The sequence below is a fragment of the Pantoea sp. E2023-21 genome (assembly GCF_051302795.1).
In the GTDB taxonomy this organism is placed as follows: Bacteria; Pseudomonadota; Gammaproteobacteria; order Enterobacterales; family Enterobacteriaceae; genus Pantoea; species Pantoea ludwigii_A.
Genome location: NZ_CP195344.1, coordinates 1,315,420 through 1,772,505 on the forward strand (window position 1 = coordinate 1,315,420; position 457,086 = coordinate 1,772,505).

General features: G+C 53.9%; 428 protein-coding genes, 5 tRNA genes, 3 other RNA genes, 4 pseudogenes and 2 other annotated features (2 of these 442 cut by a window edge). Of the genes and pseudogenes, 184 read left to right on the top strand and 256 right to left on the bottom strand.

The window, feature by feature from the left end:
• On the bottom strand, positions 1–1,179 hold the 5' portion of the coding sequence (locus ACRQ84_RS06235) for a tyrosine-type recombinase/integrase (RefSeq protein ID WP_483817507.1). The gene continues 477 nt to the left of window position 1, outside the view; the window shows 1,179 of its 1,656 coding nt (coding positions 1–1,179); the start codon lies at positions 1,177–1,179; the stop codon falls past the left edge of the window.
• Positions 1,180–2,064: 885 nt separating this feature from the next.
• Here ACRQ84_RS06235 and ACRQ84_RS06240 point away from each other — a divergent pair.
• Entirely contained in the window at positions 2,065–2,721 is a 657-nt protein-coding gene (locus ACRQ84_RS06240) for a serine protease (RefSeq protein ID WP_196762325.1), read from the top strand.
• Here ACRQ84_RS06240 and ACRQ84_RS06245 read toward each other — a convergent pair whose 3' ends face one another.
• Both ACRQ84_RS06245 and rnm read right to left on the bottom strand, forming a co-directional pair.
• The gene (locus ACRQ84_RS06245; RefSeq protein ID WP_007892417.1) at positions 2,722–3,342 is read right to left on the bottom strand and encodes an L-threonylcarbamoyladenylate synthase; all 621 of its coding nucleotides are present in this window, start codon (positions 3,340–3,342) and stop codon (positions 2,722–2,724) included.
• Between the two features lie 12 nt (positions 3,343–3,354).
• Positions 3,355–4,239 (bottom strand): RNase RNM, encoded by an 885-nt coding sequence (gene rnm / locus ACRQ84_RS06250; protein WP_483817508.1) that lies wholly within the window; start codon positions 4,237–4,239, stop codon positions 3,355–3,357.
• A 154-nt stretch (positions 4,240–4,393) separates the two neighbouring features.
• Positions 4,394–4,502, top strand: a sequence feature (Trp leader region).
• Positions 4,503–4,525: 23 nt separating this feature from the next.
• On the opposite strand from rnm, the gene ACRQ84_RS06255 reads away from it, so the two are divergent.
• The 6 genes and pseudogenes from ACRQ84_RS06255 (at position 4,526) to ACRQ84_RS06280 (ending at position 11,656) form a co-directional block, all read left to right on the top strand.
• Positions 4,526–6,088 (top strand): anthranilate synthase component 1, encoded by a 1,563-nt coding sequence (locus ACRQ84_RS06255; RefSeq protein WP_483817509.1) that lies wholly within the window; start codon positions 4,526–4,528, stop codon positions 6,086–6,088.
• Positions 6,088–7,681 (top strand): annotated as a pseudogene (gene trpD / locus ACRQ84_RS06260) (bifunctional anthranilate synthase glutamate amidotransferase component TrpG/anthranilate phosphoribosyltransferase TrpD). The gene ACRQ84_RS06255 and the pseudogene trpD overlap by 1 nt, the downstream one beginning before the upstream one ends.
• Before the next feature lie 7 nt (positions 7,682–7,688).
• Positions 7,689–9,050, top strand: coding sequence for a bifunctional indole-3-glycerol-phosphate synthase TrpC/phosphoribosylanthranilate isomerase TrpF (gene trpCF / locus ACRQ84_RS06265; RefSeq protein WP_483817894.1), 1,362 nt, complete (start codon positions 7,689–7,691; stop codon positions 9,048–9,050).
• 46 nt (positions 9,051–9,096) lie between these two features.
• Entirely contained in the window at positions 9,097–10,290 is a 1,194-nt protein-coding gene (gene trpB, locus ACRQ84_RS06270) for a tryptophan synthase subunit beta (RefSeq protein ID WP_007892408.1), read from the top strand.
• Positions 10,290–11,093, top strand: a complete 804-nt coding sequence (gene trpA / locus ACRQ84_RS06275; RefSeq protein WP_483817510.1) for a tryptophan synthase subunit alpha — start codon at positions 10,290–10,292, stop codon at positions 11,091–11,093. The genes trpB and trpA overlap by 1 nt, the downstream gene beginning before the upstream one ends.
• Before the next feature lie 248 nt (positions 11,094–11,341).
• On the top strand, positions 11,342–11,656 hold the full coding sequence (locus ACRQ84_RS06280; RefSeq protein ID WP_064738827.1) for a BON domain-containing protein: 315 nt from the start codon (positions 11,342–11,344) through the stop codon (positions 11,654–11,656).
• A gap of 46 nt (positions 11,657–11,702) precedes the next feature.
• On the opposite strand, the gene ompW is transcribed toward ACRQ84_RS06280, so the two are convergent.
• Complete coding sequence (ompW, locus tag ACRQ84_RS06285; RefSeq protein ID WP_483817511.1) at positions 11,703–12,335, bottom strand: outer membrane protein OmpW; 633 nt, start codon at positions 12,333–12,335, stop codon at positions 11,703–11,705.
• Positions 12,336–12,581: 246 nt separating this feature from the next.
• On the opposite strand from ompW, the gene ACRQ84_RS06290 reads away from it, so the two are divergent.
• Genes ACRQ84_RS06290 through yciA form a run of 4 tightly spaced genes read left to right on the top strand, consistent with a single transcriptional unit; the run spans position 12,582 to position 14,833 of the window.
• A complete protein-coding gene (locus tag ACRQ84_RS06290) occupies positions 12,582–12,998 on the top strand; it encodes a YkgJ family cysteine cluster protein (protein ID WP_483817512.1) in 417 nt (138 codons plus the stop codon).
• 27 nt (positions 12,999–13,025) lie between these two features.
• Positions 13,026–13,760 (top strand): YciC family protein, encoded by a 735-nt coding sequence (locus ACRQ84_RS06295; protein ID WP_064738830.1) that lies wholly within the window; start codon positions 13,026–13,028, stop codon positions 13,758–13,760.
• A gap of 59 nt (positions 13,761–13,819) precedes the next feature.
• Positions 13,820–14,359, top strand: a complete 540-nt coding sequence (locus ACRQ84_RS06300; protein WP_008106564.1) for a septation protein A — start codon at positions 13,820–13,822, stop codon at positions 14,357–14,359.
• A 54-nt stretch (positions 14,360–14,413) separates the two neighbouring features.
• A complete protein-coding gene (gene yciA, locus ACRQ84_RS06305) occupies positions 14,414–14,833 on the top strand; it encodes an acyl-CoA thioester hydrolase YciA (RefSeq protein ID WP_007892397.1) in 420 nt (139 codons plus the stop codon).
• 50 nt (positions 14,834–14,883) lie between these two features.
• On the opposite strand, the gene tonB is transcribed toward yciA, so the two are convergent.
• The gene (tonB, locus tag ACRQ84_RS06310) at positions 14,884–15,618 is read right to left on the bottom strand and encodes a TonB system transport protein TonB (RefSeq protein ID WP_483817513.1); all 735 of its coding nucleotides are present in this window, start codon (positions 15,616–15,618) and stop codon (positions 14,884–14,886) included.
• A 204-nt stretch (positions 15,619–15,822) separates the two neighbouring features.
• Between tonB and ACRQ84_RS06315 the strand changes: the two genes are divergently transcribed.
• Complete coding sequence (locus ACRQ84_RS06315; protein WP_007892393.1) at positions 15,823–16,119, top strand: YciI family protein; 297 nt, start codon at positions 15,823–15,825, stop codon at positions 16,117–16,119.
• A gap of 3 nt (positions 16,120–16,122) precedes the next feature.
• Positions 16,123–16,293, top strand: a complete 171-nt coding sequence (locus tag ACRQ84_RS06320; RefSeq protein WP_196762327.1) for a hypothetical protein — start codon at positions 16,123–16,125, stop codon at positions 16,291–16,293.
• Between the two features lie 15 nt (positions 16,294–16,308).
• Here ACRQ84_RS06320 and ACRQ84_RS06325 read toward each other — a convergent pair whose 3' ends face one another.
• Positions 16,309–16,482 carry a YciY family protein gene (locus ACRQ84_RS06325; protein ID WP_155726381.1) on the bottom strand — a complete coding sequence of 58 codons (174 nt, stop codon included), beginning with the start codon at positions 16,480–16,482 and terminating at the stop codon, positions 16,309–16,311.
• Positions 16,483–16,644: 162 nt separating this feature from the next.
• Here ACRQ84_RS06325 and cls point away from each other — a divergent pair, with 162 nt between their 5' ends.
• Both cls and ACRQ84_RS06335 read left to right on the top strand, forming a co-directional pair.
• Entirely contained in the window at positions 16,645–18,105 is a 1,461-nt protein-coding gene (gene cls / locus ACRQ84_RS06330) for a cardiolipin synthase (protein ID WP_483817514.1), read from the top strand.
• Positions 18,106–18,142: 37 nt separating this feature from the next.
• Entirely contained in the window at positions 18,143–18,472 is a 330-nt protein-coding gene (locus tag ACRQ84_RS06335; protein WP_196761379.1) for an HI1450 family dsDNA-mimic protein, read from the top strand.
• Positions 18,473–18,515: 43 nt separating this feature from the next.
• Here ACRQ84_RS06335 and oppF read toward each other — a convergent pair whose 3' ends face one another.
• The 7 genes from oppF to ACRQ84_RS06370 form a co-directional block, all read right to left on the bottom strand.
• Positions 18,516–19,520, bottom strand: a complete 1,005-nt coding sequence (oppF, locus tag ACRQ84_RS06340; protein ID WP_258143413.1) for a murein tripeptide/oligopeptide ABC transporter ATP binding protein OppF — start codon at positions 19,518–19,520, stop codon at positions 18,516–18,518.
• Entirely contained in the window at positions 19,517–20,536 is a 1,020-nt protein-coding gene (locus ACRQ84_RS06345) for an ABC transporter ATP-binding protein (protein ID WP_064738834.1), read from the bottom strand. Before ACRQ84_RS06345 ends, oppF begins: the two co-directional genes overlap by 4 nt.
• A gap of 11 nt (positions 20,537–20,547) precedes the next feature.
• Positions 20,548–21,456: an oligopeptide ABC transporter permease OppC gene (gene oppC / locus ACRQ84_RS06350; protein ID WP_064738835.1), complete on the bottom strand. Its 909-nt coding sequence runs from the start codon at positions 21,454–21,456 to the stop codon at positions 20,548–20,550.
• A gap of 15 nt (positions 21,457–21,471) precedes the next feature.
• Positions 21,472–22,392, bottom strand: coding sequence for an oligopeptide ABC transporter permease OppB (gene oppB / locus ACRQ84_RS06355; protein WP_064738836.1), 921 nt, complete (start codon positions 22,390–22,392; stop codon positions 21,472–21,474).
• Positions 22,393–22,472: 80 nt separating this feature from the next.
• Positions 22,473–24,113: an oligopeptide ABC transporter substrate-binding protein OppA gene (gene oppA, locus ACRQ84_RS06360; protein WP_483817515.1), complete on the bottom strand. Its 1,641-nt coding sequence runs from the start codon at positions 24,111–24,113 to the stop codon at positions 22,473–22,475.
• A 159-nt stretch (positions 24,114–24,272) separates the two neighbouring features.
• Positions 24,273–25,907 (bottom strand): ABC transporter substrate-binding protein, encoded by a 1,635-nt coding sequence (locus ACRQ84_RS06365; protein WP_483817516.1) that lies wholly within the window; start codon positions 25,905–25,907, stop codon positions 24,273–24,275.
• A 573-nt stretch (positions 25,908–26,480) separates the two neighbouring features.
• Positions 26,481–27,128, bottom strand: coding sequence for a YchE family NAAT transporter (locus ACRQ84_RS06370; protein ID WP_064738839.1), 648 nt, complete (start codon positions 27,126–27,128; stop codon positions 26,481–26,483).
• Between the two features lie 445 nt (positions 27,129–27,573).
• Here ACRQ84_RS06370 and adhE point away from each other — a divergent pair, with 445 nt between their 5' ends.
• Positions 27,574–30,249 carry a bifunctional acetaldehyde-CoA/alcohol dehydrogenase gene (gene adhE / locus ACRQ84_RS06375; RefSeq protein ID WP_064738840.1) on the top strand — a complete coding sequence of 892 codons (2,676 nt, stop codon included), beginning with the start codon at positions 27,574–27,576 and terminating at the stop codon, positions 30,247–30,249.
• Between the two features lie 56 nt (positions 30,250–30,305).
• Here adhE and tdk read toward each other — a convergent pair whose 3' ends face one another.
• Positions 30,306–30,926: a thymidine kinase gene (gene tdk, locus ACRQ84_RS06380; RefSeq protein WP_483817517.1), complete on the bottom strand. Its 621-nt coding sequence runs from the start codon at positions 30,924–30,926 to the stop codon at positions 30,306–30,308.
• Positions 30,927–31,341: 415 nt separating this feature from the next.
• On the opposite strand from tdk, the gene hns reads away from it, so the two are divergent.
• Positions 31,342–31,749: a histone-like nucleoid-structuring protein H-NS gene (gene hns, locus ACRQ84_RS06385; protein WP_064738842.1), complete on the top strand. Its 408-nt coding sequence runs from the start codon at positions 31,342–31,344 to the stop codon at positions 31,747–31,749.
• Positions 31,750–31,844: 95 nt separating this feature from the next.
• Here the strand turns inward: hns and ACRQ84_RS06390 are convergent, their stop codons facing one another.
• The 5 genes from ACRQ84_RS06390 to rssA form a co-directional block, all read right to left on the bottom strand.
• On the bottom strand, positions 31,845–32,852 hold the full coding sequence (locus tag ACRQ84_RS06390; protein ID WP_483817518.1) for an NAD-dependent epimerase: 1,008 nt from the start codon (positions 32,850–32,852) through the stop codon (positions 31,845–31,847).
• A gap of 10 nt (positions 32,853–32,862) precedes the next feature.
• Positions 32,863–34,206, bottom strand: coding sequence for a UDP-glucose dehydrogenase family protein (locus ACRQ84_RS06395; protein WP_455843672.1), 1,344 nt, complete (start codon positions 34,204–34,206; stop codon positions 32,863–32,865).
• A 23-nt stretch (positions 34,207–34,229) separates the two neighbouring features.
• Positions 34,230–35,138: a UTP--glucose-1-phosphate uridylyltransferase GalU gene (gene galU, locus ACRQ84_RS06400; protein ID WP_064738845.1), complete on the bottom strand. Its 909-nt coding sequence runs from the start codon at positions 35,136–35,138 to the stop codon at positions 34,230–34,232.
• Positions 35,139–35,330: 192 nt separating this feature from the next.
• Positions 35,331–36,347 carry a two-component system response regulator RssB gene (gene rssB / locus ACRQ84_RS06405; protein WP_064738846.1) on the bottom strand — a complete coding sequence of 339 codons (1,017 nt, stop codon included), beginning with the start codon at positions 36,345–36,347 and terminating at the stop codon, positions 35,331–35,333.
• A gap of 102 nt (positions 36,348–36,449) precedes the next feature.
• Positions 36,450–37,355: a patatin-like phospholipase RssA gene (gene rssA, locus ACRQ84_RS06410; RefSeq protein WP_064738847.1), complete on the bottom strand. Its 906-nt coding sequence runs from the start codon at positions 37,353–37,355 to the stop codon at positions 36,450–36,452.
• 96 nt (positions 37,356–37,451) lie between these two features.
• On the opposite strand from rssA, the gene ACRQ84_RS06415 reads away from it, so the two are divergent.
• From ACRQ84_RS06415 to xthA, 6 genes are all read left to right on the top strand, one after another.
• The gene (locus ACRQ84_RS06415; protein WP_483817519.1) at positions 37,452–37,907 is read left to right on the top strand and encodes a YchJ family protein; all 456 of its coding nucleotides are present in this window, start codon (positions 37,452–37,454) and stop codon (positions 37,905–37,907) included.
• 57 nt (positions 37,908–37,964) lie between these two features.
• Positions 37,965–38,813, top strand: a complete 849-nt coding sequence (gene purU, locus ACRQ84_RS06420; RefSeq protein ID WP_064738849.1) for a formyltetrahydrofolate deformylase — start codon at positions 37,965–37,967, stop codon at positions 38,811–38,813.
• Positions 38,814–38,957: 144 nt separating this feature from the next.
• A tRNA-Tyr gene (locus ACRQ84_RS06425) sits at positions 38,958–39,042 on the top strand.
• A gap of 42 nt (positions 39,043–39,084) precedes the next feature.
• Positions 39,085–39,169: transfer RNA gene (locus ACRQ84_RS06430), tRNA-Tyr, on the top strand.
• A 39-nt stretch (positions 39,170–39,208) separates the two neighbouring features.
• Positions 39,209–39,337, top strand: a non-coding RNA gene (locus ACRQ84_RS06435) — RtT sRNA.
• A gap of 125 nt (positions 39,338–39,462) precedes the next feature.
• Positions 39,463–40,269 (top strand): exodeoxyribonuclease III, encoded by an 807-nt coding sequence (xthA, locus tag ACRQ84_RS06440; RefSeq protein WP_483817520.1) that lies wholly within the window; start codon positions 39,463–39,465, stop codon positions 40,267–40,269.
• Positions 40,270–40,307: 38 nt separating this feature from the next.
• Here the strand turns inward: xthA and ACRQ84_RS06445 are convergent, their stop codons facing one another.
• From ACRQ84_RS06445 to ACRQ84_RS06460, 4 genes are all read right to left on the bottom strand, one after another.
• On the bottom strand, positions 40,308–40,604 hold the full coding sequence (locus ACRQ84_RS06445) for a YnjH family protein (protein WP_064738851.1): 297 nt from the start codon (positions 40,602–40,604) through the stop codon (positions 40,308–40,310).
• On the bottom strand, positions 40,604–42,526 hold the full coding sequence (locus ACRQ84_RS06450; protein WP_064738852.1) for a DNA topoisomerase III: 1,923 nt from the start codon (positions 42,524–42,526) through the stop codon (positions 40,604–40,606). Before ACRQ84_RS06450 ends, ACRQ84_RS06445 begins: the two co-directional genes overlap by 1 nt.
• A 21-nt stretch (positions 42,527–42,547) precedes the next feature.
• Positions 42,548–43,591 carry a selenide, water dikinase SelD gene (gene selD / locus ACRQ84_RS06455; protein WP_483817521.1) on the bottom strand — a complete coding sequence of 348 codons (1,044 nt, stop codon included), beginning with the start codon at positions 43,589–43,591 and terminating at the stop codon, positions 42,548–42,550.
• Between the two features lie 153 nt (positions 43,592–43,744).
• Complete coding sequence (locus ACRQ84_RS06460; RefSeq protein ID WP_483817522.1) at positions 43,745–44,296, bottom strand: NAD(P)H nitroreductase; 552 nt, start codon at positions 44,294–44,296, stop codon at positions 43,745–43,747.
• 169 nt (positions 44,297–44,465) lie between these two features.
• Between ACRQ84_RS06460 and sppA the strand changes: the two genes are divergently transcribed.
• From sppA to pncA, 3 genes are all read left to right on the top strand, one after another.
• The gene (gene sppA, locus ACRQ84_RS06465; protein WP_483817523.1) at positions 44,466–46,325 is read left to right on the top strand and encodes a signal peptide peptidase SppA; all 1,860 of its coding nucleotides are present in this window, start codon (positions 44,466–44,468) and stop codon (positions 46,323–46,325) included.
• A gap of 85 nt (positions 46,326–46,410) precedes the next feature.
• The gene (gene ansA / locus ACRQ84_RS06470) at positions 46,411–47,424 is read left to right on the top strand and encodes an asparaginase (protein ID WP_064738856.1); all 1,014 of its coding nucleotides are present in this window, start codon (positions 46,411–46,413) and stop codon (positions 47,422–47,424) included.
• 15 nt (positions 47,425–47,439) lie between these two features.
• Positions 47,440–48,048, top strand: a complete 609-nt coding sequence (gene pncA, locus ACRQ84_RS06475) for a bifunctional nicotinamidase/pyrazinamidase (RefSeq protein ID WP_064738857.1) — start codon at positions 47,440–47,442, stop codon at positions 48,046–48,048.
• A 36-nt stretch (positions 48,049–48,084) separates the two neighbouring features.
• On the opposite strand, the gene ACRQ84_RS06480 is transcribed toward pncA, so the two are convergent.
• Together ACRQ84_RS06480 and msrB are read right to left on the bottom strand one after the other, a co-directional pair.
• Entirely contained in the window at positions 48,085–48,366 is a 282-nt protein-coding gene (locus tag ACRQ84_RS06480; protein ID WP_483817524.1) for a YeaC family protein, read from the bottom strand.
• 2 nt (positions 48,367–48,368) lie between these two features.
• Entirely contained in the window at positions 48,369–48,779 is a 411-nt protein-coding gene (gene msrB, locus ACRQ84_RS06485) for a peptide-methionine (R)-S-oxide reductase MsrB (RefSeq protein ID WP_064738860.1), read from the bottom strand.
• A 338-nt stretch (positions 48,780–49,117) separates the two neighbouring features.
• Here msrB and gapA point away from each other — a divergent pair, with 338 nt between their 5' ends.
• Positions 49,118–50,116, top strand: a complete 999-nt coding sequence (gene gapA, locus ACRQ84_RS06490) for a glyceraldehyde-3-phosphate dehydrogenase (protein ID WP_007889697.1) — start codon at positions 49,118–49,120, stop codon at positions 50,114–50,116.
• A gap of 74 nt (positions 50,117–50,190) precedes the next feature.
• On the top strand, positions 50,191–51,063 hold the full coding sequence (locus ACRQ84_RS06495) for a D-hexose-6-phosphate mutarotase (RefSeq protein WP_483817525.1): 873 nt from the start codon (positions 50,191–50,193) through the stop codon (positions 51,061–51,063).
• 23 nt (positions 51,064–51,086) lie between these two features.
• Here the strand turns inward: ACRQ84_RS06495 and ACRQ84_RS06500 are convergent, their stop codons facing one another.
• Complete coding sequence (locus tag ACRQ84_RS06500; RefSeq protein ID WP_483817526.1) at positions 51,087–51,935, bottom strand: aldo/keto reductase; 849 nt, start codon at positions 51,933–51,935, stop codon at positions 51,087–51,089.
• 83 nt (positions 51,936–52,018) lie between these two features.
• Positions 52,019–52,768, bottom strand: coding sequence for a MipA/OmpV family protein (locus ACRQ84_RS06505; RefSeq protein WP_483817527.1), 750 nt, complete (start codon positions 52,766–52,768; stop codon positions 52,019–52,021).
• 407 nt (positions 52,769–53,175) lie between these two features.
• On the opposite strand from ACRQ84_RS06505, the gene yeaG reads away from it, so the two are divergent.
• From yeaG to ACRQ84_RS06535, 6 genes are all read left to right on the top strand, one after another.
• Entirely contained in the window at positions 53,176–55,110 is a 1,935-nt protein-coding gene (gene yeaG, locus ACRQ84_RS06510; protein WP_008110364.1) for a protein kinase YeaG, read from the top strand.
• Between the two features lie 91 nt (positions 55,111–55,201).
• Complete coding sequence (locus ACRQ84_RS06515) at positions 55,202–56,479, top strand: YeaH/YhbH family protein (protein WP_064738864.1); 1,278 nt, start codon at positions 55,202–55,204, stop codon at positions 56,477–56,479.
• A 230-nt stretch (positions 56,480–56,709) separates the two neighbouring features.
• Positions 56,710–58,437 (top strand): potassium/proton antiporter, encoded by a 1,728-nt coding sequence (locus ACRQ84_RS06520; RefSeq protein WP_483817528.1) that lies wholly within the window; start codon positions 56,710–56,712, stop codon positions 58,435–58,437.
• A gap of 77 nt (positions 58,438–58,514) precedes the next feature.
• Positions 58,515–58,748 (top strand): DUF1480 family protein, encoded by a 234-nt coding sequence (locus tag ACRQ84_RS06525; RefSeq protein WP_007889678.1) that lies wholly within the window; start codon positions 58,515–58,517, stop codon positions 58,746–58,748.
• 377 nt (positions 58,749–59,125) lie between these two features.
• The gene (wbaP, locus tag ACRQ84_RS06530) at positions 59,126–60,592 is read left to right on the top strand and encodes an undecaprenyl-phosphate galactose phosphotransferase WbaP (protein WP_064738867.1); all 1,467 of its coding nucleotides are present in this window, start codon (positions 59,126–59,128) and stop codon (positions 60,590–60,592) included.
• 114 nt (positions 60,593–60,706) lie between these two features.
• Complete coding sequence (locus ACRQ84_RS06535; RefSeq protein WP_483817529.1) at positions 60,707–61,900, top strand: multidrug effflux MFS transporter; 1,194 nt, start codon at positions 60,707–60,709, stop codon at positions 61,898–61,900.
• Here ACRQ84_RS06535 and dadX read toward each other — a convergent pair.
• Both dadX and ACRQ84_RS06545 read right to left on the bottom strand, forming a co-directional pair.
• Positions 61,893–62,963: a catabolic alanine racemase DadX gene (gene dadX, locus ACRQ84_RS06540; protein WP_483817530.1), complete on the bottom strand. Its 1,071-nt coding sequence runs from the start codon at positions 62,961–62,963 to the stop codon at positions 61,893–61,895. The two genes, ACRQ84_RS06535 and dadX, sit on opposite strands and share 8 nt — an antisense overlap.
• Positions 62,964–62,984: 21 nt before the next feature.
• On the bottom strand, positions 62,985–64,286 hold the full coding sequence (locus ACRQ84_RS06545; RefSeq protein WP_483817531.1) for a D-amino acid dehydrogenase: 1,302 nt from the start codon (positions 64,284–64,286) through the stop codon (positions 62,985–62,987).
• A gap of 494 nt (positions 64,287–64,780) precedes the next feature.
• Between ACRQ84_RS06545 and ACRQ84_RS06550 the strand changes: the two genes are divergently transcribed.
• On the top strand, positions 64,781–66,316 hold the full coding sequence (locus tag ACRQ84_RS06550; protein ID WP_483817532.1) for a SpoVR family protein: 1,536 nt from the start codon (positions 64,781–64,783) through the stop codon (positions 66,314–66,316).
• 39 nt (positions 66,317–66,355) lie between these two features.
• Here the strand turns inward: ACRQ84_RS06550 and fadR are convergent, their stop codons facing one another.
• Entirely contained in the window at positions 66,356–67,075 is a 720-nt protein-coding gene (fadR, locus tag ACRQ84_RS06555; RefSeq protein ID WP_008110376.1) for a fatty acid metabolism transcriptional regulator FadR, read from the bottom strand.
• A 320-nt stretch (positions 67,076–67,395) separates the two neighbouring features.
• On the opposite strand from fadR, the gene dsbB reads away from it, so the two are divergent.
• Entirely contained in the window at positions 67,396–67,926 is a 531-nt protein-coding gene (gene dsbB, locus ACRQ84_RS06560) for a disulfide bond formation protein DsbB (protein ID WP_064738872.1), read from the top strand.
• A gap of 40 nt (positions 67,927–67,966) precedes the next feature.
• On the opposite strand, the gene ACRQ84_RS06565 is transcribed toward dsbB, so the two are convergent.
• The 3 genes from ACRQ84_RS06565 to ACRQ84_RS06575 all read right to left on the bottom strand — a co-directional run bounded on the left by ACRQ84_RS06565 (position 67,967) and on the right by ACRQ84_RS06575 (position 69,691).
• Complete coding sequence (locus ACRQ84_RS06565) at positions 67,967–68,413, bottom strand: YcgN family cysteine cluster protein (protein ID WP_064738873.1); 447 nt, start codon at positions 68,411–68,413, stop codon at positions 67,967–67,969.
• A gap of 64 nt (positions 68,414–68,477) precedes the next feature.
• Positions 68,478–69,137 (bottom strand): fumarylacetoacetate hydrolase family protein, encoded by a 660-nt coding sequence (locus ACRQ84_RS06570; protein WP_064738874.1) that lies wholly within the window; start codon positions 69,135–69,137, stop codon positions 68,478–68,480.
• 278 nt (positions 69,138–69,415) lie between these two features.
• The gene (locus tag ACRQ84_RS06575) at positions 69,416–69,691 is read right to left on the bottom strand and encodes a YcgL domain-containing protein (protein WP_007889664.1); all 276 of its coding nucleotides are present in this window, start codon (positions 69,689–69,691) and stop codon (positions 69,416–69,418) included.
• Positions 69,692–69,844: 153 nt separating this feature from the next.
• Between ACRQ84_RS06575 and minC the strand changes: the two genes are divergently transcribed.
• From minC to minE, 3 genes are read left to right on the top strand one after another with little or no spacing between them, the layout of a single operon-like run.
• Complete coding sequence (minC, locus tag ACRQ84_RS06580; RefSeq protein WP_483817533.1) at positions 69,845–70,555, top strand: septum site-determining protein MinC; 711 nt, start codon at positions 69,845–69,847, stop codon at positions 70,553–70,555.
• 33 nt (positions 70,556–70,588) lie between these two features.
• Positions 70,589–71,401, top strand: coding sequence for a septum site-determining protein MinD (gene minD, locus ACRQ84_RS06585; protein WP_007889662.1), 813 nt, complete (start codon positions 70,589–70,591; stop codon positions 71,399–71,401).
• A 3-nt stretch (positions 71,402–71,404) separates the two neighbouring features.
• The gene (gene minE / locus ACRQ84_RS06590) at positions 71,405–71,674 is read left to right on the top strand and encodes a cell division topological specificity factor MinE (RefSeq protein ID WP_007889661.1); all 270 of its coding nucleotides are present in this window, start codon (positions 71,405–71,407) and stop codon (positions 71,672–71,674) included.
• A gap of 55 nt (positions 71,675–71,729) precedes the next feature.
• Here the strand turns inward: minE and rnd are convergent, their stop codons facing one another.
• The 5 genes from rnd to ACRQ84_RS06615 all read right to left on the bottom strand — a co-directional run bounded on the left by rnd (position 71,730) and on the right by ACRQ84_RS06615 (position 78,153).
• Positions 71,730–72,851, bottom strand: coding sequence for a ribonuclease D (rnd, locus tag ACRQ84_RS06595; RefSeq protein ID WP_064738876.1), 1,122 nt, complete (start codon positions 72,849–72,851; stop codon positions 71,730–71,732).
• Positions 72,852–72,949: 98 nt separating this feature from the next.
• Positions 72,950–74,626, bottom strand: a complete 1,677-nt coding sequence (fadD, locus tag ACRQ84_RS06600; protein ID WP_483817534.1) for a long-chain-fatty-acid--CoA ligase FadD — start codon at positions 74,624–74,626, stop codon at positions 72,950–72,952.
• Positions 74,627–74,835: 209 nt separating this feature from the next.
• Positions 74,836–75,429: a Slp family lipoprotein gene (locus ACRQ84_RS06605; protein ID WP_064738878.1), complete on the bottom strand. Its 594-nt coding sequence runs from the start codon at positions 75,427–75,429 to the stop codon at positions 74,836–74,838.
• A 60-nt stretch (positions 75,430–75,489) separates the two neighbouring features.
• Positions 75,490–76,188 (bottom strand): tRNA (adenosine(37)-N6)-threonylcarbamoyltransferase complex dimerization subunit type 1 TsaB, encoded by a 699-nt coding sequence (gene tsaB, locus ACRQ84_RS06610; protein ID WP_064738879.1) that lies wholly within the window; start codon positions 76,186–76,188, stop codon positions 75,490–75,492.
• Positions 76,189–76,242: 54 nt separating this feature from the next.
• The gene (locus tag ACRQ84_RS06615) at positions 76,243–78,153 is read right to left on the bottom strand and encodes a DNA repair helicase YoaA (RefSeq protein ID WP_483817535.1); all 1,911 of its coding nucleotides are present in this window, start codon (positions 78,151–78,153) and stop codon (positions 76,243–76,245) included.
• A 124-nt stretch (positions 78,154–78,277) separates the two neighbouring features.
• On the opposite strand from ACRQ84_RS06615, the gene ACRQ84_RS06620 reads away from it, so the two are divergent.
• Positions 78,278–78,622 carry a RidA family protein gene (locus ACRQ84_RS06620; protein WP_064738881.1) on the top strand — a complete coding sequence of 115 codons (345 nt, stop codon included), beginning with the start codon at positions 78,278–78,280 and terminating at the stop codon, positions 78,620–78,622.
• A gap of 13 nt (positions 78,623–78,635) precedes the next feature.
• Here ACRQ84_RS06620 and ACRQ84_RS06625 read toward each other — a convergent pair whose 3' ends face one another.
• Positions 78,636–78,833: a YoaH family protein gene (locus ACRQ84_RS06625; protein WP_064738882.1), complete on the bottom strand. Its 198-nt coding sequence runs from the start codon at positions 78,831–78,833 to the stop codon at positions 78,636–78,638.
• Between the two features lie 110 nt (positions 78,834–78,943).
• On the opposite strand from ACRQ84_RS06625, the gene pabB reads away from it, so the two are divergent.
• The 4 genes from pabB (at position 78,944) to ACRQ84_RS06645 (ending at position 84,222) form a co-directional block, all read left to right on the top strand.
• Positions 78,944–80,302 (top strand): aminodeoxychorismate synthase component 1, encoded by a 1,359-nt coding sequence (pabB, locus tag ACRQ84_RS06630; protein ID WP_483817536.1) that lies wholly within the window; start codon positions 78,944–78,946, stop codon positions 80,300–80,302.
• Between the two features lies 1 nt (position 80,303).
• Positions 80,304–80,873, top strand: a complete 570-nt coding sequence (locus ACRQ84_RS06635) for a CoA pyrophosphatase (RefSeq protein ID WP_483817537.1) — start codon at positions 80,304–80,306, stop codon at positions 80,871–80,873.
• A gap of 192 nt (positions 80,874–81,065) precedes the next feature.
• Complete coding sequence (locus ACRQ84_RS06640; protein ID WP_483817538.1) at positions 81,066–82,430, top strand: L-serine ammonia-lyase; 1,365 nt, start codon at positions 81,066–81,068, stop codon at positions 82,428–82,430.
• Between the two features lie 229 nt (positions 82,431–82,659).
• Positions 82,660–84,222, top strand: a complete 1,563-nt coding sequence (locus ACRQ84_RS06645) for an EAL domain-containing protein (protein WP_064738886.1) — start codon at positions 82,660–82,662, stop codon at positions 84,220–84,222.
• A gap of 53 nt (positions 84,223–84,275) precedes the next feature.
• On the opposite strand, the gene ACRQ84_RS06650 is transcribed toward ACRQ84_RS06645, so the two are convergent.
• Positions 84,276–85,841: a TerC family protein gene (locus ACRQ84_RS06650; protein WP_064738887.1), complete on the bottom strand. Its 1,566-nt coding sequence runs from the start codon at positions 85,839–85,841 to the stop codon at positions 84,276–84,278.
• Positions 85,842–86,351: 510 nt separating this feature from the next.
• Between ACRQ84_RS06650 and manX the strand changes: the two genes are divergently transcribed.
• The 4 genes from manX to ACRQ84_RS06670 all read left to right on the top strand — a co-directional run bounded on the left by manX (position 86,352) and on the right by ACRQ84_RS06670 (position 89,593).
• A complete protein-coding gene (manX, locus tag ACRQ84_RS06655; RefSeq protein ID WP_483817539.1) occupies positions 86,352–87,323 on the top strand; it encodes a PTS mannose transporter subunit IIAB in 972 nt (323 codons plus the stop codon).
• Positions 87,324–87,381: 58 nt separating this feature from the next.
• A complete protein-coding gene (locus ACRQ84_RS06660; RefSeq protein ID WP_064738889.1) occupies positions 87,382–88,182 on the top strand; it encodes a PTS mannose/fructose/sorbose transporter subunit IIC in 801 nt (266 codons plus the stop codon).
• 14 nt (positions 88,183–88,196) lie between these two features.
• Positions 88,197–89,042, top strand: a complete 846-nt coding sequence (locus ACRQ84_RS06665) for a PTS mannose transporter subunit IID (protein WP_008110411.1) — start codon at positions 88,197–88,199, stop codon at positions 89,040–89,042.
• Between the two features lie 92 nt (positions 89,043–89,134).
• Positions 89,135–89,593: a DUF986 family protein gene (locus ACRQ84_RS06670; protein WP_064738890.1), complete on the top strand. Its 459-nt coding sequence runs from the start codon at positions 89,135–89,137 to the stop codon at positions 89,591–89,593.
• Here ACRQ84_RS06670 and rlmA read toward each other — a convergent pair.
• From rlmA to ACRQ84_RS06690, 4 genes are all read right to left on the bottom strand, one after another.
• The gene (rlmA, locus tag ACRQ84_RS06675; protein ID WP_483817540.1) at positions 89,590–90,396 is read right to left on the bottom strand and encodes a 23S rRNA (guanine(745)-N(1))-methyltransferase; all 807 of its coding nucleotides are present in this window, start codon (positions 90,394–90,396) and stop codon (positions 89,590–89,592) included. The genes ACRQ84_RS06670 and rlmA overlap by 4 nt on opposite strands.
• Before the next feature lie 141 nt (positions 90,397–90,537).
• On the bottom strand, positions 90,538–90,747 hold the full coding sequence (gene cspE, locus ACRQ84_RS06680) for a transcription antiterminator/RNA stability regulator CspE (protein WP_008110414.1): 210 nt from the start codon (positions 90,745–90,747) through the stop codon (positions 90,538–90,540).
• 83 nt (positions 90,748–90,830) lie between these two features.
• Complete coding sequence (locus tag ACRQ84_RS06685) at positions 90,831–90,905, bottom strand: DUF2627 domain-containing protein (protein ID WP_110866451.1); 75 nt, start codon at positions 90,903–90,905, stop codon at positions 90,831–90,833.
• A gap of 684 nt (positions 90,906–91,589) precedes the next feature.
• Positions 91,590–91,865 carry a YebO family protein gene (locus ACRQ84_RS06690; protein WP_064738892.1) on the bottom strand — a complete coding sequence of 92 codons (276 nt, stop codon included), beginning with the start codon at positions 91,863–91,865 and terminating at the stop codon, positions 91,590–91,592.
• Between the two features lie 215 nt (positions 91,866–92,080).
• Between ACRQ84_RS06690 and ACRQ84_RS06695 the strand changes: the two genes are divergently transcribed.
• The gene (locus ACRQ84_RS06695; protein ID WP_064738893.1) at positions 92,081–92,317 is read left to right on the top strand and encodes a YobH family protein; all 237 of its coding nucleotides are present in this window, start codon (positions 92,081–92,083) and stop codon (positions 92,315–92,317) included.
• A gap of 37 nt (positions 92,318–92,354) precedes the next feature.
• Here ACRQ84_RS06695 and kdgR read toward each other — a convergent pair whose 3' ends face one another.
• Entirely contained in the window at positions 92,355–93,146 is a 792-nt protein-coding gene (gene kdgR / locus ACRQ84_RS06700) for a DNA-binding transcriptional regulator KdgR (RefSeq protein ID WP_064738894.1), read from the bottom strand.
• Between the two features lie 193 nt (positions 93,147–93,339).
• On the opposite strand from kdgR, the gene ACRQ84_RS06705 reads away from it, so the two are divergent.
• Complete coding sequence (locus tag ACRQ84_RS06705) at positions 93,340–94,722, top strand: MFS transporter (protein ID WP_483817541.1); 1,383 nt, start codon at positions 93,340–93,342, stop codon at positions 94,720–94,722.
• 54 nt (positions 94,723–94,776) lie between these two features.
• On the opposite strand, the gene htpX is transcribed toward ACRQ84_RS06705, so the two are convergent.
• From htpX to ACRQ84_RS06725, 4 genes are all read right to left on the bottom strand, one after another.
• Positions 94,777–95,658 carry a protease HtpX gene (gene htpX, locus ACRQ84_RS06710; RefSeq protein ID WP_483817542.1) on the bottom strand — a complete coding sequence of 294 codons (882 nt, stop codon included), beginning with the start codon at positions 95,656–95,658 and terminating at the stop codon, positions 94,777–94,779.
• Between the two features lie 221 nt (positions 95,659–95,879).
• Positions 95,880–97,919 (bottom strand): carboxy terminal-processing peptidase, encoded by a 2,040-nt coding sequence (gene prc, locus ACRQ84_RS06715; protein WP_064738897.1) that lies wholly within the window; start codon positions 97,917–97,919, stop codon positions 95,880–95,882.
• Between the two features lie 19 nt (positions 97,920–97,938).
• Positions 97,939–98,619: an RNA chaperone ProQ gene (gene proQ, locus ACRQ84_RS06720; RefSeq protein ID WP_483817543.1), complete on the bottom strand. Its 681-nt coding sequence runs from the start codon at positions 98,617–98,619 to the stop codon at positions 97,939–97,941.
• A gap of 96 nt (positions 98,620–98,715) precedes the next feature.
• Positions 98,716–99,216, bottom strand: coding sequence for a GAF domain-containing protein (locus ACRQ84_RS06725; protein WP_064738899.1), 501 nt, complete (start codon positions 99,214–99,216; stop codon positions 98,716–98,718).
• 217 nt (positions 99,217–99,433) lie between these two features.
• On the opposite strand from ACRQ84_RS06725, the gene yebS reads away from it, so the two are divergent.
• From yebS to rsmF, 3 genes are all read left to right on the top strand, one after another.
• Complete coding sequence (gene yebS / locus ACRQ84_RS06730; protein ID WP_483817544.1) at positions 99,434–100,678, top strand: membrane integrity lipid transport subunit YebS; 1,245 nt, start codon at positions 99,434–99,436, stop codon at positions 100,676–100,678.
• On the top strand, positions 100,647–103,286 hold the full coding sequence (locus ACRQ84_RS06735; protein ID WP_483817545.1) for a PqiB family protein: 2,640 nt from the start codon (positions 100,647–100,649) through the stop codon (positions 103,284–103,286). Before yebS ends, ACRQ84_RS06735 begins: the two co-directional genes overlap by 32 nt.
• Positions 103,287–103,358: 72 nt before the next feature.
• On the top strand, positions 103,359–104,783 hold the full coding sequence (gene rsmF / locus ACRQ84_RS06740) for a 16S rRNA (cytosine(1407)-C(5))-methyltransferase RsmF (protein ID WP_483817546.1): 1,425 nt from the start codon (positions 103,359–103,361) through the stop codon (positions 104,781–104,783).
• 3 nt (positions 104,784–104,786) lie between these two features.
• Here the strand turns inward: rsmF and ACRQ84_RS06745 are convergent, their stop codons facing one another.
• Complete coding sequence (locus ACRQ84_RS06745) at positions 104,787–105,434, bottom strand: metallophosphoesterase (protein WP_483817547.1); 648 nt, start codon at positions 105,432–105,434, stop codon at positions 104,787–104,789.
• A gap of 255 nt (positions 105,435–105,689) precedes the next feature.
• Between ACRQ84_RS06745 and ACRQ84_RS06750 the strand changes: the two genes are divergently transcribed.
• Together ACRQ84_RS06750 and ACRQ84_RS06755 are read left to right on the top strand one after the other, a co-directional pair.
• On the top strand, positions 105,690–106,421 hold the full coding sequence (locus ACRQ84_RS06750; protein WP_483817548.1) for a class I SAM-dependent methyltransferase: 732 nt from the start codon (positions 105,690–105,692) through the stop codon (positions 106,419–106,421).
• A 539-nt stretch (positions 106,422–106,960) separates the two neighbouring features.
• Complete coding sequence (locus ACRQ84_RS06755) at positions 106,961–107,155, top strand: hypothetical protein (protein ID WP_483817549.1); 195 nt, start codon at positions 106,961–106,963, stop codon at positions 107,153–107,155.
• Positions 107,156–107,191: 36 nt separating this feature from the next.
• On the opposite strand, the gene ACRQ84_RS06760 is transcribed toward ACRQ84_RS06755, so the two are convergent.
• The 7 genes from ACRQ84_RS06760 to copC all read right to left on the bottom strand — a co-directional run bounded on the left by ACRQ84_RS06760 (position 107,192) and on the right by copC (position 111,320).
• A complete protein-coding gene (locus tag ACRQ84_RS06760) occupies positions 107,192–107,359 on the bottom strand; it encodes a hypothetical protein (RefSeq protein ID WP_196762328.1) in 168 nt (55 codons plus the stop codon).
• A gap of 117 nt (positions 107,360–107,476) precedes the next feature.
• Complete coding sequence (locus tag ACRQ84_RS06765; RefSeq protein WP_483817550.1) at positions 107,477–107,803, bottom strand: hypothetical protein; 327 nt, start codon at positions 107,801–107,803, stop codon at positions 107,477–107,479.
• A gap of 202 nt (positions 107,804–108,005) precedes the next feature.
• Entirely contained in the window at positions 108,006–108,149 is a 144-nt protein-coding gene (gene ymcF / locus ACRQ84_RS06770) for a cold shock small protein YmcF (protein WP_101764610.1), read from the bottom strand.
• A 2-nt stretch (positions 108,150–108,151) separates the two neighbouring features.
• On the bottom strand, positions 108,152–108,364 hold the full coding sequence (gene cspE, locus ACRQ84_RS06775) for a transcription antiterminator/RNA stability regulator CspE (RefSeq protein ID WP_007889586.1): 213 nt from the start codon (positions 108,362–108,364) through the stop codon (positions 108,152–108,154).
• Between the two features lie 1,312 nt (positions 108,365–109,676).
• A complete protein-coding gene (locus tag ACRQ84_RS06780; RefSeq protein WP_064738906.1) occupies positions 109,677–110,024 on the bottom strand; it encodes a YebY family protein in 348 nt (115 codons plus the stop codon).
• A gap of 33 nt (positions 110,025–110,057) precedes the next feature.
• Entirely contained in the window at positions 110,058–110,939 is an 882-nt protein-coding gene (gene copD / locus ACRQ84_RS06785) for a copper homeostasis membrane protein CopD (protein ID WP_483817551.1), read from the bottom strand.
• 3 nt (positions 110,940–110,942) lie between these two features.
• Positions 110,943–111,320, bottom strand: coding sequence for a copper homeostasis periplasmic binding protein CopC (gene copC / locus ACRQ84_RS06790; RefSeq protein ID WP_483817552.1), 378 nt, complete (start codon positions 111,318–111,320; stop codon positions 110,943–110,945).
• A 153-nt stretch (positions 111,321–111,473) separates the two neighbouring features.
• Between copC and ACRQ84_RS06795 the strand changes: the two genes are divergently transcribed.
• Both ACRQ84_RS06795 and exoX read left to right on the top strand, forming a co-directional pair.
• Positions 111,474–111,704, top strand: coding sequence for a DNA polymerase III subunit theta (locus ACRQ84_RS06795; RefSeq protein ID WP_008110458.1), 231 nt, complete (start codon positions 111,474–111,476; stop codon positions 111,702–111,704).
• Between the two features lie 3 nt (positions 111,705–111,707).
• Positions 111,708–112,376, top strand: coding sequence for an exodeoxyribonuclease X (exoX, locus tag ACRQ84_RS06800; protein WP_064738909.1), 669 nt, complete (start codon positions 111,708–111,710; stop codon positions 112,374–112,376).
• On the opposite strand, the gene ACRQ84_RS06805 is transcribed toward exoX, so the two are convergent.
• Entirely contained in the window at positions 112,370–114,433 is a 2,064-nt protein-coding gene (locus tag ACRQ84_RS06805; RefSeq protein WP_483817553.1) for a prolyl oligopeptidase family serine peptidase, read from the bottom strand. The genes exoX and ACRQ84_RS06805 overlap by 7 nt on opposite strands.
• Before the next feature lie 139 nt (positions 114,434–114,572).
• Complete coding sequence (locus tag ACRQ84_RS06810; protein ID WP_483817554.1) at positions 114,573–115,214, bottom strand: tellurite resistance TerB family protein; 642 nt, start codon at positions 115,212–115,214, stop codon at positions 114,573–114,575.
• 161 nt (positions 115,215–115,375) lie between these two features.
• On the opposite strand from ACRQ84_RS06810, the gene purT reads away from it, so the two are divergent.
• Positions 115,376–116,554, top strand: a complete 1,179-nt coding sequence (purT, locus tag ACRQ84_RS06815) for a formate-dependent phosphoribosylglycinamide formyltransferase (protein WP_483817555.1) — start codon at positions 115,376–115,378, stop codon at positions 116,552–116,554.
• Positions 116,555–116,632: 78 nt separating this feature from the next.
• On the opposite strand, the gene ACRQ84_RS06820 is transcribed toward purT, so the two are convergent.
• Together ACRQ84_RS06820 and zwf are read right to left on the bottom strand one after the other, a co-directional pair.
• Entirely contained in the window at positions 116,633–117,274 is a 642-nt protein-coding gene (locus ACRQ84_RS06820; RefSeq protein ID WP_007889572.1) for a bifunctional 4-hydroxy-2-oxoglutarate aldolase/2-dehydro-3-deoxy-phosphogluconate aldolase, read from the bottom strand.
• Positions 117,275–117,462: 188 nt separating this feature from the next.
• A complete protein-coding gene (gene zwf, locus ACRQ84_RS06825; RefSeq protein WP_036650196.1) occupies positions 117,463–118,938 on the bottom strand; it encodes a glucose-6-phosphate dehydrogenase in 1,476 nt (491 codons plus the stop codon).
• Between the two features lie 371 nt (positions 118,939–119,309).
• Here zwf and ACRQ84_RS06830 point away from each other — a divergent pair, with 371 nt between their 5' ends.
• The 3 genes from ACRQ84_RS06830 to ACRQ84_RS06840 all read left to right on the top strand — a co-directional run bounded on the left by ACRQ84_RS06830 (position 119,310) and on the right by ACRQ84_RS06840 (position 123,035).
• Positions 119,310–120,164, top strand: a complete 855-nt coding sequence (locus tag ACRQ84_RS06830) for a MurR/RpiR family transcriptional regulator (protein ID WP_483817556.1) — start codon at positions 119,310–119,312, stop codon at positions 120,162–120,164.
• 107 nt (positions 120,165–120,271) lie between these two features.
• Complete coding sequence (pyk, locus tag ACRQ84_RS06835; RefSeq protein ID WP_008110470.1) at positions 120,272–121,714, top strand: pyruvate kinase; 1,443 nt, start codon at positions 120,272–120,274, stop codon at positions 121,712–121,714.
• An 85-nt stretch (positions 121,715–121,799) separates the two neighbouring features.
• Positions 121,800–123,035, top strand: coding sequence for an MFS transporter (locus tag ACRQ84_RS06840; RefSeq protein ID WP_064738915.1), 1,236 nt, complete (start codon positions 121,800–121,802; stop codon positions 123,033–123,035).
• Between the two features lie 24 nt (positions 123,036–123,059).
• Here the strand turns inward: ACRQ84_RS06840 and lpxM are convergent, their stop codons facing one another.
• The 3 genes from lpxM to znuA form a co-directional block, all read right to left on the bottom strand.
• Positions 123,060–124,037 (bottom strand): lauroyl-Kdo(2)-lipid IV(A) myristoyltransferase, encoded by a 978-nt coding sequence (gene lpxM / locus ACRQ84_RS06845; RefSeq protein ID WP_064738916.1) that lies wholly within the window; start codon positions 124,035–124,037, stop codon positions 123,060–123,062.
• Between the two features lie 126 nt (positions 124,038–124,163).
• Positions 124,164–125,492, bottom strand: a complete 1,329-nt coding sequence (mepM, locus tag ACRQ84_RS06850) for a murein DD-endopeptidase MepM (protein ID WP_064738917.1) — start codon at positions 125,490–125,492, stop codon at positions 124,164–124,166.
• Positions 125,493–125,505: 13 nt separating this feature from the next.
• Entirely contained in the window at positions 125,506–126,477 is a 972-nt protein-coding gene (gene znuA / locus ACRQ84_RS06855) for a zinc ABC transporter substrate-binding protein ZnuA (RefSeq protein ID WP_064738918.1), read from the bottom strand.
• A 77-nt stretch (positions 126,478–126,554) separates the two neighbouring features.
• On the opposite strand from znuA, the gene znuC reads away from it, so the two are divergent.
• Entirely contained in the window at positions 126,555–127,310 is a 756-nt protein-coding gene (gene znuC, locus ACRQ84_RS06860) for a zinc ABC transporter ATP-binding protein ZnuC (protein WP_483817557.1), read from the top strand.
• Positions 127,307–128,092, top strand: a complete 786-nt coding sequence (gene znuB / locus ACRQ84_RS06865; RefSeq protein ID WP_064738919.1) for a zinc ABC transporter permease subunit ZnuB — start codon at positions 127,307–127,309, stop codon at positions 128,090–128,092. Before znuC ends, znuB begins: the two co-directional genes overlap by 4 nt.
• A 7-nt stretch (positions 128,093–128,099) precedes the next feature.
• On the opposite strand, the gene ruvB is transcribed toward znuB, so the two are convergent.
• From ruvB to aspS, 6 genes are all read right to left on the bottom strand, one after another.
• A complete protein-coding gene (gene ruvB, locus ACRQ84_RS06870; protein ID WP_007889560.1) occupies positions 128,100–129,104 on the bottom strand; it encodes a Holliday junction branch migration DNA helicase RuvB in 1,005 nt (334 codons plus the stop codon).
• Between the two features lie 8 nt (positions 129,105–129,112).
• Positions 129,113–129,727 carry a Holliday junction branch migration protein RuvA gene (ruvA, locus tag ACRQ84_RS06875; protein ID WP_007889559.1) on the bottom strand — a complete coding sequence of 205 codons (615 nt, stop codon included), beginning with the start codon at positions 129,725–129,727 and terminating at the stop codon, positions 129,113–129,115.
• Positions 129,728–129,819: 92 nt separating this feature from the next.
• Complete coding sequence (gene ruvC / locus ACRQ84_RS06880; RefSeq protein ID WP_008110486.1) at positions 129,820–130,347, bottom strand: crossover junction endodeoxyribonuclease RuvC; 528 nt, start codon at positions 130,345–130,347, stop codon at positions 129,820–129,822.
• A gap of 37 nt (positions 130,348–130,384) precedes the next feature.
• Positions 130,385–131,128 carry a YebC/PmpR family DNA-binding transcriptional regulator gene (locus tag ACRQ84_RS06885; RefSeq protein ID WP_483817558.1) on the bottom strand — a complete coding sequence of 248 codons (744 nt, stop codon included), beginning with the start codon at positions 131,126–131,128 and terminating at the stop codon, positions 130,385–130,387.
• A gap of 272 nt (positions 131,129–131,400) precedes the next feature.
• A complete protein-coding gene (gene nudB, locus ACRQ84_RS06890) occupies positions 131,401–131,832 on the bottom strand; it encodes a dihydroneopterin triphosphate diphosphatase (RefSeq protein ID WP_483817559.1) in 432 nt (143 codons plus the stop codon).
• The gene (gene aspS, locus ACRQ84_RS06895) at positions 131,832–133,613 is read right to left on the bottom strand and encodes an aspartate--tRNA ligase (protein WP_483817560.1); all 1,782 of its coding nucleotides are present in this window, start codon (positions 133,611–133,613) and stop codon (positions 131,832–131,834) included. Before aspS ends, nudB begins: the two co-directional genes overlap by 1 nt.
• A gap of 233 nt (positions 133,614–133,846) precedes the next feature.
• Between aspS and ACRQ84_RS06900 the strand changes: the two genes are divergently transcribed.
• The 3 genes from ACRQ84_RS06900 to cmoB all read left to right on the top strand — a co-directional run bounded on the left by ACRQ84_RS06900 (position 133,847) and on the right by cmoB (position 136,441).
• On the top strand, positions 133,847–134,668 hold the full coding sequence (locus ACRQ84_RS06900; protein ID WP_483817561.1) for a DUF72 domain-containing protein: 822 nt from the start codon (positions 133,847–133,849) through the stop codon (positions 134,666–134,668).
• Between the two features lie 79 nt (positions 134,669–134,747).
• Positions 134,748–135,476, top strand: a complete 729-nt coding sequence (gene cmoA, locus ACRQ84_RS06905) for a carboxy-S-adenosyl-L-methionine synthase CmoA (RefSeq protein ID WP_483817562.1) — start codon at positions 134,748–134,750, stop codon at positions 135,474–135,476.
• The gene (gene cmoB / locus ACRQ84_RS06910; RefSeq protein WP_483817563.1) at positions 135,473–136,441 is read left to right on the top strand and encodes a tRNA 5-methoxyuridine(34)/uridine 5-oxyacetic acid(34) synthase CmoB; all 969 of its coding nucleotides are present in this window, start codon (positions 135,473–135,475) and stop codon (positions 136,439–136,441) included. The genes cmoA and cmoB overlap by 4 nt, the downstream gene beginning before the upstream one ends.
• A 3-nt stretch (positions 136,442–136,444) precedes the next feature.
• Here cmoB and ACRQ84_RS06915 read toward each other — a convergent pair whose 3' ends face one another.
• From ACRQ84_RS06915 to cutC, 3 genes are all read right to left on the bottom strand, one after another.
• Positions 136,445–137,065, bottom strand: a complete 621-nt coding sequence (locus tag ACRQ84_RS06915; protein WP_483817564.1) for a LysE family translocator — start codon at positions 137,063–137,065, stop codon at positions 136,445–136,447.
• 146 nt (positions 137,066–137,211) lie between these two features.
• Complete coding sequence (locus ACRQ84_RS06920; protein WP_483817565.1) at positions 137,212–138,066, bottom strand: hypothetical protein; 855 nt, start codon at positions 138,064–138,066, stop codon at positions 137,212–137,214.
• 170 nt (positions 138,067–138,236) lie between these two features.
• Complete coding sequence (cutC, locus tag ACRQ84_RS06925) at positions 138,237–138,989, bottom strand: copper homeostasis protein CutC (protein ID WP_483817566.1); 753 nt, start codon at positions 138,987–138,989, stop codon at positions 138,237–138,239.
• Between the two features lie 85 nt (positions 138,990–139,074).
• Here cutC and ACRQ84_RS06930 point away from each other — a divergent pair, with 85 nt between their 5' ends.
• Positions 139,075–140,214 carry a MalY/PatB family protein gene (locus ACRQ84_RS06930; RefSeq protein ID WP_483817567.1) on the top strand — a complete coding sequence of 380 codons (1,140 nt, stop codon included), beginning with the start codon at positions 139,075–139,077 and terminating at the stop codon, positions 140,212–140,214.
• On the opposite strand, the gene ACRQ84_RS06935 is transcribed toward ACRQ84_RS06930, so the two are convergent.
• Positions 140,211–140,771: a VOC family protein gene (locus tag ACRQ84_RS06935; protein ID WP_483817568.1), complete on the bottom strand. Its 561-nt coding sequence runs from the start codon at positions 140,769–140,771 to the stop codon at positions 140,211–140,213. The genes ACRQ84_RS06930 and ACRQ84_RS06935 overlap by 4 nt on opposite strands.
• 311 nt (positions 140,772–141,082) lie before the next feature.
• Here ACRQ84_RS06935 and ACRQ84_RS06940 point away from each other — a divergent pair, with 311 nt between their 5' ends.
• The 6 genes from ACRQ84_RS06940 (at position 141,083) to aroQ (ending at position 147,440) form a co-directional block, all read left to right on the top strand.
• Positions 141,083–141,205: a hypothetical protein gene (locus tag ACRQ84_RS06940; RefSeq protein ID WP_007889544.1), complete on the top strand. Its 123-nt coding sequence runs from the start codon at positions 141,083–141,085 to the stop codon at positions 141,203–141,205.
• Positions 141,206–141,375: 170 nt separating this feature from the next.
• Entirely contained in the window at positions 141,376–143,106 is a 1,731-nt protein-coding gene (gene argS / locus ACRQ84_RS06945) for an arginine--tRNA ligase (protein WP_483817569.1), read from the top strand.
• 409 nt (positions 143,107–143,515) lie between these two features.
• Positions 143,516–144,895: an MFS transporter gene (locus tag ACRQ84_RS06950; RefSeq protein ID WP_483817570.1), complete on the top strand. Its 1,380-nt coding sequence runs from the start codon at positions 143,516–143,518 to the stop codon at positions 144,893–144,895.
• An 18-nt stretch (positions 144,896–144,913) separates the two neighbouring features.
• Positions 144,914–146,173 carry a gallate dioxygenase gene (locus ACRQ84_RS06955; RefSeq protein ID WP_483817571.1) on the top strand — a complete coding sequence of 420 codons (1,260 nt, stop codon included), beginning with the start codon at positions 144,914–144,916 and terminating at the stop codon, positions 146,171–146,173.
• Positions 146,173–147,012 (top strand): amidohydrolase family protein, encoded by an 840-nt coding sequence (locus ACRQ84_RS06960; RefSeq protein WP_483817572.1) that lies wholly within the window; start codon positions 146,173–146,175, stop codon positions 147,010–147,012. Before ACRQ84_RS06955 ends, ACRQ84_RS06960 begins: the two co-directional genes overlap by 1 nt.
• On the top strand, positions 147,009–147,440 hold the full coding sequence (gene aroQ / locus ACRQ84_RS06965; RefSeq protein ID WP_483817573.1) for a type II 3-dehydroquinate dehydratase: 432 nt from the start codon (positions 147,009–147,011) through the stop codon (positions 147,438–147,440). Before ACRQ84_RS06960 ends, aroQ begins: the two co-directional genes overlap by 4 nt.
• On the opposite strand, the gene ACRQ84_RS06970 is transcribed toward aroQ, so the two are convergent.
• The gene (locus tag ACRQ84_RS06970) at positions 147,441–148,667 is read right to left on the bottom strand and encodes a LysR family transcriptional regulator (protein WP_483817895.1); all 1,227 of its coding nucleotides are present in this window, start codon (positions 148,665–148,667) and stop codon (positions 147,441–147,443) included. It lies immediately after the preceding gene.
• Positions 148,668–148,796: 129 nt separating this feature from the next.
• Between ACRQ84_RS06970 and galB the strand changes: the two genes are divergently transcribed.
• The 8 genes from galB (at position 148,797) to ACRQ84_RS07010 (ending at position 156,259) form a co-directional block, all read left to right on the top strand.
• Entirely contained in the window at positions 148,797–149,537 is a 741-nt protein-coding gene (galB, locus tag ACRQ84_RS06975) for a 4-oxalmesaconate hydratase (RefSeq protein WP_483817574.1), read from the top strand.
• Complete coding sequence (locus ACRQ84_RS06980) at positions 149,534–150,247, top strand: 4-carboxy-4-hydroxy-2-oxoadipate aldolase/oxaloacetate decarboxylase (RefSeq protein WP_483817575.1); 714 nt, start codon at positions 149,534–149,536, stop codon at positions 150,245–150,247. Before galB ends, ACRQ84_RS06980 begins: the two co-directional genes overlap by 4 nt.
• A 3-nt stretch (positions 150,248–150,250) precedes the next feature.
• The gene (locus ACRQ84_RS06985) at positions 150,251–151,339 is read left to right on the top strand and encodes a 4-oxalomesaconate tautomerase (protein ID WP_483817576.1); all 1,089 of its coding nucleotides are present in this window, start codon (positions 150,251–150,253) and stop codon (positions 151,337–151,339) included.
• A gap of 3 nt (positions 151,340–151,342) precedes the next feature.
• Positions 151,343–152,227 (top strand): NAD(P)-dependent oxidoreductase, encoded by an 885-nt coding sequence (locus ACRQ84_RS06990; RefSeq protein WP_483817577.1) that lies wholly within the window; start codon positions 151,343–151,345, stop codon positions 152,225–152,227.
• 116 nt (positions 152,228–152,343) lie between these two features.
• Positions 152,344–152,799, top strand: a complete 456-nt coding sequence (locus ACRQ84_RS06995; RefSeq protein ID WP_483817578.1) for a GlcG/HbpS family heme-binding protein — start codon at positions 152,344–152,346, stop codon at positions 152,797–152,799.
• Positions 152,800–152,814: 15 nt separating this feature from the next.
• Positions 152,815–153,342 carry a sugar dehydrogenase complex small subunit gene (locus tag ACRQ84_RS07000; RefSeq protein WP_483817579.1) on the top strand — a complete coding sequence of 176 codons (528 nt, stop codon included), beginning with the start codon at positions 152,815–152,817 and terminating at the stop codon, positions 153,340–153,342.
• Positions 153,335–154,936, top strand: a complete 1,602-nt coding sequence (locus tag ACRQ84_RS07005; RefSeq protein ID WP_483817580.1) for a GMC family oxidoreductase — start codon at positions 153,335–153,337, stop codon at positions 154,934–154,936. The genes ACRQ84_RS07000 and ACRQ84_RS07005 overlap by 8 nt, the downstream gene beginning before the upstream one ends.
• A gap of 9 nt (positions 154,937–154,945) precedes the next feature.
• Entirely contained in the window at positions 154,946–156,259 is a 1,314-nt protein-coding gene (locus ACRQ84_RS07010) for a c-type cytochrome (protein ID WP_483817581.1), read from the top strand.
• Between the two features lie 45 nt (positions 156,260–156,304).
• On the opposite strand, the gene flhE is transcribed toward ACRQ84_RS07010, so the two are convergent.
• From flhE to ACRQ84_RS07060, 10 genes are all read right to left on the bottom strand, one after another.
• Positions 156,305–156,712, bottom strand: coding sequence for a flagellar protein FlhE (gene flhE, locus ACRQ84_RS07015; RefSeq protein WP_064738942.1), 408 nt, complete (start codon positions 156,710–156,712; stop codon positions 156,305–156,307).
• Complete coding sequence (gene flhA / locus ACRQ84_RS07020) at positions 156,712–158,799, bottom strand: flagellar biosynthesis protein FlhA (RefSeq protein WP_064738943.1); 2,088 nt, start codon at positions 158,797–158,799, stop codon at positions 156,712–156,714. The genes flhE and flhA overlap by 1 nt, the downstream gene beginning before the upstream one ends.
• Positions 158,792–159,943, bottom strand: a complete 1,152-nt coding sequence (gene flhB, locus ACRQ84_RS07025; RefSeq protein ID WP_064738944.1) for a flagellar biosynthesis protein FlhB — start codon at positions 159,941–159,943, stop codon at positions 158,792–158,794. Before flhB ends, flhA begins: the two co-directional genes overlap by 8 nt.
• Before the next feature lie 87 nt (positions 159,944–160,030).
• A complete protein-coding gene (gene cobA, locus ACRQ84_RS07030; protein ID WP_064738945.1) occupies positions 160,031–160,864 on the bottom strand; it encodes a uroporphyrinogen-III C-methyltransferase in 834 nt (277 codons plus the stop codon).
• An 11-nt stretch (positions 160,865–160,875) separates the two neighbouring features.
• Positions 160,876–163,479: a nitrate reductase gene (locus ACRQ84_RS07035; protein ID WP_483817896.1), complete on the bottom strand. Its 2,604-nt coding sequence runs from the start codon at positions 163,477–163,479 to the stop codon at positions 160,876–160,878.
• Positions 163,476–167,543: a nitrite reductase large subunit NirB gene (gene nirB / locus ACRQ84_RS07040; RefSeq protein WP_483817582.1), complete on the bottom strand. Its 4,068-nt coding sequence runs from the start codon at positions 167,541–167,543 to the stop codon at positions 163,476–163,478. The genes ACRQ84_RS07035 and nirB overlap by 4 nt, the downstream gene beginning before the upstream one ends.
• Before the next feature lie 9 nt (positions 167,544–167,552).
• Positions 167,553–168,341 carry an ABC transporter ATP-binding protein gene (locus ACRQ84_RS07045; protein ID WP_064738947.1) on the bottom strand — a complete coding sequence of 263 codons (789 nt, stop codon included), beginning with the start codon at positions 168,339–168,341 and terminating at the stop codon, positions 167,553–167,555.
• Between the two features lie 10 nt (positions 168,342–168,351).
• Complete coding sequence (ntrB, locus tag ACRQ84_RS07050) at positions 168,352–169,224, bottom strand: nitrate ABC transporter permease (RefSeq protein ID WP_483817583.1); 873 nt, start codon at positions 169,222–169,224, stop codon at positions 168,352–168,354.
• Between the two features lie 11 nt (positions 169,225–169,235).
• Positions 169,236–170,492 carry a CmpA/NrtA family ABC transporter substrate-binding protein gene (locus tag ACRQ84_RS07055; protein WP_483817584.1) on the bottom strand — a complete coding sequence of 419 codons (1,257 nt, stop codon included), beginning with the start codon at positions 170,490–170,492 and terminating at the stop codon, positions 169,236–169,238.
• Between the two features lie 260 nt (positions 170,493–170,752).
• The gene (locus ACRQ84_RS07060; protein WP_483817585.1) at positions 170,753–171,973 is read right to left on the bottom strand and encodes a nitrate- and nitrite sensing domain-containing protein; all 1,221 of its coding nucleotides are present in this window, start codon (positions 171,971–171,973) and stop codon (positions 170,753–170,755) included.
• Positions 171,974–172,291: 318 nt separating this feature from the next.
• Here ACRQ84_RS07060 and ACRQ84_RS07065 point away from each other — a divergent pair, with 318 nt between their 5' ends.
• From ACRQ84_RS07065 to ACRQ84_RS07105, 9 genes are all read left to right on the top strand, one after another.
• Positions 172,292–172,468 (top strand): hypothetical protein, encoded by a 177-nt coding sequence (locus ACRQ84_RS07065; RefSeq protein WP_196762329.1) that lies wholly within the window; start codon positions 172,292–172,294, stop codon positions 172,466–172,468.
• Positions 172,458–172,952 (top strand): SH3 domain-containing protein, encoded by a 495-nt coding sequence (locus ACRQ84_RS07070; RefSeq protein WP_483817586.1) that lies wholly within the window; start codon positions 172,458–172,460, stop codon positions 172,950–172,952. The genes ACRQ84_RS07065 and ACRQ84_RS07070 overlap by 11 nt, the downstream gene beginning before the upstream one ends.
• 84 nt (positions 172,953–173,036) lie before the next feature.
• Complete coding sequence (icmH, locus tag ACRQ84_RS07075; protein WP_064738951.1) at positions 173,037–174,251, top strand: type IVB secretion system protein IcmH/DotU; 1,215 nt, start codon at positions 173,037–173,039, stop codon at positions 174,249–174,251.
• The gene (gene tssM / locus ACRQ84_RS07080) at positions 174,251–176,365 is read left to right on the top strand and encodes a type VI secretion system membrane subunit TssM (RefSeq protein WP_483817897.1); all 2,115 of its coding nucleotides are present in this window, start codon (positions 174,251–174,253) and stop codon (positions 176,363–176,365) included. The genes icmH and tssM overlap by 1 nt, the downstream gene beginning before the upstream one ends.
• A 13-nt stretch (positions 176,366–176,378) precedes the next feature.
• Complete coding sequence (tagF, locus tag ACRQ84_RS07085) at positions 176,379–177,077, top strand: type VI secretion system-associated protein TagF (protein WP_064738952.1); 699 nt, start codon at positions 176,379–176,381, stop codon at positions 177,075–177,077.
• Positions 177,078–177,110: 33 nt separating this feature from the next.
• Positions 177,111–178,223: a type VI secretion system-associated FHA domain protein TagH gene (gene tagH / locus ACRQ84_RS07090; protein WP_064738953.1), complete on the top strand. Its 1,113-nt coding sequence runs from the start codon at positions 177,111–177,113 to the stop codon at positions 178,221–178,223.
• The gene (locus tag ACRQ84_RS07095) at positions 178,220–178,996 is read left to right on the top strand and encodes a PP2C family protein-serine/threonine phosphatase (RefSeq protein WP_483817587.1); all 777 of its coding nucleotides are present in this window, start codon (positions 178,220–178,222) and stop codon (positions 178,994–178,996) included. Before tagH ends, ACRQ84_RS07095 begins: the two co-directional genes overlap by 4 nt.
• A 13-nt stretch (positions 178,997–179,009) precedes the next feature.
• Positions 179,010–179,960, top strand: a complete 951-nt coding sequence (locus tag ACRQ84_RS07100; RefSeq protein ID WP_483817588.1) for a hypothetical protein — start codon at positions 179,010–179,012, stop codon at positions 179,958–179,960.
• 66 nt (positions 179,961–180,026) lie between these two features.
• The gene (locus tag ACRQ84_RS07105) at positions 180,027–181,451 is read left to right on the top strand and encodes a serine/threonine protein kinase (RefSeq protein WP_483817589.1); all 1,425 of its coding nucleotides are present in this window, start codon (positions 180,027–180,029) and stop codon (positions 181,449–181,451) included.
• A 6-nt stretch (positions 181,452–181,457) separates the two neighbouring features.
• Here the strand turns inward: ACRQ84_RS07105 and ACRQ84_RS07110 are convergent, their stop codons facing one another.
• Entirely contained in the window at positions 181,458–182,129 is a 672-nt protein-coding gene (locus ACRQ84_RS07110) for a gamma-glutamylcyclotransferase (protein WP_483817590.1), read from the bottom strand.
• 237 nt (positions 182,130–182,366) lie between these two features.
• Positions 182,367–182,597: a putative cation transport regulator ChaB gene (chaB, locus tag ACRQ84_RS07115; protein ID WP_064738958.1), complete on the bottom strand. Its 231-nt coding sequence runs from the start codon at positions 182,595–182,597 to the stop codon at positions 182,367–182,369.
• Between the two features lie 367 nt (positions 182,598–182,964).
• On the opposite strand from chaB, the gene chaA reads away from it, so the two are divergent.
• Positions 182,965–184,050, top strand: a complete 1,086-nt coding sequence (chaA, locus tag ACRQ84_RS07120; RefSeq protein ID WP_064738959.1) for a sodium-potassium/proton antiporter ChaA — start codon at positions 182,965–182,967, stop codon at positions 184,048–184,050.
• 133 nt (positions 184,051–184,183) lie between these two features.
• Here chaA and kdsA read toward each other — a convergent pair whose 3' ends face one another.
• From kdsA to hemA, 6 genes are read right to left on the bottom strand one after another with little or no spacing between them, the layout of a single operon-like run.
• Positions 184,184–185,041 (bottom strand): 3-deoxy-8-phosphooctulonate synthase, encoded by an 858-nt coding sequence (gene kdsA, locus ACRQ84_RS07125; protein ID WP_483817591.1) that lies wholly within the window; start codon positions 185,039–185,041, stop codon positions 184,184–184,186.
• A 25-nt stretch (positions 185,042–185,066) separates the two neighbouring features.
• Positions 185,067–185,876: an invasion regulator SirB1 gene (gene sirB1 / locus ACRQ84_RS07130; RefSeq protein ID WP_064738961.1), complete on the bottom strand. Its 810-nt coding sequence runs from the start codon at positions 185,874–185,876 to the stop codon at positions 185,067–185,069.
• Positions 185,873–186,271, bottom strand: coding sequence for a SirB2 family protein (locus ACRQ84_RS07135; protein WP_064738962.1), 399 nt, complete (start codon positions 186,269–186,271; stop codon positions 185,873–185,875). The genes sirB1 and ACRQ84_RS07135 overlap by 4 nt, the downstream gene beginning before the upstream one ends.
• Before the next feature lie 2 nt (positions 186,272–186,273).
• Positions 186,274–187,113 (bottom strand): peptide chain release factor N(5)-glutamine methyltransferase, encoded by an 840-nt coding sequence (gene prmC / locus ACRQ84_RS07140; RefSeq protein WP_483817592.1) that lies wholly within the window; start codon positions 187,111–187,113, stop codon positions 186,274–186,276.
• Positions 187,113–188,195 carry a peptide chain release factor 1 gene (prfA, locus tag ACRQ84_RS07145; RefSeq protein WP_064738964.1) on the bottom strand — a complete coding sequence of 361 codons (1,083 nt, stop codon included), beginning with the start codon at positions 188,193–188,195 and terminating at the stop codon, positions 187,113–187,115. Before prfA ends, prmC begins: the two co-directional genes overlap by 1 nt.
• A 41-nt stretch (positions 188,196–188,236) precedes the next feature.
• Entirely contained in the window at positions 188,237–189,493 is a 1,257-nt protein-coding gene (gene hemA / locus ACRQ84_RS07150; protein ID WP_064738965.1) for a glutamyl-tRNA reductase, read from the bottom strand.
• 216 nt (positions 189,494–189,709) lie between these two features.
• Between hemA and lolB the strand changes: the two genes are divergently transcribed.
• From lolB to ACRQ84_RS07170, 4 genes are all read left to right on the top strand, one after another.
• Positions 189,710–190,333 carry a lipoprotein insertase outer membrane protein LolB gene (lolB, locus tag ACRQ84_RS07155; RefSeq protein WP_064738966.1) on the top strand — a complete coding sequence of 208 codons (624 nt, stop codon included), beginning with the start codon at positions 189,710–189,712 and terminating at the stop codon, positions 190,331–190,333.
• The gene (ispE, locus tag ACRQ84_RS07160) at positions 190,330–191,187 is read left to right on the top strand and encodes a 4-(cytidine 5'-diphospho)-2-C-methyl-D-erythritol kinase (protein WP_483817593.1); all 858 of its coding nucleotides are present in this window, start codon (positions 190,330–190,332) and stop codon (positions 191,185–191,187) included. Before lolB ends, ispE begins: the two co-directional genes overlap by 4 nt.
• A gap of 136 nt (positions 191,188–191,323) precedes the next feature.
• Positions 191,324–192,271, top strand: a complete 948-nt coding sequence (prs, locus tag ACRQ84_RS07165; protein WP_006118899.1) for a ribose-phosphate diphosphokinase — start codon at positions 191,324–191,326, stop codon at positions 192,269–192,271.
• Positions 192,272–192,497: 226 nt separating this feature from the next.
• Positions 192,498–193,673, top strand: coding sequence for a GGDEF domain-containing protein (locus ACRQ84_RS07170; protein ID WP_483817594.1), 1,176 nt, complete (start codon positions 192,498–192,500; stop codon positions 193,671–193,673).
• Here the strand turns inward: ACRQ84_RS07170 and ychH are convergent.
• Complete coding sequence (gene ychH / locus ACRQ84_RS07175; protein WP_064738969.1) at positions 193,670–193,945, bottom strand: stress-induced protein YchH; 276 nt, start codon at positions 193,943–193,945, stop codon at positions 193,670–193,672. The genes ACRQ84_RS07170 and ychH overlap by 4 nt on opposite strands.
• A 259-nt stretch (positions 193,946–194,204) precedes the next feature.
• Here ychH and pth point away from each other — a divergent pair, with 259 nt between their 5' ends.
• Together pth and ychF are read left to right on the top strand one after the other, a co-directional pair.
• Complete coding sequence (gene pth, locus ACRQ84_RS07180; RefSeq protein WP_064738970.1) at positions 194,205–194,792, top strand: aminoacyl-tRNA hydrolase; 588 nt, start codon at positions 194,205–194,207, stop codon at positions 194,790–194,792.
• Between the two features lie 111 nt (positions 194,793–194,903).
• Positions 194,904–195,995: a redox-regulated ATPase YchF gene (gene ychF / locus ACRQ84_RS07185; RefSeq protein WP_061718538.1), complete on the top strand. Its 1,092-nt coding sequence runs from the start codon at positions 194,904–194,906 to the stop codon at positions 195,993–195,995.
• A gap of 68 nt (positions 195,996–196,063) precedes the next feature.
• On the opposite strand, the gene ACRQ84_RS07190 is transcribed toward ychF, so the two are convergent.
• A complete protein-coding gene (locus ACRQ84_RS07190) occupies positions 196,064–197,299 on the bottom strand; it encodes an MFS transporter (RefSeq protein ID WP_483817595.1) in 1,236 nt (411 codons plus the stop codon).
• Positions 197,300–197,362: 63 nt separating this feature from the next.
• Positions 197,363–198,316 carry a sugar phosphate isomerase/epimerase family protein gene (locus ACRQ84_RS07195; RefSeq protein WP_483817596.1) on the bottom strand — a complete coding sequence of 318 codons (954 nt, stop codon included), beginning with the start codon at positions 198,314–198,316 and terminating at the stop codon, positions 197,363–197,365.
• A gap of 320 nt (positions 198,317–198,636) precedes the next feature.
• Here ACRQ84_RS07195 and ACRQ84_RS07200 point away from each other — a divergent pair, with 320 nt between their 5' ends.
• The 3 genes from ACRQ84_RS07200 to ACRQ84_RS07210 all read left to right on the top strand — a co-directional run bounded on the left by ACRQ84_RS07200 (position 198,637) and on the right by ACRQ84_RS07210 (position 201,530).
• On the top strand, positions 198,637–199,518 hold the full coding sequence (locus ACRQ84_RS07200; protein WP_483817597.1) for an SIS domain-containing protein: 882 nt from the start codon (positions 198,637–198,639) through the stop codon (positions 199,516–199,518).
• 11 nt (positions 199,519–199,529) lie between these two features.
• On the top strand, positions 199,530–200,462 hold the full coding sequence (locus ACRQ84_RS07205) for a ribokinase (RefSeq protein ID WP_483817898.1): 933 nt from the start codon (positions 199,530–199,532) through the stop codon (positions 200,460–200,462).
• Positions 200,463–200,681: 219 nt separating this feature from the next.
• Entirely contained in the window at positions 200,682–201,530 is an 849-nt protein-coding gene (locus ACRQ84_RS07210) for a sugar phosphate isomerase/epimerase family protein (RefSeq protein WP_483817598.1), read from the top strand.
• Between the two features lie 13 nt (positions 201,531–201,543).
• On the opposite strand, the gene ACRQ84_RS07215 is transcribed toward ACRQ84_RS07210, so the two are convergent.
• Together ACRQ84_RS07215 and ACRQ84_RS07220 are read right to left on the bottom strand one after the other, a co-directional pair.
• On the bottom strand, positions 201,544–202,524 hold the full coding sequence (locus ACRQ84_RS07215; protein ID WP_483817599.1) for a LacI family DNA-binding transcriptional regulator: 981 nt from the start codon (positions 202,522–202,524) through the stop codon (positions 201,544–201,546).
• A gap of 210 nt (positions 202,525–202,734) precedes the next feature.
• Positions 202,735–203,409 (bottom strand): GntR family transcriptional regulator, encoded by a 675-nt coding sequence (locus tag ACRQ84_RS07220; protein ID WP_064738977.1) that lies wholly within the window; start codon positions 203,407–203,409, stop codon positions 202,735–202,737.
• Positions 203,410–203,524: 115 nt separating this feature from the next.
• On the opposite strand from ACRQ84_RS07220, the gene ACRQ84_RS07225 reads away from it, so the two are divergent.
• Genes ACRQ84_RS07225 through ACRQ84_RS07240 form a run of 4 tightly spaced genes read left to right on the top strand, consistent with a single transcriptional unit; the run spans position 203,525 to position 207,501 of the window.
• Positions 203,525–204,205 carry a DUF2848 domain-containing protein gene (locus ACRQ84_RS07225; RefSeq protein ID WP_064738978.1) on the top strand — a complete coding sequence of 227 codons (681 nt, stop codon included), beginning with the start codon at positions 203,525–203,527 and terminating at the stop codon, positions 204,203–204,205.
• An 8-nt stretch (positions 204,206–204,213) separates the two neighbouring features.
• The gene (locus ACRQ84_RS07230; RefSeq protein ID WP_483817600.1) at positions 204,214–205,557 is read left to right on the top strand and encodes an amidase; all 1,344 of its coding nucleotides are present in this window, start codon (positions 204,214–204,216) and stop codon (positions 205,555–205,557) included.
• 2 nt (positions 205,558–205,559) lie between these two features.
• A complete protein-coding gene (locus ACRQ84_RS07235) occupies positions 205,560–206,195 on the top strand; it encodes a hypothetical protein (RefSeq protein WP_483817601.1) in 636 nt (211 codons plus the stop codon).
• A complete protein-coding gene (locus ACRQ84_RS07240; protein WP_064738981.1) occupies positions 206,188–207,501 on the top strand; it encodes an MFS transporter in 1,314 nt (437 codons plus the stop codon). The genes ACRQ84_RS07235 and ACRQ84_RS07240 overlap by 8 nt, the downstream gene beginning before the upstream one ends.
• Before the next feature lie 80 nt (positions 207,502–207,581).
• Here the strand turns inward: ACRQ84_RS07240 and ACRQ84_RS07245 are convergent, their stop codons facing one another.
• Together ACRQ84_RS07245 and ACRQ84_RS07250 are read right to left on the bottom strand one after the other, a co-directional pair.
• Positions 207,582–207,785 carry a hypothetical protein gene (locus ACRQ84_RS07245; RefSeq protein WP_064738982.1) on the bottom strand — a complete coding sequence of 68 codons (204 nt, stop codon included), beginning with the start codon at positions 207,783–207,785 and terminating at the stop codon, positions 207,582–207,584.
• Between the two features lie 61 nt (positions 207,786–207,846).
• Positions 207,847–208,464 (bottom strand): TetR/AcrR family transcriptional regulator, encoded by a 618-nt coding sequence (locus ACRQ84_RS07250; RefSeq protein WP_483817602.1) that lies wholly within the window; start codon positions 208,462–208,464, stop codon positions 207,847–207,849.
• A gap of 302 nt (positions 208,465–208,766) precedes the next feature.
• On the opposite strand from ACRQ84_RS07250, the gene ACRQ84_RS07255 reads away from it, so the two are divergent.
• Positions 208,767–208,976: a CsbD family protein gene (locus ACRQ84_RS07255; protein WP_064738984.1), complete on the top strand. Its 210-nt coding sequence runs from the start codon at positions 208,767–208,769 to the stop codon at positions 208,974–208,976.
• Positions 208,977–209,018: 42 nt separating this feature from the next.
• Here ACRQ84_RS07255 and ACRQ84_RS07260 read toward each other — a convergent pair whose 3' ends face one another.
• The 9 genes from ACRQ84_RS07260 to ACRQ84_RS07300 all read right to left on the bottom strand — a co-directional run bounded on the left by ACRQ84_RS07260 (position 209,019) and on the right by ACRQ84_RS07300 (position 216,723).
• Positions 209,019–209,297 carry a hypothetical protein gene (locus ACRQ84_RS07260; RefSeq protein ID WP_483817603.1) on the bottom strand — a complete coding sequence of 93 codons (279 nt, stop codon included), beginning with the start codon at positions 209,295–209,297 and terminating at the stop codon, positions 209,019–209,021.
• A gap of 315 nt (positions 209,298–209,612) precedes the next feature.
• Positions 209,613–210,602 carry an aldo/keto reductase gene (locus ACRQ84_RS07265; RefSeq protein ID WP_483817604.1) on the bottom strand — a complete coding sequence of 330 codons (990 nt, stop codon included), beginning with the start codon at positions 210,600–210,602 and terminating at the stop codon, positions 209,613–209,615.
• 32 nt (positions 210,603–210,634) lie between these two features.
• Complete coding sequence (locus ACRQ84_RS07270; protein ID WP_483817605.1) at positions 210,635–211,486, bottom strand: aldo/keto reductase; 852 nt, start codon at positions 211,484–211,486, stop codon at positions 210,635–210,637.
• Positions 211,487–211,604: 118 nt separating this feature from the next.
• Entirely contained in the window at positions 211,605–212,648 is a 1,044-nt protein-coding gene (locus ACRQ84_RS07275) for an alpha/beta hydrolase (protein WP_483817899.1), read from the bottom strand.
• 45 nt (positions 212,649–212,693) lie between these two features.
• The gene (locus ACRQ84_RS07280) at positions 212,694–213,284 is read right to left on the bottom strand and encodes a flavodoxin (RefSeq protein ID WP_483817606.1); all 591 of its coding nucleotides are present in this window, start codon (positions 213,282–213,284) and stop codon (positions 212,694–212,696) included.
• Positions 213,285–213,308: 24 nt separating this feature from the next.
• Positions 213,309–214,070 carry a carboxymuconolactone decarboxylase family protein gene (locus ACRQ84_RS07285; RefSeq protein ID WP_483817607.1) on the bottom strand — a complete coding sequence of 254 codons (762 nt, stop codon included), beginning with the start codon at positions 214,068–214,070 and terminating at the stop codon, positions 213,309–213,311.
• Positions 214,048–214,518: a (R)-mandelonitrile lyase gene (locus ACRQ84_RS07290; protein WP_483817608.1), complete on the bottom strand. Its 471-nt coding sequence runs from the start codon at positions 214,516–214,518 to the stop codon at positions 214,048–214,050. Before ACRQ84_RS07290 ends, ACRQ84_RS07285 begins: the two co-directional genes overlap by 23 nt.
• A 68-nt stretch (positions 214,519–214,586) precedes the next feature.
• Positions 214,587–216,041 (bottom strand): heavy metal sensor histidine kinase, encoded by a 1,455-nt coding sequence (locus tag ACRQ84_RS07295; RefSeq protein ID WP_483817609.1) that lies wholly within the window; start codon positions 216,039–216,041, stop codon positions 214,587–214,589.
• A complete protein-coding gene (locus tag ACRQ84_RS07300; protein ID WP_064738993.1) occupies positions 216,034–216,723 on the bottom strand; it encodes a heavy metal response regulator transcription factor in 690 nt (229 codons plus the stop codon). Before ACRQ84_RS07300 ends, ACRQ84_RS07295 begins: the two co-directional genes overlap by 8 nt.
• Before the next feature lie 223 nt (positions 216,724–216,946).
• Here ACRQ84_RS07300 and ACRQ84_RS07305 point away from each other — a divergent pair, with 223 nt between their 5' ends.
• Entirely contained in the window at positions 216,947–217,990 is a 1,044-nt protein-coding gene (locus tag ACRQ84_RS07305) for an alpha/beta hydrolase (RefSeq protein WP_483817610.1), read from the top strand.
• Here ACRQ84_RS07305 and ACRQ84_RS07310 read toward each other — a convergent pair.
• The 6 genes from ACRQ84_RS07310 to ACRQ84_RS07335 all read right to left on the bottom strand — a co-directional run bounded on the left by ACRQ84_RS07310 (position 217,987) and on the right by ACRQ84_RS07335 (position 225,873).
• Entirely contained in the window at positions 217,987–219,198 is a 1,212-nt protein-coding gene (locus tag ACRQ84_RS07310) for a multidrug effflux MFS transporter (protein WP_483817611.1), read from the bottom strand. The genes ACRQ84_RS07305 and ACRQ84_RS07310 overlap by 4 nt on opposite strands.
• Before the next feature lie 170 nt (positions 219,199–219,368).
• Positions 219,369–220,751, bottom strand: coding sequence for an NtaA/DmoA family FMN-dependent monooxygenase (locus ACRQ84_RS07315; protein WP_483817612.1), 1,383 nt, complete (start codon positions 220,749–220,751; stop codon positions 219,369–219,371).
• A gap of 19 nt (positions 220,752–220,770) precedes the next feature.
• A complete protein-coding gene (locus ACRQ84_RS07320) occupies positions 220,771–222,393 on the bottom strand; it encodes a dipeptide ABC transporter ATP-binding protein (protein ID WP_483817613.1) in 1,623 nt (540 codons plus the stop codon).
• Positions 222,393–223,250, bottom strand: a complete 858-nt coding sequence (locus ACRQ84_RS07325; RefSeq protein WP_483817614.1) for an ABC transporter permease — start codon at positions 223,248–223,250, stop codon at positions 222,393–222,395. Before ACRQ84_RS07325 ends, ACRQ84_RS07320 begins: the two co-directional genes overlap by 1 nt.
• Positions 223,247–224,266 (bottom strand): ABC transporter permease, encoded by a 1,020-nt coding sequence (locus ACRQ84_RS07330; RefSeq protein WP_483817615.1) that lies wholly within the window; start codon positions 224,264–224,266, stop codon positions 223,247–223,249. The genes ACRQ84_RS07325 and ACRQ84_RS07330 overlap by 4 nt, the downstream gene beginning before the upstream one ends.
• Positions 224,263–225,873, bottom strand: a complete 1,611-nt coding sequence (locus ACRQ84_RS07335; RefSeq protein ID WP_483817616.1) for an ABC transporter substrate-binding protein — start codon at positions 225,871–225,873, stop codon at positions 224,263–224,265. The genes ACRQ84_RS07330 and ACRQ84_RS07335 overlap by 4 nt, the downstream gene beginning before the upstream one ends.
• A gap of 302 nt (positions 225,874–226,175) precedes the next feature.
• Between ACRQ84_RS07335 and ACRQ84_RS07340 the strand changes: the two genes are divergently transcribed.
• The 3 genes from ACRQ84_RS07340 (at position 226,176) to gap (ending at position 229,598) form a co-directional block, all read left to right on the top strand.
• Entirely contained in the window at positions 226,176–227,411 is a 1,236-nt protein-coding gene (locus ACRQ84_RS07340; protein WP_483817617.1) for an acyl-CoA dehydrogenase family protein, read from the top strand.
• A gap of 117 nt (positions 227,412–227,528) precedes the next feature.
• Complete coding sequence (locus tag ACRQ84_RS07345; protein WP_483817618.1) at positions 227,529–228,509, top strand: GlxA family transcriptional regulator; 981 nt, start codon at positions 227,529–227,531, stop codon at positions 228,507–228,509.
• Positions 228,510–228,587: 78 nt separating this feature from the next.
• Positions 228,588–229,598, top strand: a complete 1,011-nt coding sequence (gene gap, locus ACRQ84_RS07350; RefSeq protein WP_483817619.1) for a type I glyceraldehyde-3-phosphate dehydrogenase — start codon at positions 228,588–228,590, stop codon at positions 229,596–229,598.
• A gap of 76 nt (positions 229,599–229,674) precedes the next feature.
• On the opposite strand, the gene phoA is transcribed toward gap, so the two are convergent.
• Positions 229,675–231,081: an alkaline phosphatase gene (gene phoA, locus ACRQ84_RS07355; RefSeq protein WP_483817620.1), complete on the bottom strand. Its 1,407-nt coding sequence runs from the start codon at positions 231,079–231,081 to the stop codon at positions 229,675–229,677.
• A 244-nt stretch (positions 231,082–231,325) separates the two neighbouring features.
• Here phoA and ACRQ84_RS07360 point away from each other — a divergent pair.
• From ACRQ84_RS07360 to ACRQ84_RS07370, 3 genes are all read left to right on the top strand, one after another.
• Positions 231,326–231,413 (top strand) — tRNA-Ser (locus ACRQ84_RS07360).
• A 45-nt stretch (positions 231,414–231,458) separates the two neighbouring features.
• Positions 231,459–231,586: non-coding RNA, RtT sRNA (locus ACRQ84_RS07365), on the top strand.
• 45 nt (positions 231,587–231,631) lie between these two features.
• A non-coding RNA gene (locus ACRQ84_RS07370) (RtT sRNA) lies at positions 231,632–231,758 on the top strand.
• A 124-nt stretch (positions 231,759–231,882) separates the two neighbouring features.
• Here ACRQ84_RS07370 and ACRQ84_RS07375 read toward each other — a convergent pair.
• Genes ACRQ84_RS07375 through ACRQ84_RS07385 form a run of 3 tightly spaced genes read right to left on the bottom strand, consistent with a single transcriptional unit; the run spans position 231,883 to position 235,353 of the window.
• Entirely contained in the window at positions 231,883–233,034 is a 1,152-nt protein-coding gene (locus ACRQ84_RS07375) for a Gfo/Idh/MocA family protein (protein ID WP_483817621.1), read from the bottom strand.
• The gene (locus ACRQ84_RS07380) at positions 233,031–234,101 is read right to left on the bottom strand and encodes a sugar phosphate isomerase/epimerase family protein (protein WP_483817622.1); all 1,071 of its coding nucleotides are present in this window, start codon (positions 234,099–234,101) and stop codon (positions 233,031–233,033) included. Before ACRQ84_RS07380 ends, ACRQ84_RS07375 begins: the two co-directional genes overlap by 4 nt.
• Positions 234,102–234,117: 16 nt before the next feature.
• Complete coding sequence (locus tag ACRQ84_RS07385) at positions 234,118–235,353, bottom strand: MFS transporter (protein WP_064739065.1); 1,236 nt, start codon at positions 235,351–235,353, stop codon at positions 234,118–234,120.
• A 521-nt stretch (positions 235,354–235,874) separates the two neighbouring features.
• Here ACRQ84_RS07385 and ACRQ84_RS07390 point away from each other — a divergent pair.
• From ACRQ84_RS07390 to araC, 4 genes and pseudogenes are all read left to right on the top strand, one after another.
• A pseudogene (locus tag ACRQ84_RS07390) lies at positions 235,875–236,164 on the top strand (hypothetical protein).
• 142 nt (positions 236,165–236,306) lie between these two features.
• Positions 236,307–238,340, top strand: a complete 2,034-nt coding sequence (locus ACRQ84_RS07395) for a beta-galactosidase (RefSeq protein ID WP_483817623.1) — start codon at positions 236,307–236,309, stop codon at positions 238,338–238,340.
• Between the two features lie 26 nt (positions 238,341–238,366).
• On the top strand, positions 238,367–239,761 hold the full coding sequence (locus tag ACRQ84_RS07400) for an MFS transporter (protein ID WP_483817624.1): 1,395 nt from the start codon (positions 238,367–238,369) through the stop codon (positions 239,759–239,761).
• Between the two features lie 87 nt (positions 239,762–239,848).
• Entirely contained in the window at positions 239,849–240,727 is an 879-nt protein-coding gene (araC, locus tag ACRQ84_RS07405) for an arabinose operon transcriptional regulator AraC (RefSeq protein WP_064739074.1), read from the top strand.
• A gap of 209 nt (positions 240,728–240,936) precedes the next feature.
• On the opposite strand, the gene phoH is transcribed toward araC, so the two are convergent.
• The 6 genes from phoH to putP all read right to left on the bottom strand — a co-directional run bounded on the left by phoH (position 240,937) and on the right by putP (position 247,380).
• On the bottom strand, positions 240,937–241,725 hold the full coding sequence (phoH, locus tag ACRQ84_RS07410) for a phosphate starvation-inducible protein PhoH (protein WP_008105319.1): 789 nt from the start codon (positions 241,723–241,725) through the stop codon (positions 240,937–240,939).
• 74 nt (positions 241,726–241,799) lie between these two features.
• Positions 241,800–242,003 carry a hypothetical protein gene (locus ACRQ84_RS07415; RefSeq protein ID WP_064739075.1) on the bottom strand — a complete coding sequence of 68 codons (204 nt, stop codon included), beginning with the start codon at positions 242,001–242,003 and terminating at the stop codon, positions 241,800–241,802.
• 296 nt (positions 242,004–242,299) lie between these two features.
• Positions 242,300–243,577: an iron uptake transporter deferrochelatase/peroxidase subunit gene (efeB, locus tag ACRQ84_RS07420; protein WP_483817625.1), complete on the bottom strand. Its 1,278-nt coding sequence runs from the start codon at positions 243,575–243,577 to the stop codon at positions 242,300–242,302.
• A gap of 2 nt (positions 243,578–243,579) precedes the next feature.
• A complete protein-coding gene (gene efeO / locus ACRQ84_RS07425; RefSeq protein WP_483817626.1) occupies positions 243,580–244,698 on the bottom strand; it encodes an iron uptake system protein EfeO in 1,119 nt (372 codons plus the stop codon).
• Positions 244,699–244,752: 54 nt separating this feature from the next.
• A complete protein-coding gene (efeU, locus tag ACRQ84_RS07430) occupies positions 244,753–245,586 on the bottom strand; it encodes an iron uptake transporter permease EfeU (protein ID WP_483817627.1) in 834 nt (277 codons plus the stop codon).
• 309 nt (positions 245,587–245,895) lie between these two features.
• Complete coding sequence (gene putP, locus ACRQ84_RS07435; RefSeq protein WP_064739079.1) at positions 245,896–247,380, bottom strand: sodium/proline symporter PutP; 1,485 nt, start codon at positions 247,378–247,380, stop codon at positions 245,896–245,898.
• A gap of 391 nt (positions 247,381–247,771) precedes the next feature.
• On the opposite strand from putP, the gene putA reads away from it, so the two are divergent.
• A complete protein-coding gene (putA, locus tag ACRQ84_RS07440; RefSeq protein ID WP_483817628.1) occupies positions 247,772–251,716 on the top strand; it encodes a trifunctional transcriptional regulator/proline dehydrogenase/L-glutamate gamma-semialdehyde dehydrogenase in 3,945 nt (1,314 codons plus the stop codon).
• A 73-nt stretch (positions 251,717–251,789) separates the two neighbouring features.
• Here putA and ACRQ84_RS07445 read toward each other — a convergent pair whose 3' ends face one another.
• The 17 genes from ACRQ84_RS07445 to ACRQ84_RS07525 all read right to left on the bottom strand — a co-directional run bounded on the left by ACRQ84_RS07445 (position 251,790) and on the right by ACRQ84_RS07525 (position 269,095).
• Complete coding sequence (locus tag ACRQ84_RS07445; RefSeq protein WP_064739081.1) at positions 251,790–252,872, bottom strand: acyltransferase family protein; 1,083 nt, start codon at positions 252,870–252,872, stop codon at positions 251,790–251,792.
• A gap of 502 nt (positions 252,873–253,374) precedes the next feature.
• Positions 253,375–254,460 carry an acyltransferase family protein gene (locus tag ACRQ84_RS07450; RefSeq protein ID WP_483817629.1) on the bottom strand — a complete coding sequence of 362 codons (1,086 nt, stop codon included), beginning with the start codon at positions 254,458–254,460 and terminating at the stop codon, positions 253,375–253,377.
• Positions 254,461–254,696: 236 nt separating this feature from the next.
• The gene (gene tcyN / locus ACRQ84_RS07455) at positions 254,697–255,449 is read right to left on the bottom strand and encodes an L-cystine ABC transporter ATP-binding protein TcyN (protein WP_064739083.1); all 753 of its coding nucleotides are present in this window, start codon (positions 255,447–255,449) and stop codon (positions 254,697–254,699) included.
• Entirely contained in the window at positions 255,446–256,114 is a 669-nt protein-coding gene (gene tcyL / locus ACRQ84_RS07460) for a cystine ABC transporter permease (RefSeq protein WP_064739084.1), read from the bottom strand. Before tcyL ends, tcyN begins: the two co-directional genes overlap by 4 nt.
• Positions 256,114–256,914, bottom strand: a complete 801-nt coding sequence (tcyJ, locus tag ACRQ84_RS07465; RefSeq protein ID WP_483817630.1) for a cystine ABC transporter substrate-binding protein — start codon at positions 256,912–256,914, stop codon at positions 256,114–256,116. Before tcyJ ends, tcyL begins: the two co-directional genes overlap by 1 nt.
• 190 nt (positions 256,915–257,104) lie before the next feature.
• Positions 257,105–258,103 carry a D-cysteine desulfhydrase gene (locus tag ACRQ84_RS07470; protein ID WP_483817631.1) on the bottom strand — a complete coding sequence of 333 codons (999 nt, stop codon included), beginning with the start codon at positions 258,101–258,103 and terminating at the stop codon, positions 257,105–257,107.
• A gap of 119 nt (positions 258,104–258,222) precedes the next feature.
• Positions 258,223–258,726 carry a flagella biosynthesis regulatory protein FliZ gene (gene fliZ, locus ACRQ84_RS07475; RefSeq protein WP_064739087.1) on the bottom strand — a complete coding sequence of 168 codons (504 nt, stop codon included), beginning with the start codon at positions 258,724–258,726 and terminating at the stop codon, positions 258,223–258,225.
• 51 nt (positions 258,727–258,777) lie between these two features.
• Positions 258,778–259,500: an RNA polymerase sigma factor FliA gene (locus ACRQ84_RS07480; protein ID WP_007891379.1), complete on the bottom strand. Its 723-nt coding sequence runs from the start codon at positions 259,498–259,500 to the stop codon at positions 258,778–258,780.
• Positions 259,501–259,643: 143 nt separating this feature from the next.
• A complete protein-coding gene (locus ACRQ84_RS07485) occupies positions 259,644–260,612 on the bottom strand; it encodes an HNH endonuclease signature motif containing protein (RefSeq protein WP_483817632.1) in 969 nt (322 codons plus the stop codon).
• A gap of 212 nt (positions 260,613–260,824) precedes the next feature.
• Complete coding sequence (gene uhpT, locus ACRQ84_RS07490) at positions 260,825–262,216, bottom strand: hexose-6-phosphate:phosphate antiporter UhpT (protein WP_064739089.1); 1,392 nt, start codon at positions 262,214–262,216, stop codon at positions 260,825–260,827.
• A 137-nt stretch (positions 262,217–262,353) separates the two neighbouring features.
• Positions 262,354–263,682 (bottom strand): MFS transporter, encoded by a 1,329-nt coding sequence (locus tag ACRQ84_RS07495; RefSeq protein ID WP_483817900.1) that lies wholly within the window; start codon positions 263,680–263,682, stop codon positions 262,354–262,356.
• 10 nt (positions 263,683–263,692) lie between these two features.
• Positions 263,693–265,189 (bottom strand): signal transduction histidine-protein kinase/phosphatase UhpB, encoded by a 1,497-nt coding sequence (gene uhpB, locus ACRQ84_RS07500; protein ID WP_483817633.1) that lies wholly within the window; start codon positions 265,187–265,189, stop codon positions 263,693–263,695.
• Positions 265,189–265,779, bottom strand: coding sequence for a response regulator transcription factor UhpA (uhpA, locus tag ACRQ84_RS07505; RefSeq protein ID WP_483817634.1), 591 nt, complete (start codon positions 265,777–265,779; stop codon positions 265,189–265,191). The genes uhpB and uhpA overlap by 1 nt, the downstream gene beginning before the upstream one ends.
• A complete protein-coding gene (locus ACRQ84_RS07510; RefSeq protein ID WP_483817635.1) occupies positions 265,776–266,060 on the bottom strand; it encodes a hypothetical protein in 285 nt (94 codons plus the stop codon). The genes uhpA and ACRQ84_RS07510 overlap by 4 nt, the downstream gene beginning before the upstream one ends.
• A gap of 276 nt (positions 266,061–266,336) precedes the next feature.
• Complete coding sequence (locus tag ACRQ84_RS07515) at positions 266,337–266,702, bottom strand: cell envelope integrity TolA C-terminal domain-containing protein (RefSeq protein WP_483817636.1); 366 nt, start codon at positions 266,700–266,702, stop codon at positions 266,337–266,339.
• A gap of 83 nt (positions 266,703–266,785) precedes the next feature.
• A complete protein-coding gene (locus tag ACRQ84_RS07520; RefSeq protein ID WP_483817637.1) occupies positions 266,786–267,745 on the bottom strand; it encodes an HNH endonuclease in 960 nt (319 codons plus the stop codon).
• A 63-nt stretch (positions 267,746–267,808) separates the two neighbouring features.
• Positions 267,809–269,095 (bottom strand): FliC/FljB family flagellin, encoded by a 1,287-nt coding sequence (locus ACRQ84_RS07525; RefSeq protein ID WP_483817638.1) that lies wholly within the window; start codon positions 269,093–269,095, stop codon positions 267,809–267,811.
• 336 nt (positions 269,096–269,431) lie between these two features.
• Between ACRQ84_RS07525 and fliD the strand changes: the two genes are divergently transcribed.
• From fliD to fliT, 3 genes are read left to right on the top strand one after another with little or no spacing between them, the layout of a single operon-like run.
• A complete protein-coding gene (fliD, locus tag ACRQ84_RS07530; protein ID WP_064739094.1) occupies positions 269,432–270,856 on the top strand; it encodes a flagellar filament capping protein FliD in 1,425 nt (474 codons plus the stop codon).
• 12 nt (positions 270,857–270,868) lie between these two features.
• Entirely contained in the window at positions 270,869–271,276 is a 408-nt protein-coding gene (gene fliS / locus ACRQ84_RS07535) for a flagellar export chaperone FliS (RefSeq protein WP_064739095.1), read from the top strand.
• Complete coding sequence (gene fliT, locus ACRQ84_RS07540; protein WP_483817639.1) at positions 271,276–271,629, top strand: flagella biosynthesis regulatory protein FliT; 354 nt, start codon at positions 271,276–271,278, stop codon at positions 271,627–271,629. The genes fliS and fliT overlap by 1 nt, the downstream gene beginning before the upstream one ends.
• Before the next feature lie 170 nt (positions 271,630–271,799).
• Here fliT and yedD read toward each other — a convergent pair whose 3' ends face one another.
• On the bottom strand, positions 271,800–272,273 hold the full coding sequence (gene yedD / locus ACRQ84_RS07545; protein WP_483817640.1) for a lipoprotein YedD: 474 nt from the start codon (positions 272,271–272,273) through the stop codon (positions 271,800–271,802).
• Positions 272,274–272,468: 195 nt separating this feature from the next.
• On the opposite strand from yedD, the gene ACRQ84_RS07550 reads away from it, so the two are divergent.
• From ACRQ84_RS07550 to ACRQ84_RS07560, 3 genes are all read left to right on the top strand, one after another.
• On the top strand, positions 272,469–274,013 hold the full coding sequence (locus tag ACRQ84_RS07550; RefSeq protein ID WP_483817641.1) for a methyl-accepting chemotaxis protein: 1,545 nt from the start codon (positions 272,469–272,471) through the stop codon (positions 274,011–274,013).
• A gap of 8 nt (positions 274,014–274,021) precedes the next feature.
• Entirely contained in the window at positions 274,022–275,314 is a 1,293-nt protein-coding gene (locus tag ACRQ84_RS07555) for an ABC transporter substrate-binding protein (RefSeq protein ID WP_483817642.1), read from the top strand.
• 133 nt (positions 275,315–275,447) lie between these two features.
• Complete coding sequence (locus tag ACRQ84_RS07560; RefSeq protein ID WP_008105368.1) at positions 275,448–275,771, top strand: DUF6388 family protein; 324 nt, start codon at positions 275,448–275,450, stop codon at positions 275,769–275,771.
• Positions 275,772–275,966: 195 nt separating this feature from the next.
• Here the strand turns inward: ACRQ84_RS07560 and iraP are convergent, their stop codons facing one another.
• Positions 275,967–276,260, bottom strand: a complete 294-nt coding sequence (gene iraP / locus ACRQ84_RS07565; protein WP_064739100.1) for an anti-adapter protein IraP — start codon at positions 276,258–276,260, stop codon at positions 275,967–275,969.
• A 63-nt stretch (positions 276,261–276,323) separates the two neighbouring features.
• Between iraP and ACRQ84_RS07570 the strand changes: the two genes are divergently transcribed.
• On the top strand, positions 276,324–276,563 hold the full coding sequence (locus ACRQ84_RS07570; RefSeq protein ID WP_064739101.1) for a DinI-like family protein: 240 nt from the start codon (positions 276,324–276,326) through the stop codon (positions 276,561–276,563).
• Positions 276,564–276,583: 20 nt separating this feature from the next.
• On the opposite strand, the gene ACRQ84_RS07575 is transcribed toward ACRQ84_RS07570, so the two are convergent.
• The 4 genes from ACRQ84_RS07575 to ACRQ84_RS07590 all read right to left on the bottom strand — a co-directional run bounded on the left by ACRQ84_RS07575 (position 276,584) and on the right by ACRQ84_RS07590 (position 278,289).
• Positions 276,584–276,850 (bottom strand): hypothetical protein, encoded by a 267-nt coding sequence (locus ACRQ84_RS07575; protein WP_064739102.1) that lies wholly within the window; start codon positions 276,848–276,850, stop codon positions 276,584–276,586.
• 156 nt (positions 276,851–277,006) lie between these two features.
• Positions 277,007–277,507 (bottom strand): hypothetical protein, encoded by a 501-nt coding sequence (locus tag ACRQ84_RS07580; RefSeq protein ID WP_483817643.1) that lies wholly within the window; start codon positions 277,505–277,507, stop codon positions 277,007–277,009.
• Between the two features lie 82 nt (positions 277,508–277,589).
• Positions 277,590–277,919 carry a hypothetical protein gene (locus tag ACRQ84_RS07585; protein ID WP_064739104.1) on the bottom strand — a complete coding sequence of 110 codons (330 nt, stop codon included), beginning with the start codon at positions 277,917–277,919 and terminating at the stop codon, positions 277,590–277,592.
• A complete protein-coding gene (locus tag ACRQ84_RS07590; RefSeq protein WP_007891426.1) occupies positions 277,900–278,289 on the bottom strand; it encodes a hypothetical protein in 390 nt (129 codons plus the stop codon). Before ACRQ84_RS07590 ends, ACRQ84_RS07585 begins: the two co-directional genes overlap by 20 nt.
• A 144-nt stretch (positions 278,290–278,433) precedes the next feature.
• On the opposite strand from ACRQ84_RS07590, the gene ACRQ84_RS07595 reads away from it, so the two are divergent.
• Complete coding sequence (locus ACRQ84_RS07595) at positions 278,434–279,078, top strand: S24 family peptidase (protein WP_483817644.1); 645 nt, start codon at positions 278,434–278,436, stop codon at positions 279,076–279,078.
• Between the two features lie 120 nt (positions 279,079–279,198).
• Positions 279,199–280,410 (top strand): diguanylate phosphodiesterase, encoded by a 1,212-nt coding sequence (locus ACRQ84_RS07600; RefSeq protein WP_483817645.1) that lies wholly within the window; start codon positions 279,199–279,201, stop codon positions 280,408–280,410.
• Positions 280,411–280,449: 39 nt separating this feature from the next.
• On the opposite strand, the gene ACRQ84_RS07605 is transcribed toward ACRQ84_RS07600, so the two are convergent.
• Together ACRQ84_RS07605 and fliE are read right to left on the bottom strand one after the other, a co-directional pair.
• Positions 280,450–281,157: a YnfC family lipoprotein gene (locus ACRQ84_RS07605; RefSeq protein ID WP_483817646.1), complete on the bottom strand. Its 708-nt coding sequence runs from the start codon at positions 281,155–281,157 to the stop codon at positions 280,450–280,452.
• Positions 281,158–281,290: 133 nt separating this feature from the next.
• On the bottom strand, positions 281,291–281,602 hold the full coding sequence (gene fliE / locus ACRQ84_RS07610) for a flagellar hook-basal body complex protein FliE (RefSeq protein WP_064739107.1): 312 nt from the start codon (positions 281,600–281,602) through the stop codon (positions 281,291–281,293).
• Between the two features lie 233 nt (positions 281,603–281,835).
• On the opposite strand from fliE, the gene fliF reads away from it, so the two are divergent.
• The 15 genes from fliF to ACRQ84_RS07685 all read left to right on the top strand — a co-directional run bounded on the left by fliF (position 281,836) and on the right by ACRQ84_RS07685 (position 295,723).
• Positions 281,836–283,578: a flagellar basal-body MS-ring/collar protein FliF gene (fliF, locus tag ACRQ84_RS07615; protein WP_064739108.1), complete on the top strand. Its 1,743-nt coding sequence runs from the start codon at positions 281,836–281,838 to the stop codon at positions 283,576–283,578.
• On the top strand, positions 283,575–284,567 hold the full coding sequence (gene fliG / locus ACRQ84_RS07620) for a flagellar motor switch protein FliG (protein ID WP_483817647.1): 993 nt from the start codon (positions 283,575–283,577) through the stop codon (positions 284,565–284,567). The genes fliF and fliG overlap by 4 nt, the downstream gene beginning before the upstream one ends.
• Complete coding sequence (gene fliH, locus ACRQ84_RS07625; RefSeq protein ID WP_483817648.1) at positions 284,560–285,261, top strand: flagellar assembly protein FliH; 702 nt, start codon at positions 284,560–284,562, stop codon at positions 285,259–285,261. The genes fliG and fliH overlap by 8 nt, the downstream gene beginning before the upstream one ends.
• Positions 285,261–286,625 carry a flagellar protein export ATPase FliI gene (gene fliI, locus ACRQ84_RS07630; RefSeq protein ID WP_064739111.1) on the top strand — a complete coding sequence of 455 codons (1,365 nt, stop codon included), beginning with the start codon at positions 285,261–285,263 and terminating at the stop codon, positions 286,623–286,625. The genes fliH and fliI overlap by 1 nt, the downstream gene beginning before the upstream one ends.
• 18 nt (positions 286,626–286,643) lie before the next feature.
• Entirely contained in the window at positions 286,644–287,087 is a 444-nt protein-coding gene (gene fliJ, locus ACRQ84_RS07635; protein ID WP_008105396.1) for a flagellar export protein FliJ, read from the top strand.
• Positions 287,084–288,343, top strand: coding sequence for a flagellar hook-length control protein FliK (locus tag ACRQ84_RS07640; protein ID WP_483817649.1), 1,260 nt, complete (start codon positions 287,084–287,086; stop codon positions 288,341–288,343). The genes fliJ and ACRQ84_RS07640 overlap by 4 nt, the downstream gene beginning before the upstream one ends.
• Positions 288,344–288,473: 130 nt before the next feature.
• The gene (fliL, locus tag ACRQ84_RS07645; RefSeq protein ID WP_064739114.1) at positions 288,474–288,959 is read left to right on the top strand and encodes a flagellar basal body-associated protein FliL; all 486 of its coding nucleotides are present in this window, start codon (positions 288,474–288,476) and stop codon (positions 288,957–288,959) included.
• 4 nt (positions 288,960–288,963) lie between these two features.
• Entirely contained in the window at positions 288,964–289,971 is a 1,008-nt protein-coding gene (gene fliM / locus ACRQ84_RS07650; protein ID WP_064739115.1) for a flagellar motor switch protein FliM, read from the top strand.
• Positions 289,964–290,374: a flagellar motor switch protein FliN gene (gene fliN / locus ACRQ84_RS07655; protein ID WP_007891449.1), complete on the top strand. Its 411-nt coding sequence runs from the start codon at positions 289,964–289,966 to the stop codon at positions 290,372–290,374. Before fliM ends, fliN begins: the two co-directional genes overlap by 8 nt.
• Positions 290,375–290,376: 2 nt before the next feature.
• Entirely contained in the window at positions 290,377–290,772 is a 396-nt protein-coding gene (gene fliO, locus ACRQ84_RS07660) for a flagellar biosynthetic protein FliO (RefSeq protein ID WP_064739116.1), read from the top strand.
• Positions 290,772–291,503: a flagellar type III secretion system pore protein FliP gene (gene fliP / locus ACRQ84_RS07665; RefSeq protein WP_061723562.1), complete on the top strand. Its 732-nt coding sequence runs from the start codon at positions 290,772–290,774 to the stop codon at positions 291,501–291,503. The genes fliO and fliP overlap by 1 nt, the downstream gene beginning before the upstream one ends.
• Positions 291,504–291,543: 40 nt before the next feature.
• Positions 291,544–291,813, top strand: coding sequence for a flagellar biosynthesis protein FliQ (gene fliQ, locus ACRQ84_RS07670; protein WP_008105408.1), 270 nt, complete (start codon positions 291,544–291,546; stop codon positions 291,811–291,813).
• On the top strand, positions 291,813–292,601 hold the full coding sequence (fliR, locus tag ACRQ84_RS07675; protein WP_064739117.1) for a flagellar biosynthetic protein FliR: 789 nt from the start codon (positions 291,813–291,815) through the stop codon (positions 292,599–292,601). The genes fliQ and fliR overlap by 1 nt, the downstream gene beginning before the upstream one ends.
• 631 nt (positions 292,602–293,232) lie before the next feature.
• On the top strand, positions 293,233–293,868 hold the full coding sequence (gene rcsA, locus ACRQ84_RS07680; protein ID WP_064739118.1) for a transcriptional regulator RcsA: 636 nt from the start codon (positions 293,233–293,235) through the stop codon (positions 293,866–293,868).
• Positions 293,869–294,019: 151 nt separating this feature from the next.
• Positions 294,020–295,723: a methyl-accepting chemotaxis protein gene (locus tag ACRQ84_RS07685; RefSeq protein ID WP_483817650.1), complete on the top strand. Its 1,704-nt coding sequence runs from the start codon at positions 294,020–294,022 to the stop codon at positions 295,721–295,723.
• 621 nt (positions 295,724–296,344) lie between these two features.
• On the opposite strand, the gene dsrB is transcribed toward ACRQ84_RS07685, so the two are convergent.
• Both dsrB and ACRQ84_RS07695 read right to left on the bottom strand, forming a co-directional pair.
• Positions 296,345–296,539: a protein DsrB gene (gene dsrB, locus ACRQ84_RS07690; RefSeq protein WP_064739120.1), complete on the bottom strand. Its 195-nt coding sequence runs from the start codon at positions 296,537–296,539 to the stop codon at positions 296,345–296,347.
• A gap of 68 nt (positions 296,540–296,607) precedes the next feature.
• The gene (locus ACRQ84_RS07695; RefSeq protein WP_073991665.1) at positions 296,608–296,766 is read right to left on the bottom strand and encodes a YqaE/Pmp3 family membrane protein; all 159 of its coding nucleotides are present in this window, start codon (positions 296,764–296,766) and stop codon (positions 296,608–296,610) included.
• A 311-nt stretch (positions 296,767–297,077) separates the two neighbouring features.
• Between ACRQ84_RS07695 and yodD the strand changes: the two genes are divergently transcribed.
• The 3 genes from yodD to ACRQ84_RS07710 all read left to right on the top strand — a co-directional run bounded on the left by yodD (position 297,078) and on the right by ACRQ84_RS07710 (position 299,714).
• A complete protein-coding gene (gene yodD / locus ACRQ84_RS07700) occupies positions 297,078–297,311 on the top strand; it encodes a YodD family peroxide/acid resistance protein (protein WP_483817651.1) in 234 nt (77 codons plus the stop codon).
• A 358-nt stretch (positions 297,312–297,669) separates the two neighbouring features.
• The gene (locus ACRQ84_RS07705) at positions 297,670–298,467 is read left to right on the top strand and encodes a mannosyl-3-phosphoglycerate phosphatase-related protein (RefSeq protein WP_483817901.1); all 798 of its coding nucleotides are present in this window, start codon (positions 297,670–297,672) and stop codon (positions 298,465–298,467) included.
• Positions 298,468–298,493: 26 nt separating this feature from the next.
• Positions 298,494–299,714: a glycosyltransferase family protein gene (locus ACRQ84_RS07710; RefSeq protein WP_483817652.1), complete on the top strand. Its 1,221-nt coding sequence runs from the start codon at positions 298,494–298,496 to the stop codon at positions 299,712–299,714.
• A 51-nt stretch (positions 299,715–299,765) separates the two neighbouring features.
• Here ACRQ84_RS07710 and ACRQ84_RS07715 read toward each other — a convergent pair whose 3' ends face one another.
• The 5 genes from ACRQ84_RS07715 to ACRQ84_RS07735 form a co-directional block, all read right to left on the bottom strand.
• Positions 299,766–299,945: a YodC family protein gene (locus ACRQ84_RS07715; RefSeq protein ID WP_064739122.1), complete on the bottom strand. Its 180-nt coding sequence runs from the start codon at positions 299,943–299,945 to the stop codon at positions 299,766–299,768.
• Between the two features lie 182 nt (positions 299,946–300,127).
• Positions 300,128–300,262, bottom strand: a complete 135-nt coding sequence (locus ACRQ84_RS07720; protein WP_483817962.1) for a hypothetical protein — start codon at positions 300,260–300,262, stop codon at positions 300,128–300,130.
• A gap of 44 nt (positions 300,263–300,306) precedes the next feature.
• Positions 300,307–301,209, bottom strand: coding sequence for a DUF808 domain-containing protein (locus ACRQ84_RS07725; RefSeq protein WP_064739123.1), 903 nt, complete (start codon positions 301,207–301,209; stop codon positions 300,307–300,309).
• A 14-nt stretch (positions 301,210–301,223) separates the two neighbouring features.
• The gene (locus ACRQ84_RS07730) at positions 301,224–301,496 is read right to left on the bottom strand and encodes a hypothetical protein (protein ID WP_483817653.1); all 273 of its coding nucleotides are present in this window, start codon (positions 301,494–301,496) and stop codon (positions 301,224–301,226) included.
• A gap of 70 nt (positions 301,497–301,566) precedes the next feature.
• Positions 301,567–302,043, bottom strand: coding sequence for a very short patch repair endonuclease (locus tag ACRQ84_RS07735; RefSeq protein ID WP_064739124.1), 477 nt, complete (start codon positions 302,041–302,043; stop codon positions 301,567–301,569).
• Between the two features lie 128 nt (positions 302,044–302,171).
• On the opposite strand from ACRQ84_RS07735, the gene dcm reads away from it, so the two are divergent.
• Together dcm and ACRQ84_RS07745 are read left to right on the top strand one after the other, a co-directional pair.
• Positions 302,172–303,563, top strand: coding sequence for a DNA (cytosine-5-)-methyltransferase (gene dcm / locus ACRQ84_RS07740; protein WP_483817654.1), 1,392 nt, complete (start codon positions 302,172–302,174; stop codon positions 303,561–303,563).
• A 124-nt stretch (positions 303,564–303,687) separates the two neighbouring features.
• Positions 303,688–305,289: a methyl-accepting chemotaxis protein gene (locus ACRQ84_RS07745; protein WP_483817655.1), complete on the top strand. Its 1,602-nt coding sequence runs from the start codon at positions 303,688–303,690 to the stop codon at positions 305,287–305,289.
• Positions 305,290–305,330: 41 nt separating this feature from the next.
• Here the strand turns inward: ACRQ84_RS07745 and ACRQ84_RS07750 are convergent, their stop codons facing one another.
• Together ACRQ84_RS07750 and ACRQ84_RS07755 are read right to left on the bottom strand one after the other, a co-directional pair.
• Positions 305,331–305,579, bottom strand: coding sequence for a hypothetical protein (locus ACRQ84_RS07750; protein ID WP_064739127.1), 249 nt, complete (start codon positions 305,577–305,579; stop codon positions 305,331–305,333).
• Positions 305,580–305,655: 76 nt separating this feature from the next.
• Positions 305,656–306,354: a phosphohydrolase gene (locus ACRQ84_RS07755; RefSeq protein ID WP_483817656.1), complete on the bottom strand. Its 699-nt coding sequence runs from the start codon at positions 306,352–306,354 to the stop codon at positions 305,656–305,658.
• Between the two features lie 590 nt (positions 306,355–306,944).
• On the opposite strand from ACRQ84_RS07755, the gene ACRQ84_RS07760 reads away from it, so the two are divergent.
• The 3 genes from ACRQ84_RS07760 to ACRQ84_RS07770 all read left to right on the top strand — a co-directional run bounded on the left by ACRQ84_RS07760 (position 306,945) and on the right by ACRQ84_RS07770 (position 308,927).
• A complete protein-coding gene (locus ACRQ84_RS07760) occupies positions 306,945–307,619 on the top strand; it encodes an ASCH domain-containing protein (protein ID WP_483817657.1) in 675 nt (224 codons plus the stop codon).
• 352 nt (positions 307,620–307,971) lie between these two features.
• Positions 307,972–308,748: a DgsA anti-repressor MtfA gene (gene mtfA, locus ACRQ84_RS07765; protein ID WP_483817658.1), complete on the top strand. Its 777-nt coding sequence runs from the start codon at positions 307,972–307,974 to the stop codon at positions 308,746–308,748.
• Positions 308,749–308,851: 103 nt separating this feature from the next.
• Positions 308,852–308,927 (top strand) — tRNA-Asn (locus tag ACRQ84_RS07770).
• 44 nt (positions 308,928–308,971) lie between these two features.
• On the opposite strand, the gene ybiX is transcribed toward ACRQ84_RS07770, so the two are convergent.
• From ybiX to ACRQ84_RS07815, 9 genes are all read right to left on the bottom strand, one after another.
• Positions 308,972–309,649 carry a PKHD-type hydroxylase YbiX gene (ybiX, locus tag ACRQ84_RS07775; RefSeq protein WP_064739131.1) on the bottom strand — a complete coding sequence of 226 codons (678 nt, stop codon included), beginning with the start codon at positions 309,647–309,649 and terminating at the stop codon, positions 308,972–308,974.
• 49 nt (positions 309,650–309,698) lie between these two features.
• Positions 309,699–311,984, bottom strand: coding sequence for a catecholate siderophore receptor Fiu (locus ACRQ84_RS07780; protein ID WP_483817659.1), 2,286 nt, complete (start codon positions 311,982–311,984; stop codon positions 309,699–309,701).
• A 355-nt stretch (positions 311,985–312,339) separates the two neighbouring features.
• On the bottom strand, positions 312,340–312,507 hold the full coding sequence (locus tag ACRQ84_RS07785) for a hypothetical protein (RefSeq protein ID WP_196762334.1): 168 nt from the start codon (positions 312,505–312,507) through the stop codon (positions 312,340–312,342).
• A gap of 136 nt (positions 312,508–312,643) precedes the next feature.
• Positions 312,644–314,056 (bottom strand): EmmdR/YeeO family multidrug/toxin efflux MATE transporter, encoded by a 1,413-nt coding sequence (locus ACRQ84_RS07790; protein ID WP_064739133.1) that lies wholly within the window; start codon positions 314,054–314,056, stop codon positions 312,644–312,646.
• A 120-nt stretch (positions 314,057–314,176) separates the two neighbouring features.
• Entirely contained in the window at positions 314,177–314,926 is a 750-nt protein-coding gene (locus ACRQ84_RS07795) for an ABC transporter ATP-binding protein (RefSeq protein ID WP_064739134.1), read from the bottom strand.
• On the bottom strand, positions 314,919–315,794 hold the full coding sequence (locus ACRQ84_RS07800; RefSeq protein WP_483817660.1) for an ABC transporter ATP-binding protein: 876 nt from the start codon (positions 315,792–315,794) through the stop codon (positions 314,919–314,921). The genes ACRQ84_RS07795 and ACRQ84_RS07800 overlap by 8 nt, the downstream gene beginning before the upstream one ends.
• Positions 315,787–317,067, bottom strand: a complete 1,281-nt coding sequence (livM, locus tag ACRQ84_RS07805; protein WP_483817661.1) for a high-affinity branched-chain amino acid ABC transporter permease LivM — start codon at positions 317,065–317,067, stop codon at positions 315,787–315,789. The genes ACRQ84_RS07800 and livM overlap by 8 nt, the downstream gene beginning before the upstream one ends.
• Before the next feature lie 10 nt (positions 317,068–317,077).
• Positions 317,078–317,992, bottom strand: a complete 915-nt coding sequence (locus tag ACRQ84_RS07810; RefSeq protein ID WP_483817662.1) for an ABC transporter permease subunit — start codon at positions 317,990–317,992, stop codon at positions 317,078–317,080.
• Between the two features lie 82 nt (positions 317,993–318,074).
• Positions 318,075–319,190 carry a branched-chain amino acid ABC transporter substrate-binding protein gene (locus tag ACRQ84_RS07815; RefSeq protein WP_483817663.1) on the bottom strand — a complete coding sequence of 372 codons (1,116 nt, stop codon included), beginning with the start codon at positions 319,188–319,190 and terminating at the stop codon, positions 318,075–318,077.
• 546 nt (positions 319,191–319,736) lie between these two features.
• Between ACRQ84_RS07815 and ACRQ84_RS07820 the strand changes: the two genes are divergently transcribed.
• Positions 319,737–321,185 carry an AMP nucleosidase gene (locus ACRQ84_RS07820; RefSeq protein WP_064739139.1) on the top strand — a complete coding sequence of 483 codons (1,449 nt, stop codon included), beginning with the start codon at positions 319,737–319,739 and terminating at the stop codon, positions 321,183–321,185.
• A 49-nt stretch (positions 321,186–321,234) separates the two neighbouring features.
• Here the strand turns inward: ACRQ84_RS07820 and ACRQ84_RS07825 are convergent, their stop codons facing one another.
• Both ACRQ84_RS07825 and ACRQ84_RS07830 read right to left on the bottom strand, forming a co-directional pair.
• Positions 321,235–321,771, bottom strand: coding sequence for a hypothetical protein (locus ACRQ84_RS07825; protein ID WP_483817664.1), 537 nt, complete (start codon positions 321,769–321,771; stop codon positions 321,235–321,237).
• Positions 321,772–322,033: 262 nt separating this feature from the next.
• Positions 322,034–323,332, bottom strand: coding sequence for an NCS2 family permease (locus ACRQ84_RS07830; RefSeq protein ID WP_008105472.1), 1,299 nt, complete (start codon positions 323,330–323,332; stop codon positions 322,034–322,036).
• A 410-nt stretch (positions 323,333–323,742) separates the two neighbouring features.
• Here ACRQ84_RS07830 and ACRQ84_RS07835 point away from each other — a divergent pair, with 410 nt between their 5' ends.
• Entirely contained in the window at positions 323,743–324,489 is a 747-nt protein-coding gene (locus tag ACRQ84_RS07835; protein WP_064739140.1) for a response regulator, read from the top strand.
• Here the strand turns inward: ACRQ84_RS07835 and ACRQ84_RS07840 are convergent.
• The 6 genes from ACRQ84_RS07840 to ACRQ84_RS07865 form a co-directional block, all read right to left on the bottom strand.
• Positions 324,426–325,478: a carbohydrate kinase family protein gene (locus ACRQ84_RS07840; protein WP_483817665.1), complete on the bottom strand. Its 1,053-nt coding sequence runs from the start codon at positions 325,476–325,478 to the stop codon at positions 324,426–324,428. The two genes, ACRQ84_RS07835 and ACRQ84_RS07840, sit on opposite strands and share 64 nt — an antisense overlap.
• A 1-nt stretch (position 325,479) precedes the next feature.
• On the bottom strand, positions 325,480–326,340 hold the full coding sequence (locus ACRQ84_RS07845; RefSeq protein WP_064739142.1) for a ketose 1,6-bisphosphate aldolase: 861 nt from the start codon (positions 326,338–326,340) through the stop codon (positions 325,480–325,482).
• 11 nt (positions 326,341–326,351) lie between these two features.
• On the bottom strand, positions 326,352–327,035 hold the full coding sequence (locus ACRQ84_RS07850; protein ID WP_483817666.1) for a D-lyxose/D-mannose isomerase: 684 nt from the start codon (positions 327,033–327,035) through the stop codon (positions 326,352–326,354).
• A 71-nt stretch (positions 327,036–327,106) separates the two neighbouring features.
• Positions 327,107–328,045: an ABC transporter substrate-binding protein gene (locus tag ACRQ84_RS07855; RefSeq protein WP_483817667.1), complete on the bottom strand. Its 939-nt coding sequence runs from the start codon at positions 328,043–328,045 to the stop codon at positions 327,107–327,109.
• Between the two features lie 103 nt (positions 328,046–328,148).
• Complete coding sequence (locus ACRQ84_RS07860) at positions 328,149–329,132, bottom strand: ABC transporter permease subunit (RefSeq protein ID WP_064739144.1); 984 nt, start codon at positions 329,130–329,132, stop codon at positions 328,149–328,151.
• A 10-nt stretch (positions 329,133–329,142) separates the two neighbouring features.
• Complete coding sequence (locus ACRQ84_RS07865; RefSeq protein WP_064739145.1) at positions 329,143–330,648, bottom strand: sugar ABC transporter ATP-binding protein; 1,506 nt, start codon at positions 330,646–330,648, stop codon at positions 329,143–329,145.
• Between the two features lie 144 nt (positions 330,649–330,792).
• On the opposite strand from ACRQ84_RS07865, the pseudogene ACRQ84_RS07870 reads away from it, so the two are divergent.
• Positions 330,793–333,382, top strand: a pseudogene (locus tag ACRQ84_RS07870) (ATP-binding protein).
• Here the strand turns inward: ACRQ84_RS07870 and phnE (ACRQ84_RS07875) are convergent.
• The 13 genes from phnE (ACRQ84_RS07875) to phnF form a co-directional block, all read right to left on the bottom strand.
• Positions 333,336–334,220 carry a phosphonate ABC transporter, permease protein PhnE gene (gene phnE, locus ACRQ84_RS07875; RefSeq protein ID WP_483817668.1) on the bottom strand — a complete coding sequence of 295 codons (885 nt, stop codon included), beginning with the start codon at positions 334,218–334,220 and terminating at the stop codon, positions 333,336–333,338. The pseudogene ACRQ84_RS07870 and the gene phnE (ACRQ84_RS07875) overlap by 47 nt on opposite strands.
• Positions 334,217–335,080 (bottom strand): phosphonate ABC transporter, permease protein PhnE, encoded by an 864-nt coding sequence (phnE, locus tag ACRQ84_RS07880; RefSeq protein WP_483817669.1) that lies wholly within the window; start codon positions 335,078–335,080, stop codon positions 334,217–334,219. Before phnE (ACRQ84_RS07880) ends, phnE (ACRQ84_RS07875) begins: the two co-directional genes overlap by 4 nt.
• 83 nt (positions 335,081–335,163) lie before the next feature.
• Positions 335,164–336,090 (bottom strand): phosphonate ABC transporter substrate-binding protein, encoded by a 927-nt coding sequence (phnD, locus tag ACRQ84_RS07885; protein WP_064739149.1) that lies wholly within the window; start codon positions 336,088–336,090, stop codon positions 335,164–335,166.
• Between the two features lie 26 nt (positions 336,091–336,116).
• Positions 336,117–336,947: a phosphonate ABC transporter ATP-binding protein gene (gene phnC / locus ACRQ84_RS07890; protein WP_064739150.1), complete on the bottom strand. Its 831-nt coding sequence runs from the start codon at positions 336,945–336,947 to the stop codon at positions 336,117–336,119.
• 226 nt (positions 336,948–337,173) lie between these two features.
• Entirely contained in the window at positions 337,174–337,707 is a 534-nt protein-coding gene (gene phnN, locus ACRQ84_RS07895) for a ribose 1,5-bisphosphokinase (RefSeq protein ID WP_483817670.1), read from the bottom strand.
• The gene (gene phnM, locus ACRQ84_RS07900; RefSeq protein ID WP_483817671.1) at positions 337,707–338,843 is read right to left on the bottom strand and encodes an alpha-D-ribose 1-methylphosphonate 5-triphosphate diphosphatase; all 1,137 of its coding nucleotides are present in this window, start codon (positions 338,841–338,843) and stop codon (positions 337,707–337,709) included. The genes phnN and phnM overlap by 1 nt, the downstream gene beginning before the upstream one ends.
• The gene (gene phnL, locus ACRQ84_RS07905; protein ID WP_483817672.1) at positions 338,840–339,544 is read right to left on the bottom strand and encodes a phosphonate C-P lyase system protein PhnL; all 705 of its coding nucleotides are present in this window, start codon (positions 339,542–339,544) and stop codon (positions 338,840–338,842) included. The genes phnM and phnL overlap by 4 nt, the downstream gene beginning before the upstream one ends.
• Before the next feature lie 140 nt (positions 339,545–339,684).
• A complete protein-coding gene (gene phnK, locus ACRQ84_RS07910) occupies positions 339,685–340,446 on the bottom strand; it encodes a phosphonate C-P lyase system protein PhnK (RefSeq protein ID WP_008105506.1) in 762 nt (253 codons plus the stop codon).
• Positions 340,436–341,284 carry an alpha-D-ribose 1-methylphosphonate 5-phosphate C-P-lyase PhnJ gene (locus ACRQ84_RS07915; RefSeq protein ID WP_483817673.1) on the bottom strand — a complete coding sequence of 283 codons (849 nt, stop codon included), beginning with the start codon at positions 341,282–341,284 and terminating at the stop codon, positions 340,436–340,438. The genes phnK and ACRQ84_RS07915 overlap by 11 nt, the downstream gene beginning before the upstream one ends.
• On the bottom strand, positions 341,277–342,353 hold the full coding sequence (locus ACRQ84_RS07920) for a carbon-phosphorus lyase complex subunit (RefSeq protein ID WP_483817674.1): 1,077 nt from the start codon (positions 342,351–342,353) through the stop codon (positions 341,277–341,279). Before ACRQ84_RS07920 ends, ACRQ84_RS07915 begins: the two co-directional genes overlap by 8 nt.
• Positions 342,353–342,928, bottom strand: a complete 576-nt coding sequence (gene phnH / locus ACRQ84_RS07925; protein ID WP_064739157.1) for a phosphonate C-P lyase system protein PhnH — start codon at positions 342,926–342,928, stop codon at positions 342,353–342,355. Before phnH ends, ACRQ84_RS07920 begins: the two co-directional genes overlap by 1 nt.
• Complete coding sequence (gene phnG, locus ACRQ84_RS07930) at positions 342,928–343,374, bottom strand: phosphonate C-P lyase system protein PhnG (protein WP_064739158.1); 447 nt, start codon at positions 343,372–343,374, stop codon at positions 342,928–342,930. The genes phnH and phnG overlap by 1 nt, the downstream gene beginning before the upstream one ends.
• On the bottom strand, positions 343,371–344,087 hold the full coding sequence (gene phnF / locus ACRQ84_RS07935) for a phosphonate metabolism transcriptional regulator PhnF (protein ID WP_064739159.1): 717 nt from the start codon (positions 344,085–344,087) through the stop codon (positions 343,371–343,373). Before phnF ends, phnG begins: the two co-directional genes overlap by 4 nt.
• A 309-nt stretch (positions 344,088–344,396) precedes the next feature.
• Here phnF and ACRQ84_RS07940 point away from each other — a divergent pair, with 309 nt between their 5' ends.
• The 3 genes from ACRQ84_RS07940 (at position 344,397) to ACRQ84_RS07950 (ending at position 347,751) form a co-directional block, all read left to right on the top strand.
• The gene (locus tag ACRQ84_RS07940) at positions 344,397–346,562 is read left to right on the top strand and encodes a putative bifunctional diguanylate cyclase/phosphodiesterase (RefSeq protein WP_483817675.1); all 2,166 of its coding nucleotides are present in this window, start codon (positions 344,397–344,399) and stop codon (positions 346,560–346,562) included.
• Between the two features lie 71 nt (positions 346,563–346,633).
• Positions 346,634–346,783 carry a hypothetical protein gene (locus tag ACRQ84_RS07945; protein WP_483817676.1) on the top strand — a complete coding sequence of 50 codons (150 nt, stop codon included), beginning with the start codon at positions 346,634–346,636 and terminating at the stop codon, positions 346,781–346,783.
• Positions 346,784–347,310: 527 nt separating this feature from the next.
• Positions 347,311–347,751 (top strand): transposase, encoded by a 441-nt coding sequence (locus ACRQ84_RS07950; RefSeq protein ID WP_483817677.1) that lies wholly within the window; start codon positions 347,311–347,313, stop codon positions 347,749–347,751.
• Between the two features lie 74 nt (positions 347,752–347,825).
• On the opposite strand, the gene ACRQ84_RS07955 is transcribed toward ACRQ84_RS07950, so the two are convergent.
• From ACRQ84_RS07955 to ACRQ84_RS08060, 22 genes are all read right to left on the bottom strand, one after another.
• A complete protein-coding gene (locus ACRQ84_RS07955) occupies positions 347,826–348,668 on the bottom strand; it encodes an oxidoreductase (protein WP_483817678.1) in 843 nt (280 codons plus the stop codon).
• A gap of 100 nt (positions 348,669–348,768) precedes the next feature.
• Positions 348,769–350,724, bottom strand: coding sequence for a hydantoinase B/oxoprolinase family protein (locus tag ACRQ84_RS07960; protein WP_483817679.1), 1,956 nt, complete (start codon positions 350,722–350,724; stop codon positions 348,769–348,771).
• 1 nt (position 350,725) lies between these two features.
• Positions 350,726–352,774 carry a hydantoinase/oxoprolinase family protein gene (locus tag ACRQ84_RS07965; RefSeq protein ID WP_483817680.1) on the bottom strand — a complete coding sequence of 683 codons (2,049 nt, stop codon included), beginning with the start codon at positions 352,772–352,774 and terminating at the stop codon, positions 350,726–350,728.
• Between the two features lie 18 nt (positions 352,775–352,792).
• Positions 352,793–353,239, bottom strand: coding sequence for a GNAT family N-acetyltransferase (locus tag ACRQ84_RS07970; RefSeq protein ID WP_483817681.1), 447 nt, complete (start codon positions 353,237–353,239; stop codon positions 352,793–352,795).
• Positions 353,240–353,433: 194 nt separating this feature from the next.
• On the bottom strand, positions 353,434–353,946 hold the full coding sequence (locus ACRQ84_RS07975; protein WP_007890964.1) for an Lrp/AsnC family transcriptional regulator: 513 nt from the start codon (positions 353,944–353,946) through the stop codon (positions 353,434–353,436).
• Positions 353,947–354,086: 140 nt separating this feature from the next.
• Positions 354,087–355,403 carry a 4-aminobutyrate--2-oxoglutarate transaminase gene (gene gabT, locus ACRQ84_RS07980; RefSeq protein WP_483817682.1) on the bottom strand — a complete coding sequence of 439 codons (1,317 nt, stop codon included), beginning with the start codon at positions 355,401–355,403 and terminating at the stop codon, positions 354,087–354,089.
• A gap of 114 nt (positions 355,404–355,517) precedes the next feature.
• Entirely contained in the window at positions 355,518–356,651 is a 1,134-nt protein-coding gene (locus ACRQ84_RS07985; protein ID WP_483817902.1) for a M20 aminoacylase family protein, read from the bottom strand.
• Between the two features lie 7 nt (positions 356,652–356,658).
• Positions 356,659–357,585 carry a 2-hydroxyacid dehydrogenase gene (locus tag ACRQ84_RS07990; RefSeq protein ID WP_483817683.1) on the bottom strand — a complete coding sequence of 309 codons (927 nt, stop codon included), beginning with the start codon at positions 357,583–357,585 and terminating at the stop codon, positions 356,659–356,661.
• Positions 357,585–358,430, bottom strand: a complete 846-nt coding sequence (locus tag ACRQ84_RS07995; protein ID WP_483817684.1) for a GNAT family N-acetyltransferase — start codon at positions 358,428–358,430, stop codon at positions 357,585–357,587. Before ACRQ84_RS07995 ends, ACRQ84_RS07990 begins: the two co-directional genes overlap by 1 nt.
• Before the next feature lie 91 nt (positions 358,431–358,521).
• Complete coding sequence (locus ACRQ84_RS08000) at positions 358,522–360,186, bottom strand: ABC transporter ATP-binding protein (RefSeq protein ID WP_064739170.1); 1,665 nt, start codon at positions 360,184–360,186, stop codon at positions 358,522–358,524.
• Complete coding sequence (locus ACRQ84_RS08005; protein ID WP_483817685.1) at positions 360,183–361,034, bottom strand: ABC transporter permease; 852 nt, start codon at positions 361,032–361,034, stop codon at positions 360,183–360,185. The genes ACRQ84_RS08000 and ACRQ84_RS08005 overlap by 4 nt, the downstream gene beginning before the upstream one ends.
• Positions 361,034–361,987, bottom strand: a complete 954-nt coding sequence (locus ACRQ84_RS08010; RefSeq protein WP_008109594.1) for an ABC transporter permease — start codon at positions 361,985–361,987, stop codon at positions 361,034–361,036. The genes ACRQ84_RS08005 and ACRQ84_RS08010 overlap by 1 nt, the downstream gene beginning before the upstream one ends.
• Before the next feature lie 162 nt (positions 361,988–362,149).
• Complete coding sequence (locus ACRQ84_RS08015; protein ID WP_064739172.1) at positions 362,150–363,754, bottom strand: ABC transporter substrate-binding protein; 1,605 nt, start codon at positions 363,752–363,754, stop codon at positions 362,150–362,152.
• A gap of 155 nt (positions 363,755–363,909) precedes the next feature.
• Positions 363,910–365,187 (bottom strand): NAD(P)/FAD-dependent oxidoreductase, encoded by a 1,278-nt coding sequence (locus ACRQ84_RS08020; protein ID WP_483817686.1) that lies wholly within the window; start codon positions 365,185–365,187, stop codon positions 363,910–363,912.
• Positions 365,188–365,201: 14 nt separating this feature from the next.
• Entirely contained in the window at positions 365,202–365,870 is a 669-nt protein-coding gene (locus tag ACRQ84_RS08025) for a haloacid dehalogenase type II (protein WP_064739174.1), read from the bottom strand.
• Positions 365,871–365,900: 30 nt separating this feature from the next.
• A complete protein-coding gene (locus ACRQ84_RS08030; RefSeq protein WP_483817687.1) occupies positions 365,901–367,370 on the bottom strand; it encodes an aldehyde dehydrogenase family protein in 1,470 nt (489 codons plus the stop codon).
• 404 nt (positions 367,371–367,774) lie between these two features.
• Entirely contained in the window at positions 367,775–369,232 is a 1,458-nt protein-coding gene (locus ACRQ84_RS08035; RefSeq protein ID WP_483817688.1) for an NAD-dependent succinate-semialdehyde dehydrogenase, read from the bottom strand.
• Positions 369,233–369,437: 205 nt separating this feature from the next.
• The gene (gene cbl, locus ACRQ84_RS08040) at positions 369,438–370,397 is read right to left on the bottom strand and encodes an HTH-type transcriptional regulator Cbl (RefSeq protein ID WP_008109354.1); all 960 of its coding nucleotides are present in this window, start codon (positions 370,395–370,397) and stop codon (positions 369,438–369,440) included.
• A gap of 268 nt (positions 370,398–370,665) precedes the next feature.
• Entirely contained in the window at positions 370,666–371,583 is a 918-nt protein-coding gene (nac, locus tag ACRQ84_RS08045) for a nitrogen assimilation transcriptional regulator NAC (RefSeq protein ID WP_483817689.1), read from the bottom strand.
• Between the two features lie 456 nt (positions 371,584–372,039).
• Positions 372,040–373,071, bottom strand: a complete 1,032-nt coding sequence (locus ACRQ84_RS08050; RefSeq protein ID WP_064739178.1) for an ABC transporter permease — start codon at positions 373,069–373,071, stop codon at positions 372,040–372,042.
• Positions 373,072–373,085: 14 nt separating this feature from the next.
• Positions 373,086–374,570, bottom strand: coding sequence for a sugar ABC transporter ATP-binding protein (locus ACRQ84_RS08055; RefSeq protein ID WP_064739179.1), 1,485 nt, complete (start codon positions 374,568–374,570; stop codon positions 373,086–373,088).
• Positions 374,571–374,603: 33 nt separating this feature from the next.
• Positions 374,604–375,527, bottom strand: coding sequence for a sugar ABC transporter substrate-binding protein (locus tag ACRQ84_RS08060; protein WP_064739180.1), 924 nt, complete (start codon positions 375,525–375,527; stop codon positions 374,604–374,606).
• A gap of 507 nt (positions 375,528–376,034) precedes the next feature.
• Between ACRQ84_RS08060 and ACRQ84_RS08065 the strand changes: the two genes are divergently transcribed.
• Positions 376,035–376,110 (top strand) — tRNA-Asn (locus ACRQ84_RS08065).
• 212 nt (positions 376,111–376,322) lie between these two features.
• Here the strand turns inward: ACRQ84_RS08065 and ACRQ84_RS08070 are convergent.
• From ACRQ84_RS08070 to ACRQ84_RS08090, 5 genes are all read right to left on the bottom strand, one after another.
• A complete protein-coding gene (locus tag ACRQ84_RS08070) occupies positions 376,323–377,627 on the bottom strand; it encodes an NtaA/DmoA family FMN-dependent monooxygenase (protein WP_483817690.1) in 1,305 nt (434 codons plus the stop codon).
• Positions 377,628–377,638: 11 nt separating this feature from the next.
• A complete protein-coding gene (locus tag ACRQ84_RS08075; protein ID WP_483817691.1) occupies positions 377,639–378,838 on the bottom strand; it encodes a M20 family metallopeptidase in 1,200 nt (399 codons plus the stop codon).
• A 97-nt stretch (positions 378,839–378,935) separates the two neighbouring features.
• Positions 378,936–379,592, bottom strand: coding sequence for a methionine ABC transporter permease (locus ACRQ84_RS08080; protein ID WP_064739183.1), 657 nt, complete (start codon positions 379,590–379,592; stop codon positions 378,936–378,938).
• Positions 379,573–380,703 carry a methionine ABC transporter ATP-binding protein gene (locus tag ACRQ84_RS08085; RefSeq protein WP_483817692.1) on the bottom strand — a complete coding sequence of 377 codons (1,131 nt, stop codon included), beginning with the start codon at positions 380,701–380,703 and terminating at the stop codon, positions 379,573–379,575. Before ACRQ84_RS08085 ends, ACRQ84_RS08080 begins: the two co-directional genes overlap by 20 nt.
• A 12-nt stretch (positions 380,704–380,715) precedes the next feature.
• Positions 380,716–381,543: a MetQ/NlpA family ABC transporter substrate-binding protein gene (locus tag ACRQ84_RS08090; protein WP_483817693.1), complete on the bottom strand. Its 828-nt coding sequence runs from the start codon at positions 381,541–381,543 to the stop codon at positions 380,716–380,718.
• Between the two features lie 213 nt (positions 381,544–381,756).
• Between ACRQ84_RS08090 and ACRQ84_RS08095 the strand changes: the two genes are divergently transcribed.
• From ACRQ84_RS08095 to ACRQ84_RS08105, 3 genes are all read left to right on the top strand, one after another.
• Entirely contained in the window at positions 381,757–382,398 is a 642-nt protein-coding gene (locus ACRQ84_RS08095; protein ID WP_064739661.1) for a TetR/AcrR family transcriptional regulator, read from the top strand.
• A gap of 74 nt (positions 382,399–382,472) precedes the next feature.
• Positions 382,473–383,855, top strand: a complete 1,383-nt coding sequence (locus tag ACRQ84_RS08100) for a D-arabinono-1,4-lactone oxidase (RefSeq protein ID WP_483817694.1) — start codon at positions 382,473–382,475, stop codon at positions 383,853–383,855.
• An 18-nt stretch (positions 383,856–383,873) separates the two neighbouring features.
• Complete coding sequence (locus ACRQ84_RS08105) at positions 383,874–384,701, top strand: glycosyltransferase family 8 protein (RefSeq protein WP_483817695.1); 828 nt, start codon at positions 383,874–383,876, stop codon at positions 384,699–384,701.
• Between the two features lie 89 nt (positions 384,702–384,790).
• Here ACRQ84_RS08105 and tmaR read toward each other — a convergent pair whose 3' ends face one another.
• The 3 genes and pseudogenes from tmaR to dacD all read right to left on the bottom strand — a co-directional run bounded on the left by tmaR (position 384,791) and on the right by dacD (position 387,771).
• Positions 384,791–385,111 (bottom strand): PTS system regulator TmaR, encoded by a 321-nt coding sequence (gene tmaR / locus ACRQ84_RS08110; RefSeq protein WP_008110563.1) that lies wholly within the window; start codon positions 385,109–385,111, stop codon positions 384,791–384,793.
• Between the two features lie 161 nt (positions 385,112–385,272).
• Positions 385,273–386,331 carry an FUSC family protein gene (locus ACRQ84_RS08115; protein WP_064739189.1) on the bottom strand — a complete coding sequence of 353 codons (1,059 nt, stop codon included), beginning with the start codon at positions 386,329–386,331 and terminating at the stop codon, positions 385,273–385,275.
• A 274-nt stretch (positions 386,332–386,605) separates the two neighbouring features.
• Positions 386,606–387,771: pseudogene (gene dacD, locus ACRQ84_RS08120) on the bottom strand (serine-type D-Ala-D-Ala carboxypeptidase DacD).
• Positions 387,772–387,973: 202 nt separating this feature from the next.
• Between dacD and sbcB the strand changes: the two are divergent.
• Positions 387,974–389,395 carry an exodeoxyribonuclease I gene (gene sbcB, locus ACRQ84_RS08125; protein WP_483817696.1) on the top strand — a complete coding sequence of 474 codons (1,422 nt, stop codon included), beginning with the start codon at positions 387,974–387,976 and terminating at the stop codon, positions 389,393–389,395.
• A 196-nt stretch (positions 389,396–389,591) separates the two neighbouring features.
• Here the strand turns inward: sbcB and ACRQ84_RS08130 are convergent, their stop codons facing one another.
• The 5 genes from ACRQ84_RS08130 to ltnD all read right to left on the bottom strand — a co-directional run bounded on the left by ACRQ84_RS08130 (position 389,592) and on the right by ltnD (position 394,587).
• Positions 389,592–390,944: a GntP family transporter gene (locus ACRQ84_RS08130; protein ID WP_483817697.1), complete on the bottom strand. Its 1,353-nt coding sequence runs from the start codon at positions 390,942–390,944 to the stop codon at positions 389,592–389,594.
• Positions 390,945–391,059: 115 nt separating this feature from the next.
• Positions 391,060–391,839: an HPr family phosphocarrier protein gene (locus tag ACRQ84_RS08135; protein ID WP_483817698.1), complete on the bottom strand. Its 780-nt coding sequence runs from the start codon at positions 391,837–391,839 to the stop codon at positions 391,060–391,062.
• Positions 391,839–392,465: a 3-oxo-tetronate 4-phosphate decarboxylase gene (otnC, locus tag ACRQ84_RS08140; RefSeq protein WP_483817699.1), complete on the bottom strand. Its 627-nt coding sequence runs from the start codon at positions 392,463–392,465 to the stop codon at positions 391,839–391,841. The genes ACRQ84_RS08135 and otnC overlap by 1 nt, the downstream gene beginning before the upstream one ends.
• On the bottom strand, positions 392,462–393,721 hold the full coding sequence (otnK, locus tag ACRQ84_RS08145; protein WP_483817700.1) for a 3-oxo-tetronate kinase: 1,260 nt from the start codon (positions 393,719–393,721) through the stop codon (positions 392,462–392,464). Before otnK ends, otnC begins: the two co-directional genes overlap by 4 nt.
• Before the next feature lie 2 nt (positions 393,722–393,723).
• The gene (ltnD, locus tag ACRQ84_RS08150) at positions 393,724–394,587 is read right to left on the bottom strand and encodes an L-threonate dehydrogenase (RefSeq protein WP_064739662.1); all 864 of its coding nucleotides are present in this window, start codon (positions 394,585–394,587) and stop codon (positions 393,724–393,726) included.
• Positions 394,588–394,891: 304 nt separating this feature from the next.
• Between ltnD and ygbI the strand changes: the two genes are divergently transcribed.
• Positions 394,892–395,653: a DNA-binding transcriptional repressor YgbI gene (gene ygbI / locus ACRQ84_RS08155; protein WP_483817701.1), complete on the top strand. Its 762-nt coding sequence runs from the start codon at positions 394,892–394,894 to the stop codon at positions 395,651–395,653.
• A gap of 89 nt (positions 395,654–395,742) precedes the next feature.
• Here the strand turns inward: ygbI and ACRQ84_RS08160 are convergent, their stop codons facing one another.
• Together ACRQ84_RS08160 and ACRQ84_RS08165 are read right to left on the bottom strand one after the other, a co-directional pair.
• Positions 395,743–397,101 carry an APC family permease gene (locus tag ACRQ84_RS08160; RefSeq protein WP_064739198.1) on the bottom strand — a complete coding sequence of 453 codons (1,359 nt, stop codon included), beginning with the start codon at positions 397,099–397,101 and terminating at the stop codon, positions 395,743–395,745.
• Positions 397,102–397,475: 374 nt separating this feature from the next.
• Complete coding sequence (locus ACRQ84_RS08165) at positions 397,476–398,891, bottom strand: glutamine synthetase family protein (protein WP_483817702.1); 1,416 nt, start codon at positions 398,889–398,891, stop codon at positions 397,476–397,478.
• A gap of 213 nt (positions 398,892–399,104) precedes the next feature.
• Here ACRQ84_RS08165 and puuD point away from each other — a divergent pair, with 213 nt between their 5' ends.
• The 6 genes from puuD (at position 399,105) to ACRQ84_RS08195 (ending at position 404,575) form a co-directional block, all read left to right on the top strand.
• On the top strand, positions 399,105–399,869 hold the full coding sequence (gene puuD, locus ACRQ84_RS08170; protein WP_483817703.1) for a gamma-glutamyl-gamma-aminobutyrate hydrolase: 765 nt from the start codon (positions 399,105–399,107) through the stop codon (positions 399,867–399,869).
• Positions 399,866–400,423: an HTH-type transcriptional regulator PuuR gene (puuR, locus tag ACRQ84_RS08175; protein ID WP_483817704.1), complete on the top strand. Its 558-nt coding sequence runs from the start codon at positions 399,866–399,868 to the stop codon at positions 400,421–400,423. Before puuD ends, puuR begins: the two co-directional genes overlap by 4 nt.
• 24 nt (positions 400,424–400,447) lie before the next feature.
• The gene (locus ACRQ84_RS08180; RefSeq protein ID WP_483817705.1) at positions 400,448–401,725 is read left to right on the top strand and encodes an NAD(P)/FAD-dependent oxidoreductase; all 1,278 of its coding nucleotides are present in this window, start codon (positions 400,448–400,450) and stop codon (positions 401,723–401,725) included.
• 96 nt (positions 401,726–401,821) lie between these two features.
• Positions 401,822–402,181 (top strand): GtrA family protein, encoded by a 360-nt coding sequence (locus tag ACRQ84_RS08185; RefSeq protein ID WP_483817706.1) that lies wholly within the window; start codon positions 401,822–401,824, stop codon positions 402,179–402,181.
• Positions 402,178–403,116: a glycosyltransferase family 2 protein gene (locus tag ACRQ84_RS08190; RefSeq protein WP_483817707.1), complete on the top strand. Its 939-nt coding sequence runs from the start codon at positions 402,178–402,180 to the stop codon at positions 403,114–403,116. The genes ACRQ84_RS08185 and ACRQ84_RS08190 overlap by 4 nt, the downstream gene beginning before the upstream one ends.
• Positions 403,106–404,575 carry a glucosyltransferase domain-containing protein gene (locus tag ACRQ84_RS08195; RefSeq protein ID WP_483817708.1) on the top strand — a complete coding sequence of 490 codons (1,470 nt, stop codon included), beginning with the start codon at positions 403,106–403,108 and terminating at the stop codon, positions 404,573–404,575. The genes ACRQ84_RS08190 and ACRQ84_RS08195 overlap by 11 nt, the downstream gene beginning before the upstream one ends.
• A 163-nt stretch (positions 404,576–404,738) precedes the next feature.
• On the opposite strand, the gene ACRQ84_RS08200 is transcribed toward ACRQ84_RS08195, so the two are convergent.
• Entirely contained in the window at positions 404,739–405,566 is an 828-nt protein-coding gene (locus ACRQ84_RS08200) for an SDR family oxidoreductase (RefSeq protein ID WP_483817709.1), read from the bottom strand.
• Positions 405,567–405,742: 176 nt separating this feature from the next.
• Here ACRQ84_RS08200 and hisL point away from each other — a divergent pair, with 176 nt between their 5' ends.
• From hisL to ACRQ84_RS08260, 12 genes are all read left to right on the top strand, one after another.
• Positions 405,743–405,790: a his operon leader peptide gene (gene hisL / locus ACRQ84_RS08205; protein ID WP_100396937.1), complete on the top strand. Its 48-nt coding sequence runs from the start codon at positions 405,743–405,745 to the stop codon at positions 405,788–405,790.
• Positions 405,766–405,887 (top strand) — a sequence feature (His leader region). It overlaps the preceding gene by 25 nt.
• 53 nt (positions 405,888–405,940) lie before the next feature.
• The gene (hisG, locus tag ACRQ84_RS08210; protein WP_483817710.1) at positions 405,941–406,840 is read left to right on the top strand and encodes an ATP phosphoribosyltransferase; all 900 of its coding nucleotides are present in this window, start codon (positions 405,941–405,943) and stop codon (positions 406,838–406,840) included.
• A 4-nt stretch (positions 406,841–406,844) separates the two neighbouring features.
• Positions 406,845–408,152 carry a histidinol dehydrogenase gene (gene hisD, locus ACRQ84_RS08215; protein WP_483817711.1) on the top strand — a complete coding sequence of 436 codons (1,308 nt, stop codon included), beginning with the start codon at positions 406,845–406,847 and terminating at the stop codon, positions 408,150–408,152.
• Positions 408,149–409,225: a histidinol-phosphate transaminase gene (gene hisC, locus ACRQ84_RS08220; protein WP_483817712.1), complete on the top strand. Its 1,077-nt coding sequence runs from the start codon at positions 408,149–408,151 to the stop codon at positions 409,223–409,225. The genes hisD and hisC overlap by 4 nt, the downstream gene beginning before the upstream one ends.
• On the top strand, positions 409,222–410,289 hold the full coding sequence (hisB, locus tag ACRQ84_RS08225) for a bifunctional histidinol-phosphatase/imidazoleglycerol-phosphate dehydratase HisB (RefSeq protein ID WP_064739207.1): 1,068 nt from the start codon (positions 409,222–409,224) through the stop codon (positions 410,287–410,289). Before hisC ends, hisB begins: the two co-directional genes overlap by 4 nt.
• Positions 410,289–410,879, top strand: coding sequence for an imidazole glycerol phosphate synthase subunit HisH (gene hisH / locus ACRQ84_RS08230; RefSeq protein WP_008104825.1), 591 nt, complete (start codon positions 410,289–410,291; stop codon positions 410,877–410,879). The genes hisB and hisH overlap by 1 nt, the downstream gene beginning before the upstream one ends.
• Positions 410,879–411,616, top strand: coding sequence for a 1-(5-phosphoribosyl)-5-[(5-phosphoribosylamino)methylideneamino]imidazole-4-carboxamide isomerase (gene hisA, locus ACRQ84_RS08235; RefSeq protein WP_483817713.1), 738 nt, complete (start codon positions 410,879–410,881; stop codon positions 411,614–411,616). Before hisH ends, hisA begins: the two co-directional genes overlap by 1 nt.
• Positions 411,598–412,374 (top strand): imidazole glycerol phosphate synthase subunit HisF, encoded by a 777-nt coding sequence (gene hisF / locus ACRQ84_RS08240; protein WP_007888882.1) that lies wholly within the window; start codon positions 411,598–411,600, stop codon positions 412,372–412,374. The genes hisA and hisF overlap by 19 nt, the downstream gene beginning before the upstream one ends.
• Positions 412,368–412,979: a bifunctional phosphoribosyl-AMP cyclohydrolase/phosphoribosyl-ATP diphosphatase HisIE gene (gene hisIE / locus ACRQ84_RS08245; protein ID WP_483817714.1), complete on the top strand. Its 612-nt coding sequence runs from the start codon at positions 412,368–412,370 to the stop codon at positions 412,977–412,979. The genes hisF and hisIE overlap by 7 nt, the downstream gene beginning before the upstream one ends.
• 88 nt (positions 412,980–413,067) lie before the next feature.
• Entirely contained in the window at positions 413,068–413,544 is a 477-nt protein-coding gene (locus ACRQ84_RS08250; protein ID WP_073991681.1) for a YbaK/prolyl-tRNA synthetase associated domain-containing protein, read from the top strand.
• 66 nt (positions 413,545–413,610) lie between these two features.
• Positions 413,611–414,408: an ABC transporter substrate-binding protein gene (locus ACRQ84_RS08255; protein ID WP_064739663.1), complete on the top strand. Its 798-nt coding sequence runs from the start codon at positions 413,611–413,613 to the stop codon at positions 414,406–414,408.
• 110 nt (positions 414,409–414,518) lie between these two features.
• On the top strand, positions 414,519–415,634 hold the full coding sequence (locus tag ACRQ84_RS08260; RefSeq protein ID WP_483817715.1) for a succinylglutamate desuccinylase/aspartoacylase family protein: 1,116 nt from the start codon (positions 414,519–414,521) through the stop codon (positions 415,632–415,634).
• 83 nt (positions 415,635–415,717) lie between these two features.
• On the opposite strand, the gene ACRQ84_RS08265 is transcribed toward ACRQ84_RS08260, so the two are convergent.
• A complete protein-coding gene (locus ACRQ84_RS08265; protein WP_483817716.1) occupies positions 415,718–416,815 on the bottom strand; it encodes a class I SAM-dependent methyltransferase in 1,098 nt (365 codons plus the stop codon).
• Between the two features lie 328 nt (positions 416,816–417,143).
• On the opposite strand from ACRQ84_RS08265, the gene ACRQ84_RS08270 reads away from it, so the two are divergent.
• Together ACRQ84_RS08270 and ACRQ84_RS08275 are read left to right on the top strand one after the other, a co-directional pair.
• A complete protein-coding gene (locus tag ACRQ84_RS08270; RefSeq protein WP_483817717.1) occupies positions 417,144–418,382 on the top strand; it encodes a glycosyltransferase in 1,239 nt (412 codons plus the stop codon).
• Positions 418,379–419,488 (top strand): hypothetical protein, encoded by a 1,110-nt coding sequence (locus ACRQ84_RS08275; RefSeq protein WP_483817718.1) that lies wholly within the window; start codon positions 418,379–418,381, stop codon positions 419,486–419,488. The genes ACRQ84_RS08270 and ACRQ84_RS08275 overlap by 4 nt, the downstream gene beginning before the upstream one ends.
• Positions 419,489–419,524: 36 nt before the next feature.
• Here ACRQ84_RS08275 and gndA read toward each other — a convergent pair whose 3' ends face one another.
• The 25 genes from gndA to wbaP (ACRQ84_RS08400) form a co-directional block, all read right to left on the bottom strand.
• Complete coding sequence (gene gndA / locus ACRQ84_RS08280; protein ID WP_483817719.1) at positions 419,525–420,934, bottom strand: NADP-dependent phosphogluconate dehydrogenase; 1,410 nt, start codon at positions 420,932–420,934, stop codon at positions 419,525–419,527.
• A 130-nt stretch (positions 420,935–421,064) separates the two neighbouring features.
• Positions 421,065–421,838, bottom strand: coding sequence for an ABC transporter ATP-binding protein (locus ACRQ84_RS08285; RefSeq protein ID WP_483817720.1), 774 nt, complete (start codon positions 421,836–421,838; stop codon positions 421,065–421,067).
• A 4-nt stretch (positions 421,839–421,842) separates the two neighbouring features.
• On the bottom strand, positions 421,843–422,643 hold the full coding sequence (locus tag ACRQ84_RS08290; RefSeq protein WP_483817721.1) for an ABC transporter permease: 801 nt from the start codon (positions 422,641–422,643) through the stop codon (positions 421,843–421,845).
• Positions 422,643–423,938 carry a rhamnan synthesis F family protein gene (locus ACRQ84_RS08295; RefSeq protein ID WP_483817722.1) on the bottom strand — a complete coding sequence of 432 codons (1,296 nt, stop codon included), beginning with the start codon at positions 423,936–423,938 and terminating at the stop codon, positions 422,643–422,645. The genes ACRQ84_RS08290 and ACRQ84_RS08295 overlap by 1 nt, the downstream gene beginning before the upstream one ends.
• Positions 423,939–423,955: 17 nt before the next feature.
• Complete coding sequence (locus ACRQ84_RS08300) at positions 423,956–424,861, bottom strand: glycosyltransferase family 2 protein (RefSeq protein ID WP_483817723.1); 906 nt, start codon at positions 424,859–424,861, stop codon at positions 423,956–423,958.
• Positions 424,862–424,946: 85 nt separating this feature from the next.
• Positions 424,947–425,495 carry a dTDP-4-dehydrorhamnose 3,5-epimerase gene (rfbC, locus tag ACRQ84_RS08305; protein ID WP_483817724.1) on the bottom strand — a complete coding sequence of 183 codons (549 nt, stop codon included), beginning with the start codon at positions 425,493–425,495 and terminating at the stop codon, positions 424,947–424,949.
• Positions 425,495–426,376 (bottom strand): glucose-1-phosphate thymidylyltransferase RfbA, encoded by an 882-nt coding sequence (gene rfbA / locus ACRQ84_RS08310; RefSeq protein WP_483817725.1) that lies wholly within the window; start codon positions 426,374–426,376, stop codon positions 425,495–425,497. Before rfbA ends, rfbC begins: the two co-directional genes overlap by 1 nt.
• Before the next feature lie 39 nt (positions 426,377–426,415).
• Positions 426,416–427,303, bottom strand: a complete 888-nt coding sequence (gene rfbD / locus ACRQ84_RS08315) for a dTDP-4-dehydrorhamnose reductase (RefSeq protein ID WP_483817726.1) — start codon at positions 427,301–427,303, stop codon at positions 426,416–426,418.
• Positions 427,303–428,382, bottom strand: coding sequence for a dTDP-glucose 4,6-dehydratase (gene rfbB, locus ACRQ84_RS08320; protein ID WP_483817727.1), 1,080 nt, complete (start codon positions 428,380–428,382; stop codon positions 427,303–427,305). Before rfbB ends, rfbD begins: the two co-directional genes overlap by 1 nt.
• A gap of 422 nt (positions 428,383–428,804) precedes the next feature.
• Positions 428,805–429,818 (bottom strand): UDP-glucose 4-epimerase GalE, encoded by a 1,014-nt coding sequence (gene galE / locus ACRQ84_RS08325; RefSeq protein ID WP_483817728.1) that lies wholly within the window; start codon positions 429,816–429,818, stop codon positions 428,805–428,807.
• A gap of 48 nt (positions 429,819–429,866) precedes the next feature.
• Complete coding sequence (gene galF, locus ACRQ84_RS08330; protein ID WP_064739221.1) at positions 429,867–430,760, bottom strand: UTP--glucose-1-phosphate uridylyltransferase GalF; 894 nt, start codon at positions 430,758–430,760, stop codon at positions 429,867–429,869.
• A gap of 326 nt (positions 430,761–431,086) precedes the next feature.
• Complete coding sequence (locus tag ACRQ84_RS08335; RefSeq protein WP_483817729.1) at positions 431,087–432,427, bottom strand: MOP flippase family protein; 1,341 nt, start codon at positions 432,425–432,427, stop codon at positions 431,087–431,089.
• Positions 432,424–433,647 (bottom strand): glycosyltransferase, encoded by a 1,224-nt coding sequence (locus ACRQ84_RS08340; protein WP_483817903.1) that lies wholly within the window; start codon positions 433,645–433,647, stop codon positions 432,424–432,426. Before ACRQ84_RS08340 ends, ACRQ84_RS08335 begins: the two co-directional genes overlap by 4 nt.
• A gap of 4 nt (positions 433,648–433,651) precedes the next feature.
• Entirely contained in the window at positions 433,652–434,914 is a 1,263-nt protein-coding gene (gene wcaK / locus ACRQ84_RS08345) for a colanic acid biosynthesis pyruvyl transferase WcaK (RefSeq protein WP_064739223.1), read from the bottom strand.
• Positions 434,915–435,128: 214 nt separating this feature from the next.
• Entirely contained in the window at positions 435,129–437,339 is a 2,211-nt protein-coding gene (locus ACRQ84_RS08350; RefSeq protein ID WP_064739224.1) for a phage tailspike protein, read from the bottom strand.
• A gap of 57 nt (positions 437,340–437,396) precedes the next feature.
• The gene (locus ACRQ84_RS08355) at positions 437,397–438,431 is read right to left on the bottom strand and encodes a glycosyltransferase (RefSeq protein WP_483817730.1); all 1,035 of its coding nucleotides are present in this window, start codon (positions 438,429–438,431) and stop codon (positions 437,397–437,399) included.
• A 50-nt stretch (positions 438,432–438,481) separates the two neighbouring features.
• Positions 438,482–439,234, bottom strand: coding sequence for a glycosyltransferase family 2 protein (locus tag ACRQ84_RS08360; RefSeq protein ID WP_483817731.1), 753 nt, complete (start codon positions 439,232–439,234; stop codon positions 438,482–438,484).
• A 73-nt stretch (positions 439,235–439,307) separates the two neighbouring features.
• Positions 439,308–440,225, bottom strand: coding sequence for a glycosyltransferase family 2 protein (locus ACRQ84_RS08365; RefSeq protein WP_064739227.1), 918 nt, complete (start codon positions 440,223–440,225; stop codon positions 439,308–439,310).
• 74 nt (positions 440,226–440,299) lie between these two features.
• Positions 440,300–441,478 carry an acyltransferase family protein gene (locus ACRQ84_RS08370; protein ID WP_483817732.1) on the bottom strand — a complete coding sequence of 393 codons (1,179 nt, stop codon included), beginning with the start codon at positions 441,476–441,478 and terminating at the stop codon, positions 440,300–440,302.
• Between the two features lie 24 nt (positions 441,479–441,502).
• Positions 441,503–442,225 carry an SGNH/GDSL hydrolase family protein gene (locus tag ACRQ84_RS08375; RefSeq protein WP_064739229.1) on the bottom strand — a complete coding sequence of 241 codons (723 nt, stop codon included), beginning with the start codon at positions 442,223–442,225 and terminating at the stop codon, positions 441,503–441,505.
• A 15-nt stretch (positions 442,226–442,240) separates the two neighbouring features.
• Positions 442,241–443,377 carry an EpsG family protein gene (locus tag ACRQ84_RS08380; protein ID WP_483817733.1) on the bottom strand — a complete coding sequence of 379 codons (1,137 nt, stop codon included), beginning with the start codon at positions 443,375–443,377 and terminating at the stop codon, positions 442,241–442,243.
• 180 nt (positions 443,378–443,557) lie between these two features.
• Positions 443,558–445,735, bottom strand: coding sequence for a tyrosine-protein kinase Wzc (gene wzc / locus ACRQ84_RS08385; protein ID WP_064739231.1), 2,178 nt, complete (start codon positions 445,733–445,735; stop codon positions 443,558–443,560).
• A 12-nt stretch (positions 445,736–445,747) separates the two neighbouring features.
• Positions 445,748–446,182 (bottom strand): arsenate reductase/protein-tyrosine-phosphatase family protein, encoded by a 435-nt coding sequence (locus ACRQ84_RS08390; protein WP_483817734.1) that lies wholly within the window; start codon positions 446,180–446,182, stop codon positions 445,748–445,750.
• A 9-nt stretch (positions 446,183–446,191) separates the two neighbouring features.
• Positions 446,192–447,322 carry a polysaccharide export protein gene (locus ACRQ84_RS08395; RefSeq protein WP_155726391.1) on the bottom strand — a complete coding sequence of 377 codons (1,131 nt, stop codon included), beginning with the start codon at positions 447,320–447,322 and terminating at the stop codon, positions 446,192–446,194.
• A 274-nt stretch (positions 447,323–447,596) separates the two neighbouring features.
• The gene (gene wbaP, locus ACRQ84_RS08400) at positions 447,597–449,030 is read right to left on the bottom strand and encodes an undecaprenyl-phosphate galactose phosphotransferase WbaP (protein ID WP_064739233.1); all 1,434 of its coding nucleotides are present in this window, start codon (positions 449,028–449,030) and stop codon (positions 447,597–447,599) included.
• Between the two features lie 787 nt (positions 449,031–449,817).
• On the opposite strand from wbaP (ACRQ84_RS08400), the gene ACRQ84_RS08405 reads away from it, so the two are divergent.
• Entirely contained in the window at positions 449,818–451,380 is a 1,563-nt protein-coding gene (locus tag ACRQ84_RS08405) for a TerC family protein (protein ID WP_064739234.1), read from the top strand.
• A 99-nt stretch (positions 451,381–451,479) separates the two neighbouring features.
• On the opposite strand, the gene asmA is transcribed toward ACRQ84_RS08405, so the two are convergent.
• From asmA to udk, 3 genes are all read right to left on the bottom strand, one after another.
• Positions 451,480–453,279 (bottom strand): outer membrane assembly protein AsmA, encoded by a 1,800-nt coding sequence (asmA, locus tag ACRQ84_RS08410; RefSeq protein WP_064739235.1) that lies wholly within the window; start codon positions 453,277–453,279, stop codon positions 451,480–451,482.
• A 145-nt stretch (positions 453,280–453,424) separates the two neighbouring features.
• On the bottom strand, positions 453,425–454,006 hold the full coding sequence (dcd, locus tag ACRQ84_RS08415; protein ID WP_007888946.1) for a dCTP deaminase: 582 nt from the start codon (positions 454,004–454,006) through the stop codon (positions 453,425–453,427).
• Positions 454,007–454,078: 72 nt separating this feature from the next.
• Complete coding sequence (udk, locus tag ACRQ84_RS08420; protein ID WP_007888949.1) at positions 454,079–454,717, bottom strand: uridine kinase; 639 nt, start codon at positions 454,715–454,717, stop codon at positions 454,079–454,081.
• 230 nt (positions 454,718–454,947) lie between these two features.
• Between udk and ACRQ84_RS08425 the strand changes: the two genes are divergently transcribed.
• On the top strand, positions 454,948–455,559 hold the full coding sequence (locus tag ACRQ84_RS08425) for a phosphatase PAP2 family protein (protein ID WP_064739236.1): 612 nt from the start codon (positions 454,948–454,950) through the stop codon (positions 455,557–455,559).
• A gap of 150 nt (positions 455,560–455,709) precedes the next feature.
• On the top strand, positions 455,710–457,086 hold the 5' portion of the coding sequence (locus ACRQ84_RS08430) for a diguanylate cyclase (RefSeq protein WP_483817735.1). The gene runs 1,188 nt beyond the window's last position; 1,377 of the gene's 2,565 nt are visible here — the first part of the coding sequence; its start codon is at positions 455,710–455,712; the stop codon falls past the right edge of the window.

Sequence of the window (457,086 nt, forward strand, 5' to 3'; positions counted from 1 at the left end):
TAAGGTAAGGAAGTAAGCCTTACGCCAGTTATCATCAGTGAGGCCGTCCAGGTGAGCTACCAGCCGCTTCATCTCAGGCGCTGAGAAGTTGCCGCCTCTGTTCTCTTTAACTTCATACTTTATCCCCTCTGTTGGGGCCAAGGTGAGAACGTCTTTTTCATCTTTTAGAAAGACTTTGAAGAAAGAGCTATAAATCTTCAGATGCTTTTTCACCATCGCGCTACTAAGCAAATCTTCCTCCGGCACATCATGATCGATGCACTGTTGAAGAGTCATAGTTTTGTATGGGTGTGCAAAGCGCTTAGGTAGTGCCGTGATGACTTCCAGTGTCTTCCTGATGTCTTGCTTGGTGATAACAGATACAGGTACATCCCCAACAATGTAAAGAAGGATTTCAAAGAATCGTTTGTTCTCTCTATCGATTGATTTAACCCAATGGCTACCCTTCTCTTTGACGAACATTGACCACGCATCTGACAGCGATAGAGATCCACTTTCATCTTCTGCCACTAGTTTGGGTTCACCCACTTCAGGAACAACAGGAAGCCCCTGTTTAAGCCCTTGAACAATTTGCTGATACTTTGGCAGGTCTTTTGAGTAAAACGCTTGATAGGCTTCGTATAGTTGCGCCCTGCTCATGTTCAATTGGCTACCAGCCGCCATCACATCAAGTGGCAAAGAATCTGGATCAAAACCTTCGTGCTTAAGCATGTACTTAATCAGGTTCTCGCTAAAAGGATGACCGTTGATCAAATCATCTGATACAGCCCCTGCATAACCTGCCGCTGTTTCTATAGTATCTGCCGGATTTACTGGCCTTAGTCCCGCAGCCCTAATGATTGATCCAAGTTGTGGGATTCTTTCCGCTTCTTGCAGATCGGTTTCAAGCAGTCTGAACAGCAAACTATCAAGATCACGTTTCGTCAGCGCCTTGAGGTCAACAATCTTCAGTTTGAAATCCTCTTCACTCATCTGCCCTGATTGCACTAAAGGAATGTAGGCAGACAACCGCGACATTGTAGCTTGTGCAGTTTTAAGCGAGTCAGTAGCTAAGGATTGGCGAAAGAATTTGCCAGAGGGTATACGAAAGTTGATGTAGAAAGTGTCACCACGTTTCGTAGTGTATTTGGGTGTGTTGCTCACGGCCTTATGATTGTTGTACACCGAATTGTTGCCCATAACGTTGACCTTGTTGTTGTTAAGTCATTGATTTTATTAACAAGGAAATCGTAACAGATTGATTTTAAGCCTAAATTCTCGGGCCTTCCCAGGCGTCGTGGTAAGAAGAGGTGCGATACAGGGATTACCAATTCCTATATCAGAATCTGTTACCGCTGCGCATCGCTTGTGCAATCTCAGGCGGCCCGCGATTTTACACTAACGCAAGTTTTGTTAACACCTTTTCCTTTGCTGCCGATAATAGATGGCCCGGCAAAGAGCGTCCGCTCGACCGTTCAGTATTAATCATTCGCCTAATTGATAGATCTTCTTCATTAACCGTACGTTCGACATTGCCAAGTCACTGAATTATTACCATTTGCCGCTAAGCTTTTTAGCATGAGCATTTTGCCAACTTTAGCCCACTGATACATTAGCACCTTTCACGACTGTCTTAGCAGCAGAGCTTGCCAGGCTTATAATCATTCACGAACGCAATAACTGCGTTAAAAGCAAAAAACAGCATATAAAACTATTTAACTGACTTAAATAAGCCTCACTTTAGTGATAAATCTAAATTGATAGTTAATTGGCACTACAGGTTGGATTAAGTCTGTATTTTTGTATTTTTTGATTAATATTAAATTTGATGAATTGTTCTTAAGAAAAAACCGTGTAAAATTTAAGCCTGAAATCCAGTGTGTCGTCATAATAATTTAGCTTCAATTTACTATTTATATTCGTTCAAATAACAAAGCATTAACGAACACTGTGTAATTTCACTGATAATATAAACCGGCGCGCGCGGGATCTGACGCGTTTATTCATTCACGGAATGAATTTAATTCGCATGTCGAAAGTCTTCACCAGGGATTTTACGGACATGCTTTAATGAAGATCACAGCCATGAAAACCTCTCTGCTTTGGCCTGCGCTTGCTGCGCTGGCACTGAGCGGTTGTTCCGTGGGCCACACTGAGTACAGTCGTACTGCGATGCAACACGTCGATATGAGCGTGACAGGCATTCCGACTGTGCTGGGTATGGGCATCCTCGGCACAACTATTCCTCTGACACCAGAATACAGCCTCACGGCTGCTCACGTGGCGAAAACCGCCGTGCAACGCGTTAAGGCTTATCATCCTTATTGCGACGTCGCGATTATTTACCATAAAAACAGTCCGGAAACGCTGGCTAAATTCCGCAGCGGCGCCATCGGGGAACCGATTAAAATGTACGGTTACAGCTTTATTTCCGCCATGCCTGTGGAATCAAGTGGCGTTAATTTAGCGCGTACCGCTATCACCAATAAATGGAATAAAAAACCTTGCATGGCCATGGCATCTAATGCTGGCGTCGTCCAGGGAATGTCAGGTGGTGCGGTATATAATGCTGACCAAACTATTGGTGGTGTCATCGTGGGTTACAGTCATGAAATATCCAACGTGCGCAGTAAGAAAGTCATCTTAAAAGATGTCTCTCTGTATATTCCGTACGGGGATTTTAAAAAATGGCTGGAATCAAATCTTGGTCAGACGCAGAACGCAACGCCTGACCATGCATAATTACTGGAATGGGCGCGTGTCACCGACGCCTTCGCGCACCACCACCGGCGCATCGCTGGTGAGATCGATCACCGTGGTCGGCTGCTGACCCAGCGTGCCGCCATCGATGATCAGATCCACCAGCTTGCCAATACTGTATTGAATCTCTTCAGGATCCGATTCCGTAAAATCGTTGCCGGGCAACATCAGCGATGTCGACATCATCGGCTCGTTGAGGCGTTCCAGCAGCGCCAGCGCCACCGGATTGGACGGTACGCGCAGCCCAATGGTTTTACGTTTGTCATTCATTAAACGACGCGGTACTTCCTTGGTCGCCTTCAAAATGAAGGTGTAATTGCCCGGCGTGTTATTTTTCAGGATGCGAAACGCGGAGTTATCCACCTGCGCATAGGTCGACAGCTCCGACAAATCGCGGCACATCAACGTGAAGTTGTGATTGCCATCCAATTGGCGAATGCGACAAATGCGCTCCATGGCATTTTTCTCTTCCAGGCGACAACCCAGCGCGTAGCCAGAATCGGTTGGATAAACAATCACGCTGCCTTTGTTGAGATAATCGACGGCCTGGTTCACCAAGCGCGGCTGCGGATTGTCGGGATGAATGTGAAAATATTGACTCATAAAAACCTCATATCACCTGTCTGCAACAGCAACGCTGGGCGCCAACTCAGGGAAGCGTTCCCAAACGGGCTCCACGCCTCCTGGTAGCCATAACTTGCGTCCCAGTTCTATCCACGGACAAGGTTGGTGGAAATCTGATCCCTGCGACCCTGCTAACTGATTGTCACGCGCATAGGTTGCCAGCTGCGTGCGCTCGTTTGGGGCTTGCTGGCACTGCGCAACTTCCATCGCATCGCCGCCCACGTCGGCAAAATGCGCAATCAGCCGCTTTAACCATTTAGCGGACAAACCGTAACGACCCGGATGCGCCAAAACGGCATAGCCGCCAGAATGATGAATAGCATCAATGGCTTGTTTAATTGTACACCATTGCGGAGGCACGTAGCCTGTTTTCCCACGCGCCAGATAATTCTTGAACACCTGCGCCATGTTATCGGCTTTGCCAATCTCGACCAGATAACGCGCAAAATGACCACGGGTGATCAAACCGCCTTGCGCCAGACGCTGAGCGCCAGCTAGAGCATCTGGGATACGCGCACGTTCAAGGCGCTCGGCAATCTGCAGTGCCCGATCCTGACGCGTTTGATGTTGGTGGTGGAGGAATTCGATCAGCGCAGGATGATGGCAATCAACTTTCAGCCCCACAATGTGGATCTCATGATTTTCCCATAACGTCGACGCTTCTAAACCGGCCAGCACGCGGATCGGCAGATCGTATTGATCCACTGCCGCCTGCGCCTCCGCCACGCCCGCCACCGTGTCGTGATCGGTAATAGCCAGCACACCGACTTTCATTTCAACGGCACGCTGCACCAGCGCAGTGGGCGTCAATAAGCCGTCTGAAGCCAGCGTATGGCTGTGTAAATCGTAAAGGGGAAAACGAGCGATGTCTGACAAGATAACTCCAGCAACTGCATAAACCGGCAAGCATAATAACGATTTTGCCCCTGGCTGAAAAAGGGTATTGACATTTTTCGCCCGAACCAGTTAACTAGTACACAAGTTCACACGTAACGGGTATTTAATCATGGCTATTTTGGGTACGCATTTAAATGGTTGGTGGCGCGATGATCCCTTTATCGGGCGACGTCGTCGTGCACAACTTGCGTAACCGCAGTGCAGATTGATACCTAAGCCCGCCACCGAGCGGGCTTTTTTTTGAGCGAAATTCAGAGAATCCATTATGGCTATTGCGAAACCTACATTGAAGTTGATAACCGGTACCGCGCCTTACCGCGAAGATCCGGCCGCAGTGTTTCATCAATTATGCGGCGCACGTCCAGCAACTTTGCTGCTTGAATCCGCGGATATCGACAGCAAACAGAACCTGAAAAGCCTGCTTATCGTTGATAGCGCACTGCGTATCAGTGCGCTGGGCAACATCGTCACTGTCAAAGCGCTGTCGGAAAATGGTCGCGCCATCTTGCCGCTGTTGGACGAGGCGCTGCCATCAGAAGTGCGCATCGACGTGCGCCCCGACGGCCGCGAATTGCATTTCACCCAGCCGCAAGGTATGCAGGATGAAGATTCCCGTCTGAAAGCCCTTTCCGTGTTCGATGCGCTGCGCCTGATTCCGCAACTGGTTAACAGCCCAGAAGAAGAGCGTGAAGCGATGCTGCTCGGTGGATTGTTCGCTTATGATTTAGTCGCCGGTTTTGAAGACCTGCCTGAACTGCGTAATGAACAACGTTGCCCGGATTACTGCTTCTATCTGGCCGAAACCTTACTGGTGATCGACCATCAACAGCGTAGCGCACGCCTGCAGGCGAGTTTGTTCAGCCCATCTACCAGCGAGTTCCAGCGTCTGCAAAGCCGCATTGAACAACTGCGCGGCCAGATGACGCAAGCTGCGCCCGCGTTGCCAGTACAGCGCGTGGAGCAAATGACGCTCAGCACCAGTCAGAGTGACGAAGAGTATTGCAGCGTAGTGCGTGAAATGCAGGAAGCGATTCGCATCGGCGAAATCTTCCAGGTGGTGCCTTCACGTCGTTTCTCGCTGCCATGCCCTTCTCCACTGGCCGCCTACGACACACTGAAAAACAGCAATCCAAGTCCTTACATGTTCTTTATGCAGGACCAGGATTTCGCCCTGTTTGGTGCCTCGCCAGAAAGCTCACTGAAATATGACGCCACTTCGCGCCAGATTGAGATTTACCCGATTGCCGGGACGCGTCCACGCGGACGTCATGCCGACGGCTCGCTGGATCGCGATCTCGATAGCCGCATCGAACTGGAAATGCGTACCGACCATAAAGAGATGGCCGAGCACCTGATGCTGGTGGATTTAGCGCGTAACGATTTGGCACGTATCTGCGTGCCGGGCAGCCGCTACGTTGCCGATCTCACCAAAGTTGACCGCTACTCGTTCGTGATGCATCTGGTGTCACGCGTGGTGGGCACGCTGCGCGCAGACCTCGACGTGCTGCACGCGTACCGCGCCTGCATGAACATGGGCACGCTGAGCGGCGCGCCAAAAGTGCGTGCGATGCAACTGATTGCCGGGAAAGAAGGCACACGTCGTGGCAGCTACGGCGGCGCAGTCGGCTATTTCACCGCTAACGGCGACCTTGATACCTGCATCGTTATCCGATCTGCGTGGGTTGAAGACGGCGTGGCCACCGTGCAAGCCGGGGCCGGTGTGGTGCTGGATTCTCAGCCTCAGGCAGAAGCGGACGAGAGCCGCAACAAAGCGCGTGCGGTATTACGTGCTATCGCAACAGCCCATCACTGCAAGGAGATTTTCTGATGGCCGATATCCTGCTGCTCGATAACATCGACTCCTTTACTTACAACCTCGTTGACCAGCTGCGTACCTTTGGCCACAACGTGGTGATTTACCGTAACAATGTTCCCGCAGACGTACTGATTGATCGCCTGCAGCAGATGGAAAATCCGATTCTGATGCTGTCGCCGGGTCCGGGTGCGCCGAAAGATGCCGGTTGCATGCCGGATCTGCTACAAGCGCTGCGCGGCCGTCTGCCGATTATCGGTATCTGTCTCGGTCATCAGGCGATTGTTGAAGCGTACGGCGGGCATGTTGGCCAGGCCGGCGAGATCCTGCACGGTAAAGCCTCTTCGATCACCCATGATGGCGAGGGCATGTTTGCAGGCCTGAGTAATCCGCTGCCGGTGGCGCGCTATCACTCGCTGGTTGGCAGCAATACGCCAGCCGAATTGACCGTTAATGCCAGCTACAACGGCATGGTGATGGCCGTGCGCCACGATGCCGACCGGGTGTGTGGCTTCCAGTTCCACCCCGAATCCATTCTCACCACCCAGGGCGCGCGCTTGTTAGAACAGACGTTGGCCTGGGCGCTGGCGAAATAATAGGGAGATTACGATGCAAACTATTCTGGAAAAACTTTATCAGTCTGAAACGCTGAGCCAGGCCGAAAGCCACCAGCTATTTAGCGCCATTATTACGGGTCAACTGGAGCCGACGCAGTTAGCCGCTGCGCTCATCGCCATGAAAGTTCGTGGTGAGCGTCCTGAAGAGATTGCTGGCGCTGCTTCCGCACTGCTGGCTGATGCTAAACCCTTCCCGCGTCCGGATTACACCTTTGCCGATATCGTTGGTACCGGCGGTGACGGTAGCAACAGCATTAACATCTCTACCGCCAGCGCTTTTGTCGCAGCAACCTGCGGCTTGAAAGTGGCGAAGCACGGTAACCGCAGCGTCTCCAGCAAATCCGGTTCTTCCGATTTGCTGGCGGCTTTTGGCATCAATCTGGATATGCCTGCCGAACAAGCACGCAAGGCGCTGGACGATCTTAACGTCTGCTTCCTGTTTGCCCCGCAGTATCACAGCGGTTTTCGTCACGCGATGCCGGTGCGTCAGCAGTTAAAAACGCGCACTCTCTTTAACGTGCTGGGCCCGCTGATTAACCCAGCGCGGCCACCTTTGGCGGTGATTGGTGTGTACAGCCCGGAACTGGTGCTGCCGATTGCCCAAACGCTGAAAGTGCTCGGTTATCAACGTGCTGCCGTTGTACACGGCGGCGGAATGGATGAAGTGGCCCTGCACAGCCCGACCCAGGTTGCTGAGCTGCGCGATGGTGAAATCACCGGCTATCAGCTGACGCCAGAAGACTTCGGTTTCGGCTTCCATGACAAAGAAGCCTTGGCAGGCGGCACGCCGGAAGAAAACCGTGACATTCTGACCCGTTTACTCCAGGGTAAAGGCCAGCCCGCCCATGAGCAGGCGGTTGCGGTGAACGTCGCAATGTTACTGAAAGTGTTCGGAAATGAAGATTTGCGCGACAACGCACAGCGCGCCATCGCTGCCATTCGCAGCGGGCAAGCCTACGAGCGTGTTGTCGCTCTGGCAGCGAGAGGATGAGATGAGTATTAAGGGCACTGTTTTAGAGAAAATCGTACAAGATAAAGCCATCTGGGTTGAGGCACGCAAAGCACAGCAGCCGCTGGCCACTTTCCAAAACGATTTGCAGCCTGCGGCACGTCACTTTTACGATGCGCTGCGTGGTTCACGTACCGTATTCATCCTGGAATGCAAAAAAGCATCGCCCTCCAAAGGGCTGATTCGTGAAGATTTTGATCCCGCGAGCATCGCGGGCGTTTATCGTCATCACGCTTCTGCGGTTTCGGTATTGACCGATGAAAAATACTTCCAGGGCGATTTTGATTTTCTGCCGATTGTTAGCGCCGCCATTACTCAACCGGTGTTGTGCAAAGACTTCATCATCGATCCCTACCAGATCTATCTGGCACGCCATTATCAAGCCGATGCCATCCTGTTGATGTTGTCGGTGCTGGATGATGATCAATATCGTCAGCTCGCCGCGGTGGCGCACAGCCTGAAAATGGGTGTGCTGACTGAAGTGAGTAATGAAGATGAGCTGGAACGTGCAATTGCGCTGGAGGCCAAAGTCGTCGGCATCAATAACCGCGACCTGCGCGACCTGTCCATCGACCTGAACCGCACGCGCCAGTTAGCACCGCGACTCGGACATGGCGTGACCGTTATTAGCGAATCAGGCATCCATAGCTATGCGCAAGTGCGTGAATTGAGCCACTTTGCTAACGGTTTCCTGATTGGCTCTGCGCTGATGGAAGAAGCCGACCTGACTGCTGGCGTGCGTCGCGTATTGCTCGGTGATAACAAAGTGTGCGGCTTGACTCGCGCCGAAGATGCGCTTGCCGCGCATGAGGCCGGAGCCATTTACGGTGGATTGATCTTCGCCGAAGGCTCACCACGCAAAATCAGTCGCGAGCAGGCGCAAGTGGTACAGGCAGCCGCCCCGCTGAAGTATGTTGGCGTGTTCCGCAACAACAGCACAAGTGACATTGTCACTCAAGCCACGACATTGAATCTGGCAGCTGTTCAGCTGCACGGTGATGAAGATCAAGCGTTCGTCGCGGAACTGCGTCAGGCGCTGCCGGCAGAAATAAAAATCTGGAAAGCGCTCAGCATCAAAGAACACTTACCTGTACGCGACTGGCCGCATGTTGATCGCTACGTGTTTGATAACGGCCAGGGCGGCACTGGCCAACGTTTCAATTGGTCCTTGCTGCAAGGCCAGGATTTGAGCAACGTGCTGCTAGCCGGTGGCCTGAGCGCAGATAACTGCGTTGAAGCCGCGCAGCAAGGCTGTGCCGGCCTCGATTTCAATTCCGGCGTAGAATCTGCGCCCGGCATCAAAGATGCCAGCAAAGTCGCAGCGGTATTCCGCACGCTGCGCGCCTATTAATTTCGCTTGCCCGCCACCGCGCGGGCCGAATAAGGAAGATGAAAAAATGACCACGCTATTGAATCCCTATTTTGGCGAGTTTGGCGGCCAATATGTCCCGCAAATCCTGATGCCCGCGTTGCGCCAGCTGGAAAATGCTTTTGTTGAGGCCCAGCGCGATCCGGAGTTTCAGGCCGAGTTTACTGACCTGCTGAAAAACTATGCTGGACGCCCAACCGCTTTGACGCTGTGCAGCAACCTGACGAAAGGCACCAAAACCCGCCTGTATCTGAAGCGTGAAGACCTGCTGCACGGCGGCGCGCACAAAACTAACCAGGTGCTCGGTCAGGCGCTGTTGGCCAAGCGTATGGGCAAAAACGAGATCATTGCTGAAACTGGCGCCGGTCAGCACGGTGTGGCGTCAGCGTTAGCCTGTGCCTTGCTCGGCATGAAGTGCCGCATCTATATGGGTGCCAAAGATGTTGAACGTCAGTCGCCAAACGTGTTCCGCATGCGTTTGATGGGCGCGGAAGTGATTCCAGTGCATAGCGGTTCCGCAACGCTGAAAGATGCCTGTAACGAGGCGCTGCGCGACTGGTCTGGCAGCTATGAAACCGCGCACTACATGCTCGGCACCGCTGCAGGCCCGCACCCGTTCCCGACCATTGTACGTGAATTCCAGCGCATGATTGGCGAAGAGACCAAAGCGCAGATTCTTGAGCGTGAAGGTCGCCTGCCGGATGCCGTGTTAGCCTGCGTGGGCGGTGGTTCGAACGCTATCGGCATGTTCGCTGACTTTATCGAAGAAGAAAGTGTGGGCCTCATCGGCGTTGAGCCCGCTGGTCACGGTATTGAAACCGGTGAACACGGTGCGCCACTCAAGCACGGTCGCGTGGGGATCTACTTCGGGATGAAAGCCCCGATGATGCAAACCGAAGAGGGCCAGATTGAAGAATCCTACTCGATTTCTGCGGGTCTGGACTTCCCGTCCGTGGGGCCTCAGCATGCGCATCTAAACAGTATCGGCCGCGCTGAATATGTTTCGATCACCGATGATGAAGCCCTCAGCGCCTTCAAAGAGCTGTGCCGTGCTGAAGGTATTATTCCGGCACTCGAGTCTTCACATGCGCTGGCACATGCGTTGAAAATGATCCGCGAAAATCCAGAAAAAGAGCAGCTGCTGGTGGTTAACCTTTCTGGCCGCGGCGATAAAGACATCTTCACCGTTCACGATATTTTGAAAGCCAAGGGAGAGATTTGATGGAACGTTACAATCAGCTGTTTCAACGTCTATCGGCGCAGAAAGAAGGCGCATTTGTCCCCTTCGTTACCCTCGGCGATCCTTCTCCTGAACTGTCGCTGAAAATCATCGATACCCTGGTGGAAGGCGGCGCAGATGCACTCGAACTTGGCATCCCGTTTTCGGATCCGCTAGCCGATGGCCCAACCATTCAGGGTGCGACGCTGCGTGCCTTTGCTTCTGGCACCACCGTGGCGCAGTGTTTTGAAATGCTGGCCACCGTACGCCAGAAATACCCTGACCTGCCGATTGGCTTACTGATGTACGCCAATCTGGTGTTCAGCAAAGGTATCGACAACTTTTATGCCCAGTGCGAGGCGGTCGCTGTGGATTCGGTGCTGGTTGCGGATGTGCCGCTGGAAGAGTCTGCGCCATTCCGTCAGGCTGCGATGCGCCACAATGTGGCACCGATCTTTATCTGTCCGCCAAATGCCGACGATGCGCTGCTGCGTGAAATTGCCGCGCATGGCCGCGGTTATACCTATCTGCTGTCTCGTGCGGGTGTAACCGGGTCGGAAAATCGTGCCAGTCTACCGCTGCATCACCTGATCGAAAAACTGCGTGAGTTTAACGCAGCCCCACCGCTGCAGGGCTTTGGGATTTCTGAACCTGGCCAGGTGAAAGAAGCGATCGCTGCGGGCGCGGCCGGCGCGATTTCCGGTTCGGCGATTGTGAAAATCATCGAGCGTAATCAGAACGATCCGACAACGCTGCTGAGCGAACTGAAAGCCTTTGTTAGCGACCTGAAAGCGGCCACCCACTAAAAGCATTCAGGGCCTTATTCGTCGACGCGGATAAGGCCTTACTACCCTCACAAACATCCCTCTGCCCATCTCCCCCTTAGTCTTCGCTTTTCCGGCCAGCTAAAACCGCAATGAGATCAATAAATGGCATAAATCAGCTAATTTCATCTTTTTTGCACGCGGCGATTTGCCGATTTCGCAACGCCAGACCACAATTAACTGCGCCGCCCCGTTGCGGCGAAACATCATCTAAGACAGGGAGATAAACAATGAAATTTTTCAAAGTCGTTGCAGGATTTATGATGGCTGCGGTAATGGCGCTGGCTCTTAGCGCATGTGCACCAACAGCAACTAAAGAAGGCACTGGCGGTTACATCGACGATACGGTAGTCACCACCAAAGTGAAGGCTCAGCTGCTTAATGACGAAGCGCTGAAATCCACGGAAATCAACGTGGAAACCTTTAAGGGCAAAGTTCAGCTGAGCGGTTTTGTTAGCTCACCGCAGATGGCAAATCGCGCGGTTTCTGTCACGCGTAGTGTAGCGGGCGTGAAATCTGTGGTTAACAATATGCAGATCAAATAACACAACGGGCGACCTTCTGGTCGCCCGCTTCATTTCTGGTTGCCGATCAGAATCGATATCCCGCACCAAAGAAGAACACCCACGGATCAATACGCGTGTTGATGTTCTGCTGCTCACCGCCAGCTTTGAATTTCACTTCGGTATCAATGTCCATGTACCACAGCGATGCATTCAGCATCCAGTCGCGGTTGATTTGATAATCCAGACCCACCTGGCCCGCCATGCCCCAGGAATCTTTAACGCTCAGGTCGCTTAAACCGGCATCCTCACCCGTTTGATTGAATTTGGCATCGTAGAAAGTGGTGTAGTTGATACCGACGCCAACGTACGGGCGGACTTTGTTTTTGCTATCAAAGAAATAGTACTGCGCCATTAAAGTTGGCGGCAGCTGGCGCACGGTGGCCAGATTTCCGGTGGCACCGAGGCCAACCTTATGACGGAACGGGGTTGCAGCCAGCAGCTCAACGCCGATGTTATCCGTTGCCATATAGGTAAAGGTCAAACCCAACTGCGTATCGTTACTTACGTTAAAGCCGCCCATACCCAGCACATTGTCAGAGCCTTCGGTCGGACGGACGGTGGCGCTCCCTGCGCGCATAAAGAAATCACCGGCTTCATGAGCCAGAGCCAGTTGCGGAATTGCCAGCGCCATCAGCAGTGCGCATTTTGCCAGTTTCATAATCACTCCTTTGCCAAATAAAGATGGGTCTCAATGTTGAATGCGGCACAACATTTACCCCTTTTTTGGTAAAAGATCATCTGCATCAATATAAATTAATCACTTAAAAAACAATGGATTGATTCAGATCAATTTTGGCTTTACAGCGCGTAATAAAAGTCCGCTTGCGAAAATTTTTCGCCGTGATTATTTTACCTTTTCCCTGTGTGATTTTGGTTCGATGCCTTAGAGGTGGCGGGCGATCAGATGAGCGATTCACTAAATCCTTGCGTGACCTGTGGCGCATGCTGCGCGCACTTCCGTGTCTCTTTTTACTGGGCCGAAGCCGATGATGGCGCCGGTGCCGTTCCGGTTGAATTAACCGAACCGTTAACCCCGTTTATGCGCAATATGCGCGGTACCAACCAACGCCAGCCGCGCTGTGTTGCGCTGCAGGGCGAGGTCGGCGGCTGCGTCTCCTGCGGCATTTATCAGCAGCGCCCTTCGCCCTGTCGGGAGTTTTCGATGTCCGGCGAGAACGGTGAACTGAACGAAGCCTGCGATCGCGCCCGTGCTCGCTACGGTCTTCCTGCGCTTTTTAACCCTTCTTTACCTGAGATGACAGAAAGTTATCGCAATGCGGGTGCCAGCACGCCAGTAGAACATGTACAATCGCCGGGTTAATTAATCCGGTTCTTTCAAGGAGTTTACATGTCTATCACGGCAAGCTCGTTATACCGTGACACAGGAAATTTTTTGCGCCATCAGCTGGTTACTATTTTACTGCTGGCGCTGCTGACCTCGTTCATTACTGTGATCGTCGGCCACGCGTTAACGCCAGGTGAAGACCAGCTCTCGTTGTTGAGCCAGTCAGATGACAGCGCATCGTCGCTGTTTGAGCTGGTACAAAATATGTCTCCGGATCAGCAGCGTATTTTGTTGCGTGCCTCCGCTGCTGGCACCTTTGCAGCGTTGGTAGGCAACACGCTGCTGCTGGGCGGCATGCTGCTCCTGATCCCGATGGTATCGGGCGGACAACGTGTCAGCGCGCTGCGCGCTATTGGTGCTTCTGCGCCAATCCTGCCTAAGCTGCTGCTGCAAACCTTCCTGATCACCCTGCTGGTGCAACTGGGCTTTATGGTGCTGATGGTGCCCGGCGTGATTCTGGCCATCCTGTTTTCACTGGCGCCGGTGATTCTTGCCAATGAAAAGCTTGGCGTGATTGGCGCCATGCGCGCCAGCATGCGTCTCGCCTGGAAGAATATTAAGGTTATCGCACCCGCCATAGTACTGTGGCTACTGGCCAAAATCGTGCTGATGTTCTTCTTTTCATCACTGACCGTACTGCCAGCGAATATCGCCTCCGTGGTGTTGAACGCGCTGGGTAATATGGTCTCCGCTGTGCTGATTATCTATCTGTACCGGCTGTATATGCTGTTACGTTAATCGTTATGGCGCTCACCCGAGCGCCATAACTGAATGCTCCTGCCCTAATTGGAAACGCTATGAAGCAGTTACTCGATTTTCTTCCCCTGGTGGTTTTCTTCATTTTCTACAAGCTGTACGACATTTTTGTCGCCTCTGGCGCATTGATCGTTGCCACCGGCCTGGCGCTGGTCGTTAGCTGGGTGCTTTACCGCAAGCTGGAAAAAATGACCATTTTCACCTTTGTGCTGGTTGCGGTATTTGGCACCCTGACGCTGGTGTTCCATAACGATGAATTCATCAAATGGAAAGTCACAGTTATCTATTCTCTGTTTGCCGTCGCGCTACTCTATAGTCAGTGGTTCATGAAGCAACCGCTTATCCAAACCATGTTGGGTAAAGAGTTGCAACTGCCATCAGGCGTTTGGCGCAACCTCAACATCGCCTGGGCAATCTTCTTCCTTGCCTGTGGCTTAGCGAATATTTATGTTGCGTTTTGGTTATCGCAGGAATTTTGGGTTAACTTTAAAGTGTTCGGTCTAACCGGCCTGACCCTGCTCTTTACCCTGTTGAGCGGCGTGTATATCTGGCGACAGATGCCGCAACAAGAACAAAAATAATGCCACTCCGCCCGACAGCGTCGGGCTTCTCTTCACCTGCAGAAGAACTGAGCAATGGACGAAAAACATAAGTCGCCGCAAGGCGAGATGGTATTGCGTACTCTGGCCATGCCAGCGGATACCAATGCCAACGGTGATATTTTTGGTGGCTGGTTGATGTCGCAGATGGATATGGGCGGCGCAATCAAGGCCAAAGAAATTGCCGAAGGGCGCGTCGTCACCGTGCGCGTGGACGGAATGACGTTCTTAAAACCGGTGGCGGTTGGTGATGTGGTGAGCTGTTACGCGCGCTGCATCCGTACCGGCAACAGTTCTATGACCATCAATGTTGAAGTGTGGATTAAAAAAGTATCGTCCGAGCCTATCGGACAGACCTACTGCGCAACCGAAGCGGTATTTGTCTACGTCGCCGTTGACAACACCGGGCAATCTCGCCCTCTGCCGCCCGGCAGAAGCAATTTAAGCGATCTGTAACGCAAAAAAGCGGTCAACTGACCGCTTTTTTTCCTCTCAACCAAGAGTGCTTACTCAATATTGGCGCCGCCATTGATGCGGAACACAATATTCATAGTCAGGTTCTTGCCTGGACGACCCGGTTGATAGCGCCATTTCTTCATCGCCTGCTTAACCTCACGTTCGAACATATTGCGTGGTTCAGCCGACAAGATTTCAACGTTATCCACACGACCTTCGCTATCAACATCAAACTGCACGCGCACACGTCCCTCAACGCGCAATGCAAACGCTCGCGCCGGATAAGCAGGCTTGCTGACGTTCATCGCCTTCGGGCCATCAGAGATGCTCGGTGTTGCGGTCGGATTCGCCTTTGGTGCTGTCGTTGGGCGCGTCTGCGTGGTCGGCGCTTCCTGTTTAAACGGATTTTCCTGCGGCTTCACTTCCTGACGCGGTTTCGGTTCAACTTTCTTCTCAACCTTTGGCTTTGGTTTCGGTTTTGGCTTCGGCTTCGGCTTCGGTTCTGGCTTAGGAATCGGCACGGGCTCAACCTTTGGCGGCTCTGGTGCCACTTCTGGCTCTGGCTCAGGTTCTGGCGGCGGCGGTGTGACCTCAGCCGGTGCGGGTTCCGGTTGCACCTCCGGCGCGACCATCGTCACGCTAATGGGCTGAGACGCTTTTGGAACTTCAATGACCTGATGAAACGATGCATAGAGAATGCCAGCGATCAACGAACCGTGAAGTATCACGGATAAAATTACAGCAATAGGGGTACGTGTAGGCAAAGGCATAGTCAACGTGGTCATATCATTCATATTCATTGAGTGAAGGGGAGATTTTAAATGCAAATAGCAATCAGTTTCAATAAGGGATGTAAAAGCGCCCGTAGAAAGGCCTTTTTTAACCCTGATTGCGCTGAATGACTGCGTATTTATCTTTCGTTTGCACTCTGATTAACGATCACTTAACGTGTCACGCAATTTCGGCAAGTCTAACGGGAGTATCCCATCGTGCTTTACGTCATTTATGCGGAAGATACCGCTGATTCATTGGAAAAACGCAATTCGGTACGTCCCGCGCATCTTGCTCGTTTGAAGCTGTTGCAGGATGAAGGTCGACTGATTGCTGCGGGTCCGCTGCCAGCGGTGGACAGTAACGATCCAGGCCCGGCTGGTTTCACCGGTTCCGTGATTATCGCCGAATTCTCTTCACTGGAAGTCGCTGAATCATGGGCCAAGGATGATCCCTATATCGCTGCAGGCGTTTATGAAAAAGTCGCGGTTAAGCCATTCAAACGCGTCTTCTAATTTATGTGGCAGTCAGTTTTACTGCTGGTGATGGCATTAACCCTCATCGGCAGAGCACTTTGGGTATGGCGTCGGCAAGGCTGGCGCCACGCTCGGCAGCACATCGTGATGATGATTGTGCTGGCCGCAGCAGTGCAAATGGTCAATATAATGCTGGTGTTGCGCGGTGCATAATGACCGCGTAAGCCGTTAAATCATTTGCGAGATAAACAGGATGGAGCGTCGATGCTGCTGCGCCACCTGATGACGAATAGTGTGAATGCGTTTATAGCGACGCGACTGCCCTTCCAGCCAACGAGAACGACGACGGTGTACCTGACGTAACATTCTCCAGCGTGCCACTTCATTTTTACTGCGTCTCATCACATCCTCTCAGACAGGCTAAACTCGGCAGGGATTATAAAGATCTGTTGGGAAATACCAAATCGAAAGCTTCATCGAAACATCATTCAGGATTAAAGGTTTCACTACCTGTGATCAGCACGTAAACTTTGCACAACAAAGCGCGAACAGGACGTCCACTTAATGACCACATTTTATACCCTAATCAGTTGGTTGCTGCTGTTTGGTTATTGGCTGCTGATTGCGGGTGTCACGCTACGTATTCTGATGAAACGTCGCGCAGTCACCTCGGCAATGGCCTGGCTGCTGATCATCTACATTCTGCCGCTGGTGGGTATAATCGCCTATCTCTCCTTTGGTGAACTGCATTTAGGTAAACGGCGTGCCGAGCGCGCGCGCACCATGTGGCCGTCCACTGCCAAATGGCTCAACGATCTCAAGCAGTGCCGGCATATCTTCGCCACTGAACACAGCGACGTGGCGCGTTCCTTATTTGATTTGTGCCGCCATCGTCAAGGCATTGCGGGCGTAAAAGGTAATCAGCTGCAGTTGCTGACCAACTCCGACGATGTGATGCACGCGCTGATACGCGATATCCAACTGGCGCGTCACAACATCGAGATGGTGTTCTATATCTGGCATCCTGGCGGGCTAGCCGACGAAGTGGCGGAATCGTTGATGGCTGCATCGCGTCGCGGCGTGCATTGCCGTTTGATGCTGGACTCCGCAGGTAGCGTCACCTTCTTTCGCAGTCCGTGGGTCAATATGATGCGCAATGCTGGCATCGATGTGGTTGAAGCGTTACAGGTAAGCCTGCTGCGCGTGTTCCTGCGACGTATGGATTTACGCCAGCATCGCAAAGTGGTGCTGATTGATAATTACATCGCTTACACCGGCAGCATGAACCTGGTTGATCCGCGCTTCTTTAAACAGGAAGCGGGCGTTGGTCAGTGGATTGATTTGATGGCACGTATGGAAGGTCCAGTGGCGACGACAATGGGCATTGTCTATGCCTGCGACTGGGAGATAGAAACCGGGAAGCGCATTCTGCCGCCCGCGCCGGATGGCAACGTCATGCCCTTCGAACAAGAGAGCGGTCATACCATTCAGGTCATCGCCTCCGGCCCGGGTTTCCCTGAGGATATGATCCACCAGGCGTTGCTCACCGCGGTTTACTCCGCGCGCGAGCAACTGATTATGACAACACCCTACTTTGTGCCGAGTGATGACCTGCTGCACGCCATTTGTACCGCGGCGTTACGCGGTGTGGAAGTCAGCATTATTGTGCCGCGCCACAATGATTCGCTGTTGGTAGGCTGGGCAAGTCGCGCCTTCTTTACCGAACTGCTGGAAGCCGGCGTGAGGATTTATCAGTTTGAAGATGGCTTACTGCATACCAAAAGTGTGCTGGTCGATGGGCAACTGAGTTTGGTCGGCACGGTTAATCTGGATATGCGCAGCTTGTGGCTTAACTTTGAGATCACTTTAGTCGTTGATGATGACGGCTTTGGCAGCGATCTCGCCACCGTGCAGGATGATTACATCGCCCGCTCACGCTTACTGGATGGCGCTCGCTGGGCGAAACGTGCCTGGTGGCAACGCATCGTTGAACGACTGTTTTACTTCTTTAGTCCTTTACTGTAAAACGAGCGAAAATATTACCGCCTTAGGGCAAGCAGGAATGACCATGGATTTAAATAATCGCCTTACTGAAGATGAAACGCTGGAGCAGGCTTACGATATTTTTCTTGAGCTGGCTGGCGACAATCTCGATCCCGCTGACATTATTCTGTTCAATCTGCAGTTTGAAGAGCGCGGTGGCGCAGAACTGTTTGATCCTGCAGAAGACTGGCAGGAACACGTTGATTTCGATCTCAACCCAGACTTCTTCGCTGAAGTGGTGATTGGATTGGGTGAAGCTGACGGCGAGCCGATTACTGATGTGTTCGCACGCGTCCTGCTTTGCCGCGAAAAGGATCACAAGCTCTGCCATATCCTGTGGCGCGAGTAAGCGGCAGACAGCAAAACGCCGGGCAATAGCCCGGCGTTTTCTTTTATAGCGGATCGACTTTTAGGCAGGAAACCGCATGACGGAAACTGCCTTCCAATAGCGGCCGCGTTTTCGCGCACTCCGGTCCGGCAATCGGGCAACGCGTGCGGAACACGCATCCCGATGGCGGATTGATGGGTGATGGCAGCTCCCCTTCCAGCAGCTGGATTTGTTTGTTCTTCTCCAGATCCGGATCGGGAATAGGTACCGCTGACATCAGCGCACGGGTATACGGATGCTGCGGATTGTTATACACCGCATCGTAAGTGCCCAGCTCAACTGCATGCCCGAGATACATTACCAGCACGCGATCGGAGATGTGTTTTACCACCGCTAAATCGTGGGCGATAAAGATCAATGACAGCCCCATTTCACGCTGTAACTTCTGCAACAGGTTGACGACCTGCGCCTGAATCGACACGTCTAGCGCCGATACCGGCTCATCGCAGATGATCAGTTTCGGCTCCAGAATCAGCGCGCGTGCGATACCAATACGCTGACACTGGCCGCCCGAGAATTCGTGTGGATAACGGTTGATGAGGTTAGGTAATAAACCTACCTTCATCATCATGCTTTTTACTTTATCCTTCACTTCCTGGCGCGGCATCTTTGGGTAATAGGTGCGCAGCGGTTCAGCAATGATATCGCCAATAGTCATACGTGGATTGAGCGATGCCAGCGGATCCTGAAAGATCATCTGAATGTCGCTGCGCGCCTGTCGCCACTGTTCCTGGCTTTGCCCTAGCAAATCGCGCCCTAACCAGGCGACGCGTCCTTCCGTGGCTTTCACCAGGCCAATGATGGCGCGGGCCAGCGTCGATTTACCACAACCCGATTCACCCACTACACCCAGCGTTTCACCTTCATACAGTCGCAGACTGACGCCGTCGACCGCTTTCAAGGTGTGCGGTGGCTGCCAGAACCACTGTTTGCCATCCTTAATCTCGAAATGCACCTTCAGGTCGGCGATCTCCAGCAGGACTTTTTTCTCTTCGACTACGGTGCTCATACTAACTCCTCCACCGGCTTGAAGCAGGCACGCAAGCGACCTTCCGCGAAAGGCTCCAGCGGCGGTGCCTTGGCGCAAATGTCCATGGCGTAGGCGCAGCGAGGCTGGAACGGACAGCCTTGCGGCAGGCGCAGCAGGTTTGGCGGGTTGCCTGGAATGGTGGTCAGCGACTCGCCCTCTTCGGCATCCAAACGTGGTACTGCACTTAGCAGACCAATCGAGTACGGATGTGCAGGATGATAAAATACATCGCGTGCACGCCCATATTCCATGGTCCGGCCGGCGTACATCACCAGCACTTTGTCACAGATACCCGCTACGACGCCGAGGTCGTGGGTAATCATCACAATCGCAGTATTGAATTCGCGCTTAAGCTCATTCAGCAAGGTCATGATCTGCGCCTGCACGGTGACGTCGAGCGCCGTGGTCGGCTCATCGGCAATCAGCAGCTTCGGGCGACACAGCAGCGCCATCGCAATCATCACACGCTGGCGCATACCGCCGGAGAACTCATGCGGGAACATCTTCATGCGCTTACGCGCTTCCGGCATTTTCACGGCGTCTAGCATCCGCACCGACTCTTCAAAAGCCTGGGCGCTGTTCATGCCTTTGTGCAGCTTCAGCACTTCCATTAACTGCTCGCCAACGCGCATGTAAGGATTGAGCGACGTCATCGGGTCCTGGAAGATCATCGCAATCTGTTCAGCACGCAGTTTGTTCAGCTTGTTTTCCGGCAGATTGAGGATCTCTTCGCCGTTGAATTTTGCTGAACCGCCAATGCGCCCATTTTTTGCCAGTAGCCCCATCAAGGCAAATGCGGTTTGCGATTTACCTGAGCCGGATTCGCCAACAATGCCCAGCGTTTCACCTGCATGCAGTGAAAAGTTGAGGTCGTTCACAGCAGTGACATCGCCATCGTGGGTGCTGAAGGTGACGCGTAAATCTTTTACATCAAGCAGCAGGTTACTGTTTCCCGCACGCGCAGCCATTGCTGGCTGAAATTCATGAATGGTCATCGGGAAACTCCTTAACGATCTTTCGGGTCGAGGGCATCACGCAAGCCATCGCCGATAAAGTTAAAACAGAACAGCGTGACCACGAGGAAACCTGCCGGGAACATCAGCAACCACGGCGACACTTCCATTGAGTTGGCGCCATCGCTCAACAACGCCCCCCAACTGCTCAAGGGTTCCTGCGTACCAAGGCCGAGGAAGCTGAGGAATGATTCAAAAAGAATCATGCTTGGTACCAGCAGCGAGGCATACACCACCACCACGCCCAGCACGTTTGGCACAATATGACGCAGCACGATTTTAAAGGTACTTACACCGCCGACCTGCGCCGCTTCAATGAACTCTTTGCGCTTCAGACTCAACGTTTGGCCGCGCACGATACGCGCCATATCCAGCCACGACACCATGCCGATCGCCACAAAGATCAGCAGAATGTTACGACCAAAAAAGGTCACCAGCAGAATAACGAAGAACATGAACGGGAAGGAGTTGAGGATCTCCAAAATACGCATCATCACCGAGTCGATTTTACCGCCCAGATAACCCGCCAGTGAGCCATACAGCGTGCCCACCAGCACCGCGATCAGGGCAGAAGCGATCCCCACCATCAATGAGATGCGGCCACCAATAGCAACGCGTACCAGCAGATCGCGTCCCGAGGAATCGGTACCAAACCAGTGACCGGAAACGGTATCCGGCGCGGCAGACATCATTCCCCAATCCGTGTCGTCATATTTGAACTGCGACAACATCGGTGCGAACACGACGAACAGCGTGATCACCAGAAGCACCAGCAAACTAATGAAGGCGGCTCGGTTATGAATGAAGCGGCGACGCGCATCCTGCCATAGGCTGCGCCCTTCGACTTCCAGTTTTTCACTGAAGGCATCCAGAGCTTCGCTGTTTTTCTTACTTAACATCATGGGCGAGCTCCACAATCAGTAACGGATTTTCGGATCGATCACGGCGTACAGCACATCAACGATCGCGTTAAACAGAATGGTCAGCACGCCAACCAGAATGGTCAGACTCATTACCAGCGAGTAGTCACGGTTTAAAGCCCCGTTAACGAACAGCTGGCCGATGCCCGGCAAACCATAGATGGACTCAATCACCATTGAACCGGTGATGATGCCGACAAACGCCGGTCCCATATAGGAAAGTACCGGTAGCATGGCGGGCTTCAGTGCGTGACGCAGCACGATACGGCGCAGTGGCAGGCCTTTCGCGCGTGCGGTACGGATGAAGTTTGAGTGCATCACTTCAATCATCGAACCGCGCGTAATACGCGCGATGCTGGCGATGTAGGCCAGCGAGAGCGCGACCATCGGCAGCAACATGTAATTCCATTGGCCGCCGTTCCAGCCACCGCCTGGCAGCCAGCGCAAGGTAATCGCAAACACCAGCACCAGTAACGGCGCCACGACAAAGCTGGGGATCACCACGCCGGTCATCGCGACCCCCATCACGGCATAATCCCACAGGGTGTTTTGCTTCAGGGCGGCGATCACGCCAGCCGTCACGCCCAGCACCACGGCGAGGAAGAATGCGGCCAGACCGAGTTTGGCTGACACCGGGAAGGCATGGCCGACCAGATAATTGACCGAGTAATCTTTGTATTTAAACGAGGGGCCAAAATCGCCATGCGCCAACTGCACCAGATAGCTCAGGTACTGTTTGCCAATTGGATCGTTGAGATGGTACTTCGCTTCGATATTCGCCATCACTTCCGGTGAAAGAACACGCTCGCCGGTAAATGGACTGCCGGGTGCCAGTCGCATCATAAAGAAAGAGATGGTAATGAGGATAAAGAGCGTCGGGAGGGCTTCGAGGAGCCGACGCAGGATGAATTTTAACATTGCCGTACCTACCAGGCTGTTGCTTCACAAAGTAAAAAGGCGGTGCCGCAGCACCGCCACTATCGATAGCCTGAGTGCTATTAATGTTTAATGATATACAGATTTTTATCGACGGTTTTATCCAGCGGATCGTTGCCGGTGTAACCGCCCACGTAAGGTTTCACTAAACGCGCATTGACGTAGTAGTAAACCGGCACGATGGTGCTGTCTTTATCCAGAATCTGCTCAGCTTTCTGATAATCCGCTACGCGCGCTTTATCGTCTGTGGCCTTGACCGCATCGTGGATAACTTTATCGAAGTCAGCACTCTTGTAGTGCGAGGTGTTACTGCTGCTGTCAGACAGCATGATGTTCAGGAATGAGGTAGGTTCATTGTAATCCGCACACCATGCAGCACGAGAAACATCAAAGTTGCCCTGATGACGGGTATCCAGGAAGGTTTTCCACTCCTGGTTTTCCAGCTTGATGTTTACGCCGATGTTTTTCTTCCAGATTGAAGAGGCCGCGATCGCCAGTTTCTTGTGTAGGTCAGAAGTGTTATACAGCAGGTTGAAAGTCAGCGGTTTATCAGCGGTATAACCCGCTTCCGCCAGCAGTTTTTTCGCTTCTTCGTTACGCTTGTTCTGATCCCATTTGAACCAATCCGGCGGCAGCAGTTCCATGCCATCGGTGGCTGGCGGGGTGAAGCTATAAGCCGGTTGCTGACCTTGCGCCAGAACCTTATTCACCATGATGTCGCGATCCAGACCAAGTTTCAGCGCGGTACGCACGCGTGGATCGGTAAACGGTGCTTTCTGGTTGTTGATTTCGTAGTAATAGGTGCACAGATACGGCTTCACCATCAACTCTTTACCGTTATCACGCTGCAGTTTTTTGAACAGCTCGATTGGCATGTTGTTATAGGTGATATCACTGCCGTTCTCCGAGAAGTAACGGTTTACGTCGCTGACCTCAGAGTTGATTGGCAGAAAAGTCACTTTATTCAGAACTGTGTGCTCGTTATCCCAATACTGCGGGTTACGCACCAGCGTCACGCGTTCGTTGATCACGTGTGAATCAAGTTTGAATGCACCGTTACCGACCCAATTTTGCGGTTGAGTCCACTGATCGCCAAACTTCTCGATAGCAGGCTTATACACCGGGGACATAACGGAGTTGATCAGTAGCTTGTAAAAATACGGTACTGGCTCGCTCAGCGTGACTTCCAACGTGTGATCATCGATTGCTTTCACACCCAGATCGGTAGTGGGTTTTTTACCGGCGATGATGTCGTCAACATTGACGATGTGACCATATTGCGGATAGCTGGCGTATGGCGATGCGGTTTTCGGATCCACCAGACGTTGCCAGCTATACACGAAATCTTGTGCGGTGACCGGTTCACCGTTGGACCATTTGGCGTTTTTACGCAGGTGGAAAGTCCAGACTTTGAAATCTTTATTTTCCCAGCTTTCCGCCACGCCCGGCACCGGTTTGCCATCGCTGTCACTGGTGATTAGACCTTCATACAGGTCACGCGCGATGTTGTCTTCGGGTACACCTTCAATTTTGTGGGGATCCAACGACTGTACTTCATCGCCATTACCGCGAACCAGTTCCTGTTTTGCTGCCAATTCAACGCCTGCTGGTACTGTTGCTGCCAGCGCGGCATTCCCTGCCAGCGCGCCGATTGCGGCGAATACGCCCGCAGCAATCAGGCTTTTTTTCGTGATGTTGTTCATTATTACGCTCCAGTTTTATTATCTTTACCGGGTCGACTTATCGCCCGGCGTACCCCGTTTCCAGGTGATCTCCGCGTGTCTGAACGAAGACCCTAATCACCCTTCAGGGTTTACCACGGTAAAGTGCCGCCCGACTGTAGCGCCGGATCGGCTCATTACTCAATGTTTCTTTATGTAATAGTATTTCAACGCCAGCATGTCCTGCGGATCCTTACCGGTAAACCCTCCCACCCAAGGCTTAACCAACCGCACGCTAACCCGATAGTAGACGGGCACAATCGGTGAGTCTTTATCGAGTTGCGCCTCAGCCTGCTGATAAAGAGCGGCGCGCTTTGCTTCATCTGCGCTGGTCAATGTTTGCTTCATTAACTGGTCAAACGCCGAACTTTGGTAAAACGCAGTATTAATTGATGAGCCGCTTAATAACATATTCAGGAACGTGGACGGTTCGTTGTAATCCGCGCACCAGGTGGCGCGTACCACGTCGTACTGTGCCTGATGACGTGTTTCCAGCAGCGTTTTCCACTCCTGATTCTGTAATGTCACCACCGCGCCGAGGTTTTTTTGCCACATGGAGGCGGCAGCAATCGCTTGTCGCTTGTTTTGCTCAGAGGTGTTGTAAAGCAGCGTGAAACGCAGCGGGTTTTGTTGATTAAAGCCGGCATCCGCTAATAACTGTTTGGCACTGGCATTGCGCTCTGACTGGGTTTGTTGTGCCCAGGCCGGTGGAGAAAGCGTGATTCCGTGGGTAAACGGCGGCGTTAAACCATAGGCAGGAATCTGGCCCTGGCCCATGATCTTTTGCGCAATGATGTCGCGATCTAAGGTTAACTTCAGCGCGCTACGGACACGTGCGTCATTGAACGGTGCTTTTTGGTTATTAATCTCGTAATAGAAGGTGCACAACAGCGGACTGACTTTCACCTCATCACCGAGATCCTGCTGTAACTTTTTAAACAACTCCGGCGGCACCGCACTGTTAGTCATATCGGTACCGCCGCTACGATAGCGATTGATATCGCTGTTTTCTGAGGAGAGAGGTAAAAACACGCCCTCATCAATCACTGTATGCGCATTATCCCAATAGTTCGGATTGCGTTTAACAACGATTTTTTCGTTAACGACCCATTCGGACAGCGTAAAAGCACCATTGCCAACATAGTGTTGCGGCTGCGTCCACTGCTCGCCCCATTGTTCTATCGCCGGACGATAGACCGGTTTCATCGCGCTGTAGGCCAGCATGTCAACAAAATAGGGAACGGGTTCGGAAAGGGTGACTTGTAAATGATGATCGTCTAGAGCTTTAACACCGAGTTCAGCGGGCGAGGCTTTGCCCGACAAAATGGCATCAATGTTCTCTAAATGAGCCGCCTGCAAATAGCTGGCGTAAGGTGATCCGGTTTTAGGGTCAGCAAGACGTTGCCAACTGTAGACGAAATCCTGTGCGGTAACTGGCTTGCCGTTACTCCAACGCGCATCGTCACGTAGCGTAAACGTCCAGATGCGCCCTTCTTCACTTTGCCACTGTTTGGCAACGCCGGGTACCAGTTGACCGTTATTATCGGTTTCAACCAATCCTTCCAGCAGATTACGCATGACATTTGATTCAGGCACGCCTTCTGCTTTCTGCGGGTCCAGCGTCGCCACTTCGCTACCGTTATTAATGACAATACGCTGAGAATCGGATAATTGCGTTCCGGCAGGCACTTGTGCTGCCTGACTTTGAGAAATAATTGCCATCAGGCATAAGGCAAGCACTGAGCGCGTGAACGTTTTTGCTACCATGCATTTCATCAACAAATATCAACCTTAATCATAAGCCTGATAGCCTGTAAGCAAGAAGCGTACACATTTGTCGCTATCAGATAAAAAATTTGTGATGTGCCGAAAATTATCAGAACCGATGCCCGCACGCCAAAGCTAAACACCAAAAATGTTAGCAGATTCTCTTTTATCACGTTCGGTCGGGTAGGAAAAGTGTTAATTATTTAACTGAATTATCGCATAAACCCATGATTAAAATAAATTTTCCGCGATAATTGCCTATGTTTTATTCGTTATTGTTCTGTAGATATAATATTTACGAATTCGACCATGAAAATAAGCATTTGCCACAGAATTAATTATCAATCAAGTGACAAACTTTTCGCTAATGCTAGTTCAATGGCCATCGGCAGAGTTATTATCTGTGATAATTATCACAGTTTGATGTGAGACCTGGCGGGATTAAGCTTGAGCCAGTAGTAAAAGTGATATAGGACGTGTGGAGTTAAGGCGCATGAATAAACTAACCAAAATGGTGCAATTAAACGGATTGATGCACCATTTTGGATCGAAAATTTATCTCGGATAAAAAATAACTCTCTTTTAATTCAGTAAGCCTGGGAAAATAGATTTCATGCCGGTGACAATAAATTCAATTCCCAATGCCATCAGTAATAAGCCCATGATACGGGTAATGACGTTAATCCCGGTTTGGCCAAGCACCCGCACCATTAAAGGTGCAGCACGAAACAGCAGCCAACAACAAAAGGCAAAAATGGCAATCGCGAGACTAAAACCAATCAGATTCTGCCAACTGTGGTAACGCGTGCTCCAGACAATGGTCGAACTGATTGCGCCCGGACCGGCCATCAACGGCAAGGCTAACGGCACTACGCCGATGCTTTCACGAATCGCGCTCTCCGACTTCTCCTGCTTATTCTGCTTATCTTCACCGAGTTTTCCGCTGATCATCGACATCGCAATAGTGACCACCAGAATGCCACCGGCAATACGGAACGAATCAATTGAGATGCCAAACAGATGCAGGATGCCATCACCAAGGAACAATGAGGTCCATAGGATAATGGCAACGGCCAGGTTGGCGGTGAGATTGGTTTTATTGCGCTCCACCACCGCCTGATAGCTGGTCATGCTGATAAAGACCGGGATGATGCCTACCGGATTCACCAGGGCAAACAAACCGACAAAAAACTTAATGTAGCCGGAAAGATCGAGTAGCACGGGGTTCAAAGTGGGCTCCGGTAAGGTCTGAGTAAAAAAGCGCGCCTAATGTAGTTCATATGACGGGCGAAAAACCAGAGGCATAGGGAGAAATTTATGCTACTTGTTTGGCTCCAAGTCAGTACATTCGGCTGCTGTTAATCTTTGGTTATTACGATGCAGCCATTGAGATCAGAATATGTGGCACATTCCGCTAACTTTACTTGCAAAAGTTAGTGCTGAAAGGTGTCAGCTTAGTCATGATTTGATCTATATCAAAATTCACCTACCCCATCAGGGGTAATCTTACCGCATCGAAAACACTCCCTGACATTTAAGCATCTTCACCAGGAAACCCTTTTAGTAAGCAAAGGCAAATCAGTTGCCAACCTGACCAATATATAAGCATACGTGACTATACTTCTGGACTCAGGCTTGTTTACTAAAAGAGTTTAACTTCCTTCAGGAGAGCACTATGGCCGTTACTAATGTTGCCGAACTTAATGCACTGGTTGAGCGTGTAAAAAAGGCACAGCGTGAGTACGCTAATTTTAGTCAGGAACAAGTTGATGCCATCTTCCGCGCTGCCGCCCTCGCCGCTGCAGATGCACGAATCCCTCTGGCCAAATTGGCCGTTGCCGAATCAGGTATGGGTATTGTTGAAGATAAAGTGATCAAGAATCACTTTGCGTCTGAATATATCTACAACGCTTACAAAGATGAGAAAACCTGCGGTATTCTCGCCACTGACGATACCTTCGGCACCATTACCATTGCTGAACCGATTGGCTTGATCTGCGGTATCGTACCCACAACAAACCCAACCTCAACGGCTATTTTCAAGGCGCTGATTAGCCTGAAAACTCGCAATGGCATCATCTTCTCTCCGCATCCTCGTGCAAAAGATGCGACTAACAAAGCTGCGGACATTGTGCTGCAGGCAGCCATTGCGGCAGGTGCACCAAAAGATATCATCGGCTGGATCGACACCCCATCAGTCGAGCTATCTAATCAGTTAATGCATCACCCTGATATCAACCTGATCCTTGCAACCGGCGGTCCGGGCATGGTGAAAGCCGCTTACAGTTCTGGTAAACCAGCGATTGGCGTGGGTGCGGGTAATACACCTGTCGTCATCGATGAAACAGCGGATATCAAGCGTGCCGTAGCCTCGATCCTGATGTCGAAAACCTTCGATAACGGTGTGATTTGTGCTTCTGAGCAATCGGTGATTGTGGTTGATTCTGCTTATGACGCAGTCCGCGAACGTTTCGCCAGCCATGGCGGCTACATGCTGCAAGGCGATGAGCTGAAAGCCATTCAGAATATCATCCTGAAAAATGGTGCTTTGAATGCGGCGATTGTTGGCCAACCCGCGACAAAAATTGCGGAATTAGCCGGAATTAGCGTGCCAGCAAATACCAAGATACTCATTGGCGAAGTGAAATTGGTTGATGAATCTGAGCCGTTTGCGCATGAAAAATTGTCACCGACCTTAGCAATGTATCGCGCTAAGGATTATCACGACGCGGTTGATAAAGCAGAGAAACTGGTGACCATGGGCGGTATCGGTCACACCTCGTGTCTCTATACCGATCAAGATAATCAGATAGAGCGTGTGCACTATTTCGGCGACAAAATGAAGACCGCGCGTATTCTGATTAATACACCGGCTTCACAAGGCGGCATCGGTGACCTGTACAACTTCAAGCTGGCTCCGTCACTGACGCTGGGCTGTGGTTCATGGGGCGGTAACTCCATTTCTGAAAACGTGGGACCTAAACATCTCATCAACAAGAAAACCGTGGCCAAGCGAGCTGAGAATATGTTGTGGCATAAACTTCCCAAGTCTATTTACTTCCGTCGCGGCTCACTGCCAATTGCCCTGGAAGAAGTAGCAACTGACGGTGCAAAACGCGCCTTTATCGTTACTGACCGCTTCTTGTTCAACAACGGTTATGCCGATCAGGTTACCCGCGTACTGAAATCACACGGTATCGAAACTGAAGTGTTCTTTGAAGTCGAAGCTGACCCAACGCTAAGCATCGTACGTAAAGGTGCAGAGCAGATGAACAGCTTTAAACCTGATGTGATTATTGCACTCGGCGGTGGTTCACCGATGGATGCAGCAAAAATCATGTGGGTGATGTACGAACACCCAGAAACGCATTTTGAAGAGCTGGCACTGCGCTTTATGGACATCCGTAAACGCATCTATAAATTCCCGAAAATGGGCGTCAAGGCACGTATGATTGCCATCACCACCACTTCCGGTACCGGTTCTGAAGTCACACCGTTTGCCGTGGTGACTGACGATGCCACCGGCCAGAAATACCCATTAGCGGATTATGCATTGACTCCGGACATGGCAATTGTTGACGCCAATCTGGTGATGGATATGCCACGTTCACTTTGTGCCTTCGGCGGTCTGGATGCGGTTACACACTCACTTGAAGCTTATGTTTCAGTATTAGCGAATGAGTATTCTGACGGTCAAGCGCTGCAAGCTCTCAAACTGCTGAAAGAAAATTTGCCAGCCAGCTACCGCGATGGAGCAAAAAATCCGGTGGCGCGTGAGCGTGTTCACAATGCAGCGACTATCGCGGGTATTGCGTTCGCTAACGCCTTCCTGGGTGTCTGTCACTCAATGGCGCATAAACTGGGTTCTGAGTTCCACATTCCACATGGTTTGGCAAACGCCCTGCTGATTTCGAACGTGATTCGTTATAACGCGAATGACAATCCGACCAAGCAAACGGCTTTCAGCCAATACGATCGCCCACAAGCGCGCCGTCGTTATGCTGAGATTGCAGACCATTTAGGACTGTCCGCCGCTGGCGACCGTACCGCGCAGAAAATTGAAAAACTGCTGGCGTGGCTTGAAGAGATGAAAACACAGTTGGGTATCCCAACCTCCATTCGCGAAGCGGGTGTGCAAGAGGCGGACTTCCTGGCAAAAGTGGACAAATTAGCTGAGGATGCATTTGATGACCAATGTACTGGTGCAAACCCACGCTATCCGCTGATTGCTGAGCTTAAACAAATCATGTTGGATACCTTCTACGGTCGTGAATTCTCAGAGTCATTCAACGAGAAAGCTGAAGTGCCTAAAGTAGAAGTGAAAATTGAGAAGAAAACTAAAAAAGCCTAAAGCGCTTTAACTAAAAAAACCCGCTTCGGCGGGTTTTTTAATGGGGGAATTGCTCGTTAAGCTGGTGCCGAATGCGACCCATAAATGGCTTTCAGCGAACCTTCATTAATCGCTTGCTTATAGTGTTTCCGACATACCGAAATATAGCGCTCGTTACCGCCAATCACCACCTGTTCCCCCTCACTGAAAGGCTTACCGTTTGCATCCAGACGTAAAACCATGCTGGCTTTACGGCCACAATGGCAGATGGTTTTAAGTTCAACCAATTTATCGGCCCATGCGAGTAGATATTGGCTGCCTACAAACAACTCACCGCGGAAATCAGTGCGTAAACCGTAACACAACACGGGAATATCCAGGTTGTCGACGACATCAGATAATGCTTTAACCTGCTCGCGCGTCAGAAACTGGCTCTCATCAACCAATACACAATGCACCGGATTCTTCGCATGCTCGTCTGCTATTTCCTGATCGAGTTTAGTCTCAGCGTTATATAAAAATGCAGGAGACGAAAGGCCGATACGAGAGCTGACTTTGCCCGCACCGAAGCGGTTGTCGATTTCAGCGGTATAAACCAGAGAACGCATGCCGCGCTCATGATAATTATAAGATGATTGTAGCAAAGCCGTTGATTTACCCGCATTCATCGCAGAGTAATAAAAATAGAGTTGAGCCATTAGGAAATCTCATCGCGCCTGTATCTGATGGGCCGCAGTCTATCATAAACCTGAATAACAGTAGCGATGCATTATTTTTATCACTTGCTCAAATTAACAACACTCGTAAAAAGGATATTTTTTCATCATTTGAGTGTTGAGCACGTTTTGTCAAAATAGCACTTAAGTTGATATTAATTCATCACTATTACTGACAGAGCGTCACAGTCAGCATTGGCTAAACTAACTCCTGAGTAAACTCAGTTAGAAAAGATCCCCAAATGGGTAAATATATTCTGTAACTGGCTCTCTCAATAAGCTTATTTTTTAAAATTTTACGTTTTGCTTTTAAATCTGGCTATTGCAGTTATTTTTTTGCACCTCTATTATGAGACGGCAGAACAACTCCCATTTATTATATTTTGAGATTAGGACAATGAGCGAAGCACTTAAAATTCTTAATAATATCCGTACATTGCGCGCGCAAGCTCGGGAATGCTCTCTGGAAACATTGGAAGAGATGCTGGAAAAACTCGAAGTTGTGGTCAATGAGCGTCGCGAAGAAGATACGCACGCTCAAGCGGAAAACGCAGAACGCACACGCAAACTTGAACAATATCGTGAAATGCTGATTGCTGATGGTATTGATCCAAATGATCTTTTACAGGCATTATCTGAAACAAAAGTTCCGGGTAAAACCAAGCGTGCAGCACGTCCAGCCAAATATTCTTATGTCGATGAAAACGGTGAAAACCGTACCTGGACAGGCCAGGGCCGCACACCTGCAGTGATTAAAAAAGCAATTGAAGAACAAGGTAAACAACTGGACGATTTCCTGCTGTAATCCTTCCAGTGCTTCGAGTTGTGAATAGCACCCGCTAACTCACTTTATACCAGGTAAGAAAAAGGAAGCCTTAGGCTTCCTTTTTTTATGCTTGACTATTGTTGGTAGAAGCGCCGATACCATTCAACGAAATGCTTGACGCCCTGCTCTACGCCAGTTTGTGGGCGGAAGTTAATGGCATTGTAAAGGGGTTGCGTATCAGCACTGGTACCTAATACATCGCCGGGCTGCATTGGCAGCATATTTTTCTTCGCTTCAATACCCAAAGCTTTTTCCAGCGATTCAATGTAAGTCATTAAACTTGTCGGCTGGCTATTGCCAATATTATAAACGCGGTACGGTGCCGAACTGCTTGCTGCTGAACCCGTTTCAACGGTCCAGTTGTCATCAGCTTGCGGAATGACATCCTGCAGTCGCACGATGGCTTCGGCAATATCATCAATATAGGTGAAGTCGCGCGTCATTTGTCCGTTATTATAAACGTCTATTTGCTCACCGGCTAACATCGCGCGTGTGAATTTGAACAGCGCCATATCCGGACGGCCCCAAGGACCATAGACAGTGAAGAAGCGTAAGCCGGTAGTGGGCAATTGATAAAGATGTGAATAAGTATGCGACATCAACTCGTTGGCTTTTTTAGTAGCCGCATAAAGTGAAACAGGATGGTCAACGGAGTCATCCGTTGAAAAAGGCATTTTGCGGTTCAGGCCATATACTGAACTGGATGAGGCATACAGAAGGTGGCCAACTTTATTATGACGGCAGCCTTCAAGAATATTCAGATGACCGATTAAATTAGAATCAGCATAAGCGTGTGGGTTTTCAATCGAATAACGTACGCCCGCTTGCGCGCCTAAATGAATGACACGTTCAAATTCATGTTCAGCGAATAAGGAAGAAATGGCCTGGCGATCCGCCAGGTCCATTTTTACGAAAATAAAATCAGCATGTTGAGTGTTCTGATCTAAACGGGCCTGTTTAAGGCTGACATCATAATAGTCATTCAGGTTATCGATACCGACAACCTGGTGACCAGCGGCCAGCAAACGCTGACTGACGTGAAATCCAATAAAACCTGCCGCGCCGGTAACCAGAAACTTCATACATCCCTCATTATTCTACAATTTTAATTGACGCTCCGCGGCCGATTGCATAGTACGTGAAACCGCGTTTGCTGATACGCTCTGGATCATACAGGTTACGCCCATCAAAAATCACGGGTTCTTTCAACGCATTTTTAATGACATCGAAATCTGGCGCACGGAAGTTTTGCCATTCAGTACAGATGACTAAGCCATCCGCACCCTGCAGCGCCGCTTCCTTGGTACCCATCAATTTCAGATCATTACGATGACCATAGACGCGTTGCGCTTCGTCCATTGCTTCTGGGTCAAACGCCTGCACGGTTGCTCCCGCTTCCCACAGCGTTTCCATCAGCACGCGGCTAGAGGCTTCACGCATATCGTCAGTGTTCGGTTTGAACGCCAGTCCCCACAGAGCGAAAGTTTTGCCGCGCAGATCGTCGCCAAAATGACGCTTGATAAAGGTCGGAAGCTTATTCTTTTGCGAATCGTTAACGTCTTCTACCGCCTGCAGCAAACGCGGCGTGTAACCGATTGACTCAGCAGTGCGAATCAGCGCCTGCACGTCTTTCGGGAAACAAGAACCGCCGTAACCGCAGCCTGGATAGATGAAGTGATAACCAATACGAGAATCTGAACCGATCCCCTGGCGAACTTTCTCAACGTCGGCTCCCAGACGTTCTGCCAGGTTAGAGATCTCGTTCATGAAGCTGATTTTGGTTGCCAGCATGCAGTTAGCCGCATATTTAGTCAGCTCTGCACTGCGGATATCCATTAAAATCATACGATCATGATTACGGTTGAACGGCTCATAAAGCTCGCGTAACAGCTCAACCACTTCATCGTTGTCAGTACCGACAACGATACGTTCAGGACGCATACAGTCGTTAACTGCCGCACCTTCCTTAAGGAATTCCGGGTTTGAAACTACGTCAAAGGCGATGTTCACATCACGCTTTTGCAGCGTTTCAGTCATTACCGCACGAACGCGATCTGCAGTACCTACGGGCACGGTCGATTTATCGATAACAACTTTATGATCGTTCATGTGCTGCGCAATCGTACGCGCAACTGCAGTCACATATTTCAGATCGGCAGAACCGTCTTCATCGGGCGGCGTACCCACAGCGATAAACTGCATCACACCATGATTAACGCCTTCTTCCGCATTCGTGCTGAACTTCAAGCGACCCGACTCATAATTAGACATAACGAGTGGCGTCAGGCCCGGTTCAAAAATCGGAATGTTGCCTTTCTTTAAGTTCTCGACTTTCTTTTCGTCGACATCAATACAGAGAACGTCATGTCCGACTTCGGCTAACACCGCAGCCTGAACCAGACCGACATAGCCGATACCAAATACAGTGACTTTCATTGAATTATCCTGTGTTTATTGAGTTACTTTTTGTTGCCTACCGCGCCTTCAAGCCATTGGGTGAAATCTTTACCCAATACTGGATGGCGAACGCCGTATTCAACAAAGGCTTGCATGTAACCCAGTTTGTTGCCGCAGTCATGGCTTACACCGTTCAGGTGATAAGCTTCAACGGTCTCTTTTTCCATCAGCATTGCAATGGAATCAGTCAGCTGAACTTCGCCGCCTGCACCCGGAGGCGTTTTCGCCAGCAGTGGCCAGATTTCAGCAGACAACACGTAACGACCCACAACCGCCAGGTTTGATGGGGCTTCAGAAGCTTTAGGCTTCTCGACCACGCCAACCATTGGTGCGCTCTGACCTGCTGAGAGCTCAGCACCCTGGCAATCAACTACACCGTAGGCGGTGACATCAGCAACGGGTTCAACCATGATCTGGCTACGACCGCTTTCTTCATAACGAGTCAGCATCTCTGCCAGGTTATCTTTGGTCGGATCAGATTCGTATTCGTCGATGATCACATCTGGCAGAATTACGGCGAATGGCTCATCACCAATCAGCGGGTGCGCACACATCACCGCGTGGCCCAGGCCTTTAGCGATACCCTGGCGAACTTGCATGATGGTAACGTGCGGTGGGCAGATAGACTGGATTTCATCCAACAGCTGACGCTTAACGCGTTTTTCCAGCATAGATTCCAATTCAAAACTGGTATCAAAGTGGTTTTCGATAGCGTTTTTAGAAGAGTGGGTGACCAGCACAATCTCATTAATGCCTGCTGCAATGCACTCATTCACGACATACTGGATCAACGGCTTATCGACCAGCGGTAACATTTCTTTTGGAATAGCTTTGGTCGCAGGCAGCATACGCGTGCCGAGGCCTGCAACAGGGATTACCGCTTTTTTTACTTTAGTCTTATAGGCAGACATCTAAATACCTCTCTTAATAGGCCGTTCAAGTTAATACTTGATATGTCGGTTTAAAAACGAAATGAGTATACCGTTACTATTGAACGGATTTATCCTGGATGGAGCTAATCCGCGGAAATTAAGACTATTACCCAAGTGTAAAGCTTGCCCCTGGTCCTGTCTTTATCCCGCGGAAAAATTTAATTCGTCTGATTATTCTTCGGCCGATAGCATTAAGCGTAGCCTGCCACCGGCGCCCCAAATATGGCACTGCCAGGCGTCGGCACGTTGACTGATTTGATTGAGATGAGTGCTGCCCATAGTACCAAGTGGCACACCATTACTGAGTTGAATTTGATGAGTGTTGATATGCAATGTGGCGTTAAGCCCAGCAGAGACCAGGATCAGATTTTTCAACTGGCGATGGTAGTAACCCACCAGTAGTGGAAACTGACCGCTAAGATTAGCCTGCCGCAACAGCATATTAACCTGACGCAGCAGGCCATTCAGCTCTGGCAATCGCTGCTTTTGGCCGGAAAGTTGCTCTTGCAACAAACCATTAAACAGTGCGCGCAGTAACAGCGCAGCTAACACGCCATTATCGCCAGCGCGCGTCACATCAAGGCAATAGAATGCCAGATCATTCTCAGACAGCGCGGCAATATCCAGCACTAAACCCGGCTGCTCCGCCATGGTGAGCTGACGGTAGTTAATACGGCAATTGGCGATGGTTTGCTGCACCGGGGGCTGAAGTTGTTTGAGTAATTTTGACGCTGCCAACGGATCGCTAACTAGCGCATCCCAATCCTGAAAGAGTTGTTCGTCCTCCTCCACCTTGGAGGTAAACATGGAGGGATAGAGGCACTCAAATACGGCTTCGCGGAAACGCTCAAGATTTTTCAGCGGTTTTAACAGCACATCCTGAACGCCCAAACGCAACACATGGGCGATATCCGCCATATTTTGGGTGGCGGATATAATCAGAATCGGCACATTGTTGCCACGTGTGCGAAGTCGCTCGACGAAAGGAATGCCACCCATACGCGGCATTTCAAGATCGCAAATAACCAGATCGACTGACTGTGCAGACAGTAAAGTTAGGCCATCCAGTCCATCACCGGCTTCCAGCGTGCTAGCGCCCAGACTGGTGAGTAAATTTTCCATCAATGAACGGAAAACGACCTCATCTTCGACAATGAGTATCTTTTTGCCGATTAGCGGTTTTTCCATTCTCTCCCCCTGCGTACCAGATTATTCAATAGTGGTTCATAAAATGCAGTTGCGCCTTTCAGAATTAACTGAAGTAACAACCCGTGTGAATGAACAACCTGACTATCTGCCACGGACCAGCGGTAATAGTTCATCCATTTTTTTCTCAACGGCGGCCTTGCCTGCCGCGATGGCTTCTTCTGCACGGTGGAAGTCCAGTGTGGAAATTTGCGGACAAAACGGCTGAATCAGCACATCCGGCGGGTCGCCCGCCATGCGGTTACGTTTCAGACGATTTTCCAGAACCTGGATTGATGTAGACATGATCTCCATCGCACCCGGCGTTTGATTAGCTCGGCGATGCGTCAAACCAAGAATACGTTGGCGCAATTTTTTACCCCAACTCAGCGCTTCAACGGCCGCCGCTTCTTCACCGCTTTGCGGCGTAACAGATAATAAATCTTGCTGCATCAGATGTGCGTCATGTTGTAAATCAACGGCGATGACAATGTCGGCACCTAAAGCGCGCGTCAGCGAAATTGGCACGGGATTAACCACTGCACCATCCACTAACCAATACCCATTGTAAGCGATGGGTGGCAATAAGCCTGGCATACTACAGGACGCACGCACAGCTTGATGCAAATCGCCCTCGGTTAACCACACTTCACGCCCGGTACTTAAATTGGTGGCCACGACGCCAAAAGGCTTGTCACACTGATCGATCAGATCGTTGGGAATGAGCTGCCGAATGTGGCTAAACACCCGATCGCCGCGCAATAAACCTCCGCGCTGCCAGGAGAGGTCCATCAGTCGGATGACGTCCCAGTAACGAAATGCGCTCACCCATTTTTCCATCACGCCCAGCCGACCATTCACGTAAGCCGAGCCGACTAATGCGCCAACTGAACAACCTGCCACCACATCGATCTCTACTCCCGCACGTTCTAGCGCAGTGATAACGCCGATGTGTGACCATCCTTTGGCAGCACCTGAACCTAGTGCCAGCCCAATCCTGACTTTTCTCATCTCACCTCGTGATTGGCTTGTTACGTAGCATCACGCTTGACAGTCGGCTACCATAGCGCACGCTTTAATTTACTTTAATCACTTCCAGGAGATGACGTGTCTGAAAAGTGCCCTTGCTGCAGCGGAAAGGAGTATAGCGTATGTTGCCAACCCTTTCTGAATGGCCAAGCGAACCCGTCCAGCGCGGAACAATTAATGCGTTCACGCTATACCGCCTATGTTGTTAACGATGCCGCGTGGTTGGCGGCAACCTGGCACCCCAGTAAACGCGCGGGCGACCTTGAGACGTTATTATCTGAAAGTTTTTCCGGTACTGAATGGCTGGGCTTGAATGTAACTCGTTGTAATCATGGAAGCCATGAGAATGAAGCCTTCGTGACGTTTTTTGCGCGTTACCTCGAAAAAGGTCGGACTTCAGCCATCTACGAATGTTCGCGCTTTCTTCGCGAGGATCAACGCTGGTACTATGTTGACGGAACAACGCCTGAGTTGGGACGTAACGATCGCTGTCCTTGTGGCGCCGATAAAAAATACAAAAAATGTTGTGGTTAATCTGGACAGATACACAACGGCTTTACCATTCATCGCTTTGACAGGACTCTGATCGAGATGCAAGCGCACACCATCCAACGAAAAGTTTTACGAACCATTTGCCCTGATGCGAAAGGTTTGATCGCCAAGATCACCAACATTTGCTACAAGCACGAACTTAACATTGTGCAGAACAATGAGTTTGTCGATCACCGTACCGGGCGCTTTTTCATGCGCACAGAGCTGGAAGGCATTTTCAACGACAATACGCTATTGGCCGATCTCGATAGCGCGCTGCCAACGGGATCGGTGCGTGAACTGCAAAGTGCGGGCCGTCGCCGTGTCGTCATTCTGGTGACCAAAGAGGCGCATTGCCTTGGCGATCTGTTGATGAAAAGTGCGTTTGGCGGTCTCGATATGGAGATTGCTGCAGTCATCGGTAATCATGAAACGCTGCGCTCATTGGTTGAACGTTTCGATATTCCGTTTGTAATGGTGAGCCACGAAGGCCATACGCGTGAAGAGCATGACAACCGCATGGCGGATGAAATTGACCGCTATCAGCCGGATTACGTCGTGCTGGCTAAATACATGCGCGTGTTAACGCCTGCTTTTGTGCAACGCTATCCAAACCAGATCATTAACATCCATCATTCCTTCTTGCCGGCGTTTATCGGCGCGCGTCCGTATCACCAGGCGTATGAGCGCGGTGTGAAAATCATCGGCGCCACCGCACACTATGTGAACGATAACCTTGATGAAGGCCCAATCATCATGCAGGACGTGATCAACGTCGATCACAGCTACACCGCAGAAGAGATGATGCGTGCTGGACGTGACGTTGAGAAGAATGTTTTGAGCCGTGCACTGTATAAAGTGTTAGGTCAACGCGTGTTTGTATATGGCAACCGGACGATCATTCTTTAACCAGTTCGGCGCTGAACTGCACAACTCTTCAGCGCTGCGCATAAAAAGTGGGCAAACAGTTTGTATTATCAGTGACGGCGCTTTACAGGCTGAGCGCATTTGTTATGATGCGCCCCGCTTTAAGACGCAATGATTCAGGCCAGTGGTGGGATTCCCGAGCGGCCAAAGGGAGCAGACTGTAAATCTGCCGTCACAGACTTCGAAGGTTCGAATCCTTCTCCCACCACCATCTGAATCGTCTCTGCTTGAAGCCACAATATGTCATATCCCCGGTGGGATTCCCGAGCGGCCAAAGGGAGCAGACTGTAAATCTGCCGTCACAGACTTCGAAGGTTCGAATCCTTCTCCCACCACCATCACATGCTCTCCCTCTCTTATTTAAATCCCTTAAACTTATATTCATCACTTAGAGAAGGATGAGAAGCTTCGACAGAAGGTTCGAGTCGAACGACGTGAGACAACGCGCTTTAGCGCGGCCCGAAGGGTGAGACGCAACGCGTCAAATCATCCTTCTCCCATCACCATCACATGCTCTCCTACACTCTCCCCTTTTGCTTTAATCGCTGTTTTCTCCTGCTTCACACCATGACTTTTCCCAAAAAACTCGTTACCATCGCGCCATACTTTTGCGGATAGAAATGGCAGCGAAATGAAATTTGTCTCTTTCAACATCAACGGCTTGCGTGCACGTCCTCACCAATTAGCAGCGCTGGTTGAACAGCATCAACCCGATGTCATCGGCTTGCAGGAAACCAAAGTGCATGACGATATGTTCCCGCTCGAAGACGTCAGTAAACTGGGTTATCACGTGTTTTACCACGGACAGAAAGGCCACTATGGCGTCGCACTGCTGACCAAAGCTGAGCCGATCAACGTCAGTCGCGGTTTCCCTGGCGATGATGAAGATGCACAGCGTCGTTTGATCATGGCGGAAATCCCGAGTCCGATTGGCGATATCACCGTGATTAACGGTTATTTCCCACAGGGTGAAAGTCGCGACCATCCCACTAAGTTCCCGGCGAAAGAGAAGTTTTATCGTGACCTGCAAAGCTATCTTGAGCAGCAGTTAGCCGTTGATAAGCCGGTGTTGATCATGGGTGATATGAACATCAGCAGCACTGATTTCGACATCGGCATTGGTGAAGACAATCGCAAGCGCTGGCTGCGCACGGGGAAATGTTCGTTCCTGCCTGAAGAGCGTGAATGGATGGATCGCTTATTGCAGTGGGGTTTGGTGGATACCTGGCGAGATAAGTTCCCGGAAACCAACGATCGATTCTCGTGGTTTGATTACCGTTCGAAAGGCTTTGACGACAATCGTGGTCTGCGTATTGACCTGCTGCTGGCGAGCCAACCACTCGCCTCGCGATGTGTTGAAAGCGGTATCGATTACGATATTCGCAGCATGGAAAAACCGTCAGATCACGCACCGGTTTGGTCGACGTTTAAGCTGTGATGAAGCAGAAGCAGCGTGGCGTTATACGCCACGCGTGTTTATTTAATAATCTTCCAGATCAGCGGGTTAGTTCCTAACACCTTCTCATCTCGTCCGCACTGTAGCAGCACGCCTTCCGCCTTAACCACCGCGCCTTCGGAATAACTCCGGTTCTCATAAGTACAGCACTGCATGCAGTTACTCTGACGATTATTTTGCCCCTGCGTCCACACTTCTGATGGCATATCCACCACCACATCGGTATTACCCATACGATTATTTTCCGGCTGGCGGTTGGCCAGCGCAGAGGTGCTACATAACAGCAGTCCACTGAGCAACATCATTGCATAACGCATCACTCTGTCTCCTTGGTTTTGCGACGAGCCGTTTTAGGTTTGGTTTTCTTTTTTGGTCCAGGCGCAGTTAATCCGCGAAAGGCCTGTAACGACGGTCGCTGGCGCGCTTCTCCAATCAACCCAATTAAGGTGCTGACCAGCGGCTGCATAAACTCATCATAGCGACAGGCCTTCTCACTAATGCGGGTCAGCGTCGATTCCCATTGCGCCGTCATATCTGGCCGGGCCGCCATTTCTGGCAGCGCATGGATCAACGCCCTGCCCGCATCCGTCGAATGAATATAGCGGCCTTTTTTCACCAGGAAAGTGCGGCGGAACAACAATTCAATAATGCCTGCACGCGTCGCTTCCGTTCCTAAACCATCGGTTGCACGCAGCACTTTCTTTAATTCTTTATCTTGTACAAAGCGGGCGATGCCCGTCATCGCAGATAATAAAGTGGCATCGGTGAACGGACGCGGCGGTTGTGTTTGCTTAGCCAGCACTTCGCCGCGTTCACACAGCAGCTCATCGTCTTTGCTCACGACGGGCAGCGGCGTGCCATCGTTCTCCTCGTCACGCTCTTTACTGCCTAATAGCGCACGCCAGCCAGCTTCGGCCAGAAAACGCGCCTTGGCGATAAATTTTCCGCCGCCGATATCGAGATCAATAACGCATTTGCGGAAAACCGCATCCGGACAAAATTGCATCAAATACTGGCGAGCAATCAATCCATAGATGTTGGATTCATTCTCAGTCAGACTCACTTTACTGGCACGTGCGGTAGGAATAATAGCGTGGTGTGCATCGACTTTTTTATCATCCCAGCAGCGGTTTTTCCGATCGGGATTAAAATCTGTTGGCGGTGTCAAATTAGGCTGATGCGCCTGAATGGCGTTTAACACCGCGTGGCGGCCGGCAAAGTGCTCATCGGGCAGATAACGGCTATCGGAACGCGGATAGGTAATCAATTTGTGAGTTTCATACAGGCGTTGACAGCAATCCAGCACGTTCTGCGCGCTGAGGCCAAAGCGCTTACCGGCCTCAATCTGCAAACCGGAAAGCGAAAATGGCAGCGGCGCGGTATCGGATTCGCGTTTATCGTTATAGCCCGTGACCCGAGCAGGTTTACCGTTAATACGCTCCAGAACGTGATCCGCCAGCGGACGATGCAGCAAGCGCCCCTCTTCATCCTGCCAGGGCTCACAGGCATCGCTCGGCACCCAGCTGGCGACAAAGCGTTCCTCTTTCGGCGTAACGATGTGCGCTTTAACTTCGAAATAGTCTTTCGGGATAAAATTCTCGATCTCTTCGTCGCGACGCACCACCAAGCCAAGTACCGGCGTCTGCACACGGCCGACAGACAGCACGCCGTCATAACCGGCGTTACGACCAAGCAACGTCCATGCGCGCGTCATATTGATGCCGTATAGCCAATCAGCGCGCGCGCGCGCCAGCGCTGACACGCACAGCGGAATGAATTCGCGGTTTTCGCGTAAGCGCCCGACCGCACGTTCAACCGCGGAAGGATTGAGATCGTTAATCAGGCAGCGTTGTACCGTTTTGCGTTTTTCTGGTGACAGTTGCAGGTAATCCAGCACCTCATCTACCAACAGTTGCCCTTCACGATCGGGGTCGCCCGCGTGAACAACGGTGCTGGCTTGCTGCAGCAATCCTTCAATCACTTTTAACTGCTTCGCCACGGATGGACGCGGCTGTAAACGCCACTTCTCCGGAATAATCGGCAAATCAGCGAGATTCCAGCGCGCATAGCGGCTATCGTAACTGTCGGGCTGCGCCTGCTCCAGCAGGTGGCCAACACACCAGGTCACAACCTGGTCATTCCCGCAGGCAATATAGCCGTCGCCGCGTCGATGCGGTTTCGGCAACACGTCGGCAATCGCACGCGCTAAGCTGGGTTTTTCGGCAATAAACAAACGCATGGATGGCGTCGTTCCTTAACGTCAGGTAACTACGGTAATCAAAGGATGATCAGATTGGGCAGCAAACAGCTCACCAATCGACGCGACTTGCACGCCTGTTGCAGCAGCACAGCGCAGGAAGGTCTCGATGGCGCTGGGTTGCACCGCCACCAGTAGCCCACCAGACGTTTGCGGATCGCACAGCAGCGCACGCGTGGCATCATCAATCGAAGAAACGTGCTTGCCATAACTGGCGAAGTTGCGGCTGGTCCCACCCGGTACTGCACCGGCAGCAATGTAGTCATCGACGCCAGCCAGACGGGGGACATGCGCAGCAATCACTTCGGCACGCAGTCCTGAAGCGTGGCAGATTTCACTTAAATGACCCAGCAGGCCAAAACCCGTGACATCAGTCATAGCACTGACGCCTTCGAGTTTGGCGAATTCAACCCCGGCGGAATTCAATTGGCACATTACATCTGCTGCTAACGACTGGTGTTCAGGTCGCAGCAAGCCTTTTTTCTCGGCTGTAGTAAGAATGCCAATCCCTAACGGTTTGGTGAGAAATAGCTGGCAACCAGCCTGCGCCGCGCTGTTCTTTTTTACCCGCGCCACATCAACGATACCGGTCACGGCCAGACCGAAGATTGGCTCTGGCGCATCAATAGAATGCCCCCCCGCCAATGCAATTCCCGCCGCCTGACAAGTCGCACGCCCACCTTCGACGACCTGCTGCGCCACGTCCGGACTCAGTACATTTACTGGCCAGCCTAAAATGGCGATCGCCATGATGGGTTTCCCACCCATAGCGTAGATATCGCTGATGGCGTTAGTAGCAGCGATGCGACCAAAGGTAAAAGGATCGTCGACGATCGGCATAAAGAAATCAGTGGTGCTGACAACAGCGGTACCGTTACCGAGATCGTACACCGCGGCATCGTCACGCGTTTCATTTCCAACCAGCAGTTGCGGATCGTGAAATGGGCTAAGCTCACTCTGAAGAATGGTTTCCAAAACTTGCGGCGAAATTTTGCAGCCGCAACCAGCACCGTGGCTGTATTGCGTTAATCGAAGAGGTTCACTCATGGCGACTTCCTTATGCAATGAACAGAAGCCGCTATGGTAGCCTGGCTGTCAAGTGGTGGTAAGTGTTGCACGACCTAACCTCGATCTTTCGCACAGGCTCTGTGCAATATCTGCAACGGCGCATAACCTGCCGCAAAATTTGGCCGCTGTCTGTCAGAAATAACTGACAAACTGCGCGGTGTCCGGCGCCACCACGGTGGTGTTGGCTTTCAACTGGGGCGTACCAAGATAGAGGAATCCTACGATCGCATCCTGTTCACGGCAGCCAAAGGCTTCGCGCACTGATGGATGATCGGTCCACGGACCGCTACGCCAGATACCGTTAAAGCCCTGGGCGACGGCTGCCATCTGCATTGCCATGACGGCACAACTGGCCGATGCCAACTGTTCCCAATGCGGTACTTTGGCATTTTCTTCACAATGTGCCACCACAGTGATGATCATGGGTGCGCGAAATGGCGCAGAAGCGGCTTTGTCGATGGCCTTCTGCTCAAGATTGCTGTCGCGTGCGGCTTGTTCTAACAGTTTTCCAAAGCGCTCGCGTCCTTCATTTTCGACAATAATGAATCGCCATGGCTGCAGCGTGCCGTGATCGGGTGCGCGCAGCGCGGCATGCAGAATGTTTTGCAGCGCTTCGCCTGCCGGAGCAGGTTCTGCCAGACGAGACGCCGAGCGGCGGTTAACTAATAAATCCAATGCATCCATTATTCTTCTCCCATGAATAAAAAGCGTGGGCTAATCCTGGCACAGCACGATCTTTTGTAACAGTCTGGCGCGATTTCCTGCTGACTTTTCGCACGCCGCTCTTTAGGATGAACCCGACATCGGGGTAGACCGCGTGCTGGCTGCCCTGCTACGTGAATATGGAGAGTTTATGCGCACATTGTGGCGAATTATTTCCGGTCTGTTCCGCTGGACCTGGCGGGTACTGAATTTTATTCGGGAATTTATTCTTAATGTATTTCTTATTGTTTTGATCCTGGCGGGCGTCGGGATTTGGCTGCAAGTGTCCAGTTCCAACAGCAGTGAACCCGTACAGCAAGGCGCACTGAAAATCGATCTGAGCGGTATGCTGGTTGATAAACCTTCCGTCAGCAATCGTCTAAGTCGTATCAGTCGTCAACTGTTAGGCGCGAACAGCGATCGCCTGCAGGAGAACTCCCTGTTCGACGTGGTCGATGCGATTCGCCAGGCCAAAACCGATAAGAACATTACGGGTATTGTGCTGGACCTACGAGACTTTGCCGGCGGCGATCAACCTTCGCTGCAATATGTTGGTAAAGCACTGCGCGAATTCCGCGATGCTGGCAAACCCATTTATGCCGTCGGCGACAGCTACAGCCAGGCGCAATACTACATTGCCAGCTACGCCAACAAGGTTTACCTGTCACCGCAAGGCACGGTGGATCTGCACGGTTTCGCCACCAACGGCCTGTATTACAAAACCCTGCTGGAGAAGCTGAAAGTTAACTCACACGTCTTCCGCGTTGGGACTTACAAATCTGCGGTTGAGCCGTTCCTGCGTGACGATATGTCACCTGAAGCGCGTGACGCTGACGGACGCTGGATTGGCCAGCTGTGGCAGAATTATCTGAACACCGTGGCGGCTAATCGTCAGATTACGCCAGAACAACTGTTCCCAGGCGCAGCTGGCATCATTAGCGGTCTGCAGGCTGTTCAGGGCGATACAGCAAAATATGCACTGAACAATAAATTAGTGGATGTGCTCGATACGCGTGCCGCGGCCGATCAGGAACTGGTTAAAACCTTTGGCTGGGACAAGGCGAACAACGATTACCGTAGCGTCAGTATCTACGACTATAACGTTAAACAGCCGCCGCAAAGTCAGGATGGCAATATCGCGGTGATTCTCGCCAGCGGTGCGATTATGGACGGTGAAGAGAGCGCCGGGAACGTCGGTGGTGATACCACCGCGTCGCAAATTCGCGATGCGCGTCTTGACCCGAAAATTAAAGCCATCGTGTTGCGCGTCAACAGCCCCGGCGGCAGCGTAACCGCGTCGGAAGCGATTCGTGAAGAGCTAGCGGCAGCGCATGATGCCGGTAAACCGGTGGTGGTATCAATGGGTGGCATGGCCGCTTCGGGCGGTTACTGGATTTCAACACCTGCCGATTACATCGTGGCCGCACCCAGCACGCTGACCGGTTCCATCGGTATTTTTGGTGTGATTAACACCGTTGAAAACAGTCTGAGTTCAGTGGGTGTGCATACCGACGGCGTTGCCACATCGCCACTCGCGGATGTGGCAACCACCAAAGCGCTACCGACCGAAGTGCAGCAGTTGATGCAACTGACCATCGAGAATGGCTATCGTAACTTTGTCGGTTTGGTGGCGACCTCGCGCCATAAAACGCCTGATGAAATCAATGCGATTGCTCAGGGCCACGTTTGGACGGGTAGCGATGCCAAAGCCAATGGCTTGGTGGATGCGTTGGGTGATTTTGATGACGCCGTAGCGAAAGCTGCTGAGCTGGCGAAGGTCGCCAAGCCGGAGTTAAGCTGGTATCAAGATGATCCGGGCATGATCGATCTGCTGCTGAATCAGCTGAACGCGTCTGCTCAGGCTGTGTTGCCGGCAGCACTGAAAATCTGGTTGCCAGCACCCATGCTGGACGTGATGAGCGCAATGAAACAGCAACCTGGTTTGCTTAATAACCTTAACGATCCGCAAAATCGCTACGCTTTCTGCCTGAACTGCGGCAACGTACGCTAATCTTTACAGCCCGGCCGCTGGTCGGGCTGCTTTCCGTTGGTAATCCCTTTATACTGCGCGTTTTACGGCAAGTCTGAGTTCCTTCATGCAAAAGAAAAATATCTACGTAGCCTACACCGGCGGCACCATCGGAATGCAGCGCTCTGCGCAGGGCTACATTCCGGTATCCGGCCATTTACAGCAGCAACTGGCCAATATGCCCGAATTCCATCGGCCTGAAATGCCCGATTTCACTATCCATGAATATCAGCCGCTAATGGATTCCTCGGATATGACGCCGCAGGATTGGCAATCGATTGCGAATGATATTAAACAAAACTACGATCGCTACGATGGCTTTGTGATTCTGCATGGTACCGATACCATGGCGTTCACCGCTTCGGCGCTCTCGTTTATGCTCGAGAATCTCGCTAAGCCGGTCATTGTTACGGGATCGCAAATTCCATTGGCGGAATTGCGCTCCGATGGTCAACAAAACCTGTTGAACTCCCTGTACGTGGCGGCGAATTATCCGATCAACGAAGTTGCGCTGTTTTTCAACAACACGCTGTTCCGCGGCAACCGCACCACCAAAGCGCATGCTGATGGCTTTAATGCTTTCGCTTCGCCAAACCTTGCACCCTTACTGGAAGCGGGAATTCATATTCGTCGGTTGAACACTCCGCCCGCGCCGCGGGGTCATGGTGAGCTGATTGTGCACCCCATAACACCTCAACCCATTGGTGTGGTGACGATTTATCCGGGTATCTCCGCTGACGTGGTGGGTAATTTCCTGCGTCAGCCGGTGAAAGCGTTGATCCTTCGCTCATACGGTGTGGGTAACGCACCGCAAAATGCCGCCTTCCTCTCGGAGCTGCAGCAAGCCAGCGATCGCGGCATTGTGGTGGTCAACCTCACTCAGTGTATGTCCGGTAAAGTGAATATGGGCGGCTATGCCACCGGTAATGCTCTTGAACATGCGGGTGTTATCAGCGGCTTTGATCTCACCGTTGAGGCTACGTTGACCAAACTGCACTTTTTGTTGAGTCAGAACCTTACCAGCGCAGAAATTCGTGCCAAAATGCAGCAGAATTTACGCGGCGAACTGACCGAAGATTGATACGGAGCGAAACGAATGAAACGGGCATTGATAATCATCGATATTCAGAACGATTTTTGCCCCGGCGGCCCAATGGCGGTGCGTGAAGGTGACCAAACGGTTGCCGTTGCAAATCGGTTTGCACGTGAGTTTCGCGCTCGGGGTGAATGTGTTGTGGCATTGCAAGACTGGCATCCAGCAAATCATGGTAGTTTCGCCTCGATCTCCGGCGAGCCGGTTTACACGCTGGGTGAATTAAACGGTTTAGCGCAAATTTGGTGGCCCGATCATGGCATCGAAAACTCAGTTGGGGCAGATTTCCATCCCGATCTCGATCGCACTCTGATTGACGCAGTGTTCCATAAAGGGGGCGATGTTGAGGTCGATAGTTACAGCGCCTTCTTCGATAACGGCCATCGCCGCAAGACAGAACTTGACAGCTGGCTGCGCGAGCGCGGGATTAGCGATTTAGTGATGTTGGGCATTGCGACCGATTACTGCGTCAAATACAGCGTACTGGACGCGCTGGAGTTGGGTTACAACGTTGAAGTGGTCAAAGAGGGTTGCCGCGGCGTGAATCTGAATCCCGATGACAGCGAAATTGCTTTCGCTCAGATGGAAGCACAAGGTGCGGCATTAATCTGAAAATGAGCGGCTGGTGCGAACCAGCCCTTTTGCTTTTTAGTGCAGATTGATGCGCGTGACATCAGGCTCAATGCCGAACTCTTCTTTCAGCTGTTTCTTTGATTTCGTCACCATATCCCCACCTTTACCGATGGTCATATGTTGCGGCTCGTCATTGTGGCGAGCTTGCCATAGCATGACCAGCTGCAGGCAATGATCCTTTTGCTCTTGCGTTAGCGCTACACCATCAGGCCATTTGCCGATTTCTACCGCCGCGGAGAGTCGCTCATATACTTCAGGCGTCATCGCCTCCAGCATCACTTCTAATTCCTGTTTCATGCTTAGCCCTCTTGCTGATTGCCCTGCTCATCAGTGAAGTTTAGCGAAGCGGAGTTCACACAATAGCGCTCGCCGCCCGGCTGCGGGCCATCCGGGAACACATGCCCCAAATGCGCATCACAATTGCCACAACGAATCTCAACGCGATGCATACCGTGTGAATCATCTTCCAGGTAGCGAATGGCTTCGTCACTGAAAGGCTGATAGAAACTTGGCCAGCCACAGCCTGAATCATATTTGGTCTCGGAGAGAAACAGCGGCGAGTTACAAACTAAGCAGTGGTAGATCCCTTCCTGCTTGTTATGCAGTAAGGCGCCCGAGAAAGGGGGCTCCGTTCCACGATGCTGAGTCACATAGCGCTGCATTTCGGAAAGCTGCGCGATTTTTGCGTCGGGTGCGGTGTCTTTAGCCATTTTGAGTTCCGGAGTGTCATTCTGAAAAAATCGACTAGTATTCTAACAAACGTACAACATCTATCGGGTCTTTTTTCGTGCTAACGCTCCCAACCTCTCTTCTACAGCGCGATTTTGTGATGGCGATCACCCTTTGCAAAAGTCATCCCTTTTCAGCCCGCATTCGGCGTAACATAGGCGCGCAATAAGGGTGCTGCGTAAGCGATTGCGCAACCAATTATTCCTGGTGTTGGAATTGACCTGTCGCAACAATTGACACGATTCCGCTTGACGCCTGGTAAGGTTTTTGTAATTTTACAGCCAACCTTTTATTCACTAACAAATAGCTGGTGGAATATATGACTATCAAAGTAGGTATTAACGGTTTTGGCCGTATCGGTCGCATCGTTTTCCGTGCTGCGCAGCAGCGTTCTGACATCGAAATCGTCGCGATCAACGATCTGCTCGACGCCGATTACATGGCTTACATGCTGAAGTATGACTCTACTCACGGTCGTTTTGACGGCACTGTAGAAGTGAAAGACGGTGCACTGATTGTTAACGGTAAGAAAATCCGTGTTACCGCTGAGAAAGACCCGGCTAACCTGAAGTGGGACGAAGTGGGTGTTGACGTTGTTGCCGAAGCGACCGGTATCTTCCTGACCGACGAAACTGCGCGTAAACACATCACTGCTGGCGCGAAGAAAGTGGTTCTGACTGGTCCATCTAAAGACAGCACCCCAATGTTCGTACGTGGCGCTAACTTTGACAAATATGCTGGCCAGGACATCGTTTCTAACGCGTCTTGCACCACCAACTGCCTGGCACCACTGGCTAAAGTTATCAATGACAACTTCGGTATCGTTGAAGGTCTGATGACTACCGTTCACGCAACAACCGCGACTCAGAAAACCGTTGATGGCCCGTCTCACAAAGACTGGCGCGGCGGTCGTGGCGCAGCGCAGAACATCATCCCATCTTCTACCGGTGCAGCTAAAGCAGTTGGCGTTGTTCTGCCAGAGCTGAACGGTAAATTGACTGGTATGGCGTTCCGCGTTCCAACGCCAAACGTCTCTGTTGTTGACCTGACTGTTCGCCTGGAAAAACCAGCGACCTACAAAGAAATTTGTGCAGTGATCAAAGCTGAGTCAGAAGGCAAAATGAAAGGCGTTCTGGGCTACATCGAAGATGACGTCGTTTCTACTGACTTCAATGGCGAAACGCTGACTTCAGTATTCGATGCTAAAGCCGGTATCGCGCTGAACGACAACTTCGTGAAACTGGTTTCCTGGTACGATAACGAAACCGGTTACTCACACAAAGTTCTGGATCTGATTGCACTGGTTGCTTCTAAGTAAGCTAACCAGCTAAACAGACAAGGGGTGACTTCGGTCGCCCCTTTTTTTCGACTGGATAAAGAGAAGGTCTGACTATGCAAGATACGCTTTATACCCTTCCGGTAGTGAATCAAATCACCCCTTATCTGTCACAGCGCCAGGTAGGTGATTTGCCGATTGTGGTGATCAGCCATCCCAAAGTGCGTGCGGCTATAGCGTTGCAAGGTGCGCATTTGCTCTCGTGGCAGCCTAGCGGTCAGCAACCGGTCATTTGGCTCAGCGAAAAGACCCCGTTTACGACCGGTAAAGCGATCCGTGGCGGCGTGCCGATTTGCTGGCCGTGGTTTGGTCCGGCTGGTGAGCCAGCGCATGGTTTTGCGCGCAATATGCCGTGGACGCTGACCGCACATGACGAAAATGAAGATGCGGTGTTACTGACCTTTACGCTGGAAAGCAATGCACAAACTAAAAAGCTGTGGCCGCACGATTTCACCCTTCTGGCTCGTTTCCGTATAGCTGAACATTGTGAAATTGAACTGGAAGCCTACGGTGATTATGAAGCCACGGCGGCGCTGCACAGCTACTTCCACGTTACGGATATTACGCAGGTCGAAGTGAGTGGATTAGGTAACAGTTTTATCGATAAAGTTAACGATAATGCGGTTGGCGCATCAGACGGTAAACAGAGCTATCCTAACCGGGTAGACCGTATTCATACCGCTGCCGATGATTGCAGTGTGATTCACGATAAAGGTGGCAAACGCCAGATTGAGGTATATCACCATTATCAAAGTGACGTTGTCACCTGGAATCCAGGCCCAGAGTTATCCTGCAGCATGGGCGACATGCCGAATGAAGGCTACAAAACTATGGTTTGCGTCGAAACGGCGCGCATTAGTAAGCCGTTAAAAAGCGCGGGTGAATCACCCTCTCGTATGGGAACGACGATTCGCATCGTTAATAAGTAAGACGAAGCGGCGCTTTTGCGCCGCTAAACCACATCCAAGGCTGTTTTAGCCTGCGGAGCGGGAAACGCCCGATCAATGATGGCGAGTTCTTCATGAGATAGCGTGATGTTAAGCACGGCGGCATTTTGCTCGACATGTGAAACGCTGCTCGCTTTAGGGATGGCCAAAACACCTTGCTGGCGTATGACCCAGGCCAGCATCACTTGCGCCACGCTAATGCCCTTCTGTTGTGCAATCTGTTGAAGATGCGGGTCTTCAAAGAGCGCCTGTCGCAGTCGACCAGCCTGCGCTAAAGGACAATAGGCCATAATCGGCATGTGGCGCTGCTGGCATTCAGGCAGTAAATCATACTCAATCCCGCGCGAAGCTAAGTGGTAAAGCACCTGGTTGGTTAAACAGGCATTGCCGCCGGGCTCATGCCATAACTCAAGCATATCGTCATGATCAAAGTTCGATACGCCCCAATGACGGATTTTGCCCTGCTGTTGTAAGGATTCCATCGCGCGAATGGTTTCTTCTAACGGCACATTGCCGCGCCAGTGGAGCAGATAAAGATCAAGGTGATCGGTTTGCAGACGGCGCAGGCTACGCTCGCAGGCATCAATGGCATCGATTTCACCGGCATTCCATGGATAAACTTTCGACACCAGCCAAGCCTGTTCGCGACGTCCACGTAGCGCTTCACCGACCACTTCCTCGGCGGCGCCTTCCGCATACATTTCAGCCGTATCAATCACCTTTAATCCAAGATCTAAACCGGCCTGCAGTGCCGCCACTTCCTGACTGCGTAGCGCAGCGTTCTCGCCCATATACCAGGTACCCTGGCCTATCGCGGGTAATATCGATTGATTGTGAAATTGAATAGTCTTCATAACTCCTCCTGTTGCGCCATTCCGGGGATCCTAATTGGTGCAATGTAAGAAAAACGCCTCATTAAGAGGCGTTCAATTCAACATTAGAAGCTATAACTGATGCCGGTCCAGAGTGTGTACTGGCCACTCTTATCGATCATCGGGCTGTCTTTGATCTCACTGTCGAAGCGCGTGTAGCGGCCCGACAAGCTGGCATTCCAGTTTTCAGTGATTTTGTAACTCGCATTCATTTCGATATACGGTGACCAGCTATCATCTGGATGATATTCAGAGATGCCAGTGCGGGCGCTTTCGTGTGATGAGACACCATAGTAATAGCGGTTCTGATTGGCGCTATTCCACATGGCACCAATGCCTGGAGTCAGGCTGAAGGCGCCGAATTCGAAGCGATATAAATAGGTGAGATCCCAAATCATGCCGTTGCTGTTGTTGAGCACATCGCCCAGCAATGTCGTGCGCACGATGCCCCAATCGGCAACATGACGATAGCTGGCGCCGGCCATCAGCGTCATGCGTCGCTTATCCAGGTCTTTCATATCGCCCAAATCATTGTCTTTCGGATCGTACTGCTGCGGCGATCCCAGCACCGTCAGCGACAGCTGATTTTGGGGATCTTTCCACAGGTAATAGCCACCTTGCAGGCTACGGAACCAGAAGTTCTCACCTTCATAATTAATCACCGGAATGGGCAGGTAGCGGTCTTGTCCACCCCGATAAGGTGACTGCGCATAAATGACCGAAGCGCCAAGAGATAACGGTTCTGCATGAGTGCCGAACGCCGCAAAATAACAAGGAACAACAAGAGCAAGCGCTTTAAGTTTGAATTGGTTCACAATTTATTCAGTCCATTAATATAACAATCACACGCAGAGTCTAACCAAATTTTTGCGATCGGTTAACGTTTAATGATGCTCTGGCCGCAGCGAAGGGAATTATCTGAGGTGCCTTCACGCCCTGCCTGCTTAGGTTAATTGCCTCGGTGCTTATGAGACTTTGTTATTGATATACCTTTGAATAAGGAGAAAAGTGGCTGCAGGTTTCCTGAATGCCTTCTACAGTTAAATGTAAGACGAGACTTTTTTGTACGAGCAGAGTAACCATAAGAACTGTGTATCCCGATAAAAAAATGTCAGGTTGGCATAAGGGTTGCTGTACTCCATAAAGAATATCTTCCGGGAGCTGCTACAAACTTTTATTACGCTCCTTTACCTGTGCTAAAAACGAAAGGACGGGCATCGCTATGAATATATTCGATCACTATCGTCAGCGTTATGAAGCTGCCAAGGATGAAGAGTTCTCATTGCAGGAATTCCTCGCCATCTGTAAACAGGATCGCAGTGCATACGCCAACGCTGCCGAGCGACTATTAATGGCCATCGGTGAGCCGGTGATGGTTGACACTGCGCAAGAGCCACGCCTTTCCAGAATCTTCTCCAACCGCGTTATGGGGCGCTATCCTGCATTTGAAGAGTTTTATGGTATGGAGGAAGCGATTGAGCAAATTGTCTCCTACCTGAAACACGCCGCGCAGGGTTTGGAGGAGAAGAAACAGATCCTTTACTTACTGGGCCCGGTGGGTGGCGGTAAGTCCTCGCTGGCTGAACGCCTGAAAGCGCTGATGCAGCGTGTGCCTATTTATGTTCTGAGCGCCGACGGTGAACGCAGCCCGGTAAATGACCATCCTCTTTGCCTGTTTAATCCTCAGGAAGACGCCAATATTCTGGAAAAAGAGTATGGCGTGCCGCGGCGTTACCTTGGCACCATTATGTCGCCTTGGGCAGCGAAGCGTTTGCATGAATTTGGCGGCGATATTACCCGTTTCAAAGTAGTGAAAGTGTGGCCATCCATTCTGGAGCAAGTTGCTATCGCTAAAACCGAACCTGGCGATGAGAACAACCAGGATATCTCGGCGTTAGTGGGTAAAGTGGATATCCGCAAACTGGAAAATCACGCGCAGAACGACCCCGATGCTTACGGTTATTCAGGTGCTCTTTGCCGCGCGAACCAAGGTGTGATGGAATTCGTTGAGATGTTTAAAGCACCGATTAAAGTGTTGCATCCCCTGCTTACCGCCACCCAGGAAGGTAACTATAACGGTACTGAAGGGATCTCTGCTCTGCCGTTCAACGGCATCATTCTGGCGCACTCGAACGAATCAGAATGGGTCACTTTCCGTAACAACAAAAACAATGAGGCCTTCCTTGACCGTGTTTACATTGTCAAAGTGCCTTACTGCTTACGCGTTTCCGAAGAGATTAAGATTTACAACAAGTTGTTGGATCACAGTGAGCTGACCACTGCGCCATGCGCGCCGGGAACGCTGGAAACGCTGGCTCGCTTCTCAATTCTGTCGCGTTTGAAAGAGCCGGAAAACTCCAGCATCTATTCAAAAATGCGCGTTTATGATGGCGAGAGCCTGAAAGATACCGATCCAAAAGCCAAATCCTGGCAGGAGTATCACGATTATGCGGGCGTTGATGAGGGCATGAACGGCCTTTCAACCCGTTTCGCGTTTAAAATCCTGTCGCGCGTGTTCAACTTCGACCATGCCGAAGTGGCGGCCAACCCGGTTCACCTGTTCTACGTGCTAGAGCAGCAAATTGAACGTGAGCAGTTCCCTCAGGATCAAGCTGAGAAGTATCTGGAGCACCTGAAAGGCTACCTGATTCCAAAATACGCAGAGTTCATCGGTAAAGAGATTCAAACTGCCTATCTGGAGTCCTATTCTGAATACGGTCAGAACATCTTTGATCGCTATGTCACTTACGCTGATTTCTGGATCCAGGATCAAGAATATCGCGATCCTGACACCGGACAGCTATTTGACCGCGAATCGCTGAACGCCGAGCTGGAAAAGATCGAGAAACCTGCAGGAATCAGTAACCCGAAAGACTTCCGTAACGAGATTGTGAATTTTGTGCTGCGTGCCCGCGCGCAAAACAGCGGACGCAATCCGAACTGGACCAGTTACGAAAAACTGCGCACGGTTATCGAGAAGAAAATGTTCTCGAACACCGAAGAGTTGCTGCCAGTGATTTCGTTCAATACCAAAACCTCAACGGACGAGCAGAAAAAACACGATGATTTTGTCGATCGCATGATGGAAAAAGGCTATACCCGCAAGCAAGTACGTTTGCTGTGCGAATGGTATCTTCGCGTGCGTAAGTCTTCATAATCGTTATCTGTAAGCGTCGCGGCGCTGCGGTGCTGCCACAGGAGGCCGGGTTCTCCCGGCCTTAGCTTGCAATGCAGTTTGGGGGATTTTTATGGCCTATTTTATCGATCGGCGTCTAAACGGTAAGAATAAAAGCGCCGTCAATCGGCAGCGCTTTCTGCGCCGTTATAAGTCGCAAATCAAGCAATCGATCTCCGAGGCCATCAATAAGCGTTCGGTGACCGATGTCGAGAGCGGCGAATCGGTCTCGATTCCAATTGACGATATCAACGAGCCAAGTTTCCATCAGGGTCGCGGCGGTAATCGCCACCGTGTTCATCCGGGGAACGATCATTTCGTGCAAAACGATCGTATTGAGCGTCCGCAAGGTGGCGGCGGCGGTGGCGGCAGCGGTCAGGGTAATGCCAGTCAGGACGGTGAAGGCCAGGACGAATTCGTCTTCCAGATTTCTAAAGATGAATATCTCGATCTGCTGTTTGAAGATTTGGCGCTGCCTAACCTGCGTAAAAATCAGCATCGTCAGTTGAATGAGTATAAGACCCACCGTGCTGGCTTCACCTCAAACGGTACGCCGGCTAACATTAGCGTGGTGCGTTCACTACAGAACTCGCTGGCACGCCGCACAGCGATGACGGCAGGTAAACGCCGCATGCTCAACGAGTTGGAAGTGACGCTAGCGGAAGTGGAAAACAGCGAACCGGCGCAGTTACTGGAAGAGGAACGTTTACGTAAAGAGATTGCTGAATTGCGCGCGCGCATTGATCGTGTGCCGTTTATCGATACCTTTGACTTACGCTACAAAAACTTCGAGAAGCGGCCAGAACCTTCCAGTCAGGCCGTGATGTTCTGTTTGATGGACGTTTCAGGTTCGATGGATCAGGCGACCAAAGATATGGCGAAGCGCTTCTACATCCTGCTGTATCTGTTCCTGAGCCGTACGTATAAGAACGTCGACGTAGTCTACATTCGCCATCACACTCAGGCGAAAGAGGTCGACGAACAGGAGTTTTTCTACTCGCAGGAAACGGGCGGCACCATTGTCTCCAGTGCGTTGAAACTGATGGATGAAGTGGTTAAAGAGCGTTATGACCCTTCGCAGTGGAATATCTATGCTGCGCAAGCGTCAGATGGTGATAACTGGGCGGACGATTCGCCGCTTTGTCACGAGATTTTAGCCAAACATATTCTGCCGGTTGTACGTTATTACAGCTACATCGAGATTACGCGCCGCGCCCATCAGACCTTGTGGCGCGAGTATGAACATCTGCAAGCGACATTTGATAACTTCGCAATCCAACATATTCGCGAGCCAGAAGACATCTATCCAGTATTTAGAGAACTTTTCCATAAACAAGCAGCAGAAGCCTAAATCTATAAGCCGGTCAGTGACCGGCTTTTTCTTTACAGCAGCCCCGCTCACTCCCTGCCATTTACTGATGATTTTTCACACAAATTTAGCTGTATATGGGATGCGACCCCATAGAATGAAAAAATGTGCAATTAAGCGCTGACAAGCTATTGATAAGGCATTATCTTTCCACCTTGTCTGTGTGAATCCCCCGCAGTTTGTCTTTTTTGCCCCGCCGCAGGAGAACGCCGTTGAATACCAGCATGATTTACAGTGTGTTTATTATTGGGTCCGTGCTGGTAGCAGCAAGTATTTTGCTCAGTTCCTTTTCCTCGCGCCTCGGCATTCCGATTTTGGTCATCTTTCTCGCGTTAGGCATGTTGGCCGGTATTGATGGCATTGGCGGCATTGCGTTTGATAACTATCCAGTCGCCTATCTGGTCTCTAACCTTGCGTTGGCCATTATCCTGCTGGATGGCGGTATGCGCACCAAAGCGTCTTCCCTCAAGGTAGCGCTCGGTCCAGCGCTCTCACTGGCGACAGTCGGCGTAATGATCACGGCTGGCTTAACCGGTGTGGCTGCCGCCTGGCTGTTTAAGCTCGATCTTATGCAAGGCTTCCTGATCGGCGCGATTATTGGTTCAACCGATGCCGCCGCGGTGTTTTCGCTGCTGGGTGATAAAGGGCTCAACGAACGCGTCAGTTCAACGCTGGAAATTGAATCCGGCAGCAACGATCCGATGGCGGTGTTTCTGACCATCACCTTGATCGACATGATTCAACAAGGCCAGTCGGGCTTGAGCTGGATGTTCGTGGTGCATCTGGTGCAGCAATTTGGTCTCGGTATCGTGTTAGGTCTGGGCGGCGGCTGGGCGCTGCAGCAGTTGATTAACCGAATCAATCTGGCGCAAGGTTTATATCCGCTGCTGGCCGTGAGTGGCGGCATCATCGTGTTTGCGCTGACCACCGTAATGGAAGGCAGCGGCATTCTGGCCGTGTATCTCTGCGGCTTTCTGCTGGGTAACAGCCCCATCCGTAACCGCCACGGTATATTGCAAACGTTTGACGGCATGGCATGGCTGAGCCAAATCGGCATGTTCATTGTGCTGGGTTTGCTGGTGACGCCGTCCGATTTATGGCATATCGCGGTACCGGCGATGATTCTGTCGCTGTGGTTGATTCTGGTGGCGCGCCCGCTGTCGATTCTGGTTGGCCTGTTGCCCTTCAAGGGCTTCACCGGACGTGAACGTATCTTTATCAGCTGGGTTGGCCTACGTGGCGCAGTGCCGATTATCCTTGCGGTGTTCCCGATGATGGCTGGCCTGGAGAACGCCAAGCTTTACTTCAATATCGCCTTCTTTGTGGTGCTGGTGTCACTGATGCTGCAAGGTACGTCGCTGGGCTATGCCGCCAAACGTGCCAAAGTGGTGGTCCCGCCAACGGCCTCGCCAATCAGTCGGGTGGGTCTGGATATCCATCCCGAGAATCCGTGGGAGCAGTTCATTTATCAGCTGAGCGCAGACAAGTGGTGCGTCGGTGCAGCGCTGCGTGATTTGCAGATGCCGCGCGAAACCCGCATCGCCGCCCTGTTTCGTGATAACGCGTTAATGCATCCCAATGGTAATACGCGCCTGAAAGAAGGCGATGTTATCTGTGTGATTGGCCGGGAACGCGATTTACCGGCATTAGGGAAAATGTTCAGCCAAACACCCCCGGTATCGCTCGACCAGCGCTTCTTTGGCGACTTTATTCTGGATGCCGAAGCGCGCCTGCGCGACGTGGCGCAAATCTACGGGCTTGAGCTGGACGAACAAACCAACGATCAGCAGTCGTTAGGTCAGCTGGTGATGAGTTTGCTGGGCAGTACGCCAGTCGTCGGTGATCAGGTGGAGTGGAAGCAATTAACCTGGACAGTAGCGGAAAAAGAAGACAATCAGATCGTGAAAATAGGTGTGCGCGTCAGTGAAGACAAAGAATAATCCGAGGCGTTATCGCTCGTAAACTGCGTGTGAACGACTATGCTCACTATTCAACCCAGTTAATACGGGAGAAAGTAATGGGACACGTGGTGAAGATTGGTCGTTATGAAATTGTTGATGCAGAGTTCAATACTGACAACGTTGATACGGTGAGTATTCCCTGCCACACCAATCCCGGCCTGAGTGACCAACTCGACGGCTGGGATGTTGAAACCAGTGTACCGGCATGGATTGATGGCGAAGCTGTCGATCTGCAAATCGGACACTATGACAAGCAACAGGACCTGTGGGTACTAAAAAAACCCGCCTGACTGGCTGGTGCCGCCATTGATGGAAATGGCGGTCATTCCGAAAAGTTGTCTTAAAATGAAGCGCTATATTCGCGATTAATTAACTTTTAACCTTAGATTTCAATCGAATAGCCAATTATTTCTTTAGTCATTTATTTCCTTTTCAGACTATTTCCATATTAACTCTGTCAAATAATTCCTGCATACTCTTAAACGTTGCTGCAGCTTTTCGTGACGTGCATCACGTCTCAAACGGTCCTTTCCTTGCAGCGCTTATGGCAGCACTGACTTATATCTCGCTGAAAGAATTATTCTTTCTACTTTTCAGCGGACCACTCCTGAGCGTGTACTTGATTCTGGTCAGGCCATCTTTTACTTAAGAAAAGAGAGCAGGTTTTATGGCAAGTACTTTGATAATGAATAATGCAACCCGCTCGTGGAGCGGACTGCGCAAAAATCTCATCGCAAAAGTCGCCCTTAGTTTCTCAGATTTAATTGCGTTAAATCTGGCATTGTTTTTATCTGCCGCCACTGTTCAAGGTATTTGGGGCGAACTGGATACCTTTATTCCGCCTCAGCAGATTGAATACCGATTTATTGCTCAATTTAGCCTTTCCGTACTTTGCACCGCCTGGTTCTGGGTACGTATGCGTCACTACACCTATCGCAAGCCATTTTGGTTTGAATTAAAAGAAGTGATTAAAACGCTGTTTGTTTTCTCTCTGCTTGATTTGGCGTTAATTGCCTTTTCAAAATGGGACTTCTCGCGCATGGTTTGGGTGTTCAGCTGGACCTATGCCCTGCTGCTGCTGCCGCTGATGCGTGCCGTCGTTAAACGTGCGATCAACCGTGCTGGTCAGTGGCAAAAGGAAACTATCATTATTGGTTCCGGTAAAAACGCCATGGAAGCCTACGCGGCGCTGCAAAGCGAAGAGATCCTCGGTTATAACGTGCAGGCGTTTATCTCGCTGGATGATGACCAACAGCACGAGAAAGTTAACGGCGTTCCGGTGATCACCTGGAAAGACATCAACTGGCAAACCATGGACCGTGACAACACGCAATTTATCGTCGCCACCGAATTTGAGCAGCAAGTGGTGCGCGATAAATGGCTGAAGTTCCTTTCTAAAATGAAGTGCCGTTCGATTTCCGTGATCCCAACGCTGCGCGGCGTGCCGCTGTATGGCACCGACATGTCTTTTATCTTCAGCCATGAAGTGATGATCCTGCGCGTTAGTAATAACCTGGCAAAACGCTCTTCTCGTTTCCTGAAACGCACCTTCGATATTGTCGTGGCGTCAATGCTGCTGCTGTTCCTGGGACCGGTATTTGGTCTGCTGTGTGCGATGGTGAAGCGTGACGGTGGCAATGCAATCTATGGTCATGAACGCGTTGGGCAAGATGGCGTGAAGTTTAAGTGCCTGAAGTTCCGCTCCATGGTGACCAACTCGCAGGAAGTGTTGCAAAATCTGCTGGCGACCAGCGAGGAAGCGCGTGCCGAGTGGGATCGTGACTTCAAACTGAAAAACGATCCGCGCGTGACCAAAATTGGTAACTTCTTGCGCAAAACCAGCCTTGATGAATTACCACAGTTGTGGAACGTGATTCGCGGCGAAATGAGTCTGGTGGGCCCGCGTCCGGTGATTGAAGCTGAACTGGAGCGTTATGCCGGTGACGTCGATTACTACCTGATGGCCAAACCGGGCATGACCGGTTTGTGGCAGGTCAGTGGTCGTAACGACATTGACTACGACACGCGCGTTTACTTTGATTCCTGGTACGTGAAGAACTGGGCACTGTGGACTGATATCGCGATCCTGTTTAAAACTGCTGGCGTAGTAGTCCGTCGCGACGGCGCTTACTAATACCCTCGAGGCGATGCCTGTGCGCTTTGGCAGGCATCGCTTTTTTTATCCCTTTCTTTTTCCCCACAGAGTCATTACCCTTCCGGCTTGTTTAACAGGTCGTTTTGGTTCGTCATGCAAAAATTCACCTTAATACTTCTCAGCCTGGTGCTGCTGGCGCCGCTGGGCATTGATCTCTACCTCCCTACATTGCCGCAAATCGCCGAAGGTCTTAACAGCCCGGTGAGCCTGATCCAAATCACTATTCCACTGTTTTTATTAGTGATGGGCATCGGCCAACTGATTACCGGTCCGCTGGTGGATAATTTTGGTCGTAAGCCCCTCGCGTTAATCGGTCTCGCGCTTTACATCATTGGCAGCGCGCTTGCCGCGACAAGCACGCTGTGGCCGGTGTTCTTCCTCGCCCGTATCATTCAGGGTTGCGCCGTGTGCTGCACCGCAGTGGTGGCGTTTAGTGGCGTGCGCGACCGTCTCAGCGGTGAAGATGCTGCACGCGCTTACGGCTTCCTTAACGGTGCACTGAATATCGTTCCAGCGCTGGCGCCCCTGCTGGGTGGGATTCTGGCCGAAGCCTACGGTTGGCGTATGCCGTTCTGGTTCCTGTGCGGCTATGCTGTGGTAATCGGATTGATCGTTCTGCTGTGGCTCCCAGAAACGCGTCCTGCGGACACGCTGCGCGTAAAAGGTCTACCGCTGGCGCAATATGCTGCCATCGCTCGTGAACCGCGCTTCCTCGCCTTTGCGTTCGCTAACGCTGGTGCGCTGGGCATGGTGCTCACCTATGTGTCGCTAGCGCCACACGTGCTGATGACCGAAGGCGGCCTGACGCCGCTGCAATTCTCCTTCGCTTTTGGTGCAAATGGTTTTTGGATCATGCTGGTTAGCGCCTTCGTGAACAAAACCATTCGCAAAGCGGGACGCCCATTCTGCCTGGCGATGGGCTTCGCCACCATGTTAATGGGCGCGATTCTGTTAATCATGGGCACTACGCTGTTACCCGCGGCGTGGCAAAACCATTGGTCGCTGTACATGATTCCAGTGGCAGTTTCCGTCGCCGGATTGGCGTTTACGGTCGGCCCCGCCACCAGCTACGCGCTGGAGCCCTATCAACAGCAAGCGGGCGTTGCCTCGGCACTGCAAGGATTTATTCAGATGGCATGTGGTGCGGGGGGAAGTATGGCAATCGTGGCATTGCCCGTCGCGGAGAAATCGTCACTGGCATTGATGATGTTGATCGGCGCAGCGCTGGCGATAACCGCCTGGCGCTGCAGCAAGAAGATGCACGGTCGCGTTACCGCACTTAAATAACCTCAACCGGAACGCGGGGGGCGAGCGCACACATCAGCTCGTATCCCACCGTTCCGGCGGCTTTCGCCACCTCATCGATTTTCACCTGATTACCCCACAACTCAACCTTTGAGCCAATACCAGCCTGCGGACAAGGGTCTAAATCGATCATCATCATGTCCATCGAGATGGCGCCTAGCGTTTGTGTGCGTATGCCATCAACGCTAACTGGCGTGCCGGTAGGCGCATGACGCGGATAGCCATCGGCATAACCACAGGCGACGATGCCAATGCGCTGCGCACCGCTGGCGTGATAACGATAGCCGTAACCCACGCCATCACCCGCATTCAGCTGTTGCACGCCAATGATTTCGCTGCTGAGCGTCATGACCGGCTGCAATCCAGTGCTGGCGATATCTTGCCAGTCGCCGCTCGGTGACGCGCCATAGAGGATAATGCCGGGGCGCACCCAGTCAAAGTGCGCTTCAGGATGCCACAGCGTGGCAGCCGAGTTAGACAGGGAACGCGAGCAATTAAGCCCTTCCGCCGCCAATTCGACGCGCTTCATCGGCTCAACCAATCCTTGTGGATTCTCAGCATCAGCGAAGTGCGCCATCAGCGTCATTTCACCGACATTCGCCAAAGCGCGCAGTTTCTGCCACGCCGCCTGTGCCAGCTCAGGACGAAAACCCAGTCGATTCATACCGCTATTAATTTTCAGATAAACATCCACCGGCGCCGACAGTTGCGCTTTAGCCAGCGCCTGTATCTGCCAGTTACTGTGTACGCTGGTAGTGAGTCGATAACGATCAATCAGCGCTAAATCGTCGGCGTGAAAGAAACCCTCCAGCAATAGGATCGGCTTTTTCCAGCCCTGCTCACGCAGTAAGATTGCCTCTTCCATATTCAGCAGCGCAAAGCCGTCAGTCTCTGCCAGACTTTGCCAAACGCGGGCCACACCGTGCCCATAGGCATTGGCTTTCACCACCGACCAGACGCGTGAATGCGGTGCCACCTGGCGTACAACAGCCAGATTATGACGCAGTGCCTGTTGATTGAGGGTGGCACCGGTTGGACGTGACATGCTTTTACTCTCCCTGAGGTCTCAACGCGCCGCGCTAGCGTTACGCAACGGCGAAGAATGTGGCTCAAAACCTGGCAGGTAGCGCAGCACAGACAAATCATCTGCAGCAATCGCCGGTTTCTGACCGGAAATTAAATCAGCTAAAAGCTGACCGGAACCACAAGCCATGGTCCATCCCAGCGTACCGTGACCGGTGTTGAGATAGAGATTGGAGAGCGGTGTACGCCCAACAATCGGTGTACCGTCTGGCGTCATCGGACGTAATCCGCTCCAGAACGTGGCTTGTTCGACAAATCCGCCTTCAGGATAGAGGTCGCGGACCACCATCTCCAGCGTTTCGCGTCTTGCCGGCAACAGTTTGGTGTTAAAACCAACAATTTCTGCCATACCACCCACGCGAATACGATCATCAAAGCGCGTCACCGCCACTTTGTAGGTTTCATCGAGAACAGTGGAAGCCGGCGCGGCATCGGCGTTCTTGATCGGAATGGTCAACGAATAGCCTTTCAGCGGATAAACCGGGATGGGAAGGATGTCTTTTAACAGCGACGTTGAATAGGAACCAAACGCCACGACGTAAGCATCGGCTTTGATCACCTCATCGCCACACTTCACACCATAAATACGGTTGCCCTCACGCAATAACTGATCCACAGAAGTGTTGAAGCGAAAAGTCACACCCGCCGCCATAGCCATCTCCGCCAAACGTTGGGTAAACAGTTGGCAGTCGCCGGTTTCGTCATTGGGCAGACGTAAACCGCCGGTGAGTTTGTGCGCCGTCGCCGCCAGCGCGGGTTCAACATTTTTTAGTTGATGCGCTTCCAGGAGTTCGTAGGGAACGCCCGCTTCTCGCAGCACGGCAATATCTTTACTGGCGCTTTCGAACTGTTGTTGAGTGCGGAACAGTTGCAGCGTGCCGCCCTGACGACCTTCATAGGCGATACCCGTGCTCGCGCGCAACGTTTTAAGGCAGTCGCGGCTGTACTCCGCGATACGCACCATGCGGCTTTTATTTTCCTGATAATGCTGCATGTCGCAGTTTCGCAACATATTCCACATCCACTCCAGCTGGAATTTGCTGCCATCGAGACGTACCGCCAGCGGCGCGTGACGCTGGAACATCCATTTGACCGCTTTAAGCGGAACACCCGGCGCCGCCCAAGGCGCGGCATAGCCCGGTGAGATCTGTCCCGCATTACCGGCGCTGGTTTCCAGCGCGGCGGCCGGTTGGCGATCAATAACCGTGACCTGATGTCCGGCCTGCGCCAGATACCAGGCGCTCGCTACCCCGACAACACCACTACCAAGAATCACTACGCGCATAAGCCCCTCGTCGCAGCAAAAGAATAATTAACTATTAACCCAGCCCAAGACAGCATAACCCGACCGCCACTCAAATCTTACATTCGACTGACTTATTTCACATGTTTTTTACCTGACTGCACACTAAAATCATGCAACTCATCAAAAATCAGGATTTTTTATGCCTTAAATCCCTTAATCAGCAATTTATTATGCGGAAGGCAGCGGTTTTGACTTTTTTCAGGAGAAAGCGCCGCAGTCATACAATGCTCTTATAAATAGAGCATTATTCTGCAAATTAAATTAAAACCAACATTTGAAACAAGTATCAACTTAACTAGCGCTTTTTGAATGATTTTCTGCCAAAAGAATTCGATTGAGATTCAGTTTCGGATAGGCGACAGTGGACTATCATTGAAGTGTTCGCTCAGTTTTATTGGGCCATCTTTACTCAGGATGAGGCCTTAAACGATCGTGACAGGTTATTCCTGCCGCTTGCAAAACAGAGGTGCGCTATGACGACAATCTTTGACGAGCCAACCCGCAACAGTAAACGACTCAGTGATGGACCCGACTGGACCTTCGAACTGCTGGATGACTATCTGGCTGAAATTGACCGCGTAGCCAAAAGCTACGGACTGGAAACTTATCCGCACCAAATCGAAGTGATTACCTCCGAGCAGATGATGGATGCTTACTCAAGTGTAGGTATGCCGATCAATTATGCACACTGGTCATTTGGCAAGAAATTCATCGAAACCGAACAACGCTATAAGCACGGTCAGCAAGGGCTGGCTTATGAAATCGTCATCAACTCCAATCCGTGCATCGCTTATTTGATGGAAGAGAACACCATGACCATGCAGGCGCTGGTGATGGCGCACGCCTGTTACGGTCACAACTCGTTCTTCAAAAACAATTACCTGTTCCGCAGCTGGACCGATGCCAGTTCCATTGTGGATTATCTGCTGTTTGCGCGGAACTATATTACCGATTGCGAAGAGCGCTATGGCGTGGAGGAAGTGGAGCGGCTGCTCGATTCCTGCCATGCGCTGATGAATTACGGCGTGGATCGCTATAAACGCCCTCAGAAAATTTCGCTGCAGGAAGAGAAAGCACGTCAGCAAAGTCGTGAAGAGTATTTGCAGAGCCAGGTGAATACCCTGTGGCGCACGCTGCCGCGTAAAGAGAAAGAGTCGGTCCACGTTGAGGCATCGCGCTACCCATCTGAACCGCAAGAAAACCTGCTCTATTTCATGGAAAAAAATGCGCCACTGTTGGAATCCTGGCAACGTGAAGTGTTGCGCATTGTGCGCAAAGTCAGCCAGTATTTTTATCCGCAAAAACAAACGCAGGTGATGAACGAAGGCTGGGCCACCTTCTGGCACTACACCATCCTTAATCATCTGTATGACGAAGGCAAAGTGTCGGAACGTTTTATGATGGAGTTCCTGCACAGTCACACTAACGTGGTATACCAACCGCCCTATAACAGTCAGTGGTATAACGGCATCAACCCTTATGCGCTCGGCTTCGCGATGTTCCAGGACATCAAACGTATCTGTCAGACACCAACCGAAGAAGATCGCTACTGGTTCCCGGACGTGGCCGGTTCCGATTGGCTGAAGACCATGCATTTTGCCATGCGCGAATTTAAGGACGAAAGCTTTATCAGCCAGTTCCTGTCGCCTAAAGTGATGCGTGATTTCCGCCTGTTCACGGTGATGGATGACGATCGTAACAACTTCCTCGAAATTGCCGCAATCCATGATGAAGCGGGTTATCGCGCTATCCGTCAGCAACTGTCTGCCCAGTACAATCTGAGCAATCTGGAACCTAACATTCAAGTCTATAACGTCGATTTACGCGGTGACCGTTCGCTGACGCTGCGTTATGTGCCGCAACAACGTGCGCCGCTCGATAAGAGCCGCAAAGAAGTGTTGAAGCATGTGCATCGCTTGTGGGGTTTTGATGTGATTCTGGAACAGCAGAATGAAGATGGCAGCGTGGAGTTGTTGGATCGCTCGCCCACGCGCGGCCCAGCCTTATGAGGCCAAAAAAAACCGGACTTTAAAAGTCCGGTTTTTCTTTTATCGCTTGCTGGCCAGGTCATCCGGCATGCTCTTCTGCATCTTGTGCCAAATCTCACCACTGCGGCGACCATATTCGCGCACGCTATCGACAATCTGCTCCTGCGACGGGTTCGCCACGCACAGGTCAGCCAGTTGGCGATAGAAGTTACGCGCCAGTTCACGCGCTTCGAGACTTGAGAAGTAGTGACGACCGACACGGGTATACAATCCTTTCAGGCCGTTCAAAATCAGACCATAAATCGGGTTGCCTGAAGCAAAAGCCAAGCCACGGAATACGCGGTAATCCAGCTCGGTATAAGCTTCTGCTTTGTCTTCCTCGATCAGCGCATTCTCCAGCACTTCGCGCGCTTTTTCTGGATGATGACGCAGCGCACGGCTGATAAAAATCGAAGAGATATTCGTGCGCACCGACAGCAGATTATCAATCAACTGCGGGACGCTGTCATGATCGAGTCGGGCCAGAGTTTCGAGAATATTTAAACCGGAGGTTTCCCAGAAGTCGTTAACGCGTGTCGGCTTGCCATGTTGAATCGTCAACCAGCCATCGCGCGCCAGACGCTGCAATACTTCACGCAGCGTGGTGCGCGTCACGCCAATCAGTTCAGAAAGCTCACGTTCGGCAGGTAGAATAGATCCCGGCGGAAAACGACTGTTCCAGATGCTTTCAATAATATACTCTTCAGCAAATCCCGCGGGGCTCTGCGCCTTAATCACCATAGCATTTATTTCTCGTTGCTTTCTTTATCGTAATGCGACTCATCATACCAGAGCGGCTATAGCGGAAATAGCCTGCCAAACGATTAAAAGCGCGCGCTGGCGCAAAATTCAGCCTTGAATTCAGAGGAATTTGCCTGCACAAGCACACGTTTGCGCTGCATCTGCGGCTTGCACGTATCGGATAAGGTGCCAGCTAGAATTTTTTTAGGCCTCAACGCGACTTAAGTCATTTTTGTACATGATTTTTTCCCGTTACCTGGCTGGCACGGTTGCGCTTTTGGTTTACACTGCGAAACATTAACGGTTACAGGAAAAGCAATATGTTGCGATATTTGAATCAATGCTCGCGTGGACGGGGTGCCTGGCTTTTGCTGGCCCTGACGGCGTTAGCATTTGAATTAACAGCCTTGTATTTTCAGCACGTAATGGGGCTGCAACCCTGCGTAATGTGTATTTATGAGCGTTGTGCGCTATTTGGCGTGATGGGTGCGGGCATTGTTGGGGCGCTAGCGCCGAAAACTCCGCTGCGCTGGGCGGCGATCCTCATCTGGATTTATAGCGCCATTGAAGGTACGCGCCTTTCTTACGATCACACCATGATTCAGCTGCATCCTAATCCGTTTGTCACCTGCGACTTTGCCGCACGCTTCCCAAGCTGGTTACCGCTGGATAAATGGTTGCCTTCAGTGTTCGTGGCCAGCGGTGACTGCGCCGAACGTGGATGGACTTTCCTGACCTGGAGCATGCCGCAGTGGATGATCGTGATTTTTGCCGCTTATCTATTGGTGGCGCTGCTGGTGTTGATTGCACAACCGTTCAAACCTAAACGCCGTGATCTGTTCGGTCGTTAAGCACAAACAAAACAGGCAGCCTTAGCTGCCTGTTGCATGATTACCCGTTGCGATCAGGTCGATCAATTATATGCTCTTCCCAATCCCGCACTTCACTCTCACGCACCGCAATAAATCGCACTGAAATGCGCTGCGCATGCATCGCCTTTTTAGAACCCGCGATCAGCGGATGCCAGGCCGGCAAGGATTTACCTTCGCCTAACACGCGATACGCACAAGTCCGCGGCAACCATTCAAAACTGGTAAGGTTTTCACGCGTCAGCTTGATGCAATTCTCTTCTAACTCAAAACGACGCTCATAGCTCCGACACTGGCAGGTTTTGATGTTCAGTTGATTACAGGCAACGTTGGTGAAGTAGATTTCATCAGTGTCCGCATCCTGCAACTTATTCAGGCAACATTGGCCGCAGCCGTCGCACAGGGATTCCCACTCTGCGTCGTTCATTTGGTCAAGGCGTTTAGTCTGCCAGAAAGGTTGTTCAGTCATGATGGCGGTCCGGGTTAGCAATGAAACCGCACCTTATAAAGGTTCAGGTGCGGTGATGCAAGTTTTACAGTACGCGAGTAGAAATACCGTGGCCGGCCAGCGATACTTCCAGCTTATCGCCAGATCGCATCGGGCCAACGCCTTCAGGCGTACCAGTCAATACCACATCGCCCGCGCGCAGGGTGAAATACTGGCTCATATAGGCAATCAGCGGCAAAATTTTGTGGATCATATCGGCGGTAGTCCCGTGCTGACGCACCTCGCCGTTAACCACCAGCTTCAGCTCGGTGTTTTGTGGATCGCCGCTAAACTCAGAAACAGGGATAAAACCCGACAGCGGACAGGAATTATCGAAACCTTTGGATTTCTCCCACGGTTGGCCGGCTTTCTTCAGACCGGCCTGCACATCGCGCAAGGTCAAATCCAATGCCACGCCATATCCCGCAATCGCCTTCGCCACGTGTTCTTCACTCGCCTGCTTTAGCGTCGAGCCAATCAGCACCGCCAGTTCCACTTCATGATGCACTTCACCAAAATTTGCCGGAATCGACAGCGGCTGGCGCAGATCGCACACGGCGGTTTCCGGTTTGATAAACACAACCGGTTCGGTTGGCGTGGCACTGCCCATTTCCTTGATGTGCTTCGCATAGTTGCTGCCAACGCATACCACTTTACTGACCGGGTAATCCAACAGAGCGCCCTGCCAGTTACGATGCTGATACATGCTATTCCCCTGCTTTGGTTGTGTTTGGGATGTGTTTGCCGCCAGCGCTTCTGGCGATTAAGTCTGGCTCAGTGCCGGAACGCGACAGGCTGAGGAAGAATATATTAGCGGGTTTAGGGCGGCCGTCGTGGCGTAAATTGTCAAAAGTCGTTAATCGTATACAACAAAATCAGCTAAACGCCTGGATAATTGCCCGCAATAAAGGGTTAAAGCGGGCGATTAATTAACGTAAATAGCACTGATTATTTCTACAGGATATATTTACAGATGAATCTGAATTAATCTTTTTTACCCTGATCGAGATGAATGTTGAGCAGACTTTCAACCGGCGGTGGAATTTGCAAATAATAGCCGTGTTCGCTTAAACCTTGCTTAACTTTATTGATATCCGCGTTAGCCAGCTTGTCACGCTTATCCAGCGACAGCACCATTGCCAACTGGGGTTTGCCGAAGCCACGCAGCAGTTCTTCGGGTACCCGTGAGAAATCGTCTTTTTTTTCAACATACAGATAAGTCTGTTCACGTTGTGGGCTTCTGTAGATCACACAAAACATATTTTTTACTCGAATTAACCGGTGGCGTCACTTGCCTGAATATAGCAGTAACTATAACATGCTTGCAGAACTTCGAATATTGACCGTTTGATGTTATTGCCGATTTTATCGACGTACATTTAAGGGTCGTAAAACAGGACTGAGTCAGCACAGATGTCGCAAACGCCAATCGAATTCAAGGGAAGCAGTTTTACCCTGTCAGTCGTTCATCTGCATCATTCGCAACCCGAGGTGATTCGTCAGGCGCTACAGGACAAAATCGATCAGGCACCTGCCTTTTTGCTGAATGCGCCGGTGGTACTGAATGTGTCAGCGCTCACCGGCGACATTAACTGGAAACAGATGCAACAAGCGGTGATGGCGACCGGTCTGCGCATCGTCGGTGTCAGCGGTTGCAAAGATGAAGCCCTGAAAAAAATGATTGCCCGCGCCGGTTTGCCGGTTCTTTCCGAAGGTAAAGAGAGCCGCAAGCAAGCGAGTGAACCGGTAGTTGAAGCCGCACCGATTGTCCCTACAGCGGTGGCAGATGCCGCCAGTAAAACCCGCATCGTCAATACGCCGGTGCGTTCGGGCCAGCAGATTTATGCGCGCAACGCCGATCTCATCGTCACCAGCAGCGTGAGCGCCGGTGCCGAACTGGTCGCCGACGGCAACATTCATATTTACGGCATGATGCGCGGCCGTGCGTTAGCCGGCGTCGGCGGACAAAGCGACAGCCAGATTTTTTGCACCAACCTCGCCGCAGAGTTGGTCTCAATTGCCGGGGAATATTGGATGATGGATCAAATTCCGGCGGAATTCTTTGGTAAAGCGGCGCGCCTCAGCCTGATAGAGGGCGCGCTTACCATTCAGACACTTAATTAAGCCCCTTTTCTTTCGTTAAGGAAATCAACATTTATGGCACGCATTATTGTAGTTACATCGGGTAAAGGGGGCGTTGGCAAGACCACGTCAAGCGCGGCCATCGCCACTGGGTTAGCGCAGAAAGGCAAAAAAACCGTCGTAATCGATTTCGATATCGGCCTGCGTAACCTCGATTTGATCATGGGCTGTGAACGCCGCGTGGTTTATGACTTTGTAAACGTTATTCAGGGTGATGCGACGCTGAACCAGGCGCTGATTCGTGACAAGCGCACTGAGCAACTCTACATTCTGCCGGCTTCACAAACGCGTGATAAAGATGCGCTGACGCGTGAAGGCGTTGAGAAAGTGCTGAACGATTTGGCGGCGATGGAGTTCGACTTTATCGTCTGCGACTCACCAGCAGGTATCGAAACCGGTGCGCTGATGGCATTGTACTTCGCCGATGAAGCGATCATCACCACCAACCCAGAAGTATCTTCAGTACGTGACTCGGACCGTATTCTCGGCATCATCTCTTCGAAATCTCGTCGTGCAGAGAACAGTCAGGATCCCGTGAAAGAGCATCTGCTGCTGACCCGTTACAATCCAGGTCGCGTTACCCGCGGCGATATGCTGAGCATGGAAGACGTGCTGGAAATTCTGCGCATTCCACTGGTTGGCGTCATCCCGGAAGATCAATCTGTCCTGCGCGCCTCTAACCAGGGTGAGCCGGTGATCCTCGACGCAAACGCTGACGCCGGTAAAGCCTATGCTGATACCGTAGATCGCCTGCTTGGCGAAGAACGCCCCTTCCGCTTTATTGAAGAAGAGAAGAAGGGTTTCCTTAAACGCCTGTTCGGGGGATAACCAATGGCATTACTTGATTTCTTTTTATCCCGTAAGAAGAACACAGCCAATATAGCCAAGGAAAGGCTGCAGATTATCGTAGCCGAACGCAGAAGGGGCGATAGTGAGCCCCATTATCTGCCGCAGCTGAAGCGCGATATTTTGGAAGTGATCTGTAAATACGTAAAAATTGACCCGGATATGGTGACCGTTCAGCTGGATCAAAAAGGGGATGATATTTCTATCCTTGAGCTCAACGTGACGCTGCCGGAGCCGGAAGACGTTCCTAAATGATTAAAGCGGTTTCCTGATTTTCCCCTGCGGTATTGCGCAGGGGAAAATGCTGCGCTTAGAGCGCCTGCAGGATCTCGTCGATACCCGCTTTCAGTAAATCACCGCGCCAGCCAGTCATTAACTCCGGTGTGCGCGAAGCGTTTTTCAATCCCCAGTACACACTCAGCACCTGATTGATCTGGCGACGCGAGGCCAGCAGTTCCTGACTGAAACCACTCTCTTCACTTACCTTTTGCACCAGCGCTTTGATGGCTTTAAACGCCTGCTTGTAGTGCGGATGGTCGATCAAATTCGGCAGCGGCGGCGGTAAAGTGGCTTCATCCTGCGCCTGTGCTTCCGCCACCAGTGCCACCATTGCTTTACCGTGGAAGCGAATCTCATGGCCATTTAGCCCTAAATGGTCGAGTTCGCCGAGACTGCCCGGCATAAAGCGCGCCACTTTCCACAGATTCTCTTCACGCACCACAAAATTCACCGCCATATCTTTCTGACGCGCGATATTGAGGCGCCATGCTGCCAGACGCTGTAACGCAGCCAGCTGACGTGGACGCAGTTGCCATGCATTGGTGATGTCGCGCCAGGCTTCTTCCGGTTGCAGCACATCCAGCCGACGCTGGCACAGCATATTGCATTCGCTTAAGGCCGCCGCCATGTTGCCGGCCTCTTCGGTTTGCGCCACCAGCTGGTGAGCAATGGGCAGCAGATAGGCGACATCCGCTGCAGCATATTCACATTGACGCTCGGTCAGCGGACGTGCCAACCAATCGGTACGGGATTCGCTTTTATCCAACTCGATTTGGTTGAAATGCATCACCATCGAGGCAAAACCCCACGACAGTGCCTGGCCGGTAAAAGCCGCCAGAATTTGCGTGTCTATCATCGGATCGGGCAGGCATTTAAAGCGATGCAGGAACACTTCGAGATCTTCGCCACCGGCATGCAGGAATTTGGTGACCTGTTTATCCTGCAGCAACGCCACAAACGGCGTCCAGTCACTGATGTTAAGCGGATCGATTAGGATCAGCTGGTCGCCATCAAACAGCTGAATCAGGCCGAGCTGCGGATAGTAGGTGCGGGTGCGCACAAATTCGGTATCCAGCGCCACGGCGGCGTGCTGGCGTGCTTTCTCGCACACGGCGGCCAGTTGGTCATTTTGGTCGATCAGGGTGTAATTCACGTTGTCTTTCTCGCTGCGGCAAACTACGCGCAGCGCTCCTTGTTAAAAGCAATAAAAACGCCGGACTGTGCCGGCGTTAACCTGAGGAGAATGGCGCGTTACTGCCCTTCTCGCTTCGCCTCATCACGCAATTCGCGGCGCAAGATTTTGCCCACGTTGGTCTTCGGCAACTCGTCACGAAACTCGATAATCTTCGGCACTTTGTAGCCGGTAAGCTGGCGACGGCAATGATCCAGTACCTCTTCTTTCGTCAGTGAAGGATCTTTCTTCACAATGCAGACTTTGACCGCTTCACCCGATAGATCGCTGGGAACGCCAATCGCTGCGGCTTCACGCACTTTCTCGTGCTGCATTAGCACATCTTCGATCTCGTTAGGATACACGTTAAAGCCTGACACCAGAATCATGTCTTTCTTACGATCGACGATGCGAATAAAGCCTTCGCTATCAACGGTAACAATATCACCGGTATGCAGCCAGCCATTTTTTAGCACCTCATCGGTGGCTTCTGCCCGCTGCCAGTAGCCGGTCATCACCTGGGGGCCACGAATGCACAGCTCGCCCGGTTCACCCGGCGCAACCTCATGATCTTCATCATCAACGATGCGCACATCGGTGGATGGCACGGGCAATCCAATGCTGCCGGTATGACAGGTGATGTCATACGGATTCACCGATACCAGCGGTGAACACTCGGTCAGGCCATAACCTTCCAGCAGATAGTGCCCGGTAAGTTTCTCCCAGCGCTCAGCAACGGCTTTCTGCACCGCCATCCCACCGCCGGCTGACAGGCGCAGGGTAGAGAAATCGAGCTTATTGAAGTTGGCATCATTGAGCAGCGCATTGAACAAGGTGTTTACGCCGGTGATGGCGGTAAACGGAAACTTGCTCAGCTCTTTGACAAAGCCGGGAATATCGCGCGGATTGGTAATCAGCAGGTTAGTACCGCCAAGGTCAAGGAACAGCAAACCGTTAACCGTCAGCGCAAAGATATGATAAAGCGGTAGCGCGGTGACCACTTGCTCTTTACCTGGGCGCAGCAGCTTGCCGTAAGTGGCTTTGGTCTGTTCCAGATTGGCCTGCATATTACGGTGCGTCAGCATCGCGCCTTTGGCGACGCCAGTGGTGCCACCGGTGTATTGCAGGAAAGCGAGATCGTCATTGGTGACGGTGGGACGTTGATAACTCATCTGCTCGCCCTGCGATAAGGCGCTGCGGAACGACACCGCACCCGGTAAATGGTATTTTGGTACCAGTTTTTTCACGTATTTAACGACAAAATTCACCAGCGTGGCTTTCACCGGCGCCAGCTGATCGCCCATGCGCGTCAGCATCACATGCTTGATGGGCGTTTCAGCCACCACTTTTTCCAGCGTATGAGCAAAGTTCGAGACAATCACAATGGCGCTGGCGCCACTGTCAATCAGTTGATGCTTGAGTTCGCGCGGCGTGTAGAGAGGGTTGACGTTGACCACCACCATGCCAGCGCGCAGCACACCAAACAGTGCGACGGGATATTGCAGCAGGTTTGGCATCATTAGCGCCACGCGATCGCCCTGCTTCAGCCCAAGACCTTGCTGCAGCCAGGCAGCAAAAGCGCGGCTCTGCTTTTCCAGCTGTCGATACGTCATCGGCTGCCCCATATTAATGAAAGCCACCTGTTCGGCGTATTGCTCGGTTGCATGCTCAAAGAGGTCGATCAATGAAGCGTAACGATCCGCATTAATTTCCGCAGGAACATCTGCCGGATAGCGTTTGAGCCAAACTTTATTCAAAGAATTACCCCGATAATCTTGTTGCGTAGCCATCGCTGCCTCGACAATCAATGTTGTTAACAATATTTTAACTGATTGTACCAGTTTGCCTGTTTCGGCATTTTCAGGTTGCGAAGCGCATCACTAAATTTCGCGCATCGGTTGCGCGCCCAATAAAAAGGCCCGTTCGCAAGCACCGCGACCGGGCCGTAAATAACGCAATGAACATCTTATTCGGTGAGGATGGTTTGCACCTGCGCGGGCTGGCCGAGATTCATACCCCAATAAGGATTGGGTCCCCAATATCCCGGACGATGCCGCGTTGGACCATACCAAATATAAGGATCGATCGGTTCCGGCGGCGTCATCACCTGTTGCGTCAGATGCCAACGCTGATAACCGCGCACATCGATCACCACAAAGTTGTAGCTGGCCTTACCGATATCACCTTTTTCAGTGCCTTTAATATTGCCGAGTACAGTGATGTATTGATTATTCAAATCGACCGGATCAACAAAACCACGAATGTCGGCATAAATGCGACCAATCGAGGCTGAGCCTAAACGCGGACGCGCGCTCTCATCCAGCGGTTGGGTGGCAATTTCCACGCGGGTTAAGCCGTTGAGATTGGTTACCTTAACCACTTTCCCGCCGAAACGTGATTCCTGGCCAACAAACAGTTGCGGCGCATTCATCACGCGCAGTAAATCTTGCTGTGGAAGCTCAGAACTTCCTTTAATTGAATCTGGCACCGAAACACAGCCGCTGAGCAGCATCGCGCAGGCTAACAGAGCGCCAGACATCCCTTTACGACTTATTGGCATAGCACTTCTCCTGTTATTTCTCTGATTAGACTGAGCACGCGCAGATAAGTTGCGCGCGACTTAGCGTCCCGGTAACTTTTTCCATGCCACTTCATTGCGCAGATAAACCGGCTCGGCATGCTCCACCGCAACCGCTTCATCACGCTGCCAGGCGCTGAGTGCCAGCGGCAACATATCTTCCGCCGCCGGTAACACCACCTCTGAGGCGATAAGCGGTGCGCCTGGTGAGGTCAACAAATGTGGATAGGCCTGCCAACCTGTACCCACCGTCGTCCATTCACCGGTCAATGCGGCAATACGTTCCATCGCCACTTCGGGTTTGATCACAGCTTCGGTTTCCGAACCTTGCCATTCGCCGTTTGCGTCGCGTTGATATTCAGCCCAATAGAGTTCGCCCATACGCGCGTCGATCGCGGCCAACACACGCGTCGCGCCGGTTAAACGCCACGCGCCCTGCGCCATAGTCGCCAGGGAGGAGACGCCGATCATCGGCAGATTCGCGCCAAGCGCCAGCCCTTGAGCAATACCAATGCCGATACGCACACCGGTAAAACTGCCCGGACCACGACCAAACGCCAGCACATCAAGCGCGGTCAGCTCCAGTTGCTGCACCTGCAACAGTTCCTGAATCAGCGGCAGAATACGCTGGGTGTGATCGCGCGGAGCGATTTCGAAGCGGGCATCAATCTGCTGCAGATTTTGCAGCGCGGCAGAACAGGCTTCTGTCGCCGTGTCCAGGGCTAAAATTCGGGCGGACATAACAACCTCAGAGAGTCAAAAAATGGCGCGCATCTTAACACAACCTGGCACAAATTAGTGATCCACAGGCTGACGGACAAATTCGATAGCGCGAGCAATATCGCGGGTGCGCGGCGTCGGCGGCAAACTGTTAAGGAACAAGCCGCCGTAAGGGCGTGAGACCAGACGCTGATCGCAAATCACCAACACGCCGCGATCTTCAGTATCACGAATTAAACGCCCTACGCCCTGCTTCAGGGTGATCACCGCATCGGGCAGCTGCACATCATTAAACGGATCGCCACCGCGCAGGCGGCAATCTTCCATGCGTGCTTTCAGCAGCGGATCTTCTGGCGAAGTGAACGGCAGCTTGTCGATGATCACCAACGACAGTGCATCACCGCGCACGTCGACACCTTCCCAGAAGCTGCTGGTTGCCACCAGCAAAGCGTTACCGGCCTCAAGGAACTGCTTCAGCAATTGTCCTTTACTGGTTTCACCCTGCAGCAGCACCGGCAAGGTCATAGAAGCACGAAACTCAATGGCTAATTCCCGCATCATCTTGTGCGAGGTGCAGAGAAAGAAGCAGCGGCCTTTGTTGGCATCAATCAGCGGCTTCATCATGCGCGCCAGCTGACGCGCGCCGCCCGGATGATTCGGTTCCGGCATGTTGCGCGGCACGCACAGCAGCGCCTGCTGAGTGTAGTCGAACGGGCTATCGAGGATCATGGTGGTGGCGTTATCCACACCAAGGCGGCTGGAGAAATGGCTCATCTGCTCATTCACCGCCAGCGTAGCGGAGGTGAAAATCCACGCGGCTTTACGGTTGTCCATCACTTCACGGAAGCGTTCTGCCACCGACAGCGGCGTAAGCGCCAGCGTGAAATGGCGGCTGTTGCACTCATACCAATAGCTGAAGCCCGGCTCATCAATGGCGCGCAGACGTTTCAGCCGCGTGCGATACAGTGCCGCGCGCTCAAAGGCGGCATCCAGCAGCGCGGAACGGCCAAGCGACAATTTGATCACGTCGTAACAAAGTTCGAGCGCATCATCTAATAAGGTAAACATGCGCATGATGTTGTTGTCGCTCAGCAGGTCGCGCAGGTTGCCGCGGAAGCCCGGTTCGCCAAGCGTCAGCCGAAAATCCTGCGCACACTGCGCCAGACGATCGGCGGATTTTTGCAGCTGCTGCACGTCACGCACTTCGGTGCGGTAGGCGATGATGATGTCTTTGGCGAGGTCCTGCAGTTGACGGCTCGACAACTGTTGACCGAAATATTGGCTGGCGATATCGGGGAGCTGATGCGCTTCATCAAAGATCATCACATCGGCTTCTGGGATCAGTTCGCCAAAGCCGCCCTCTTTCACCACTAAATCGGCGAGAAACAGATGATGGTTCACCACCACCACATCTGCGTCCATGGCTTTTTTACGCGCTTTGACCACGAAGCAATCTTTATACAGCGGGCAATCGCTGCCGAGGCAGTTATCGTTGGTGCTGGTGACAAACGGCCAGATCGGGCTGTCTTCTGCCACACCGTTGCAGTTACTGACGTCGCCATCGGTGGTTTCTGACGACCAGCCGCGCACGCTAGTTAAATCGCCCAGCGCCTGTACGCTGAGATCGCCGCCGGTTTGATTTTGTTGCTCAAGACGTTCGAGGCATAAATAGTTGGAGCGCCCTTTCAACAGCGCGGTTTTGCCGCTGAACTTCAAGGCCCGAGCGATGGTGGGAAGATCGCGGTTATAAAGCTGATCCTGCAACGCTTTGGATCCGGTGGAGACAATGACTTTTTTCTTCGCCCGCAACGCTGGCGCCAGATAGGCATAGGTTTTACCGGTTCCGGTGCCCGCTTCAACTACCAGCTCGCCGCCTGTTTTAACCGCTTCGGTCACCGCTTTGGCCATTTGGCGCTGTGCTTCACGCGGTTTAAAGCCCGGAATTGCCTGCGCCAGTGCGCCATCAGCTGCAAAATCGTCTGCCACACTTCCTCACATCAAAAATAAAAACCACTGTAATTATGTCAGGATTCCAGGCGGGCAACCACAACAGATGACATGCGCCCCCGGGATATGGCAGGCTAGCGCAGCAAAATTAAAGGAGAACAGCATGACCATTACGCGTATTGATCCAGAGCACCGCATGTCAGAAGCCGTGGTACATAACCAAACCGTCTATTACACCAGCGTACCGGAAAATCTGGATGATGATGCAGAAGCGCAAACTGCCAATGCGTTGGCGGTGATTGACGCCATGCTGACGCGCGTCGGATCGGATAAGAGCAAGATTCTCGACGCCACCATTTTTCTGGTGGAGAAAAGCGACTTCCCGGCGATGAATCGCGCCTGGGATGCGTGGGTTTCACCGGGCAATGCGCCGGTGCGTTGCACCGTGCAGGCCGGTTTGATGAACCCGAAGTATAAAGTTGAAATCAAAATTATCGCTGCGCTGTAAATCCGTTCGGGCGTTATTCGTTGTCGTCTTCTTCATCCTCATCGTCTTCGAACATCGCCCGAATGCCTTCACCTTTGTAAGTTTGACGAATTTCCTGCGCCACTTGCGCAATCGCCTGTCCGCTCGACATACCGCCCGCCATCAATTCCTGGATGCGTTCAACCGCTTGCTGTTGTTGTTCATGGGATAACGCTGGAAGACCTGTAAACATAATTCACTCCTGGTGCATGGGGGACGCATTATTACCACGTGGAACAAACGGGTGCCAGCAACAAAAAAATATGCCAGGCTAACGACCTGCTTGCTGAAGTGATTTGTCCCATGATGGTAAAAAGCCTCGTTCTGAAGTATACGCCCGAAACGCTGTTACACCTTTTTGCGCCACTTGCCCACCAATGCTGGGCGATGTTGCTGACGTCTGGTCAGGCCGACCACGCGGATAACCGCTTTGATATTCTGACCGCCGATCCGCGCGCGACGCTGACCACACGTGGCGCCAGCACCGAAATTGTCTGCGGTGATGAGGTCGTTCATTCCTCCGCTGATCCGCTGCTGCTGGTACAACAGCAATGTGACGCGCTGGGTGTCACGCCCGCTTTTGCTGCTGATTTACCGTTTCAGGGCGGCGCCCTCGGGCTGTTTGGCTACGATTTGGGACGGCGCTTTGAAACTCTGCCGCAGCGCGCCCAGCAGGATCTCAACACACCAGATATGGCAGTGGGGATTTATGACTGGGCGTTGATTGCCGATCATCACCTGCAGAAACTGACGCTGGTTTCGCTAACCGATGCCGAACAGCGCTGGCAGTGGTTAAATGCGCAGCATGCGCCGCAAATCGCCCGCTTCGCCCTGACCAGCGAGTGGCAATCGAACCTCAGTTTTGAGGAGTATGCCCAGCGATTCCACGCGGTACAGGCCTATATTCAAGCGGGTGATTGCTATCAGGTGAATCTGGCGCAACGTTTTCAGGCCAGCTATCGCGGTGATGAATGGCAGGCATTTTTGCGCCTGACACAAGCAAATCGCGCACCGTTCAGCGCCTTCCTGCGTTTGCCAGACAGTGCGCTGCTGAGTTTGTCGCCAGAGCGCTTTCTCTCTTTACAGCAGCAGGACATTGAAACGCGTCCGATTAAAGGCACCTTGCCGCGCCTTGCTGATGCCGAAGCCGATCGTTTACAGGCAGAGAAGCTCGCTAATTCGGAGAAAGATCGCGCAGAGAATCTGATGATTGTCGATCTGCTGCGCAATGACATTGGTCGGGTAGCCGTGCCCGGCAGCGTCAGCGTACCGGAACTCTTCGTAGTCGAGCCGTTCCCGGCGGTGCATCATCTGGTGAGTACCGTGCGTGCGCGTTTACCTGAAACGCTGAGCGCAACCGATCTGCTGCGTGCCTGTTTCCCCGGCGGTTCCATTACCGGCGCACCCAAGATCCGCGCGATGGAGATTATTGAAGAGTTAGAGCCGCATCGGCGCAATGCGTGGTGTGGCAGCATCGGCTACATCAGCCTGTGTGGCCGCATGGATACCAGCATCACCATTCGGACGCTGATTGCGGAAAACCATCAGCTTTACTGCGCTGCCGGTGGCGGATTAGTTGCCGACAGCGACCTTAATGCCGAATATCAGGAAACCTTCCATAAGGTGAACCGTATTTTGCCCAGCCTGCGCGACGAGACCTGAGATGAATTTAACGCTTGAGCAGTTCCTGAGCCGCTTTGTACTGCAACCCCCACTGCATGCCCCGAAAAGCGCCATCAGCGGACGACGTGCAGCGGTGCTGGTGCCGGTTATTGACGGCGCGGAACCTGGCTTGCTGCTCACCCGACGCTCCTCGCATCTGCGTAAACACGCGGGACAAGTGGCGTTTCCCGGCGGCATGCAGGATGCCACTGACGCTTCGCTCATCCATACCGCGCTGCGTGAAGCGCAGGAAGAAGTGGGTATTCAGCCGGAACAGGTGCAGATTATCGGCGTTCTGCCACCGGTGACCAGCAGCACCGGTTTTGCCGTGACGCCTGTGGTTGGCATTATTCCGGCTGATCTTGCTTTGCTGCTCAATCCTGACGAAGTAGAAAGCGCATTTGCCATGCCGCTGGCGGAAGCTCTGCGTCTTAGCCGCTATAGCGATCTCACCTTGCGCCGCGGTCATCGCCAACATCAGGTCTGGCTGTCGTGGTATGAGGATTACTTTATCTGGGGCATGACCGCCGGTATTATCCGCGCGCTGAGTCAGCAAATCGCCCTGCCCTAAATCTCCCGCTTGGTTAGGCTTTCAGAGCGAAAGTCGATCTGCCTCACAACGGTACAAACGGATAACTATTTCTGTGGTTTATAATTAGTTTATTTCATGCGAAAAGCTGCTCGTTATACGGCATGGACGATTACTATTAGCCGCATAAACGGCTTGTGCCGTGCAGAATAAGATTTGTGAGGAGTGTCACCGGTGATTAGTGTTTTTGACATGTTTAAAGTGGGCATCGGCCCATCCAGTTCACATACTGTTGGCCCGATGAAAGCGGGCAAACTGTTTGTCGATCTGCTGGCCGAACAAGGCAAATTACAGGACGTGACGCGCGTCGCGGTCGACGTTTATGGTTCGCTGTCGCTCACCGGCAAAGGTCACCACACCGATATCGCGATTATTATGGGTCTGGCGGGTTTCGAACCGGCCACCGTCGATATCGACGGCATTCCAGCGTTCATCAAAGATGTTGAGCAGCGCGAACGTCTGCTGTTGGCCAACGGCGCGCGCGAAGTGGATTTCCCACGTGAAGGCGGCATGGTGTTCCGCAGTGAAAACCTCTCGCTGCATGAGAACGGCATGACCGTGTTCGCTTTCGCGGGCGATGTGATGATTCTGAGTAAAACTTACTATTCCATCGGCGGCGGTTTTATCGTTGATGAGGAGCAATTCGGCCAGCCTGTCCTGGACGAGGTTTCCGTGCCGTGGGCGTTTCATTCCGCCACCGAACTGCTCAGCCACTGCCGTGAAAGCGGTTTGTCGCTGTCAGGTTTAGTGATGAAGAACGAACTGGCGCTGCACAGTCGCGAAGAGATTTATGCTTATTTTGGCCATGTCTGGCAAACCATGCAGGCCTGTATCGATCGCGGTCTGAACACGGAAGGCGTGCTGCCAGGTCCATTGCGCGTACCACGCCGCGCGGCTTCGCTGCGCCGCCTGCTGGTTTCATCAACCAAGCACTCGAAAGATCCGATGGATGTGATCGACTGGGTGAATATGTTTGCGCTGGCAGTTAATGAAGAGAATGCGGCTGGCGGGCGTGTGGTGACGGCACCCACTAACGGTGCCTGCGGTATCGTGCCGGCGGTGCTGGCCTATTACGATCACTTTATCGAACCTGTTACGCCGGACATCTTTATCCGCTACTTCCTCTCTTCTGGCGCCATTGGCGTGCTGTATAAAATGAACGCGTCGATTTCCGGTGCCGAAGTGGGTTGCCAGGGCGAAGTTGGTGTGGCCTGCTCAATGGCGGCGGCCGGTCTGGCGGAACTGCTCGGCGGCAGCCCAGAACAAGTGTGCGTCGCAGCAGAAATTGGGATGGAGCACAATCTGGGTTTAACCTGCGATCCGGTCGCTGGCCAGGTTCAGGTACCGTGCATTGAGCGTAACGCCATCGCTTCAGTCAAGGCCATCAACTCCGCACGCATGGCGCTGCGCCGCACCAGTGAACCTCGCGTGTCCCTGGATAAGGTGATTGAAACCATGTACGAAACCGGCAAAGACATGAACGCCAAATACCGTGAAACCTCACGCGGTGGATTGGCGATTAAGGTCCAGTGCGACTAATCATTTTCACTTGCTTCGCTGACGATTAAAGCAACAGTTAATTTTTTTCTGCATCTGTTGCTACCCGCAACTGAGTAAACCAGATACATTGATTTCGAGCGCGGCCCTGAGTGGCCGCGCTTTTTTTAGTGCCGTATTTTTTATTCAACCGCGCTAAACCTGGCCGCCTCAATGCCGATAACCTACACGTTAATTTGGCTTCAATCTTTGTTTTGCAAGGTGGTTACTGATGCTCGTTCCCCAGCAATTTGTGGGCCAATTTCGCCGTAAGCGACTGCTTATTGCGTTAGTGATCGCCTCGCTGGTTCTGGTCCTGACGCTGACTTTTCGTTATATCGAAGAGAAATCGCGTATTGAGCAACAGTCACTGAATTTCGCCACCCGCGCGATTGAACGGTTTGATCGGATGTTCTCGCCGCTGGAGGTTTCCGCCAACAACACCCTCGGCCTGGTTGGCGTCCCCTGCGCACAAGTGCGCTATCCGCTGATTGAGAAAATCGCCGCGCTGCAAACCGTGCGCACCGTGCTGTTGGTGCAAAATGACACACTCTATTGCTCAAGCATTTTTGGCCCGCAAAATCTCTCCTTCAGCCAAACCTATCCTGAATTAGCCATCAATAATCAGCGCATGATGTTAGCCACGGATGATGATCTGTTGAAAGGATCGCCGGTGCTGCTGCTCTGGACGCCTAAATCGTTGGATAACCGAGAAGGGATGCTACAGGTCATCAATATCGAGTTGATGACCGATTACCTGCTGGAGCCGCAGTTGCCGTGGGTGGAGCGTGCGATCTTCAACGTCGGCGGACAAAGCCTTGAGTACGGTAATCCGCTGATCGAGCAAACCGAGCCCTCAGAAGATGAAGTGGCTTACGATCAGGCGTCGCTACGTTATCCATTCAGCATTACGTTGTATGGCCCCTCTCCCGCCCGGCTGGCGCTCAACACCCTGCCTTCGCAACTGCCGCTGGCGCTGATGTTGAGCCTGTTGATTGGTTACATCGTCTGGTTGGCGACCGCTAATCGCATGAGCCTTAGCTGGCAAATCAGCTATGGCATTACAGCCAATGAATTTATGGTGTATTGCCAACCGCTGATTAACGCAAAAAGCGGTGAATGCGATGGCATGGAGTTGCTGCTGCGCTGGCATAATCAGCGACAAGGCTGGATTGCGCCGGACGTGTTTATTCCCCTGGCCGAGCGACAAAATCTGATCGCGCCGTTAACCCGTTTTGTGCTGGCGAAGGTGGTGGATGCGCTGCCGACTCTGCCACAATGTCCCTCTTTCCATATTGCCATTAACGTTGCCGCTAGCCATTTCCACGATCGCGCGATTGTGGAAGATCTGCAGAATATCTGGTGGCCCGCCAATCCGATGCCGAAACTGGTGGTCGAGCTGACAGAACGTGATGCCTTACCGATAATCGATCAATCTGTGGTGTCGCAGTTGCATGAGATTGGTGTGCGACTGGCGATTGACGATTTTGGCACCGGCCACAGTTCGCTGGCTTATCTGAAAGACCTGAAACCGGATGTACTGAAGATCGATAAGATTTTCACCGCCGCGATTGGTACTGATGCGATAAACGCCACCGTCACGGATATGGTGATTTCACTGGCGCAGCGCCTCAATATTGCGCTGGTGGCGGAAGGCGTTGAAACTGCGGAGCAAGCGCATTATCTGCGTGAGCGTGGCGTCGACCATCTGCAAGGTTATTTCTATGCGCGTCCGATGCCCATCGAAGACTTCCCGCTGTGGCTGGCTCAGCATCAGGCGCAATTAAGCGCATAAAAAAACGGCCACTCCTTGCGGGATGGCCGTTTTGTTCACGTCTGTCAGATCACTTACTCTGCCTGTTCTTCATGATCGAATGGCTTATCTTTGGTGACGCGTACCAGATCGATACGGTAATCGGTCGCCTCAATTACCTGGAAGTGCAGTGGTGGCAAGTCAATCACTTCGCCTGGCAGCGGCAGCTGCCCTTTCTGGGCAATCAACAAACCGGCTAATGAAGCGTGATCTTCATCGGCCTTCACTAACTCGTGATGATCCAGCAGCTGTTGCAGCGAGTGCAAATCGGTGCCGCCCTTCACTAACCAACCGTCGCCATCAGCAATGATGTCTGGCGTTTCATCTTCATCCGGGAACTCACCGGCAATCGCCTCCAGCACGTCCAGCGGCGTGATTAAGCCCTGTACCACACCAAATTCGTTGGTGACAATCACGAAGCTACCTTTTGCACGGCGCAGCACGCCCAGAAGATTGATGGGGTCCAGCGTTTCCGGCACCACAATCGCCGGCGTGTTAGCGGCAAAGGTCGCCACATCCATACCGTGCTCCAACGCCACCAGCAGCTCTTTGGCGCGCACCACGCCGATAATTTCATCCAGCTCACCGCGACACACCGGGAACAAGCTGTGTGGCGTATCCAGCAACTGAATACGGATTTCATCCAGCGGACGCGAAACATCCACCCACGAGATGTTGCCGCGTGGCGTCATAATGCTGCGAATTGAACGCTGCGATAACGTCAATACGCCGTTAATCATGTAGCGCTCTTCGTCTTTAAACGCTTCCTGCGGCATGGCTTCGGTTAACGAAGTCTCTTCTGTGGTAGCGGACTGCTTACGCTGGCGTCCACCCATCAGACGCAAAATCGCTTCGGCGGTGCGTTCACGCATCGGGCGATGTTCCTGATGCTTAATAAAGTTACGGCGCGCAATCTGGTTGAACAGCTCAATGATGATGGAGAAGCCAATCGCGGCGTACAGGTAACCTTTTGGAATGTGGAAACCAAAGCCTTCAGCCACCAGTGACAGACCAATCATCAGCAGGAAGCTCAGGCACAGCACCACCACCGTGGGATGTTCATTAACAAATCGCGTCAGCGGCTTCGAGGCCAGCAGCATCACGCCCATGGCGATCACCACAGCGGTCATCATCACCGGCAGATGGTTCACCATACCCACGGCGGTAATCACCGCATCGAGAGAGAACACCGCATCCAGCACCACAATCTGAATCACCACCGCCCAGAAACTGGCGTAGCTCTTATTACCCTGATGTTCGAGTCCGCGGCTCTCGAGCCGCTCATGCAGTTCCATGGTTCCCTTGAATAACAGGAACAAACCACCGAACAACAGAATTAAATCTCGTCCGGAAAAGCTGAAATCGCCTACGCTGAATAGGGGTCGCGTCAACGTCACTATCCAGGAAATCAGCGACAGCAAGCCGAGACGCATGATCAGGGCGAGCGACAAACCAATCAGACGGGCTTTATCGCGCTGCTTCGGCGGCAATTTGTCCGCGAGGATGGCGATAAATACCAGGTTATCAATGCCGAGAACGATCTCCAGCACGATCAGCGTGAGCAAACCCGCCCAAATTGAGGGGTCGAAGAGAAATTCCATCAATGACTCCTTACTGAACGTGAGGGCGCACGAAATTGAGTCTGCACCAGAGGGCGAGACGAGAGATCGTTACAGGCGGTGATAACGCTGGAGAGCGTGGAAGCAGGCGCAGGAAAGCGCTGAGAACATGTTGAGCGACGTCGGTGACGGTCCATAAAGGTGAGCTGAAGCCCGGTACTCCTGAGTAATAAACAGATGGCTAATGTATCAGTTACATCAACGGCGTCAAAAAAATTTATTACATTTACAAATATCTACGCAAACGCATGAATATCGTACAAAAGCGCATATTAACGCCCTTACGCGCGAAATAGCTGACAAACATCACATATTTTATTTTTTCGATCACTAAAATAAATCGCGACCTTATCGCTGTGTAGCGGATTGTTTCGTTTTATTTATTGATGCTTTTCTTTATCTCACAACTAACGATCCACCTGAAACACTAACGGTAATTTTCAATGATTCCCGGCAATGCCAGAGAATCTCTCACGCGAACGGAGGTAGCAAGTGACCATTGCTATTGTAATTGGTACACATGGCTGGGCGGCAGAACAGTTGCTTAAAACAGCAGAGATGCTGTTAGGTGAGCAGGAAAATGTCGGATGGATTGATTTCGTTCCCGGCGAAAATGCAGAAACGCTAATCGAAAAGTATCAGGCACGGCTGGCAGATCTCGACACGTCAAAGGGCGTGTTGTTCCTGGTCGATACCTGGGGTGGCAGTCCCTTCAACGCGGCCAGCCGCATTGTGGTGGATAAGGAGGGGTATGATGTCATCGCCGGCGTTAACATCCCGATGTTGGTAGAAACCCTGATGGGACGTGATGACAATCCCTCACTGGAAGAACTGATTCATATCGCGGTTGAAGCCGGTCGTGAAGGCGTTAAAGCCCTCAAGACGGAAACCCCTGCTTCAGCCGCAGCAGCGCCTGCTCCGGTTGTGGCGCAAGCGCCTGCTCAGCCACAAAAGCCGATGGCACCAGGCGATCACATGAAAATCGGCCTGGCGCGTATTGATGACCGCTTAATTCACGGGCAAGTGGCCACGCGCTGGACGAAAGAGACCAACGTTACCCGCATCATCGTTGTTTCTGATGAAGTGGCGAACGATCACGTGCGTAAAACCCTACTGACGCAGGTCGCCCCGCCCGGCGTAACCGCGCACGTGGTGGATGTCGATAAGATGGTGCGCGTGTGGAACAACCCGAAATATGGCAATGACAAGGTGATGCTGCTGTTCACCAATCCCACAGATGTGGTGAGGATTGTTGAGCAAGGCGTGGACATCAAGTCAGTCAATATCGGTGGCATGGCGTTCCGTCAGGGCAAAACGCAGGTGAACAATGCGGTATCGGTCGATGAGAAGGATATCGCCGCGTTCCGCAAACTTAACGAGCGCGGTATCGAACTGGAAGTGCGTAAAGTGTCCAGCGATCAGCGACTGAAAATGATGGACCTGATCGCCAAGGTCAATCCGTAGTTCGCCCTTTGCCTGCAAATGTGGGCGAATTTTAGAGACCTTGCAGAGGAGAAATGCAATGGAGATAACCACGCTACAAATCATTTTGATATTTATTGTGGCCTGTATTGCCGGGATGGGATCGATTCTTGATGAGTTCCAGTTCCACCGTCCACTGGTGGCTTGTACCTTAATTGGTGCGGTCCTCGGTGATATGAAAACCGGTATCATCATCGGCGGTACGCTGGAGATGATTGCTCTGGGCTGGATGAACATCGGTGCCGCTGTTGCACCGGATGCGGCGCTGGCTTCCATTATCTCGACCATCCTGGTTATTGCCGGTGGTCAAAGCGTCGGTGCCGGTATCGCGTTGGCGATTCCACTGGCAGCCGCCGGTCAGGTTCTGACCATCATCGTGCGTACTATCACCGTGGCCTTCCAGCACGCCGCCGATAAGGCCGCCGAAAAAGGCAACCTTACTGCAATTAGCTGGATCCACGTCTCCGCACTGGTATTGCAGGCAATGCGTATTGCGATTCCAGCACTGATCGTGGCGATTTCTGTGGGTACCCATGTGGTTCAGGAACTGCTGAACTCCATCCCAGACGTGGTCACCAACGGCCTGAACATCGCCGGTGGCATGATCGTGGTAGTCGGTTACGCGATGGTCATCAACATGATGCGCGCGGGTTATCTGATGCCGTTCTTCTACCTTGGCTTCGTTACTGCAGCCTTCACCAACTTCAACCTGGTTGCGCTTGGCGTGATTGGCGTGGTGATGGCGGTGCTGTATATACAGCTGGCACCGAAATATAACCGTGTTGCAGGTGCGGCAACTAGCGGTCCTGCAAACAATGACCTCGATAACGAACTCGACTAGGAACAGGTGAAATCATGGTTGATACAACTAACACTCCAAAGAAACTCACCCCCGGCGATGTCCGCGGTGTGTTCCTGCGCTCTAACCTGTTTCAGGGTTCGTGGAACTTTGAACGTATGCAGGCGCTGGGCTTTTGCTACTCAATGGTGCCGGTGATTCGTCGCCTCTACCCAGAAAATAACGACGAACGTAAACAGGCGATTAAACGTCATCTTGAGTTCTTCAACACCCATCCTTACGTGGCGGCACCGGTGCTTGGCGTTACCATGGCAATGGAAGAGCAGCGCGCCAACGGTGCGCCGATTGATGATGCGGCGATTAACGGCATTAAAGTGGGTTTGATGGGGCCGCTGGCGGGCGTCGGTGACCCGATCTTCTGGGGCACCGTACGTCCGGTGTTTGCTGCGCTGGGTGCCGGTATCGCGATGAGCGGCAGCTTGCTGGGTCCGTTGCTGTTCTTCATTCTGTTTAATGCGGTTCGCTTGTTAACGCGTTATTACGGTGTGGCGTACGGCTACCGTAAAGGTGTGGATATCGTCAGCGATATGGGCGGCGGTTTCCTGCAGAAACTGACGGAGGGCGCGTCGATTCTCGGCCTCTTTGTGATGGGGGCCTTGGTTAACAAGTGGACGCATGTGAACGTGCCGCTGGTTGTATCGCGTATCACCGACCAGACCGGTAAAACCACCGTCACCACCGTCCAGTCAATCCTCGATCAGCTGATGCCAGGCTTGATTCCACTGTTACTGACCTTTGGCTGTATGTGGCTACTGCGTCGTAAGGTGAATGCGTTGTGGATTATCGTGGGCTTCTTCGCCCTCGGTATCTTCGGTTACTGGATCGGCCTGCTCGGTCTGTAATCACCCCGCCGGGAGCCTGGCTCCCGGCTATTTTAGAGCGGCATTACCTGAGCGCCAACGTTGAGGTAATTTCGATTGAGGAAGAACATCTTATGTCACTGACTGACGCCCTGATCGCTCTGCTGATTGCAGGCTTCGTACTGTTCGCCATTTATGATGAAGCGATCCTGCCGCGCCGAAATGGTCCTACCAAACTTCGCGTCGCTCTGCGCCGTCGACACAAAATCGACAGCGCTATTTTCGTGGTGCTGCTGCTGATTCTGTTGTGGAACAATATTGATAAACATGGCACGCAACTCACCACCAATTTGCTGATGGTGCTGTGCTTTATGGCGATTTGGCTATTTTGGGTTCGCAGCCCGAAGCTGCTGATGAAGGAGAATGGGCTGTTTTTTGGCAGCGTGTGGATCGACTATCGCCGCATTCAAAGTATGAACCTGTCGGAAGATGGCATTTTAGTGATGCAGCTGGAGCAGCGTCGTCTGCTGATTGCCGTCAAACAGCTTGATGACCTGGAACGAATCTACAATACGCTGGTGGAAGCGCGTTAACCACGCTGCCATAGTGTCAGCATGAAATCGGCATCGCAGGTAAACACGCTCGATGCCGCAAGATTTTGCCACACCTCTTCGCGCGCACGCCAGGCAAAGGGCGTCATCTGCAATAGGCTCACTGCCTCACTTCCGCTCAACGTCATGCTGTAATTCAGGTTTTGTTGATCGACCTGCTTAAAACCAGCATACACTTTCTCCTCCGCCGCGTGCAGCTGCACCTCGCGGTAAATCAGCGCTTTAAATTGCTGCAAATGATGGGGCCCCGGCGTCACCGTTAACAGATAGCCACCCGATTTAATCACGCGGCTCAACTCGTCTTCATTACAGGGAGCATAGATGCGCACCACGCCATCCAGAGATGCGTCGGCAAAAGGTAAACGCTGGCTGGACGCCACGCAGAATTTCACCGCGTGATAACGTTTAGCGGCCATGCGGATCGCTGCTTTCGCCACATCAAGACCAAAGAGTTGCGCCTGCGGTAACGCATCGGCCATCGCTGCGGTGTAATAGCCTTCCCCACATCCGATATCTAATACCTGTGACGCTTGCCCCTTCAAATGATCACCGAGGATACCGGCAACGCCATCGCGCAGCGGCTGATAGTGTCCGGCATCAAGGAATGCGCGGCGTGCCTGCAGCATCTCTGCGCTATCGCCCGGCTCGCGCGAGCCTTTGTGCTGCACCGGCAGCAAATTGACGTACCCTTCTTTCGCCTGATCAAACTGATGCCCCACATCACAGCGGAAGCTAGTGGCCTGCTGCAGTAAAGGCTGATGACAAAGTGGGCAAATCAAAGACATAGATAACTCCGGGTTAGCGATTCGCGGCGCAGTTTACCCTGGTCACCAGACGACAGAAAGGATAAAAGAAAAAGCCCCGTTCACAGAACAGGGCTTTAAGATTCGTTTCAGTGGTGCATGGCACCGAGCCTGAGGGCGAAATCAGATTGGGGTAACGTTGACCGCCGCAGGACCTTTCTGGCCGTCCTGGATTTCGAACTCAACGCTTTGGCCTTCGGCCAGAGTTTTAAAACCATTGCCCTGGATTGCAGAGAAGTGTACGAACACATCTTTGCTGCCGTCAGCAGGAGTAATAAAACCAAAACCTTTAGACTCGTTGAACCACTTAACCTGACCTTTAATCTTTGCCATTTCGCAAATTTCCTTTCAATGATTATATTGCCCGCAGGCAGACTTACAGATAAACCAGAGACATTACTGAATGAGGCACTAATTTAAGGTTCGGCAAGGAAGCGGTATTCAACGTCAACGTCTTTACTCGTAACTTCTTTACTGAAGATGCCATACATAAACAGAATTGTACCTCGTTTGACCCACGATTTGTTATCACATATCCGCAAATTAATGGCAAGCCATTTTTAAACGCTGATCGACATGACGCACATAATTAGTTATTTGGCGATACACTTCATCAAGCAACATATTGACACCCGACGCATTAGCTACGCAAAAAAGAGTTACCAGTCAATGTAGTTAGCGCCAAATAATCGCTTAGTCAAGCGCAGCGGCAATGTCTATAGGCGTGCAATTTAAGGTGTTAAAAGTACGACAAAAATATTGCACTAATATGGCATCAATAAAATATTCCACCAAAAATTTCAGCAGCCACACAACATCTGCGCACTGCTCAAATCTTGTACAAATAGTTTTATCAAGTATAAGTTATTAATTGTTTTGCACCAAAAGCAGGAGAGTAAATTAATAAACGCCCCATATAAACGCATTAACATTAGGTGGCATTTATCTCAATTTTAACTATCCACCCAACAATTAAATGTTGAAAAAAACATTGAATAGCTTGATTTAACAAATCCACCTTAGGATTAATCTTAGTTGATATTCATTGTGCACAGTTTCGTCGCTATTTGTGCAGTTCTCGATTATTTCTCTACGACTCTACACTACCCTGCTACGCACCATTTCAGTGCGTAGCAGGTATTCATTACATCGCTTACATCATAAATCCCAATAACTTAACGTTCCGGGATCATCCGAATAAAATCGCGTTCTTCATCCGCGTCTTCATCCGCTTGTGGTTTTGCTGTGGATGGCTGTGCATCAACAAGACGGCGCAGTAGCGCGTTCTGTTTCTTTTGCTCTTCGATAACGGCTTCCAGCAAACGAATCTGCTCACTGGCGCGCACGCTAGCGCGGTTGACGAAAAACCAGACAATAAAGGCCACAAGAATAATGATGGTCAGCACACCGTAGTTAAACAACGGGCTGGTGTTTGCGGCTAATTCGTTCATAACTGCCTCTGTAGTCAAAAATCAAACATCTACTCCGCCGCTGATTCTACTCGTTGCCGGCGCAAAAGATAATGGGTAGCCGCTGAAAGCAGATTATCCCGTGAGACCCTCTTTCAGTTATCTCTGATCGATTCGGTAGCTAAAGAGAGGCATGCTGTTACAGTAGATTCGCAGCAACGTCGGAAGCGCTGCGTTGTGTATCACAAGGAGAAAAGATGAAACTACTCATTCGGACGATTATGCTGTTGGCATTAATTTGGTTAGCGATGCTGCTCACCGGCTATGGCGTACTCACCGGCAGCAACAAGAATGCAGCGGGATTGGGCCTGCAATGCAGCTATCTCACTGCACGCGGCATGATCACGGCACAGTATCTGCACACAGACAGCGGCATTGTCGGCGTAACGGATTGTCCGCTGCTGAAGAAAAGTGGCGAAGTGGTCGACAATTAAGTGTGAAAAACGGGCTGGCAACAGCCCGTTTTTCATATTAGAAAGGATAGTTGTGGTAGCCCATTTGCTCAGACAGATTGCGCGCCGCACGATGCAGCATCGCCACATAATCATTTTTCGCCTCTTCAGAAAAACGAATAGTCGGAAACGAGATACTCAGTCCAGCGATAACTACGCCAAAGCGGTCAAATACCGGCACCGCTATGCAGCGTAAGCCCTCTTCCTGCTCTTCATTGTCTTCGCCAAATCCCTGCACTTTCACCTGATCCAATACCGCCAGCAGCGCTTCTGCCGTCACAATCGTTTTGGCGGTGCTGCGCCGGAATTCAACTTCCCTCAGAATCTCCTGCACTTCACCGCGGTCGCGCCATGCCAGCAGCACTTTACCAATTGCGGTAGTGTGCAGTGGATTGCGACGGCCAATGCGTGAATACATGCGCAGGTTATACAGCGAATCAATTTTATGAATGTAGACAATACTGTCTTCTTCCAACGCGCCGAGGTGAATGGTTTCTTTGGTGAGACGCGAAAGCTCGCGCATCTCAATATCGGCGCTACGAATCAGATCGACGTTCTGTAACGCTTTAGCACCAAGTTCAAACAGCTTGAGCGTCAGCGAGTATTTCTCACTTTCCCCTTCCTGCGCCACATAGCCGAGTGATTTCATGGTCTGGAGAAAGCGATAGACAGTGCTTTTCGACATCATCACGCGTTGGGACAATTCGGTAATGCCGTGATCGCGCTCTTCGCCCAGCGCCTGCAGTATGCCAAACACTTTCATCACTGATGAAACGGAGTCTGGCTGTTTATCATTATCGCTGCTCGCCATGGCGCGTATCCTTTTTTGACAGTGTTTCAAAAAAAACGGAACAGAAGCGCCAGTATATGCGTTTCAGCCTGATGGCGGCAACGACTGACGCAAAGTGACACATCCCCACGTAATTTTATGTCAATGAATGCGATGCTTTTCGGCAGCGAATTGATTAGCATGATGATATTCACTTCCTTTACTTACCTAACTTATGTCCTCTACTGTTGCTCAGGATGGATTGCCCGTTCCCCAGCGCTATGGCGCGATCTTAACCATTGCCCTTGGGATTATGATGGCGGTGTTGGATGGTGCAATTGCCAACGTTGCCTTGCCGACCATCGCGCGTGAACTCAACGCTAGCCCAGCCGAATCGATCTGGATTGTTAACGCCTATCAAATCGCTATTGTCATCTCGCTGCTGTCGCTATCTTTTCTCGGCGATATGCTGGGTTACCGCCGCGTTTATCAAGTTGGACTTGCGTTGTTTATCGCGACCTCACTGTTTTGCGCGCTCTCCTCATCGCTGAATATGCTGACCGTGGCGCGTGTGCTGCAAGGTTTTGGTGGCGCAGCACTGATGAGCGTGAACACCGCACTGATCCGCATCATCTATCCACAGCGCTTCCTCGGACGCGGTATGGCAATCAATTCGCTGATCGTTGCTGTCTCCAGCGCGGCCGGCCCAACTGTGGCGGCGGCAATCCTTTCTGTCGCCAGCTGGAAATGGTTGTTCCTGATAAACATTCCACTTGGCATCGTTGCGTTGTGGCTGGCGTTGCGTTTCCTGCCGGATAACACCCAGAAAGCGAAGCAGCAGAAATTTGACGTGCCCAGCGCCATTATGAATGCGCTGTTCTTCGGTCTGCTGATTTCCGCGCTAACCGGCTTTTCACAAGGCCAAAATGGCTGGCTGATTCTGACTGAGCTTGTGGTACTCATCGTGGTCGGGGTGGTGTTTATTCGTCGTCAACTTGCCATGCCGGTGCCGCTTCTCCCGGTGGATTTACTGCGCATTCCTCTCTTTTCACTGTCGATTGGCACCTCAATTTGCTCGTTCTGCGCGCAGATGCTGGCGATGGTGGCGTTGCCGTTCTTCCTGCAAAACGTGCTGGGCCGTAATGAAGTGGCAACCGGATTGCTGTTAACGCCCTGGCCATTGGCAACCATGGTAATGGCACCAATTGCGGGCCGCCTGATCGAAAAATACCATGCGGGATTATTGGGCGGATTAGGCTTAGCCTTGTTCGCAGCTGGCCTGTTCTTGTTGGCGCTGTTGCCTGATCAACCAACCGATGTGGATATCATCTGGCGCATGATGCTGTGTGGTGCTGGTTTTGGCCTTTTCCAGTCGCCCAACAATCACACCATCATCACCTCAGCACCGCGTCATCGTAGCGGCGGTGCCAGCGGCATGTTGGGCACCGCGCGTCTGGTGGGACAGAGCAGCGGCGCGGCTCTGGTCGCGCTGATGTTTAATCTGTTCAACGACAGCGGTACACACGCTTCACTGCTGCTGGCGGGTGGCTTTGCCACTGTCGCCGCCGTGGTGAGCCTGGCGCGCATGACGCAATCACGCCAGGCTGCCGAATCCTGAAAACAGCAAGGGCGCCATCTGGCGCCCTTTATTTCTGGTATATCGGACCACTGACTACTTCAGGTATTCACCGCTGCGCAACGCTTCGATACGTTTATCGAGCGGCGGATGCGACATGAACAGCTCACTCAACGATTTGTTTTTACCGTTGATGCAGAAAGCCATCATGCTGCTTGGCTCCTGCGGCTCGTAGCTGGTTTTCAGACGTTGCAATGCGGCAATCATCTTCTCGCGACCAACCAGCTTAGCGGAACCCGCATCAGCGTGGAATTCACGGTGACGCGAGAACCACATGGTGATGATGCTGGCGAGGAAACCGAACAACAGCTCCAATACCATTGAGACTGCAAAGTAAACCATCGGATTACCGTTGCTGCTCTCTTCGCCATCGCGATTACCCGACAGGAAACCGGAAGCAATCTGCGCCAGGATGCGCGAGATGAAGATAACAAAGGTGTTCACCACCCCCTGAATCAGCGTCATGGTGATCATGTCACCGTTGGCGATATGCGCGATTTCGTGCGCCAGCACCGCTTCCGCTTCATCACGGCTCATATTTTGCAACAAGCCGGTAGAAACGGCGACCAGCGACGCGTCACGGCGTGCGCCTGTCGCAAAAGCGTTAATGTCAGGCGCGTGATAAATCGCCACCTGCGGCATCGCAATGCCAGCCTGTTGTGCCTGGTGGCCGACAGTTTGCATCAGCCAGCGTTCCGTCTCATTACGCGGTTGTTCAATAACCTCACCGCCAACGGATCGTAACGCCATCCATTTGGACATCAGCAGTGAAACAAACGCACCGCCAAAGCCAAACAGACCTGCCATTATCATCAGACCTTGAACACTGCTTGACTGGATTCCTGTCAGACTCAAGATCAGTCCGAATACCAACATCACCGCCAGGTTGGTGAGCAGGAAAAGAGCAATACGCATCATAAACGTTAATCTTCCTCAGTTGTGCACGCGCAAATGCGCGGATATCTATCCTATGGTCATTGCTGCGCATTTCAAGCAACCTTAATCTTTAAGTGCCTAAAAAGACATAACTTTACATTAAGCTGCAAAGTGCGCAATTCGGTGCATTCGCACCTTTTAATAACGATTTTAGTGTAAAAAAAAAGCACCGCCTAAGCGGTGCTATTTGAGAGGCCGATGGGTTATTTCGCGCCTACCGTGGCCGGCTGAGATTTCTCCAGCTGGGCCATATCGTTAGCGATTTTCACCGTTTCATCCAGATACGGATCCGGCTCTTTATAATCTTTCGGCAGATCTTCAATGCTCTTCAGCGGTGCTTTGCCTTCTGCCTGATAGCGTGCGTTGATACGCTCCAGACGCAGTGCATCATCTTCACGATTCTCTTTCTCACGCTGGGCAAGATTGAGAGAGACGATATTACGTTTTTCTTTCATCGCATCGAAACGCGCAATATCTTTCATGATGTACTGGAACTCACGATCTTTCGCGATGCGATCGGCGTGCTCTTTGGTGAGCTGCGGTACCAGCGGCGCGATATCGCCGGTTTTGGTGTAGCTTGCCGCATTCACGCTGTCCCAAGGCAACGCGTTGTCCTCGAATTTCTCACCGGTTTCTGCTGCTTCTACGCCGGTTGGCATCAGCAGATCAGGCGTGACGCCTTTACGCTGGGTGCTGCCACCGTTGATGCGATAAAACTTCTGAATGGTGTACTGCACCGAACCCAGCGCTGGCCACTCCGGACGCAGCATCTGATCGTAGATGCGATTCAGCGAGCGATATTGCTGCACTGTACCTTTACCAAAAGTCGGTTCACCAACGATTAGCGCACGACCATAATCCTGCATTGCAGCAGCGAAGATCTCAGAAGCCGAGGCACTAAAGCGATCGACGAGCACTACCAGCGGTCCTTTGTAATAAACAATGCCGTCGTTATCGCTGTCTTCACGAACGCGGCCATTGTTATCACGCACCTGCACCACTGGACCGCTCGGAATGAACAGCCCCGACAACGAAACCGCTTCAGTTAATGCGCCGCCACCGTTAGTACGCAGATCGATCACCACGCTGTCGACATTCTGCTTTTGTAGTTTCTGCAGCTGCACTTTCACATCGTCAGTTAAGCCAACGTAGAAGCCAGGAATGTCGAGCACGCCGACTTTCTCTTTGCCCACATTATGCACGGTGCCTTTCACAGCCCGATCTTCCAGGCGGATCTTCTCACGCGTCAGCGTAACGGTGCGGGTTTTGGCACCCTTACCCGCTGGCAAGACTTCCAGGCGTACTTTACTGCCCTTTGGCCCTTTGATTTTTGAAACCACATCATCTAAACGCCAGCCAATCACATCTTCCATCGGCTTGCCAGGCTGACCGACACCGACGATGCGATCGCCCACACTGATCGATTTACTCTTCGCAGCCGGACCGCCCGCGACCATCGAGTTAATCACCGTGTAATCGTCATCCATCTGCAGCACTGCGCCAATACCTTCCAGCGACAGGCTCATTTCGGTGTTGAACTGCTCAGTATTGCGCGGTGAAAGATAGTTGGTATGCGGGTCGATTTCATGCGCAAACGCGGTCATCGCAAGCTGGAACACATCTTCACTGTTGCTTTGTGCCAGGCGACGGATGGCAAAGTTGTAACGCTTGGTCAGCGTTTCGCGGATCTCTTTCTCATCTTTACCGGCCAATTTCAGGCTCAGTTCGTCATATTTAACTTTGGCATCCCATAGCGCGTTGAGCTCATCAACGCTCTTTGGCCAAGGCGACTTTGCCCGGTCAATGTCAATAGTGTCATTGCCGGTGAAATTCATAGGGCGGTTCAGCACGCTCAGCGCATATTGATAGCGCTCAAAGCGGCGTTTTTGCGCCAGATTGTAGAGATCGTAAAACACATCCAGCTTACCGCTGCGGAACTCATCACCAACGGTACTTTTTTTGTCGGCGTATTGCGCAATATCTGAGGCCAGCATCACGTTGTGGCTGTAGTCGAGCAAATTCAGGTAGCGATCAAAGATTTTCGCTGAAAAGTCCTGATTTAAATCGAACTGGCGATAGTGAGAGCGGGTGAAGCGTGAAGTAACGCGTTCGCTGACGGTGGGATGCTGGGGATCTTCGTGTAACTGGGGAATCTGGTCGGCGCGGGTAATATTATCTGCACCAAAGGTGGGGCCTGCTAAAAGCAGGCCCGCGATCATACCGATCTTTAAAATGTTGTTCATGCCAGGGTCAGCCTCCGTTTCAGAACTGCAAATGTTCTGCGCGCACAATCATAGCCATGCCGGAAGCGAGCTGAACCCGAACGCCATCTTTAGTAATTTCAAGAATGGTAGCGTCCATTGCACCTTTGCCTGCAGTCACTTTGATGTTCTGGCCGGGCTGCAACGTTGAGGTATCAGTGACAGGTTTAGCACGCGGTGGCTGCGGTGCGTCTGCACGTTCAGTAGCGGCCGCACGCGGCGCCTGTGGACGCGGCTTACGCGGTGCATCACCTTCGGCAGCTTTACGCGGAGCAGGTTTGCGTGGACGACGTTCAGCGGTTTCTGCACCGGCTTCACGCTTTTTCGCTTTCTGCTGATCGCGCTGCGCCTGAACGCGTGCTTTAGCTTCTTCCAGTTGCTTGCGCGCATGTTCTACGTGTTGCTCATCCAGCACGCCACAGGCGTTGCCATCGAGATCGACACGAATAGCACCCGCTTTGATGCCATACAGATAACGCCAGCTAGAGGTATAAAGACGTAAGGCAGAACGCAGTTGCGTCTTGCTCAGGCTAAGTTCGCCTTGAACACGCTCGACCAGATCTTGAAAAATGCCGATTTTGAGCGGACGCGCCTCGCCTTCGGCGCTAAAGCATTGCGGAAAACGTTCCGCCAAAAAGGCGATGACTTCTTTACTGCTATTCAACTTAGGTTGATTTTCCATGAAATTTCCTGATTACAACGGATTTGCCGACCAGAGCAGGCATGAACAGGCGACATTATAATGACAACATCGCCAAATGCTATGTGATCCAGTCGATTAGCTGTGCGTCAGCTGAATAAATTTTACGATGTCGCTGCCCGCCAGCACTTCACAAAGCCCGTCGGTAAGGGCCATCAGCCCCGATTTATCCTCGTTGTCGAAGCGAGAATAAACCGTACTATCAATGTCTAAAACACCTACGAGGGTGCCATTTACTTTCAGAGGAATCACGATTTCAGCGTTACTGGCTGCGTCGCACGCAATATGGCCCGGGAACGCGTGCACGTCTTCCACCAATTGCACTTTATCCTCAGCCACCGCAGTACCGCAGACACCTTTACCAACCGGAATACGCACGCAGGCGATTTTGCCCTGGAACGGACCCAATACCAGCGTGTTCGGTTCAGTCAGTAAATAGAATCCTGCCCAGTTAACGCCTTCCAGGCGTTCAAAAAGCAGCGCACTGCAGTTGCCGAGCGCGGCCAGGAACGAGGTTTCACCCGCCAACAGGGCGCGGACATCGCGATTCAAATCCTCGTAAAAAGCTTTTTTGTTCATTGTTCAACCATAACTCGTCACTGTGGTGACCTTGATGTCACTCAGTTGTTAAAATAAGCACTAATAATCCAGGCGCATAAGGTGAATCATTCTATTAGTTACTATACCCTTAGCAGGCGGTGGATAAGAGAATTCTGGTACCACCGAATATTGCAGGCAAATTTGCACTGCTCAGCATGCCGATAAAAGTAACGAACGATGGGCACTTGCGTCACCTATGAAAATTCACGCTATCAGCCAGACGTTGCCCCACGCACGTTATCAGCGTTGTCCGCAATGCGATACCCTTTTTTCCTTACCGGATGTGAAATCACATCAGACAGCCTATTGCCCTCGCTGTCATGCACAAATTCAGAGCGGTCGTGACTGGTCGATGACGCGACTCACCGCCATGGCAGTAGTGATGATCGTGTTGATGCCGTTCGCCTTTAGCTTGCCGTTGGTCGATATCCGCCTGCTTGGCATGCGCATTAACGCCAGTCTGCTGGAAGGCGTGATTCAAATGGCGCAACAGGGCGATACGTTAACAGCATCGATGGTGGCATTCTGCACCATTGGCGCGCCCGTGACGCTCGTGGCGGGCATCCTCTATCTGTGGGTGGGCAACGCGCTCGGTATGAATCTGCGCCCGGTCCTGCTGATGATGGATAAGCTCAAAGAGTGGGTGATGCTGGATATCTATCTGGTCGGCGTGGCGGTGGCCTCTATAAAAGTGCAGGATTACGCCTCGCTGGAAGTGGGCTACGGCTTAGTGGCCTATATTGCGCTGACGGTGCTGAGCCTGCTGACGCTGATTCACCTTAACGTTGAGCAGCTCTGGGAACACTATTATCCGCAAGCGTTGCCCACTTCCCCGCCGGAAGAGTGGCAAGTGTGTCTGAACTGCCATCAAACCGGTGTGCCAGATGAACGTGGTCGCTGCACACGTTGCCATACGCCGCTCGACTATCGCCGTCGCCACAGTTTGCAGAAGTCATGGTCAGCACTTATTGCCTCGATTGTGCTGCTGATCCCCGCCAATTTGCTACCGATTTCGGTGGTGTACGTCAATGGCGCACGCCGCGAAGACACCATTTTCTCCGGCATTCTGGGGCTGGCATCGGGCAATATACCGGTGGCCGCCGTGGTGTTTATCGCCAGTATTCTGGTGCCCTTTACCAAAGTGTTAGTGATGCTGACCTTGCTACTCAGTATTCATTTCAAATGCGAACAGGGTTTAAAAACCCGTATTCGCCTGCTGCGCGCCGTAACCTGGGTGGGCCGCTGGTCGATGCTGGATCTGTTTGTGATTGCTGTAACCATGTCGCTGGTCAATCGTGATCAGCTACTGGCTTTTACCATGGGACCGGCCGCCTTCTACTTTGGCGCCGCCGTTGTTCTGACCATTATGGCTGTAGAGTGGCTTGATAGCCGCCTGATCTGGGATGCACATGCAACAGGAAACGCCGACTACACCGACTAGCGCCAATCTGCGCAACAAGCGCAAGATTTCGCCGTTCTGGTTATTGCCCATTATCGCCCTGCTGATCGCTGGCTGGCTGCTGTGGACCAATTATCAGGAGCGCGGTACGACGATCACCATTAACTTCCAGACCGCCGACGGGATTGTGCCGGGGCGCACACCGATCCGCTATCAGGGCGTGGAAGTGGGCACGGTGCAAGGCATTGTGCTGAGTGATGACTATCGAAGCATCCAGATTAAGGCCAGCATCAAAAGTGACATGCGCGATGCCCTGCGTGAAGACACCCAGTTCTGGCTGGTAACGCCGAAAGCATCGCTGGCGGGCGTATCCGGACTTGACGCCCTGGTTGGTGGTAACTACATCGGCATGATGCCGGGCAAAGGTAAAGAGAGCGATCACTTCACCGCACTGGATACGCAACCGAAATATCGCGTGAATACGGGCGAACTCCTTATTCACCTGCGTGCGCCAGACCTCGGCTCGCTTAACACCGGTTCGCTGGTCTATTACCGTAAAATCCCGGTCGGTCGCGTCTACGACTACAGCCTGAACAACAGCACCGATGGCGTCACCATTGATGTACTGATCGAGCGCCGCTTTATCAATCTGGTGAAAAAACAGAGTCGCTTCTGGAATGTCTCCGGCGTTGATGCGGATGTCAGCTTGAGCGGTGCCAAAGTGAAGCTAGAGAGCCTTGCCGCCTTAGTTAACGGCGCGATTGCCTTCGATTCCCCCAATGATGGCCAGCAGGCCGAAGTCGATGCCAACTACCAGCTTTATCCCGATCTGGCGCGCAGTCAGCGCGGCGTACAAGTGAAACTGGATCTGCCGAGCGGCGATAACCTGAAAGCCGATAGCACACCGCTGATGTATCAGGGATTGGAAGTCGGCACCTTAACCAAACTCAACCTGCTGGATGGCGGTAAAGTGACAGGTGAGCTGACCGTGGATCCTTCGGTAACCGGGCTAATGCGCAGCGGGACTCGCATTGAGATGCGCACACCGAAGATCAGCCTGACCGACACCAATCTCAGCAGCCTGTTGACCGGTAATACTTTCGAGCTGGTACCCGGTGAAGGCGAACCGCAGGATCATTTCACCGTGTTACCTGCCAGCGAAACCCTGCTACAGAAACCCGATGTGCTGACGGTGAAACTCAGCGCGCCGGAAACGTACGGTATTGATGCCGGCCAGCCGGTAATGCTATATGGCATGAAAATCGGCCAGGTAATTTCGCGTACGCTGGATGAAAATGGCATCAGCTTTGTAGCGGCGATTAATCCTGAACACCGTAATCTGGTGCACGCCGACAGCAAGTTTGTGGTGAACAGCCGCCTCGACGTGAAGTTTGGCCTCGACGGTATGCAGGTGCTGGGAGCCAGCGCGCGCGAATGGGTAGATGGTGGCGTTCGCCTGATCCCCGGTGCGAAAGGTAATCCGTCCAACCGTTATCCATTATATGCCGATGCGGAACGTGCGGAAGAAGGTATCGTCGGCGAACAGCCGCCGACTACGCTGAAACTCACCGCCAACAGCTTGCCGGATGTGCAGGCCGGTTCGGTGCTGCTTTACCGCAAATTCCAGGTCGGCGAAGTGGTTGATGTGGTACCGCGCGCAGATGCCTTTGAAATCTCGATTCACATCCAGCCGCAATATCGCAAGCTGCTCACCAACGAGAGCGTGTTCTGGGCAGAAGGCGGTGCCAAAGTGCAGCTCAATGGCAGCGGTTTAACCGTGCAAGCGTCCCCGCTTAATCGTGCGCTTAAAGGCGCGATCAGTTTCGATAATCTGACCGGTGTGCAGGCGGCGAAAGGCGTGAAACGTGTGCTGTACTCTTCAGAAACCGCGGCGCGTGCGGTTGGCAGCCAGATTACGCTGCACACCTTTGATGCCAGCAAGCTCGCCGCCGGTATGCCGATTCGCTATCTCGGCATCAATATTGGTCAGGTTGAATCATTGGCGCTGAGTTCTGATAACAATCAGGTTCACGCCAAAGCGGTGCTTTATCCAGAATACGTGCAGGACTTCGCGCGTATCGGCAGCCGCTTCTCGGTGGTGTCGCCAGAGATTTCCGCGGCGGGTGTTAACCATATCGAAACGCTGCTGCAGCCTTATATCAACGTTGATCCGGGCAAAGGTTCACCGGCGCGCACCTTTGAACTGCAGGAAACCACGATCACCGATTCACGCTACCTTAACGGCTTGACCATTTATGTTGATGCCGCTGAAGCCGGATCGTTGTCGGTGGGCACGCCCGTGCTGTTCCGTGGCGTTGAAGTGGGTACCGTGACCGGAACCTCGTTGGGTAATATGGCGGACCGCGTGCAAATTGCGCTGCGCATCAGCAAGAAATATCAACATCTGGTGCGTAACAACTCGGTGTTCTGGCTGGCTTCCGGCTATAACTTCGATTTCGGCCTGATTGGCGGCGTATTGAAAACCGGCACCTTCCAGCAGTTCATCCGCGGTGGCGTACAATTCGCGACCCCGCCAACGGTGCCGTTAGCACCGCAGGCCGGCGCCAACAAACACTTCCTGCTACAGGATGAAGCGCCGAAAGAGTGGCGTAATTGGGGCACGGCGATTCCGGACCCTAATCAACCTTAAGCAAATCGGGCAGCCAGGCTGCCCGATTCTTTTTCGCATGTTACACTTCGCGTTCATTTTTTTTCCCGGTAGATGCCCGTGTCCGATCGCTTTCCCGAAGATTTCCTCGCGCTGATGCGTGCCAGCTTGACTGACGACGCCGAACTGCAACGCTTTCTCGCCATTAGCCAGCAACCGCTGCGCCGCAGCTTACGTGTTAATACCTTAAAAATTAGCGTGGCCGATTTCCTTACTCGGACTGCCAATTACGGCTGGCGTTTGTCGCCGATTCCGTGGTGCGCTGAAGGTTTCTGGATAGCGCGCGATGATGAATCCCTGCCTCTTGGAAGCGTGGCGGAGCACCTTAGCGGACTGTTCTACATTCAGGAAGCCAGCTCAATGCTGCCGGTCACCGCACTGTTTGACGCCGCGCCCGATGCACGTCAGGTCATGGATGTGGCTGCCGCGCCAGGCTCCAAAACCACACAAATGGCCGCGCTGATGCGTAATGAAGGTGCGATTCTGGCTAACGAATACTCCGCCAGCCGCGTCAAGGTGTTGCACGCTAACATTAGCCGGTGCGGTGTCAGTAATGTCGCGCTAACCCATTTTGATGGGCGCGTATTTGGCGCGGCACTGCCAGAACGTTTCGATGCGATTCTGCTCGATGCGCCCTGCTCCGGTGAAGGTGTGGTGCGTAAAGACGCCGATGCACTGCGTAACTGGACGCTGGCCAGTACTGAAGCGATTGCCGAGACGCAACGTGACCTGCTGGAAAGCGCCTTTCATGCGCTACAACCCGGCGGCACGCTGATTTACTCTACCTGCACCCTGAACCAGATCGAAAACCAGCAGGTTATTCATTGGCTGCAACAGCGTTATCCCGATGCGGTTGAAATTGTGCCACTGAACGATCTGTTCCCGGGAGCCGAGCAGGCGTTAACCGCGGAAGGTTTTTTACACGTATTCCCACAGATTTTCGATAGCGAAGGTTTCTTCGTCGCTCGCCTGCGTAAAACCGCCAGCTTACCCGCGCTGCCAACGCCAACGTACAAAGTTGGCAAACTGCCCTTCTCTCCGGCCAGCCGTAAGCTGAGCGCTGAAGTGCAGCAGGCAGCGGCTAAAGTAGGCTTGCGATGGGATGAGAACCACACGCTGTGGCAGCGCGATAAAGAGCTGTGGTTGTTCCCGGCGGCGCTGGAGAGTTGGCTGGGCAAAGTGCGCTTCTCGCGCATCGGCCTCAAAATGGCAGAGACTTTCCCGAAAGGCTATCGCTGGCAGCATGAAGCGGTCGTTGCGTTGACGCAGCCTGGCAGCGCGCTGGATTTCGAACTCACCGCTGCAGAAGCAGAAACCTGGTATCGCGGCCAGGATATTCATCCAGAAACGTTGCCAGATCGTGATGAAGTGATCGTCACCTACCAGCAGCAGCCGCTGGGATTGGCTAAGAAAGTCGGCAATCGGATTAAAAACAGTTATCCGCGCGAACTGGTGCGCGACGGACGCCTGTTCCGTTAAGCGTTACTGCAACTGCACCAGGGTAAGACGATTGCCGAATACCGCGCCAGTATCGATGTAGTGCTGATTCGCCACATTGAGCGGCTGTTCTAACGGCGTGTGACCGAAATAAAACTCACTGGCGCCATCAATGTGGGCCGAACTGCCGCGTTGATGGCGTCCGAGTCGATCGCGACTCCACACCACTTGTTGCCAATCAACATCCTGCCCCATCGCATAGTGGCTGGCAGGATAATCGGCGTGTGCAATCACCGCTACGCGATCGCCAAAATCCAGATGCAAGATCAACGGTAACTCGGCGCAGCGCTTCAAGGCATGGCGCGCAGCGATTAATTTTGCGCCTTTCAGCTGCCAAAACCATTCGCCGCCGTTCATCATCCACAGGGTTTGATCTCGACCTTCCAGCGCGGCGAGCGCCATCTGTTCATGATTGCCACGCACGCAACGAAACCAAGGTTCCACTATTAGCGCTAAACAGCCAGGACTGTCCGGCCCGCGATCGATTAAATCGCCAACCGACAGCAATAAATCCTGCTGCTTATCGAAATCCCGCTTGAACAGTTGCGCATCAAGTTGGGCGCGGCAACCATGCAGATCGCCGACCACCCAAATGTTTCGCCACATATGCGCGTTTACCTTTTGGTAAAGCATGTAATCTTCCCCGGTTGACTGGAAGTTTAGTGAGCCCGGCATAAAGTATAGTCGGTAAGGTTTAGCCAGCGGAGGGAACAGCATGAGCGGACGGAAACAATTCATTGGTGTATTAATCGTTATTTTCATTGGCAGCTTGCTGCTGCTGGAATCACTCGCTCGCCTGGTGCATCTGTTATTTGTGGGATAATTACGCGACTTTACATTTCGCACTAAACGCCTAAACTCCTTTGCGCATCATATAAAGGAGCCTGTATGAGCCAGAATATTTACGACAACCCCGATTTTTTTGCCGGTTACGCCACCTTGCCACGTTCCGTTAAAGGATTAGACGGCGCGCCTGAGTGGCCTGCGCTGCGTGCTTTGCTGCCCGAATTACAGGGCAAACGCATTCTTGATCTAGGCTGCGGCTACGGCTGGTTTTGCCGCTATGCACAGCAGCAAGGCGCACATGACGTGCTGGGACTGGACGTTTCCGAGAAGATGCTGGCGCAAGCCGCAACGATGTCGCAGGGAACGGAGATTCGCTATCAGCGTGCCGACCTGGAAACGCTGCAGCTCAACGCATCCTTCGACCTTGCCTACAGTTCGCTGGCGCTGCATTACCTCACCAATATTGATGGGCTTTTCGCAACCGTGTTTGACGCGCTGACGCCGGGCGGAGCGCTGGTGTTTTCCTGCGAGCATCCGATTTACACCGCACCCACGCAGCAGCAATGGATTGTTGATGAGCAACAGCACCGCAGTTGGCCGGTGAATAATTATCAGCAGGAGGGTGAACGCATCAGTAACTGGTTTGCCGACGGTGTTAAGAAGCAGCATCGCAAGCTGGCAACGTGGATCAATGCAGTAATCGGCGCAGGATTTGAAATCGTGCATCTCGATGAATGGGGACCAGGCGAAGAGATGGTCGCGCTGAATCCCGCATTGGCAGAAGAGCGCGATCGTCCGATGATGTTTTTACTGGCCGCGCGTAAACCTCGCTAAGTATTTATGTGGCTGCAGGAAACAGCCACATTAAATACCACTTTGGGTGCCAGGATTAATTGTGCGCCAAAATGGTCGCCTATACTGGGCGAACGCTTTTCTAAGCCGCTAACTACATTTTAATTTTCGCTCTGCTCTCGATATCCACTATCGTGACAAACCGGCTTATGGAGATAATCAGCATTTATTCATTGTTATGTCCGGTTTTAATCATCCCGATCCCACGTTCTATGATTTCACTAGGTTGCAAGATACTCAATCGGCGGTGTTGTGGATAAAAGATGATTTCAACGGTTTACCCGCTTACTATCTTTGCAACAATATGAATGTTGATATTGAACACGTGGGTGAGCACGTTGATTCGCTCGATAGTTGAGCTGACGGCACCCTCAAACGTCTCAATACCTGGCACCTCTAAAGGAGGAAGCGAGGTGCGATATTTCGGCATTAAACGTAATATTAAAAATATTATTACTGCCGTGCCGCAGTTTTATATCGGGGATTATACTGCCTCAATGTAGCCTAAAGTGGGTAAAGCGATGATGGGTACGATTACGCCCGCTGCTATCACGCTATTAAATAAGCTCGTGTCGAACGCTATACGACGCGATCACCAGCCAGACAAAATTATCAATCTGTTTACTGCTCTCGCCGATTATCAACGTGAACAGGAAATTACCCCCTACTGGGATCATATCCAAAATGGCAGCGGCTGGGATGCTGTACACAATTGATCCCAGCAGAAATGGCGCATTGCTGCTTTCATTGCATCAGCGAGTAATTAAAAATATCGCCACTAAGAAGAAGGCTAATAAACCTGCGAATGTCATTGTCCCAATACGCGGGTTTTTGGCCCGCCCAACGACCACACCAATAAAGATACAAAGCAGAGTTAACGTGCCAATCATTACCCAGAGAAGATATTGTGTGTTTGCCATGAGGGATCCTTATTAACCGGCAATAAAACAGATGGGCCAATCTTATACCATTTTTCACGCATGGTGGCTGCAGCTATTTGACTGCATTTTTCGACCGATAATGGCTTGGTAAGCAGATTATCGAGTTACATTGCGTGCGCAACGCACGGATTGCAGTGCCTGCAACTGCGTCAGACGCGCTGTGGCTTTGCTGTTGGCATTTGCTTTTGCGATGCCGTTACCGATACCAAAATCGCCAACGAAACCCATTACCGTCAGTGCATCAAATTCTCCGGTTTTATCAATCTGTTGCTTAACGCTAAGCGTCTTCGCAATTTCCAGATTCAGCGCAGTACAGTCATAAGATTGCGCTTCGGCATCGCTCACGCTGGTGGATTGTGGGTACTGTTTAAGGGCACAGCCGCTTAACAGCAGCAAAATCAGGAGAACAATAGGCTTATGCATCACGTTGACTTCTCACGTTATTACGATGATTTTATTTATCAGCGGAAAATATAGCACGTGACATCACGCTCGATTAGAGGAATAAGCAAGCAAAAAGGGAGGGTTATGCATAAAAAAAGCACTGCCGGAGCAGTGCTAGTAATACTTGAATCAAGCAATTGCCTGATAAGCCCTAATAATTATCAGGGCAGAGCATCCGCTATTATGCAGTTTTCAACACAATCATTGATGATTTGCAGAAAATACATTTAGCACCATGTGGGTTCATTTTCGTAATATCGAACGCAGAGGTGCGATATTGTGAACTCTGGCAGTGCGGACATCTTAAACGATTATAAATGCGAATAATTACAGACCTAATACATTTGTTGCAGACGGACCTTTAGGGCCATCTTCAACTGAAAACTCAACGCGCTGACCTTCATCAAGTGAGCGATAATCAGTGCCCTGGATGGCTGAGAAGTGGACGAATACGTCCTTGCTGCCATTTTCAGGAGAAATAAAGCCGAAGCCTTTTTCTGAGTTGAACCATTTTACCGTTCCAAGAATTTTGTTAGACATAATTTTTACCTTTTAAATGAGCCTATTGGCGTAAGGGCCGAGTTGCAGATACGAATCAGAACTTAGGATAAGACTCAAAGAGAAAGGGCTTGAAGCGGCACTAACTGGGATGAGAAATACAATGGGAACTAACCTTCTAACTGTCTGCTATTCAGACCGACGAAGCATTAACGCATTTATCAGCATCACACGCAAGCAAAAAGATTTTTTATTTTATACATGAAAATATATGAATTAGCGCCTATAGCAGGTTAAGCAAAGGTTCAATTACCCTTATTTTTCTGGATGAATAGCGAAAATTTAATTGCTAACCATCACAAGTTGCATTGCGAAAGCAGAACGTACGCGGATGCCTGACCTATCATTACAGTGCAAAGGGTTTCTATTTTAGAGGATTCGAATGTATGAACAGATGTCTAAGCGGATTGTTCGTCATAATTAACGTGATAATGTTGTCTGGCTGCTATCACGCTGAGCGACCTATAGGGCCTGACGGACGTCCCAATGTGCAAACTGAACAGCCAGCGCCAATTGGGCCAATGAGTAAGGGACCGGTTGGTCAACCGCAAGCCTAATCGCGGCAAAAAAACCCACCGAAGTGGGCTTAGTTATCAATCAGGCTGCTTGTCCCCTGACTCTGGTGCCAGACTTTCATCATCTTTATCGTGCTCATCTGGCTTAGCCTTCGCATCGTCTTCAAGCTCATCAGCTTCAATCGGTCTATCAGACATAAATCCCCCTCGGTTGCTTAGAACATTAAGCGTAGGAGGCTGGAGGAAAGTAAGCCTAGCGCGTCAAATCAATTACCCTGCATGAAAGTAATCCCATCACTCAGACTCGAAATTCTTGCCGCTATTTACTCGTGATGAGCGAACAGTTGTTAAGGCATGCTTAAAGGGAAAGCTTCAGCCTGAATATGCTAAGACATGGATGTCTAAGATAAAAACATATCGATGATTTGAACGGACTGGAATTTGGGTGGTCAGGTATAAGTGATGGTTTAGACCGGATATGACGATTTTGGGAAAATTTCGGACATTTCATTTTTTCTTGTTATATATCAACGGCATAAAAAAAGACCGAATACGATTCCTATATTCGGTCCAGGGAAATGGCTCTTTGAGAGCCGTGCGCTAAAAGTTGGCATTTTTGCAGGCGAGGACGCCTTGCCATTTAAAGGTAGTTGAGGATTGCTGCTTTTCCAGCCAATCATCATATTTGGTACCGAAAGGTGACAACTCTGTGATCGCGCAGACAGAAGAGGAAAACAAGCGTAGCGGCTAAAAGGTGCGCTACGCCTGAAAAACGAAGGTTACTTACCGCAAAGTTGCTGGGCGCGATCGATGATCGGCTGCAGGCTCATTTTCTGGCCTGGATGCGCTTTATCTTCGGCTACGATGGTGTCAATCGATTGTAGCGTGCCCTGCCCGGCGGTTTTGCGCGCATAGGCTTTATCGTTGAGCGGATACTGCAGCAATGTGCCCGGATTAATCGCGAACAGCGCGCCGTCTTTCTCGCAGGTCAACATCACCTCTTCGCGGGTGAAGGGCCATTTATCTTTTCCAATCTCAAAACGGCTGACGGTAATAATCTGTGCCGCCATCGCCTGGCTGCATAGCGCCATCAATACGCAAGCTGGAATCAGTTTCTTCAGCAAAATATCGACCTCATTTCATCTTCTTTAATGACACATTCAGGCCGGTGACAGCGTGGCAAACACGCTGACCAACCCAATAACAATAATGGCCAGCAGCAGCTCAAGCTGCGTCAGGCGAATAAACAGTTGCGATGCATTACTGGCCGCCAGGCGAAAGCGCGGCACCAGCAAGTAGCGATTGGTCAACGCGATAGCGATCATCAGCATGACGAGTAGCACTTTCACTACCAGCAGCTTGCTCCACAGCGTGGGTTGCCAATTCAGCGGTGAACCGGCAATCAACAAGCTATTAATGATGCCCGTTAACAGCGCTAACGCCACGGCCAGGTGTCCGTAGCGCGAGAAGCGCATCATGCAGCGGATCGCATCGGTGCGAACGGCAATCTGGCGCGCTTCCTGCATCAACAATAACAGCGGCAATAATCCGCCCGCCCAGAATGAAGCCGCTATTAAATGCAGCGCGTGATTGCCTTGTTGCAGCACGCCGGGCCAGCCATCATGCATCGCGGCATGCCCCACGCCCGCTAAGGCGATGAGTTGCATTAGGCCGCTACACAGCAGCAGATTTTGGCGCAGCGTGCCACGCAGCAGCAGTGCCAGCGTACTCAGCAGTGCAAAAGCGATTTCCCAGCGCCAAACCTGGCCGAAACGCGTGCTGAGCACGGCTTGCCAGGTTGCGCTATCACTGACATTACGCCATTCGCCGCTCATTAAGCCGGTTTGCGTCGCCAGCATTAACACGGCACTCAACAAACTCAGCATTGCGCTGGTGCCCAGGATGAGGAGTAAACGCTGCGCCAACTGAGCACGATAGCGGCGCGGTGCCAGCAATGCAGTATAAAAGGCGCTGCCCGCAAGCAACAAAACCGACATAAAGTGCAGCGCGCGCAGGCTAATCCACAGCGTGCTCAGGCTCATCAATCACTTCACGCTGAATACGTAGCTGCCTTTGGTTTTATGACCATCCACAGATAGCACATGCCAGTTCACCTGATAACTGCCCGACGGCAGCGGTTGGGCAATCGGGACAATCAGCTGGTCATGCTGCTTATTGTTCAGTTTGGCCTTCTCGACCGCCACCGGCTGGTGTTGCGCATTGAGCACTTCCACACCGCTAAACGCCGGTTCAACGTCTTCAGTAAAGGTTAACGTCAATTGCTGCGGTGAATGCTCAACCACGGCTTTGTCAGCGGGAACCGGGCTTTTCAGGTGAGCATGAGCCAGCGCAAACTGGCTAAAGGCGAGCGTGGATAACGCCAACAACAGCGCCACAACCGGGTTAAACGCAGTTTTCTTCATTACTTCTTCCCTTATATATACGGCAAACCACCGCAAACGTGGCAGCAGGATACGCCGCCGATCTGCGGGTGTCGAGACTTGCGGTGCGATCCAATCCCCTTGATCCCTGGGTCTGAAACCATTACTTTTGCCCCTGTTTATCAGGAGAAAAGCATGAGCCAAAACCTTGCCCTGCTCTCGCAGGAAGAGAAAGACAAAGTGAATGTCGATCTGGCCGCCGCGGGTGTTGCCTTTAAAGAGCGCTACAATATGCCGGTGATTGCCGAAATGGTGGAACGTGAGCAACCCGAAGCGCTGCGTGACTGGTTTCGTCAGCGTTTAATGAACTATCGTCAGGCTTCGCTCAGCCTGTCGCGCCTGCCCTACGAACCTAAGCAGAAGTAATCTATGTTACGTGTTATTGATACCGAAACCTGCGGCCTGCAAGGCGGCGTGGTTGAAGTGGCATCGGTGGATGTCATTGATGGTCAGATCGTCAATCCGATGAGCGACTTAATCTGCCCGGATCGCCCGATCAGTCGTCAGGCGATGGCGGTACATCGCATTACTGAAGCGATGGTGATCGGCAAACCCACCATTGAAGAAGCGATTGGCCGCTATCACGGCAGCCCACATTACGTGGCGCACAATGCCAGTTTTGATCGCCGCATGTTGCCCACCATGCCGGGCGAGTGGATTTGTACCATGACGCTGGCGCGCCAGCTGTGGCCCGGGATTAAATACGGTAATCAGGCGCTGCGTCATAGTCTTAAGCTGGAAGTCACGCCCCCGGCCGAACTGCATGCGCACCGCGCTTTGTATGACTGTTACGTCACCGCGGCCTTGCTGATCCGCATTATGGAAACATCAGGCTGGAACGCAGAGCAGATGGCGAACTTGTGCCAACCCGCACCTGTGAGCGGCGATGTGTTCCCGTTCGGTAAATATCGCGGTCAGAGTATTGGCAGCATCGCGCGTAAGGATCCAGGCTATCTGCGCTGGGTACTGGAAAATGTGCGCGATTTGCGCCCACCGTTACGGCAGGCGCTGCGCAAGTATGTGAAGAGCGATCAGTAATCGACGCGGTCTGGCAAACTACCCTGCGCCAGGCCGATCAGAAAAGTGAACTCCTGCGCTACCCCTTCATAAGCTTTGAAACGCCCCGATTTACCGCCGTGACCGGAATCCATCTCGGTGCAGAGTAACAATAGCGAATCGTTGGTCTTCAGCTCGCGTAGTTTCGCTACCCACTTGGCCGGTTCCCAATACTGCACCTGCGAATCGTGCAGGCCGGTGGTCACCAGCAAATGCGGATAGGCTTTAGCCTCAATGTTGTCATACGGGCTGTATTCACGAATGGTGTGATAGAACTCAGCCTGCTCGGGATTTCCCCACTCATCGTATTCGCCGGTGGTGAGCGGAATCGACGGATCGAGCATGGTGGTGACCACATCAACAAACGGCACCTGTGCCACCACACCGTGGAACAGATCTGGCGCCATGTTGACCACACCGCCCATCAGTAATCCGCCAGCGCTACCGCCCATCGCGTAGAGCTGCTGGCGATTGCCATATCCTTTCGCCACCAGCGCTTCGGTGACATCAATAAAATCGGTGAAGCTGTTGATTTTATTCTTCAGGCGCCCGCCGTCATACCATTGCTGTCCGAGTTCGCCGCCGCCACGCACATGTATGATGGCGTAGACGAAGCCGCGCTCCAGCAAGCTGATGCGGCTGGTGCCGAAGCTGGCGTCCATGCTGCTGCCATAGGCACCGTAGCCATACGCCAGCAACGGATTTTTGCCGCGCTGGAAATGCTTGCGGTGGTAAACCAGTGACACCGGAACCTCGGTTCCATCACGCACCGTGATCCACAGATGCTCGCTTTTATAATCCTCAGATTTAAAGCCCGGTACCGGCGTACGCTTCAGGACACGGCGATCGCCGGTTTCCATGTTCAGTTCAAACAAGGTTGTCGGCGTGGTCATTGAGGAATAGCCGTAGCGCAACGTGTCGCTTTCCGGCGAAGGATTGTAAGCCAGCCAGGTCACATAGGCCGGATCGTCAAAAGCGATACCAAAGCTTTCACCGCTCTCCCAGTTAATCTGCCGTAACGTATTCACACCGTGCTGCCGCTCTTCGACCACCAGCCAATGGCGGAACAGCTGGAAGTCTTCCAGCACCACGTTGTCACGCGCCGGGATCAGCGATTGCCAGCGCGCTTCCGCTAGCCACGCGCTGCGATAGAGGCCGAAGTTTTTGCCGTCGCGATTCGAGCGAATGTAGAACTGGTGGTTGTAGTGATCAATGCTGTATTCGTGGTCCCGGCGACGCGGGCAAAACGTTTGCGGCTGCGCATCCGGATATTCGGCATCGATCAGCAGAATCTCGCTGGTGGTAGTGCTGAACAACGCGATCAGAATGAAGTGCTCAGAGGTGGTTTTGTGCACACTGAGGTGGAAGGCATCATCCTTTTCCTCATACACCAGCTGATCGTCAGATTGTGGATGACCGAGTTCATGGCGCCAGACCTGATACGCCAGCAGCGTTTTCGGATGCTTACGCACGTAATAGAGCGTGCGGGAATCGTTGGCCCAGGCAACGCTGGATGAAGCATTGGTTAACACTTCTGGATACCAGCTACCGCTCTGCAAATTACGGAAGCGAATGCCATACTGGCGACGCGACAGAAAATCTTCAGCTAAGGCCATCACCTGATTATCCGGCGTAATCGCTAGCGCGCCCATGGTGTAAAAATCGCTGTGTGATGCCCGCTGGTTGCCATCGAGCAGCAGTTGCCAGGGCTCATCGGCTGACACATCGATCGGTTGTCGGAAATAAGCGGGATATTCATTGCCGACTTCATAGCGGCTTTGATAGCGATAACCGTTTTTCACATACGGCACCGAATGATCCTGCGGTGGAATACGGTCGACGATCTCTTTCAGCACCCTTTCCTGTAACGGATTTTGTGACGACATCATGGCGCGACCGTAATCATTTTCGGCATGCAAATGGGCCAGCACCTCAGGATTCTCGCGGTCGTCATCACGCAACCAGTGATAATTATCGATGCGCGTTTCACCGTGCAGATTCATTGCATGGGGGATTTTTTTCGCGTGTGGCTGATTCATTAGGCTCTTCTCCCTGAAGGACAACATTCTGCAAGCGTGGCACTAATCGCGCGCGATGCCAAGCTGCGCGCATCATCACACTGCGCGGGGTAAGCCAAACATGAGAAGCGAAGGTTACGGACGCAACCTTCGCACAGCGTTACGCGGCTTTCTCAGCGTCGATATCACGCTGAATGCCGTCGCGTACATCTTGAGGGATTTTCAACGCATCGCCGAGCGCAGAGAGATAGCTGCGCTCCATAAAGTGATCGACATCGATGGCTGCACAGCTGAGGAAATAGAGCTCCAGGGCCTCTTCTTCGTTTTTGACGTCGGCGGCCAGCCAGTTGGGATCGAGCGGGCGATTCATCGCCTGCTGAATTAACGTTTCGGCTTGTGCGCCGTAACCCGCTTGCTGGATGTTTTTTTCAATCGCTGCGCGCTCTTGATCGTCGATATGACCATCACTTTTCGCCGCGAACACCAGCGCCGTGACTAAACGTGCGGCACGTTGATCCATGGGCGTTTGCAGCTGGCCGAAACCCGCTTCATTCTGATGCGTTTCACGTATACGCTGTTTGTATTTATTCCACAGCAACGCGCCAGCCGCCGCGCCGCCGCCTAACAGCAATGCTTTGCCGCCGTATTGGGTCAGAAGCTTACGCGTGGATTTACTGCCGACCAGCAATCCTGCCAGCCCGCCTAATGCGCCGGGTGCCAGCATGTCGCTTAATCCGCCAGATTTTCCATCACCGCCCTTTTTCGCCAGCACGGATTGAATTTGCTGTAGCCAATTGCTCATCGTTTGACTCCTGTTGAATTTTCCGTCCTCCATGCTGCCGCAGGCTGTGTCAGTTAACGTCAGAGCGGGAAAAGTATGGCAAACCTGATGTTGGCGAAAGCGTGAGTACGCAAACGTTTTCGTTTATACTGCGCCCGCATTTTGACTGCTAAGGTGAAATTATGACGACTCTCGGAACCGCGCTGCGCCCTGCCGCTACGCGTGTCATGCTGTTAGGTTCAGGCGAATTAGGCAAAGAAGTGGCACTTGAATGCCAACGTCTTGGTGTGGAGGTGATCGCGGTGGACCGTTACGCCGATGCACCTGCCATGCATGTGGCGCATCGCAGCTATGTGATCAACATGCTGGACGGCGACGCGCTCGCTACACTGATTGCGCAGGAAAAGCCGCACTTTGTGGTACCGGAAATTGAAGCTATCGCCACCGAAAAACTGCTGGAACTGGAAGCACAAGGCCAGAAAGTGGTGCCGACCGCACGCGCCGCACGTCTGACCATGAACCGTGAAGGCATTCGCCGTCTGGCGGCGGAAGAGTTGTCCTTGCCGACCTCAACTTATCAGTTTGCTAATAGCAAAGAGAATTTTGTTGCAGCGGCGCATGCCATTGGATTCCCGTGCATCGTTAAGCCAGTGATGAGTTCATCCGGTAAAGGTCAGAGCTTTATGCGTGAAGCCAGCCAGCTGGATAAAGCCTGGGATTATGCGCAGCAAGGCGGACGTGCCGGTGCCGGCCGCGTCATCGTTGAAGGGGTGGTGAAGTTTGATTTTGAAATCACTCTGCTCACCATCAGTGCAGTAGATGGTATCCATTTCTGCGCGCCGATTGGTCATCGTCAGGAAGAGGGTGATTACCGTGAATCCTGGCAGCCGCAGCAGATGAGTGAACTGGCACTGCAACGCGCACAGGATATCGCCGCGAACGTGGTGAAAGCGCTTGGCGGTTATGGCCTGTTTGGCGTTGAGCTGTTTGTGTGTGGCGATGATGTGGTGTTCAGCGAAGTCTCGCCGCGTCCGCATGATACCGGCATGGTAACGTTGATCTCGCAGGATCTGTCAGAATTTGCGCTGCATGTGCGCGCCTTCCTCGGCTTGCCAATTGGCGGCATCCGTCAATACGGACCCGCGGCATCGGCAGTGATTTTGCCGGAGCTGAACAGCCAGAACGTTGTGTTCGGGAATATCGAAGCCGCGCTGGGTGCCGGATTGCAACTGCGTCTATTTGGTAAGCCGGAAATCGCCGGTCAGCGCCGTTTGGGTGTGGCTTTAGCGACCGGTGAAAACACCGATAACGCTATCGCACGCGCCGTTGCCAGTGCGGCAGCGGTGAAAGTGGCAGGCTAGGTTAAAAACGAAGAGGTCGCCATCATTGGCGACCTACAATCCTCAGGTGCGCATTCCTGCGCACTTTCCAAAACGCCGTTAAGCGCGTGCTCCTTCAACCGCTTCACGCGCCAGACGTGTGATACGGTCCCAGTCGCCGGTTTCCAGCGCATCATTGGGTACCAGCCACGAACCGCCAATGCAAAGCACGCTTTTCAGCGCCAGATAATCACGGTAATTGGCTGGTGAGATGCCGCCCGTCGGGCAGAAACGCACCTGCGGGAACGGACCGCCAATCGCTGACAGCGCTTTCACGCCACCATTGGCTTCCGCCGGGAAGAATTTGAACTCACGCAGGCCATAATCCATGCCGGTCATCAGTTCTGAAACCGTGCTGATACCTGGAATTAATGGCACCGGACCTTCAACCGCCGCTTTCAGCAGCGACTCGGTCAATCCGGGGCTGATGACAAATTGCGCACCCGCGTCCGTCACTTCTTTTAGCTGTTGCGTGTTAATAACCGTGCCCGCACCGACAATCGCTTCCGGTACTTCTTTAATCATTGCGCGCAATGCGTCCATCGCCACCGGCGTACGCAGCGTCACCTCCAGCACACGCACGCCGCCTGCCACCAGCGCTTTCGCCATCGGTACCGCATGTTCAAGCTTGTTAACCACGATGACCGGCACGACCGGGCCAGTTTTCAGGATCTGTTCTGCACTTGTTTTCCAGTTCTTCATCACGTTTCCTTAGTTGCATCAGCCCGGCATATGGCCACGCTGTCAATAATTGGGCTCTACCATACAAGATCGGCTTGAGCGGCGTCCATGGGATATCAAACTTTTTTGAAACTGGGGTTCAGTTTTTAGAAAAAAGGGATTTTGGACAAAAAAAAGCCCGCACAGTTGGCGGGCTTAGGATTGCGTCTTTATTCGAACTCGTTCCAGGAACGGCCATCACGCGTAATCATCGCGACAGAGGCAACCGGTCCCCATGTCCCCGCCTGATAGGGCTTCGGCGCTTCGGCATCGGCGTTCCACGCATCAATGATGGAATCCACCCAGCCCCATGCGGCTTCAACTTCATCACGACGCACAAACAGCGCCTGAATACCGCGCATGGTTTCCAGCAGCAGACGCTCGTAGGCATCCGCCAGATGCGACTGGTTAAAGGTTTCCGAGTAGCTTAGATCCAATTTAGTCGTCTGCAGTTTGTGCTTGTGATCGAGTCCCGGCACTTTATTCAGAATTTCGATATCCACACCTTCGTCCGGCTGCAGACGGATGGTCAGCTTGTTCTGCGGCAGTTCAGCATACGAATCCTTGAACAAGTTCATCTCCGGGTTCTTGAAGTAAACCACCACTTCGGAGCATTTGGTTGGCAAGCGCTTGCCAGTACGCAGATAGAATGGCACGCCTGCCCAGCGCCAGTTGTCGATATCCACGCGGATGGCGACGAAGCTCTCCGTGGCGCTCTGCTTGTTGGCGCCCTCTTCTTCCAGATAGCCCGGCACTTTTTTACCCTGCACAAAACCCGCAGTGTACTGACCACGTACCGTCTTCTCGCGCACGTTAGTCTGATCAATTCGGCGCAGTGAGCGCAGCACTTTCACCTTCTCATCACGAATCGCATCCGCGCTTAAATCAGACGGCGGCGACATGGCAATCATGGTGAGGATTTGCAACAGGTGGTTCTGGATCATGTCACGCATCTGGCCGGCTTTGTCGAAGTAACCCCAACGGCCTTCGATGCCCACCTCTTCCGCCACGGTGATCTGCACGTGATCGATGGTGCGGTTATCCCAGTTATTGACGAAGATGGAGTTGGCAAAACGCAGCGCCAGCAGATTGAGCACCGTCTCTTTACCGAGATAATGGTCAATACGGAAAACCTGACCTTCTTCGAAGTATTTGCCGACGCTGTCATTGATTTCTTGTGAGGTTTCCAGTGACGTGCCGAGCGGCTTTTCCATAACCACGCGCGCCGGTTTGGCGTTCAGCTTGGCCGCGCCCAAACCGTCACAAATCGCGCCAAAGGTGCTTGGTGGCATAGCGAAGTAGTTAATGGTGACACGGTTTTTCTGGTCAAGCATTTTGCCCAGTTTGGTGAAATGTGAGGTGTCATTTACGTCGAGGTTACAGAAGTCGAGACGGCTGCTGAGTGTGTCCCACAGCGCTTCATCGATCTTCTCTTTCATGAAGGTTTCCAGCGCTTCACGAACCACTTTGGTATACGCCGCTTTATCCCAATCCGCGCGACCCACGCCAATAATGCGAGTGGTTTCATGAATCTGACCGGCTTTTTCCAGCTGATACAGTGATGGCAACAGTTTACGGCGCGCAAGATCGCCTTTGGCACCGAAAATCACCAGATCGCATGCCTGGGCTGTTTGTGTAACCGCCATTTTCCTCTCCTCGTTGCAGGATATACCCGGCTTGAGCGTTCTCATCACGCCGGGTCCTTATTGTAATTTTGTTACAGCACAATGTACGTTTTTCGCAGGTCCGGGACAACCCGAACGCAGTGTTTTGCTGGCGTTAACTGTGAACGTTATAAAGGTGTTAAGTGTGTTGTAGCGTGCCATTTGAGCACATTTTCTGTTTCGATATTTGTCGAGGCAAAACACGTCAGCGATCAAAGTATCGCAAAAAAATCGCGTTTACATTTGTCCTCCGCTGCGTGCGAGGGGCTATTACACGGTATATTCTTGAGAATTGGCAGCGATTTCATCGATTGATGAGCGCGGAAAAGTAATTGACGGTCATTAGGTTACCCATGCTGGAACAGATTCAGGCGCAATTAGATACGCTGAGCAAATCAGAACGTAAAGTCGCAGAGCAGATTCTGACTGCTCCACAACAGGCAATGCACTCCAGTATTGCCACGCTGGCACGTGCGGCTGACGTCAGCGAACCGACAGTGAACCGCTTCTGTCATCGCATGGGCACGCGCGGTTTCCCCGACTTTAAATTGCAGCTCGCGCAAAGTCTGGTTAAAAGCCCAAGTTGGGTAAGCCGCGATGTGGAAGAAAATGACAGTGTGGAAAGCTATAGCCACAAAATTTTCGACTCCGCGTTAGCGGGCCTTAGCCGCGTTCGTCAGCAACTCGACTCTCACGTCATCCGCCAGGCCGTTCAGGCTCTGTCAAAAGCGCATAAAATTGCCTTTTTTGGCTTGGGCGCTTCTGCCGTCGTTGCACACGATGCCACCAATAAATTTTTGCGGTTTAATCTGCCGGTCATCTGGTCAGAAGATATTGTGATCCAGCGCATGAGTTGCATAAATAGTGGTCCAAATGATGTGTTTGTTCTCATCTCGCATACTGGTCGCACCAAAAATATGATAGAACTGGCTCGCCTGGCGCGTGTAAACGCTTCCACTGTGCTGGCTATCACCTCTCCGGGTTCCCCGCTGGCGGCGGAAGCGACGCTGGCTTTGACGCTTGACGTGCCCGAAGATACCGATATCTACCTGCCAATGGTTTCCCGCCTTGCACAATTAACCGTGGTTGATGTTCTGGCGACAGGGTTTACCCTTGAGCGCGGCGCTGCTTTCCGGGAAAATTTGAAACGAGTGAAAGAAGCGCTGAAAGATTCACGCCTGGAGAAACAGGCACAAGAAAATAATTAACATCACATTCACAATGTGAGTCGAATCACAGCCCATCAATCATATAGAATAGATGAACACTACGTGTCGCTTGAGAGCGACACGATACTTTGCTAACGGAGTCCTTCATGTCCAGACGTCTCAGAAGAACCAAAATCGTTACAACCCTCGGTCCAGCCACCGATCGCGACAACAACCTCGAAAAAATCATCGCGGCGGGCGCTAACGTTGTACGACTCAACTTCTCCCACGGCACACCCGAAGATCATCAGCAGCGCGCCAATAAAGTGCGTGAAATTGCCGCCAAGCTGGGTCGTCACGTCGCGATCCTTGGCGACCTGCAGGGTCCAAAAATTCGTGTATCAACCTTCAAAGAAGGCAAAGTGTTCCTGAACGTCGGCGATCGTTTCCTGCTGGATGCCGATTTAAGTAAAGGTGAAGGCGACAAAGAGAAAGTCGGTATCGACTATAAAGGCCTGCCAGAAGATGTGGTGCCAGGCGATATCCTGCTGTTGGACGACGGTCGCGTACAGCTGAAAGTACTCGAAGTTCAGGGTGTGAAAGTGTTTACCGAAGTCACCGTCGGCGGCCCTCTCTCTAACAATAAAGGCATCAACAAACTCGGCGGCGGCTTGTCTGCAGATGCGCTGACAGAGAAAGATAAAGTCGATATCGTTACCGCCGCGAAAATCGGCGTGGATTATCTGGCCGTATCCTTCCCGCGTAATGGCGAAGATATGAATTATGCCCGCCGTCTGGCGCGCGACGCCGGTTGCGATGCGAAACTGGTGGCAAAAGTTGAACGTGCTGAAGCCGTTGCCTCACAGGAAGCGATGGATGACATCATCCTCGCTTCTGACGTGGTGATGGTTGCGCGTGGCGATTTGGGTGTAGAGATTGGCGATCCTGAGCTGGTGGGTATCCAGAAAGCCTTGATCCGTCGTGCGCGCCAGTTGAACCGTACCATCATCACCGCCACACAGATGATGGAATCAATGATCACCAATCCGATGCCAACGCGTGCAGAAGTTATGGATGTGGCGAACGCCGTGCTGGATGGTACCGATGCGGTGATGTTGTCGGCAGAAACGGCGGCAGGCCAATATCCGGCAGAAACCGTATCAGCGATGGCGAAAGTGTGTCTCGGCGCAGAAAAAATCCCGAGCGTTAACGTTTCTAAACACCGCCTGGAAGTGCAGTTCGATAACGTGGAAGAAGCAATTGCCATGTCGGCGATGTATGCAGCCAACCATCTGCAAGGTGTTTCGGCCATCATCACCATGACCGAATCTGGCCGCACCGCGCTAATGACTTCACGTATCACATCCGGTTTGCCGATTTTCGCTATGTCTCGCCATGAACGCACGCTAAACCTGACCGCGCTCTACCGAGGCGTCACACCGGTATTTTTCGACAGCAATAATGATGGTGTTGCTGCCGCGCACGATGCAGTGAACCTGCTGCGCGAAAAAGGTTTCCTCGTTTCAGGTGATCTGGTGATTGTTACCCAAGGCGACGTCATGTCGACCACCGGTACCACCAATACCAGCCGCGTGCTGCGCGTAGATTAATACGCACCCCCGACAGCGGCTGTAATAACATGGACAAACGCGACTGCCTGGCAGTCGCGTTTTTATTTTTTGACAAGGAGGCCAGATGGCCCGCTATCAACCTATTTCCCAACTCACCGGGCGCGTGCTGCTGTTTCCGCTCGCGCTGGTGTTGTTTGAGTTCGCCACCTATATCGCGCATGACATGATTCAACCCGGCATGCTGTTGGTGACCTCTGAATTCAGCGTCGGCCCGGAATGGGTATCAACCTCGCTGACTGCCTATTTGATGGGCGGCGTGGTGCTGCAATGGCTGCTGGGTCCGCTGTCTGACAAATATGGCCGCCGCCCGGTGCTGTTGTTTGGCATCCTGTTCTTTGCCGCCGCCTGTATCCTGACTACGTGGGTCAGCAGCATTGAAGAGTTCGTCGCGCTGCGCTTTGTTCAAGGCATTAGCCTGTGCTTTATTGGCGCCGTCAGCTATGCCGCAGTGCAGGAAGCCTTTGATGAAGCGCTGGCGGTGCGCATGATGGCACTGATGGCCAACGTTGCGCTACTGGCACCGTTAGCCGGCCCGCTGGCGGGTGCAGCATGGTTGACCGTTGGCGAGTGGCGCAGCATGTTCTGGCTGTTTGCGATTTGCAGCGTGATTGCTTTTGCCCTGCTGTGGCGCGTGATGCCGGAAACCGCGGGTGACCGTAGCCACTCCATCGCCCTGCCAACGTTGGCGCGAGGCTATGCGCGTTTAGCGCGCGATCGCCAGGTGATGTATGGATCGTTTGCGATTGGTTTGGTGTTTATCCCGATCCTGACATGGGTGGCGCTGTCGCCAGTGATCCTGATGCACGACGAAGGGCTTTCGCGGATGCAGTATGCGCTGCTGCAGCTACCGGTGTTTCTGGCAATGATTGCTGGCAATATCACGCTTGGCAAGTTAGCGGGTCGCGTACCGATTGAACAACCGGTGAAATTTGCCGCATGGCCCATTCTGATTGGTTTGAGTATTTCGCTGCTGGCTAACCTGCTCGATAGCCACACTTATCTGCTGCTGACTGCCGGTTTAAGCCTTTACGCCTTCGGCGCAGGCATGGTGAATGCTGGACTGTATCGTCTGACGCTTTACTCCAGCAATGAAGGCAAAGGCAGCGTCGCGGCGATGCTCGGCATGATCAGTATTCTGACCTTAGCGATTGGCATCGAACTGGCAAAAAGCGGTTATTTCAGTGGCGGCACACCTTGGTTTAGCGGCATCAACTTTATCGCTGGCGTATTGTGGTTTGGCCTGGTCACGCTGTTCCTGCGCGAACGCAAGCGTCGTAGCAAAGTCGAAGCCATAGAATGACAAAGGGGCCAACTGGCCCCTTTTTTATTTTTTGCGTGGATAAAGATCTTTACGCGCATAAGGTTCGATATCCCCTTCCTTGCGCGTTTTTAACAGCTTTAAAATCCAGGTGTACTGCTCGGGATGCGGACGCACAAACACTTCAACTTCTTCATTCATGCGACGCGCCAGCGTGTTGTCATCGGCATCCAGCAGGTCGTCCATCGGTGGACGCACATAGATTTCCAGCCGATGCGTTTCGCTGTTATATACCGGGAATAGCGGCACTACACGCGCACGGCACACCTTCATTAGACGCCCTACCGCGGGCAATGTCGCTTTGTAAGTGGCAAAGAAATCGACAAACTCACTGTGCTCCGGGCCATGATCCTGATCCGGCAGATAATAGCCGTAATATCCCTGACGCACCGACGCGATGAATGGCTTGATGCCGTCGTTACGCGCATGCATACGGCCGCCGAAACGGCGTCGCACGGTATTCCACAGGTAATCCATCAGCGGATCGCTTTGGTTGTGAAACATCGCCGCCATCATCTGACCTTCAGACGCCAGCAGCATGGCCGGAATATCAACACCCCAACCGTGCGGCACTAAGAAAATGACGTTTTCTTTATTCGCCTGCAGCTGCTCAATGATTTCCCGGCCATGCCAGTCAACACGCTTACGCACATGCGCGGGGTTGCGCATGCCTAACTCGGCCATCATTGCCATCGCCTGTGGAGCAGTGGCAAACATACGATCAGCAATCTCTTCGCGCTGCGCTTCACTCAATTCAGGCAGGCAATAATAGAGATTGATCAGCGCACGGCGGCGCGCACTTTTTGCCAGTTTACCGGCGAATTTGCCCAATCCGCCTAGAATCGGATCGCGCACTTTGGCAGGGAGCAACGCCATGCCAGCCAGCGCGCCAACCGCCAGCCAACTGCCCCAGTATTTCGGCTTTAAAAAAGAACGTTGAAAAACGGGAATAAACTCACTGTTATTTTTCTTTCGGGTTTCCATGCACTCGCCTCTGACAATGACCGGTCAATAATAGTGACGGTGGTTAATTTTGCAATCTTCATGCGCCAGATAGCAAAAAACCGACGAAGAATCCGTCGGTTTTTAAGTGTTACGCGCAATAATGCGTTATTTCAACGTCAACTGCGGCAACCATGTTTTTACTTGCGCCATGTAAGTGCTGCGATCTTTACCGGTCAGCCCTTCCATGCGCGGCAGTTTCGCCGTCAATGGATTCACCGCCTGGTTGTTGATCCACACTTCATAATGCAGATGCGGACCGGTTGAACGTCCGGTGTTGCCCGACAACGCGATGCGATCGCCGCGTTTCACTTTTTGTCCTGGTTTCACCAGTGCTTTACTCAGGTGCATGTAGCGCGTCATATACTGACGACCGTGACGAATTGCCACATAGTTACCGGCAGCGCCGCCGTTCTTCGCCATGACCACTTCACCATCGCCAACCGCCAACACCGGCGTCCCAATCGGCAGCGCGAAGTCGACACCTTTATGTGGTGCAATGCGCCCGGTCACCGGGTTGAGACGGCGCGGATTAAAGTTAGAGGAGACGCGATACTGCTTAACCGTTGGGAAACGCATGAAACCACGCGCTAATCCTGACGCATTGCGATCGTAGAATTTGCCGTCTTCCGCACGGAAAGCGTAATAATCTTTGCCGCCGGTGCGCAGACGTACACCCAGCAGTTGGCTTTGGGCACTTTTACCGTCGAGCATTTCACGTGACATCAGCACACTAAAATCATCGCCGGCGCGCAGTTTTCGAAAGTCCATCTGCCACTGCATCGCTTTAATCACGTTGCTGGTTTCGGCGCTATTGAGGCCGGCACGCTGGGCGCTGGCGGCAAAGCTGCCACGTACTTCGCCTTTCAGCACACTGTTCTGCCATTCACCCTTTTGCAACTCTTGCTGCATCTTAAAGCTGCCGTTATCAGCGCGCTGATAAGTACGGGTCTCACGGCGATCGATTTCCCAGCTGAAAGTCTGTAGTTGACCATCCGCATCTAGCGTCCAGCTGAGTTGCTGGCCGACGCGCATATTACGCAGATCTTTATCACTGCTGACCAGCGCGTTGATATCGCCCATCTCAATGCCGTACTGATTTAACGCGCTGCTCAGCGTATCGCCGGAAGAGACGGTGTAATCGTGTATGTTTGGATTGTCTGGGACGTCTTTATCGATGTCGTCAGCAGGAATATCATCTGCCGGTTCTTCAGTAGTCTGGTCAATTGGCTCGCTGGCCTCTGGCAACAGCGTGCGCAGTTCGTCTTTGTCCAACGCGATCGTTTTCACGATGGGCGCTACATCACGGGGATGATAGACGTAAGGCCGCCAGACTGCGACGGCCAACGTGACAACGGTTAATGAACCCAGCATAACGCGGTGGGGACGCGGCAAATTATTAAATGCGAGGGCGACAGAGCGGGCTATCTGCTGCACTTTTACTTATTCCTCATGCTCCATTCAGGCAGCTCGCATACTGGCTCGACAGCTGTGAAAGAAATTTCACGTAGCTATCTTTGGATAAGCTGATGTCCATACCCAACGGATCTAACGTGCCTTTACGCACGGTGGTTCCACGGGACACGGCATCGATGACGGCCGGTCTGAATTGTGGTTCAGCGAAAACGCATACGGCTTTCTGCTCAACCAACTGTGTTCGTATTTGATGTAAACGCTGGGCGCCTGGTTGGATCTCAGGATTGACGGTGAAATGACCTAATGGTGACAAACCGTAATGTTTTTCAAAGTAGCTGTAAGCGTCGTGAAAAACGAAATAACCCTTGTTCCGCACAGGCGCGAGTTGCGCGCCGATGTGTTTGTCTGCATCGGCTAATTCTGCTTTAAATTCCTGCAGATTAGCGTCAAGTTTGGCTTTGCTTTGCGGCATAAGTTCCAATAATTTTCCATGGATTGCAACCGCAGATTGTAAGGCCATGTCAGGGGACATCCACAGGTGCATATTAAACTGTCCGTGGTGATGGTGCGCATGAGACGCGTCCTGGTCTTCGGAATTTTCTGAGTCATGTTCATGATCGTGACCGTGCTCATGTTCTTCGTCGTCATCATCGCCATTAATCAAAAGCGGTTTTATGCCTGGCAATGCAGCAATTTCGAGGTTTTTGTTAGCGGGTAACTCCGCTGCGGACTTGGTGAGAAAGGCTTCCATTTCTGGTCCGGTCCACACCACTAAGTCTGCGTTTTTAATACGTTTTACATCAGAAGGACGTAAGGCATAATCATGTTCTGATGCGCCATCAGGGAGTAATACTTCAACCGGTGTAATGCCATCAGCGATAGCCGCTGCGATAAATCCGAGAGGTTTGATTGACGCGACTACCGCAGAGTGCGCGGGTAATGCGCTGGTAGCGGCCATTGCCGCAGCAGTAAGGGTAAAAATAAGGCGCTTTTTATTGTGTAACATAATACGTCATTCCATCGTGACCCGTTGATGGAATGTGATATTATAACATTCGAAATTCTATGCAACCCGTAAATATCATGTCGCCACTTGTTACTCTTGAAAACGTTTCTGTGAAATTCTCCCAGCGTCCGGTGCTTGCAGGCATTAGCCTCTCGCTAGAACCGGGAAAAATTCTCACGCTGCTCGGCCCGAATGGCGCTGGCAAATCCACGCTGGTTCGCGCAGTGCTGGGGCTGCTCAAACCCACCAGCGGCAGTGTCAAACGAGCCGCTGATTTACGTATCGGTTATGTGCCGCAAAAGCTGCACATCGACCCAACTTTGCCGATCACCGTTGAGCGCTTTATGCGACTGTCGCGCGGCACCCAACGCGATGGCATTTTGCCAGCGTTAAAACGCGTTCAAGCCGGACATTTGCTCAACGCAACACTGCAAAAACTTTCGGGCGGTGAAACACAACGTGTTTTGCTGGCGCGAGCGTTGCTAAATCAGCCGCAGCTGCTGGTGCTGGACGAACCGACGCAGGGTGTTGACGTCAATGGTCAGGTCGCATTGTATGATTTGATCGACCAATTACGGCGTGAATTGAACTGCGGCGTGCTGATGGTTTCGCATGACCTGCATCTGGTGATGGCGAAAACCGACGAAGTGCTGTGCCTCAACCATCACATTTGCTGCTCCGGCACGCCGGAAGCGGTGTCACAACATCCAGAGTTCATTGCGATGTTTGGCCCGCGTGGCGCGCAACAGTTGGCAATTTATCGTCACCATCATAATCACCGTCACGATTTACAGGGACGCATTGTTCTGCGCAAAGGAAATGGCCCGTCATGATTGAACTGTTATTACCTGGCTGGCTAGGCGGCGTCTTGCTGGCGCTGGCAGCCGGCCCGCTCGGCTCATTTGTAGTTTGGCGCCGCATGTCCTATTTCGGCGATACCCTTGCCCATGCATCATTGCTGGGTGTGGCATTTGGGTTACTGCTCAACGTGAATCCCTATTACGCGGTGATTCTGGTGACCGTGTGTCTGGCGTTGGGATTAGTATGGCTTGAGCGTCGTCCGCATCTGGCCATCGATACGCTGCTCGGCATTATGGCGCACAGCGCGCTGTCGCTGGGTTTGGTGGTCGTCAGTCTGATGCAAGGCGTGCGCGTCGATCTGATGGCTTACCTGTTTGGCGATCTGCTGGCGGTGACGCCCGATGACTTATGGATGATGGGCGGCGGCGTGGCGATTGTGCTGGCCGTGATGGCGTGGCAATGGAATTCATTGTTGTCGATGACCATCAGTCCGGAACTGGCGCAGGTGGATGGCGTCAACATTCAACGTACCCGTTTGATGCTGATGCTGGTGACCGCATTAACTATCGGCGTAGCGATGAAGTTCGTCGGCGCATTGATTATTACGTCACTGCTGATTATTCCGGCGGCGACTGCGCGTCGTTTCTCGCGCTCACCGGAGCAAATGGCGGGGATAGCGGTGATTGCAGGTGTGATCGCGGTGACCGGCGGACTCACCTTCTCGGCCACCTATGATACGCCTGCCGGTCCTTCGGTGGTGTTATGCGCCGCGGTGCTGTTCATCATCAGCATGGCAAAAAAACCGGCGGCATAACGCCGGTTTACTCTTCGCGACTTATGCCGAAGTGTTTGTAAGCATGCTGCGTTGCCATTCGGCCGCGCGGTGTACGTTGAATGAATCCTTGCTGAATCAGGAAGGGTTCAATCACATCCTCGATCGTTTCCCGCTCTTCGCCAATCGCCGCAGCCAGGTTATCCAAACCCACCGGACCACCCGAAAATTTATCAATGATCGCCAGCAGCAGCTTACGGTCCATATAATCAAAACCCTGGCTGTCGACATTCAGCATATCGAGCGCGCTGGCTGACACTTCGCCGCTCAGGTTGCCATTGGCGCGCACTTCAGCAAAGTCACGTACGCGACGCAGCAGGCGGTTAGCGATACGCGGCGTACCGCGCGCACGACGCGCTATTTCTAACGCGCCCTCTTCACTCAGCGCCAGGCCAAGACAAGCCGCGCTGCGACCAACGATATGCTGCAGATCGGGCACGTTATAGAATTCAAGGCGCTGCACGATGCCGAAGCGGTCGCGCAGCGGCGAAGTTAACGAACCGGCGCGCGTTGTGGCCCCAATCAGGGTAAACGGCGGCAGATCGAGTTTAATCGAACGTGCAGCAGGGCCTTCACCGATCATGATATCCAGCTGATAATCTTCCATCGCCGGATACAACACTTCTTCCACCACTGGCGACAGGCGGTGGATCTCATCGATAAACAGCACATCGTGAGGTTCAAGATTGGTGAGCATCGCCGCCAGATCGCCCGCTTTTTCCAGCACCGGCCCCGATGTCGTACGCAGATTAACGCCCATTTCATTCGCGACGATGTTGGCTAGGGTGGTTTTACCCAATCCCGGCGGGCCAAAAATCAGCAGATGATCGAGTGCATCGCCACGCAGTTTCGCGGCCTGGATGAAAATCTCCATTTGCTCACGCACCTGCGGCTGGCCAACATATTCCGTTAGCAGCTTTGGTCGAATGGCACGGTCGAGCGTTTCTTCTTCATTAAAGGAACTGCCCGAGACCAGGCGATCGGCTTCAATCATGCTTTACCTCAAATAGCTGCACGCAGGGCTTCACGAATCAGGGTTTCGCAATCCGCATCCGGTTTGCCGACTTTGCTGATCATACGGCTGGCTTCCTGCGGTTTATAGCCGAGAGCCACCAGCGCTGAAACCGCTTCGGCTTCGGCATCGTTATTGTCCTGCGCAGCGGAAGGCGTGGTCAACGTAAAGGTTGAATCACCACCAAACAGATCGCCGTGCATGCCGATGAAGCGGTCTTTCATTTCCACAATTAAACGCTCGGCGGTTTTTTTACCCACGCCCGGCAGTTTGATCAGGGAGGCAATCTCTTGTCGCTCAACGGCGGTCACAAACTGCTGTGCCGACATACCGGACAGAATCGCCAGCGCCAGTTTCGGTCCCACGCCATTCACTTTTACCAGTTCGCGGAACAGCGTGCGTTCCTGCTTGTTATTAAAGCCGAATAGTAACTGCGCATCTTCACGCACCACAAACTGGGTGAAGATGATCGCTTCCTGATTGATTTCTGGCAGCTCGTAAAAGCAGGTCATTGGCATATGCACTTCATAACCGACACCGTGCGCCTCAATCAACACCAGCGGCGGCTGTTTTTCCAGAATGTTGCCTCGTAAACGACCAATCACCTGAGCAATTCCTTAATCTGATAAGTAAGCCTGTTTATATACCATAAAAAAGGCTGGATGAATATCCAGCCTCATGTCGCCTTTCGTTTACGCTAACCCGATCGCATACGACCGCGCGTCATCACCAATTTTGTATCGCTAATACGCGCCGCATTCTGGCTCATATGACAATGCGTGATGGCAATGGCCAGCGCATCGGCGGCATCGGCTTGCGGATTAGCTGGCAGTTTGAGCAAGGTGCGTACCATATGCTGAACCTGACTTTTCTCTGCACCGCCGGTGCCAGTGACGGTTTGCTTCACCTGTCGCGCCGCGTATTCAAACACTGGCAAATCATGATTCACCGCCGCGACAATCGCCGCCCCGCGCGCCTGGCCCAGCTTAAGTGCTGAGTCAGCATTTTTCGCCATAAATACCTGTTCGATAGCGAAGTAGTCGGGTGAGAATTGCGTGATGATTTCACTGACGCCCGCGTAAATCAGTTTGAGGCGTGTCGGCAGATCGGTAACGCTGGTGCGGATACAGCCGCTGCCCAGATAGGTGAGCTGGCGGCCGGTTTGGCGGATGACACCATAACCGGTGACGCGTGAGCCGGGATCGATCCCGAGAATTATCGCCACAGCGCGTCTCCGGTGAGTGGGGTTTTAAGCAACGCCATTACAGCGTTTCTGCGATCTCATCAGAGATTTCACCGTTATGGTAAACTTCCTGCACGTCGTCGCAATCTTCCAGCATGTCGATCAGGCGCAATAATTTAGGCGCGGTTTCGGCATCCATTTCGGCTTTGGTTGAAGGGATCATCGAGACTTCAGCAGTGTCCGCCTTCAGACCGCCCGCTTCCAGCGCATCACGCACCGCACCCATTTCTTCCCACGCGGTGAAGACATCAATCGCGCCGTCGTCATAGGCCACAACGTCTTCGGCACCGGCTTCCAGCGCTGCTTCCATAACCGCATCTTCGTCCTGACCGGGTGCGAAGGAGATAACGCCCTTCTTGCTGAACAGGTAAGAAACCGAACCGTCAGTACCGAGGTTGCCGCCGGTTTTGGTGAAGGCATGACGCACTTCGCCCACGGTGCGATTACGGTTGTCGCTCAGGCACTCAATCATAACCGCCGAGCCGCCCGGACCGTAACCTTCATAAATGATGGTTTCCATGTTGGAGTCATCTTCACCGCCCACGCCACGTGCAATCGCACGGTTCATGGTGTCACGCGTCATATTGTTGGACAGGGCTTTGTCCATCGCGGCGCGCAGACGCGGGTTAGAACCGGCATCGCCGCCACCCAGTTTCGCGGCGGTGACCAGCTCACGAATGATTTTGGTGAAGATCTTACCGCGCTTAGCGTCCTGAGCAGCCTTGCGGTGCTTGGTGTTTGCCCATTTACTGTGTCCAGCCATCTTGCATACTCTCCGATCTTATCAATCGCACGGGCTATCTTACTTGCGATCTCGGCTCCCGGCAGTGCTCGCAATCCTCACGTACCAAAGTACGCTCCGGTTGCTGTGCGCTGGCGGTAACCGACCTCGCTGCGACGATTACGCCCGACTGTTCAATTTTAGCGGTGCAGGATTCACTATCCTGCACCAGGTTTAAAGGACGAAGGAATCGCTTCGTCGGATTCATCGAATTTAGCTGAACCGCCGCAGAAATAACGCGTGGCGACGAGCATTCAGATAAATTCTTCAATTGCCTGGCGGTTACTCCAGGACTTGGTGAGGGCTGCGGCAGCGGCGGGATCGAGCCAGCGCGCGGCAAGATGCTCGGTGAGCAGCAGGTCGCGCTCGGCAGGTAAGGCCAACCTGAACCAGTGCTCGCGGTTGTGCGTGATACCCGGTGCGTAACGATGGCGATAGTGCGGGAAGATCTCAAACTCGATTTGTTTGTGGCAATCATCCAGCATTAACTTTTCGTTCGCAATATCGATGGCGAGTTCTTCTAACACTTCGCGCTGAGCCGCCTGGCGCGGGGTTTCGCCCGCTTCCAGGCTGCCCGTGACCGATTGCCAGAAGCTGTCGTCATCACGTCGCTGCAGCATTAACACCCGGCCGGTATCTCGCGCAAAAATCACCACCAGCACCGAGACCGGATGTTTAAAGCCCATTACTTGTTCTCTGACTTTTCTTTCTTCGGTGCCACCAGAATCCCAAGGTCCAGCAGCGCGGCTGGATTGGCTTCGCTTGGTGCTTCGGTCATCATGCACGCCGCGGCGGTGGTTTTCGGGAACGCAATCACATCACGGATGTTATCGGTACCGGTCAACAGCATGGTCAGACGATCCAGACCAAACGCCAGGCCCGCATGCGGCGGCGTGCCGTATTTCAGCGCATCGAGCAGGAAGCCAAACTTCTCACGCTGCTCTTCTTCGGTGATACCGAGGATGCTGAACACCGTCTGCTGCATTTTTCCGCTGTGAATACGCACTGAACCGCCACCGACTTCGTAGCCGTTAATCACCATATCGTAAGCATTTGCCACCGCTTGCACCGGATCGGTTGCCAGCTCTTCGGCGCTCAGGTTTTTCGGCGAGGTGAACGGATGGTGCATCGCTGCCAGGCCGCCCTCTTCATCTTCTTCAAACATAGGGAAGTCAATCACCCACAGCGGTGCCCAGGCTTTATCATCGGTGATCTGCAGATCGCGGCCGACTTTCAGACGCAGCGCACCCAGCGCATCGGCCACCACTTTGGCACGATCAGCGCCGAAGAAGATCAGATCGCCATCTTGTGCGCCAGTGCGGTTGAGAATGTCTTCAACGATTTCCGCGCTGAGGAACTTGGCCACCGGGCTCTGTACGCCTTCGAAACCTTTGGCACGTTCGTTGATCTTCATCCACGCCAGGCCTTTCGCGCCGTAGATTTCAACAAATTTGCCGTATTCGTCAATTTGCTTACGCGTCAGCGCCGCACCGCCCGGTACGCGCAGCGCCGCCACACGGCCTTTGGCGTCATTGGCTGGACCGGCAAACACCTGGAACTCAACGTTTTTCAGCAGATCGGCAACGTCCACCAGCTCCATTGGGTTACGCAGGTCTGGCTTATCAGAACCGTAACGGTTCATTGCTTCCGCAAAGGTCATCTGCGGGAAGTCACCGAGATCCACACCTTTGATGTTGATCCACAGTTCACGAATCAGACGTTCCATCTTTTCACGCACCTGCTCGGCGGTCATGAAAGAGGTTTCCACATCGATCTGGGTGAATTCTGGCTGACGATCGGCACGCAGGTCTTCGTCACGGAAACACTTAACGATCTGATAGTAGCGGTCAAAACCCGACATCATCAGCAGCTGTTTGAACAGCTGTGGCGACTGCGGCAAGGCGTAAAATTTACCTTTGTGCACGCGGCTTGGCACCAGATAGTCACGCGCACCTTCCGGCGTAGCTTTGGTCAGCATTGGCGTTTCGATATCAAGGAAACCCTGGTCGTCCATAAAGCGACGCACGAAGCTGGTAATTTTAGCGCGGGTTTTTAAACGCTGAGCCATTTCCGGACGACGCAGGTCCAGATAACGATAAGTCAGACGCGCTTCTTCGCTGTTGACCTGGTTAGAGTCCAGTGGCAGCGGTTCAGCGCGGTTGATGATGTTCAGCTCATGGGCGAACACTTCCACTTCGCCGGTCGCCATCTCACTGTTTTTGTTCTTTTCGTCACGTGCACGCACGGTGCCGGTGATCTGGATACAGAATTCGTTACGCAGCTCAGATGCCAGCTGGAAAGCGTCCTGACGATCGGCATCGAAGAACACCTGGGCGATACCTTCACGGTCACGCATATCGATAAAAATCAGGCTGCCGAGATCGCGACGGCGATTTACCCAGCCGCAGAGAGTGACTTGCTGACCCACGTGAGACAGATTGAGCTGTCCGCAATATTCTGTACGCATAACGTATCCTTTTAACTTCGCCGCTGCTGCCAGACAACATCAGGCCGCGTAACCTTCTGAGATGCTGTCGCAAAAAAGGCGGCTATTATAATGGAAAAACCCAGGCAGGATAAGTGGAGCCAGATCAAAGCGGACAAAACATTATGCTTTATCGCGCTGTTTTTCCTGCCGACATCAAAACAGGGTACATTAAGCCGCCCTTTCCCGCCCCTAAAGGATTCAGGAGTTCGCGTTTGACACTTCGCATAGGATTACCGCAATGGCAGCATGCACAATGGAAACAGTTCGGTTTGGAGACCCTGGCCGATTATGCGCAGCTGTTTGGTTGTGTTGAAGGCAACACCACTTTGTATGCGCTGCCGAAGCCGGAAGTGGTGCTGCGCTGGCGTGATATGACGCACGACGATTTCCGTTTCTGCTTTAAGTTTCCCGATAGCATCAGCCATAAGGCGGCCCTGCGGAACTGCGATGAGTTGCTGACGGCGTTTTTCCGTCTGCTCGATCCGCTGAGCACGCGCATCGGTCAATATTGGCTACAGCTTCCCGCGGCGTTTTCACCGGCCCAGCTTGGCGATCTCTGGTCTTTTCTTGATAGTTTGCCGCGCAATTTTCGCTACGGCGTTGAGGTGCGGCATCAGGCGTTTTTTGCCAAAGGTGATGCTGAACGCGCGCTGAATCGGGGTCTAAGCGATCGCGGCGTTAATCGGGTCATTCTTGATAGCCGGCCGGTGCATGCCTCCACCTCGCAAACCGCCGCTGCCGTGGATGCGCGCGCGAAAAAGCCACGTGTGCCGCCGCATGCGGTGCGCACCGGTTCGCAACCGATGGTGCGTTTCATTGGCAACGATAGCGTGGCGGAGAGCGTGCCGCTGTTCCAACCGTGGCACAGCAAGCTGCAGGCGTGGCAGCTGGATAGCGATCCGCTGCTGTTTATTCATACGCCGGATATGGGCGAGGTGTTTCCGCTGATTCAGGCGTTGTGGCCGCAGTTGCAACAGCTGGAGCCGTCATTACGCGATCTGCCCGACTGGCCGCAGCAATCAAGCCTGTTCTAGACGCAACGCAAAGGGTGCAGCCTGCCCGCGTTTCTGCCAAAATAGCGCCCTTTCCGATTTTCTCTCCGGACCTTTCATTATGTCTGATCGCGATACGCTATTTTCCGCGCCCATCGATAAGCTGGGCGACTGGACCTTTGACGAGCGCGTAGCTGAAGTTTTTCCCGATATGATTCAGCGCTCGGTGCCGGGCTATTCCAACATCATTTCGATGATTGGCATGCTGGCAGAACGCTTTGTGCAACCCAACAGCCAGGTTTACGATCTCGGCTGTTCGCTCGGTGCCGCTACGCTGTCGGTGCGCCGCAATATTCATGTGCCTGGCTGCCAGATAATTGCCGTGGATAATTCCCCGGCGATGGTGGAACGCTGCCGTCGTCACATCGATGCCTTCCGCGCGGACACGCCGGTGCAGGTGATCGAAGCGGATATTCAGGATATCCATATTGAGAACGCCTCTATGGTGGTGCTGAATTTTACCCTGCAATTCCTTGAGCCGCCGGCGCGTCTGGAACTGCTGAAGAAGATCGTTAACGGATTGAATCCGGGCGGCGCACTGGTGTTGTCGGAGAAGTTTAGTTTTGAAGATGCTGAAGTGGGTGAGTTGCTGTTTAACATGCATCACGATTTCAAACGCGCTAACGGTTACAGCGAGCTGGAGATCAGCCAGAAACGCAGCATGCTGGAGAACGTGATGTTGACCGATAGCGTTGAAGCGCATAAAGCGCGCTTGAAAACCGCCGGTTTCAAACATGCGGAGTTGTGGTTCCAGTGCTTTAATTTTGGTTCGTTGGTGGCGTTGAAATGATTGAGTTTGGCCGTTTTTATCAGCAAATTGCCACCGGCCCGCTCGCCAGTTGGCTGGAAGTGTTACCGGCGCAGGTTGCCGCATGGCAGCGCGAGAACCTGCACGGCAAGTTCCGCGATTGGGAGAAGTCCGTTGATTATCTGCCGCTGCTTACGCCGCAGAAGCTGGATTTGGTACACAGCGTCAGCGCCGATGTTGAGGATCTGACCGATCGTCAGCGCCTTGGCATTGAGAATTTGCTGCGTAATTTGATGCCGTGGCGCAAAGGCCCTTATTCGCTGTACGGTACCGAGATCGATACCGAATGGCGTTCTGACTGGAAATGGGATCGCGTGTTGCCGCACATTTCGCCGTTGCAGCATCGCACGGTGCTGGATGTCGGTTGTGGCAGCGGCTATCACATGTGGCGCATGATTGGCGCGGGCGCGAAGCTGGTGGTCGGTATCGATCCGATGCAGCTGTTTTTATGCCAGTTCGAAGCGGTGCGTAAGCTGTTAGGCGACGATCGTCGTGCACATTTGCTGCCGCTGGGCATTGAACAACTGCCAGCGTTACAAGCGTTCGATACCGTGTTTTCGATGGGTGTGCTTTATCATCGCCGTTCGCCGCTCGATCATCTGATGCAGCTGAAAAATCAGTTAGTGAGTGACGGTGAGCTGGTGCTGGAGACGCTGGTGATTGAAGGCGATGAGAACGCCGTATTAGTGCCGGGTGAGCGTTATGCGCAGATGCGTAATGTGTACTTTATCCCTTCTGCCGCAGCGCTGAAGAGCTGGCTGGAGAAGTGCGGATTTGTCGATGTGCGCATCGCCGATTACGCGGTGACGTCGGTGGAGGAGCAGCGACGCACCAGTTGGATGACCAGCGAATCGTTGGCGGAGTTCCTTGATCCGAATGACAGCAGTAAGACCGTTGAAGGGTATCCTGCCCCGCTGCGCGCAGTGCTGGTAGCCCGCAAGCCGTAATGTTTACCGCCGCGACAGCGCCAGCTTCGCGGCAAAGCCAATAAAGACACAGCCAGTCAGGCGATCCATCACTTTCAGTACCGCTGGACGACGTAAATGCGCCGCAAAGTACTGGCTGCCACCAATCAGCACTGCATTCCACATTAAGCCAATCACCATATGCGTGAGCGCCATCAGCGTACACCACAGCGGCACCGACGCGCCTGCCGGAATGAACTGCGGCAGGAAAGTGACGTAGAACACGCCGACTTTGGGATTTAAAAGGTTGCCGAATAGCCCACGTGTGAAACAGGCGAAATAGCGTTGTTCTTTACTCTGCGCGCGCTGGCCTTCTTCCGCCTGCGTGCGCGGATTGATCAACAGCTTGACGCCGAGATAGAGCAAATAAGCCGCGCCGACCCATTTGAGCAGGTTATAAGCCATTTCCGAAGCCAGCAGCAGCGCGCCCAAACCCAGTCCCACCGCAACGCCCCACACCAGACAACCCAGCGTGACGCCAAGCGCCGTTACCGAGGCGCGTCTCCAGCCTTGCGCAGCGGCGGAACGCAGCACTAATGCCGTATCAAAGCCGGGTGTAAGCGTAAGAATGGTGATGGCGAAGAGGAATGAAAGGATAAGTGTCATATGTTTGTCCAGTGCGTTTCAGGCAAAGAACAAGGGCCGCTGCGTAAAGGCGTCGTATTGTGGACTCTGCCAGCACATCCATGCGCTGGAAGCTTTACTACGCGGCCCTTGTTCATTGCCTTAGTGTTAGGTTGCTGCGTTTACCGTTAATCCTGGCCGGCTGTTTCGCCTGGCGCCCAGTATTGGTATTTATATGCCGAGCTGAGATGCCGTTCAATGGTGCCTTTGGCGAACACTTCGGTTTCATGCAGATAGCTAAGCGTACAGTTGCCCACTTCATCCCATAGCTGGCATTCATCCACCGAGCGCAGCGTGCTGACGGGCGTGGTCGAGGTGCCATTCAAGCGCAGTTCCCGCCATTGGTTATCGTAGCTGTAAGTGTCTTTGCTGCGCGCGCTGGTGGATGAGGTTACCAATCCTTGCGGATTCCAGCGCCAACTGCTTTCACCGTTGGTCATGCTATCGCTGCCGCGCGCCACACTTTTTTCCACTCTGAACTGTTTGTCATAGCGGTAAGTGGTATCGGTAAAGCCTTCGTTACCCATACTGGTGAATTTATCGGATGAACTGACAATGTTGCCATGCTGGCCGATTTGCCAGCTGATGGTGCCCTGACGGTTATCGACCACATGTTCCTGACCCGCTTTAATGACTTTGACCATGTAAGCATATTCCGCCACCCAGCCGCGCTGAACGCGGGCAATATGCTGCTCCATTGTCAGCAAGACATTGCCTTCATTTTTGTCGTAGGAGATATCGGCCACCATCAAATCGCCGCATTGATCAAACTGGCCGAGTACGCGTTTTTGCGAGTTCACATCTTTGCCGAACTCGCCCGCCACCACCTGACGTACCGCGCCTTTGGCATCGCCACCCAGCATGATCCAGTTATTACTGCTGGTGATATTTTGGCTCAGCGGTGGACACGCGCTGCTGACCGCCAGCGCGACGCCGCAGTAAGGCAGAAGCAGCACTAAAACGGTACAAGGGAAGGATTTCATGAAGGTTATCCATATAAAGCCATAACGTAATCAAAGCATCATTTACGCGATCACGCTATCTCCACGGAGATTACACATAAAAAGAACCCCAGCTAGAGTAACTGGGGTTGGTACTTGCAAACATCACGTCATTTGAGCTGGCGTGCTGCGCGGCAAAATCGGGGGTGAATTCAGGCTACCCGTACGGCGCTCAACTGCGTCATGCTTTTCATGGCTTCAACGACATCACCATCAACGCAATAACGACTGAATTCATCGGTTTCCGCTTCGGAGCACATTGAAACACCGGCTTTACGGTAGCGCATCGGCGAAGCGACTAAACGGCTGGCGGAGCTGTGGACTTCCTGCAATCCACTGTCGATGAACTTCTGAATGTTGCTCAAACGCACGCCCGCACCGGCCATAATAATCGGACCTGTGCTGTGTTCATTTAGTTCCCGTAATAATGCAATTCCTGCTTCGGCGCTCTGTTGCTGGCCAGACGTGAGGATACGCGCGATGCCTAAATCAGCCAGCACCTCAAGTGAGCGTTTTGGACTGTGGCATAAATCGAAGGCGCGATGGAAGGTGACGTCCATGCCGTCACACAGCTTCATAATCTGCTGCATACGAACCATATCGACATGCGCATCTTCATCCAGCATGCCAATCACCAAGCCAGGAAAGCCGAGTTCACGCATGAGCGCAACATCGGATTTCATCGACTCAAATTCATAGTCGGTGTAACAAAAATCGCCGCCGCGTGGACGGACGATAGGATGTACCGGGATCGAAATTTCACGTCGTGCCACTTCCAGCACGCCGGCTGAAGGCGTCAACCCACCTTCGCGCGGTGCGCTGCACAGCTCCACGCGATCGGCACCGGACAGCTGCGCAGTCATTGCGCAGTCGATGCCGTAGCAACAAATTTCCAGTTTCGTCATACCATGCTCCTTCTCATGACTTCTGGCTCGGGATGAATGCTTCAGTTAGTCTACTTAATTGGACAGTTTACGTGGAACTCGCACTATGGCATTCGATTTTAATCAATGGATAGACCGTCGTCACAGCGATAGTTTGAAATGGCACAAATATGGTGATCGCGATGTGCTGCCGCTCTGGGTGGCAGACAGCGATTTCCGTTCGCCGCCGAGCGTGATTGAGGCCATTAAGCAGCGCGCTGAACACGGTGTGTTTGGCTATGGCGCGACGCCAACGGGATTGATTGATATCACCCTTTCCCGTTTAGCGCAGCGCTACAACTGGCATATTGAACCGGACTGGATTGTGTTACTGCCCGGCGTGGTGTGTGGCTTGAATCTTTCGGTCCGCGCATTTACGGAATCTGGCGAGTCCACAGTCGCGCCCACGCCCATTTATCCACCGTTTCGTGGCGCCGCAAAATTAGCTGACCGCGCGCAGGTTAACTTACCGCTGCGTTTACAGGACGGTCGCTGGGTGCTGGCTATTGACGCCAGCGTCATGCAAGGCAACGAACGCCTGCTGATGCTGTGTAACCCGCAGAATCCAGGCGGCACGGTCTATCGTCGTGACGAGTTGGAAGCGCAGCTGGCGTTTGCGCAACAGCATGATTTGATCGTCTGCTCCGATGAAATCCACTGTGATTTATTGTTGTCACCCGGTGCGCAACACATTCCGTTTGCGGCATTAAGTGAGGATGCCGCTCAGCGCAGCATCACGCTGCTGTCACCGTCGAAAACCTTCAACATTGCCGGATTGGGTGCGTCGATGGCGATCATTCCTAACCCGGAATTGAGAGCGCGCTTTAAACGGGTACGCGAAGGGATTGTGCCGGGTGTTGATATTCTGGCGCTGGTGGCGGCCGAAGCGGCGTGGCGCGATGGCGACGAGTGGCTGGCGGCGCAGTTGGATTATCTGCGCGCCAATCGCGACTGGCTGATCGCGCAGGTGAATACGTTGCCTGAACTGCAGATGGCCACACCGGAAGCGACCTATCTGGGTTGGATCGACGCCAGCAAACTGGATGTCGCCAGTCCAACCGCCTACTTCGAGCAGCACGGCCTCGGTTTTTCACCAGGCCACGATTTTGGCGACGATAATTTCGTGCGTTTCAACTTTGGCTGTACACGTGCCACGCTGGAACAGGCTGTCGCGCGTTTACAGAAGGCGGTAGCTGTACGCCGTTAAGCCTGCTCACTGGCGACAATCTCTTCCAGTCGCCATGGATGAAATTTGAGGGTGGTTTGCCCGTCCGTGACCGCCAACGTCGGATTGGGCAAGCGCTCGTTGTCACCTTTTGGCGCACTGGTTTTGAACGAGATGCCTGGCTGCGTCAGCGCATCATCGGAGAGCAGCGCCATGGCGCGCATACCGAGCGTTTCAGGTTCTCCGCGCAGCACAATCTCCACGTGCTCCCAGCCTTCATGGCGATACAGTTTCTCGCCCGGCCACGGCAATTCAATCACATCAATGTGCCAGCCCGCCAGATTCAATGGCTGATGCAGTTTGAACAGGCAGATGGGACGCCCATTGATCATTGCCTCGGAAAACTGAGTGCCGATCTGCAGCAACCCGGCTTTCCAACGTTCTGCCGTGGCAAACTGGTGGCAGCGCACCGCCACATGATCGGCTTCATGTTCAGCCAAATTAATGCCTAAACGTGCAGCAAATTCCCCTAAAGAGTGCTCAAAACGCGTCAGGTCTTGTTTTAAATCATCCAATTCCACAGGAAAGTGGGTCTGCATCACGTCTTACCTCAAATTCAGTTCAGGTTTACTAATCAATATGAAATTTGCTAGCCATTGATTCCGCTTGACAAATTTGTCGGATTCATCCGATTTAAGCATCAAAAAGCTCAAAAACCGCATAAATAGACCATTCATTTCGGATTTATCGTCAAATCAGATCCAGCAGTTACTTTATGAAAGTGACTTAAACTACTGTTATTAATGACAATAGTTAATACAATGAGATAACTCTTATTTAAGTTGCAAACAATTGCAGCCTGATACCCTTTCTTATAAATTTGGGTTTCACAACCACAAGGAACGGCCTTATGTCTATGCTCATTGTTGTCGCGGTCCTGATTGCACTTATGGGATTTGCCATTTCCCGCCATTGGAAGGTGCGTGAAGACAAAAGCGTTAAAAATCCTCGTCGTCACCCACGGCGCCGTTAATCGGCGCTAAGGGTCCGATGTTGCCCTTCACGGCATACCGAATAGCTGACTCACTTTAACATTTCACGTATACTTCCCCTCTTATTTTTCCGTCCCGCCGCGCAGTTGCGGGATGACGACATCGGCTCGCCGCCTACAGGCGGGCCTTTTCAGCATATGAAGGTAACGCGGTGAATATTCAGGCTCTTCTTTCCGACAAAGTCAGTCAGGCAATGATTGCGGCGGGCGCGCCTGCCGATTGCGAACCTCAGGTTCGTCAGTCTGCGAAGGTACAGTTCGGTGATTACCAGGCAAACGGTATGATGGCCGTGGCGAAAAAACTGGGTCAGGCGCCGCGACAACTGGCTGAGCAGGTGATTCAGCATCTGGATCTCACCGGCATCGCCAGCAAAGTTGAAATCGCCGGCCCCGGTTTTATCAATATCTTCCTCGATCGCGAATGGCTGGCGGTGCAAACCGCACAGGCGCTGCAACTGCCGCGTCTCGGTGTGAACGCTGTCGCCCCACAAACCATCGTGGTGGATTACTCCGCGCCAAATGTGGCGAAGCAGATGCACGTGGGCCACGTCCGCTCCACCATCATTGGTGATGCCGCGGTGCGCACGCTGGAGTTCCTCGGCCATAATGTCATCCGCGCCAACCACGTCGGCGACTGGGGCACGCAGTTCGGCATGCTGATCGCGTATCTGGAAAAGCAGCAGAACGAACATCACGAAGAGATTGCATTGGCTGACCTGGAAGCCTTCTACCGCGAAGCCAAAGTGACCTACGATGCCGACGAAGCCTTTGCTGAGCGCGCGCGTAATTACGTGGTTAAGCTGCAAGGTGGCGATGAATATTGCCGCAGCATGTGGAAGAAGCTGGTCGATATCACCATGAGCCAGAACCAGCTGGTGTATGACCGCCTGAATGTGACGCTGACGCGCAAAGATGTGATGGGCGAGAGTCTGTACAACGACATGCTGCCGGGCATCGTGGCCGATCTGCGCGAAAAAGGGTTGGCGGTGACCAGCGAGGGCGCCACGGTCGTTTTCCTTGATGAGTTTAAAAACAAGGAAGGTGAACCAATGGGCGTGATCATTCAGAAGAAAGATGGCGGCTATCTCTACACCACCACCGACATCGCCTGCGCTAAATACCGTTTCGAGACCCTGCATGCCGATCGCGTGCTCTATTACATCGATTCACGTCAGCATCAGCATTTGCAACAGGCGTGGACCATCGTACGTAAAGCCGGATACGTGCCAGAATCTGTCCCGCTTGAGCATCACGCGTTTGGCATGATGCTGGGCAAAGATGGTCGTCCGTTTAAAACCCGTAGCGGCGGCACCATTCGCCTCGCCGATTTGCTGGACGAAGCGGTTGAACGTGCGCATACCCTGGTGAGCGATAAGAATCCAGAGATGTCAGCGCAAGAGCTGAAAGATCTGTCTGAAGTAGTGGGTATCGGCGCGGTGAAATACGCTGACCTGTCAAAAAGCCGCACCACCGATTACATCTTCGACTGGGACAACATGCTGGCATTCGAGGGCAACACTGCGCCTTACATGCAATACGCCTACACGCGTGTTCTGTCCGTATTCCGCAAAGCCGGCATTGATGCCGATAGCCTGAGCGGCGACATCGTGCTGACCGAAGAGCGCGAAGCGCAGCTGGCAACGCGTCTGCTGCAGTTCGAAGAAGTGATTACCCAGGTCGCGCGCGACGGTACGCCACATGTGATGTGTGCTTACCTGTACGAGCTGGCTGGCCAGTTCTCTGGCTTCTACGAACACTGCCCAATTCTCTCCGCCGAGGACGAAACCATCCGTCAGAGCCGCCTGCAGCTTGCCGCGTTAACCGCGAAAACGCTGAAGCAAGGTCTGGACACGCTGGGCATTAAAACCGTCGAACGCATGTAAAACCACTGGCGGAGAGCGACGCACCTGCTCTCCGCTGCTTTCCCCCTTCGTCCTCTCGGTTAAAAATCCCCTTTTTTCTGCCCTTCAACCTGCTCTCAATACGACTACTGCCCTGCCCAACACGCGTTATTCCTCAACCTCCATACGCTTTCTCAATTTTCCGACACAGCTCACCAAATAAACAAAACTCATACCTTCATAACCATTTTATGGCAGACAAAGCCGCACGCCATCCCTAATTTGGTTATGGAAGCGAGATCAAAAAAACATGCAACAAGCTGTTTTAACAGCTAAAAACTATAAAATTCACCCCTGCAATCGGGTTAAAGTGATGCCCCCGGCATGCGTCAGGGCATAAAAAGAATCTCAACCCGATAACGTCATTAATAAAAAAATCAGAGCGTATCCTATGAGCAATCACGACATTATCGATGTAAAAGGCTGGATCGACGCCCGCCCAATCACCGGATACCAGTGGCTGACCCTCGGCCTGTGTTTCATCATCATCATGTTTGATGGCTACGACGCGGCAGCCATGGGCTTTATTGCGCCCGCGCTGATTGAGGACTGGGGCATTAGCCACGCGGAAATGGGCCCGATTCTCGGAGCGGCCATGTTCGGCGTGGCGATTGGTGCGTTGATCGCCGGTCCGTGGTCCGACAAATTTGGCCGTAAGCGCGTGCTGCTGCTGTCGATTGCCGTGTTTGCCTGCTTCAGCCTGATGAGCGCCTTCGCCCGCACGCCGCTGGAAATGGGCGCGTTACGTTTTCTCACCGGTCTTGGTCTTGGTGCGGTCATGCCCAACTGCGTCACGCTGGTGTCAGAATATATGCCAGAGCGCCGCCGCAGCCTGATGATCACCGTAATGTACAGCGGTTTTAATATTGGTTCCGGGCTGGGCGGATTTATTGCCGCTGGCATGCTGCCGCACTTTGGCTGGCAATCAGTGCTGGGTTTGGGTGGTCTGCTGCCGTTGCTCATGTTACCGCTGCTGCTGTGGCTACTGCCGGAGTCGGCAATGTATATGGTGGTACGCAAGGTCAGTCGTGACAAGATTGCCGCGGTGCTCAAACGTCTCGGCGGCGAGTTCTCCGCCGGCACCGCCTTTGTGCTCAAGGCGCCGATCATCCCGAAAAAAGCGCAGGTGCTGCAGCTGTTTAGCCGCGGCTATGCCGGCGGTACGCTGGTGTTGTGGCTGACTTACTTCATGGGGCTGTTCGTCATCTACCTGCTTAACGGCTGGCTGCCGACCATCCTGCGTTCTGGCGGCGTGACGCTGGAGCGTGCGGCAATTGTTGCCGGTTTATTTCAGTTGGGCGGCACCTTTGGCGGCCTGATGGTCGGTGGGCTAATGGACCGTTTTAAGGCGAAATACGTCATCGCCCTGTTCTATCTGCTCGGCAGCTTCTGCCTGGTTTCCCAGGGCATCTGGAGCTTTGGCCCGACGGTGCTGGCACTGTTAGTGTTCCTCGCAGGTGTCTGCATTAACGGTGCGCAAACCGGCTTGCAGGCCTTTTCCCCGGCCTTTTATCCCACCGAAATGCGCGCCACGGGCGTGTGCTGGATGCACGGCATTGGTCGCAGCGGCGCCATTATCAGCTCTTCACTGGGCGGCGTGCTGCTCGGCGTTTTCCCCGGGCAAACAGCCATTTTTATCGTTTTGTCGCTTCCGGCCGTTTTGGCGGCACTTTCCATCACCCGACATCAACCTGCACAGGTGGCCCGTCAGGTTAAAGGCATCGACCTTAATGACCTGCCGTCCCTGTCGCGTACCCTCAATAATCGATGAAGTAGAGGTCAAAAAATTATGGCTAAAATCATAGGCGGTTTGGCGGTTTCTCATACACCCACTATTGGCTTTGCGGTTGATCACAACAAGCAGCAGGAAGGTGCCTGGGCACCGATTTTCGATGGCTTTGCGCCAATGCAGCGCTGGCTGGAGGAGAAGAAACCGGACGTGCTGCTGTATGTGTTTAACGATCACGTCACCTCCTTCTTTTTTGATCACTACTCGGCGTTTGTGCTGGGCATTGATGACGAATATGCCGTGGCGGATGAAGGCGGCGGCCCACGCGATCTGCCGCCAGTAAAAGGTCATGCGGCGCTGTCACAACATATTGGTGCCAGCCTGATGGCGGATGAGTTCGATATGTCATTCTTCCAGGACAAAGCGCTGGATCACGGCCTGTTTTCACCGCTGTCGGCGCTGGCGCCGTGGCAAGGCGGCTGGCCGATGCAGGTCGTTCCGCTGGCGGTAGGCGTTTTGCAGTTCCCGATCCCGACGGCGCGTCGCTGCTATAAGCTGGGCCAGGCGCTGAAACGCGCGGTGGAAAGTTTCCCGGAAGATTTGAAGGTTGCCGTAGTGGCAACCGGTGGCGTCTCACATCAGGTGCACGGCGAGCGTTGCGGCTTCAACAATCCGGAATGGGATGCGCAGTTTATCGATTTGCTGATCAACGATCCTGAACGCCTGACCGAAATGACGCTGGCTGAATACGCCACGCTGGGCGGCCTTGAAGGCGCGGAAGTGATTATGTGGTTGATCATGCGCGGGGCGCTGTCGGCAAACGTTGAGAAGCTGCATCAGGATTACTATCTGCCTTCAATGACCGGTATCGCCACGCTGATCCTCGAAAATCAGTCACGCGAAGCACCGGTTGATGTACATCAGCGCCAGCGCGATAAGATCAACCTGCAACTCAGCGGTGTGGAAAAGCTGCCCGGCACCTATCCGTTCACCCAGGCTCGCAGCTTGAAAGCCCTGCGCATCAACCGCTTCCTGCACCGCATGATTCAGCCAGAGTGGCGTAAGCGATTCCGTGAAGCCCCGCAGGCGCTGTATCAGGAAGCCGGGCTGACCGCTGAGGAGCAAACGCTGATTACCCAGCTCGATTGGCGCGGCATGATCCACTATGGCGTCAGTTTCTTCCTGCTGGAAAAGCTGGGTGCGGTGGTGGGGGTGTCTAACCTGCATATTTACTCGGCGATGCGTGGTGAAACGCTGGAACAGTTCCAGCAGACGCGCAATCAGCAGGTGCTCTACTCTGTTGCAGGGAAAGCTGACTGATGATTACGCAACCGGTTATCGACTGCCATCACCACGTTTTCGATCCCCAAAGATTCCCCTGGGCGCCCGAGAGCGCCTATAACCCGGACGGACACGAACTGGCGACGCCCGATTACTACCGCGCTGTGATGCAAGCGTACAACATCCGCCACTCGCTGATTGTTGGGCCAACATCGGGATATAACACCGACAACCGCTGCCTGCTGGATACCATTAAGCGCGGTGAGGGACGTTTTAAGGGGATTGCCGTCACGCCGCGTGATGTCGATAGCGACACCCTCGCCAGCCTGAAGGATCAGGGCATCGTCGGGATTGCGCTGAACGTGGCGATGCTGGGCACCGAGCCGTTTATGCAGCTGGATGCCCTGATGGGCAGGTTGGCGGAATTGGATCTGTTTGCTCAAATTCAGGTGCAGAACAACCAGCTGCTGGCGCTGATGCCGCTGCTGTCACGCACCCGCACGCGTTTGCTGATCGATCACTCCGGTCGGCCAGACGTCAGCGCGGGCGTAGCGCAACCGGCCTTTCAGGCGCTGCTGTCGCTGGCCGGCCAGCAGCGCACCAGCGTGAAGCTTTCCGGGCTGGCGAAATTCTCCCGGCAGCCCTATCCCTTCAGCGATGGTCATCCTTACCTGCTGGCATTGCTGGACGCTTTCGGCGCGGAAAACTGCCTATGGGGATCGGATTGGCCGTTCCTGCGCGCCACTGAACGCATGGATATGGGCACGCAACTGCTGCTGATAGAACAGCTGATCCCCGATGAAAAAAGCCGCCGTCAGGTGCTTTGGCACACCCCTAAGCGGCTGTTTGGTTTTACTGAATTACAGGAGTCACCATGAGAACCATCTATGTACTGAACGGCCCGAACCTCAATTTGCTGGGCACCCGCGAACCCGAAACCTACGGTGCCGACACGCTGCAAAGCGTCGAAGCGCTGTGTCGCGCAACGGCGGAAGAGCTGGGCGTGGCAATTGAGTTTCGTCAGACCAACCACGAAGGGGAAATGATCGAGTGGATTCAGCAGGCACGGCTAGAGGCGCTGGCGCTGGTGATCAACCCGGCGGCGTGGACGCACACCTCCGTCGCGATACGTGACGCTGTCACCGGTGTGGCGCTGCCGCTCTGGGAAGTGCACATCACTAACGTGCATAAACGTGAGCCCTTTCGTCACCACTCCTATCTTTCCGACGTCGCACAAGGGGTTATTTGCGGCTACGGTATTCGCGGATACCGCTATGCGTTGATGGAAGCGGCGCGCGTCGGCTGATTATTCATCCTGGCCGCACACTTCACGCAGGCAGCGGATCAGCGCATCCGCTGCCGGTGAGTGCAGACAGCCCGCACGCACCGTCAACCCGATGGCGCGATCGGTATCCGGTAACGGCACCGGCAGCGCCACCAGCGCGCCGGACGCCAGTTCCACTTCCAACTGATGGGCAGAGACCGCCGCCAGCATATCCGACTGCATCAGCAAGCCGCGCACCAACGCCAAATCGCCGGTTTCCACCACTGGGTCAGGTGCTGGGATGCCCATCGCCTGAAAGCTATTATTCAGCAGATAGCGCGCCGGCGTGGCCGAACGCGGCAGCACCCAACGCGCAGCACGCAAATCATCAGTGGAAAGATCACGTCCTACCAGCGGATGATCGTGACGCGCCAACAACACCATACGTTCGGAGAACAGCATTTCGCGCGTGACGTCCAGTGCGTCTTCATCGCGGCGCAGCGCGCCAAAGATAAAATCGATATCACCCGAGCGCATTTCCGAGGCCAGCACGCCAAAGGCGCTTTCACTGGTCACCACACGTACGCCCGGATAACGCGCTGTCAGCATCACGATCGCCTGCGGCAAAATGCGCGTGCGTCCCAGCGGCAGCGCGCCAACGCGTACGGTTCCCTCAAGTATCCCGCTGCGGGCGGCAATATCGGCCGGAATATGGCGCAGTTCATTCAGTGCACGCCGCACGTTTGCTTCAATTTCACGTCCGGCCAGCGAAGGCATCATGCCGTGCGGCGTACGCTCCAGTAGCGCGATGCCCGCGCCGTTTTCCAGCACGCGCAGCGCCGCGCTCACCGCCGGCTGGCTAAGTCCGAGACGCGCCGCCACCGTCTGCATATGCCGTGTCTGACACAGGGTGATAAAAATTTGCAGCCGACGCACGTTAAACAGCCACAGCGGTTCCGCATCGCTGCGCTGCGCACCGCGTCCCTGCAATTTTGCCAGCCGCTGCGGCACCTGATGCAACTCCTCAATCGCCCGCAGCGCGCGCGGCAGCACACATTTACCGAAGTCTGTCAGCATCATGCCACCCGCGTGACGTTCAAACAGCGTGACACCTAACGTGAGTTCCAGATCGCGAATGGCGCGGGTGATGGCTGACTGGGTGCGAAATAATTCATCTGCCGCACGTGAGACACTGCCTTGTGCAACCACCTGACTAAATGCTCTGATTTGCATCAGATTTGTTAGCTCCTGCGTGCCCTTTTCCGCCATCTTTACCTGTCCATTTTCGCCAGCGATCGATGTCGCAATATAAATAAAACGCATACCCACTGCAATTAAATGAATTATCGCCACTGCGTTGGCAATGACAGCATGGAAAAAACAGCGGAGGAGTATGCCATGACTAACAACACCCCCAATAAAACCGCGCTGGTGGTCAGCGCTCACTCAGCGGATTTCGTCTGGCGCGCCGGCGGCGCCATCGCTCTTCATCATGCGCAGGGCTATGACGTCCACGTCGTGTGTCTCTCATTTGGCGAGCGCGGTGAATCAGCCAAACTGTGGCGTAAAGGGGAGATGAGCGAGGCGAAAGTGAAAGCCGCCCGCCGCAGCGAGGCGCAGGCGGCCGCCGAGATCCTGGGTGCCAGCATCGAATTTTTTGATCTCGGCGATTATCCGCTGCGTGCCGATAAAGAAACCCTGTTCCGCCTCGCCGACGTCTATCGCCGGGTGCAGCCGCACTTTGTTCTGACCCACTCGCTACAGGATCCCTATAACTACGATCACCCTATGGCCACCCATCTGGCGCAGGAAGCGCGCATTATCGCCCAGGCTGAGGGCTACCGTCCGGGCGAAAAAATCGTCGCTGCGCCGCCGGTTTACTGCTTCGAACCGCACCAGCCTGAGCAGTGCAACTGGAAGCCGGATGTGCTGCTGGATATCACCTCGGTGTGGGACAAGAAATATCAGGCAATTCAGTGCATGGCCGGGCAGGAACATCTTTGGGAATACTACACGCGCGTGGCACAGCAGCGCGGCGTGCAGGCCAAGCGTAACGTCGGGATCACCAGCCAGCGCGATATCGTTTATGGCGAAGGCTATCAAAGCATCTTCCCGCGCGTAACGGAGGATCTGGCATGAGCCTCATCGCTAAAAAAGGTGTCGCGGTGCGACATATTGCCCGCGCGGATCGCGCGGATATCGATGCGCTGGCCCGTTCAGGTGTCGCCACCGTGCATGAAGCGCAGGGGCGCACAGGCTTGCTGGATCCCGCCATTCGCCCGATTCAGCAAGATTGTGGCATTGCGGGCAGCGCGATCACCGTGCTGGTGGCGCCAGGCGATAACTGGATGTTCCACGTGGCGGTAGAAATGTGTCAGCCGGGCGATGTGCTGGTGGTCGCGCCGACGTCGCCGTGCAGCGATGGATTCTTCGGCGACCTGCTAGCGACCTCACTGCAGTCGCGCGGTGTACGCGGGCTAGTGGCGGATGTGGGGGTGCGCGATAGCCGCACATTGCGCGCAATGGGGTTCGCCGTCTGGTCGCGTGCGGTATATGCGCAGGGCACCGTAAAAGAGACGCTCGGTTCGGTCAATGTCCCGCTCGTGTGCGCTGGACAGCTGGTCTGGCCTGGTGACGTTATCGTGGCCGATGACGACGGCGTGGTGGTGGTGCCGCGCAGTGACGCCGCCAGCGTGGCAGAAAAAGCGCGTCAGCGTGAAGCGCTGGAGGAGAGCAAACGTGCCCGCCTGGCAGACGGTGAACTGGGGCTGGATATTTACCAGATGCGCCCGCGCCTGGCGGAGAAAGGCCTGCGCTATCTCGACACGCTTAAGCAACTGGAGGAGTAAACCATGCGCCAGCGTCGCATTCCCTGCTTGTTGATGCGCGGCGGCACTTCAAAAGCCGCCTGCTTTCTGGCCCAGGATCTGCCAGCCGATCCCACGGCGCGTGACCAAGTGCTGTTGGCGGTGATGGGATCGCCCGATATTCGTCAGATCGATGGCTTAGGTGGCGCCGATCCGCTCACCAGCAAAGTGGCGATCGTCAGCGCGTCCAGCCGTGACGATGCCGATGTCGATTATCTGTTTGCCCAGGTTAATGTTGACCGTCCCAGCGTCGATTACGGGCAAAACTGCGGCAACATTCTCGCCGCGGTGGGGCCTTTTGCCGTTGAGCGCGGCTTGGTCGCGGCGGGCCGTGAACGCACCAGGGTGCGCATTTTTATGCAAAACACCGGGCAGATTGCCGAGGCGGCGTTCGCCACCCCTGACGGTGAAGTCGACTATGACGGCGATCTACGCATTGACGGCGTGCCAGGCAGCGCAAGCGAGATCACCCTCACCTTCAAAGGTATTGCCGGTTCGAGCTGCGGCGCGCTGCTGCCGACCGGTCAGTCGCGCGATCGTTTTGATGGCATCGACGTCACCTGCATCGACAACGGCATGCCGGTCATCCTGGTGCGTGCGGCGGATGTCAATCGCAGCGGCTATGAAAGCCGCGACGAGTTAGATAACGACAGTGAGCTCAAGCAGCGGCTGGAGTCGATTCGCCTGCAGGCCGGGCCGCGTATGAATCTGGGTGATGTCAGCCAGCGTACGGTGCCCAAAGTCACGCTGTTGGCCGAAGCGCGCCACGGCGGCGCAATCAGCTCTCGCACCTTTATTCCGCACCGCTGCCACGCCTCGATTGGCGTGCTTGGTGCGGTGAGCGTCGCTAGCGCCTGCCTGATCCCCGGCAGCGTCGCCGACGGACTGGCGCGCACCAGCCAGCAACCCCAACAGCGCCTGAGTGTAGAACACCTCAGCGGCGAATTCAGCGTGCTGCTGCAGCGCGTGGGCGATAACCCGCTGGCGGGCTGCGGTCTGCTGCGCAGCGCGCGTGCCATTTTTACCGGTGAGGTAATGATTCCGGCGGCGGTCTGGCCATTCAGCAAGGAGTAATTGATGAACATCACCTTTATCGGTTTTGGCGAAGCAGGCGGCATTCTCGCCCATGACCTTCAGGCACAGGGCAATGCGGTGACGGTATGGGATCGCAAAGCCCTTGCGGCAGAAACTCTGCCCACGCTGCAGCTCAAAGCACAACAAAGTGGCGTGCGGCTGGCCGCTTCGCTGGCGGATGCGCTGCAGGACACCACGCTGGTGTTCTCCACCGTTACCGCTTCACAGGCACTTAACGTGGCACAGCAGACGGCAGCGCTGTTACAGGCTGGGCAGCATTTTCTCGATCTCAATTCGGTGGCGCCGCACACCAAACGCGCCGCGGCAGAAGTGATTAACGCCGCGGGTGCCAGCTATATCGACGTGGCGGTGATGGCGCCGGTGCCGCCCAAGCGGCTGGCGACGCCGCTGCTGTTTGGCGGTGCTCAGGCTGAGCAGGTGCAGCCGCTGCTGCAACAGCTGGGCCTCAACAGCCGCATGTTGGGATGCGAAGTAGGTGAAGCCTCGGCAATTAAGATGTGCCGCAGCGTGATGATTAAAGGCCTGGAGGCGCTCACCACCGAATGCCTGAGCGCAGCGCGGCAGTACGGCGTTGAGCAAGCGGTGCTCGACTCGCTGCACGCCAGTTTCCCTTCACTGGGCTGGAACGATCAGCTGCCGCACTACCTGATTAGCCGCGTGGCGGAGCACGGTCAGCGACGCGCCGAAGAGATGCAGGAAGTCGTGAAAACGCTGCAAGACGTCAAGGTGCCGGCCGCCATGAGCGCAGCCATTGTTGCCACGCAGCAAGGCCTGATTGATGCGTTAAACGCCCGTTCCCTGCGCTATCAACAACTGACACCGTTCATCTGGCAAGCGACGCTGGATAAAATTTATTCATCTCAATGAGTTATGCGGATAGAGGTATGCGTTTTGTTTATCGGCGATTGTTTACATTTTTGCAACAGCGTAGCGTAAGCGAGACGAGAAACGCGTTTTAAAACAATAAATATCGGAAGCAAAACATGAAGATTAGAGCATCTGTCACCCTTTCCCTGCTGCTGGCAGCGGGTATTGGCCAGGCCAGCGCAGCCACGCTGGACGCCTCTCACACCAACCAGGTTATGACCCGTGTGAAAAACAGCATCAGTGCCCAGCACAGCACCGGCTGCGTGGCGGTAGTTGATGCCAGCGGCACGCTGCTGGCCTTCCAGCGCCTTGACGGTGCCTCGCCGGGCTGCGTCGATGCCGCGATTGGCAAAGCACGGACTTCTGCGCTCTATCACGCCCCTTCTCTGAAATTTATGCAGCGTCTGCAGAGTGGCGAAACCACGGTACTGGCCATCCCACATGCCGTGGCTCTCGGCGGCGGTTTCCCGCTGTCTCTGCAAAACGAAGTGGTTGGCGCCGTTGGTGTCAGCACGCCAAAACAGGAGCTGGATAACCAGGCTTCAGAGGCTGCCGCTCAGGCGCTGAAATAACGTTCGGGGATTTCCATGATGACTCTTTCACGCCGCCGGTTGCTGACCGGCACGGCGGGCCTGTTGGTGGCTGGCGTCCTGACGCAGGTGCTACCCGCGAGCCTGGCTTTCGCCTCGCCACCCCTGGCCGCAGCCGTCGCGCCCTCCGCCAGTTTTCGCGCGATTTCCGTCAGCCTGACCGGGCTGGACCAGCCGGATGCCATACTGGCGCAGCGCCTGTACAGCTGGCTGCACGACCATGTTCCGCAGCTGGATAGCCAACTCGATACGCTCAGTGCGCTGCTGCAGCAGCAGCCCGCCGCCAACGGCAGTAGCCTGCTGACGCTGTTGGGTACGCAGCCCAAAGCCCTGAACGATCTTTATCAAACGTTGGTTTCCGGCTGGTATCTGGGCATTGTCGGTCCGCTGCCGCACCCGCAGTGCATCGCCTTCGAAAATATTGTCAGCTATCAGCTGGTACGCGATTCCCTGTTACCACCGAGCTACGCGCCGGGGCAACCTAACTTCTGGACGCAGCCGCCTGCAAGGAGAGCACATGTCTGATTCATTAAGCGCCGATGTGGTGGTGATTGGTGCCGGGATTGCCGGTTCACTGGCGGCACTAAAGATGGCCAACGCTGGCGCGTCGGTACTGATGCTGGAGTCCGGACCGGAGATTAAACGCGATCAGGCGGTGGAGTATTTCCGCAACTCGCCGTTTAAGGGCGACTTCACCGAACCTTACCCACCGCAGCCGTGGGCGCCGCAGCCGAAGTTCATCCCCAGCGATAACAATTACCTGATCCAGAAAGGCCCGGATCCCTATCGCGCCCAATATCTGCGCGGCACCGGCGGCACCACATGGCACTGGGCTGGACAAGCGTTCCGCTTGTTGCCGAACGATATGCGTATTCAGTCGCTGTACGGCATTGGCCGCGACTGGCCGATCAGCTATGCCGAACTGGAACCCTATTACTGTGACGCCGAATACCAGATGGGCGTTTCCGGTGACAGCGATCTGGCTTCGCCGCGTTCACGCCCTTACCCGCTGCCGGGTATTCCGCTGCCCTACGGTTTCGATCGCCTGAAGCAGCGTCTCGGTCCGCTGGGTTATGAGGTTGGCATTGGTCCACAGGCGCGCAACAGCATCGCCTATGACGGACGCCCGGCCTGCTGCGGCAACAATAACTGCATGCCGGTGTGTCCGATTGATGCGCAGTACCACGGCGGCATCGCCGCACGTAAGGCGCTGGATGCTGGCGTAAAAATCGTTACCAATGCGGTGGTGTTTCGCATTGAGGCCGACGATAAAGGCACGATTCAGGCAGTGCATTATCTCGATCAGAATAAAGCGCGTCATCGCGTCACCGGCAAACAGTTTGTCCTGACGGCCAACGGCATCGAAAGCCCGAAAATCCTGCTGCTTTCAACCAGCGATCGCTACCCGAACGGCATCGCCAACCGTTCCGGCATGGTGGGCCGCAACCTCATGGATCATCCCGGATCGTCAGTTGAGTTCTACGCCGATGAGCCGGTGTGGTTTGGCCGTGGCCCGATGCGGCCCGGTAGCATCAATAATCTGCGCGACGGCGAATTTCGCGGTGAGCGTTCTGCGCTGCGTATCGACCTCGCGAACACGTCGCCGGTGCGCTATCTCACCGAGCGTTTGGTACGTCAGGGCTATTATGGCAAGGCGCTTAACGACAAGCTGGCCTTCCAGGCCGAGCGTTTTGTCCAGCTGAAGTGCCTGCTGGAGATGCTTCCAGAGCCGCAGAACCGCGTCACGCTGAGCAAAACCGAGAAGGATGCCTGGGGCATACCACGACTCGAGGTGTATTACAGCTTCCCGGAATATGTGCATCGCGGCTATGACCAGTCGATGATCGACTTCCAGCGCATGGTGAAACAGATGGGTGGAACGGAGGCGGTCTACAGCAAGCGCGGCGTTTATGACAACAACCAGCACATTACCGGCACCATGATCATGGGCAGTAATCCGCAGGATTCGGTAGTGGACGGTCACTGCCGTACCCACGATCACCCGAACCTGTTTATCGCCGGTACCGGCATTATGCCGTCGGCCTCAACGGTCAATTCAACGCTGACCGGAACCGCGCTGGCGCTGCGTATGGCCGACAGCGTTCTGGCAAGCTTATAAGGAGCCCCGATGAAACCTGTATTTATTCAGGCCGCTATCGCGGTGGTCCTGATGCAGTGCGCCGTGGCGCAAGCGGCTGACAATGCCGCCCAGATTAAGCGCGGCGAATATCTGGCGCGTGCCGGTGACTGTACCGCTTGCCATACCGCGACCAACGGCCCGCTGTTTGGCGGCGGCTTTGCGGTGAGTACGCCTTTCGGCCAGATTTGGGGCAGCAATATCTCGTCCGATAAGCAGTACGGTATCGGCAACTGGAGCGACGATCAGTTCGTTGCTGCGGTGCGCGACGGCATTGGCAAAAACGGCGAGCAGCTCTATCCGGCGATGCCGTATGACTCCTTCACCAAAATGAAGCGCGACGATGTGCTGGCGATCAAAGCCTATTTGCTGTCGATGCCGCCGGTACATCAGGCCTCACCGCAAACCGACCTGCCGTTCCCGTTCAACCAACGTTGGGGGATGCGCTTCTGGAAGTGGTTTAACTTTGATAAGGGCGAATTACAGAACGATGCGCAGCAGAGCGCGCAGTGGAATAACGGTCGCTATCTGGTCGAAGCGCTTGCACACTGCGGCACCTGTCATACGCCGCGTAATCTGACCATGGGCATGGACAACGATAAAGCGCTGGCCGGCGGCGATCTCGGCGGCTGGATGGCGTACAACATCACGCCGGATAAACAGGCTGGCATCGGTGACTGGAGTCAGCAGCAGTTGGTGACCTACCTGAAAACCGGATTTGTTGCCCATAAAGCCAGCGCCTCCGGCCCGATGGCCGAAGCGATTGAGCACAGTCTGCAGCATCTGCCGGACAGTGACTTGCAGGATATCGCCACCTATTTGCGCAGCGTCAAGCCCCAGCCGGACCAGCAGCAAACCCATCCACGCGACAGCTGGGGACAACCTTCCACTGCGCTGATTGCACTGCGTGGCACCGATGACGCGACGCGCAACGCCCAGCCCGGTGCCGTGCTGTTTGCCGGTAACTGTGCCAGCTGCCACGGGGCGGAAGGTGCGGGATCGGGTAGCGGTTTCCATGCTTATCCGTCGTTATATCATCACACCAGCACCGGCGCGGCCGATGCGCTCAATGTGGTGTCGGTAATCCTCAACGGCGTACAACGCCACATGACCGAAGGCGAAGTCTTTATGCCGGCCTTTGCGCCAGAGCTCAGCGACCAGCAGGTGGCGGACGTCAGTAACTTTGTCACTCAGCAGTTTGGTAATCCGGCGGCAGCCAACGTCAGTGCGAAGCAGGTGAAAGCGTTAAGGCAGGATGCAAAACTGGCTTCACCACCCACCTTCAGTCAGGGGGATAAGCCTTAATCAACGCTATCGGCGGCGCATGGTGCGTCGCCGATGTATTAACGGTTACTGATAATTCACCGTCACTTCACTGCTCACCACGCGCAAGCCCGGCGGCAATGCGCCCTTCCCCTGAAATCCAAACGCCAGATGCAGCGTCTCTTCCGCTGCCACATTGGCTAAGCCACGCGTACTGCCGCTGGCCCCTTCGATTTCGACACAGCGATCGGCCGCACACAAACGCACCACCAATCCCGACGGCGCAGGACGGCTAAGCTGATAACGCCAGTTCACCACCGAAATAGTGCCCGGCGCGCTTGACGGCGCACGCAGCGCGGGTGTTATCAGCCAGTTACCGCGCACGCCGAGGCTGGGGCCGCTGGCGTTGGCGGTCCAGGCACCGCTGGCCGCGTTGGCAGCGAGCGGCAACGCCATCATCGGCAACATCATTAATGCCCAGCACCAGCGACGCATTACTTGCCTCCAATGGTAGCGGTCATGCGGATCTGACGGTTATCGGTCAGCTCCATATTCGACAACACAATCAGCTGCGGCAGATTGCGGCGCAGGAAGCGCGCCAGCAGCGCACGCAGCGGATGATTCACCAGCAGCACCGGTGGCGCGCCCACCATCTCTTGCTGCTGCAGTGCGCCTTGCGCCTGCACCAGTAAGCGATCCGCCAGACCGGGTTCGAGTCCGCCGCCGCCCTGCAGTGCTTGCAGCAGCAAACGTTCCAGGGTGGCGTCGAGGCCAATCACCTGCACTTCGCCGTTGCCTGGGAACCACTGTTGGGTGATCGCACGTCCCAGCGCCACGCGTACCACGCTGGTCAGCTCTTGCGGATCGTTTTGCACTGGCGCATGTTCCGCCAGCGTTTCGATAATGGTGCGCATATCGCGAATTGACACCCGCTCGGTCAGCAGGTTTTGCAGTACTTTGTGCAGCGTGGTCAGGGTAATGACGCCCGGCACCAGATCTTCGGTCAGCTTTGGCATCTCCTGCGTGACGCGATCTAACAGCTGCTGCGCTTCCTGACGGCCAAACAGCTCGCTGGCGTATTGTCCAATCAGGTGATTGAGATGCGTTGCCACCACGGTGCTGGCTTCTACCACGGTAAAGCCCTGAATCTGCGCCTGCTCTTTCAGGGCGCTGTCGATCCAGATCGCCGCCAGACCAAAGGCCGGATCGACGGTCGGCTCACCCGGCAGCGAACCGGCGGCGGTGCCAGGATTGATCGCCATCCAGCGGCCCGGATAGGCATCACCGCTGCCAATCTCCACGCCTTTCATCAGGATGCGGTAACGTGCGGGCGGCAGTTCCATGTTGTCACGGATATGCACCACCGGCGGCAGGAAGCCCACCTCCTGCGCGACCTTCTTACGAATACTGCGGATGCGTCCCAGCAGTTCGCCGTTTTGCAGGTGATCGACCATCGGAATCAGGCGATAACCCACTTCCATGCCGAGCGAATCCTCCAGCTGCACATCGGTCCATGACGCTTCCACGGTGGCGGGCGTTTCCTGAGGTTTCACCAAACCTGAGGCTTCTGCGGGTTTCTTCGGCTGCATTTCGCGGCCGCGCAGCCACCAGGCCAGGCCCAACAGCGCGGCGGTAAACAGCAGGAAGACCAGATTGGGCATGCCCGGCACCAGGCCCAGCAAACCAATCACGCCGCCACTCAGCATCAGCACACGCGGATTCTTGAACAGCTGGGTCACCATCTGCTCGCCGACATCCTGATCGGTGCCCACGCGGGTAACGATGACACCGGCGGCAGTGGAGATCACCAGCGCCGGGATCTGCGCCACCAGGCCATCACCGATGGTTAACAGCGTGTAGGTTTCGCCAGCGTGACCGAGATCCATACCGTGCTGCACCACGCCGACCAACAGGCCGCCGATGATGTTAATCACCATGATCAGGATACCGGCGATGGCATCACCGCGAACGAACTTACTCGCACCGTCCATCGAGCCGTAGAAATCAGCTTCCTGCGTCACTTCGGTACGGCGTTGCTTGGCTTCTTGCTCGCCAATTAAGCCGGCGTTGAGGTCGGCATCGATCGCCATCTGTTTGCCGGGCATTCCATCCAGTACGAAACGTGCACCGACTTCGGCGATACGTCCGGCACCTTTGGTGATGACCATGAAGTTGATGATAACGAGGATGATGAACACCACGATACCGATGGCGAAGTTGCCCCCCACCAGAAAGTGACCAAAGGCTTCCACCACGCGTCCGGCGGCGTCGGCGCCGGTATGGCCTTCCAGCAAAATGATACGGGTGGAGGCGACGTTCAGCGCCAGACGCAGCAGCGTCGAGAACAGCAGAATGGTCGGGAATGCGGCGAACTCCAGCGTGCGCTGGGTGAACATCGCCACCAGCAGCACCATGATCGACAGCGCAATGTTAAAGGTGAACAGCAGGTCAAGAATGAATGCGGGTAACGGCAGCACCATCATCGACAGGATCAACATGATCAGTACCGGGCCAGCCAGCACCTGCCATTGCGTGTCTTTAAAGTTGCCCGGTAAACGCAGCTTCTCGGCTAAATTAGCCATCGTTTCTGTTCTCTCCTGCAAAGTCCATATCTGCCGGAACCGGCAGGTTTTTTGGTTTGTTTGGAATCAGGCCGCCTTCACGCTTCCAGCGTCGCAGCTGCCAAACCCACGCCAGTACTTCGGCCACCGCGCCATACAGCGCGCCGGGGATGAACTGACCAATTTCTGTGTGTCGATACAAGGCACGCGCGAGCGGCGGTGCTTCAAGAATCGGGATACGGTGCTCTTTGGCTAATTCACGAATTTTTAAGGCGATATCGCCTGCACCTTTGGCCACCACTTTCGGCGCGCTCATCTTGCCTTCCTGATACTTCAGCGCCACCGAATAGTGCGTCGGGTTGGTGACGATGACATCGGCTTTCGGCACATCGGCCATCATGCGGCGGCGCGCGGCGGCGCGCATCGCCTGACGAATACGCCCTTTAACATGGGGATCGCCTTCATTCTGCTTATGTTCGTCGCGGATTTCCTGGCGCGTCATCTTCAGCTTTTTGAAGTAACTGTAGAGCTGCCAGAACACGTCAAAGCCCACCATCGGGAACAATCCCAGCATGACCAGCCCGCAGCAGGCGGCAATCATCGACAACCCATGATGCAGCGCATTGACCGGCGATTCGCTCATCAGGCGTAGCATCTCTTCCCAGTGGCTCCAGATGTACCAACCGGCCACCACCCCCACCAGCACCGCTTTCATAATGGATTTCACCAACTCAGCCGCGGTTTGCCCGGAGAACATACGGCCGATGCCCGTGAGTGGGTTGAGCTTTTTGAGGTCGAATTTGATGGATTTACCGCTGAAGTTGAGGCCGCCCAGCGCCATCGGTCCGGCAATCGCCACCACCACTAAGCCGCCCATAAGCGGCAGCAGCGCGATGACCGCCTGCTTAATCAGGCTGCCTATGTGACCAATAATGACTTTGTCGTCGTTCACCATGCCGTGATCAAAACGAAAACCGGTCGCGACCATGCTGGCCAGACGCTCCGCCATGCTGTTGCCGCCGACCCACAAGATCAGCAATCCAATCAACAGCATCATCACTGAAGTCAGCTCGCGCGAACGCGGAATCTGCCCTTCCTCACGCGCTTTCTCAAGTCGGTGGGGTGTGGGCGATTCTGTTTTGTCCTCGTTACTCTCTTCAGCCACAACGCACCTCAGCTGGCAGGAATTCTGAGCATAGAATGCCAAAACCCTGTCAGGCTAAAGCGAGGATTAGAGGGGGGAAATGTGAGTTTATTTAGCCATAAGTGAAATTGTGTTCTGCTGCGGCGCTGTTTGCTGGGTGTGCGGCAGGCGATAAAAGCGCACCACCTCGCCCACCAGTAACAGCGCGGGCGACTGCGGCTGTTCACGCGCCACCGTCTGCGGCAGTTCAGCAAGGGTGGTGATTATCACTCGCTGATCCACGCGGGTCCCGTTTTCGATAATGCCAACGGGCGTCTCGGCGCTGCGTCCCTGCGCCAGTAGCTGGGCGCTGATGCTAGCGCTCCACTTCAGCCCCATATAAAACACCAGCGTCTGGTTGTCTGTGGAAAGGCTGGCATCGGCCAGATGCGGTTCACCGCTTTTGCCGTGACCGGTGATTAACCGCAGCGACTGTGCGCAATCGCGGTGCGTCAAGGGAATTCCGCTGGCTGCTGCACATCCGGCGGCGGCGGTAATGCCCGGCACCACCTGACACGTAATCCCCGCCTGCTGAAGAAACACCATCTCTTCGCCACCGCGTCCGAAGATAAAGGGATCGCCGCCTTTCAGCCGTACCACTTGCCGCCCGCTGCGGGCTAAATCCACCAGCAGTTGATTGATCTGCGCCTGCTTTAAGCCGTGGCTGCCGGGCTTTTTGCCGACATCTATCGCCAGCGTCGCAGGTGGCACTTCGGCCATAATCGCCTCGCTCACTAACCGGTCATACACCACAACATCGGCGCTGTTGATGAGCCGCCAGGCTTTTAGCGTGAGCAGTTCCACATCACCCGGGCCTGCACCAACCAACCAGACAGTGCCTGGAGGATGCTCACGGCCTGATGGATTAAACAGCTTATCAAGGGAGTCACTGGCTTGCGTCATGAGGTTCTCCGTTACTGCGCCACGCGCAGAGATGAGAGCAGTTGTTTTAGCTCCGGGATGCAGGAGCCACAGTTGGTGCCGCACTTCAGTACGGCGCCGAGCGCTGCCGGAGAGCCGCAGCCCTGTTCAATAGCCCGGCGGATCGCCACTTCTCCCACGCCAAAGCAGCTGCAAAGCGTGCGCCCCTGGCTGGCACCCTGCGCCGGGCGGCCGCCCAGCAACACGTGTCGCTGCTGCGGTGACGCTGGCGTCTGGCTGAAAGCCTGGGCGACATAGGCATGGTCAATCTCCGGTAACCACGGCCCAGCATAAAAAGCACATGCCAGCTTGCCGTCCCGCCAGCCGAGCCAATGCAACTGCTGCCCTGCCTGCGCCTGTTGCCATTGCAATTCAGACATGCCCGGGATCTGCATCAGCCACGCGCTAGCTTGGGTATCACCCGCCAGCACGTAGCGCTGCACCCCGGGCTGTGGCGCACGCGACCAATACAGCAGATGCGGCGGCGCGATGATCTGCGGCAGCCACAACCAGCCCTGCCAGCTCGGTCGCAGCGGCTGCAGGCGCACCGCGGTTTGCTTTAATGCTGGCTGACCCGAAGCAGGACAACAGTTGGCGGCAACTAATCCATCCACATTGGCCTGCCCGCTAAACTGCCGCGTCCAGTGCATCGGTATAAATACGTGTCCACGCTGAAGTCCGTTATCAATCAGTACGCGTCCGCTCCACCAGCCCAGCTTTGACTGCACGCGCGTCACATCGCCCTGACTCAATCCCTTCGCTGCCGCGTCCAGCGGATGCAACGCGACAAAGGGCTCATCGTAATGCTGCATCAGACGCGGCACGTTGCCAGTGCGCGTCATGGTATGCCACTGATCGCGAATGCGCCCGGTATTCATTAGCAGGGGATAATGGGTATCCGTGTGAGTTTTGATAGGGATGGCTGGCGGCAGCAGACGTGCTTTGCCGTCGGCATAAAAGAAACGGCGATCGGCAAATAACCGCGCGGTACCGCTGGGTGCCCGGGCGTTGAGCGGCCACTGCACCGGCGCTAGCTGGTCATACTCTTCGCGTGTCATCTGTGCCAGCCCGCTGATATCGAAGGCGCGTGTGCCGTGATTCTCAAAGCCCGATAGCGCGGCGTGCTCGGCGAAAATTTCAGCGGGATGCTGCCACGTAAACGCCGCGCCAAAGCCGAGTCGTTTTGCTACCTGCGTTAGCAGCCACCAATCGGCTTTGGCCTCACCTGCCGGCGCGATAACACTGCGCTGGCGTGAAATACGCCGTTCGGAGTTGCTCACCGTACCGTTTTTCTCGCCCCACGCCTGCGCTGGCAATAGCACGTCGGCAAACTGCGCGGTATCGCTGTGGGCACTGACTTCTGATACCACCACCAGATCGCATTTCGCCAACGCCTGTGCCACGCGATTGCCTTCTGGCATGGAAACCGCGGGATTGGTGCCCATGATCCATACCGCTTTGACGTCGCCACGTTCGATGGCATTGAACAGATTGACCGCAGAGAATCCGGGCTGGCGCGCAACGCGTTTGGTCCCCCAGAAACGCTCTAGCCGATCAACGTCTTCCTCACCAAAACCCATATGCGCCGCCAGCTGATTGGCTAAGCCGCCCACCTCACGTCCGCCCATGGCGTTCGGCTGTCCGGTCAGCGAAAACGGACCGCAGCCTGCCCGACCCATTTTGCCCGTCAGCAAATGCGCATTGATGATGGCATTGTTGTTATCGCTGCCGGTTTGCGACTGATTGATACCCATGCACCACAGCGTCAGGACGCGCGACTGAAAGGTGAACTGCTGCCAAAAAGCGAGGATGTCGCGCTCGCTCAGCTGGCAAGCTTCTGCCACCGTTGCCACATCCCAGGCTTCACAGGCGGCTAAGGTGCTTTCCACATTCGTCAGATGCGGCAACATGCTGGCATCCACGCCGTCATGATGCGCCAGCCAGTTCAGCAACCCGGCAAATAGCGCGCTATCGGATCCCGGTTGCAGCGCCAAATGCAGGTCGGCAATATCACAACTGGCGGTGCGACGTGGATCGATCACGATCAGCTGCATTTCCGGGCGATCGGCTTTTGCCTGCACCAGGCGCTGCCACGCCACCGGATGCGCCCACGCCGCGTTAGAGCCCACCAGCACCACCAGATCGGCCTGTTCGAAATCGTCATAGCAGCACGGCACGGCATCGGCGCCAAAAGCACGTTTATAGCCGACCACCGCTGAGGCCATACAGAGCCGCGAATTGGTATCAATATTGGCCGCGCCAATAAAGCCCTTCATCAGCTTATTGGCCGTGTAATAATCTTCCGTCAGCAACTGACCCGAGCCGTAAAAGGCCACTGCCTGCGGGCCGTACTGATTGATGATGCGCCGAAATCCTGCCGCCACATGATCCAGCGCGGCATCCATGCTGACGCGTTGACCGTTGATCTGCGGCCACAGCAAACGCCCTTCGTGCGTCAGGGTGTCGCCCAGCGCCGAACCTTTCACACACAGTCGACCAAAATTAGCCGGATGCTGGCGATCGCCGCTGACCGGCGCATCCAACGCGTTAACCTCCACGCCGCAGCCCACGCCACAGTAGGGACAGGTGGTTTTCATGATGCCGCCGCCAGCGCGAGAATGGGCTGATGACCGAGCCATACTTTGCCGCCCTCCACGCGTACCGGCCAGCAGCGCAGCTGATGCTCAGCATTATCAAGGCTTTGCCCGTCGCGCAGTCGCACACGCTGTTTGTAGAGCGGAGAAATCACCACCGGCTCACCCGCTACATCACCGAGAATACCGCGTGACAGCACGCTGGCTGAGGTGCCGGGTTCAATATCTTCCAGCGCGTAAATCGCCTCGCCGAAGCGGAACAACGCGACGCGCTGACTGCCGAGTCGCGCGCCAATCCCGGCAGAAGGTGGAATCGCATCGGCATCACAAATTGCGCTCCAGGGTTCAGCGGGCAAGGTGGTGATGGGGATGGTCTCCAACGACGCCGGCTGGCGCTGGCCGCGTGCCTGCACATAATTGAGGGTTTCGTCCGGCTGTTCGCTGTTGATGGTGGTGGTAAACAGCGCGCGACGCGAGGGATCCTGTAGCGTGCAGTGCCACTCGCATTGGTAACGATCGACCACTCGCTGCATCTCCAGCTCCAGTAGCCCAGCAATACCGAGCGAATCCTCGATCACCACCTGCCGCAGATACGCCAGCCCGCCCGCCATGTTATCCATCCACACGCTGGTTCGTTGCAGACGATCCGCGGTGCGCACATAGAACATCAAAATGCGGTCAACATAGCGCAGCAAGGTTTCGTCATCCAGATCGCTGGCGAACAGATCGGCATGGCGCGGCTTCATCCCACCGTTGCCACACACGTACAGGTTCCAGCCTTTATCCGTAGCAATCACGCCAATATCTTTGCTCTGTGCTTCGGCGCATTCACGCGTGCAGCCGGAAACCGCCATTTTGATTTTGTGCGGTGCGCGCAATCCTTTATAGCGATTCTCCAACGCGATGGCGAAAGCGGTGGAATCTTGCACGCCATAGCGACACCAGGTGGATCCGACGCAGGATTTTACCGTGCGCAGTGATTTACCGTAGGCGTGGCCGGTTTCGAATCCCGCCGCAATTAGCTGTTCCCAGATATCCGGCAGTTGATCAAGTCGCGCACCAAACAGATCGATGCGCTGACCACCGGTAATTTTGGTGTAAAGATCATAACGCGCCGCCACTTCACCAATAGCAATCAATCCTTGTGGCGTGATCTCACCCGCTGGCACCCGCGGTACCACCGAATAGGTGCCATCTTTCTGAATATTGGCGAAGTAGCGATCGTTGGTATCCTGCAGTGGCAGATGCTCCGGCTTCAGCAGGTAATCGTTCCAGCACGACGCCAGCAACGATCCGACCAGCGGTTTGCACACTTCACAGCCGTGCCCACGTCCGTGGAGCTGCAACAGTTGCTCAAAGGTGGTGATGTTGCCCACACGGATCAGGTGATACAACTGCTGGCGTGAGTAAGCAAAATGCTCGCAAATGTCCTTCTTCACTTCCACGCCCTGGCTGGCGAGCTGGCACTCCATCACCTGTTTCACCAACGCGCTACAACCGCCGCAGCCCGTTGCCGCTTTGGTGCAGCTTTTGATCGCTGTCATATCACGGCAGCCGCTCTGCACCGCGCTGCAAATGTCTGCCTTGCTGACGTTATGGCATGAACAGATTTGCGCGCTGTCCGGCAGGGCCGCAACACCCAGCGCTTTGGCTGGCGCACCGTCGAGCGCTGGCAGAATCAGGCTTTCAGGTGCTTCCGGCAACGGCAGCTGATTGAGCATCATTTGCAGCAGGCTGGCGTAATCACCACTGTCACCCACCAGCACACCGCCGAGCAGGGTTTTACGATCTTTGCACACCACTAGTTTTTTGTAGATGCCTTTGGGATTGTCGATCCATTGATAACTTTGGCTGTCGGCGGTGCGGCCATGCGCATCGCCAAACGACGCCACTTCCACGCCTAGCAACTTGAGTTTGGTGCTCATGTCGGCGCCGCCGAACACCAGATCTTCCTGCGCCAGCTGCGCCGCCAGCACGCGCGCCATCTGATAGCCGGGCGCAACCAAGCCAAAAATCTGCCCTTGCCACAGCGCACATTCACCAATTGCATACACTCCTGCAGCGCTGGTGGTGCACGCGTCATCAATCTGAATGCCGCCACGCTCGCCCAGTTGGATGCCCGCCGCCCGCGCCAGCGCATCACGCGGGCGAATACCGGCTGAGAACACCAGTAAATCGGTTTCCAGCACGCTGCCATCGGCAAAGCGCAGCTGTAGGCTACCATCCGGCAAACGCTCAATCGCTTCGGTTTGTTTGCTGGTATGCACCTGTACGCCAAGCGCACTGATTTTGCCGCGCAGCATCTGCGCACCGCCCTCATCCAGCTGGACCGCCATCAGGCGCGGAGCAAACTCCACCACATGCGTTTCCAGCCCGAGTTGCTTTAGCGCATTGGCGGCTTCAAGACCCAGCAGCCCACCGCCAATCACCACGCCACGCGTCGCTCGTTTGGCGCAGTCGGCAATCGCATCCAGATCGGCCAGCGTGCGATAGACAAAGCAGCGCGCATCATCATGACCCGGCACCGGTGGCACAAACGGCACTGAACCGGTTGCCAGCACCAGCTTGTCCCACGCCAGTTCCGCACCACTGGCATCACGCAAACTGCGTTTTTCCGTATCAATCGCCACCACTTCACAACCGCTGCGCAGTTCGATGCCGTGTTGCTGAAAGAAGTTATCGCTCACCAGTGACAAATCGTCGGCGCTTTTCCCGTTGAAATAGTCGGTCAGATGCACGCGGTCGTAGGCCATTTGCGGCTCATCGCCGTATACCACAATGTGATAGTGCTGATGCAGTTCGCGACTCACCATGTGCTCGAGAAAATGGTGGCTGACCATACCGTGACCAATCACGGCGAGAAGTGGTTTGCTCATCATCGGGCTTCCTGCAGCGCTCGGCTGCGTTATGTTGTCGTCAAGACCGAACAGCGCGTTGATTCCCACGCGTGCGGCCTGCTGAAGTGAGGGCAGCAACGTACCGGACGCCTGGCTGTCGCCAAACAGCAGCACGCCGCGCAGTGCGCCATCGCGCAAAAACAGCCGGCGATAGTGCCGGTTAACAGAATCAAAACTGCTAATGGATTCGCCTTCGCCGATGTCACCCGCACTGAACATCTCAATGCCGCTGACTTTCAGTCGTGTGCCGTTTTCCTGGTAATAAAAGTCAGCCAGCGGTTCACCGGCAAGATGCGCCGCCAGTACCGTCGCTTGCGCCAGGCAAGGTGCAATTAAGCCGAAGGTTTCACCGCTGATTTCGCAGCATTCGCCGAGGGCATAGACATCCGGCAGCGCGCTTTGCAATTGGCGATTGACGATAATGCCGCGCTGACAGGGCACGCCTGCCGCCTGTGCCAGCGCAATCTCCGGCAGCACACCGATGGCGATCACCACCTGTTGCGCGGCAATATCATCACCCTCGCTCAGCGTGACGCTATCAGCGCCAATCGACTGCAATGACACGCCGAGCCGACAGGTAATACCGCGCTGCGTGAGATGCTGCTGCAACAGCGCACCTGCTTTGGCATCCAGTTGGCGATCGAGCAGCCATGGGCGGTGATGCAATAGCGTAACGTCACGCCCACGCTGACGCAGCGCCGCCGCCGCTTCGACGCCGACAAATCCGCCGCCGAGCACCACCACCGGACCGAGAGAGGCCAGCAACGTTTCCACATCGCGCACGGTACGAAAACCCTGTACATGAGGGCGATGAATACCAGGTAAATCGGGCATACGCGGCTGCGATCCGCAGGCAAATACCAGCTTGTCCCAATACAACGTGCGCCGATCCGTCTGCACCGTGCGGGCGTCAATATTCACCTGCAGCGCCTCTTCTCCCATCAAGAGCAGAACCTGATGTGCGGCGTACCACTCGGGTGTATGAATCAGCGTCTCGTTAAAGGCTTGTTCACCCGCCAGCACCGGCGACAGCTGGACACGGTTATAGTTACCGTGGTGTTCACGGCCAATTACCGTGACAGTGTAACGATCTGCTGCACGTTGCAGCAGGGTCTCTACCATGCGCATCGCCGCCATACCGTTCCCGATCACCACCAGTCGCTGCACCATAGTTGCTCCTTACGCTACAGCCGTTTGTTTTTCATACAGAAAGTGCAGGATCTGCTGGCGCAATTGGTGATAGCGTGGTTCGTCGGCGAGCGCCACGCGTGAACGCGGACGCGGCAGATTGATGGCAAGGATGTCTCCCACCTGCGCGGCCGGTCCGTTGGTCATCATCAACACGCGATCGGATAGCAATACAGCTTCATCTACATCGTGCGTGATCAGCACAATGGTGGTATTGAGCTCCTGCTGAATACGCATCACGCTGTCCTGCAGATGCGCTCGCGTTAGCGCGTCCAGCGCACCGAATGGCTCATCAAGCAGTAGCACGCGCGGCTTCATTGCCAGCGCCCGCGCAATGCCCACGCGTTGTTTCATGCCGCCGGATATCTCTGATGGACGTTTGTGTAGCGCATGCCCCATCTGCACACGATTGAGGTTGTGTTCAATCCACTCACGCATCTCGCCTTTACTCATTTGGCCTTTGAATACTTGCTGCACCGCCAGCTCAACGTTTTGATAAGCCGTCAGCCACGGCAGCAGCGAATGGTTCTGAAACACCACGGCGCGCTCCGGTCCGGGGCCGCTTATTTCTCGGTTTTCACACAGCAATACACCGCTGCTCGGCTGCGTCAGCCCGGCGACCAGATTCAGCAGCGTGGATTTTCCGCAGCCGGAGTGACCGATCAAACTGAGCGTTTCACCTTCGTGGATATCAAAACTGACATTATCGAGTGCGAGGAACTCACCGCCGGCAGTATTGAAGCGCTGGCTGACCTGCTGTACGCGAATAATTGGATTCATTATCGTTTCCTTATTTATCCCAGCTAAAACGGCGCGCCAGCAGCATCAGCGCTTGTTCGAGTAGCAGCCCAACCACGCCAATCACCACAATGGCGATCAGAATGTTTTCCACGTTGAGGTTGTTCCACTCGTTCCAGATCCAGAAACCAATACCAAGGCCACCGGTAAGCATTTCGGCGGCGACAATCACCAGCCACGCGATGCCCATCGATAAACGCATGCCGGTTAGCACCGCCGGTAATACCGCCGGGAACAGAATGCGGCGCATCACCGTCCACTCATTGAGCCGCAGCACGCGCGCCACGTTGAGGTAATCCTGTGGAATGCGCTGCACCCCTTCAGCGGTGTTAATCACCATCGGCCAAATTGAGCAGATAAAAATGGTCCAGCTTGAGGCCGGTTCGGCACGCTGGAACAGCAGCAAGCCAATCGGCAGCCACGCCAGCGGGCTGACCGGGCGCAGCAGCGCGATGATTGGATTGAGCATGTGTGCGACGAAGCTGAAGCGACCAATCAGAAACCCGGCGGGAATCCCCACCAGCGCCGCCAGACCAAAGCCAATCGCCACCCGCTGTAGAGAGGCCACCACGTTCCAGCCAATGCCCTGATCGTTGGGACCGTTGTTGTAGAACGGATCGGCGAACAACGTGACGGCAGCTTGCCAGGTGGCATAAGGCGTGGGAAAACCCTGGCTCGACATTGACGCCAGCTGCCAGATAAACAACAGCAGAATGATGCCGCAACTGGCCGGAATCAGCCGCTGCAGCAACGGACGTAACCTACGTTGACGCCGGCGCGTTGCGGGTGCCACCTTTAGCGCAATCACCTTCGCGGGTGGTGCGGCAATCGGCGCAGCATTGAGCGTGCGTGCTTCTGATTTCATGATGACCTCGCTTAACTGCGTTTGATGGCAAAACTGTCGGCATAGGCTGCGGGATGACTGCCGTCCCACACTTTGCCGTCGAATAGCGTGCTGCTGCGCATCTCGCTGGCGGGCACGGTGATGCCACCCACCACGCTGGCAGCCTGTTTGTAAACGTCAATACGGTTGATCTGGCGCGCTACTGCCGCGTAATCCGGGGCAGTTTTCACCATGCCCCAGCGCTTCATTTGCGTCAGAAACCACATACCGTCAGAGATCCAAGGGAAACTCACTTCCCCGTCGCGGAAGAAGCGCATACCGTGAGCGTCCTGCCAGCGTTGACCAAGGCCGTTTTCATAGTGACCGAGCATGCGTCCTTCCAGCGTTTCCACTTTGGTGTTGATCCACGCACGACCTGCCAGCACCTGCGCGGTCTCTTTGCGATTGTCGTCGGACGCATCGATCCAGCGTGCAGCTTCCAGCACTGCGGCGGTGAGCGCACGCGCTGTGTTCGGATTTTCTTGCACCCAGGCGGCGCGCGTGGCGAGAATTTTTTCCGGATGATCCGGCCAGATTTGCTGCGTGGTCGTGGCGGTAAAGCCGATGTTGTCGCTGATGGCGCGCTGATTCCACGGCTCGCCAACGCAGAAGCCGCTCATGTTGCCCATCTTCATATTCATTACCATCTGCGGCGGCGGGACCACCACGGTGCGTACATCTTCAAAGGGGTCAATCCCGGCGTTGGCCAGCCAGTAATAGAGCCACATGGCGTGCGTACTGGTTGGAAAGGTGTGGGCGAAGGTGTAAGTGCCTTTAGCCTCACTGGCGATCAGTTTTTGCAGACTGGCCGCATCGGTGACCTTCTGTTTTTTCAGCTGATTCGCCAACGTGATGGCCTGCCCGTTGTTGTTGAGCGTCATCAGGTTGGCCATCTCATGCTGTGGCCCGGCAATGCCCAACTGCAAACCATAAATCATGCCGTACAACGCGTGCGCGGCATCTAACTCGCCTGCGGTGAGCTTGTCGCGTACAGCCGCCCAGCTGGCTTCTTTACTTGGTTGCAGCGTCAGACCGTATTTTTTATCGAAGCCTTTTACAGACGCCATGACCACCGGCGCACAGTCGGTGAGCGGTATAAAGCCGACGCGAATGCTACTTTTCTCAGGCGCATCGGAACCGACGGCCCACACCGCATTGCGTAAACCTGGCAGTAAATAGCTGCCACCTACCACCGCGCTACCTAAGAGAAACTGACGTCGTGACACCGTGAACCGTGTTTTGCTCATCATGCGCATCCTGAAAAAAAGGAATAAAAAAAGGCGCCCTCCCACCTGTAAAAACAGAGGGCCGGACGCCTTTATCCAAAGCACTCGCTTCACCGCCGTTGGCGAAACAAATGCGCAATGTCTATAGGGTATTGCAAAGCCTGTGCCAAAAAACAGGATGCGGTTCTATCAAGCCCGGCGGCAAATTTGCGCAGTGAGCGCGCCCATATTGCACTGTGCTGACGCACAATATGCACAGGCTTTGTGCAGCTACCCCGTTCGGGTTACGCCTTCAGGGTCGCGGCAACCGCCAGCACCGCTTGGGCAATTTCCAGCACGCGTTTATTTTGATTCATGGCGCTTTTACGCAGAGCTTGCCAGGCATCTTGTTCACTGAATCCATGCTGCTGCATTAGCCAGCTTTTGGCCTGATCGATGATTTTGCGCTCATCCAATGAAGCACGCATGCTGGCCAATTCATCGGCCTGTAGCTGTAAACGCTGCGACTGTTCGCCAATCAGCGTTAATACTGAGCGACCAAGCTGAGGTGCAAGACCATTGCTGTCTAGAGTGGTCTCAGCGCCTGACAGCCAGCTGGCTCCCGCAATATAGAGCGAGAAACTGGCCTCTTCAGCGATGGCAACCGGTGGATGATCGCTGTGCTGGGTGGCGGCAAGCGCGCGATGGCAACAGCGCATCAGTGCGGCACAGAGCGCATCTTCGATTTGCTTCATCTGATCGAGCCGCGTGCTAAGCAGCGTAAACCATTGCAACACGCCATTTTCGCCACACTGCGCTCCGGTGCAGGCGATGCGTCGCAGCCGCTCAATTTGGCTGCCGGCATCGGCCATCGCGCGCCAGCGCTGCAGATTCTCTGCATCAGCAAATTGACTGAAGGTGGCAAAACTCTGCTCCTGCGCATCAATCAGCACCTGGATCCGCTGACGCTGCGCCTCAGTAAATGCACCGGCGGCATAGCCGGCCGAACCTGTGGCGCGCTCCTGCCCCGCCAACTCTTTGCCCTGCATAAAACTGAACAACGCAATCAAGGCGCGTGAAATGTCCGGCTCACTGGCGGTATCCGCCGCTTCGAATACCAGGTTAAGTAACGTGCAGATGATGTGATTAAAGCCATCCATCGCCTGCGCCTGGGTCACGCTGCGGCTTTGTACTTGCTGACGCAACACCGGAAGACCGTCCAGAGCCTGCAGCGCGGTGGCAATGAGCATGCAGAAACGGCTGTAACCTGGCTGTGCCACCGCTTCAGGCAGCGCAGCCATGGCACGACGCTCCTGCAGAGCCACCTCCACCGCGCGCTGCGCGAGTTCTTCACCAAAAAGCCGACCTGCGGAGCACAGCCAGATATTGCTGGCACCACGTTCACGCTGCAGCACATGGATCAATTCACTAATGGCAGTGATTTGCTCGCCGGTGCTTAGCAGCCGCTGCAAACTGGCAATCTCGCTGGCTCGGCTGGCACGCAGGTACTTCAAAGCCCGATTCATTGCTTTCTCCTGCTGATTACCGACGTAAACAATAAATTAAGCAAAAGCCATGCCGTGCTGGGCCTGAAATGGGCAGAATATGGCCCGGAAATTCTGAAACTGCGAAAATTGTTTCGGCAGGCAATCTTTTTTGACGCACATAAATAGATTAATATTATTTATCATTTTTGATTGCCACTTTAAGCCACCAAATGCCATTGCGCACCCGCGCTTTGCTAACGGCAACAAATAAATAAAATAAGCTTATCTATCACCGTGACTATGTGTTTTATATCATCGGCCTGCGCTGCTTTTTCGCCCGCTAGCACGGGATTTCTCATGGCGCAATGGTTTGAATTCTCAAAAGTCTTAGGTAGACTTAGTTCAGCACTATCTTTCTGTAATCTGTCTGTTTTTTTGATGGCTTTCTCGCTGCCTAATCTGCCTGCCTTAAAGGCTCGTGCCGCAGATTACTCTGCAGCTAATCTGATGAAATTTGAGGATCATGGTGAATAAGAGTCTCGTGCTTGTGTTGCTGGCGGTACTAAGTTTGGCTGCTTGTAAAGCGCCACCGCCACCCGTTACTGATGACACGCTGGTAACCAGTGAAGTGAATGGCGTCCAACTGGTTCATCGTCATGCGGTGGCAGCACCTGGCGAATTCACGCCGGTCAATGAGAGTTATCGCGCGCTGTATGCAGCCTCTGTGATGACCACGCCTGATTATGGCGGCAAGGTGGTACGCTATCTTGATAACGCTAAACCGTTTGAAGTGATCGGCCGTGTTGAACACAGCTGGCTGGCGATAGCCGATGAGCCTAACGGCCCATTAATTGGCTACATTCCGCCAAAAGCCGGTGTGGAGAGCAGCCGTTATGACGCTACCCTTCGTAGCGATCGTCCGCGCCCCCGCCGCAATAGCAAACAGGTCTGCGTGGCCGTTGGAGGCGCCAGTAAAGCTTGTCGCACTAACGATACCGCGACCTGGATTTTAGACTGATAATGCAATCCGGCGCACCGTGCCCGCAGAGAGTTTCGTTCTGCGGGCTGTGATTTTCGCCCTTGCCTGGATAACCAAGATTTAATGACTCAGGATTCCCTTGCTCACGATGGCATTGTCGTGGGCAATGATAACCTTTTGCTTAATGCCGCAGCACCGATCCTGAATGCCGTGGTACGTATACGGCAGGCCGCGACGCATGACGATCCAGCCGGATTGCGCCAGTTACTCATCGAAGAGATCCGCCATTTCGAACAACGCTGTAAACAAGCGGGTTTAGCCTTTGAGATGATTATTGGTGCGCGTTACTGCCTGTGCAGCGTACTGGATGAAGCTGCAGCGCAAACGCCGTGGGGCACGCGCGGTGTGTGGTCCGGTAACGGTATGTTGGTCACGTTTCATAATGAGAGCTGGGGCGGCGAAAAGGTCTTCCAGCTGTTATCACGCGTATCGCAAAGCCCGCAGCAGCATCTTTGGCTGCTGGAACTGATCCACTATTGCCTGTTGCTCGGTTACGAAGGTCGCTATCGCGGCAGTGACAGCGGTCGCGCGCAGTGTGAAGCCATTCGTAAACGTCTGGCGCAACTGATTGCCGAGCATCGCTCGCCGAGCGCCCACCCGGCGGTGCCACTGGTGGAAGTGCATCCGCTGGTCAGCACCTTAACGCGTCCAATGGTGCCGCTGTGGGCCTGCGTCACCTTAGCGACGCTGGTGGCGAGCCTGATTTACAGCGGCCTGAACTGGCGGCTCGGCAACGCTGCTGAACCACTGTTACGCACCATTTACCAAACGCCATTGCCACAGATCACCCCCGGACGTCGTCCCACCTCACCCCAGGCGCTGCTCGATTTACATCAACGCCTGAATGATGTGATTGCCGCCGGACAGCTGGAAGTGAGCGACGGCGCGTTCGGCAGTAAAGTGATCATCCCCGCTGATAAACTGTTTTCCAGCGACGGTACCGTCGTCAATCAGGTGGGCCGCGCGCTGCTGACGCATGTGGCCAGCGCGATGAAAACCGTCAAAGGCACGGTGCTGGTGTCGGTGTATACCGATAACAGCCCGGTCGATGGCCGTTTCGCCTCCAGCTACGAATTCTCCTTTGCCCGCGCACGCGCCATCACGCAGCTGCTTAATCCGCAGCTCGCCGAAGGCCACAGCGTGAAAGCGGAAGGTCGCGGCGACAGCAATCCGCTGCTGCCGAATGACAGTAATGAAAACCGCGCCCGCAACCGTCGGGTGGAAATCACCCTGTTTGTGACACCGGAAACCCTCGGCAATCATCAGGGAGGCCAATGATGCGCGCATCACTGCAACATCTGTTAACCCACCGCTTGCTGTGGAGCCTGATTGGCGTCACGGCGTTGAGCTGCGTGCTGTGGATGCTCGGCCCCTTGTGGAGCTGGGGCGATACGCGCCCGCTTGAGCCCGTATTCCCGCGCCAGATCGCGGTCGGCCTGCTCTATTTCCTCTGGCTACTGTTCCAGTTTATTCCGGCACTGTGGCGCGGTTGGTTTAACAGCAAACTGCTCAACCGCCTGCAGCAGATGAGCCAGGAAGAGTTGTCCGATCGTCAGGCCACCGAAACCCTGCTGGCCCAGCGCTTCAGTGAAGCGGCGCTGCGCCTGAAGCGCACCCAGTTTGGCCGCCGTCATCAGCAGAGCTGGCTGGCACGTTTTCAAAGCCATTACCTTTATCAATTACCCTGGTACGTCATGATTGGCGCGCCGGGGGCCGGCAAAACCACCGCGTTACTCAATGCTGGTCTGGAATTCCCGCTGACCGACAGTCTCGGCAAAGCGGCGATTCGCGGCGTTGGCGGCACGCGGCATTGCGACTGGTGGTTCACCGACAGCGCGGTACTGATTGATACGGCCGGGCGTTACGCCTTGCAGGAGAGTCAGCGCGCACGCGATGGCGCAGAGTGGCAGAGTTTTATCAATCTGCTGAAGCGCTATCGCACCCGCCAACCGATTAACGGCGTGATCATGACCATCAGCGTCTCCGATCTGTTAACTGATTCGGCAGAGGCGCGCCATGCGCAGGCTAGCGCCCTGCGTGAGCGCATGGCGGAGCTGCATCAGCACACCGGCATTCAATTCCCTGTTTATGTGATGGTGACAAAAACCGATCTGCTGAAAGGTTTTATGAGTTTCTACGGTACCCTAAGCAAGCCGCAGCGCGATGCGATTTGGGGCTTCACCTTCCCGTGGGAACCGGGCAAACCGCATAAAGATGACTGGCATCGCAGCTTCAGTCAGCAGTATCAGCACTTAGAGCAGCGGTTGCAGCAGCAGTTGGCCGACGTGATGGCAGGCGAGCGCGATCTTACCCAGCGCGCCGATTGTTTCCTGTTCCCGCAAGAGTTCAGCTCGCTGCGTCCGTTGTTGAATGAGTATCTCGACGTGGTGTTCTCGAGTCATCAGGATCCGATTGCCTGGTCGGCGCGCGGTCTGTTCTTCACCAGCGGCACCCAGGAAGGGTTACCGTTTGACCGCATCATGGGTGAGCTGAACCGCAAATTGCAGCTGCCGCATACCGGCGAGAGCAGCCTGGCGGCCTGGGATAGCGTCAATCGCAGCAGCCCAATCCCTGGCAACAAAGGGCAGAGCTACTTTATCCGTGATTTGCTGAGCGATCTGGTGTTCCGCGAAAGCGGCCTGGCGGGCAGCAATCGCCATTGGGAATATCGCAACCGTCTGTTCCACTGGATTGGTTATGGCGTGCTGACCGGTGCGCTGCTGCTGCTCTCCTGTTTGTGGCTCACCAGCTATATTCAGAACCAGCGTTATCTGGACCAGGTTGCAGAGCGCATCGGGCCGATCACCACGCAAAGCCAGCAGGTGACCCATCAGCCCGCCGATAATATTTTTGATCTGCTACCCTTCTTAAATAACCTGGTGAAACTGCCGCTCTCCGAGCGTTTTTCCCTCGACAATCCTCCGCTTACCATGCGCGTTGGCTTGTATCGCGGCACCCAGGTCAGCGATGCGGCCTGGGCGCTTTATCAAAATGCGCTTAAGTCTTTACTGTTACCGCGGGTGGCTCAGCAGATCACTAACTTGCTGCGTGACGATCCGGGCACCGATAACGACTACAGCCGCAATGCGCTGCGTGCCTATCAGATGCTGTATCAGCCGCGCAATTATGACGGCGAGTTTCTGCGTGGCTGGCTGATGCAAAACCTGCAGCGCACGCTGCCAAGTGATGTCAGCGCGCGCGATTTGCAGCAGCTCGACTGGCATCTGAGCCAGCTGCTGGATCAGCAAATTCAATCTTCACCGTATGCGCGTGACAACGCGTTAATGATGCGCAAGCTGGCGGAGAATCTGAAAAATGCCGGTGACAGCAGCAACACGCTGGCGATTACGCCGCATGTCGTTTCGCAGCGATTGACCAGACACAGTGAGTAATGGTGAGGTAACGATGCCGACACACACTGCGCCAGGCTGGTACGGAAAGTTACCGGCCACCGGCGATTTTTTGCGCCAGCGTCTAAGCGAGAATACCGTGACGCCCTGGAGCCACTGGTTTCAACAAGGATTGATGCACTGGCATCAGCAGCCGGATGCCAGCACCGCACAGTTTCTGCGCGCGCCCGTGTGGAATTTTGTGTTGCCGCTTTCGCCACTGCGTCAGCAGGTGCAGATGGGCTGCCTGCTGCCGTCCAGCGATCGCGTTGGACGCACCTGGCCGCTGCTGGCGCTGCGCAGCTTTCCGCTGAGCAACTGGCACAGCGCACAGCTGGCGATGTCCGGCGATTGGTTCCAGGAGCTCGGCGCGCTGTTGCTGCACGCGGTACGCGATCGGCTCAGTCCCGATGCGCTGGAGCAGCAGATGCAGCGCTTGTCGCCGTTGCTGGTGCCGGATACGCAGCGCAGTGACATCATGGATGTCATTGGTTTTGATGATTTGCCCTGCACGCTGAGCTGGCGTGAAGTGGCCGACAAGTTCGATCCGCAGCAGCACATGAGCTACTGGTGGAGTAATCGCAGTGACGGTTTTAGCCATGCCACCCATAAACACAGTGGCCCGCTGACTGCGCAACTTTTTTCATTATTGTTTAACCCGGCGTCAGGTGCACAGCCGGGCCGCAACGGCCTCTATCCACCGATGTTTGAATAGGCCGTGGCGATTGCCTTGTTAACGGGATGACTCATGCAATTTACCATTGTGCAGTGCAATACGGATGTGCCCGCCAAGACGGTAGCCTTCAAACCGCCCGGCGGCACCATCGGCCGCAGTCAGGATAACGATCTGGTGCTGCCCGACGAATCGCGCGCCATATCGCGTCTGCAGGCGCTGGTGCACCTTTCGCCAGAAGGCGAGTGCCGCCTGACCAATCAGGGCAGCGTGACGTCGGTGGTACTGAACGGCGTAGCGTTGCAACGCGGTTCTCAAGTGGCGTTGCAGGATGGCGACACGTTACAAATTGGTGAGTACGGGCTCGAAGTGCGCGATCCTAATACCCTCAAAACTCAGCAGGACGACCCGCTGGCGTTCTTTGCCGACAGCAGTGACGATCCGCTCGGCATGCTGCAGGAACCCGAAATTATTCCCGAGCCAATCGCACGTCAGGAACGCCGCAACGATCCGCGTCTGGCCATTGACCCGCAAAGCGACGTGCCGACGCGGCCTGCCTTGTTGCCCGGTGCCGATCAGGACAAACTGATCGCCGCGTTGCTGGAAGGCATGGGGCTGAATAACGGCCATCAAACCACCATCACAGAAGAACAGATGCGCGTGACCGGACGTATGCTGAGTCTGTTTTCGCAAGGCACCGTCGCCCTGCTCTCCTCGCGCTCGATCCTCAAGCGCGGCGTGAAAGCCGATATGACGATGATCCTCAATGAGGCGAATAACCCATTCAAAATCCTGCCGTCCGGTAAAACCGTGCTAATGCAGATGTATCAAAGCCAGATGCCCGGCTTTATGCCGCCGGAACCGGCGGTGCGCGATGCGCTGGTGGATTTACAAGCGCATCAGCTTGGCATGATTGCCGGCATTCGTGCCATTATCGCCGCCATGCTGCAATCGTTTAGCCCACCGCGCCTGGAAGAAGAAGCCCGCAAAGATGGCGTGCTGCCAAAAATGGGGTTCAGTACCGGACGCAAAGCGGCGCTGTGGGACTACTTCTCGCGCCACTATCAGCGCACCGCGGGCGAAATTGAAGATGACTTTCATACGCTGTTCGGTGAAGCCTTCCTGCATGCCTATGATATGGAAGTGAATCAGTACAAAGACTCCCAGACGCGGACCGAAGACGCATGAAGATGATGTTTGCCAGTCGCTGCCAGCAAGGCATGCGCGACGAAAATCAGGATCGCACCGGGGCCGAACTGGACGAGCGTAAAGCCTGTTTTCTGGTGTGTGATGGCGTGGCGGGTTTGCCTGGCGGGGATATCGCCGCGCAGCTGGTGCGCGATACGCTCCTGACGCAGTTGCAGCATAGCGATATTTTTACCCCGGAAAGCACGCGCGCCGCCATCGAACACTGCCAGCAAGTGCTGATCGAGGCACAGGGAAACAATCCGAATTTTTCACGTATGAGCACCACCCTTGCCGCGCTGTTTATTGACCGTGAAAAACAGCTCGCATGGTGGGCGCACGCAGGTGACAGCCGGGTTTATCACTTCCGTCATGGGGTGCTAAATCAGGTCACGCGTGACCACAGTTTGGCCCAGCAGTTGCGTGAGGCGGGCTATGAAAATACCGGCATTAACAGTAATTTACTCTATAATGCGCTCGGTGTTGAGCCTGCACGTCCGGCGACCTTTAGCGAGGTGATTTCGCTGGCCGATGGCGATGCCTTTTTGGTTTGCAGCGATGGATTCTGGCTCAATCTCACCACCCACGAAATGGAACTTGCCCTGCGTATGGTGAATGCCTGCGAAGAGTGGCTAACTTTGATGGAACAAGCCGTTAACCGCAGTGTGAAAAGCGACAATCTCAGTGCTTTGGCAGTCTGGATTGGCGAACCGCAGGAAGCGACGCTGCTTTACTCCCAGGCTGATGCGGCACGTTTTATGCCGTCACGTTATTGATCCAAGGATTCTTATGAAAGTGTGGTTGACGGGCTTTGCAACGCTGTTGCTGGCCTTAAATGCGCAGGCTGAAGATTATCGTGTGGTGTATTCACCGAGCCTGTCATTGGAAGTCTACATTGATGACGTGGCCAGTAAGGCGCCCAACGACTGGTGTAAAGAGACGCTGCCGCTGCGTATCGTCTCGGGCAAAAGCACCGATTCCAGCATTCTGACCAGCTTTCTACCGCGCGTCGGTACATTGCTGGCAAATCAGTGTGGCTTGCTGGATGAGTTACCGTGGCAGATGACGAATAAAGACGGCAGCGTGTTGGCTAACGGCAGCGCAGCCAAATTACAAAACTGGCGCCCGATCGTCATCAATGATGCGACCGCCAGCGCCACCAGCAGCAATGCGGCGCCGCTCGATCTGTCGCGCCCGGCGGATAACACGCCGCTGCAACATTTTGCGCTGCCCGGCGGCTGTCATTTCCGCACCTGGTGGGACGACAAAGGCGAATCGCTGTTTATCCCGGATAATCCGAAGCAGCACTGCTCCACCGAAGGTTGGCTGGAAGGCCCAAGCGAAATGACGCTGATGAGCCAGGGTAACACGCGCAATGTGGCGCTGAACTTTTATCAAGGCTACCCGATTGCAGATTTGAAACTCAGCGGTCCGCCGCTTGAAGTGGTCTCGGTCAATAACCAACGCATGATTGTTACGCGTCCGGATGCCGATGATAGCTGGTTAGTGCTGCCCTTTGATGCACAACAGCATGTGTGGCGCTTCAGCGGCACACTCCTGATGAAGATGGACAAAACCGCCGATCAGGACAGCGATGCTCTGAAAAAGCGGGTTGAAACGTTACGCGGCGTTTGGTCGCCGCAATTTATGCCACAGCAAAAAGTGACTGTGTTACTGATTGACACCCTGCATGCGGATCTCGCCGATCCGGCGATTGGTGCCTGGCGTAACATTAATTAATTAGCGGTCGTTGCCTGCCGTCATCGTGATGACGGGGCGCTACAGGACGTGTTCAGAGAGTTCACTATGTCGGCAAACGAAAACCATACACCTAACGCCCTCCCTGCGGGCTACCGGTTTAATGAATTTGAAATCAAGGAAGTGATTGGCGGCGGCGGCTTCGGCATTGTTTATCGTGCCTGGGATCATCAGCTGGAACGCACCATCGCCATCAAAGAGTACATGCCGGTTTCGCTGGCGGTGCGTGCGGCAGATATGTCGCTGGAACTGCGCGGTGAGCGTTTCCATAAGCTGTTCACCGCCGGTCGCAACAGTTTTATTCAGGAGGCGCGCCTGCTGGCACGCTTTAATCATCCCGGCCTGCTGCACGTCTTGCGCTTCTGGGAAGAGAACGGCACCGCCTACATGGGGACGCTCTATTACAGCGGCATGACGTTGAAAGAGTGGCAGATCACCAGTCCGAACAGCATTGATGAAAGCTGGATTCGACGTCTGCTGCCGCCGCTGTTTGGTGCCATTGATACCATTCACGCCGCCGGTTATCTGCATCGTGATATCTCGCTGGATAACATTCAGATTCAGGAAAACCAGCTGCCGGTGCTGCTCGATTTTGGTTCCGCGCGCAAAGAGATCGGTAACCTCTCTGATGAAACCGAGATCATGCTTAAACCCGGCTTTGCGCCGATTGAGCAATACAGCGAAGAGGGTGAAATCGAACAAGGTCCGTGGACCGATATCTATGCGCTGGGTGCGGTGCTGCACAACCTGATCACCGGCCACGCACCGCCGGTGAGCGTGGTGCGCTGTATCGAAGATAACTATCAGCCGCTGGTGGAGCGCAAGCCGGAAGGCTATTCGCTGCCGCTGCTGAGCGCCATTGACTGCGCGTTAGCGATGAAGCCGGCCGATCGTCCGCAAAGTATTGATGCCTTCGCCAGCTTGATTGATCTGCCGGTGAGCGATGTTGAAGCACTCTCAACCACCCTTCCGGTGGTGGCAGAACCTGCTTTAGCGGCGGAACCGATCACCACTACGCCGGAACCGCAGATTTTAGCGGTGAACCATGGCGCCGCCGCGGTTGAACCCTTAACGCCGCGCAACGTGCGTCGCTTGTCGCCAGGTTTAGTGGCAGCCGCCGCGATTGCCGTTTTGGCGGTTGTGGTGGTGGTATGGAAAGCGAATCGTCAGAGCGAAGTGCCGCCGGTGGCTGTGAGCACCACGCCAGCCGCGCCGGCTGCGCCGGCTGCGCAAGGTAGTAATGCCGTGAGCAGCGCACCCACGGTAGCGACTGTTTATCTGCGTTTGCAGGCGGGTGAGAATGTGATGCTGAATGGGGAAGCCCGGGATGTGAAGCCTTCCACCAGCGGGTTTGCCTCGCTGAATCTGGCGGCCGGTAATTATCGCATTGAAGTGCGTAACGGCAACCAGGTGCATAGCCAATCGCTGACCATTGATAAGCCGGGAACCTGGCTGATTAACCCGGGTCAGTAATCCACTTTAGCGCGCTGCCGCATGACCCTGCAGCGCTCTGACTTCTGCCGCGAGGCGCGTCAGCGCCGCTTCCTGCATCCCTCGTTTACCCAGTTCTTGCTCCAGCGCATACAGATACTGTGCGTTGGTGCCGAGCGGACCGCTGGCCTGAGCAATCAATGGCGCGATGGTGCTACGGCAGGAGTCGGTTTCATACAGCGGATGACGCGGATCCATGATGAACACCAGCGCGGTCACTTTGCGCCCATCCTCCAGCACCAGTTCACACCAGGTCGGCAGATAGCAACCGGTGATCATCTCACGCTTCCACAGCAGCTCCAGCTCATCATGCAAGCGCGATTCCGGTAACCGGAACGCCAGTCCGCTGGTTGAGCCGCCCTCTTTCAGCGCCAGCATACGGCCTGGTGCGGTAACGGTACCGCGACCCGCGATCAGACGCAGGCAAAAGGCGCGGTGCCAGCCTTCTAATCGGCCTGGTGCCACTTCGGCCGCTTCAAAAATCGGATTCCACATCAGCGAACCATAGCCAAAGATCCATACCGGACTTTGATCAGGGCGGCAGGCAAGCGTCGCTGACAGTGATGCCGCGCGCTTTTCACAGCTCCAGAAAAGCGCTTCATCAATGTCGCCAAACGATGTTTTACAATCTGCTTTTAATAAAAATTCCCGCGTTAACACTGTTGTCTCCTCTACTGCGCTGACATCTTGCCGGTGTGGTTCCTTAAAACTGATGTCTACAGGCGACGCTCATGGCATCGTCTTAAGAGAAGACATTAATTCATTTTTAACAAAAATTTCAAGATTGACCCCGATCACAAAAGGGAAATTCTGTGTAAATAGCATCGGCTGCCTGGCGGGGAACTTGAATAGCGATGAAAAAAGTGCGAAGCGGGCCGCAATGGCCCGCATGACAAGCTAGTGTTTAGGATGCCACTTGTCGTCATCGCCTTTAGCATACTCTTGCTTAACGGCTGACCAAGCGACCTTGTGCGCGACCTCTTCTCGCGATTCGTCGCCGCGTCTGTCATCCGGATCTTTGTACTGGTCCCAGGCACTGTTAAACGCCTTTTGATAAATAGTTTGTGCGTGACTGGGTAACACATGACGCACGCTATCTGGCAGTTCTTTATGAGATGAATACGGCATATTTCCTCCTGTTTCATGCACCGGCCTTAAGCCTGGATCATCTGCGTTAAAATGCAAACCCTCACTTTCAGTGACAGAACGATTAAAGCAGGGTTAAACCAGCATAAATCATAGTATAAAGGGAGATTATTGCGAACAATTCCACCTTTAATCTGTTAATCCTCTATTGCAACATAATGAATATAGGCGCTAATCCAGCGATAACACGCTCTTTTACCGTGTTATATATAATAACGGCCTTTGGTAAAATCGCGTAAAGTCACAGCAGCATAGCTGATGAAAAGTTACACTGCGTTGCGTCAGAAAACTCATTATATTTATCAGGCAATGATTGCCTGCTTTGTACTTTTTCCGGAGAGGATGGTAAATGCCTGGACAAGAGAAAACCCGCCATACCGAGTACTCACTGATTTTCCCCGTTGCTGCGCTGGCGGTGCTGAGTTTCTTCGGCAACCAGACAGCGCTTCTGCCGGTTATCGGCATCAACTTGCTCGCCTTAGTCGCCATTCTCTTTAGCGCTTTCAGCGTGGTGCGTCACGCCGACGTTTTGGCACACCGTTTAGGCGAACCTTATGGCTCATTGATTCTGAGCCTTTCGGTGGTGATTCTCGAGGTGAGCCTGATCTCCGCGCTGATGGCCACCGGCGATGCCGCGCCCGCGCTGATGCGCGATACGCTCTACTCCATCATCATGATCGTGACCGCCGGTTTGGTGGGTTTTGCCCTGCTGCTAGGCGGACGCAAATTTGCGACACAGTACGTCAATCTGGCGGGCGTTAAGCAATACATGATCGCCATCTTTCCGTTGGCGATTCTGGTGCTGGTATTTCCCAATGCATTACCCGGCGGCAACTTCACTACCACCCAGGCACTGATAATTGCGGCCATTTCCGCGGCGATGTATGGCGTATTCCTGCTGATTCAAACCAAGACGCACCAAAGCTTGTTCGTCTATGAACACGAAGATGATGGCGATGATCCCCATCACGGTAAACCCTCGGCGCACAGTTCGTTGTGGCACACCGCGTGGCTGATTGTGCATCTGATTGCTGTCATCACCGTGACCAAGATGAATGCTAACCCGCTGGAAAGTTTGCTGACGGAGTTGAACGCCCCAGCGCAGTTCACGGGCTTCCTGGTAGCGCTGTTGATTTTATCGCCGGAAGGTTTAGGGGCAATTAGAGCGGTGCTGATGAATCAGGTGCAGCGCGCGATGAATTTGTTCTTCGGTTCAGTGCTGGCGACCATTTCACTCACCGTGCCTGCGGTGACAATCATTGCGACCTTAACCGACCAGCAATTGGTGTTCGGCCTTGAGCCACCGCAAATGGTGATGATGAGCGCCGTACTCATTCTGTGTCATATCTCGTTCTCAACCGGTCGTACCAACGTGTTGAACGGTGCCGCGCATCTGGCGCTGTTTGCGGGATATTTGTTGACGATTATGCTGTGAGTTGCAGGTCAGCATGAGCACACACTCTAGCGGCGTGATTAATCGCGCAATACATTGCGCCGTTAGCATATTTATAATTTGCGCATTACAAACATAAAAAAGGCGCCATCGGCGCCTTTTTCACATCTGAAAATCATCTGTTGCTGGTATCCAGCTCTGGGAAACTCTTCACCAGATCGTCAATCGCTTTCATCTGCGCCAGGAATGGCTCAAGCTTATCCAGCGGCAGCGCGGAGGGACCATCACACTTGGCGCTGTTTGGCTCTGGGTGGGCTTCGATGAACAAACCAGCAATGCCAACCGCCATACCGGCACGCGCCAGTTCAGCGACCTGCGCACGACGGCCACCAGACGCCGCGCCGAACGGATCGCGGGTTTGCAGCGCGTGGGTTACGTCGAAGATCACTGGGCTATTTTGGGTGACATTCTTCATCACGTTGAAACCGAGCATATCGACAACCAGGTTGTCATAACCGAAATTGCTACCGCGATCGCACAGGATAACCTGGTCGTTGCCGCCTTCGACGAATTTGTCATAGATGTTACCCATTTGGCCTGGGCTAACAAACTGAGGCTTCTTCACGTTGATAACTGCGCCGGTTTTCGCCATCGCTTCCACCAGATCGGTCTGACGTGCGAGGAATGCCGGCAACTGGATCACATCCACCACATCCGCCACCGGCTGCGCCTGCGACGCCTCATGCACGTCAGTGATGATTTTCACGCCGAAAGCTTGCTTCAGCTCCTGGAAAATCTTCATGCCCGCTTCCAGACCTGGACCACGATAGGATTTGATCGAAGAACGGTTCGCTTTATCAAAAGAGGCTTTAAATACGTAAGGGATGCCGAGTTTGTCGGTGACCTTAACGTAGTGTTCGCAGATGCGCATGGCGAGATCGCGCGATTCCAGCACGTTCATGCCGCCGAAGAGAACGAATGGCAGATCGTTTGCGACCTTAATATCGCCAATACTCACTACTTTCTGTGTCATGCCCTTTCCTTTTATTTCGGTACGCTTAGTGCAGCGTCACCTGTTTCTGTTCAATTGCGTGAATCTGCACTTTAATCATTTCGCTGACCGGATCTTCAGGACACTGTTCAACGAAATAGGTCAAATCAGTCAGCGCGATGTGTTCGCACTCTAATTGCGCGTAGATCAAACCGCGATCGCGAATTTCATAAGGATCGTCCGGATCGATCTGCAGCAACACCTTGCTCACGTTCAGCGCCAGCTCCATCTGCTTCTCTTCCATCAGCGCGGATTTCAAGGTGTCGAGCATCTTGCGCATCACATTGATGGTCTTGGCTTCGTCGAGATCGTCGTTATACAGCTTGGCGGTTGGGCTGATATTGCCTTTGAGCCACACTTCCAGCGTGTGCGTGTCCAGCGTCTCGCCGTTGAACGGGTTGATCAGCCACATTTCGCCATCCAGCCAGTCGGCACGCAAAATCAGCTGCGTCGGGAAAATCACCGGCATCAGCGGCAATTCCAGCTCATCGGCGATGTGCAGCAGAATCACTCCCAGCGACACCGCGGTACCCTGACGACTCTTTAACACTTTGTCGATCCACAGCGCGTCAGAAAGATTGTAAACGCCACTGGCGCCGCCAAATCCCCACTGACGATAGAACAGCTCCAGCAGCTTACCCAGCTGCAAATCGGCGTCCTGTTCACTGCTTACGAACTCACGGGCTTCATCTACCAGTGCCGCCAGCTGTTGTTGCACAGACGGCGCGGAGAAATCATTGCGTATGGCGCATGTGGCGCCAATCACCGCTTCACTCAACGGTGTATCACTGTAATCGAGTTGCTCTGGCGAGGTCATACAATCCCCAATAACGGCATTTTGGTCATCGCCAGCTTAATCACAAACAGTAAAGCTACGATTGCAATCAGGAAGGCGATCCAACGTGTCCCCATTTTACGTGGGCGACGGCTCAATGCCACGGAACCTAAGGCGATGTAGATAATAACCCCTAACAGCTTCTCCGTCAGCCAGCTTCCTTGCGGTGTGAACGGATAAAAGTGCGTGATCATTACTAACAACGCACCGCTTAACAGCAAAAAGGTGTCGTTGATGTGCGGCGCAATGCGCACCCAGCGGCGCTGTAGCATGGCTGAGCCAGTGCTCTGCCAGTAGAAACGCAGCAAAAATAGACTGATGGTCAGGGCGACAGTCAGCAAGTGAAAATGTTTGATCAGGGGATACCAGCTCGCCATCGTTATTCCTTATTAAAAAATTGTCCTAGTGTGACGCGCGGATTACCGCCGTAATCGTCAACGGTGCTTACCGCCTGATAACCGTGCTGCGTCATGATGGCGCGCACGGCTTCGCCCTGCTGCCAGCCATGTTCCAGCAGCAACCAGCCGCCAGACTGCAACCAGTGCGGTGCGGTGTGAATGATGAAACGTAAATCGGCCAAACCCTGATCGTCCGCCACCAGCGCACTGAGCGGCTCAAAGCGCACGTCACCCTGCTGCAGATGTTCATCGGCGGCATCAATATAGGGCGGATTACTCACAATGAGATCAAAACGTTGGGTGGGAAGATCGTGAAACCAGTTGCTGAGGATAAAACGGGCGTTATCAATGTGGAGACGTTGTGCGTTGTACTGCGCCAGTTCTACCGCCGCCGCAATGCGATCGCAGCCGATAACCTGACAGCCAGGCCGTTCGCTGGCGAGTGCCAATGCAATCGCGCCAGTGCCGGTGCCCAAATCCAACAGTGAGGTTGCCGTTACCGGCAAATGTGCCAGCGCTTGCTCCACCAGCACTTCGGTATCTGGACGCGGAATCAGCGTGGCATCGCTCACGCGCAACGGCAGCGACCAGAATTCTCGCTCGCCAACCAGATGCGCAATTGGCTCACCCTTGACGCGGCGTGCCAGCAGCGCATTCAGCTGTTCCAGTTGCTGCGCGTCCAGTTCCGCGTCGTCAAACGCAATCAGCCAACTGCGAGGTTTGCCCGTCACAAAACCCAGCAAAATTTCCGCGTCACGCTTCGGGCTGTCGCCGCCACAGAGCGCGACGACAGCCTGTTGAAGCCAGCGACGGATGAGCATTAATCCTGTCCAGCCAGTGCGGCCAGCTGATCGGCTTGATACTCCTGCACAATCGGCTCAATCAGCGCATCCAGCTTGCCTTCCATCACCTCATCAAGACGGTAGACGGTAAGGTTGATGCGGTGATCGGTCACGCGACCCTGTGGGAAGTTATAGGTGCGGTTACGATCCGAACGGTCGCCGCTGCCGAGCAGGTTACGACGCGTTGAGGCTTCAGCGGCATTACGCTTGGCGGTTTCCGCAGCGTGAATACGCGCACCCAGCACCGCTAAGGCTTTAGCTTTGTTTTTGTGCTGTGAACGTTCATCCTGACACTCCACGACAATGCCGGTTGGCAAGTGGGTGATACGAATGGCGGAATCGGTGGTGTTAACGTGCTGGCCACCCGCACCGGAGGAACGGAAGGTGTCGATTTTCAAATCGCCCGCGTTGATTTCCGGCATTTCTGCTTCTGGCAGTTCCGGCATCACCGCAACGGTGCAGGCTGAGGTGTGAATACGCCCTTGTGATTCGGTTTCTGGCACGCGCTGTACGCGATGACCACCCGATTCAAACTTAAAGCGCCCATAAGCACCGTCACCGCTGATGCGGGCGATCACTTCTTTATAGCCGCCGTGCTCGCCTTCGTTAGCGCTGATGATCTCGACCTGCCAGCGACGCGCTTCGGCGTAACGGCTGTACATGCGGAACAGATCGCCGGCAAAAATCGCGGCTTCGTCACCGCCGGTACCGGCACGCACTTCGACAAAGCACGAACGTTCATCATCGGGATCTTTCGGCAGCAGCAGCACTTGCAGCTGTTGTTCCAGCACTTCACGCTTCTCGCGTGACAGTTTTAATTCTTCCTGCGCCATCTCGCGCATTTCCGGGTCTTCCAGCATCATTTCGGCAGTTTCAACATCTTCCTGCACCTGCTGCCACTCGCGGAAACAACGGGTGACGTCGCTAAGCTGGGCATATTCGCGTGATAACGCACGGAAACGATCCTGATCGGCAATCACGCCGGCATCGCCCAGCAACGCTTCCACTTCCTCGTGGCGTTCCTGGAGCGCTTCCAGCTTGGCAACAATAGAGCTCTTCATGTAATAGCGGGTATCCCAGTGATAGATCGTGACTTACCAGATTACTCTAAACCGAGGCTGTCACGTAAGATCTGCAGGCGTTCGCTGTCGCCGTCGCGCGCGGCCTGCTGCAGTGATTTGGTTGGTGCATGAATTAAACGATTGGTCAGCTTGTGGGCCAGTTCCTGCAGTACTTTCTCGGCGTCAGCGCCCTGCCGCAACGCCATGACAGCACGTTCATGCAGTTCGGCGCGCACCTGATCGGCCTGCGAGCGATATTCGCGGATGGTCTCGACGGCGCTTTGCGCGCGCAGCCAGGACATAAATTCACCGCTTTCCTGCACCACAATGCTTTCAGCCTGCACGGCAGCGGCTTTACGCTGCGCCATGTTCTGCTCAATGATCGCTTGCAGGTCATCAACGCTGTAGAGGTAGGCGTTCGCCAGTTTGCCCACTTCTGGCTCAACATCGCGCGGTACGGCGATATCGACCAGCAGCATGGGCTGATTGCGACGCGCTTTCAGCGCGCGCTCCACCATCCCTTTCCCAATAATCGGCAGCGGGCTGGCGGTGGAAGAGATAATAATGTCAGCATCGGCCAGACGGGTTTCGATATCGCCTAAACCAATCACTTCTGCCCCGACTTCGTCGGCCAGCAGCTGCGCGCGTTCGCGGGTGCGGTTGGCGATCATCAACTTTTTAACGTTGTGTTCGCGCAGATGACGCGCCACCAGCTCGATAGTTTCACCCGCGCCCACCAGCAACACGTTAACAGTACTGAGCGATTCAAAGATTTGACGCGCCAGTGAACAGGCGGCGAAGGCGACCGACACCGCGCTGGCGCCAATTTCGGTTTCGGTACGCACGCGTTTAGCCACCGAGAAGGTTTTCTGGAACATGCGCTCCAGTTCACTGCTCAGCGCGTGGTCGCGTGACGAATCAACAAACGCTTTTTTAACCTGACCTAAAATTTGTGGTTCACCCAACACCAGTGAATCCAGCCCACTGGCGACACGCATCAGATGGCTGACTGCCGCGTTATCCTGATGCCAGTAGAGGCTGTTACGCACATCCTCTTCACGCAGATCGTGATAGTCACACAGCCAACGCACCAGCTTCTCCTGCAGGTCGGCTTGCTGCTCTACACTGAGGTAGAGTTCCGTACGGTTGCAGGTCGAGAGGACCACGCCGCTCTGCACCATCGGCTGGGACAGCAGGCTATTCAGCGCCAGTTCCAGCGTGTCTGGTGTAAACGCAACGCGTTCGCGTAGCGCAACAGGTGCAGTTTTGTGGTTAATTCCGAGTGCAAGCAGCGTCATGTGATTCGGGTTGGGATATCCCAATAGTTGTCAGGGTTTTGTGCAGCGCATTCTACAAGATGCCACAGGTCAAGAAAAGCCATACAAAGCCTATGACAGTAATAAGATTAAACTGATCGTGCGCAATTATTGCCATTACAGCATTGACGGCTTACATGCGGATGGTTAGCGTTACCGGTTACGAAGTAAAAACGTGTCTGAGGAGATGACCACGTGATGCAATTGCCCCCGCGCAAGTTACTGCGCCTTTTACCCCTTGCCAGCGTGTTACTGGCTGCATGTAGCGTTAACAAACCACAAGGTCCGGGCCCAAGCACCACATCACCGCAATGGCAGCAGCATCAGCAAGCCGTGGCGAAAATCAGCCAGTATCAGACGCGCGGCGCGTTCGCTTACCTGTCGGATAAGCAAAAAGTGTATGCGCGCTTTAACTGGCAGCAAACCGCTGCCGATCGTTATCGCCTGCTGTTAACCAATCCGCTGGGCAGCACTGAACTGCAGCTGGATGCGCAAGGTTCTGTGGTGCAGATCGTGGATAACAAAGGCAAGCGCTACGTCAGCAACGATGCTGAGAAGATGATTTCACAGCTTACCGGTATGGATATCCCGCTCGCCAATCTGCGTCAGTGGATGATGGGCTTGCCGGGCGATGCCAGCGATTATCAGCTGAACAACAATTACCAGCTGCAGAGCCTGAACTACAGCCGTGACGGTCAGCAGTGGAAGGTAAATATTTCTGATTACGACAGCAAAGTGAATCCGCCGCTGCCGGCCAATCTGGAGTTGTCTGAAGGCGGTCAACGCATCAAATTACGCATGGATAGCTGGACCACCCAATGATCACCACGTGGCCCGCGCCAGCTAAACTGAATCTTTTTCTGTATATCACGGGCCGTCGTCCTGACGGCTACCACAATCTGCAAACCCTGTTTCAGTTTCTTGATTACGGTGACACGCTGGAGATCACCCCGAATAGTAGCGGCGAGATTACGCTGCTAACGCCGCTGGCGGGCGTGCCGGATGACGAGAACCTGATTGTGCGTGCCGCGCAGGCATTAAAAGCGTTCGCCGCCGCACGTGGCACCTTGCCCGCGCAGGCCGGTGCAACCATTGCGCTGGAGAAGGTTTTGCCGATGGGCGGAGGATTGGGAGGCGGTTCATCGGATGCGGCTACAGTGTTAGTGGCACTCAACCATCTGTGGCAAACCGGGCTAAGCGTGGATGACCTGGCTGAGATTGGCATCCAACTGGGCGCCGATGTGCCGGTGTTTATTCGTGGTCATGCGGCTTTTGCTGAAGGCGTTGGCGAGCAGTTGCAGCCAGCCAATCCTGCGGAAAAGTGGTATTTGGTTGCGCATCCTGGCGTGAGCATCGCCACGCCCGTTCTGTTCCGCGATCCCGAGTTGACGCGTGATTCGCCAATCCGCACATTAGATGAACTGTTACAGCGTCCTTTTCACAATGATTGCGAGGCTGTGGCAAGAAAACGTTTTCGTAAGGTTGATGAGCTGCTTTCCTGGCTGCTAGAATACGCGCCGTCGCGCCTGACTGGGACCGGAGCTTGTGTGTTTGCTGAATTTGACACCGAATCCGACGCACGTCAGGTGCTAGAGCTTGCCCCGAAATGGATTTGCGGATTTGTGGCGCGCGGGCTTAATCTCTCGCCGTTGCAGCGCACACTTTCTGGGCTATAAGCGTTTACGTGACAGTGTCACCCGTTCCAGACACTGCACGTTGCGCATTAACACACCCGTATGAACATGCTCTTTGGTATTCGCCGGTTACTCTAGAGCCGTTCATTCTCTGGACGCCAAGCCTGAGGTTCTTCTCGTGCCTGATATGAAGCTATTTGCTGGTAACGCCACCCCGGAACTAGCACAACGTATTGCCAACCGCCTTTACACTAGCCTCGGAGACGCCGCTGTTGGCCGTTTCAGTGATGGTGAAGTAAGTGTACAGATCAACGAAAATGTACGCGGTGGTGATATTTTCATCATCCAGTCCACCTGTGCCCCCACCAACGATAATCTGATGGAGCTGGTTGTGATGGTCGACGCCTTGCGTCGGGCTTCTGCTGGTCGTATTACTGCTGTTATTCCTTACTTTGGCTATGCGCGTCAGGACCGCCGTGTGCGTTCTGCTCGTGTCCCCATCACCGCCAAGGTAGTTGCCGATTTCCTTTCCAGCGTGGGTGTTGACCGTGTTCTCACCGTTGACCTGCATGCTGAACAGATCCAGGGCTTCTTTGATGTCCCGGTGGATAACGTCTTTGGCAGCCCAATTCTGCTGGAAGATATGCTGCAAATTGGACTGGAAAACCCGATTGTGGTTTCCCCAGACATCGGTGGCGTGGTGCGCGCTCGCGCTATCGCCAAACTGCTCAACGATACCGATATGGCTATCATCGACAAACGTCGCCCGCGCGCGAACGTTTCTCAGGTGATGCACATTATTGGTGACGTTGCGGGTCGTGACTGTGTACTGGTCGACGATATGATCGACACCGGCGGTACGCTGTGCAAAGCGGCTGAAGCGTTGAAAGAGCGCGGCGCGAAACGTGTCTTCGCCTACGCCACTCACCCTATCTTCTCTGGCAACGCGGTGGAAAACCTGCGTAAGTCGGTGATCGACCAGGTGATTGTCTGCGATACCATTCCGCTGTCTGAAGAGATGAAATCTCTGCCAAACGTGCGTACTTTAACGCTGTCTGGCATGTTGGCCGAAGCGATTCGTCGTATCAGCAACGAAGAATCTATCTCCGCGATGTTTGAGCATTAATTCATCGCGTGAAACCGGGCCCCGTGCCCGGTTTTTCTTTGGCTCTGCTTTAAACCTTACTCACCGATTAAGCCACTTTCACCACTGATATTTCCCGATAAATTCCGTTAAAACCCGCTATTCTCGCTGCCATTCACTCTTTTATGCCAACTCGCATTGCCGTCCTTTAGCGTTCCAATGATTAATGGTATTTTTCTCCACACTTTTGCTAAGAGCTCCGACCACTATGACTCTCGACATTTACACGCTGTTTGTTTGCGAGCTCTATGTGTTGGGGTTTTTAAGCATCATTTTGGTGTTTGCCTGGGTCGGCGCGCAATATGACCGCGTGTTGGGCTGCACCACACTGGCGCTGGTGTTGACCTTAGGCGCCGTCTTCCTCAGTAGCTTGCGCAGCGCGGGATTCCATTTTTTACCCGTCGCGGTCGGCAATGTGATGTTGCTTTTGGCCTATGGCAATCAGCTCAATGCTTTCCGGCTTTTTTGTAGCAAACCCATTGGATTCAGTTGGTTAGCTGGGGGATTATTATGGGCAATCCTGTGTCTGTTCCCCGAGTTTTACTACAGCCAGCCGAAGCGTGTGCTGGTAATTTGCCTGCTGTGCATTATTTTTACTGGCGCGCTGATCCGCTTGCTGTGGCGGGTTCACGCGTCCTTAACCGTGACCTTCTGGCCAGCGCAAATCCTGCTGTGGATTCATTTGTTGTTTCACGTGGCGCGCCTCTTTCTGGATGATGCAGTGGCGTCACCGGTACGTGGATCGATTGGCGGTTCCAGCTTCTCGGTGTATGTCATTCTCGAATCGATTCTGTTTGTCATCGGCCTAACCTTCACGATTCTGGCAATGGTCAATGAACGCACGCAAATCGCTCATAAGCTGGCCTCCATGCACGATCCGCTCACCAGCGTGTGGAATCGCCGTGCGCTGTTCGAGCAGGCGGAAAAAATAGCGCAGCGCAGCGCGCGCCAGACGCAGACTTTTGTCTACAGTGCGGTTCTGTTCGATTTGGACCATTTTAAAAGCATCAATGATCGCTTTGGTCATCAGCAAGGTGACCAGGTTTTGGTGGATTTTTGTCAGGTGGTGCAGGGGTTATTGCCTGAAGAAGCGCACTTTGCCCGTTTGGGCGGCGAAGAGTTTGCGGCGATTATCCCGGGCGATGCTGAGCAGGCGCAAGTAGTGTGTGAACGTATTCGTTTGGCGACACAGGTGTCGCAACCCAACGACGTACGCTATACCGTGAGTATTGGCTTTGCCACCGCCCTGCAAGCCGGTCAACCTTTTCCGCCGCTGCTGGCGCTGGCCGATGAAGCCTTATATCGCGCTAAAGCCAGCGGCCGTAACCGCATTGAACGTTATTTCACGCCGTTACAGCCGGTGCAGAAAGCGGTGTTGACTTAATGTGATGAGTGGTTGCGGCGGCAACGCTTGTCGCCGTAATGACGCAACCAGTAATAACGATCTTCAACGCGCTCACGTCCACTGACGCGCGCACCTACCAGCCACAGTAAAGCGCCAACAAAGATGCTGAACATTGCACCGTGCGCGAGAAACTGTGGCAGATTGAGTGAAGGAAGCTGATTAATAATAGAATACCCGACGCCCAGTACCATCGTCAGTAAACCTAGACACATCAAACTATTACCTACAACGCGGCATTTTTGACGTTTCATGATCCACCTCCATCCTTATAAAAAAGCAAAACAGCACGTATGGTTAACTAGCCATAAGCTTAGGCAATACCTGCCGCTTAAGTTGCGTACAGGATCACAGTTCCTTCACAACCTTTGACAAATCTTTACCGCCAGCACCTTGATTTCGATAGAAAATGATTAGTCACGAAGAGATATTATCTGCCGTTAACGACCTTTGTCATCCGTGGCGCCAGGCAGTAAACTATCGCCCTTTCCGCAGCAAGACAGGATAAACATCGTGAGCAGCATTAAACTGATTGTGGGGCTGGCTAATCCCGGCGCTGAATACGCCGCAACGCGCCATAACGCTGGCGCCTGGTATGTCGATTTACTGGCGAGCCGCAACAATCAGTCGTTAAAAGACGAGCCAAAATTTTATGGCTACACCGCGCGCCTGTCGCTGGCGGGAGAGGATGTGCGCCTGCTGGTACCCACCACTTTTATGAACCTGAGCGGAAAAGCAGTGGCGGCGATGGCGACCTTCTACCGGATTACGCCGGAAGAGATTTTAGTGGCGCACGATGAGCTGGATTTGCCGCCAGGCGTGGCGAAGTTCAAGCAAGGTGGCGGCCATGGCGGCCATAACGGGCTGAAAGACATCATCAGCAAACTGGGCAACAACAATAATTTTCACCGTTTACGCGTCGGTATCGGCCATCCCGGTGACCGCAATAAAGTCACCGGTTTCGTGCTGGGCAAACCGCCAGCCAGCGAACAAAAACTGATAGACGATGCCGTAGACGAAGCGGTCCGCTGCACCGAATTGTGGCTGAAAGAAGACAAAATTAAGGCAATGAACCGTCTGCACGCGTTCAAGGCTGGCTAAGGCCAATTCCCGCGCCGCAGAAGGCAATTCTGTGTATAATGCGCGAAATTTTTTGAATCTGTCGGTGCTGTTCAACAGCACTGCGCACTCAGTGAGAAAGGTAATCAGACCATGGGATTTAAATGCGGTATTGTGGGCCTGCCGAACGTCGGTAAATCCACCCTGTTCAACGCGCTGACCAAAGCGGGTATCGAAGCAGCCAACTTTCCGTTCTGCACCATCGAGCCAAACACCGGTGTGGTGCCAATGCCCGATCTGCGCCTCGATCAGCTGAGCGAAATTGTTAAGCCACAGCGTGTGGTGCCAACCACCATGGAATTCGTGGATATCGCCGGTCTGGTGAAAGGCGCATCCAAAGGTGAAGGCCTGGGCAACCAGTTCCTGACCAACATCCGTGAAACTGAAGCCATTGGCCACGTAGTGCGCTGCTTCGAGAACGACAACATCATCCACGTTGCGGGTAAAGTTAACCCGGCGGAAGATATTGACGTGATCAACACCGAGCTGGCGCTGTCAGATCTCGACACCTGTGAACGTGCCATTCAGCGTTGCCAGAAGAAAGCCAAAGGCGGCGACAAAGATGCCAAAGCCGAACTGGCTGCGCTGGAGAAATGCCTGCCACACCTGTCAGAAGCGGGTATGTTGCGCGCACTCAATCTGGATGCGGACGAGAAAGCGGCCATCCGCTACCTCAGCTTCCTGACGCTGAAGCCAACCATGTACATCGCTAACGTCAACGAAGACGGTTTCGAAAACAATCCGTATCTTGATCAGGTGCGAGCGATTGCTGAAGCCGAAGGTTCAGTCGTGGTGCCGGTGTGTGCTGCCGTTGAGTCTGATATCGCTGAGCTGGAAGATGACGAGCGCGACGAGTTTATGGCTGAACTGGGTCTGGAAGAGCCGGGCCTAAACCGCGTGATCCGCGCCGGTTATGCACTGCTGAACTTGCAAACCTACTTCACCGCTGGCGTGAAAGAAGTGCGCGCCTGGACCATCCCTGTCGGTGCAACAGCGCCACAGGCGGCGGGCAAAATTCACACCGACTTCGAGAAAGGCTTTATCCGTGCACAGACCATCGCGTTTGATGATTTCGTGGCGTTTAAAGGTGAACAAGGTGCGAAAGAAGCCGGCAAAATGCGTTCAGAAGGTAAAGAGTACATCGTTAAAGATGGCGACGTGATGAACTTCCTGTTCAACGTCTAACCTGTAAACACCAATAAAAAGCCCAGTTTATTAACTGGGCTTTTTTTATAACCAAATTCTCACGTCTGTCAGGCCGTTTTATCCGTCATCGCGACCCTTTCATCCAGTTCTTCTGGTGTTTTCAGGAATGGCGTCAGCAAGCCGCTCAGAACGTACAGCCCGGCATAAATCCCTAATACGCCGCCCGCCCCGAGCGATGAGTAGAACAATGCGGTGATTGCGGGTGCAATAAATGCGCCCAGACCTGCCCCGAGATTCAGTACCGACATGGCCGCACCCTTGCTGTCTGGAGCCAGTAACGGGAACAATGCCGACAGCGGAACATATCCCGCCATGGTGATACCACACAGGCACAGCACGAACGCCATCACATAGAAGTTATGGCCCAACACCTGCGGTACAGCCCATACCAGAATCAACACTGCGGCATAGCCAAAGCCGCCGACCCACATGATGGTGGTACGCCAGCCAAACTTATCGCCGAAGAAGCCAAAAAACAGGTTGGCGAAAATGGCCACCAGGAAGACCGCCGACCACATATGCAGCCACTCGGTTTTGCTGTAGCCAAAACTGATCAGGTACAGCGGCAGGAAGGTCGCTAAGCCATATTGGGCGATGCCATTCACCGACTTCACTACCAATCCCATGGCAATCACCGGCCGCTGCAAAATGGTGATGCCTTTGATCAACTCTGCCGCGCTAAAGGGATGAATTTCAGAAGCAGGCACCACGTCGCGGTTCACCCAAATGCCTAACACTGAGCCCACCACTACAAACGCCATCCCGACCCACAGCACATGAATTTCGCCCATAACCGGCAGTGCCAGCGAGGAGAAGAACGGACCAATGACGCTTAATCCCAGCGAGAAGGTGAACCAGAACCAGCCCACCGCGGTAGAACGGCGTTCCACCGGGGTACTGTAGTTAATCCAGATTAAAAACGAGTAGGCAAACAGCGGATAACCGATGCCGCGAATCGCATAAAAAGGCAGCATCCAGGCCATGTGCATGGTCTTCAACCCTATGCCAATAAACCCGATGCTGCCGATGACGAAGGTAATCAGGCCATACACCATCACTTTGCGCGGGCCGAGGGTTTGCACCAATACGCCGGTCACCCAGGCTGCCAGCGTTACCGTGACACCGTAGGCGGTGATCAGATAAGAGGCTTGCGCGACGGACAGCCCTTTATCCACCAGCCAGAGGGCAATCCACGCTTGTTCTACGCCATCGCCGATCATGAATATCGCGAGACCGATATAGCCCCAAAGCAAGTTTTTTGGCAAACCTATTTTATCGAACATAGTTTTCCCCAGTGCCAGACACTGACTGGTCGTAGTTAATAGAGGTAAGTTTTGATTTTGTTTTTATTCAGCGATCATTTTCATCAGCATGCCCTGCACTTTAAGTGCATCCTGGCTTTTGATCAGCTGATCGATTTCGTCAATGCTCAGGCGATCAATAAAGCTGGAAAGTGCTTTATACATGCGGATGTTCTGTGCGCACTCGGCAACCGGATCTTCACGGCTTGGGAAGGTATCGAAATAGATCAGGCCGCTGAAGTTCACGCGTTTTGCGTAATAGATGTATTCAAGCGTCTGCATCAAATGCACGGAACCCAGCATCAAACCATCATCAAAATGCCCATACCCATCATTCAGGTGGAAACCAATCAAACGGTTTTTGCGTGCGGACTGGAATAATGAAAATGCGGGATTCTCTTTTTTCATGATCATGTGGCAGAAATCGAGAGTAATACCTAGATTGTCGGAGCCAACATCATCAATCAGCATTAACGTTGATGAGACGTCACCAATAAAGGAGAAAGTGCGCGGTTCATAGGGCTTGTATTCAAAACTGAATTGCATGTCCGCATGCGTCTGCGTCACGGTCTGTAGCGCACTGACCAGCCACTCATAGGCGCGGAAGTAATCCTGCTGGAACGGATAATCGTAGCCGTCGTAGCCAAACCACAGCGTGACAGTATTTCCGCCGAGGTATTTACACATTTCTGCGGCCTCGAGGGTGATTTCAATCGCTTTATTACGCAGTGCTGCGTCAGGATTGGTGAATTCGCCATCAATAAACTCTTTGTTATAGCGCAGTGCGATACCGCCGACCTGCAGATTGTTCTTCGCGATAGTCTGCTTGATCAGCTCTTTATCCTGGCCAATAAAATGTTCTGGATAATTCAGTTCAATATGCGTCAAGCCGTCAACGGTACCCATTCGCGTAATAAGATCGCAAGTATCCATGTTGTTCCTGGCCGTAAACAGATCGGCTCTGGATCGAAATGAATTTATACGTGATGAGAATTTCATTTTTAATTACCTTTGATGTGATTTCCATTTTTTTATAAATGAGTTTTCTCATCACGTAAATGCAAACAGACAAATACTACTGCTAATAAAATCAACGCGCGCTTTATAATAGTAAAATTTTACTATGAGTAAAATCTTTAAAATACAATGCGTTAAATATTCATTTTCGTGTTAGTAAAATAAAAACCTCGATTAAGCCTGTTTTATTTTACTATCAGTAAAATGCATCAGTAAAACGTTTTACAGCATGTGATCGACTTAACACTTTTCACCTAATCGCCATGCTAGCTTAACCATAACGTTTTTAATGAGCACTCAAAATGCATAACCGACTTAAAGGCAATGAGATATTCCTGCTGGCTCGCACGCTTGCACCTGAACTGGGAAAAAAGGAACGCTCTATTGCGCGTTTTATTGACGACAATCCACAGTCATTATCTAAAATGTGCATCACGGATATTGCGAATTATCTTAATGTCAGCGTGTCGAGCATTACAAAAGTTTCAAAGAAACTCGGTTTCACCGGTTTTCATGATCTAAAAATTAATATCGCCCAGCAGGTCAGCACCCAGGAAGATATTATCGATATTCCTGTCATTCCGGATTCTGAAAAATACGTTGAACAGGTTATCGAGAGTACCTTTTTGAATTCGGTACTGGCGCTGCAGGATTCACTGAGTGTGATTAACAGTGCGGTCATCAAGGCTGTGGCCTATCTGTTTATTAATAAGCCGGAAAGTGCGCGCATCTTTATCGCCGGTTGCGGTGGATCAGGTTCCATCTGTGATGACTTCAATCATAAGTTGCTGAAGATTGGCATCTTCTCTTCGGTATTCAGTGACAGCCACAAACAGCTGATGACCGCCTCGTTAATGCAACCTGGCGATATCCTGCTGGCGATTTCCCATTCCGGCCAAACCACAGACATCATCCAAATGGTAAAAGCGGCCAATGAGAATGGCGCAGAAACCATCTGCCTGACCAACTATCCCAACAGCCCACTGAGTTTGATTGCCCGACATTCGATCATCTCTTCGGTTAAAAACAACCCGATTACCGGGGAAAACGCCACCACACGCATTGTGCATCTGAATATTCTCGATGCCATTTTTACCATTATTGCCAGCAAGACCAGCGAAGAAAGTCAGACCAGTTTACACAACACCAGAAATGCGGTTGCGTCTAAACGCACCGCCAATTAAGGGCCGAAATGATGAAACATAATATTGTTGTTATTGGCAGTCTTAACTACGACATTCTTGTCCAGCAGGATCGCTTGCCGGAAATTGGGGAGACGTTTACCGGTAACGAATTAATGCTGATGCCAGGGGGAAAAGGGGCAAATCAGGCGGTTCAGTGCGCTAAGCTGGGGCTGAACGTTAATATGGTGGGCTGCGTAGGAAATGATATTTATGGCACCGAGCTGATTAAATCACTGAATGAAAACGGTGTAGCGGTAGATAACATTACCCAACGCGGAAAAACCTCAGGCATTGGCATCGTTCAGATTCTGGAATCTGGCGATTACTGCAGCACCATTATTAAAGGCGCCAATTACCTGATTACCGAGTCAGACATTAACGATACGTTATTCAGCGATCGGCCACTTTTGATCCTTCAGTCAGAGATTCCCGACCATGTGGTGGAACGTGCTATCAGTAGCGCACGACGTCACGATTGCCAGATTTTACTGAACAACGCGCCGGCACGCGAAATTTCCTCGCAAGCGCTCAGCCAGGTTGATCTGCTGGTGGTGAATGAGACCGAGGCCAGTTTTATGAGCAACACCTCCGTTACCACAGTGAAAGAGGCGCTAGCCTGTGCGGCTGACTTACAGCAAAAGGTTAATGGCCGGGTGATTATTACGCTGGGAGAGAAAGGCGCGGTGTTATCCAGTGATCAAGGTGCCAGACACTACCCCGCCGTGTTCTGTCCGGATGTGGTTGATACCACCGGCGCGGGCGACTCATTTATTGGTGGCATCGCCTATTGCCTCGTTAATAACATCGCCCTGGAAGAAGCGATTCCTTTCGCTGCTGAAATCAGTTCCTGCTCTATCCAGAAATATGGCGGTCAAAGTTCTTTCCCGATGCTGCCTGATGTTGCGCATGCGCTGACGCAAAATCGCCAGCGGCTGTTTGGTTAAATCTGCGCGCCTCAGTGCGTGAACAATTCAGCTATTTGAGCAAGCCGCTACCGTTATAGCCGCTTGCTCAAAACAGCCGCGTTAAGGGTGTAGCCTTGCCAGGTAGCCAGCCAGAAATTCCCTGTTTTGTGAGATGCCGCACTAATCCTTAATGTTTTTTGTAATCGATTACTTTTATAGTAAATATTGTAATCGATTACTTTTAACAGGAGATCAGTAATGGCGGTAAGAACCCTTTTTCAGGCTGGATTAATCAGCGTAATGGCGCTGTCTGCTGTGTCGGCGCAAGCGGAGAATTTCAACAATGAAATTGCACTGCAAATGTACACATTACGGAATGCAGGTACCGTTGCGCAGCAGTTTGCGATGGCACAAAGCGCGGGGTTTCAGAATGTGGAGTTAGTCGGGAATCAAGGACTGGATAGCGCGCAGATGAAAACGCTACTGAGCAAAAACCATCTTCAGGTTACGTCGGCGCACATTCAATTGCATGAGTTAGAGAACAATTATCAAAAAACCGTTGCCTTCAATAAAGCCATCGGCAACCCGGTGGTGATCGTGCCATGGATTGAACCTGCCGACCGTCCTGACTCAACCCAAGGTTGGATTGACTACGCTCAGCGCCTGGACAAACTGGGCGCAAAACTACATAAAGACGGGCTGCAGCTTGGTTATCACAATCATAATTTTGAGATGAAGAAATATGACGGTGTGACCGCACTGGAGATCATCCTTAATCACACTCAGCCGCAGAATTTAAAACTGGAAATGGATGCGGCATGGGTATCACGCGGCGGTCAGGATCCGGTGCGGATTTTGCAAACCTATCCGAAAAGGGTGTACGCCATCCACGCCAAAGATAACGCCGCCATTGGCGTTCGCGATGATGAGATGAATTTCGCGCCACTGGGAGAAGGCTTACTGGATTGGCAGCATATCGTGCCCGCAGCTAAAGCGAGCGGCGTTCGATGGTTTATCGTTGAACATGACGCCCCTAAAGATCCGTGGAGCATCATTACGACGTCATACCGTAATCTTCGTCAGCAATTAACGCTATCAGCACAATAGCCATAAGTGCCTGTTAAGTACTGGCACGCTCCACAAAGTGCCAGTCCATCATAATGCGTTCAGCGGGCGAATCAGGTTGATCGATCTTTTTCAGCAGTAAGCCGAACGCCCGACGTCCCATTTCGCGCGAAGGCTGTGCCAGCGTACTCAGCGGCGGCGTGACCATTTCGGCGAGGTCGGTGCCATCAAATCCGGTCACCGCAATATCCTGCGGCACGCGCAGTCCGGCGGCGTGAATGGCCGAGAGCGCCCCCGCCGCTAAGGTATCCGACACGGCAAACACGGCGTCAGGACGCTCGGGTGCCGCCAGCAAGGTTTCCATCGCCTGCTTGCCGGCAGTGAAACTCAACTCGGTGGCGTAAGTGATAGCCTGCCAACTGCATTTTTCCTGCTTAAGTTGCTGCTGATAGCCAGCCTGACGCAGCTGCGCATATTTATAGCTGAGATCATGATTGATTAGCGCAATACGCTGCCGCCCCATGCCCGCCAGATAAGCGACCACATGTGCCGCCGCCTGCACATCATCTATGCCAACGCAGGAGATATCACCGGCATCGGCGTATTCCGCACATTGAACCCACGGGGTTTCGCCAATCAGCTGTGCCAGTTCTGGCAATTTACTGAACGCATCCATGGTGATAATACCGTCAACCATCTTCCCGGCCAGTAATTGCAAACTCGATCGAGACCGCTCAATGTCCGAGCCAGAGTTACACAGCAAAATACGATAGCTGTTCTTCTCCGCCTGTTCCTCAATGCCTTTCACCAACTCGGCACAAAAAGGATTGGAGATATCCGACACCATGACGAGAATCATTGAGCTACGCGCAGTACGCAACTGACGCGCTAACAAATTTGGCTGGTAATTACTCACTTTAATGGCTTGCAGGACCTTCTCACGATTCTTGTCTTTAACCGTATCGCTGTTATTCAGAACCCGTGAAACCGTTGCCACAGAAACGCCCGCTAAGCGGGCGATTTTTTGGATGGACATGCTTGCAACTCTTGCTCAGTCAGATACTACGCAGGCTACCATAAATCCGGACCAACAATAAGTTTGCCGGCTTCAGCTAGCGCACTCTGTTATGCGTTATTTTTGCTTCGCACCCCACGCGGTTGCCATAGAGTAACTGCACGATTCTAATAGCGAGCATGGATCGCTGTATTCCACTGCACGGGGAAGAGGCCGCACATCATTAACTGATCAATTATTCAACAGTGCCTGTTTAAACGAATAGATATGTACCCGCGCCGCCTCTTCCGCCAGCTCAGCATTCCCCTGCTCCAGTGCCGCAATGATCGCTTCGTGTTCGGCGATCACTTCGTTCATATGCGCCGCACTCGATAACGTGGTTGCCCAAAAGCGCTGTGCTTGCGCATGGATGATGCTGAGAATATCGGCAAGACGACCGTTGGCGGCGATATCCGCCAGCACCTGATGAAATTCGCGGTCCAGCAGCATCATCTGTTCACGATCGCGTGACGCGCTGGCGGTGGCAATGCGCTGATTCATTTCGCGCAAATAGACAATCTGCGCCGCATTGACGCGCTGCGTCGCCAAACGTAAACACAGCGCCTCATTCACCAGACGCACCTCAATTAACTCCAGCGCATCATCAATCGACAGCGGCGACACCATCACGCCTTTACGTGGAATGATTTGTAGCAACCCTTCTGTTTCCAGCCGATGCACCGCCTGATTCACCGGCGTCCTGCCCATCTCAAGGTCATCCATCACCTGCGCGATATTGAGATATTCGCCCGGTTTATAGCGCAGCGTGATCAGCCGGTGCTTAAACGCCAGATAGGCTCGCTCGTTAAGCGAAATGCTCTTCGGGGTAGTTGGCGAGCTCACATTTTCAGCCATCAGATTACTCATCGCGCAAATCCTTATTAGGTAACTGAGACATATTACACAAAAACCTGGCATGAAAATGGCTAGATTGAAATCACAGTGAAATTTCACACGCATTTCTCAGATGGAGATCTATCCTATGAAATTACGGTTTACGACAGATTACGCAGATGCGGCAGTACTTGATGTTGAGGTTAATCAGCTGGTTATCGCGGGCTGGGTCGGACGTGACCAGCAAGCGGTGTTGCACCATATCAGGGAGCTGGAAGCGCTTGGCGTGCCCGCTCCTGGTGCAGTGCCGCTGTTTTACCGCGTCGCGACCAATCAATTAAGTCAGCAGATGCAGCTGGAAGTGGTTGGCGATCAAACATCCGGTGAAGCCGAACCCTTTGTATTTTTCCATCGCGGCGAATACTGGGTTTCGCTGATTTCCGATCATACCGATCGTCATCTGGAAACCTTTAGCGTTGCGCTATCGAAACAGGCGTGCATCAAACCGGTTGCGGGTCACGCATGGCGCATGGCGGAACTCAACGCGCATTGGGATCAGCTGGAGCTCAGCGCCTGGATCAAAGTGAACGGCGACTGGGTCACCTATCAACAAGGCGCCCTCTCCTCGCTGTTGACGCCGCTCGACCTGTTAAGCCGTTATTTCGCTGGCGGACAGGTCGAGGAAGGCTTCGCCATGTCGTGCGGCACGCTTAGCGCCATCGGCGGTATTCGTCCTGCGAGTGAATTTCGCATGGCCCTGCACGATCCCGTGCTGAACCGCACGCTGGAACACACCTACATCACTGGCTCGCTGCCGGTTATCGCCTGAGGATCCCTATGACAACGTTATGGCAAGCGAGCCAGCAACTGCTCGCCGGGCAAATCAGCCCCGAAACGCTGACGCAGGATGCACTGAGCGCCATTGCGGCGGAAGCCGGTGAAGGCAAGCGCGTATTCACTCGCGTGTACGCCGCGGGTGCGCAGCAGCAGGCTGCACAAGCCAAGATGCGCTGGCAACAGCAACAGCCTCGTAGCGCGATTGATGGCCTGCCCATCAGCATCAAAGATCTGTTTGATGTCGCTGGAGAAGTGACACTGGCCGGTTCGCGTTTACTCAGCAACGCCAGCGAAGCCACGGCGAATGCCAGTATGGTTGATCGGCTGCTGCAGGCCGGTGCCACCATCGTGGGCAAAACCAATATGACAGAGTTCGCTTTTACTGGCCTCGGCATCAATCCGCATTACGGCACGCCCGCCAATCCCTGGCAGCGGGCGCAGCAGCGCATTCCCGGCGGATCGTCCTCGGGTGCGGCGGTCGCGGTGAGTGATGGCATGTGCCTGGCGGCGGTGGGCACCGATACCGGTGGCTCGGTGCGCATTCCAGCGGCACTGTGCGGCTTAACCGGTTTTAAACCGAGCGCCAGTCGCATCAACCAACGCGGAACGTTACCGCTGGCGGCCTCGCTCGACAGCATCGGCGTGATTGCTCACGACGTACAGAGCTGCTGGCTGCTCGACAGTGTGATTGCCGATCGGCCGCTGGAGAGGGATGCGCGCAATTTGTCTGAGGCACATTTCGTTATCCCACAAACGCGGGTGCTGGATGGGCTTGACGCACACGTCAGCGCCGCATGGGAGCGCGCGCTCGATCTGCTGCGCGCGCAGGGCGTGAAAATCACCGAGCTGCCGCTGCAGGAGCTGGCCGAACTTGAAACCCTCAACGCGCGCGGCGGTATTACCGCGTGGGAAGCCTGGCAATGGCATCAGCATTACGCTCAATCCCAGCCTGAAGCCTACGATCCGCAGGTTTTGACGCGCATTAAACGCGGCAGCCTGCTGAATGCCGACGATGCCGCCGCGCTGTATCAGCTGCGCGCCGACTGGAAAACGCGAGTGGAAGCGGCAGTGGCGCCTTTCGACGGCATATTGATGCCAACGGTGCCGCTGATTGCCCCCACGCTCGCCGAGCTTGAGGATCCTGCGCGCTACATGCAGGTCAACCTGTTGATGCTGCGCAACACCAGCGTGATCAACATGCTGGATGGCTGTGCAATTTCTCTGCCTTGTCACCAGCCTGGCGCTGCGCCGGTTGGCCTGATGCTCTCTTCCACCCATGGCAACGATGCTGCATTACTCAGCTGGGCTGCCGCGATTGAAACCACCCTGAAACGGAGTAGCTGAACATGACTCAATCCCACGGCATGCTGTTTGTCGCCACCAATATCGATGCTGCAGATGAAGCGGATTTCAACCAATGGTATGACCACGAGCACGTAGAAGAGCGCGTGGCGATCAGCGGATTTCTCAGCGGCACGCGTTATCAAGCGGTGGATGCTGAACGCAAATACCTCGGCCTGTATGAAACCGCATCGCTGGAAGCCTTCACCAGTGCGGATTATCACGCCGCCTTCACACGCCAGACAGAATGGTCGGTGAAAAATCTCAACAAAATGGTCAACCCGATGCGCCGCGTCTGCGCCATCTCCCATCAGCATGGCCAGGGAACCGGCAGCCATCTGGCGGTACTGACCTTAAAAACCGGTACAGATGTTGCATCGCTGGGCGACTGGCAAAGCCGCGTGCAGCAAAAACCGGGCTATATCGCCTCACGTTTGCTGACGCCTGACACCACGCTGAGTTCGCCGCTGCCACGGGAAACGCGCGCGACGCGACCGATGCATCCGATGCTGCTGCTGTTCTGCCGTGATGCGCAGGTGTGTAAAACCCTCGCCGCGGATGCCGCGCAGGCACTCAACGCGGACGTTCAGCTTTACTCCCTCAGCTGGCAGTTAACCAAACAGGAGATGGCTCATGGCTAATACCGATTCAACGTTGCCGCACGCTTCAGGCGCGCGCGCCAGCCACACCAAAACCGGTCGCCTCGCGGCGGCCAGCTCGATCGGCACCGCGTTGGAATGGTATGACTTCACGGTCTATAACATCATGGCGGCGCTGGTATTCAACCACGTATTTTTCCCCAGCTTTGATCCGCTGGTCGGTACCATTCTGGCATTTTCCACCTATGCGGTGGGTTACATTTCCCGTCCGGTGGGCGGCTTTATTTTTGGTCATCTGGGCGATGTCGCCGGGCGTAAAGCCGTGCTTATCACCACGCTGGTGATTATGGGTGTCACCACCGCGCTGATGGGCTTGCTGCCGGGCTATGCGGCGTGGGGCATCTGGAGCCCGGTATTATTGGTGGCCTTGCGCTTTATTCAGGGCATTGCGCTCGGCGGTGAATGGGCCGGTGCGGTATTGCTGTCAATGGAGCACGGCGATGCGAACAAACGCGGCCGTAACGCCTCGTTTGCCCAAGTGGGTCCATCATGCGGCACGTTGATTGGCACCGGATTTATCACGCTGGTGACGGTGGCATTAAGCGGTGAGCAGTTCCAGGCGTGGGGATGGCGCATTCCGTTCCTGCTGAGTCTGCTGCTGGTGATGTTTGGTTTATGGCTGCGTCGCGGCGTGGAAGAGACACCAACGTTTGTGGCGATGCAACAGGCGGAGAAAACCACGCATACCCCGCTGAAAGAAGTGTTTGTGCGTTATCCGCGTGAGCTGTTGATTGCCGGCGGTTCACGTATCGGCTCAGACGTGTTGTATGCGCTGGTGGTGGTTTTCACCCTCACCTATGTCACCACGGTGCTGCAGTTACCGCGTCCGCTGGCGTTGATGGCTACCATGCTGGGTGCCATCGGCAATGCGATTACGGTTCCGATGTTTGGCGCGCTCTCCGATAAGCTCGGTCGTCGCCCGGTCTACATCGCCGGTGCGCTGCTGGCCATCGTCTGGTCGTTTGTGTTCTTTGTACTGCTGGATAGCTCACAGCCGACCCTGATCGTACTGGCAGTGATTGGCGGGCTGTTGATTCATGCGGTGATGTACGGACCGCAGGCGGCATTTGTCACCGAGCAGTTCCCCAGCCACGTGCGCTACGCTGGATCGTCGCTGGCTTACACGCTGGCGGGCATTATCGGCGGTGGCTTTGCGCCATTGATTATTACATCACTGTATAAAGAGATGGGCAGCACGCTGTGGGTATCGGGGTATGTCAGCCTGGCGTTACTGATCACGCTGTTTGCGCTGTGGAAAGCGAAAGAGACCGCGCACCACCCGCTTTAATCAGCATGATGTTGGTGTTTGGCGAGGGATTGCCAGACTTTAGCAGAGGAGAACAACAAGGCGCGGCACGCGCGACCCAGTTAGTGCAGTTTTTTAGCCAGAATACGAATGGCTTTCTCGCAGGCGACTTTCGTCTTGCTGTCGGTGGAACGCAAACTCAGGCGATACAACGCGCCAATAAGTTCCTGAACGGTAAGCGCCTCATCAGGACGAAGAATGCGTGTCACCACCCTTCCCACCAATGCGCGAATATCTTCCGTAATGTCTGAATCTTCGTCTTTCACCCGCCCTCCGGCTTTACGCTTCGCTTATTTAGGAAGTATCCACCTCCTAATTAGCCAAATTTTAGTCCAGCAGCTTCATTACTAACTTGATGGTCTCGGGTTCGTCTGCTACATCCGTGATCTTGCCCACAACGCGCATGCCAAAGGCGATGCACAGAATCAACCCCGCCGCTGTTTCGGTATCCAGACTCTGCGTCACCGATCCATCTTCCTGGCCAAGTCGCAGCAACGAGGCGAGAAAGTTTTTATTGCGGATTACCGCTTCACTCACCAACTGCGATAGATCGTCATCCAGCACCTGCAACTCTACTGCGCTGCCCACCACCAAACAGCCGGTGCGGCCTTCCACTGCCCGCGCCGAATCGAGGTAAAACTGCAGCAGCTCGCTGAGCTTCTCGCGGCCGGTAGTGAACTGCGCCAGACGCTGGCGCAAGTCGGCATTGCGCACCGAAAGATAGCGTTCAAACACCAGCAGAAACAGGTTGCGCTTATCTTTGAATGCTTTGTAAATGCTGCCCGCTGTCAGCCCCATCGCTTCGCCCAAATCGTTCAATGAAGCAGCATGAAAACCCTTTTGGCGAAAAACAATCATGGCTTTGTCCAGAGCCTGTTCGATATCGAACTCTCTCGGGCGGCCTCGATCTCTGTTTTTCGATTCTGCGGTTGGCGGTTTGCTCATGGCTGACACATCGATTAATGCAGGTTTCCAGAAGTTGACTAAAAAATATTTCGTTGGTCACTATAGCCTAACTGGTGAGAGCCTGTATAGCCTTCCTCGGATAACCCCTTAAATTGTATAGTTTTTAATGCTGTTAGCTGCACATTTAACCTGCAAATTTAACCTGATAGCAAATTTATGAGTTAGCTCACACGCCAGCGAAGCAAAGCGCAAATCCTGTGCCAGGATTAATGCAGCGGTTGGCATTCGGCCAACCCTAATGATCCTTCAGTAACCGGTAACGACTAAATAGGGAGATCGACATGAACGAAGATCGTATTAGCGGCAACTGGAAGCAGTTCAAGGGAAAAGTGAAGGAAAAATGGGGCGACCTGACTGATGATGATATGACCGTGGTTGAAGGCAAACGCGATCAACTCGTCGGTAAAATTCAGGAGCGCTACGGTTATGAAAAAGACCGTGCGGAGAAAGAAGTGAAAGAGTGGGAAGATTCGAATAAGTACCACTGGTAACCCTGCAGTTCTGCCGGACACCCTTTGTCCGGCATTCACTGATTAATGCTGAGTGGAATCATCCGCCCCGCTGTTTTTAGCCATAAAGCTCATCATGTTCTCTTCTGAGGCCTCAACGTTACCGGCTGTGCTGTCACGCTTCACCACCTCTAATGCCACTCTGGCGACCCGAATGTCGTCCGCCGAGCCACCCGCATAAATCATCTTCTCTAATTGCGCAATCAAGGTGGTGTGCGAAATGGCCGCGTCTGCATCAAATAATTCAATCACTGCATCACCAATCATGATGTCGCATAACTGTTTGTCATTACTGTTTTTCATGGGCTCTCTGTCACCGTCTAAACCAACCCTGGCCGGAGGATCCTGATTGCGCAGAGCATACCCAATGAGTAAAAAACGTCAAATATAAAAAAGCGTCGATACAATCGAAAAATACATCATAAGGAATGGCTTGCGGCGCGAGGAACACGCCGCAAAGTGGTTGTAATACAGCACAGGTAAACACCGCATCCAATCACCGCACATTCCGTAGCGACGCGATTTATCGCGCATTGGATTGCGCCGCTACACTGCGAGCGTTCAGTAATTTGGGTTTTCATCTCTTACTGACAAGCATTACGCTAAAGGTGCTTGTGATTAACCGCCTACCCGCGCCTGTAATGCTGCGGGATAGCGTTCACCGATCACCTTGATGGTTTCCAATGCCTGCGTCAGTTTGAGTAACTCGGCAGAGGAGAGCGCGATGTCAGCGGCGCCGAGATTTTCTTCCAGACGATGCAGCTTGGTGGTGCCTGGAATCGGCACAATCCACGGCGCCTGCGCCAGCAGCCAGGCCAGCGCGATTTGCGCCGACGTCACGCCTTTCTCCGCCGCTAGCTGCGCCACTAAGGTTACCAGTTGTTCATTGGCGGCCAGCGCTTCGGCGGCAAAGCGTGGCACTTTGCTGCGGAAATCATCCTCGCCAAAGGTCGCTCCCGATTTAATTGCACCGGTTAAAAAGCCTTTACCTAACGGGCTAAACGGCACGAAACCAATACCCAATTCGTTTAGCAGCGGCAGAATTTCCTGTTCCGGTTCACGCCACCACATTGAGTATTCGCTTTGCAGCGCCGTGACCGGTTGCACGGCATGCGCACGCCGAATGGTGTTAGCGCCCGCTTCCGATAAACCGAAATGTTTGACCTTGCCTTCATTAATCAGATCCTTAACCGTGCCGGCAACCTCTTCAATTGGCACATTCGGATCGACGCGATGCTGATACAACAGATCAATCACATCGGTTTTCAGCCGACGCAGCGAGCCTTCAACGGCTGCACGAATATGCTCCGGTCGGCTATTGAGGATCTGCTGCTTATTGTCATCGCCAAAGGTAAAGCCAAATTTGGTGGCGATAACCACTTTGTCACGGTAAGGCTGCAAAGCCGCGCCGACCACTTCTTCATTCAGATACGGCCCATACACTTCAGCGGTGTCGAAAAAAGTGACTCCGCGCTCTACCGCTGCGTGAATTAACGTAATGGCCTGCTGGGTATCAGTTGCCGGACCGTAGCCATGACTTAGCCCCATGCATCCCAGACCAAGCGCTGAAACTTCTAATCCGGCATTTCCCAGATAACGTTTTTGCATTGATTTGTCCCTCAGATTTGCGTCGGTCATGATTAAACGTCGAGTTTACGGCCTGTCAGCCACTCCACCATCGCCGGATCGCGGTGCGAGAAGAAGGCGCTGGTCGCGCTATCCAGCGCGGTGATTTGCAGCATTTCTGCATCGCTCAATTCAAAGTCCAGCACATTGATGTTTTCTGCCATACGCGCTTTGCGTACCGATTTGGCCAGCGAAACAATGCCGCGCTGGAAGATCCAGCGCAGCACTACCTGACCGACGCTTTTGCCATATTTCTCGCCAATCGCCGTCAGGACAGGATGCTGGAACAAGCCGTTTCTGCCTTCAGCAAACGGTGCCCAGGCTTCAGGTTGAATGTTGCGGCTCTTCATCCACGGCACCGCGTGCAGTTGCTGATTGAAAGGGTTAACTTCAACCTGATTCACCGCCGGCACCACTTTATTAAACGCGATGAGATCGGCCAGACGATCGGGCTGGAAGTTACTGACGCCAATGGCTTTGATTTTGCCTGTTGCCTGCAGCTCTTCCATGGCACGCCAGGCGCCATGCACATCGCCGTAAGGTTGGTGAATCAAGTAGAGATCGACATAGTCCATCTGCAGGCGATTAAGCGAACGCTCAAACTGCGCTTTAGCGCCCTCGTAGCTGGTGTCCTGCAGCCACAGCTTGGTGGTGACAAACAGCGCGTCACGTGCCACCCCACTCTGCTTAATGGCATTACCAACCTGAGTTTCGTTTTGATATGAGGCGGCGGTATCAATCAGCCGATAGCCGGTTTCGATGGCGTCAATCACCGCGCGCTCACACTCAGCGGCATCGGTCATCTGAAACACACCAAAGCCCAGCAGCGGCATCTCGAGACCGTTATTCAGTTTTACAGTTTGCATGGCGTTATCCTTTCGTTAGTTTCCGAAAGCATAACGCCTGAGGATTGTTTTGATTAGACCCGGTAATCAGCTAGGGTTTATTAACTCAATTCATGAATTAATCCCCCCTGCTGGCCGGCTACTGCAGATTCTTCTGTTGGAAAAACGCGCTAACCTGGTCGGCGATTTGCACATTATTCAGATCGGAGAACGGGAAGTGCGTATTTCCTTTAATGCCAATCTCCGGCAGATGGATCACTTGCACATCGCCACCGTGTTTATTGACCACATCTCGCCATTGGCGCGCCATCGCCAGCCTTACCCGCCAACTGTCCTGCGCCGGCATGCTGCTCGCTTTATCCGGAATGTTGTCGCCATAGAAAATCAGAATCGGAATTTTGGTCAGCGCCATGAACTTTTCCAGCGCCACCGGCTCGCCTTTCAGCGTATCGAACGCGCTGGGCATCGGTGCCGGCAATTCGTTTTCGGGAAACACAAAGCCGCTGCCCGGTTCAAAGGCGACAATGGCTTTAACCTTGCTGTTTTTCATCGCGGTATACCAGCCAGGCCCGCCGCCCTGTGAATGGGTAAACAGAATGGCGGGACCGCTTTTGTCGATAACGGCGGACATCGCATCGGAGATGACGTTGACGTCAAACGGCCCGGTATTGGGCGTCATTTGGCGGAAATATTGGTTCAGCGCGTCTTTATCCTGAGAGAACTGTACGCCTTTAAAGAAGGTGGGCCATACGCCAAGGCGGAATTGGTTAAACCACATCTGTTCATCCGGTTTCGGCGTGACGGGGGTTGCTACCGTGCTACGACCAGCCGCACCCCGGCGCGGTTGATCAACCAGATAGGTGGCAAATCCGCGACGCAGGAAAATATTTTGAAAACCTTCGCGCCCATCCGGGGTACTTTCCCAGGTGCGCGAGAACTGTCCGGCACCATGCAGCATCACGATGGGATATTTATGCGGATGTTGCGGAATCTGATAAAACACCGCCGCGTGGTCGCCATGATAGGTTTGGCCCGCTGCATCCAGCGGTTTTTTGGCATCAAATTGTCCCGGCGCTGTCACCACCGTACCGCCCGCAGCGAAGCTGCCTTGTGCCTGAATCACTAACGGTTCGGCGTGGCTGGTAGCGATAAACCCCGCCACCAGCAAACCTACACCCCAGATTTTTACCGATCTCTTCACACGCTTTCCCTCTTTTATGTTTGTGTATTAGCTGTCAACCGTCGCTAACCAATGGGTGACGGTCTCGGTGGTTCTTCTCTCCTGATCGCACTCCAGCACCAGCGGTTTTTCTCGTTGCGCCGCCGCGGCCAGCGTAGCGAGAATCGCTTCACTGTCGCCGATGCCGTAACCACCGTGGGTAATAAACGGAATGATGCGTTTATTACGGCAATCATGGCTGCTGAGAAACGATTGCACCACCGGCGGCACCGTGGTGCCCCAAACCGGAAAGCCCAGATAAATCGTCTGGTAGCGATCAAAGTCCGCAACGCTGTTTTTTAACGCCGGTTTCACCTGCCGATCGCGCTGATTTTTCGCCAGCTCAACCGTTTGAAAATAGTCATCGGGATAGGCCACTGCCGGTTCAATTGCAAAAATATCGCTGTTGAGTTGACGATGAATAACACCTGCCAGTACCCGCGTATTGCCACTGCGGGAGAAATACACCACCAGCGTCGCGCGGTTATTTTGCCCAGGCACGGTGTTAGCCAACGCCGGCTTAAGCACGGCAGCGGAAAACGCCGCGCCCGCCAGCGCGCTGAGTAGTACTCTGCGGTTAGCATCATGCGCATCTGACATGACTTCGCTCCTCTGACATGAAATCTATGGCGTATCTTGCGCCGCGTGCAGTGCGGCTTCCGCGCGCGCAGCGGCCTGCTCTTCCCCGCTGGCACGTAAAATTTGCACCAGATGCTGCAGCTGCCCGCGCGTCAACCCTACCCGCAAACTGGCACGGGTATGCGATAGCAGCTGCGCTTCAATACCCGGCGTGGCGGCTAAGGCACCTACCGTCGCCAGTTCGCGGCTTTGCCAGTCAAGGTTGTCACGGGCAAAAATATCGCCAAACAGATGGCTTTGCAGGAACTGGTTGATCACCGGCGCAAAATCAAACAGCGGTCCTTGCACTGGCGCGCCAGAAATTTTGGTTTGGTTAGCGGTGCCGAGCTGACGCAGCGCATCCCCCACCGGAATGGGCTGCACAGGCTCTTTGCCCGGTTGATCCTTAATGCCGCGCTGCTTACGCGCTTCTGTCACTTTCATCAACGCGCTCAGCGCATTGAGACTGCGCGGAAATCCGGTATAGGCATACAGCTGCACCAGAATTTCTTTGGCTTCACTGACCGTCAAGCCAGCATCCAGCCCCTGATTCAGCGCGGCATCCAGTTTTTCCATATTGCTGGTTGCCATAAATACCGCCATCAGAGGAATGGCTTGTTGTCGTGCGGAGAGGGTTTCGGACTGATTCGATGACTCATTCATTGCAGGTATTACTCCCTGGTGAGTTGCAGCATAGGTTGTCAGGTTACCGGCAAAAAGCATGAGTAGGGCGAAGGTGAAGGACTTAATCGGCACGGTATTGTTCATCAGTCACTTTCTCCAGCCAGGTCACACTTTTGCCATCCACTCTGCCGGTCACCGCGAGGTGCGTCATGGCACTGTTGGCACTCGCGCCGTGCCAGTGCTTGACGCCCGGCGGGCACGACACCACATCGCCAACGCGAATAGTGCGCACCGGCTGCCCCTCCTGCTGGGTTAACCCTACGCCGGAGGTGACAATCAGGCGCTGTCCGGCGGGATGGGTGTGCCAGGCCGATCGCGCACCCGGTTCGAAGGTGACATAAGCAGCTGAAGCATTGATCTGTTCATCCGCCACAAACAGCGGATCAACGCTTACCTGGCCGGTAAAATTTTGCGCCGGACCCGAAAGTGCCGGTTGGCTGCCGGCCGGTGTAATCTTTACTACCGGCTCGGCAGCAAAAGATGAGAAAGCAAGGGGCAGCAATAGCCCCAGAAAGCCCGATTTTGCTGTCATGCAATGTGTCCTTTATTTATTGAACGTGGATGCTGCGAGGCATCGATTCTAACGAGGCGCAGATGTCGTCATGCTGACGGGTTGCTGACAATGTTGTCAGTTTTGATCGCTGCGACATCGCGAGCGGCAGCTGACAGCGATTTACGTTCAGGCGTTAAGGCAAAGGTCAGCCCAAAGGTATTCATTCCACCTTCACTGCGCGCGAACACATCACCGCGATGCATGATGGCGACCGCGCGCACAATCGATAACCCCAGCCCGTGATGGGTGGTACTTTTGGCGCGCGCAGAATCAACCCGGTAAAAACGTTCAAACAGTCGATGCAGATGTTCGGGCGCGATGGCGGCGCCGGGATTTGTGACCGCAACCACCGCCTGACCGGCGTTTTCACTGAAGTTAACGCTAATGGTGCTGTGCGGTGCCGCATGTCGCGCACTGTTCTCCAGCAGATTCGCCAGCGAACGGTGGAATAAGCGACGGTCGATATGCACCCACACGTCGCCGTCGATCTGCAATTTCAACTGTTTTTCGGCGAATGAGGGTTCAACATATTCGGCGGTTTTCACTGTCTCGGCGCGCAGGGAAACGCGCGTCAGCTGTGAAGCATGTTCCCCGGCATGCGCATGCGACAGGAAGAGCATGTCGTTGACGATAGAGGTCATGCGTTCCAGCTCTTCGAGGTTGGAACCGAGTAGATCCTCCAACTCCGCCGGCGAGCGGCGGCGCGCCAGCCCGAGCTGCGTCTGACCAATCAAATTGGTGAGCGGCGTGCGCAATTCATGTGCGACATCAGCATTGAAACTCTCCAGCTGCCGCCAGGCAATCGCCTGCCGCTCTAGCACACCATTAAAGGCAGCAGCCAGCGGCTGCAGCTCATCCGGTAACCTGCCGGTGTCCAGTCGCTGAGTATGATCGCCCGGTGCCAGCTGATGCGCCTGCTGGCTCAGTGCACCAACCGGACGCAAACCAATACGGGATACGGCATAGCCCAGTAGCGCCACGATAAATACGCCGATGGACGAAACGATCAGTAAGGTACGCGTGAAAGCATCAAGCGTACCCATATAGGGCGTTGAGTCGATGGCCACCACGTAGCGCAACGCGGGTCGCTCACCGCGAGCCGCAAGGGTTTTGACCAGCAAGAACAGGGAGCAGGCGGCATCCGTTGCGCCTGGCACTTTATTAAACCCTTCCTGCAAGGAAGCCCAATTCACGCCCAACGGCGGCGCGCCGCCGAGGCTAAAACGCGCATCATCGCTCAAAATCCAGTAACGCACGCGTTCGCCTTCGGCGCTGGTTAAATCGGTAAATTTACGGGCCAGCGTCGCCCAGCCATCGTCTGAGGTGCGCGCCGTGATCCACGGACTCATTAAGGATTCCCGAAACAGCAGTTCGTTATGCATCTGCTTTTGCAACGAGTCATGCAGTGAAGCGCGCAGAAGCAAGCCGATGGTCGAAACGATCAGCACAATACTCAGCACGAACATCAGCGCGAGACGTATGGAAATGGAACGTTTAATCATGGTGAGGCTCCCGCACTTCCAGCACGTAACCCATGCCGCGCACAGTGTGCAGCAGCTTAATCGTAAAAGGTGCATCAATCTTGGCGCGTAACCGTTTAATGGCCACCTCAACCACGTTAGCATCGCTGTCGAAATTCATGTCCCACACCTGCTCGGCGATCATCATCTTCGACAATATTTCCCCCTGATGCCGCGCCAGCAGGCTGAGCAGTGCGAACTCTTTAGCCGTCAGCTCAAGCCGAATACCGTGGCGAAACACCCGACGGGCCAGCAGATCGAGATGCAAATCATGGATTTGCAGTTGCGTGATGTCGGCACCATCGCTGATGCGACGGCGCACCAGCGCCTGAATGCGCGCCACCAGCTCAATTAGCGAAAAGGGTTTGGGCAGATAATCATCCGCCCCCAGGCGCAGCCCTTTTACCCGCTCATCCACCGAGCCGCGCGCCGAGAGCATCAGCACCGGCGTCTGTTTGCTGCTACGAATCCCTTCAAGCACGCGATAACCGTCAATGCCTGGCAGCATCACATCAAGAATCACCGCGTCATAATCGAACTCCAGCGCAAAGTGCAGGCCTTCTGCGCCGTCAGCTGAGACATCAACGGTAAAACCCGATTCACCCAACGCCCGGCTCAGGTAAGTGGAGGTCTTCTCTTCGTCTTCAACCAACAATAAGCGCATCGCGGGGCTTCCTTATGTCAACCTTTAAACGGTATTTTGCCGGCAGCTCACCAACAGTAAGCTGATAATTTGCTGACAGCGCTGTCAGCCAACGCCCCGGTGAAACTGACAGGGTTGTTATCTTCTGGTCATGATGCTGACAGCCCGGGCGCCTTAAGCTCACCCGACGATATCACTCTCGCGAGCCCACTTTGCAGGCCGCGACTTTTCTCCGGGAGCGAAGATGAAACTCACTGCTATCCATGCCCTGCTGATCGCGGCAATGTCCGTAAGCGTTCAGGCCGCTAACCACCAGCAGAACCCTTTCACGCTGGTTTATCACGGCGCCATCACGCAAAACGTAGCGGGCAAAGTCAACATCCATCCGGTGAAGTATGATTTGCACGGGCTACAAATTGCCGCCAACGTCTATACGCCCGCCAATTACGACCCGGCGAAGCACTATCCGGCCATCGTGGTCGCTCATCCTAACGGCGGTGTGAAAGAGCAAGTTGCCGGCCTCTACGCGCAGCGTCTTGCCGAGCACGGTTACATCACCATCACTGCCGATGCCGCCTATCAAGGTGCCAGTGGCGGCATGCCGCGCAGCGTAGATAAACCGGCTAACCGTATCGAAGATATTCACGGCATGGCGGATTACCTTAGTCGCTATCCCGGCGTTGATGCGAAACGCATCGGTTTACTGGGTATCTGCGGTGGCGGCGGTTATGCCCTCAAAGCCGCGCAGACCGATAAACGTTTTAAAGCGTTGGCCACACTGAGCATGTTTGATTCCGGCCTGGTGCGACGTAACGGCTATCAGGATTCACAGCTCGCGACGATTCAGGATCGCCTGCGGGCAGCAACCGAGGCACGCAGTAAAGAAGCCACCACCGGTGAAGTCACCTATTCCGGCGATGCCAATCTGACAGATGAGCAGATTGCTAAACTGCCGTTCGATCTCTATCGCCAGGGCTACGAGTACTATTGGAAAACCCATGCCCATCCAAATTCAACCTTCCGCTACACCACCAGCAGCCTGCTGGATTTGATGCGCTTTGACGCTCAAAGCAACATGGACCTGATTAATCAGCCGGTGCTGATGATGGCGGGCAGCAAAGCGGATTCGCTCTACATGACGCAAAGTGCGTTTAGTAAAGCCACCGGCACCACCAACAAAAAGCTGTATCTGATTGAAGGCGCAACGCATATCGAAACGTACTGGGTACCGCGTTATGTCGATCAGGCGATGGGCCAGCTCGATCCGTTCTTCGACCAAAACATTTAACCGTGAGATTTTACCGTGGCGGCGCTGAGCGCCATCACCGCGCTTGCCACGGTAAACAGCGCGATAATCCACGCCATGGTCCAGGGCGTGCCATCGCTGAGTAGCGCCAGCAACAACGATGAAATAATGCCGCTGCCATATTGCAGCGAGCCGATGAGCGCTGAGGCGGAACCCGCCATATTGGGCACGGTATCCATGGCGGCGGCCGTGGAGGTTGCGGCGATAATGCCGTTCATCGAGAAGAACACAAACACCGGTAGAATAATCATCAGGATGCCACCGAAGGCCAGTTTGGCGCTCAGCGCCACTATTAACGCGGCGAAGGTGGCCGTGATCACCGCTACTTTGAGCAGGGATTCCAGCGGATAGCGGTGCACCAAACGTCGGTTCACCATGCTTACCGCCATCAAACCCACCACGTTCACCGCAAACAGCCAGCCATAATGTTGCGCATCGATGCCGAAATAAGAGATATAGACGAAAGGCGAGCCGGTAATGAAGGCGTAAGCCGCCACGTAGTAGAACGCCACGCACAGCGTAAAGCGCATGAAATGGCGATTTTTCAGCAGAGCAAGATAGTTGCTAAACGCACCGGCGAGCGACGCTTTTATCCGCTTGTCTGCCGGTAAGGTTTCGGGCAACCAGCACATCAAAATGAGCATCACGCCGCCGATAACCGCCAGCAGCCAGAAGACAGCATGCCAGGATGTCACGCGGATCATCTGACCGCCCAGCAGCGGCCCGGCAATCGGTGCAATCGCCATAACCACCATCAGCGTGGAGAGCATCTGCGCAGCGCGAGTGCGGGCAAAGAGATCGCGGATCATCGCGCGCGCCAGCATCGGCCCAGTACAGGCACCCAGCGCCTGAAACACTCGCCAGAACACAATCTGCGTGATATCGCTGGAAAGTGCACACCCGACAGAGCCGATCACAAACAGCACCAATCCGATAAACAGCGGCACTTTGCGGCCAAAATGGTCGCTGATCGGCCCCCAGATGAGCTGGGCAATACAGAAGCCGATGAGAAATCCGGTAATGGTGAGTTCCGCATCGCCGTGCAGCTCGCGCGCCATGATCGGCATGGCGGGCAGATAGATATCGGTGGATAACGAGGTGATCGCCATCAACGCACTGAGAATGAGAATAAACGGCAAACCGCTCGATTTGACGGTGAAGGATTGAGAACGCGTTGAGGCGTGATCCATGTTGAATTCCAGAGAGATCGAATACGGTCATAGTAGCGGAAGGGATGGTGAAGATAATGGCCTGAAAGAGGATTGGCTCTATGAATAGGATTCATTAATTAGCGGTCGCCATGAATGGCACCCCTACGATGTTGTAGGGTGCGCATTCATGCGCACCTGGGTGAATCGTATCAGGAACCCAACGTCAATTTCCTTTGCGGATGCGACGCGGGCAACCGGCTCTCTTTGCCGAAAATCTTCTCGCGCAGCGTACCGTCTTTATAGGCCTTTTGCGCCAGACCGCGCTTCTGCAACACCGGCACCACGTGCTCGACCCATTCATCCCACCAGCCGAGCGTGGTGACCGGCACCACGTTAAAGCCATCAACACCGGCATCTGCAAATTGCTGCACGCGATCGGCAATCTGCTCGGGTGTACCGGCAAAACGGCCCGGCAGCAACGCGTGCTGGATCAGGTATTCACGCCATGTCAGCACGCGGCCCTGGCCGTAATCCGCATCTACCGCAATACGGAATTTGGAGCGCATATGCTGGCTGAACTCCTCGCGACGGCTGAGCTCAGTCAGCGGCGTGTCGGGATCGATATTGGCCAGATCGATGCCGGAACCGCCGCTGTAGAACCCTTGCAGCGCGTTGATATCGATATTGTCGAAGAGATATTGCTGCTTACGTTTCGCCTCCTCTTCCGTCGACCCGATTACGGTGGAGAGCATCACCAGCTTCTTCAAATCCTCCGGCTGGCGACCAAAATCCACCACATCCTGATTGAGAATGGCGATATCTTTACGCGCGGTGTCCGGCGTTTGTGACGGCAGGAAAGTGACCTCGGCATTGCGGGCGGCAAAGCGGCGGCCGGCATCCGAGTTCCCCGCCTGGAAGAACACCGGGCTGCGCTGCGGCGACGGCTCTACAATGTGCGGCCCTTCTACCCGATAGCGCTTACCGACGTGATTAATCTTGTGGATTTTATCGGCATCAAAGAAGCGATTGGTGGCGGGATCGTGCAGCACCGCGCCCTCTTCCCATGACAGTTCCCACAGTTTGTACGCCACATCGAGGTACTCCTGCGCCCATTCATAGCGCTCGTCGTGCGGCACAATGTCCTGATAACCGTAGTTACGGAAGCCGTTGGAGAGATACGAGGTGACGATGTTCCAGCCAATGCGGCCGCGGGTGAACTCATCCAACGAGGAGATCTGGCGCGCAAACGAGAACGGGTGCGCCTGAATCACGTTGCTGGTCACCACCAGTCCCAGATTCTCCGTGGCCAGTCCCAGCGCCGAGAGAATGGTGATCGGATCGGGCTCAGGGAACTGCGTACCGGCGCTGATGGTGGTTTTGCCATCGCCATATTCAATGTCATACACGCCCACCACATCGGCGATGAACAAGGTATCAAACAGCCCTTTTTCGAGGGTTTTCACCGTTTTCACATAGGCATCAAGCTGGTTGTAGTTGTACTGCACCTGACCTTCCGGCGTGCGCCAGTAACCGTGACTGTGATGATTGGGGGTGAGATGCAAAAATCCGTTATAAATCAGTTCGCGTGACATGTTCGCTCCAATAGCAAAGTTAGGCAGTTTCCAGCGCGGCCAGGCGTGGCAACGCGGCAAGTAACGTTTGGGTATAGGGGTGGCGTGGGCGGTAGAACACCTCATCGGCGGTACCCTGCTCAACCGCCTGGCCGTTTTGCATCACCAGCACGCGATCGCTCATGTGATGGATAACGCCAAGGTCGTGCGAGATAAACAGGTAGCTGACGCCAAGCTGCGCCTGCAGATCGCTAAGCAGATCAAGAATTTGCGCCTGAATAGTGACATCCAGCGCCGAGACGGCTTCATCAAGCACAATTATTTGCGGATGGGTGGCGATGGCGCGGGCAATGGCCACGCGCTGGCGCTGGCCGCCCGACATGCGCGCCGGCCATTGATTGAGATGTTCCGCGCCAAGTCCGACCGATTGCAGCAGGCTAATGGCGCGCTCACGCGGTGTCTGCGTAGGCGCATGCCGATCCAGCGCAATCGCATCCAGCAGGATATCGGCCACCCGCCAGCGTGGATCGAACGAGGAAAGCGGATCCTGATACACCACGGCAATCTGGCGGCGGATGGCGCGTTGATGGGCAACGGACGCCCGGCTCCACGGCTGACCAGCAAATAGCACCTCGCCACTGTCCGGTGATTCCAGCGCCAGCGCGATACGTGACAAGGTGGTTTTGCCCGAACCGGACTCGCCGACAATCCCCAGCGTTTCGCCGCGTTTCAAGGTAAAGGAAACGTCATCAACGGCGCTGTGCCCACGAAAACGCTTCACGATATGCCGCGCTTCCAGCAGCACTTCCGTTGATTTCGCCGCCGCTGGCGCAGGTTCACCGGACGCGTTCCCGGAAAGCCGCTGTCCTTTGGTGTGCTCGCTGGGAATCGCGTTGATCAATCCTTGGGTGTAAGGATGTTTCGGTTGCTGCAGCACCTGTTGTGCCGTGCCCGCTTCTACAATTACGCCACCCTGCATCACCAGAATCTGATCGGCAATTTTCGCCACCACCGCCAGATCGTGGCTAATCAGAATCACGCTGGTGCCGCGATCCAGCATCTGCCGCAACACCTCCAGCACCTGCGCCTGTACCGTCACATCCAGCGCGGTGGTCGGCTCATCGGCGATCAGCACATCCGGATGCAGCGCAATTGCCGAGGCAATCAATGCGCGCTGGCGCAGGCCGCCAGATAACTCGCCCGGTCGCTGGCGGGCGCGATAGGCCGCCTGTGGTACGCCGACTTCTTCTAGCAGCGCATGCACTTTCTGCTGGCGGCTGGCCGCGTTACCCCAGCCATGCAGCGCCAGCGCTTCAGCGATCTCTTTTCCTACCGGACGCAGTGGATCGAGCGACACCAGCGCATCCTGCAAAATGAACCCCACTTTGCTGCCGCGTACGCGTCGCCACCAGCCGTCGCTGCGCCCGAGCAGCGTCTCGCCGTGCAGGCTCAGCGTTTCAGCCTGTACGTGTAATCCGTCACCGGCTAATCCCACCAGCGAACGGGCGGTCACGCTTTTTCCCGATCCCGATTCGCCCACCAGCGCCAGACATTGGCCGCGAGGCAGCGTAAAGCTGACATTTTTCACAATATGGCGTGGTTGCCCACTTTCGCTGCTGGCCCAGATATTCAGGCCGCACACATCAATTACATTGCTGCTCATTAGCGCTTCTCTCCTTCTGCTCGCTGCTGGAGGTAGCGGCCAATTTGCGTAAACGACAGCGCCACCAACACAATTGCAATACCCGGCAGCACTTCCAGCCACCATGCAACGGTGACGTTAATTTTTCCCGCTTCAAGCAGCGCGCCCCACTCCGGCGACGGCGGCACCACGCCTAATCCAAGAAACGACAGACCCGACGCCCACACCACCGATTGCCCGATACCTAACGCCACCAGCGAGAACAGCGGCCGGAACACGTTGGGCGCGGTGTGCTGGGTAAACAGCCGCTGCCACGGATGACCCAGCGCGCGCGCCGCTTCGACATAACCGGATTGCTTCACCTGCAACGCCTGCGCGCGCACCAGCCGCGCATAGCCCGGCGCGGTACCAATGCCGACCGAAATCAGCAAACTGCTGGCGGACGGCCCGAGTAAGGCAACAAACAGCAGCGCTAGCAGCAAGGTGGGAAACGCCAGCAGGATTTCCAGCAGGCGATTGACCGGTTCCGCCAGCCAGCGCGGCCCGAGCGCGGCGCTAAAGCCGAGTACAATCGCACCCAACAGCGCGATCGCCATCGCACCGATACCAATCAGCAACGACTGACGCGTGCCCCAGATAATGCGGCTGTACAGATCGCGTCCGATGTCATCGGTGCCGAGCCAGTTGGTCCACGATGGCGCTTGCAGGGCGCGATAGAGATCGGTGCTGAAGGGATCGTGGGTCGCCAGTACGCCAGGCGCGATCGCCGCGATAATAAAGAACAGCGCCACAATGCCGGAGAGCAGCACCGAAAGTGGCCAGTGCCAGCGGGCGCGCGTTGCTTGCGGACCGGCGTACTCCGTGAGATGAGTTGTCATGCGCGACCTCGCAGGCGGGGATCGACGATCAGATAAATCAGGTCAACCACCAGGTTAATAACGATGTAGAGGAAACTAATCAGAATCACGATGCCGGAAACCAAGGCAAAGTCCTTGTTGCTCACGGCATTGACCAGCACATTGCCGAGCCCCGGTCGGGCGAACACCGCTTCTACCAACACCGCGCCGGACAGCAAATTCCCAATCGCCCAGCCGCTCAGCGTGATGGCGGGAATCAAGGCATGGCGTAACACATGGCGCAGTCGCACACCGGCTAAACTCATGCCGCGCGCCCGCGCCGACAGCACAAACGGCTGCTGCATACTGCGTTCGAATTCACCGCGAATCGCGTGACCAAGAAAGCCGGCCAGCGGAATCGCCAGCGTGATGGCGGGCAGCACAGTGCCGAGTACGCTGGTGCCGCCGACCACCGGGAACCAGCGCAGGCCGATGGCGAAAACGATCAACAGCAGAATGCCAATCCAGTACTGCGGCAATCCGGCCATGATGGTTTCCACCGCCGAGCCAAACGCCGCCAGACGACGATTGCGCCCGGCGGTCAGCAGCGTCCAGGGAATGGCGATGATCCACGCCAGCAGCAGCGCGGCTATTGCCAGCGTAAAGGTCGGCAGCAATTGCTCGGCGATGATGTGCACCACCGGGCGCTGCAACTCAAATGAGAAACCAAAATCAGCGTGCAGCAGCTGCCAGAGGTAGTGCAGATACTGTTCGGCGATCGGCTTATCGAAACCGTATTGCGCATTGATGGGCGCCAGTTCTGCCGGCGTGCGCTCAATCACCTGCCCGGAGGTGATATTCAACAGGATGGTGGCGCGATCGCCGGGCAGCACCGACAGCACCAAAAAGGTCACGGTGATGGTGCCCCACAATACAAACAGCGCGGAGGCGAGGCGGACGCAGCCGCAGCGTAACAGCGTCACGCTGCGGCTGCGCGGTGCGGCCCGCACTTCAACCCGGCTGGCGCGGCTCTGCGGCGCGGACGTTAATTCACTCATGGCTTCTCCTGCACGAAGTACGCATCGTTAAAGTTCAGCAATCCATTGCCCTGATCCTGCCAAAGCCCGCGGATGTGATGGGCGATGGCGACGTTGTAGGTGAAGTTGTAGCCGCCGATGGCAATCGCCTGATCGTCAAACCACTTTTGCAGCACGTCGAACTTCTGCTGGCGCCGCTGGGGATCGGGCTCGCGCTGTGCATCGAGGATTTGCGCTTCCACTTCGGGATGATTGAAAAAGCTGGTGTTGTTGCCGTTGAAGGCGCCGTTCAGCGCGTGGTTGTAGACAATGTCGAGGATGTTGGGCGACGGCCACACCCAGTAACCAAAGCTGATTTCTTTGTCCGCCGGACGCGAACGCGCCCCGGCAAAACCTTCGGTTTGCGTCAGCGGGATCAGTTCCAGCTTGATGCCGACGCGTTTGACCTGATCCTGCACCGCCTGCAGCATCAGCGCGCCTTCCTGGTCGATAATCGCCTGGATAAACGGCAAGCGCGCATCCAGCGTTTTGCCGTCTTTAGTGCGATAGCCTTGCGCATCACGCCCGGTCCAGCCCGCGTCATCCAGCAACTGATTGGCTTTGGCGATATTGAGTGAATAGCGGTCATCAACATTGAGATAAAGCGGCGTACTTTTACTCAGCGAACCGTTGCCCTCATACGGCACCGCGCCTTTGAACACGGTTTTGACGATCTGCTTGCGATCCAGCGCGTAAGCAAACGCCTGGCGTACTCGCTGGTCGGTAAACGGCCCGCGCTGCACGTTAAAGGAGAACGCCTGCGGCCGCCCGGTGGCGACATAAGAAAGCGTTTGATAGTGCTGTTGCAGCGCCTGCCACTGCGCCGACGGCGGTTGATAAATGACATCCGCACCGCCGCTGACCAGCGCGCCCCAGCGCGTGGTAGCATCCGGTACGAACTTCCACTCCAGATGCTTAATATACGCCGGGCCGTTGTGGTGCGCGTTTGGCGGTGCCCAGCGATAATCGTCGTTGCGCACAAAGCTGATGCCATCGCCGCGTACCCAACGCGCCACTTTCCACGGTCCGGTGCCGACCGGGCGTAAGCACTTCTGCTCGCTGCTGTTATGCGCCAGCGAATCGGGTGACTGAAATCCGTAATGACCATTTGCCAGCACGTTATAGATTTCAGGATTCGGCTCCGATAAATGCAGCGCCACGGTATATTCATCGACCTTGGTAAATCCCGTCATATAAGTAAAACCGTGCCAGCCTATGCCTTTTTGCCACGCCGGATAATTAGCAATAACCGCATCGGCATTAAACATATCGCCATCGGTAAATTTAACGTCGTGACGTAAATGAAAAGTAATGGTTTTACGATCGGCGGATTCACGCCAGCTGGCAGCCAGCCACGGACGAATCTGTCCGTTGTCATAACTCACCAGATAATCAAAAACCTGACGCGATAAATAGGCTTGCTGCACCCAGCCGCCCCACAAGCACGGCGGTTCCTGTTCATGCAGATAAACCAGTGTGCCGTCGCTATAACGGGGCGACGCGGTTTGCGCGCTGACGCTTAAGGGCAACGCACAACCTATTGTCGCCAATATCGGTATAAATAACCGCTGAAGAGGCTGATATTTCATTTCGCTACATTTCCCCGGCTAAAGGCCAATAACAGATTTCGCGTGAATCTATTCCGCTTGAAATTATATTTTCTGGAAATTAATGGGTAATTTTCGGAGTAGCGTTTGAATAGAGCACAGATATAAAGCGCGGCAAATAACAATTGTGGCAGTCAATATGCAGAACTGAATTATTTGTTCCATATAGTGAAATAACCGCTGATTAGTTATTTGACGAAATAGCTTACGCAGAAAAAGCATTAAATCGCGCCCAATGGCGATGACATAGTAATGAACAAATTACTATGCTGGAGAGACGCGTCATGTCGCACATCGAATCAGGCTGGGGCGCTGGCCCCTCATCCCGTTATGAACAGCTGGCGGAGCGTTTCCGCCCTGTGTTCCAGAAAATACGTACAGGTGCGATTGCGCGTGAGCTGCAGCGTCAACTGCCGCTGGAGCAAATTGCGTGGTTAAAACAGAGCGGTTTTACCGCGCTGCGCGTGCCGGAGAGCCATGGCGGCCTGGGGGCAACGCTGCCTGAATTGTTTGCGCTGCTGATTGAGCTCGGTGAGGCGGATTCCAATCTGGTGCAGTCGATTCGCGGCCATCTCGGCTTTGTGGAAAACGTACTCAACAGCGGCAGCAGCCATTTTCGTGATCAGTGGCTGACGCGGCTTGGACGCGGTGACATCGTGGGCCCCGCATGGAGTGAGACCGGTGATGCGCGCCAGTCTGAATTCTCCACGCGCATTGAGCGCAGCGGCGAATCCTGGCGGCTCAATGGCCGCAAGTTTTATACCACCGGTTCGCTCTATTCCGACTGGATTGATATCGGCATCTCCGATGAAAATGGCAAAGGCGTCTCAGTAACGGTTTCGCGCACCGCGGAGGGCGTGACGGTGCTGGATGACTGGAACGGCTTTGGCCAAATCCTGACCGCCAGCGGCACGGCGATGTTTGCCAACGTGGCGATCGCCGCCGATGACATCAATGAAGAGATTCATTTCAGATATTCACCCGCGTTTTATCAGCTGATTCATCTGGCGACGCTGGCCGGCATTGGCCGCGCGCAAAGCGGTGAAGTGGCACAGCAGGTCGCCGCACGTACGCGTACTTACAGCAACGGTAATGCGCCGCGTGCCGCGCAGGACGCGCAGATTTTACAGGTGGTGGGACGCCTGCGCGGTGCAGCCTACAGCAGCGGCGCCATAGTGCTGCACGCCGCCAGCGCGGTGCAACGCGCGTTTGATGCGCACCTGAGCGGCAATCAGGAACAGGAACATCAGGCGGTGGCGATGGCCGAGCTGGAGGTGTCGCAGTCGCTGAATGTGGTGAGCGATCTGCTGCTCAATGCCAGCTCAACGCTGTTTGATGCGTTAGGTGCATCGGCCACGCTGAAGCCATTGGCGCTGGATCGCTTCTGGCGCAACGTGCGCACCCTTTCTTCGCATAATCCGCGCATCTACAAAGATCGCATCGTTGGTGATTTCGCGGTGAACGGCACCTTGCCGCCCGAGCAGTGGCGCATTGGTGTGGCGGATAAATCGGCTACCTAAGCGTAAGGTCGCCATTTATGGCGACCTGGTGCGCATTAATGCGCACCCTACAGGTTGTACATGCTGCTCACGCATGCGACACTTTGGCTTATTTCGCTAAAGTGTCTTTTTTACGCCATGAAAACCTTTCTTATTATTGTGCCCGACGGCGGCATGCTGTTTGAATCAGCGGGTATCGCCGATATTCTGATGCGTGCCAATCAGCATCTGCCGGTTGGCACGGAACAGCAACGCTATCGCGTTAGCCTCGCCACCACCCAATCGCATCAGGTGATCCACGGCCAATCCGGCCTTAACTTGTTGGCCGATATCAAACTGGCAGACCTCGATCCGCGCACCGCCTGGGACACCATTATGATTACCGGCCGTGGCGACAGCGCCGATGAAGGCAATATGGTGGTCGATTTCATCAAGCTGGCGGCACCCCAAGCGCGCCGCGTAGTTTCGGTGTGTGGCGGCGCGCTGTTGCTGGCCGAAGCCGGCCTGCTGGATGGCCGCCGCGCCACCACGCACTGGCGCTTGCTCGATACCCTGCAAACGCGCTTTCCGCAGATTCAGGTGGCAGGTGGCCCGCTGTTTATTCAGGATGGCCCGATCTGGACTTCCGGCGGCGTCAGCTCGGGTTTTGATCTGACGCTGGCGCTGGTGGAAGAGGATTTCGGCTTCAGCGTGGCGCGCGATATTGCGCAGGACATGGTGATGTATCTGCGCCGTCCCGGTGGGCAGATGCAGTTCAGCCGTTTCCATCTGCAAGCGCCGAGCGGCGTTGGCCCGATTAGCGAGTTACAACGCTGGATCCGCGCCAATCTTGCCGGCGATCTGTCGGTGGAGAAGCTGGCAGCGCGCGTCGCCATGAGCCCGCGCAATTTCACCCGCGTGTTCACCCGCGAAACCGGTGCGCCGCCCGCACGTTATGTCGCCGAAGCGCGCCTCGCCGCGGCGCGTGAGCAGTTAGAGCAAAGCAACGACACGCTGGATCGCATCGCGCAGCATACCGGCTTTGGCAGTAGCATCAATTTACGTCGCTGCTTTGAGCGCCAGCTGCATCTTACGCCGGGCGAATATCGCCAACGCTTCCACTGCAAGAAGTTGGCGTAAAGTGATCCTTTTTTGGCGTTTACGCCACAGCGCCATCGGCCTACAGTGACTCCAGCATCTTCGGAAAAGGAGTCAATCATGACTAAGATCGGCATCAACGGCTTTGGCCGTATCGGGCGTAACGTTTTTCGTGCAGCGCTCGGCAGCGACGATATTGAAATCGTTGCCATCAATGACCTCACCGACAGTAAAACGCTGGCTCATCTCCTTAAACACGATTCCCTGCTTGGCAGGCTACCGGCGGAAGTGGAAGCCGGGGAAGGCGAATTACGCATTGATGGCAAAGCGATGCGCGTATTCAGCGAACGCGATCCGGCCAATATCCGCTGGCGCGACGTTGGCGTGGATATCGTGATTGAGGCCACCGGCTTCTTCACCGAACGCGACAAAGCCGCCGTACACATCACCAGCGGCGGCGCTAAACGCGTGATTATCTCCGCGCCAGGCAAGAACGATGATCTGACGATAGTGTTGGGCGTCAACGATCAGCGTTACGATCCGCAGCAGCATTTAGTGGTGAGTAACGGCAGCTGCACCACCAACGGCTTAGCACCTGCTGCTGCGGTACTGCATCAGGCATTTGGTATCGAGCACGGTTTAATGAACACCACGCATGCTTATACCAATAGCCAGGTACTGCACGATCAGCCGGAAAAAGATCTGCGCGGTGCGCGAGCGGCGGCGCTGTCGATTGTGCCTTACTCAAGCGGTGCCGCGAAGGCGCTGGGTCGGGTGATTCCGGAGCTGGATGGTCGTTTGACCGGTTATTCTCTGCGCGTGCCGGTGCCGGTAGTATCGATTGTCGATCTGACCGTAACGCTGAAACGCGATGTGACGGCTGAAGAAGTGAATGACGCGTTTAAAACTGCCGCGGCAGAAGGTCCACTGAAAGGGATTCTTGGTTACAGTGACGAGCCGCTGGTATCCAGCGATTATCAGGGCGATGCCCGTTCATCGATTATTGATGGGCTTTCCACGCTGGTGATTGGCGGCAATCTGGTGAAGATCCTTGCCTGGTATGATAACGAATGGGGCTTCTCGAATCGTTTAGTGGATTTAGCACGCTTGATGGCGAAACGCGGGTTGTAACAAATACGCGCATAACGCTTGCATCGTAGCGGCGCAATTTATTGCGCGATAAATCGCGCCGCTACGGAATGTGCGCTTATTTGAGTCCCATCGCATCCTTCAGGGTAAAGAACAGATCGGTCTGATCGGTCAAACCCACCACATTCGCCGCATGCGGACCGTACGCCGCAATGCGGACTTGTGTGCCGGTATGCTCCTGCGAATCCTCTTCTGAATTGCCGTAGCTGATGGTCATCACCGCGCCATCTTTGGTATTCACCGCTTGCGTCAGGCCCGGTGCTTTGGTGCCGTTTTCCACAATCTGGCTGCTGTGTGCGTGATCGGCGGTCACCACCACCAGCGTATCGCCGTGCTCGCGGGCAAACGCCAGCGCTTCCTGCACCGCTTCATCCAGATCGACGGTTTCACCAATCTGACCGCACGGATTAGCCGCATGGTCCTGTTTATCAATCGACGCGCCTTCCACCTGCAGGAAGAAACCTTTGTCGTTGGTGCTCAGCAGATTGATGGCTTTTTTAGTCATCTGCGCCAGCGTCGGCACGGAAGCCGGACGATCTTTGTTCACTTCACAGGTCACCACCGGTTTATCGATGTTGCCGTGATAGCTGGCTTTTGGTCCCTGCCAGCGTACCGGCATATTGCCATCGGCGAACAGACCCAATACCGGTTTGCGCTGATCGGCCTGTTGAATGGCGTTCAAGCCATCCAGATTATCAATCCACTGATAGCCCAGCGCCTGCGCCTGTTCACGCAGGGTTTTGCCCTGATACTCGCCGGCTTTGGCGGTTTCGCCAAAGGATTTCGCGCCGCCGCCCAACGTGACGTCCGCGCGGGTTTTCAGCATCTGTTCAGTAATCGATCCTTTTCCACCCTGCTCCAGCGCGTTGCCCGGGCACAGCTCACTGGTTTTCTCCGGGCCATAGCATTTACGCGAGGTCACGTGCGCCATTAACGCGGCTGGCGTGGCATCCTGCAGCTCAGCGGTCGAAACGTTACCGGTGGCTTTCCCGGCGGCTTTCGCCAGCTCAAGAATCGTCACCTGATCTTTGCCGTTCACATCAACACCAATCGCGCCGTTATAGGATTTGGTGCCGGTCGCCCACGCGGTGGCCGACGCGGCGGAATCCGTCACGTAATTCGGCTTATGGGTTTTCTTGTCGAGCGAATAGTGGGTGTATTGGCCGGTGAGCGGCAACGCATCAAGGCCAGGGAAGAAACCGCCGGCACCGCGCGCCTGGTTACGCGCAGCGGTGATTTCCGAATCGCCCATGCCGTCACCAATCAGCAGAATCACGTTTTTTGCGGTGCTATTGATTAATGAAGCTTTAAGCGCTTCAGTTTGGTCCCCGCTGAGGCGACGCGCCCCGCCGTGTTCGGTCACGTCGCCAGTGGCTGCGCGTGAATAATTTGCGTCTTCTGCCACGGCTGAAGTCGCGATCAGAGAAGCCAGCAGCGTAACCGTAAAGAGAGGTATCTGTTTCATTTATAAGCATCCTTAGCCATAGATATAACCAAATATTTCCGTGGACAAGTCTGCGACAGTGCGGTGACAGTTTTGTGACGGAATGGGAATGATTTGATGACAGAACAGGCATATTGAGCAGGCTTGCGGCATTACGCTCAGAGCTTAAGCGGATAGAACAAAAGGAGAAAATAGCACTTGACCCTTTTCAGCGATCTCCCTATAGTAGCGCCCCGTTGACCCAGCGCGGTTAACAAAAAAATGTGGTGAGGTGTCCGAGTGGCTGAAGGAGCACGCCTGGAAAGTGTGTATACGGCAACGTATCGGGGGTTCGAATCCCCCTCTCACCGCCACATTCTAAAGAAGAGTCTGAACGCAAGTTCAGACTTTTTTTTTGCATATTCTGCAGAGAGAGGGGGTGAGAAGCCCCGACGGGGTTCGACAACTGGCGCAGCCAGTTGGACAGCGGAGCCTGCGACGCTGCCCGCAGGGTGAGCGCAGCGAATCAATCCCCCTCTCACCGCCACATTCTAAAGAAGAGTCTGAACGCAAGTTCAGACTTTTTTTTTGCATATTCTGCAGAGAGAGGGGGTGAGAAACCCCGACGGGGTTCGACAACTGGCGCAGCCAGTTGGACAGCGGAGCCTGCAACGCTGCCCGCAGGGTGAGCGCAGCGAATCAATCCCCTCTCACCGCCACATTAAGCCGGACGTTGCGTGGATAAGGCAGCCACGCATACGAAATCAGATGACACGCAGGCTGTCATGAATCTGCGTGAACATTACCTTAGCCCGATCCGCACGAAGCGGGTCGGGCTTTGCCTCAGGCGTTGACGCGCACCCAGCGCTGCTGCTGATGGCTTTGTACAATGGCATCAACAATCGCCATCACCTGCGCGCCATCGTGGAAAGTGGCAAACCCAGCCGCCTGCGGAACGGGCGGTTTGCCCTGCTCTACCGCCTGATAAAACTGCTGCATCATCGCGCGGAACGCATCCGGCCAGCCTTCAATGTGCCCACCGGGAAAACGCGCACGGCCTGCTACATCCGGATTCATTAGCGAGGGATCGTCCGACAATAGCTGATTTGCCTTGTGCCGATGCCCTAGCCACAGTTGCTGCGGCGTTTCCTGATCCCACGCTAGCGCACCGAGGCTACCGTTGACTTCCAGACTGAGGCGATTTTTACGCCCGGCGGACACCTGCGACACGCTGAAACTGCCTTTGCTGCCGTCGTCAAAACGGAACAGCACAAAGCCCATGTCTTCGGTGGTCACCGTGCGCGATTCATATTGCGTTTCGTCTTCCTGCGCGCCGAAGGTGGCAGCACCAGCAAGGCTGGCCTTGCGCGTCGGCCAGACAATCGACAGGTCGGCCATCACCTCCACAATTTTGCGTCCGGTGACGAACTGAATGGTATCGCACCAGTGCGAACCAATATCCGCTACCGCGCGCGATGCGCCGCCCTTCTCTGCATCCACCCGCCAGTTGTAGTCGGTTTCCTCCAGCATCCAGTCCTGCAGATAACTGCCCTGCGCCGAGAACAGTCGCCCCAGCTGCTGGTAACGCACCATGCTTGCCGCCTGCTGCACCATGGCAAATTGGCGATAGACAAAGCTGACGCCATGTATCACGCCCGCTTTTTCGGCCAGTTCCACCAATTCGTGCGCTTCATCCATCGTCATGCACAGCGGCTTTTCCGAGAACACATGCTTACCGGCGGCAATGATCTGCCGGTTAATCGCCGCATGCAGATGGTTCGGCGTGCAGTTATGCACCGCGTGCAGCCCTTCATGCTGTAAAAACGTCGCCACGTCACTGTAGGCGTGTGGCACATTGAGTTCGGCCGCACGCGCGGCAGCGCTACTCTGGCTGGCATCGCATATCGCCACCACATTGATGTTGCCGAGGCGGCGCAGCGCTTCAATATGCGCGGGGCCAATAAAGCCGGTGCCGATAATGCCTACGTTGATCATTTAACACTCCCCTGTTCCAGACCCAGCTGTGCCCGCACGCTCGCCTGCTGGTCGCCCTGTGCGGCAAAATCATCAAAGGCGCGATCGGCCACCGGGATAATGTGACGCTGAATAAATTCGGCGCCTTCACGCGCACCGGTTTCACTCTCTTTTAAGCAGCACTCCCACTCCAGCACCGCCCAACCGTTGTAGTCGTATTGCGCCAGCTTGCTGAAGATCCCTTTGAAATCCACCTGGCCATCGCCCAGTGAACGGAAGCGGCCGGCGCGATCGATCCAGCGCTGGTAGCCGCCGTAGACGCCGCTGCGCCCGTTAGTCTGATACTCGGCATCTTTAACGTGGAACGCTTTGATGTGCTGATGATAGATATCAATAAACTGCAGATAATCAATATGCTGCAGCAGCAGATGACTGGGATCGAACAGGATGTTGCAGCGCGGATGATGATTTACGCCGGCAAGAAAACGTTCAAAGGTCACACCATCGTGCAGGTCTTCGCCCGGATGAAGTTCATAACAGACATCAACGCCGTGACGATCAAACTCGTCCAGCACCGGCAGCCAGCGGCGCGCCAGCTCGGCGAACGCCTCTTCCAGCAGCGCCGGATTGTGTGGCGGCCACGGATAGAGATAGGGCCAGGCGAGCGAACCGGAAAAGGTCGCGTGCGCGCGCAGTCCCAGGTTCGCCGATGCCGCCGCCGCCTTTTTGACCGTCTCAATCGCCCATGCCGTGCGCTTTGCGTTATCGCCACGCACCTGCACCGGTGCGAAGCCGTCGAAAGCGACGTCATGCGCCGGATGCACTGCAATCAACTGCCCTTCAAGATGCGTTGATAACTCGCTCACTTCCAGGCCGTACGTTGCCAGCAACCCGCTCACTTCATCGCAATAGGTCTGGCTGGTTGCAGCACGATCAAGGTTGAAAATCGACGGATGATTGCAGGGGATCTGCAAAGCTTTGTAACCCAGTGCCGACGCCCATTGCGCCAGTCCTTCCAGCGAATTAAAGGGTGCCTGCTGTCCGATAAACTGCGACAGAAAAATACCCGGTCCTTTTAACGTTTTCACGTACACCTCCCGTTAATCAAGCCGCTTCATCCCGATACTTAAAGGTGAAGAGGAAAAGAATGGCGATCGCCGCCGCTGCAATAGCCGGGATCCACCAGAATGTTGCCCAGTTGTCCGCACTGCCCTGTCCCGCGATCAAGCGGTTATACAATGCGCCGGAAATTTGCGAGCCCAGCAGCATGCCGATGCCGTAGGTGAACATCACTACCATGCTCTGCGCCTGCCCTTTCACTTTCTCGCCCGCGATGCGGTCGGTGTAGATGAATCCCACCACGAAAAAGAAGTCGTAGCAGACGCCGTGCAGCAGAATGCCCAGATAGATCAGCGCTCGGCCTTCATCGCCCATGCCCATAGCGAACAGCGCATAACGCACGAACCAGGCCAGCATGCCGACCAGCAGCATGTATTTCACGCCAAGACGGCGAAACAGCAGCGGGATCACCAGCATGAAGAAGATTTCAGACATCTGACCGAATGACATGGCGGTGCTGACGTTGCTTACTCCGGCATCCGCCAGCCACGACGCGGTATAGGCGTAATAGGTGCCAAGCGGAATGGAGATCAGCGTGGCGCACAGCGCAAAGACAAAAAAGTGGCGGATTTTTAGCAGCGCAAAGGCATCTGCGCAGAACAGATCGCGCACTTTCAGTGGCTGGCCTTTAGCCGGTGCTGGCGTATGTGGCAGCGTCAGGCTGTAAATCGCCAGCGCCACAGAACAAAGGGCAGCAACGGTAAAGACCGAGGTGCTGGCAGAAATGCCGGTGAAACCAATAAAGATGCCGGCCACAATCCAGCCGATGGTGCCGAATACCCTGACCACGGGAAAACTTTTATCGCTATTGCTCAGGCTGTGGAAAGCAATGTTATTAGCAAGCGCCAAGGTCGGCATAAAACACAGCGTGTAGCCAAACAGCAGCGCGATAAGCAGCGTACCGTTTTCCGCGGCCAGCGCAGCGGGCACAAACCAGAGGATGACCGCTCCCGCCAGGTTCATCACCGCCATCACTTTCTGCGACGGAAAGAATCTGTCCACCAGCATTCCCAACACGAACGGTGACAAAATTGACGCAATTGGCCCGGCTGAAAATGCATCGCCGATCAGCAGCGACATGTTGTGTTGTGTCATCACCAGTCCCAGCGTGACGGACCAACTGCCCCAGATGAAGAACTGCATAAACATCATGAGTGACAGTCGGGGAACCAAAAGCCGGTGCTGCGAGACTACAACGTCGGTACTTTGTGAAGTCGACATGGTGAACCTTCCCAGATAAAAGTAATCGATTACATTTAGGTGAGATAAAATGTAATCGATTACAATAATAGTAACTTTTAGGCGGATCACAATTTTGAAGATTCACGCCGTCGTGCGTCAGGCTTTGGCAGCACTCTGAACTTTCAGTGCTGGCTAAGAACGACACGGGTCATCATCGTGATGCTTGCTATTGATGATTTCATGAGCGGAGAAACTTTCGCTAAGCCAGCGCTGATTCCAGGATTCATTAGCAAAACGACGTCATGGAAAGTTGCTGGCAATTATGTCGCTGGTTATTACTCTCTCTTAATCGCCTTCCCGATAATTATCTAAATATGACACACGAATCAATTGCCAATATTAGGCGTCAGACGAGAAGGTGTTATTGAGGCCGCAGGGAAATTACAGCGCTTGGGGGGTAATAAATTATTATTGGCGAGCAGCTAATTATCTTTCAGTCGGACAAATATATCTTTGTGCCCCCCTTTCAATCGGCCTCTCACTGCATCAGACATCAAAAAATGCTTTTAGGTCACAGAGGGACTGCACCTGGTCAGGATTTTATCGGAATTAAAAGGCCGCCCAAACAGTTTCCTGCTCCGGGCGGTATTCCTAGCTACGCCTCACCTGAATGCCATGGCTCTATCCTCGAAGGTGGAGAATTAGGCTATTCACTCAACCCTGCTTTTGAGGCGGCATTTATAATCCGGAACTTATTGTTACCTGCGTAATAGGCGATGGTGAAGCAGCAACGGGGTCACTGGCTACGACCTGGCATTCCAATACGTTTTTGAGCCCGGTCGAAACCTGACGATGCCTCCTTTTTGTGATGCCCTTCATAAGACTTAGCAAGGAGCGAGTTTCTCTATGTTGCCAGCGACATGCTTCATCTATGACCGGCCTCCTTCCTCTAATTTACCTGCCAGATACTTACATCAAGAGGCAGATAAAAAATGGAAAAGTTACTTTATGGTGTCGCTTACTACCGGGAATACATGCCTGAAGAGAGGCTTGATGAAGACATTCGTCTGATGAAGGCCGCTGGCATCAATGTTGTTCGTATCGCGGAAAGCACCTGGAGCAGTTATGAGCGGCAGGATGGCGACTTTGACTTTTCCAGTGTTCTAACCGTGCTGGATCGCATGCATGAAAACCAGATTGCCGTGATTATTGGTACCCCGACTTACGCGATCCCGGCATGGCTGGCGAAAAAACACCCTTCCGTGATGGCCACCACCCCGCAGGGGGTGAACAAATACGGGCATCGTCAAAAGATGGATATCACCAGCCCCATCTACCTGCGATACGCTGAGCGGATTATTCGCGCGCTCTTAAGCGCTACCGCTAACCATCCAGCGGTGATCGGGTATCAGATTGATAATGAAACGAAATATTATGATACCTGTGGCGATCACGTACAGCGGGGGTTTGTTGAGCAACTGAAAAAACAGTTCGGTGATGATCTTGAAAAGCTCAATGCCGAATATGGGCTAGATTACTGGAGCAATCGAATTGATACATGGGAAGATTTCCCGCCGCTGGAAAGCACCATTAATGCGAGTCTTGGCGCGGCTTTCCAGCGCTATCAGCGTGGGCTGGTTACGGATTTCCTGGCGTGGCAGGCAACGCTGGTGAGTGAGTATCGTCTGCCTGGTCAGTTTATTACGCATAATTTCGATTTCGAATGGCGAACCTGGTCCTTTGGTGTGCGCGGGGAAGTCGACCACTTCAAAGCATCCTCGGCGCTCGATATTACCGGCGTGGATATCTATCACCCTGGCCAGCATCAACTTACCGGCGTGGAAATTGCCTTTTGCGGGGACATCGCACGCACGACAAAAGATACAAATTATCTGGTTCTGGAAACCCAGGCTCAGGCTTTTAAGAACTGGACCCCCTACCCTGGCCAGCTGCGCCTTCAGGCTTTTAGCCACATTGCTTCCGGGGCAGCCATGGTGAGCTATTGGCACTGGCACTCTTTGCACAATGCTTATGAAACCTATTGGAAGGGACTGCTCAGCCACGATCTGGAGCCGAACCCGATCTTTGATGAGGCTAAAGAGGTTGGTCAGGCCTTCGCACGCCTCTCGCCACAGTTAGCCGGTCTGAAAAAAACCAATCGTGTGGCGCTGCTGGTCAGTCACGACTCGCTGACGGCCGTTGACTGGCACCCTTATAAGGGACATCAGTTTGGCCGCCATAAGGAACATCAGTATAACGACACGGTTCGCACCTATTATGATGCACTTTATCGCCTCAATATTGAGGTGGACATTCTGACCGTCGATGATCCCCGACTGTCTCGTTACTCATTGTTGATAGCGCCCCTGCTTTACGCGGCGTCAGCGGAATCATTGCAGCGCCTGAACCGATTTTCCGAGGAAGGCGGACATATTCTGTATTCCTTCAAGTCTGGCTTTGCCAATGAACACCTCAAAGTACGGCATACCCGGCAACCAGCCATCATCCGGGAAGCTATCGGCGCCAGTTATCAGCTTTTCGTTGAACCACACGAGGTAACCCTTCAGTCTGATCTGCTGAACATCTCAGCGGAATCTGCCGAGGTGAATCACTGGATGGAGTTGCTGGAGGCGGATGCCGGTGCTGAAGTCTGGGCTCGCTATCAACATCCCTACTGGAACAAATATGCGGCGATTGTTCACAACCGCTACGGAGCCGGGACGACAACGTATGTCGGCTGCAGCATCAATTCTGAAGCAGTGGAAGCCGTGCTGCTTGCACTCCTCAACAAAACCAATCTGAACGTCGCAACATCGCCGTTGCGCTTCCCGCTGGCGGTCAAACGCGCGGTGAATCGTTCAGGCAATACGCTGCTTTTCTTTCTGAATTATTCCAGTCAGCCCCAAAAAGTTATCCTTCCGTTTACTTGCGGAGAGGAGTTGCTGAGCAAGCAGCGTTACATAAAAGGAGAGACGCTGAACCTGTCCGATTGGGGCGTCGCTATATTTGAAGTGGAGAACGCGTGATGACTGATAACGCATCGCATCAGGATTTGCAGCGCATTAGCACCCGTGAACGCCTGGCTTTTGGCGTGGGCGATTACGGCACTAACTTAACCTACACGTTAATGGTGACCTTTCTGGCGTTTTATTACACCGATGTCGTCGGGGTATCGGCGCTGTTGGTTGGATCGCTAATGTTTTTTGCCCGCGTACTGGATGGCATAATTTGCATTTATGTCGGGATACGCATTGATAAAACGCGATCTAAACGGGGTAAGGCTCGCCCATGGGTATTATGGACCGCCGTACCTTTTGGCCTGTCGGCATTTTTAATGTCCACTGTCCCGGACGTGAGCTATACATGGCAAGTAACGTATGTCTGCATTACCTATTTACTGACCAACATCATGTTTACCGCCAACAATATCGCTTACGGCTCGCTGCTGGCTTTAATCACGCGCGACAATTATCAACGTGGCATGCTAAGCGTTTTTCGAAAAGGCTTCTCCACCTGTGGCTCACTTACCGTTGGGGTGTTAACCCTGCCCATGGTGGCGTTCTTTGGCAACACCAGCACATCCTGGATAATCGTCTTCGCGATTTTCGGCGTGTTTACGGCGGTTTTTCTGCTGTTGACCGCGCTTGGAACCCGAGAACGCGTGGAGCCAATTAGCAGTGACAATAGCCAGCGAATTAATACCCAACAGGTCGTACGCTCAGTCATGGCCAATCGTTATTGGATCATCATCTTTTTTTATCTGATGATCACCTTCACTAGCCTCACGGCATTGTCAGCGGTAGGCGTTTATTATTCAAAATATGTCCTGTCAGATGTTTCGCTGATTGCTTATATCAGCATGGCCCAATATATCCCGGGCTTGCTCACCTTGATGATTATTCCCTTACTGCTTAAAAAATTGGGTAAACGACGTCTTGCCATGCTTGGACTGATCGTCTGTTGTGTTGCTTACCTGCTGCCGCTACTCAACAAGCAGGATGCGTTCTTCGTGATAATGGCGACGGCAGTTCGCAGCGTGGGCTTCTGCGGGATTGGTGCCACCATGTTCGCACTGCTGGCTGACACCATCGATTATGGAGAATGGCGAACCGGGCTACGTATCGAAGGAATCCTCTTTAGCGCGGGAACGCTCGGTCAAACGCTGGGAATGGGGCTGGGTACGGCAAGCGTTGGCTGGATTTTGGGGGCGGCAGGTTTTGTCAGTGGGGGCAGCACGCCTCAGTCTGAAACAGTGATTAAGACCATCGAATTCCTGTTTATCTTTTTCCCTCTGATTCTTGCGGCTCTGAATCTGGTGCTGCTGTGGTTTTACAAACTGGATAATTTCTACAGTCGCGTTGCGCAGGATCTTTCTGCCGGACGTTATCAGCAAGATGACGTATCGGCTACGTCAATTGCCGGTAAAAGATGGCAAAGCCAGGAGTGATCTCTTTAACAATTTTCATACATATTCCCTTCAGCAATGGAGGGAGTCATTTATAGTATGCCGAATTTTTAAGCCCGGAGGATGCCAATGGAAGAATTACAAGATGCGGATATGTTGAGTTTTTCTCCGCTCATGAAAAGCTTTACCTTCAACGCATTTATGGTCTCCGGGTTCACTCCGATAAGCCCCGGTAGCAAACTCGACTTTTTCATCCATCGCCCTAACGGCATGAAAGGGTACATGATTAACCTGACGCTGAAAGGCGAAGGGATTATTCATCATGCAGAGGGTGAGTTTCACTGTCAGCAACATGAGATGTTACTTTTCCCACCGGGCGTAATTCACCATTATGGCAGGGCCAAAGAGAGCATCGCATGGGATCATCTCTGGATCTATTTTATCCCTCGTCCCTACTGGATTGATTGGCTGCGCTGGGATACTAAGCAGGGACATATCGGTCGCATGACACTCCCCGATGAGGCTCAGCGCCAGCAAATGGTTCAGCTCTTTAAAGAGGTCATCGCGAGTAATGCGCTAGGCGCTGCGCTGCCAGAAGCCATGGCCATGAATGCCCTTGAGCGCATCATTTTAACCACCTTCCAGCTCCAGCCTTCCAGTAATCGTCATAACCGAGACCCGCGAATTCAAACGGTTTGCGATTACATTAATGAACACCTTTCCCAAGACACGCGTATTGAAGAACTCGCGCGCATGACGTTCCTCTCAACCTCTCGTTTGACGCACCTATTCCGCAAAGAGATGGGCAATACCATTTATGGCTGGCGGGAACAGCAGCGTGTCTCACGCGCCTGTGATTTACTTTGGCATACCCAGCTCAATGTCACTCAGGTTGCGCGTGCGGTGGGCTATGAAGATCCGCTGTACTTTTCACGCGTGTTCAGCCAGCACTATCAGTTGAGCCCGCGCGATTACCGTAAGAAATTTGAGTGCGCCCCACTCTTCTGATTGCGCAGGAGGCTGAATGTCCCTGCTCACGCCGGTTTTTTCGTCAGACCGTTTTCTTTTCAGGGTAAGGATAAATCAGGGCTCGGGAGAAAACTCTTTTGGCGTGGCATATCATTTGCGGTGTTGCGCTGCCGGTATTCGCAGTGAATTCATGCATAAAAAACCCGGCTTGCGCCGGGTTTTGCTTAGCTACATTCTCAATCAAACGGTTAACTGTAAGCGTGCAGCGTGCGCTGACACAGCGCTGAACGGACGCAATCCTCTTTGCCGAAACGCACCACACCAATCATCTCATCCTCTTCGAAGCGTGCTAACGCATCGGCAAGGCCAGATTTAGCATGGGACGGCAGGTCGCACTGGGTGATATCGCCGTTGACGATAACCGTTACATTTTCCCCCAAGCGAGTCAGGAACATCTTCATCTGTGCGGCAGTGACGTTTTGTGCCTCATCAAGGATCACCACCGCATTTTCAAAGGTACGTCCACGCATGTAGGCGAAGGGCGCGATCTCTACCTTGGCGATTTCGGGCCGCAGGCAGTATTGCATAAAGGAAGCGCCGAGACGTTTAACCAGAACGTCATATACCGGTCGGAAATAAGGCGCGAATTTCTCGGAAATGTCTCCGGGGAGGAAACCGAGATCTTCATCCGCCTGCAGAACCGGGCGCGTCACAATAATCCTTTCGATATCCTTATTGATCAGGGCCTCAGCCGCTTTGGCTGCGCTAATCCAGGTTTTTCCGCAGCCGGCTTCACCGGTGGCGAAAATAAGCTGTTTCGTTTCTATGGCATGGAGATAGTGTGCCTGAGCTTCATTTCTGGCTTCAATCGGCCCGCGGTCACGTGCATCACGTGCCATACCGATCGAATCCAACCCACCCATCTGCACCAGCGAAGTGACCGATTCTTCTTCACGCTGACGGTGACTGCGAGAGTCGCTACGAATAACGCGTCTGGCTTCACGACGTGCTTTGATCACTGCTTTCTGTCTTCCCATAGTGGCACCTTACAGTTGGTTTCATTTATCGCGGCGGATCACCCGCGGCGATGACTTGAACGCTTTAGAGGTTTTTAGTTGGCTTCCTTGTAAGCCGTATCGAGCCAGTGAGAATGGTGTGCATCAGCGCCGAGACGCAGGCGCGCACCGGTTAACAAAATGAGATTGAACGAGAACGAAGTTTTAAATTGAGAGAGGTTGCTTTTGAGGGAAAAAATCCCCCGCAGAGTACTGCGTGTGTTGAAACTATTTAACTGTCCCAGAGAGAGACGAATCATGCGCGAACTCCAGTGGCTTAGCCACACAACTGACAACGCTTATGAATAAAGTGCATCATATTTGCGGTGGTTTGCAACAGTAATTTTACGTCCCGGTAAAGAAAAAATGATAAGCGAAGCCTGAGCGCATTCACCTTAAATTAAATTTAGTAGATTAATCAGATAGATGGTTTATTGGCGGGTCAGCGAAGTTTTGATACACATTCGGAAGAAGCTGTATCCAGCGGAAAGTTTAAGGAATGCTTAACAAATGCGCCTGCGGGCGGTAGCCAACGCAGGCGCTGCACATTTATTAATCAGGCTTGCAGTAAAGGTTGTCCAAGATAATGATTTTCATCCGCCACGCCCGGCAGCGCGAAAAAGTATCCGCCGCCAATCGGGCGAATATATTCTTCCAGCGCTTCGCCATTGAGGCGCTGCTGCACGGTAATAAAGCCTTTGGCTAAATCATGCTGGTAGCAAACAAACAATAACCCCATATCCAGCTGGCCCGATCCGGTAATACCGCTGGAATAACTGTAACCGCGCCGCAGCATCAAACTGCTGTCGGTTTCCCGCGTGCGCGGATTGGCGAGGCGAATATGCGCATCCAGCGCAATCACATCACCATCCGGATCGTTATTGTAATCCGGCACGTCATGCTCGTTTTTCATGCCGAGCGGCGCACCCGACAACTTCTCACGGCCAAAGATGGTTTGCTGCTCACCGAGCGGCGTGCGGTCCCACATTTCCACGTGGAAACGAATGATGCGTACCGCCTGATAGCTGCCACCGCGCGTCCACGCGGGTTCCTGCTGCTCGTCGGTGACCCACAACAGCTGGTTCATTAACGCCGGATTATGGGTATCGGGATTGGCGGTGCCATCTTTAAATCCCAGCAGGTTTATAGGGGTTTCCTTGCCGTTGCTGCGCGCCGCATGATCGGCAATAAAGCCGTCACGACGCCAGCGCACTGCCAGCAGATCGGGCGTGTGTTTGATGATGTCGCGCAGCGCGTGAATGACCGTATCCTGGGTGTTGGCGCAGATTTGTAGCAGCAGATCGCCATGGCACTGTTCGGCATCCAGCGAATCGTTAGGAAACCGCGTCATGGTTTGCAACTGCGCGGGCTTGTGTTTGCTCAAGCCGAAGCGCTCATCAAACAGCGAGGTGCCGACCGACAGTGTCAGGGTGAGATTATCGGGTGCGATATCAGCACCGAGAATCCCCGAATCCATCGGCGGCAACTGAGGGTTGGTGACGGCGGGCGCCGGTCCACCTTGCGTGAGAAAAGCGAAGCGCGCAGTCAGCAAGCGGAACAGGCGATCAAGATCGGCTTTGTCGCTGGCCAGCACATCAAACGCCACCAGCATCATCGACGCCTGTTGTGGCGTAACGATACCCGCCTGATGCGCGCCGTAAAAAGGTTGCGCCTGTTGACGCGAGTTGGGTGCAACCGTGCCGGGAGAGAAACTATCGGCGGCGGCGGTATGGAACGGACAACCGCCGCTCAGGGCGGCCGCGCCGCCCAACATGCCTAATCCCTGCAAAAGTCGACGACGCGACGGCTGCGCCGCGTCATTTTTATTACTCATGATCAGTCGAGACCTAAAGTTCCACGCAGTAATGAGAGATCTTCCGCCAGGGTGGTAATCGGGCCTTTTAGCGCGTTACGGTCAGCGGTGGTCAGTTTTTCGTACGACTCATAGCCCTCTTGCGTACGATATTTGCTGAGGATGCCGTCCACTTTTTTGAAGTTAGCATCCACTTTCGCCAGCAGCTGCGGATTGTTTTTCAGCAGCAGCGGACGCAGCAGTTCAACGATTTTCTGCGCGCCATCGATGTTAGCCTTGAAGTCAGAAAGATCGGTACGGCTGTAGCGGTCTTCTTCTCCGGAGATTTTGCTGGAGGCCACTTCTTCAATCAGACCCGCCGCGCCGCCCACCACTTTGACGGGTGGAAACGCCAGTTCGCTGATGCGGGTTTGCAGATCCAACACATCCTGATTCAGCTGAGTGGCAAACACTTCAGCACCTTTGGTGGTGTTATCCGCGAACAGGATTTTTTCCAGACGGTGGAAGCCGGTGAATTTCGGATCTTCGTTTTTCTTCTCGAAGTCGTCTTCACGCGCATCAATGCTGCCATCCAGATCGGAGAACAGCTCAGCAATCGGTTCGATGCGCTCGTAATGCACACGCGTTGGCGCATAGAGCGCCCTGGCTTTCTCAATGTCGCCGGCTTTCACCGCATCGGTAAACGCTTTGGTGCCGGTGACTAACGCTTTCACTTCATTCATGACGTAGACTTTGTAGTCGGCGATGGGGCCGACCAACTCCAGCACGTCAGGCTTACCGGTCGCGGCTTTCTGCGTAACGCCGCTCACCACCAGTTTACCTTTCGGGTTGCTGAGCAGGCCGCAGGTCATCTCATATTCGCCCGCTTCCAGATTCGCGGTGAGTTTCTGGCTGAAGCCTGGCGCGATGTTTTCACGCTCTTCCACCACCATGACGCCTTTCAGAATCTCCCACTCCAGCGCTTTCTGGCTGTTGTTCTTGATAATGAACTGGGTTTTACCGGCCTGCACATTGAGCGACATCGGCTCACATTGTTTATCGGTCACGGTGACCGTGACTTGCGGGATGGCCGCAGCAGAGGCGGCGCCGGAAAGCGCCAGCATTGAAACCAACAGCGCCTTGCGGCGGAAGCGAATCGTCATAGTGATATCCCTGTTAGAGAGAAGATCAGGCGCGCAATCGCGCCTGAATTAATTTCAGCGTGTGGTGCGTGCCGCGTTGACCGAAGGTCGAGCCGGAAAGAAAAACAGCAGCAGCGCCGGAATCAGATAGATCAGCCACACCGCCACTTCGCTAACGCTTGGCGTTTCCTGATAACCCAGAATCCCTTCCAGCAGCGTGCCGAACACCGAATGTGTTGAGAGCGTGTTGCTCAGATCAAATGCCACATCCTGGAAGTGATTCCACAATCCGGCTTCATGGAAGGCGCGAATAGCACCTGCGGCCAGTCCAGCGGCGACAAACAGAATGAACAAGCTGGTCCAGCGGAAAAAATGCGCCAGATTCAGGCGAATGCCGCCGTAATAGAGCAAAAAGCCCAGCGCCACGGCGGTCGCGAGGCCAAGCACCGCGCCCATCGGCGGCGCATAACCCACATCCTGGGTGAATGCCGCCAACAGGAAGAACACCGATTCCAGCCCTTCACGCGCCACCGCCAGAAATACCATCAGCACCAGCGGGAAGCCGCTGCTGCCCTGCTTCTGCAGCGCCTGATCGACGGACTTTTCCAGCGTGGCTTTGATATTGCGCGACACTTTGCGCATCCAAAACACCATCGATGTCAGGATCACCACGGCAATGACCGCGACAATCCCTTCAAACAGTTCCTGCTGTTTCTGCGGGAACTCGCCGGTGGTTTCATTGATAAAGATGCCCAGCGCCAGACACAGCGCGGCGGCAATAAAGACGCCAGCCCACATGGCGGGAAACCATTGAGTGCGCTGGGTGCGTTTGAGATAGCTGGCAATCAGGCTGACGATGAGCGCGGCTTCCAGACCTTCGCGCAACATAATGAGAAACGGTACGAACATCACCAACCTCTTGAATTTTAAGAAGGGTAAACCTTAGGTAAAAATACGTAAAGTGCGAACGATATCGATTATCATTATCGAAGGGAGAAATACAAGTCACTGCGCGAAATTAATTTGTTTTTTGCGTTTTAGGGAGGGGGGATTTGTAGGGTGCGCATTCATGCGCACCTGGGTTTAGCGAAGGGGTCGCCATAAATGACGACCTTACGATCGAGGTCGCCATGAATGGCGACCCTACGAAAAACGATGCAGGATTTGGAGGGTGCGCATCTATACGCACCTGGTCGCCATGAATGGCGACCCTACCGATTACTTGCTTTGATATTGCGCTTCTGCCGCCGCAAAGCGCTGCTGCGCCGCTTCGGATGGGCCGCGACCCAGCAGGCTGAACACCACAATCGCGATACTGGCGAACGCAAAGCCTGGAATGATTTCATACAGCGCTGCGTAGCCATAATCTTTCCACAACAGCACGGTCAGCGCGCCAATCACCATACCCGCCAGCGCGCCGTTGCGCGTCATACGCTTCCAGCACACACCGAACAGCACCACTGGACCAAACGCCGCACCGAAGCCTGCCCACGCGTAGCTCACCAGACCCAGCACCCGGTTTTCCGGATTGGCCGCCAGCGCGATAGCAATCAACGCAATCACCAGCACCATCAAGCGTCCTACCCACACCAGCTCTTTCTGGCTGGCGTTTTTACGCAAAAAGCCTTTATAGAGATCTTCGGTCAAGGCACTTGAGCACACCAGCAGCTGGCAGCTTAAGGTCGACATCACCGCCGCCAAAATCGCCGACAGCAAGATACCGGCAATCCACGGGTTGAACAGAATTCGCGCCAGTTCGATAAAGATTCGCTCGCCGTTCTGACTTACGCCCGCCGCCTGATCGGGATGGTTCTGGAAGTAGGCGATACCGAAGAAGCCCACCGCCACCGCGCCACCGAGGCACAGGATCATCCAAATCATGCCGATACGACGTGCGCTACGGATAGTGTGATGCGAGTCGGCCGCCATAAAGCGCGCCAGAATATGCGGCTGACCAAAGTAGCCAAGGCCCCAACCGAGCAGTGAAATCACCGCGACAAAGTTCAGTCCCTTCAGCATGTCGAGGTTTTCGAGGCTTTTCGCTCTGATCACCGCCAATGAGTCATCCAGGCCGCCCACGGCGACAATCACGATGATCGGCGTCAAAATCAGCGCGAAGATCATCAGACTGGCCTGCACGGTATCGGTCCAGCTTACCGCAAGGAAACCGCCCACCAGCGTGTAGAGAATGGTTGCGGCAGCACCGGCCCACAGCGCGGTTTGGTAATCCATACCGAAGGTGCTTTCAAACAGACGCGCACCGGCGACCACGCCAGAGGCACAATAGATCGTGAAGAAGATCAGAATCACCACCGCCGAGATCACGCGCAGCAGCTTGCTGTTATCCTCGAAACGGCTGGAGAAGAAGTCCGGCAGGGTTAACGCATTATCATGATGCTCGGTCTGCACGCGCAGACGACCGGCAACAATGCGCCAGTTCAACCATGCACCAATGATCAGGCCGATAGCGATCCAGCTTTCTGAGATACCTGAGAGGAAAATGGCGCCCGGCAGGCCCATTAATAACCAGCCGCTCATGTCGGACGCACCGGCTGACAGCGCGGTGACAACGCTGCCTAAACTGCGGCCGCCAAGGATATAGTCATCGAAGCTTTTGGTTGATCGCCAGGCGATGAAACCGATTAACACCATCCCAAGGATATACACTACAAAGGTCACCAACATCGGTGTACTTACACTCATCAGTCTCTCCACTTATTATTTGATCCATCAAGAGAAATCTTGTGTATCAGCGCTGTCGGAACGGGACAGCAGCATGATTTCACCGCATCCAGAGAAAGCGATTTCTCTTAAGGCGCGGTATCCTGCCGCAAAGGTGCGGCGCGCACAATGCATTTAACACAGCTGTCACAATGATGACACTGATGCTGCGTTTTCTCTGCTTAGAGGTTGCACCTGATCACACTCTGGTTGCACCCTGGTCGCCATAAATGGCGCCCCTACGAAGCCAGACGTTGTAGGTAGGGTCGCCATTCATGGCGACCTCCTGGCAACACGGGTTGCACAAAGTTGCAACATAGGTGATATTGCTGCCACGCTGGAGTTGAATCACTATTCTGAGGACGAGGACATCATGGGAAGCACTACCATGGGGGTGAAGCTGGATGAAGCCACCCGCGATCGCATTAAACTGGCGGCACAAAAGCTTGACCGCACATCACACTGGCTCATTAAGCAGGCGATTTTTAACTATCTTGAGCAGCTGGAAGCCGGTGAATCCGTGCCAGAAATCCCCCAGTTGCTGATTGATGCCGCCGGTGATGAGAGCGTGCCCGACGAGGCGCTGCAACCTTTCCTCGACTTCGCTGAACATATTTTACCGCAGTCGGTCAGCCGCGCGGCTATCACTGCCGCCTGGCGTCGTCCGGAAACGGATGCGGTGCCGATGCTGCTGGAACAAGCGCGTCTCCCTGCCCCGCTGGCGGAGAAAACTCATCAGCTGGCTTATAGCCTCGCCGATAAGCTGCGCCACCAAAAAGGCGCAACGGGCCGCGCGGGCATGGTGCAAAGTTTGCTGCAGGAGTTTTCACTCTCTTCACAGGAAGGCGTGGCGCTGATGTGTCTGGCGGAAGCGCTGCTGCGTATTCCGGATAAGCCGACGCGTGATGCGCTAATCCGCGACAAGATCAGCAACGGCAACTGGCAGTCGCATCTGGGCCGCAGTCCGTCGATGTTTGTCAATGCGGCCACCTGGGGCTTGCTGTTTACCGGCCGTCTGGTTTCTACCCATAACGAAGCTAACCTGTCGCGATCGCTCAATCGCATTATCGGCAAGAGCGGTGAACCGCTGATCCGCAAGGGCGTGGATATGGCGATGCGCCTGATGGGCGAGCAGTTTGTTACGGGTGAAACCATCGCCGAAGCGCTGGCCAATGCCCGCAAGCTGGAAGAGAAAGGTTTCCGTTACTCTTACGATATGCTCGGCGAAGCGGCGCTGACCGCCAGCGATGCCAAAGCCTATTTGGTTTCCTACCAACAGGCGATTCACGCCATTGGTAAAGCGTCCAATGGTCGCGGCATTTATGAAGGTCCGGGCATCTCGATTAAGCTGTCGGCACTGCATCCGCGCTACAGCCGCGCGCAGTATGAGCGCGTGATGGACGAGCTCTATCCGATCCTCAAATCGCTGACGCTGCTGGCGCGCTCGTATGACATCGGTATCAACATCGATGCCGAAGAAGCGGATCGTCTGGAGCTGTCGCTCGATTTACTGGAAAAACTCTGTTTTGAACCGGAGTTGGAAGGCTGGAACGGCATCGGCTTTGTGATTCAGGCCTATCAGAAGCGCTGTCCGTTTGTGATTGATGCGCTGATCGATCTGGCGCAGCGCAGCCGTCGCCGCCTGATGATCCGTCTGGTAAAAGGCGCGTATTGGGATAGCGAAATCAAACGCGCGCAGATTGATGGCCTGGAAGGCTATCCGGTTTACACCCGCAAGGTCTATACCGACATCTCCTATCTGGCCTGCGCACGCAAGCTGCTGGCGGTGCCGAACCTGATCTATCCGCAGTTTGCCACCCACAATGCGCACACGCTGGCGGCGATCTACCAGCTGGCGGGCAACAACTATTATCCGGGACAGTACGAATTCCAGTGCCTGCACGGCATGGGTGAACCGCTGTATGAGCAGGTGGTGGGCAAAGTCGCCGACGGCAAACTCAATCGTCCGTGCCGTATTTATGCGCCGGTCGGTACCCACGAAACGCTGCTGGCGTATCTGGTGCGCCGCCTGCTGGAGAACGGGGCCAATACCTCGTTTGTCAACCGCATTGCCGATAACACCTTGCCGCTGGATGAACTGGTGGCCGATCCCGTCGCCGCCGTTGAGAAAATGGGCGTCGCGGAAGGTGCGGTCGGTCTGCCACATCCGAAAATTCCGCTGCCGCGCGATCTGTACGGCACGAAGCGCGCTAACTCGGCCGGTCTCGATCTGGCCAACGAACACCGTCTGGCGTCGCTGTCCAGCGCCCTGCTCAACAGCGCCAGCCAGCCGTGGATCGCTCAGCCGCTGGTGGAATGCCAGTTAGGTGACGGCGTCAGCCGCCCAGTGCTTAATCCTTCCGCGCCTGCGGATGTGGTGGGCAGCGTGCGCGAAGCCAGCGAAGCTGAAGTGTCGGCTGCGCTGGATGCGGCGGTGAATGCCGGGCCAATCTGGTTCGCCACGCCGCCGCAGGAGCGCGCCGCCATTCTGGAGCGTGCGGCCGAAGCGATGGAAGGCCAGATGCAGCAGCTGATTGGTTTGCTGGTGCGTGAAGCGGGTAAAACCTACAACAACGCCATTGCCGAAGTGCGTGAAGCGGTCGATTTCCTCTACTACTACGCCGGCATGGTGCGCGATGATTTCGATAACGAAACCCATCGCCCGCTCGGCCCGGTGGTGTGCATCAGCCCGTGGAACTTCCCGCTGGCGATCTTTACCGGGCAAATTGCTGCCGCGCTGGCGGCGGGCAACAGCGTGCTGGCGAAACCGGCGGAGCAAACGCCGCTGATCGCCGCACAGGCGGTGCAAATTCTGCTGGATGCCGGCGTGCCGGCGGGCGTGCTGCAACTGCTGCCGGGCCAGGGCGAAACCGTGGGTGCGCAACTGACCGGCGACGAGCGCGTGCGCGGTGTGATGTTCACCGGTTCCACTGCGGTGGCGACGCTGCTGCAGCGTAATCTGGCCGGTCGTCTCGATCCACAAGGTCGCCCCACGCCGCTTGTCGCTGAAACCGGCGGCATGAACGCAATGATTGTTGATTCTTCCGCGCTCACCGAACAGGTGGTGGTCGATATCGTTGCCTCGGCGTTCGATAGCGCCGGTCAACGCTGCTCGGCGCTGCGTCTGCTGTGCGTACAGGATGATGTGGCCGATCACACGCTGAAAATGCTGCGTGGCGCGATGGCGGAATGCCGCATGGGCAATCCGGAACGCCTCTCAACCGACATTGGTCCGGTCATTGATGCCGAAGCAAAAGCCAATATTGAACGCCACATTCAGGCGCTACGCAACAAAGGCTTCACCGTCTATCAGGCGGCACAGGAGAATCCACAGGACAGCAAAGAGTGGAACAGCGGCACCTTTATCAAACCCACGCTGATTGAGCTGAATCAGGTAAGCGATCTGGATAAAGAGGTGTTTGGTCCGGTGCTGCACGTGGTGCGATTCGCGCGCAACAATTTGCCGCAGCTGGTGGAGCAGATCAACGCCTCGGGTTACGGTCTGACGCTCGGCGTGCACACGCGTATCGATGAAACCATCGCGCAAGTGACGGCGAACGCCAAAGTCGGCAACCTGTACGTCAACCGCAATATGGTGGGTGCGGTGGTTGGCGTGCAGCCATTCGGCGGTGAAGGTTTATCCGGAACCGGTCCGAAAGCCGGCGGCCCGCTCTATCTCTATCGCTTGCTGGCCAATCGTCCTGATGGCGCGCTGCGTATCACCTTTGATCGTCAGGATGCCGAGCGTCCGGTTGATAGCACGGTGCGCACGGAACTGATGCGCGCGCATCAGGCATTGCAGCAGTGGGCAAAAGATAAACCCGAACTGCTGGCGCTGTGTCAACGTTATGACGAGCTGGCGCAGGCCGGCACTGTGCGTTTGCTGCCAGGCCCAACTGGCGAGCGTAACACCTTCACCCTGCTGCCGCGCGAACATGTGCTGTGCATCGCGGATAATGAAGACGATGCGCTGACGCAGTTGGCGGCGGTGACCAGTGTTGGCAGCCAGGCGCTGTGGCAGGACGATGAGCTGCATCGTTCACTGCGTAAATCGTTACCTGCAGAGGTGCAAGCGCACGTGAAGTTAGTGAAGGATGCGCTGGTAGCAGAGTTTGATGCGGTGATTTATCACGGTGATGCCGACCAACTGCGCAGCCTGTGCGAGCAGGTGGCGGCACGCGAGGGCGCGATTGTTTCGGTACAGGGCTTTGCCCGCGGTGAAACCAATCTGCTGCTGGAGCGTTTACTGATTGAGCGCTCACTGAGCGTCAATACCGCCGCGGCGGGCGGTAATGCGAGTTTGATGACCATCGGTTAACGATAACAACCCGGTGCGCATAAATGCGCACCCTACGTGTAGGGTCGCCATTCATATTCATGGCGACCCATTTTTACGCCGCCGACTTATTCCGCTTCAAACCAATCAACGTCGGGAACACAAACAGCGACTGACCCAATCCCCGGTTAGTCATCTGCCACACCGCGACCGAACACAGCGAACAAATCCCCACGATCGCCAGCGGATAGAAACACGCCCACAGTATTGAGAACCACGCGTGATCAAACAGGTGATGGCGCTGGGCGAACAGAATCGCCGACATCCCGAAGAACTCAATGAAGATGCGGTGAATCACGTAAATTTGCAGCGTGTTGCGCCCGACCCAATTCAAATAGCTCATCTTGAAATGTGCGTTCAGCCAGCGGCACGCCGCTACGCTGCCCAGCACGGCAAGGATGCACAGGAACAGACTCTTATCCAGACCTAAGATGATGTGCAGACCCGAGATCGCCGCCAAAAGTGCCCACGGCACGATGTTGTCGCGACGCCATTCGCTCATGCGCAACATCATCGGGCTCCAGAAAGCGCCCAGCAGGAAGAACAGGAAATATTGCGCCACGCTTTGGGGTCCCCAATACGGAATAATCTTCTCCACCGCCAGATAGTTAAGCGCAATCGCCACCACCAGCAACGCGACTTTCTGCTGTTTGAAGATTTTGGCGCACAGGAAATAGATCGCCAAACCGTAGAGATACCACGAGGTGCTCATGGCAAGGAACGTGAGCTTTAAGAACTCCAGCAGCGAGCCGGCATACGCCGCATTCAGATTCTGCGAAATACGCTGTCCGGTAATCTCGGTTGAGATGCCAACAATCGACCACCACTGGATAAAGCCCCACAAAATATAAAGATAAAACAGATTGGTAATTCGACTGGTAAACACCTGTTTCCAGGGACGATTTAAAATTCCATTGGTGGCTAATAAGCCAGAAACAAAGAAAAATGCGGGCATACGCAGCGGCGATAAAACGGTATTAAACTGCACCCATATTTCGGCCGGGATCCAACCTGCCGTCAATAATTTTACCGTCCCTTCAAATCCAGGTAATACGGTGTGATACAACACCACCAGTAATATGCAGGCTCCCTTGAGGGTATTTATCCATGCGATATCTTCTTTCCTGGCGTTATTCATATGATGACTCCCGCTGCTGTTGCTGTGTAGGTCTTAAAGGAGAAGTATGAGGAATTAAGCGATGACGCCTTTATGATTATTAAACGATTATTCAACAGGTAGCGCGGGCATGATGTAGCGAAAGTCCTAAATGTTTTTTTGTGGCCCTGATATAACAATACTTTACAGATCCAGACAAAAATAGAACCCTGAGCAGGCTAAGGAAATTTGCCTTAATTAGAGTCACTAAAAGATATTTAACGAAAATAAGTGTGAAAGACATCACTGCGGGAAATTAAGAACAATCCACCCTTTCGCATGCCAGATTAAACTCAAATCCTAAATAGTTAATTATTTAATGTGGCAAATGGATAAGCAGGAATATTAGCCGTGTGTTAAGGCAGAAAACTGGACGATGTTGGGCGTTGATATCACCCATCGTAATCAATGTAGCGGCGCAATTTATTGCGCGATAAATCGCGCCGCTACGGAATATGCATTCTTTTATCGCATAGCTCCGCCTTTACTGCGGTTCGCTTTTGGGTGCGAGTGTCGGTTTACGCAGCAGGCGCGGATAAATAAACAAGATGCGGCCCGGACCACGATTGAGTAGCGTCCACACCAGCAGCGAAATGCTGGTACACAATGCCACGCCGGTAATCGGCATCAGCAGCGCCCATGCCCAGCTAAACACGGTATTATCAAACCAGCCATAATGCACCGCCAGCACAATCGCACTCAGCCCCAGCAGCTCAATAAAGATGCGGTGCAGCACGTAGATTTGCAGCGTGTTGCGGCCAATCCAGTTGAGCCACACCATATTGAAGCGTTCATTGAGGAAACGGCACAGCACAATGCCAAACACGATGGTCAGCAAGCTGTAGAACGGATTTTTATAGATGCCGCCAACATGATGCAGCATACCGATCAGCGCAATGCCGCCCAGCATCAACCAGTGCTGACGCTTCAGTTCACTCAACTCAATCAATGCCTGACTGAAGTAAACGCCCAGCAGGAAGTAGAGATAGTTCTGCGCCACGCTGGCCGGTCCCCAGCCGGGAATCAGGCTGAACTGCGCCGCGTAGGTGGCGACAACGGCCAGCGCCATTAACGCCATCTTCTGTTTGTGGAACAGCTTGGTGAACAGGAAGAATCCGGCCAGCGCGTAGAGATACCACAGGCTGGTCATTGAGGTCATCAGCAGCTTTACAAACTCAAACGGCGTGTCGGCGTAGGCGGCGTTTTTGGTGCTGGAAAGTCGCTCGCCCAAATGCGTAGAGATGTAGTGAATACTCAGCCACTGAATCACGCCCCACAGCAGGTAGAGATAGACAATGTTGCTGAACTTCTTCGTGAACACCTCTTGCCAGCTCTTTTTAGTGATTGAGCTGGCGGCCAGCAAACCGGAAACAAAGAAGAAGGCCGGCATGCGCAGCGGCGACAGATAGGTGTTGAACGCCACCCACCAGTGCGCGGGCAGCAGTCCAGCGGTGAGATGATGCAGCGAAGGCGCGAACGTGGTGATGATGGAGTGATGTAACACCACCATCAAAATGCAGCCCCCTTTGAGCGTGTTGATCCAGAGGACTTCTTTCCTGGCTGTCGTCATTGCTATGTCCTAATTGCGCCATGAATTTGTAAAGAATTATTTATATTTACAAAGATGTCTCAATCGGGACTTTCCTAATAAAGAAACGTCCTATCGCTGGCAGGGATTTAATATAGAATAAAGGTTTAAATTCAATAAATTACGAAATTACCGCAAAGTAACTTTAGGAAAATGCTGAGAGAGGAAAGAGCGGGAAAGGTAAATGAAGCGTCGCCATTATCTAGCGACGCTTGAGATTATTGGTTAAGAAATTTGTCGAGAAATTGCCGGGTACGCGCCTGCTGTGGATTACTGAACAGTGCTTTCGCCGCGCCCTGCTCCACAATGCGCCCCTGATCCATAAAGATGGCGCGATCCGCGACGTCGCGCGCAAAGCTCATCTCGTGAGTGACGATCACCATGGTGCGCTTCTCCTGCGCCAGCGCGCGAATGGTGTTTAGCACCTCGCCCACCAGCTCCGGATCGAGCGCCGACGTCGGCTCATCGAACAAAATCACTTCCGGACGCATCGCCAGCGCGCGGGCAATCGCCACTCGCTGCTGCTGTCCACCGGAGAGACGGCGTGGGAAGCTCTCTTCCTTACCGTGCAAACCGACTTTTTCCAGCAAACTGCGCGCACGTGCGATGGCTTCCGCCTTCGGCTCGCCTTTGACGATGACCGGCCCTTCAATAATGTTCTCCAGCACCGAGCGGTGTGGGAACAGATTGAAGTTCTGGAACACAAAACCCACCTGCTGACGCAACTGGCGCACCAACTGCTTCTGCTTATTAAGGCCGAGCGCCGCATCAATGGCGATATCACCCACTTTGATACGTCCGCTTTCCGGTACTTCCAGCAGATTGATACTGCGCAGCAGCGTGGTTTTACCGGAACCGCTCGGCCCAATAATCGCCACCACTTCGCCAGGCGCCACATCGAGATCGATGCCGTGCAGCACCGTCTGGCCGTGAAATTGTTTCACCAGCTGACGGACTTCAATTGCGCTCATTTGCCCTCCCGATCCTGTCGATTCACATGCGCTTCCAGGCGGTTTTGCAACGCCGACAGCACGGTTGCCATCACCCAATAGATCAGCGAAGCCGCCAGATACATGGTGAACACTTCCAGCGTTCGTGAGGTGATGAGCTGCGCCTGACGGAACAGCTCAGGCACCTGAATGGTGGCGGCCAGCGAGGTATCTTTCACCAGGCTGATAAAGCTGTTACCCAGCGGCGGCAGCGCGGTGCGCGCGGCCTGCGGCAGGATCACACGACGCAGCGTTTGCCACGGCGTCATGCCGATGCTGGCAGCGGCTTCCCACTGCCCGCGTTCAATCGCGGCAATCGCGCCACGCAGTGATTCAGACGCGTAAGCGGCGGTATTCAGCGACAAGCCAATCATCGCCGACGGAATCGGATCCAGCTCGATACCAAACTGCGGCAGACCGTAATAGATCATAAACAGTTGGGCGATGAGCGGTGTGCCACGGAAAATCGACACGTAGATGCGCGCCAGCCAGTTGATCGGCCAGAAGTGCGACAGGCGCATCAGCGCCAGCACGAAGCCGAGAATCAGGCCGAAGAACATCCCGCCGATACTCAGCTGCAGCGTGAACAGCGCGCCTTTCAGTAAAAATGGTGCTGAATCCAGCACCAGCTGTAAGCTTTCCTGCATTATTTAGTGACGTCCGCGCCGAACCATTTCTCAGACAGTTTGCTCAGCGAGCCATCTTTCTGCATATCCGCAATGGCGGAGTCGATGGCTTTCAGCAGATCGTCGTTGCCTTTACGCAGCGCCACGCCCGATTCCAGACGTGAGAAGGCTGGGCCCGCTACCGCCATGGTGTCGCCGGTTTTCTTCACCAGATCCAGCGCCGCTAAGCGATCCACCAGAATGGCATCAATACGTTTGGAACGCAGATCCTGATATTTGGTTGGGTCATCATCATAGGTGCGGATATCCACGCCTTTGACGTTGTCACGCAGCCACTGTTCATAGTTAGAGCCGAGACCCACGCCGACTTTCTTGCCTGACAGATCGTCCGGCTTGGTGATGCTCGCCGCGTTTTGCTTCAGCGTCAGCGCCTGCACGCCAGAAATGGTGTACGGCGTGGAGAAGTCATACTTCTTCTGACGCTCTGGCGAGATGGTCACCTGATTGATCACCACATCAATACGCTTGGAATCCAGCGATGCCAGCATGCCGTCCCATTTGGTCGGACGCAGATCGGCTTTCACGCCAAGGTGCTGCGCCAGCGCCTGCGCGAACTCGACTTCAAAGCCGGTCAGCTGGCCTTTTTCATCCTGGAAGCTGAACGGCGGATAGGTGCCTTCCAGACCCACACGCAGCTCGCCTTTGCTCTTCACTTTTGCCAGCAAATCTTCTGCTGCGAAGGATTTAACGTTAACGCCCGCAACCAGCGCGACCGCCATCATGCCCATCACCACTTGGCGACGAATAGGAGAGAAAGTCATGTTTACCCCATTTATTGTGATGTGTTGTTGTGTGCTTATTTTGCTGCGCATAAATGCGCATCTTACGACTACCGTGATTCATTCACCGCACATTCCGTAGCGGCGCGATTTATCGCGCAATAAATTGCGCCGCTACGGTGGGTGCGCGTTGCAATAACCGGCGGATTATAAACCGTTTTTAAAATCTTTCTCAGACCGAAGGGTGATAAGCAAATAACGCTGGCGATCCACCGGTATGCACAAACAGCAGCGGCCCTTCGCGACGGAAGCGATTTTGCGCAATGCCATCGATTAAGCCTGCCATCGCTTTACCGGTGTAAACCGGATCGAGCATGATGCCTTCCAGCCGCGCTAGCAGCTTCACCGCCGCCATCCCCTCTTCGTTCGGCTCGCCGTAACGCGGGGCGAAGTAATCATCCCACAAGGTGATCGGCGCTTGCGTCTGCACTTCCAGCTGTTCAGCCAGCGCGCTGCGGATGCGTTCGACCACCGGCAGCTGCGCCTCAATTTTACGCGAAACCGTCACGCCCACCAGCTCGGTATCTGGCAGCAGCTGCTCCAGACCAATCGCTAAACCGGCATGCGTACCCGCGCTGCCTGAGGCCACCACCACGGCGGCGAAATCCACCACGCCTTCGCTCTGATGCGCAATCTCCTGCGCGCACTCAACGTAGCCGAGCGCGCCGAGCGCATTGGAGCCGCCAACCGGCACAATATACGGACGGAATCCCTGCGCTTCGAGGTGTTCGGCCTGAGCGGCCAACTGTGCGGTGGGATTGTGCAGCGCCTCGACCATGACGATTTCCACATCCATCAAATCGAGCAGCAGACGGTTACCGTTGCTGAGGTAGTTTTCTGCTGTGGTGCCAATTGGGTTTTCCAGCAGCGCCACGCATTTAAGACCCAGCTTAGCCGCGACCGCCGCTGTTTGACGCACATGATTGGACTGAATTGCGCCCGCCGTTAACAACACATCCGCGCCTTCGCGCAGCGCATCGGCGGCGAGGAATTCGAGTTTGCGCAGCTTGTTGCCGCCGAGGGCAACCGGCGTAAAGTCATCGCGCTTAATAAAGATATCGCGACCCAGGTAGTCAGAAAGCCGTGGCAAATGCTCAAGCGGCGTCGGTGCACCGAGTAATTCAAGACGGGGGAACTGGTGCAGAAGATGTAAAGACAATGCAGCCTCCATTCGGGCAATGTGCAGTTATCCCTACAGTGTTGCAGAAGATGAGAAAAGTCGCACCCGGAATTCAATGCAGGCTGCCCTTGTTGCTGTCATGCTCGACAACAACAAGGGTGGGATCACAATCAGCCCTGCTGCCAGCCTAAAAACTGGTCATATTTACGCAGTGCAATGCGGTAATTGTTGTTACCCGCATCAGGCAGATCGTTCTCCAGGCATTCATGCCAGCTATTTCCACTCAACCGATCGGCGGGGAAATTTTTCGCTTTCAGCATGTCATCAAGCCGACGCAAACGTACCACATACTCACGAATGGTACTGTGGCTCATCTCCGTCTGCTCGAACAGATATTGCTTAAACGCCATAATGTCGAAGTAATTCGGATGGGTGTTACAAAAAATATCGCTGCAGAAACGACACAAGGCGGTCAATTCTGGCTGGAGTTTCATCCACACCTGATCGTCAATCATTTGGTCCATGCGTGCGATGGCCTCTTTATTGATGATCTGGCCGCGAAAGACTAACGCCATACGATCTAAAACTTTGCCACAGTGTGAACAATTGCTTTGGCTGTGCTTATAGTCTTTAAGATAGCGACTTAAAGGTCTGGCTTTAACTTTGGCTCCCATTGCTGAGTCCCCGGTTTTATTGTTTTTTTCGATCGCCAGGAACTGAGTCTGTTAGCGCGCCCCCGATAATCGGGCACGCAGGCGTTTGATCGCCTGACTGTGCAGTTGACTGACGCGGGATTCCCCCACTTCCAGCACCGCGCCAATCTCCTTCAGGTTCAGTTCTTCCTGGTAGTACAGTGTGAGCACGAGTTTTTCACGTTCAGGCAACGCCTCAATCGCTTCAATTACGCGGTCACGTAGGTTTCCTTCCAATAACTGATGAAGCGGGTTGGCTTCCTCGTGCCCCTCCGTCACCAGCTCCGCACTGTCGCCGTGTTCTTCCCGATACTCGTCGTAGGAGAAGAGTTGGCTGTTATTGGTATCGAGCAGAATCTGCCGATACTCCTCGAGCGAAACATTCAGTCGTTCAGCCACTTCCTGCTCAGTAGCCGAGCGCCCCAACGCTTGTTCTACCTGATGCATGGCACCCGCGACTTCGCGCGCATTTCTGCGCACGCTGCGTGGCGCCCAGTCGCGACTGCGCAGCTCATCCAGCATCGCTCCCCGGATACGCTGCACAGCGTAGGTGGTAAAGGCGGTGCCCTGCAGCGCATCGTAGCGCTCCACGGCATTTAATAAGCCAATGCCACCGGCCTGCAGCAGATCGTCAAGCTCAACGCTGGCTGGCAAACGTACCTGCAGGCGCAGCGCTTCATGCCGCACCAGAGGAACGTAGCGCTGCCAGAGCGAATGTTTATCCATCACGCCATCGGCGGTATAGAGATCGTTCACGGTGACTACCCTGCGTTAGTAAAGTTATCGGCATGATTATCCAATTCTGTAGGGGTTTTGATTGGCAGAATAGGCGGGCAAAAGCGAGGTTATTTCAAATTTGTTATGGATGGCGGTGGATCGCACCGCCATCTGCGCGAGCGCTAGCGCAAGTTACGCAGCCTTTTCCGCGTGCCAGGCGGCACCGCGTCCCATAATGCGCAAACTTTGCCCTCAAGTGCCTGATAAAAAGGGGTAATCAACGCTTCAGTTTCCAGCGCAGGATTAAACAGCACCTCACCGGTTTCCGCGTTAATGCTTATCATTTTGTTGATAAACAACCGCTGCAGGTCGCTACGCAGGAATAAGCCGTTATCCGCACTGTTATCCGCCAGAAAACCCTCTTCATTCTCTTGCGTATCGATATAGCAGGCTTCCACCCACGGCCAGCTGTGACGTTCGGTCAACTGCGTGCCGGTGATGATGCATGCACCGTAGCGTGCTTTGACCGCCGAGGTGAATTCCGCCTGGCTGGTGCGCTGCAATACTTTGGCTTTTACGCGTCGCCCAACTTCGGTGCCGGGCATCACACCGCTCGGTACTTTGTATTGTGGCGTGCTCAGCACCACGAGGAATTGGATCTTGCGTGACAGTGGGAAACAGGGATGCGCTTGCGCATCGAACAGTTGCCAATACTCATCCTCTTCCGTTTGACGCATCAGCACCAGCTTATAGCCGCGGCTGTTTAGCAGGTTCTGCGCCGCCGCCGAATTGGGATCGAGCATGGCAAACACCTGGGTTTCGCCCACCACTTTCCAGCGCCCTTCTTTGCGCGCGTCCTCGTTGCGACGAAAATAAAGAAACGCCTGCTGATTCTTCAGGTAGTGCTCAAAGCGGCGCAGATAGTTTTTGCGCTCGTTGTCGTCCGAGACAAACAACAGATCCTCAATCGGACTGTTGATCTCCTCTTGCGCGAACAGCGCGCGAATCACCAAATTGCGAAAGCTGGTCGACGGGCTCAGCAACCCGCGTGCAGTGAGCTCTTTCTCGTCAGGATGTTGCTGCGTGTAGCGCAGGGCAATCTCTTCGAAGGTCAGTAGCTCACCCGGTAACAAGTCATAATTGAAGCGCATAGACACCCCAGAAACGGAAAAATGTGGTTCAAAAAATGAGAATGGTTCTGAAGGGAGTTATCGGCAAGGTGAGAGCGGACTGTAACAGGTTGGTTACTTTTCTGTGGATGTAGGGTGTCAGCTAAAATCGTCCTTTTCCCCGCGCATAAATTTGTTTTAGGTCAGCAGGATTAACGTATAAAAAAGCCCCGGCGGAAAACCGGGGCGCACGATTATGCCGCTTTGAGCCGTTGCAGGCGTTTCTCGCGCCGAATTTTGCGCTCTTCAAACACCGCCACCATCGCCATCAACGCAATGCAGCCGATCGCGGCCGCATCCAGCGCCGCAAAGGTACCGGCCCAACCGGTTAAGCCAAAGATCGGCGTGCCATCCGCAATCATCCCTAAGCCTAACTTCGCGAAACTGTCACCAATCAGGTAAGCAAAGGTGCCTTTGATGCCATCGGCAGCGCCAATGGCTTTTTTCGGCACAAAGCCCACGGCTGCCACGCCAATCAGTAGTTGTGGACCAAACACCAGAAAACCCAACGCAAACAGCGAGGCCAGATAAACATATTGATTGCTGGCATGTTGATAGATACCGATCGTGGCGATAATCAACGCCAGTGCCACGCAGGCCACCAGCGCGCGACGGCCATTTGCCAAATCCGACAACCAGCCCCACAGCAGCGTGCCGACTAACGCACCGACTTCAAACAGCGTGAAGCCCTGGATTGCCACCTCTTTCGACAGTTTTAACTCCTGATAGGCATACACCGTCGACCACTGATCGATGCCAATTCGCACCACGTACAGGAAGATGTTGGCGAAGCACAGCAGCCAAATCACTTTATTTTTCAGCACGTATTCGACAAAGATCTGCCACTTGGTCATCGCCTGATCTTCGGTTTCTTGGTCCTCTTCGCTGATCTCTTCACCAAACAACTCTTCGGCTTTGCCCAGACCGTAGGATTCTGGAGAATCACTGCCGTAGCGCAGACCGATAAAGCCCACCACCAGCGCGATAAGTGAAGGGAAAACAAACATGCCGACCACATGACCATCGAACAGGTAATTAGCACCAAACAGCGCCACACCGGCTGCGCCCGCGCCGCCCAGGTTATGCGAAATATTCCACATGCCCAGATAACTGCCACGTTTCCGGCGCGGCGTCCATTTGGTGATGGTTGAGTAGCTACACGAGCCGCCGGTACTTTGGAAGAATCCGCTGAGCGCATAAAACGCGATCATCATGAACAGACTCACCGAACCCGCGCCCATGCTGGCGCTGAAGCCCAGCATGCAGATTGCCGAGAGGATCAGCATAAACGGCAGGAACTGCTTGGTGTTTTTGCCATCGGCGTAATAGGAAACCAGGGTTTTACCGACGCCGTAGGTGATAGAGAAGCCGAGCCCAATCATCCCCAGCTGCGTCATGCTGAGTCCGTAGGTGGTGATCATGTCGTTCTGCGCAATGTTGAAGTTTTTGCGGATCAGATACATGGTCAGATAGCCGATAAAGACCACCAGATAGGACTGCATAAAGGGTTTGAACCACATCTTGCGCCGCTCTTCGAGCGACAGATTCAGGGTCGGCTTGCGCACCTGATTTAAGAAAGCCAGCATGGAGTGCTCCTGATTAATGACCTGCGTGATGGCAGGCATTGTAAAAATCAGCAGCGGTTTCAGCCTGAGACAACTGCCCGGCGCAACCGGGAAAATTTCTTAGTTTTGTCGATGTAAGCGCAAAAAGCGGGGATGCATCACACTTCCTCGCGCTGACGCGGCGTTTGGGCATGCAGGAACGGCAGCAGCAGCAAGGCCGAAATCCCCGCGGCGCAGGCGATGACCGCGAAGAAGCCGCTCCAGTGCCAGACATCGATCACCCGCGCCAATGGCCAGCCGGACAGCGACGCGCCCAGATAGGCAAACAGGCCAACGAAACCGGTCGCCGCGCCCGCCGCATCTTTGTGCGAACACTCCGCCGCCGCCATGCCGATCAACATTTGGGGGCCAAAAACAAAAAAGCCGATGGTAAAGAAACACGCAGCCTGCAGCACGTAACTGGCAAAGGGCATCAGCCACAGCGATCCCACCGAGAGCAAAATGCCGGCGGCAAAGATCAGGTTCATCGGTCCGCGATTGCCGTTGAACAATTTATCCGATCCCCATCCCGCCACCAACGCGCCGCCGAAGCCGCCGAGTTCAAACATGGTGACCGCCGAGTTAGCCGTCACCAGATTCACTCCCAGCGTCTCGGACATGTAGAGATTGCCCCAGTCATTGATGGCGGCTCGCACCACGTACACCAGCACGTAGCACAGGGAAAGCAGCCAGATGTAAGGGTTAAGCAGCACATATTTAGCGAGGATTTCTTTATGACTTAGCCCCGCGCCCTCTTGCTGCTGGGCGATCTCCAGCGCATCGTGGCGCCAGTCACCCACCGGCGGTAAACCCACGGTTTGCGGACGATCGCGCAGCCGCCAGCACAGAAAAATGCCGGCAACGATCGCCAATCCGCCCGCAATCATCATGCCGGCGCGCCAGCCATAATGCAGCGCGGCGGCCCCGACGATCATCGGGATGAGCGCACCGCCAACATTTTGCGCCGTATTCCACAGCGCCCACCAGCCGCCGCGTTCGGTGCGCGAAAACCAGCTGGTCAGCAGGCGCGCGCACACCGGCGATCCCCATCCCTGGAAAAACGCATTCAGCACCCACAGCAGCGCGAACGCCCACAGCGAGGTCGAGAAGCCAAACAGGATATTGACCACGCCCGTCGCCATCAGCCCAATGCCCATGAAGTAGCGCGCATCGGAACGATCGCTGACGATGCCCGAGAAAAACTTCGACATGCCATAGGTGATGTAGAACAGCGTCGCTAACAGGCCGATGTCAGTGCGCGTCATCACGCCTGCGGCCAGAATTTCCGGTGACGCAGCGTTAAAGCTTTTACGGGTGAAATAAAACAGCGCGTAGCCGAGCCAGATGGTGATCATGATGTGCCGCCGCCAGTAGCGATAGCGCGCATCAATGGTCGCGTTATCCTCGAGTGGCCGCGCGCTGGCGGGTGCCTTGAGAAATCTGAACATCATCTTTTGCCTATTCCTTGCGCAACGGTAACGTGACGCTGACGCGCGTGCCATGGGTGCAGGAGATCCCCAGCGCGCCGCCTAATGCCGTCACGCGTTCGCGCATGCCGGCGAGACCAAAACCGTGTGGCGTGGATCCCACGGGCAAGCCGCAGCCATCGTCTTCAATCACTAACAACAACCGTTCGTCCTGCAAGACTCCTTGCAGCGTGACGGCGCGGGCGCTGGCGTGTTTCACCACATTGTTGAGCCCTTCCTGACAAACGCGGAACAGCGTGACGCGCTGCGCTTCACTCAGTCGCGCTTCGTCGATGTGCCAATCGAGATGGCTGACGATGCCATGCCCTTCCAGCTCCATTTCCCGCATCAGCGAACGAATAGCCTGCTCCAGCGATAGATCGTCCAACTGCCGCGGACGCAATCGCCCAAGCAGTCGACGCACGGAGTCGTAGATGCCGAGTGATAGTTGCTCAATCAACAGGCCGCTCTGCTTCACACCCCTTTCCGGACTGATGCGCTGCATGATCCCGGCCTGGGTGCGAATCGCGGTGATAGTTTGGCCGATATCATCGTGCAGTTCGCGCGCCACTTCGCGGCGTACGCTCTCTTCGGTCTCCAGCAAGCGTTCCGTCAGGCGGCGATTGCGCAGCAACTCGGTTTGCAGCGATTGATTGAGTTCACGTAAACGCTGAATACCCGCGCCCAGCAGCAGCCCGGTGAGACTTTGCGCCAATAGTGAGAGCAGCAGATCGACCGCGTGATCGTGCCAGGTCTGGCTGGCGATCAGGGCGATAGCGTTCATTAAGGTAGCGATCAGCGCGCCCTGCCAGCCGTAATGCCACGCCAGCGCGATAATCGGCAGCGCCAGACAAAATGGTGTGAAGCGTGACAGTTCAGCGGGCAATCCAAGCTGCAACCACAAGCTGACAATAAACAGCAGCACATAACCAAACAGATGACGCACGCGCCAGTTAACCGGCTGTCCAACCAGCGAAGGGCCGAGCGGCTGCCAGCGGGTGCTGGTGAGGTAGTGCCAGATCACCAGGCAGGTGGGCGCAATGGTCAGCGCGCCGGTTAGCGTCAGCAGCACCGCGTTTAACGCGGCGGGTTCAGCAAGCCACGGCAATGCCTGCAACAGCGCCGCGCACATCATCGCTCCGCCCTGCCACAGCAAGGTGTGCCAGTCGCGTTGATGACGATAACGGGAGATCAATGCCACCGGCAGCAGTGTTAATAAGCTACCGAGCATCAGCAGCGGCAGATGCGCCAGCGCCACTTCGCGGGATAACCCATACAGCATCAACCACTCGGCACCGAGCAGCACCGGCCAGTAAGCGCGTGGACACTGCAACATCAAGCCGAGGCGCAAACCAAAGGGAAACAGCAGCACCGCCAGCTCAGGACGATCCGCCAGATGCAGGCTGATGCTCCACAGGCAAAACCACGCGGCGGAGAAGATACAAAAACTGGCGATGACGGCAATCAGCCGTGAAAAGAGTGGCTGCATTACCAGCCATCAAACATGCGGCGCGCCAGTTCAACGTCGTTGCTGACGTTGAGCTTTTCCAGCAAATTGGCGCGATGAACGTGAACGGTTTTTGGCGACAGGCCGAGTTCAGCAGCGATCTCTTTCACCGCTAAGCCTTGCGCCAGTTTCTCCGCCACCTGGCGTTCGCGTTTGGTGAGCGGATCCTGCCGTGCCGAGGCGAGCTTGATGGCGATATCCGGCGTTAGGTAGCAGCCGCCTTTGGCCACGGTATGCACTGCGGCGATCAGTTCATCGGGACTGCAACGTTTAGAAAGAAACCCGCGCGCGCCGGCATTGAGCGCCTGCTCCACCAGCGCCGGGCTGTCGTGCACCGATAGCATGATGGTCGCCATGCCTTTCGGCAGCTGGCTTAACAGTTCCAGCCCGGAGATGTCCGGCATCGAGATATCGCAGATGCATACCTGCACGCCGCGCCCCGGCAACTGGGTGAGCGCTTCCCGCCCGGAACCGCATTCGGCGACAACCTGAAAATCCGGCTCCAGCCCCAGCAATTGAGCAAAACCCGAACGGACGATCACATGGTCGTCAATGAGCGCGATGGTGGTCATGAGGTTTCCTGGCGGCGAAAAAACGCGCTTACCTTAGCGATAAGCCGAAGAAGCTTCAAGCGGATTGCATGGGGATGGCAGGTTTGGGGCAGGTAAATCGTTGCGTCGTAAATAGAGAAACACTCGCTGTTTTTCAGGTAAGGCTCAAAGCGGCATAGATAGTTTTTGCGCTTGTTGTCGTCCGCAACCCACAGCAGATCCTCGATCGGACTGTTGAACTCCTTCTGCGCGAACAGTGCGCGGACCACCACGTTGCGAAAGCTGGTCGACGGACGCAGCAACCCGTGTTAGGTCGCCATGAATGGCGACCCTACAATCGTTTGTCTGGGTTTTCGTAGGGGCGCTGTTCATGGCGTAATGCCGATCAGTTAAGCCCCGTATTAATTACCGTACATACCGTAGCTGCGTGATTTATCGCGCAATAAATTGCGCCGCTACAATGTGTGCGCCAGGTAGTTGGGGTTTTCATCTCTTAACTGACAAGCATTATGCCGTTCATGGCGACCCTGCAGTCGTTTGCCTGGGTTTTCGTAGGGGCGCCATTCATGGCGACCGATTTACTTCTCCGGGGCGAAATGTATCACCGGTTGCGTGAACATTTTGTGTATCTCTTGCGACGGGGGCGCCGGGAACGTGGCATTTTTTAGCGCATCTGAGGCGGCCGTGCACAAACCCAAATCGCCGGTTAAGACATGGAAACCTGTCAGTTGTCCTTTCTCGTCCAAATCAAGTCGCACATCACAGGTTTTGCCTGCATAAGTATCGGCATCAAATAACTGCGTTGTGATGGAATAGTTTATTCCAGCAATATAGCTGTTGATATCGGTCACCAACGGCGGCGGCGGAAGGTTAAGATGAGTACGTGGATGTTTTGGTGCGGCACAACCGGTTAACAGCAGAACAACGAATAGAAGAATGCGCATACATCACGTCCTGTGAGGATTATTTAAAACAAGTATACCCACATATTATTTATATGCAGGTATCACGTAAACAAGAACGAACCTTAGCGCATGTTCTTAAATTTTTCCTGACAAGCATAATAATGTCGCTTCAAAAGCTGTATTTTGGCGTGATGTTTAATTTCATCCCAGTGTTTACAGATTCTACCGTTAATTTTTTTATATGCTTTCAGTAACGCGGCATCATGGGTTAATAGTTCAACCGTACCATTATCAGGATTTATGGTGAGAATTTTAGCATCAAATAAGCGGTGCAAATCACTACGCAGCAGCAAACCATTGCCCAGACCATTATGGCAAAAATGTTTGTTGCTATTTTTGTCATCTACGATGTGCGCAGCTTCAAGCCACGAGGCTGCTTGTTTATTGTGGGGTAAGCCAGTGACCACACAGCCAGGATAATAGTTGAGTAATGTGTTTCGAAGCTTTTGCTGATCCATTCTTACCAAAACTTCACGCTCAATCCGCCTGCCAACATCCTCACTATCCTCATCTTTTGGTAATTCAGCCTGTTGGGTATAGATGAGTTTCACTGCATAGGTGAAATCACGGGCAGCACTAAACTGCGGTTCGCCCTGCGCATTTATAAGCTGCCAGCGTTGATCTTGCTCGATCAACTTATGACCTGATTTCTTTAAAAATTTCTTTAATTCACCCTCATTGGATTTTAATAATGCGTCCACTCTGGCTGTGCCAGCAACCCGCCATTTATTTTGGCGTGAATTTGTACGGCGAAAAACCCAAATGCTATTTTTGTTGGTGAGCAGATTTACAAAGTTCCTTCGATAGTTACCTTTACCATCGCCAACAAACAATAGTTCATCAATGTCCCCGTTCAGCGAAGCTTCCGCGAAGATGGCACGAGGTAATTTGTGAGCGCCGTTGGGCCTTAAAAATCCGCTATTAGGCAAACCCGTTTGGTGCTTAATATCCTGACGATACTTATCATCAATTTGCCTAAAAGTAAGCAGTTCACCAATATGCGGTATCAGAAGGTTGGTCATTGTATTTTCTCCATAAAAAAACCCCGCCGAAGCGGGGTTTGATAAGCAAGGAGCTTAGAGCGATTAGCCCTGCAGCAGAGACAGAACCTGCTGTGGAACCTGGTTAGCTTTAGCCAACACTGAGTTACCCGCCTGCTGGATGATCTGTGCTTTAGACATGTTTGAAACTTCAGTAGCGTAGTCAGCATCCTGGATACGAGACTGTGCTTCAGACAGGTTAGTGGTGGTGTTGTTCAGGTTGGTGATTGCAGAGTCCAGACGGTTCTGCACCGCACCCAGGCTTGAACGGAAGGTATCAACTTTAGCGATAGCTTTGTCCAGCAGAGCCAATGGATCTGAAGTCGCGGCACCATCGTAGAGGCTGGCGTTAGCGGTATCAGCAATATCGCCAATGTCGCTGGCAACGTTCTGAGTACCAGTCGCGTCAGCACTGTTGACCAATGCGCCAGCGTCCGTTTTGTAGTCTTTACCCTGAACGGTAACATAACCAACTGCTCCACCAGTTGCATCTGCACCTACTTTGACAAACTTACCGGTCATAGAACCATCAGTTACGCCGTTAGTGGTGTCATCATAAGTTACGTCGGTGGTGTTAAGAGTAACGGTACCCGTTGCATCGTCTACAGAAACTGAATAGTTGTCGCTACCAGAAGAAACAACATAGTTTGCAGTAGCAGCACCAGTTGAGTCCTGAACGTTTTTGAGTGACAGAGAGCTTGCATCAACTTTCAGAGCCGTTGCAACTGAAGACAAATTAACATCTTTCAGTGAACCGCTCGCGCCAACCTGAGTGATAGCATCGCTGGTTTTCAGTGCAGTTTTATCAACACCGAAACCGCTCAGACCCAGAGTTGAAGAATCAATTTTTTGCAAATCGATTGAGATGGTCTGACCATCGTTTGCGCCAACCTGAATTTTCATAGAGTTGTTTGATGCCAGCACATTCACGCCGTTGAACTGAGTCTGACCAGAAACACGGTCAATTTCGTCCAGACGTGATTTGATTTCGTCCTGGATTGAAGACAGGTCAGAATCAGAGTTGGTACCGTTCTGTGCTTGTACGGTCAGTTCACGTACACGCTGCAAGTTGTTGTTGATTTCTGACAGTGCGCCTTCAGTAGTCTGCGCTGCAGAGATACCGTCGTTAGCGTTACGCGCTGCCTGAGTCAGGCCGTTGATGTTAGAGGTGAAGCGGTTGGCAATTGCCTGGCCCGCTGCGTCATCTTTAGCGCTGTTAATACGAAGACCAGAAGACAGACGCTCGATAGAGGTAGACAGAGCAGACTGGTTCTTGTTGATGTTGTTCTGAGTGATCAGCGAGAGGCTGTTGGTATTAATGACTTGGGCCATGATAATTTTCCTGTTAATCAAGTCTTTCGGTTAAGGTGTGGGCTTCAACCCGCCGGCTTCAGCGCCGTCAATGTTGTTATCGTCTGCCCTTAAACAACCTTTAGATTTTTTTTAGGACCAGGTGAAAATTTTTCCCTTCAACCTGTCACGCTTATCTTTATCGCCCTCTCCCGTCACTTCTTTAGCGATTTGATCATTTTTTCTAGCCGCAGAAATACCCTTCTCTATATACGCTATTCACTTCATCACCGATTAAGAATTAATTTTAAACTTTGACTATTCAAAGCCGATAACCCGGGTATTCAAACTCCGTGTCGACCACTTAAAGGAAACAACATGGCAAGTATCTCTACGCTGGGTATCGGTTCTGGCCTCGACTTAAGTAGCATTCTTGATAGTCTGACCACTGCCGAGAAAGCGTCTTTAACGCCTATTTCTACGCAACAGACGGCTTACACCGCCAAGCTGAGCGCTTACGCAACGCTGAAAAGCTCGCTTTCTACCTTCCAGACCGCCAACACTGCATTAAACAGTGCCGATCTGTTTAGCGCGACATCCGCAAGCTCCAGCTCAAGTGCGTTTAGTGCCACCACGTCAGGTTCCGTGGTTGCTGGTAAATACACCGTCAGCGTTTCACAGCTGGCGCAGGCGCAAACCCTGACGTCCGCCGTGCAGACCAGTAACACCACGGCGTTGGGCGACTCGTCTGCCAGCAGCCGCACCATGTCGATCACGTTGAAAGATGGCACCAGCAAAGACATTACCCTGACCAGTGACCAAACCTCACTGACCGGTATGCGTGATGCGATCAACGGCGCCGATGCCGGCGTTAGCGCCACCATTATTAAGGTGGGCGATGGCAGCTACCGCTTATCGCTGACGTCAAGCGAAACCGGCAGTGATAATGCGGTCAGCAAAATTGCGGTAACCGGTGATGACACGCTACAAGGCATTGTTGGCTATGACGCCAGCGCCAGCAGCAATGCGATGACCGAAAGTGTGACTGCGCAAAACGCCAAGCTGACGGTGAACAACGTTGAAATTGAGAACAGCAGCAACACCATCAGCGATGCGCTGGAAGGGATTACCCTCAATCTTAACGACACCACCACTGGCAACCAGACGCTGACCATCACCAAAGACACCTCGAAAGCAGAAAGCGCGATTACCACGTGGGTTAACGCTTACAACACCCTGCTTGATCAGTTCAACACGCTGACCAAATACACTGCGGTTGATACCGGCGCCTCTGCGCAAGACTCCAGCAACGGCGCGCTGTTAGGTGACAGCACCCTGCGCACCATCCAGACGCAGCTGAAAAGCATGCTGACCAATGCGCAGAGTTCTTCCACCTATAAATCGCTGGCGCAGATCGGTATCACCACCGACCCGACCACCGGTTCGCTGGAGCTGGACTCCGACAAGCTGAAAACCGCGCTGAGCAGCGATGCGGATGGCGTGAAAGAGATGATTGTCGGTGACGGTAAAACCACCGGTATCACTACCACCATCGCCACCAGCCTTACGGGCTGGCTCTCCAGCACCGGTATCGTGCAGGCGGCAACGGATGGCGTGAGTAAAACGCTGAACGACCTGACCGACCAGTACAACACCATGAGCACCCGCATCGATAACATGGTGGCGCGTTATAAAGCCCAGTTTACTCAGCTTGATGTAATGATGAGCTCGTTGAATCAGACCAGCAGCTACCTGACGCAGCAGTTCGAGTCAAGCAGCTCAAGCTCTAGCAGCTCATCCTAATAGGGAATGACTATGTACAGCGCCAATGGCACCCAAGCCTACGCAAAAATCGGGGTGGAGAGCTCAGTGATGAGCGCCAATCAACAGCAGCTGATTACCTTGCTGTTTGACGGTGCGATCAGCGCACTGGTCCGCGCCCGCCTGTTTATGCAGGACAACAATATCCAGGGAAAAGGTAACTCGATTTCCAAGGCCATTAATATCATCGAAGGCGGACTCAAGCAGGGCCTCGATGAGCAATCAGGCGATGACCTCACCGACAACCTGTTAGGGCTTTACGCCTATATGGTTCGCCGTCTGGTTCAGGCCAATCTGCATAATGATGTCGAAGCCCTCGAAGAAGTTGAAGGTCTTCTGCGCAATATCGCTGATGCCTGGAAAGAAGTCGTACAACCTCAACACCTTCAGGACGCCGTTTAATGAATATTGCACCGTCACTCGTCACCGTTTACCAACAGTTACTCGACCTCAGCCACGGAATGCTGCGTTTGGCAGCAGACGGCGAATGGGATGATTTGATTACCAAGGAAGTGGACTATGTCAGTGCGGTGCAAAGACTGGCGCAAACCACCACAGCCGCCGCACCGTCGCGCCAACTGCAAGAGCAGCTGCGCCCGGTGTTACGCCATATTCTCGATAATGAGAGCGAAGTGAAACGTCTGCTGCAATTGCGCATGGACGAATTGACGCAGCTGGTAGGCCAGTCATCGATGCAGAAATCGGTGATGAGCGCGTATGGCAAGCAAGGTAGCGTGTATTTACCGCAGGGTTGATCGCTTGCGATGACCTGAATGAAAAAGGGTGAGAAGATATCTTCTCACCCTTTTTTTCCGATTTCCAGGTCACCATAAATGGCGTCCTACGGGCAGAATATATAGGGTCACCATAAATGGCGACCCTACGGGCAGAATATGTAGGGTCGCCATTTATGGTGACCCGGGGATTATTGTGCCGGCTTAGAAGACACCGAAACCGGCTGCATGATCTCCGGCTCGATATCCTGAATCACCGCCTCATTCGGGCGCTTTGCCACTTCGTCCAGCGCCTGCTGGCACTCAACGGTTGGGCGATCTACTTTACGCAGTCTTAACCCATCGTAACGCAGCTCACCGTTCTCCAGCACCAGCGGCATTACGCGCACCTGACGCGTCACATTGACCCAATCATCGCCCAGACGGGTTAATTTGCCCGGTTTGGCAATCACACGCTGCCACTGACGGCAATCCAGCGTGTCACCTTCGGCACTGATAATCAGGCTGCCCATCGCCTGCTTGCTGATCAACTTGCTCTGCGGGCCGACGGTTTGCCAGCTGCCCTGCAGTTCCAGCGGTGCCGGGGTTTTCACGGCCTGGTCATAATTACTGATCTGCGCACAGCCACTTAGCGCCAGCGCGGCCACCATCATCCACTTTTTCATTCTCGGTCCCTAGACTCGCATCAATGGCGGCTACGTTATAATTTTTCCCGCCCGTTGCGCAAGGTATCTGCGGTGCGGCACGCGTTTTTCCTCAAGCTGCTCACTTCTGCGCCGATAACTCTTGTGGAGTTAAAAGCATCTGCAAAAACAATAATTACCGACTACACACTCACCTTCGTTACGGAGAACACCGTTATGCGATTGACCCTTCGCGCACGTCTGACATCGATTGTTGGCCTGCTGTGCATATTACTGATTGTTGCCGCCAGCTGGGGAATCATGGGCCTGCGTGCCGCCGACCAGCGGGCGCAAAACGCCTACCAAAATGAGCTGTTACCGTTGCAATACTCTTCTCGCCTGTACCGCATGGTGCAGGAACAGTCCTCTACCCTTTTCGATGCGCTGCGCTACTGGACCGACAGCAGCGAAGTGGAGAAACGTCTGGCGCGCATTGCGCACTACGGCGAGCAGATTGCGAAAGACCGCCAAACCTGGCAGCAGCTGTCGTTTGATGCGCAAACCAAGCCGCTCAGTCAGCAATTCATCACCCACCTCGACGGCTGGCAAACTGCGCTAAAGGATGCCGGCGAACTGCTGAAAAGCGGCAATCCTTCTGCGGAACTGGTGGTGATTGAAACCCGCCTGCGCAGCGGCAGCCAACTGTTGCAACAGGATATCGACCAGCTCGATGCGCAGATGCGCCAGCATGCGGAACTCACCTATCAGCAGAGCAACAGTGATTATCAACTGGCGCGAAACAGCCTGATTGTCATTCTGCTGGTGGGCTTAAGCGTGGCGCTGGTGTTTGGCTGGCTGCTGATTCGCTCGATCAATCGTTCGATTGGTCAGGCACGCGAACTCGCCGAGTCGATTGCGGCCGGTGAACTCAATCATGATATCGGCACCGTTTCGCGCGATGAGATGGGCGAACTGATGCAGTCGTTGCTGCGTATGGATGTGCGTCTGGCGGAGATCGTGCGCGATGTGGGCGAAAGTGCCAGCGCATTGAGTGATGCGGCACGTCAGATGGCCGACGGCAACGACGATCTTTCCGAGCGTACCCACTCGCAGGCCAGCTCGCTGGAACAGACCGCTGCCAGCATGGAGCAGATGACCGCCACGGTAAAACACAATGCCGATAACGCCGCGCAGGCCAACGAACTGGCCACCGACGTGCGCCATCAGGCCGAACGCGGCAGCAGCGTATTGCGTGATGCGGTCAGTGCGATGGAAGAGATCGAGTCTTCCAGCAAGCGTATCGCGGATATCAACCGGGTGATCGATGAGATCGCTTTCCAGACCAACCTGCTGGCGCTCAACGCGGCGGTTGAAGCAGCGCGTGCCGGTGAACAAGGCCGCGGCTTTGCGGTGGTGGCATCCGAAGTGCGTCAGCTGGCGCAGCGATCTGCCGGGGCTGCACATGAAATTAAAGCGTTGATCGATGCCAGCGTCGGCAAAGTGGAAGCCGGCAGCGCGCTGGTGCAGCGTTCCGGCGCGATGCTCAATGACATCAATCACGGCGTGGCGCGCGTGGTGGATATTGTCGGTGAAATTGCCGTGGCCAGCCGCCAGCAATCCAGCGGCATCGAACAGGTGAACACTGCGGTGATCCAGATGGATGGCGCAACGCAGCAGAACGCCTCGCTGGTGCAGGAAGCCAGCGCCGCCAGTCAAACCGTCAGTGAACACGCCGGATTGCTGGTGGAGAAGATGGCCTTCTTCCGCCTGCAACAACGCTAAGGAGCGATATGATGCGTAAACTTCTCGCCCTGTTGCTGGCCACGCCGCTGTTGAGTCAGGCGGCAACCACGCTGAATATCGCCACCATCGCCAACGGCGATATGACCATCATGCAGCAGCTCGCCACGCGTTACGAACAACAACATCCTGACGTCAAACTGCAATGGCATGTGATGGACGATGGTGCGCTGCGTCAGGCGGTGCTGTCGGCGATGAACAGCGGTCAGGCGCAGTTCGATGTCATCACTGTCGGCACCTATGAAGCGCCGCTGTGGGGTGAAAAAGGCTGGCTGGCACCACTGAATACATTGCCGGCGGATTACGACAGCGATGACCTGATCGCGCCGGTGCGTAAAGCGCTGTCGTTTCAGCAAACGTTGTACGCCCTGCCGTTCTACGGTGAAAGCAGCATGACCTATTACCGCAAAGATCTGTTTGCGGAAAAAGGGTTAACCATGCCCGATAATCCCGACTGGACCGACATCAAAAACTTCGCCGCCAAACTCACCGACCCGCAAAAAGGCATTTACGGTTTGTGCCTGCGCGGCCAGCCTGGCTGGGGCGATAATGTGGCGTTAATAACAACCATGGCGAATGCCTATGGCGCGCAGTGGTTCGATGAAAACTGGCAGCCGACGCTCAACTCGCCGGAGTGGCGCGAGGCGCTGGGTGATTATCTGCAGATAGTCAAACAGGATGGGCCGCCGGATACGGTGAAAAACAGTTTCGGTCAGATTCTGCGTCTGACAGCGCAAGGTAAGTGCGCGATGTGGATCGACAGCACGGTAGCGGCCGGTTTGCTGGTCAATCCGCAGATTTCATTGGTGGCGGATAAGCTCGCCTTCGCGCCTGCACCGGGCGGCATCACGCGCAATGGCTCCAACTGGCTGTGGTCCTGGGCGCTGGCGGTACCGGCCAACACGCCGAATCGCGATGCGGCGATAGCCTTTGTTAGCTGGGCGACGTCCAAACAGTATATCCAGCAGGTGGCCGATACTGTCGGCTGGGGCGCGGTGCCGCCGGGTAGCCGTAACTCTACCTATCAACAGGTGAGCTATCAGCGTCTGGCACCGTATGCAGCGCAGGTGCGGGCGGCGATTGACTCCGCTACCGTCGAGCAACCTACGCTCAATCCGGTGCCGTATCAGGGCGTGCAGTATGTGAGTATTCCCGGGTTTGATCAGATGGGTAACGCCGTCGGACAGAATCTGGCGGATATGCTGAGCGGTAAACTGACGCTGGATGAAACGCTGGCAAAAAATCAGCAGGACGTGATGCGGATTTATCAGCAGCTGCATTAGTTTGTAGCGAAAAGGGGTTCGTAGGGTGTGCATTTATGCGCACCTGGTCGCCATAAATGGCGACCCTACAAATCCTGACAATGCTGTCTGCGCGCGTTACACTAGCGCGCAAGTTGATACGCAGGAACTCCGAATGAAAACCCCAGAAGAGTATTACGCTCAGGCGCGCACGATGTTTTTCGCCGCCCACCCCGATTTTCAGTCTGCACTGGATGAACTCACCGAAAGCGATGCACGGCAAGCGAACCTGTCGTTAGCGCAGTTACGCGCCTGGCATGCAGAACGCATCTACGCCGCGTTTCTGCGTCAGAAGAAGTTGGATGGCATGCTGTTTTCCATTCAGCTGGCGGAACCCGATAAAGCCGTGGCAGCAGATGCCATTGAAAAATATCTGAAATCTCACGCGGAAGCGTTGGGTATGACGTGGGAAGAGTTCTGCATCAAGAATGAGCTTTAACCCTTAGCCGCTGTAAATGCATCAAGGATACAGCTCCAACCACTCAAAATGTTCAGGAAAAAGTTGTACAAGTTAATCGAACTTGTATAACTTACTCATCACGACGTCAGTCGTAGATTGTCCTTGAACGAATGGTGCTGTTGCACCGCCTCTGGAAGTGTTGCTGGATTTCCACTTCCAGAGGTTATATTTTTTCTACCCTTCCCGCTCAATCCCTTTAACTTCAATATAACTTGCCACCGCCAGCAGACGATTGACGTGGGTGAGCAGCAGATCCACATCCGACTGTAAAAACTCCTGCGACGCGCGCGAAGCTGTGACAATCGCCTCTTGCACCGTGTCGGAAATGGTCAGCGAGTTATCCTCTTTAGCCTGAATCAGCAGCGCGGCAATCAGTAAGGATTGCGCCTCAACCTGCGCCACCAGCTCTTTTGCTTCCACATCCATTTTTGCCATTTTCAATAAGATATCGATAACCAGTTGGCGCATATTTACCCCTGTTTTTATTTACAGTACTATATCGCACCCGATCCAATGAATGGAACGACCCTGATGTTTGTGGAGTTGATTTACGATAAGCGCAACGTGGCCGGATTACCGGGTGCACGCGAGATGATTTTGCAGGAGTTGGAAAAGCGTGTACAGCGCGTCTTTCCCGATATTGAGGTGCGCGTCAAACCAATGGAGCGTAACGCGATTGATACCGACATGAGTAAGAACGAGAAAGCGACGATTGCGCGGATTGTTGAAGAGATGTTCGATGAGGCGGAAATGTGGCTGGTGGCCGATTAGGCCACCAGTACAATTGGCGCTTAGCTTTCCTGCTCAGCATGGTTGATGGCGATTTCCAGGTCTTGAATCGCCTCATCAATATCATCCAGCAGCTTGCCCTGTTTGTTCAGCAAGGTGTCGAAGCGTCCCGCGTATTCGCTGTCTTTATATTCACCTGCATCAAAAGCGAGCCAGTGAGCAGACAGCGTTTCAGTATTGGTCTGCGCATAGTGGCGCATCTCTTTAAGCTGGGAGGTGACATCACGCAAGTATTCAGTTTTGGTTTTTACAGTTTCTGTATCACTCATGCTATCTTCCTTTTCGCTTAATAAGACGATTTAAATAACGCTTGAGTGATTAAAGATAGTGCAAAATATCGAAGCCGCCTTAGGAATAATCGGAAGTGACTGAAACCTGTTATTAATCAGGGGACATCCCTGCCCCCGCTGGCGAGCCATCAGGCATTACAGATACTTCCTCGCCAACTCAATCAGCTCATCCTTCGCTGCATCTCCCAGTTTGATCACGCCCTGTTCGACAAAGCTAAACGCCTGGACGAAATCCTTCACACCTTCAGAAAACGCCTGACTTGCGTCATGGCTCTCCGCCGCTGCGGCGGCTGGCGGCGCATCGGCTGAAGCGGGAGCAGCGACTTCCGGTACGCTGGGCGGCGCAACCTCGGCTGGCGCAGGCGTTACCGCCTCAGGCGCAGCAGGGGGAGCCGCCTCCGCTGGCGCAGGTGATATCGCCTCTGATGTAACGTTCGGGGCCGCTTCAGAGGTTGCCGCCGCTGCCGCTTCAGGCGTGGCCGTCGGTGCCGCTTCAGCGACTACTGCGGGCGCAGCTTCAGGTGCAGCGGTCACAGCCGGTGGCGCTGTCACTGGCGTGGCAACTTCGTTGGCAAAATCTTCCGCAGGTGAAGATGTTTTGGTACTGGTTGGATTGATAACAGTTTGATCGCTCATAATGCTCTCCTTCTTACTGAATAAAGACCGCAGTCGGGCAAGACTGGCTGCAATCCACGTGGTAATTCGCATCATGCCCTCCTTAACGCTTGGGTTGAGGTGGCGAGTTTTCTCCTGCAACCGGTTTTCCTTTATCAGCCGGGTTGCTAGTCGGGTGCTTAGAAATCCCATCAAGGGTGTTCTGCAGTGCGACCAGCTGGCTGGTCAGTTCTGCCACGCGCGCCTCCCGCCGTTCGGATATCGTCCGATACTGCTGGCGAATCTCCTCCACGCGCTGATTAGCGCTGTTACTGACGAACAAGAACAACACCGTCATCGCCACACACATCAGCGAAAGCATCAACAGAAAGCCACCGAAGAACAGTTGGCGCCGATGGTTTTTCACTACGTACTCACTGTTTATCTGCATCATCACGACTCTCCTCCAGAGTGGTAATCAGTTGGTTAACCTGACTGCGAAACTTATCGCTGTGTTCAGCTTCGGTGGTCGCCAGTAAAATACTCAGGGCGTTTTTAATCAGCCGCAGATCGGTTTCCAGCGAAGAGATACGCCGCAGATTTTTGTCATGTCGGATGCGCAGTTCGTCGTTTTCCTGGCGCATCAAGGCGTGACCCTCTTTGAGCAGCATCACCTGTTCCTTGTAGCTGGTGATGATCTCCCCGCCGGCCCGATTGCTGGTGACGATAGCGGCAATACCCGCCATTAACGGTTTCCAGAACACAGCTGCTGCGCCGCCGCCGAGAAGCAACGCACCTACGCTGGTGACTAAACTACTTTCCATGCTTCACCTCTCACCCCTGGCAAGGGTTGTGCCCCATAAGCACGCTGACCACCCTTGCCAGCTTCGCGGTCAACGCCTGAATTTAAGTTTACTTTAACTCATGAATTTAAGTATACTTAAGTCGTTCCTTCAGGAGATGTCAAGATGATGAAAAAAGAATCTTCCGGTGAGCGTATCCGGACACGACGTAAAGCACTGCAGCTCACTCAGCAGGCGCTGGCAAAAAGCATCGGCGTTTCTCATGTGGCTGTATCACAATGGGAAAAAGAAGAAACCGTACCGCGTGGAGAAAATCTGTTGCGGTTGGCGGAGTGGCTGCAATGCACAGCGGCATGGATTATTGATGGAGATGGCGAGGTGTTTGCCGCACAGGCTAAAGGCGCACCGGTTGCAGCGGTACCATTGATTAGCCTGGCGCAAGCGTCAGCGTGGTTGAGTGAGCAGCGTCTGTTGCTTCAGCAGCAGGCCACCCGCTTTCTTTACAGCGAAAGCAAACTAAGCGATAGCGCGCTAGCAGTAACCGTGGAAGATCACGCGATGCAGCCCGATTACCGGCCCGGCGACAGCGTGATCTTTGATCCGGACGTTCCACCGCAGCCAGGCGATGTGGTGCTGGCGTTGGTGGATGGCGTGGCGCTCATGCGGATTTATCGCCTGCAAACGCAGCAGCATGAGCACATCTTCTCACTGCGCGCGCTGAACGATGATTTTCCCCAACTGCATTCGGCGGAATCTGCACTGCACATCATCGGCACGCTAATGGAGTTAAGACGTTACCGAAGCGGCTAGCCGCTTCGCTTAAGCTGTTATTTTGAAAAAAGTTTAGCCTAAGCGCGGGAAGCTATGGACAGACCCTGCGGTAAGCCTGTTAATGTAGCCGCAAAATTATAAATTAGCCGGACAATCGCCATGCTTACTACGATTATTTACCGCAGCCATTTGCACGACCATGTGCCGGTTAAAACCCTCGAAGATATGGTCGCCAAGGCCAACAGCAAAAATAAAAACTTCGACGTTACCGGCATCTTACTGTTTGACGGTCTGCATTTTTTCCAGTTGCTGGAAGGGCCGCGTGACGCCGTACAGAGTATTTATCAGCGTATTTGCCAGGATGCGCGCCACCATAATCTGGTGGAATTGATGCATGACTTTGCGCCAGAACGCCGTTTTGGCAAGATCGGCATGGAGTTATTTGATCTGCGCGATCATGACAAAGACACGTTGTTGCAAACGGTGCTGGATAAAGGCACCTCACGCTATCAGCTCACTTATAAGGATCGCGCGCTGCAGTTTTTGCGGACCTTTGTGGTGGCACGTGATAAAGAAAACTACTTTGAGATCCCACCGGCCAATACCTGGGAATTTATTCCCGATGAAGTATGGCTGAATGAGTTAGACGATCTCGATCTGAGCTTGCAGGACTGCCGCTTTGCCTTTCAACCGATCATCGATCCCTTCGCGCGTCGTGTCACCTCGTTTGAAGCGCTGATCCGCACACCAACCGGCGGCTCACCCGAAGAGTATTTTTCAGCGTTTGGCGGCGAGGCGATTTATCACGCCGATATTCGTTCCAAACGGCTGGCGTTTAACGTGGCGAATAAACTCGGCATTGGCGATCATCGTCTATCAATTAACCTGTTACCGATGTCGCTGGTTACCGTGCCCAACGCGGTCGATTTCCTGCTTGAGGAGATCACCGCGAGCGGACTGGTGCCACAGCAAGTCATTGTCGAAGTAACCGAAAACGAGATCATTTCACGCGCGGATGAATTTGCTGCAGAAGTGAGAAAACTGAAAGCAGCCGGCATCAGTCTGGCGCTGGATGATTTTGGTGCCGGTTTTGCCGGGTTGTCGCTGTTATCAAAGTTCCAGCCGGACAAGATCAAAATTGATCGTGAGATTATCCGCGATGTGCATAAAAGCGGTCCTAAGCAGGCGATTATGCACGCCATCATTAAGTGCTGTGCGTCGCTGGAGATAGCGGTGATTGCCGAAGGTGTGGAACAAGCCGAAGAGTGGATGTGGCTGGAAGCCGCAGGCATAAGCCAGTTCCAGGGTTACCTGTTTGCCTATCCGCTGCTGAATGGATTCCCGGCGGTGGCGTGGCCAGAAATTAAGTAATGTGGTGGTCGCCATGAATGGCGACCCTACAAAACCGTATCAATAATACGTAACCTCAATATTGCCATACTGCTTGTCCACTACCTCGCCTGCCGCATCCCGGGTAATAATGTCGCAATAATAAGGCACGGCGTTTTTATACTTACAGACATTACTGACGGTTTTAATTTGATCATTACGTTTAACCGTGGTGACCACGTCTGAAATCTTTTTCTTATCTTCTGCCCGTACCGCGGTAGCGCGTGACACTTCCTTTCCGGCCTGAGTGATGCTTAATACCGCCATTTCACCGGTACTGTTATACGCCAGGTGAAACGCTGCATCGGAGGCGGGAGAGGAAATCCGCTCAACCAAACCCTGTTTGTTATAGGCGATATCCACGGTCATGGTCGGTGTGACCTTCTTCACCATGGCGCAGTTTTTATCTAACGTCACCACCACTTCCTGACCGTTTTCGCTGCCTTTTAATTCCTCACCGTTGCGCGTCACTTCAATGACTTCGCCCTCTTTGCCAACAGACCTCACATGCACAGGGCATCCGTTGCGGTCAAAATCAACATTGACGTCAAAGATTTGCTGACCTTCGGCGGTAAACAGCGTTTGATGGGTATTTTTGACTTTTCCGGGCAGCGCTTCGAATTGATAGAGATAGGCAAAGTTTTTCATTTGCGGGTAATACGTCGCCTCATCCTTGTTACAGCCTGACAGCAGGACAATGGCGATTAAAAACAGCAGGGTTTTCTTCACGTGAGAATCCTCTTCTCAAAATAAGGCAGCGCGTAAGGCCGGTTTGCACCTAAATGCTGATACAGCAACCTTCCCGCTTGATACAAAGCTATCACCGCGCTGGACTATACCCGAAAGAAATACCCTAAAGAAACTAAACCTGCATGCTCATGATGTCGGTATAAGCCGACACCAACTTATTACGCACCTGCACACCCATCTGCATAGAAATAGAGGATTTTTGCAGATCAACCATCACATCGTTTAACTGGATGCCGGGTTTACCCATTTCGAAATCCTGTGCCTGGCTGCGTGCCGTGGTTTGGGTTTCGCTAATCTTATCCAGCGCAGCTTTCATGGTGGCGCTGAAATCCACCTGATTGCTTGACTCCGCCTGCTTGCCGCTGGCCTGCAGAGAGGTCATCTGCAGCTGCTGCAGTACGCCTTCAATTGCCTGAATTGCCATTGCCTGATCCTCAATGAAGAAGTGATTAAATTTTCACGATGAGAAAGTTAACACACTGTCAATAGGACAAAGGCGCTAAATGACCGCAAAAAACCCGGCTTATCCAGCCATCGAAGTGACTCGATTCATCAAATAATGCCCGCATTAGTTTGGAATTTCATTTTGGACGTATTCAGGGAGTCAGTTTTGTCACAACCACACACCCGGTCAATTATGTCAGGCAGGAAACGGTCATGAATGCGAGTGCAGCCGCTACACAGGATACAGCAAAGAAAGGCTTCAGTGACCTTCTCGCCCGCCTGCGCGCCAATCCGCGAATTCCCTTAATTATTGCCGCCGCTGCCGTCATCGCAGTGGTGTTTGCGTTGGTGCTGTGGGCGAAAGCGCCGGACTATCGCGTCCTTTATAACAACCTCTCCGATGAGGACGGCGGCGCGATTGTTACCCAACTGACGCAGATGAACATTCCTTACCAGTTCGCCGATAACGGTGGCGCACTGATGGTGCCCGCCGATAAAGTGCATGAGCTGCGTCTGCGTCTCGCACAGCAAGGCCTGCCGAAAGGCGGCAATGTTGGTTTTGAGCTGATGGACAAAGAGAAGTTCGGTATCAGCCAATTCAGCGAACAGATTAACTATCAGCGTGCGCTGGAAGGTGAACTGTCGCGCACCATCGAAACGCTCGGTCCGGTAAAGAGCGTGCGCGTGCATCTGGCGATGCCGAAGCCGACGCTGTTCGTGCGTGAGCAGAAGGCCCCTTCCGCCTCGGTGACACTGAACCTGCAGCCAGGCCGCGCATTAGATGAAGGCCAGATTCAGGCCATTCAGCATATGGTTTCCAGCAGCGTGGCCGGTTTGCCGCCGGGCAACGTTACCGTTGTCGATCAGTCCGGTCGTCTGTTGACCCGCTCCGATAGCGAAGGTCGTGACCTGAATGATGCACAACTGAAATATGCGTCTGAAGTGGAAGCCCGCTTCCAGCAGCGCATCGAAGCGATCCTTAATCCTATTCTTGGTCAGGGCAATGTGCATGCGCAGGTGACGGCGCAGATTAACTTTGACCGCAGCGAGCAGACCGACGAGAAATATCAACCGAACGCCAATCCAAACAATAGCGCTGTGCGTTCACGCCAAACCAGCAATTCCGAACAGAATGGCAGCCCCTATCCGGGCGGCGTGCCGGGTGCCTTGTCGAATCAGCCTGCGCCAGCCAACACTGCGCCGGTGACCACTCCGCCAGCCAATAACAACAATAATGCCAATGGTCAGAACGCGAACGGTCAAACCGCCAATGCGCAAAACAATGCCGCCAATAACGGCAGCACCACCAGCACCGCACAATCTACCGGTCCAAGCAGCTCAACGCGCAACGATACGGTTAACTACGAGCTGGATCGCACCATTCGTCATACCAAGCTGAACGTTGGCGATGTGCAGCGCCTCTCCGTTGCCGTGGTGGTGAACTTCCGCGACGACGGCAAAGGCAAAGCTGTGGCACTCAACGAACAGCAGATTAAGCAGATTGAAGATTTAACCCGCGAAGCGATGGGCTATTCGCAAACGCGCGGCGACAGCGTCAACGTAGTGAACTCACAGTTCAATATGACCGAGCCAACCGGTGGCGACCTGCCATTCTGGCAGCAGCAATCGTTCTTCGATCAGCTGATGACTGCCGGTCGCTGGCTGCTGGTGGCGTTGGTTGGCTTCATCCTCTATCGCAAGCTGGTACGTCCACAGCTGATGCGTAAGAAAGAGCAGGAGAAGGCGGCGGCTGAAGCGCTGGCGGCACGTTCAACGGCGATGCAGGAAGAAGAAGCCTTTAACGTTCAGCTCAGCAAAGACGAGCTGGATCAGGAGCGTAAATCTACTAACCGCATGAGCGCCGAGGTGATGAGCCAGCGTATCCGCGACATGTCTGAAAACGATCCGCGCGTCGTCGCGCTGGTTATCCGCGAATGGATGAGTAAAGAACTATGAGTCTGACCGGTACTGAAAAAAGCGCCATTCTGATGATGACCATCGGCGAAGAGCGCGCAGCGGAGGTGTTCAAACACCTCAACCAGCGTGAAGTCCAGCATCTCAGTGCGGCAATGGCGGCTATGCGCCAGGTTTCACACAAGCAGCTGACCGAAGTGCTACGCGAATTTGAAGCGGATGCAGAACAGTTTGCGGCGCTGAGCCTCAACTCCAACGAATACCTGCGTTCAGTGCTGATCAAAGCGCTGGGCGAGGAGCGCGCGTCAAGCCTGCTGGAAGATATTCTCGAGAAAAACGAGACCACCAGCGGCATGGAAACGCTCAACTTTATGGAGCCACAAGCCGCGGCCGACCTCATCCGCGACGAGCATCCACAGATCATCGCCACCATCCTCGTCCACCTCAAACGTGGTCAGGCGGCGGATATTCTGGCGCTGTTCGACGAACGTCTGCGTCACGATGTCATGCTGCGTATCGCCACCTTTGGTGGTGTCCAGCCGGCGGCACTGGCAGAACTCACCGAAGTGCTCAACGGCCTGCTGGATGGTACCAACCTCAAGCGCGCGAAGATGGGCGGCGTGAGAACCGCAGCAGAAATTATCAACCTGATGAAAACGCAGCAGGAAGAAGCGGTTATCGAAGCAGTACGCGACTTCGATGGCGAGCTGGCACAAAAGATCATCGACGAGATGTTCCTGTTCGAAAACCTGGTGGAAGTGGACGATCGCAGCATCCAGCGCCTGTTGCAGGAAGTGGAATCCGAGCAGTTGTTGGTCGCACTGAAAGGTGCCGAACAGCCGCTGCGCGAGAAGTTCCTCAAGAACATGTCCGCGCGTGCAGCCGATATCCTGCGCGACGATCTGGCCAACCGGGGTCCGGTGCGTATGTCCGCGGTGGAGAACGAACAGAAAGCCATTCTTCTGGTGGTGCGCCGCTTAGCAGAATCCGGCGAGATGGTGATTGGTGGTGGCGAGGAAACCTATGTCTGATGCCTTTTCCGCCCGCGCGTGGCAGCGCTGGCAGCCTGATGATTTAGGCAGCCCGTTTGGCGCCGAACCGGAGCCTCAATTAGAGGAGCCGGAAAGCGCTGTCGAACTGAGCGCCGAAGCCGAGCAACAGCAGCAGCTGGAGCGCATGCAGCAGCAGATGCGCAAAGATGCGCAGACGCAGGGCTACAGCGAAGGTTATCAAAAAGGGTTCGCCGAAGCGCAACAGAACGGCTATGACGCCGGTTTCCAGCAAGGCTTAGCCGATGCCCAGCAACAGCAAGCACCGCTGCAGGCACGTATGCAGCAGTTGGTGACCGAGTTCCATCACACGCTCGAAGCACTCGACAGCGTGATTGCTTCACGTTTGATGCAGTTGGCACTCGAAGCGGCACGCACGGTGATTGGTCAGGCCACGCAGGTGGATGGCACCGCCCTGCTGCGTCAGATTCAGCAGCTGATTCAGCAAGAGCCGATGTTCAGCGGCAAACCGCAATTACGCGTGCACCCGGATGATTTGCAACGCATCGAACAGACGCTGGGTCCAACACTCGATCTGCACGGTTGGCGTTTGCTGGCTGACAGCACGCTGCATCCCGGCGGCTGTAAGCTCAGCGCTGAGGATGGCGACCTTGATGCCAGCGTGGCAACGCGCTGGCAGGAACTCTGCCGCCTCGCCGCGCCGGGGACACTGTAATGACCTCCTCACGCCTTTCACGCTGGCTCGGCGCGCTCGACGCTTTCGAAGATCGCATTTCGCAGGTGCAAACCGTGCGTCGTTACGGTCGCCTGACGCGTGCCACCGGCTTAGTGCTGGAAGCCACCGGCCTGCAACTGCCGCTCGGTGCCACCTGCATTATTGAACGGACCGATGGCAGCAAAATCACCGAAGTTGAAAGTGAAGTGGTCGGCTTTAACGGGCAGAAACTCTTAATGATGCCGCTGGAAGAAGTGGACGGCATCTTGCCGGGCGCGCGCGTGTATGCACGCGTCAGTGGCGACAGCGGACACAGCGGCAAGCAGATGCTGCTGGGCCCGGAATTGCTCGGTCGCGTACTCGATGGCAGCGGCAAACCGCTGGATGGTTTGCCCGCGCCAGAAACCGGCTATCGCGCCCCGCTGATCACCGCCCCTTTCAACCCGCTGCAACGTACGCCGATTGAGGATGTACTGGATACCGGCGTGCGCGCCATTAATGCCCTGCTGACGGTCGGCCGCGGCCAACGTATGGGCTTGTTCGCCGGTTCTGGCGTCGGTAAAAGCGTACTGCTTGGCATGATGGCGCGTTACACCAAAGCCGATGTCATTGTGGTGGGTTTGATTGGTGAACGTGGCCGCGAAGTAAAAGAGTTTATTGAAAACATCCTTGGCGCAGAAGGCCGTGCGCGTTCGGTGGTCATCGCCGCACCGGCCGACGTGTCGCCGCTGTTGCGTATGCAGGGTGCCGCTTACGCCACGCGTATTGCCGAAGATTTTCGCGATCGCGGTCAGCACGTATTGCTGATCATGGATTCCCTCACCCGCTACGCCATGGCGCAACGTGAAATTGCGCTGGCTATCGGTGAGCCTCCGGCGACCAAAGGCTATCCGCCTTCGGTGTTTGCTAAATTGCCCGCGCTGGTTGAACGCGCCGGTAACGGCACGCACGGTAGCGGATCCATCACCGCGTTTTATACCGTGTTGACCGAGGGCGACGATCAGCAAGACCCGATTGCTGACTCGGCGCGTGCCATTCTCGACGGCCACATTGTGCTGTCGCGCCGCCTGGCGGAAGCCGGTCACTATCCGGCGATTGATATTGAAGCATCGATCAGCCGTGCCATGACCTCATTAATTGATGAGACGCATTATGCACGCGTGCGCCAGTTCAAACAGTTGCTCTCCAGTTTCCAGCGTAACCGCGATCTGGTGAGTGTGGGTGCCTATGCCGCGGGCAGCGATCCGATGCTGGATCGAGCCATCAAGCTCTATCCGGAGATGGAAGCCTTCCTGCATCAGGGCATTTTCGAACGCAGCGACTACGACGATGCCTGTTTGCATCTGCAGGCGATGTTCGGTTAACGCCAAACGAGGTAAGCCATGAAAACGGCCAGTGCGATTAATAAGCTGCGCGATATGGCGGAGCAGGAGCTGGAGAGTGCAGTGATTCACCTCGGCGATATGCGCCGTGGCGTGCAGCAGGCCGACGAACAACTCAGCATGCTGCTGGATTATCAGGATGAGTATCGCAACAAGCTCAATCAGGATATGTCCGGCGGCATCGCCAGCACCCGCTGGACCAATTATCATCAGTTTATTCAGACGCTGGAAAAGGCCATTGAACAGCATCGCCAACAGCTTTCCCAGTGGAATCAGCGCCTCGATACCGCGCTAAGCAACTGGCGTGAAAAGCATAAGCGACTCAATGCTTATCAAACGCTGATTACGCGTGCTGAGGAAAACGCATTACGACAAGAAAACCGTCTCGATCAGAAACGGATGGATGAATTTGCCCAACGGGCCGCATTGAGGAAAGGCGAATGATTACGCTGCCAACAGTTGCTACGCAAACCTCGGTTTTGGGAGACGCTGACACATCAGTTTCATCAACTCTTTTGCCGGGCACAGATACGCTGCCGCAGGGGTTTGTTACTGAACTCGGCAACCGCTTGCTGACGCTGGTAAAGCAACAAGCTGTTAACACGCAATCGACTGATCCGACAACAGAAGTTGATGAAAAAGACGCCAGCAAGGCCTCTTTAAGCGCGTTATTGCAGGCGCTGGAGAAACCCGATGCGTTAAACGCACTTTTACAGCCGGAAAACACTAAAGCCGCGCTGAAATCAGCCGATGATAAAGATAAGCGTGAGGCAAGTCCGTTAAGTGCCAGCGACTTACAGAATATGCAGGCATTATTCGCCATGTTGCCGGTGGCGGTAGAGAACCGCACCAGCCAAACAGCCGTCAGTAGCAGCTTAGGCGAAGGCAAAGCTGACACGCGCGCTTCGCTTCATTCGGCACTGTTAAGTGGTTCGCTGGACGGTGCAATTAAAGAAGAAGCCACGCAGCCGGATAGCGCAAAGACTATATCCAGCGATGCAGGAACGCGCTTAACGCAAACGGCAGCCAGTTCGCAGACCAGCGTCAGCACAGCGACAAGCAATAACGGCGCTTTGACGCTGGATGAAAGTTTTAAGCAGGTGCTGAACGCGTTGAGTAAGCCAGAAGAACGCAGTGCCGCACCGGTCAGCGATGACACGGTTGCGCCGATGACCAGCGCCCCGCTCAGCAGCACCAGTTCGCTGATGACCAGTACCGCCTCGACCAGCACCACGCCGTCGACGCCAATGCTGAATGCGCAGCTCGGCAGCAACGAGTGGCAGCAGGCGCTAAGTCAGCAGATTGTGATGTTTAGTCGCAACGGGCAGCAGAACGCCGAATTGCGTTTACATCCGCAGGATCTGGGCGCCATCCAGATCAGTCTGACCCTCGATAAGGATCAGGCACAGTTAAGTATGGTTTCCAGCCACAGCCAAGTGAGGGCCGCGCTGGAAGCGGCTCTCCCTCAACTGCGTACAGCGCTGGCGGAGAGCGGTATTAACCTGGGACAGAGTAACGTCAGCAGCGACGCCTTCGCACAGGGCCAGAGTTATCAAGGCCAGCAAGAAGGACGTCGTGACGGACAGCACGGCAGCTTTACCCTCTCCCAGGACAGTGACACCGAGATAACGCCTATTGCCGTCCCGGCAGCCCTTCAAGCGCGCGCGGCCGGTAACGGCGCTGTCGATATCTTTGCCTGACAGCCGCTAAACGCTGAAGGTAAGCGTAAAACCCGCGTCTTTTCTTCCCATTGTTTGACTTAAGACGCGGGATAATCTGTCCAGGTAAGCCGAGAGGCTTGCCCATAATTCACAGGAAGTAACTGCAAACATGTCTGATAACGCGAAAGCTAAAGGCCGCAAACGTTCACTACTACTACCGGTGTTACTGATTGTAACGCTGGCCGCTTGCAGCGTGGCAGGCTATGCAGTCTGGCGAATGATGAATAAACACGAAGGCAGCCAACCGGAAACGGCGAAAGTCGAGCCACCGGCTGCTCCCGTATTTTTTGCAATGGATACGTTTACAGTAAACCTGGTCAATGCTGACAACGATCCCGACCGTGTGCTGTACGTGGGTTTTACCCTGCGTCTGCCCGATGAGGATACCCGTCGTCGGTTAAACGATTACCTGCCGGAAGTGCGCAGCCGTCTGCTGTTACTGCTGTCACGTCAAAGCGCGACGGCACTGGCAACAGAGCAAGGCAAACAGGCCCTGGTTGAGCAGATCAAACAGGTGCTGGCACCGCCGCTGGTAAAAGGTCAACCGGCTCAGGTCGTCAATGACGTGCTGTTTACCGCCTTCATTTTGAGGTGATTTAATGGGCGATAGCATTCTCTCCCAGGCTGAGATTGACGCGCTGCTTAATGGCGACAGTGACAGTGCGGAAGTAGAGAACAGTTCCAAAGGGACCGATGGCGACATCCGTCCCTATGATCCCAATACTCAGCGCCGCGTTGTTCGTGAGCGTCTGCAGGCGCTGGAGATCATCAACGAGCGCTTTGCCCGTCATTTCCGTATGGCGCTGTTTAACCTGCTGCGCCGTAGCCCAGATATTAGTGTGGGTGCGATCAAGATTCAGCCGTATCACGAGTTTGCCCGCAACCTGCCGGTGCCAACCAACCTGAACCTGATCCACCTGAAGCCGCTGCGCGGCACGGCGCTGGTGGTGTTTTCACCGAGCCTGGTCTTTATTGCTGTCGATAACCTGTTTGGCGGCGACGGTCGTTTTCCGACCAAAGTTGAAGGACGTGAATTCACCCATACCGAACAGCGCGTGATTCGCCGCATGTTGAAGCTGGCGCTGGATGGCTACAGCGATGCATGGAAAGCGATTTATCCGCTGGAAGTGGAATACGTGCGTTCCGAGATGCAGGTGAAGTTCACCAACATCACCACTTCACCGAACGATATTGTGGTTAACACGCCTTTCCAGGTGGAGATTGGTAACCTGGTCGGTGAATTTAATATCTGTATTCCGTTTTCGATGATTGAGCCGCTGCGCGAGTTGCTGGTCAATCCCCCACTGGAAAACTCACGCCGTGAAGATAATCACTGGCGCGACAATCTGGTGAAACAGGTGCAGCACTCGGAGCTGGAGCTGATTGCCCACTTCGCTGAAACATCGCTGCGTCTGTCGCGTATTTTGCAGCTGAAACCTGGTGACGTCCTGCCCATTGAGAAGCCGGACCGCATCATTGCTCACGTCGATAGCGTGCCGGTGCTGACCAGCCAATACGGCACCATTAATGGCCAGTATGCCCTGCGTGTAGAACATTTGATTAACCCGATTTTGAATTCGCTGAACGAGGAACAGCCCGATGAGTGACAGCAAGAAACCGTCCGACGACGACATCTCCGCGGACGATCTGTGGGCTGCAGCTATGAACGAACAGACCGCGACAAGCGCGCCTGATCCAACTGAGAATGTATTCAAATCACTCGAAAATCCTGGTATCAGCGGTTCGCTGCAGGATATCGATCTGATTATGGATATCCCCGTCAAACTGACTGTCGAACTGGGCCGCACCAAGATGACCATCAAAGAGCTGCTGCGTCTGACGCAGGGTTCAGTGGTGGCGCTGGATGGCCTGGCCGGTGAGCCGCTGGATATTCTGATCAACGGGTATCTGATCGCTCAGGGTGAAGTTGTGGTGGTCAACGACAAATATGGCGTGCGCATCACCGACATCATCACCCCGTCTGAACGTATGCGTCGTCTGAGCCGTTAAGCATGTTAAAGCACACGCAAACGGAACAACCGGTTAACAGCCAGCCTGTCGTCTCGACCGGTTCGGTGATTGGCCAGGTCAGCAGCGTGCTGGCGGTGATTGTTCTGCTGATTCTCGGCTGCGGCTGGCTGGCAAAACGTCTCGGCTTTGCACCGAAAACGGTCACCGGCCAGGCGCTGAAAGTCAGCGCCACCGTGCAGGTCGGTCAGCGTGAGCGTGTGGTGATTGTGGATACCGCCGATGCGCGCTTGGTGTTGGGCGTGACCGCCCAGCAAATCACGCATCTGCACTCGTTGCCGCCGCTGCCGCCGGAAGAACAAACCGGCAGTCGCGCTGCCCCGCAGGATTTTCGTCAGCTGTTCCAGAATCTGGTTAAACGTCCCGGAAAACCACAATGATGCGTCGATTACTTCCTCTTCTGCCGCTGCTGTTGCTGGCACCGGTTGCCCATGCGCAACTGCCAGGTTTAATCAGCCAGCCCCTGGCCAACGGCGGCCAGAGCTGGTCGCTGCCGGTGCAGACGTTGGTGTTCATCACCTCGCTGACCTTTATTCCGGCAGTATTGCTGATGATGACCAGCTTCACGCGCATCATCATTGTGTTTGGTCTGCTGCGTAACGCCCTCGGCACGCCGTCTGCGCCGCCGAACCAGGTACTGCTTGGCCTGGCGCTGTTCCTGACGTTTTTCATCATGGCACCCACCTTCGACAAGATTTACTCCGACGCCTATCTACCGTTCAGCCAGGACAAAATCAGCATGGCCGACGCGATTGATAAAGGCGCGCAGCCGCTGCGCGAATTTATGCTGCGTCAAACGCGCGAAGCGGATTTAGCGCTGTTTGCCCGTCTGGCCAATACCGCGCCGATTCAGGGTCCGGAAGCGGTACCGATGCGCATTCTGCTGCCGGCGTATGTCACCAGCGAATTAAAAACCGCCTTCCAGATTGGTTTCACCGTGTTTATCCCGTTCCTGATCATCGATCTGGTGGTGGCGAGCGTGCTCATGGCGCTGGGTATGATGATGGTGCCTCCGGCCACCATTTCCCTGCCGTTCAAGCTGATGCTATTCGTGTTGGTGGATGGCTGGCAGCTGCTGGTGGGTTCACTGGCGCAAAGTTTCTACTCTTGAGTGGCATTCGCCCTCACCTTTCTTTCTCAAGGAGTGCAGCATGACACCTGAATCAGTGATGGTTATGGGCCAGGAAGCAATGCGCGTCGCCCTGTTAATGGCCGCGCCGATGTTGCTGGTGGCGTTGATCAGCGGTTTGATCATCAGTGTGTTGCAAGCGGCGACCCAGATTAACGAACAAACGCTCTCCTTTATCCCAAAGATTCTGGCGGTGGCCGCCACTGCGGTTATCGCGGGTCCGTGGATGCTTAATCTGATGCTGGATTACATCCGTACGCTGTTTAGCAATCTGCCTTACATCATTGGCTAATGATTAACCTCGACAGCAGCCAGCTGATCCATTGGGTCGCACAATTCTTCTGGCCCATGGTGCGTTTGCTGGCGCTTTTTGCCAGCGCCCCGGTGCTGAGTGAAAAATCGATTCCCAAGCGCGTCAAGATTGGACTCGCCGTGTTGACCACCTGGATCATTCTTCCGGTGCTGCCGCCGGTAGAAGCCACCTTATTCACTCCAGCAGGATTTTGGTTGCTGTTGCAACAATTGCTGATTGGCATCAGCATCGGCCTGACCATGCAGTTCGCCTTTGCGGCGGTGCGAATGGCGGGTGAAGTCATTGGTTTACAGATGGGCTTGTCTTTCGCTACCTTCTTTGATCCCGGCAGCCGCTTAAACATGCCGGTGCTGGCACGTTTTCTCGATATGCTGGCAATGCTGCTGTTCCTGACCTTCAACGGACACCTGTGGCTGATCTCGCTGCTGGTGGACAGTTTTCATACGTTACCGATCAGCGATCAGCCTTTGAACGCCAATGCCTTTATGGCGTTGGTGAAAGCCGCCGGATTAATTTTCCTTAATGGCATGATGTTAGCGCTGCCCTTAATAGTTCTGCTACTCACGCTAAACATGGCACTAGGTTTGTTAAACCGTGTTTCACCTCAGCTCTCTATCTTCGCGGTTGGCTTCCCAATTACCTTAACGGTGGGTATCCTCAGCGTGGGTATGATGATGCCGCTGCTTGCTCCCTTCTGCGAACATCTGTTTAGCGAAGTCTTTGATTTACTCGCCCAGTTTGTGTCAGAACTTTCCCGCGCTCGTTGATTAACTATTCTGTAGGCACCCTTAAGTAATAGTTAAGCAATCAAAATCAGTTAGTGCATTTACTGAACCATATTTCCCAGAAATCAACTGAGGAAATTCTGATAAATGCACATTTTTAGTGAAAATTATTCTTATTAAACCGCGCTTCGCGTATTTTAGTCAGACGATTCCTAAGGTGCTAAACCTTGCGGATCGGTTGATGAAATGCTCAAAGGGCTGTTTTTAAACAAAAAAAATTTCACAGCGATTTTTCTTGTCTAAATCCCTTTTTTACGGCATTGTCAACGCTCGCTAAAGCGTCACACTTTCGCAATTCAAATGTTTTTAAGAATTGTCCTATCAGATTTGTCTGTGATCTGCGCGATAGTGACAGGGCTCTCAAAACAGAGCGAATTAAACACTTAATGCAAATCCTTAGCCATTCCCACTATGGCTGAGATGAGAGTGACGTGGATGTACTAAAAAAAAATAACTTCGCAGCACGGTTCAGGGAAGAGTCATAATGGCGCATGGATAACTATCGCCAATCTGCAGAGCAGAATAAAAAAGTGTCTTTGGAAATTTCTCTCGTACCGCAAACGCGTATTCATCGTTGATTTAAACGGATAACAAATTGGTGAGGGTCGCTATAATGCCAACGATTATTATGGATTCATGTAATTACACACGCCTGGGTTTGTCTGACTATATGTCTGCGAAAGGAGTTAAAAAGAAAAATATTACTCCTGTATCTGACATCGACCAATTGCAACAAAGATGTGAGCAAATAAAGCCGGGCGTTGTGTTTATCAACGAAGAGTGCTTTATTCACGAATCTGATTCAAGCGATCGTATTCGTGCCATTATTATGCAGCATCCAGATACCTTATTCTTTATTTTCATGGCGATCTCGAATATCCATTTTGAGGAATACCTCTACGTTCGTAAGAACCTGATTATTACATCAAAATCGATAAAAACTTCGACGTTGGATTCCTTATTAGGAACCTATTTGCAAAAGAAACTCAATGCTTCGCCGCGTATTTCTGCTGGGCTCGACGTGCATCCACTGACATTAAGTCAGACTGAATCAAATATGCTGAAAATGTGGATGTCAGGTCATGACACCATTCAGATTTCAGACCAGATGCAAATTAAAGCGAAAACAGTTTCGTCACACAAAGGTAATATTAAACGCAAAATTAAAACCCACAATAAACAGGTTATTTATCATGTCGTACGTTTGACTGATAATGTCACCTCCGGGATTTATGTTAACGTGCGATAATTTCCTCTAGTGAATAAAAAGGCCAATCCTGCGATTGGCCTTTTTTACGATTTGTACATTATGCGACTTTGATCGCATTTTCCTGCCTAATCCTTTTCCCTACCCTGCCGATGCTTACTCTCATAACACCTACCTACATGAGAGCAAGGATATGAAAACAGCATTGATTGATGAGCAAAATAAGCTCAGCATCTGGCAGAACCTGCGCCTGATGCCTTTGTTCAGTATGATCTTTGGTGGCATTCTGCTACTTTTTGCCCTGTGCATTGCACTCGCCAGCTATTTTTTGATTCAGAGTAATAATTCATTGAACGATGCCACGGAAGAAATTCAAATTCGTATGGGCATCTCCAACAGCTCCAACCATCTGCGCACCGCGCGTCTTAATGTACTGCAATCTGGCGCCGCCGCGCGTATTGGCGAGATGGACGGTTATCGTGCCGATCTTGCGCGCACCGAGACGCGTATCAAACAAGCGCGCGAAGGTTTTAAACTCTATATGGATCGCAAGGCGAAAACGCCAGCGGACATTGCGCTCGATGAACCCCTGACCGCCAGCTTTAACGCCTACATCGATAAAGGTCTTAAGCCGATGATTGAATCGGCTAAGCAAGGCAGCTTTGAAGGCATCGTGGCGCAGGAGACGGACGTCACGCGCAAACTTGATGATGCCTATAACGCTGTACTGCTGAAGGCGATTAAAATCCGTACCGATCGCGCCGAAACAATCAATGCGGAAGCGGCTCACCAATCGCGCGTTGGCTTTATCGCCATGGCGGTAGCCTTTGCTGCGGCACTGCTGCTGGTGTTGCTGACCTTCGTGTTCCTGCGTCGCGTGGTGATCACGCCGCTGCGTCAATCTGTCGATCGTATTGAACGTATCGCGCAAGGCGATCTTACTGCACCGGAGCAAAGCTATGGCCGCAGCGAGATTGGTAGCCTGCTGCATAACCTGCAACTGATGCAGGCCTCGCTGGTGCGCACCGTGGGAACGGTACGGGAAGGCGCCGTCGCGATTTATCAAGGTTCTAGCGAGATCTCTGCCGGTAACACCGATCTCTCTTCGCGCACCGAAGAGCAGGCTTCAGCACTGGAGCAAACGGCCGCCAGCATGGAGCAGCTGACCGCAACCGTGAAACAGAACGCCGAGAACGCCCATCACGCCAGCCAGCTGGCCGCAGATGCCTCAGGCAAAGCGCGCAGCGGCGGCGATCTGGTCAGTGGCGTGGTGCAAACCATGAACAATATTTCGGGCAGCTCGAAGAAGATTGCCGAGATCACCAACGTCATTAACAGCATCGCCTTCCAAACCAATATTCTGGCGCTGAATGCCGCCGTTGAAGCCGCGCGCGCCGGCGAACAGGGCCGTGGTTTCGCGGTCGTCGCCAGCGAAGTGCGTAATCTGGCGCAACGCAGTGCGCAGGCGGCTAAAGAGATTGAAACGCTGATCGCCGAATCGGTGGGCTTAATCACTAACGGTTCACGCCAGGTCGGTGAAGCCGGTAATACCATGGGTGAGATTGTTGAAGCCGTGCGTCGCGTGACGGATATTATGGCGGAGATCGCCGCCGCGTCTGATGAGCAGAGCCGCGGTATTCAACAGGTGAGTCTGGCGGTGACCGAGATGGATAACGTCACGCAGCAGAACGCCTCGCTGGTTGAGGAAGCTTCTTCTGCAGCCGCTTCGCTGGAAGATCAGGCGGGCAGATTGACGCAGGCGGTGGCAGTGTTTCGCTTGAATGATTCGCCGGTGGCGCAGGTGGCTAAAGCCGGGCCGTCCGCATTACGCACGCCGAATCTGGCGCCGCGTCCCGCGCTGGCGACAGCCGGGAATGATAACTGGGAAACGTTTTAATCGATTGAAATAAAGAGGTCGCCATGAATGGCGTAATGCCGATCAGTCAAGCAATAAGCCACTTTCGTTCGCCACTGGCTGTGGCAGTTGCAGTTCAGCCGTGCGGCGACCGAGAAGAGGGCGTCTGGCCACGCCCTCTTCACTCCCGGGCCCTGCGCCAGCCCAACCCGCCGCTACGCGGTGCCTTCACTCGATCACGATTCCTCACGGACCGGCGGCGATTCGCTCCTGCTCAGCGCCGCCTCTCACCGCATCCCTGCGGTTCGCCCTGGAATCCCTCTCTCGCTCAGCGGGTTAGGATGTCGCCTCAACACCCACGCTGCTACGGCAGTGCATATTAACCGCGTAATCGCTGCCTGAATTGTAGGGGCGTCATTGATGACGACCGTTTCGAGGGCCGCACAATGGTGATGTCCTTGTCGCCATAAATAGCTCATCCTCGCCATTTAAGAGATGAAAACCCTAATTGCCGAGTGCACACATTGTAGCGGCGCAATTCATTGCGCGATAAATCGTGCCGCTACGGAAGGTGCGGCGATTTGATACGGCGCTTAACTGACGAGCATCACGCCATGAATGGCGACCCTACGATGTGGGGTGCGCATTACTGCGCACCTGGCTTCAAGCCTCTTGATACGGCTCAACAAAAACCCCTTCATCGTGATCGCTTTCGTTAAAGAACCAAATTCCTAGCGGGTAATCTTCTAACGCCACCAGATACATGATGCCTTCATTGAATGCTTCCACTGCCAGCACCGTACCCACACGCCGTGGGCCGCCGTCGGTTTTTACCGTAACGCGATCGTTCACCTTCATTGATTACTCTCCACAAATTGTCCTGCGACACAGTTTAACGGAAGATAATCAACACTGCCTGATCGCGATCAGCGTCGGGCGATAACCCACACCGCATGTATGATGCCCGGGATATAACCGCACAGCGTCAAGAGAATGTTGAGCCAGAAAGCACCACCGAATCCAACCTGCAGAAACACGCCTAACGGTGGCAATAAAATTGCAATCACAATGCGTAGAAAATCCATACTAACTCCCTGATAACGTTTATCAATAAGCGATAAGCATAGACGCTGCTACGCACAATGCACACTGAGGCAGGTAAAACTCTGTCAAGATGCGCTTTTTCACTTTCTTAACGTTTCGCTGAGAGACTTTTGACGTGGGCAGCTCGTACACTTCTCAGTACTGCACCAACCCCAAAGGCGCAGTCAACCTAAAAGTAACAAGGATTTTTGCCCGCGCAGCGCGGGCTTTTTTTTTGCCTGTGATCAGCCCCCGCGTCCTCTTCTCATCTCCGTCTATACTCTACTGATCCGATTGCCTCTGGGAGGCCGCCATGACGACTGCAAAAGAGTACAGCGAGAATGTACAGCGCGAAGTGAATATCAATGTTGATGCGTTGCTGGAGGCGATTCAGAAGCGAACATCGGGCGAGGTCAAAGAGTTTATGGACGTCGAGCACGCGCATCGCGTCGAAGTGAGCGGTGAAGCTTATGACTCTTACACCGAGTTAGCGGAAGCCTTCGAACTCGATATTCGCGATTTCTCTATCAGCGAAGTTAATCGCTGAAATCGATTTCAAAAAAATACCCGGCGGGATGGCCGGGTAAAGTAAATCAGTCAATTCGTTACACCAGGGAATTCTTAACACCCGCTCAGATTACGCCTTAGCACACTTAAGACAAGTCTTATCCCTGCATGTTAATCGAACAATAATGCATAACCTTTCGCGCGCGTCGCCTTACGGCCCGCGTCACGACTGGTTTCTGCTGTGCAAGAAATGTGCATCGCGGATCCCGCCACGTCTGGCATTTAAGAATTATCCTGGATTTCGCCGGCCGGGGTGCCGGAAAAAGTGTGATCGCGATTCCGCTATTATACTGATTACTCTTCGCTTTACGGATGCCACTGGCGTAAGGAGTGTGATGATGCTGAGTCTTAACTCATCCCTGATGATCATTACCGATCTTGATGGCTCGTTACTGGATCATCATGACTACAACTGGGACGCGGCCAATGAATGGTTGGCGCGCCTGAAACAACATCAGATTCCCTTAGTGATGTGTTCCAGCAAAACGGCCGCAGAGATCATTCCGCTGCAAAAAAAGCTCGGTATCGTGGGTGCGCCCTTTATCGCTGAAAACGGTGCACGCGTAGCATTTGGGGGCGAACAAACACTTCCAACTGAAACCAGTGCCGCCTATCACGCGCTGTGCCAGGCGCTGCAGGCGTTACAAGCGCGATTTCGCTTCAACGGTTTTCATGAATTTAGCGATGCTGAAGTAGCGCGCTTCACCGGTTTAACCCTTACCGAAGCCAGCCAAAGTCGCCTGCGTGAAGCGTCTGAAGTGGTGCTGTGGCGCGATGATGAACATCGTTTACAGGCATTCCGCGAGGCCCTTGCCGAGCACAATCTCACCTTAACCCAAGGCGGGCGTTTCTGGCATGTGATGCCCGTCGGTACCGGAAAAGGGATTGCGCTGGCTGCAATCCAGCAGCATCTTGCCACTCAGGAAGGACAATCACGGACCACCATCGGCCTGGGCGATGGACCCAACGACATTCCGATGCTGGAGCGTGTTGATTATGCTGTGGTGATAAAAGGCTTCAGCAAAACGCCGGTAGAACTGCAACGCACGGATACCGAGAACGTTTACCACACTGCGCATGTCGGCCCACAGGGCTGGCGTGAAGGTCTGGACTATTTTCTTGCGCCTGACGATTAACGGCCAAAAACCCGAAGGATGAGACGATGAGTGATTTTTACCAGAATGGTGTCATTACTAATTTTCATAATCTCACCCACCGCAGCGTTGAATCGCTGGAAAAAGAGATGGTGCGCTTCGCGCGTAAACGCAAAATGGGGCTGATTTTACCGTCGCTGTTCTCCGAACTGGAAGGTCCGGCGCTGGATAATATTGTTAACGAGCTGGCAAAAGTGCCTTATCTGGATGAGATTGTGATTGGCCTTGACCGTGCCGACCGCGACCAGTTTCTCTTTGCACGCGAGTTTTTCTCACGCCTGCCGCAGCGCCATCGCATTTTGTGGAATGATGGGCCGCGCTTGAAAGCGCTGGATGCCGAGCTAGATAAAGAAGGTTTATCACCCAGCCAGCCCGGTAAAGGCCGCAATGTGTGGTTCTGTACCGGCTACACGCTGGCTTCCGACCGCACCCAATGCGTGGCGCTGCACGACTGCGATATCGTCACTTATGAACGCGGCATGCTGGCACGGTTGCTCTATCCGCTGGCCAATCCATCGTTTCAGTATGAGTTTTGCAAAGGCTTTTATGCGCGCGTGGCCGACGGCAAGCTGAATGGTCGCGTTGGGCGTTTGCTGGTGGGTCCGCTGCTGCGCTCGTTGCAGAAAGTCTACGGTCACTCGGAGTATCTCGACTATCTCACCAGCTTCCGCTATCCCCTTTCTGGCGAGTTCGCCATGCGCACACACGTGCTCAACGGCATCAAAATACCTGGCGATTGGGGCTTAGAGATTGGCGTGCTGTCGGAGATTTATCGTAATTACACCACGCGCCAGACGTGTCAGGTTGAAATTGCCGATAACTATGATCACAAGCATCAACCGCTGGCCGAGGATGATGGCACCGGCGGATTGAAGCGCATGAGTAATGACATCGTGCAGTCGCTGTTGCGTAAGCTGGCGACGATGGGCGTGCCGCTCACCAGCGACTCCTTCCGCGTGTTAAAAGCCACTTATTACCGTAACGCGCTGGACATGATGGAAGTCTATAACCATGAAGCCACCATGAACGGCCTCAAGTTTGATCAGCATATTGAAGAAGCAGCGGTGGAAATGTTCACTCAGTCCATTCTCGATGCCGGACAAGCGTTTATTGAGCGACCAAATGAAAAACCGTTTATTCCGAGCTGGAGCCGCGTGCAATCGGCCTTCCCGGATATTTTGCAGCGTATTTATCAGGCGGTTGAAGAGGATAATGACGGCAAAGTATGATGCGGTGAGTGAGGACCACATTCGGGACGACGGGCATCGTCCCGAATGTGTTTAACTGGCCAGCTGTTGCGCGGTGGATAAGTGACTGAGTTCATCACTGTGGAACGCCTCACGTCGCACGCTGTAACCATCATACCAACGACACTCGACCATTCCGCTGGCATAGCCGGTCACCACCATCGTGGGTCCGCCCTGTTTGTGCTGAACTTCGTCACTGATTGCAAAGATCATACCGCACCTCCCTCTTTCATCGTTAAATGACCGAATTAAGGTATAGCAGCTGCAACCGATTTTTTCCTATACGATAAATCTATTAGTGCTACTAAATCGGAATAAGCAGTTAAAAACTCTGTAAATAAAAAAAGCCGACAAAATTTATTGTCGGCTTTGATAGCACGTCCTGGACAGGAAAATTAGATTTTGCAGCCTTCGCAATCCGCGTCGTCACTGATGTCAGCGGGGACTTCGTTGGCTTTTTCTGCCGCTTTGGCTTCCGCCTGTTCCAGCTGTGCATCGATATCAAATTCAAACATATCGTCGTTCATCATCGTTCTCCTGACCGTGATTAGAAATTTACAGCGCTTTATAACTGCTAGCCGCGCAGCTTAGCAATCAGATTTACGCCTAACAGCACGATCGACCCAATGATAAAGCCGATCACCAGATTGGCGCCGTTGCTCAGCAGAGCGGAAACAAACCCGTTGAAGCCGCTGCTGTATTCCGTGATGGCGTGATGGAGCGGCGTAATGCCGTGCACCACAATGCCGCCACCGACCAAAAACATCGCGATGGTGCCAATTAGCGTTAAGGCTTTCATCAGCCACGGTGCCAGCGCCAGCAGCACGCCACCGATCGCCTGCGCCACCGTTGACGATTTCTCCTTCAGCCAGAAGCCGAGATCGTCAATTTTCACAATCATCGCCACGATGCCGTAAACGCCGATGGTCACCACAATCGCCACACCCGCCAGAATCAGCACCTGATTCAGCAGCGGCGCCTCCGAGACGATGCCCAGCGTAATGGCAACGATCTCCGCCGAGAGGATAAAGTCAGTGCGCACCGCGCCCTTCACTTTGTCCTTTTCAAACTGGCCAGCGTCCTGCTGCGCCAGTTTGTCGAGACGCTGCTGACGCGCCTCCGGGCTCTGCTCGGCCTTATCGTGATTAAGGCTATGCAGCACTTTCTCCACACCTTCGTAGCAGAGATACGCGCCGCCAATCATCAGCAGCGGCGTAATTAACCAGGGCGCAAAAGCCGAGATCAATAACGCCAGCGGCACCAGAATGAGTTTATTGAGAAAGGAGCCTTTTGCAACGCTCCATACTACGGGCAATTCACGGTTGGCTTTGACGCCGCTAACCTGTTGCGCATTCAGCGACAGATCGTCGCCCAATACGCCTGCGGTCTTCTTTGCCGCAACTTTGCCCATTACTGAGATATCGTCGAGCAGTGTTGCAATATCGTCCAGAAGCGTGAGTAAACTGGTTCCTGCCAAAGTGGTATTCCTTATTATTCCGGTTCGTGATCCTGACAACAGGGGCAACGCTCAATCGCCGTCACTGACATATCGGCGATGCCCGCACAGTCCCATTCGACGCGTAACGGCCCCGTCAGATCCCCGGCATGCAAATACTTGCTCACCGGACTTTCCGTCATACCGCTGATCTCCTCGGTAGCTACCAGCCGATCGCCAAGATAAATGCGCGCCGTGGCTTGGGTATTCACCATCCGCTCATCGCGGAGTTGATACAGGCGCTTAACGGTAAGTTTGATGCTGCTCATGGCTTCATTCCGCGTCCCAGAGAAAGGGAAGATCTAAACTGTTATGGCGGCTAAAAGCAACAATCTCGCGTTATTCATCGCGATAGTGATGCAATCCCTGATGGTCGATTTCGCTGCTGTCGGTCGCGGCCAGCAGCCACTCTTCTAAACGTTCGATCAACGCGCTGTCCTCCAGCTGCAGTTTGCCGCGCAGCGCGCACTCCCAAACAATCAGTACTTTCCAACCTCCTTCGCGTAGTTGCTCGATGTAACGCCGGTCGCGTTCAACGTTACTGTTAATTTTGCCACTCCAGAATTCGGTACGCGTGGCGGGCATTTTGAATAAGTAGCAGTGATGACGATGCCAGAAGCAGCCATGGACAAAAATAATCGCTTTCTCGGCGGGCAGGACAAAATCCGGGCGGCCCGGCAGCGCTTTATCCTGCACGCGATAGGTAAAACCACGATCTTTAAGGATCAAGGCAATACGCTGTTCAATCGCGGTATCCTGATTGCGAATGGCGCGCATGTTTTTACTGCGAATGGCTTGCGAGTGAACGTCTGCCATAGCGTCTCCTTGTTATTGCGCTTCTTCAACTTTAGCGGTTTAGGCCAAAAGCGAAAGCACAGGGTACGCCAATTTCCTCGTTGCGTGATGAGTGTTAGCATAGCCACTTCACTGTTAAGGAAAAACGCATGCTCGCTATCGACCCCGTCTCGCCCTTCCCGTTAACTGCCAATCAGGATGACGCGACGCCGCTGTTACTGCAGGTGCTCGATATCTACGCCGCACGCGATGTGGTTATCACCTTAACCGAAGCCGGTGGCCGCGACTGGAGCGTGCCGCGTTTGAATCGTATTCGCGCCGGTAAAAGCGCTGCTCCAGCGCTCTCCAGCCGTGAAGTCGCCAGCCTGCAGGCACTGCTGCCGCAACGTCCGGCGCATTATGACGATGCGACATTCCAGTTTGTTGATCTGTTTGCCGGCATTGGCGGCATTCGCCGTGGCTTCGAGCAGATTGGCGGCCAATGCGTGTTTACCAGCGAATGGAATAAAGAAGCGGTGCGCACCTACAAAGCCAACTTGTACAGCGATCCGCAGTTGCACCATTTCAACAGTGATATTCGTCTGGTGACGCAGCCCGCGGGCATCCGCGATGAGCAGGCGATTTATCAGCATATCGATCGCACCATTCCCGATCATCAGGTATTGCTGGCCGGTTTTCCTTGTCAGCCCTTCTCGCTGGCGGGTGTCAGCAAGAAGAATGCGCTGGGTCGCGCGCATGGCTTTGAGTGCGAAGCGCAAGGCACGCTGTTCTTCGACGTGGCGCGTATTCTCGCCGCCAAGAAGCCGCCGTTCTTCGTGCTGGAGAACGTAAAAAACCTCAAGAGTCACGATAAAGGGCGCACCTTCGCCATCATTATGGCGACGCTGGATGAACTCGGTTATGACGTGGCCGATGCCAACGACAGCGGGTTGCCGGATGCGAAGATCATTGATGCACGCCATTTCCTGCCGCAGCATCGTGAACGCATCGTGCTGGTGGGCATTCGTCGGGATAGCGGACTCAGCCACGGCTTTTCGCTGCGCGCCCTGCCCGCGCTTTACCCGCAAAGCGTGCCGTCACTACACAGCCTGCTGGAAACCCAGCCGGCAGCGAAATATACGCTGTCACCGACGCTGTGGAATTATCTGTATCAATACGCGAAAAAGCATAAAGCCAAAGGTAATGGCTTCGGCTTTGGCCTCAATGACCCGCGCAATCCCACGGTCTGTGTCCGTACCTTATCGGCGCGCTATTACAAAGATGGTTCGGAAATCCTGATCGATCGCGGCTGGGATCACGCTCAAGGCGAAGCCGACTTTCAACAGGCCGAGAATATGGCGCGCCGTCCGCGTCGTTTAACCCCGCGAGAATGCGCACGCTTGATGGGCTTTGAGGCGCCGGGGGAGACAAAACTGCGCATTCCCGTTTCTGATACCCAAGCCTACAAGCAGTTCGGTAACTCGGTGGTGGTGCCGGTATTTGCTGCGGTGGCGCAACTCTTATTGCCGCTGATTGAACAGTACGCCGCGCAAAAGGTGTAGCGATTCAGGACCACAATTTTATTTAGGGCCGCGCTTTATGTTGTTTTTGTCTAATCGCGCCCGCTGTCACCCCACTGTCACACGTGCTGCCAATACTCCTGTTTTATTTTTTTGGAGGCGTGTGATGTCACTCCTGTCCGTTATCTCTCTGCCGCTGCGGCTGCGCGCGCGTTTCTCCCCGCGCATTCCGCTGTGGCTCACCAGTTTGCGTAGCCAGTTCTTCCTGTTCATCGTGCTGTTCTGCTTGCTGCAGTTTGCCGGCGTATTGTTGCTGAATACGCACGTCAACCAGACGCAAACCTCGTTACAGCAGGCGAATCAGCTACGTGAACGTCTGACCCTGCTGGACAAAGCGCGCATCGAACTGCTCACCGCCAGCGATAACAGCCATCGCGCCGGTATCTATCTGATGCAGGACCAACAAAGTGGCTCGGTAGATAGCTGGAAAAGCCTTGCGACCGCTGCTGATGATTCGCTGACACAGGCGCAGCAACAGTTCGCCGCTTACCACGCTAATGCGGAAAGCCCGCTCGCGCAGGGTTTCGCTATGCTGACGGAAGGATTGCAGGAGCAGCTGAAAGGATTAGCGGCCAACGACATCAACGCCTTTTTTAGGGTGCCAATGCAGGCTTTCCAGCAACAGTTTAATGACGCCTGGTTCAGTGAGATCGAGCAGGCCAATCATCAGCTCAGCAGCGTCAATCAAAATACGCTTAGCACGTTGAAACAGAGCCGTAATATGTCTCTGATTGTCAGCGCGGTGCTGATGGTGCTGCTGGTGCTGGCATCCAGCTTGCTGATGCGTGGCGTACTCATGCCGCTGCGCCGCGCGAACGCGCAGCTGGAGCAGATCGCCACCGGGGATCTGCTCGATGCGCAAAATAATCCGCCTCGCCAGTCGCTGGAAACGCGTCAGCTGTTCCAGTCGATTGATACCATGCGTCGCGGTTTGCAACAGATTGTGCGCGACATCCACACGGTGGCAGTCAGCGTCGCCGCCGGTGCCGAGGATATGCAGCAGCACAATGAAAAAGTGATGCAGCAGCACCAGAAGCAAAATGCCAGCTTCCATCATCTGTCGCAGCGTTTAGACCGCGTGTCGGAAGAGGTGGAGATCGGTGCGCAGTTCTCGCAGCAGGCGACACAGGAAGCGCAATCTGCCGATGCGTTGATGCGTAACTGCGCGGTGGAAGTCGATAACATGGAAACTCAGATGCAGCAGATCGTTACCGCGTCGGATGATATCGCCGGAATTGTTAGCATGCTGGATGATTTGTCGATGCAGACACGTTTGTTATCGCTAAATGCGGCGATCGAATCCGCCCATGCCGGCGCCTACGGCCGTAGCTTCTCGGTGGTCGCCAAAGAGATGGGCTTGTTATCGCAACAAAGTGGTGCCTCTACCCGCCAGATCGACGGCTTGATTCAGCACACTCAGCAGCATGTGCATGATGGCTTTGATAAGGTGAAAGCCCTGGAGGTGCTGTTTGCCCAAATCAGCGGCGCGGTGTCCGGCGTGGTGACGCAGTTAAGCGAGCTGCAGCAAAACAGTGCAGCACAGAGCCATCGCGTGAAGAAGATTGCCCGTGAAGTACTGGAGATGAGTGAGCAGTTGCAGCAAAACGAAGCGTTAAACGCCCATCAGGTCCAATCGGCAGTCCAGCTGCGTGAGTTATCGGACCGCCTGGCGCAACGTGCGCAGCAGTTCCGCGTCAGCAATGTTTAATCTCCAACCCTAAAAAAACCCGTCATTGACGGGTTTTTCGCTTATTTCTTCTTCTTACTTTTCTTCAGCAGCGCACGAACCTGCTTCAGTTCCGCAGTTGAGAGTTGGTCTTCAACCGCTTCTTGCGTATCCAGGCTGTCAATGGCCGGTTGCGTAACCGCATCTAAACTGGCCTGCAGGCGATTAACGATCTCTTGACTCATGGAGATTTGGTTATCTGCGGCTAACTGTTTGATGTGCTCTTTCAGTGCCGGGTCAATTTTAATGGTTAAGTTAACGGTCTCGGTCATTTTCATACTCCCTTTTGATTTACAACAACGTAGCGGAAGCAGATGAAAGTTAACAGACTGTCATAAAAATTTAATATTACGAGTGTATAGGACTGAAATCCCTTAACACCGATTCATCGACTGAGGTGAGATTGCCCTGCAACTCGGCGCACAGTTTGCCCATGTAATGCACGAGAAAATCCGCATTATGTTCGGCCAGCAGACGTCCTGCTTCGGTTTGCATGGTTTGCGGTAGGCCCAGCAATTTTTTCTGAAAGTGATCCAACGTCCACTTCACGTCATCCAATTCGCGCTCTTTTCCTAATGGATCTTCGCTATCAAACAGCGGACGCCCTAACGCACCTGCCGTGTAGAAAACGCGCGCCAGGCCGATAGCACCTAAAGATTCGAGACGATCGGCATCCTGTACGATTTTCGCTTCCAGTGTTTGCGGTGCGATACGCGCACTAAAACTGTGTGCCTGCACCGCATGAGCCACTGCATCCAACCGTTCAAAGGGGAAATCCGGGAAATCCTGCTGCAGAATGCGGCGCGTTTCTTCAGCGGCATAAGTAGAGGCTAAATGACGTTCAGGATGGTTTTTCGGCAGGTTGACCACATCATGAAAGTAACAGGCGGTCATCACCACCATAGGATCAGCGTCGCTGTGCTGCATGATGCGTTTCGCACTCATCCATACGCGGCGCAGGTGCGCGATATCGTGGGCTTTATCGTCGTGCAGCCAGTTGAGCTGCAGCCAGTTCTCGTAGCGTTGTTCCCAGTGAGTAAGTGACATCGTGCTTCTCCTGTTATTGCTGTTATAAAGCACCGCCTTGGCAGGGTGCTGCTCCTGTGGACATCATAGCGGTCTGGTGATGACACTTTTTTTACATCCATCCAGGATGGGCAAAGCGTAAAAATGAGATCCCGATCTTGTTATAACGCTGTTAACAGCGCTTGCACAGCCCCCATAACGATTTCGGCTTTTCCTTAGTGGCGTTTAGGTTAAATAGCTCAGTTAAATAGAGGTAATGTATTTCCGTCATCAACAAATTTCACTTAGGTGGTTTTTTCCAGTTAAATATGCTGAAGAACAGCGGTAATTTGAGGCAAATCAACGCGGCATAATCTGAAAAGGTTCCCATTCTGGCCTTTATAACGTACTGTATCTGGAAAATTTCTGGCTTCCGATGCTTGTGAAGTCCTTTTCAGCACACACTTTGCTTATGAACCATTTTTTAAATCTAAAATTGCCAGAATTGCCTGATACTAAGGCGACAAATTATTAAGCAAACTGATTCAAACCCATTATGCTAGCTCTCACATCTGAGGATGTTGGCGATTCTTTGCAGTTTCCGGGTTTGTGACAAAAATAAGAGGTATGCAATGAAAGAACGGCCGATTCTTTTTTCCGAACAGCGGGTACGCGCCCTGCTGGTTGGCCAGCAAACGCAGACCCGGCGCATTATGAAAACCCAAGCTTTTGGTCCGGGTCAGGATCATCATGAAGGTGTACACGCGTTTGACGTCAGCGCCAACCATCTGCACGGTTATAAATTAATGTCGATGACCGATGTTAGCTCGCACTGCCCATTTGGTCAGGCGGGCGATGGTTTGTGGGTACGTGAAACCTGGCGTGGCCCGATCGTGCCGGAAGCATTGCTGGCGGATTACGAACGCGATCCCCTGCCGTTCCGTAATGCGGCTTATTGCCAATATCGCGCTGACAGCAATGAGCTGGGACAGCTGGATGAGAATGTGCAGAATGCCGAGCAATTTGGCTGGCAAACCGCAATTCATATGCCGCGCTGGGCCAGCCGCATCGATCTACAAATCACCTCGGTGCGTGCCGAAAAAATTCAGGACATCAGTGAAGATGACATTATGGCGGAAGGTGTGCAGACCGATTCGCACTTCCTTAATAACTTCTTCACCATGAATATGAATTCTGAATCACCGAAAGAAGCGTATCGCAAAGCGTGGCAGAAACAGTACGGCGCCACCAGCTGGGAAGTGAACCCGTGGGTATGGGTTATCGCGTTTCAGCGTGTTGAACGTTAACGATAAAGGCTGCAACGCGCATAAATGTAAGGTCGTCATGCATGACGGCCTTTTTTATTTCCTTGCCATGACTTTCCTAATGCTTGTCAGTCAAGAGATGAAAACCCCAACAACCTGGCGCACACCTTGTAGCGGCGCAATTTATTGCGCGATAAATCGCGCCGCTACGGAATGTGCGGTAATTAATATGGGGCTTAACTGATCGGCATTACGCCATGACTTTCCCGGTTTGCCACGCCAATCACAGACAAATCCTCTACTAACTGGTTGAATATCCGGCTTTGATTACGCGCTGGCAATTTACCTTTTGCCGCGCCAGGATACGGTTTTCCTCTGAAGAGTGAGTGACGCAATGTTCAAATGGCCGTGGCATGCGCAAATAGAGACTTCAGTACTGGCGCTTCCCTGGCAACAGGCGCTGGCGCAGCCGATCTTTACACTGCTCGATCCTGAAGAAAAAACCGCCCTCGTTGCGCTGGCTCAACGCTTCCTGCAACAGAAAAAAATCTCGCCGCTGCAAGGCCTGCAGCTTGATGAACTGCTGCTGGCGCGTCTGGCGCTACTATTTTGTTTGCCGGTGTTGAAGCTTGGTCTCGAATGGCTCGACGGCTTCCATGAAGTGCTGGTTTATCCCGAACCTTTTAACGTTGACGATCGCTGGGAAGATGATAACGGCTTGGTGCATCACGCGCCGGCGGTTCATGCCGGACAAAGCTGGACGCAAGGTCCGGTGGTTTTGAATGCGCTGGATATTCAGGACTCTTTCGATCTCTCCGGCTTTAACCTGGTTATTCACGAAGTGGCGCATAAACTCGATGCGCGCGGTAGCGGCTATACCAGCGGAATCCCCGTCATGGCGCTGGGTGATGTCGCCAATTGGGAGAAAGATTTACTGCAGGCAATGGCAGAAATTGAAGCTGAAGTTGAGTTAGTGGGTGAACAAGCGGCGACCATCGATCCTTACGCTGCTAGCGATGCAGCGGAGTGTTTCGCTGTGCTGTCCGAGTATTTCTTTAGCGCACCCGACTTATTGGCTAACCGTTTCCCGGAAATGTATCGCCATCTGCAGCAGTTCTATCGGCAGGATCCGCTGGCACGATTAGTGATGCTGACAGCAGAACCTGCTTAAATCGCGATCGCTTTGTACTAATGCTAGCCAGTTGAATACAAATATGTTTTAAGCTGTTGACACCTGTAAGGGGTGCCATTAATATTCGCCTCGTTCACACGATTCCTCTGTAGTTCAGTCGGTAGAACGGCGGACTGTTAATCCGTATGTCACTGGTTCGAGTCCAGTCAGAGGAGCCAAATTTAGAGAAGCCCGCTTAGGAAACTAAGCGGGCTTTTTGCTTTTACACTTCCGTCCAGCCGCGCAGCAAGTTGTGATACATGTTCAGCAGCGACAAAAGTTCTGGACTGTCGCCATGTCGTGCTTTCAGGCTTTGAATATTACGATCCAGCTCGAACAGCATGGCGCGCTGTTTATCGTCGCGCACCATCGATTGAATCCACAGGAATGACGCGACACGCGCGCCCTGGGTAACCGGCGTAACGCAGTGCAGGCTGCTCGACGGATATAACACCAGATGGCCCGCCGGCAGCTTCACCTTGTGCTGCCCGTAAGTATCTTCAATCACCAACTCGCCGCCTTCGTAGCTCTCCGGTTCGCTGAGAAATAGCGTGGCAGAGAGATCGGTACGCATCCAGCCTGCCGCGCCATTATGACGTACCGCGCCATCGACATGGAAACCGTAGGTTTCGCCTTGTTCGTAACGGTTAAACAGCGGCGTGGAAATCGATCGTGGCAACGCAGCGGAAAAGAACAGCGGGTTGTTGTTCAGCGCCTGCATCACCGCCGTTTGCAACTGATCGTATAGTGGCGTGCGGGTATCGATCTGCTGATTGTTTTTCACCGTCGCGCCCTGGCTGCCGACCGTCGCCCTTCCGTCGATCCATTCGGCCTGTTGCAGTAGCGTGCTAAAACTCGCTACTTCATCCGGCGTCAGTACAGCAGGAATGTGATACATCATCGCGTTGTTCTCTCAAAATTGTGGGGCGCGTACGCCCCACGGCGTTAACTTAGAAGTGGACGTTTGCCGTCAGCAGGAAAGTCCGTGGCTCGCCCGGATGGTAGCGATAACCGCTCTTGTTGATTGAGGCCACATAATGGGTATCAAACAGGTTGTACACGTTGAGCTGCAAATCGAGGTTGTTGTTCACCTTGTAGCCCAATTTGGCATCGGCTACCCAGTAACCTTCGGTATGATCCGGCGTACCGATCGCACCATCGCTGCCGCGACGCAGACTCCCCACATAACGCGCACCGGCACCGACAGAAATGGCATCCGTTGCCTGATAGTTGGTCCATAGCGTAAAGGCGTGCTTCGGCGTGTAAGCCAGCGCAGAAGAGCCATCCTGCGATACGCTATCCCCTTCAGTCACTGATGCGTGTTGCAGCGTATAGCCAGCAATCACTTCCCAATCTGGCGTGATGTTGCCAGTGGCAGAGAGCTCATAGCCTTCCACGCGTTTCTTACCGGCTTGCGAATAAGTGCCGTCGTCGTTGGCGGTCACTTCATTTTCAATGTCGGTACGGAACAACGCCGCGTTAAGCAACAGGCGCTTATCCAGCACCTGCCATTTGGTGCCTACTTCACTGGACTTGGCTTTCTGCGGCTTGAAATCGGTGCGGTTGGCGCTGTTGCCGGTGCCGCCCGCGGCCAGCGCAAAGCTGCTGCCGCCTGGCGGTTGCTGAGAAATTGCATAGTTCACGTAAACGTTGCCCTGCTCGGTCAGACGATACAGCGCACCGGCTTTCCAGTTCACCAGATTACCCGATTTTGCGGTATCCACGGTGGTCACCGGCGTATTACGTGGCACGCCAGCTGGACACGTCAGCGCACCGCGTCCGGTGCCGCCACAGGCGGTCGCACTGTCATACTCGGTATGATAGTTATCGAGACGAATACCACCGTTCAGCTCAACGCTTTTAGTGATAGCGAGTGTATCAAACGCATAAATCCCTGCGGTATCGGTTTGACCATTTGCATTGGCGCCGTTCCTGTCCAGTCCACCCACCGAAATGCTGCTGATCGGATGGTAAATATTCACCGAGGGCGGCGTAAGCGCATTGATACCGTAATTGGTTTGCTTTTCCCGCGTAAACTCCACGCCCGCGCTGACATCATGCCCAACCGAACCGGTGTAAAATTTCGAGGTGATGTTCGTCTGGTTGGTGAGAATTCGGTTACTGGTGTCTTTGGTGTTCGCCAGACGCGACCAGCTCCAGCTAGCCACATCGCTCGGGTTAGGCGCAGTGATATTGGTGGCGCCGCCCATTACCGCCGTCAGCAGATATTCCTGCTTCACGCGCGACCAACGCGTAGTGTTGCGGATGGTGGTGCTGTCGTTGATATCGTGCTCGAAGCGCATGGTCGCGCTGTCGGTGGTCGATTTATCAAAGTCGGAATCGGTGCCGTAGTAATTACCGGTCGCGACTTTGCCGGAATGATTCAGGGCCGCTGTTGCCGCATTGGGTGCCGAATAGCCCGGCAGACCGATGGTAGGAATGCCGCCATCGGGCGTATTGTTCTGATGCACATGCAGATAGTTCAGGTACAAGCGGGTTGACGTATCCAAACCCAACGCCAGCGATGGCGCCACGCCATAACGTTCGTTCTGCACGTTATCACGCGCCGCATCATGGGTTTTCTCACCCATCAGATTGAGGCGGAATGCGGCGTTATCGTTGATCGCCTGGTTATAATCCAGCGTGCCGCGGCGCATCCACGCGCTGCCAACGCTGACGGACGCATCAAGGCCCGTATCAAGGCGCGGCTGCTTACTGATCATATTGATCGAGCCCGATGGCGCGCTGCGTCCGTAATCGGTGCCTGATGGCCCTTTAATCACTTCAACCTGCTGTGTGTTGAAGGTATCGCGCGTCACGCTGCCAATATCGCGAATGCCATCAACATAAATGCTATTCGAGGTGTCGATGCCGCGCATATACACCGCGTCACCGGTTGATGAACTGCCGTTTTCCCCTGCATAGAATGCGCCCACGCCCGGTACGTTTTTCAGCGCATCGGTGAGGTTAGTCACGCCTTGATCCTTGATCACCTGATCTGGAATCACCGTCATGGTGCGGGTGGTATCCACCAGCGGACGATTGAATTTCGGATCGGCAGAAGCGTTGGGGGCATACAGCGATGGCGTATGCGCTTCAACGACTAAAGTATCGTCAGATTTTTTGTTGAAATTATCTGCTGCTAATGCGACAGCAGGAGAAATACCCATGCAAAGCCCGGTAAACAGGGTCAGCGAACTGAAGCTGCCAAACGGCAGGTTGCGATTTTTATCCATTTTTTAAGGGAGTGGTTTCTTGTAATGATTGACGCGCACATCACATCAGAGGATAGCTTTGCGCAGAAGCAGTCCGGCGGCAAAGCGGTGAGCTGGCGTGACACCTAAATGATAACGCCAATGGTTATCATTTACTTTTCTATCTTACACGCACACCACGCCTTGGGAATACATTTCTTTACGATAAAATGACGGAATCAATACAATTGATAGAGTGCGAAAATCCTGGTGATATTTTTTGAATGAAGGATCATATTTAAGCCATAAAAAAACCCGCTCGGCCGAGGAGCGGGTTTTTTATTCAACAGTGCACAGTTCATTCCAGTAGCTGTAGCGGATCACATGGTGAAGGCGCTTATCTCTCATAGTAGCGATACACCGATGGATGGAATTCAACGCCGTAAAGCTGGCTGATAGGAATCAGCAGGTCGATATGATTACCGAGATCGAATTCACGCTCTTCTGCGGCTTTCGTCTCGCCATTGATCAGTTGGTTAAACCACTGCTGAAAGAGATTCTTCATTGTCAGCTTCTCCACAAATGATTGACGCTGACAGTAAACCGCATCCGGGCATATAACCAAAACGATTAGTTCTACGCTACTTTGCCGAATAATGCATATATGTTGGGTCACCATTTATGGCGACCCAACCAACGCCCTATCCCCTGCTCTTCGCCATCATCTTACGATAATTATTCAGCCATTTGCCGCTGACCAGCCGCCACCAGAAGAACACGCCGCGCACTGTCCAGTCGAGGAACATCCCCAGCCACACGCCAACAACGCCCATTCCCAGCACGATGCCAAGGAAATAACCGGCGACCACGCGCGCGCCCCACATGCTGAACATCGACACATACATGGTGTATCGCGCATCACGCGCCCCTTTCAGGCTGGCTGGCAGTACCCAGGACGCGGTCCAGATCGGCATAAACGCGGCGTTGAGCCAAATCAAATGCTTTGTGACTGAAATCACTTCCGGATCGCGGCTATAAAACTGCGCTAAGGTGCCGGCCAGCGGCACGGTAATTAACGCCAGCGAACACAATCCGATCATCGCCAGCCAGAACACATGTTTGATTTGCCGTTCGGCCTGCATCACCTGATTAAGCCCCAGCCTGCGGCCGGTAATGATGGTCGAGGCCGAACCCAGCGCGTTACCCGGCAGATTAATCAGTGAAGCAATCGAGAACGCAATAAAGTTACCGGCGATTTCATTGGTGCCCATACCGGCAACAAAAATCTGCGTCAGCAATTTACCCCCATTAAACAGCACCGATTCAATACTGGCAGGCACGCCAATACCCAGCACTTCCATCAGGATGTTGCGATCCCAGCGGCGGAAATAGCTGGCGATAGAGATTTTCAATGCCGGGGTAATGCCGCGATACAGCACGTAAATCGCCGCTGCCGCGCCGATATAGCGCGAGATGGTTAAGCCCAATCCGGCCCCCATAAAGCCCAGCCCTTCCCAACCGAGGCAGCCGTAAATCAGCACGCTACTGATGACGATGTTAAGAATATTCATGCCGCCGTTAATCAGCATTGGGATCTTGGTATTGCCCGCGCCACGCAGCGCGCCGCTGCCAATCAGCGCAATCGCCGCCGCGGGATAGCTCCACGCCGAGGTTTGCAAATAGCTCAGCGCCAGCTCTTTCACCTTGGGATCGGCGCTGCCGGCAATGACATCAATGATCAGATGTCCCCAAAACTCGATGGCGATCACCAGCACAAACGCCAGCGCGGTCATCAGTCCCAGCGACTGTCGCGTAGCAGCACGCGCACGTTTACCGTTGCGCTTGGCTAAGCTGAAGGCCACCACCACCGTGGTGCCGAGATCGATCGCTGCGAAGAAGGAGATGATCACCATGTTGAAGCTGTCGGCCAGGCCGACGCCCGCCATCGCTTCTTTACCGAGCCAGCTCACCAAAAAAGTGCTGAGGACGCCCATCAGCATCACACAGAGGTTTTCGATAAAAATGGGCACGGCTAATGGGGTGATTTCACGCCAGAACAACGTACGGTAAGAGCGACGTTTGGGATACCACGCCGTGTTTCTGACCGCCCGCATCACTGCTACGCCAGGATTTTGCAAGGGAATACCAAATCACTTTGGAGAGGAAGAAGAGTAATAATGATGATAGGCCACTGAGAATTATGCAAAGTGTTTCCCCTCACCATTTAATCATTATTACAAACTTTTTGTCGCCACCACCGCAGGATCGGCTGCACCGCCCAAATACGCGCTGCGTACTTCATCGTTATTAAGCAATTCTGCACCGCTGCCGCTCAGCCGAATCTCACCGTTCACCATCACATAGCCGCGATCCGCCAGCTGCAGCGCATGCCGGGCATTCTGCTCCACCAGAAACAGCGTCATGCCTTGCTGCGTTAATTCCCGCAGAATGCCAAAGATCTGCTTCACCACAATCGGGGCCAGACCCAGGCTGGGTTCATCGAGCAGCAACAGTTTCGGGCGACTCATCAGCGCGCGCGCAATGGCCAGCATCTGCTGCTCGCCGCCTGAGAGCGTCATGGCGCGCTGCTTGCGCCGCTCGAGCAAGCGCGGGAACAGCTGATACATACGCTCTTTGTCCTCTTTAACAAAACGTTCGCCGATGGCGATGGTGCCCATCAGCAGGTTCTCTTCCACGGTCATATCGGCAAAGATGCGCCGCCCTTCTGGCGCCTGCGCAATGCCGCTGGCGGCAATGAAGTGGGTTGATCGCTGGCTGATCGCTTCGCCGCGTAAGCGAATCTCGCCGCTAGCAATACGCGGCTGACCAAAAATCGACATCAGCAACGTGGATTTACCCGCGCCATTAGCGCCAATTAGCGCCACGGTTTCACCCTGATTCACCGTCAGTGACACCTGTTTCAGCGCCTGCAAGGGACCGTAAAACACATCGACCTGCTCAAATGCCAGCATCGGTTCAGCCATAATCGCTCTCCTCTTCTGCGCCGAGATAGGCGGCAATCACTTTGGGATCGTGACGAATCTGCTGCGGCGTCCCCTGGGCAATCACATCGCCATGATCGAGCACCACAATGTGATCGGAAATGCGCATCACCATCGGCATGTCGTGTTCGATCAGCAACACGCTAATGCGATGATCGGCACGCAAGCGATGCAAAATCTCGCTCAACGCCTCGGTTTCCACCGGATTTAATCCAGCCGCCGGTTCATCCAGGCAAATCAATTCGGGCCGCGTACACATCGCGCGCGCAATCTCCAGCCGCCGCTGCTGACCGTAAGAGAGCGTGCCCGCCAGACGGTTAGCGCTCGAGACCAAATCAACGTTTTCCAGCCAGTAGAAAGCCCGATCCAGCGCGCGATTTTCTGCCTCACGGTAGCCGCGCGTGTTCAGTACGCCTGCCAGCAGCTGACGATTGACCTGCATATGCTGCGCCACCAGCAGATTCTCAATCACTGACATCTCACGAAACAGCCGGATATTTTGGAAGGTACGCGCCAATCCGGCACGGTTCACCAGATGCGCACCGCCAAACATCTTGTACCAGAGCCGCGAACCGAGACGGGTGGGATTAACCCAATCACTTGCATGGAGGTTCTGCCCCAGCACCTGAATCACATCGGTGCTGCGCTGATTGGCGTTGAGCACAATACGTCCGCCGGTAGCGCGATAAAAGCCGGTCAGGCAGTTAAACACCGTCGTTTTACCCGCGCCGTTGGGACCGATTAATGAGGTCACCGAACCGCGCTCCACCCTCAGGCTGACATCATTCAGCGCCTTGATGCCGCCAAAGCGCATCATCAGGTTGTTCACTTGCAGAATGGCATCACTCATGGCGCACTCCTTTTCGCACTGGAACGCCGACGCGCGCCGTGCGTACCAGCCCGCGTGGCCGCCAAATCATCATCAGCACCATTAACATGCCGAATAGCAACACGCGGTATTCGGCAAAGCTGCGCAGCAGTTCCGGTGCCACCGTCAGCACGAATGCCGCTAGCACCACGCCCAGCGTCGATCCCATGCCGCCGAGCACCACGATGGCAAGAATCAGCGCCGACTCAAAAAAGGTGAACGAGGTGGGATTAACGAAACCCTGATAGCTGGCGAAAAACACCCCAGCAATACCTGCGGTTGAGGCGCCCAACATAAACGCCGAGAGCTTAACTAACACATGATTAAGCCCCATCGCGCGGCAGGCAATCTCATCTTCGCGCAGCGCTTCCCAGGCGCGGCCAATCGGCATGCGTGTCAGGCGATGTTTGATCCACAGCACCAGCAGCACCACCAGAACCAGCACCACATAGATGAAGATAAACTTCATATTCGGGTTGTAAGTGACATGCAGAAACTCGTGATACGGCACGCCGCCATCGCGTGCGCGGCGAGCAAACTCGAGACCAAAGAAGGTCGGTGATGGCACGGAAACGCCGTTCGGACCGCCGGTAAACGCGACCCAATTCGTCAGCACCAGGCGAATAATTTCACCGAAGCCGAGCGTGACAATTGCCAGATAATCCCCGTGCATGCGCAGCACCGGGAACCCTAGCAACGCACCGGCAAAGGCCGCCAGCAGCGCCGCCAGCTGCAGCATGCTCCAGAAGCCCAACCCAAGGTATTGATAGCCGAGCGCCAGGCCATACGCGCCGATGGCATAAAAGGCGACATAGCCGAGATCGAGCAATCCGGCGAGGCCGACCACAATATTCAAACCCAACCCCAGCAGTACATAGATCAGGCCGAGAATCGCCACCGTTAGCAGGTATTTGCTGGAGAGAAACGGAAACGCCAGCGCCACAATCAGCAGCAGCGGCAATATCCAGCGCAACCGTGAGCGATAGCCGGGATCGCGCACGTAAACCCCATCATCTTTACCAGCGAACTTACGCATCACGCGCTGCCCATACGCCGTATGCAGAAACACACTGACCAGCAAACGTCCCGCCATCACCACCGCCACCAGCAGCGCCACGCGCTGTGGCGAGAGTTTAAAGCTGTAACCGTCAAGCACTACGCCCACAATCGGGCCAAATACCACCAGCGCCACCAAACCTGCTAACAGCGTATCGAGCAGCGCCTGGCGCAGCGGATTTTGCGTCATTGCATTCATTGTGGCTTCCTCACACTTTGGCGACCAGCGGCCGTCCCAGCAGTCCTTGCGGGCGGAAGATCAAAATCACCACCAGCAGCGAAAACGAGAACACATCTTTGTAGTCAGAATTCACCATGCCCGCGAACTGCGCTTCCGCTACGCCCAGCAATAATCCCCCGAGCATTGCGCCCGGGAGCGAACCGATGCCGCCGAGTACCGCCGCGGTGAAGGCTTTGATACCAATGATGAAGCCGGCGTAAAAATCAAAGGTGCCGTAATTCATCGTCACCAGCACACCGGCCAATCCCGCCATCGCCGCGCCAATCACAAACACCAGAGAGATAACCCGATCGGTATTGATACCGAGAATCGACGCCATGCGCCGGTCCTGTTGTACCGCACGGCAAATACGCCCCAGCTTGGTGTATTGGATAATCCAGGTCAGCAGCGCCATGCCGCAAAACGCCGCGATCAGGATGAATATTTTGGTCCAGGTGATTTGCACCACACCGCCATCAAATTCCATGCGCCACACGCCGGTCAGCAGCGTCGGAATGCCCTGCTGATTCGGCCCCTGACTGAGCTGCACGTAGTTTTGCAAAATCAGTGACATGCCGATCGCCGAAATCAACGGCGCGAGGCGCGTCGAGTTGCGCAGCGGACGATAGGCGATACGCTCAATCGCCCAGCCGTAAGCCGAGGTGACAATGATGGTGAAGATTAAGGTGCCAAAAATCATCAGCGGGAAAGAGTGAATGCCAAAGTAGCTCAAAATCGCTAAGCCGATGGCGCACAGATAGGCGGAGATCATATACACCTCGCCGTGGGCGAAGTTGATCATGCCGATGATGCCGTAAACCATGGTGTAGCCGATGGCGATCAAGCCATACACGGCACCGAGCGTTAAACCGTTGATCAGCTGCTGTAAGAAGAAGGCGTCCATAATGTCGTCTCGTACTCAATGGGAGCGCACACCTCGCGCTCAATCGCGAATGACCCCGCAATGCGCGGGGCCGCGTGGCACATTACAGCTGGTGATACTTGCCTTTGTCGTCCCATTGATACACGACGTAATCCGACACTTTGAGATCGCCTTTACTGTCCCAGGCTTTTTTGCCCATTACGGTATCGACGCTATTGGCTTTCAGCCAGTCGCTGGCCTTGGTGTTGTCTTTACCTGCCGCTTTGTAAGCGGCCGCCAGCGTTTGCACGGAGGCATAAGCGTACAAGGTGTAACCTTCTGGCTCAAAACCACTGGCGCGGAATTTTTCGATTACGGCTTTGCCATCGGCGAGGGTGCGCGGATCGTTGCCGAAGGTCATGTAGACACCTTTGGTGTATTGCGGGCCACCTGCTGCGGTCACCATCTCTTCAGTTACGATGCAGTCGCCGGAGAAGAAGGCGGCATTAACGCCTTGCTCACGCATCTGACGCACCAGCGGACCGGCTTCCGGATGACAGCCACCGAAATAGACCACGTCAGGTTTCAGCGCACCGATTTTTGTTACCAGCGCATTGAAATCTTTCTCGCCGCGCGACAGCCCTTCATACAGCACTTCTTTCACGCCACGCTTCTCAAGTGAGGCTTTGGTGGCATCCGCTAGCCCTTGGCCGTAAGTGTCTTTGTCATGAATGATGACCACTTTCTTCGCTTTGAGCTTGTCGATGATGTAGTCAGCGGCGATGGCACCCTGCTGGTCATCACGACCACACATGCGGAACATGGTTTTCATGCCGCGTTCAGTAATTTTCGGGTTGGTTGATCCAGGCGTGATCGCCAGAACACCGGCCTCATCGTAGACTTCCGAGGCGGGCATGGTAGATGAGGAGCAGAAGTGGCCGACGACCGCCATGACCTTGTCCTGATCGACCAGTCGGTTAGCCACTGATACCGCCTGTTTCGGTTCACAAGCGTCATCGCCCTGCACCAGCACGATTTTCTCGCCATTGATGCCGCCCGCCGCATTGATATCCTCCGCAGCCTGGCTTGCGCCTTTCCAGTATTGCGCGCCGTACGTCGCATTAGGCCCAGAGAACGGACCGGCCACACCAATTTTAATATCTGCCTGAGCGTAAAAGGCCACGCTTAAACAACCTGCAATCGCCACCTTCATTGGGTGTTTTATGAATTTCAAAGACATGCTTTCAATCCTCAACGGGTCAGGAACGGAGCCATACCACGGCCTGGGAGAAATCAATTTCTGAAACCTGGCAAAACAGCATGTGGCCCACAAACCCGTGGGATCGCCATTTATCGCGTAATGCTCGTCAGTTATGCAAGAATCGGTCACCTTAAATGGCGACCCTACGTTTATAGTGCTCGGTTTCGTAGGGTGCGCATTCATGCGCACCTGCATAACCCAGCAATTTTTGCTTAAGTGAGCGGCATTACGCCATTTGTGGCGATCTTCTTTCAGGAAAGTCGTAGGTTGATTAAGGCCACGGTTGAAAACAAGCAATAAGCTCGCCAACAAAACTTAACGCCGACGATTTTTTGCATTGGCATCGCGCCAGGACTGGAGACACGCGATGTAACATCCCTGCTGATCATAAACATAGCTGCGGTTACGCCATGCACCAGCACCGTGATGGTGCAGAATGCGGTCGATCACAGATTCTTCATCGTAGCGCAGGCTTTATCCGCTATGCTCTGGTAAAAACGGTCCACGTTTCCAGAAGGAGAACCCATGAATACACAACGGAACGGATTGAGCAGCCAGCAAGCGCTGGATGAATTAGAACGCCTGTATGAGGCCGCTGTTGACGCGCTGCGCAACGCTATTCGCGATTTCACCGCCAGCGGACAATTGCCGGATGAAGCCGCGCGCCAGCAAGGGTTGTTTGTTTATCCGCAGCTGCGCATCACCTGGCTGGGTGAAGGCCCGCAGACTAATCGCACTCGCGCATGGGGACGTTTCACCCATACCGGCAGCTACAGCACCACCATTACGCGTCCGGCGCTGCTGCGCCACTATCTCAGCGAGCAGTTACAGATGCTGGAGAAAGAGTACGACGTGTTGATAGAAGTGAGCCCGTCACAGCAGGAAATTCCTTATCCTTATGTGATTGACGGTTTGTCACTTGACCGCTCAATGAGCGCCAGTATTGCACGCCATTTCCCCACCACCGAACTGTCGCAAATCGGTGATGAAACCGCCGATGGTCTGTTCCATGCCAATGCGATTTTCCCGCTGTCGCATTTCGATGCGCTGCGCACCGATTTCTCGCTGGCGCGCCTGCGTCACTACACCGGTACCGGCGTTGAGCACTTCCAGCCGTTTGTGCTGTTTACCAACTACACGCGCTACGTTGATGAGTTTGTGCGTTGGGCCATTGAGCAGGTGCAGGACCCCAACACACCGTATGACAGCCTGGCCTGCGCTGGTGAGGTGGTGATCACCGCCGATACGCAAGATCCGACGGCGATGATGTCTGACCTTGCATGGAAAAAGCATCAAATGCCCGCCTGGCATCTGACGTCACCCAATCGTCGCGGTATCACGCTGGTGAACATCGGTGTAGGTCCCTCTAATGCCAAAACTATCTGCGACCATCTGGCGGTGATTCGTCCGCACGCCTGGCTAATGATTGGCCACTGTGGCGGCCTGCGCGAAAGTCAGACCATCGGCGACTATGTACTCGCGCATGCCTACCTGCGTGACGATCACGTACTCGACAGCGTACTGCCGCCGGACATCCCGATCCCAAGCATCGCCGAAGTGCAGCGCGCACTGTATGACGCCACCAAAGCGGTCAGCGGCATGCCGGGTGAAGAAGTGAAACAGCGCCTGCGTACCGGCACGGTCGTCACCACCGATGATCGCAACTGGGAACTGCGCTACTCCGCTTCTGCACTGCGCTTCAACCTCAGCCGCGCTGTGGCGGTCGATATGGAAAGCGCCACCATCGCTGCACAGGGCTATCGCTTCCGCGTGCCGTATGGAACCTTGCTGTGCGTATCCGATAAACCTCTGCACGGCGAGATCAAGCTACCGGGCCAGGCAAACCGCTTCTATGAGGGCGCGATTTCCGAGCACTTACAAATCGGCATCTGCGCGGTTGAACTGCTGCGTGCCGAAGGCGATAAGCTGCACTCGAGGAAGCTCAGAACCTTCAACGAGCCGCCGTTTAGGTAATCATGATGCGTTCCGGCCCCTGAGGGCCGGAACCGTGCAGCAAAGCGCGTCATGACATCTTCAAAACAATATTCTGAACAAACCACGCCAACACCAGAAGGCCTGTCGGTAACATGATTTTCCAGGTTAGGCTGTTATTAAAGGCCGATATTTTTTCTTCCAGCTGATTAAATCTTTGATCAACTCTTTCGAACTTCTCATCAATCCTTTCGAACTTCTCATCAATCCTTTCGAATCGCGCATCTAATTTGTCGAACTTATTATCAATTCTCTCGAATTTCTGGTCGAATTTCTCTTCCATCCGCTCAAACTTTTTATCGATACGTTGTTCAAGCGCCCCGAGCTCGCCCATAATCTCGACACGCATTGCCCCCTGCTCGGCTCGCACCTTTTCGATATCCGCTTTGGTGGCAAAATGTTCTGAACGCGCCGTTAGCACCGCAACATCCATCTGAATCTGCTGGGTGGTTTTTTCCAGCTGTTCAACCCGTTTGATTACTTGTTCCATTTGATGATCTCCTTTGTTACCAACGTCAAAAATTAGCGGTGGGAACACACGAGTTGTATTGCTAATGGGGTAATCCATCACCGAATCCTCTTCCATCGCTTTCTTTCAATCCGTCCACCACCCAGTCAGTGAAACAGATTTATGCAGCGTTAACATTCCACGATCCCGCCATTCACAGCCCATTTTTTGCAGGCAGGTGTAAACAACATGCAGAGCGTAGGCCGGCACGAGACGGAAAAGAAGTGAGCATCAAAAAGGATTGCGAGGAGTCACGCAGAAAATAAGCGAAGGGATGCAATAGCAGACACGGAAGCCCGAGCGGGCTTCCGTTAAGCCCGGATTAGGCGCTCAGCCAGCCCAGCTTGATGACAAACAGAATCGACAGAATGATTAGCGCCGGGTTGACCTCTTTGGTACGGCCGCTTAGCAGTTTCACCACCGTCCAGGTGATGAAACCGAACGCAATGCCGTTGGCAATGGAGTAGGTCAGTGGCATGGTCAACGCAGTGACGGTAACCGGTGCCGCCGTGGTGATGTCTTTCCAGTCGATATCCGCCAGACCTGATGCCATTAGCACCGCAACAAACAATAACGCAGGTGCCGTAGCATAAACCGGCACGCTGCCCGCCAACGGCGAGAAGAACAGGCTGAGCAGGAACAGAATCGCTACCACAATCGCCGTCAAACCGGTGCGGCCACCGGCACTGACGCCTGCAGCAGACTCCACATAGCTGGTGGTGGTTGAGGTACCGAGCAGCGAACCAAACAGCGCAGCGGCGCTATCGGCGATCAGCGCACGGCCCATTTTCGGCACGTTGCCCTGCTCATCCGCCAGACCGGCGCGCTTGGTCACACCCAGCAAGGTGCCGGTGTTGTCGAACACGTCCACGAACAGGAAGGCGAAGATCACGCTGACCAGACCGACGTTAAAGGCCCCTGCGATATCCAGCTGCATAAAGGTCGGTGCGATGGAAGGCGGAGCGGAGAACACGCCGCCAAACGGTGTCAGGCCGATGCCCATAGAAATGAACGTCACCACCAGAATGCCAATCAGCACCGCGCCAGTAACGCGACGCGCTTCCAGCACCACAATGATGAAGAAGCCCAGCAGCGCCAGCAGCGGGCCCGGTTTAGTCAGATCGCCCAGGCCAACCAGTGTGGCCGGGTTATCCACCACGATACCCGCGCCTTCCAGAGCGATAATCGCCAGGAAGAGGCCGATGCCGGCACCAATACCGGCACGCAGCGGCAGCGGAATGCTGTTAATAATCCACTCACGAATTTTGAAAAGCGACATGGCAAAGAAGATCACTGCCGACAAGAACACCGCACCCAGCGCGACTTGCCACGTGTATCCCATATGCAAAACCACGGTATACGTAAAGAAGGCGTTGAGGCCCATGCCCGGTGCGAGCGCGATCGGATAGTTAGCGATCAAGCCCATTAACACGCAGCCAATCGCCGCCGCCAGACAGGTCGCCACGAAGACCGCACCTTTATCCATGCCGGTTGCACCGAGAATGCTCGGGTTCACAAACAGGATGTAGGCCATTGCCAGGAAGGTGGTAATACCCGCAATGATTTCGGTACGCACCGTGGTGTTGTGCGCTTTAAGTTTGAAGAGTTTTTCTAACATCATCATCTCTCATGAGCGGAGTCGGCACGAATGCGCGCGCTCCTTGCCAATGTGGTTTACATGCTTATTGTTGTTTTGAAAGCGAAGCAAACGGGACAAAAGGTGGTAAAACCTTCCGCTTTCCCCTGTCCATATAGCAATAGCTATGCCACTCCCCTACGCAATCGATTACGTTTCTAATTGCCGTAGCGGTTAGGATAATTCTGAACCAGAACGAGGCGCGATTATGGTGCATTGCACCAGCGCCGCGCAATCGTTTTCCCATCGGCGATTCTCACATCAAAATATTGCTGCACTGCACGCTTTCGCACTCTGACAGGCGATGGCGCTCACGTTTCTGCGGGCTGAATCAGCAGGTAAAAAACATCGGGTTACACTGCTTTTAACCCTTTCGTAACAAAAGAGGCGCGTCCATGAAGCCCGCGATTCTGGTGGTTGATGATGACCGTGCAGTATGCGAACTGCTGCACGATGTGTTGAACGAGCATGTGTTCACCGTTTATAGCTGCCACCAGGGCAAAGATGCGCTGGCGCTGATAGCGTTACATCCAGACATTTCGCTGGTGATGCTGGATATGATGCTGCCAGACACCAACGGCCTGCTGGTACTGCAACAGATACAGCGACAGCGTCCCGACCTGCTGGTGATCATGTTGACCGGCATGGGTTCGGAAGCGGATATGGTGGTGGGGCTCGAAATGGGTGCAGATGACTACATCGCCAAGCCTTTTAACCCGCGCGTGGTGGTTGCGCGGGCGCGGGCCGCATTACGGCGCTGCGGTCGACTGGTACAGCCTGAAACGTTGCAGAATGAGGGTTGGCAATTTAACGGCTGGCGACTGGACGATGCGCGCTGCCAGCTGTTCAACCCGCAGCGTGAAAGTGTACCGCTGACGCAAGGTGAATACACACTGCTGCGTGCACTGGTGGCACATGCGCGTAAAGTATTAACCCGCGATCAGCTGCTTGAGCTCACGCACAGTGAGAGCCTGGAAGTATTTGATCGCACCATTGATGTGCTGATTATGCGGCTACGACGTAAGATCGAAGTTAATCCGCATCAACCGAGCCTGATCCGCACCATTCGCGGCCTCGGCTACGTCTTTTCCGCCGATGTGATGCGCCCTGCCTCTTCAGCGCGCGAAACGCAAATCGCCTGATCCATCCAGCGCTGCATCTCGGCTAAAGGCCGCGTGCCGTCCAGCGCGTTTGCTGCATGCAGATTAAAACAGGCGCTGGTGTGCGCCAGCTTCAGCGTTTCCGTTAGTGACCAGCCTTCATGGCTGGCATAGAGCACACCGGCGCAAAACGCATCGCCCGCCCCGACGCTGCCCACAATCTCTCCTGGCGCCATGCACCATGCCGGTTGCCAGCGCCCTTCTCCGTCCGCTTGCTGGCCCCACGCACCTTCCGGCGCATGAATCACCACACGCTGGCGCACGCCTTGCTGCAGCAACCACGTCGCCGCCTCGGCAAACGCGGCGGGCGCAGCCAGTCCTTGCGGTGTACGCAAACTGACGCCAGTGAGTGATTGCGCCTCCAGTTCGTTAATCACCAGATAATCGAGCCAGCGCAGCGCAGGAACGACCAGCGGTCGATATTCGCCCACGCGTGTTACCAAATCGAGTGAAGTGAGATAGCCACGCTGCTGCATTTGCGCCAGCAACCGTGCGCTGCGCGTACCGTATTCGTCGTCGGGCACATCGAGACTATCCAGCAGCAGCAAATAACCCAGATGGAAGATGCGATGGGATGTGGAGACGTCAGCAAAATGGGCCAGATCGAGCTTGCCATTGGCACCGCGCGCATGGAAAAAGGTGCGCTGGCCGTCCGGCGCGGTCATCACCTGCGTCATCGCCGTGTTGCTACTCGCGGTGCGTTGCACAAAGTGGCGATCGATATGGTGATCGTCGAGCAGTTGCAGGATGTAGTCGCCGTCGCTGTCCTCACCAATCATGCCAATCCCCGCCAGCGGCAGATGCACCTGCATACGCGCCAGCGTAAATAGCACGTTGAGCGCCGCGCCGCCGCTGCATTTCTCGCTGTGCTGAATTTCCGTCAGCCAGCCCTGTTCCGGCCAGTGGCTGATGCGCTGCACGTGGTCCACCAGCATGCTGCCGGCACCGATGATGCCGTTACGCGCTCCCATCTCAGGCCCTCCCGGCGCTGCCAAATACCTGCATCTGCTGCGCGACGACGTTGGCGATATCGCGCTCCACCGCCATCAACAACTCGGCAAAGGAGTCGTAGCGCGCATCACGCTGGGTGATCTGCGCTTCAATCGCGCCGAGCGCCGCCTGCGACATGCCGGTGTAGAAGTTAATTTTGTTAATGCCAAGGCTGACGGCACGGCGGAAATCCGCATCACTAATGCCAGAGCCGCCATGCAGCACCAGCGGAATGCCGGCCGTAGAACGGATCGCCGCCAGTCGGTCGAAGTCGAGCTTCGGTTCGCCTTTGTACTTGCCATGTGCATTGCCAATCGCCACCGCCAGGCAATCAATGCCGGTGGCGCGAACAAACTCGGCCGCCTGCGCCGGATCGGTGAATTTATCGCTATCGGCCTCACCAAACAGCGCACCGCCTTCATCACCGCCCACCGCGCCGAGTTCGGCTTCAACCGAGACGCCGAGCGCGTGGCACATTTTTACCACTTCCCGCGTCTGGCGGACGTTTTCGTCGTAGCTCAGCGTGGAACCATCAAACATCACGGAAGTAAAGCCGAGGCGAATCGCCTGCATTACCGCCTCAAAATGCAGGCCGTGATCGAGATGCAGCACCACCGGAATATCGTGCAGTGCCGCTTCGGTGCGTACGGCGGCCACCAAATGCTCAAGGCTGACATACTTAAAATGCACTTCGGCAATACTGATAATAAACGGGGATTGCTGCTGCTCCGCCGCCTGATAAAGCGCGCGCAGGAAATGGGTGTCGAGGACATTAAACGCGCCAAGCGCGTAGCCGTTCTGTTGCGCATGGGCCAGGCCCTGCGCCAGTGAAATCAGTGCCATGATGGGCTCCTTCAGGCCAGCCAGCGGTGATATTCGTTACACAGCAGCCAGCGCGGTTCTTCATCTTCATCAAGCGGATTGAAGCGTGCCAGCGGGGTGAGAAACACGTTGTCATGTTCGTCGTCGTTGGGCATCGAGACTTCACCCACCAGCACATCGCCGTAGCCCTCTTCGCCCCAAAAGCTGTGCCAGATTCCGGGCATTAAGGTGACGCTTTCGCCTGGCGATAAACGCAGTTGCGAACCGGCGGCGTGCGTTTGACGGATGCCGTCGAGCGTGACGTTGACCGCCGTATCGGCCAATTGATTGCCCGCGCGGTTATGCAGCGTGACAATCAAATTGCCGCCGCCGCGATTGATAATGTCTTCCATTTTTTGCGGGTGATAATGCATCGGCGTGACCTGCCCTTCACGCACATGCATGATTTTTTCGGCATAAGGTTTGGCCCACGGCTGACCGCCACGCGAGCCGTTGCGCAGTGTGAACAGGGTTAGACCGGTTTGATTGAAATCGTCAGCGCCGAAGCTGGTGACATCCCAACCAAGGTGCAGCGCCAGCAGTTCAGCGGCATCGTGTTTATCCAAGGCGCGCCATTGGCTGAGGCCATAATCGGCCCACGGCGGCAAATGCACATCCTGGCGCATAAAGAATTCGCGGGTGCGTTGTAAGATCGCATTCACTTCAGAGCGTTGCATAAAAGCTCCTCAGGTTAAGGGGCCAGGTGCATACAAGTCGCCATAAATGGCGACCCTACATGTGTGTGGGCTTACTTCACCGTCCAGCCCTTGTAGCCGCTGACGCTATTGCGGTCGATCATCGTCACCGGAATCAGCACGGGCTTATCCGGCGCGGGTTTGCCCTGCAGGATGTCGTACCCGATCTCCACCGCTTTGGCCGCCATCACCTGCGGATCCTGCGCTGGCGTCGCGACAAACAGCGAGCCTTTACGTTTTAACGCCTCTTCGCCGTCTGGCGATCCATCCACGCCAACAATAAAGAACTCATTACGCTGCGCCTGTTTCGCCGCCAGATCGGCACCGATCGCCGTTGGATCGTTAATCGCAAATACCGCATCAATCTTCGGATTAGCCGACAGCAGGCCGGTCATCACTTCGAGGCCACCTTCGCGGCTGCCTTTAGCGTTCTGGTTATAGGAGAGCAGCTTGATATCCGGATGGCTTTTCAGCTCGGTCATACACCCTTCCACACGGTTTTGCACCGCAGAAACCGGCGGCCCGTTGATGATCACCACGTTGCCTTTGGCTTTCAGACGATCAGAGATGTATTTACATGCCATCGCGCCCGCCGCGGTGTTATCGGAGGTGATGGTGGCGTTGGCGCCGTCTGCCGCCACGTCGACCGCCACCACCACAATCCCGGCATCACGCGCACGTTTTACGGCGGGCGCAATCCCTTTGGAATCGGCGGCGTTGAGGATGATCATGTCCACTTTGGCGGCGATGAAGTTATCAATCTGCCCCACCTGCTGACCGAGATCGTAGCCGCTGGACACCAGCGTGACATTGACCTTGTCGCCCGCTAATTCGCGCGCCTTGAGCTCCGCCCCTTTAGTGATCTGCACGAAGAACGGGTTAGCAAGATCGCCCACCGTCACGCCAATAGATTTCAGTTCTTTGGCCTGAGCCACGCCCGCACTGAACAGCGTCGCCGCCAGCAGCCCGGTTACAATCGGATTAAAACGCATAGTCGATGTTCTCCTGCTTTTTTTGGTTTTATGGTCGCCATAAATGGCGCCCCTACTTACTTGTAGGGTCGGCATTTATGCCGACCTGGATACAATCACAACCTCAACCCACGTGATGCCGCGTCCGGTACTTATCGATCAACACCGCGATAATGATCACCGCGCCCTTAATCACTAACTGCCAGAAATACGACACGCCCATCAGCGTCATGCCGTTGTTTAGCGTGGCGATAATCAGTGCGCCAATCAGCGTGCCGGTGATGGTGCCGATGCCGCCAACAAAACTGGTGCCGCCGAGGATCACAGCGGCAATGGCATCCAACTCATAGCCAACGCCGAGGTTGCCGTTGGCGCTGTACAGGCGCGAGGCGCTCATCAATCCACCGAGCCCGGACAGCAAGCCGCTCATGGCGTAGACAAACAACAGCACCACGCTCACTTTGATGCCGGTCAGGCGCGCCGCCTGCACGTTGCCGCCCACCGCGTAGATATGCACGCCCAACGTGGTACGACGCAGAATGAACCAGCACAGCGCAATCACCGCAAACGCGATAATGATCAGCCACGGCACCGGCCCGAGGTAGCCGTTGCCTATCCACTCAAAGTTGATGTCGGAATTGATCACCGTCGTGCCGTCCGCCAGCAGATAAGCCGCACCGCGCATCGCGGTATAAGTTCCGAGCGTGACAATAAAGGGCGGCAGCCCAGCCCATGCCACCAGAATGCCGTTGAACAGCCCCATAATCAGCCCGGCACCCAGCGCCGCCGGTATCGTCAGGGAAGCAAACGCCGGATCGAGCGATACCACCATCGCCACCACCGCGGTGGTGCCGAGCATTGAACCCACTGATAAATCGATGCCGCCGGTGAGAATGACAAACGTCATGCCCGCCGCCAGCACGATATTGATCGAAGCCTGACGCGTTATGTTCAGCAGATTGCCTTCAGTGAAGAAGTTCGGCGTAACAAAGCCAAACACCGCCACGATCAGAATCAGAATCGGCAGGATGCCGACGGTTTGCAGCAGGTCGCTCATTAACGCGCGCTTGAGCGTGGGACTTTTAACGCGTGCGGATTCACTGGTCATTGCGCTCTCCTCAGGCCTGAACCGGCTGCGCGCCGGTGGCCAGTGTCATAATGTTTTCCTGGCTAATCTCTGCCCCACTCAACTCACCGGCGATGGCGCCTTCACGCATCACATACACGCGGTCGCTCATGCCGACCACTTCCGGTAACTCGCTGGAGATCATTAAAATCGCCACGCCCTGCTGCGCCATCTGCTGCATCATGCGGTAGATTTCGCTCTTGGCGCCGACATCGACGCCGCGCGTCGGTTCATCAAGAATCAGGATGCGTGGCGCAATCGCCACCCAGCGTGAAATCAGCAGCTTCTGCTGATTGCCGCCGGACAAGCCGCCCGCGCGTACTTGCGCATGCGGCACGCGGATATTCAGCGCATCAATCGCCTCACTGGCGATCTTCTGCCCTTTGCGCCGATTGAGCAGGCCATAGCTGGCATCGCGCTCCAGCGTCGCCATCACAATGTTGTCCTGCGCCGCCAGCTCAAGAAACAAGCCCTGCTCTTTGCGGTTCTCGGTGAGAAACCCGATGCCGCGCGCAATGGCGTCACGCGGGGAGTGAATCTGTACTTTTTCCCCGTCAATCCAGATTTCACCGCCGCTCGGTTGATGCACGCCAAAAATCAGCTGCGCCAGCTCGCTGCGTCCGGCTCCGACCAGGCCCGCCAGGCCGACAATCTCGCCGGCACGCACTGAAAGGCTGCTGGGCCGCACTTTGTGTTTGTCGCACAGGTGATTGACGGCGAGACGGATGTCGCCGAGCGGAATGGTGCGATCTTTGTTGAACAGATCGCTAAGCGGGCGCCCCACCATCATGCGCACCAGCTCGCTGGCGTTAAGCTGTTCACGCGTCAGGCTGCCGACGTATTGCCCGTCGCGCAGCACGCTGACGCGATCCGACAGTTCATACACTTCCGCCATGCGATGGCTGATATAGATAATCGCCATCCCTTCGCTGCGCAGACGTTTAATCAGTGCAAACAGCTGCTCGGTTTCACGGTTTGAAAGTGCGGCAGTGGGCTCATCCATCACCAGAATGCGGCTGTTGCGGTGCAGCGCACGGGCAATTTCCACCTGCTGCTGCTCGGCAATGCTGAGACGGCTAACGAGATCGGTGGCAGTAAACTGTGCGCCCAACCGATCAATCACCTGCTGCGCTTCTTCCGCCATCTGGCGACGTTTCACCAGGCCCACGCGGGTGATTTCACTGCCGAGAAAGATGTTCTCCGCCACCGTGAGATTCGGTGCCAGATTGATCTCCTGATAAATCAATGTGATGCCTGCCGCCAACGCCTCTTTTGGGCCTTTAATCGCATACGGCTGGCCGTCGATAAGAATTTCCCCGCTGCTGGCGGTATAGGCACCGGCCAGAATTTTCATCAGTGTACTTTTGCCCGCGCCGTTTTCGCCCATCAGCGCATGCACTTCCCCGGGCCAGACCGTGAGGTCAACGCCCTTCAGCGCATAGAAGTTGCCGAAGCGTCGGGTAATTCCCCGCATCGAGAGTATCGGTGTGCCGTCCATTGAGAGGCTCCTGCTGGCAAAGGTTGCAGCGAGTAAAGCCGCTTCAGATAAATGGAAAATGTCAGCCGCCGTTCACATTTGTCATATTTCGCCTGGCTCACGCTTCTATACTCGCCAGCAGTTGAGCGGTAAGGAGTGGCAACCATGAGACACAGTCTGCGTTGGCACGCGGGCGCGCGCAGTCGCCTGCTGCTGTTTAATCTGCTGGTGATGTCAGTGACGCTGGCGGTGAGCCTGGTGGCCATTTTTGGATTTCGCCACGCAGGTCACATTCAGGAACAGGCGCAGGCACAAACGCTGGCAGACATGAACGGCAGCCTGGCGCTGTCACGTGATACCGCCAATGTGGCAATCGCGGCGGTGCGTTTATCACAGGTGGTCGGCGCGCTGGAGTATCAGAGTGAATCGGCCCGCTTGCAGCAAACGCAGCAGGAACTGCAACAGTCGCTAACCTTACTGGCTAACGCGCCGCTGGCCGCACAGCACCCCCAGCTATTGACGCGTATTCGTGAGCGCAGCCAGATGCTGGAACAGACCATCAATCAATTGTTACGGGCCGGTCATCAGCGTCACCTGCAGCGCAACGTGATGCTGAGCGGTTTGTGGCAATCACAGCTGTTGCTCAATCGCATTGACCTGCTGACACGCGCCGATTCCCCTTCTGCAGCGCTGCGCCAACAAACCCACAGCTTATTCAGCGTGGCGATCCAATCCAGCGCGCCGCAGGCCGCGGTGCAGCAACTGCAAACGGTGCTGCGCCAATGGCAAGCGCTAACGCTAAGCGGCGTGCTGAACACCCAGGTGCAGCGGCTGATTGCCAGCAGCAGCAGTTTGCTGCCGGTGGCGCAACAGCTGGAGCAGAGCGATATCGCCATCGCCTACGCCACCTACCGCATCAAAGCGCTGGTGGCGATGCTCAACGACGACATCACCCATTACGTGCAGCGGGTGGCGCAGCAGAGTGATGCACGCAGCGCGGTGACCCATGAAGAACTGGATTCGATCATCGGCTTTATTGGCCTGTTTATGCTGCTGGCGCTGCTGATCACCGGTTACGCCGGTTATTACATCTACCGCAATCTGGGTTCGAGTCTGACCGCCATCGCCCACGCCATGACGCGGCTGGCGCAGGGTGAAAAAGAGCGTCAATGTGCCGGGTCTGGCGCGGCGCGATGAGCTGGGCGATCTGGCGCGCGCCTTCAACGTGTTTGCCCGCAATACTGCCTCGCTGGCGCACACTTCACGCCTGCTGAAAGAGAAAAGTAACCAGCTGGAATCCACTTTCCTTGCCATGCGCGACGGCTTTGCCCTGTTTGATAACAGTGGTCAGCTGGTGGTGTGGAACGCGCAATATGCCGAGCTGCTGGGTATCGCGCCGCGCGAGTTGCATCGCGGTTTGCATTACCAACAGCTCTTAAAACGCGTCGATGTGCAACTCCACGGGTTAGCCGATGCGCAGGAAGTGCGGCTGGCAGATGGACGCACGCTGGAGCTGCGTTTCAGCCCGGTGCCGCGCCGTGGCATGGTGAATACCGTGCTGGAACGCACCACACGCAAAGCACTGGAAGAGGCGCTGCTGCACAGCCAGAAAATGAAAGCGGTCGGTCAGCTGACCGGCGGGCTGGCGCACGACTTCAATAATCTGCTGGCGGTGATCATTGGCAGCCTGGCGTTAACCGTCGATCAGCTGCCGCCCGGTATGCTCGCCAACCGCATCGAGCGCGCGCGTCAGGCCGCTGATCGAGCGGCGCAGCTGACGCAACGTTTGCTGGCCTTTTCGCGCAAACAGGCGCTCTACCCGCGCGCCGTGTCGGTGGTGGAACTGGTGGATAATCTGCATTCGCTGTTGCAGCATGCGCTGCTGCCCGGCCAACAACTGATAATCGATGCACAGCGCCCCGGCTGGCCAGCATGGATCGATGCCGGCCAGCTAGAAAACGCGTTGATCAATCTGGTGGTCAATGCGCGCGATGCGATGGCGCAACAGCGCGGTGAAATCCGCCTGCGCATCTGGAATCAACGCAAACAGGAAGCCGACGGCAAGCGCGATCGCGTCACAATTGAGGTCATTGATCACGGCTGCGGCATGTCGGCGGAGGTGCGCGAACAAGTGTTTGAGCCGTTCTTCACCACTAAAGCCATTGGCAGCGGCAGCGGTTTGGGCTTATCGATGGTGTATGGCTTTGTGCGCCAGTCCGGCGGCCAAATCGAGCTGGAAACCGCGCCCGGACAAGGCACCACCGTGCGGTTGCTGCTGCCGCGCGCGCCAGAAGCGGCGCAGCCGCTCAGCGTACCACCGCCGTTGCTCTCGCAGGCCAGCAACGATCGACTGGTGTTGGTGCTGGATGATGAACCGACGGTGCGGCAAACGCTGTGCGAACATCTGCACCAGCTCGGTTATCTGACGCTGGAGTGTGGCGATGGCGAAAGCGCGCTGACGCTGCTGCGCCAGACGCCGGATATCGAGCTGTTAATCAGTGACTTGATGCTGCCGGGCGGCATTAACGGTGCGGATGTGATTCGTCAGGCGCAGGCGCAGTGGCCGCATCTGGCGACCGTGTTAATCAGCGGCCAGGATCTGCGCCAGACGCAGGTGACGCTGCCGCTGTGTGAACGGCTGGCGAAACCCTGGCATCAGGCGCAGCTGGTGCAGGCGCTGGAGCGCGCCTGGCAGCGCAGCGCACGGCTTAATCGCGCGCGGCAGGCTGCCACAACGGCACCCCTTTCCCCGTGATGTAACGCTTACGCAGCTTGCTGGAGATGACATCCATGATCATCACCACGGCCACCAGGATAATGGTCAGAAACATCACCACATCCCAGTTCCATAGACGCATGTTCTCGGCATAGACCAGGCCCACGCCACCCGCGCCGACGAAGCCTAACACCGCTGCTGATCGGGTATTGGATTCAATTTGATACAGGCTGAGCGCGAGGAAAGTTGGGAACGATTGGGTAAAAATACCGTAGCGATGTTTCTGCAAGCTGTTGGCGCCCACCGCACTCAGGCCGCGACCTGGCGAACGCTCTACCGCTTCATGCCCTTCGGCATACAGTTTGCCGAGCAAACCGACATCCTGCATCACAATCGCCAGCACCCCCGCCAGCGGCCCCATGCCAACGGCACGCACGAAAATCAGACCCCAAATCGCCATGTCGATGCCGCGCAGGACATCAAGCACACGACGCACCACCAGCGAAATCGGACGCGTTAGCGCATCGTGCATCACGTTGCGCGCTGCCAGGAATGAGACCGGCAGCGCGATCAGCGAAGCGGTCAACGTGCCGGAAAACACAATCGCCAACGTGATACCGATTTGCGTGAAGTAGTACCCAAACGGCCAGTTGAGGAAATCCTGCCAGACAAACATACGCAGGAAATAGCGGCTGAGTTGCTGGCAGCCAACGAGAAAACGGCTCCACTCAATGCCAAAGAATTCGAAAAAGAACAGGTAATAGAGCGCGATGGCCAGCGCCACCAACGCGACGCGGCGCAGATAGCGGTGCTGCACGGCAAACAGCGCGGCATGTTCCTGCTTGAGTTTGGCGACATCCGGCGCTAAGGCAATCATGGCACGTCTCCTTCTACTACGCGGCGGCGCAGCCAGCCGGACAGCGTATCCAGCAGCGACACCACCACGATAATCAGCAGCAACGTGATGCTGACCTGATCGTAACGGTCAAGTTTGATATTGGTCATCAGCTCCTGGCCAATGCCGCCCGCGCCGACCAAACCGAGAATGGTTGAGGAGCGGAAGTTAACTTCCAGACGCATAAAGCTGTAGGAAAGAAACGTCGGTTTAACCTGCGGCCAAAACGCAAAACGCATGCGCTGCAGTTTGCTGGCACCGCACGCCGCAAGGCCGCGCACCGGTTTATCCGAGGCGCTTTCAATCGCTTCGTAGAACAGTTTGGTCAGGCTGCCGACGGTGTGCAGCGCCAGCGCGAGGAAACCGGGAATGGCACCAATGCCAAACGCCATCACGAACATCACCGCCCACGCCAGCTCCGGCATGGTACGCAGGAAGGCGACGAAAGCACGAATCGCCATGCGCAGGCTGCGCGGCGTTTGGGTGTTATCCGCGGCGAAGAAGGCCAGCACACCGGCAACGGCCACCGCCACGATGGTTGACGACAGCGCCAGCTGCAAGGTTTCCCAGATCAGCGGCAGCTGGAAGTGCAGCCGATAGCCCCAATAAGCCAGCGAGCCTTCGGTTTTGCCGTCGGCAAACAGCAGTGACAGATGCAACACCGGCATCGTTTCGCCGATGTAGTCAAAAAAGTGTGGCAGCGACTGCCAGACGGTGAGCAGATTAAATTCCGCCATCTTGCCCGCGGCCAGATAGAGCGCCAGCAACAGCAGCGACCACAGCAGCGAGTCGCGCTTTTGCTGGCGGCGAATGCGTTGGTAGTAGTGTTCGAAATCGGTCAAGAGGGAGATTCCTGTGTAACCCGGTCGCCATGAATGGCGACCCTACATTGTCGGGTGCGCATTAATGCGCACCGTTTTATCGCTTAACCGCGCGAACCCTTCATCAAATCGCGCTTCATATCGATGATATTCTGGTAATCCGCCACGGTTGCCGGGCCGATGTGCTGGGCGCCGCCCACCGCTTTAACAAAGCAGCCGTGATCTTCTTTATCCAGCTTCTTGATGGTGGCTACCACTTTCGCTTTGAAATCGGCGGGCAAGTTATTGCTCACCAGAATCGGGCCATTTGGGATCAGCGGCGACTGCCAGATGATGCGGATCTGCTTCATCAGGTCGGGATGATCCATCCGAATCAAACGACCAAAGGCCCCCGAGGTATAACCGGTTTCGCGGTCGCCAATCAGTGACGTCCAGGTCACTGCACCGTCGAATTGGCCGTTCAGCACGCCGAGGATGTCCTGCTCGTGGCCGCCGGAGAAGGTCACGCTGGAGAAGGTGTTGTTGTACTTATCGTCAACCGTGCCACCAAACTCTTTCTTGAACGCCTGGTTAGGCATCAGGAAGCCCGAGGTTGAATCCGGATCGGCCATGCCAAACGATTTGCCTTTCAGGTCTTCCAGCTTTTTGTACGGGCTGTCGGCTTTGACGATCACCACCGAGTGATAACCCTGTGAACCGTCTTTGTCATCCACCACGATGCCCACCACATCCACCGCTTTCGGGTTCTGCAGGTAAACCGATGCATACGATGCCGGTGACATGCTCAGCACCAGATCGATTTTGTTACCCAGCAAGCCCTGAATCACGCCGGAATAGTCAGACGAATTACGCAGTTTGGTATCCACCTGCAATTCTTTGTCGAAGAAATCTTTCACGCACTGGTTATCACCAATCTGCTGCGTGGCGTTCTGGCCGCCGAGAATACCGAGATTCAGTTGTTTGGGTGCTTCCGCTGCGTTAACGCCAAAAGCCATCGCAATAGTCAGTAAAGCTAAAGAAGTCAGTTTCATTGGTGGTTGTTCTCTTGCCGTGGGAGTTAGTGGAGTTGGTTAATTTCGTCGCCGTACAGCTCATGCATCAGGCCGTCGGTCAACTGGGAAGGATGTCCATCAAACAGCACTTTGCCGCGCTGAATGCCGATAACGCGGGTGCAGTAGCTTTTTACCAATTCTATCGAGTGCAGATTCACCATCACGCTGATGCCCTGCTCGCTCACCTGGCGCAGCACATCCATGATGCGCTTGGTGTTTTTCGGATCGAGTGACGCCACCGGTTCATCCGCCAGCAGAATGCGCGGGTTCTGCATCAGCGCCCGGCAGATCGCTACGCGCTGCATCTGGCCGCCGGAGAGGTTTTCCGCACGCTGCAGCGCCTGAGGCAGCATGTTCATCCACTGCAGCAGTTCGATGGCGCGAGCGCGATCGGTTTCGGAAAATACTTTGAAGAACGATTTCAGCGTGGAGGTCTGGCTTAAACGCCCGAGCAGCACATTGGTCAGCACATCGAGGCGCGGTACCAGACAGAAGTCCTGGAAGATCATGCCGCATTCGCTGCGCCATTCGCGCATCTGGCGGCTATTGAGCGTGACCACATCGCGATCCACTTCGCCGTGGCGATTGCTGAGAATCGCACCCTGCGACGCGCTGATGGTGCCGTTGAGCATGTGTAACAGTGTCGATTTGCCTGCGCCTGAGCGGCCAATCACCGCGACCAGCTCGCCCGCATGCAGATCGAAGCTGACGTTATCCAGCACCTGGTTGGCGCCATACGCTTTGCACAATCCCTGCACCGACAGCACCTTATTGCCCTGCCCGATAATCGGCGGGAATGGATTGTCGACGACGGTTTTCAGTAATGCCTGTGCCATGATGCACTCCATCTCTTCTGAGCTGTTGATTGCACGCTATTACGGGGAAGGCGGATGAAAGCTTGATGACAGTAAAATGATTAAACGGTGACAGCGCGTTTTCCCGTCACAACGTGGCGATCGGCTCCGCACCCATCCGGGCATTGCGCAATAAATTGCGCCGCTACGGATGGTGCGAATGGTGTGAATGGGACATAAAAAACGCACGTATCCGTAGCGGCGCGATTTATCGCGCACCCAGCAAACGTCGCAGCTGGTCTAGCGTATCGCGCAACGCGCCATCGTTGTTCAGCGCATAGCAGTGCACCGGCAGCGGTTCAGCCGCTCGCGCTAGCCGTTTCTCGATCTCCGCTTCAGACTCCCGCCCGCGCTGCCGCAATCGCGTCTCCAGCACCGCTGGCGACACCTGCAACACCAGCGGCAGCAGCTGCGCGCCGTAATGCTGCTGCACAATCGGCAGATGCAGGCGCGAACCGTTAACCAGCACGTTAAGTCCGCGCGCCAGCCACAAATCGATCTCCTCGCCCAGCGCATAATGCAGTCCGTGCGCCTGCCAGCTCACGGCGAACAAACCGAGCGACTGGCGTCGGCGGAATTCGGTTTCGCTCAACGCCACATGGTTCTCGCCGCCGGCATCGGCGGCGCGCGTGATGTAACGATGGGCGATCAGCAAATTCTCCGGCGGCGCTTCACGCAGCGCGTTCAGCAGGCTGTCTTTACCCGCGCCCGAAGGCCCGGTTAGCCAGATGAGGCGCGCCATCAGAACACCAACTTCCCTTGCGACCAGACGTGACGAATGTGCGCATGACCGTGATCGGTATGCGCCAGCACTAAATCGGCGCGCAGCCCTTCGGCGATGCGGCCGCGATCGTGCAGGCCAATCGCCTGCGCCGGGTTGCGCGTCACCAGCGCGGCAGCCTGCGGTAACGTCATCGTATTGCGCTCATCGGCAACCAGGCGGAACACCGCGTCGAGCAAGCTGGCGGGATAATAGTCGGAGGAGAGAATATCCAGCAGGCCGTGGCTGGCGAGATCCGCCGCCGCCACATTGCCGGAGTGCGAACCGCCGCGCACGATGTTGGGCGCGCCCATCAGCACCTGCATGCCGCAGTCGCGAGACGCGCGTGCCGCTTCCAGCGTGGTCGGGAATTCGGCAATGGCGCTGCCGACGTCATGTGACTCGGCAACGTGCGCTGCCGTAGCGTCATCGTGGCTGGCCAGCGGGATGCCGCGCGACCGGCACAAACTGGCGATGGCGTTGCGGTTGGGCGTGGAGAACTCGGCAGCCAGCGCCAGTTGCTCACGCTCAAACTGATCCATCTGCGCGTCGTTGAGCTGATATTTGCCCTGATAATAGGTGCGATACATCTCCAGCGAGGCGTACTGACGCTGACCCGGCGAGTGATCCATCAGCGACACCAGCGACAGCTCCGGTGTGTTCATCAGCGCTTCAAACAGCGGCAACGTGGTGTTGTGCGGCAGCTCACAGCGCAGATGCAAATGGTGATCGGCGCGGTTAGTGCCTTTGCGATTGCTGTCCTGAATCGCATCAATCATTTTGGTGAGATTATCCAGGCGATGACCGCCGTCGCGCACGTCACCGACGCCAATCGCATCCAGCACCGTGGTAATGCCGCTGGCGACCATCAGCGCATCGTGGCTGCTCATCGCCGAGTGTGCGGGCCAATCAACTTTGGGGCGTGGCGTAAAGAACTTGTCGAGGTTATCGGTGTGCAGCTCCACCAAACCCGGCAGCAGGAAGGCGTTTTCGCCATCCAGCGCGCCCGGCAAGTGGCTGACGCTGTCACTGAAGCTGGCGATGCGCCCGTCGCGGATTTCCAGTGAACCCGCCACCACGGCCTGCTCCAGCACCAACCGGACATTATTAATGATCATGCTTCTGCTCCTGCTTTCATTGGCTGCATGACGTGCAGGCGATCGGCCACGCGTTCGCGCACCGCTTCGTCATGGAAAATACCGACAATGGCGGCCCCACGGGCGCGTGCCTGTTCAATCAATTCCACCACCGCAGCGCTGTTAGCGCTGTCGAGCGAAGCGGTCGGCTCATCCAGTAGCAGCACCGGATAGTCGGCAATAAAGCCGCGTGCGATGTTGACGCGCTGCTGCTCACCGCCGGAAAAAGTGGACGGCGCCAGCGACCATAAACGCTCCGGCACGTTGAGGCGCGTCAACAGCTCTTTGGCGCGCTTCTCACAGAAAGCACGCTCGGTGCCGCGTTCGAGCAGCGGCTGCATGACGATCTCCAGCGTCGGCACGCGGGGAATGACGCGCAAAAATTGGCTGACCCAACCGACGGTATGGCAGCGAATTGCCAGAATCTGGCGGGCGGTCGCGTTGGCCATATCGATCCATTCACCCTGATGTTGCAGCCAGATGTGACCGCTGTTGGCCTGATAATTGCCGTACAGCGCGCGCAGCAGCGTGGATTTTCCACTGCCGGAACGGCCATGCAGCACCACACATTCGCCGCCGCTCACTTCGAGATTGGCATCCTGCAACACCGGCAGCGCGGCGCTGTTCTGGTTGTGCAGTACAAAGGTTTTGCTCAGATGCTCTACGCGCAATAAAGGTTGCATGTTGATGTCCTGATGAATTCATCCAAAAGGCAGCACGAAACCGTAGCGGCGCGATTTATCGCGCGTTGTTGCGGCACGGTGTTCGCATTTGCGCAATAAATTGCGCCGCTACGGAATGTGTATGTCAGCATCGGTGCTGGTTAACTCAGCACCGACGAAACCAATAACTGGGTATACGGATGATGCGGATCGTCCAGCACCCGATCGGTCAACCCGCTCTCCACCACGCGGCCCTGCTTCATCACCAGCAGGCGATGCGCCAGCAAACGCGCCACGCCGAGATCGTGGGTGACAATCACTACCGCCAGATTCAGCTCGCGCACCAACGTGCGCAGCAAATCCAGCAGACGCGCCTGCACTGACACATCCAGCCCGCCGGTCGGCTCATCCATAAACACCAGCGTCGGCTGCGTCACCAGGTTGCGCGCAATCTGTAAACGTTGCTGCATGCCGCCGGAAAAGGTGGTGGGCAGATCGTCGATGCGGTTAGCGGGGATTTCCACATCCTGCAACCAACGCATCGCCTCTTTGCGGATATCGCCGTAATGACGCTGGCCCACCGCCATCAGGCGCTCGCCGATATTGCCGCCCGCGGTGACCTGCGGACGTAAACCGTCGAGCGGATGCTGATGCACCACGCCCCATTCGGTACGCAGCAGGCGGCGACGATCGCTCTCGCTCAGCTGATAGAGATCCTGCGCGCGATAGAGAATGTTGCCCTGCTGCGGCGCTAAGCGTGCCGACAGGCTGCGCAGCAGCGTGGTTTTGCCCGAACCGGACTCCCCGACAATGCCTAATACTTCGCCGGGATAAAGCTCAAAGCTCACCTCTTCAAACCCTTTGCCGGGTGCATAAAGGTGCGTCAGATTGTTGACCGCAAGCAGCGGCTGTTCACTGTGCATGCTGTTGTTCCTGCTGCTGGTGGCAAAAATCGGTATCGGAGCAAACATACATGCGCGTACCGGCGTCATCCATTACGACCTCGTCGAGGTAACTGTGGCGCGAACCGCACAGCGCGCAAGGTTCATCCCACTGCTGCACGCTGAACGGGTGATCGTCGAAGTCGAGGCTTTCTACTTTGGTGAACGGCGGCAGCGCATAGATGCGTTTCTCACGCCCGGCACCAAACAGCTGCAGCGCCGGCATCATGTGCATTTTGGGGTTGTCGAATTTGGGGATCGGCGACGGATCCATCACGTAGCGATCGTTGACCTTCACCGGATACGCATACGTCGTCGCGATGTGGCCGTAGCGGGCGATATCTTCATACAGTTTCACCTGCATGATGCCGTACTCCTCCAACGCGTGCATGGTGCGGGTTTCGGTCTCGCGCGGCTCAATAAAACGCAGCGGCTCAGGGATCGGTACCTGGAAAATCAGGATCTGATCTTCTTCCAGCGGCGTTTCCGGAATGCGGTGACGCGTCTGGATCAGCGTGGCATCCATAGTACGTTCGGTGGTGGCCGCGCCGCTGACGCGCTTGAAGAAGTGACGAATCGACACCGCGTTGGTGGTGTCATCTGCGCCCTGATCGATCACTTTCAGCACATCGGCATCACCAATAATGCTGGCGGTGATCTGAATGCCGCCGGTGCCCCAGCCATAGGGCATCGGCATTTCGCGTCCGGCAAACGGCACCTGATAACCGGGAATCGCTACCGCTTTCAGAATGGCGCGGCGGAGGGTGCGTTTGGTCTGCTCATCCAGATAACCGTTGTTGTAGCCGGTTAACTCACTCATGGTTCTGCTCCTGATGCTGTTGGCGCAGCCGTTTCAGCAGCTCAAGCTCCGCCTGGAAATCGACGTAGTGCGGCAGTTTCAAGTGCGAGACAAAGCCCGCCGCTTCCACGTTGTCGGCATGCGACAGCACAAACTCTTCGTCCTGCGCCGGACCGGCAATGCGTTCGTTATACTCCGGCGCCTGCAGTGCGCGATCCACCAGCGCCATCGCCATCGCTTTACGCTCTGAACGACCAAACACCAGGCCGTAACCGCGCGTAAAGTGCGGCGCGCCGTCAGTTTCGGTGGTGAAGCCGTTGACCATTTCGCATTCGGTCAGCAGGATTTCGCCAATCTCAATCTCAAAGCCCAACTCTTCCGGGCAGATGGAGACGCTGAGATAGCCGGTGCGAATTTCGCCGGCGAACGGATGGTTGCGGCCGTAGCCGCGCTGCGTCGAGTAGCCGAGCGCCAGCAAGAAGCCTTCATCGCCGCGCACCAGCTGCTGCAGGCGTGCCGCACGCGTGGCCGGATAACCGGGCGGTTCGCGGGTGATGTCGCACGGCTCGCTGCCGTCATCCTCTTCGCGCGCCGCCAATCCTTCTGCCGTCATCATGCTGAACACATGCGGACAGCGCTCCGGCAACGCCTGATCGTCACGCGGCGCGGCAGGCGTTTCGCCGTTGGCCAGCAGGGTGAAATCGAGCAGGCGATGGCTGTAATCGTAGGTTGGGCCGAGCACCTGACCGCCGGGTAAATCTTTATAGACGGCGGAGATTCGGCGCTCGATGCGCATCTCATCCGTTGCCAGCGCCAGACTGTCGGCGAGGCGCGGCAGCGTGGTGCGATAGGCACGCAGCAGGAAGATCGCCTCCACCAGATCGCCGCTCGCTTGTTTGATCGCTAAGGCCGCCAGCTGCGGATCGTAGATGCCGCCTTCGGTCATCACGCGATCGACCGCTAATCCGAGCTGTTGTGCCACCTGATCGCACTGCACTTCCGGCAGCGCGCGGTCGCCACGGCGCAGATCGGCCTGCAGCTCATGGGCGCTGGCAATGGCCTTCTCGCCCCCTTTTACCGCAACGTACATCAGCACACCTCCACGTCGGTGGTGCGTGGCAGCGCCATCATCGCTTCACCGCAGGTAAAAATCAGATCAACGCCTTGGGGAAACGGATGTGGACGCTCACGCAGATAGTGCAGAATCGCTTCTGGCAGCTGCGGCGCAATGGCGCGTGGCTCGCGTAAACCGGGGCCAGAGAGGCGCAGCGTTAACCCACCGCTTAATGACGGCACTTCGACGATCAACGTGGTGCTCTTCTCCGGTGACATGTTGTCACCCGCAGCGAACAGCGACGGATCGGGATTGGCCGCGGCGTGCGTCAGCGCAAACGGCGCATCGCGCTCATCAACAATCGGCACGCCGGTGTGGAATCGCAGATTACTGCGCACCACGTCGTTATCCATGCGGCCATCCAGCCACAGCGCGCTCTCTTGATCGACCAGCGTCAGCAGTACCGCCGTCGCCGCCGGTGAGAGATCGCCCCAGCCCTGCTGCAGCGGCAGCGATACCATCACGCCCGGCTCGCTCATCGCTTTGAGGATGCGGCGGAAGGCACGTTGGGCATCAGCCACCGGATGGTTAAAACTCGCCAATAAAGTCATCAGTTATCTCCGCGAACCAGCGTAAAGAAATCCACTTTGGAGCTGGCGATTTCACGTGCGCGCAGCTGACGCTGCTCTTCACGCAGTGCCGCCAGCGGGGCAATCAATTTTTCCTGTAACAGCGCCTGGGTTTCGGGCTGTTGCAGCAGCGCATCAATCAGCGCGCAGCGTTCGGCGTGCGATTTATCGCGTCCCAGCACGTAGCTAAAGCCGAGCGTGCCGTCGTGCAGTTTCACTACCGCACGCGTCACCGTGGCATCACCCATCACGAAGCGCTTACCGCTGCCGCCCATGCGTGCCTGCAGCCGGGTCAAACCGGTTTCCGCTGGGCGCACGCGTTCAAAACTGGCGTTGAGTTTTAACGGCTGCCAGTGCGCCTCAAGCTGGCTGGCTTCACTGTGTGCCAGCACCGAGAGCCAATGCTGGCGGGCTGTTTGCTGTTTCATTGATGCTCCAGAGTCAGTTCAATCATGTCGCCACGCGTCAGGCTGATGGAGTATTCCGCCACCTGACCATCGCGATGTTTATTCAGGGTGCGCACGCATAACAGCGGCGACTGCAGCGCAATCTCCAGCTGCTTGCACTCTTTGGCCTGCGCGCGGCGGGTGCTGATGCGGGTTTGGCTGCGCGTTAGGCTCAGGCCAAGTTGCTGTTGCATAAAGTCGTGCAATGAACCGCTGTGAAACTGCTGCAGCGCCGGCCACCAGTTGAGATCGGCAAGGAAGTGATTGATGACGCACACCGCCACGCCGTTGACACGGCGCAGCGTGCGCAGATGAATGACGTTGTCGCCTTCATTGATGCCCAGCGCGCTGGCCACATCGCTGCTGGCCGGACGCAGCACCGCCAGCAGGCGTTCACTGGTGGGATGGCTGCCCTGCTCCATCAGGTTTTGGCTAAAGCGCGCTTGCGCATGCAGCGGGTAATCGTAAGGACGCATCAGCACCAAAATGCCCACGCCGTGACGCCGTTGCAGCAGCCCTTTATTCACTAACTCGTCGACCGCGCGCCGCAAGGTGTGACGGTTTACTTCGTAGTGATCGGCCAGCTGCTGTTCGGAAGGCAGATAGTCGCCGCAGCGATAGCGCTCCTGCAGCGCCTGCTCCAGTTGGGCAGCAACGGCCTGATAGACAGTGGTCGGATGTCTGGATATCTCCATCACGCTCTATACCTCATTCGCATTGGTTGAGGAACGCAGCGGGCTTGCTGCGGGATGGCGATTACATTGCGTGTGCCAGATGACAGCGGCGTGACGGCTCAATGACGTGAAGATGAATTTGCTTTAGGACAGCAGAATGTCAGCGCAACGGCAGCAGATTTAATAAATTATGTTTAACTGTTTGCTTTGTGACAGTGTTCAAAAATTTACCGCTTATTTACATCACGCTTTCACTGCCCTTACGCAGTACAGCATGGGGATGTTCTGCTAAGTTAAAAGATGAATCCTTCTTGTCAGGCCAACCCTAAAATGATTAACGCACTAAAACTATCGGATGGTTTTCGTCGCAACTTTGTTCGCGAAGTTATTCTGCCGCTGGTGGCAATTTTGCTGCTTACCTTTGTTGGCGCGGGCGTAGGGTTGTTTTGGGGTACCTCATTAACCAATAACGAAGCGCGCGATCAGCAGCAACGCATGATTGAGGCCTCCTTTACGCAGAGCCTGACGGAACATTTGCGTCAGCTGCGCAGCCTGACTCGCTGGTCGCCGCTCGCCGATCAGCTGGCGTCGTCGCATCCCGATCAGCGCTGGCTGACGCAAAATGTTGGCGGCTGGCTGTATGACATGTTTGATCACCAGCTGGTGGTGCTGCTGGACCGCGACAACCAGCTGATTAACGTGTGGCGCAACGGCCAACCGGTGCCGGATAAACGCATCGGCCCTTACTTGCAAGACATGCTGAAAAGCCCATTGGTACAACACAGTGATGTGGTGGCGGGCCCGACCGACCACGCCGATTTCGTGCGTATTGGTCAACGCGCCGCTGCGCTGGCGGTAGGCGATATCAGCAGCACTAAACAAGCCGGACGCTATCGTCTGGTGAGCATCAAGTTTCTGGATGATGGCTATCTGCGTAACCTCGCGGATCGCAGCCAATTGCGCCAGCTGCACTTCAGCGACAGCGAACCGGCGGAAAAGACCAAAGCGCGATATCTGTTGAATTCGCAACAGGGTGAGCCGGTGGGTTATCTCAGCTGGCAGCCTGACAAACCTGGCGCGCAAATGCTGCGCACCATCGGCCCTTCAACGCTGTTATCGGTGATCTTAATTACGCTGTTATGTCTGGTGATGGTGCGCCGCATCTGGACTTCGTCGCTCAAGCTGTCGCAGTCGTTGCTCAAACTCGGTGCCAGCGAAGCGCAGGCGCAGCATCTGGCTTTCCATGATGTGCTGACCGGTTTGCCGAATCGTTCGCTGGTGGAGGATCGTCTCACTCAAGCGCTGGCGGCCGCCGGACGCCACGATCAGCGCGTGGCCCTGCTGCTGCTGGATCTTGATCGCTTTAAGAATATTAACGATACCTACGGCCATCACGCCGGTGATGAACTGATTATTGAAGTGGCGCGACGACTTAATGAGATTGTGCGCGCCAGTGACACCGTCGGACGTATCGGCGGCGACGAGTTCATTATCGTCATGCCCGGTGTCGATAATATTGGCCAGGTGCAGTCGCTGGCCAACCGCATCATCACGCGTTTAAGCGAGCCCTATCAGTTGGTCGGTAGCGAATTATGGGTGGGTGTGAGTATTGGGCTGGCATTGGCACCGAAAGACGGCATTGATCGGCTGGAGTTGATGCGCAAAGCGGATATTGCGCTCTATGATGCGAAAAATCACGGGCGTGGTCAGTATCGCCAGTTCGAGAAGGTGATGGATGAATCGCTGCGTACCCGCCAGCAAATGGCGGCAGATTTGCGTCAGGCACTGGTGAAATTTGAGGGATTAGCGGTGTGGTATCAGCCGTTAATGGACATCAGCGGCCAGCAGGTGGTGGGTTTGGAAGCGCTGCTGCGCTGGCATCATGCGTTGCGCGGTGATGTCTCGCCGGGGGATTTCATCGCCATCGCTGAAGAGACCGGGATGATCATTCCGCTGGGCGAATGGGTGCTGCGCGAAGCCTGTAAAACGTCATTAAAGCTGCCCGCTATTGTGGTGGCAGTCAATGTCTCGCCGGTACAGTTCCGTGCCAGCAATTTCGTCGAGCGCGTCGTCCAGATCGTGCAAGAAGAAGGTGCCGATCCAAAGCGCATGGAACTGGAGATCACCGAAGGCGTGTTGATTGAAGATGAACATGAAGCGCGCAATAGCATCATCGCGCTGCGCGAAGCCGGTTTCCGCATTGCGCTGGATGATTTTGGCACCGGCTATTCGAGCCTGAATTACCTCAGCACTTTCCCGGTGGATAAAATCAAAATCGACCGCTCCTTTACCCAGTCGCTGGGTGTGGCGCAAAACTCTACCGCGATTGTCGAATCGGTGGTGCGGTTAGGTCATGCGATGGGCTTAACCGTCACCGCCGAAGGGGTTGAAACTGAAAGTCAAAAAAGCGCGCTGGCCGACGCGGGCTGCAATCAACTGCAGGGGTATTTATTTAGCCACGCGGTGCCGTTTGAAGAGATTGAGAAGATGGTGTGAGCGAACATACGTGGCGGCGGCGCGCCCCTCCCGCTATGGCGCAATAAATTGCGCCGCTACGGTGTGGGCTGATGTTGGATGCATTATTTATCAACCATAGCTCCGTGCCCATTACGGTATTGGATGCATCATTTATTATCCGCACCTGTAGCGGCGCGATTCATCGCGTGGTTTTGAATTACCCGCCGCAGCTCCGTGCTCATCCCGCTATTGCGCAATAAATTGCGCCGCTACGGTGTGGCGATGTTGGATACAATATTTATCAACCGCAGCTCCGTGCCCATTACGGTATGGGATGCATCATTTATTATCCGCACCTGTAGCGGCGCGATTCATCGCGCGGTTTTGAATTACCCGCCGCAGCTCCGTGCACATCCCGGCATGGCGCAATAAATTGCGCCGCTACGGTGTGGGCTGATGTTGGATGCATTATTTATCAACCAGAGCTCCGTGCCCATTACGGTATGGGATGCATCATTTATTATCCGCATCTGTAGCGGCGCGATTCATCGCGCGGTTTTGAATTACCCGCCGCAGCTCCGTGCTCATCCCGGCATGGCGCAATAAATTGCGCCGCTACGGTGTGTGCTGAATTGCGCCGCTGCGGTGCGGGCTGCTGTTGGATACATCATTCACACATCGCGCGCTTTATTTTGAATCAATAATTTGGAATCCATATCCATAAAATAAAAGCAAAGAATGACATGGCAAATTTTATGACTCACTCTCCTTAAAAAAGGAGATAACAATGAATCTGAGGAAGAACACGCGCTTAAAAAATTATGATTACAGCTCACAAGGCGCATATTTCATTACGTTAGTCACTCGCTTACGTGAATCAATCTTTGGTCATATCGAAAGTACACGATTGATTCCCTCATCCATAGGCCTTGTAGCAGAACAGGAATGGAGCACGCTCTCTACTCGAATATCAGGCATTAAATTAGATGTGTTCATTCTGATGCCCAACCATCTGCACGGGATATTATGGTTAACTGATGAAAACGCTCTTACGCTGTCACGTATAATGGCTTTATATAAAGCGGGTGTAAGCCGAATATGTCAGCAATCTATCTGGCAATATAATTTTCACGAACGGATTATTCGTGATGAACGAGAATTATTCTTTACCCGACAATATATTGAACAGAATCCGTTGCGGTGGGAATCGGACCTTTACTACAGATAAGTAAAAGAATGCCAATAAATTGCGCCGCTACGTATGTATGCACGTATGTGTAGCGGCGCGATTCATCGCGCACCTTAAGAAGGAAAATCCGTCTCAATCGAGGTCTGTTTCCACGCCTCGATCTGCGCCAAACGCTCTTTTAGCTTGTTGGTCACCGCATCATAACCCCAGGCGCCCATCACCAGATGGCGTGGTGGGTTGGCATGCTCGGTGATGGCGATCATCGCCTGCGCCGCGCGTGCCGGATCGCCCGCCTGGGTGCCGCTGTATTCGGCGGTGGATTTCATCCGCGCGGCGGCGGTGTCGGCATACTCCGGCAGCTTGCTCGGCGTTTGATGCAGCGAGCGACCCGCCCAGTCGGTGCGGAACGGGCCGGGTTCGACGCAGGTAACATGAATGCCGAGCGGTGCGGTTTCCAGCGCCAGTGAATCAGACCAACCTTCCACCGCGTGTTTACTCGCGGAGTAATAGCCCGAGCTGGCAAAGCCAATAAATCCGGCCACGGAAGTGATGTTGATGATGTGGCCACTGCGCGCCTTACGCATTGCCGGCAGCACTGCGCGGGTGAGCGCAAACAGGCCGAAGACATTGGCATCGAACTGGGCGCGGATCTCTTTCTCTTCGCCCTCTTCCACCGAGCTTTGGTAACCGTAACCGGCGTTATTCACCAGCACATCTACGCTACCGAACTTCTCAATAGCCGCGCTCACCGCCTGTTCGATGCTGGTCTGATCGGTAACATCCAGCGCCAGTGCCAAAGCATTATCGTGACCCGAAACCAGATCCTCTATTTTCGCCGCATCGCGTGCGGTCACTACTGTTTTAAACCCGCGCGCGATGGCCTGCTGCGCCAGTTCGCGGCCAAAGCCGGTTGAACAACCTGAAATGAACCAAACCGGTGTGTTTGCTGAAGCCATAATGACGTCCCCTTCTATGCGAATGGGCCCGATAAAACCGCATTGGGCCAAGAGAGTAACTATGGCAAAGCCGTTGCGTGCCAATTAGCGTTGCGTGCGACTACGTCATCATCGCCGGATAGCGCTGTTTAAGACGATCGAAGATAACTTCCATCGGCACGTCGTGGTCTGCCGCCACCGCGGCAAACACCTGCTGCTTAAGGAAATGCCGCCAGCTGACCGGCGCAGCCGCCAGAAATACCGTCAGTAAACGATAGCGCTCCGGCGTCCAGACGGCTTCAAACGCAGTGCGTGCCGCACCGTGATCGAAATGCTGCCCTGCGGTTGCGGGCATCTCCGCCCGCAGTCGCGCGGTTGCGGCTTCATCAATTTCGCCGCCGCGTAGCGCCACACCGTAACGGTTGCGGGCCACCTGCTCAGAGACAAAGCCGCAGCGCACATCCTGCAATACCTGCTGCACATCACGTTCTACCGGTAAGCCATAGCCGCCCGCGCCGGGTCCGCGCACCTCGACGATATCGCCCGGCTGGCAATGGATCACATCGGTGTTGCCGTGTTCAATGGCGGTGCCGTTACGTAGAGTACGGAAGTGCGACAGGCCGCCGGATTCGCCGCCCAGCACGCCCGCCGAGGCAAACACCGAACGATTACGGTTACGCGCCGTCACCGTGGTATTGGGGGCAAAGATTTCAAATGCCATCTCGGTGGCCAAACCGCCGCGATAGCGGCCCGCCCCCGCGCTGTCTGCGGCTAAGCCGTAGCGATGAAAATGGATCGGCACTTCGGCTTCGTTGATCTCAATGGGGGTGTTTTTCAGGAAGGCGGATAAGCCGCCGGAACCGTCCGGACCATCGTGCCGCGGCGTGCCGCCTGCGCCGCCGCCGACCGGTCCCAACGAGGCCACGACGCTGCGGTTGGCGCTGTCGGTGGTGCGGATGTTCATGATCGAGTTGCCGCCCGGCGAGTTAGCCGGTAAGCGATCGGGAATTGCCTGCGAGAACACGCCGAGCGTAGCGATTTGCGACAGCGCGCAGGTCAGCGAGCGCATGCCGACCGCAGCCGGCGCTTCGCAGTTCATCACCGTGCCCGGCGGTAAAATGGCGCGGGTTGGGCGCAGCGTTCCGGCGTTGAGTAACAGATTACGATCAAGCGTCGCGAGCACGTAAGTGACGCCAACCAATGCCAGCGGATGACGCTCGCGCCCGCCGGTCGGCATATTCAATGAAGAGGCTAATTGCGGATCGCTGCCGGTATAATCCAACTCCAGCGTGTCGCCGGTCACACGCAGGGTAATCGCCACACGGCACGGAAAACCGCCTTCGCCATCCTCATCGGCGAAATCCGCGTAGAAATATTCGCCATCCGGAATGGTGGCAATAATGCTGCGCGCCTGTGCTTCGGCGTAATCGAGAATCCCTGCAATCCCCTGCAGGAAATCATCCACGCCAAAGCGCGCAATGATGTCGTGGATCTTGCGCTCACCCACGTTAACTGAGGCAATTTGCGCTTTGAAGTCACCCCAGTTTTGCTCCGGCACGCGCACGTTAAGGCGCATGATGCCTGCCACCTCTTCATTCAAGGCGCCGTTACGCACGATTTTCAGCGGCGGAATACGAATTCCTTCCTGCACGATCTCGGTGAGCGAGCGCGAAAGAGACGCTGGCACTGCGCCGCCAACATCGGTGTTGTGAATGTGCCCCACCACAAAGCAAACAATCTCGTCGCCATGAAACACCGGTTTCCAGATATGGATATCCGGCGAGTGCGTGGCGACGTTACCGGCGTAGGAATCGTTGGTGATGCAGATATCGCCTTCCTCGTAGCTGTCGATCAGCGCCAATACCGGGCCGTAATCGATGCCGCTGTACCAGGGCGCGCCAAAGCTGCGTGGTGAAGCGAACGCCAGGCCGTCACGGCTGACGATCTGGCAGGAAAAATCTTCCGTCTCTTTGACAAAGGTTGAGTGCGCGGTACGCATCAGGGTAAACGCCATGGCATCAGCGGCGGCCGCGCAGTAGTTCGCCAGAATTTGCAGGTTACGTCCGTCAATCGCCATGTTAGTTCGCCTCCACCGGCGTGATCAGCAGGTTGCCAAAGCTATCCACATCCACTTTCATATTGGGCGGTACGCAGGTAGTGCAGTCATCCTGCGCCACAATTACCGGGCCGAGCAGCTGATGTCCGGCACGCAGCGTGGCGCGTAGTACCACATCAACCTGATGTGCCGCACCGTCGATCCACGCGCGCACCTGCTGCGCGACCTCCACCGGCGCATCAGCAACAGCCAGCGGATTGAGCGTGGGTTTTGGCGTCGGCGAGGCGATCACTACGCGCAGATTGATGATTTGTACCGGCGCGCTGGCATCAAAATGACCAAACAGCTGCTGATGCTGACGATCAAAGGCAGCGTGCAACGCCGCCACATCGGCCTGTGCCAGCCATTGAGGCTCCAGCGCCACTTCGATTTCAAACGACTGGCCGCGATAGCGCATGTCGGCGCTGTAATGCAGCGTGAACGGCATGCTGGCGCCATGCTGGCTGCTGAGCCAGTCACGCGCGCGCAGACTCAGCGCCTTGGCTTCGGTCGCCAGGCGATCCGCTAGCGAGGCATCAAGATCGCTATACAGCGTGCGGATAAAGTCGTTGCGGATATCCGCCACCAAACCACCGAGCGCTGACAACACGCCCGGCGTCGGCGGCACAATCACGCCTTTCATATTCAACTCGCGCGCGAGGAAGCAGCCCATCATCGGGCCAGCGCCGCCAAAGGCGAGGAACCAAAACTCACGCGGATCAAGGCCGAAGCGCGACAGCAAGCCGCTGGTGTCGCCGTACATGCTGGAGACCGCCAGCTCGATAGCGGTTTCGGCGGTCTCTTCTATTGTGACACCCAACGCATCCGCTAGCGGTTGCCACGCTGCGCGCGCCGCTGCAACATCCACTTTCACCGCGTTATAACCGAGATCGCCGTGGCCGATCATGCCGCAGGCGGCAAAGGCATCAGTGGCAGTTGGCTGCGTGCCGCCGCGCTGGAAGCACACCGGTCCCGGCAGCGAACCGGCGCTGTCCGGCCCCATTTGCAGCACGCCCTGGTTATCGATCCACGCCAGCGTTCCGCCGCCCTGACCAACGGACGTCACCGCCACCGACGGAATATAGATTGGGAAATCACCGATGATTTCACCGTTGCCCTGCGCGACCTGACCCTCCACGATCACCGCCACATCGGCGCTGGTACCGCCAATATCGAGGCTGAGGATTTTATCGAAGCCGCAGGCGCTGGCAAGGAAGCTGGCACCGATGACGCCAGACGCGGTGCCGGAAAGCACCATCTGCACGCATTCGTTTTTTGCCTGCTCGACGCCCATCACGCCGCCATTGGATTTGGTGATGCGCGGCGGCGGTTTGACGCCCATCGTTCTCAGCGCGCGCTCAAACGATTCGAGGTAATTGATCACCATCGGCTGCACATAGGCGTTAATGGTCGCAGTAATGGTGCGCTCGTATTCACGGATAATCGGCCAGATATCGGCAGAACAGGACGTCAGCAGTTCGGGCGCGTGTTGATTAATAATGGCTTTCACCGCGGCTTCATTGTGGCGGTTGCGATAGCTGTGCAGCAGCGCCACCACAATGCCCTGGCAACCGGCGGCGCGCGCGGCGGCAATCGCATCCAGCACGCTTTGTCGATCCACCTCGGTTAACACATTGCCGTGGCGATCGGTGCGTTCTTGAATGGCAAATACCCGATCACGCGTTATCAGCGGTGCCGGACGGCGCGAGAACAGATCGTGAATGTGCGGGATCTTCAAACGCGCCAGCTCCAGTACATCGCAAAAACCGTCAGTGGCAAACAGCGCCAATCGCACGCCACGCCGCTGGATCACCGCATTGATGCCCACGGTGGTGCCGTGGGTGAAGTAGTCAATCTGCTGCGGTTCGATAGCGTCGCGCTGCTGCAGTTGGGTTAACCCGGTGAGGATTTCGCTGCCGGGCTGATCCGGTCGCGACAGCACTTTCAAGGTGTATATCTGATTGGTTTGTTCATCCAGCACGGCAAAATCGGTAAACGATCCGCCAATATCGACGCCAACGCGGTAACCCATGGTGTGAAAGCTCCAGTATCAAGAGGGGGGAAATTCCATCAGTTTTTGTGGTTCCTGCACCACGCGCCAGCCAAGGCGCTGATACAGCGGATGGGCATCATTGGTCGACAGCATCCAGCGGTGTACGGTGGCCAGTTCCGGGTGCGCCCGCACACAACTCGCCAGCCAGCTTCCCAGCCCATGACCGCGCCAGTTTTCATCGATCATCACATCGCACAGCCAGCCGAAACGGGTGTAATCCGTGACCAGGCGCGCAAAGCCAATTTGCTGATTTTCATGGTAAACGCCAAACGCCAGCGAACCGGCAAAAGCGCGTGCGGTTTTGGCGCGTGATTGATCTTTGGCCCAATACGATTTTTCCGTCAGCTGCTGGTGAATCCAATCCATATCCAGCCGTTGGCGTTCAGTGGAAATCGTGAATGCATCACGCTGCCACTGCTGATCGGCGATGGTTAAGAAGGTCATGGCAACTCCTTGTCTGGTCTTAGATTGAGTGTAAAGGCGAGTGCCAGGCGTACGCCGCCGAAGCCGCAGCGAAAACCGGCAAGATAAAGGGAATTTTAGCGGGGGAAGAAATTTTATGCTGCGGGAGAAAAAGGCTAGCTTTCTGACCTGGTGTAAATTGTAGGGTCGCCATTTATGGCGACCGGGTTAAATCATTAAACGCCAAACTCCACCGAATTCTGTTTCGAAATCAGCGATCGTAACGGTACGCTGCTTTTCATGATCGGTGACTTAATCACGATATAGCTGAAGTATTTATCGATGCCGATCTGCGCATCCAGCATCTTCTCAATCACTTCCTGGTAATGTTCAATGCTGCGGGTAATAAAGCGCAGCAAATAGTCGTAACCGCCGGTAATCAGGTGGCACTCCATCAGCTCATCCACCTCGCGTACCGCGTTTTCGAATTTCATAAAATCTTCGCGGCGATGGCCAGAAAGCGTGACTTCAGTAAAAACCGTCACGGAATCAGTGATTTTGGTCAGATTGATGTGGGCTTCATAACCGTTGATAAACCCGGCCTGCTCTAAACGCTTCACGCGTTGCAGGCACGGACTGGGCGAAAGCCCTACGGCATCGGCGAGATTGACGTTGCTGATACGGCCATCTTTCTGGAGTTGCACCAGAATATTGATGTCGATGCGGTCGAGTTTCATTAAGCCGTTCATAGCACCCCTCATTGCCAACCGATTAGGTTTAACCTCCCGAAGATATACCACGCTTTAAGGTAAATGTGCTATCTCGTTAACTGGTTAAACCAGCAGGAGGTTTTCAAATTACTGCAATAATTTCAATGAGGAAGCGCTTTTTAGCCGAGTCGACCGCTGGCACGCGCCAGCGCGATATCGAAGATATGCAACGCCTCTTCCAGCTGCGAATCGGTGGTGACCAGCGGCGCGAGGAAGCGCACGGTGTTGCGATGAATACCGCACTTAATCAGCAGCAAACCTTCCTGGCAGGCGCAATCGAGGATTTTCTGCGTCATCGCCGCATCCGGCTTTTTCGTCTCGAAATCAATAATCTCCACCGCCTGCATAAAGCCAATGCCGCGCACATCACCGATGCAAGCGTACTTTTCGGCCAACTGCTGCAGGCGCGCATTAAGCTGTTCGCCGAGCTGATTCGAACGCGCCAGCAGGTTTTCGTTTTCCAGCAAATCCAATACCGCCAATGCCGCCGCACAGGCTAACGCATTACCGCCGTAAGTGCCGCCCAGGCCGCCTGGCAGTGGCGCATCCATGATCGCCGCTTTACCCACCACGCCCGAAATCGGTAAACCGCCACCGATGCTTTTCGCCACGGTGACCAAATCCGGCGTGATGCCAAGATGCTGGAAGGCGAACATCTTGCCGGTACGGCCAAAGCCGGTTTGCACTTCGTCGAGAATCAGCACAATGCCGTGCTGCTCGGTAATGCGGCGCAGCGCCTGCATAAAGTTAGCGCCGGCCTGCAGGAAGCCGCCATCGCCCTGCACCGGTTCGATAATGATCGCTGCCACACGTTCTGGCGCAATTTGCACCGCGAACAGCTGATCCAGCGCTTGCAGGCAGTCATCATCACTTACGCCGTGAAACGCATTCGGGAACGGCAAACGATAAATATCGGATGGGAACGGACCGAAATTCTGTTTGTAAGGCGTGGACATGCCGGTCAGCGTGGTGCCGAGCAGCGTACGGCCGTGGAACGCGCCGTCAAACGCGATGATGCCGCTGCGTTTAGTGTGCGCACGCGCAATCTTCACGGCATTTTCTACCGCTTCCGCGCCGCTGGTGAAGAACACACTTTTGAAGTCTTCACCGCCGCCGACCAGCGCATTCATGCGCCTGGCCAGCTCGATGTAGCCCGGATACGCTACCACCTGAAAACAGGCGTGTGACACCAGACCAAGTTGTTTAGTGACCGCGTTGACCACCGCCGGATGGTTGTGACCGACATTCAGCACGCCGATACCGCCGACGAAATCGAGATAGCGATTGCCTTCCACATCCCACACTTCGCTGCCTTTCGCCCGCTCAATCACCAGCGGGTGCGCGGTGACCACGCCACGTGGCACATGCTGCTCACGCGCGTCCAGTAACAGGTTGTTATCGGAATATGTTTGCTGCTCCGCCATGACATTCTGCATTTTAAAACCCCTTTCCACGTAACGTTCGGTTGGCTCAAGTATCGCAACCCGTTGGTTTCTCACGCTGCCGTAATCCGCCAGGCAGCGGCATTTCCTGTCAAAATCCCAGGCGTTTCAGCAGGGAAATTCTGCACCCAGCGCATGCCGGGCTAGCGCCGTTAACGTCTGGATGCCGCGCGGGATCAGCGCATCGTTAAAATCGTAAGTTGAGTGATGCAAAGGCTGGCTCGGCGCAGAGCCGATCCACAGATACGCGCCGGGACACGCCTGCAACATAAAGGCAAAATCTTCTGAGGTGAGCGCGGGCTGTTTGGCCAGCTGCGCCTGAATACCGGCCTGCGCCAGCGCGTTCAACGCCAGTTGCGCCATCGCCGGATCATTCACCGTGGCCGGGTAATAACGCAGATACGTCACCTCAGCCTGCAAGCCGTGTGCGGCGGTAACGTGCTGCGCCATTTCACGCAGACGATGTTCGATAATGTCCTGCGCCGCCGGACTAAAGGTGCGTACCGTGCCGGTGATGCTGGCTTCCGCCGGGATCATGTTGTGCGAGAAGCCGCCCTGCATGCGGGTTACGCTGAGCAAGCCGGGTTCGCAGGGATCGAGTGCACGCGCCACCAGCGTGTTGAGCTGCACCACCAGTTCGCTGGTCGCCAGCAAGGTGTCGCGCGTCAGGTGCGGCTGCGCGGCATGTCCGCCGCCGCCTTTGACGGTGATATCGAAACGGTCGGCCGCCGCCATGATCGCGCCGGGCCGCGTCTGTACTTCGCCGAGCGGCAGTTCCGGCCAGTTATGCAGGGCAAACACCGCATCACAGGGAAACTGCTGAAACAGGCCGTCATCAATCATCGCCTTTGCGCCCGCTTGCCCCTCTTCGGCAGGCTGGAAGATAAACACCAGCGTGCCGTCGAAATCGCCCTGCTTTGCCAATTCAATTGCCGCGCCCAGCAGCATCACGGTGTGGCCATCATGTCCACAGGCGTGACAGACATTATCCTGCACGCTTTTCCACGGCTGGCTGCCGTTATCCTGCATTGGCAATGCATCCATATCGGCGCGCAGACCAATCATGCGCGGGCCGCTGCCGCGTTTGAGTACACCGACCACGCCGGTTTTACCGACGCCGCGATGCACCTCAATGCCGTGCTCGTGCAACAGCTGTGCCACGATGTCGCTGGTGCGCTGCTCGCGATAACCCAGCTCGGGATGGGCGTGCAGATCCCGTCGCAGCGCGACTAATTGTTCCAGTTGCATCTCAGTATCCCCGGTTACGATCGATCAGGCCGACCATCGGTTCGCCGCGCTGATAGCGGCGCAGATTGTCGAGTAGCGCGGCGACAGCGCTGTCGGTTTGTGTTTGACTGGCGATATGCGGCGTAAGCCAAATCGCCGGATGCTGCCAGAAGGGATGTCCGGCGGACAGCGGCTCGGGATCGGTGACATCAATCACCGCCGCACTGAGTTTGCCGCTCGCCAGTGCCGCCAGTAAATCCGCTTCATGGAGCTGCGGACCGCGTCCCACCTGCACCAGCGCCGCGCCGTCGGGTAACTGCGCAAACAGCTGCGCGTTGAGCAGTCCGCGCGTGCTGTCGGTGAGCGGCAGCAAGCACACCAGAATGTCGCTGTGGGCAAGAAAATCGCCCAGTTGATCGCTGCCATGCCAGCAGCGCACGCCGCTGATCTCACGTGGCGTGCGGCTCCAGCCAGCACAGTCAAAACCCAATGACACCAGCTGTTTTAAGCAAGCCTGGCCGAGTTCGCCCAGCCCCATCACGCCAACACGTCGCTGGCTAGCGGTGCGAACGGGATGGGTTTGCCACTGCTCGGCGCGTTGCTGTTGAAAGTAGCGCGGCATATCACGATGTAAGCCAAGCACCGCAAACGTGACATATTCGACCATGCCTTGCGTCAGACCGGGTTCGATCATGCGCACCACCGGCAAATCCGCCGGCAGCTGACGGAGATCGAACTGATCGGCACCCGCCCCCACCGACAGCAGCGCTTTGAGGTTAGGAAAGGTGCGCATCAGGTTTTCCGGCGGCTGCCAGGCCACCAGCAGTTCAACCTGTTCGGCATCGCCGATATCCGGCCAGATGTGCAGCTGGATATCCGGCGCGTGTTCGGCCAGCCAGCGCTGCCAGTGCGCGCCGCGCGTCGCTTCTGACTTGTAGACGATATGCATCAGGCCATCGCCTGGGTCATCAACCCAAACGCCTGCATCTCACCGACCTGCGGTGACCACGGCGTTCCCCGAATCATGGTAGTGGGCGCATCCACCTGCGCCAGGCCCAGCGTTTCCAGCCAGCCCGCTAACGGCAGCGCACCATCGGTATCAATACGCACGAACTCGCCGCGCAGGCCTTGCATCAAAGCGGAAATCAGCGTTTGCGCGCTGTCGCTATTCAGCGCGATCACCGGGCCAATCGCCCAGCCATGACCGAAGCGGCGTAGGCTGGCAAAGCCGTGTACGCGCTGTTCCGCATCCTGCAGCAACAGAGTTTGAGCATCGGTAATCAGGCTGTGAATCAACGCTGGGCGCCACATGCCGTGCGCCTGATGATCGCGTTCGATCAGCCCATCGGCGTCTGCGGGTTGTACATTACGCAGCGTTAAACCCGCCGGGATGGTGACGTTTGGCACCGCCGCCAGTTTGCGCGTTTGATGCTGCTGAATGTGGCCGGTGACCTCAAAGCCGAGTTTCTGGTACAGCCCTTTGCCCATTTCGGTGGCGTGCAGCCGGATGTTGTAATCCGGGAATTTTTCCAATAGTGCCAGCATCAACTGCTTGCCGATGCCGCGTCCCTGAAACTGCGGATTCACCACCACCAATCCAATGGTGGCCGCCTGCTCGCCCCAGCGCCAGCCCAACGCGCTGCCGACAAATTCGCCCTGCTCTTCAGCCACCACACCTTCGCCCAGCGCCAGCGCCTGCTGCCAGTCTTCGCGGCGATGCGGCCACTTGAGCTGCTGAGTGATGGCAAAGCCGTGTTCAATATCGTTTTGCGTCATGGCGCGTAGTGTGATCATGGTTGTTCCTTGCAAATGAGGTCGCCATAAATGGCGACCCTACGGGTTCAGTGCCGGTTTTGTAGGGTCGCCATTTATGGCGACCTGGCATTTACTCTGCCTTCAACACTTCTTCGTGCTCATCCAGCCAGCCCTGACGCAGCTCTGGCACCGCACGCTTCAGACGTTCAAAATACAATTCGGTGGTGGGTTTGTCGTAATCCGCGCGCGAAATCTGCGTGACAATTTTGCCCGACTGCATCACCACGATATCGTCACACACCGCGCGTACCGCGTGCATGTCGTGGCTGATAAACAGCACCGACAAGCCCAGCTCGCGACGCAGTTCGCTGATTAAATCCAGCACTGCCGCTGCAACCACGGTATCCAACGCCGATGTCACTTCATCGCACAGAATCAAATCCGGCTCGGCGGCCAGCGCGCGCGCCAGATTAACACGCTGTTTCTGTCCGCCAGACAGCGCCCACGGGCGTCGCCACAACACGGTGCGCGGTAACTTGACCAGATCCAGCAGCTGATGCAGACGCCGATCGCGATCGGCGCCTTTCAGCCCGTGAAACAACGTCAGCGGACGCGTCAGAATCTGCTCGACGCTGTGCGCCGGATTGAGCGCGGTATCGGCCATCTGGAACACATATTGAATGCGGCGCAGTTCATTGTCTGGACGCTTATGCATATCACCGTTGATGTAATGGCCATTGAACAGAATGTGGCCGTGACTCGGCGCGTTAAGTCCAGCAATGGCGTGTGCCAGCGTGGTTTTGCCCGAACCGGACTCGCCAATAATGCCTATTGCCTGGCCTTTCCACAGCTTCAGATTGATATCTTCGAGAATGCGAATTTTCGGTTGACCATCACTGTCTCGCGGGCCATAACCGGCGCTGAGATCGCGCACTTCCATCAGCGGCTGCATATCCGCCTCAGCACAGGTCCAACTGCTGGGGCGCTCTTTCTGCCGCGCCGCATCCATCAGCAGCTGCGTGTATTCCGCCTGCGGTGCGCCAATTAATTTTTCAGTGGTGCCGTACTCGGCCATTTGGCCGCGCAGCAGTACCAGAATGCGGTCGGCCATCTGTGCCACCACCGCTAAATCGTGGCTGACGTAAATCGCCGTCACGCCACGTTGCGCCACCACGCGGCGAAACGCCTTTAGCACTTCAACCTGCGTCGTGACGTCAAGCGCGGTGGTCGGTTCGTCAAGGATCACCACATCCGGATCGCCAATCAGCGCCATCGCCGTCATCAGGCGTTGCAGCTGACCGCCGGAGACCTGGTGCGGAAAGCGATCGCCGATGGTGTCAGGATTGGGCAGCGCCAGCTCGCGGAACAGCGCAATCGCCTTCTGTTTCGCGTCTTTGCGCTTCATGGTGCCGTGGATCACCACCGGCTCAATCACCTGATCGAGAATGCGCATGCCGGGGTTAAACGACGCCGCCGCACTCTGTGCGATGTAGGCCACTTTGTTGCCGCGAAACGCGCGCAGCTGGCCCGGCGACAGGCTGCGCACATCGGTGCCAGCCATGTGAATATTACCGTCGGCGATGCGGCAGCCATGACGCGCATAGCCCATCAGCGCCATGGCGATGGTGGTTTTGCCGGAGCCGGATTCACCAATCAGCGCCAGCACTTCACCCTTCTGCACCGTGAAACGAATATCAGAAACCAGATCGATCTCTTCACCTTTGTCGGTTTGCGCGGTGACGCGCAGGTTCTCAACCGCGATCACCGGCATGGCGGTATGTGGCGTCACGTTCATGCTCCCTCCTTCGCCAGCGTCAACGGACGCATCTGCTGCAGGCTGTCAATAAACAGGTTAGCGCCAATCGTCAGGCTGGCGATGGCCACGGCCGGCATCAGCACCGCAGGTGAGCCGTTGAACAAGCCTTGCAGGTTCTCACGCACCAGGGTGCCCCAATCGGCATACGGCGGTTGCACGCCGAGGCCGAGGAAGCTCAATCCGCTTAGCAGCAACACAATGTAGACAAAGCGCAGGCCAAAGTCGGTGAGCATCGGATGCACCATGTTGGGCAGAATGTCGTGGATCGCCACGTACCAGCGGCTTTCACCGCGTAAACGCGACGCGCGCACGTAATCCATATTGCGCAGGCTGCTAGCCATGGCGAAGGCGATACGGAACGCGCCGGGCCAGTAGGTAAAGATGGCGGTAAGAATCAGCATCGGTAGCGATGAACCGAACACCGCGACAATCATCAGCGACAGCACTTTGCCTGGCAGCACCAGCAGCGCATCGTTAACGCGTCCGAGCAACTCTTCCAGCCAGCGCCCGGCGACCGCCGCCAGCAGTGCCAGTAATGTACCGATGATGCTGGCGCACAGCGCGGCGGTCAGCGCCAGGCCGATGGAAAATTTCGCGCCATACAGAATGCGACTGAGGATATCGCGCCCAAGGTAATCCGTGCCGAGCACGTTGGCAGACGTCATGCCACCGAGCATCGGCCCGCCGCCGATATCTTCGACATTGTGCGGTGCCAGTTGCGTACCAAATAGCGCCATCAGCAGCCAAAACAGCGAGATCAGCAGTCCAATACGGCCCGAAAGCGATAGCGACTGAAACAGACGGACAGGCAGCAGTAACGTATTCATCAGCTTCTCCATTTCGGGTTAAAAGCGATAGTGAGAATATCCGCCGCCAGCAGCAGCACCAGATAACAGGCGGCGAACAGCATCACGCACAGCTGCACCACCGGCAGATCGCGGTTGCTGACCGCATCCACCAGCGCACTCGCCAGGCCGGGATAGCTAAAGATCGATTCGATGATGATCACCCCACCGAACAGATACGACAGGCTGAGCGAGATGGCGTTAGCAATCGGTCCAACCGCATTCGGCAGCGCGTGGCGCAACACCGCACGCAACGGTGACACGCCTTTCAGCAGCGCCATCTCCAGATACGGGCTGTCGAGCTGGTTGATGATGGCGGAGCGCGTCATGCGCGCCATTTGCGCCACCAGCACGCAGCACAGCGTCAGCACCGGCAGCGCGTAGGCTTTGAGGTAGCTGATCACGTCCATGTCTGGGCTGCCGAACGACATCGCCGACACCCAATGCAGTTTCACCGCGAAGATCAGCACCGCGACTGTCGCCACCAGAAATTCCGGCACCGCAACGGTGGCCATGGTGCTGATCACCAGAAAGCGATCCAGCGCCGAGCCACGATTCATCGCGGCCACGATGCCGATAATCAGTGCCAGCGGCACGCAAATCACCGTGGTGATGCCGGCTAACTCCAGTGTGGCGGGAATGCGCTGCTCAACCAGCTGCAACACCGGCAGATGGCTGGCGAACGAGGTGCCAAAATCCCCCTGCAACATGCCGGTAAGCCAGGTGAAATAGCGTACCAGCAGCGGCTGATCCAGCCCCAGTTGCTGACGTAACGCCGCTACCGTTTCCGGCGTGGCGTTTTGTCCCAGAATCATCTGCGCAGCGTCACCGGGCAACAGGCTGGTGATAAAGAACACCACCGCCGAGACGATAAGCAAGGTCAGGATGCCTGCGCCTGCACGCCGGGCAATCAGGAACAACATGTATCGGTTCATCGGCGATCTCCTTGTACGGAATCATCAGGCGCTGATTATGCGGTCGCCATGAATGGCGACCCTACGATGCGGTTTTGTAGGGTGCGCATTCATGCGCACCTGCATAACCAGCCAATTTTTTGCTTAACTGACAACCATTGCGCCATGAATGGCGACCCTACGTCAGGCATTCAGCCAGGCGAACTCATGGAAGCGATAGCCCATCATCATGCCGCTCGGCCAGGCTTCCACGCCGCCCACTTTCTTGCTGTAGCCATCGGTGGAGCTGATAAAGGTCGGGATGATGGTGCCGCAGTGATCGTAAATCAGCTTCTGCATGTCACCGTACATCTGCTTGCGTTTGGTCTGCTCGCGCTCACCGCGCGCTGCCACCACCAGTTGGTCAAACTGCGCGTTCTTCCAGCCCGATTCGTTGTTCGCCGCCGATGAGAGATAGAACTGCGAGAACAGCATATCCAGCGTCGGGCGCGGATTGATTGAACCGTAGCCGACCGGATCTTTGGTCCAATGCGTTGACCAGTAGCCGTCATACGGCACGCGGCGCACTTTGATATTCAGTCCGGTGCTACGCGAAACCTGCTGAATCAGCTGGCCGCCCTCCACCGAGCCTTCAATGTTCGGCGTGGTGATGATCTCAATCGTCGCGCCTTTCATGCCGGCCTTCTCGATATGGAATTTGGCTTTCTCGGCATCCAGCGGGCGCGGTTTGAGATCGGCGTTATACAGCGGATGCCACGGCGGCACCGGCGTATCGTTACTGATGTCGCCGTAACCCTGCAGCACGGTTTTCACCAGAATCTCGCGCGGCTGCAGATATTTCATCGCCAGCACGAAGTCTTCGTTGCTGCCCGGCTTGACGTCGGTGCGCACAATCAGGTTGGTGTACATGCCGGATTTACTCTCCAGCACGCCGTAATCGGCAGTCGCTTTGATGCGATTGCAGTCGGCGGCGCTCAGGGTAGAGACGATATGCAGGTCGCCCGACATCAGCGCATTGACGCGTGCCGCCTGATCGGTGACGCCCAGCAGCTCGACTTCGTCGAGATGGGGCAAGCCCGGCTTGTAGTAGTTCGGGTTTTTCACTCCGACGGAACGCACACCGGGCGTGAACTCTTTCAGCTTGAACGGACCAGTACCAATGCCTTTGCTGAAGTCTTTGGTGCCGTCCTGCACGATCAGGAACGGCGCGCTGGCCAGCATAAACGGCACGTCGAAGTTGGCCTGGCTAAGTTCCAGTTTCACTTCATTATCGTTAACCGCGGTAAAGGTTTTGAACTGATCGGCCAGTTTGAAGGCGTTGGACGCGACGGCCGGATCTTTGTGGCGGCTCAGTGAGTAGATGACATCTTTGGCGGTCAGCGGTTTGCCATCGTGGAAGGTGACGCCTTTGCGCAGTTTGATTTGCCAGGTGATGCCGTCGCTGGAGTCGATGGATTCCGCTAGCGCCGGTTGCACCGCAAGGCTTTTGTCCAGTTCGGTTAAACCGCTGTACACCATAAATTGACGGGTGTAATCGCCGCTGTTGTTGCCTTTAGCCGGGTCGAGCGTATCGGTGGCGGAGGCGTTGGACATGGCGGCGCGCAGCTTGCCCCCTTTCACCGGCGTGGTTGCCGCAAAGCTCATCTGCGGGAAAGCGACCAGACCGCTGCTCATCACCGCACCGGCAGACAACAACTTCATCAGGCCACGGCGCGACATCGACCCTTCGGTCAACATGCGGTTCAGGGCCGGATTTACAGCGTCAGACTCTTTATCGAATTTACTCATCTGCACACCCTCAATATGATTTGTTGTTGAGTTCGTTTTTCGAATTCCAGGAACGCAATGTCCCTCGCCAACATTGCGCAATAAATTGCGCCGCTACGGTTTGTGCACCTTGTTGTAGCGGCGCGATTTATCGCGCGGTTTTGGCACACGGCGTGTCACGACAACCGATCCTTGGCTTTGTAATACAGCCCCGCGAGGGGCAAAAACCACGGTTTACCGTGGTAACCGGGCAGCGCAGGCCAGGTATCGCGCTGCCAGGGATTTTCGTTGCGTTTTTCCGCCAGCAGATCGGCCATCACGCGGCCCATCCACACCGACATCTGCGTACCGTGGCCGCTGTAGCCCATGGAATAAAACACACCGTCCTGTTCACCGGCGTGCGGCAGGCGATCGGCGGTCATGTCCACCATGCCGCCCCAGCAGTAATCGATGCGCGACTTGCCGAGCTGCGGGAACAGCGCGGTCATCGCCGCCCGCAGCACGTCGCCACTGCGCGTATCTGAGGTCGGGTTGCTGACCGCAAAGCGCGCGCGTCCGCCAAACACCAGCCGACGGTCGGACGTGGTACGGAAATAATTGCCGATATTCAGTGAGGTTACGTAGGTGCGATCGTTGGGCAGCACTTGATTGATCAATTCGTCGCCGAGCGGTTCCGTCACCACAATAAAGCTGCCGACCGGCACGATGCGCCTCTGGAACCACGGGAAGGGGCCTTCGTTGGAGACGCCGGTGGCCATCATCACTTTGTCAGCAACGATCTCGCCCTGCGCGGTGGTCACGCGGTGGCGATGGCCATCGAGACGGGTTAAAGCGGTAACGGCGTGATGCGGGTAGATTTTTGCCCCGCTGCGCGCCGCCGCTTCTGCCAGGCCAATGCCAAACTTGCCCATGTGCATCTGGCCGCCACGCTTCTGCAGCAGGCCACCGTGAAAGGCCTCGCTGCCCACTTCACGGCGAATCTCATCTTTGCTAATCAATTCAATTTCCGGGTCGACGGTGTCGCGCATCAACTGCCACGCGCTGCGCAGACCGGGAAAATGCGACGCTTTGCTGGCCAGTTTTAGCTTGCCGCACAGGCGGAAATCACAATCGATGTTTTCTTCGCGCACCAGCTGTTCGACATAGCTCACCGCATCGTCATAAGCGCGATAGAAGCGGCTGGCCTGCTCAATTCCCTGGCTCTCCACCAGCGAGGCGAAGTTCTGCGCCACGCCGGTGTTGCAGTGTCCACCGTTCCGCGCCGACGCCTGGCTCATCACTTCGCCGCTTTCCAGCACCACCACATTGATGCCGCTGCGTGCCAGGTTAAGCGCAGTCGAAATGCCGGTAAAACCGCCGCCAATCACCACCACGTCGGCCACGCCTGGCAACGGGCCAGTGGCTGCGCCGCTAAAGGTGGGTGCTGTGGCTTGCCAGAATGATTCGAGTTTCATCGCCGCCTCCGGGCTTAGAGTCCAACCACAGCGGGCAGACCGCCGATATTGTTGATTTCGGTGTATTCATACGCCGGATTGGCCGGATCATGACCGCGATTGACCCATACCTTGTTCTTGATGCCCATGTCGTAGCAGGTCATCAGGTCGTAACGCAGGCTGGATGAGACATGCAGAATCTCGTCCGGGCCGCAATTCAGCTTATCCAGCATGTACTCAAAGCCTTTCATCTGCGGCTTGTAGGCGCCGACTTCTTCGGCGGTGATGGTCATATGGATCGGCGCGCCCAGACGCGGCACGTGATGCGGGATCAAATCGTTCATCGAGTTGGTGAGCAGCACCAGCGGGAACGCTTTGGCCACTTCGGCTAAGCCGGCGGGCACATCGGGATGCGGGCCCCACGTGGCGCAGTCGGTGTAGATAAAGTCGCTATCTGCCTGGCTCCACTTCACGCCCCACTTTTTGCAGGTGCGCTGAATGGCATCACTGACCACGTCGTAATAAGGCTTCCACGCGCCCAGCACCTCATCAAAACGGTAACGGGCAAAATCGGTGGTGAACGCCCGCATCTCCTGCGCGGACACACGATCGTTGAAGCAGCGTTCAGCTGCGCCTGCCATGTCAAAATTGATCAGGGTGCCGTAGCAATCAAAGGTGATGAATTTCGGTTTAAACAGTGCCATGAAGCGACCTCGCGGTTGAGAACACAAAAATTAGAAATCGATTAACACGCTCTTCTGGCGCTGACAGGCCTGGAAAGCCTGACGTCCCAGATCCTTGCCAATGCCCGAGCCGAGGAAGCCGCCGGTCGGGATAATGAAATCGCCGGATCGCCCGTAGCGATTAACCCACACGGTGCCGGATTCCAGTGCACGCACCGCACGCAGCGCCCGCGGCAGACTCAGCGTATGTACACCTGCACACAGGCCGTAAGTTTCATGGGCCGCCAGCGCCAATCCTTCCTCTTCATCGTCGAACGGTTGCACGGTGAGTACCGGACCAAAAATTTCCTGCTGCACCGCCGGATTATCGTTGGCGACACCGCACAGCAGCGTCGGCTGCCAGAACCAGCCTTCGGCGGTGTCGGCGAAGCGTTCGCCACCCACCAGCACTTCAGCGCCCTGCGCTTTGGCATCGGCAATCACCGAAGCCACTTTGTTGCCCTGACGCTCATCGATCAGCGGCGCATAGCGGCTGCTCTCCAGCCAGGTCATGCCGGGACGCGGCTGCTGACAAAGCGCGACCAATCTATCCAGCAGCGGCTGCGCAATACCGCGCTGCACAATTAAACGGGTTCCGGCTACGCACGCCTGACCGCCGTTGGCGGTGAAGCCGCGCAGAATTCGCTGCGCCAGCACGTCAATATCACCGGCATCATCGAACACCAGCTGCGGGCTTTTGCCGCCCAGCTCCAGCGTGACCGGTTTCATGCCGTGCTGCGCCACATCGCCCATGATGCGTGCGCCCGTGGCGGTTGACCCGGTAAAGGAGACTTTGCGCACCAGCGGATGCGTAACCAGCGCGCTGCCGGTCACCGCGCCGCTGCCCTGCACGATATTCAGTACGCCCGCCGGTAAACCGGCCTGCACCGCCAGTTCGGCCATGCGCACGGTGGAGAACGGCGTCAGTTCAGACGGTTTCAGGACCACCGCATTTCCTGCTGCCAGCGCCGGACCGCATTTCCAGGACGCCATCGACAGCGGGAAATTCCACGGCGTAATGGCGCCGATCACACCATACGGCTCAGCAATCAGCATGCCGAGGCTGCTTTCCTGGGTGGGGAACAGATCACCGCTGTATTTGTCGGCGCACTCGGCGTAGAAGCGGATGGCTTCGGCGGTGAAAGGAATTTCGTGCTGGATGACATCGCTGATCGGGCGCGTTGAACCGAGTGATTCGAGCTGGGCCAGTAACGCATCGTTTTCAATCAGATCGGCCCAACGCCGCAGAATTTTACCTCTGGCACGTGGAGCACAACTGCCCCAGCCGCTGGTTTTCAACGCCTGATGGGCGGTGGTGACGGCGCTATCAACATCCTCAATCTGCGCTTCAGAGAGTTCGGCATAGACTTTGCCGTCGGACGGACGTTTAACGGCAAAACGCGCGCCCGCCGTTTTAAGATGTTGTCCACCAATATAATGACCGGCAGGAAGTGAAACTTTTTCAGGGTCGAAACTTAACATGGAAAATTCCTTATTTGTTACACCCATCACAGACGCGCTAATTAACGATTTGCACTGCGTTTTTCTGTCACGCTAATAAGCTAATGCAGAAAGTATGCCAGCCCAATGAAAAATAAAAATGCGTAAAAAACAGCGCAAAAAAATTTTCTGCCGTATTGATGAGCGAAATTTTGCGTAATTGCCGAAGGAATAAACAGATGATTTACTTCACAAATTATGTGCATCGCGGCGGTGCATCTCGCATGAAACTTGCACTAAAACGGGGATAAGCGGGGGAAATATGACGCGGAGCACAAAATAAAACAGCGCCGCGAACCCGAAGGAGCGGCGCTGTTTTCGTGGTCGCCATAAATGGCGACCCTACGAGCCTAATTTGTAGGGTCGCCATTTATGGCGACCGAAAATTAAAGACTGCCAATATGAAAGGTTTTTTGTTCCAGATACTCTTCAATTCCGTAACGCGATCCTTCACGACCTAATCCGGATAATTTAATTCCACCGAAGGGGGCGGCATCTAATGATATTGCACCGGTATTAAATCCGACCATGCCAAATTCTAATGCTTCTGCCACGCGCCATGCCCGGCGAATATTTTCGGTAAAGAAATAGGCGCCAAGTCCGTAAGGCGTGTCATTCGCCATGCGGATCGCCTCTTCCTCAGTGTCGAAGACAAACAGTGGTGCCACCGGACCAAAGGTTTCTTCATGTGCAATACGCATGCTGCTGGTGACATTGCCCAACACCGTTGGCGCGACAAAGGTGCCATTCGGCGCGCTGATGCCACCGTGCAGCAAGGTCGCGCCCTGGCTGAGCGCATCGTCGATATGGCTGTTAACTTTCTCCACCGCACGATCGTTAATCAGTGGCCCAATGGTGCTGTCCGGCGCAAAACCGTCGCCGACTTTGAGCGCCGACACCGCGTCCAACAAGCGTGTACTGAAGCGCTCATAGATGCCGCGCTGCACCAGAATGCGGTTAGCGCAGACGCAGGTTTGTCCGGCGTTGCGGAATTTACTCGCCATCACGCCGGGAATGGTGATATCCAGATTGGCATCATCGAACACAATCAGCGGCGCGTTGCCGCCCAGTTCCAGGCTCAGGCGTTTAATGCTGTCGGCGCTCTGCTGCATCAACAGCTGACCCACGCGGGTGGAGCCGGTGAAGGAGATTTTGCGCACCGTGCCGCTGGCGGTCAGCGTGCGGCCAATTTCAGTTGGTAAGCCGGTGAGCACTTGCAATACGCCGCTCGGGAAACCCGCGCGTTCCGCCAACACCGCCAGCGCCAGCGCCGACAGCGGCGTGAGTTCAGAAGGTTTAACGATAATCGGGCAACCCGCGGCTAAAGCCGGTGCTACTTTGCGGGTGATCATTGCAATCGGGAAGTTCCACGGCGTGATCGCCGCTGCCACGCCAACTGGCTGTTTCAGCACCAGTATGCGGCGATCATCGCTCGGCGCGGGAATGGTATCGCCATAGATACGGCGCGCTTCTTCCGCGAACCACTTCACAAAGCTGGCGCCGTACAGCACTTCACCTTTGGCCTCCGCCAGCGGTTTGCCCTGCTCGGCGGTCATGATGATCGCCAGGTCATCGGCATTTTCAATAATCAGCTGGTGCCACTTCTCCAGCAGCGCGGCGCGCGTGGCGTTGGGTGTTTTGCCCCAGCTGACGCGCACCGACTCGGCATATTCTATCGCCTGCTCCGTTTCCGCCGCACCCAGTGCCGGAATGGTGGCAATCGGCTGCTGCGTGCCGGGATCGATCACCTGCAGCGTTGCGCCCTGATGCGCATCCTGCCAGCGACCGCCAAACAGCGCCTGTTGGCGCAGTAATTCCGTATCTTTGAGTTGAATTCGCGACATGACAATCCCCTGTATCTTCGTCATTTCACTGTAACGTGACGCGACAGCGCAGGATGTTTTTCTGCTGGAGGGAATGTTGATTGGCGTCTGTTTTGCGGTGGGAAAAGAAATTTTATGCTGTGTGTTTTGGTCGCCATAAATGGCGACCCTACGAATGTTTGGTGAGGTTTTGTGGGGTCGCCATAAATGGCGACCGGAAAGCAGCTTAAATCTGGAAATCGATTGCCGGTTCGTTTTCGGTTTCGTAGGAGAGCGCCTGACGTTTGATCTCCTCCAGCGACAGATTGGCGTTACACAGTTCGAGGAACTGCCACACGTAGTTGCGCTGCAGTTGACCCCGCTTCAGCCCAAGCCACACGGTGTTGGCATCGAACAGATGATGCGTGTCGATTTTTACCAGATCTTCACCTTCATAAATATCGCACGCCTGATCGGCGAGGATACCGACGCCAAGACCGAGTTCGACGTAAGTTTTCACTACGTCAGAATCCTGCGCACTAAGCACGATATCTGGCCTGAGTCCTGCCGCCTGAAACGCACGATCGACGCGCGAACGGCCGGTAATCCCCTGACGATAGGTGATCAGCGGATAGCGACTGAGACTGGCAAGCGTCACCGGCTGATGCTGCAACAGTTCATGATCGTGCGGCACCAACAGTGAGTGATGCCAGCTGAACCACGGGAACGCCGCGAGACTGCTGTTATTCACCAGCTGTTCAGAGGCAATGCCGATATCGGCTTCACCCGCCAGCAGCATGGCAACGATCTCCTGCGGCGACCCCTGATTCAGTTCAAGACGGACGTTCGGATAGAGCTGACGAAACGCTTTGATCACGCGCGGCAGGCTGTAACGCGCCTGGGTATGCGTGGTGGCGATGGTCAGCACGCCGCTGGTTTCATTGGTAAACACATCCGCTAAGCGGCGTACTTTGCCCGCTTCATCAAGGATGCGCTCAGCAATGGTCAACAGCGCCTTGCCCGGTTCGGTCATGCCTAACAGTCGCTTGCCACGACGAATAAAAATTTCCACGCCCAGTTCATCTTCCAGATCGCGAATATGGCGGCTTACCCCGGACTGGGAGGTAAACAGCGTATTCGCTACTTCGGTCAGGTTGAACTCGCAACGGGCCGCTTCACGTATAATTTTAAGTTGCTGGAAATTCACACCCTTTTCTCCTGGTTCCTGCCCCTGTTTCGTCCATGTTATGAAGTTGGCGTCATGGCAACAAATAATAAAAAACGGTTTGTTATGCGGAATAGTAATAAGGGAGAGAGCTGACGGACGCCCTCATCCCCGCCCTTAGCCGTCAGCGAGCGAGGGAGTTGATCGAGCGAGTGGAAGGATAGGTCATTTATTTAACGGATAGGGGCGGGATCGGTTCCCTCTCCCGCACGCGGGAGAGGATTAAGGTGAGGGAAAATATGCGTTTAACTCATCCCACCAACATCAATTCACGATCCTCAACCGCTGGCTTATTCAGCAGCGACAGCAGAATATTCTTCACTGCCTGCGCCGATGGCGACAGCGGCAGACGCGCCGAGATATTCAGCGACAATGGCAAATTCAGCGATGGGCTATTGATGCGCGCCATCCACGCATGGGTTGAACTCACCAGCGCCCGCGCGGCTGATTCCGGTAACACCGTAACACCCATACCGCTGGCAACGGCGGCGGTCAGCGTGGAGATAGATTCGATTTCACCGATGATGCGCGCGCTCAAGCGACGCAGCGAGAAGGCTTCATCAACGCGTTTACGCACCGCGCTGTAGTCACGTGGCAGGAACAAGCTCATCTGCGCCACGTCCGCCAGATCGACCGTCGCCCCCGGACACGCCGTTGCGCCGACCAGATAGAGCTCTTCTTTCATCAAAGGAATACTGTTAATGCCCGCGGTTGGCGCACGGTCATAAAGCACCGCCATATCCAACTGACCGTTCATCACTTTTTCATTCAGCGACGTGCCGCTGTTTTCATGCAGATACACCAGCACATCCGGGAACTGTTCACGCACCGTTTGCAGCAGCGGCATGGTGAGCGTGGACGCCGCAGTGCCCGGTGCTAAACCGATGGAAACCTGGCCGTTCAAGGCCTGACCGGCATTGATTACCGCCGTTTGCGCCTGTTCACACTGACGCAAGATGGTACGAGCATGAGCATAAAGAATTTTACCGGCTTCAGTTGGCGTGACACCGCGCTTAGTGCGGATCAGCAATTGCTGATCGAGTTCATTTTCCAGCGTCGCAACCTGCTGGCTAAGCGCAGGCTGCGCGATGTGCAGCACTTCTGCTGCCTGAGTCAGGCTGCCGATATCGACGATTTTTACAAAATACTTGAGTCGTCTTAAATTCATGTTGCCTCCGTCAATCCCCGAATACCCAGGTTGGGTGTTTCAGCCTGCTGGCTTATGGAAATGAAGTTGCAATATGCAGGCCAGGTTTGTTGGCGATACAAAATTGCGTAGCAGGATTTTTCCTAAAGGCACGGAAAATAAGCGTTTGTGATTACCTCGAAGGAGTTAATAAGCGTGTGCGATAACGCATAAGGATTAAGAACTCAGTCAATCGCACCATGATGGTGCGGAAAATGCGAGTCAGGTGTGCAAAAAAGTGATGACGCGATGAGCGGGTATGGTGCAGAAATAGCCGAAAAAGGGCAGAAATAGCGGTAAAGAAACGAAATGAGCGAAATAGAAGAGGATTAACCAGCTGGAAAACTTATTCTCAACTCTCTGCGGCCATTAAAAAGGTGCGCATAAATGCGCACCCTACAAAAGCCCGTAGGGTCGCCATTCATGGCGACCACACTCTCAGCGTTTTTTACGGTTTCTATGCATATCTATTGAAACCGCGGCAACGATAATGATGCCTTTAATGATGTCCTGCACGTAAGCATCCACACCGACAAAGGTGAAGCCGCTCTTAATCAGGCCAAGAATCACCGCACCAATCAGCGTACCGGTAATGCGCCCTACGCCGCCCATCAGGCTGCTACCGCCGATAACGGCCGCCGCGATGGCATCCAACTCGTACGCCATCCCCATGCTTGACTGGCCGCTACTCACGCGCGCCGCCAGCACGACGCCCGCCAGCCCTGAAAGCGCACCGGCGATGGTATAGACGATGATCAGGTATTTATTAACGTTGATACCGGACACTTTGGCGGAGGTCATGTTGCCGCCAATCGCGTAGACATATTTGCCGTAGCGGGTGTGTTTCAGCGCGATATGGAACAGGAACGCTACCACGAGGAAGATGATAACGGGCATTGCGCCCTGACCGATGGAGGTGAAGCCATCTGACAGGAAGCTGATGGGGTTACCCTGCGTGTAGTACTGCGCCAAACCGCGGGCCGATACCATCATGCCGAGCGTGGCGATGAACGGAGGAATACCGGTTTTGGTGATCAGCACGCCGTTCATCACGCCACACAACAACCCCACGCCAATCCCGGCGATAATCGGGATAACCGCAGGCAGGTTAACCAGCGAGGGATACATCGGTGACAGGCTGTCCGAGGTTTGCGCCAGACTGGCCGCCACCACCGCAGTTAACGCAATAACCGAACCGGAGGACAAGTCGATACCGGTGGTGATGATGACCTGGGTCACGCCCACCGCGATAATCCCGATGATCGCCACCTGCAGAATAATCAGCACTAAGCGATTGGTGTTCATCAGGAAAGATTGATCACGCACGTACCAACCGGCAATTTCAAAGATCAGGGCAATGCCCACCATCACAACAAAAATCCCGGTGTCTTTTGGCATCTTGTGACGCAAGCTGCTAAAGAAGGAACCCTGTTCTGCGGCCTGCGGGGCCGTAATTTTTACGTTACTCATAGATGTCTCACGCCTCACTCGGATGCCAACGACAAAATGGATTCCTGATTGGCCTCTTCTTTATCGAGGATGCCGGTTATACGTCCGCCGTGCATCACCATCACGCGGTCGCTCATGCCGATAATCTCTGGCAGCTCGGACGACACCATGATGATGGCGACACCGCGGTTCGCCAGTTCGCTAATCAAACGGTAGATTTCCGCTTTTGCTCCCACATCAATACCGCGCGTGGGTTCGTCGAGAATCAGGATCTTCGGTTGCGCCAGCAGCCAGCGGGCAATCAACACCTTCTGCTGGTTACCCCCGCTGAGGTTATTGATGATCTGATCCATGGTTGGGGTTTTGATGTTCAGCTTGCGAATCTGATCCATGCAGTCCTGAGCCATTTTGATGTGGCTGACAAAACCGCTTTTATGGGTGTAGTCGGGCATGTTGACGATGCTCATGTTCTCCATCACCGACAACACCAGGAACAGCCCCGACTTTTTGCGGTCTTCGGTGAGGAACGCCATGCCCTTCTCTATCGCCGTTGAAGGCGAATCGATTTTGACCGGCACGCCATCGATGAGAATCTCACCGCTGTCAAAACGCTCCATGCCGAACAGGCTTTCCATCACTTCACTGCGCCCGGCACCCACCAATCCCGCTACGCCGAGGATTTCGCCTTTGCGCACCGTGAAATTGATGTCGGTGAAGCGGTCTTTGCAGGTGAGATTGCGCACCGTCAGCACATCTTCGCCGATTTCACCGTTGAATTTCGGGAATAGCTGAGTCAGTTCACGGCCCACCATCTGCGTAATCAGTGACTGGCGGGTGTATTCGCTGGTGTTATTGCTGCCCACCCACGCGCCGTCACGGAAGATGCTGATCTCATCGGTGATGGCGAAAATCTCGTCCATTTTATGGCTGATATAGATAATGGCTTTACCCTGCTCGCGCAGGTCACGGATGATGGTGAACAGATGCGCCACTTCAGTTTCCGTCAGTGCCGACGTCGGTTCATCCATAATCACGATGTCCGAGTTCCAGGAGACCGCTTTGGCAATTTCCACCATCTGCTGCGACGCGATACTCAGCTCACCGACCATCCGTTCCGCTTTCAGGCGGATATTCAGTTTGTTCAGCAGTTCCTGGGTCTGTTTATTTAGCTTGCCGTGATCAACAAAGCCGTACTTCATCGGTTCGCGACCCAGCCAGATGTTCTCAGCCACGGTCATGTGAGGCACCAGATTCAGCTCCTGGTGAATCATGGAGATACCGGAACGCAGCGCATCCATGGTGTCCTGAAACTGCACTGGCTCCCCTTTAATGCGAATGGTGCCCTTATCGGGACGATACATCCCGATAAGGCATTTCATTAAAGTGGATTTGCCCGCGCCATTTTCACCCATCAGGGCATGTACCGACCCCGGTTTAATACGCAGTGAGACATTGTCGAGTGCCTTCACTCCAGGGAAGAACTTGCTGATGCCTTCGGCTTCAAGCGCAAAAGCGGTCATACATCACCTCCGTACGGCTAAGTCGGTTACGGTTTATTTCTGATTCTGACTGGCGAATTTTTCGTAGTTTTCTTTGGTGATCAGCTGGAAAGGAATATCGACCACTTTCTGCACTTTCTCGCCGTTAATCAGTTTGACCGCCGTTTGGACAGCGCCTTCACCCTGGCCTTTAGCATCCTGGAACACCGTCGCGACCATTTTGTCATTCTTGATCATCTGCAGTGCATCGGGGGTGCCATCAACACCCGCCACCAGGATGTGGTTGGGGTTTTTGCCCAAAGCCTGAAGTGCGCCGATGGCCATTTCATCGTTGTTGGAGGCAATCGCCTGAATGTCATCGCCCGCTGTCAGCCAGTTACTCACCACGTCTACCGCATCGTTACGGGTAAATTTCGCGGTCTGTTTCTGTATCACTTTGATACCCGGATATTTCGCCACTACCGCTTCAACACCTTTGGTGCGCTCACGAGTCGATTCGTTGGCAAGGTCGCCCAACAGAATGGCCACATTGCCTTTGCCGTTCATCTTTTTAGCCAGCGCTTCCATCTGCAGACGGCCCGCCAGCTCAGAGTCAGAACCGACAAACGCCATTTTGTCTTTCAACTCGCCCGCCGGTTTGCGGTTAACAAATACCAGCGGTACACCGGCTTTCGCCGCTGCATCTACCAGGGGTTTTACCGCGTTGGTATCCACCGGGTTAACGATGATGGCGTCAACGCCCTGACCAATGAAATTCTGTACCTGCTGCAGCTGCTGTGAAACATCGCCTTTGGCGTCTTCAACCTGGCCCTTGATGTTGTCTTTTTGCATCTCTTTTTGCATTGCGGTGCGCAGAATGGTGAGGAAGTTGTCATCAAACAGCGCCATAGAAACGCCCACCTGAAGATCTTTTGCCATGACAGCGGCAGGTAACATGCAAACTAACAGGGAAGTTAATAACGCTTTTTTGAATTTCATAGGTAACCCTTCTTATTCGTTAACATGCTCAGATTGGCTGAGACCGCGAATGAAAAATATCTTTTACATTCACCCAACGTCGCTGGCGTTTTTTTTGTGGTTGTAGAGGTAAGGCTTCTGGTCTAACGCTATCGGTTTACTGCATCTTTTCGGTGTAACTCACTACTTATCAGCTAGTTATTTTCGAAATGCCGTTTCAGATGAATGAAGTCATTTCGCCGGTGATGATAAGCAGTTCATTTATTTCATCCGATTGACATTTGAAACTTTCATCATAAAAGCACTGAAATGATTGTTTTAAAATCGGCAAATAACAAAACTTTGACATGCATCTAACATCTCAAAGGAATTGCGTTTAAATTGAGATCCTGTTGGCAGTTTAGAATCTGATCATTCAAGGCAGAAAAGCAGCATTCCGCTGCTTTTACGCGCACTTAAACCAGAAGTGTGCAGTAGGGCTTTGACAACGGGGATCGGCATCGCTAATATGCGCCTCGTTCACACGATTCCTCTGTAGTTCAGTCGGTAGAACGGCGGACTGTTAATCCGTATGTCACTGGTTCGAGTCCAGTCAGAGGAGCCATATTTAGAGAAGCCCGCTTAGGAAACTAAGCGGGCTTTTTGTTTTTCTGTATTGTCTGACGCCACTCTTCTCTACTCGCATGCTTTTGTAGCGGCGCGGTTCTCATGCGCAGTGCGGCAATGCGCAATGAATTGCGCCGCTACAAGGCGTGCGCTCTAAATGAAAAAGCCCGCCCAGAATCACCTGGGCGGGCTTTTTCATTTAATCATTCGTTAATCGATGCCGCGTGGCAAAGCCGCCAGCTCCAGACTGCTGCGGAAATCGTTGCCGACATAATCAGTATCGATCAGCTGGCGGCGACGCAATTCCGGCAGCAGGCCGTTAAGCAGCAAATCCTGCTGATCGGGCTGGCCGAGTCCATGCAGCGAAATCACATCCAGCACGCCGGCGCGGTAGCGCTGTTCGATGGCATCGACCAAATTTTCTGGCGTACCGGCAACAAACCAGTGGCCGGTCTCTTCGGCTTTGATGATCAGCTCGCGCAAGGATAATCCTTCCAGCGCATAGTCACGGAAGATGGCCGCGCGCCCCTGACGACGATGCACCTGCGCCAGCTCGGGAATAAACGCGGCGGGCAGCGGTTGATCGAGCGGCAACTCACGCAGATCGATCTGACCGCCCAGCATATCGGCCACACGCAACCTCCCCTGTTCATAGTTGATGCGCTCATGCTTATCGCGCAAACGGCGCGCTACGTCGGCGTCGCTGTCGCCAATGATGGCGTGGAACGAATTCATGATCAGCGGCGGATTGTGTTCGCGGCCAACACGTCGCGCACGCTGCTGCACATCGGCGACAAACGCCTGCGCGGCCTCGAAGGTCGGTTGCGAGGTGTAAATCACTTCGGCGTAACGTGCACCGAGGGTTACGCCTGCTTCAGACTGGCCCGCCTGGAACTGCACCGGACGGCGCTGCGGTGGCGGCGGCACGTTGAGCGGACCCGCTACCTGGAAATAGTCGCCGCGATAGTTAATCGGATGCAGTTTGGTGTGATCGAGACGAATGCCACCGCTGGCATTGCGCTGCACCGCCGCGCGTTCGTTAGCGTCATACAGCGCGTTCATTACTTCGATAAATTCGGTGGCGCGTGCATACCGTTCCTGCGGTGGCGGCAGCTGGCTTTCGCCAAAGTTCTCTTCGCCAACCGATGAGGTCACCGCGTTCCAACCCGCACGACCGCCGCTGATGTGATCCAGCGTGCCGACCTGACGCGCCAGATTGTAGGGATGTAGCCAGCTGGTGCTGACGGTGGCAATCAACCCGATGTGCGACGTCACCTGGCTCAAAGCCGCCAGCGCAATCAGCGGATCTTGTGTGCCGGTGGTGCCGGCTAATCCTGCCGGATCGGCTTGCAGTAAATCGGCGGTGAACAGTCCGGTAATCTTTTCGCGCTCGGCAATCTTCGCCAGCTCAATGGCACGCGCGATGCCGACGCCCGGCTGGTTATCATTGGCGGCGGAAATCACACTGCTGGCGCCGACCAGCGTTTTCAATTTTCTGCGATAAGTTTGCGACACAACACGCTCCTTTATAGTTGTCGCGCGAAATCCGCTTTGACGGTGTTTAAGGCGTCCGCATCGGTCAGCAGACGTAAGCCGGTGCGCGCCAGCACGCGGGCGCCAATCAGCAGCGCCTGATAGCCACGCTCAGAGTTGGCCGCTTCACGGAATGGCACGGTATGGAAAATCAGATCGTCGGGGCCGATTTTCAGCCACGGATGCGCAGTCGGTACTGCATGACTGATATCGCCGGCATCGGTCGAGACTTTGTTCTTCTGCGGGGATAAATCGACCTGTTCGCCTGCCGCGCTAAACGCCTCCAGCAGCAGCGCATCCAGCGCCGGATTGAGTTTGAAATCACGGGGACCAATTTGATGATCAATCTCGACGCGCGCGCCGGTCGCCAGCGCCACGCCTTCGGCAATGGCGCGCAGACGCGGTTCAAGTGATTCGACCACTTCACGGCTGTCCGCGCGGATGTAGTAATGCGCCGACGCGTATTCCGGGATCACGTTCGGGGCCTGACCGCCGTTGGTAATAATGCCGTGCACGCGCACGCCGTCGGGCAGTTGCTGACGCAGCACGCTGATGCCGTTGTACAGCAGCACCAAGGCATCCAGCGCATTGATGCCCTCATGTGGCGCGCTGGCAGCATGTGATGGCTTGCCGTAGAAGTGGAAATAGAGATGATTATTGGCCAGCGTGGATTCGGTTAGTCGGGTTTTACCTGATGGATGCACCATCAGCGCTACGTCGACATCGTTAAGTAATCCGGCTTCGACAAAGCGCTTTTTCACGTTGCCTTTAGGGCCGCCCGGCCCGGCTAATCCGCCCTCTTCCGCTGGCGTACCCAGCACCACCACCCGTCCGCCGGTTTGATCCAGCACCTGCGAAAGTGTGATGGCTGCCGCCACGCTGGTGGTGCCAATCAGGTTGTGACCGCAGGCGTGTCCAATGCCGATTAGCGCGTCATATTCGGCGAGAAAGGCGATGGTTGGCCCGGGTTTGTCGCTGGCTTTCACCGCATAGAACGCGGTTTCATGCCCGGCAACGTTACGCGTGACCTCAAAGCCCTGCGCGGTCAGCAACTGCGTGAGCTGCTCGCTGGCGAAATATTCGTTGTTGCCGGTTTCGGGCTTTTGGAAGATGGCTTGCGCGACCGTGATGTAGGTTGCGCTGTGTTGTTCGAGGCTGCTTTCGAGCGTGAGCTGAAGAGGGTTCAGCGTCATGGGCATTGTCCTTTAGCAAAGAAATGCGCAATAAATTGCGCCGCTACAGTCGGTGTACGTATCCGTAGCGGCGCGATTTATCGCGCATCAGTGATAATCAATGTCGCTTATCAATACGCTGCACCAACCGGTCACCGACCCACTGAATGCCGCACACCAGCACAATCAGCACCGCGATCACCGCAATCATCACCGAGGTTTCAAAACGCTGATAACCGTAACGGATCGCCAGATCGCCCAGCCCGCCTGCGCCAATCGCGCCGGCCATCGCCGAAGCGCCAATCAGCGCCACCAGCGTCACCACAAAACCAGACAAAATGCCGGGTAAGGCTTCCGGGATCAGCACGTCCCAGACAATGCGCAACTTGCTGGCGCCCATGGCGCGTACCGCATCAATCAGCCCGCGATCGACCTCGCGCAGCGACACTTCAGCTACGCGCGCAAAATACGGCGTGGCGGTAATCGACAGCGGCACAATCGCCGCCCAGGTGCCGAGCGACGTGCCGACCAGAAAACGGGTAAACGGAATCAACGCCACTAACAAAATAATGAACGGCAGCGAGCGGAAGCTGTTGATAATCAGACCCAGCACACGGTTAACGCCGCGATGCTCGGCAATCCCGCCGGGGCTGGTCATCACTAAAATCAGGCCGAGCGGCAAACCGGCTACCAGCGAAAACAGGCCGGAAATCGCGGTCATTAATACCGTTTCGCCTAACGCATTCAGTAAAAGATCAATCATCACTGGCGACATAACCCACCAACTCCACTTGAGCCTGCTGCGCGTGCAGCCAGCTGAGAATCTGTTGCTCGTCGGCCGCGTTCGCCGCCGGGAGCGCAATAAAGAAACGCACTACCGCGTAGTGCTGGATGTGATCGATGCCGCCTTGCAGTAGGCGGAATTTGCCCGGCAGCGCGCCAGCAAAGCGGGTGAGCAGATCACCCTGCGCATCGTCGCCGGCAAAATGCACGCTATAAATGACGTCGCCCTGCGGTTGATCGCTGAGGCGCGCGGCAATATTTTCCGGCAGCTGTGGCAGCAAACCGCGCAACAGCGTGCGCGTCAGGTCCGATTGCGGATGCGCAAACACCTGCCACACCGGCCCCTGTTCGATAATGTGCCCGGCATCAATCACTGCCACGCGGTGCGCGACAGATTTGATCACTTCCATCTCATGGGTGATCAGCAGAATGGTAATGCCGAGTTTTTGATTCAGTGATTTGAGCAAGGCCAGAATCGAGCGCGTGGTTTCCGGATCAAGCGCGGATGTCGCTTCATCACACAGCAACAGCGCCGGACTGGCTGCCAGTGCGCGGGCAATGCCGACACGCTGTTTTTGTCCGCCGGATAACGCCGCCGGATAGCTTTGCGCTTTGTCCGCCAGTCCCACTAGCGCCAGCAGTTCCGCCACGCGCTGCTGGCGCTGCGCTTTATCCATGCCGGCGATTTTCAGCGGTAGCGCGACGTTCTGCGCTACCGTTTTCGCCGACAGCAGATTGAAGTGCTGGAACACCATGCCCACGCGGCTGCGCACCGTTTGCAGCTGCTTTTCCGACAGGCCGGTGATGTTCCGGCCTTCGATTTCTATGACGCCTTCATCAGGTTGTTCCAGCCCGTTGAGACAGCGGATCAGCGTGGATTTCCCCGCACCGCTGCGACCAATCAGGCCAAGAATTTCGCCTTTCTGCACCGTCAACGAGATATCGCGCAGCGCCTGGGTTTGTCCAAAGCGACGTGACACGCCTTGCAGACGCACCACGCTGCTGCTGTCACGAAACGTCACCTGCGCCTCGTCATGGATACTTTCCGCCACGCCGCGTTTGATGGCGGTATAGGGCGTTTCGGCTGCTGAGAATAACGTCATCTTTTTCGTTCCTTACCAGGCCGTCTCACCGGTGCCTTTATAGACCTTGTCAAACACAGTCTTCACGGCATCGTTCTGATAAGAAGCCACCAGCGTTTTCACCCACGGTGCGCTGACGTTCTCTTTCTTCACCGCAATAAAGTTGTTATACGGGTTATCTTTTACCGGCTCTTGTGCAATGCGGTCTGCGGCGGTCAGGCCACTTTTTAGCGCCCAATCGGTGTTGACCACGGCGGCGTCCAGGTCAGGAACGGAGCGGCCGATGATGCCGGAATCCAGCTCTTTGATTTGCAGATGATGTGGGTTAGACGTGATATCGGCGGTGGTCGCCGCGATGCCAACGCCCGGCTTCAGTTTGATTAGCCCTTGTTGTTCGAGCAGCACCAAGCCGCGCGCTTCGTTAGAGGGATCGTTGGGTACGCCAATCACTGCGCCCTCTTTCAGTTCTTTGGCGCTTTTCACTTTCTTCGAATAGAGACCAATCGGCCACACTGCGGTATCGCCGACGCGCACGATGTCGTAGTGATTAACCTTGATTTGGTTATTGAGGAACGGCTGATGCTGGAAGGCGTTGGCATCCACTTCGCCGTTTTGCAGCGCTTCGTTTGGCTGGTTGTAATCGTTGAAGATCACGGTTTTCACCGTTAAGCCTTTTGCCGCCGCCTGTTTGATCACTTCGCGCCAGACGTCTTCATCTTCGCCGCTGATGATGCCGACTTTGATCGAGGTTTTATCCGCCGCGTGCGCGATGGATAACGACGACAACGCGGCGCTGGCCAACAACACGGCGCCGGCCGTTAACATGAATTTATTTTTTACTGCTGACAGACGTGTGTGCATAAAATGCTTCCCTATCGTTATAATTGCGCGAGTCAAAATAAGCTGTCGTAACGACAGATGACCGCAGTATACGCAGTTGCTTATTCCTACATTATGATTTATTCAGAAATGCTATTCCTGAAAAGCATAAAGCCGCAGCGCCGCTCGCATCGCCACAAGCGAGAACAGGGCTGTGTTATCCTTTCCCTTTTGCTGGACTTGTTACTGAGCGCTATGTCGGACACCACAACCAAACGAAAAAATGACCCTGAAGGGCTAAAGAAACGCATCCTGGCCGGCGCGCTGAAAATGTTTGCCGAGTTCGGCATGCAAGGCGCGCGACTGGAGCAGATTGCTGAGCACGCGCAGACCACCAAACGTATGGTGGTGTATCACTTCGGCAATAAAGAGCAGCTGTATATTGAGGTGCTGGAGCAGGTGTATCAGGCGATTCGCCAGCATGAAACCGGTCTGAACCTTGCAGAGATGGAGCCGGAACGGGCGATGACCAAACTGGTGGAAGCCAGCTTCGACTACCACGTATCGCACCCGGATTTTATGCGGCTGGTGTGTACCGAAAACCTGCTGCGCGGGCGCTACATCATGCAATCTGAACGCATTAAAACGCTGAATAAAAGCGCGCTGGATGTGCTCGATGACATTCTGGCGCGCGGTCAGCAGCAAGGGGTGTTTATTGAAGGCCTCGACACCGTGGATGTCCACCGCTTACTGAGCAGCATCTGCGTGCATCACGTCTCTAATCGCTACACCTTTCACACACTCTTCACACCCAACGACAGTGAAGAAGACAGCATTCGTCGCAATCGCCAACTCGCGGTCACGGCGACGCTGCGTTATGTGCGCAAAGCCCCGTAGGCTGCGGCTGCGCAGTGATGGTCTACGCTTAAAATCCTGGGACCGTCACAGACCTCAATTTAAGGAACGCCGTAGTGAACAAAGACCCCCACCTTTATCCCTTACGCCATACGCACAATACTGACCAGGACAGCGCACTGTGGAACTGGGCGCAGAACACGGTGGTTGGTCTGCGTACGCAGTTACAACAGCCGCAAAATGAAGCGGAGCTACAACAGTTGCTGCGCGCTGCCAAGGGCAAAGTGCGCGTGCTGGGTAGCCGCTTGTCGCCAGGCCGCATGCTGGGCGTGGATGAGCAGGATTTGTTGTTGGACCTTAGCGCGTTTAACGGCGTAATTGAGCAAGATGCAGATAGCGTCACCTTTGGCGCCGGCACGCCGCTGGAGCAGGTTTACAGCGCGTTAACCGAGAGGGATCGCATGCTGGCCTCGTCGCCGGGCGTGATTGCTGTACAAACGCTGGCCGGTGCGATGGCCACCGGCACGCACGGTCAGGGTTTGGGGCAAAGCTCACTGGCTGACGAAGCGCTGCGCATTCGTATGGTGTTGGCCGATGGCAGCGTGCGCGAATTTGTGCGCGGCGAGCCCGATTTCGCTGCAGCGCAGGTTTCACTTGGCACGCTCGGTATCGTCACCGCCGTTACGCTGCGCACGCGCCCTTTCCGTCTGTTTACGTGCCACAAGTTTGCCGTCTCAGCCGATACGCTGGAGCAGGATCTGGTCGAGTGGAATAATCAGTATGAGATGAGCAAAGCCTGGTGGTTTGTCGATGACAACCTGATGCACGTGTGGAATGCGCACGAGGCCAGCGATGAAGAGTCGCAAGCCTGGCACGCCAATCAGCGCGAGGTGATTGAACATGGCGACAACACCGACAGCAGCCTGAACGACACCATCGACCAGACGCTGGCGCAGATGCATCGCGATACACAGATTCACGGCAAAGGCGGCAAACAATTCCGCACCGTGACGCGTTTCCGTGATTTTACCGACGTCAGCGGCGATATCTATCAGCTGTTTTGTCGCGGCATTGCCGTGCCGCAAATTAACGTCGAGATCGGCGTGCCGCTGGCGAAAACGCCGCAGATTATCAGCAAGATCAAAGCGTGGTATGCCGAAAATCATCCGCATATGCACTATCCGATTATCCTGCGTTGCACCGGCGCGTCCGAAGCCTGGCTCAGCCCGGCGTATCAGCATGCCACCTGCTTCTTCGGCTTCGTGGTCTATTACGCCGATGATGGATCGCTGTCTGAAGATGGCCTGCACTTTCTCACCGAAGTGGAGAAACTGCTGGCAGCCGAAGGCGGACGTCCGCACTGGGGCAAATATTACGATCCGCAACGTTACCAGTGGCGCGATATCTATCCGCAGTGGGACGCTTTCCGCGACGTTCGCAATCAGCTCGATCCACAACGCCGTTTTAGCAATGACTATGTCACTGCTTTATTTGATTAAGTTTGAAAGGGAGAAACCATGTTTGCATGGGTAACGCTGTTAACGCAGCCAGACTATTTTATTGGTGTTAAGGCACTGCAACACTCACTTAAGCGCAGTGAAACACGCTGGCCGCTGATTGTGATGGTCACCGACGCTATCGATCTGGAGACGCGTGAAGCGTTGCAAGCGTTGGGCTGTGTGATTCATCCGGTGGCGCCGCTGATGCCGAATGCCGAACTGGAGCAGCATTATGCTTCAGCGCAGTTTGGTGAAGTGTGGAGCAAGCTGCGTGCGTGGGAGCTGGTTGATTGTGAGCGCGTGGTGTTTCTGGATGCCGACATGCTGGTGCTGCGCAATATGGATGAGCTGTTTACGCTCGACCTGGGCGAACATGCGCTGGCGGCGTGTCACGCGTGCCGCTGCAACCCCAATAAGATCGCCAGCTATCCCGCAAGCTGGCAGCCCGAGAATTGTCACTATACCTGGCAGGATCGTGGCGAAATCGCACCGTCCACGCTCGATCGTTATCTCAACGGCGGTTTCCTGGTGCTGAAGCCAGATCTGGCGGTGTTTGAGTGGCTGCAGGAAAAAGTGGCGGGCATTACCGATCTGCGCCGCTATCCGTTCTCAGAGCAAGATTTGCTTAATGAAGTGTTCGAAAACCGCTGGTTGCCGCTGCCTTATATCTACAACGCGCTGAAAACATTACCGTTCCAGCACAGCGCAATGTGGCGTGAAGATGAGGTGAAGAACCTGCATTTCATTCTGGCAAAACCGTGGAAACGCGATTTGAATCAGCCTGAATCGGAACGCGACCGCTATTACGCAATGGATAAGCTGTGGTGGGAGTTAGCGGCGGAATAATACAAAAAAAACAGCGCGATACATCGCGCTGTTTCATGTAGGGTGTGCAGTGATACGCACCTGCTCGTCATCAATGACGACCCGACAATTTATTGCGCTTTTGGCTCGCCCATCGCTTTCAACTTCTTCGACAGCTCACGACGCTCTTTGGAGAGGTCAGCGTTTTTGATGATGTATTCATCAACGCGATCTTCATAGTCCACACGCATGCTGGCGATAATTTCCTGAACCGCCTCGATGCTCATGCCGGGTTTGATGTATTCACTCAGGTTGTCCAGCAGCAACACACGTTTCTGGTTATCACGGACTTTCTTCTCGTTATCCACGATTTCGCGCTGCAGCTTGTTTTTACGACGGAACATACGCACAAACTCCAGTACGTCCTGAAATGATTGCTTGGCATTTTCCATGTTGGCACCTTTCTTTAGGCCTGCGTTGGCAGGCGGAATAGTCATAACGTTTAGCTTAGCGGCTTGGCCGCCAGGGTTGCAATTCTCACCGCTAAATTCGGACTGGCGCTTATCTTAGCGCAAAGAATGGGTGATTCACATTAAGTCATTGCCTGAGAAAACTATTTACGCAGCGCCAGACGCACTAAATCAGTCATACGCTCCAGCTGACGCGCCTGTTCAAGACTCAGCCAAACGTAGCCGTAAATCGCCGTGGTTTCCGGGCGTCTGCTGCGATTGGCAATCAGCTGCTCCAACTCTTGAGTAATCTCATCGAGCGCGTGGCTGTTAGCGGTGATCTGCTCGGTTTCGCCTTTGACCATCAGCGTGGCCAGCGCATTCAGCGTGTCTTCCGTCATCTGCTGCGTGCGGCGCAACGTGGGAGCATTAAGCATAATCAGATGGCTTTCACGCGATGACCACCACGCATCAATCTGCATCTGCATGGTGTTCACCATATTGCGATTGATGGTTTGGATTGCCTCAAACACCGATTTGGGAATGCGTGTCTCTTTGCTTGCCGGTTCCAATAACGCGCGCATCTTAATCACGCCACTTAGCAACTTCTGGAAGGGTTTGTTTAGCCGCGGTTTTTCCAGCAAATTAGCAGAGAAGCCGGTGTGATGCAGCTTGGCCATGGCGATAAACGCATCCGACAGCTGGATGCGCCAATGGGTGTACGCGCGTTGTGCCCAAATGGCGCTGAACAGCAGTGCCATCAACGAACCGAGAATCACATCACCGCCGCGCCACATGGCGATAGTGAAATCCCCGGCCGGTGCGCCAACCACCACGCCGAGCGTGATACCGATCAGTAACGCCATATAGGGATGTTTTCCCAGCGTCAAATAGCCGCAGACCACCATCACAATGGCGCACCATACCAGCATTACCGGCAATGAAAACAGCTCAAGCTTGAGCGCGATCAACCCGGAAATCAGACCGGCGAAGGTGCCGCTAATACGCTGTACCACGCGCGGCAGCACGTTGCCCCAGGTTGAAATTGGCCCCATCACCACCACCAGCGTAATCAGCGGCCAGGTGCCTTCTGGAATGTCGGTAAGCCGCACAAACAGGAAACACAGTACAAAGGCGATGGCAATGCGCACGCCGTGTACGGTGCGATAGTGGCGGTAGAACCAGAACTCAATCTGCGAGATGGGCTTGTCAGCGCGTAACATGGTTGTCCGGGAACGATACAAATTTGCGCGCTATGTTACCCTGGCGGTTGGTGCACCATCAGTGTTGAACGCAATTTTTTTCGAGTTTTGGTGAAATTCAACATGTGCGTTACATCTAACCTTATCAATGGAAACATTGATGTAACGCTTCATGTTAGGTGCGATGTTTGAAACGGTCGCCATGAATGGCGACCCTACGGGCGCGTGAGTTATGGCGACCAGAATCACGCCGCCGCAGCACGGCGACGGCGATGACGCAAAATTATGCGACGGATTACAGTTTCTGTTTCACGTAATCGCTGATGCGCGTAATGATGCCTGCCTGATCAACCGCTTGCAGCGCATAAAGCGGATAGCTTGCCAACTGCTTATCTTTGTCCATCACCTGAATTTCCCCAATCTGCTCGCCCGCTTTCAGCGGCGCTTCCAGATCTTTACGGTCAATCACGTATTTGGCCATCACGTTGGCGACTTCGCTGCGCGGTAGCGACAGGTAGATATCCTGCGTGGTACCGACATCCACTTTATGCGGATTGCCGTACCAGACGTTTTCCGTACCGATTTTTTCCCTGCGTGGAACAGTTGCACCGTATCAAAGGTGTTTTGGCCCCACACCAGCAGCTTGCGCGCCTGATCTTCACGGCCTTTCGAACTTTTGCCGCCCATGATCACGGCGATCAGGCGATGACGTCCGACGACGTTAGACGCGATGATGTTAAAACCCGCGCTTTCGGTATGCCCGGTTTTCAGGCCATCGACGTGCAGATTTTGATCCCACAACAAACCGTTGCGGTTGTTCTGCGTGATGCCGTTCCAGGTCAGGGTTTTCTCACCGTACATAGCGTAGAAATCGGGCTCGCCGCTGATAATCGCGCGCGATAGCGTTGCCAGATCGCGTGCGGTGGTGTGCTGGCCCGGCGCGTCAAGACCATGCACGGTTTCAAAATGGGTGTGCGTCAAATTCAGCTTCTGCACATAGCTGTTCATCATGTTAACGAAGCTACCTTCGCTGCCGGCCACGTGATCCGCCAGCGCCACGCAGGCATCGTTACCTGAATCGATGATCACACCGCGCATCAGGTCGCGCACCGTGACCTGATCGCCCGGTTTGAGGAACATCAGCGAAGAACCTTTGAACACCGGATTGCCCGCGCCCCACGCATCTTTGCCGATGGTGACTTTGTCATCGCGGCTGATTTTATTCTGATCGATAGCGCGATCAACGACATAGCCGGTCATCAGTTTGGTCAGGCTGGCCGGGTTGCGCTCTTCATCCGGATTGCCCGCAGTGAGAATTTGCCCGGTAGTGGCGTCCATAAGCACCCACGACGCCGCATCAATCGGCGGAGGCGTCAGGGGAAACGGCATGCTGTCGTCAGCCTGCGCCAACGATGCCCAAACAATCATTCCAGATACAGTTACCAGCAGACGCCTTTTCAACACTTCTTCCTCGAAATCAAAAAAATGAATTTACCGCCGCACGTTGTACGGCAAATAGCGCTTACAGATCTGAATAAATTGAAAAAAAGTATGAACTGCGCATAAATGCTGCGTGCCCGCTCGCAGCGAGGATGATCGAGGTTGTACTGCTACCCAGGGACGACTATCCTGTGCGTTGATTCTCCATTGCCAGGATAACGCCGTGCCCGCCTCTGAGTTCACCTTCTTATTCCACGATTATGAAACCTTCGGCAAAAGCCCATCGCTAGACCGTCCGGCGCAGTTTGCCGGCCTGCGTACCGATAAAGAATTCAACGCGGTAGGTGAACCGCAGGTATTTTATTGCCAACCGGCCGACGATTATCTGCCGCAGCCGGAAGCGGTAATGATCACCGGCATTACGCCGCAAACCGCCAAAGCGCGCGGCGTGACAGAAGCGGCGTTTGCCGAACGCATCCACGGCCTGTTTAGCGAGCCGCAAACCTGTGTGATTGGTTACAACAATGTGCGCTTTGATGATGAAGTGACGCGCAATATCTTCTATCGCAACTTCTTCGATCCGTACGGCTGGAGCTGGCAGAACGGCAATTCGCGCTGGGATTTGCTCGACGTGATGCGCGCTTGTTACGCGTTACGCCCGGAAGGTATTGAGTGGCCGGAAAATGACGATGGCTTCCCGAGCTTTAAGCTGGAACATCTCACCAAAGCCAATGGCGTGGCACACGAACAGGCGCACGATGCGATGTCTGACGTTTATGCCACGCTGGCCATGGCCAAACTGGTGCAAGAGAAGCAGCCGAAGCTGTTTGAGTTTCTGTTTACCCATCGCAACAAACAGAAACTGATGACGCTGATTGATATCCCGCAGATGAAACCGCTAGTGCACGTCTCCGGCATGTTCGGCGCGGCACGTGGCAATACCAGCTGGATTGTGCCGCTCGCCTGGCATCCGGATAATCGTAATGCATTGATTGTCGCCGACCTGGCCGGTGATATGTCGCCGCTGCTGGCGCTGGAATCTGACGAACTGCGTGAACGTTTGTATACCCGTCATAGCGAGTTGGGCGATCTGCCTGCCGTGCCGATCAAACTGGTGCATATCAATAAGTGTCCGGTGCTGGCACCCGCGAGTACGCTGCGTCCGGAAGATGCCGAGCGCCTGAACATCGATCGCCAGCAGTGCCTCGCCAACCTCAAGCTGCTGCGTGAACATGCTGAAGTGCGAGAGAAAGTGGTGGCGCTATTTGCCGACGCCGAGCCGTTCACGCCATCGGATGATGTGGATGCCCAGCTGTATGACGGTTTCTTTAGCGATGCCGATCGTGCTGGTATGAACATTATCCGCCAGACGCCGCCGCAGAACCTTCCGGCGCTGGATTTGACCTTTGAAGATAAGCGCATCGCTAAACTGCTGTTCCGCTATCGTGCGCGTAATTTCCCCGGCACGCTGGATGACGCCGAGCAGCAGCGCTGGCTGCAGCATCGCCGCGAAGCGCTGAATGCTGAGCGCGTGCAGGCGTTCTTGCTGGAGCTGGAATCGCTGGCGAGTTTGCACGAGGGAAATACCGAGAAGATGGCGCAGTTGAAAGCGCTGTATTTGTATGCGCAGGAGCTGGTTTCTTAGTCCTCTGCGCTTTTTAAAAGCGGTCGCCATAAATGGCGTAATGCCGATCAGTTAAGCACCGTATCAAACCACCGCACATTCCGTAGCGGCGCGATTTATCGCGCAATGAATTGCGCCGCTACAATGTGTGTGCTCGGTAATTGGGGTTTCATCTCTTAACTAACGAGCGTTATGCCATTTATGGCGACCTGGAAACTTAAATCATTCCCCACACCAGCCACGTTAATACAAATCCGCTCAGGCCCATCACGGTGGTTAATACCGTCCAGGTCTTCAAACCGTCGGCTACCGACAAGCCCAGATAACGCGTCACCACCCAAAATCCAGCATCATTGACATGCGACAAGCCCAAACCGCCGAAACAGGCCGCTAACGTGATCAGCACGCGCTGCATTTCCGTCACATCACCCACCGCCTGGCTCAGCAAACCGCTGGTGGTGAGAATCGCGACCGTTGCCGATCCCTGCGAGGCACGCAGCGCCAGCGACAGGATAAACGCAGCGGGTAGCAACGGAAGGTGCAAGGTTTCCAGCGTTAATGCCAGCGCTTTGCCCACGCCCGATTCCACCAACACTTTACCGAAGGCACCGCCCGCGCCCGCCACCAGAATCACGCTGGCGGAACTGGGAATCGCACGGCCGGTCAGATCTTCCAGCTTCTCCTTGCTCCAGCCGCGGCGCACGCCCAGCAGCCATGCCGCCAAACCCAGCGCAATCAGCAACGCAATCGCGGGTGTGCCAATCACCGTCATCACCGAGCGCAGCGTGCTGCCTTCAGCCAGCGTGGTGTGCGCCACGGTCCCCATCACGATCAGCAGAATCGGTACCACAATTAAACCGGTGATGGTGAGTGCGCCCGGCGGTGACGCATCATTTTTCGGCGTGCCTTCCGGTTTCGCCAGCTGCAACTGCTCCAGCACATCCACCGAAAGATGATACTGACGCAGGTTCATCGCTTTGGCGACGAAGTAGCCGACGATTCCGACCGGGATTGAAATCAAAATACCCAGCATCATCAGCCAGCCCATATCGGTATGCAGAATGCCGGCGGCCGCAGCAGCGCCCGGATGGGTTGGCAACGCCACGTGTACCGTCAGCATCACCCCCGCCATTGGCAGGCCAAACTTCAGCGGTGACACGCGCGCCACTTTGGTGAAGCCGTAAATCAGCGGAATGACGATAATGAAACCGACTTCGAAGAAGACCGGAATACCGAGGATAAAGGCGGCCATGGTTAGCGCTGCTACGGTGCGCTTAATGCCCAGCGATTTGCTGAAGCGCTGCGCCAGCGACTCTGCGCCGCCCGAGGCTTCAATGACTGCACCCAGCATCGCCCCCAACACGATGATGATGGTGATATGTCCTAGCAGATTGCCCATCCCGCTAAAGATGGTTTCCATGATTTTATCCGCTGGGATGCCGGTAGCAATCGCCACCAGCAGGCTAACAATCAGCAGCGCCACGAAGGGGTGAACTTTGGTTTTAATCACCAGCAACAGCAAGATCACGATGCTGGCGGTAGCGATAGCTAACAACAACGCGGTTGACATGATAATCCTCTATTTTATAAGTATTTTTTGGGTACAGCTTTCTCTGGCATTGACAGATTCAGGCATGACTTATCCAGCACAGTGCTTCTACGCACTGTGCTGGAAGGGTATTGATTTACTTAGCGTATGGCGCGAACCAGCCGAGACCGGCTTCGGTGCGGCCGCGCGGGAAATATTCACATCCCACCCAACCGTCGTAGCCCACTTCATCCAGCAGATTAAACAGATACGAATAGTTAACTTCGCCTTCATCCGGCTCGTGGCGATGTGGTGCCGACGCGATCTGGACGTGGCGATAACGGCCCGCATATTCACGGATCAGATGCGTCAGATTGCCGTCCACCAACTGCGCATGGAAAAGATCGAGCTGGGTAAATACGTTCGGACGATCGATGCGTTCCATCATCGCCAGCGTCTGGTACTGACTTGAATAGAGATAATTGGGCTTGGTGACCGGATTTAGCGCTTCCAGCAGCAGGCGAATGCCATGCGGCGCAAAACGCTCAGCGGCATAGTGCATATTTTGCACGAATGTCGCTTCATATTCGGCACGATTGGCACCGTTCGGCACGGTGGCCGCCATGATGTGCACCTGCTGACAATTTAACGCCAACGCATACTCCAGCGCGCGATCGATATCGGCGCGCGCTTGCTCTTCACGGCCGGGAATGGCAGAAACGCCCCATTCACCCGCTTGCACATTGCCAGCCGCGGTGTTGAACAACACCAGCTCCAATTGATGTTTCTCCATCTCGGCTTTGATCACCTCGGCTGGATAGTCATAAGGGAATAAGAACTCGACGCCGCGAAAACCGGCGTTAGCCGCGGCGGCAAAGCGTTCGATAAACGGCAGTTCACCGAACTGCGTGGATAAATTGGCTGCAAACTTAGGCATTAGAAACTCCTCAATTCCGCCACTTCGCTATCGGTCAGATAACGAATCGAGCGGTCGCCGAGCGTGAACATCAGACGCGCGGTCTCTTCCAGTTCTTCAGTGTTATTGGCGGCTTCGCGCAGGGATTTACCCACCACTACCGGGCCGTGATTGGCCAACAGGAAGGCGCTGTAGCGCGAGGCCAGATTGGCCAGATCGTCAGCTAAACGCTGATCGCCCGGCTTGTAATACGGCACTACCGGTACATCACCGACGCGCATCACCACGTAGGGCGTGAACGGCCGGATGCAGTTTTCGCTATCGAGATCGTTGAGGCAGGAGAGCGCCGTCAGATAGTGGCTGTGCAGGTGCACCACCGCTTTGCACTCGGGATTATTCAGGTAGAGCGCGCGGTGAAAAGCGACCTCTTTCGATGGCTTATCGCCGGAGATCCATTCGCCTTGTAGCGTCACTTTTGACAGGCGATCGGCCTGCAGTTCGCCGAGGCACGATCCGGTTGGCGTCGCCAGCAAGTTGCCATCTTCCAGCAGCAGCGACAGGTTGCCTGCCGAACCGGTGGCGTAACCGCGCTGAAAGAAGGAGGCGCCAAGCTGCACCATTTCTTCGCGAGCTTGTTGTTCGGTCATGCTGAAAACTCCGTTTGTGCGCGAGCAAAGAACTGTTCATCGCCAAAGTTGCCGGATTTCAATGCCAACGACAGCGGCTGATGGATATCGCGCACCCATGGTACGCCCGGCGAAATCATCGGTCCGATGTGGAACGCGGTGACGCCGAGGCTTTGTGCCACCACACCCGAGGTTTCGCCGCCTGCCACGATAAAGCGCTGCCAGCCGCGAACTTTCAGTTCACGCGTAACCGCGGCAAATAGCTGCTCAACGGCTTCGCTGCTGCGCGCCGCGCCAAACTGCTGCTGAATTGCCTGCAGCTGCTGCGCATCGGCAGTCGCGAACAATAAAGGAGCCAGCGCAGGTTGATGATGCGCTTCGACCCAATTGCAGAGTTCCTGTGCATAGCTTTCGGCATCGTCCAGGCAACGCTCCACCCGCACTTCATGCGATGGCGCGTGCTGGCGATACGCCTCAACCTGACGATTGGTCATTTGCGAACAGGAACCGGAGATCACCACCGCACGGTCGCCTTGCGGACGACCCGCCTGCTCGGCATCGCTGTTCTGCTGCTGCGTTGACCAGGCGCGGGCAATCCCGATCGCCAATCCTGAACCGCCGGTGACCAGACGCGTCTCTTTCAACGCTTCGCCCTGCGTCAGCAGATGCTGCTCGTGCAGCGCATCCAATACCACATAGTTAATGCCCTGTGTTTTCAAGGCATCCAGCTGCGCACGCACCACCTCGGCACCTTGATCCAGCTGCGCCGCGTTGATCACCGCAGCCTGACCTTTGGCCTGACGCGTCATCAAACGCACCAGATTGCTGTCGGTCATTGGCGTGACCGGATGATGGCGCATGCCCGATTCAGACAGCAGCTGATCGGCAACAAACAGATAGCCCTGATACACCGTACGCCCGTTAACAGGCAGCGACGGCGAAATCACCGTTTGCGTTTCGCCTAATGCCGCCAGCAGCGCATCGGTCACCGGACCGATATTGCCTTGCTCGGTGCTGTCGAAGGTCGAGCAATATTTCAAGTAGAAACGATCACAGCCCTGCTGTTGTAGCCACGCCAGCGCCGCCAATGATTGCTCAATCGCCTGCTGAGGCGGACAAGAACGCGACTTCAGGCTGATCACAATCGCCTGCGCGCGCAGTGCGTCGTGCGCATCGGGCACGCCGTTGAACTGAATAGTCGGCAGACCGTTCTGCACCAGGAAACTGGCAATGTCAGTGGCTCCGGTAAAATCGTCTGCAATAACGCCTAAACGCATGATTACTTCTCCTCTGCCTGCGGCAGCGTGATGCCACTAAAGATCTTGATCACCGCGCTGTCATCTTCACGGCCGTGACCGGCATTACTGGCTTCGGTAAACATGTTGAGCGCGGTAGAGGCCAGCGGCAGCGGGAAGTGCAGCGATTTAGCGGTATCCGCGACCAGGTTGAGATCTTTGACGAAGATATCGACTGCAGATTTCGGCGAGTAATCGCCATCCACCACGTGACGCATGCGGTTCTCAAACATCCACGAGTTACCGGCGGCATTGGTCACCACGTCGTACATGGTGTCGAGCGGAATCCCGGCCCGCGCGGCCAGTGCCATCGCTTCTGCACCCACGGCAATGTGCACGCCCGCCAGCAGCTGGTGAATGATTTTGACGGTAGAGCCCAAACCGATCTCGCTGCCGACGCGGTAGACCTTCGCCGCTACCGCATCCAGCACCGGTTTTAGCAGTGCAAAGGCTTCATCGCTGCCGGATGCCATTACGGTCATCTCACCGACTGCGGCTTTGGCTGCACCGCCGGAAACCGGCGCATCCAGCATCAGCAACTGATGCTGCGCCAGCTGTTGTTCAATCGCCTGCGCATCCTGTGAAGAGATGGTGGAAGAGACCATTACCACGGTGCCGGGCTTGAGCTGCGCGGCCACACCGTTTTCACCGAACAGAATCGCTTTGACCTGCGCGGCGTTGACCACCAGCAGCAGCACCGCATCCAGTTCAGCAGCAAAACGGGCAGCGGAGGTCTGCGCATCGCGCGCGCCGGCCTGACGCAGGGTTTCCAGCGCTTGCGGATTGAGGTCAACGCCCCAGGTGTTCAATCCTGCACGGATACAAGACTGCGCCGCACCCATGCCCATGGAACCTAAACCAATCACGCCGATGTTATTCACGGTTGCTGACACAGCACACCTCCATTGTTAATTTAAGTGATAATATGTTCATTGGTGTTAAGTCTGCCGCAGTTACTGCGCAATAAACGTGCGTAGCATCACAAAAATTAACTTCGCTGCGCACTGTTTAACATGAATTCACACCTCAACCTGATTGATTAGGATCCGGTCTGCGTGGGATTTCTGCAGAGAATTCGTCAAGATAAATTGTGCTGCGAGCTGTGAATCGATGATCTACAATGTGAAAAAATGATAATTCAGGGAGAGCAGGGTGATTCCGATTGAACGTCATCAACAAATTTTAACGCTGGTTGCTGAACGCGGCGTGGTGAGCATTGCTGAGCTGACCGAAAGATTGGGCGTGTCACATATGACGATTCGTCGCGATGTGCAGAAACTGGAAGAGCAAGGCGCGGTGTTGTCGGTTTCTGGTGGTGTGCGCTCGGCGGATCGCCTGGCGGCGGAGCCGTCGCATCTGGCAAAAACCAATATGTACAGCGGTGAGAAGATGGCGATTGGCCAGTATGCTGCGCGCCACATTCCGCGTAATAGCTGTATTTATCTTGATGCCGGCACTACCACGTTAGCACTGGCACGCGAGTTGATAGAGCGTGACGATTTGCTGGTGGTGACCAATGATTTTGTGATTGCGCGTCTACTCATGGAAAGTAGCGACTGCAAGCTGATTCACACCGGCGGCACGGTGTGCCGTGAGAACCGTTCCAGCGTGGGTGAAGCGGCAGCACGCAGTTTGCGTCAGCTGGCGATCGATATCGCGTTTATCTCCGCATCATGCTGGGGCACGCGCGGACTGTATACGCCAGATGAAGATAAAGTGCCGGTCAAGCAGGCGGCGAGCGATGTCAGTAGCAAGCGCGTGTTGCTGAGCGACAGTTCCAAGTACAACAAGATTGCGACGCATCTGGCGTTGCCGCTGGAGCAGTTTGATACATTAATTACGGATGCAGAGCTAAGTAAAGCGGGACGTGAAGCGTTGAGTGCGGGGCGTTGGGAATTGGTGTTAGCGGGTTGAGTTTTTTAAATTGTGCTTGCTGTTCCCCTCCTCGGTCCTCCCCCATTAATGGGGGAAGGCCGGGATGGGGGACAGCGACTTCAATCAAATCACACTTCTTCGCTGAATTGCGGAACCGGATTGCGGAAAGTGCGGGTAACAAACGCGAGGTAGATGATACCAATCGCCGCCCACACCAGGCCGAGCACCATTGAGGTCTCTTCCAGGTTAATCCACAACGCACCGACTGTCAGTGCGCCCATGACCGGCAGCAGCAGATAGTTGATGTGATCTTTCAGCGTCTTGTTACGCTTCTCACGGATCCAGAACTGCGCAATCACCGACAGGTTCACAAAGGTAAACGCCACCAGTGCACCGAAGTTAATCAGCGCCGTTGCGGTCACCAGGTCGAAGTTGATCGCCATCAGCGCCACCGCACCGACCAGCAGCACGTTCAGTGACGGCGTGCGGTATTTCGGATGCACGAAGCCAAAGAAACGCTGCGGGAACACGCCATCACGGCCCATCACGTACATCAGACGTGAAACACCGGCGTGCGCGGCCATACCCGACGCCAGCACTGTCACCACTGAGAAGATCAGGATGCCAATCTGCAACGCTTTACCCGCCACGAACAGCATGATTTCTGGCTGTGAAGAGTCCGGGTTGGTGAAACGCGAAATGTCAGGGAAGTACAGCTGCAGGAAGTAAGAGACACCGATAAAGATCACACCACCAATCAGCGCGGTGAGGAAAATCGCGCGTGGGATGGTGCGTTCTGCATCTTTGGTCTCTTCCGACAGCGAACTGATGCCGTCAAAGCCGAGGAACGAGAAGCACAGAATGGTCGCACCGGTAATCATCGGCACCACGTGCGCATTCTCAGACCAGAACGGTTTGCTGCTGGTCAATGTCCCCTCGCCCACTCCGTGTGCCACACCGTATACCACCATACCGGTGATCACTACCATCACCACCACTTGCAGCACCACGATCACGCTGTTGAAGTTGGCAACGGTTTTGATTCCACGCAGGTTAGAGATGGTCATGAAGGCCACCAGCAGCACCACGAAAATCCATGACGGAATGCCAGGCACCAACGTTTCAAAGTAACTTTTCGCCAGCAGGATGTTGATCATCGGCATGAACAGGTAGTCCAGCAGTGATGACCAGCCAACCATAAAGCCGACATGCGGACTGATTGCCTTCTGAGCATAGGTGTAAGCGGAGCCCGCAGATGGGAAGCGGCGTACCAGCTTGCCGTAGCTCACGGCAGTAAACAGAATCGCGATCAGGGCGAAAGCATACGCGGTGGCGACGTGGCCGTCGGTCAATCCAGACACGATACCGAAGGTATCAAACAGGGTCATTGGCTGCATATACGCCAGGCCCATCATGACAACCGGGATCAAGGTCAGGGATTTTTTCAGATGTGCACGCTGAGGTGCGGCAGAGGTGTTAAGCGACATTGTTCAGGCCCCCGCAAGCGACAACCGCGATCGGCTGAGCTACAGGGATACTGCGCAATTTGCTGCAGTGAGAAGTGAAATACGTGTTTGCGATTGTCGCGGCGCCGTAGTCATCACGGAAGCGAGAACCAGCCTGAGCTGGTGCAATGTTAAACAGTCCCATCTTTGTTTTCCTCAAATCTCACGCACAAGCGTGTTTGTCAGTATCTATCTATCCGGATGCGTGTCCGGCCTCGTTTGAATGTCAGTGAGTACTACATCATGCAAAAAAATAACCGACGCGGTTAACGTCGGTTAGTTCTCATTTTGCAGGGCGCGTATTTTGCCCCAACTTATGCCATCGGCACAAGACGTTAGATCAATTCTTCACGCGGTCAGGCATTCTTTAGCATCCAGTCGATTTCCGTCGAGGTGATTAAGCGCTCAAACTGCATCAACTCATACTGTTTGCAGCTGTGCCATACCCCGCTGAAACGCTCGCCCAAGAGCTTCTGCAGCGGATAGCTATTCTCGAATTCATAGAGCGCATCACTTTGCCGAATCGGTAATGCCAGCCCTTCTGCTTCATGCCCATTGCCTTGCACCGCATGCGGTAAAGGTAGCTGATTATCCAGACCGTGCAAAATACCGGCAAGAATAGTTGACACTACCAGATAGGGATTTGCATCTGCACCGGCAACGCGATACTCGATGCGGTGGTTTTCCGCATCGCCACAGGGTACACGTAGTGCGACCGTGCGATTATTGTGCCCCCACGACGCCTGCAGCGGCACATAAGCTTCCGGCAGGAAGCGGCGATAGGCGTTCACATTTGGTGCCAGCAGGGCCATTGAGGCCGGCATCAGATCGATCATCCCCGCCAGCGCACGTTTCATCAGCGGTGAATCGCTGCCATCGTCTAGCGCGAAGGCGTTATGATCGGCGGCATCCAGCATGCTGATGTGAACATGCATGCCGCTGCCTGCATACTCTTCGTAAGGTTTAGCCATAAACGTCGCCGTCATGCCGTGATTCTCGGCCACCTGCCGCACCAGCCGCTTCAATTGAATGGCGTGGTCACACGCTTTCAGCACGTCGCGCGCGTGATGCAGGTTAATTTCAAACTGGCCGGGCGAGGCTTCTGCCAGGGCACCGTCGGCGGGAATCCCTTGCAGCCTGGCAAGATGATCGATATCACGCAGAACGTCGGCGAAATTGTCGAGATTATCGACCGAATAAACCTGACTCTGCATGTTGCGATCGTCACTGCCCGGCGAGCATGGCGGCTGAATGAAGCCCTCCGCATCGCGCTTTTTATCCACCAGATAGAACTCCAGCTCTACCGCTACCACCGGGAACAATCCTCGATTACGCAGCTGTTGCCACAGTCGATTAAGGACATTACGGGGTTCAACGTCAAAGGGAGTGCCATCTTGGTTACACATGGTCAGCAACAGCTGAGCGATGTGCGTGGGGTCGGCTGCAGAAGGTATTAAGGTTCCGGGAACCGGCATGCAGAGGTGGTCGGGTTCGCCCAGTGACTGGCCCAGTCCGGCGTCTTCGACGGTGTTACCGAGAATATCCATAGCGAAAACCGAAGCCGGGAAGTAACACCCTTTTTCCAGTTTTGCTAATGCGGAGATGGGAATGCGTTTACCGCGAAATACCCCATTTAAATCATTAAGAAGAATATCGACATACTGCGTTTCAGGATGGCGTTCCAGCCAGGTTTTGACCTCCAGCTGGAACGCGCTTGTTCGTTTCTCTTCACTGTGTCGCGTGAAGTCTTCTACTTCTACGAGGTTCGTCATGATCCCACCCGCCCTATACCGTTTAGAATTGGTGCGCGAAATGCTCAAAATAACAGCCACTCTTCTAACATAGCGCTAACGCAAAAAGTGTGCAAATGTAACAATTCTGCTGGAGGAATGAACGGCTGATTGCTAGATTGACAAAATATTGCACACTTTTAACGCCAGCCGTGCCGTTTCGGCGAAAATATTGAACAGCAGCGTGGAGACGTTATGGGCATTATTTTTGACAAGCCTTTGATTGGCGTAGTGATGTGCCAAAACATGATCGGCAGCCATGCTGGTCAAACGGTTCACAATAAATACCTCGACGCTATCGTACTCGCCGGTGGCGTGCCGCTGCCATTACCGCATCAGTTAATGCACTCTCCTCATCTATTAGAAAACAGTATGACCGTGCTGGATGGCATTTTGCTGACCGGCAGCCCCAGCAACATTGAACCCTGGCACTATGGCGAAGATGGCAAAGAGGCGCATGCCGATCCAGCGCGCGATCGTCTCGCCTTCGGACTTATCACCCATGCGGCGGGTAAAAAGATGCCGATGTTTGGCATTTGTCGCGGCCTGCAGGAGCTGGTGGTCGCCAACGGCGGCGCACTGCATCGCCAACTGCATATGACGCATCTTTTTCAGGAGCATCGCGAAAACGATGCGCTGCCGCTGGATGAGCAATACGCGCCGGTACATGATGTGCAGCCAGAAGCTGGTGGCATGCTGAGCCAGCTGCTTGGCAGCGCCGAATCGTTTGCAGTCAATTCGTTACATGGGCAAGGCATTCGTGAAACCGGTCCACAGCTGCGCGTGGAAGCGCGCGCGCCTGACGGATTGATTGAAGCCGTTAGCCTGCCAAAGCACCCTTTCGCCCTCGCGGTGCAATGGCATCCAGAATGGCAGTCCGACCGCGATCCGGTCTCGCGCCGTTTGTTTGAGGCCTTTATCCACGCCGCTGTCTGTTATCACAAGGAAAAACAGCCATGAATGATGCCACTCTGGCACCCGGGCGGCGCTTATCGCAAATCCGGCAGGCGTTGGGATTGTCTCAGCGTCGCGTCGCTGAGTTATCAGGATTAACGCACAGCGCCATTAGCACCATCGAACAGGACAAAGTGAGCCCGGCCGTCAGCACTTTACAGAAGCTGCTGAAAGTTTACGGGCTATCGCTGTCGGAGTTTTTCTCCGAACCCAAAATCAATACCACGCCGCGGGTGATTGTGCGCCCGGAAGAATGCGTGGAGATCGGCAGCCTTGGCGTATCGCTGATGTTGATTGATAACGGTGCCGCGCGTCGTGCGCTGGCGATGCTGCTAGAGCGTTACGAACCGGGCGCCAGCACCGGTGAGAAGTTACGCCATCCCGGCGAGGAAACCGGCACGATACTGGAAGGTGAAATCACGCTGGTGGTGAACGGCCAGAGTTATCATTTATATCGCGGAGAGAGCTATGTGATTGACACCGGCTTGCCGCACAGTTTTACCAATACTTCAGATCAACCGTGTCGCATTGTTAGCGCGCATACGCCCGCCAATTTCTAAGATTTCGCGCTTAAGGAGGATGTAATGCAACATGTGGGAAGTTATTACGCTGCTACCGCCAACGCTCATGCGCCCTGGCCGGAGCTGCAAGAATCGGTACAGTGCGATGTCTGCATTATTGGCGGCGGTTTTACCGGACTTTCGTCTGCGCTGTTTCTTACCGAAGCCGGTTACGACGTGGTGCTGCTAGAAGCGGCGAAAATCGGCTTTGGCGCCAGCGGGCGTAATGGCGGTCAGGTCGTCAACTCATACAGCCGTGACGTGGATGTGATTGAGCAGCGCTACGGTAAACAGACCGCGCAGATGCTCGGCAGCATGATGTTTGAAGGCGCGGAGATCATTCGCGATCGCATCGACCGTTACGCCATCGCCTGCGATTATCGTCCCGGCGGCATTTTTGCCGCGCTGAATCAACGTCAAATGGGCCATCTGCGCAGCCAGCAGGCCAGTTGGGCGCGCTACGGCAATCACGATTTGGAGCTGCTCGACGAGCGTGGCATTCGCCGGGAAGTGGCCACCGATCGCTACGTCGGCGGTTTACTCGATAAGCGCGGCGGGCATCTGCATCCGCTCAATCTGGCGCTGGGTGAAGCGGAAGCGATTCGACGGCACGGCGGACGCATTTATGAGCAGTCGGCGGCGATAGAAGTAAAATATGGCGCACCCCATCGGGTAAAAACCGCCAAAGGTGAAGTCAGCGCCACCTTCGTGATTTTTGCCGGCAACGCTTATTTGCCGTCGCAGCTTGAACCGCGCCTGACGCGCAAAAGCATGCCGTGCGGCTCGCAGATCGTGACCACCGAACCCTTAACGCGCGACCAGGCGCTGGGTTTACTGCCGAATAATTACTGCGTAGAAGATTGTAATTATCTGCTCGATTACTTCCGCCTCACCGCCGACAACCGCCTGCTCTACGGCGGCGGCGTGGTGTATGGCGCGCGCGAGCCGGATGATATCGAAGCGCTGATTCGTCCCAAGCTACTGCGCACGTTCCCGCAGCTGCGTGACATCAAAATCAGCCACCGCTGGAGCGGCAATTTCCTGCTCACATTGTCGCGTATGCCGCAGTTTGGGCAGGTTGAGAAAAATGCGTTCTTTATGCAGGGCGATAGTGGGCATGGCGTCACTTGCACCCATCTTTCTGGGAAATTGATTGCCGAAGTGCTGCGTGGCCACGCCGAGAGGTTTGATGCGTTTGCGAAATTGCCGCACCTGCCATTTCCGGGTGGGCGGCGGTTTAAGGTGCCGCTGACGGCGATGGGCGCGGCTTGGTATGCGTTGCGGGATCGGTTTGGGGTGTGAACCACTGATTACAATTTCTCGACACTCCTTTACCAAAACTTGCTATAAGACAACGGTAATGTCAGGATCGGGCTCTTTAAATTATTGGGCTGTAAAATGTTGAGGTTGTTCGTCAGATACACTTCTGTCGGTGTAATCAATACGCTCATTCATTGGGTCGTATTTGCAGCACTTTATGCCATCGTTGGTAGCCAATCTCTGTCTAACCTCGTGGCGTTTTGTGTTGCGGTAACCTTTTCCTTCTTTGCCAACGCAAAATGGACGTTTAACGCAGAAGCGACCACTACCCGATATCTTCTCTATATCTGCTTTATGGGCGCAATGGCAACGGCCGTGGGCTGGACAGCTGACTACCTGCATATTAATCCAATCGTTACATTGGTTTTCTTCTCTGCACTCAGCTTGATTTTCGGCTTCGCCTACTCTAAGTTTTTCGTGTTTAGGACGAGTAAATGAAATTTTCTCTGATTGTTCCTGTGTTGAATGAAGAGGAAGCCATTCCCCTCTTCTATAACGCGGTACGCGAATTTGAACCTTTTAAAAAATATAATGTTGAAATAGTTTTTATAAACGATGGCAGCACAGACAGCACTGAAGCTGTTCTAAATGAAATTGAGGCTAATGATACTTTAGTCAAACACATTTCGTTCACACGCAATTTTGGTAAAGAACCAGCCCTTTTCGCTGGCCTTGAAGCGGCAACTGGCGATGCGATCATTCCAATCGATGTAGATTTACAAGATCCTATAGATGTCATTCCTTTAATGGTTGATAAGTGGCATTTGGGCGCGGATATTGTTCTGGCGAAACGTGTTGATCGCAGCACCGACTCTCATCTAAAGCGTAAGACAGCAGAATGGTTTTACAAATTGCATAACAAGATCAGTTCGCCGAAGATCGAAGAAAATGTGGGTGATTTCCGCTTAATGTCACGCGACGTGGTGGAAAATATCAAATTGCTGCAGGAACGTAACCTGTTTATGAAAGGTGTTCTCAGCTGGGTCGGCGGCAAAACTGAAGTCGTTGAATATATTCGGGCAGACCGTATTGCGGGCACGACCAAATTTAATGGCTGGAAGTTGTGGAACCTTGCGCTTGAAGGTATCACTTCGTTTTCAACCTTCCCACTTCGGATCTGGACTTATCTCGGACTTGTCGTCGCTGCCCTTTCATTCATCTATGGCGCATGGATGCTAATTGATACTATTTTCTGGGGTAATCCTGTTAAAGGCTATCCTTCAATTATGGTTTCAATGCTGTTTTTAGGTGGCGTACAGCTCATTGGGATTGGCGTGCTTGGGGAATATATCGGTAGGATTTATATCGAGAGCAAGGGTCGCCCAAGATATATTTTGACAAAATGTAAAGATGAAAAAAAACATGACATTTAATATTACGACAAAAAACTTAGACGCGTTTAAATCAGCCTTTATCGCTGCTTTATTAGCTTATATTTTCGTTTATGGATTTGAGCTAACACATTTTACGTTATCTATAGACGAAGAACCGTTAGATAATTTTCTACAAACGCTTTCAGCCGGTAGATGGGGACATGCCCTACTTAGACATTATGTTCTTCCTGAGCCCTATGCTCCCTTTTTCACAACAGCATTCAGTCTAATCATTCTTTCTTTATCGGCTGCAGCCTCATCTATTTATTTAGGACTGAACAAGCTTCAATCAATTTCATTCGTAATTATGCTAGCGGCACTACCTCAACTTGCTTATCAGTTGGAATTTTCAAATCAAGCAGATACTGTTTCTTTATCTTTTCTATTATCAGTAGTTGCACTTTTAATAATTGAAAAGATAAGTGTTATCCGGGCGAGTGCATTTATAACACTCACCGTGATATCCCTTTCAGTTTACCAATCAATTTTCCTCTACGCTGCCACACTAATATGTATCAGAATAACAATTGATGCAATTAAAGGTCAGATTACATTTAGACAAGCGCTTGAGAAAACTTCCGTATTTAGCTTATTAATAATCCTTTCATTAATAATAAACTCGTTTTTAGCCAAATGGACAGCCTTGTATTTTGACGTAACAATGTCTAATTACCTTACCTCAATGATAGGATGGGGGAAAAGGGATGTATATGAGGTCTTAAAAAGTGTTTTAATTTTCATGAGAGATTATCTCACCTTTAAATCAGCGTACGGTATAAACGCTTTCCCATTTGTTTTACTGTCTCTTATTACCATTATTACTTTATCAATTAAAAGAAAAAGAGGTGCCCCTCTAATAATTTTAATGGGTTTTGCAACCCTACTGTCAGGTTTTTTATTAAACTTCGCTATAGGTTCAGGTATGCCGCCAAGAGCCATGACTCAAATCCCTCTTGTATTTGCAGGTTTGTTTGCTGCAGCATTAGTTATTTCAAGAGTAAGATTTATTGGGTTAATAATATCAATTATTTTCTTATGCATTGGTTCCGCCGCATCCAATAAGCTATTTTATAGTGATTTTATGGCAAGAGAAGCTGACCAAAATCTTTCTAATCAAATTATCACTACTTTATATAATAATATCCCTAACTTCGATGAAAAGGTTACACCAGTATTCTTTTATGGAAGTTACTCACCGTTAAACTCCTGGAAAATACCATCAGCGGATGTATTCGGCTCTTCATTTTTTGACTGGGATGGTGGGAATAATCGGAGAATGTATATGTATTTGTCTACGGCCAACTTAATTAAATTAAAAGAACCAAATGAAATACAAGTCAAAAATTCCATAGTGGCAGCTAAAGACATGCCATCCTGGCCTAACAGGAACTCAGTAAAGATAGTTGATGGTGTGGTAGTTGTGAAACTTAGTGATAAACTTAGTCCTTACAATAGATAGCGAATGCTGAAATTATTTAGGAAAGGCTGATAATATCCAGCCTTTCTTTTATAATTAAATGAAAAAATAATTTTTTCTTAATATCGCCAATATTCCCGATGTAACATACTTTGCTTAATCAGCCCTATTTGAAACATAATTTAAATATCTCTTTTTAAGATTGCTATTCCAGCGGCATTTTCATCGGGTCATCATAGTTGTACTCAAACCCCAACTCATTCGCGATCTTCGAGCCATCAATCACCTTCCCGGCAGAACGTTCCGGTTCGGAAACAAACGTGGGTGGCTCAAGCCCCAGTTGCTTCGACACGCTGGGATAAAAACTATCGCGCGATGGATGTTTCGAGGCACACAGATTGTAAACGTGCCCGCCTTTCGGGGTTTGCAACAACAGCACAATCGCATCCACCACATCATCCAGATGCACCAGATTCACTGCGTGACCGCCATTTTCCAGTCCGGCTTTACCCGCCAGGAAACGACCCGGATGACGATTTGGTCCCACTAATCCGGCAAGGCGCACAATATCTACGCTGGTGCCGGGCAGATCGTGTAGCCAGTTTTCCAATTCCACCAGCGTTTTGCCGGCAACGGTTTCCGGTTGCAGCGGGCTGCTCTCTTTCATTACACCCGCGCCGCTGCCGTATACTGAGGTAGAACTGGTGAAAATGATGCGCGGCACTTTTTTTGCCAGTGCGGTGTCCACAACGTTCTGCACCGCCTGCATGTAATCCTCTCCGCCTTTTACGGTGCGGCTGGCAGGCAAGGTCACCACCAGCGCATCCACCGCCATCAGCGTATCTAGCTCTTCTGCTTCACACTCCAGCTCTGGCGTCAAAACCAGTTGGAAGGCTTCGATGCCACAGCGGCGTGCGGCGTCCACACCATCCGGCGAGGTTTTACTGCCGGTTACCTGCCAGCCGCGTGCCGTTAGCGCCATTGCCAACGGCATACCCAGCCATCCAAGACCTACAATCGCGACCTTTTTCATATCGACTCCTGCTATGGGCTCACACTTCATCTTAGTGCGGGTAGATGTGCCAAACCAGCGCAAACTGTTTCGGGAGATTCCGGAAATTGACAGTTAAAAAAGGGTTGCCAATTGTCACTATCTTCGTTAGGTTAATCAGCACGCAAATGAATACTCATTCAGCAACGGAATTTACTATGACACGCGTTCAGTTCAACCACCATCATCACCATCACCCTGATTAGTCTTTCAGGCGATGTGTGCTGGGAGACGATTAGGATCTTCCAGTGGTGCGAACGCAAAGAGAGCCCCCGGAAGATCGTCTTCCGGGGGTTTTTTTATGGGCGAACGCAAACCAATACGTTCAGACAGGATTGAAAAAGAGGACAGGAACCATGTTAGATAACACCCGTATTCGCATAGCTATGCAGAAATCTGGCCGTTTAAGCGATGAATCACGCGAACTGCTGGCGCGCTGCGGCATCAAAATCAACCTTCAGCAGCAGCGTTTGATTGCGTTTGCGGAGAACATGCCGATCGACATCCTGCGCGTGCGTGATGACGATATTCCTGGCCTGGTGATGGATGGCGTGGTGGATCTCGGCATCGTCGGTGAAAACGTACTGGAAGAAGAGCTGCTGAACCGTCGCGCCCAGGGCGAAGATCCGCGTTACTTCACGCTGCGTCGGCTGGATTTCGGCGGCTGCCGCCTGTCGCTGGCGATGCCGGTTGATGCAGAGTACACCGGCCCGCAGTGTCTGAATAACGCCCGCGTGGCCACCTCGTATCCGCATCTGCTGAAGAAATACCTCGATAAACAAGGCGTTGCTTTTAAATCCTGCCTGCTGAACGGTTCTGTCGAAGTGGCACCACGCGCCGGCCTGGCCGATGCCATTTGTGACCTGGTTTCAACCGGCGCGACGCTGGAAGCTAATGGCCTGCGCGAAGTAGAAGTGATCTACCGCTCGAAAGCGGTGTTAATTCAGCGCGATGGCGAATTACCTGCGGCTAAGCAAGAGCTGATCGACAAAATGATGACGCGTATTCAAGGCGTGATTAAAGCGCGTGAATCCAAGTACATCATGCTGCATGCGCCGAGCGAGCGCCTGGAAGAAGTGATTGCACTGCTGCCAGGTGCTGAGCGTCCAACCGTGCTGCCACTGGCCGGAGACGTAAGCCGCGTGGCGATGCACATGGTGAGCACCGAAACCCTGTTCTGGGAAACCATGGAAAAACTGAAAGCGTTGGGTGCCAGCTCAATCCTCGTATTGCCAATCGAAAAAATGTTGGAGTAACACGATGAGCACGCTGATGACACCCATTGATTGGCAACAGTGCAGCACAGAGCAGCAGCAAGCGCTGCTAATGCGTCCGGCGATTTCGGCTTCAGAAAGCATCAGCCAGATCGTGCGCGACGTGTTGGTAAAAGTGAAAAGTGATGGCGATGCGGCGCTGCGTGAATTCAGCGCACGCTTCGACAAGGCTCAGGTTGAAAACCTGCGCGTCACGGCAGAAGAGATGCAGGCGGCCAGCGATCGTCTGAGCGACACGCTGAAGCAGGCGATGGCAGTGGCAGTAAGAAATATCGAAACCTTCCACAATGCGCAGATTCTTGCTGAAGTGGATGTGGAAACCCAGCCCGGCGTGCGTTGCCAGCAGATTACGCGGCCGGTGAAATCGGTGGGTTTATATATTCCAGGCGGTTCCGCCCCGCTGTTCTCAACCGTATTGATGTTGGCGACACCCGCGCGCATCGCGGGTTGTGGTCGCGTGGTGCTGTGCTCGCCGCCACCGATTGCCGATGAAATTCTTTACGCTGCACAGCTGTGCGGCGTGAAAGAGGTGTTTCAGGTTGGCGGATCACAAGCCATCGCCGCCCTCGCCTTCGGCACCGAAACCGTGCCGAAAGTGGATAAGATTTTTGGTCCGGGCAACGCTTATGTCACCGAAGCTAAACGTCAGGTCAGCCAGCGTTTAGATGGCGCGGCGATTGATATGCCAGCGGGTCCATCCGAAGTACTGGTGATTGCCGATGAAGGCGCTACACCCGCGTTCGTGGCATCCGATTTGCTGTCGCAGGCGGAGCACGGCCCGGATTCGCAGGTGATCCTGCTGACGCCGTCGCTGCAACTGGCTGAAGGCGTGGCGCAAGCGGTGGAAGAGCAACTGGCGCAGCTGCCGCGTGCGGCTACCGCACGTCAGGCGTTAGAGAGCAGCCGTCTGATTGTGCTGCGCGACCTGGAACAGTGCATCGAGATCTCCAACCTGTATGGCCCGGAACACCTGATCATTCAGACACGCCAGCCGCGCGACCTGGTCGATAGCATCACCAGCGCCGGTTCGGTGTTTCTCGGCGACTGGTCACCGGAATCGGCGGGCGATTACGCGTCTGGCACCAACCACGTGCTGCCGACCTACGGTTACACCGCCACCTGTTCCAGCCTCGGCCTGGCCGATTTCCAGAAACGTATGACGGTGCAAGAGTTGACGCCGCAAGGCTTCCTTAATCTTGCCGCGACCATTGAAACGCTGGCCGCCGCCGAGCAGCTGGAAGCCCACAAAAATGCCGTTACCCTGCGTGTTGCCGCACTGAAGGAGCAAGCATGAGCCTGAATATTGAAGAGTTAGCGCGCGCCAACGTGCGCGCGCTGACGCCGTATCAATCGGCGCGTCGTCTGGGCGGTAACGGTGATGTATGGCTGAATGCCAACGAATTCCCGCTGCCGGTGCCGTTTGAGCTGTCGCAGCAGACGCTGAACCGCTATCCGGAATGCCAGCCGAAGATTGTGATTGAGCGCTACGCTGCTTACGCCGGTTTGACGCCAGAGCAGGTTTTGGTGAGCCGCGGTGCGGATGAAGGCATCGAACTGCTGATGCGCGCCTTCTGCGAACCGGGTAAAGATGCGATTCTGTTCTGCCCGCCAACCTACGGCATGTACAGCGTCAGCGCGGAAACCATCGGCATCGAATACCGCACCGTGGCCGCACTCGATGACTGGCAGCTGAATCTGCCAGCGATTGCTGAGCAGCTCGACGGCGTAAAAGTTGTCTACATGTGCAGCCCGAACAATCCCACCGGTAACCTGATCAATCAGGATGATATTCGCGAACTGCTGGCGATGACCGCCGGTAAAGCGCTGGTGGTGGCCGATGAAGCCTATATTGAGTTTTGCCCACAAGCGACGTTGGCGAGCTGGCTGAAGGATTATCCGCATTTGGTGATTCTGCGCACGTTGTCCAAAGCCTTTGCGCTGGCCGGCTTACGCTGCGGTTTCACTTTGGCGAACAAACCGGTGATCGACCTGCTGATGAAGGTGATTGCGCCCTATCCACTGGCCACGCCAGTCGCGGATGTTGCTGGACAAGCGTTGAGCGAGCAAGGCATCGCACTGATGCGCCAACACGTTGCCGAGCTGAACGCCAATCGCGCCTGGCTGTTTGCGCAGTTGCCGCAGATTAGCGTGGTGCAACAGGTGTTCCCGAGCGAAACCAACTACATTCTGGCGCGTTTCACTGATTCGCCAAAAGTGTTTAAAACGCTGTGGGATCAAGGCATTATTCTGCGCGACCAAAACAAAAACCCCGGCCTTGCGGGATGCCTGCGCATCTCCATCGGCACCCGTAAAGAGTGCGAGCGCCTGATCGCCGCGCTGCAAGCCTTATCAGTGGAGCAAGCATGAGTCAGAAGATCCTTTTTATCGACCGCGACGGCACCATCATCTCTGAGCCACCAACGGATTATCAGGTGGATCGCATGGAGAAGCTGGCGTTTGAAAAGAACGCCATCCCTGCGCTACTGGCGTTGCAGGCAGCAGGCTATCAGCTGGTGATGATCACCAATCAGGATGGCCTGGGTACCGATAGCTTCCCGCAGGCTGATTTTGATGGCCCGCACAACCTGATGATGCAGATCCTCAGCTCACAAGGCGTAAATTTCAGCGACATCCTGATCTGCCCGCACCTGCCGGAAGATAACTGCGATTGCCGCAAGCCGAAGACCAAAATGGTGGAAGCCTGGCTGGCCGCCGGTGCACTTGATACCGCCAACAGCTACGTGATCGGCGATCGTCTTACCGATATCCAACTGGCGCAGAACATGGGCATTCAGGGCCTGCGTTACGGCGCGGAAGGCGAAGACTGGGATGCGATTCAGGCGCGCCTGACCAAGCGCGATCGCTATGCGCTGGTGCAACGCAATACCAAAGAGACGCAAATTAAAGTCGAAGTGTGGCTGGATCGCGAAGGCGGCAGCAAAATTAACACCGGCGTCGGCTTCTTTGATCACATGCTGGATCAGATTGCGGTGCACGGCGGCTTCCGCATGAACATTGATGTGAAAGGCGATCTCTACATCGACGATCACCACACCGTGGAAGATACCGGTCTGGCGCTCGGCGAAGCGCTGTTGAAAGCGCTGGGCGACAAACGGGGCATTGGCCGTTTCGGCTTCGTGCTGCCAATGGATGAGTGCCTGGCACGCTGCGCGCTGGATATCTCCGGCCGCCCGCACATCGAATTCAAAGCCGAGTTCAGCTATCAGCGCGTCGGCGATCTCAGTACCGAGATGGTCGAGCACTTCTTCAGCTCCCTCTCCTACGCCATGATGAGCACGCTGCACCTGAAAACCAAAGGCCGTAACGATCATCATCGCGTGGAAAGCCTGTTCAAAGCCTTTGGCCGCACGCTGCGCCAGGCGATTCGCGTGGAAGGCAACACCTTGCCGAGCTCGAAAGGAGTGCTGTGATGAACGTGGTAATCCTTGATACCGGCTGCGCGAATCTGTCCTCGGTGAAGTGGGCGATTGAGCGCCTCGGCTACACGCCGCAGGTGAGCCGCGACCCGGATGTGGTGCTGCACGCGGATAAGCTGCTGTTGCCGGGTGTTGGCACCGCGCAGGCGGCGATGAATCAGCTGCAGGAGCGCGATCTGATTGATCTGATCAAAGCCTGTACCCAACCGGTGCTCGGCATCTGCCTTGGTATGCAGCTGCTGGGTCGCGGCAGCGATGAGAACGGTGGCGTCACCACGCTGGGCCTGGTCGATGAGCCAGTTACGCTGATGGACACGCAGGATTTACCGCTGCCGCACATGGGCTGGAACCAGATCACCGCCAAAGCGGGCCACCATCTGTTTCGTGATATCCCGGATGGCAGCTACTTCTACTTCGTGCACAGCTACGCCATGCCGGTGAATGCCGCCACCATCGCCCAGTGCGATTACGGCCATCCGTTCACCGCCGCCCTGCAGAAAGATAACTTCTTCGGCGTGCAGTTCCACCCGGAGCGTTCGGGCAAAGCGGGCGCGCAGCTGCTGAAAAATTTCCTGGAGATGTGATGATTATCCCCGCATTAGATTTAATCGACGGCAAAGTGGTGCGCCTGCATCAGGGCGATTACGGCCAGCAGCGCGATTACGGTAGCGATCCGCTGCCGCGCTTACAGGATTACGAGCGCCAGGGCGCCGAAGTGCTGCATCTGGTGGATTTGACCGGCGCGAAAGATCCGGCCAAACGTCAGATTCCCCTGCTCACCAGCTTACTGCGCGGCGTGAACGTGCCGGTGCAGGTTGGCGGCGGCATCCGCAATCGCGATGACGTAGCGGCGCTGCTGGCTGCCGGGGCCACGCGCGTAGTGGTCGGTTCCACCGCGGTGAAGCAACCGGAAGAGGTGAAAAGCTGGTTCAGCGAGTTTGGCGCGGACGCTATCGTGCTGGCGCTGGATGTGCGCATTGATGCCAACAATCGCAAAGACGTGGCGATCAGCGGCTGGCAGGAAGCGGCGGGCGTCACGCTGGAAGAGGTGATTGGCTGGTATCAGCCGGTTGGCCTCAAGCATGTGCTGTGTACCGATATTTCTCGCGACGGCACGCTGAGCGGCTCTAACGTTGCACTGTATAAAGAAGTGTCTGCGGCTTTCCCGGACATCGCTTTCCAGTCTTCCGGCGGCATCGGTTCGCTGGATGATATAGCGGCATTACGCGGCAGCGGCGCGCAGGGCGTGATCGTTGGTCGCGCTTTACTGGAAGATAAATTCACGGTTGCGGAGGCGATTGCATGCTGGCAAAACGGATAATTCCTTGTCTCGATGTACGTGATGGGCAAGTGGTAAAAGGTGTTCAGTTCCGTAACCACGAAATCATCGGCGACATCGTGCCGCTGGCGCAGCGTTATGCGCAGGAAGGCGCGGACGAGTTGGTGTTCTACGATATCACCGCCTCATCGGATGGCCGCGTGGTGGACAAAAGTTGGGTATCGCGCGTAGCGGAAGTGATTGATATTCCTTTCTGCGTGGCGGGCGGCATCAAGAGCGAAGAAGACGCCGCGCGCATTCTGCAGTTCGGTGCCGACAAGATTTCCATTAACTCGCCAGCATTGGCCGATCCGACGCTGATTACGCGCCTGGCCGACCGCTTTGGCGTGCAGTGCATCGTGGTAGGTATTGATACCTGGTTTGACGAAGCGAGCGGTAAATATCACGTTAATCAGTACACCGGCGACGAAGCGCGCACCAAAGTGACCACGTGGGAAACCCTCGATTGGGTGCAGGAAGTGCAGAAGCTGGGCGCGGGCGAAATCGTTCTTAATATGATGAACCAGGATGGCGTGCGTAATGGCTACGATCTGGTGCAGCTGAAGAAGGTGCGCGATGTCTGCAAAGTGCCGTTGATTGCTTCCGGCGGCGCGGGCACCATGCCGCACTTCCTTGAAGCCTTTGAGCAGGCGAACGTCGATGGCGCGCTGGCGGCTTCAGTGTTTCACAAACAAATTATCAATATCGGTGAGTTGAAAAACTTCCTGATCGACAACGGTGTGGAGATTCGCGCGTGTTAACTGCAGAACAACTGAGCAAGCTGGATTGGGTAAAAACCGCGGGCATGATGCCCGTTATCGTCCAGCATAACGTTTCCGGCGAAGTGCTGATGCACGGTTACATGAACGAGGAAGCGCTGCAAAAAACCCTCAGCGAGGGCAATGTCACCTTCTTCTCGCGCACTAAAAACCGCTTATGGACCAAAGGCGAAACCTCAGGGCACTTCCTGCAGGTAGCGAGCATTACGCCGGACTGCGACAACGACACGCTGCTGGTGCTGGCGAACCCCATTGGCCCAACCTGCCATCTCGGTACTTCAAGCTGCTTCTCCCCGGCCGCGCCTGACTGGACGTTCCTCTATCAGTTGGAGCAACTGCTGGCTTCGCGTAAAACTGCCGATCCGGAGAGCTCGTACACCGCCAAGCTGTACGCCAGCGGCACCAAGCGCATCGCGCAGAAAGTGGGCGAAGAAGGCGTGGAAACTGCATTGGCGGCAACGGTTAACGATCGTCACGAGTTGACCAATGAAGCCTCGGATTTGCTTTATCACCTGCTGGTGCTGCTGCAGGATCAGGAGCTGGATTTGAGTACCATCATCAACAATCTGCGGGCGCGTCATAAATAATTTTCCGTAGGGTCGCCATTCGTGGTGACCCATGTTCCAGGTGCGCATAAATGCACACCCTACGCTATTTATCAGCATGGAAAAAACCATGACCACGCATGAAAAACTGCTCGCGCTGCTAAACCAGCATCAGGCGCGCTATCGCGTGATGGAACATGAAGCGACCGGCAAGTGTGAAGCGGTGGCGGCGATTCGGGGCACGGAAGTGGGGCAAGGCGCGAAGGCGCTGGTGTGTCATGTGAAAGGCAACGGTATTAAACAGCATGTGCTGGCGGTGTTGCCCGCCGATCAGCAGGCCGATCTGAGCAAGGTTGCAGCGGCTGTGGGTGGCCGACGTGCTTCGCTGGCTTCGCCAGCGGAAGTCGATGCGTTAACTGGCTGCGTATTCGGTGCCATTCCGCCTTTCAGTTTTCATCCGGATTTACAGCTGGTGGTCGATCCGCTGTTGTTCGAGCGCTATGACGAAATCGCCTTTAATGCCGGTTTGCTGGAGCAATCGGTGGTGCTGAATATTGCCGATTACCAGGCGCTGCATAATGGTAACGTGATGAAAATAATCCTCTAATTGCCTTGCCTGATGGTGAGCGGTACTCTTCGTGACTCAACATCACAACAAAAGAAGACCGATATTATGGCAAGTTCTCGTTTATCTGCCCGCCTGCGTCAAACATTGGCGCTGGCTGTGCTGGCAGGGTGCGCATTTGGTGCGCAGGCAAAAATTGATCAGGTCCGTTTCGCGGTTGATCCCACCTACCCTCCATTCGAATCCAAAACGCCACAAGGCAAATTGGTTGGTTTTGATATCGATCTCGGCAACGCGCTGTGCGCACAGATGCAAGCGAAATGCGTATGGGTGGAAAGCCAGTTCGACGGCATGATCCCGGCGCTAAAAGCGCGTAAGTTCGATGCCATCTTGTCTGATATGGGCATCACCGAAGAACGCTTGAAACAGATTGATTTTACCGTGCCGCTGTACGACACCCATACGCAGCTGATTGCGCGTAAAGGTTCTGGCCTGCTGCCTACCGCTGAATCGCTGAAAGGCAAAACCGTCGGCGTGGAACAAGGCACCGTGCAGGAGCGCTATGCGCTCGCCAAATGGCAGCCGCATGGCGTGCAGGTTGTGCCTTATGGCGATCAAGCGCAGGTGGAGAGCGACCTGATCTCTGGTCGACTTGACGTGGTGTTTACCGATGCCGCTCAGGCTGCGAATGGCTTCCTGAAACATCCGCAGGGCAAAGATTTCGAACTGGCGGGACCGATTGTGCAGGATCCGATTATCGGTCCGGGTACCGCAATTGGTTTGCGTAAAGGCGATACCGAACTGAAAACCGCGCTGGATAATGCATTTGCCGAGCTTAAGAACAACGGCACTTTCGATAAAATTCAGAAGCAGTACTTCGCCACCGATATCTCCATTCAACAGTAATCTTTTGGGCGGCTTTTGTGCCGCCCTTTTCCACTCGGCACTATAATTCCAGTCATACAATTAAACAGGCGCAATTGAAACGTGCCGTGGTCAAGGACACTAGAAGCGTTATGCAACAACAACATCATCCTCTACTCAGCGCCTCGCTGGGTACACAACGTGAAATTGTCAGCTTTCACTTCGGCACAGATTCGCAGCAACGCGTTTATATTCAGGCGGCACTGCACGGCGATGAGTTGCCGGGCATGGCGGTGGCGTGGTACTTGAAACAGAAGCTGCTGGAGCTGGAATCCGCTGGTCAGCTTAAAGCCAAAATCACACTGGTGCCGGTCGCTAATCCACTGGCGATGGGACAACACTGGCACGGTAGTCATTTGGGGCGCTTTCATACCCTGTCTGGTCAGGATTTTAATCGGCGCTTCCCTGCATTAGGCAATGCGCTGGTTGAAGAACTGGACGGTTCGCTGACGCAAAGTGAATACGAAAATAAACGGCTGATTCGGGAAGCCATTGACCGTCACTACCGTGACCGTATTGCGCGCACTGAACTAGATTCTCAGCGCTTTACCCTGATGCGCATGGCAAGTCAGGCTGACTTGATGATTGACCTGCACTGCGACTGGGACGCGCTACCGCACCTCTATACCACGCCACACGCGTGGCCAGACATTGAACCACTGGCGCGCTGGCTGGGCAGCGAAGTACAGCTGCTGGCACAAATTTCTGGCGGCGAACCCTTTGATGAAGCCTGCTGTGAGCCTTGGTTGACCCTGGCGGAACGTTTTGGTGATGAATATCCTATGCCGCGCGGATTGCTGCCGGTAACGTTGGAACTGCGCGGTGTGGCAGATGTATCGCCTGAGATGGCTGAGAAGGATGCTGACGCAATTATCCATGCGTTGATTGAGAGCGGCTATATTGCGGGCGAAGTGGGAGAATCCCCTGCCCTGATCAATCCTGCGACTAAACTGGCGGGATGTGAGTATATCCATGCGGCGCAATCGGGATTGGTATTTTATCGACGTAACCTGGGAGAGTGGATTAAGGCTGGGGAAGTGGTAGCGGAGATTGTTGATCCGATTACGGACCAGGTGATGCCGCTGGTGGCAGAGTTTGGTGGCGTGCTGTATGCGAGGAATTTGACTAAGTTTGTGACGGCTGGGATGTTGGTGGTGCGGCTGGCTGGGGAGAATGCGGGGAGACGGGGGGAGTTGCTGGTGGGGTAATTGAAGAACTTAAGAAGATTGAATATTTGGCCCACAAAGATAAGTGGGCCAATAAATTTTATCCAATTTCAATAAATTAGTACTCAGTTACGTTTAAACTTTTTCATTAAAGTTCTTAGAGGTTGGGTAATCTTCCAGCTATTAGAGCTTAATATTGCGTGGTTTTCTGTAGTAAGATTTTTTAACTGTACAGAAATACGACCATTTTCTTCTAATAAGCTCTCATAAGACAACTCTTTTTGACTAATCTCATTGAGCAAAGTTTTAATCTTTACATTTAATTCATATTGGGATAATTCAATTTGTTCCTGCATAGAAATATTTATATTTTCGTTACCAACTCCATTCTTAACTAATTTTGTCCATTCCATTTCAGGGAATGTATCAAGTTTGCTCCAGATGTTTTTCTCTTGTGGTATACATTTTATTTTTAAACCCTGCGAATTTTTATTTCTTGAAAACACATCCCACTCAGTTCCTGCGATATGACGAGAACCAAGGATGTTACTTTCTGATTTTTTCTTTTTTATTATACATAATGAATTCACGAAAGTAACTGAGTGAATAGTTGAGTAGTCTACAGTATCAATGGATTCACAATCATAAAAACGATAAAACGGAGATAAATAATCTTTGGCATCACGTTTGACACCCCAATGCTCCTGATTTGGAACATCTGCGAGTTTCTTTAAGAATGACATTGAAGAATAGGGGTAATATAATCCGCCTTCAAAGCTTTCCCAATAACTCGCATGAAGATCTTCAATGATATATATTCCATCATCAGCAATTAATGGAAAGTAAAGCAAGAAAGATTTTATTATATCTGAAGAAACATGCGAGCCATCATCGATAATCACATCAAATTCAGAGCATATTGATAAAATCTTTTCTTTTATTTCAACTGTTGAAGAATTTCCTATCACAACTTCTATTGAAGGATTATCATAATTTAATTTGGCGCAATCAGGATTTATATCGCAGCCAACCAAATGTTGAGCCGAAGCAAAGTATCTACTCCAAATTTCAAGCGAACCTCCATTTTGTACACCAATTTCTAAAAAAGTTGACACAAACGAGCGCCGTTCAAAGAAAATCTCATCATATACATCGAGATAAATATCCCATTTATCCGATGATTTACCTTCATGCTGCTGGTACAGTTGCTTTAAAAAATTCATTATTATCAACTCGCAAAGTAACATTAAAACTATGATTGTTTAATAGTACTAACTCTTTTACTAATTTATCATATATAAATTTTAATATCGCGTGTTCAACACATCAAAATCCTTGATATGAACGCCCCGAAGAAATATAATTTTACACTTACCAGGATATTAGCATAACATTCGAATTTGAAAAATCCCAAGTGTGATGATAACGAATGGCGACATTATCCTCTTTTTCAACCCAATGATAGATTGAACTCATATGAAATATTCGTCTGTTTTTAAACTACTTCGGAGTGACCCAGCTTCGAACTCACAATCACAGAATAGTACGCATGTGCCCTCACAAGATCAGTTCGCGGATTTTTTATCCAATCTTGCAAGGTTGCGTCCGGAATTATCAGATGCGTATATCAAAAGTCTTTTATTAGATGAAAAACAATATCTTTCATTCTATCAAGATATAAGAAACTCCGGATTATCGGGTACTTATCATTACTATACATATGGATACAAAGAAGGGCGCGAATTTTTTGAACCTAATTTTCGTGCTATAAAAAAATCAGAACGCTTTGAATCTGGCCAATCAATAATTTTCTTTGATACTGTTAAGACAAATGCTTCCTTTCTTTATCGCGGGTACTTCCCAGAAGTGCGAAAAAAGTCTTCGGTAATCATCCATCAAGATACGAGTTTTCTGGACTCCGTTAAAGAAATTTTTACAGCAAAAGAGATGGTATTCATCCGCCCCAGTAATGGTAGTCGAAAAACAAAATACTTTATGCATCTTTGCCGTATTTTGAATGTAAAAATAATAATTGATGTGGATGATCTTTTACTTCCAGATTACTCGGAGTATAAAGGTGCTGTTCGATCAGGTATTTCTGATTATCATCAAATAGTTAAGGATATGACCAGAGATTCATCCATTTTATTAGGCGCAGACCAGATGGTATGTTCAACTAAAACCATCGCCAATTTACATTCTGATTTGATTGAGAACATTTCAATTTCTAAAAACAAATTACCTCGTGAATATTTTCTTCCCAAAGAGAGTATAGGCAAAAAAATCATTGATAGAAAAGTCCGGGTGTTGTATTTGTCAGGCTCAAAAACTCACTTAAAGGACTATAGTACAATCAGTGGTCCCTTGATGAAACTGGCGCAAGATTATCCTAATAAGTTTAGTTTAAGTTTCTTAGGTATGGTTAGCGACCAAACGTCTATATTTTCACATCTAGGTGTAGAGTGTAATTTTTTACCATTAGTTAATTTTGATGAAATGCTTTCTGAAATTAATAAACATGACATCGTTTTAGTTCCATTAGAAAATACTGTTTTTAATGATGCAAAATCTAATATCAAGTTTATAGAAGCCGCATCACAGGGCGTAGCTGTTATTGCATCTTCCGTTGCAGAATACGTTGATTGTATCACAAATAACGAAAATGGTTGGATATGCTCTACAGAGGATGAATGGTATGCAACTCTCTCTTATTTATTTGATAATCCGGAAGCTATTACTATCGCTTCGCTTAAGGCATACAACTCAGCAATTGCAGGTTACAGTTTATGAATAACTTCACTGTCAAAGGTATCTTTACTTCTGTTGGAAAGAATAGAACAAATAGTCGCATTATTTACTTACCATTCAATAAGTCTCACTTTGAACTTGCTTTAATTGTAGCAGAGCAAAGTAGCTATGAAAGTTACATATATTCCGAGAACTTTGAATTAAGTTCAAGAGAATATTTAACTTTAAACCCGGAAAGTAAAATAAAATTTATTCTCGATAAAGATTCCGTTGCAGGTCTTTTACCAAATATGGATAAGGTAGTAGTTTTTCTGGGGTATGTAGTTCCATTCATTCCAGTAACAATTAATGAAATTGTCTCAGCTTGTTTGAAGGTGAAATTACCAATATACGAAATCCCACATGGCATGTTCCAAACAGGAATAAACTTAGCTGATGACTCAAAGCTGATAAGCACACGTTCACATTACTTTGGTTTTGGTGGTATGTTGCCATCAATTTCTGATAAAAAGTTACAGTGGTTTGGCGAGCAAGGTTTTGGATATCCAAGAACAACAAAAAAAGAATCCTACAAGACAAGGCAGTTACCAAAATTCACTTTAATTACATCTAATACTAATTGGTATCTATATTCACCTTCAGATAAAAGGGTTTTTTACGCTGAAATATTTAATTATGCTAAAAATAATCCTTCAGAAGTTTTTATTTGGTGTGTTCACCCTGCAGAACTATCTGAACATGCATTTAGTTCAAATGCGTTAGATTACAGACCTAAAAATATTTATTTGTATGGGATGGATAAAGATATTTATTTCGGTGGAATAGAAGGTTCTGATGATTTAATACCATACTGTGAGTATGGTATTTCTACAGTCACAACGTGTTTACTAGATTACGAAATACATAATAAAAGGGTTAATCTATTTAGATGTCATGGCGTAAATGAACTAATTAAAGTCATTGCTGAAAAACATACATTCTCAGTATCATCAGAAATAACACCTGACGCTTGTTTTTTCAGAACAGGCTTCCTCAAGGAATTTAACCCGGAAATATATGATCATCTTCTTTCAGAAGAAATTATCATTGCAGACAACTCTAAACATAATTATCTGTCATCATTTTTGATGCAGCCAATGTCAGTTTAAAAAAAAGCCTCTTAAAGAGGCTTTTTTTACTATAGCTTAATCCAACCACTCGGTGTGGAACACGCCATCTTTGTCAATGCGCTTATAAGTATGCGCACCGAAATAATCACGCTGAGCCTGAATCAGATTTGCCGGCAGAACTTCTGAACGATAGCTATCGTAGTAAGCAATAGCAGCAGAGAAGGTCGGCGTCGGGATACCGTTCTGAATAGCATAAGACACTACATCACGCAGCGCCTGCTGATATTCATCTGCAATGTTCTTAAAATAAGGATCCAGCAGCAGGTTAGCAATGTTAGCGTCCTGTGCGTATGCATCGGTAATTTTCTGTAAGAATTGTGCACGAATAATGCACCCAGCACGGAAAATCTTAGCGATTTCACCGTATTGTAGATCCCAGTTATTCTCTTCAGACGCAGCGCGCAATTGAGAGAAGCCTTGAGCATAGGAAACGATCTTGCCCAGATACAGAGCGCGACGAACTTTCTCGATGAACTCAGCTTTATCACCAGTAAATGCTTTAGCCTGGGGACCGCTCAGTACTTTAGAAGCTGCAACACGTTGGGTCTTCAGAGAAGAAAGATAGCGAGCAAATACTGACTCAGTAATGAGTGAGAGCGGCTCGCCGAGATCCAGTGAGCTCTGGCTAGTCCATTTACCGGTGCCTTTGTTGGCTGCTTCATCCAGAATCACATCAACCAGATATTTACCTTCTTCATCTTTCTTAGTGAAGATATCTTTGGTGATGTCGATCAAGTAGCTGCTTAACTCACCGTTGTTCCAGTCTGTAAAGGTTTTTGCCAGCTCTTCATTGTCGAGGCCTAACGCGCCTTTCAACAGCGCATAAGCTTCAGCAATAAGCTGCATATCACCGTATTCGATGCCGTTATGCACCATTTTTACATAGTGACCAGCACCGTTAGGACCGATGTAAGCAACGCAAGCTTCGCCATCTTCCGCACGAGCAGCAATCTTATCTAAAATTGGTGCAACCAATTCATACGCTTCTTTCTGGCCGCCGGGCATGATGGAAGGACCTTTCAGTGCGCCCTCTTCACCACCGGAAACACCGGTACCAATGAAATTGAAGCCCTGGTCAGAGAGTTCTTTGTTACGGCGCACAGTATCTTTATAGAAGGTGTTACCACCATCAATCAGGATGTCGCCCTTGTCCAAATGCGGCGTCAAAGAAGCAATCGTTTTATCTGTAGCTTCACCAGCCTGTACCATCAAAAGGATACGGCGTGGTTTTTCCAGCGATTCAACGAACTCTTCAACAGTATAAAAAGGTGCCAGTTTCTTGCCTTGGTTCTCAGCGATGACTTCATCCGTCTTTTCGCGTGAACGGTTGAAAATAGAGACTGTGTAGCCGCGGCTCTCAATGTTAAGAGCCAAGTTACGGCCCATCACTGCCATACCGACAACACCGATTTGTTGCTTGGACATTATCTACTCCTGTCTGAAGTTACCGTCACAAACACAAGTTTGTGATTGAAGTGGCAAATATGTTAACTCATCTCTCACCAATAAAGGTAGTGAATGGTGCGATGATAAAACACACAAAAAATGTGGATGATTATGTATTGGTTAACAAATCGCCTTTTTTGATATTCGACTTGAAATATAGCGGCAGTACTTCCTCTGGCGTACCGTCCATTTTTACTGTGCCATGCTCGAGCCAAAGAATTCTTGTACAGGTTTTTCTTAACAATTCGTTACTATGGCTTGCAAGAATCAATATCTTCGTTGCATTGATAATATTAGTTAATCGTGTTTCGGCTTTTTCTTTAAAGCCTTCATCGCCTACAGATAACCATTCATCCATAAGAAGAATTTCAGGAGTAAAAATTGTACTAACGCTGAAACCCAGACGCATCTGCATACCGGAGGAGTAAGTACGAACTGGCATGTCAATAAAGTCACCCAGATCGGTGAATTCAATGATCTCTTCAATTCGCGCATCGATTTCTTTTTTCCGCAGACCTAATAAGGCGCCGCGAATATAGATATTTTCCCTGCCCGTAAACTCCTGATTAATCCCTAATGAAATAGAAATTAAAGAACCAATGTCACCTTCAATCGTAGCGCAACCACTGGTAGGATGATAGACCTTACTAAACATCCTGAGCAGCGTTGTTTTACCAGCACCATTATGGCCAATTAGCCCGACTCGCTCGCCATCTTTGATTTCAAAATTAAGATTATTAAGGGCTGAAACCACAACTTTACCATCGTGCTGACCAACTTTTCCACCAGTAGCAAAATTGATAAAGTTCTTTTTAATCGATCTTGCCTGGGCGTTGAATATTGGGAAATCAATACCCACATTTTCAAATTTAATAATAGCCATTACATTACACCCAATAAGGAACGCGGTATTTATATTTGCTCGTCATCGCAATAGATAGAACCAAACCGACTATTGCCATAACGCCAGCAATGATGTAACTGCTCATCATTGGGATCTCACCTAATAATGGACCTCTTACCAAATCAATTAAATGGTAGAGAGGGTTAAACGTGAGTAATGCTGCGGCAGCACTATGTGAAAGAAGTTTCGGCATCCAAATTACTGGAGTCAGATAGAAGATAACCTGCATAATACTCAACACGATTTGTGTCATATCACGGAAGCGCGCACAAATCATCGAAAGAATCATTAACGCCCAGGTTAAATTCAAAATAAGCAGGATAAAACCTGGTATAACCAGGAAAATGGTCCAGTCTACGCTTTTCTGCACTGCAATCAGGACCAGAGGGAATATAACGATATTGTGCAGAAAGATGATGAAGTTTTTCCAAATTACACGCATTACGTGAACATGTAATGGAACGGGTAACTGCTTGATAATTCCTTCTGAAGATATCAGTGCATCACAACCTTCTGAGATGGAGCTTTGGATAAAGCTCCATGTTATCAAACCAAGAGTTAGGTAGGGCAAAAACTCTTTGACGTTGGTTTTAAAGAGATTACCAAAAACCAATCCCATGGTCGTGATCATTACTGCCATACTGATTGTGATCCAAAACGGCCCCATCTTAGACCGCTTGTATCGCATCTTGATGTCCTGGCCACCCATCACTTTTACAACGTGAAAGTTTCTTAACGCGGAGGTGAAGTCATCCCACCCTACTGATTTTTGCTTATTCGACATTACAAAATTCCAAATTGATATGCCAGACGATTTAATCCGACAAGGAACTTATCTCCGCACAGACGAGCCAAGATCAGTGTCATAAACTCTTCCCTTTGTGATTCCTCAAGCTGATCTCTCAACTTGATAATATCATTCATGCTACAAACGCAGCGGAACATCAGATCAAGCTTAATTATAGGTAAACCACAATTATGTAATGCGAGGCAGTTGACGTGGATTTGCGACCCCATCGTAAATTCATCCAGATACAAAGATATTAATCTCTGTTTGAACTGGCTATTCAGCAATGCTTCTTTATGCGAGTAATTTCTGAAGAAATTCACTGCTTCTAAATAGTCAACTTTGCTTGAACTTAATGTTGAATATTCTTTATCAACAGAGTTGTATTCCACAACATTGTCACTAGCAAATGCCAACTTTTCAGCTCTCTTATTAGAGAGAATGTATTTATTATAATAAGATGATAAGACTTCATCATTTGCTATCAAACCGGTTATCGATTTATTTGTCCAGGCACTGACACCTTCACGACGGTAGTAATAGTAATTCTCATAGAAAACTTCATCAGTGCTAAGCTTTTTCTCCATGAACGAGACATTGAAAAGAGACTTGAAATTTTGCTCAGAACTAACCAGTGACTTAAGAAGCTTACTTAAACCGAACTCACCTCTTTTTATAACTAAAGGTCTAACGTTCGATGACTTATAGTTTAACCAAAAACTTTTGAACTTTTCATTCTTAGTTATTTTGCCTGCTACTGAAATACAGAATGAGCCAAGGTGATGAGAGTGCTGACTATTTTCTGTAGCACCGATTACTTCAACGTTAGTGTCAAATAAATTTTTAACAAATTCAGGCAAGCCATTCTTTGAGAAAAACACACTGTCGTTGATAATTAGCAGTCGCTCACATTTTTCATCGAAGCCTTTTTCGAAGAAATATTTCATCCCTGCTTTATAGCTGCCGAAATCACGCCCATAATTATCACGCTCTATATAGACATCGGTTAACTCAGAGGGGTAATTTTGTTCTTCCAACCTTAAGGTATTAACGGCAATAACAAATACATTATTGCGCTTCGCTTCTTTTAACAGCTCTAACGTATCATTTCTAAGTGATGACTTCTCATAGAGTGCAAGCAGCATAACCTTGCCACCCGTGAAGTCATTCTTGACTTTAACATTAGTATATTTTTTTGTTTTAATATCATCGCGAATTGATAGCACGCCATAATATAGGTAAATTACAATTTTCAGGAAAAACCTGATAATCATAAAAACAATTCTTTTCATATTAACACCGTCGATGGTTAAACTAATTTCCTAAAGAGATTCATGATAAAGAAAGCGCATGTTTCAATGAAGCTTTGTCTATAAAATCCACCCTTAATAAAGTTAGTAATTCGTTTCAAAAGACTTCCATTTAAAGCACTAAATCTTTCATAATCACGCCTGTTCTCTGGCGGCATTTTGTCTTTCAAACACTCGAGCACCATACAATTTTTCTCGCTCCAGCATTTAAATTCGCCTGCAAACAAACGATTAAACCTTGTGAGCTTAGACAAAACCCCCGTGTTGCTGCCCACTAAATTTTGCCCATGCTGGCGGTAAAGAATTTTTGGTTCACGATCATAGATTACTGTTCCATTCATTGCACTGCAGATGATGTACATAATCCAGTCATGAGAAACTATCGGAAGGTTGGCAGGGAATGTCTCAAAAACTGCTTTTAGTCCACGACTAAAAACCATCGTGTTGCCGCCCGCATAGCTTTGCAAAAGTGCATTACTAAAAGTAAATTCTTTTAGGAAACACGGTGAAAAACCGATATCAGCTTCATCAGCATCAATCAGCTTTGTACGAGAACCATACAAACAATATGAATTAGGGGAGAATTCTTTTATTGTTAACTGATCAATAGCTTCTTCCAGCTTATTGTCACACCAAATATCATCCTGATCGCAAAAAGCATAAAACGGTGAATCAATATCTTTTCTATTAAGTAGGCTGTAGAAATTGGCAGCAAATCCTTTCCCAGGCCCCTGAAACAAAATAACTCTACCTTCAGAAAATTCTTCGGCAAAACGGGTAATGATTGTACATGTATTATCCGTTGAACCATCATCAGAAATAATCAGAGTCCAATTAGTATAAGTTTGAGAAGCAATGGAACGAAGCTGCTTTTCTAAGTATTTCTCGCCATTATAAGTACCCATCAGGATACTTACTTTTCCTTTATCGCTCATCATCATCAGCTATATAAAAAAAGGATGAGTTAGTCCTCATCCTTAGTTTCGGGAATCAATCAAATGTCACTGCTTGTGCAAATGGAGTTCCGTCTTTATCTTTAGCAGAAAGCGCGGGGAGTTCATTTGCATCAATTGGCCAGGTGATATTGAGATCTGAATCGTTCCAAAGTAATGAATGTTCATTTTTAGGATTATAATAATCAGTACATTTGTAAACAAACTCAGCACTTTCAGATGTCACATAAAAACCATGAGCAAAGCCTTCTGGAACCCACAGCTGACGCTTATTTTCAGCTGAAAGATATACACCTACCCATTTTCCAAAGGTGGGCGAGGATTTTCTCATATCAACTGCAACATCATACACTTCACCCGATACAACCCTGACCAGCTTACCTTGTGTATTTGTGGTTTGATAATGTAGGCCACGCAAAATACCTTTTGAAGATTTTGAATGGTTATCCTGTACAAAGGTACGTGGACAAACCAGCTCTTCAAATTTCTTCTGTTGCCAGGTTTCCATAAAGAAACCTCTTTCATCACCAAAAACGGCTGGCTCAATGATTTTCACATCAGGAATATCAGTATCAATAATCTTCATTAGAGCTTTCCGTTGTAGAGCGCCATCAGGTATTTGCCGTAATCATTTTTGAGCAGTGGCTGTGCCAGCTCTTTCAATTTTTCAGCATCAATAAAGCCCATGCGGAAAGCAATTTCTTCCGGGCATGCGACTTTAAGGCCCTGACGGGTTTCGATAGTTTGTATAAAGTTATTCGCTTCAATCAGGCTCTGGTGAGTACCCGTATCTAACCAGGCATGACCGCGCCCCATAATGGACACCGACAGTTCGCCCTTTTCAAGATACAAGTTATTAATATCCGTGATCTCTAACTCACCACGTGGTGAAGGCTTAAGATTTTTAGCCAATTCAACAACGCTGTTATCATAGAAATAAAGACCAGTAACCGCATAGCTACTTTTAGGTTCAGTCGGCTTTTCTACTAATGAAACTGCCTTCCCTGTTTCATCAAACTCAACTACACCGTAACGCTCGGGGTCGTGAACGTGATAAGCAAACACAGTTGCACCGTGTTTTTGATTTGAGGCTTCTTCGAGCTGCTTGTGTAGATCGTGGCCATAAAAAATGTTATCGCCCAGAATCAATGCGCAGTTGTCATCACCGATGAACTCTTCACCTAGTATAAAGGCCTGAGCTAGACCATCTGGACTTTCCTGCACTTTGTACTGAATGTTCAAGCCCCATTGGGAACCGTCACCAAGCAAGCTTTCAAAACGCGGCGTATCCTGCGGCGTGCTGATAATTAAAATGTCACGAATGCCCGCTAACATCAGAGTGCTGAGCGGATAGTAAATCATTGGCTTATCGTAGATTGGCAATAGCTGCTTACTGACGGCCATCGTCACTGGATAAAGGCGTGTTCCTGAACCGCCAGCAAGGATGATTCCTTTTTTACTATTCACAACGTTATCCTTTAATTTAGTAATCTGACTCAATAGTGCTTAATTGTAGAGTTCATCCAGCATACGCTTTACACCAACCTTCCATTCCGGAAGCGTTAATTCAAAAGCGGTGGTGAACTTGCTGGTATTGAGCCTTGAATTAGATGGGCGTTTTGCTGGCGTAGGGAAAGCGGCAGTTTCAACGGTATTCACCGCTTTTACTTTCAGCTCAAGACCTTTTTCACGGACATAATTAATCACGAACTCGGCATAGGCGTGCCAGGTTGTTACGCCTGAAGCGATAAGATTATAAATGCCCGATTTTTCTGGATTTGCCAGAGTTGCTTTGATTGCATGCGCGGTACTGTCCGCAATCAATTCTGCGCCGGTTGGTGCACCAAATTGATCGTTGATGACAGATAGGGCTTCTCGTTCTTGCGCCAAACGAATCATCGTCTTAGCAAAGTTATTGCCTTTAGCGGCATAAACCCAACTGGTGCGCAAAATTAAATAGTGTGTTGCATTAGTGATGATGGATTCTTCACCCTGACGTTTAGTCTTGCCGTAGGCGTTCAGTGGTGAAGTCGCATCGTCCTCGTTCCAGGGACGCTCGCCGCTGCCATCAAACACATAATCCGTTGAGTAATGAACCAGTAACGCCCCAACATCACGCGCGGCGCAGGCCAATGCTTTTACGCTGGTTGCATTGATCAACTCGGCATTGAGCAGGTCACTCTCCGCTTTATCGACAGCCGTATAAGCTGCAGCATTCACAATCACGTTAGGCTTAATATCCCGTACCGTTTTTTCGATGCCGGCAGGATTGGTTAAATCGCCACAGTGATCTGCTGAATGACGATCTAAAGCAATGATCTCACCCAAGGGGGCCAAAGCACGCTGCAGCTCCCAACCAACCTGACCATTTTTACCTAATAGCAAAATTTTCATTAGCTACGCTTCTCGTAGTTTTGCTCAATCCAGTTCTGATACGCCCCGCTTTTCACATGCTCAACCCACTGCTGGTTATCGAGATACCACTGCACGGTTTTACGTAAGCCGGTTTCGAAGCTTTCCTGCGGTTTCCATCCGAGGTCGCGTTCAATCTTTGAAGCATCAATCGCATAGCGACGATCGTGGCCCGGACGGTCTGCAACATAGGTAATTTGCTGAGCGTATGAAGTCTCTTTCGGACGCAGCTCATCCAGCAGTTCACATACCTTGTGCACCACTTCGAGATTTTGCTTCTCGTTATGGCCGCCAATGTTATAAGTGGTGCCAGTTTTCGCCTGCGTCACTACGGTATAAAGCGCACGCGCATGATCTTCTACATACAGCCAATCGCGGATTTGGTCACCTTTGCCATAAATTGGCAGTGGCTTTCCTTCCAGCGCATTGCTGATGATCAGCGGGATGAGTTTTTCCGGGAAATGATAAGGGCCGTAGTTGTTGGAACAGTTGGTCACAACGATCGGCAGGCCGTAGGTGCGGCCCCATGCGCGAACCAGATGGTCACTTGCGGCTTTGGTAGAAGAGTATGGGCTGCTTGGTGCGTACGGGGTTTCTTCCGTGAACAATGGAAGCTCACCTGAGACTTCATCAGGATGAGGTAAGTCGCCATACACTTCATCCGTGGAGATATGGTGGAAACGAAAAGCCTGTTTTTTATCAGCGGCCAATGCAGACCAATATTGGCGGCTTGCTTCCAGTAACGCATAAGTTCCGACAACGTTAGTCTGAACGAATTCTGATGGTCCAGTAATAGAACGGTCAACATGGCTTTCTGCCGCCAGATGCATTACCGCATCAGGCTGAAATTCGTTGAATACATTCAGTAAGGCCACACCATCGCAAATATCAACTTTTCTAAAGTTATAACGCGCATTTTGGCTTTCAGCTTTCAGTGATTCTAGGTTGCCAGCGTAGGTCAGTTTATCGACGTTAATCACTTCATCATTGGTATGGTTGATAATATGACGAACAACTGCCGAACCGATAAATCCTGCACCACCTGTAATTAAGATTTTCATAACGTCCCGTTTTTCCTGACTCGCTCAGTGAGGCTTATACCAAATTGAATTAATATGCTGTGTCGTTCAGCCACGCTACCGCCCTTGGGTTGCAGCTCCCACATAGCTGATGTTTAAGGCAAAATTTAATTAAAAGCGCGCCGGCTTTTATGCTGCTATCTTGCTGTTAACTCTATTCTTTATTACCGAAACCAATAAATATGGTTTAACGGTAAGCAGCTAAGAATTCTACCACTCGTAAAGTTCAATGACGAACAAATTACAGATTTTCCGGGGGTGTTAGTTTAAGTATTGACCGCTTTGGGTCGGAGATGATGTTTGCTGACTCAATAATTCAACTCAATCAGATTTTGATGAAAGCTTAGACGAGGTTTTTCAGACGAGGTTTAAAAAAAATGCGGGCGCTAAGGCCCGCAGTCGTGCTACTCAAATCCATTAGGATTCTTACTCTGCCAGTTCCACGTATCACGCATCATGGCATCGATCCCGCGCGTCACGCGCCAGTCCAGTTCGTTGTTCGCCAGTGTGGCATCGGCCCAGAACGCAGGCAAATCGCCGTCACGGCGTGGCTTAAACTCGAACGGAATCGGCTTGCCAGAAGCTTTCTCGAACGCCTTGATCATCTCCAGCACGGAGAAACCAACACCGCCGCCTAGGTTGTAAGCTTTATAGCCTTCAACTTTCGTTAAGTGGTCCAGCGCCTTCAGGTGCCCTTCTGCCAGGTCGACAACGTGAATGTAGTCGCGCTGAGCGGTGCCATCTGGCGTGTCGTAATCGTCACCAAACACGCCCAGCTTTTCCAAACGGCCAATGGCCACCTGCGCAATATACGGCAGCAGGTTGTTTGGGATACCGGTTGGGTCTTCACCGATTTCGCCAGATTCATGCGCGCCAACCGGGTTGAAGTAGCGCAGTGCAATGGCTTTGAAGTTCGGATCCGCTTTAGCGAAGTCGCGCATCACGAATTCGATCATCAGCTTAGAGGTGCCGTACGGGCTGGTTGTGCCGCCGATTGGCGTGGTTTCTACATAAGGAACCGGTGCATCCGCGCCATAAACAGTCGCAGACGAACTGAAGATGAAGTTCCACACGCCAGCGGTGCGCATCTCTTCCAGTAGCACCACGGTGCCAGCGACATTGTTTTCGTAGTATTCCAGCGGCATGCGCGTGGATTCACCAACGGCTTTCAGTGCGGCGAAGTGAATCACGGCGCTGATATCGTTGGAGGCAAACAGGTCACGCAGGCAAGCGCGATCGCGGATATCGCCTTCGACGAAGACCGCTTTTTTGCCCGAGAGCTTTTCTACGCGATTGATCGCTTCGCGGGACGCATTGCAAAGGTTATCCAGGACCACAACGTCGTCGCCACGCTCTAACAGCGCCAGCACCGTATGGGAGCCGATGTAACCCGCTCCGCCCGTTACCAAAATAGCCATGTGTACTCCTTTAAACCGCGCGATGGGCGCGGTAGAGAATGAGAAAGCTTATTTCGCCAGGATTTTCTGGATAGATTCGCGGAAATCGCGACCCTGTGCGTTGTTACGCAGACCGTAAGATACGAATGCCTGCATGTAGCCGAGTTTACGACCGCAGTCGTAGCTGGTACCCGTCAGCAGCTGCACATCAACAGGCTGCTTCTTGCTCAGGGATGCGATGGCATCGGTCAGCTGAATACGGCCCCATGCGCCTGGCTCAGTACGCTCCAGCTCTTCCCAGATATCAGCAGAAAGCACATAACGGCCAACCGCAGTCAGGTCAGAATCGGTTGAACCCGCTTCTGGCTTCTCGACAAAGCTGGTGATGGTGCTGATATCGCCTGGGTTATCAATGGGCTCTTCGGTGGTCAGCACGCCGTATTCGGTCAGATCTTCACCCGGCATGTGTTTTGCCAGCACCTGGCTGTGGCCGGTGTCTTCAAAGCGCGCAACCATTGATGCGAGGTTATAACGCAGGTGGTCAGCGGTAGAGTCATCCAGCAGCACGTCTGGCAGTACCACCACAAACGGGTTGTCGCCAATCATCGGACGTGCGCACAAAACGGAGTGGCCCAGACCCAGCGGGTTAGCCTGACGCACGTTCATGATGGTTACGCCCGGCGGGCAGATTGACTGCACTTCGCTCAACAACTGACGTTTAACGCGTGCTTCAAGCAGCGCTTCCAGCTCGTAAGTGGTATCGAAGTGGTTTTCCACTGCATTTTTGGAAGCATGGGTGACCAGCACAATCTCCTTGATGCCCGCCGCGACGCATTCGTCAACAATGTATTGAATCATTGGTTTGTCGACGATTGGCAGCATCTCTTTCGGAATGGCTTTGGTCGCAGGAAGCATATGCATACCGAGACCTGCAACGGGGATTACTGCTTTAAGCTTGGTCATATTTATTCCATTTCATGAAGTGAATGCGTGAGGTCGATTATGCAGGATCGGCCGGTCGAGCAAGTATAATCTTAATCTGAAAAACCGACACTAACTCTCTGTCACACCATCAAAAATCGCCATTTTTGCCAGTAAAAATGCCGAAGTTCCAATGAGAAACCCCTGTGCTAAACCGCTGAAAAATCGTGAAAGGATTTGTGATGATGAGACCAGACATTGATTGAAAGGTGTGCCTCAATTGCGCCATAAATGGCGCCGCTACGGACCGTGTAAACGTTGAGTCATCTGTAGCGGCGCAATTCATCGCGCGGGTTTGATTTTAATGACTACAGCATGCCTTCAAACCATTCTGGCATGACGAACAGATTGAAATGGTTTACCAGCAGCATCAGGCCGACAAACACCACCGAGACTGAAACCCATTGGCGTGCATACGGCATAAAGCGAATGCCAATCACCGGTTTAATGAAGAACGGATGCGCGAAGGCAGAGATCAGCACCTGCGAAATCGACAGCGTCAGCGCCACATACAGCACGTTCGGCCAGATGTACGTTGTCGCCAGCACCGCCACCACCACCAGACTCGCCACAATGTTCCAGTAGAACTCAACATTAGTGCGGCCGTTGGCCTGCGAAATCGCGCCGGTTAAGCCGCCCATCGGACGCAGCATGCCGAACAGCAGCATCAGCGGAATCAGATGGTAAACCTGCTCATGTGAAGCGCCGTACAGCACGCGCACAATCACCGGTGACAGAATGCCAATCGCCAGATACATCGCGCTGCTGAACAGCATGATGACGAAGGTGCCTTTCAGGAACAGTTTTTTCAGCTGCTCAGGATCGTGCTGCTTCTCCGCAAAGCGTGGCAACGCCAGGCGGTTAATCACTGGCGACACCAGTTTCAGCGGTTGCAGAATCAGCTCTTTTGCCAGCGAGTAAATCCCCAGCATCTCGGCGCCCATTACCTTACCGACGATCAATGCATCCGCCTGGGTACGCAGCTGGTTGATGGTCTGCGAGCCGAGTTGATACACGCCGTAACGTACTGCGCTAACGAAGGTTTTGCCGTCGAATTCCCAGGTCGGACGCCACGATTTCTCGCCGAAGTAGATCATGCAGAGAATACGCGTGAAGGCGTTGATGAACAGGCCAAGAATCGCCGCCGCCACGGTTAGCGAGGTGTAATACAACATCGCTACGGTACACAGGAACGCGAACAGCTTGGTTGCCATCTCAATCTTGGCCAGCGTCACCATGCGTTTGGTTTTCACATAGTGCGCCTGATACTGCGACAAATGTCCCAGCACCAGGAAGTTAAGGCTGGTGAGCATGATTAAGCCTACCAGTTCCGGCAGGTGATAGAACCATGCCACCGGATAGGCAATCGCCAGCATAATCAAGCCGGTGCAGAAACTGAGCGAGACGTTCACCCAGTAAATGGTGCTCTGCTCGCGACGATTAATGTCCTGCCGATGCACGATGTAGCTGCTCATGCCCATATCCTGCAGCACGGTTGCTACCGCCAATATTGCGTTGATGATCGCCAGTAAACCCAGCTCGTGCGTTTCCAGTTTGCGCGCCAGAACGGCGAGCTGTAACACCTGAAGTAATGCGGCAAAACAGGTACTACCAAACAGCCAAACGGCCTGTTTTTTTAATCCGCTCACACCATGCGCTCCAGAATTTTCGCCAGCTCACCATAAGCGATGTGCTGATTGAACTCAGTTTCGACTTTCTGGCGCGCAGCCGCGACAACCGGCGCCACATCCACATCACCGCGCGACAGACGCAGCAGCGTCGCCGCCAGCTCGTCAGGATCGTTTTCGGCCACCAGCCATCCGCTCACATCATTCTCAATCAGTTCGGGAATGCCGCTGTGATAAGTGGAAACCACCGGCAAGCCGACCGCCATCGCTTCCATTAGCGCCACCGGAATACCTTCCATATCGCCATCCGCGGCGGTTTTGGACGGCAGCAGGAAGATATCCGCCTCGTTCAACGCCTGGCGAATCTCATCCTGCGGCTTGAAGCCCGGCATGGTGACGCAATCCTGCAATCCAGCGCGCGCAATGTGTTCGCGCATCATGCCGTCCTGCTCGCCGTTACCGATGATGGTGAACTGGAACTGGCCGCCGTTATTGCGCAGGATTTCGCTGGCTTTTACCGCCACATCCAGACCTTTTTTCTCGGTCAGACGCGCCACGGAAACGATGCGCAGCGGTTGATGGAACGCTTCACGCGGACGGAAGTTAAACTTCTCCGGCTCGATGCCCATGCGCGTCACGCGCACTTTCTCGCGCGGACAGCCCATCTCAATCAGCTTGTTTTCCCACAAGTGGCTGATAGGCAGCATCAGTTCACTCTGCTTAAACAGGTTGATATAGTCGAGTTTGTGCTCTTCCAGGATGTGCCGACGCGAAATATCCGCGCCGTGGAACACTGTCGCCTGCTTGCCTTTCAGCACGCCGAGCTCGCGTAGCTTGTTAGCCAGCGCACCGGCATAGCCAAAGTGGACCAGAAACACATCGGCGGTATAAGGCTGCTTAGTGTTAGCGACAATCGCCGGCAGCAGCAATTTGCTGGCCTGCGCGCCGTAGCGACGCACATTCAGCGACTTAAGCAGCGCGCCTTTGGTGATTTTGGGCAATATCAAACCGATACGCTGCGTCAGCTTATCGAGGTTAGATACCTTCTCTTCCGGCAGTAAATAGTGAGTTTTCGCTGCCAAATTGTAGTCATCGAACGCGGCGTGGCGATTAATCATATCGCCCGGAAACACGGAGATAATCTCCACGTCGTAGCCTGCGTCGATGAAATGCGTCACCTGATTGAGCACAAACGTCTCAGAGGCAACAGGGAAACGCATGGTGAAAAAGGTCAGCTTCATCACTTCACCCCAGGACGTTGAGAATTTCTGCTGTAATGCGGTTACCAATCTCACGCTCCTGCGCCACCGCGGTATCAACTTTGTGTTTCACGTTGTCGTAGTCGGCCAGCACCGTCTGCACTTTATCGATGAGCGAGCCATCCATCAGGCTTTGTACATCGGTCGCCATCTGCGGCAGGCCAAGCTGTTTCATCACGCCGAGCGACTTGTGCTCGTAGTTGATGGCGACGGCTGGCGTACCAAAGTTCATGGAGATGATGGCGGAGTGCAGGCGGGTACCAATTGTCAGATGACAATGGCTGAGGAGGATGCCGAGTTCGAGGTCGTTGAACTCGTCCATGATGACATGGTAATGCTCTGGATGCTCGACATGATCGCGCAGCGTCAGCGCCACCATGCGGTCGTCTTTAGCGTAGCTATCGATACCGGTGCAGGTAGAAAATGCAACGACCTGATAACCTTCGGCAATCATCGCGTTGATCACACGACCAAAGGCCGCTTCATACTCTTTCTGCGTGACGCCGAGACGTTTATCGAATGGCGCCAGTTCACGTACGGTAATCGCAATGGTTTTGCGTGCGCTGATAATTGCCTGCCAGTGCAGCAGGTTATGGCTTGGATTCGCCACTTCGCGCGCCTGTACCAGGAACGCGGTGTCGACGCCCTTCTTCACTTTACTGGTGGTCACGCCATCTTGCTTCAGACGATCGTGGCTCACTTCTTCGCGCAGCACCAGGCTGTCAACGCGATCAAAGACAAAGTTAGCCAGCGCATTAACGCGCGGGTTTTCGAACGGACCGACTGAGTGACCGACCATATGCAGCGGCTTTTTCGCCATCAACGCACAGAGCGCGTGGTCAAATTGGGTTACACCGTACAGATCGACGAAGAACGAGCCGCCAACCTGAATAATCGCGTCATACTGTGCAAGACTTTTGGTGAACGCCGCGAGATGCGGTGGCACCGAGAATGATTTGTACAGGCCGCCTTTGCCGAGGTGCGCCATCATGATGTCAGGCATCAATCGGTTCGCCACTTTGCGTTTGAGGCTGCCCACCAAACCCTTGCCGGATTTGCTGTTGTGCAGGAACAGGGAATCCTGTTGGATGTGTTGCTGCAATAAATAGCCCGAACTTGTTGGATAACGGCTGATCACATCAATATCCAAATCTGCGCGCGCAGATTTCAGCGAATCAATCAGCCCTCGTAAAATCGCGCCATCCCCACGATTTCCACAGGTATGGTTTCCTACCAATAAAATCTTCATAAAAAAACTCCGGAAAAATTTTTGTAATTTTTACAAGCCGCCAATAGCTGCACTGGCAAAGTGAACTCTGTGTTAAATGACTGCAATGGGAGTAATCCCCAAAAAGGTGCTGCTAAATGAATTTCTATTCAATACTGCTTATAAATTATGCATATTCCGTAGCGGCGCGATTTATCGCGCAATAAATTGCGCCGCTACGTTAACTACCTGCGCGTTACGACTTCACGGCGAAATACGGCATTGCAACCTGCTCGCCATTAATCACTACCGAGATGAAACCTTTCGGTTCGCGGGTATCCACCTGTTCGGGTTTAAGCGCGCGCGATGCCATGAGCAAATCGCCCTGCTCGTTTCCGCCAATGCCGGCCTTACCGTTGTGCAAGCTAAAACGTTGCGGTGCCTGTTGGGCTCCGCTGCCTGGCGCACCTTTTTCCATGACGGCATCCACGCGTGCGCAGCGTCCGGTCAGGAAACGATCTTTGGCGGTGCTTTTGATCAGCACGGCAGTCGTCGGCGTCCAGCCCGCTAACTTAACGAACACTTTGGTGTCGGTATCGGTGCGCGGCTCGAAACGAACGTCAACCACCGGCGAACTACCTTCCGCTGACCAGCTGGCTTCTGCTTTGTTTTTCTTGCGCTGCAGATGAATCACCGCGCGACCGCCGGTACCTTTACCGTCAATGACATCCATCAGCGGTTGGTTAGCGGTGCCGTTATTGAACTGCGACTGACCAAACACCTCGATCTCCCAGCTATCACCCACCGTTGGCGAGTAGAAGTTGCCGAGTTCAAACCAGGTTTGCTGATCGCTGTTATTGGTCAGGCGGAAACGCGAGGTGATGTAGTTGTATTTCAGACTGCCATCAATGGCCACGCCGTAAGATTCAACGCGCGTCGAGCCCATTTCCCAGATGTTCAGCCAGCGCTCGCCTTCCAGCGAGTTATCGATCCAGCTGCCCGACTGCAGATTGGTCTGACGCATATTAAGGCGTGAGTTACGCGCATTGAGCGGGTTCTTACAATCCTCAATGCTCAGCGCATCCACGATCCACTGACCATTCGAGATATCGCCAGGGAAGTCGCTGTGCTCAATCCAGCCGTTGTGAATGATGGATTGGCTGCAACGCGGAAGATTCAATACCATGCCGCCCTTACAATGCTGGGCGTTGAAGTTGGAGAGCTCAATCGCGGTGCTGTGATCCCACGCGCCGGCCTTTTGACCCGACCAGCTGGCTTTAATCACATCCCCGGTACAGGCGTTGGCGTACCACTGATCGATTTTACAATCCAGCGTATCCAGCAGGCTCAGCGAGACGCCGCCTACCTGATTGAAGCGCAAGCAGGCACCCCGGAAAAACTGGCCGCCGGGACAGGTATTACGGAACAAGCCCTGTTTATTCGGACGCTTGTCGGTGTTGCCATTGAAATTCAGGTTAGAAATTTCGGTCCAGCGCGCGTTCACCTGGAACAGGAACTCTGAGCGGCCATCCGAGACCAACGTGGTCGCAGGGAAGTAACCGAAGTTGACCATCGCACCGGAGATGCGGAAGAAGCGACGTCCCTCATCGCCGAAATCGCATTCGGACACGAAGAAGGTACCGGCCGGGAACTGCACGCAGATCTGCTGGCTGGCATCAATCGACCATTGATACATAGCTTTGATCGCTGGCGCGGTATCGGTTTTGCCATCGGCAATCGCGCCGAAATCAAACAGCGTCAGGCGGTTGAAATCTTCCACCACGCGACGCCAGGTGAAACCGTTGCCGCTGAAGTTCACGCCGCCATCGTCTTTGGCATCGCCGAAGGTGCCGACGAACTCGCCGCCGCCCACTTCCAGCCCTTCATGCCAGCTTTTCAGCTTAATTTTGGCACCGGCAAACAGCGGACGGGTTTTACGCAACTCTTCCACCGACGGGATCTCGCCAATTAGTTGATAGCCATTCGGCTGCGCCAGTCGCTGGCTGAAGTTGCTCTGGTTAGGACGCGAGACATCGCTGATGGAAAATAGCGTGTGACCCTGATCGTCTTCCACTACCATGGAGTGCGCAGGATTGGCGATCAACGCTGCATTATCGTGAATGAACTGGGCGAAGTTACCCTTGTTCAACGCAATCGGCTGGCTGATTTGTGACACTTTGCCATTGGCATCGCGCAGGAAAACCGGAATTTGATTGCCGGTTTGGCTGGCATCGCTGCCCGCCTTGCCAATCCAGAGTTTGCCTTCGAAGTTCTGCCAGAACTGCGGTGGCATGGTGTAGACGTTTTCTGGCGTTAAAATCGGTACATCGCCCGGCGGTACGCTGGACGGATCGACGGCTTTTAACGCTGGCTGACCACTTTTTGCGGCGTAGCTGGAAAACGCACTCACTGAGAGCGCGGCAACAATGGAGGAGGCTGCGGTCTGCAAGACTTCTCTTCTTTTCATGCTTCAATTCCCGTGGTTATGCGGCCAAAAAGGATTCCCGAGGCACGATAATTGTCGCTAAACAAGCGCGAGCCAGCTCTGTTTGATCTGGTTACCGTCAAACTTGAGCGCGGTTTCTTTGGTTTTTTCACTCATGGCGTAGAACAGGTCATCATCACTGGCGAGCTGTTCCATGCGCTTGATGAAGGTCGCTTTGTCATTCATCGGCACCAGGAAGCCATCTTCACCGTGGTTGATAATCTCCTGCGGGCCGGTTGGGCAATCGTAGGCGACCACCGGCAGCGACCAGGATTTGGCTTCCAGCAACACCAGCGGCAAGCCTTCATAGCGTGAGGTCATCAGCGCCATGTCGCTTTCGCGGTAGTAATCGTTGATGTTGCTGACTTTGCCGACGAAGTTAACGCTGTGGGTGATACCCAATGCGGCAGCCTGATCGTGCAACTGCTGGCGCAGTTCGCCGTCACCGGCAATCACCAGCTTCCACTCAGAGTGCTTTTTGCTGAAATCGGCCCAGATATCCAGCAGCAGGTCGAAACCTTTCTGGTTATCCAGACGCCCCACCGCCAGCGCCTGACGGCTGCGCGTTTGACGCTGAAACGCCTTGTACACCACTGGATTGGGGATTTGCTGACTGGCGATGTTCCAGCGGTTAAATACCTGATGATCTTTGTCGGTCAGTACGATCACCTGATCGTAATAGCGCAGCATCAGCCATTTCAGCAGCTTAATCGGCTTGCTGAACGAGTTAATCGCGATGTGTTCGCAGGCATACGCTTTGAAGCGCTTCTTCTTCAGCGCCATCAAGTTCCAGAAGGCGAACATCACGCTCAGGCGGCCCATGCTGATCAGGAATACGCTGTCGAAGCCTTCCTGATGAATGTGGCTTACAGCGCTTTTAATTGGGTTGCTGTGGCCTTCAAAACTGACAATTTTCTTTACCCGTTCGAACGGATAAAAGGTTTTGCCATGGCCTTCCAGCGAGTAAATGGTGACTTCGTGCTGCTCGCCGAGGCACTCAGACATAAAGTTGCAGATGTTTTCAGTGCCCGCATAGGAGTAGGCATCTTTAATCACCAAAACGATCTTTTTCATAAAATCCTTTCCACCTCAAACAATATAAAAGCAGCTAAGCACCGTTGCGCTTAACGGTGTTTCAAGGCGAAAAGGACGCCATTAACCATATACCAGACGTAATAGTAATATACTTTTAACGGATTGTTTTTATAGATAATTCTTAATAATTCGAGGTGCCACTTTGCCGCTTTATTTTTGTTACGCGACAGTGAATCGCCCAACTCGTAATAGTTGACCAGGGTTTTCTGGATCACGCGGGCTTGTTTGTAGCGGAGGAACAACTCGTAGAGGAACAGGAAGTCTTCATGGCCTTTACGCTGGAAGAAGATGCCCTGTGGAGGACGGCGGAAGCACACCGAAGAGAAGCAAACACGATATTGCTTCTTCACGAAGTTTTCCTGCTGCAGATAAGGTTTGCTGTAGTTGATGTCGTGCTCAGCGGTTTTGGTTTTGTAGTGATAATGCGTGATCACAAAATCGTCGCCGGCTTTGATTGCGGCGGTTTGTTCAGCCAGTTTTTCACTGTGCCATTCGTCGTCGCTATCGAGGAACGCGATAATCTCTTCTTTCGCCGCGCGTAGCCCAACATTGCGGGTTTCAGCTGCGCCTTTATTCACGTCATTGTCGAGAATAGTGATACGCGCGTCCTGACAATGCTCACGCACCAAGGCCAGTGAATCATCGGTGGATTTATCGTTGATCAGGTACAGATGCCAGTCGCTGTAGGTCTGGTTGATGATCGACTCAACCGCGCGCAGAACGGTATTTCGCGCGTTATACATCGGCATCACAATACCGACGGTGCCAACATGATTTGTCATTTGTCTACCCGGAGTTTCAGGAACCAAAAAATTGCCCCCGTGTAGGGAGCAAGTGAAAGTGTTGAAAAGCGAATCAGGAGACGGCTCTTCCGCCCGAGAAGCGCGACTTCACCTTATCGAGCAGGCGATTCATGAAGTAGGCACGGTTGTCACGGTTAGTGAGGAAGAAATAGCGCGCAAAACTCAAACTGGCTTGCAGCGATTTACCATCCATCTTGTAGCGCAGCGGCAGCTTGAACGCTTTATAGGTGTGGATGTCGCGCGTCGTCAGATGCGGCTTCATGGTATCGAGCCAGAAGTAGGAGTATTTGACCGACTCACCTTTGTGCTTGGAACCAAATTTGGTCACCAGATGGTAGGTTGCCAAAGGCTGGTCGATCATTACGAAGGCGTAACCCATGCGGTCGGCGCGGATGCAGAAATCATAATCCTGATGGCGAATATAGCGCGCATCAAACTGGATCTGCGCAGCATCTTCACGCTTCAACACAATGGTGCTGGTTTGAATAAAGCCGTAGCAGCCAAACAGATACTCAGCCACGGTTTCGTTTTTGCCGGGCGGTTGCATCGGCATCACCTTGAGGAAGGTGCCATCCTGATGGATGTTCACCTGACTAAAGATGACGTAGCGCGATTTGCCCTGCGCTTCCAGCTTGGCGATGGTTTCACTGGCCACCCGCAACTTGTCCGGATGCCACTCATCGTCGGCGTCAAGGAAACTAATGAAGTCACCCGTTGCCAACGCGATACCTTTGTTGCGGGCGCCAGCGCCGTTGAGTTTGACCTCAGACAGCTCCAGTTTGATATCCAAATCCTGATAACGCTCGCCGCGCACGACCTGCGCCAGTTCGGCCGCATCGGCCGATTTATCATCAACAATAATGACTTCAAAATTGCGATAGGTTTGCGCTTTGACGCAATCTAGCGTCGTAACAATCGATTTCGACGCGTTATACGCGGGAATAACAATTGAGAAGCGAATGTCCTGCATTGCCAGCACCTCATTAAAAAAGTTACAAAATCAATGATATAACTTGTGGGCTCAAAAGAATAATGGGTGATGTCCTAATTTGTTGGCGAGGTCTTCATCGCCACTTTCTTCTTGCTGCTGCTGCCGATAAACGGTTTCTCGACAAACAGGTAGGTCAATTTCGCCACATAGAAGGAGGCGACAAAGAACAGCGTTGAGAGCAAGGTGTAAAACAGGAACGAATGCGGATAGAGCGTGTCCGGAATCTGCTTGATGAAGTAGAGCACCACACCGTGAATCAGATACAGGCTGTAACTCACCTCACCAATCGACATCAGGGTTTTGTTTTCCAGAATGCCAAACACGGCGTTGCCACTGCTGACAATAAAGAAGATCACCGTCAGGCAGCAGAGGAAAATCAGATACCAGAAGGTGTTGCTGGTGAACGACAGTGAGAACAGCGACAGCGCAATCACCGCGCAGCCCGCAAGGCTGGAGGTTTTATAGTGCGCAAACATGTCGCGGTACTTATACGCCAGATAGCCCATGGCAAAGCCCAGCACCGGACGCGGATCGGTATAGGTTTTACCCCACAGACGCAGGCCGACAGCCACGCAGAAAATCACCCCGATGGAGCCAAGAATCAGCAGCGTTTTATATTTGCCTTTGGTGGCACGGTTGAGCACGTAAATCAGTGGGATCGACAGATACAGCAGCCATTCAAGGCGCAATGTCCACTCAACACCGGCGTTAACATCTGCCGTCATAAAATCGCCAATGTGATAGCTACCAATGAACAGCAACCACAGCACCGCATCTTTCACCGCCGTGAGGCTATAGGTGAGATCGCCCTGCACCACGCCCACCGCGATAATGACAAATCCCGAGAACCAGAACATCGGTACGATACGGCGGATACGCGACTTGAGCAGCTTGTGCGTAAGCTGTCCCGGCGTCATGGTTTCATTATCCAGCCAGCGATAGAACAGGAAGGCGGAGATCATGAAGAACAGCAATACACCGAATTTGCCCGAGTTGACGAAGAAGTTGCCTTCGGAGAACCAGGCAAAATAGTCTTTATCGAACACCCACTGACCATCCAATGAATAGATGTAGTGTGCGAAGTGCGAGAACGCCACGATGCTGGCCAGCAGCGCGCGCATACCAGAGATACTTTTAATACCGCTTTCGTTGTAAACGCCTTTGTGGAAGGAGAATACTCGCAGAATGATTAGCGCCAGACAAAATGACAGCACCATGATTAATACATACATGTCAGCTCCTGAATCTGAGTTGGGTTAGCTGCTGTGCCGCGAGAAAACGCTATCGAAGTTGCTGCTCAAAACGTTGAAGGTTCTTTCTGCTTTCTGTTTATAAAGCATCTCGTTCGGGTGAATGCAATCAGGCGACATCTCAGATTGCCAGTCACGGTTCTGTTTGATGACGCTGAATTGTTTCACAATCGGGACCTGCTGCTCTTTAGCCACTTCATTTAACTGATACACATAAGGCCAGACATTCCAGCGCTCGGCTTTGCCACAGATTGGATTCGGTTCCTGTAAAACCACCAGCTTGTTATTCGCCTTCGCGCCTTTCACCAGATCGGTGATGATGCGCTTGTACTCTTCCGGCGTTTCAATGCGCTCGCCTTTGTCTTTGAAGAAATTGATGCGCGCATCGTTAATCGCATAGTTAATCAAAATCATATTGGCGTCGGATTTCGCCATGCGTTCTGACCAGTCCTGCGGTGTGTTGTCTTTGTTATAAACCAGCACCGAGACCTGTGCGCCGGGCATACCGTGATTCTTCACCTCAATGTTGTTGCCGTATTTCTCGCGCAACATCTGCTGTAAAAAACTCACTTCGTTATTTTTACTGATGATATTGCGATTGCCGGATGCGGTGACGCCCGCTGTTGTGGAGTCACCGTATGCCGCGATGATAAAGGTGCCGGGATGATCGTCTGCCTGCGCCAGTAACGGCGCAGAGGTGATCAGAACTGCCAGTAATGTCTTCCGCATATTTCCTCTCATCGATTAATGAAACAATTTGAATTCACGAGCAACTTCATAGCCAACAACGGCTTGCTTCAGTGAGATCGTGTTGTAATAGAGGTAATAAACAAGGAAGAAAGCAAACATCGCGAACATCGCGGGTTTAAGCGCGCGTTTTGACTGGAAGATCAGCGACGTCAAAATAATCGGTTCGACCTGCAGCAGGTAGTTCGACAGGCGCGCACCCGATGAGTAGTTATAGAAGAAGATCCTGATACCGCCGCCGATAGCGAAAGTGAGAATCAGCAGGTAATTCAGTTTCCACACGTCGTACTGATCGCGCTTGAGTTTGTTGCTCAGCATGAAGTAGACAAAGATGAACACCAGCATGATGTTTTTCAGGTTCGACACTGACACCACGCTGCCATCACCGGCATTCGACGCTTCGTTGCTGTAGCCTGCGGCCCTCTCCCCCATCGATCCCAGATGTCCGGCGATCAAGGCAATAAAGCCGGTACCGCCCACCACCGAGAGTGGCACACTGAACATGATGATGATCACTGGCCACCAGCGTGATTCCCGAATAAACAGGAACGGTATGATGGTGACGACCATCACGGCGGTGTTGTGACTGAGGAAGGACAGAATAAAGAAGGCAAACGCCCACCAGTATTGCTTGATATAAATGGTCCAAATTACGCCGAGAAACAGCGCCGAACTCAGGCCAAAACGAATCTGGTTAACGTCTTTGTTGATGAAGATGTGCGCCGAGTAAAGCGCCAATGCCAGCACCGGATACGGCGACATCTTTTTAAAGAAGATCGCGTTAGTCGATACTGCCAGAATACTGAACACAAACAGGAACACGCTGGCATTGTGTGAAAACAGGCTGGTGATCCATGCAATCGCAAAAATCAGCGGTTCGTAACGGAAGAAGGCAACGGTATTAGCAAAACCGTTAACCTCAATACGGCGGATGAAGTCGGCAAAGAAACTGCGATATTGATAGTCATCCATCCCGGTGCCGAGACCGCGAATACCCGCAAAGACAATCAGCGTTACGGTGGCGATACACAGCAGGTAAGTCAGAATATGGGTGGTGCGTTCGTCTTTCTTCAACAGGATTTCGACCAGCGCAAGCAACAGTACAAACCCTGATAAATACCAATATGGAGCCATGGTGTGATTCCTTAATTCCACAAGTTCTCATGCCAACAGTGGCTTTTATGGCGTTATAGAGAGAATCACCTGTGTAAATCGTTGCGTGTCGTCATTCAAACGGTGCGATCAAAAGGGGCGGTCAACCCGCCCCTCTCTTCACCGGATTACCCTCATCATTAACGGTCAATGACGGGCAAATTAACTTTTGGTCGGTTTGCCATACTCGTAGTCGTAATAGTCGTAACCGTAACCATACGAGTTGGCGGCTTTACGCACCACGGCGTTGAGGATCACACCTTTAATCTCAATACCGTTCTGTGCAAAGCGTTTGAAGCTGACATCCAGTTCTTTCGGCGTGTTGGTTTCAAAACGCGCCACCATCAGCGAAGTACCGGCCAGTTTGCCGATGATAGATGCATCGGTTACCGCCAGAATTGGTGGCGTATCAATCAACACCAGATCGTAGTTCTTGCTCGCCCAATCCAGCAGCTCACCCATGCGACGATGCATCAGCAGTTCAGATGGGTTCGGCGGCACCTGTCCGCGAGGCAGGAAGTCAAAACCGTACGGGCCTTTCTGAATCAGCGCTGGGCTGAATTCGGTTTTGCCAGACAATACGTTGGACAAGCCTGATTTGTTATCAGCTGACAGCAATTCGTGGGTATAACCGCGACGCATATCACCATCGATGAACAGCACGCGTTGGCCCGCTTTTGCTACCAGCGTTGCCAGATTGGCACAGATAAAGGTTTTACCAATACCTGGGCTGGCGCCGGTGATCATCAGGATGTTGTTTTTCGCTTCCATCATCGCGAAGTGCAGGCTGGTACGCAGGCTACGGATCGCTTCAATTGACAGGTCGGTTGGATTACCCAAGGCCAGCAGCGTTTCGTGCGGATCGGTTTTCACCTTGTTGCCACGACGCGCCAGTGCTTCGGTATCTTTCTTACGTTGCCATTCTGACAGCGGTACGCTGGCGTAGACGTTCATGCCCAGCTCTTCCAGCTGCTCTGGATTCTCGATACCGTGATGCAACAGCGCTTTCAGCAATACCAGACCCACAGAAACCATCAGACCCAGAATCACGCTAGCAGCGATAATCAGCAGCTTCTTCGGTGCCACAGGACTGTTACCGGTTGCCGCGCCATCGATGATGCGCACATCACCCACGGTGCTGGCTTTACTGATACCCAGCTCTTGCTGACGGTTCAGCAACTGCATGTAGATTTCCTGACCCGACTGCACATCACGCGTCAGACGCAAGATCTCTTGCTGCGTTTGTGGCATCTGAGAAATCTTTTTGTTCAGCGTTGCCTGCTCACCTTCCAGCGTTTTGCGTTTTTCCAGCAAGGCGCGATAGGTTGGGTGATCTTTAGTAAACAGCTGAGAAACTTCGGCTTCACGGAAGGTCAGTTCGTTCAACTGGCTCTGCACGCTGACAGAAGAATCCAGCGCAGATTTCGCTTCCAGCGACAGGTCAACCGACTCGTTCTGGCGACGGAAGGTGTTCAGCTTATCTTCCGCATCATCCAGTTTGCCACGCACTTGCGGCAGCTGATTGCGCAGGAATTCCAGGCTCTTTTCCGCTTGCTCAGATTTGCGTTCAACGTTCTGCAGCAGGTAGTTATTAACGATTTGGTTCAGTACCTTGCTGATCTGCTCTGGATCTTCACCCAGATACTCCAGACCCAGCACACCGGTGTCTTTGCCTTTGTCGGCAACGGTCAGGTTGGCCAGTACCGAGTTAATGGCTTGCAGCTCGTTCAACTTGGTTACGCTGAAGCTGGTGCCCTCATCGGCATTGATACCGCTGACCAGCATGGTGACATCACCGTGCGTTTCCAGCTGACCGACTTTACCTTTGAACAGCTCATCGCCATCCGCTGACACGGTGTACGAGTCAGGACCGGTCACTTCCAGTTCGACGGTGCGCTTATCAATGGTGCGTGGAATTTCCAGGCGAGAGATCGCCACGGTTGATGGCTTGTTGCCCATCAGGCGCGACAGACCTTTACCAATAACCGGGAAATAGTTCTGGGTGACAACGGTATCCAGTCCCAGATCGGCAACGGTTTTACCGATAACCATGCGCGATTCGAGAATCTGAATCTCAGTATCGGATGCTGGCGTTGGCGGCAGAATGCTGTCGAGCTCATTCAGCACCGAGCTGGCGTTCTTTTGCTCAACCTGCACCATGGCATCAGCGCTGTAAATCGGTGTTGCAAACAGTGTGTAGAGGGTTGCCACCAGCATAAAGAAAGCGGTAACGGCAACAATGATCCAGCGATGATCAATCAGCTGTCCCACAAGATGCGCCAGATCCCATCCATTCGAATCTTCCTTTGGCGCGGTCATAACCTTGTTTTTGATATTCATGGATAATCCCAACTATCGGCTTAATACGTTGACCCATTTCTGGGTAGCGTTTTCCAGTAACCCGTAGACCTCTTCAAAGGCCTCGCGACTTTTTTTGTACGGATCCGCAATTTCATGCTGGTTGAGCCAGTGGCCAAGCAGCATGGTTTTTCCGCGTGCGGCTGGATCGATGCGATTCACCTGCTCAATATGGCGCTTTTCCATTACCAGAATCAGGTCATAGTCACGACACATGCTGGCCGTTAACTGCTGTGCCTGATGACCCTCGAGCGACACGCCGTGATCGGCGGCCACATCGAGAGCTTTCTGGTCCGCCGGATAGCCTTGCAGCGCACTGAGCCCTGCGGAGGCGATCCGGATGTTGGGTAGCGCGCGTTTGAACAGACGCTCTCCGGTGGGAGAGCGGCAAATGTTGCCGACGCAGACGACTAACACGGACTTAATCATGGCGAACCCTTAGTTCGACCAGTTGCGGAAACGAAGCGCCGCGGAGCTGGCATCGTCAACACCTACGATGGTCGGCAACAGGCTTGAAATCACACGGTTCCAACGGGTAATTGGTGTCGCGGTGACATAAACGATGTCGTACGGCTCCAGTTGGAATTCGGTGCCCATCACCATCGATGCCGCATCTTTGGTATTCAACTGATAGATGTTGGCAATTTTGGTGCGGTTGGTGCCGCGGATCGGACGAATCACGAACACGCCGGTGGCATCAGACGTGGTCTGATCCATACCCTGCGAGTTGCCCAGTGCTTCGGCCAGCGTCATGCCGCTGCGGTCCATCTTCAGCGTTGACTGCTGCTTCACTTCGCCCATCACGAAGACTTTCAAGTCATCGTTACGCGGAACGTAGAGGATATCGCCCGGATAAAGCAGATGGTTTTGGCTCAGGTCGCCGTTTTGCATCAGCGCCTGCAACGAAAGACGTTGTTCTTTGCCGTTGTGCGTCAGCACCACGTTGCGCCAGTCAGCGTCAGCGGCTAAGCCGCCAGCGGCGTTGACGGCATCCAGCACGGTCAGCGGCACGTTAGTGATCGCCTGTTGTCCGGAGGTGGTCACCGAACCGGTAACGTAGGCTTTCTGCGAACGGAACGAGGCGACGTTTACGTCAACCTGCGGACTTTCAATGAACTGTGCCAGACGACGCGCCACTTCGCTGCGGATCTCGGTGACGGTTCGGCCCGCTACGCGGACTTTACCGATGTACGGGTAGAAGATGGTGCCATCCGCCTGCACCCAGTTGCCGGTGTCGCTGGCGCTACGGTATTGACCGGCTGGTGTGGTCAGCTCTGGGTGATCCCAGACGGTGACGTTGAGTACGTCGCCAACACCGATGCGGTATTCGTAGCTCTGGATTTCGTTTTGCAGCATCGGGTTAGCCTGCGCGACTAACGGCTTCGGACGCATCTGTTCAACCAGACGCGGCGTCAGCGGGAAGACGTTGACATATTTGTCGATGTCATAGTTGCTATCCTGTTGCTCTATGACATCTTTTCCACTGGTGGAAAGGTGAGAACCCGGCTCAATAGTACATCCGGAGAGAAAAGTCGCGGATACCAGTAAAGGTATCAATTTAATTTTCATTATCATCTGATTCTTCGCTATCAGTTATTGATTGATAGAGGCGAAATCGCCCGCTGTGTAGCGTCTTACAAAAAGTTAATGTGACGGGTTAAACACTGAAACTGTGGGTCATTATTATGCGCTCCCTTGGTTTTATGTTGTCACCGAGTCTAAAGACGACATCAATTAAAATGGTTTATACAGACTCAATAAGTGCAGCTGTCAAATAACGACACACCCAGCACCGGCAGTTTTCAACCGGGGATAATAGTGCCCTCCCCGGCCTCGCTGTCTATCAATAGGCGCCATCGCGTTTCAGCACTACGCCAACCGTCTTAAACAGAATCGCAATGTCATTCCACAGCGACCAGTTCTTGACATACCACGAGTCGAAATAGACGCGTGTTTCATAGTCAACGTCGTTACGACCGCTAACCTGCCACAATCCCGTCATGCCTGGCTTTGCCATCAGGTAATAATCGACGTCACCGGCATAACGGCAGAGTTCATCTTCAATAACCGGGCGCGGACCCACCAGGCTCATATCGCCACGTACCACGTTCCACAGCTGCGGCAGCTCATCCAGACTGGTTTTACGGATGAAATGACCGACTTTGGTAATGCGCGGATCGTTCTTCAGTTTGAAATCTTTATCCCACTCGGCACGGGCCACGGGGTCGGTACGCAGTACCTCTTCCAGCACCTCTTTCGAGTTAATCACCATCGAGCGGAATTTCAGGCATTTGAACTTACGGCCGCCCAAACCAACACGTTCATGACCGTAAATCGGTGGTCCACCATCGCGGCCAACCATAAAGCCGAGTACCAGCAGCGCCGGGGACAGCGCGAGGATAATGCTGAGCGCGCCGACGATATCGAATGCACGCTTAAGGAAACGTGAAGTGCGCTTCGCCAGATTGTTATTGACGCGCAGAATCATCACTTCATGGCTGAAGATGTAAGCCATGTCGGTGCCGTAAAGCGGTACACCGCGCAGCGTTGGGATCACGGAAACCGAGCGGCAATTATGCATCGCGAGGGTTTTCAGCCAGTGATCGCGGTGCTGACTCTGTTCGAACTCCACCGCCACGATGAACTGGGTTTCGCTGTTAGTCAGCTGCCACAGCTCTTGTTCGTTGTGCAGAACGGGCACGCCTGAAATGCTGGCCTGCGGGCTGCTCTTATCAACATCGAAGAAGGCAATCACATCAAAGCCCATAACCTCTTCGCTCTGCAGTGCCTGCCAGGCTTCCTGCGCATTACGGCTGCTGCCGATGATGATAGTTTGCTTCTTCCACATGCCGTAATGATTCAGGACGCGTTTAGAGATGGAGCGCGCCAGTGGAATCAGAATCAGCGCCAGAATCCAGGTAGCAACCCAGACAAAGCGCGACATTTGCCATTGTGAAAGTGCTGAAATTGACAAATCAATGACAGAGAAAATGAGAATGGTACGAAAGATCTCTTTGAGCTCGAACCAGAATGGCTTGCGGTAAGTATAATGACGCAGGCGAACCCAGAACCAGCCTACGCAAATAATGGAGAGAGCAATGTGCGTAGCAATTTTTAAATGCAGGTATTTTTCAGATATATCTGCCAAAGGAGAATGGGTGAACGAATTAACCAACGCCATCGCAATAAATAATGCGGCGTTGAAACAAATTAAATCCGAGCATGCCAGTAAAAATTTGGTCAGGAGACTTTTATATGTAATTTCGTTATCGCGCATATTTAACTCTTTTATATTATTTCTTAATCCCTAACGCCTCAACGCTGTTTAATAAACGAGCGATATATTCACTGCATTTGTTGAGGCAATCTGCGGTAAATTCTCTGAGGTCAAAACAAACTCTCGCATTAGTAAGCAAGAGAATCTTGATTAATACCAACAGATTAGTCCGACTTCCCTTACCACAGTGACAGACCATTTAACCAAGATAAGGCGTTTCAGGCACGCTACCGCCCTTGGCTGTCGCTGCCAATACCGCTTCCGTCATCCTATTTACAGCCTGTTTTATGCGGCATTTCGCGCTAATTACCGGCCGTGGTCCGCGTGCGATCACAATTCGCAACATTAGGAGGCTAAGGAGCACGCTATTAACAACATTGGCGCAGACATTTACTAACACGTTGCTATACTAGTTATTACTGGCTTGTTTACAAGTAGGCCCCGTCTTCCCTGCACTATTTTAGGAAAAAGACTACCAGCCATAAGTATTGATGCCAGCCCTTTCAGGCCATTCCTCAGCAAAATTCAGATTAATTCGATACTCAACGACTCAATATGCTGCATTAAAAATGCGCGAGCTTAGTGACTAAAAAAAAATAATAGCGTGCTTCATTCACGTGCAATCTTTATCCATAATTTCATCTTTTCGGTGCAAACCGGCAATCGCGGTTATTCTTCTTTCTTAGTCGCACCGCGGATTGACCGTGTTAGCGGCTATTTGTAGGCTTTAGGCCGTTTCACTATCATCAGATTAAACATATGACACAGACATTAAGGTGATTAACGCATGTTGGAGTGGATCATTGATCCATCGCTCTGGGCAGGATTAGTAACGCTAATCGTTCTGGAGCTGGTGTTGGGCATTGATAACCTGGTTTTCATTGCCATTCTCGTCGAAAAGTTGCCGCCAAAGGAGCGCGACCGCGCGCGCATTATCGGGCTGCTGCTTGCGCTGCTGTCGCGTTTAGCGCTGCTGGGCTCACTTTCGTGGCTGGTAACCCTGACACAACCGCTGTTTACCCTGCTGCATCACGATTTTAGCGCCCGCGATCTGCTGCTGTTATGTGGTGGCTTCTTTCTTCTTTATAAGGCCACTACCGAGTTAAACAGCCGCCTTGAAGGCGGTGATGAGGAAACTGGTCAAAATAAGAACGGTGCTAAATTCTGGCCAGTGGTGGCGCAAATAGTGGTGCTGGACGCTATCTTCTCGCTGGATTCGGTGATTACCGCCGTCGGTATGGTCAATGAACTGCCGGTGATGATGGCAGCGGTGACGGTGGCGATTCTGCTCATGCTGCTGGCAAGTAAACCGCTTACGCGTTTTGTTAACGGCCATCCGACTATCGTGATTCTCTGCCTGAGCTTCCTGCTGATGATCGGCTTTAGCCTGGTCGCCGAAGGATTAGGCTTTGTTATTCCGAAAGGCTATCTCTACGCGGCGATCGGTTTTTCTATCGTCATTGAGATACTGAATCAGCTGGCAACGTTTAACCGTCGCCGTTTCCTCACTGCCGGACGCCCATTACGCCAGCGCACCTCGGAAGCCGTCTTGCGTATTTTGCGCGGTGAGGCGCAGCATGCCGAATTGGACGCCGATACCGCCTCTTTAGTGAGCGACAATGAAGAAGGTGCGCTGTTTAACCGTCAGGAAAGACGCATGATTGCACGTGTGCTGGGGCTGGGGCAGCGCCAGATCAATAGCATCATGACTTCGCGCCACGACATTGAGCACATCGACCTTGCCGAAGATCCGGCTGACATTATGGCGAAGCTCGACCGCAACCAGCACACGCGTATTCTGGTTACCGAACAGGGACGCGATCCGCTCGGCGTAGTGCACGTTATTGATCTGCTGCACCAATCCTTGCACAGCAAATCATTGGATTTACGCTCGCTGATCCGTCAGCCGTTGATCTTTCCTGAGCGCGTAACGTTGCTGCAGGCGCTGGAACAATTCCGCAACGCGCGCACCCATTTCGCTTTTGTGGTGGATGAGTTTGGTTCGGTGGAGGGGGTGGTAACGCTTAGCGACCTGATGGAAACCATCGCCGGCAATCTGCCGAACGAAGGGGAAAAAATCGACCCGCGTTATGATATTGAAGCATTGCCCGACGGCGGTTGGGTGGCGAACGGGCATATGCCATTAGAGGATTTAGCCGTCTATGTGCAGCTGCCGCTCGACGAAAAGCGCAATTACCATACGCTGGCGGGATTGCTGATGGATAGCCTGCAACATGTGCCGCAGGAAGGGGAAGCGTTGCAGATCGGCGATTATCTGCTGCGTACATTGCAGGTGGAAAATCATCGCGTGCAGAAAGTGGAAATAGTGCCGATAAATATCGAGGCATAAATCGCACCTAACGTAACGGCGCGATTTATCGCGCTCGTTTTATCCGCCATCGCGGTGCGCAATACATTGGGCCGCTACGTTAAGGTGCGAAACGGGCGTTTATGGCTGCTTCGCAGGTTGCTGGCGATCCAGCCACTGATTCAGCCGCGACTTCGCTTCACTTTGCAGCTGCTGACGCACCACGTCATCCACCGGTAACGAATACTGCAGATTATTCCAGCCGCCATACATGCGCAGCGGAATAGTTTGCTGATTTAACAGGTTGGCTAATTTGTCATCGCCCTGCCATCCGCGCAGCACCATATTAATGGTAACGTCGAGCTGCTGCTTATTCATATCGACACGGCCTTGAGTTTGCAGCGCCAGACGACTGTTGCCGCCCTGCAAATCCGGCAAACTGAAGATGCCTTGCTTGAGGCTGACGCGCCCGCTTAACTGCTGGATGCCCTGATCGTCAGGCTGATCGTTAGTGACACGATTGCTCACGCGCGCCACCGCCCGACGTACCATTTGCTGCAGATTCAGCTGCGAAAGCTGCAGATTAGTGGCTTCCAGATCCGCACTGCCCTGCCAGTTACGTTTTGCTTCTTCAATACTTAATCCGGCTCCGCTGAGATCGCCTTTCAGCGAGACGGTGCCCTGCAATGTTTCTGGCAGTTCCAACGCTTTGAGCAACGGCGCAATGGCGATGTTATCCAGCTCAGGCTGGAACGCGACTTGCGTTACCGGTTTACGGATGTCCACCGAACCGGGAACGGAGAAATGCCCGTCACCGAATTTGCCTTGCAACTTACTCAGGGTCATCAAGCCCTGCTGATTGCTGGCGTCGAGCTGCAAATTGGTCAGCGTCAGGCCACGCCACACGCTGCTATCCGCCGTGAGGTTGAGCATCAGATCCACTTGATTCAGCGGCGAGTCGCTGTTGTCACGCATGCGCGGCTCAGCAATCACTGGCGTGCTAACCACGTTGGCACGCTGCGCTGCGCTGCTATCCGTCACCGGTGCATTCGCCATCAGCGCGTCGATATTTAAGTGGGTGGCATGCAGCGCCAGATTCAGCTGCTGCGGAAGCGCCAAACGTCCATCGGCACTGCCATCCAGCGCGCTGTCATTGGCGGTGAGCTGCATCTTCTGTAATGAGAAATGCTGATTGTCGCCGTTCCATTCACCCTGACCGCGCAACGTGCCTTTAATCCCCTGCGTCGGCAGATTGGCGCCGTCGATGGCGTAATTCATCTCATCCAGCTGTCCGACTAACCGATGTGGATACTGCGCCACATTCATTTGCCCTTTGAGATTGACGCTGAGATTGCGCTGATTACGCGAAATCCGGGTAGCCAGATTAATGCTGGCCTGTTTGCTGGCATCCTGATCGAGATTGAGATTGAGGTCGCGGAAGTTATATTCGTCGCCGCCGGATTGCTGCCAAATCAGCAGGCTATCGGCGAGACGCAGTTTGCCTATGTTAAATGACCAGCCGGTGTTGCTGCTGCTCACCGGTTCGGCATCACCCGGCCCCACGGGCGCGCCCGTCGGCTTTTGCGCTGCACTCTGCGGCGTGACGCGAATAATGGCATTTTTCAGCATCACCTGGTTGACGCTAAGCTGATGCGATAACAGCGGCCAAAGATTGACATCCAGCCGCATGTTATCGGCGGTGACCATCGGTTGCGTGGCGCCAGGCGCGGTCAAACTCATGCGCCCAGCCAAAATGCTGAGTTGCGGCCAGACATGCCAGCGCAGATCGCCGCTTACCTGAAGCTGATAACCACTGCGCTGTTCTACCTGCTTTACCATATAGGTACGAAAGTCGTTGGGATTGACCAGCAACACCAATGCTGTCATACCCGCTACGACCACCACTAACAGGATGGCCAGTGTTGTTATCACTCTTCTCATCAAATCCTCATTGCCTGCATACTTCAAGTTGCAGCCGCGTTGGCTGCGCTCGCTCACCCCCGTCACTTACTGCTGTAAGCGCCTGGAGATCTACTCGCTTGCCGCGTTGCTGCACCTCGAAGTATTGTGGCAAGCATTTTTTTAGTCAGTCTTTGTCGATGCGGCTGGCATCCGCGCCCTGCTGACCACGATATTTGGCATCTTCGCGGCGGTTATACGGACGCGCAGCCGGGCCTGATAACGGCTCAAAGCTCAAGGCACCAATTAACATGCCCGGACGCAGCGCCAGCGGCAGTTTGCCCGAATTATAGAACTCCAGCACGATGCGGCCTTGCCAGCCGGGATCGATACGGTGCGCGGTAACGTGCACCATCAAGCCAAGGCGTGCCAGCGAAGAACGACCATCCAGCCAGCCGACCAAATCGTCGGGTATGGTGACGGATTCCAGCGTCACCGCCAACGCCAACTCGCCCGGATGCAGGAAAAAGGCCTCGCCTTCCGGCAACACAATCTCATCGCTCATCACGCGATCCAGTGCGGCACTGACCTCGTGCTTTGGACCACTCAAATCAATAAAAGCGGCAGTGTGGCCACTAAAGGTGCGGAACTGATTGCCGAGGCGCACATCAACCGTCGCGCCGTTAATGCGTTCCACTGGCGGACGCGGCTCAATCGCCAACTTTCCGTTGTCCAGCCAGGCTTCAATATCGCGATCGCATAATCTCATCGCAGGTACTCCATGAATTAAGTGTAGCGAATGGCTACGACAGTGCGTCACGCCTGCGCGGACGCTGTGTCGTCAAAGATACTGATTAATCTTGGCCTTGAGGATATCAATCGCGATACGGTTTTTTCCGCCGCGCGGCACAATGATGTCAGCGTACTGCTTGGAAGGTTCAATAAATTGCAGGAACATCGGACGCACGGTCTTCTGATATTGGCTCATTACGGAATCCATTGAACGACCGCGCTCATTGACGTCGCGCTTCATGCGGCGCATCAGGCAGATATCCAGCGGCGTATCGACGAAGATGGAGAAATTCATCTCCTGGCGCAGTCGCGCATCGGTCAGCAGCAGAATGCCTTCCAGAATGATGACTTTCTTAGGCTTGAGATGAATGCAATCGCTGGTACGCGTGTGCTCAACGTAGCTGTAGACCGGCAACTCAATATCCTGACCCGCTTTGATAGCGCGCAGATGCTGCAGCAGCAAATCATGATCCATCGCACTCGGATGGTCATAGTTGGTTTTCACCCTCTCTTCCATGGTGAGGTGGCTCTGATCTTTATAGTAGGCATCTTCGGGGATCACGCCGATATGCTCGTCACCGACCTGGTCACGGATTTCACGATAGAGCGTGCTGGCGATAAGACTTTTTCCGGATGCGGATGCACCTGCGATGCCAACGATCACGCACTGATGAGACTTGTCAGTCATACTTTTTTAAGACCTGATAACTGGAGCCTGCCTAAGCCGAAGCTGCAACGGGCCGAATGAGAGGGTTAGTTGGCGGCAATTATAGGTATTTCACCGGTTTGATGCCAGAGAAATGGGCCGACGGCTTTTCAGAATATCCCCTTTTGCAGCCAGACGCTTAATCGTTACACTGTTCATCTGCCAACACTGTTGCTGGCGTTGGTACGCTGAATGGAGCCGCAAGGAAAAGTATGAGCTGGAAAACCCTGACCTATTTTGGTGACAGCATGTTGCTGATCCCTACCGCGGTGATTATCGCGCTGGTATTGCCATGGAAAAGCGACAACCGCCAAACCGTCTGGTATTGGGTGCTGGCGTTTGGTCTTGCTGGCCTGGTGGTGAGCGTCTCGAAAATACTGTTTCTCGGCTTTGGTATTGGTAGCGCCAGATTCAACTTTACCGGTTTCAGCGGACACAGCGCGATGTCGGCCACGCTCTGGCCGGTAATGATGTGGCTGATCTCCGGCCGCTGGTCGCCGCGCTGGCGCCTGTTTACTATTGGTATCGGTTACCTGATCCCGTTGATGGTCGGCCTGTCGCGGCTGGTTATTCACGCACACTCAAAGAGTGAAGTGCTGGCCGGCCTGATGCTCGGCTTCACGCTTAGCACCGCATTTCTGTTAACCCAGCGCCGCACGTCGCTGAAGGGCTTTAGTCTGCCACAGGTCGGTATTGCGCTGCTGGTGCCGCTGTTGCTGCTGGGCCACGGTCGCGTCGCCACCACACAACAGTTCCTTGAGCGCTTCTCGGCCAATCTGGCCGGCTTAGAAAAACCGTTCACCCGCGCCGATCTTTTTCGCTAATACCGATTGGCCCTTTGCGCGCAAAGGGCCAATCAATTCAGTGAATAACGACCAAAACTGATTTCCCCGCAGACATCTCAAATAGATGTGCTAGCATGCAAAATAGTGATTGACTGGCGCATTTTCCCTGCGGCGCGGCTGGATTCTTGCATGACCCTCGAAATATTGACCTCACAGCAAAAACCACAACGAATCTGGCTCAATGCTTTGCTGATGGGCGGACTGACCTTTCTGCTGACGTTGTTTTGTCTGGAACTGATTGTCGTCAGCGGACGCATTTCTCCGCTTTGGTACTCCACCGCGCTGATGACGGTGATCGTGTTTCGTGCCTCGTCAAAACACGTGCCGCTGCTGCTGCTCGCCTGCGTACTGGGTACCGCGCTGGCCAACCTCCTGATTATTGGTCCCGCGCTCAGCAATATTAAATTCGCCGTCTTAAATATGGTGCAGGCCATTTTAGGCGGCGTAATGCTGCGCGCCCTGCTTGATCGACGCGCGCCGCTTAATTCATTGCTCGATTGGGTACGTTTTGCGCTGTGCGCCGGCCTGATTGCGCCATTATTGGGTGGCGTCGTCGCGTTATGGATGCTGCATGTCGGTAACAAAGCGGCGCTGCCCTTCTTCTCGACGTGGGTAATTTCCGAAGTGATTGGCGTGTTGGCGTTTGGTCCGGTGTTATTGCTGTGGCCGAATAAACCCCTGCGCCACATCTTTACGCCAGGCCGTCAGCTGGAAACGTGCCTGACGCTGCTCGGCACGCTGCTCGCCAGCTATTTATCGCTGCGTTTTCTGCCGTGGCCCTTCACCTTTATTGTGGTGATTCTTTTTTGGTGCTCGGTACGACTGCCGAAATTTGAAGCGTTTCTTTTGTTCTTCCTCAACGCCAGCTTTATTTCAATCCTGCTGGCCTTCAACTGGGTTAATCTGGCGCAAAACGGCATGCTGCTCGGCCAGGTGAGCACCTGGCTGCCGTTCCTGTTGGTGCTGCTGCCGAGTCACGTTATGGCGCTGGTGATGGATGCCTTCCAGCGTGAAAAGCATCACATCAGCGAAAGTGAAACCCGTTTCCGCAATGCCATGGAGTATTCGGCCATCGGCATGGCGCTGGTTTCGCCCAATGGCGGCTGGCAGCAGGTGAACCAGTCGCTGTGCCAGACGTTAGGCTTCCCGGCCGAAGAACTGAAAAAACTCACCTTCCAGCAGATTACGCATCCCGACGATCTCAATAGCGATTTGCAGCAACTTGAGCGCTTAGTGGCGGGTGAGATCATGACCTACACCATGGAGAAGCGCTATTTCCGCAAGGATGGCGAGATCGTCTGGGCGCGGCTGACGGTATCAATGGTGCGCGACGCGGCACAACAACCGCACTACTTCATCGCCCAGATTATCGATATCTCCGAATTGAAGCAGAGCGAGCAGGTCAATCGCCGCTTAATGGAACGCATCACGCTGGCGAACGAAGCCGGCGGCATCGGCGTGTGGGAATGGAATTTACTGACCGGTGAAATGCTGTGGGACAAGCGC

What these genes read in the sequence shown, in the direction of transcription:
- dsbB (WP_064738872.1), top strand. Translation starts at nt 67,396, where the DNA reads ATGTTGCGATATTTGAATCAATGCTCGCGTGGACGGGGTGCCTGGCTT.
- ACRQ84_RS08010 (WP_008109594.1), bottom strand. Translation starts at nt 361,987, where the DNA reads ATGAACCGATACATGTTGTTCCTGATTGCCCGGCGTGCAGGCGCAGGC.
- rfbC (WP_483817724.1), bottom strand. Translation starts at nt 425,495, where the DNA reads ATGAAGATTATTGATACTGATATTCCTGATGTGAAAATCATTGAGCCA.
- ompW (WP_483817511.1), bottom strand. Translation starts at nt 12,335, where the DNA reads ATGAAACTGGCAAAATGCGCACTGCTGATGGCGCTGGCAATTCCGCAA.
- ACRQ84_RS08190 (WP_483817707.1), top strand. Translation starts at nt 402,178, where the DNA reads ATGAAATTTTCTCTGATTGTTCCTGTGTTGAATGAAGAGGAAGCCATT.
- trpA (WP_483817510.1), top strand. Translation starts at nt 10,290, where the DNA reads ATGGAACGTTACAATCAGCTGTTTCAACGTCTATCGGCGCAGAAAGAA.
- dcd (WP_007888946.1), bottom strand. Translation starts at nt 454,006, where the DNA reads ATGAGATTATGCGATCGCGATATTGAAGCCTGGCTGGACAACGGAAAG.
- hisH (WP_008104825.1), top strand. Translation starts at nt 410,289, where the DNA reads ATGAACGTGGTAATCCTTGATACCGGCTGCGCGAATCTGTCCTCGGTG.
- pncA (WP_064738857.1), top strand. Translation starts at nt 47,440, where the DNA reads ATGAAACGGGCATTGATAATCATCGATATTCAGAACGATTTTTGCCCC.
- ACRQ84_RS07800 (WP_483817660.1), bottom strand. Translation starts at nt 315,794, where the DNA reads ATGAGTGATGCCATTCTGCAAGTGAACAACCTGATGATGCGCTTTGGC.
- oppC (WP_064738835.1), bottom strand. Translation starts at nt 21,456, where the DNA reads ATGATGTTAAGTAAGAAAAACAGCGAAGCTCTGGATGCCTTCAGTGAA.
- fliZ (WP_064739087.1), bottom strand. Translation starts at nt 258,726, where the DNA reads ATGGGAGCCAAAGTTAAAGCCAGACCTTTAAGTCGCTATCTTAAAGAC.
- ACRQ84_RS08365 (WP_064739227.1), bottom strand. Translation starts at nt 440,225, where the DNA reads ATGCAGGACATTCGCTTCTCAATTGTTATTCCCGCGTATAACGCGTCG.
- ACRQ84_RS06300 (WP_008106564.1), top strand. Translation starts at nt 13,820, where the DNA reads ATGAAGCAGTTACTCGATTTTCTTCCCCTGGTGGTTTTCTTCATTTTC.
- ACRQ84_RS06395 (WP_455843672.1), bottom strand. Translation starts at nt 34,206, where the DNA reads ATGAAAGTCACTGTATTTGGTATCGGCTATGTCGGTCTGGTTCAGGCT.
- ACRQ84_RS06990 (WP_483817577.1), top strand. Translation starts at nt 151,343, where the DNA reads ATGAACATCACCTTTATCGGTTTTGGCGAAGCAGGCGGCATTCTCGCC.
- ychH (WP_064738969.1), bottom strand. Translation starts at nt 193,945, where the DNA reads ATGAAACGTCAAAAATGCCGCGTTGTAGGTAATAGTTTGATGTGTCTA.
- ACRQ84_RS07055 (WP_483817584.1), bottom strand. Translation starts at nt 170,492, where the DNA reads ATGATGAGCAAAACACGGTTCACGGTGTCACGACGTCAGTTTCTCTTA.
- ACRQ84_RS08185 (WP_483817706.1), top strand. Translation starts at nt 401,822, where the DNA reads ATGTTGAGGTTGTTCGTCAGATACACTTCTGTCGGTGTAATCAATACG.
- ACRQ84_RS07285 (WP_483817607.1), bottom strand. Translation starts at nt 214,070, where the DNA reads ATGAACAATACCGTGCCGATTAAGTCCTTCACCTTCGCCCTACTCATG.
- ACRQ84_RS08370 (WP_483817732.1), bottom strand. Translation starts at nt 441,478, where the DNA reads ATGTATGTATTAATCATGGTGCTGTCATTTTGTCTGGCGCTAATCATT.
- ACRQ84_RS07445 (WP_064739081.1), bottom strand. Translation starts at nt 252,872, where the DNA reads ATGAATAACGCCAGGAAAGAAGATATCGCATGGATAAATACCCTCAAG.
- ACRQ84_RS06625 (WP_064738882.1), bottom strand. Translation starts at nt 78,833, where the DNA reads ATGTTTACAGGTCTTCCAGCGTTATCCCATGAACAACAACAGCAAGCG.
- nudB (WP_483817559.1), bottom strand. Translation starts at nt 131,832, where the DNA reads ATGGGCTTTAAACATCCGGTCTCGGTGCTGGTGGTGATTTTTGCGCGA.
- tdk (WP_483817517.1), bottom strand. Translation starts at nt 30,926, where the DNA reads ATGGCTCAACTCTATTTTTATTACTCTGCGATGAATGCGGGTAAATCA.
- ACRQ84_RS07710 (WP_483817652.1), top strand. Translation starts at nt 298,494, where the DNA reads ATGAGTGATTTTTACCAGAATGGTGTCATTACTAATTTTCATAATCTC.
- ACRQ84_RS06695 (WP_064738893.1), top strand. Translation starts at nt 92,081, where the DNA reads ATGAAACTACTCATTCGGACGATTATGCTGTTGGCATTAATTTGGTTA.
- ACRQ84_RS08250 (WP_073991681.1), top strand. Translation starts at nt 413,068, where the DNA reads ATGACCACGCATGAAAAACTGCTCGCGCTGCTAAACCAGCATCAGGCG.
- ACRQ84_RS06885 (WP_483817558.1), bottom strand. Translation starts at nt 131,128, where the DNA reads ATGGCTGGACACAGTAAATGGGCAAACACCAAGCACCGCAAGGCTGCT.
- yebS (WP_483817544.1), top strand. Translation starts at nt 99,434, where the DNA reads ATGAAAATTCACGCTATCAGCCAGACGTTGCCCCACGCACGTTATCAG.
- ACRQ84_RS07250 (WP_483817602.1), bottom strand. Translation starts at nt 208,464, where the DNA reads ATGAGCAAACCGCCAACCGCAGAATCGAAAAACAGAGATCGAGGCCGC.
- kdsA (WP_483817591.1), bottom strand. Translation starts at nt 185,041, where the DNA reads ATGACACAGAAAGTAGTGAGTATTGGCGATATTAAGGTCGCAAACGAT.
- ACRQ84_RS07940 (WP_483817675.1), top strand. Translation starts at nt 344,397, where the DNA reads ATGATTAACGCACTAAAACTATCGGATGGTTTTCGTCGCAACTTTGTT.
- fliE (WP_064739107.1), bottom strand. Translation starts at nt 281,602, where the DNA reads ATGGCAATTCAGGCAATTGAAGGCGTACTGCAGCAGCTGCAGATGACC.
- ACRQ84_RS06445 (WP_064738851.1), bottom strand. Translation starts at nt 40,604, where the DNA reads ATGCGTTATGCAATGATGTTGCTCAGTGGACTGCTGTTATGTAGCACC.
- ACRQ84_RS06525 (WP_007889678.1), top strand. Translation starts at nt 58,515, where the DNA reads ATGGGACACGTGGTGAAGATTGGTCGTTATGAAATTGTTGATGCAGAG.
- galE (WP_483817728.1), bottom strand. Translation starts at nt 429,818, where the DNA reads ATGGCTATTTTGGTAACGGGCGGAGCGGGTTACATCGGCTCCCATACG.
- purT (WP_483817555.1), top strand. Translation starts at nt 115,376, where the DNA reads ATGACGACTCTCGGAACCGCGCTGCGCCCTGCCGCTACGCGTGTCATG.
- ACRQ84_RS06240 (WP_196762325.1), top strand. Translation starts at nt 2,065, where the DNA reads ATGAAAACCTCTCTGCTTTGGCCTGCGCTTGCTGCGCTGGCACTGAGC.
- ACRQ84_RS07830 (WP_008105472.1), bottom strand. Translation starts at nt 323,332, where the DNA reads ATGATGTTAGAAAAACTCTTCAAACTTAAAGCGCACAACACCACGGTG.
- phnE (WP_483817668.1), bottom strand. Translation starts at nt 334,220, where the DNA reads ATGATTGCCTTAGCGCCGGATGTCGCCAAACTCAAGCAGGAACATGCC.
- lolB (WP_064738966.1), top strand. Translation starts at nt 189,710, where the DNA reads ATGCAATTGCCCCCGCGCAAGTTACTGCGCCTTTTACCCCTTGCCAGC.
- ACRQ84_RS07640 (WP_483817649.1), top strand. Translation starts at nt 287,084, where the DNA reads ATGATTACGCTGCCAACAGTTGCTACGCAAACCTCGGTTTTGGGAGAC.
- ACRQ84_RS08000 (WP_064739170.1), bottom strand. Translation starts at nt 360,186, where the DNA reads ATGAACGTGACGCCACATACCGCCATGCCGGTGATCGCGGTTGAGAAC.
- ACRQ84_RS06365 (WP_483817516.1), bottom strand. Translation starts at nt 25,907, where the DNA reads ATGAAATGCATGGTAGCAAAAACGTTCACGCGCTCAGTGCTTGCCTTA.
- fliP (WP_061723562.1), top strand. Translation starts at nt 290,772, where the DNA reads ATGCGTCGATTACTTCCTCTTCTGCCGCTGCTGTTGCTGGCACCGGTT.
- ACRQ84_RS07485 (WP_483817632.1), bottom strand. Translation starts at nt 260,612, where the DNA reads ATGCGCTTCAATTATGACTTGTTACCGGGTGAGCTACTGACCTTCGAA.
- phoA (WP_483817620.1), bottom strand. Translation starts at nt 231,081, where the DNA reads ATGAAACAGATACCTCTCTTTACGGTTACGCTGCTGGCTTCTCTGATC.
- yciA (WP_007892397.1), top strand. Translation starts at nt 14,414, where the DNA reads ATGGACGAAAAACATAAGTCGCCGCAAGGCGAGATGGTATTGCGTACT.
- cspE (WP_007889586.1), bottom strand. Translation starts at nt 108,364, where the DNA reads ATGTCTAACAAAATTCTTGGAACGGTAAAATGGTTCAACTCAGAAAAA.
- ACRQ84_RS07685 (WP_483817650.1), top strand. Translation starts at nt 294,020, where the DNA reads ATGAAAACAGCATTGATTGATGAGCAAAATAAGCTCAGCATCTGGCAG.
- ACRQ84_RS06670 (WP_064738890.1), top strand. Translation starts at nt 89,135, where the DNA reads ATGTCACTGACTGACGCCCTGATCGCTCTGCTGATTGCAGGCTTCGTA.
- ACRQ84_RS06755 (WP_483817549.1), top strand. Translation starts at nt 106,961, where the DNA reads ATGATGGGTACGATTACGCCCGCTGCTATCACGCTATTAAATAAGCTC.
- ACRQ84_RS07865 (WP_064739145.1), bottom strand. Translation starts at nt 330,648, where the DNA reads ATGGACGGCACACCGATACTCTCGATGCGGGGAATTACCCGACGCTTC.
- ACRQ84_RS06915 (WP_483817564.1), bottom strand. Translation starts at nt 137,065, where the DNA reads ATGACACTTATCCTTTCATTCCTCTTCGCCATCACCATTCTTACGCTT.
- ACRQ84_RS07210 (WP_483817598.1), top strand. Translation starts at nt 200,682, where the DNA reads ATGGCGGTAAGAACCCTTTTTCAGGCTGGATTAATCAGCGTAATGGCG.
- copC (WP_483817552.1), bottom strand. Translation starts at nt 111,320, where the DNA reads ATGAAGAAAACTGCGTTTAACCCGGTTGTGGCGCTGTTGTTGGCGTTA.
- trpB (WP_007892408.1), top strand. Translation starts at nt 9,097, where the DNA reads ATGACCACGCTATTGAATCCCTATTTTGGCGAGTTTGGCGGCCAATAT.
- ACRQ84_RS06335 (WP_196761379.1), top strand. Translation starts at nt 18,143, where the DNA reads ATGACCATGGATTTAAATAATCGCCTTACTGAAGATGAAACGCTGGAG.
- ACRQ84_RS06830 (WP_483817556.1), top strand. Translation starts at nt 119,310, where the DNA reads ATGCTGGAACAGATTCAGGCGCAATTAGATACGCTGAGCAAATCAGAA.
- ntrB (WP_483817583.1), bottom strand. Translation starts at nt 169,224, where the DNA reads ATGAAATCAGAAGCACGCACGCTCAATGCTGCGCCGATTGCCGCACCA.
- ACRQ84_RS07060 (WP_483817585.1), bottom strand. Translation starts at nt 171,973, where the DNA reads ATGAATCGGGCTTTGAAGTACCTGCGTGCCAGCCGAGCCAGCGAGATT.
- puuD (WP_483817703.1), top strand. Translation starts at nt 399,105, where the DNA reads ATGGGCATTATTTTTGACAAGCCTTTGATTGGCGTAGTGATGTGCCAA.
- ACRQ84_RS07330 (WP_483817615.1), bottom strand. Translation starts at nt 224,266, where the DNA reads ATGAGTGAATTAACGTCCGCGCCGCAGAGCCGCGCCAGCCGGGTTGAA.
- ACRQ84_RS07205 (WP_483817898.1), top strand. Translation starts at nt 199,530, where the DNA reads ATGAAACATAATATTGTTGTTATTGGCAGTCTTAACTACGACATTCTT.
- livM (WP_483817661.1), bottom strand. Translation starts at nt 317,067, where the DNA reads ATGAATGCAATGACGCAAAATCCGCTGCGCCAGGCGCTGCTCGATACG.
- ACRQ84_RS07070 (WP_483817586.1), top strand. Translation starts at nt 172,458, where the DNA reads ATGGTGAATAAGAGTCTCGTGCTTGTGTTGCTGGCGGTACTAAGTTTG.
- otnC (WP_483817699.1), bottom strand. Translation starts at nt 392,465, where the DNA reads ATGACCGAACAACAAGCTCGCGAAGAAATGGTGCAGCTTGGCGCCTCC.
- phoH (WP_008105319.1), bottom strand. Translation starts at nt 241,725, where the DNA reads ATGGGAAGACAGAAAGCAGTGATCAAAGCACGTCGTGAAGCCAGACGC.
- ruvB (WP_007889560.1), bottom strand. Translation starts at nt 129,104, where the DNA reads ATGATTGAAGCCGATCGCCTGGTCTCGGGCAGTTCCTTTAATGAAGAA.
- ACRQ84_RS07035 (WP_483817896.1), bottom strand. Translation starts at nt 163,479, where the DNA reads ATGAAAACCACCTGTCCCTACTGTGGCGTGGGCTGCGGCGTGGAGGTT.
- ACRQ84_RS06645 (WP_064738886.1), top strand. Translation starts at nt 82,660, where the DNA reads ATGCTCGTTCCCCAGCAATTTGTGGGCCAATTTCGCCGTAAGCGACTG.
- putP (WP_064739079.1), bottom strand. Translation starts at nt 247,380, where the DNA reads ATGAGTGTAAGTACACCGATGTTGGTGACCTTTGTAGTGTATATCCTT.
- fliO (WP_064739116.1), top strand. Translation starts at nt 290,377, where the DNA reads ATGTTAAAGCACACGCAAACGGAACAACCGGTTAACAGCCAGCCTGTC.
- ACRQ84_RS07745 (WP_483817655.1), top strand. Translation starts at nt 303,688, where the DNA reads ATGTCACTCCTGTCCGTTATCTCTCTGCCGCTGCGGCTGCGCGCGCGT.
- ACRQ84_RS07960 (WP_483817679.1), bottom strand. Translation starts at nt 350,724, where the DNA reads ATGGCGATTGACGGACGTAACCTGCAAATTCTGGCGAACTACTGCGCG.
- ACRQ84_RS07170 (WP_483817594.1), top strand. Translation starts at nt 192,498, where the DNA reads ATGACTCTCGACATTTACACGCTGTTTGTTTGCGAGCTCTATGTGTTG.
- gapA (WP_007889697.1), top strand. Translation starts at nt 49,118, where the DNA reads ATGACTATCAAAGTAGGTATTAACGGTTTTGGCCGTATCGGTCGCATC.
- ACRQ84_RS06760 (WP_196762328.1), bottom strand. Translation starts at nt 107,359, where the DNA reads ATGGCAAACACACAATATCTTCTCTGGGTAATGATTGGCACGTTAACT.
- ACRQ84_RS08135 (WP_483817698.1), bottom strand. Translation starts at nt 391,839, where the DNA reads ATGCCTAAGTTTGCAGCCAATTTATCCACGCAGTTCGGTGAACTGCCG.
- prc (WP_064738897.1), bottom strand. Translation starts at nt 97,919, where the DNA reads ATGAACAACATTTTAAAGATCGGTATGATCGCGGGCCTGCTTTTAGCA.
- phnC (WP_064739150.1), bottom strand. Translation starts at nt 336,947, where the DNA reads ATGGCACAGGCATTACTGAAAACCGTCGTCGACAATCCATTCCCGCCG.
- ACRQ84_RS07735 (WP_064739124.1), bottom strand. Translation starts at nt 302,043, where the DNA reads ATGGCAGACGTTCACTCGCAAGCCATTCGCAGTAAAAACATGCGCGCC.
- ACRQ84_RS07550 (WP_483817641.1), top strand. Translation starts at nt 272,469, where the DNA reads ATGCGATTGACCCTTCGCGCACGTCTGACATCGATTGTTGGCCTGCTG.
- efeU (WP_483817627.1), bottom strand. Translation starts at nt 245,586, where the DNA reads ATGTTCGTACCGTTTCTCATTATGTTGCGCGAAGGTCTGGAAGCCGCG.
- ACRQ84_RS06550 (WP_483817532.1), top strand. Translation starts at nt 64,781, where the DNA reads ATGACGACAATCTTTGACGAGCCAACCCGCAACAGTAAACGACTCAGT.
- ACRQ84_RS07235 (WP_483817601.1), top strand. Translation starts at nt 205,560, where the DNA reads ATGACTCAATCCCACGGCATGCTGTTTGTCGCCACCAATATCGATGCT.
- hisD (WP_483817711.1), top strand. Translation starts at nt 406,845, where the DNA reads ATGAGCACGCTGATGACACCCATTGATTGGCAACAGTGCAGCACAGAG.
- ACRQ84_RS08255 (WP_064739663.1), top strand. Translation starts at nt 413,611, where the DNA reads ATGGCAAGTTCTCGTTTATCTGCCCGCCTGCGTCAAACATTGGCGCTG.
- ACRQ84_RS07845 (WP_064739142.1), bottom strand. Translation starts at nt 326,340, where the DNA reads ATGGCACTGATTTCACTGGCGCAGGGCCTGGCCCATGCGCAACAGAAC.
- ACRQ84_RS08020 (WP_483817686.1), bottom strand. Translation starts at nt 365,187, where the DNA reads ATGAAACTCGAATCATTCTGGCAAGCCACAGCACCCACCTTTAGCGGC.
- ACRQ84_RS06620 (WP_064738881.1), top strand. Translation starts at nt 78,278, where the DNA reads ATGACCATTACGCGTATTGATCCAGAGCACCGCATGTCAGAAGCCGTG.
- phnG (WP_064739158.1), bottom strand. Translation starts at nt 343,374, where the DNA reads ATGAAACAGCAAACAGCCCGCCAGCATTGGCTCTCGGTGCTGGCACAC.
- kdgR (WP_064738894.1), bottom strand. Translation starts at nt 93,146, where the DNA reads ATGGCGAGCAGCGATAATGATAAACAGCCAGACTCCGTTTCATCAGTG.
- ACRQ84_RS07270 (WP_483817605.1), bottom strand. Translation starts at nt 211,486, where the DNA reads ATGCAAACTGTAAAACTGAATAACGGTCTCGAGATGCCGCTGCTGGGC.
- tssM (WP_483817897.1), top strand. Translation starts at nt 174,251, where the DNA reads ATGCGCGCATCACTGCAACATCTGTTAACCCACCGCTTGCTGTGGAGC.
- ACRQ84_RS07265 (WP_483817604.1), bottom strand. Translation starts at nt 210,602, where the DNA reads ATGCAAAAACGTTATCTGGGAAATGCCGGATTAGAAGTTTCAGCGCTT.
- ACRQ84_RS07100 (WP_483817588.1), top strand. Translation starts at nt 179,010, where the DNA reads ATGAAAGTGTGGTTGACGGGCTTTGCAACGCTGTTGCTGGCCTTAAAT.
- cspE (WP_008110414.1), bottom strand. Translation starts at nt 90,747, where the DNA reads ATGGCAAAGATTAAAGGTCAGGTTAAGTGGTTCAACGAGTCTAAAGGT.
- ACRQ84_RS08380 (WP_483817733.1), bottom strand. Translation starts at nt 443,377, where the DNA reads ATGGCTCCATATTGGTATTTATCAGGGTTTGTACTGTTGCTTGCGCTG.
- ACRQ84_RS07860 (WP_064739144.1), bottom strand. Translation starts at nt 329,132, where the DNA reads ATGACCAGTGAATCCGCACGCGTTAAAAGTCCCACGCTCAAGCGCGCG.
- flhA (WP_064738943.1), bottom strand. Translation starts at nt 158,799, where the DNA reads ATGGCTAATTTAGCCGAGAAGCTGCGTTTACCGGGCAACTTTAAAGAC.
- ACRQ84_RS08285 (WP_483817720.1), bottom strand. Translation starts at nt 421,838, where the DNA reads ATGGCTATTATTAAATTTGAAAATGTGGGTATTGATTTCCCAATATTC.
- dcm (WP_483817654.1), top strand. Translation starts at nt 302,172, where the DNA reads ATGCTCGCTATCGACCCCGTCTCGCCCTTCCCGTTAACTGCCAATCAG.
- ACRQ84_RS06515 (WP_064738864.1), top strand. Translation starts at nt 55,202, where the DNA reads ATGGCCTATTTTATCGATCGGCGTCTAAACGGTAAGAATAAAAGCGCC.
- ACRQ84_RS06290 (WP_483817512.1), top strand. Translation starts at nt 12,582, where the DNA reads ATGAGCGATTCACTAAATCCTTGCGTGACCTGTGGCGCATGCTGCGCG.
- ACRQ84_RS06735 (WP_483817545.1), top strand. Translation starts at nt 100,647, where the DNA reads ATGCAACAGGAAACGCCGACTACACCGACTAGCGCCAATCTGCGCAAC.
- ACRQ84_RS07000 (WP_483817579.1), top strand. Translation starts at nt 152,815, where the DNA reads ATGATGACTCTTTCACGCCGCCGGTTGCTGACCGGCACGGCGGGCCTG.
- ACRQ84_RS07395 (WP_483817623.1), top strand. Translation starts at nt 236,307, where the DNA reads ATGGAAAAGTTACTTTATGGTGTCGCTTACTACCGGGAATACATGCCT.
- ACRQ84_RS07790 (WP_064739133.1), bottom strand. Translation starts at nt 314,056, where the DNA reads ATGCGGGCGGTCAGAAACACGGCGTGGTATCCCAAACGTCGCTCTTAC.
- tsaB (WP_064738879.1), bottom strand. Translation starts at nt 76,188, where the DNA reads ATGTCCGCCCGAATTTTAGCCCTGGACACGGCGACAGAAGCCTGTTCT.
- ACRQ84_RS08035 (WP_483817688.1), bottom strand. Translation starts at nt 369,232, where the DNA reads ATGTCGCGAATTCAACTCAAAGATACGGAATTACTGCGCCAACAGGCG.
- ACRQ84_RS07995 (WP_483817684.1), bottom strand. Translation starts at nt 358,430, where the DNA reads ATGATCACACTACGCGCCATGACGCAAAACGATATTGAACACGGCTTT.
- ACRQ84_RS07335 (WP_483817616.1), bottom strand. Translation starts at nt 225,873, where the DNA reads ATGAAATATCAGCCTCTTCAGCGGTTATTTATACCGATATTGGCGACA.
- ACRQ84_RS08095 (WP_064739661.1), top strand. Translation starts at nt 381,757, where the DNA reads ATGTCGGACACCACAACCAAACGAAAAAATGACCCTGAAGGGCTAAAG.
- znuC (WP_483817557.1), top strand. Translation starts at nt 126,555, where the DNA reads ATGTCGCCACTTGTTACTCTTGAAAACGTTTCTGTGAAATTCTCCCAG.
- ACRQ84_RS07200 (WP_483817597.1), top strand. Translation starts at nt 198,637, where the DNA reads ATGCATAACCGACTTAAAGGCAATGAGATATTCCTGCTGGCTCGCACG.
- ACRQ84_RS08300 (WP_483817723.1), bottom strand. Translation starts at nt 424,861, where the DNA reads ATGGGTACTTATAATGGCGAGAAATACTTAGAAAAGCAGCTTCGTTCC.
- ACRQ84_RS07450 (WP_483817629.1), bottom strand. Translation starts at nt 254,460, where the DNA reads ATGACGACAGCCAGGAAAGAAGTCCTCTGGATCAACACGCTCAAAGGG.
- xthA (WP_483817520.1), top strand. Translation starts at nt 39,463, where the DNA reads ATGAAATTTGTCTCTTTCAACATCAACGGCTTGCGTGCACGTCCTCAC.
- oppB (WP_064738836.1), bottom strand. Translation starts at nt 22,392, where the DNA reads ATGTTAAAATTCATCCTGCGTCGGCTCCTCGAAGCCCTCCCGACGCTC.
- dsrB (WP_064739120.1), bottom strand. Translation starts at nt 296,539, where the DNA reads ATGAAGGTGAACGATCGCGTTACGGTAAAAACCGACGGCGGCCCACGG.
- cls (WP_483817514.1), top strand. Translation starts at nt 16,645, where the DNA reads ATGACCACATTTTATACCCTAATCAGTTGGTTGCTGCTGTTTGGTTAT.
- ACRQ84_RS07920 (WP_483817674.1), bottom strand. Translation starts at nt 342,353, where the DNA reads ATGTACGTTGCGGTAAAAGGGGGCGAGAAGGCCATTGCCAGCGCCCAT.
- ACRQ84_RS06690 (WP_064738892.1), bottom strand. Translation starts at nt 91,865, where the DNA reads ATGAACGAATTAGCCGCAAACACCAGCCCGTTGTTTAACTACGGTGTG.
- ACRQ84_RS07345 (WP_483817618.1), top strand. Translation starts at nt 227,529, where the DNA reads ATGAAAACCTTTCTTATTATTGTGCCCGACGGCGGCATGCTGTTTGAA.
- ACRQ84_RS06985 (WP_483817576.1), top strand. Translation starts at nt 150,251, where the DNA reads ATGCGCCAGCGTCGCATTCCCTGCTTGTTGATGCGCGGCGGCACTTCA.
- uhpA (WP_483817634.1), bottom strand. Translation starts at nt 265,779, where the DNA reads ATGACCACCATCGCGCTCATTGACGACCATGTGATCGTCCGTTCGGGT.
- ACRQ84_RS06460 (WP_483817522.1), bottom strand. Translation starts at nt 44,296, where the DNA reads ATGGATGCATTGGATTTATTAGTTAACCGCCGCTCGGCGTCTCGTCTG.
- ACRQ84_RS07240 (WP_064738981.1), top strand. Translation starts at nt 206,188, where the DNA reads ATGGCTAATACCGATTCAACGTTGCCGCACGCTTCAGGCGCGCGCGCC.
- ansA (WP_064738856.1), top strand. Translation starts at nt 46,411, where the DNA reads ATGCAAAAGAAAAATATCTACGTAGCCTACACCGGCGGCACCATCGGA.
- ACRQ84_RS08265 (WP_483817716.1), bottom strand. Translation starts at nt 416,815, where the DNA reads ATGAATTTTTTAAAGCAACTGTACCAGCAGCATGAAGGTAAATCATCG.
- asmA (WP_064739235.1), bottom strand. Translation starts at nt 453,279, where the DNA reads ATGAGAAGAGTGATAACAACACTGGCCATCCTGTTAGTGGTGGTCGTA.
- ACRQ84_RS07705 (WP_483817901.1), top strand. Translation starts at nt 297,670, where the DNA reads ATGCTGAGTCTTAACTCATCCCTGATGATCATTACCGATCTTGATGGC.
- ACRQ84_RS06345 (WP_064738834.1), bottom strand. Translation starts at nt 20,536, where the DNA reads ATGACCATTCATGAATTTCAGCCAGCAATGGCTGCGCGTGCGGGAAAC.
- ACRQ84_RS08395 (WP_155726391.1), bottom strand. Translation starts at nt 447,322, where the DNA reads ATGAAAATTAAATTGATACCTTTACTGGTATCCGCGACTTTTCTCTCC.
- ACRQ84_RS06665 (WP_008110411.1), top strand. Translation starts at nt 88,197, where the DNA reads ATGGTTGATACAACTAACACTCCAAAGAAACTCACCCCCGGCGATGTC.
- yodD (WP_483817651.1), top strand. Translation starts at nt 297,078, where the DNA reads ATGACGACTGCAAAAGAGTACAGCGAGAATGTACAGCGCGAAGTGAAT.
- ACRQ84_RS07305 (WP_483817610.1), top strand. Translation starts at nt 216,947, where the DNA reads ATGAAACTCACTGCTATCCATGCCCTGCTGATCGCGGCAATGTCCGTA.
- ACRQ84_RS07340 (WP_483817617.1), top strand. Translation starts at nt 226,176, where the DNA reads ATGTCGCACATCGAATCAGGCTGGGGCGCTGGCCCCTCATCCCGTTAT.
- ACRQ84_RS06805 (WP_483817553.1), bottom strand. Translation starts at nt 114,433, where the DNA reads ATGAATCAGCCACACGCGAAAAAAATCCCCCATGCAATGAATCTGCAC.
- araC (WP_064739074.1), top strand. Translation starts at nt 239,849, where the DNA reads ATGGAAGAATTACAAGATGCGGATATGTTGAGTTTTTCTCCGCTCATG.
- ACRQ84_RS07715 (WP_064739122.1), bottom strand. Translation starts at nt 299,945, where the DNA reads ATGATCTTTGCAATCAGTGACGAAGTTCAGCACAAACAGGGCGGACCC.
- ACRQ84_RS08090 (WP_483817693.1), bottom strand. Translation starts at nt 381,543, where the DNA reads ATGCACACACGTCTGTCAGCAGTAAAAAATAAATTCATGTTAACGGCC.
- ACRQ84_RS08200 (WP_483817709.1), bottom strand. Translation starts at nt 405,566, where the DNA reads ATGAAAAAGGTCGCGATTGTAGGTCTTGGATGGCTGGGTATGCCGTTG.
- ACRQ84_RS06940 (WP_007889544.1), top strand. Translation starts at nt 141,083, where the DNA reads ATGTCTATGCTCATTGTTGTCGCGGTCCTGATTGCACTTATGGGATTT.
- fliQ (WP_008105408.1), top strand. Translation starts at nt 291,544, where the DNA reads ATGACACCTGAATCAGTGATGGTTATGGGCCAGGAAGCAATGCGCGTC.
- rssA (WP_064738847.1), bottom strand. Translation starts at nt 37,355, where the DNA reads ATGAGAAAAGTCAGGATTGGGCTGGCACTAGGTTCAGGTGCTGCCAAA.
- ACRQ84_RS06820 (WP_007889572.1), bottom strand. Translation starts at nt 117,274, where the DNA reads ATGAAGAACTGGAAAACAAGTGCAGAACAGATCCTGAAAACTGGCCCG.
- ACRQ84_RS08130 (WP_483817697.1), bottom strand. Translation starts at nt 390,944, where the DNA reads ATGTCAACCGCGTTGTTGTTAGCTATCGCTACCGCCAGCATCGTGATC.
- ACRQ84_RS08025 (WP_064739174.1), bottom strand. Translation starts at nt 365,870, where the DNA reads ATGGCACTGTTTAAACCGAAATTCATCACCTTTGATTGCTACGGCACC.
- ACRQ84_RS08160 (WP_064739198.1), bottom strand. Translation starts at nt 397,101, where the DNA reads ATGTCGCTTAACACCTCTGCCGCACCTCAGCGTGCACATCTGAAAAAA.
- galF (WP_064739221.1), bottom strand. Translation starts at nt 430,760, where the DNA reads ATGACCAAGCTTAAAGCAGTAATCCCCGTTGCAGGTCTCGGTATGCAT.
- galU (WP_064738845.1), bottom strand. Translation starts at nt 35,138, where the DNA reads ATGTCTGCCTATAAGACTAAAGTAAAAAAAGCGGTAATCCCTGTTGCA.
- ACRQ84_RS06325 (WP_155726381.1), bottom strand. Translation starts at nt 16,482, where the DNA reads ATGAGACGCAGTAAAAATGAAGTGGCACGCTGGAGAATGTTACGTCAG.
- ACRQ84_RS06535 (WP_483817529.1), top strand. Translation starts at nt 60,707, where the DNA reads ATGCAAAAATTCACCTTAATACTTCTCAGCCTGGTGCTGCTGGCGCCG.
- ACRQ84_RS08290 (WP_483817721.1), bottom strand. Translation starts at nt 422,643, where the DNA reads ATGTCGAATAAGCAAAAATCAGTAGGGTGGGATGACTTCACCTCCGCG.
- ACRQ84_RS07300 (WP_064738993.1), bottom strand. Translation starts at nt 216,723, where the DNA reads ATGCGCTTATTGTTGGTTGAAGACGAAGAGAAGACCTCCACTTACCTG.
- ACRQ84_RS07325 (WP_483817614.1), bottom strand. Translation starts at nt 223,250, where the DNA reads ATGACAACTCATCTCACGGAGTACGCCGGTCCGCAAGCAACGCGCGCC.
- fliN (WP_007891449.1), top strand. Translation starts at nt 289,964, where the DNA reads ATGAGTGACAGCAAGAAACCGTCCGACGACGACATCTCCGCGGACGAT.
- ACRQ84_RS07970 (WP_483817681.1), bottom strand. Translation starts at nt 353,239, where the DNA reads ATGACCTTCTTAACCATCGCCGATCAGCAGTGGCAGCGTGATGCATTC.
- gabT (WP_483817682.1), bottom strand. Translation starts at nt 355,403, where the DNA reads ATGCAGAATGTCATGGCGGAGCAGCAAACATATTCCGATAACAACCTG.
- uhpT (WP_064739089.1), bottom strand. Translation starts at nt 262,216, where the DNA reads ATGCTGGCTTTCTTAAATCAGGTGCGCAAGCCGACCCTGAATCTGTCG.
- hisG (WP_483817710.1), top strand. Translation starts at nt 405,941, where the DNA reads ATGTTAGATAACACCCGTATTCGCATAGCTATGCAGAAATCTGGCCGT.
- lpxM (WP_064738916.1), bottom strand. Translation starts at nt 124,037, where the DNA reads ATGGAAACCCGAAAGAAAAATAACAGTGAGTTTATTCCCGTTTTTCAA.
- htpX (WP_483817542.1), bottom strand. Translation starts at nt 95,658, where the DNA reads ATGATGCGTATTGCTCTTTTCCTGCTCACCAACCTGGCGGTGATGTTG.
- adhE (WP_064738840.1), top strand. Translation starts at nt 27,574, where the DNA reads ATGGCCGTTACTAATGTTGCCGAACTTAATGCACTGGTTGAGCGTGTA.
- prmC (WP_483817592.1), bottom strand. Translation starts at nt 187,113, where the DNA reads ATGCTCATCCGTCGCTGGCTTCAACAGGCTGTCGTCGCGCTCTGTGGC.
- puuR (WP_483817704.1), top strand. Translation starts at nt 399,866, where the DNA reads ATGAATGATGCCACTCTGGCACCCGGGCGGCGCTTATCGCAAATCCGG.
- ACRQ84_RS07600 (WP_483817645.1), top strand. Translation starts at nt 279,199, where the DNA reads ATGCTTACTACGATTATTTACCGCAGCCATTTGCACGACCATGTGCCG.
- ACRQ84_RS06255 (WP_483817509.1), top strand. Translation starts at nt 4,526, where the DNA reads ATGGCTATTGCGAAACCTACATTGAAGTTGATAACCGGTACCGCGCCT.
- ACRQ84_RS07820 (WP_064739139.1), top strand. Translation starts at nt 319,737, where the DNA reads ATGAATACACAACGGAACGGATTGAGCAGCCAGCAAGCGCTGGATGAA.
- ACRQ84_RS08005 (WP_483817685.1), bottom strand. Translation starts at nt 361,034, where the DNA reads ATGAATACGTTACTGCTGCCTGTCCGTCTGTTTCAGTCGCTATCGCTT.
- ACRQ84_RS07840 (WP_483817665.1), bottom strand. Translation starts at nt 325,478, where the DNA reads ATGGGAGCGCGTAACGGCATCATCGGTGCCGGCAGCATGCTGGTGGAC.
- fliG (WP_483817647.1), top strand. Translation starts at nt 283,575, where the DNA reads ATGAGTCTGACCGGTACTGAAAAAAGCGCCATTCTGATGATGACCATC.
- ACRQ84_RS06495 (WP_483817525.1), top strand. Translation starts at nt 50,191, where the DNA reads ATGCAAGATACGCTTTATACCCTTCCGGTAGTGAATCAAATCACCCCT.
- fliT (WP_483817639.1), top strand. Translation starts at nt 271,276, where the DNA reads ATGAATATTGCACCGTCACTCGTCACCGTTTACCAACAGTTACTCGAC.
- ACRQ84_RS07750 (WP_064739127.1), bottom strand. Translation starts at nt 305,579, where the DNA reads ATGACCGAGACCGTTAACTTAACCATTAAAATTGACCCGGCACTGAAA.
- tcyJ (WP_483817630.1), bottom strand. Translation starts at nt 256,914, where the DNA reads ATGACTTTCTCTCCTATTCGTCGCCAAGTGGTGATGGGCATGATGGCG.
- cobA (WP_064738945.1), bottom strand. Translation starts at nt 160,864, where the DNA reads ATGACGCAAGCCAGTGACTCCCTTGATAAGCTGTTTAATCCATCAGGC.
- ACRQ84_RS07280 (WP_483817606.1), bottom strand. Translation starts at nt 213,284, where the DNA reads ATGTCAGATGCGCATGATGCTAACCGCAGAGTACTACTCAGCGCGCTG.
- ACRQ84_RS07975 (WP_007890964.1), bottom strand. Translation starts at nt 353,946, where the DNA reads ATGAACGGCTTAATGAAACTCGACCGCATCGACATCAATATTCTGGTG.
- ACRQ84_RS07095 (WP_483817587.1), top strand. Translation starts at nt 178,220, where the DNA reads ATGAAGATGATGTTTGCCAGTCGCTGCCAGCAAGGCATGCGCGACGAA.
- hisA (WP_483817713.1), top strand. Translation starts at nt 410,879, where the DNA reads ATGATTATCCCCGCATTAGATTTAATCGACGGCAAAGTGGTGCGCCTG.
- ACRQ84_RS06995 (WP_483817578.1), top strand. Translation starts at nt 152,344, where the DNA reads ATGAAGATTAGAGCATCTGTCACCCTTTCCCTGCTGCTGGCAGCGGGT.
- znuB (WP_064738919.1), top strand. Translation starts at nt 127,307, where the DNA reads ATGATTGAACTGTTATTACCTGGCTGGCTAGGCGGCGTCTTGCTGGCG.
- ACRQ84_RS08055 (WP_064739179.1), bottom strand. Translation starts at nt 374,570, where the DNA reads ATGACCGCTTTTGCGCTTGAAGCCGAAGGCATCAGCAAGTTCTTCCCT.
- ACRQ84_RS07195 (WP_483817596.1), bottom strand. Translation starts at nt 198,316, where the DNA reads ATGAAATTCTCATCACGTATAAATTCATTTCGATCCAGAGCCGATCTG.
- ACRQ84_RS06705 (WP_483817541.1), top strand. Translation starts at nt 93,340, where the DNA reads ATGTCCTCTACTGTTGCTCAGGATGGATTGCCCGTTCCCCAGCGCTAT.
- ACRQ84_RS07850 (WP_483817666.1), bottom strand. Translation starts at nt 327,035, where the DNA reads ATGCAACGCTCTGAAGTGAATGCGATCTTACAACGCACCCGCGAATTC.
- aspS (WP_483817560.1), bottom strand. Translation starts at nt 133,613, where the DNA reads ATGCGTACAGAATATTGCGGACAGCTCAATCTGTCTCACGTGGGTCAG.
- ACRQ84_RS08390 (WP_483817734.1), bottom strand. Translation starts at nt 446,182, where the DNA reads ATGATTAAGTCCGTGTTAGTCGTCTGCGTCGGCAACATTTGCCGCTCT.
- ACRQ84_RS08405 (WP_064739234.1), top strand. Translation starts at nt 449,818, where the DNA reads ATGTTGGAGTGGATCATTGATCCATCGCTCTGGGCAGGATTAGTAACG.
- ACRQ84_RS07230 (WP_483817600.1), top strand. Translation starts at nt 204,214, where the DNA reads ATGACAACGTTATGGCAAGCGAGCCAGCAACTGCTCGCCGGGCAAATC.
- zwf (WP_036650196.1), bottom strand. Translation starts at nt 118,938, where the DNA reads ATGGCGGTTACACAAACAGCCCAGGCATGCGATCTGGTGATTTTCGGT.
- minD (WP_007889662.1), top strand. Translation starts at nt 70,589, where the DNA reads ATGGCACGCATTATTGTAGTTACATCGGGTAAAGGGGGCGTTGGCAAG.
- galB (WP_483817574.1), top strand. Translation starts at nt 148,797, where the DNA reads ATGACTAACAACACCCCCAATAAAACCGCGCTGGTGGTCAGCGCTCAC.
- ACRQ84_RS06970 (WP_483817895.1), bottom strand. Translation starts at nt 148,667, where the DNA reads ATGGCGGAAAAGGGCACGCAGGAGCTAACAAATCTGATGCAAATCAGA.
- phnN (WP_483817670.1), bottom strand. Translation starts at nt 337,707, where the DNA reads ATGGCGCGCCTCATCTGGCTAACCGGGCCTTCGGGCGCGGGTAAAGAC.
- ACRQ84_RS07310 (WP_483817611.1), bottom strand. Translation starts at nt 219,198, where the DNA reads ATGGATCACGCCTCAACGCGTTCTCAATCCTTCACCGTCAAATCGAGC.
- ACRQ84_RS06955 (WP_483817571.1), top strand. Translation starts at nt 144,914, where the DNA reads ATGGCTAAAATCATAGGCGGTTTGGCGGTTTCTCATACACCCACTATT.
- ACRQ84_RS06930 (WP_483817567.1), top strand. Translation starts at nt 139,075, where the DNA reads ATGGCATTCGATTTTAATCAATGGATAGACCGTCGTCACAGCGATAGT.
- phnF (WP_064739159.1), bottom strand. Translation starts at nt 344,087, where the DNA reads ATGGAGATATCCAGACATCCGACCACTGTCTATCAGGCCGTTGCTGCC.
- ACRQ84_RS06950 (WP_483817570.1), top strand. Translation starts at nt 143,516, where the DNA reads ATGAGCAATCACGACATTATCGATGTAAAAGGCTGGATCGACGCCCGC.
- ACRQ84_RS06320 (WP_196762327.1), top strand. Translation starts at nt 16,123, where the DNA reads ATGTGGCAGTCAGTTTTACTGCTGGTGATGGCATTAACCCTCATCGGC.
- cmoA (WP_483817562.1), top strand. Translation starts at nt 134,748, where the DNA reads ATGTCTGATCGCGATACGCTATTTTCCGCGCCCATCGATAAGCTGGGC.
- ACRQ84_RS07320 (WP_483817613.1), bottom strand. Translation starts at nt 222,393, where the DNA reads ATGAGCAGCAATGTAATTGATGTGTGCGGCCTGAATATCTGGGCCAGC.
- tmaR (WP_008110563.1), bottom strand. Translation starts at nt 385,111, where the DNA reads ATGGAAAATGCCAAGCAATCATTTCAGGACGTACTGGAGTTTGTGCGT.
- ACRQ84_RS06545 (WP_483817531.1), bottom strand. Translation starts at nt 64,286, where the DNA reads ATGCGCGTAGTGATTCTTGGTAGTGGTGTTGTCGGGGTAGCGAGCGCC.
- wbaP (WP_064738867.1), top strand. Translation starts at nt 59,126, where the DNA reads ATGGCAAGTACTTTGATAATGAATAATGCAACCCGCTCGTGGAGCGGA.
- pyk (WP_008110470.1), top strand. Translation starts at nt 120,272, where the DNA reads ATGTCCAGACGTCTCAGAAGAACCAAAATCGTTACAACCCTCGGTCCA.
- ACRQ84_RS06920 (WP_483817565.1), bottom strand. Translation starts at nt 138,066, where the DNA reads ATGAAATCCTTCCCTTGTACCGTTTTAGTGCTGCTTCTGCCTTACTGC.
- ACRQ84_RS07520 (WP_483817637.1), bottom strand. Translation starts at nt 267,745, where the DNA reads ATGACCAACCTTCTGATACCGCATATTGGTGAACTGCTTACTTTTAGG.
- purU (WP_064738849.1), top strand. Translation starts at nt 37,965, where the DNA reads ATGCAAGCGCACACCATCCAACGAAAAGTTTTACGAACCATTTGCCCT.
- ACRQ84_RS07780 (WP_483817659.1), bottom strand. Translation starts at nt 311,984, where the DNA reads ATGGATAAAAATCGCAACCTGCCGTTTGGCAGCTTCAGTTCGCTGACC.
- phnH (WP_064739157.1), bottom strand. Translation starts at nt 342,928, where the DNA reads ATGACTTTATTGGCGAGTTTTAACCATCCGGTGGCTGATGCCCAACGT.
- ACRQ84_RS07525 (WP_483817638.1), bottom strand. Translation starts at nt 269,095, where the DNA reads ATGGCCCAAGTCATTAATACCAACAGCCTCTCGCTGATCACTCAGAAC.
- hisB (WP_064739207.1), top strand. Translation starts at nt 409,222, where the DNA reads ATGAGTCAGAAGATCCTTTTTATCGACCGCGACGGCACCATCATCTCT.
- ACRQ84_RS07295 (WP_483817609.1), bottom strand. Translation starts at nt 216,041, where the DNA reads ATGATTAAACGTTCCATTTCCATACGTCTCGCGCTGATGTTCGTGCTG.
- minE (WP_007889661.1), top strand. Translation starts at nt 71,405, where the DNA reads ATGGCATTACTTGATTTCTTTTTATCCCGTAAGAAGAACACAGCCAAT.
- copD (WP_483817551.1), bottom strand. Translation starts at nt 110,939, where the DNA reads ATGAGCCTGAGCACGCTGTGGATTAGCCTGCGCGCGCTGCACTTTATG.
- hns (WP_064738842.1), top strand. Translation starts at nt 31,342, where the DNA reads ATGAGCGAAGCACTTAAAATTCTTAATAATATCCGTACATTGCGCGCG.
- ACRQ84_RS07385 (WP_064739065.1), bottom strand. Translation starts at nt 235,353, where the DNA reads ATGTCGACTTCACAAAGTACCGACGTTGTAGTCTCGCAGCACCGGCTT.
- wzc (WP_064739231.1), bottom strand. Translation starts at nt 445,735, where the DNA reads ATGAATATCAAAAACAAGGTTATGACCGCGCCAAAGGAAGATTCGAAT.
- ACRQ84_RS07585 (WP_064739104.1), bottom strand. Translation starts at nt 277,919, where the DNA reads ATGATGCAGATAAACAGTGAGTACGTAGTGAAAAACCATCGGCGCCAA.
- ACRQ84_RS06810 (WP_483817554.1), bottom strand. Translation starts at nt 115,214, where the DNA reads ATGAGCAATTGGCTACAGCAAATTCAATCCGTGCTGGCGAAAAAGGGC.
- selD (WP_483817521.1), bottom strand. Translation starts at nt 43,591, where the DNA reads ATGAGTGAACCTCTTCGATTAACGCAATACAGCCACGGTGCTGGTTGC.
- ACRQ84_RS07695 (WP_073991665.1), bottom strand. Translation starts at nt 296,766, where the DNA reads ATGGATTTTCTACGCATTGTGATTGCAATTTTATTGCCACCGTTAGGC.
- fliM (WP_064739115.1), top strand. Translation starts at nt 288,964, where the DNA reads ATGGGCGATAGCATTCTCTCCCAGGCTGAGATTGACGCGCTGCTTAAT.
- ACRQ84_RS07945 (WP_483817676.1), top strand. Translation starts at nt 346,634, where the DNA reads ATGTTGGATGCATTATTTATCAACCATAGCTCCGTGCCCATTACGGTA.
- ACRQ84_RS08425 (WP_064739236.1), top strand. Translation starts at nt 454,948, where the DNA reads ATGAGCTGGAAAACCCTGACCTATTTTGGTGACAGCATGTTGCTGATC.
- wbaP (WP_064739233.1), bottom strand. Translation starts at nt 449,030, where the DNA reads ATGCGCGATAACGAAATTACATATAAAAGTCTCCTGACCAAATTTTTA.
- ACRQ84_RS06650 (WP_064738887.1), bottom strand. Translation starts at nt 85,841, where the DNA reads ATGGAATTTCTCTTCGACCCCTCAATTTGGGCGGGTTTGCTCACGCTG.
- ACRQ84_RS06450 (WP_064738852.1), bottom strand. Translation starts at nt 42,526, where the DNA reads ATGCGTTTGTTTATTGCCGAAAAACCCAGCTTAGCGCGTGCGATTGCC.
- ACRQ84_RS07315 (WP_483817612.1), bottom strand. Translation starts at nt 220,751, where the DNA reads ATGTCACGCGAACTGATTTATAACGGATTTTTGCATCTCACCCCCAAT.
- ACRQ84_RS06480 (WP_483817524.1), bottom strand. Translation starts at nt 48,366, where the DNA reads ATGAAACAGGAATTAGAAGTGATGCTGGAGGCGATGACGCCTGAAGTA.
- ACRQ84_RS08075 (WP_483817691.1), bottom strand. Translation starts at nt 378,838, where the DNA reads ATGACGCTGAACCCTCTTCAGCTCACGCTCGAAAGCAGCCTCGAACAA.
- ACRQ84_RS06795 (WP_008110458.1), top strand. Translation starts at nt 111,474, where the DNA reads ATGAGCCAAAACCTTGCCCTGCTCTCGCAGGAAGAGAAAGACAAAGTG.
- ACRQ84_RS08015 (WP_064739172.1), bottom strand. Translation starts at nt 363,754, where the DNA reads ATGAGTAAATTCGATAAAGAGTCTGACGCTGTAAATCCGGCCCTGAAC.
- tcyL (WP_064739084.1), bottom strand. Translation starts at nt 256,114, where the DNA reads ATGCAGGAAAGCTTACAGCTGGTGCTGGATTCAGCACCATTTTTACTG.
- ACRQ84_RS08030 (WP_483817687.1), bottom strand. Translation starts at nt 367,370, where the DNA reads ATGTTAAGTTTCGACCCTGAAAAAGTTTCACTTCCTGCCGGTCATTAT.
- ACRQ84_RS07105 (WP_483817589.1), top strand. Translation starts at nt 180,027, where the DNA reads ATGTCGGCAAACGAAAACCATACACCTAACGCCCTCCCTGCGGGCTAC.
- yedD (WP_483817640.1), bottom strand. Translation starts at nt 272,273, where the DNA reads ATGAAAAAGTGGATGATGGTGGCCGCGCTGGCGCTAAGTGGCTGTGCG.
- ACRQ84_RS08105 (WP_483817695.1), top strand. Translation starts at nt 383,874, where the DNA reads ATGTTTGCATGGGTAACGCTGTTAACGCAGCCAGACTATTTTATTGGT.
- ACRQ84_RS07515 (WP_483817636.1), bottom strand. Translation starts at nt 266,702, where the DNA reads ATGCGCATTCTTCTATTCGTTGTTCTGCTGTTAACCGGTTGTGCCGCA.
- ACRQ84_RS07580 (WP_483817643.1), bottom strand. Translation starts at nt 277,507, where the DNA reads ATGAGCGATCAAACTGTTATCAATCCAACCAGTACCAAAACATCTTCA.
- ACRQ84_RS06840 (WP_064738915.1), top strand. Translation starts at nt 121,800, where the DNA reads ATGGCCCGCTATCAACCTATTTCCCAACTCACCGGGCGCGTGCTGCTG.
- ACRQ84_RS07255 (WP_064738984.1), top strand. Translation starts at nt 208,767, where the DNA reads ATGAACGAAGATCGTATTAGCGGCAACTGGAAGCAGTTCAAGGGAAAA.
- oppF (WP_258143413.1), bottom strand. Translation starts at nt 19,520, where the DNA reads ATGAGCACCGTAGTCGAAGAGAAAAAAGTCCTGCTGGAGATCGCCGAC.
- rsmF (WP_483817546.1), top strand. Translation starts at nt 103,359, where the DNA reads ATGCCCGTGTCCGATCGCTTTCCCGAAGATTTCCTCGCGCTGATGCGT.
- cutC (WP_483817566.1), bottom strand. Translation starts at nt 138,989, where the DNA reads ATGACGAAACTGGAAATTTGTTGCTACGGCATCGACTGCGCAATGACT.
- ispE (WP_483817593.1), top strand. Translation starts at nt 190,330, where the DNA reads ATGATCACCACGTGGCCCGCGCCAGCTAAACTGAATCTTTTTCTGTAT.
- ACRQ84_RS07825 (WP_483817664.1), bottom strand. Translation starts at nt 321,771, where the DNA reads ATGGATTACCCCATTAGCAATACAACTCGTGTGTTCCCACCGCTAATT.
- ACRQ84_RS07730 (WP_483817653.1), bottom strand. Translation starts at nt 301,496, where the DNA reads ATGAGCAGCATCAAACTTACCGTTAAGCGCCTGTATCAACTCCGCGAT.
- ACRQ84_RS07225 (WP_064738978.1), top strand. Translation starts at nt 203,525, where the DNA reads ATGAAATTACGGTTTACGACAGATTACGCAGATGCGGCAGTACTTGAT.
- ACRQ84_RS07190 (WP_483817595.1), bottom strand. Translation starts at nt 197,299, where the DNA reads ATGTTCGATAAAATAGGTTTGCCAAAAAACTTGCTTTGGGGCTATATC.
- phnM (WP_483817671.1), bottom strand. Translation starts at nt 338,843, where the DNA reads ATGATCATTAATAATGTCCGGTTGGTGCTGGAGCAGGCCGTGGTGGCG.
- rssB (WP_064738846.1), bottom strand. Translation starts at nt 36,347, where the DNA reads ATGGAAAAACCGCTAATCGGCAAAAAGATACTCATTGTCGAAGATGAG.
- ACRQ84_RS07415 (WP_064739075.1), bottom strand. Translation starts at nt 242,003, where the DNA reads ATGATTCGTCTCTCTCTGGGACAGTTAAATAGTTTCAACACACGCAGT.
- ACRQ84_RS06960 (WP_483817572.1), top strand. Translation starts at nt 146,173, where the DNA reads ATGATTACGCAACCGGTTATCGACTGCCATCACCACGTTTTCGATCCC.
- fliS (WP_064739095.1), top strand. Translation starts at nt 270,869, where the DNA reads ATGTACAGCGCCAATGGCACCCAAGCCTACGCAAAAATCGGGGTGGAG.
- cmoB (WP_483817563.1), top strand. Translation starts at nt 135,473, where the DNA reads ATGATTGAGTTTGGCCGTTTTTATCAGCAAATTGCCACCGGCCCGCTC.
- aroQ (WP_483817573.1), top strand. Translation starts at nt 147,009, where the DNA reads ATGAGAACCATCTATGTACTGAACGGCCCGAACCTCAATTTGCTGGGC.
- ACRQ84_RS08260 (WP_483817715.1), top strand. Translation starts at nt 414,519, where the DNA reads ATGCAACAACAACATCATCCTCTACTCAGCGCCTCGCTGGGTACACAA.
- gap (WP_483817619.1), top strand. Translation starts at nt 228,588, where the DNA reads ATGACTAAGATCGGCATCAACGGCTTTGGCCGTATCGGGCGTAACGTT.
- ACRQ84_RS08295 (WP_483817722.1), bottom strand. Translation starts at nt 423,938, where the DNA reads ATGAAAAGAATTGTTTTTATGATTATCAGGTTTTTCCTGAAAATTGTA.
- ACRQ84_RS06280 (WP_064738827.1), top strand. Translation starts at nt 11,342, where the DNA reads ATGAAATTTTTCAAAGTCGTTGCAGGATTTATGATGGCTGCGGTAATG.
- ACRQ84_RS07760 (WP_483817657.1), top strand. Translation starts at nt 306,945, where the DNA reads ATGAAAGAACGGCCGATTCTTTTTTCCGAACAGCGGGTACGCGCCCTG.
- ACRQ84_RS08165 (WP_483817702.1), bottom strand. Translation starts at nt 398,891, where the DNA reads ATGACGAACCTCGTAGAAGTAGAAGACTTCACGCGACACAGTGAAGAG.
- ACRQ84_RS08085 (WP_483817692.1), bottom strand. Translation starts at nt 380,703, where the DNA reads ATGACGTTATTCTCAGCAGCCGAAACGCCCTATACCGCCATCAAACGC.
- yeaG (WP_008110364.1), top strand. Translation starts at nt 53,176, where the DNA reads ATGAATATATTCGATCACTATCGTCAGCGTTATGAAGCTGCCAAGGAT.
- hisC (WP_483817712.1), top strand. Translation starts at nt 408,149, where the DNA reads ATGAGCCTGAATATTGAAGAGTTAGCGCGCGCCAACGTGCGCGCGCTG.
- exoX (WP_064738909.1), top strand. Translation starts at nt 111,708, where the DNA reads ATGTTACGTGTTATTGATACCGAAACCTGCGGCCTGCAAGGCGGCGTG.
- hemA (WP_064738965.1), bottom strand. Translation starts at nt 189,493, where the DNA reads ATGACGCTGCTTGCACTCGGAATTAACCACAAAACTGCACCTGTTGCG.
- nac (WP_483817689.1), bottom strand. Translation starts at nt 371,583, where the DNA reads ATGAATTTAAGACGACTCAAGTATTTTGTAAAAATCGTCGATATCGGC.
- phnL (WP_483817672.1), bottom strand. Translation starts at nt 339,544, where the DNA reads ATGCAACCTTTATTGCGCGTAGAGCATCTGAGCAAAACCTTTGTACTG.
- ACRQ84_RS07260 (WP_483817603.1), bottom strand. Translation starts at nt 209,297, where the DNA reads ATGAAAAACAGTAATGACAAACAGTTATGCGACATCATGATTGGTGAT.
- msrB (WP_064738860.1), bottom strand. Translation starts at nt 48,779, where the DNA reads ATGGCTAAAGACACCGCACCCGACGCAAAAATCGCGCAGCTTTCCGAA.
- ACRQ84_RS06725 (WP_064738899.1), bottom strand. Translation starts at nt 99,216, where the DNA reads ATGAACAAAAAAGCTTTTTACGAGGATTTGAATCGCGATGTCCGCGCC.
- tagF (WP_064738952.1), top strand. Translation starts at nt 176,379, where the DNA reads ATGCCGACACACACTGCGCCAGGCTGGTACGGAAAGTTACCGGCCACC.
- ACRQ84_RS07795 (WP_064739134.1), bottom strand. Translation starts at nt 314,926, where the DNA reads ATGGCTGAACCGATGCTGGCATTTGAGCAGGTCGATGTGTTTTACGGT.
- ACRQ84_RS06565 (WP_064738873.1), bottom strand. Translation starts at nt 68,413, where the DNA reads ATGACTGAACAACCTTTCTGGCAGACTAAACGCCTTGACCAAATGAAC.
- wcaK (WP_064739223.1), bottom strand. Translation starts at nt 434,914, where the DNA reads ATGAAGATTTTATTGGTAGGAAACCATACCTGTGGAAATCGTGGGGAT.
- ACRQ84_RS06605 (WP_064738878.1), bottom strand. Translation starts at nt 75,429, where the DNA reads ATGCCAATAAGTCGTAAAGGGATGTCTGGCGCTCTGTTAGCCTGCGCG.
- oppA (WP_483817515.1), bottom strand. Translation starts at nt 24,113, where the DNA reads ATGAACAACATCACGAAAAAAAGCCTGATTGCTGCGGGCGTATTCGCC.
- efeO (WP_483817626.1), bottom strand. Translation starts at nt 244,698, where the DNA reads ATGACGATTCGCTTCCGCCGCAAGGCGCTGTTGGTTTCAATGCTGGCG.
- ACRQ84_RS06765 (WP_483817550.1), bottom strand. Translation starts at nt 107,803, where the DNA reads ATGCATAAGCCTATTGTTCTCCTGATTTTGCTGCTGTTAAGCGGCTGT.
- ACRQ84_RS07720 (WP_483817962.1), bottom strand. Translation starts at nt 300,262, where the DNA reads ATGATGAACGACGATATGTTTGAATTTGATATCGATGCACAGCTGGAA.
- ACRQ84_RS07570 (WP_064739101.1), top strand. Translation starts at nt 276,324, where the DNA reads ATGTTTGTGGAGTTGATTTACGATAAGCGCAACGTGGCCGGATTACCG.
- rcsA (WP_064739118.1), top strand. Translation starts at nt 293,233, where the DNA reads ATGCCAACGATTATTATGGATTCATGTAATTACACACGCCTGGGTTTG.
- hisF (WP_007888882.1), top strand. Translation starts at nt 411,598, where the DNA reads ATGCTGGCAAAACGGATAATTCCTTGTCTCGATGTACGTGATGGGCAA.
- udk (WP_007888949.1), bottom strand. Translation starts at nt 454,717, where the DNA reads ATGACTGACAAGTCTCATCAGTGCGTGATCGTTGGCATCGCAGGTGCA.
- ACRQ84_RS08115 (WP_064739189.1), bottom strand. Translation starts at nt 386,331, where the DNA reads ATGTTACGCGCTGACAAGCCCATCTCGCAGATTGAGTTCTGGTTCTAC.
- mtfA (WP_483817658.1), top strand. Translation starts at nt 307,972, where the DNA reads ATGTTCAAATGGCCGTGGCATGCGCAAATAGAGACTTCAGTACTGGCG.
- ACRQ84_RS07815 (WP_483817663.1), bottom strand. Translation starts at nt 319,190, where the DNA reads ATGTCTTTGAAATTCATAAAACACCCAATGAAGGTGGCGATTGCAGGT.
- efeB (WP_483817625.1), bottom strand. Translation starts at nt 243,577, where the DNA reads ATGAGTAATAAAAATGACGCGGCGCAGCCGTCGCGTCGTCGACTTTTG.
- tcyN (WP_064739083.1), bottom strand. Translation starts at nt 255,449, where the DNA reads ATGAGCGCAATTGAAGTCCGTCAGCTGGTGAAACAATTTCACGGCCAG.
- rfbD (WP_483817726.1), bottom strand. Translation starts at nt 427,303, where the DNA reads ATGAAAATTTTGCTATTAGGTAAAAATGGTCAGGTTGGTTGGGAGCTG.
- ACRQ84_RS08275 (WP_483817718.1), top strand. Translation starts at nt 418,379, where the DNA reads ATGAATAACTTCACTGTCAAAGGTATCTTTACTTCTGTTGGAAAGAAT.
- ACRQ84_RS06745 (WP_483817547.1), bottom strand. Translation starts at nt 105,434, where the DNA reads ATGCTTTACCAAAAGGTAAACGCGCATATGTGGCGAAACATTTGGGTG.
- ltnD (WP_064739662.1), bottom strand. Translation starts at nt 394,587, where the DNA reads ATGGGCATGGGTGCGGCGCAGTCTTGTATCCGTGCAGGATTGAACACC.
- phnD (WP_064739149.1), bottom strand. Translation starts at nt 336,090, where the DNA reads ATGAAACTGACTTCTTTAGCTTTACTGACTATTGCGATGGCTTTTGGC.
- ACRQ84_RS07495 (WP_483817900.1), bottom strand. Translation starts at nt 263,682, where the DNA reads ATGTTCAGATTTCTCAAGGCACCCGCCAGCGCGCGGCCACTCGAGGAT.
- ACRQ84_RS08180 (WP_483817705.1), top strand. Translation starts at nt 400,448, where the DNA reads ATGCAACATGTGGGAAGTTATTACGCTGCTACCGCCAACGCTCATGCG.
- ACRQ84_RS07555 (WP_483817642.1), top strand. Translation starts at nt 274,022, where the DNA reads ATGATGCGTAAACTTCTCGCCCTGTTGCTGGCCACGCCGCTGTTGAGT.
- ACRQ84_RS07010 (WP_483817581.1), top strand. Translation starts at nt 154,946, where the DNA reads ATGAAACCTGTATTTATTCAGGCCGCTATCGCGGTGGTCCTGATGCAG.
- ACRQ84_RS06750 (WP_483817548.1), top strand. Translation starts at nt 105,690, where the DNA reads ATGAGCCAGAATATTTACGACAACCCCGATTTTTTTGCCGGTTACGCC.
- ACRQ84_RS08340 (WP_483817903.1), bottom strand. Translation starts at nt 433,647, where the DNA reads ATGAAGCTGACCTTTTTCACCATGCGTTTCCCTGTTGCCTCTGAGACG.
- flhE (WP_064738942.1), bottom strand. Translation starts at nt 156,712, where the DNA reads ATGCGTCGCTGGTGCTGGGCATTAATGATGTTGCCGATGATGGCGTTG.
- ACRQ84_RS08375 (WP_064739229.1), bottom strand. Translation starts at nt 442,225, where the DNA reads ATGCGGAAGACATTACTGGCAGTTCTGATCACCTCTGCGCCGTTACTG.
- tagH (WP_064738953.1), top strand. Translation starts at nt 177,111, where the DNA reads ATGCAATTTACCATTGTGCAGTGCAATACGGATGTGCCCGCCAAGACG.
- dadX (WP_483817530.1), bottom strand. Translation starts at nt 62,963, where the DNA reads ATGTCACGTCCAACCGGTGCCACCCTCAATCAACAGGCACTGCGTCAT.
- minC (WP_483817533.1), top strand. Translation starts at nt 69,845, where the DNA reads ATGTCGCAAACGCCAATCGAATTCAAGGGAAGCAGTTTTACCCTGTCA.
- ACRQ84_RS06245 (WP_007892417.1), bottom strand. Translation starts at nt 3,342, where the DNA reads ATGAGTCAATATTTTCACATTCATCCCGACAATCCGCAGCCGCGCTTG.
- sirB1 (WP_064738961.1), bottom strand. Translation starts at nt 185,876, where the DNA reads ATGACCTCGCCAGAGCAACTCGATTACAGTGATACACCGTTGAGTGAA.
- ACRQ84_RS07855 (WP_483817667.1), bottom strand. Translation starts at nt 328,045, where the DNA reads ATGCGTTTTAATCCGATTGTAACCGGGCTGCTGGCGGCGACGCTGTTC.
- ACRQ84_RS07915 (WP_483817673.1), bottom strand. Translation starts at nt 341,284, where the DNA reads ATGAGTGAGTTAACCGGCTACAACAACGGTTATCTGGATGAGCAGACC.
- ACRQ84_RS07810 (WP_483817662.1), bottom strand. Translation starts at nt 317,992, where the DNA reads ATGGACGCCTTCTTCTTACAGCAGCTGATCAACGGTTTAACGCTCGGT.
- ACRQ84_RS06660 (WP_064738889.1), top strand. Translation starts at nt 87,382, where the DNA reads ATGGAGATAACCACGCTACAAATCATTTTGATATTTATTGTGGCCTGT.
- rlmA (WP_483817540.1), bottom strand. Translation starts at nt 90,396, where the DNA reads ATGTCTTTGATTTGCCCACTTTGTCATCAGCCTTTACTGCAGCAGGCC.
- ACRQ84_RS07135 (WP_064738962.1), bottom strand. Translation starts at nt 186,271, where the DNA reads ATGGCGAGCTGGTATCCCCTGATCAAACATTTTCACTTGCTGACTGTC.
- icmH (WP_064738951.1), top strand. Translation starts at nt 173,037, where the DNA reads ATGACTCAGGATTCCCTTGCTCACGATGGCATTGTCGTGGGCAATGAT.
- fliH (WP_483817648.1), top strand. Translation starts at nt 284,560, where the DNA reads ATGTCTGATGCCTTTTCCGCCCGCGCGTGGCAGCGCTGGCAGCCTGAT.
- iraP (WP_064739100.1), bottom strand. Translation starts at nt 276,260, where the DNA reads ATGCGCCAACTGGTTATCGATATCTTATTGAAAATGGCAAAAATGGAT.
- ACRQ84_RS07215 (WP_483817599.1), bottom strand. Translation starts at nt 202,524, where the DNA reads ATGTCCATCCAAAAAATCGCCCGCTTAGCGGGCGTTTCTGTGGCAACG.
- rfbB (WP_483817727.1), bottom strand. Translation starts at nt 428,382, where the DNA reads ATGAAAATCTTAATTACAGGTGGTGCAGGATTTATCGGTTCGGCAGTT.
- ACRQ84_RS08060 (WP_064739180.1), bottom strand. Translation starts at nt 375,527, where the DNA reads ATGAAATTCAAAAAAGCGTTATTAACTTCCCTGTTAGTTTGCATGTTA.
- fliD (WP_064739094.1), top strand. Translation starts at nt 269,432, where the DNA reads ATGGCAAGTATCTCTACGCTGGGTATCGGTTCTGGCCTCGACTTAAGT.
- ybiX (WP_064739131.1), bottom strand. Translation starts at nt 309,649, where the DNA reads ATGATGTATCACATTCCTGCTGTACTGACGCCGGATGAAGTAGCGAGT.
- ACRQ84_RS07560 (WP_008105368.1), top strand. Translation starts at nt 275,448, where the DNA reads ATGAAAACCCCAGAAGAGTATTACGCTCAGGCGCGCACGATGTTTTTC.
- prfA (WP_064738964.1), bottom strand. Translation starts at nt 188,195, where the DNA reads ATGAAGAGCTCTATTGTTGCCAAGCTGGAAGCGCTCCAGGAACGCCAC.
- ACRQ84_RS08195 (WP_483817708.1), top strand. Translation starts at nt 403,106, where the DNA reads ATGACATTTAATATTACGACAAAAAACTTAGACGCGTTTAAATCAGCC.
- ACRQ84_RS07375 (WP_483817621.1), bottom strand. Translation starts at nt 233,034, where the DNA reads ATGATCAACGTAGGCATTATCGGCACCGGCTTTATTGGCCCCGCGCAT.
- ACRQ84_RS07590 (WP_007891426.1), bottom strand. Translation starts at nt 278,289, where the DNA reads ATGGAAAGTAGTTTAGTCACCAGCGTAGGTGCGTTGCTTCTCGGCGGC.
- znuA (WP_064738918.1), bottom strand. Translation starts at nt 126,477, where the DNA reads ATGTTACACAATAAAAAGCGCCTTATTTTTACCCTTACTGCTGCGGCA.
- putA (WP_483817628.1), top strand. Translation starts at nt 247,772, where the DNA reads ATGGGAAGCACTACCATGGGGGTGAAGCTGGATGAAGCCACCCGCGAT.
- chaA (WP_064738959.1), top strand. Translation starts at nt 182,965, where the DNA reads ATGCCTGGACAAGAGAAAACCCGCCATACCGAGTACTCACTGATTTTC.
- ACRQ84_RS07045 (WP_064738947.1), bottom strand. Translation starts at nt 168,341, where the DNA reads ATGAATCCAATTATTCGCGTACAGCAGGTCAGCCAGCGCTTCAATACT.
- ACRQ84_RS08350 (WP_064739224.1), bottom strand. Translation starts at nt 437,339, where the DNA reads ATGAAAAGAAGAGAAGTCTTGCAGACCGCAGCCTCCTCCATTGTTGCC.
- gndA (WP_483817719.1), bottom strand. Translation starts at nt 420,934, where the DNA reads ATGTCCAAGCAACAAATCGGTGTTGTCGGTATGGCAGTGATGGGCCGT.
- fliF (WP_064739108.1), top strand. Translation starts at nt 281,836, where the DNA reads ATGAATGCGAGTGCAGCCGCTACACAGGATACAGCAAAGAAAGGCTTC.
- chaB (WP_064738958.1), bottom strand. Translation starts at nt 182,597, where the DNA reads ATGCCGTATTCATCTCATAAAGAACTGCCAGATAGCGTGCGTCATGTG.
- ACRQ84_RS06500 (WP_483817526.1), bottom strand. Translation starts at nt 51,935, where the DNA reads ATGAAGACTATTCAATTTCACAATCAATCGATATTACCCGCGATAGGC.
- nirB (WP_483817582.1), bottom strand. Translation starts at nt 167,543, where the DNA reads ATGGTGCAGCGACTGGTGGTGATCGGGAACGGTATGGCGGCGATGCGC.
- ACRQ84_RS06635 (WP_483817537.1), top strand. Translation starts at nt 80,304, where the DNA reads ATGAATTTAACGCTTGAGCAGTTCCTGAGCCGCTTTGTACTGCAACCC.
- ACRQ84_RS08050 (WP_064739178.1), bottom strand. Translation starts at nt 373,071, where the DNA reads ATGAGTAACGTAAAAATTACGGCCCCGCAGGCCGCAGAACAGGGTTCC.
- ACRQ84_RS07065 (WP_196762329.1), top strand. Translation starts at nt 172,292, where the DNA reads ATGGCGCAATGGTTTGAATTCTCAAAAGTCTTAGGTAGACTTAGTTCA.
- pabB (WP_483817536.1), top strand. Translation starts at nt 78,944, where the DNA reads ATGATGGTAAAAAGCCTCGTTCTGAAGTATACGCCCGAAACGCTGTTA.
- ACRQ84_RS06980 (WP_483817575.1), top strand. Translation starts at nt 149,534, where the DNA reads ATGAGCCTCATCGCTAAAAAAGGTGTCGCGGTGCGACATATTGCCCGC.
- ACRQ84_RS06295 (WP_064738830.1), top strand. Translation starts at nt 13,026, where the DNA reads ATGTCTATCACGGCAAGCTCGTTATACCGTGACACAGGAAATTTTTTG.
- ACRQ84_RS07005 (WP_483817580.1), top strand. Translation starts at nt 153,335, where the DNA reads ATGTCTGATTCATTAAGCGCCGATGTGGTGGTGATTGGTGCCGGGATT.
- ACRQ84_RS06575 (WP_007889664.1), bottom strand. Translation starts at nt 69,691, where the DNA reads ATGTTTTGTGTGATCTACAGAAGCCCACAACGTGAACAGACTTATCTG.
- tonB (WP_483817513.1), bottom strand. Translation starts at nt 15,618, where the DNA reads ATGACCACGTTGACTATGCCTTTGCCTACACGTACCCCTATTGCTGTA.
- fadR (WP_008110376.1), bottom strand. Translation starts at nt 67,075, where the DNA reads ATGGTGATTAAGGCGCAGAGCCCCGCGGGATTTGCTGAAGAGTATATT.
- proQ (WP_483817543.1), bottom strand. Translation starts at nt 98,619, where the DNA reads ATGGAAAATCAACCTAAGTTGAATAGCAGTAAAGAAGTCATCGCCTTT.
- otnK (WP_483817700.1), bottom strand. Translation starts at nt 393,721, where the DNA reads ATGCGTTTAGGCGTTATTGCAGACGATTTTACCGGAGCCACTGACATT.
- fliL (WP_064739114.1), top strand. Translation starts at nt 288,474, where the DNA reads ATGTCTGATAACGCGAAAGCTAAAGGCCGCAAACGTTCACTACTACTA.
- ACRQ84_RS07955 (WP_483817678.1), bottom strand. Translation starts at nt 348,668, where the DNA reads ATGGCTTCAGCAAACACACCGGTTTGGTTCATTTCAGGTTGTTCAACC.
- ACRQ84_RS07965 (WP_483817680.1), bottom strand. Translation starts at nt 352,774, where the DNA reads ATGGGTTACCGCGTTGGCGTCGATATTGGCGGATCGTTTACCGATTTT.
- ACRQ84_RS07785 (WP_196762334.1), bottom strand. Translation starts at nt 312,507, where the DNA reads ATGAAGAATCTCTTTCAGCAGTGGTTTAACCAACTGATCAATGGCGAG.
- fliI (WP_064739111.1), top strand. Translation starts at nt 285,261, where the DNA reads ATGACCTCCTCACGCCTTTCACGCTGGCTCGGCGCGCTCGACGCTTTC.
- ACRQ84_RS07950 (WP_483817677.1), top strand. Translation starts at nt 347,311, where the DNA reads ATGAATCTGAGGAAGAACACGCGCTTAAAAAATTATGATTACAGCTCA.
- uhpB (WP_483817633.1), bottom strand. Translation starts at nt 265,189, where the DNA reads ATGCAGCCACTCTTTTCACGGCTGATTGCCGTCATCGCCAGTTTTTGT.
- ACRQ84_RS08080 (WP_064739183.1), bottom strand. Translation starts at nt 379,592, where the DNA reads ATGTCGCCAGTGATGATTGATCTTTTACTGAATGCGTTAGGCGAAACG.
- ACRQ84_RS06935 (WP_483817568.1), bottom strand. Translation starts at nt 140,771, where the DNA reads ATGCAGACCCACTTTCCTGTGGAATTGGATGATTTAAAACAAGACCTG.
- ACRQ84_RS08360 (WP_483817731.1), bottom strand. Translation starts at nt 439,234, where the DNA reads ATGACAAATCATGTTGGCACCGTCGGTATTGTGATGCCGATGTATAAC.
- ACRQ84_RS08355 (WP_483817730.1), bottom strand. Translation starts at nt 438,431, where the DNA reads ATGAAAAAGATCGTTTTGGTGATTAAAGATGCCTACTCCTATGCGGGC.
- ACRQ84_RS07755 (WP_483817656.1), bottom strand. Translation starts at nt 306,354, where the DNA reads ATGTCACTTACTCACTGGGAACAACGCTACGAGAACTGGCTGCAGCTC.
- ACRQ84_RS06390 (WP_483817518.1), bottom strand. Translation starts at nt 32,852, where the DNA reads ATGAAGTTTCTGGTTACCGGCGCGGCAGGTTTTATTGGATTTCACGTC.
- ACRQ84_RS07290 (WP_483817608.1), bottom strand. Translation starts at nt 214,518, where the DNA reads ATGACAGCAAAATCGGGCTTTCTGGGGCTATTGCTGCCCCTTGCTTTC.
- fliJ (WP_008105396.1), top strand. Translation starts at nt 286,644, where the DNA reads ATGAAAACGGCCAGTGCGATTAATAAGCTGCGCGATATGGCGGAGCAG.
- ACRQ84_RS07835 (WP_064739140.1), top strand. Translation starts at nt 323,743, where the DNA reads ATGAAGCCCGCGATTCTGGTGGTTGATGATGACCGTGCAGTATGCGAA.
- phnK (WP_008105506.1), bottom strand. Translation starts at nt 340,446, where the DNA reads ATGCACAGTGAACAGCCGCTGCTTGCGGTCAACAATCTGACGCACCTT.
- fliR (WP_064739117.1), top strand. Translation starts at nt 291,813, where the DNA reads ATGATTAACCTCGACAGCAGCCAGCTGATCCATTGGGTCGCACAATTC.
- ACRQ84_RS07990 (WP_483817683.1), bottom strand. Translation starts at nt 357,585, where the DNA reads ATGCATATCGTCTACAAGTCAGAAGCGACGCGCGGCGCGCACTGGCAG.
- ACRQ84_RS07220 (WP_064738977.1), bottom strand. Translation starts at nt 203,409, where the DNA reads ATGAGTAATCTGATGGCTGAAAATGTGAGCTCGCCAACTACCCCGAAG.
- ychF (WP_061718538.1), top strand. Translation starts at nt 194,904, where the DNA reads ATGGGATTTAAATGCGGTATTGTGGGCCTGCCGAACGTCGGTAAATCC.
- ACRQ84_RS06570 (WP_064738874.1), bottom strand. Translation starts at nt 69,137, where the DNA reads ATGTATCAGCATCGTAACTGGCAGGGCGCTCTGTTGGATTACCCGGTC.
- sppA (WP_483817523.1), top strand. Translation starts at nt 44,466, where the DNA reads ATGCGCACATTGTGGCGAATTATTTCCGGTCTGTTCCGCTGGACCTGG.
- ACRQ84_RS07575 (WP_064739102.1), bottom strand. Translation starts at nt 276,850, where the DNA reads ATGAGTGATACAGAAACTGTAAAAACCAAAACTGAATACTTGCGTGAT.
- ACRQ84_RS07470 (WP_483817631.1), bottom strand. Translation starts at nt 258,103, where the DNA reads ATGGAGGCTGCATTGTCTTTACATCTTCTGCACCAGTTCCCCCGTCTT.
- ACRQ84_RS07595 (WP_483817644.1), top strand. Translation starts at nt 278,434, where the DNA reads ATGATGAAAAAAGAATCTTCCGGTGAGCGTATCCGGACACGACGTAAA.